The organism is Azospirillum terrae, assembly GCF_053470425.1.
The window spans coordinates 1-443,270 of sequence record NZ_JBPXMR010000003.1 but is presented as its reverse complement, the minus strand read 5'-3'; the positions used below and the strand labels follow the sequence as shown (position 1 = coordinate 443,270).

437 protein-coding genes, 5 tRNA genes, 1 other RNA gene and 1 pseudogene (1 of these 444 running past the window's edge) are annotated in these 443,270 nt (G+C 68.5%); 250 read left to right on the top strand and 194 right to left on the bottom strand.

Annotated features, from left to right (window positions below; genetic code table 11):
* The 3 genes from ACSVDD_RS12025 to ACSVDD_RS12015 form a co-directional block, all read left to right on the top strand.
* A protein-coding gene (locus tag ACSVDD_RS12025) for a hypothetical protein (RefSeq protein ID WP_448189589.1) crosses the window boundary here: on the top strand, positions 1-145 show its 3' portion. The gene continues 134 nt to the left of window position 1, outside the view; only the last 145 of its 279 coding nucleotides appear in the window; its start codon lies off the left edge, out of view; its stop codon occupies positions 143-145.
* A gap of 2 nt (positions 146-147) precedes the next feature.
* Positions 148-1,335: a DegT/DnrJ/EryC1/StrS family aminotransferase gene (locus tag ACSVDD_RS12020; RefSeq protein WP_448189588.1), complete on the top strand. Its 1,188-nt coding sequence runs from the start codon at positions 148-150 to the stop codon at positions 1,333-1,335.
* Between the two features lie 155 nt (positions 1,336-1,490).
* Positions 1,491-2,336 (top strand): SIR2 family protein, encoded by an 846-nt coding sequence (locus tag ACSVDD_RS12015; protein ID WP_448189587.1) that lies wholly within the window; start codon positions 1,491-1,493, stop codon positions 2,334-2,336.
* Positions 2,337-2,356: 20 nt separating this feature from the next.
* On the opposite strand, the gene ACSVDD_RS12010 is transcribed toward ACSVDD_RS12015, so the two are convergent.
* The 4 genes from ACSVDD_RS12010 to ACSVDD_RS11995 all read right to left on the bottom strand — a co-directional run bounded on the left by ACSVDD_RS12010 (position 2,357) and on the right by ACSVDD_RS11995 (position 5,401).
* Positions 2,357-3,124, bottom strand: a complete 768-nt coding sequence (locus tag ACSVDD_RS12010; protein ID WP_448189586.1) for a class II glutamine amidotransferase — start codon at positions 3,122-3,124, stop codon at positions 2,357-2,359.
* A gap of 66 nt (positions 3,125-3,190) precedes the next feature.
* Complete coding sequence (locus ACSVDD_RS12005; RefSeq protein ID WP_448189585.1) at positions 3,191-3,616, bottom strand: ArsC/Spx/MgsR family protein; 426 nt, start codon at positions 3,614-3,616, stop codon at positions 3,191-3,193.
* Between the two features lie 4 nt (positions 3,617-3,620).
* Positions 3,621-4,529 (bottom strand): ADP-ribosyl-[dinitrogen reductase] hydrolase, encoded by a 909-nt coding sequence (gene draG, locus ACSVDD_RS12000; protein ID WP_448189584.1) that lies wholly within the window; start codon positions 4,527-4,529, stop codon positions 3,621-3,623.
* A complete protein-coding gene (locus tag ACSVDD_RS11995) occupies positions 4,526-5,401 on the bottom strand; it encodes an NAD(+)--dinitrogen-reductase ADP-D-ribosyltransferase (RefSeq protein ID WP_448189583.1) in 876 nt (291 codons plus the stop codon). Before ACSVDD_RS11995 ends, draG begins: the two co-directional genes overlap by 4 nt.
* A 255-nt stretch (positions 5,402-5,656) precedes the next feature.
* On the opposite strand from ACSVDD_RS11995, the gene ACSVDD_RS11990 reads away from it, so the two are divergent.
* The 5 genes from ACSVDD_RS11990 (at position 5,657) to nifK (ending at position 13,093) form a co-directional block, all read left to right on the top strand.
* Positions 5,657-6,979 (top strand): hypothetical protein, encoded by a 1,323-nt coding sequence (locus ACSVDD_RS11990; RefSeq protein WP_448189582.1) that lies wholly within the window; start codon positions 5,657-5,659, stop codon positions 6,977-6,979.
* A gap of 120 nt (positions 6,980-7,099) precedes the next feature.
* On the top strand, positions 7,100-8,782 hold the full coding sequence (locus ACSVDD_RS11985; protein WP_448189581.1) for a methyl-accepting chemotaxis protein: 1,683 nt from the start codon (positions 7,100-7,102) through the stop codon (positions 8,780-8,782).
* A gap of 274 nt (positions 8,783-9,056) precedes the next feature.
* A complete protein-coding gene (gene nifH / locus ACSVDD_RS11980; protein WP_448189580.1) occupies positions 9,057-9,959 on the top strand; it encodes a nitrogenase iron protein in 903 nt (300 codons plus the stop codon).
* A 117-nt stretch (positions 9,960-10,076) separates the two neighbouring features.
* Positions 10,077-11,516 (top strand): nitrogenase molybdenum-iron protein alpha chain, encoded by a 1,440-nt coding sequence (gene nifD, locus ACSVDD_RS11975; protein WP_448189579.1) that lies wholly within the window; start codon positions 10,077-10,079, stop codon positions 11,514-11,516.
* Between the two features lie 29 nt (positions 11,517-11,545).
* On the top strand, positions 11,546-13,093 hold the full coding sequence (nifK, locus tag ACSVDD_RS11970) for a nitrogenase molybdenum-iron protein subunit beta (RefSeq protein ID WP_448189578.1): 1,548 nt from the start codon (positions 11,546-11,548) through the stop codon (positions 13,091-13,093).
* Positions 13,094-13,409: 316 nt separating this feature from the next.
* Here nifK and ACSVDD_RS11965 read toward each other — a convergent pair whose 3' ends face one another.
* Positions 13,410-13,898 carry a TRIC cation channel family protein gene (locus ACSVDD_RS11965; protein ID WP_448189577.1) on the bottom strand — a complete coding sequence of 163 codons (489 nt, stop codon included), beginning with the start codon at positions 13,896-13,898 and terminating at the stop codon, positions 13,410-13,412.
* 101 nt (positions 13,899-13,999) lie between these two features.
* Positions 14,000-14,245 (bottom strand): trimeric intracellular cation channel family protein, encoded by a 246-nt coding sequence (locus ACSVDD_RS11960; RefSeq protein ID WP_448189576.1) that lies wholly within the window; start codon positions 14,243-14,245, stop codon positions 14,000-14,002.
* A 236-nt stretch (positions 14,246-14,481) separates the two neighbouring features.
* Here ACSVDD_RS11960 and nifE point away from each other — a divergent pair, with 236 nt between their 5' ends.
* The 12 genes from nifE (at position 14,482) to nifW (ending at position 23,848) form a co-directional block, all read left to right on the top strand.
* Positions 14,482-15,858, top strand: a complete 1,377-nt coding sequence (gene nifE / locus ACSVDD_RS11955; RefSeq protein ID WP_448189575.1) for a nitrogenase iron-molybdenum cofactor biosynthesis protein NifE — start codon at positions 14,482-14,484, stop codon at positions 15,856-15,858.
* Positions 15,859-15,862: 4 nt separating this feature from the next.
* Entirely contained in the window at positions 15,863-17,227 is a 1,365-nt protein-coding gene (gene nifN, locus ACSVDD_RS11950) for a nitrogenase iron-molybdenum cofactor biosynthesis protein NifN (RefSeq protein ID WP_448189574.1), read from the top strand.
* On the top strand, positions 17,206-17,688 hold the full coding sequence (gene nifX, locus ACSVDD_RS11945) for a nitrogen fixation protein NifX (RefSeq protein WP_448189573.1): 483 nt from the start codon (positions 17,206-17,208) through the stop codon (positions 17,686-17,688). The genes nifN and nifX overlap by 22 nt, the downstream gene beginning before the upstream one ends.
* Positions 17,689-17,690: 2 nt before the next feature.
* Complete coding sequence (locus tag ACSVDD_RS11940) at positions 17,691-18,149, top strand: NifX-associated nitrogen fixation protein (RefSeq protein ID WP_448189572.1); 459 nt, start codon at positions 17,691-17,693, stop codon at positions 18,147-18,149.
* Between the two features lie 10 nt (positions 18,150-18,159).
* The gene (locus tag ACSVDD_RS11935; RefSeq protein WP_448189571.1) at positions 18,160-18,360 is read left to right on the top strand and encodes a CCE_0567 family metalloprotein; all 201 of its coding nucleotides are present in this window, start codon (positions 18,160-18,162) and stop codon (positions 18,358-18,360) included.
* Positions 18,361-18,374: 14 nt separating this feature from the next.
* Positions 18,375-18,668 (top strand): ferredoxin III, nif-specific, encoded by a 294-nt coding sequence (gene fdxB, locus ACSVDD_RS11930; RefSeq protein WP_448189570.1) that lies wholly within the window; start codon positions 18,375-18,377, stop codon positions 18,666-18,668.
* A 386-nt stretch (positions 18,669-19,054) separates the two neighbouring features.
* Positions 19,055-19,423: a HesB/IscA family protein gene (locus tag ACSVDD_RS11925; protein ID WP_448189569.1), complete on the top strand. Its 369-nt coding sequence runs from the start codon at positions 19,055-19,057 to the stop codon at positions 19,421-19,423.
* Between the two features lie 40 nt (positions 19,424-19,463).
* A complete protein-coding gene (nifU, locus tag ACSVDD_RS11920; RefSeq protein ID WP_448189568.1) occupies positions 19,464-20,399 on the top strand; it encodes a Fe-S cluster assembly protein NifU in 936 nt (311 codons plus the stop codon).
* Between the two features lie 3 nt (positions 20,400-20,402).
* Positions 20,403-21,605: a cysteine desulfurase NifS gene (gene nifS, locus ACSVDD_RS11915; protein WP_448189567.1), complete on the top strand. Its 1,203-nt coding sequence runs from the start codon at positions 20,403-20,405 to the stop codon at positions 21,603-21,605.
* Positions 21,606-21,627: 22 nt separating this feature from the next.
* Positions 21,628-22,755, top strand: coding sequence for a homocitrate synthase (gene nifV, locus ACSVDD_RS11910; protein WP_448189566.1), 1,128 nt, complete (start codon positions 21,628-21,630; stop codon positions 22,753-22,755).
* Positions 22,752-23,528: a serine O-acetyltransferase gene (cysE, locus tag ACSVDD_RS11905; protein ID WP_448189565.1), complete on the top strand. Its 777-nt coding sequence runs from the start codon at positions 22,752-22,754 to the stop codon at positions 23,526-23,528. The genes nifV and cysE overlap by 4 nt, the downstream gene beginning before the upstream one ends.
* On the top strand, positions 23,525-23,848 hold the full coding sequence (nifW, locus tag ACSVDD_RS11900; protein WP_448189564.1) for a nitrogenase-stabilizing/protective protein NifW: 324 nt from the start codon (positions 23,525-23,527) through the stop codon (positions 23,846-23,848). Before cysE ends, nifW begins: the two co-directional genes overlap by 4 nt.
* Here nifW and ACSVDD_RS11895 read toward each other — a convergent pair.
* Entirely contained in the window at positions 23,845-24,165 is a 321-nt protein-coding gene (locus ACSVDD_RS11895; protein WP_448189563.1) for a CcdB family protein, read from the bottom strand. The genes nifW and ACSVDD_RS11895 overlap by 4 nt on opposite strands.
* Positions 24,165-24,428 carry a type II toxin-antitoxin system CcdA family antitoxin gene (locus ACSVDD_RS11890; protein WP_448189562.1) on the bottom strand — a complete coding sequence of 88 codons (264 nt, stop codon included), beginning with the start codon at positions 24,426-24,428 and terminating at the stop codon, positions 24,165-24,167. The genes ACSVDD_RS11895 and ACSVDD_RS11890 overlap by 1 nt, the downstream gene beginning before the upstream one ends.
* Positions 24,429-24,757: 329 nt before the next feature.
* Here ACSVDD_RS11890 and ACSVDD_RS11885 point away from each other — a divergent pair, with 329 nt between their 5' ends.
* From ACSVDD_RS11885 to ACSVDD_RS11870, 4 genes are read left to right on the top strand one after another with little or no spacing between them, the layout of a single operon-like run.
* Positions 24,758-25,600 carry an electron transfer flavoprotein subunit beta/FixA family protein gene (locus ACSVDD_RS11885; protein WP_448189561.1) on the top strand — a complete coding sequence of 281 codons (843 nt, stop codon included), beginning with the start codon at positions 24,758-24,760 and terminating at the stop codon, positions 25,598-25,600.
* 12 nt (positions 25,601-25,612) lie between these two features.
* Positions 25,613-26,698 carry an electron transfer flavoprotein subunit alpha/FixB family protein gene (locus ACSVDD_RS11880; RefSeq protein WP_448189560.1) on the top strand — a complete coding sequence of 362 codons (1,086 nt, stop codon included), beginning with the start codon at positions 25,613-25,615 and terminating at the stop codon, positions 26,696-26,698.
* Positions 26,699-26,712: 14 nt separating this feature from the next.
* The gene (locus ACSVDD_RS11875) at positions 26,713-28,014 is read left to right on the top strand and encodes an FAD-dependent monooxygenase (RefSeq protein ID WP_448189559.1); all 1,302 of its coding nucleotides are present in this window, start codon (positions 26,713-26,715) and stop codon (positions 28,012-28,014) included.
* Positions 28,011-28,310, top strand: a complete 300-nt coding sequence (locus ACSVDD_RS11870; protein ID WP_448189558.1) for a ferredoxin family protein — start codon at positions 28,011-28,013, stop codon at positions 28,308-28,310. The genes ACSVDD_RS11875 and ACSVDD_RS11870 overlap by 4 nt, the downstream gene beginning before the upstream one ends.
* 103 nt (positions 28,311-28,413) lie before the next feature.
* Here ACSVDD_RS11870 and ACSVDD_RS11865 read toward each other — a convergent pair whose 3' ends face one another.
* From ACSVDD_RS11865 to ACSVDD_RS11840, 6 genes are all read right to left on the bottom strand, one after another.
* Positions 28,414-28,926 (bottom strand): DUF1697 domain-containing protein, encoded by a 513-nt coding sequence (locus tag ACSVDD_RS11865; RefSeq protein WP_448189557.1) that lies wholly within the window; start codon positions 28,924-28,926, stop codon positions 28,414-28,416.
* Positions 28,927-28,943: 17 nt separating this feature from the next.
* Positions 28,944-31,970 (bottom strand): response regulator, encoded by a 3,027-nt coding sequence (locus ACSVDD_RS11860; RefSeq protein ID WP_448189556.1) that lies wholly within the window; start codon positions 31,968-31,970, stop codon positions 28,944-28,946.
* A gap of 93 nt (positions 31,971-32,063) precedes the next feature.
* The gene (locus ACSVDD_RS11855) at positions 32,064-32,783 is read right to left on the bottom strand and encodes a Crp/Fnr family transcriptional regulator (protein WP_448189555.1); all 720 of its coding nucleotides are present in this window, start codon (positions 32,781-32,783) and stop codon (positions 32,064-32,066) included.
* Between the two features lie 307 nt (positions 32,784-33,090).
* Positions 33,091-33,897 (bottom strand): alpha/beta fold hydrolase, encoded by an 807-nt coding sequence (locus tag ACSVDD_RS11850; protein ID WP_448189554.1) that lies wholly within the window; start codon positions 33,895-33,897, stop codon positions 33,091-33,093.
* Positions 33,898-34,009: 112 nt separating this feature from the next.
* Positions 34,010-34,573: a hypothetical protein gene (locus ACSVDD_RS11845; protein ID WP_448189553.1), complete on the bottom strand. Its 564-nt coding sequence runs from the start codon at positions 34,571-34,573 to the stop codon at positions 34,010-34,012.
* Between the two features lie 24 nt (positions 34,574-34,597).
* Positions 34,598-34,807, bottom strand: a complete 210-nt coding sequence (locus ACSVDD_RS11840) for a hypothetical protein (protein ID WP_448189552.1) — start codon at positions 34,805-34,807, stop codon at positions 34,598-34,600.
* Positions 34,808-34,980: 173 nt separating this feature from the next.
* Between ACSVDD_RS11840 and ACSVDD_RS11835 the strand changes: the two genes are divergently transcribed.
* Positions 34,981-35,160, top strand: coding sequence for a hypothetical protein (locus ACSVDD_RS11835; RefSeq protein ID WP_448189551.1), 180 nt, complete (start codon positions 34,981-34,983; stop codon positions 35,158-35,160).
* Between the two features lie 12 nt (positions 35,161-35,172).
* Here ACSVDD_RS11835 and ACSVDD_RS11830 read toward each other — a convergent pair whose 3' ends face one another.
* The 8 genes from ACSVDD_RS11830 to ACSVDD_RS11795 all read right to left on the bottom strand — a co-directional run bounded on the left by ACSVDD_RS11830 (position 35,173) and on the right by ACSVDD_RS11795 (position 46,440).
* Positions 35,173-36,357: a response regulator gene (locus tag ACSVDD_RS11830; protein ID WP_448189550.1), complete on the bottom strand. Its 1,185-nt coding sequence runs from the start codon at positions 36,355-36,357 to the stop codon at positions 35,173-35,175.
* Positions 36,350-36,979 carry an ATP-binding protein gene (locus ACSVDD_RS11825; protein ID WP_448189549.1) on the bottom strand — a complete coding sequence of 210 codons (630 nt, stop codon included), beginning with the start codon at positions 36,977-36,979 and terminating at the stop codon, positions 36,350-36,352. Before ACSVDD_RS11825 ends, ACSVDD_RS11830 begins: the two co-directional genes overlap by 8 nt.
* A gap of 10 nt (positions 36,980-36,989) precedes the next feature.
* Complete coding sequence (locus ACSVDD_RS11820) at positions 36,990-37,301, bottom strand: STAS domain-containing protein (protein WP_448189548.1); 312 nt, start codon at positions 37,299-37,301, stop codon at positions 36,990-36,992.
* 118 nt (positions 37,302-37,419) lie between these two features.
* Complete coding sequence (locus ACSVDD_RS11815; RefSeq protein ID WP_448189547.1) at positions 37,420-39,396, bottom strand: response regulator; 1,977 nt, start codon at positions 39,394-39,396, stop codon at positions 37,420-37,422.
* A 10-nt stretch (positions 39,397-39,406) separates the two neighbouring features.
* Positions 39,407-40,720: a GGDEF domain-containing protein gene (locus tag ACSVDD_RS11810; protein ID WP_448189546.1), complete on the bottom strand. Its 1,314-nt coding sequence runs from the start codon at positions 40,718-40,720 to the stop codon at positions 39,407-39,409.
* 30 nt (positions 40,721-40,750) lie between these two features.
* A complete protein-coding gene (locus ACSVDD_RS11805; RefSeq protein ID WP_448189545.1) occupies positions 40,751-41,194 on the bottom strand; it encodes a response regulator in 444 nt (147 codons plus the stop codon).
* Entirely contained in the window at positions 41,088-42,860 is a 1,773-nt protein-coding gene (locus ACSVDD_RS11800; protein WP_448189544.1) for an ATP-binding protein, read from the bottom strand. The genes ACSVDD_RS11805 and ACSVDD_RS11800 overlap by 107 nt, the downstream gene beginning before the upstream one ends.
* A gap of 301 nt (positions 42,861-43,161) precedes the next feature.
* Positions 43,162-46,440: a PAS domain S-box protein gene (locus ACSVDD_RS11795; protein ID WP_448189543.1), complete on the bottom strand. Its 3,279-nt coding sequence runs from the start codon at positions 46,438-46,440 to the stop codon at positions 43,162-43,164.
* Between the two features lie 330 nt (positions 46,441-46,770).
* Here ACSVDD_RS11795 and ACSVDD_RS11790 point away from each other — a divergent pair, with 330 nt between their 5' ends.
* Both ACSVDD_RS11790 and ACSVDD_RS11785 read left to right on the top strand, forming a co-directional pair.
* Positions 46,771-48,531 (top strand): EAL domain-containing protein, encoded by a 1,761-nt coding sequence (locus tag ACSVDD_RS11790; RefSeq protein WP_448189542.1) that lies wholly within the window; start codon positions 46,771-46,773, stop codon positions 48,529-48,531.
* Positions 48,532-48,652: 121 nt separating this feature from the next.
* A complete protein-coding gene (locus ACSVDD_RS11785; RefSeq protein ID WP_448189541.1) occupies positions 48,653-49,423 on the top strand; it encodes a DUF1217 domain-containing protein in 771 nt (256 codons plus the stop codon).
* Between the two features lie 6 nt (positions 49,424-49,429).
* Here ACSVDD_RS11785 and ACSVDD_RS11780 read toward each other — a convergent pair whose 3' ends face one another.
* The 4 genes from ACSVDD_RS11780 to fumC all read right to left on the bottom strand — a co-directional run bounded on the left by ACSVDD_RS11780 (position 49,430) and on the right by fumC (position 52,758).
* Positions 49,430-50,233 (bottom strand): DUF2189 domain-containing protein, encoded by an 804-nt coding sequence (locus ACSVDD_RS11780; RefSeq protein ID WP_448189540.1) that lies wholly within the window; start codon positions 50,231-50,233, stop codon positions 49,430-49,432.
* A gap of 106 nt (positions 50,234-50,339) precedes the next feature.
* A complete protein-coding gene (locus ACSVDD_RS11775; RefSeq protein WP_448189539.1) occupies positions 50,340-51,050 on the bottom strand; it encodes a DUF599 domain-containing protein in 711 nt (236 codons plus the stop codon).
* A 48-nt stretch (positions 51,051-51,098) separates the two neighbouring features.
* On the bottom strand, positions 51,099-51,314 hold the full coding sequence (locus tag ACSVDD_RS11770; protein ID WP_448189538.1) for a ribbon-helix-helix domain-containing protein: 216 nt from the start codon (positions 51,312-51,314) through the stop codon (positions 51,099-51,101).
* Positions 51,315-51,360: 46 nt separating this feature from the next.
* Positions 51,361-52,758, bottom strand: coding sequence for a class II fumarate hydratase (gene fumC / locus ACSVDD_RS11765; RefSeq protein ID WP_448189537.1), 1,398 nt, complete (start codon positions 52,756-52,758; stop codon positions 51,361-51,363).
* A gap of 159 nt (positions 52,759-52,917) precedes the next feature.
* Here fumC and ACSVDD_RS11760 point away from each other — a divergent pair, with 159 nt between their 5' ends.
* Complete coding sequence (locus tag ACSVDD_RS11760) at positions 52,918-53,229, top strand: hypothetical protein (protein WP_448189536.1); 312 nt, start codon at positions 52,918-52,920, stop codon at positions 53,227-53,229.
* 75 nt (positions 53,230-53,304) lie between these two features.
* Positions 53,305-53,520 carry a hypothetical protein gene (locus ACSVDD_RS11755; RefSeq protein ID WP_448189535.1) on the top strand — a complete coding sequence of 72 codons (216 nt, stop codon included), beginning with the start codon at positions 53,305-53,307 and terminating at the stop codon, positions 53,518-53,520.
* 137 nt (positions 53,521-53,657) lie between these two features.
* Here ACSVDD_RS11755 and ACSVDD_RS11750 read toward each other — a convergent pair whose 3' ends face one another.
* Positions 53,658-54,140, bottom strand: coding sequence for a GNAT family N-acetyltransferase (locus ACSVDD_RS11750; protein ID WP_448189534.1), 483 nt, complete (start codon positions 54,138-54,140; stop codon positions 53,658-53,660).
* Positions 54,141-54,244: 104 nt separating this feature from the next.
* On the opposite strand from ACSVDD_RS11750, the gene ACSVDD_RS11745 reads away from it, so the two are divergent.
* Positions 54,245-55,327, top strand: a complete 1,083-nt coding sequence (locus tag ACSVDD_RS11745) for a GNAT family N-acetyltransferase (protein ID WP_448189533.1) — start codon at positions 54,245-54,247, stop codon at positions 55,325-55,327.
* Here ACSVDD_RS11745 and ACSVDD_RS11740 read toward each other — a convergent pair.
* From ACSVDD_RS11740 to ACSVDD_RS11710, 7 genes are read right to left on the bottom strand one after another with little or no spacing between them, the layout of a single operon-like run.
* Positions 55,324-56,397 (bottom strand): glycosyltransferase, encoded by a 1,074-nt coding sequence (locus tag ACSVDD_RS11740; protein ID WP_448189532.1) that lies wholly within the window; start codon positions 56,395-56,397, stop codon positions 55,324-55,326. The genes ACSVDD_RS11745 and ACSVDD_RS11740 overlap by 4 nt on opposite strands.
* Complete coding sequence (locus ACSVDD_RS11735; protein ID WP_448189531.1) at positions 56,388-57,323, bottom strand: glycoside hydrolase 5 family protein; 936 nt, start codon at positions 57,321-57,323, stop codon at positions 56,388-56,390. The genes ACSVDD_RS11740 and ACSVDD_RS11735 overlap by 10 nt, the downstream gene beginning before the upstream one ends.
* Positions 57,324-57,340: 17 nt before the next feature.
* Positions 57,341-58,099, bottom strand: a complete 759-nt coding sequence (locus tag ACSVDD_RS11730) for a TIGR04290 family methyltransferase (RefSeq protein WP_448189530.1) — start codon at positions 58,097-58,099, stop codon at positions 57,341-57,343.
* A 17-nt stretch (positions 58,100-58,116) separates the two neighbouring features.
* On the bottom strand, positions 58,117-58,857 hold the full coding sequence (locus ACSVDD_RS11725; RefSeq protein ID WP_448189529.1) for a sugar phosphate nucleotidyltransferase: 741 nt from the start codon (positions 58,855-58,857) through the stop codon (positions 58,117-58,119).
* Between the two features lie 27 nt (positions 58,858-58,884).
* Positions 58,885-59,967 (bottom strand): CgeB family protein, encoded by a 1,083-nt coding sequence (locus ACSVDD_RS11720; RefSeq protein WP_448189528.1) that lies wholly within the window; start codon positions 59,965-59,967, stop codon positions 58,885-58,887.
* Positions 59,964-60,578, bottom strand: a complete 615-nt coding sequence (locus tag ACSVDD_RS11715; protein WP_448189652.1) for a histidine phosphatase family protein — start codon at positions 60,576-60,578, stop codon at positions 59,964-59,966. Before ACSVDD_RS11715 ends, ACSVDD_RS11720 begins: the two co-directional genes overlap by 4 nt.
* 5 nt (positions 60,579-60,583) lie before the next feature.
* Positions 60,584-61,687, bottom strand: coding sequence for an inositol-3-phosphate synthase (locus tag ACSVDD_RS11710; protein ID WP_448189527.1), 1,104 nt, complete (start codon positions 61,685-61,687; stop codon positions 60,584-60,586).
* A 462-nt stretch (positions 61,688-62,149) separates the two neighbouring features.
* On the opposite strand from ACSVDD_RS11710, the gene ACSVDD_RS11705 reads away from it, so the two are divergent.
* Positions 62,150-62,419 (top strand): hypothetical protein, encoded by a 270-nt coding sequence (locus tag ACSVDD_RS11705; protein WP_448189526.1) that lies wholly within the window; start codon positions 62,150-62,152, stop codon positions 62,417-62,419.
* A 12-nt stretch (positions 62,420-62,431) separates the two neighbouring features.
* On the opposite strand, the gene ACSVDD_RS11700 is transcribed toward ACSVDD_RS11705, so the two are convergent.
* The 4 genes from ACSVDD_RS11700 to ACSVDD_RS11685 all read right to left on the bottom strand — a co-directional run bounded on the left by ACSVDD_RS11700 (position 62,432) and on the right by ACSVDD_RS11685 (position 66,917).
* Positions 62,432-64,507, bottom strand: coding sequence for a carbohydrate-binding domain-containing protein (locus tag ACSVDD_RS11700; protein ID WP_448189525.1), 2,076 nt, complete (start codon positions 64,505-64,507; stop codon positions 62,432-62,434).
* 250 nt (positions 64,508-64,757) lie between these two features.
* Positions 64,758-65,264 carry a hypothetical protein gene (locus ACSVDD_RS11695; protein WP_448189524.1) on the bottom strand — a complete coding sequence of 169 codons (507 nt, stop codon included), beginning with the start codon at positions 65,262-65,264 and terminating at the stop codon, positions 64,758-64,760.
* Positions 65,265-65,388: 124 nt separating this feature from the next.
* Positions 65,389-66,102 (bottom strand): WbqC family protein, encoded by a 714-nt coding sequence (locus ACSVDD_RS11690; RefSeq protein ID WP_448189523.1) that lies wholly within the window; start codon positions 66,100-66,102, stop codon positions 65,389-65,391.
* A gap of 35 nt (positions 66,103-66,137) precedes the next feature.
* Positions 66,138-66,917 (bottom strand): hypothetical protein, encoded by a 780-nt coding sequence (locus ACSVDD_RS11685; RefSeq protein WP_448189522.1) that lies wholly within the window; start codon positions 66,915-66,917, stop codon positions 66,138-66,140.
* Between the two features lie 439 nt (positions 66,918-67,356).
* Here ACSVDD_RS11685 and ACSVDD_RS11680 point away from each other — a divergent pair, with 439 nt between their 5' ends.
* Together ACSVDD_RS11680 and ACSVDD_RS11675 are read left to right on the top strand one after the other, a co-directional pair.
* The gene (locus tag ACSVDD_RS11680; RefSeq protein WP_448189521.1) at positions 67,357-68,553 is read left to right on the top strand and encodes a carboxylate--amine ligase; all 1,197 of its coding nucleotides are present in this window, start codon (positions 67,357-67,359) and stop codon (positions 68,551-68,553) included.
* On the top strand, positions 68,550-69,278 hold the full coding sequence (locus ACSVDD_RS11675) for an SAM-dependent methyltransferase (RefSeq protein ID WP_448189520.1): 729 nt from the start codon (positions 68,550-68,552) through the stop codon (positions 69,276-69,278). Before ACSVDD_RS11680 ends, ACSVDD_RS11675 begins: the two co-directional genes overlap by 4 nt.
* A 60-nt stretch (positions 69,279-69,338) precedes the next feature.
* Here ACSVDD_RS11675 and ACSVDD_RS11670 read toward each other — a convergent pair whose 3' ends face one another.
* From ACSVDD_RS11670 to ACSVDD_RS11660, 3 genes are all read right to left on the bottom strand, one after another.
* Positions 69,339-70,460: a DegT/DnrJ/EryC1/StrS family aminotransferase gene (locus ACSVDD_RS11670; protein ID WP_448189519.1), complete on the bottom strand. Its 1,122-nt coding sequence runs from the start codon at positions 70,458-70,460 to the stop codon at positions 69,339-69,341.
* Complete coding sequence (locus ACSVDD_RS11665) at positions 70,457-71,527, bottom strand: Gfo/Idh/MocA family protein (RefSeq protein WP_448189518.1); 1,071 nt, start codon at positions 71,525-71,527, stop codon at positions 70,457-70,459. The genes ACSVDD_RS11670 and ACSVDD_RS11665 overlap by 4 nt, the downstream gene beginning before the upstream one ends.
* Before the next feature lie 116 nt (positions 71,528-71,643).
* Complete coding sequence (locus ACSVDD_RS11660) at positions 71,644-72,957, bottom strand: O-antigen ligase family protein (protein ID WP_448189517.1); 1,314 nt, start codon at positions 72,955-72,957, stop codon at positions 71,644-71,646.
* 236 nt (positions 72,958-73,193) lie between these two features.
* Here ACSVDD_RS11660 and ACSVDD_RS11655 point away from each other — a divergent pair, with 236 nt between their 5' ends.
* On the top strand, positions 73,194-74,375 hold the full coding sequence (locus ACSVDD_RS11655) for a glycosyltransferase family 4 protein (protein WP_448189516.1): 1,182 nt from the start codon (positions 73,194-73,196) through the stop codon (positions 74,373-74,375).
* Between the two features lie 27 nt (positions 74,376-74,402).
* Here the strand turns inward: ACSVDD_RS11655 and ACSVDD_RS11650 are convergent.
* Positions 74,403-74,488, bottom strand: a tRNA-Leu gene (locus ACSVDD_RS11650).
* A gap of 159 nt (positions 74,489-74,647) precedes the next feature.
* Between ACSVDD_RS11650 and ACSVDD_RS11645 the strand changes: the two genes are divergently transcribed.
* A complete protein-coding gene (locus ACSVDD_RS11645) occupies positions 74,648-74,815 on the top strand; it encodes a hypothetical protein (RefSeq protein WP_448189515.1) in 168 nt (55 codons plus the stop codon).
* 3 nt (positions 74,816-74,818) lie between these two features.
* Here the strand turns inward: ACSVDD_RS11645 and ACSVDD_RS11640 are convergent, their stop codons facing one another.
* Positions 74,819-75,070 (bottom strand): hypothetical protein, encoded by a 252-nt coding sequence (locus ACSVDD_RS11640; protein ID WP_448189514.1) that lies wholly within the window; start codon positions 75,068-75,070, stop codon positions 74,819-74,821.
* Positions 75,071-75,156: 86 nt separating this feature from the next.
* Positions 75,157-75,927 (bottom strand): competence/damage-inducible protein A, encoded by a 771-nt coding sequence (locus tag ACSVDD_RS11635; RefSeq protein ID WP_448189513.1) that lies wholly within the window; start codon positions 75,925-75,927, stop codon positions 75,157-75,159.
* 104 nt (positions 75,928-76,031) lie between these two features.
* On the opposite strand from ACSVDD_RS11635, the gene sfsA reads away from it, so the two are divergent.
* Positions 76,032-76,760, top strand: a complete 729-nt coding sequence (gene sfsA / locus ACSVDD_RS11630) for a DNA/RNA nuclease SfsA (RefSeq protein WP_448189512.1) — start codon at positions 76,032-76,034, stop codon at positions 76,758-76,760.
* Positions 76,761-76,808: 48 nt separating this feature from the next.
* Entirely contained in the window at positions 76,809-77,636 is an 828-nt protein-coding gene (gene map, locus ACSVDD_RS11625; protein ID WP_448189511.1) for a type I methionyl aminopeptidase, read from the top strand.
* A 7-nt stretch (positions 77,637-77,643) separates the two neighbouring features.
* Here map and ACSVDD_RS11620 read toward each other — a convergent pair whose 3' ends face one another.
* The 4 genes from ACSVDD_RS11620 to ACSVDD_RS11605 all read right to left on the bottom strand — a co-directional run bounded on the left by ACSVDD_RS11620 (position 77,644) and on the right by ACSVDD_RS11605 (position 80,616).
* A complete protein-coding gene (locus ACSVDD_RS11620; RefSeq protein WP_448189510.1) occupies positions 77,644-77,952 on the bottom strand; it encodes a type II toxin-antitoxin system HicB family antitoxin in 309 nt (102 codons plus the stop codon).
* Positions 77,953-77,954: 2 nt separating this feature from the next.
* Entirely contained in the window at positions 77,955-78,164 is a 210-nt protein-coding gene (locus ACSVDD_RS11615; RefSeq protein WP_448189509.1) for a type II toxin-antitoxin system HicA family toxin, read from the bottom strand.
* 123 nt (positions 78,165-78,287) lie between these two features.
* Positions 78,288-80,003, bottom strand: coding sequence for a monovalent cation:proton antiporter-2 (CPA2) family protein (locus tag ACSVDD_RS11610; protein WP_448189508.1), 1,716 nt, complete (start codon positions 80,001-80,003; stop codon positions 78,288-78,290).
* A gap of 22 nt (positions 80,004-80,025) precedes the next feature.
* Positions 80,026-80,616: a DUF3124 domain-containing protein gene (locus tag ACSVDD_RS11605; protein ID WP_448189507.1), complete on the bottom strand. Its 591-nt coding sequence runs from the start codon at positions 80,614-80,616 to the stop codon at positions 80,026-80,028.
* A 230-nt stretch (positions 80,617-80,846) separates the two neighbouring features.
* Here ACSVDD_RS11605 and radC point away from each other — a divergent pair, with 230 nt between their 5' ends.
* From radC to ACSVDD_RS11590, 3 genes are read left to right on the top strand one after another with little or no spacing between them, the layout of a single operon-like run.
* On the top strand, positions 80,847-81,551 hold the full coding sequence (gene radC / locus ACSVDD_RS11600; RefSeq protein ID WP_448189651.1) for a RadC family protein: 705 nt from the start codon (positions 80,847-80,849) through the stop codon (positions 81,549-81,551).
* A 54-nt stretch (positions 81,552-81,605) separates the two neighbouring features.
* Positions 81,606-82,334, top strand: coding sequence for a class I SAM-dependent methyltransferase (locus tag ACSVDD_RS11595; RefSeq protein ID WP_448189506.1), 729 nt, complete (start codon positions 81,606-81,608; stop codon positions 82,332-82,334).
* Positions 82,331-83,719 carry a hypothetical protein gene (locus tag ACSVDD_RS11590; RefSeq protein ID WP_448189505.1) on the top strand — a complete coding sequence of 463 codons (1,389 nt, stop codon included), beginning with the start codon at positions 82,331-82,333 and terminating at the stop codon, positions 83,717-83,719. The genes ACSVDD_RS11595 and ACSVDD_RS11590 overlap by 4 nt, the downstream gene beginning before the upstream one ends.
* A gap of 57 nt (positions 83,720-83,776) precedes the next feature.
* On the opposite strand, the gene purB is transcribed toward ACSVDD_RS11590, so the two are convergent.
* On the bottom strand, positions 83,777-85,072 hold the full coding sequence (purB, locus tag ACSVDD_RS11585; protein WP_448189504.1) for an adenylosuccinate lyase: 1,296 nt from the start codon (positions 85,070-85,072) through the stop codon (positions 83,777-83,779).
* 274 nt (positions 85,073-85,346) lie between these two features.
* Here purB and ACSVDD_RS11580 point away from each other — a divergent pair, with 274 nt between their 5' ends.
* Complete coding sequence (locus ACSVDD_RS11580) at positions 85,347-87,926, top strand: sensor domain-containing protein (RefSeq protein ID WP_448189503.1); 2,580 nt, start codon at positions 85,347-85,349, stop codon at positions 87,924-87,926.
* Between the two features lie 54 nt (positions 87,927-87,980).
* On the opposite strand, the gene ACSVDD_RS11575 is transcribed toward ACSVDD_RS11580, so the two are convergent.
* A complete protein-coding gene (locus ACSVDD_RS11575; RefSeq protein ID WP_448189502.1) occupies positions 87,981-88,301 on the bottom strand; it encodes a DUF1476 domain-containing protein in 321 nt (106 codons plus the stop codon).
* 125 nt (positions 88,302-88,426) lie between these two features.
* Between ACSVDD_RS11575 and ACSVDD_RS11570 the strand changes: the two genes are divergently transcribed.
* The 11 genes from ACSVDD_RS11570 to grxD all read left to right on the top strand — a co-directional run bounded on the left by ACSVDD_RS11570 (position 88,427) and on the right by grxD (position 97,821).
* Entirely contained in the window at positions 88,427-89,197 is a 771-nt protein-coding gene (locus tag ACSVDD_RS11570) for an NRDE family protein (RefSeq protein WP_448189501.1), read from the top strand.
* Positions 89,198-89,322: 125 nt separating this feature from the next.
* On the top strand, positions 89,323-90,087 hold the full coding sequence (purC, locus tag ACSVDD_RS11565; protein ID WP_448189500.1) for a phosphoribosylaminoimidazolesuccinocarboxamide synthase: 765 nt from the start codon (positions 89,323-89,325) through the stop codon (positions 90,085-90,087).
* 32 nt (positions 90,088-90,119) lie between these two features.
* Positions 90,120-90,359 carry a phosphoribosylformylglycinamidine synthase subunit PurS gene (gene purS, locus ACSVDD_RS11560; protein ID WP_448189499.1) on the top strand — a complete coding sequence of 80 codons (240 nt, stop codon included), beginning with the start codon at positions 90,120-90,122 and terminating at the stop codon, positions 90,357-90,359.
* A gap of 145 nt (positions 90,360-90,504) precedes the next feature.
* Positions 90,505-91,134: a DNA-3-methyladenine glycosylase family protein gene (locus tag ACSVDD_RS11555; protein ID WP_448189498.1), complete on the top strand. Its 630-nt coding sequence runs from the start codon at positions 90,505-90,507 to the stop codon at positions 91,132-91,134.
* A 7-nt stretch (positions 91,135-91,141) separates the two neighbouring features.
* Complete coding sequence (locus ACSVDD_RS11550) at positions 91,142-91,840, top strand: glutamine amidotransferase (protein WP_448189497.1); 699 nt, start codon at positions 91,142-91,144, stop codon at positions 91,838-91,840.
* A 91-nt stretch (positions 91,841-91,931) separates the two neighbouring features.
* Entirely contained in the window at positions 91,932-92,621 is a 690-nt protein-coding gene (gene purQ / locus ACSVDD_RS11545) for a phosphoribosylformylglycinamidine synthase subunit PurQ (protein WP_448189496.1), read from the top strand.
* Positions 92,622-92,747: 126 nt separating this feature from the next.
* Positions 92,748-93,521 carry a pentapeptide repeat-containing protein gene (locus ACSVDD_RS11540; protein WP_448189495.1) on the top strand — a complete coding sequence of 258 codons (774 nt, stop codon included), beginning with the start codon at positions 92,748-92,750 and terminating at the stop codon, positions 93,519-93,521.
* 111 nt (positions 93,522-93,632) lie between these two features.
* Positions 93,633-95,840 (top strand): phosphoribosylformylglycinamidine synthase subunit PurL, encoded by a 2,208-nt coding sequence (gene purL / locus ACSVDD_RS11535; protein WP_510167009.1) that lies wholly within the window; start codon positions 93,633-93,635, stop codon positions 95,838-95,840.
* A 145-nt stretch (positions 95,841-95,985) separates the two neighbouring features.
* The gene (locus ACSVDD_RS11530; RefSeq protein ID WP_448189493.1) at positions 95,986-97,101 is read left to right on the top strand and encodes a T6SS phospholipase effector Tle1-like catalytic domain-containing protein; all 1,116 of its coding nucleotides are present in this window, start codon (positions 95,986-95,988) and stop codon (positions 97,099-97,101) included.
* A gap of 113 nt (positions 97,102-97,214) precedes the next feature.
* Complete coding sequence (locus ACSVDD_RS11525; RefSeq protein ID WP_448189492.1) at positions 97,215-97,454, top strand: BolA family protein; 240 nt, start codon at positions 97,215-97,217, stop codon at positions 97,452-97,454.
* Between the two features lie 25 nt (positions 97,455-97,479).
* Positions 97,480-97,821 (top strand): Grx4 family monothiol glutaredoxin, encoded by a 342-nt coding sequence (gene grxD / locus ACSVDD_RS11520; protein WP_448189491.1) that lies wholly within the window; start codon positions 97,480-97,482, stop codon positions 97,819-97,821.
* 70 nt (positions 97,822-97,891) lie between these two features.
* Here the strand turns inward: grxD and ACSVDD_RS11515 are convergent, their stop codons facing one another.
* Entirely contained in the window at positions 97,892-98,332 is a 441-nt protein-coding gene (locus ACSVDD_RS11515) for a response regulator (RefSeq protein ID WP_448189490.1), read from the bottom strand.
* A gap of 168 nt (positions 98,333-98,500) precedes the next feature.
* On the opposite strand from ACSVDD_RS11515, the gene ACSVDD_RS11510 reads away from it, so the two are divergent.
* From ACSVDD_RS11510 to rarD, 4 genes are all read left to right on the top strand, one after another.
* Positions 98,501-98,638, top strand: coding sequence for a hypothetical protein (locus tag ACSVDD_RS11510; RefSeq protein ID WP_448189489.1), 138 nt, complete (start codon positions 98,501-98,503; stop codon positions 98,636-98,638).
* An 11-nt stretch (positions 98,639-98,649) separates the two neighbouring features.
* Complete coding sequence (locus ACSVDD_RS11505) at positions 98,650-99,219, top strand: hypothetical protein (protein ID WP_448189488.1); 570 nt, start codon at positions 98,650-98,652, stop codon at positions 99,217-99,219.
* Entirely contained in the window at positions 99,216-99,728 is a 513-nt protein-coding gene (locus ACSVDD_RS11500; protein WP_448189487.1) for a hypothetical protein, read from the top strand. The genes ACSVDD_RS11505 and ACSVDD_RS11500 overlap by 4 nt, the downstream gene beginning before the upstream one ends.
* Before the next feature lie 107 nt (positions 99,729-99,835).
* Entirely contained in the window at positions 99,836-100,753 is a 918-nt protein-coding gene (rarD, locus tag ACSVDD_RS11495) for an EamA family transporter RarD (protein ID WP_448189486.1), read from the top strand.
* A gap of 179 nt (positions 100,754-100,932) precedes the next feature.
* On the opposite strand, the gene ACSVDD_RS11490 is transcribed toward rarD, so the two are convergent.
* A complete protein-coding gene (locus ACSVDD_RS11490) occupies positions 100,933-101,589 on the bottom strand; it encodes a TetR/AcrR family transcriptional regulator (protein ID WP_448189485.1) in 657 nt (218 codons plus the stop codon).
* Positions 101,590-101,717: 128 nt separating this feature from the next.
* Between ACSVDD_RS11490 and ACSVDD_RS11485 the strand changes: the two genes are divergently transcribed.
* Positions 101,718-102,818 (top strand): alkene reductase, encoded by a 1,101-nt coding sequence (locus tag ACSVDD_RS11485; protein ID WP_448189484.1) that lies wholly within the window; start codon positions 101,718-101,720, stop codon positions 102,816-102,818.
* Positions 102,819-103,160: 342 nt separating this feature from the next.
* A complete protein-coding gene (locus ACSVDD_RS11480; protein ID WP_448189483.1) occupies positions 103,161-105,563 on the top strand; it encodes a hybrid sensor histidine kinase/response regulator in 2,403 nt (800 codons plus the stop codon).
* A gap of 92 nt (positions 105,564-105,655) precedes the next feature.
* Here ACSVDD_RS11480 and rpsD read toward each other — a convergent pair whose 3' ends face one another.
* From rpsD to ACSVDD_RS11435, 9 genes are all read right to left on the bottom strand, one after another.
* The gene (gene rpsD / locus ACSVDD_RS11475; RefSeq protein ID WP_448189482.1) at positions 105,656-106,270 is read right to left on the bottom strand and encodes a 30S ribosomal protein S4; all 615 of its coding nucleotides are present in this window, start codon (positions 106,268-106,270) and stop codon (positions 105,656-105,658) included.
* 168 nt (positions 106,271-106,438) lie between these two features.
* Positions 106,439-106,726, bottom strand: a complete 288-nt coding sequence (cowN, locus tag ACSVDD_RS11470; RefSeq protein WP_448189481.1) for a N(2)-fixation sustaining protein CowN — start codon at positions 106,724-106,726, stop codon at positions 106,439-106,441.
* A 120-nt stretch (positions 106,727-106,846) separates the two neighbouring features.
* Positions 106,847-107,566: a PAS domain-containing transcriptional regulator gene (locus ACSVDD_RS11465; protein WP_448189480.1), complete on the bottom strand. Its 720-nt coding sequence runs from the start codon at positions 107,564-107,566 to the stop codon at positions 106,847-106,849.
* Between the two features lie 87 nt (positions 107,567-107,653).
* The gene (locus tag ACSVDD_RS11460) at positions 107,654-107,845 is read right to left on the bottom strand and encodes a DUF2283 domain-containing protein (RefSeq protein ID WP_448189479.1); all 192 of its coding nucleotides are present in this window, start codon (positions 107,843-107,845) and stop codon (positions 107,654-107,656) included.
* Positions 107,842-108,084 (bottom strand): DUF4258 domain-containing protein, encoded by a 243-nt coding sequence (locus ACSVDD_RS11455; RefSeq protein WP_448189478.1) that lies wholly within the window; start codon positions 108,082-108,084, stop codon positions 107,842-107,844. The genes ACSVDD_RS11460 and ACSVDD_RS11455 overlap by 4 nt, the downstream gene beginning before the upstream one ends.
* A 9-nt stretch (positions 108,085-108,093) precedes the next feature.
* A complete protein-coding gene (locus ACSVDD_RS11450) occupies positions 108,094-108,864 on the bottom strand; it encodes an RNA methyltransferase (RefSeq protein WP_448189477.1) in 771 nt (256 codons plus the stop codon).
* 27 nt (positions 108,865-108,891) lie between these two features.
* Positions 108,892-110,496: a citramalate synthase gene (gene cimA, locus ACSVDD_RS11445; protein ID WP_448189476.1), complete on the bottom strand. Its 1,605-nt coding sequence runs from the start codon at positions 110,494-110,496 to the stop codon at positions 108,892-108,894.
* Positions 110,497-110,605: 109 nt separating this feature from the next.
* Entirely contained in the window at positions 110,606-110,848 is a 243-nt protein-coding gene (locus ACSVDD_RS11440) for a hypothetical protein (RefSeq protein ID WP_448189475.1), read from the bottom strand.
* Between the two features lie 162 nt (positions 110,849-111,010).
* Entirely contained in the window at positions 111,011-111,253 is a 243-nt protein-coding gene (locus ACSVDD_RS11435; RefSeq protein ID WP_448189474.1) for a hypothetical protein, read from the bottom strand.
* Between the two features lie 259 nt (positions 111,254-111,512).
* On the opposite strand from ACSVDD_RS11435, the gene ACSVDD_RS11430 reads away from it, so the two are divergent.
* Positions 111,513-112,661, top strand: coding sequence for an MFS transporter (locus ACSVDD_RS11430; RefSeq protein WP_448189473.1), 1,149 nt, complete (start codon positions 111,513-111,515; stop codon positions 112,659-112,661).
* On the opposite strand, the gene ACSVDD_RS11425 is transcribed toward ACSVDD_RS11430, so the two are convergent.
* From ACSVDD_RS11425 to gltX, 3 genes are all read right to left on the bottom strand, one after another.
* On the bottom strand, positions 112,658-113,125 hold the full coding sequence (locus ACSVDD_RS11425; protein ID WP_448189472.1) for a preQ0 transporter: 468 nt from the start codon (positions 113,123-113,125) through the stop codon (positions 112,658-112,660). The genes ACSVDD_RS11430 and ACSVDD_RS11425 overlap by 4 nt on opposite strands.
* A gap of 116 nt (positions 113,126-113,241) precedes the next feature.
* Complete coding sequence (cysS, locus tag ACSVDD_RS11420) at positions 113,242-114,615, bottom strand: cysteine--tRNA ligase (protein ID WP_448189471.1); 1,374 nt, start codon at positions 114,613-114,615, stop codon at positions 113,242-113,244.
* 22 nt (positions 114,616-114,637) lie between these two features.
* Positions 114,638-115,981 carry a glutamate--tRNA ligase gene (gene gltX / locus ACSVDD_RS11415; RefSeq protein WP_448189470.1) on the bottom strand — a complete coding sequence of 448 codons (1,344 nt, stop codon included), beginning with the start codon at positions 115,979-115,981 and terminating at the stop codon, positions 114,638-114,640.
* A 153-nt stretch (positions 115,982-116,134) separates the two neighbouring features.
* Between gltX and ACSVDD_RS11410 the strand changes: the two genes are divergently transcribed.
* Positions 116,135-118,552 (top strand): hybrid sensor histidine kinase/response regulator, encoded by a 2,418-nt coding sequence (locus ACSVDD_RS11410; protein ID WP_448189469.1) that lies wholly within the window; start codon positions 116,135-116,137, stop codon positions 118,550-118,552.
* A gap of 25 nt (positions 118,553-118,577) precedes the next feature.
* Here the strand turns inward: ACSVDD_RS11410 and ACSVDD_RS11405 are convergent, their stop codons facing one another.
* Positions 118,578-119,258, bottom strand: coding sequence for a hypothetical protein (locus ACSVDD_RS11405; protein ID WP_448189468.1), 681 nt, complete (start codon positions 119,256-119,258; stop codon positions 118,578-118,580).
* Between the two features lie 155 nt (positions 119,259-119,413).
* Between ACSVDD_RS11405 and ipdC the strand changes: the two genes are divergently transcribed.
* The 4 genes from ipdC to ACSVDD_RS11385 all read left to right on the top strand — a co-directional run bounded on the left by ipdC (position 119,414) and on the right by ACSVDD_RS11385 (position 124,707).
* Positions 119,414-121,027 carry an indolepyruvate/phenylpyruvate decarboxylase gene (gene ipdC / locus ACSVDD_RS11400; protein ID WP_448189467.1) on the top strand — a complete coding sequence of 538 codons (1,614 nt, stop codon included), beginning with the start codon at positions 119,414-119,416 and terminating at the stop codon, positions 121,025-121,027.
* Between the two features lie 51 nt (positions 121,028-121,078).
* Complete coding sequence (gene elbB / locus ACSVDD_RS11395) at positions 121,079-121,753, top strand: isoprenoid biosynthesis glyoxalase ElbB (protein WP_448189466.1); 675 nt, start codon at positions 121,079-121,081, stop codon at positions 121,751-121,753.
* Positions 121,754-121,854: 101 nt separating this feature from the next.
* Entirely contained in the window at positions 121,855-122,418 is a 564-nt protein-coding gene (locus tag ACSVDD_RS11390; RefSeq protein ID WP_448189465.1) for a hypothetical protein, read from the top strand.
* A 270-nt stretch (positions 122,419-122,688) separates the two neighbouring features.
* Positions 122,689-124,707 (top strand): methyl-accepting chemotaxis protein, encoded by a 2,019-nt coding sequence (locus tag ACSVDD_RS11385; protein ID WP_448189464.1) that lies wholly within the window; start codon positions 122,689-122,691, stop codon positions 124,705-124,707.
* A gap of 43 nt (positions 124,708-124,750) precedes the next feature.
* Here the strand turns inward: ACSVDD_RS11385 and serA are convergent, their stop codons facing one another.
* Together serA and ACSVDD_RS11375 are read right to left on the bottom strand one after the other, a co-directional pair.
* Positions 124,751-126,328, bottom strand: a complete 1,578-nt coding sequence (gene serA / locus ACSVDD_RS11380; protein ID WP_448189463.1) for a phosphoglycerate dehydrogenase — start codon at positions 126,326-126,328, stop codon at positions 124,751-124,753.
* Positions 126,329-126,555: 227 nt separating this feature from the next.
* Positions 126,556-127,719: a phosphoserine transaminase gene (locus tag ACSVDD_RS11375; RefSeq protein WP_448189462.1), complete on the bottom strand. Its 1,164-nt coding sequence runs from the start codon at positions 127,717-127,719 to the stop codon at positions 126,556-126,558.
* 129 nt (positions 127,720-127,848) lie between these two features.
* On the opposite strand from ACSVDD_RS11375, the gene ACSVDD_RS11370 reads away from it, so the two are divergent.
* On the top strand, positions 127,849-128,181 hold the full coding sequence (locus ACSVDD_RS11370) for a hypothetical protein (RefSeq protein ID WP_448189461.1): 333 nt from the start codon (positions 127,849-127,851) through the stop codon (positions 128,179-128,181).
* Positions 128,182-128,190: 9 nt separating this feature from the next.
* Here the strand turns inward: ACSVDD_RS11370 and ACSVDD_RS11365 are convergent, their stop codons facing one another.
* Both ACSVDD_RS11365 and ACSVDD_RS11360 read right to left on the bottom strand, forming a co-directional pair.
* Positions 128,191-129,549, bottom strand: coding sequence for a hypothetical protein (locus ACSVDD_RS11365; protein ID WP_448189460.1), 1,359 nt, complete (start codon positions 129,547-129,549; stop codon positions 128,191-128,193).
* A 316-nt stretch (positions 129,550-129,865) separates the two neighbouring features.
* On the bottom strand, positions 129,866-131,530 hold the full coding sequence (locus ACSVDD_RS11360) for an NAD+ synthase (protein WP_448189459.1): 1,665 nt from the start codon (positions 131,528-131,530) through the stop codon (positions 129,866-129,868).
* A 147-nt stretch (positions 131,531-131,677) separates the two neighbouring features.
* On the opposite strand from ACSVDD_RS11360, the gene ACSVDD_RS11355 reads away from it, so the two are divergent.
* Together ACSVDD_RS11355 and ACSVDD_RS11350 are read left to right on the top strand one after the other, a co-directional pair.
* On the top strand, positions 131,678-133,219 hold the full coding sequence (locus ACSVDD_RS11355) for an FAD-dependent oxidoreductase (RefSeq protein ID WP_448189458.1): 1,542 nt from the start codon (positions 131,678-131,680) through the stop codon (positions 133,217-133,219).
* A gap of 55 nt (positions 133,220-133,274) precedes the next feature.
* Complete coding sequence (locus ACSVDD_RS11350; RefSeq protein WP_448189457.1) at positions 133,275-133,676, top strand: nuclear transport factor 2 family protein; 402 nt, start codon at positions 133,275-133,277, stop codon at positions 133,674-133,676.
* 104 nt (positions 133,677-133,780) lie between these two features.
* Here the strand turns inward: ACSVDD_RS11350 and ACSVDD_RS11345 are convergent, their stop codons facing one another.
* The 3 genes from ACSVDD_RS11345 to ACSVDD_RS11335 form a co-directional block, all read right to left on the bottom strand.
* On the bottom strand, positions 133,781-134,935 hold the full coding sequence (locus ACSVDD_RS11345; RefSeq protein ID WP_448189456.1) for a serine hydrolase domain-containing protein: 1,155 nt from the start codon (positions 134,933-134,935) through the stop codon (positions 133,781-133,783).
* 165 nt (positions 134,936-135,100) lie between these two features.
* The gene (locus tag ACSVDD_RS11340; protein ID WP_448189455.1) at positions 135,101-136,768 is read right to left on the bottom strand and encodes a glycosyltransferase family 39 protein; all 1,668 of its coding nucleotides are present in this window, start codon (positions 136,766-136,768) and stop codon (positions 135,101-135,103) included.
* Positions 136,765-137,874, bottom strand: a complete 1,110-nt coding sequence (locus ACSVDD_RS11335; protein WP_448189454.1) for a glycosyltransferase family 2 protein — start codon at positions 137,872-137,874, stop codon at positions 136,765-136,767. The genes ACSVDD_RS11340 and ACSVDD_RS11335 overlap by 4 nt, the downstream gene beginning before the upstream one ends.
* 306 nt (positions 137,875-138,180) lie before the next feature.
* Here ACSVDD_RS11335 and ACSVDD_RS11330 point away from each other — a divergent pair, with 306 nt between their 5' ends.
* Together ACSVDD_RS11330 and ACSVDD_RS11325 are read left to right on the top strand one after the other, a co-directional pair.
* The gene (locus tag ACSVDD_RS11330) at positions 138,181-138,828 is read left to right on the top strand and encodes a hypothetical protein (protein WP_448189453.1); all 648 of its coding nucleotides are present in this window, start codon (positions 138,181-138,183) and stop codon (positions 138,826-138,828) included.
* A complete protein-coding gene (locus ACSVDD_RS11325) occupies positions 138,821-139,270 on the top strand; it encodes a GNAT family N-acetyltransferase (protein WP_448189452.1) in 450 nt (149 codons plus the stop codon). The genes ACSVDD_RS11330 and ACSVDD_RS11325 overlap by 8 nt, the downstream gene beginning before the upstream one ends.
* 327 nt (positions 139,271-139,597) lie before the next feature.
* Here ACSVDD_RS11325 and ACSVDD_RS11320 read toward each other — a convergent pair whose 3' ends face one another.
* From ACSVDD_RS11320 to ACSVDD_RS11300, 5 genes are all read right to left on the bottom strand, one after another.
* Positions 139,598-140,182 (bottom strand): hypothetical protein, encoded by a 585-nt coding sequence (locus tag ACSVDD_RS11320; RefSeq protein ID WP_448189451.1) that lies wholly within the window; start codon positions 140,180-140,182, stop codon positions 139,598-139,600.
* A 1-nt stretch (position 140,183) separates the two neighbouring features.
* Entirely contained in the window at positions 140,184-141,164 is a 981-nt protein-coding gene (gene moaA / locus ACSVDD_RS11315) for a GTP 3',8-cyclase MoaA (protein ID WP_448189450.1), read from the bottom strand.
* 98 nt (positions 141,165-141,262) lie between these two features.
* On the bottom strand, positions 141,263-143,734 hold the full coding sequence (gene torA, locus ACSVDD_RS11310; RefSeq protein WP_448189449.1) for a trimethylamine-N-oxide reductase TorA: 2,472 nt from the start codon (positions 143,732-143,734) through the stop codon (positions 141,263-141,265).
* Between the two features lie 151 nt (positions 143,735-143,885).
* A complete protein-coding gene (locus tag ACSVDD_RS11305) occupies positions 143,886-144,491 on the bottom strand; it encodes a TorD/DmsD family molecular chaperone (protein ID WP_448189448.1) in 606 nt (201 codons plus the stop codon).
* Positions 144,492-144,507: 16 nt separating this feature from the next.
* Positions 144,508-145,677, bottom strand: coding sequence for a NapC/NirT family cytochrome c (locus ACSVDD_RS11300; protein WP_448189447.1), 1,170 nt, complete (start codon positions 145,675-145,677; stop codon positions 144,508-144,510).
* A 152-nt stretch (positions 145,678-145,829) separates the two neighbouring features.
* Here ACSVDD_RS11300 and ACSVDD_RS11295 point away from each other — a divergent pair, with 152 nt between their 5' ends.
* Entirely contained in the window at positions 145,830-146,540 is a 711-nt protein-coding gene (locus tag ACSVDD_RS11295) for a response regulator (RefSeq protein ID WP_448189446.1), read from the top strand.
* On the opposite strand, the gene ACSVDD_RS11290 is transcribed toward ACSVDD_RS11295, so the two are convergent.
* On the bottom strand, positions 146,513-148,897 hold the full coding sequence (locus ACSVDD_RS11290; protein WP_448189445.1) for an ATP-binding protein: 2,385 nt from the start codon (positions 148,895-148,897) through the stop codon (positions 146,513-146,515). The genes ACSVDD_RS11295 and ACSVDD_RS11290 overlap by 28 nt on opposite strands.
* Positions 148,898-149,354: 457 nt before the next feature.
* Here ACSVDD_RS11290 and ACSVDD_RS11285 point away from each other — a divergent pair, with 457 nt between their 5' ends.
* The 3 genes from ACSVDD_RS11285 to ACSVDD_RS11275 all read left to right on the top strand — a co-directional run bounded on the left by ACSVDD_RS11285 (position 149,355) and on the right by ACSVDD_RS11275 (position 155,234).
* Positions 149,355-149,792, top strand: a complete 438-nt coding sequence (locus ACSVDD_RS11285) for a DoxX family protein (protein WP_448189444.1) — start codon at positions 149,355-149,357, stop codon at positions 149,790-149,792.
* 455 nt (positions 149,793-150,247) lie between these two features.
* Positions 150,248-151,684 carry an ATP-binding response regulator gene (locus tag ACSVDD_RS11280; RefSeq protein WP_448189443.1) on the top strand — a complete coding sequence of 479 codons (1,437 nt, stop codon included), beginning with the start codon at positions 150,248-150,250 and terminating at the stop codon, positions 151,682-151,684.
* A gap of 184 nt (positions 151,685-151,868) precedes the next feature.
* Positions 151,869-155,234: a PAS domain S-box protein gene (locus ACSVDD_RS11275; protein ID WP_448189442.1), complete on the top strand. Its 3,366-nt coding sequence runs from the start codon at positions 151,869-151,871 to the stop codon at positions 155,232-155,234.
* Between the two features lie 204 nt (positions 155,235-155,438).
* On the opposite strand, the gene ACSVDD_RS11270 is transcribed toward ACSVDD_RS11275, so the two are convergent.
* Positions 155,439-155,528: transfer RNA gene (locus ACSVDD_RS11270), tRNA-Ser, on the bottom strand.
* A gap of 105 nt (positions 155,529-155,633) precedes the next feature.
* Positions 155,634-156,944, bottom strand: coding sequence for an ammonium transporter (locus ACSVDD_RS11265; RefSeq protein WP_448189441.1), 1,311 nt, complete (start codon positions 156,942-156,944; stop codon positions 155,634-155,636).
* 649 nt (positions 156,945-157,593) lie between these two features.
* On the opposite strand from ACSVDD_RS11265, the gene rplU reads away from it, so the two are divergent.
* From rplU to ACSVDD_RS11240, 5 genes are all read left to right on the top strand, one after another.
* Entirely contained in the window at positions 157,594-157,911 is a 318-nt protein-coding gene (gene rplU / locus ACSVDD_RS11260) for a 50S ribosomal protein L21 (protein WP_448189440.1), read from the top strand.
* 30 nt (positions 157,912-157,941) lie between these two features.
* Positions 157,942-158,217, top strand: coding sequence for a 50S ribosomal protein L27 (rpmA, locus tag ACSVDD_RS11255; RefSeq protein WP_448189439.1), 276 nt, complete (start codon positions 157,942-157,944; stop codon positions 158,215-158,217).
* A gap of 162 nt (positions 158,218-158,379) precedes the next feature.
* The gene (gene obgE, locus ACSVDD_RS11250; RefSeq protein WP_448189438.1) at positions 158,380-159,525 is read left to right on the top strand and encodes a GTPase ObgE; all 1,146 of its coding nucleotides are present in this window, start codon (positions 158,380-158,382) and stop codon (positions 159,523-159,525) included.
* Positions 159,506-160,666, top strand: a complete 1,161-nt coding sequence (proB, locus tag ACSVDD_RS11245; RefSeq protein WP_448189437.1) for a glutamate 5-kinase — start codon at positions 159,506-159,508, stop codon at positions 160,664-160,666. The genes obgE and proB overlap by 20 nt, the downstream gene beginning before the upstream one ends.
* Positions 160,663-161,343 (top strand): HAD family hydrolase, encoded by a 681-nt coding sequence (locus tag ACSVDD_RS11240; protein ID WP_448189436.1) that lies wholly within the window; start codon positions 160,663-160,665, stop codon positions 161,341-161,343. Before proB ends, ACSVDD_RS11240 begins: the two co-directional genes overlap by 4 nt.
* Positions 161,344-161,387: 44 nt before the next feature.
* Here the strand turns inward: ACSVDD_RS11240 and ACSVDD_RS11235 are convergent, their stop codons facing one another.
* Positions 161,388-162,263, bottom strand: a complete 876-nt coding sequence (locus ACSVDD_RS11235) for a c-type cytochrome (protein ID WP_448189435.1) — start codon at positions 162,261-162,263, stop codon at positions 161,388-161,390.
* Between the two features lie 251 nt (positions 162,264-162,514).
* On the opposite strand from ACSVDD_RS11235, the gene ACSVDD_RS11230 reads away from it, so the two are divergent.
* The 10 genes from ACSVDD_RS11230 (at position 162,515) to ACSVDD_RS11185 (ending at position 172,112) form a co-directional block, all read left to right on the top strand.
* Positions 162,515-163,753 carry a glutamate-5-semialdehyde dehydrogenase gene (locus tag ACSVDD_RS11230; RefSeq protein WP_448189650.1) on the top strand — a complete coding sequence of 413 codons (1,239 nt, stop codon included), beginning with the start codon at positions 162,515-162,517 and terminating at the stop codon, positions 163,751-163,753.
* A gap of 130 nt (positions 163,754-163,883) precedes the next feature.
* Positions 163,884-164,492 (top strand): nicotinate-nucleotide adenylyltransferase, encoded by a 609-nt coding sequence (locus ACSVDD_RS11225; RefSeq protein ID WP_448189434.1) that lies wholly within the window; start codon positions 163,884-163,886, stop codon positions 164,490-164,492.
* A 36-nt stretch (positions 164,493-164,528) separates the two neighbouring features.
* On the top strand, positions 164,529-164,927 hold the full coding sequence (gene rsfS, locus ACSVDD_RS11220) for a ribosome silencing factor (RefSeq protein WP_448189433.1): 399 nt from the start codon (positions 164,529-164,531) through the stop codon (positions 164,925-164,927).
* A 27-nt stretch (positions 164,928-164,954) separates the two neighbouring features.
* Positions 164,955-165,413 carry a 23S rRNA (pseudouridine(1915)-N(3))-methyltransferase RlmH gene (gene rlmH / locus ACSVDD_RS11215; protein ID WP_448189432.1) on the top strand — a complete coding sequence of 153 codons (459 nt, stop codon included), beginning with the start codon at positions 164,955-164,957 and terminating at the stop codon, positions 165,411-165,413.
* A 51-nt stretch (positions 165,414-165,464) separates the two neighbouring features.
* Positions 165,465-167,030, top strand: coding sequence for a 2,3-bisphosphoglycerate-independent phosphoglycerate mutase (gene gpmI, locus ACSVDD_RS11210; RefSeq protein WP_448189431.1), 1,566 nt, complete (start codon positions 165,465-165,467; stop codon positions 167,028-167,030).
* 87 nt (positions 167,031-167,117) lie between these two features.
* Complete coding sequence (locus tag ACSVDD_RS11205) at positions 167,118-168,503, top strand: murein hydrolase activator EnvC family protein (RefSeq protein WP_448189430.1); 1,386 nt, start codon at positions 167,118-167,120, stop codon at positions 168,501-168,503.
* On the top strand, positions 168,504-169,883 hold the full coding sequence (locus ACSVDD_RS11200; RefSeq protein WP_448189429.1) for a S41 family peptidase: 1,380 nt from the start codon (positions 168,504-168,506) through the stop codon (positions 169,881-169,883). It begins immediately after the preceding gene.
* Between the two features lie 13 nt (positions 169,884-169,896).
* Complete coding sequence (locus tag ACSVDD_RS11195) at positions 169,897-171,147, top strand: divergent polysaccharide deacetylase family protein (RefSeq protein WP_448189428.1); 1,251 nt, start codon at positions 169,897-169,899, stop codon at positions 171,145-171,147.
* Positions 171,144-171,641: an RNA pyrophosphohydrolase gene (locus ACSVDD_RS11190; RefSeq protein ID WP_448189427.1), complete on the top strand. Its 498-nt coding sequence runs from the start codon at positions 171,144-171,146 to the stop codon at positions 171,639-171,641. Before ACSVDD_RS11195 ends, ACSVDD_RS11190 begins: the two co-directional genes overlap by 4 nt.
* 48 nt (positions 171,642-171,689) lie before the next feature.
* Complete coding sequence (locus tag ACSVDD_RS11185; protein ID WP_448189426.1) at positions 171,690-172,112, top strand: flagellar basal body rod protein FlgC; 423 nt, start codon at positions 171,690-171,692, stop codon at positions 172,110-172,112.
* 8 nt (positions 172,113-172,120) lie between these two features.
* Here ACSVDD_RS11185 and ACSVDD_RS11180 read toward each other — a convergent pair whose 3' ends face one another.
* The 3 genes from ACSVDD_RS11180 to zapE form a co-directional block, all read right to left on the bottom strand.
* A complete protein-coding gene (locus tag ACSVDD_RS11180) occupies positions 172,121-172,540 on the bottom strand; it encodes a group III truncated hemoglobin (RefSeq protein WP_448189425.1) in 420 nt (139 codons plus the stop codon).
* Positions 172,541-172,589: 49 nt separating this feature from the next.
* Positions 172,590-173,516 carry an alpha/beta fold hydrolase gene (locus ACSVDD_RS11175; RefSeq protein WP_448189424.1) on the bottom strand — a complete coding sequence of 309 codons (927 nt, stop codon included), beginning with the start codon at positions 173,514-173,516 and terminating at the stop codon, positions 172,590-172,592.
* Between the two features lie 114 nt (positions 173,517-173,630).
* The gene (zapE, locus tag ACSVDD_RS11170; protein WP_448189423.1) at positions 173,631-174,761 is read right to left on the bottom strand and encodes a cell division protein ZapE; all 1,131 of its coding nucleotides are present in this window, start codon (positions 174,759-174,761) and stop codon (positions 173,631-173,633) included.
* Between the two features lie 218 nt (positions 174,762-174,979).
* Between zapE and ACSVDD_RS11165 the strand changes: the two genes are divergently transcribed.
* Both ACSVDD_RS11165 and ACSVDD_RS11160 read left to right on the top strand, forming a co-directional pair.
* Positions 174,980-177,202: an ATP-binding protein gene (locus tag ACSVDD_RS11165; RefSeq protein ID WP_448189422.1), complete on the top strand. Its 2,223-nt coding sequence runs from the start codon at positions 174,980-174,982 to the stop codon at positions 177,200-177,202.
* A gap of 143 nt (positions 177,203-177,345) precedes the next feature.
* Positions 177,346-177,555: a hypothetical protein gene (locus tag ACSVDD_RS11160; protein WP_448189421.1), complete on the top strand. Its 210-nt coding sequence runs from the start codon at positions 177,346-177,348 to the stop codon at positions 177,553-177,555.
* Positions 177,556-177,669: 114 nt separating this feature from the next.
* On the opposite strand, the gene ACSVDD_RS11155 is transcribed toward ACSVDD_RS11160, so the two are convergent.
* Complete coding sequence (locus ACSVDD_RS11155; RefSeq protein ID WP_448189420.1) at positions 177,670-178,341, bottom strand: LuxR C-terminal-related transcriptional regulator; 672 nt, start codon at positions 178,339-178,341, stop codon at positions 177,670-177,672.
* Between the two features lie 455 nt (positions 178,342-178,796).
* Here ACSVDD_RS11155 and ACSVDD_RS11150 point away from each other — a divergent pair, with 455 nt between their 5' ends.
* The gene (locus ACSVDD_RS11150; RefSeq protein ID WP_448189419.1) at positions 178,797-179,030 is read left to right on the top strand and encodes a hypothetical protein; all 234 of its coding nucleotides are present in this window, start codon (positions 178,797-178,799) and stop codon (positions 179,028-179,030) included.
* 15 nt (positions 179,031-179,045) lie between these two features.
* Here the strand turns inward: ACSVDD_RS11150 and ACSVDD_RS11145 are convergent, their stop codons facing one another.
* From ACSVDD_RS11145 to ACSVDD_RS11130, 4 genes are all read right to left on the bottom strand, one after another.
* The gene (locus tag ACSVDD_RS11145) at positions 179,046-180,971 is read right to left on the bottom strand and encodes a S9 family peptidase (RefSeq protein ID WP_448189418.1); all 1,926 of its coding nucleotides are present in this window, start codon (positions 180,969-180,971) and stop codon (positions 179,046-179,048) included.
* 13 nt (positions 180,972-180,984) lie between these two features.
* Positions 180,985-182,025: a TAXI family TRAP transporter solute-binding subunit gene (locus ACSVDD_RS11140; RefSeq protein WP_448189417.1), complete on the bottom strand. Its 1,041-nt coding sequence runs from the start codon at positions 182,023-182,025 to the stop codon at positions 180,985-180,987.
* Positions 182,026-182,189: 164 nt separating this feature from the next.
* Positions 182,190-182,753 (bottom strand): HupE/UreJ family protein, encoded by a 564-nt coding sequence (locus tag ACSVDD_RS11135; RefSeq protein WP_448189416.1) that lies wholly within the window; start codon positions 182,751-182,753, stop codon positions 182,190-182,192.
* 160 nt (positions 182,754-182,913) lie between these two features.
* Positions 182,914-183,363 carry a hypothetical protein gene (locus ACSVDD_RS11130; RefSeq protein ID WP_448189415.1) on the bottom strand — a complete coding sequence of 150 codons (450 nt, stop codon included), beginning with the start codon at positions 183,361-183,363 and terminating at the stop codon, positions 182,914-182,916.
* Positions 183,364-183,510: 147 nt separating this feature from the next.
* Between ACSVDD_RS11130 and ACSVDD_RS11125 the strand changes: the two genes are divergently transcribed.
* Both ACSVDD_RS11125 and ACSVDD_RS11120 read left to right on the top strand, forming a co-directional pair.
* The gene (locus ACSVDD_RS11125; RefSeq protein WP_448189414.1) at positions 183,511-185,016 is read left to right on the top strand and encodes a Y-family DNA polymerase; all 1,506 of its coding nucleotides are present in this window, start codon (positions 183,511-183,513) and stop codon (positions 185,014-185,016) included.
* Positions 185,016-188,237, top strand: a complete 3,222-nt coding sequence (locus ACSVDD_RS11120) for an error-prone DNA polymerase (protein WP_448189413.1) — start codon at positions 185,016-185,018, stop codon at positions 188,235-188,237. The genes ACSVDD_RS11125 and ACSVDD_RS11120 overlap by 1 nt, the downstream gene beginning before the upstream one ends.
* 169 nt (positions 188,238-188,406) lie before the next feature.
* On the opposite strand, the gene ACSVDD_RS11115 is transcribed toward ACSVDD_RS11120, so the two are convergent.
* A complete protein-coding gene (locus tag ACSVDD_RS11115; RefSeq protein WP_448189412.1) occupies positions 188,407-188,979 on the bottom strand; it encodes a tyrosine phosphatase family protein in 573 nt (190 codons plus the stop codon).
* A 148-nt stretch (positions 188,980-189,127) separates the two neighbouring features.
* On the opposite strand from ACSVDD_RS11115, the gene ACSVDD_RS11110 reads away from it, so the two are divergent.
* The 3 genes from ACSVDD_RS11110 to ACSVDD_RS11100 all read left to right on the top strand — a co-directional run bounded on the left by ACSVDD_RS11110 (position 189,128) and on the right by ACSVDD_RS11100 (position 192,885).
* Positions 189,128-190,198: a saccharopine dehydrogenase family protein gene (locus ACSVDD_RS11110; protein ID WP_448189411.1), complete on the top strand. Its 1,071-nt coding sequence runs from the start codon at positions 189,128-189,130 to the stop codon at positions 190,196-190,198.
* Positions 190,199-190,360: 162 nt separating this feature from the next.
* Positions 190,361-192,034: an HD domain-containing phosphohydrolase gene (locus ACSVDD_RS11105; RefSeq protein WP_448189410.1), complete on the top strand. Its 1,674-nt coding sequence runs from the start codon at positions 190,361-190,363 to the stop codon at positions 192,032-192,034.
* Positions 192,035-192,132: 98 nt separating this feature from the next.
* Positions 192,133-192,885, top strand: coding sequence for an SDR family NAD(P)-dependent oxidoreductase (locus tag ACSVDD_RS11100; RefSeq protein ID WP_448189409.1), 753 nt, complete (start codon positions 192,133-192,135; stop codon positions 192,883-192,885).
* On the opposite strand, the gene ACSVDD_RS11095 is transcribed toward ACSVDD_RS11100, so the two are convergent.
* Entirely contained in the window at positions 192,870-193,586 is a 717-nt protein-coding gene (locus ACSVDD_RS11095; protein WP_448189408.1) for a tRNA-uridine aminocarboxypropyltransferase, read from the bottom strand. The two genes, ACSVDD_RS11100 and ACSVDD_RS11095, sit on opposite strands and share 16 nt — an antisense overlap.
* Before the next feature lie 224 nt (positions 193,587-193,810).
* Between ACSVDD_RS11095 and ACSVDD_RS11090 the strand changes: the two genes are divergently transcribed.
* On the top strand, positions 193,811-193,978 hold the full coding sequence (locus ACSVDD_RS11090) for a hypothetical protein (RefSeq protein WP_448189407.1): 168 nt from the start codon (positions 193,811-193,813) through the stop codon (positions 193,976-193,978).
* Positions 193,979-194,018: 40 nt separating this feature from the next.
* Here ACSVDD_RS11090 and ACSVDD_RS11085 read toward each other — a convergent pair whose 3' ends face one another.
* The 4 genes from ACSVDD_RS11085 to ACSVDD_RS11070 form a co-directional block, all read right to left on the bottom strand.
* Positions 194,019-194,246 carry a type II toxin-antitoxin system MqsA family antitoxin gene (locus tag ACSVDD_RS11085; protein ID WP_448189406.1) on the bottom strand — a complete coding sequence of 76 codons (228 nt, stop codon included), beginning with the start codon at positions 194,244-194,246 and terminating at the stop codon, positions 194,019-194,021.
* Positions 194,243-194,536: a DUF4258 domain-containing protein gene (locus ACSVDD_RS11080; RefSeq protein WP_448189405.1), complete on the bottom strand. Its 294-nt coding sequence runs from the start codon at positions 194,534-194,536 to the stop codon at positions 194,243-194,245. The genes ACSVDD_RS11085 and ACSVDD_RS11080 overlap by 4 nt, the downstream gene beginning before the upstream one ends.
* Positions 194,537-196,057, bottom strand: a complete 1,521-nt coding sequence (locus tag ACSVDD_RS11075) for a malonate--CoA ligase (protein WP_448189404.1) — start codon at positions 196,055-196,057, stop codon at positions 194,537-194,539. It lies immediately after the preceding gene.
* Positions 196,058-196,151: 94 nt separating this feature from the next.
* A complete protein-coding gene (locus tag ACSVDD_RS11070; RefSeq protein WP_448189403.1) occupies positions 196,152-196,913 on the bottom strand; it encodes an ImuA family protein in 762 nt (253 codons plus the stop codon).
* A gap of 737 nt (positions 196,914-197,650) precedes the next feature.
* On the opposite strand from ACSVDD_RS11070, the gene nhaA reads away from it, so the two are divergent.
* Genes nhaA through hemN form a run of 3 tightly spaced genes read left to right on the top strand, consistent with a single transcriptional unit; the run spans position 197,651 to position 200,761 of the window.
* Positions 197,651-198,865, top strand: a complete 1,215-nt coding sequence (nhaA, locus tag ACSVDD_RS11065; RefSeq protein WP_448189402.1) for a Na+/H+ antiporter NhaA — start codon at positions 197,651-197,653, stop codon at positions 198,863-198,865.
* A 6-nt stretch (positions 198,866-198,871) separates the two neighbouring features.
* On the top strand, positions 198,872-199,330 hold the full coding sequence (locus tag ACSVDD_RS11060; RefSeq protein WP_448189401.1) for a DUF4112 domain-containing protein: 459 nt from the start codon (positions 198,872-198,874) through the stop codon (positions 199,328-199,330).
* A 54-nt stretch (positions 199,331-199,384) separates the two neighbouring features.
* Positions 199,385-200,761, top strand: a complete 1,377-nt coding sequence (gene hemN, locus ACSVDD_RS11055; protein WP_448189400.1) for an oxygen-independent coproporphyrinogen III oxidase — start codon at positions 199,385-199,387, stop codon at positions 200,759-200,761.
* Between the two features lie 2 nt (positions 200,762-200,763).
* On the opposite strand, the gene ACSVDD_RS11050 is transcribed toward hemN, so the two are convergent.
* Genes ACSVDD_RS11050 through lpdA form a run of 3 tightly spaced genes read right to left on the bottom strand, consistent with a single transcriptional unit; the run spans position 200,764 to position 204,204 of the window.
* Complete coding sequence (locus ACSVDD_RS11050; protein ID WP_448189399.1) at positions 200,764-201,573, bottom strand: TrmH family RNA methyltransferase; 810 nt, start codon at positions 201,571-201,573, stop codon at positions 200,764-200,766.
* 1 nt (position 201,574) lies between these two features.
* Positions 201,575-202,777 (bottom strand): MFS transporter, encoded by a 1,203-nt coding sequence (locus ACSVDD_RS11045; protein WP_448189398.1) that lies wholly within the window; start codon positions 202,775-202,777, stop codon positions 201,575-201,577.
* Between the two features lie 20 nt (positions 202,778-202,797).
* A complete protein-coding gene (gene lpdA, locus ACSVDD_RS11040; protein ID WP_448189397.1) occupies positions 202,798-204,204 on the bottom strand; it encodes a dihydrolipoyl dehydrogenase in 1,407 nt (468 codons plus the stop codon).
* 377 nt (positions 204,205-204,581) lie between these two features.
* Between lpdA and ACSVDD_RS11035 the strand changes: the two genes are divergently transcribed.
* Positions 204,582-204,806 carry a hypothetical protein gene (locus ACSVDD_RS11035; RefSeq protein ID WP_448189396.1) on the top strand — a complete coding sequence of 75 codons (225 nt, stop codon included), beginning with the start codon at positions 204,582-204,584 and terminating at the stop codon, positions 204,804-204,806.
* 19 nt (positions 204,807-204,825) lie between these two features.
* Here the strand turns inward: ACSVDD_RS11035 and ACSVDD_RS11030 are convergent, their stop codons facing one another.
* Together ACSVDD_RS11030 and ACSVDD_RS11025 are read right to left on the bottom strand one after the other, a co-directional pair.
* Entirely contained in the window at positions 204,826-205,416 is a 591-nt protein-coding gene (locus ACSVDD_RS11030; RefSeq protein WP_448189395.1) for a Uma2 family endonuclease, read from the bottom strand.
* 88 nt (positions 205,417-205,504) lie between these two features.
* Entirely contained in the window at positions 205,505-205,672 is a 168-nt protein-coding gene (locus ACSVDD_RS11025) for a hypothetical protein (RefSeq protein ID WP_448189394.1), read from the bottom strand.
* A gap of 324 nt (positions 205,673-205,996) precedes the next feature.
* Here ACSVDD_RS11025 and ACSVDD_RS11020 point away from each other — a divergent pair, with 324 nt between their 5' ends.
* On the top strand, positions 205,997-207,406 hold the full coding sequence (locus ACSVDD_RS11020; RefSeq protein WP_448189393.1) for a DUF6056 family protein: 1,410 nt from the start codon (positions 205,997-205,999) through the stop codon (positions 207,404-207,406).
* A complete protein-coding gene (locus tag ACSVDD_RS11015; protein WP_448189392.1) occupies positions 207,391-207,876 on the top strand; it encodes a GtrA family protein in 486 nt (161 codons plus the stop codon). Before ACSVDD_RS11020 ends, ACSVDD_RS11015 begins: the two co-directional genes overlap by 16 nt.
* Here ACSVDD_RS11015 and ACSVDD_RS11010 read toward each other — a convergent pair.
* The gene (locus tag ACSVDD_RS11010) at positions 207,873-208,751 is read right to left on the bottom strand and encodes an alpha/beta fold hydrolase (protein WP_448189391.1); all 879 of its coding nucleotides are present in this window, start codon (positions 208,749-208,751) and stop codon (positions 207,873-207,875) included. The genes ACSVDD_RS11015 and ACSVDD_RS11010 overlap by 4 nt on opposite strands.
* A 135-nt stretch (positions 208,752-208,886) precedes the next feature.
* Here ACSVDD_RS11010 and ACSVDD_RS11005 point away from each other — a divergent pair, with 135 nt between their 5' ends.
* Entirely contained in the window at positions 208,887-209,033 is a 147-nt protein-coding gene (locus ACSVDD_RS11005; RefSeq protein ID WP_448189390.1) for an entericidin A/B family lipoprotein, read from the top strand.
* An 8-nt stretch (positions 209,034-209,041) separates the two neighbouring features.
* Here the strand turns inward: ACSVDD_RS11005 and ACSVDD_RS11000 are convergent, their stop codons facing one another.
* Both ACSVDD_RS11000 and rfaE1 read right to left on the bottom strand, forming a co-directional pair.
* Positions 209,042-209,632 (bottom strand): methyltransferase family protein, encoded by a 591-nt coding sequence (locus ACSVDD_RS11000; protein ID WP_448189649.1) that lies wholly within the window; start codon positions 209,630-209,632, stop codon positions 209,042-209,044.
* Positions 209,633-209,641: 9 nt separating this feature from the next.
* A complete protein-coding gene (gene rfaE1, locus ACSVDD_RS10995; RefSeq protein WP_448189389.1) occupies positions 209,642-211,096 on the bottom strand; it encodes a D-glycero-beta-D-manno-heptose-7-phosphate kinase in 1,455 nt (484 codons plus the stop codon).
* 80 nt (positions 211,097-211,176) lie between these two features.
* On the opposite strand from rfaE1, the gene ACSVDD_RS10990 reads away from it, so the two are divergent.
* The 5 genes from ACSVDD_RS10990 to ACSVDD_RS10970 all read left to right on the top strand — a co-directional run bounded on the left by ACSVDD_RS10990 (position 211,177) and on the right by ACSVDD_RS10970 (position 216,678).
* Positions 211,177-211,902 (top strand): TVP38/TMEM64 family protein, encoded by a 726-nt coding sequence (locus tag ACSVDD_RS10990; protein ID WP_448189388.1) that lies wholly within the window; start codon positions 211,177-211,179, stop codon positions 211,900-211,902.
* Complete coding sequence (locus ACSVDD_RS10985) at positions 211,899-213,311, top strand: dihydrolipoyl dehydrogenase family protein (RefSeq protein WP_448189387.1); 1,413 nt, start codon at positions 211,899-211,901, stop codon at positions 213,309-213,311. The genes ACSVDD_RS10990 and ACSVDD_RS10985 overlap by 4 nt, the downstream gene beginning before the upstream one ends.
* Positions 213,312-213,377: 66 nt before the next feature.
* Entirely contained in the window at positions 213,378-214,274 is an 897-nt protein-coding gene (locus ACSVDD_RS10980; protein WP_448189386.1) for a GGDEF domain-containing protein, read from the top strand.
* Between the two features lie 228 nt (positions 214,275-214,502).
* Positions 214,503-215,273: an acetoacetate decarboxylase family protein gene (locus tag ACSVDD_RS10975; RefSeq protein WP_448189385.1), complete on the top strand. Its 771-nt coding sequence runs from the start codon at positions 214,503-214,505 to the stop codon at positions 215,271-215,273.
* 13 nt (positions 215,274-215,286) lie between these two features.
* The gene (locus tag ACSVDD_RS10970) at positions 215,287-216,678 is read left to right on the top strand and encodes a sensor histidine kinase (protein ID WP_448189384.1); all 1,392 of its coding nucleotides are present in this window, start codon (positions 215,287-215,289) and stop codon (positions 216,676-216,678) included.
* Between the two features lie 6 nt (positions 216,679-216,684).
* Here ACSVDD_RS10970 and ACSVDD_RS10965 read toward each other — a convergent pair whose 3' ends face one another.
* Together ACSVDD_RS10965 and ACSVDD_RS10960 are read right to left on the bottom strand one after the other, a co-directional pair.
* A complete protein-coding gene (locus ACSVDD_RS10965; protein WP_448189383.1) occupies positions 216,685-218,271 on the bottom strand; it encodes a CYTH and CHAD domain-containing protein in 1,587 nt (528 codons plus the stop codon).
* A 79-nt stretch (positions 218,272-218,350) separates the two neighbouring features.
* Complete coding sequence (locus ACSVDD_RS10960; RefSeq protein ID WP_448189382.1) at positions 218,351-219,442, bottom strand: class I SAM-dependent methyltransferase; 1,092 nt, start codon at positions 219,440-219,442, stop codon at positions 218,351-218,353.
* Between the two features lie 117 nt (positions 219,443-219,559).
* On the opposite strand from ACSVDD_RS10960, the gene ACSVDD_RS10955 reads away from it, so the two are divergent.
* Together ACSVDD_RS10955 and ACSVDD_RS10950 are read left to right on the top strand one after the other, a co-directional pair.
* Positions 219,560-220,753 carry a phosphoglycerate kinase gene (locus ACSVDD_RS10955; protein WP_448189381.1) on the top strand — a complete coding sequence of 398 codons (1,194 nt, stop codon included), beginning with the start codon at positions 219,560-219,562 and terminating at the stop codon, positions 220,751-220,753.
* Between the two features lie 141 nt (positions 220,754-220,894).
* Positions 220,895-221,143 carry a KH domain-containing protein gene (locus tag ACSVDD_RS10950; protein ID WP_448189380.1) on the top strand — a complete coding sequence of 83 codons (249 nt, stop codon included), beginning with the start codon at positions 220,895-220,897 and terminating at the stop codon, positions 221,141-221,143.
* Position 221,144: 1 nt separating this feature from the next.
* On the opposite strand, the gene ACSVDD_RS10945 is transcribed toward ACSVDD_RS10950, so the two are convergent.
* The 3 genes from ACSVDD_RS10945 to ACSVDD_RS10935 form a co-directional block, all read right to left on the bottom strand.
* Positions 221,145-221,579 carry a hypothetical protein gene (locus tag ACSVDD_RS10945; RefSeq protein WP_448189379.1) on the bottom strand — a complete coding sequence of 145 codons (435 nt, stop codon included), beginning with the start codon at positions 221,577-221,579 and terminating at the stop codon, positions 221,145-221,147.
* Positions 221,580-221,608: 29 nt separating this feature from the next.
* Complete coding sequence (locus tag ACSVDD_RS10940; protein WP_448189378.1) at positions 221,609-222,292, bottom strand: RNA polymerase sigma factor; 684 nt, start codon at positions 222,290-222,292, stop codon at positions 221,609-221,611.
* 69 nt (positions 222,293-222,361) lie between these two features.
* Entirely contained in the window at positions 222,362-223,558 is a 1,197-nt protein-coding gene (locus tag ACSVDD_RS10935; protein WP_448189377.1) for an MFS transporter, read from the bottom strand.
* Positions 223,559-223,658: 100 nt separating this feature from the next.
* Between ACSVDD_RS10935 and ACSVDD_RS10930 the strand changes: the two genes are divergently transcribed.
* From ACSVDD_RS10930 to ACSVDD_RS10905, 6 genes are all read left to right on the top strand, one after another.
* Positions 223,659-224,483, top strand: coding sequence for an AraC family transcriptional regulator (locus tag ACSVDD_RS10930; protein ID WP_448189376.1), 825 nt, complete (start codon positions 223,659-223,661; stop codon positions 224,481-224,483).
* Between the two features lie 26 nt (positions 224,484-224,509).
* Positions 224,510-224,607: signal recognition particle sRNA small type (gene ffs / locus ACSVDD_RS10925), an RNA gene on the top strand.
* Between the two features lie 80 nt (positions 224,608-224,687).
* On the top strand, positions 224,688-226,550 hold the full coding sequence (locus tag ACSVDD_RS10920) for a DNA polymerase III subunit gamma/tau (RefSeq protein WP_448189375.1): 1,863 nt from the start codon (positions 224,688-224,690) through the stop codon (positions 226,548-226,550).
* A gap of 3 nt (positions 226,551-226,553) precedes the next feature.
* The gene (locus ACSVDD_RS10915) at positions 226,554-226,877 is read left to right on the top strand and encodes a YbaB/EbfC family nucleoid-associated protein (RefSeq protein WP_448189374.1); all 324 of its coding nucleotides are present in this window, start codon (positions 226,554-226,556) and stop codon (positions 226,875-226,877) included.
* 77 nt (positions 226,878-226,954) lie between these two features.
* On the top strand, positions 226,955-227,548 hold the full coding sequence (recR, locus tag ACSVDD_RS10910; RefSeq protein ID WP_448189373.1) for a recombination mediator RecR: 594 nt from the start codon (positions 226,955-226,957) through the stop codon (positions 227,546-227,548).
* 10 nt (positions 227,549-227,558) lie between these two features.
* Complete coding sequence (locus ACSVDD_RS10905; RefSeq protein WP_448189372.1) at positions 227,559-228,128, top strand: TapB family protein; 570 nt, start codon at positions 227,559-227,561, stop codon at positions 228,126-228,128.
* Between the two features lie 11 nt (positions 228,129-228,139).
* Here ACSVDD_RS10905 and ACSVDD_RS10900 read toward each other — a convergent pair whose 3' ends face one another.
* On the bottom strand, positions 228,140-228,367 hold the full coding sequence (locus ACSVDD_RS10900) for a hypothetical protein (protein ID WP_448189371.1): 228 nt from the start codon (positions 228,365-228,367) through the stop codon (positions 228,140-228,142).
* Positions 228,368-228,568: 201 nt separating this feature from the next.
* Positions 228,569-229,111 carry a c-type cytochrome gene (locus ACSVDD_RS10895; RefSeq protein WP_448189370.1) on the bottom strand — a complete coding sequence of 181 codons (543 nt, stop codon included), beginning with the start codon at positions 229,109-229,111 and terminating at the stop codon, positions 228,569-228,571.
* A 174-nt stretch (positions 229,112-229,285) separates the two neighbouring features.
* On the opposite strand from ACSVDD_RS10895, the gene ACSVDD_RS10890 reads away from it, so the two are divergent.
* The 3 genes from ACSVDD_RS10890 to ACSVDD_RS10880 all read left to right on the top strand — a co-directional run bounded on the left by ACSVDD_RS10890 (position 229,286) and on the right by ACSVDD_RS10880 (position 231,908).
* Complete coding sequence (locus tag ACSVDD_RS10890) at positions 229,286-230,152, top strand: prephenate dehydratase (RefSeq protein WP_448189369.1); 867 nt, start codon at positions 229,286-229,288, stop codon at positions 230,150-230,152.
* 247 nt (positions 230,153-230,399) lie between these two features.
* Positions 230,400-230,714, top strand: coding sequence for a hypothetical protein (locus ACSVDD_RS10885; protein WP_448189368.1), 315 nt, complete (start codon positions 230,400-230,402; stop codon positions 230,712-230,714).
* Positions 230,715-230,867: 153 nt separating this feature from the next.
* Positions 230,868-231,908, top strand: a complete 1,041-nt coding sequence (locus ACSVDD_RS10880) for a DUF6765 family protein (protein WP_448189367.1) — start codon at positions 230,868-230,870, stop codon at positions 231,906-231,908.
* Between the two features lie 17 nt (positions 231,909-231,925).
* Here the strand turns inward: ACSVDD_RS10880 and nudC are convergent, their stop codons facing one another.
* Positions 231,926-232,846, bottom strand: a complete 921-nt coding sequence (gene nudC, locus ACSVDD_RS10875; RefSeq protein ID WP_448189366.1) for an NAD(+) diphosphatase — start codon at positions 232,844-232,846, stop codon at positions 231,926-231,928.
* A 114-nt stretch (positions 232,847-232,960) separates the two neighbouring features.
* On the opposite strand from nudC, the gene hisN reads away from it, so the two are divergent.
* The 3 genes from hisN to ACSVDD_RS10860 are packed head-to-tail and all read left to right on the top strand — an operon-like array spanning position 232,961 to position 234,916.
* Positions 232,961-233,743, top strand: a complete 783-nt coding sequence (gene hisN / locus ACSVDD_RS10870; RefSeq protein ID WP_448189365.1) for a histidinol-phosphatase — start codon at positions 232,961-232,963, stop codon at positions 233,741-233,743.
* 16 nt (positions 233,744-233,759) lie between these two features.
* Positions 233,760-234,308: a hypothetical protein gene (locus ACSVDD_RS10865; RefSeq protein ID WP_448189364.1), complete on the top strand. Its 549-nt coding sequence runs from the start codon at positions 233,760-233,762 to the stop codon at positions 234,306-234,308.
* Positions 234,305-234,916 (top strand): hypothetical protein, encoded by a 612-nt coding sequence (locus ACSVDD_RS10860; RefSeq protein WP_448189363.1) that lies wholly within the window; start codon positions 234,305-234,307, stop codon positions 234,914-234,916. The genes ACSVDD_RS10865 and ACSVDD_RS10860 overlap by 4 nt, the downstream gene beginning before the upstream one ends.
* Positions 234,917-234,928: 12 nt before the next feature.
* Here the strand turns inward: ACSVDD_RS10860 and ACSVDD_RS10855 are convergent, their stop codons facing one another.
* Positions 234,929-235,285 carry an HVO_A0114 family putative DNA-binding protein gene (locus ACSVDD_RS10855; RefSeq protein WP_448189362.1) on the bottom strand — a complete coding sequence of 119 codons (357 nt, stop codon included), beginning with the start codon at positions 235,283-235,285 and terminating at the stop codon, positions 234,929-234,931.
* Positions 235,282-235,575, bottom strand: coding sequence for a toxin-antitoxin system TumE family protein (locus ACSVDD_RS10850; protein WP_448189361.1), 294 nt, complete (start codon positions 235,573-235,575; stop codon positions 235,282-235,284). Before ACSVDD_RS10850 ends, ACSVDD_RS10855 begins: the two co-directional genes overlap by 4 nt.
* A 130-nt stretch (positions 235,576-235,705) precedes the next feature.
* On the opposite strand from ACSVDD_RS10850, the gene ACSVDD_RS10845 reads away from it, so the two are divergent.
* The 5 genes from ACSVDD_RS10845 (at position 235,706) to ACSVDD_RS10825 (ending at position 242,050) form a co-directional block, all read left to right on the top strand.
* Positions 235,706-237,538 carry an extracellular solute-binding protein gene (locus ACSVDD_RS10845; protein WP_448189360.1) on the top strand — a complete coding sequence of 611 codons (1,833 nt, stop codon included), beginning with the start codon at positions 235,706-235,708 and terminating at the stop codon, positions 237,536-237,538.
* Between the two features lie 72 nt (positions 237,539-237,610).
* Positions 237,611-238,726 carry a microcin C ABC transporter permease YejB gene (locus ACSVDD_RS10840; RefSeq protein ID WP_448189359.1) on the top strand — a complete coding sequence of 372 codons (1,116 nt, stop codon included), beginning with the start codon at positions 237,611-237,613 and terminating at the stop codon, positions 238,724-238,726.
* Complete coding sequence (locus tag ACSVDD_RS10835) at positions 238,726-239,847, top strand: ABC transporter permease (protein WP_448189358.1); 1,122 nt, start codon at positions 238,726-238,728, stop codon at positions 239,845-239,847. Before ACSVDD_RS10840 ends, ACSVDD_RS10835 begins: the two co-directional genes overlap by 1 nt.
* A 14-nt stretch (positions 239,848-239,861) precedes the next feature.
* Positions 239,862-241,484: an ABC transporter ATP-binding protein gene (locus ACSVDD_RS10830; protein WP_448189357.1), complete on the top strand. Its 1,623-nt coding sequence runs from the start codon at positions 239,862-239,864 to the stop codon at positions 241,482-241,484.
* A 116-nt stretch (positions 241,485-241,600) separates the two neighbouring features.
* Positions 241,601-242,050, top strand: coding sequence for a BLUF domain-containing protein (locus ACSVDD_RS10825; RefSeq protein ID WP_448189356.1), 450 nt, complete (start codon positions 241,601-241,603; stop codon positions 242,048-242,050).
* Here ACSVDD_RS10825 and ACSVDD_RS10820 read toward each other — a convergent pair.
* Positions 241,947-242,561, bottom strand: a complete 615-nt coding sequence (locus tag ACSVDD_RS10820) for an rRNA large subunit pseudouridine synthase E (RefSeq protein ID WP_448189355.1) — start codon at positions 242,559-242,561, stop codon at positions 241,947-241,949. The genes ACSVDD_RS10825 and ACSVDD_RS10820 overlap by 104 nt on opposite strands.
* A 126-nt stretch (positions 242,562-242,687) precedes the next feature.
* Between ACSVDD_RS10820 and ACSVDD_RS10815 the strand changes: the two genes are divergently transcribed.
* On the top strand, positions 242,688-244,070 hold the full coding sequence (locus ACSVDD_RS10815) for a tyrosine-type recombinase/integrase (protein WP_448189354.1): 1,383 nt from the start codon (positions 242,688-242,690) through the stop codon (positions 244,068-244,070).
* Positions 244,071-244,514: 444 nt separating this feature from the next.
* Here the strand turns inward: ACSVDD_RS10815 and ACSVDD_RS10810 are convergent, their stop codons facing one another.
* Positions 244,515-246,083, bottom strand: a complete 1,569-nt coding sequence (locus ACSVDD_RS10810) for a hypothetical protein (RefSeq protein ID WP_448189353.1) — start codon at positions 246,081-246,083, stop codon at positions 244,515-244,517.
* A 234-nt stretch (positions 246,084-246,317) separates the two neighbouring features.
* Positions 246,318-246,644, bottom strand: coding sequence for a DUF6626 family protein (locus tag ACSVDD_RS10805; RefSeq protein ID WP_448189352.1), 327 nt, complete (start codon positions 246,642-246,644; stop codon positions 246,318-246,320).
* Positions 246,645-247,353: 709 nt separating this feature from the next.
* Between ACSVDD_RS10805 and ACSVDD_RS10800 the strand changes: the two genes are divergently transcribed.
* The 6 genes from ACSVDD_RS10800 to ACSVDD_RS10775 all read left to right on the top strand — a co-directional run bounded on the left by ACSVDD_RS10800 (position 247,354) and on the right by ACSVDD_RS10775 (position 254,027).
* Positions 247,354-247,572, top strand: coding sequence for a hypothetical protein (locus ACSVDD_RS10800; RefSeq protein WP_448189351.1), 219 nt, complete (start codon positions 247,354-247,356; stop codon positions 247,570-247,572).
* Positions 247,573-247,687: 115 nt separating this feature from the next.
* Positions 247,688-249,820 carry a DEAD/DEAH box helicase family protein gene (locus ACSVDD_RS10795; RefSeq protein WP_448189350.1) on the top strand — a complete coding sequence of 711 codons (2,133 nt, stop codon included), beginning with the start codon at positions 247,688-247,690 and terminating at the stop codon, positions 249,818-249,820.
* Positions 249,821-249,840: 20 nt separating this feature from the next.
* Entirely contained in the window at positions 249,841-251,463 is a 1,623-nt protein-coding gene (locus ACSVDD_RS10790; RefSeq protein WP_448189349.1) for an HsdM family class I SAM-dependent methyltransferase, read from the top strand.
* Positions 251,463-252,671: a restriction endonuclease subunit S gene (locus ACSVDD_RS10785; RefSeq protein ID WP_448189348.1), complete on the top strand. Its 1,209-nt coding sequence runs from the start codon at positions 251,463-251,465 to the stop codon at positions 252,669-252,671. Before ACSVDD_RS10790 ends, ACSVDD_RS10785 begins: the two co-directional genes overlap by 1 nt.
* Before the next feature lie 39 nt (positions 252,672-252,710).
* The gene (locus tag ACSVDD_RS10780; RefSeq protein WP_448189347.1) at positions 252,711-253,319 is read left to right on the top strand and encodes a winged helix-turn-helix domain-containing protein; all 609 of its coding nucleotides are present in this window, start codon (positions 252,711-252,713) and stop codon (positions 253,317-253,319) included.
* A 12-nt stretch (positions 253,320-253,331) separates the two neighbouring features.
* Positions 253,332-254,027, top strand: a complete 696-nt coding sequence (locus ACSVDD_RS10775; protein ID WP_448189346.1) for a recombinase family protein — start codon at positions 253,332-253,334, stop codon at positions 254,025-254,027.
* A gap of 120 nt (positions 254,028-254,147) precedes the next feature.
* Here the strand turns inward: ACSVDD_RS10775 and ACSVDD_RS10770 are convergent, their stop codons facing one another.
* From ACSVDD_RS10770 to ACSVDD_RS10760, 3 genes are all read right to left on the bottom strand, one after another.
* Positions 254,148-254,594 (bottom strand): hypothetical protein, encoded by a 447-nt coding sequence (locus ACSVDD_RS10770; RefSeq protein ID WP_448189345.1) that lies wholly within the window; start codon positions 254,592-254,594, stop codon positions 254,148-254,150.
* Positions 254,595-254,651: 57 nt separating this feature from the next.
* A complete protein-coding gene (locus ACSVDD_RS10765; RefSeq protein WP_448189344.1) occupies positions 254,652-255,389 on the bottom strand; it encodes a hypothetical protein in 738 nt (245 codons plus the stop codon).
* An 82-nt stretch (positions 255,390-255,471) separates the two neighbouring features.
* Positions 255,472-257,289, bottom strand: a complete 1,818-nt coding sequence (locus ACSVDD_RS10760; RefSeq protein WP_448189343.1) for a hypothetical protein — start codon at positions 257,287-257,289, stop codon at positions 255,472-255,474.
* A 264-nt stretch (positions 257,290-257,553) separates the two neighbouring features.
* On the opposite strand from ACSVDD_RS10760, the gene ACSVDD_RS10755 reads away from it, so the two are divergent.
* The 4 genes from ACSVDD_RS10755 (at position 257,554) to ACSVDD_RS10740 (ending at position 259,996) form a co-directional block, all read left to right on the top strand.
* The gene (locus ACSVDD_RS10755; RefSeq protein WP_448189342.1) at positions 257,554-258,153 is read left to right on the top strand and encodes a hypothetical protein; all 600 of its coding nucleotides are present in this window, start codon (positions 257,554-257,556) and stop codon (positions 258,151-258,153) included.
* The gene (locus ACSVDD_RS10750; RefSeq protein ID WP_448189341.1) at positions 258,153-258,488 is read left to right on the top strand and encodes a DUF3768 domain-containing protein; all 336 of its coding nucleotides are present in this window, start codon (positions 258,153-258,155) and stop codon (positions 258,486-258,488) included. Before ACSVDD_RS10755 ends, ACSVDD_RS10750 begins: the two co-directional genes overlap by 1 nt.
* A 206-nt stretch (positions 258,489-258,694) precedes the next feature.
* Positions 258,695-259,621, top strand: a complete 927-nt coding sequence (locus tag ACSVDD_RS10745; RefSeq protein ID WP_448189340.1) for a 2-hydroxyacid dehydrogenase — start codon at positions 258,695-258,697, stop codon at positions 259,619-259,621.
* Positions 259,622-259,696: 75 nt separating this feature from the next.
* Positions 259,697-259,996: a hypothetical protein gene (locus ACSVDD_RS10740; protein ID WP_448189339.1), complete on the top strand. Its 300-nt coding sequence runs from the start codon at positions 259,697-259,699 to the stop codon at positions 259,994-259,996.
* Positions 259,997-260,216: 220 nt separating this feature from the next.
* Here ACSVDD_RS10740 and ACSVDD_RS10735 read toward each other — a convergent pair whose 3' ends face one another.
* The 4 genes from ACSVDD_RS10735 to ACSVDD_RS10720 all read right to left on the bottom strand — a co-directional run bounded on the left by ACSVDD_RS10735 (position 260,217) and on the right by ACSVDD_RS10720 (position 263,381).
* Positions 260,217-261,056 carry a C40 family peptidase gene (locus ACSVDD_RS10735; protein ID WP_448189338.1) on the bottom strand — a complete coding sequence of 280 codons (840 nt, stop codon included), beginning with the start codon at positions 261,054-261,056 and terminating at the stop codon, positions 260,217-260,219.
* Entirely contained in the window at positions 261,053-261,490 is a 438-nt protein-coding gene (locus ACSVDD_RS10730; protein WP_448189337.1) for a MarR family transcriptional regulator, read from the bottom strand. The genes ACSVDD_RS10735 and ACSVDD_RS10730 overlap by 4 nt, the downstream gene beginning before the upstream one ends.
* Before the next feature lie 347 nt (positions 261,491-261,837).
* Positions 261,838-262,002, bottom strand: a complete 165-nt coding sequence (locus tag ACSVDD_RS10725) for a DUF2442 domain-containing protein (protein ID WP_448189336.1) — start codon at positions 262,000-262,002, stop codon at positions 261,838-261,840.
* A complete protein-coding gene (locus ACSVDD_RS10720; RefSeq protein WP_448189335.1) occupies positions 261,999-263,381 on the bottom strand; it encodes a leucyl aminopeptidase family protein in 1,383 nt (460 codons plus the stop codon). Before ACSVDD_RS10720 ends, ACSVDD_RS10725 begins: the two co-directional genes overlap by 4 nt.
* 110 nt (positions 263,382-263,491) lie before the next feature.
* Between ACSVDD_RS10720 and ACSVDD_RS10715 the strand changes: the two genes are divergently transcribed.
* Positions 263,492-264,151 (top strand): glutathione S-transferase family protein, encoded by a 660-nt coding sequence (locus ACSVDD_RS10715; RefSeq protein WP_448189648.1) that lies wholly within the window; start codon positions 263,492-263,494, stop codon positions 264,149-264,151.
* Here ACSVDD_RS10715 and pdxY read toward each other — a convergent pair.
* Positions 264,148-265,008, bottom strand: coding sequence for a pyridoxal kinase PdxY (gene pdxY, locus ACSVDD_RS10710; RefSeq protein WP_448189334.1), 861 nt, complete (start codon positions 265,006-265,008; stop codon positions 264,148-264,150). The two genes, ACSVDD_RS10715 and pdxY, sit on opposite strands and share 4 nt — an antisense overlap.
* A 221-nt stretch (positions 265,009-265,229) precedes the next feature.
* Between pdxY and ACSVDD_RS10705 the strand changes: the two genes are divergently transcribed.
* The 3 genes from ACSVDD_RS10705 (at position 265,230) to ACSVDD_RS10695 (ending at position 266,982) form a co-directional block, all read left to right on the top strand.
* Entirely contained in the window at positions 265,230-265,631 is a 402-nt protein-coding gene (locus ACSVDD_RS10705; RefSeq protein ID WP_448189333.1) for a hypothetical protein, read from the top strand.
* Between the two features lie 73 nt (positions 265,632-265,704).
* Positions 265,705-266,589 carry an HpcH/HpaI aldolase/citrate lyase family protein gene (locus ACSVDD_RS10700; RefSeq protein WP_448189332.1) on the top strand — a complete coding sequence of 295 codons (885 nt, stop codon included), beginning with the start codon at positions 265,705-265,707 and terminating at the stop codon, positions 266,587-266,589.
* 96 nt (positions 266,590-266,685) lie between these two features.
* Positions 266,686-266,982 (top strand): con-10 family general stress protein, encoded by a 297-nt coding sequence (locus tag ACSVDD_RS10695; protein ID WP_448189331.1) that lies wholly within the window; start codon positions 266,686-266,688, stop codon positions 266,980-266,982.
* A 64-nt stretch (positions 266,983-267,046) separates the two neighbouring features.
* Here the strand turns inward: ACSVDD_RS10695 and leuB are convergent, their stop codons facing one another.
* Positions 267,047-268,162 carry a 3-isopropylmalate dehydrogenase gene (gene leuB, locus ACSVDD_RS10690; protein WP_448189330.1) on the bottom strand — a complete coding sequence of 372 codons (1,116 nt, stop codon included), beginning with the start codon at positions 268,160-268,162 and terminating at the stop codon, positions 267,047-267,049.
* Between the two features lie 96 nt (positions 268,163-268,258).
* Positions 268,259-268,870 carry a 3-isopropylmalate dehydratase small subunit gene (gene leuD, locus ACSVDD_RS10685; RefSeq protein WP_448189329.1) on the bottom strand — a complete coding sequence of 204 codons (612 nt, stop codon included), beginning with the start codon at positions 268,868-268,870 and terminating at the stop codon, positions 268,259-268,261.
* A 478-nt stretch (positions 268,871-269,348) separates the two neighbouring features.
* Between leuD and ACSVDD_RS10680 the strand changes: the two genes are divergently transcribed.
* The 7 genes from ACSVDD_RS10680 to ftsY all read left to right on the top strand — a co-directional run bounded on the left by ACSVDD_RS10680 (position 269,349) and on the right by ftsY (position 277,584).
* Positions 269,349-271,034, top strand: coding sequence for a methyl-accepting chemotaxis protein (locus ACSVDD_RS10680; RefSeq protein ID WP_448189328.1), 1,686 nt, complete (start codon positions 269,349-269,351; stop codon positions 271,032-271,034).
* A 60-nt stretch (positions 271,035-271,094) separates the two neighbouring features.
* On the top strand, positions 271,095-272,687 hold the full coding sequence (locus ACSVDD_RS10675; RefSeq protein ID WP_448189327.1) for a hypothetical protein: 1,593 nt from the start codon (positions 271,095-271,097) through the stop codon (positions 272,685-272,687).
* Between the two features lie 159 nt (positions 272,688-272,846).
* Positions 272,847-273,809 carry a glycosyltransferase family 2 protein gene (locus tag ACSVDD_RS10670; RefSeq protein WP_448189647.1) on the top strand — a complete coding sequence of 321 codons (963 nt, stop codon included), beginning with the start codon at positions 272,847-272,849 and terminating at the stop codon, positions 273,807-273,809.
* Positions 273,806-274,237, top strand: a complete 432-nt coding sequence (locus ACSVDD_RS10665; RefSeq protein ID WP_448189326.1) for a GtrA family protein — start codon at positions 273,806-273,808, stop codon at positions 274,235-274,237. The genes ACSVDD_RS10670 and ACSVDD_RS10665 overlap by 4 nt, the downstream gene beginning before the upstream one ends.
* A 58-nt stretch (positions 274,238-274,295) precedes the next feature.
* On the top strand, positions 274,296-275,129 hold the full coding sequence (gene dapF / locus ACSVDD_RS10660) for a diaminopimelate epimerase (protein WP_448189325.1): 834 nt from the start codon (positions 274,296-274,298) through the stop codon (positions 275,127-275,129).
* Positions 275,126-276,403 (top strand): tRNA (N(6)-L-threonylcarbamoyladenosine(37)-C(2))-methylthiotransferase MtaB, encoded by a 1,278-nt coding sequence (gene mtaB, locus ACSVDD_RS10655; RefSeq protein WP_448189324.1) that lies wholly within the window; start codon positions 275,126-275,128, stop codon positions 276,401-276,403. The genes dapF and mtaB overlap by 4 nt, the downstream gene beginning before the upstream one ends.
* Positions 276,400-277,584: a signal recognition particle-docking protein FtsY gene (ftsY, locus tag ACSVDD_RS10650; protein ID WP_448189323.1), complete on the top strand. Its 1,185-nt coding sequence runs from the start codon at positions 276,400-276,402 to the stop codon at positions 277,582-277,584. The genes mtaB and ftsY overlap by 4 nt, the downstream gene beginning before the upstream one ends.
* A 209-nt stretch (positions 277,585-277,793) precedes the next feature.
* On the opposite strand, the gene ACSVDD_RS10645 is transcribed toward ftsY, so the two are convergent.
* On the bottom strand, positions 277,794-279,419 hold the full coding sequence (locus ACSVDD_RS10645) for a carboxylesterase/lipase family protein (RefSeq protein WP_448189322.1): 1,626 nt from the start codon (positions 279,417-279,419) through the stop codon (positions 277,794-277,796).
* A gap of 197 nt (positions 279,420-279,616) precedes the next feature.
* Between ACSVDD_RS10645 and ACSVDD_RS10640 the strand changes: the two genes are divergently transcribed.
* Positions 279,617-281,149, top strand: coding sequence for an AMP nucleosidase (locus ACSVDD_RS10640; RefSeq protein ID WP_448189321.1), 1,533 nt, complete (start codon positions 279,617-279,619; stop codon positions 281,147-281,149).
* Here the strand turns inward: ACSVDD_RS10640 and ACSVDD_RS10635 are convergent, their stop codons facing one another.
* The 8 genes from ACSVDD_RS10635 to ACSVDD_RS10600 form a co-directional block, all read right to left on the bottom strand.
* Positions 281,150-283,456, bottom strand: coding sequence for a NapC/NirT family cytochrome c (locus ACSVDD_RS10635; RefSeq protein ID WP_448189320.1), 2,307 nt, complete (start codon positions 283,454-283,456; stop codon positions 281,150-281,152). It abuts the gene before it with no gap.
* Positions 283,457-283,536: 80 nt separating this feature from the next.
* A complete protein-coding gene (locus tag ACSVDD_RS10630) occupies positions 283,537-286,293 on the bottom strand; it encodes an ATP-binding protein (RefSeq protein ID WP_448189319.1) in 2,757 nt (918 codons plus the stop codon).
* Complete coding sequence (locus ACSVDD_RS10625) at positions 286,290-286,523, bottom strand: hypothetical protein (RefSeq protein WP_448189318.1); 234 nt, start codon at positions 286,521-286,523, stop codon at positions 286,290-286,292. Before ACSVDD_RS10625 ends, ACSVDD_RS10630 begins: the two co-directional genes overlap by 4 nt.
* Positions 286,520-288,715 (bottom strand): 3'-5' exonuclease, encoded by a 2,196-nt coding sequence (locus tag ACSVDD_RS10620; RefSeq protein WP_448189317.1) that lies wholly within the window; start codon positions 288,713-288,715, stop codon positions 286,520-286,522. Before ACSVDD_RS10620 ends, ACSVDD_RS10625 begins: the two co-directional genes overlap by 4 nt.
* Positions 288,712-289,095 carry a response regulator transcription factor gene (locus tag ACSVDD_RS10615; protein ID WP_448189316.1) on the bottom strand — a complete coding sequence of 128 codons (384 nt, stop codon included), beginning with the start codon at positions 289,093-289,095 and terminating at the stop codon, positions 288,712-288,714. Before ACSVDD_RS10615 ends, ACSVDD_RS10620 begins: the two co-directional genes overlap by 4 nt.
* A gap of 181 nt (positions 289,096-289,276) precedes the next feature.
* Positions 289,277-290,476 (bottom strand): SPOR domain-containing protein, encoded by a 1,200-nt coding sequence (locus ACSVDD_RS10610; RefSeq protein ID WP_448189315.1) that lies wholly within the window; start codon positions 290,474-290,476, stop codon positions 289,277-289,279.
* Positions 290,477-290,613: 137 nt separating this feature from the next.
* The gene (locus ACSVDD_RS10605) at positions 290,614-290,835 is read right to left on the bottom strand and encodes a twin-arginine translocase TatA/TatE family subunit (RefSeq protein ID WP_448189314.1); all 222 of its coding nucleotides are present in this window, start codon (positions 290,833-290,835) and stop codon (positions 290,614-290,616) included.
* A 3-nt stretch (positions 290,836-290,838) separates the two neighbouring features.
* Complete coding sequence (locus tag ACSVDD_RS10600) at positions 290,839-291,423, bottom strand: septation protein A (RefSeq protein ID WP_448189313.1); 585 nt, start codon at positions 291,421-291,423, stop codon at positions 290,839-290,841.
* A 139-nt stretch (positions 291,424-291,562) separates the two neighbouring features.
* On the opposite strand from ACSVDD_RS10600, the gene ACSVDD_RS10595 reads away from it, so the two are divergent.
* The 14 genes from ACSVDD_RS10595 (at position 291,563) to ACSVDD_RS10530 (ending at position 305,990) form a co-directional block, all read left to right on the top strand.
* The gene (locus tag ACSVDD_RS10595; protein ID WP_448189312.1) at positions 291,563-291,946 is read left to right on the top strand and encodes a hypothetical protein; all 384 of its coding nucleotides are present in this window, start codon (positions 291,563-291,565) and stop codon (positions 291,944-291,946) included.
* Between the two features lie 125 nt (positions 291,947-292,071).
* Positions 292,072-292,455 carry an STAS domain-containing protein gene (locus tag ACSVDD_RS10590; RefSeq protein WP_448189311.1) on the top strand — a complete coding sequence of 128 codons (384 nt, stop codon included), beginning with the start codon at positions 292,072-292,074 and terminating at the stop codon, positions 292,453-292,455.
* The gene (locus tag ACSVDD_RS10585; RefSeq protein ID WP_448189310.1) at positions 292,452-292,817 is read left to right on the top strand and encodes a response regulator; all 366 of its coding nucleotides are present in this window, start codon (positions 292,452-292,454) and stop codon (positions 292,815-292,817) included. Before ACSVDD_RS10590 ends, ACSVDD_RS10585 begins: the two co-directional genes overlap by 4 nt.
* 31 nt (positions 292,818-292,848) lie before the next feature.
* Positions 292,849-295,050 carry a chemotaxis protein CheA gene (locus tag ACSVDD_RS10580; protein ID WP_448189309.1) on the top strand — a complete coding sequence of 734 codons (2,202 nt, stop codon included), beginning with the start codon at positions 292,849-292,851 and terminating at the stop codon, positions 295,048-295,050.
* An 8-nt stretch (positions 295,051-295,058) separates the two neighbouring features.
* Positions 295,059-295,595 carry a chemotaxis protein CheW gene (locus tag ACSVDD_RS10575; protein WP_448189308.1) on the top strand — a complete coding sequence of 179 codons (537 nt, stop codon included), beginning with the start codon at positions 295,059-295,061 and terminating at the stop codon, positions 295,593-295,595.
* A gap of 173 nt (positions 295,596-295,768) precedes the next feature.
* Positions 295,769-298,699: a methyl-accepting chemotaxis protein gene (locus ACSVDD_RS10570; RefSeq protein ID WP_448189307.1), complete on the top strand. Its 2,931-nt coding sequence runs from the start codon at positions 295,769-295,771 to the stop codon at positions 298,697-298,699.
* Positions 298,696-299,568, top strand: a complete 873-nt coding sequence (locus ACSVDD_RS10565) for a CheR family methyltransferase (protein WP_448189306.1) — start codon at positions 298,696-298,698, stop codon at positions 299,566-299,568. The genes ACSVDD_RS10570 and ACSVDD_RS10565 overlap by 4 nt, the downstream gene beginning before the upstream one ends.
* A 3-nt stretch (positions 299,569-299,571) precedes the next feature.
* Positions 299,572-300,198 carry a chemotaxis protein gene (locus ACSVDD_RS10560; RefSeq protein WP_448189305.1) on the top strand — a complete coding sequence of 209 codons (627 nt, stop codon included), beginning with the start codon at positions 299,572-299,574 and terminating at the stop codon, positions 300,196-300,198.
* 6 nt (positions 300,199-300,204) lie between these two features.
* On the top strand, positions 300,205-301,266 hold the full coding sequence (locus tag ACSVDD_RS10555) for a protein-glutamate methylesterase/protein-glutamine glutaminase (RefSeq protein WP_448189304.1): 1,062 nt from the start codon (positions 300,205-300,207) through the stop codon (positions 301,264-301,266).
* 10 nt (positions 301,267-301,276) lie between these two features.
* Positions 301,277-302,434: a methyl-accepting chemotaxis protein gene (locus tag ACSVDD_RS10550; protein ID WP_448189303.1), complete on the top strand. Its 1,158-nt coding sequence runs from the start codon at positions 301,277-301,279 to the stop codon at positions 302,432-302,434.
* Positions 302,435-302,504: 70 nt separating this feature from the next.
* Positions 302,505-302,810 carry an STAS domain-containing protein gene (locus tag ACSVDD_RS10545; RefSeq protein WP_448189302.1) on the top strand — a complete coding sequence of 102 codons (306 nt, stop codon included), beginning with the start codon at positions 302,505-302,507 and terminating at the stop codon, positions 302,808-302,810.
* 5 nt (positions 302,811-302,815) lie between these two features.
* Complete coding sequence (locus ACSVDD_RS10540) at positions 302,816-303,553, top strand: ATP-binding protein (RefSeq protein WP_448189301.1); 738 nt, start codon at positions 302,816-302,818, stop codon at positions 303,551-303,553.
* A complete protein-coding gene (locus ACSVDD_RS10535) occupies positions 303,550-304,743 on the top strand; it encodes a response regulator (protein ID WP_448189300.1) in 1,194 nt (397 codons plus the stop codon). The genes ACSVDD_RS10540 and ACSVDD_RS10535 overlap by 4 nt, the downstream gene beginning before the upstream one ends.
* Positions 304,740-305,990: a PP2C family protein-serine/threonine phosphatase gene (locus ACSVDD_RS10530; protein WP_448189299.1), complete on the top strand. Its 1,251-nt coding sequence runs from the start codon at positions 304,740-304,742 to the stop codon at positions 305,988-305,990. Before ACSVDD_RS10535 ends, ACSVDD_RS10530 begins: the two co-directional genes overlap by 4 nt.
* A gap of 21 nt (positions 305,991-306,011) precedes the next feature.
* On the opposite strand, the gene ACSVDD_RS10525 is transcribed toward ACSVDD_RS10530, so the two are convergent.
* Positions 306,012-306,617, bottom strand: a complete 606-nt coding sequence (locus ACSVDD_RS10525) for a chemotaxis protein CheX (RefSeq protein WP_448189298.1) — start codon at positions 306,615-306,617, stop codon at positions 306,012-306,014.
* Positions 306,614-306,973 carry a response regulator gene (locus tag ACSVDD_RS10520; protein ID WP_448189297.1) on the bottom strand — a complete coding sequence of 120 codons (360 nt, stop codon included), beginning with the start codon at positions 306,971-306,973 and terminating at the stop codon, positions 306,614-306,616. The genes ACSVDD_RS10525 and ACSVDD_RS10520 overlap by 4 nt, the downstream gene beginning before the upstream one ends.
* 180 nt (positions 306,974-307,153) lie before the next feature.
* Between ACSVDD_RS10520 and ACSVDD_RS10515 the strand changes: the two genes are divergently transcribed.
* The 3 genes from ACSVDD_RS10515 to ACSVDD_RS10505 all read left to right on the top strand — a co-directional run bounded on the left by ACSVDD_RS10515 (position 307,154) and on the right by ACSVDD_RS10505 (position 309,521).
* Complete coding sequence (locus ACSVDD_RS10515; RefSeq protein ID WP_448189296.1) at positions 307,154-307,594, top strand: putative toxin-antitoxin system toxin component, PIN family; 441 nt, start codon at positions 307,154-307,156, stop codon at positions 307,592-307,594.
* Between the two features lie 66 nt (positions 307,595-307,660).
* Entirely contained in the window at positions 307,661-308,083 is a 423-nt protein-coding gene (locus ACSVDD_RS10510; protein WP_448189295.1) for a hypothetical protein, read from the top strand.
* Positions 308,084-308,150: 67 nt separating this feature from the next.
* On the top strand, positions 308,151-309,521 hold the full coding sequence (locus ACSVDD_RS10505; RefSeq protein ID WP_448189294.1) for a DUF1329 domain-containing protein: 1,371 nt from the start codon (positions 308,151-308,153) through the stop codon (positions 309,519-309,521).
* 3 nt (positions 309,522-309,524) lie between these two features.
* On the opposite strand, the gene ACSVDD_RS10500 is transcribed toward ACSVDD_RS10505, so the two are convergent.
* The gene (locus ACSVDD_RS10500) at positions 309,525-309,947 is read right to left on the bottom strand and encodes a Fur family transcriptional regulator (protein ID WP_448189293.1); all 423 of its coding nucleotides are present in this window, start codon (positions 309,945-309,947) and stop codon (positions 309,525-309,527) included.
* 189 nt (positions 309,948-310,136) lie between these two features.
* Between ACSVDD_RS10500 and ACSVDD_RS10495 the strand changes: the two genes are divergently transcribed.
* Positions 310,137-310,658 carry a superoxide dismutase family protein gene (locus tag ACSVDD_RS10495; protein ID WP_448189292.1) on the top strand — a complete coding sequence of 174 codons (522 nt, stop codon included), beginning with the start codon at positions 310,137-310,139 and terminating at the stop codon, positions 310,656-310,658.
* Between the two features lie 141 nt (positions 310,659-310,799).
* On the top strand, positions 310,800-312,068 hold the full coding sequence (locus ACSVDD_RS10490; RefSeq protein ID WP_448189291.1) for a DEAD/DEAH box helicase: 1,269 nt from the start codon (positions 310,800-310,802) through the stop codon (positions 312,066-312,068).
* 78 nt (positions 312,069-312,146) lie between these two features.
* Here ACSVDD_RS10490 and ACSVDD_RS10485 read toward each other — a convergent pair whose 3' ends face one another.
* On the bottom strand, positions 312,147-313,064 hold the full coding sequence (locus ACSVDD_RS10485; protein WP_448189290.1) for an amidohydrolase family protein: 918 nt from the start codon (positions 313,062-313,064) through the stop codon (positions 312,147-312,149).
* A 143-nt stretch (positions 313,065-313,207) separates the two neighbouring features.
* Here ACSVDD_RS10485 and ACSVDD_RS10480 point away from each other — a divergent pair, with 143 nt between their 5' ends.
* On the top strand, positions 313,208-314,485 hold the full coding sequence (locus tag ACSVDD_RS10480) for an MFS transporter (protein WP_448189289.1): 1,278 nt from the start codon (positions 313,208-313,210) through the stop codon (positions 314,483-314,485).
* A 99-nt stretch (positions 314,486-314,584) separates the two neighbouring features.
* Positions 314,585-315,361, top strand: coding sequence for a GntR family transcriptional regulator (locus ACSVDD_RS10475; RefSeq protein WP_448189288.1), 777 nt, complete (start codon positions 314,585-314,587; stop codon positions 315,359-315,361).
* Positions 315,362-315,367: 6 nt separating this feature from the next.
* Here the strand turns inward: ACSVDD_RS10475 and ACSVDD_RS10470 are convergent, their stop codons facing one another.
* Both ACSVDD_RS10470 and cobT (ACSVDD_RS10465) read right to left on the bottom strand, forming a co-directional pair.
* On the bottom strand, positions 315,368-317,047 hold the full coding sequence (locus ACSVDD_RS10470) for a methyl-accepting chemotaxis protein (protein WP_448189287.1): 1,680 nt from the start codon (positions 317,045-317,047) through the stop codon (positions 315,368-315,370).
* 251 nt (positions 317,048-317,298) lie between these two features.
* Positions 317,299-318,327 carry a nicotinate-nucleotide--dimethylbenzimidazole phosphoribosyltransferase gene (gene cobT / locus ACSVDD_RS10465; protein ID WP_448189286.1) on the bottom strand — a complete coding sequence of 343 codons (1,029 nt, stop codon included), beginning with the start codon at positions 318,325-318,327 and terminating at the stop codon, positions 317,299-317,301.
* 136 nt (positions 318,328-318,463) lie between these two features.
* Here cobT (ACSVDD_RS10465) and cobS (ACSVDD_RS10460) point away from each other — a divergent pair, with 136 nt between their 5' ends.
* The 6 genes from cobS (ACSVDD_RS10460) to ACSVDD_RS10435 all read left to right on the top strand — a co-directional run bounded on the left by cobS (ACSVDD_RS10460) (position 318,464) and on the right by ACSVDD_RS10435 (position 324,054).
* On the top strand, positions 318,464-319,261 hold the full coding sequence (cobS, locus tag ACSVDD_RS10460) for an adenosylcobinamide-GDP ribazoletransferase (protein WP_448189285.1): 798 nt from the start codon (positions 318,464-318,466) through the stop codon (positions 319,259-319,261).
* Positions 319,258-319,917, top strand: coding sequence for a histidine phosphatase family protein (locus ACSVDD_RS10455; protein ID WP_448189284.1), 660 nt, complete (start codon positions 319,258-319,260; stop codon positions 319,915-319,917). The genes cobS (ACSVDD_RS10460) and ACSVDD_RS10455 overlap by 4 nt, the downstream gene beginning before the upstream one ends.
* Positions 319,918-319,932: 15 nt before the next feature.
* A complete protein-coding gene (locus tag ACSVDD_RS10450) occupies positions 319,933-321,135 on the top strand; it encodes a DUF3142 domain-containing protein (RefSeq protein ID WP_448189283.1) in 1,203 nt (400 codons plus the stop codon).
* Positions 321,122-323,164, top strand: a complete 2,043-nt coding sequence (locus ACSVDD_RS10445; protein ID WP_448189282.1) for a tetratricopeptide repeat protein — start codon at positions 321,122-321,124, stop codon at positions 323,162-323,164. Before ACSVDD_RS10450 ends, ACSVDD_RS10445 begins: the two co-directional genes overlap by 14 nt.
* Positions 323,165-323,243: 79 nt before the next feature.
* Positions 323,244-323,753: a pyridoxamine 5'-phosphate oxidase family protein gene (locus tag ACSVDD_RS10440; protein WP_448189281.1), complete on the top strand. Its 510-nt coding sequence runs from the start codon at positions 323,244-323,246 to the stop codon at positions 323,751-323,753.
* 106 nt (positions 323,754-323,859) lie between these two features.
* Complete coding sequence (locus tag ACSVDD_RS10435; RefSeq protein ID WP_448189280.1) at positions 323,860-324,054, top strand: YgaP family membrane protein; 195 nt, start codon at positions 323,860-323,862, stop codon at positions 324,052-324,054.
* Positions 324,055-324,146: 92 nt separating this feature from the next.
* On the opposite strand, the gene ACSVDD_RS10430 is transcribed toward ACSVDD_RS10435, so the two are convergent.
* Entirely contained in the window at positions 324,147-324,731 is a 585-nt protein-coding gene (locus ACSVDD_RS10430; RefSeq protein ID WP_448189279.1) for an ActR/PrrA/RegA family redox response regulator transcription factor, read from the bottom strand.
* Positions 324,732-324,745: 14 nt separating this feature from the next.
* Positions 324,746-326,086: an ActS/PrrB/RegB family redox-sensitive histidine kinase gene (locus tag ACSVDD_RS10425; protein ID WP_448189278.1), complete on the bottom strand. Its 1,341-nt coding sequence runs from the start codon at positions 326,084-326,086 to the stop codon at positions 324,746-324,748.
* Between the two features lie 88 nt (positions 326,087-326,174).
* Between ACSVDD_RS10425 and ACSVDD_RS10420 the strand changes: the two genes are divergently transcribed.
* Positions 326,175-326,942: an ABC transporter ATP-binding protein gene (locus ACSVDD_RS10420; protein ID WP_448189277.1), complete on the top strand. Its 768-nt coding sequence runs from the start codon at positions 326,175-326,177 to the stop codon at positions 326,940-326,942.
* A 50-nt stretch (positions 326,943-326,992) separates the two neighbouring features.
* Here the strand turns inward: ACSVDD_RS10420 and ACSVDD_RS10415 are convergent, their stop codons facing one another.
* Positions 326,993-327,205, bottom strand: a complete 213-nt coding sequence (locus ACSVDD_RS10415; protein ID WP_448189276.1) for a hypothetical protein — start codon at positions 327,203-327,205, stop codon at positions 326,993-326,995.
* On the opposite strand from ACSVDD_RS10415, the gene ACSVDD_RS10410 reads away from it, so the two are divergent.
* The 4 genes from ACSVDD_RS10410 to ACSVDD_RS10395 all read left to right on the top strand — a co-directional run bounded on the left by ACSVDD_RS10410 (position 327,198) and on the right by ACSVDD_RS10395 (position 330,669).
* On the top strand, positions 327,198-328,013 hold the full coding sequence (locus ACSVDD_RS10410; protein ID WP_448189275.1) for an ABC transporter permease: 816 nt from the start codon (positions 327,198-327,200) through the stop codon (positions 328,011-328,013). The two genes, ACSVDD_RS10415 and ACSVDD_RS10410, sit on opposite strands and share 8 nt — an antisense overlap.
* Before the next feature lie 80 nt (positions 328,014-328,093).
* Entirely contained in the window at positions 328,094-329,170 is a 1,077-nt protein-coding gene (gene lpxD, locus ACSVDD_RS10405; protein WP_448189274.1) for a UDP-3-O-(3-hydroxymyristoyl)glucosamine N-acyltransferase, read from the top strand.
* Positions 329,171-329,201: 31 nt separating this feature from the next.
* Positions 329,202-329,459 carry an acyl carrier protein gene (locus tag ACSVDD_RS10400; protein WP_448189273.1) on the top strand — a complete coding sequence of 86 codons (258 nt, stop codon included), beginning with the start codon at positions 329,202-329,204 and terminating at the stop codon, positions 329,457-329,459.
* 4 nt (positions 329,460-329,463) lie between these two features.
* The gene (locus ACSVDD_RS10395; protein ID WP_448189272.1) at positions 329,464-330,669 is read left to right on the top strand and encodes a beta-ketoacyl-[acyl-carrier-protein] synthase family protein; all 1,206 of its coding nucleotides are present in this window, start codon (positions 329,464-329,466) and stop codon (positions 330,667-330,669) included.
* A 34-nt stretch (positions 330,670-330,703) separates the two neighbouring features.
* Here ACSVDD_RS10395 and ACSVDD_RS10390 read toward each other — a convergent pair.
* Positions 330,704-331,252 (bottom strand): annotated as a pseudogene (locus ACSVDD_RS10390) (Crp/Fnr family transcriptional regulator); the annotation flags it as partial.
* 280 nt (positions 331,253-331,532) lie between these two features.
* Between ACSVDD_RS10390 and ACSVDD_RS10385 the strand changes: the two are divergent.
* The 8 genes from ACSVDD_RS10385 (at position 331,533) to ACSVDD_RS10350 (ending at position 342,724) form a co-directional block, all read left to right on the top strand.
* Positions 331,533-333,797: a GumC family protein gene (locus ACSVDD_RS10385; protein ID WP_448189271.1), complete on the top strand. Its 2,265-nt coding sequence runs from the start codon at positions 331,533-331,535 to the stop codon at positions 333,795-333,797.
* 249 nt (positions 333,798-334,046) lie between these two features.
* Positions 334,047-335,489, top strand: a complete 1,443-nt coding sequence (locus tag ACSVDD_RS10380; protein ID WP_448189270.1) for a flippase — start codon at positions 334,047-334,049, stop codon at positions 335,487-335,489.
* A gap of 278 nt (positions 335,490-335,767) precedes the next feature.
* On the top strand, positions 335,768-337,123 hold the full coding sequence (locus tag ACSVDD_RS10375; protein ID WP_448189269.1) for a nucleotide sugar dehydrogenase: 1,356 nt from the start codon (positions 335,768-335,770) through the stop codon (positions 337,121-337,123).
* An 8-nt stretch (positions 337,124-337,131) separates the two neighbouring features.
* Complete coding sequence (locus ACSVDD_RS10370; RefSeq protein ID WP_448189268.1) at positions 337,132-338,124, top strand: NAD-dependent epimerase/dehydratase family protein; 993 nt, start codon at positions 337,132-337,134, stop codon at positions 338,122-338,124.
* An 11-nt stretch (positions 338,125-338,135) separates the two neighbouring features.
* Positions 338,136-339,092, top strand: coding sequence for a GDP-L-fucose synthase family protein (locus ACSVDD_RS10365; RefSeq protein ID WP_448189267.1), 957 nt, complete (start codon positions 338,136-338,138; stop codon positions 339,090-339,092).
* A 4-nt stretch (positions 339,093-339,096) separates the two neighbouring features.
* The gene (locus ACSVDD_RS10360) at positions 339,097-340,353 is read left to right on the top strand and encodes a glycosyltransferase family 4 protein (protein ID WP_448189266.1); all 1,257 of its coding nucleotides are present in this window, start codon (positions 339,097-339,099) and stop codon (positions 340,351-340,353) included.
* Positions 340,350-341,555: a glycosyltransferase gene (locus ACSVDD_RS10355; protein WP_448189265.1), complete on the top strand. Its 1,206-nt coding sequence runs from the start codon at positions 340,350-340,352 to the stop codon at positions 341,553-341,555. Before ACSVDD_RS10360 ends, ACSVDD_RS10355 begins: the two co-directional genes overlap by 4 nt.
* A 5-nt stretch (positions 341,556-341,560) precedes the next feature.
* On the top strand, positions 341,561-342,724 hold the full coding sequence (locus ACSVDD_RS10350) for a glycosyltransferase family 4 protein (RefSeq protein ID WP_448189264.1): 1,164 nt from the start codon (positions 341,561-341,563) through the stop codon (positions 342,722-342,724).
* A 9-nt stretch (positions 342,725-342,733) separates the two neighbouring features.
* Here ACSVDD_RS10350 and ACSVDD_RS10345 read toward each other — a convergent pair whose 3' ends face one another.
* The 3 genes from ACSVDD_RS10345 to ACSVDD_RS10335 form a co-directional block, all read right to left on the bottom strand.
* Positions 342,734-343,852 (bottom strand): tetratricopeptide repeat protein, encoded by a 1,119-nt coding sequence (locus tag ACSVDD_RS10345; RefSeq protein ID WP_448189263.1) that lies wholly within the window; start codon positions 343,850-343,852, stop codon positions 342,734-342,736.
* A complete protein-coding gene (locus ACSVDD_RS10340) occupies positions 343,849-344,973 on the bottom strand; it encodes a glycosyltransferase (RefSeq protein ID WP_448189262.1) in 1,125 nt (374 codons plus the stop codon). Before ACSVDD_RS10340 ends, ACSVDD_RS10345 begins: the two co-directional genes overlap by 4 nt.
* A 110-nt stretch (positions 344,974-345,083) precedes the next feature.
* Positions 345,084-347,021, bottom strand: a complete 1,938-nt coding sequence (locus tag ACSVDD_RS10335) for a right-handed parallel beta-helix repeat-containing protein (RefSeq protein ID WP_448189261.1) — start codon at positions 347,019-347,021, stop codon at positions 345,084-345,086.
* A gap of 214 nt (positions 347,022-347,235) precedes the next feature.
* Between ACSVDD_RS10335 and ACSVDD_RS10330 the strand changes: the two genes are divergently transcribed.
* From ACSVDD_RS10330 to ACSVDD_RS10285, 10 genes are all read left to right on the top strand, one after another.
* Positions 347,236-348,591 (top strand): hypothetical protein, encoded by a 1,356-nt coding sequence (locus ACSVDD_RS10330; protein ID WP_448189260.1) that lies wholly within the window; start codon positions 347,236-347,238, stop codon positions 348,589-348,591.
* Positions 348,592-348,601: 10 nt separating this feature from the next.
* A complete protein-coding gene (locus tag ACSVDD_RS10325) occupies positions 348,602-349,507 on the top strand; it encodes a glycosyltransferase (protein ID WP_448189259.1) in 906 nt (301 codons plus the stop codon).
* Between the two features lie 20 nt (positions 349,508-349,527).
* Positions 349,528-350,499, top strand: a complete 972-nt coding sequence (locus tag ACSVDD_RS10320) for a glycosyltransferase family 2 protein (RefSeq protein WP_448189258.1) — start codon at positions 349,528-349,530, stop codon at positions 350,497-350,499.
* Positions 350,500-350,635: 136 nt separating this feature from the next.
* Positions 350,636-350,770 (top strand): 50S ribosomal protein L34, encoded by a 135-nt coding sequence (gene rpmH, locus ACSVDD_RS10315; RefSeq protein ID WP_448189257.1) that lies wholly within the window; start codon positions 350,636-350,638, stop codon positions 350,768-350,770.
* 6 nt (positions 350,771-350,776) lie between these two features.
* Entirely contained in the window at positions 350,777-351,211 is a 435-nt protein-coding gene (gene rnpA, locus ACSVDD_RS10310; RefSeq protein ID WP_448189256.1) for a ribonuclease P protein component, read from the top strand.
* Positions 351,208-351,486 carry a membrane protein insertion efficiency factor YidD gene (gene yidD / locus ACSVDD_RS10305; protein WP_448189255.1) on the top strand — a complete coding sequence of 93 codons (279 nt, stop codon included), beginning with the start codon at positions 351,208-351,210 and terminating at the stop codon, positions 351,484-351,486. The genes rnpA and yidD overlap by 4 nt, the downstream gene beginning before the upstream one ends.
* A 59-nt stretch (positions 351,487-351,545) precedes the next feature.
* Positions 351,546-353,246 carry a membrane protein insertase YidC gene (gene yidC / locus ACSVDD_RS10300; RefSeq protein WP_448189254.1) on the top strand — a complete coding sequence of 567 codons (1,701 nt, stop codon included), beginning with the start codon at positions 351,546-351,548 and terminating at the stop codon, positions 353,244-353,246.
* Positions 353,247-353,389: 143 nt separating this feature from the next.
* Positions 353,390-354,052 carry a ribosome biogenesis GTP-binding protein YihA/YsxC gene (gene yihA / locus ACSVDD_RS10295; RefSeq protein WP_448189253.1) on the top strand — a complete coding sequence of 221 codons (663 nt, stop codon included), beginning with the start codon at positions 353,390-353,392 and terminating at the stop codon, positions 354,050-354,052.
* A gap of 36 nt (positions 354,053-354,088) precedes the next feature.
* Positions 354,089-355,375, top strand: a complete 1,287-nt coding sequence (locus ACSVDD_RS10290; RefSeq protein WP_448189252.1) for a cation:proton antiporter domain-containing protein — start codon at positions 354,089-354,091, stop codon at positions 355,373-355,375.
* Positions 355,372-356,100, top strand: a complete 729-nt coding sequence (locus tag ACSVDD_RS10285; protein WP_448189251.1) for an aspartate/glutamate racemase family protein — start codon at positions 355,372-355,374, stop codon at positions 356,098-356,100. The genes ACSVDD_RS10290 and ACSVDD_RS10285 overlap by 4 nt, the downstream gene beginning before the upstream one ends.
* Positions 356,101-356,106: 6 nt before the next feature.
* Here ACSVDD_RS10285 and ACSVDD_RS10280 read toward each other — a convergent pair whose 3' ends face one another.
* On the bottom strand, positions 356,107-356,271 hold the full coding sequence (locus tag ACSVDD_RS10280) for a hypothetical protein (RefSeq protein ID WP_448189250.1): 165 nt from the start codon (positions 356,269-356,271) through the stop codon (positions 356,107-356,109).
* A 104-nt stretch (positions 356,272-356,375) separates the two neighbouring features.
* On the opposite strand from ACSVDD_RS10280, the gene argB reads away from it, so the two are divergent.
* From argB to ACSVDD_RS10265, 3 genes are read left to right on the top strand one after another with little or no spacing between them, the layout of a single operon-like run.
* Positions 356,376-357,299 (top strand): acetylglutamate kinase, encoded by a 924-nt coding sequence (gene argB, locus ACSVDD_RS10275; RefSeq protein WP_448189249.1) that lies wholly within the window; start codon positions 356,376-356,378, stop codon positions 357,297-357,299.
* A 19-nt stretch (positions 357,300-357,318) separates the two neighbouring features.
* Positions 357,319-357,618, top strand: a complete 300-nt coding sequence (locus tag ACSVDD_RS10270; protein WP_448189248.1) for a hypothetical protein — start codon at positions 357,319-357,321, stop codon at positions 357,616-357,618.
* A 9-nt stretch (positions 357,619-357,627) separates the two neighbouring features.
* Entirely contained in the window at positions 357,628-358,623 is a 996-nt protein-coding gene (locus ACSVDD_RS10265) for a CorA family divalent cation transporter (protein WP_448189247.1), read from the top strand.
* Between the two features lie 3 nt (positions 358,624-358,626).
* Here ACSVDD_RS10265 and ACSVDD_RS10260 read toward each other — a convergent pair whose 3' ends face one another.
* Positions 358,627-359,145, bottom strand: a complete 519-nt coding sequence (locus ACSVDD_RS10260; protein WP_448189246.1) for an MAPEG family protein — start codon at positions 359,143-359,145, stop codon at positions 358,627-358,629.
* Between the two features lie 4 nt (positions 359,146-359,149).
* Positions 359,150-360,106: an acetyl-CoA carboxylase carboxyltransferase subunit alpha gene (locus ACSVDD_RS10255; RefSeq protein ID WP_448189245.1), complete on the bottom strand. Its 957-nt coding sequence runs from the start codon at positions 360,104-360,106 to the stop codon at positions 359,150-359,152.
* Between the two features lie 118 nt (positions 360,107-360,224).
* Between ACSVDD_RS10255 and ACSVDD_RS10250 the strand changes: the two genes are divergently transcribed.
* The 5 genes from ACSVDD_RS10250 (at position 360,225) to ACSVDD_RS10230 (ending at position 363,291) form a co-directional block, all read left to right on the top strand.
* Positions 360,225-360,995, top strand: a complete 771-nt coding sequence (locus tag ACSVDD_RS10250) for a class I SAM-dependent methyltransferase (RefSeq protein WP_448189244.1) — start codon at positions 360,225-360,227, stop codon at positions 360,993-360,995.
* Positions 360,996-361,287: 292 nt separating this feature from the next.
* The gene (gene phhA, locus ACSVDD_RS10245; protein WP_448189243.1) at positions 361,288-362,145 is read left to right on the top strand and encodes a phenylalanine 4-monooxygenase; all 858 of its coding nucleotides are present in this window, start codon (positions 361,288-361,290) and stop codon (positions 362,143-362,145) included.
* Between the two features lie 80 nt (positions 362,146-362,225).
* Positions 362,226-362,507, top strand: coding sequence for a type II toxin-antitoxin system Phd/YefM family antitoxin (locus ACSVDD_RS10240; RefSeq protein WP_448189242.1), 282 nt, complete (start codon positions 362,226-362,228; stop codon positions 362,505-362,507).
* Positions 362,507-362,839: a type II toxin-antitoxin system PemK/MazF family toxin gene (locus ACSVDD_RS10235; protein ID WP_448189241.1), complete on the top strand. Its 333-nt coding sequence runs from the start codon at positions 362,507-362,509 to the stop codon at positions 362,837-362,839. The genes ACSVDD_RS10240 and ACSVDD_RS10235 overlap by 1 nt, the downstream gene beginning before the upstream one ends.
* Before the next feature lie 47 nt (positions 362,840-362,886).
* Positions 362,887-363,291, top strand: coding sequence for a carboxymuconolactone decarboxylase family protein (locus ACSVDD_RS10230; protein WP_448189240.1), 405 nt, complete (start codon positions 362,887-362,889; stop codon positions 363,289-363,291).
* 6 nt (positions 363,292-363,297) lie between these two features.
* Here ACSVDD_RS10230 and bluB read toward each other — a convergent pair whose 3' ends face one another.
* Positions 363,298-363,936 carry a 5,6-dimethylbenzimidazole synthase gene (gene bluB, locus ACSVDD_RS10225; protein WP_448189239.1) on the bottom strand — a complete coding sequence of 213 codons (639 nt, stop codon included), beginning with the start codon at positions 363,934-363,936 and terminating at the stop codon, positions 363,298-363,300.
* Positions 363,933-365,537 (bottom strand): malate synthase A, encoded by a 1,605-nt coding sequence (gene aceB, locus ACSVDD_RS10220; protein WP_448189238.1) that lies wholly within the window; start codon positions 365,535-365,537, stop codon positions 363,933-363,935. Before aceB ends, bluB begins: the two co-directional genes overlap by 4 nt.
* Positions 365,538-365,780: 243 nt before the next feature.
* Here aceB and ACSVDD_RS10215 point away from each other — a divergent pair, with 243 nt between their 5' ends.
* On the top strand, positions 365,781-366,101 hold the full coding sequence (locus tag ACSVDD_RS10215; RefSeq protein WP_448189237.1) for a hypothetical protein: 321 nt from the start codon (positions 365,781-365,783) through the stop codon (positions 366,099-366,101).
* A gap of 58 nt (positions 366,102-366,159) precedes the next feature.
* Here the strand turns inward: ACSVDD_RS10215 and xerD are convergent, their stop codons facing one another.
* The 3 genes from xerD to ACSVDD_RS10200 are packed head-to-tail and all read right to left on the bottom strand — an operon-like array spanning position 366,160 to position 369,092.
* The gene (gene xerD / locus ACSVDD_RS10210) at positions 366,160-367,134 is read right to left on the bottom strand and encodes a site-specific tyrosine recombinase XerD (protein WP_448189236.1); all 975 of its coding nucleotides are present in this window, start codon (positions 367,132-367,134) and stop codon (positions 366,160-366,162) included.
* Between the two features lie 7 nt (positions 367,135-367,141).
* Positions 367,142-368,980 carry a hypothetical protein gene (locus tag ACSVDD_RS10205; protein ID WP_448189235.1) on the bottom strand — a complete coding sequence of 613 codons (1,839 nt, stop codon included), beginning with the start codon at positions 368,978-368,980 and terminating at the stop codon, positions 367,142-367,144.
* Positions 368,961-369,092 carry a hypothetical protein gene (locus ACSVDD_RS10200; RefSeq protein WP_448189234.1) on the bottom strand — a complete coding sequence of 44 codons (132 nt, stop codon included), beginning with the start codon at positions 369,090-369,092 and terminating at the stop codon, positions 368,961-368,963. Before ACSVDD_RS10200 ends, ACSVDD_RS10205 begins: the two co-directional genes overlap by 20 nt.
* A gap of 238 nt (positions 369,093-369,330) precedes the next feature.
* Here ACSVDD_RS10200 and ACSVDD_RS10195 point away from each other — a divergent pair, with 238 nt between their 5' ends.
* The 5 genes from ACSVDD_RS10195 to ACSVDD_RS10175 all read left to right on the top strand — a co-directional run bounded on the left by ACSVDD_RS10195 (position 369,331) and on the right by ACSVDD_RS10175 (position 373,784).
* Complete coding sequence (locus ACSVDD_RS10195) at positions 369,331-369,915, top strand: shikimate kinase (RefSeq protein ID WP_448189233.1); 585 nt, start codon at positions 369,331-369,333, stop codon at positions 369,913-369,915.
* A complete protein-coding gene (gene aroB, locus ACSVDD_RS10190) occupies positions 369,912-371,024 on the top strand; it encodes a 3-dehydroquinate synthase (RefSeq protein WP_448189232.1) in 1,113 nt (370 codons plus the stop codon). The genes ACSVDD_RS10195 and aroB overlap by 4 nt, the downstream gene beginning before the upstream one ends.
* Before the next feature lie 151 nt (positions 371,025-371,175).
* A complete protein-coding gene (locus ACSVDD_RS10185; protein ID WP_448189231.1) occupies positions 371,176-372,492 on the top strand; it encodes an HlyC/CorC family transporter in 1,317 nt (438 codons plus the stop codon).
* Between the two features lie 120 nt (positions 372,493-372,612).
* On the top strand, positions 372,613-373,071 hold the full coding sequence (locus ACSVDD_RS10180; protein WP_448189230.1) for a CBS domain-containing protein: 459 nt from the start codon (positions 372,613-372,615) through the stop codon (positions 373,069-373,071).
* 86 nt (positions 373,072-373,157) lie between these two features.
* The gene (locus tag ACSVDD_RS10175) at positions 373,158-373,784 is read left to right on the top strand and encodes a DUF2889 domain-containing protein (RefSeq protein ID WP_448189229.1); all 627 of its coding nucleotides are present in this window, start codon (positions 373,158-373,160) and stop codon (positions 373,782-373,784) included.
* 14 nt (positions 373,785-373,798) lie between these two features.
* Here ACSVDD_RS10175 and ACSVDD_RS10170 read toward each other — a convergent pair whose 3' ends face one another.
* Together ACSVDD_RS10170 and ACSVDD_RS10165 are read right to left on the bottom strand one after the other, a co-directional pair.
* Positions 373,799-374,323: a ribbon-helix-helix domain-containing protein gene (locus ACSVDD_RS10170; RefSeq protein ID WP_448189228.1), complete on the bottom strand. Its 525-nt coding sequence runs from the start codon at positions 374,321-374,323 to the stop codon at positions 373,799-373,801.
* 198 nt (positions 374,324-374,521) lie between these two features.
* Positions 374,522-374,794 (bottom strand): BolA family protein, encoded by a 273-nt coding sequence (locus ACSVDD_RS10165; RefSeq protein ID WP_448189227.1) that lies wholly within the window; start codon positions 374,792-374,794, stop codon positions 374,522-374,524.
* A 133-nt stretch (positions 374,795-374,927) separates the two neighbouring features.
* Between ACSVDD_RS10165 and ACSVDD_RS10160 the strand changes: the two genes are divergently transcribed.
* From ACSVDD_RS10160 to ACSVDD_RS10135, 6 genes are all read left to right on the top strand, one after another.
* Positions 374,928-375,512 carry a J domain-containing protein gene (locus ACSVDD_RS10160; protein WP_448189226.1) on the top strand — a complete coding sequence of 195 codons (585 nt, stop codon included), beginning with the start codon at positions 374,928-374,930 and terminating at the stop codon, positions 375,510-375,512.
* Positions 375,513-375,572: 60 nt separating this feature from the next.
* Positions 375,573-376,577 carry a cobaltochelatase subunit CobS gene (gene cobS / locus ACSVDD_RS10155; RefSeq protein ID WP_448189225.1) on the top strand — a complete coding sequence of 335 codons (1,005 nt, stop codon included), beginning with the start codon at positions 375,573-375,575 and terminating at the stop codon, positions 376,575-376,577.
* Positions 376,578-376,660: 83 nt separating this feature from the next.
* A complete protein-coding gene (locus ACSVDD_RS10150) occupies positions 376,661-377,080 on the top strand; it encodes a GxxExxY protein (protein WP_448189224.1) in 420 nt (139 codons plus the stop codon).
* Between the two features lie 48 nt (positions 377,081-377,128).
* A complete protein-coding gene (gene cobT / locus ACSVDD_RS10145) occupies positions 377,129-379,015 on the top strand; it encodes a cobaltochelatase subunit CobT (protein WP_448189223.1) in 1,887 nt (628 codons plus the stop codon).
* 61 nt (positions 379,016-379,076) lie between these two features.
* Positions 379,077-379,727: a uracil phosphoribosyltransferase gene (upp, locus tag ACSVDD_RS10140; protein WP_448189222.1), complete on the top strand. Its 651-nt coding sequence runs from the start codon at positions 379,077-379,079 to the stop codon at positions 379,725-379,727.
* Positions 379,728-379,999: 272 nt separating this feature from the next.
* Positions 380,000-380,851 (top strand): pirin family protein, encoded by an 852-nt coding sequence (locus tag ACSVDD_RS10135; protein WP_448189221.1) that lies wholly within the window; start codon positions 380,000-380,002, stop codon positions 380,849-380,851.
* Between the two features lie 184 nt (positions 380,852-381,035).
* On the opposite strand, the gene ACSVDD_RS10130 is transcribed toward ACSVDD_RS10135, so the two are convergent.
* On the bottom strand, positions 381,036-381,926 hold the full coding sequence (locus tag ACSVDD_RS10130) for a diguanylate cyclase (protein WP_448189220.1): 891 nt from the start codon (positions 381,924-381,926) through the stop codon (positions 381,036-381,038).
* Between the two features lie 250 nt (positions 381,927-382,176).
* On the opposite strand from ACSVDD_RS10130, the gene ACSVDD_RS10125 reads away from it, so the two are divergent.
* Positions 382,177-382,545 carry a hypothetical protein gene (locus tag ACSVDD_RS10125; protein ID WP_448189219.1) on the top strand — a complete coding sequence of 123 codons (369 nt, stop codon included), beginning with the start codon at positions 382,177-382,179 and terminating at the stop codon, positions 382,543-382,545.
* Between the two features lie 45 nt (positions 382,546-382,590).
* Here the strand turns inward: ACSVDD_RS10125 and ACSVDD_RS10120 are convergent, their stop codons facing one another.
* Both ACSVDD_RS10120 and pyrF read right to left on the bottom strand, forming a co-directional pair.
* Positions 382,591-383,235, bottom strand: a complete 645-nt coding sequence (locus ACSVDD_RS10120; protein WP_448189218.1) for a phosphoribosylanthranilate isomerase — start codon at positions 383,233-383,235, stop codon at positions 382,591-382,593.
* Positions 383,232-383,948, bottom strand: a complete 717-nt coding sequence (pyrF, locus tag ACSVDD_RS10115; protein WP_448189217.1) for an orotidine-5'-phosphate decarboxylase — start codon at positions 383,946-383,948, stop codon at positions 383,232-383,234. Before pyrF ends, ACSVDD_RS10120 begins: the two co-directional genes overlap by 4 nt.
* 137 nt (positions 383,949-384,085) lie before the next feature.
* Here pyrF and ACSVDD_RS10110 point away from each other — a divergent pair, with 137 nt between their 5' ends.
* Positions 384,086-384,682, top strand: coding sequence for a hypothetical protein (locus ACSVDD_RS10110; protein ID WP_448189216.1), 597 nt, complete (start codon positions 384,086-384,088; stop codon positions 384,680-384,682).
* Here the strand turns inward: ACSVDD_RS10110 and ACSVDD_RS10105 are convergent.
* The 8 genes from ACSVDD_RS10105 to aroA all read right to left on the bottom strand — a co-directional run bounded on the left by ACSVDD_RS10105 (position 384,661) and on the right by aroA (position 392,522).
* Entirely contained in the window at positions 384,661-385,254 is a 594-nt protein-coding gene (locus ACSVDD_RS10105) for a hypothetical protein (protein WP_448189215.1), read from the bottom strand. The two genes, ACSVDD_RS10110 and ACSVDD_RS10105, sit on opposite strands and share 22 nt — an antisense overlap.
* 131 nt (positions 385,255-385,385) lie before the next feature.
* The gene (locus ACSVDD_RS10100; RefSeq protein WP_448189214.1) at positions 385,386-386,486 is read right to left on the bottom strand and encodes a CBS domain-containing protein; all 1,101 of its coding nucleotides are present in this window, start codon (positions 386,484-386,486) and stop codon (positions 385,386-385,388) included.
* Positions 386,487-386,744: 258 nt separating this feature from the next.
* Positions 386,745-387,701, bottom strand: coding sequence for a bifunctional Delta(1)-pyrroline-2-carboxylate/Delta(1)-piperideine-2-carboxylate reductase (gene lhpI / locus ACSVDD_RS10095; protein WP_448189213.1), 957 nt, complete (start codon positions 387,699-387,701; stop codon positions 386,745-386,747).
* A gap of 62 nt (positions 387,702-387,763) precedes the next feature.
* A complete protein-coding gene (locus ACSVDD_RS10090) occupies positions 387,764-388,165 on the bottom strand; it encodes a lipopolysaccharide assembly protein LapA domain-containing protein (RefSeq protein WP_448189212.1) in 402 nt (133 codons plus the stop codon).
* A 20-nt stretch (positions 388,166-388,185) separates the two neighbouring features.
* Positions 388,186-388,470 (bottom strand): integration host factor subunit beta, encoded by a 285-nt coding sequence (gene ihfB, locus ACSVDD_RS10085; protein ID WP_448189211.1) that lies wholly within the window; start codon positions 388,468-388,470, stop codon positions 388,186-388,188.
* 176 nt (positions 388,471-388,646) lie between these two features.
* Positions 388,647-390,353 carry a 30S ribosomal protein S1 gene (gene rpsA, locus ACSVDD_RS10080; RefSeq protein WP_448189210.1) on the bottom strand — a complete coding sequence of 569 codons (1,707 nt, stop codon included), beginning with the start codon at positions 390,351-390,353 and terminating at the stop codon, positions 388,647-388,649.
* A gap of 175 nt (positions 390,354-390,528) precedes the next feature.
* Positions 390,529-391,188: a (d)CMP kinase gene (cmk, locus tag ACSVDD_RS10075; protein ID WP_448189209.1), complete on the bottom strand. Its 660-nt coding sequence runs from the start codon at positions 391,186-391,188 to the stop codon at positions 390,529-390,531.
* On the bottom strand, positions 391,185-392,522 hold the full coding sequence (gene aroA, locus ACSVDD_RS10070; RefSeq protein ID WP_448189208.1) for a 3-phosphoshikimate 1-carboxyvinyltransferase: 1,338 nt from the start codon (positions 392,520-392,522) through the stop codon (positions 391,185-391,187). The genes cmk and aroA overlap by 4 nt, the downstream gene beginning before the upstream one ends.
* A gap of 180 nt (positions 392,523-392,702) precedes the next feature.
* Here aroA and ACSVDD_RS10065 point away from each other — a divergent pair, with 180 nt between their 5' ends.
* Positions 392,703-392,894 carry a hypothetical protein gene (locus ACSVDD_RS10065; RefSeq protein ID WP_448189207.1) on the top strand — a complete coding sequence of 64 codons (192 nt, stop codon included), beginning with the start codon at positions 392,703-392,705 and terminating at the stop codon, positions 392,892-392,894.
* A 143-nt stretch (positions 392,895-393,037) separates the two neighbouring features.
* Complete coding sequence (locus ACSVDD_RS10060) at positions 393,038-393,568, top strand: bacteriohemerythrin (RefSeq protein WP_448189206.1); 531 nt, start codon at positions 393,038-393,040, stop codon at positions 393,566-393,568.
* 127 nt (positions 393,569-393,695) lie between these two features.
* On the opposite strand, the gene ggt is transcribed toward ACSVDD_RS10060, so the two are convergent.
* Complete coding sequence (gene ggt / locus ACSVDD_RS10055; RefSeq protein WP_448189205.1) at positions 393,696-395,474, bottom strand: gamma-glutamyltransferase; 1,779 nt, start codon at positions 395,472-395,474, stop codon at positions 393,696-393,698.
* 216 nt (positions 395,475-395,690) lie between these two features.
* Here ggt and ACSVDD_RS10050 point away from each other — a divergent pair, with 216 nt between their 5' ends.
* Both ACSVDD_RS10050 and ACSVDD_RS10045 read left to right on the top strand, forming a co-directional pair.
* Positions 395,691-396,095, top strand: coding sequence for a TIGR02300 family protein (locus tag ACSVDD_RS10050; protein WP_448189204.1), 405 nt, complete (start codon positions 395,691-395,693; stop codon positions 396,093-396,095).
* Between the two features lie 127 nt (positions 396,096-396,222).
* A tRNA-Ala gene (locus ACSVDD_RS10045) sits at positions 396,223-396,298 on the top strand.
* A 142-nt stretch (positions 396,299-396,440) separates the two neighbouring features.
* On the opposite strand, the gene ACSVDD_RS10040 is transcribed toward ACSVDD_RS10045, so the two are convergent.
* Genes ACSVDD_RS10040 through ACSVDD_RS10030 form a run of 3 tightly spaced genes read right to left on the bottom strand, consistent with a single transcriptional unit; the run spans position 396,441 to position 398,810 of the window.
* Positions 396,441-397,802 (bottom strand): sensor histidine kinase, encoded by a 1,362-nt coding sequence (locus tag ACSVDD_RS10040; protein ID WP_448189203.1) that lies wholly within the window; start codon positions 397,800-397,802, stop codon positions 396,441-396,443.
* Between the two features lie 8 nt (positions 397,803-397,810).
* Complete coding sequence (locus ACSVDD_RS10035; protein WP_448189202.1) at positions 397,811-398,470, bottom strand: response regulator; 660 nt, start codon at positions 398,468-398,470, stop codon at positions 397,811-397,813.
* Positions 398,471-398,474: 4 nt separating this feature from the next.
* On the bottom strand, positions 398,475-398,810 hold the full coding sequence (locus ACSVDD_RS10030) for a PepSY domain-containing protein (RefSeq protein ID WP_448189201.1): 336 nt from the start codon (positions 398,808-398,810) through the stop codon (positions 398,475-398,477).
* A 203-nt stretch (positions 398,811-399,013) separates the two neighbouring features.
* Here ACSVDD_RS10030 and ACSVDD_RS10025 point away from each other — a divergent pair, with 203 nt between their 5' ends.
* Complete coding sequence (locus ACSVDD_RS10025) at positions 399,014-399,406, top strand: cytochrome c maturation protein CcmE (protein WP_448189200.1); 393 nt, start codon at positions 399,014-399,016, stop codon at positions 399,404-399,406.
* Between the two features lie 68 nt (positions 399,407-399,474).
* On the opposite strand, the gene ACSVDD_RS10020 is transcribed toward ACSVDD_RS10025, so the two are convergent.
* Positions 399,475-399,549, bottom strand: a tRNA-Thr gene (locus ACSVDD_RS10020).
* A gap of 245 nt (positions 399,550-399,794) precedes the next feature.
* Here ACSVDD_RS10020 and ACSVDD_RS10015 point away from each other — a divergent pair.
* Positions 399,795-401,330, top strand: a complete 1,536-nt coding sequence (locus ACSVDD_RS10015) for an ATPase domain-containing protein (protein WP_448189199.1) — start codon at positions 399,795-399,797, stop codon at positions 401,328-401,330.
* Positions 401,327-402,949: an ATP-binding response regulator gene (locus ACSVDD_RS10010; RefSeq protein WP_448189198.1), complete on the top strand. Its 1,623-nt coding sequence runs from the start codon at positions 401,327-401,329 to the stop codon at positions 402,947-402,949. Before ACSVDD_RS10015 ends, ACSVDD_RS10010 begins: the two co-directional genes overlap by 4 nt.
* Before the next feature lie 10 nt (positions 402,950-402,959).
* Here ACSVDD_RS10010 and tagF read toward each other — a convergent pair whose 3' ends face one another.
* From tagF to icmH, 3 genes are read right to left on the bottom strand one after another with little or no spacing between them, the layout of a single operon-like run.
* Positions 402,960-403,619, bottom strand: coding sequence for a type VI secretion system-associated protein TagF (tagF, locus tag ACSVDD_RS10005; protein ID WP_448189197.1), 660 nt, complete (start codon positions 403,617-403,619; stop codon positions 402,960-402,962).
* Positions 403,616-405,646: a type VI secretion system membrane subunit TssM gene (tssM, locus tag ACSVDD_RS10000; protein WP_448189196.1), complete on the bottom strand. Its 2,031-nt coding sequence runs from the start codon at positions 405,644-405,646 to the stop codon at positions 403,616-403,618. The genes tagF and tssM overlap by 4 nt, the downstream gene beginning before the upstream one ends.
* A gap of 6 nt (positions 405,647-405,652) precedes the next feature.
* Positions 405,653-406,963, bottom strand: coding sequence for a type IVB secretion system protein IcmH/DotU (gene icmH / locus ACSVDD_RS09995; RefSeq protein WP_448189195.1), 1,311 nt, complete (start codon positions 406,961-406,963; stop codon positions 405,653-405,655).
* 93 nt (positions 406,964-407,056) lie between these two features.
* On the opposite strand from icmH, the gene ACSVDD_RS09990 reads away from it, so the two are divergent.
* Positions 407,057-407,392, top strand: coding sequence for an STAS domain-containing protein (locus ACSVDD_RS09990; RefSeq protein ID WP_448189194.1), 336 nt, complete (start codon positions 407,057-407,059; stop codon positions 407,390-407,392).
* Between the two features lie 16 nt (positions 407,393-407,408).
* On the opposite strand, the gene folE is transcribed toward ACSVDD_RS09990, so the two are convergent.
* Positions 407,409-408,038: a GTP cyclohydrolase I FolE gene (folE, locus tag ACSVDD_RS09985; RefSeq protein WP_448189646.1), complete on the bottom strand. Its 630-nt coding sequence runs from the start codon at positions 408,036-408,038 to the stop codon at positions 407,409-407,411.
* 218 nt (positions 408,039-408,256) lie between these two features.
* Complete coding sequence (gene apaG, locus ACSVDD_RS09980; protein ID WP_448189193.1) at positions 408,257-408,649, bottom strand: Co2+/Mg2+ efflux facilitator ApaG/CorD; 393 nt, start codon at positions 408,647-408,649, stop codon at positions 408,257-408,259.
* Positions 408,650-409,058: 409 nt separating this feature from the next.
* Here apaG and ACSVDD_RS09975 point away from each other — a divergent pair, with 409 nt between their 5' ends.
* Positions 409,059-409,658 (top strand): GNAT family N-acetyltransferase, encoded by a 600-nt coding sequence (locus ACSVDD_RS09975; protein WP_448189192.1) that lies wholly within the window; start codon positions 409,059-409,061, stop codon positions 409,656-409,658.
* Positions 409,659-409,694: 36 nt separating this feature from the next.
* Positions 409,695-409,768, top strand: a tRNA-Gly gene (locus ACSVDD_RS09970).
* 56 nt (positions 409,769-409,824) lie between these two features.
* On the opposite strand, the gene ACSVDD_RS09965 is transcribed toward ACSVDD_RS09970, so the two are convergent.
* The 11 genes from ACSVDD_RS09965 to ACSVDD_RS09915 all read right to left on the bottom strand — a co-directional run bounded on the left by ACSVDD_RS09965 (position 409,825) and on the right by ACSVDD_RS09915 (position 420,392).
* Positions 409,825-409,968 (bottom strand): hypothetical protein, encoded by a 144-nt coding sequence (locus ACSVDD_RS09965; protein WP_448189191.1) that lies wholly within the window; start codon positions 409,966-409,968, stop codon positions 409,825-409,827.
* A gap of 74 nt (positions 409,969-410,042) precedes the next feature.
* Positions 410,043-410,747 (bottom strand): ABC transporter ATP-binding protein, encoded by a 705-nt coding sequence (locus ACSVDD_RS09960; RefSeq protein ID WP_448189190.1) that lies wholly within the window; start codon positions 410,745-410,747, stop codon positions 410,043-410,045.
* Positions 410,734-411,558: an ABC transporter ATP-binding protein gene (locus tag ACSVDD_RS09955; protein ID WP_448189189.1), complete on the bottom strand. Its 825-nt coding sequence runs from the start codon at positions 411,556-411,558 to the stop codon at positions 410,734-410,736. The genes ACSVDD_RS09960 and ACSVDD_RS09955 overlap by 14 nt, the downstream gene beginning before the upstream one ends.
* Entirely contained in the window at positions 411,555-412,607 is a 1,053-nt protein-coding gene (locus tag ACSVDD_RS09950; protein ID WP_448189188.1) for a branched-chain amino acid ABC transporter permease, read from the bottom strand. The genes ACSVDD_RS09955 and ACSVDD_RS09950 overlap by 4 nt, the downstream gene beginning before the upstream one ends.
* Positions 412,604-413,476 carry a branched-chain amino acid ABC transporter permease gene (locus ACSVDD_RS09945; protein ID WP_448189187.1) on the bottom strand — a complete coding sequence of 291 codons (873 nt, stop codon included), beginning with the start codon at positions 413,474-413,476 and terminating at the stop codon, positions 412,604-412,606. Before ACSVDD_RS09945 ends, ACSVDD_RS09950 begins: the two co-directional genes overlap by 4 nt.
* Before the next feature lie 70 nt (positions 413,477-413,546).
* Positions 413,547-414,701 (bottom strand): ABC transporter substrate-binding protein, encoded by a 1,155-nt coding sequence (locus ACSVDD_RS09940; RefSeq protein WP_448189186.1) that lies wholly within the window; start codon positions 414,699-414,701, stop codon positions 413,547-413,549.
* A gap of 39 nt (positions 414,702-414,740) precedes the next feature.
* Positions 414,741-416,108 (bottom strand): L-serine ammonia-lyase, encoded by a 1,368-nt coding sequence (locus tag ACSVDD_RS09935; protein ID WP_448189185.1) that lies wholly within the window; start codon positions 416,106-416,108, stop codon positions 414,741-414,743.
* Positions 416,105-416,746 carry an SRPBCC family protein gene (locus tag ACSVDD_RS09930; protein ID WP_448189184.1) on the bottom strand — a complete coding sequence of 214 codons (642 nt, stop codon included), beginning with the start codon at positions 416,744-416,746 and terminating at the stop codon, positions 416,105-416,107. The genes ACSVDD_RS09935 and ACSVDD_RS09930 overlap by 4 nt, the downstream gene beginning before the upstream one ends.
* A gap of 3 nt (positions 416,747-416,749) precedes the next feature.
* Positions 416,750-417,235, bottom strand: coding sequence for a (2Fe-2S)-binding protein (locus ACSVDD_RS09925; RefSeq protein ID WP_448189183.1), 486 nt, complete (start codon positions 417,233-417,235; stop codon positions 416,750-416,752).
* The gene (locus ACSVDD_RS09920) at positions 417,232-418,047 is read right to left on the bottom strand and encodes an FAD binding domain-containing protein (protein WP_448189182.1); all 816 of its coding nucleotides are present in this window, start codon (positions 418,045-418,047) and stop codon (positions 417,232-417,234) included. The genes ACSVDD_RS09925 and ACSVDD_RS09920 overlap by 4 nt, the downstream gene beginning before the upstream one ends.
* Positions 418,044-420,392, bottom strand: coding sequence for a xanthine dehydrogenase family protein molybdopterin-binding subunit (locus ACSVDD_RS09915; RefSeq protein ID WP_448189181.1), 2,349 nt, complete (start codon positions 420,390-420,392; stop codon positions 418,044-418,046). The genes ACSVDD_RS09920 and ACSVDD_RS09915 overlap by 4 nt, the downstream gene beginning before the upstream one ends.
* Positions 420,393-420,667: 275 nt before the next feature.
* Here ACSVDD_RS09915 and ACSVDD_RS09910 point away from each other — a divergent pair, with 275 nt between their 5' ends.
* The 4 genes from ACSVDD_RS09910 to ACSVDD_RS09895 are packed head-to-tail and all read left to right on the top strand — an operon-like array spanning position 420,668 to position 424,877.
* Positions 420,668-422,146, top strand: a complete 1,479-nt coding sequence (locus ACSVDD_RS09910) for a pyridoxal-phosphate dependent enzyme (protein WP_448189180.1) — start codon at positions 420,668-420,670, stop codon at positions 422,144-422,146.
* A 37-nt stretch (positions 422,147-422,183) separates the two neighbouring features.
* A complete protein-coding gene (locus tag ACSVDD_RS09905; RefSeq protein ID WP_448189179.1) occupies positions 422,184-423,137 on the top strand; it encodes a CoA transferase subunit A in 954 nt (317 codons plus the stop codon).
* The gene (locus tag ACSVDD_RS09900; RefSeq protein WP_448189178.1) at positions 423,130-423,897 is read left to right on the top strand and encodes a CoA-transferase subunit beta; all 768 of its coding nucleotides are present in this window, start codon (positions 423,130-423,132) and stop codon (positions 423,895-423,897) included. Before ACSVDD_RS09905 ends, ACSVDD_RS09900 begins: the two co-directional genes overlap by 8 nt.
* Before the next feature lie 26 nt (positions 423,898-423,923).
* Complete coding sequence (locus tag ACSVDD_RS09895) at positions 423,924-424,877, top strand: LLM class flavin-dependent oxidoreductase (RefSeq protein ID WP_448189177.1); 954 nt, start codon at positions 423,924-423,926, stop codon at positions 424,875-424,877.
* A 63-nt stretch (positions 424,878-424,940) separates the two neighbouring features.
* Here the strand turns inward: ACSVDD_RS09895 and ACSVDD_RS09890 are convergent, their stop codons facing one another.
* Genes ACSVDD_RS09890 through pxpB form a run of 3 tightly spaced genes read right to left on the bottom strand, consistent with a single transcriptional unit; the run spans position 424,941 to position 427,567 of the window.
* Positions 424,941-425,747: a GntR family transcriptional regulator gene (locus ACSVDD_RS09890; RefSeq protein WP_448189176.1), complete on the bottom strand. Its 807-nt coding sequence runs from the start codon at positions 425,745-425,747 to the stop codon at positions 424,941-424,943.
* 33 nt (positions 425,748-425,780) lie between these two features.
* On the bottom strand, positions 425,781-426,836 hold the full coding sequence (locus ACSVDD_RS09885) for a 5-oxoprolinase subunit C family protein (RefSeq protein ID WP_448189175.1): 1,056 nt from the start codon (positions 426,834-426,836) through the stop codon (positions 425,781-425,783).
* The gene (gene pxpB, locus ACSVDD_RS09880) at positions 426,833-427,567 is read right to left on the bottom strand and encodes a 5-oxoprolinase subunit PxpB (RefSeq protein ID WP_448189174.1); all 735 of its coding nucleotides are present in this window, start codon (positions 427,565-427,567) and stop codon (positions 426,833-426,835) included. Before pxpB ends, ACSVDD_RS09885 begins: the two co-directional genes overlap by 4 nt.
* 174 nt (positions 427,568-427,741) lie before the next feature.
* On the opposite strand from pxpB, the gene ACSVDD_RS09875 reads away from it, so the two are divergent.
* From ACSVDD_RS09875 to ACSVDD_RS09840, 8 genes are all read left to right on the top strand, one after another.
* On the top strand, positions 427,742-428,515 hold the full coding sequence (locus tag ACSVDD_RS09875; protein WP_448189173.1) for a LamB/YcsF family protein: 774 nt from the start codon (positions 427,742-427,744) through the stop codon (positions 428,513-428,515).
* A gap of 54 nt (positions 428,516-428,569) precedes the next feature.
* On the top strand, positions 428,570-429,292 hold the full coding sequence (npdG, locus tag ACSVDD_RS09870) for an NADPH-dependent F420 reductase (RefSeq protein WP_448189172.1): 723 nt from the start codon (positions 428,570-428,572) through the stop codon (positions 429,290-429,292).
* Between the two features lie 12 nt (positions 429,293-429,304).
* Positions 429,305-430,063, top strand: a complete 759-nt coding sequence (gene cofE, locus ACSVDD_RS09865) for a coenzyme F420-0:L-glutamate ligase (protein WP_448189171.1) — start codon at positions 429,305-429,307, stop codon at positions 430,061-430,063.
* Positions 430,064-430,070: 7 nt separating this feature from the next.
* Positions 430,071-431,024, top strand: coding sequence for a 2-phospho-L-lactate transferase (gene cofD, locus ACSVDD_RS09860; protein WP_448189170.1), 954 nt, complete (start codon positions 430,071-430,073; stop codon positions 431,022-431,024).
* Positions 431,021-431,710 carry a 2-phospho-L-lactate guanylyltransferase gene (gene cofC, locus ACSVDD_RS09855; protein WP_448189169.1) on the top strand — a complete coding sequence of 230 codons (690 nt, stop codon included), beginning with the start codon at positions 431,021-431,023 and terminating at the stop codon, positions 431,708-431,710. The genes cofD and cofC overlap by 4 nt, the downstream gene beginning before the upstream one ends.
* 8 nt (positions 431,711-431,718) lie before the next feature.
* Entirely contained in the window at positions 431,719-434,121 is a 2,403-nt protein-coding gene (cofH, locus tag ACSVDD_RS09850) for a 5-amino-6-(D-ribitylamino)uracil--L-tyrosine 4-hydroxyphenyl transferase CofH (RefSeq protein ID WP_448189168.1), read from the top strand.
* Between the two features lie 99 nt (positions 434,122-434,220).
* Positions 434,221-435,144 (top strand): phytanoyl-CoA dioxygenase family protein, encoded by a 924-nt coding sequence (locus tag ACSVDD_RS09845; RefSeq protein WP_448189167.1) that lies wholly within the window; start codon positions 434,221-434,223, stop codon positions 435,142-435,144.
* 184 nt (positions 435,145-435,328) lie between these two features.
* A complete protein-coding gene (locus ACSVDD_RS09840; protein ID WP_448189166.1) occupies positions 435,329-436,513 on the top strand; it encodes a sensor histidine kinase in 1,185 nt (394 codons plus the stop codon).
* Positions 436,514-436,525: 12 nt separating this feature from the next.
* On the opposite strand, the gene ACSVDD_RS09835 is transcribed toward ACSVDD_RS09840, so the two are convergent.
* Positions 436,526-437,551 carry a DUF4424 family protein gene (locus ACSVDD_RS09835; protein ID WP_448189165.1) on the bottom strand — a complete coding sequence of 342 codons (1,026 nt, stop codon included), beginning with the start codon at positions 437,549-437,551 and terminating at the stop codon, positions 436,526-436,528.
* 180 nt (positions 437,552-437,731) lie between these two features.
* On the opposite strand from ACSVDD_RS09835, the gene ACSVDD_RS09830 reads away from it, so the two are divergent.
* The 5 genes from ACSVDD_RS09830 to ACSVDD_RS09810 form a co-directional block, all read left to right on the top strand.
* Entirely contained in the window at positions 437,732-439,360 is a 1,629-nt protein-coding gene (locus tag ACSVDD_RS09830; RefSeq protein WP_448189164.1) for an acyl-CoA synthetase, read from the top strand.
* 11 nt (positions 439,361-439,371) lie between these two features.
* The gene (locus ACSVDD_RS09825; protein WP_448189163.1) at positions 439,372-440,121 is read left to right on the top strand and encodes an electron transfer flavoprotein subunit beta/FixA family protein; all 750 of its coding nucleotides are present in this window, start codon (positions 439,372-439,374) and stop codon (positions 440,119-440,121) included.
* 1 nt (position 440,122) lies between these two features.
* Positions 440,123-441,052, top strand: coding sequence for an electron transfer flavoprotein subunit alpha/FixB family protein (locus ACSVDD_RS09820; protein ID WP_448189162.1), 930 nt, complete (start codon positions 440,123-440,125; stop codon positions 441,050-441,052).
* A 212-nt stretch (positions 441,053-441,264) separates the two neighbouring features.
* Positions 441,265-443,058 (top strand): acyl-CoA dehydrogenase C-terminal domain-containing protein, encoded by a 1,794-nt coding sequence (locus ACSVDD_RS09815; protein ID WP_448189161.1) that lies wholly within the window; start codon positions 441,265-441,267, stop codon positions 443,056-443,058.
* Positions 443,059-443,140: 82 nt separating this feature from the next.
* Positions 443,141-443,270, top strand: a 130-nt coding sequence (locus ACSVDD_RS09810) for an FAD-binding protein (RefSeq protein WP_448189645.1), incomplete at its 3' end; no start/stop codon positions are given.

Below are 443,270 nucleotides of genomic sequence, written 5' to 3'. Positions count from 1 at the left end.
CGCCTCCATCATGACCGATGAGCCGTACCGCGAGGAGGAGCGCTTCGACCTCTTCCTGGTGGACGGTTCCGGCCATTGCTGGACCATCACCGGCAGCCCGGACGCTGCCACCGGTCTCGTCATCGCCGAACGCGACGAGGAGTGACCATGCCGGACACCGTGCCTGACACTGGCCCCGATACCGAAGACGAGCTGAGCTACATCCCCCTCGTCGATCCCGATATCTCGGAGGCCGAGGTGGCGGTGCTCAGCCGCGTGCTGACCGCCGGTCCGCTGAACGACGGCCGCATGACCGAGGCGTTCGAGCGGGCCTTCGCCGCCTTCGTCGGCCGGGCGCACGCGGTGGCGGTGTCCAGCGGCACCACGGCGCTGCTGCTGGCGCTGAAGGCGCAGGGCATCGGGCCGGGGGACGAGGTGCTGTGCTCCCCCTACGGCTGGCATCAGGTGCAGCAGGCGGTGGCGCTGTCCGGCGCCACGCCGGTGCTGGTGGACATCGACTATTGGCAGCACACGCTGAACCCCGAGAAGGCGGCGGCCAAGGTGACCGCGGCCACCAAGGCCATCGTCGCCGGCAACGTCAACGGCCACCCGGCGCATTGGGACGAGCTGCAAGCCCTGGCCGAGAGCCGCGGGTTGCTGCTGATCGAGGATTCCAGCGAGGCCATCGGCTCCACCTACAAGGGGCGGCCGGTCGGCAGCTTCGGCGTCTGCTCCATCTTCGACTTCTCCGAGCCCGGCGTGCTGCTGGCCGGCGGCGGCGGGATGGTGGTGACCGACGACAGCGGCTTGGCGCACGAGCTGCGCTACCTGCGCCAGCGCGAGGCCGAGCACCGCTACACCATCGGCATCACCCGCCGCCTGCCGTGGCAGGCGGGGATGAGCAACCTCAACGCCGCGCTGGGGCTGGTGCAGCTGGAGCGCCTGCCGGAGATCCTGGAGCGCCGAAGCGCGGTGGTCCGCCTCTACGACGCCGCCATGGCGTCGTTCGAGGGCATCAAGCCGCCCTACAAGGGGCCGGGGGCGGAGATCGTGCACCCCATGCTGTACGCCGTGCATCTCGGCACGCGCTTCACCGCCAGCGGCCGCAAGGCGGTGCTGGAGGATCTGGACGGGCACGAAATCGACGCGTCGGATTACGGGCAGCCGCTGTATTCGCAGCAATACTACGTGGAGCGCGGCTACAACCGGTCCGACTGCCCGGTCTGCCAGAAGACGGCCGACCGCGCGCTGGCACTGCCGCTGCACCGCAACGTCACGCAGGACCAGATCGCCTTCATCGTCGAAACGCTGAAGGACGCCACGGTGAACACCGGGGCGGGTGCGGCGATTTACTGATTCCCCTCTCCCGCCCCGGGAGAGGGTGGCCGCGACAGCGGCCGGGTGAGGGTAGCGCAAGGATCCTTGGATTGACCCTCACCCTCCCGCCCTCCGGGCGGGCCCCTCCCTCTCCCGGGACGGGAGAGGGGAAACAGAAGAAGGGACCGAGCACCATGACCACGATCACCACCGACGCCATCGCCGACATCGCGGCCGCGCTCAAGGAACGCACCGTGGTGCCCTACGTCGGGCCGGGCGTCTTCGCCCTGCTGCCGGAATGCCCGGTCCCGCGCAATTCGGCCGAGCTGACGCAGCGCCTGAACGCCAAGGTGGCCGCCCCCGGCCGCATCCGCTCCAGCCTGACCGCGGTCGCCCAGTACATCGAGAGCCGCAAGCACCGCAAGACGCTGGAAACCATCCTGAATGAGATCTTCCGCGCCGAGGTGCCGCCCACCGCCGTGCACGCGTGGCTGGCCTCGCTGCCGGCGCCGGAGCTGATCGTCGACGTCTGGTACGACGCCGTGCTGGAAGGGCTGCTGGCCGGCGCCGCGGATCGCGCCTGGGGGCAAATCCAGGGCCTGTCGCACCCGCAATCCACCGGCGAATGGGTCAAGCACTACGCCCCGGACGGAAGCGAGGTGGACGCCGCCGCGGCCGCCGCGTGGCAGACCATCCTCTACAAGCCCGCCGGCAGCGTGTCGCCGGCCGGCAACTACCTGATTTCCGACTCCGACTTCGTCGAGGTGCTGACCGAGATCGACATCCAGTCGCCGATCCCCCCCGTGGTGCAGCAGCGCCGCACGGGCAAGCACTTCCTCTACCTCGGCTGCCGTTTCGACGCGGAGATCCAGCGCACCTTCGCAAAGCAGATCTCCAAGCGGTCCTCCGACACGCACTGGGCGATCATCGACGGCAAATTGTCGAAGAACGAGGCGCGCTTCCTGGACATCCACGGCATCGCCCGCGTCGACCTGCCCTTGGCCGAAGCGGTGCGGCAGATCGGCGAGGCAATGGCGTAGGGGGTGGGGGCGAGCGCGCCCTACCCCACCTTCAGCCCGTCGCGGAACACCGCCATCTCACCGTCCTTCATGACGGTCCAGGGCTCGTCGCGGGTCAGCGGGCGGGTGGCGATCACGGTCACGACGTCGTTGGGCGTCGTCTCCTTCTCGAAATCCACCGTCATGTCCTCGTCCAGCAGCGTCGCCGGGCCGAACGGCGCCTTGCGCGTCAGCCACGCGAGGTTGGTCGAGCAGTGGCACCACAAATGCTTGCCGTCCGACAGCAGCATGTTGAAGACGCCCAGCCCGTTCAGCTCGCCGGCCAACTCCCGGATCAGCGCGAACAGCGCACCCGAACGCTTCGGCGGCTCGGGGAAGGCCGCGCGGACCCGGCCGAGCAGCCAGCAGAAGGCGTGCTCGCTGTCGGTGCTGCCGACCGGCTGGTAGAAGGACAATTCCTGCTTCTTGATGCCCTTGAGCTGGCCGTTGTGCGCGAACGTCCACACCCGGCCCCACAGTTCGCGGGTGTAGGGGTGTGTGTTCTCCAGCGCCACCCGACCGCGGTTGGCGCGGCGGATGTGCGAGATGACGATGCAGGACTTGATGGGGTACGCCCGCAGCAGCCGGGCGATCTCGGACTCGCAGCTCGGCGCCGGGTCGTGGAAGGTGCGACAGCCCTTGCCCTCGTAAAAGGCAATGCCCCAGCCGTCACGGTGCGGCCCGGTGCGCCCGCCGCGGTTCATCAGCCCGGTGAAGCTGAAGCAGATGTCCGTGGGCACGTTGGCGCTCATGCCCAGGAGTTCGCACATGGTCTCGCTCTGCGTTGGGTTTGCCTGCGGCTCGCCCCAACCTACGACGAACCGCGCGTCCCGTCATTACCCTTGGGCGGGCACCGGACATGGGGCCATGTCGGGTTTCGGACAGCCCTCGACATTGCCGGCCGGCTTGCGCGCCAGCCCGATCCAGGAATCCACCGCATCCACGTCGAAGCCGCAGGCGCTCCGGTCGCCGACGCGCATCAGCGGACGGCGGATCAGCAGGTGATCGGCCAGCAGCAGGGCCAGCGCCTCCGCCTCACCCAGCGCCTCGGGGACCACGGCGCCCGACTTCACCGCCGGGGCGGCGCGGTTGAACCACTCCGCCACCGGCCGGTCGCCGAAGAACGGGCGCAGCGTCTGCTCGGTCCACACCGTGCTCAGGATGTCGCGGACGATCAGCCGGTGCCCGGCCTCCTCCAGCAGCGCTTTCTGCCGGGCGTTGCCGCCGCAGCCGGGCTTTTCGTAGAAGACCACTTCGGCCATGGATTCATCCCCCCTGGAACAGTGGTGAACGCGCCAGCAGCGCGTCGGTCTGCCGCCCGATCTCCTCCTGCACCGCGAGGTCGAGCTTCTTCAGCCAGCGCGACGGGATCTGCTCGACCCCGTAGGTGGCGCCGGCCAGCATGCCGGCGATCGCCCCGGTGGTGTCCGCGTCGCCACCCTGGTTGACGGTCTCGACGATGCAGGATTCGACGGTGTCGGTCTGGAAGTAGTAGTGCAGCACGGTCTGCACGGTATCGACGATGAACGCCGTGGACAGGCCGCGATAGGGCTGGAACTTGAACTGGCGGTGCTGGGCGACCAGCGCGTTGGACTCGTCGCGCACGTCCCTGACGCCGCCGCCGAGGATCAGCCGGCGCACCATCATGCCCAGCGACAGGATCGCCGCGTCGGCCAGCGGGTTGACATGGGTGATGTGCGCCTGCTCCAGCGTCCAGGTGCGGAACGCCGCGTCGTCGCCCAGCGTCGCCAGCACCACCGGCAGGTTGCGCATGGCCGCGCCGTTGCCGGCGTGGTACTCGGCCGGCGGTTCGCTCAGCGTGCCGTGCATGATGTAGCGGCGGATGCCGCGCCGTGTCGTATCCCCGACATCGATGGGCTTGCCCTTGAGCCAGGTCGCAAACTCGTCGGCGACGCGGCGCGCGTCCCAGCCGGTGCCGGACAGGATGGCGCGGCCGAGGTGCAGGCTCATCTGCGTGTCGTCGGTGACCTGACCGGGCTTGAGCCGCAGCCAGCCGCCGCCCTTGATGTGCTTGTGCACGCCGTGCTGGCTGGCGATCTCCGACTTGGTCAGGAACTCCACCGTGGCGCCCAGCGCGTCGCCGCAGGCGAGGCCGAGATAGGCGCCCAGCGCGCGGGAGCGGATTTGCGGGTCCTTTCGAACGTCGGGCGTCATAACAGCGACACCCCGACCCGATAGTCGCCGCCGACCACCAGATACTCACCCTCGCCCTGGAACGGGTAATGCGGGAGGATGTCGCGGAAGAAGACGATTTTCACCACCGGCACCCAGGCCTCCAGAATGTAGTCGCCGAACTGGCCGGCAATGTCGCGGTCGTTGGAAAACGAGCAGAGATTGTTCATCCGCAGCACCGCGGTGCGCTTGTCCGGGCGCTCGACCACGTGGTGCTCGCCGAAATCGTTGACGCCGCGGTAGAGCTTCACCGCGCGCGCCCAGGCGGGCATGGGGGAATCCGGCCAGCCCCGGCGAATCCACCATTGGCAGTATTCGTACAGCAGGTCGATTTGCAGGTTGATGTTGTTGTTGTGAAAGCGCGTCGAGAATTTCTCTTCGCCATAGCGGTTCCACGCGTCGGAAGCGAAACGCCGGATCGGTTCTTTGTGGTACGTCGGCAGCAAACCGAAGCGGCTTTCTGCCCAACCCTTGAGCACGGCGCCCTCGGAATTGTTGCTGTCGAACATCCATCCCTTGAGCAGGCGCAGATAGCTGGCGCGGTAGCGCCGCTTGCCGTCCGCCCCCTCGGCGCCGGAAAAGTCCGGGTTCAGGTCGAAGGTGTTCGCCATGTAATGCTGGAACACTTCGGCCGCGGCGCCGGAGGCCGGCACCTCGTCCAGCGCCTCGAACAGTTCGCCGTGCATGCCGCGCGTGCCGTGGATGCGAAGGACGCGCGGGTTTTCGTTGAAGGCGGCGGTGGCGATCGTCGCGGCGGGGACGCCAACCATGTTGGCGCGGTGGCCGCGCAGCGCCAGCGGCGCGGTGTGCTCGCCAGTTCCCTCGTCCCCGGTGTCGTCCACGCCGTCCGCCATGCCCAGGCACCCTGCCACTTCTTGATAACCGCGTGTTTTGCAATCCATAGGCCACACGCGACAGGTGGCATTCGCGACAACGATGCCGGCAAATTCGAAACACCTTCGGAGCAATCCCCAAAGATGAGACAAGATTAGCGAAAGGTTAAGAAGATTCCGTTTGCCGCGCTTCCGCCGCGTGCGCATAATCGCCGGACCGGCGTTGCAAGAACACGAATGGAAAAACGCCGGCGAAGAACTTGGCCGAAGAATGTGATGGACGGCACCCGCAATCAGAACGGCGTCAATCGGAACGGCGGGGCCATGCACGAGCCCGTGTCCCCCGCCGCCGCGCGCCGGGCCATGCCGCGCCGTATCCGCGGCACCCGCGAGGCGAACGATTCCGTCAAAGTCGCCGACAAGTTGGGCGAGGCGCCGACACCGGCGCGGGCGGAGGCGCTGGTCACCCTGCTCACCCCCTACCGGCGGCGCCTGTTCCATGCGGATGGCAGCAATCCCCTGCATGGGCTCGAAGGGCTGCCGGCTGAGCGCCAGCACGATCTGGCGATGCGGTACGCCGCCCCCATGCTGCTCGACGTGCTGTTGCCGGCCTGCCGCGACCATCTGATCGACCGTCTGGTCGCCCCGGCCAACGCCGAACCGGCCGGGGAGCCGGCGGCGGATGAGGACGGCCTGCCGAGCATCGTCGACGTGGCAGCGGCCATGCGGACCATCATCGGCGCGTTGCGCGGCGGCGGACGCCAGCACGCCGGCGCGGTCATCGGCGCCGTCGAGGAGGCCAGCCGCGCCATGGTGCAGCAGGCCGCCAGCGCCGAACTGCCGGCCGGCACCACGCGCGGCATCACCCTGCTGTCGCACACGCTGCTGCGGCTGGAGGCGCTGCGGCTGGTGCTGGAAACGCTGGGCGCGCGCAGCGACGCGCTGGGCGAGGTCGCCTACCAGTCGCGCCGGGTGGCGCGGCTGGCGCTGCGGCACGCCGCCAACACGCTGAACGCCTATGTGGACAGCCACGATTTGATCACGCTGCACGGCAGCCTTCAGGTGATCGGCGCGGTGGACAGCCTGATCGTGGTGGCGCTGCGCATCCTCGACGCGCTGGAAGGCCAGGAGGAGGAGGAGACACCCTTCGTCAAGGTCGCCGACGAGGTGGCGCTGGACAACTACGTCGAGGCGGCCACGCGGCTGGCCCAGGCGCTGGTCGATCTCGTGCGCAACGCGCTGTCCGCCGAGGAGTTCGACACCCTGCTGTTCGCCGCCATGGTGCGCAAGATCAAGTGGCTGCACCGCTTCTGCGCCCGCCTCGGCACCGATCACAGCCGCCGCCCGGCGGCGCTGGACGAGTTGGGCGACTACATCGTCCTGCAAAGCGCCATGCTGGCGCGGCGCACCGGCGACTGGCTGACCGAGACGCTGGGCTCGGCCGACGACGAGCGCCAGAACCGGCGGCTGGAGCGCGCCGAGGTGGTCGCCGACCTGCTGGCCGAAATGAACCGCCGGCACGTCCAGGAATCCCTGGAAGTGCGCATCGCTGCCATGCGCCTGACGCTGTCGGCACGCACGCAACCGGCATCAGACTAAGACAACAGGCATATTCAAATTAGAACAATCATAAATATGCTTACCCTTTAGCAATAACCGAAGGAGCATAGTTCACTATCCGGGCCGCATCGTGAGCGGCCCGATCGCGTGGAGACCATCATGCTCATCGGTCGTTTTTCCATTCTGACCCGGCTGGTGGTCGGATTTGGCTTCGTTCTGGCGCTCACGGTCGGGCTTGGTGTGTTCGCCGCGCAGCAGATGCAGACGCTGTCCGACCTCACCGCCAAGCTCTACAAGCACCCCTTCACCGTCAGCACCAGTGCGCTGGAGGCCAAGGCGGACCTCATCGCCATGCACCGGGGCATGAAGGACGTGGTGCTGTCGCAGGACGCCGCCATGCTCGACGCCGCCACCAAGGCCGTCGACAAGTACGAGGCCGAAGTCTACGCTAATCTCAAGACGGTGCAGGAACGTTTCCTGGGCGACAAGCGTCTGGTCCAGGATCTGACGACCGCCTTCGACGCCTGGAAGCCGATCCGCGCGGAGGTGATCGCCTTCATGCGCGAGGGCAAGCGGAGCGAGGCCTTCGACATCACGCGCGGCAAGGGCGCGAAGCAGGTGCAACTGGTGTCCGGCAAGATGGACGAGCTGGTCACCTTCTCGCTGAACAAGGCCGCGGACTTCGACAAGAGCGTCACCATCGACAGCGACTCCGCCACCTTCCGCCTGTACATGTCGCTGGGCGCGCTGGTGGTGCTGGGCGTGCTGGCCGCCCTGGCGATCACCCGCAGCATCACCCTGCCGCTGGGCACGCTGCGCGCCGGCATGGCGAAGCTGGCCGACGGCGACCTCTCCACCACCGTACCGTACACCGACCTGGACAACGAGGTCGGCGCCATGGCCAAGGCCGTACAGGTCTTCAAGGAGAACGGCCAGCGCATCGCCGGCCTGACCGCCGAGCAGGAGGCGCTGAAACGCCGCGGCGAAGAGCAGCGCCGGCAGGACATGCTGCGCCTCGCCGACGAGTTCCAGAGCCACATCGAGGGGGTGGTCGAGCACGTCGCCTCCGCCTCCACCGAGATGAGCGCCACCGCGCAGTCGATGACCGGCATCGCCGACACGGCCATGCGAGAGGCCAGCAGCGCCGCCACGGCCGCGCAGCAGGCGTCCAGCAACGTGCAGACGGTAGCGTCGGCCGCCGAGCAGCTGTCCGCCTCCATCGGCGAGATCAGCACCCAGGTTTCGCAGTCCACCCGAACCTCGCAGGCCGCGGTGGAGAAGGCGGAACGCACCAACGAGATCGTCCGCAGCCTCGCCACCGCCGCCCAGACCATCGGCGAGGTGGTGAACCTCATCAACTCGATCGCCAGCCAGACCAACCTGCTGGCCTTGAACGCCACCATCGAAGCGGCGCGGGCGGGCGAAGCCGGCCGCGGCTTCGCCGTGGTCGCCTCGGAGGTGAAGAACCTCGCCAACCAGACCGCCAGCGCCACCGAGGACATCGCCCGGCAGGTGACCGCCGTGCAGGGCGCCACTGGTCAGGCCGTGGAAGCCATCCAGGACATCGTCCGCACCATCAGCGAAGTCAGCCAGACCGCGACCGCCATCGCCTCGGCGGTGGAGCAGCAGCAGGCCGCCACCGGCGAGATCGCCCGAAACGTCGAACAGGCCGCGCAGGGCACGCAGGAGGTGGCGCGCAACATCGACGGCGTGAACCACGCCGCCAAGGACGCCGGCCATGCCGCCACGCAGGTGTTCAACGAGGCACAGGAGCTGTCCCGCCAGTCCGAGATGCTGAAGCACGAGACGGCGACGTTCATCGCGCGGGTGCGCAACGCATAACCCCCCGCTCTCCACGCACGTCCGCCGGAAGGCCGCCCCTCGGGGCGGCCTTTCGCGTTTTTCGACGGGTGCGGCTGTATTCAACCCGACAATCTGTAGGGCTTTGTCAGGTATGTCACAGATCGGTCCACCCCGGCACGAATCCGACAAAGCGCCAAAAACCCATACGCACCAACCATTTGGTCTATGAAAAAGGAGTTGGCACGCTTCCTGCTCTTACCTGTTCGGCAGCGGCAACGGAGCCGCGACGGAACAACGCAAAGGAGCGACCATCATGACGAAGCCCGGTCTGCGCCAGATCGCCTTCTACGGTAAGGGCGGCATTGGCAAGTCGACGACCTCGCAGAACACGCTCGCCGCTCTCGTCGAGCTGGAGCAGAAGATCCTCATCGTCGGCTGCGACCCCAAGGCTGACTCGACCCGCCTGATCCTGCACGCAAAGGCGCAGGACACCGTTCTGCACCTGGCCGCCGAAGCCGGCTCGGTCGAGGACCTCGAGCTCGAGGACGTCGTCAAGATCGGCTACAAGGACATCAAGTGCGTCGAGTCCGGTGGTCCGGAGCCGGGGGTGGGCTGCGCCGGCCGCGGCGTCATCACCGCCATCAACTTCCTGGAAGAGAACGGCGCCTACGAGGACGTGGACTACGTGTCCTACGACGTGCTGGGTGACGTGGTGTGCGGCGGCTTCGCCATGCCGATCCGCGAGAACAAGGCCCAGGAAATCTACATCGTCATGTCCGGCGAGATGATGGCGCTGTACGCCGCCAACAACATCGCCAAGGGCATTCTGAAGTACGCCAATTCCGGCGGCGTGCGCCTGGGCGGCCTGATCTGCAACGAGCGTCAGACGGACAAGGAAGTCGAGCTGGCGGAAGCGCTGGCCAAGCGTCTGGGCACCCAGCTCATCCACTTCGTGCCGCGCGACAACATCGTGCAGCACGCCGAGCTGCGCCGCATGACGGTCATCGAGTACGCCCCGGAGAGCAAGCAGGCCGAGGAGTACCGCCAGCTCGCCCGCAAGATCCATGCGAACAAGGGCAAGGGCGTCATCCCGACCCCGATCAGCATGGAGGAGCTGGAGCAGATGCTCATGGACTTCGGCATCATGAAGTCCGACGAGCAGGCTCTCGCCGAGTTGGAGGCCAAGGAAGCCGCCAAGGCCGCCGCCGGCGCCTGATCTCGGCACGTCTGAACTGGCCCCCTCCCCAGCCCTCCCCCACGCTTGGGGGAGGGAGAGAGGGGGCCCGGTCCCGCGCTGAAGGGCGCGATGAAGAGTTCGAGCAGGAGGCCAGCTATGAGCTTGGCAGTGAACACGGAAATCGACGTCAAGGGTATCGTCGACAAGGTCCTCGAAGCCTACCCCGAGAAGTCGCGCAAGCGCCGCGCGAAGCACATCAACGTCCTTGAAGCCGAGGCCAAGGACTGCGGCGTCAAGTCGAACATCAAGTCCATCCCGGGTGTCATGACCATCCGCGGCTGCGCCTACGCCGGTTCGAAGGGCGTGGTGTGGGGCCCGATCAAGGACATGATCCACATCTCCCACGGCCCGGTGGGCTGCGGCTACTACTCCTGGTCCGGCCGCCGCAACTACTACATCGGCGACACCGGCGTGGATGCCTTCGGCACCATGCACTTCACGACCGATTTCCAGGAGAAGGACATCGTCTTCGGCGGCGACAAGAAGCTGCATAAGGCGATCGAGGAGATCAACGAGCTGTTCCCGCTCGCCAACGGCATCTCGGTGCAGTCCGAGTGCCCGATCGGCCTGATCGGCGACGACATCGAGGCGGTGTCGCGCGGCAAGGCGGCGGAGATCGGCAAGCCGGTCATCCCGGCGCGTTGCGAAGGCTTCCGCGGCGTTTCGCAGTCGCTGGGCCACCACATCGCCAACGACGTGATCCGCGACTGGGTCTTCGAGAAGACCGAGCCGAAGGCCGACTTCGTCTCGACCCCCTACGACGTGACGGTGATCGGCGACTACAACATCGGCGGCGACGCCTGGGCCTCGCGCATCCTGCTGGAAGAGATCGGCCTGCGCGTCATCGCCCAGTGGTCGGGCGACGGCACCCTGGCCGAGCTGGAGAACACGCCGAAGGCCAAGGTCAACCTGATCCACTGCTACCGCTCGATGAACTACATCGCGCGGCACATGGAAGAGAAGTTCAACATTCCTTGGATGGAATACAACTTCTTCGGCCCGTCGCAGATCGCCGAGAGCCTGCGCAAGATCGCCAAGCTCTTCGATCACTCCATCGAGCAGAAGGCCGAGGCCGTCATCGCCAAGTACCAGCCGATGGTCGACGCGGTGATCGCCAAGTACCAGCCGCGCCTCAAGGGCAAGAAGGTCATGCTGTACGTCGGCGGCCTGCGTCCGCGCCACGTGGCCGACGCCTACCACGACCTGGGCATGGAGATCGTCGGCACGGGCTATGAGTTCGCCCACAACGACGATTATCAGCGGACTTCGCACTATGTGAAGGAAGGCACGCTGATCTACGACGACGTCACCGCTTACGAGCTGGAGAAGTTCGTCGAAGAGATCCGTCCCGACCTCGTCGGCTCGGGCATCAAGGAGAAGTACGTCTTCCAGAAGATGGGCCTGCCGTTCCGCCAGCTGCACAGCTGGGATTACTCGGGTCCATACCACGGCTACGACGGCTTCGCGATCTTCGCCCGCGACATGGACATGGCGATCAGCAATCCGGTCTGGGGCCTCCAGAAGGCTCCCTGGTAATCGCTGCCCGGGCATAGGAGTACAAACAGATGTCTCAGAGCGCGGATAAGGTCCTCGACCACTTCACGCTGTTCCACCAGCCCGAATACCAGGCGCTGTTCGAGCGGAAGAAGAAGGATTTCGAATTCGGTCACTCCGACGAGAAGGTCGCGGAAGTTTCCGAGTGGACGAAGTCCAAGGAGTACCAGGCGAAGAACTTCGCCCGCGAAGCGATCACCATCAACCCGACCAAGGCCTGCCAGCCGATCGGTGCGATGTACGCGGCGCAGGGTTTCGAGGGGACGCTTCCCTTCGTGCACGGTTCGCAGGGCTGCGTCGCCTACTTCCGCACGCACCTCACCCGCCACTTCAAGGAGCCGAACAACGCGGTCTCCTCGTCGATGACGGAAGACGCGGCGGTGTTCGGCGGCCTCAACAACATGATCGACGGCTTGGCCAACGCCTACACGTTGTACAAGCCGAAGATGATCGCCGTCATGACCACCTGCATGGCGGAAGTCATCGGCGACGATCTTGGCGGCTTCATCACCAACGCCAAGTCCAAGGAGAGCGTGCCGCAGGACTTCCCGGTCCCGTATGCCCACACCCCGTCGTTCGTCGGCAGCCACATCGTCGGCTACGACAACATGATGAAGGGCATCCTGTCCTCCTTCTGGGACAAGGCCGAGGACTTCACCGTTCCGAAGACCGAGGCGATCAACCTCATCCCGGGCTTCGACGGGTACGCGGTTGGCAACAACCGCGAACTGAAGCGCATCGCCGGTGAGTTCGGCATCGACATGACGATCCTGTCGGACGTCTCCGATGTGTTCGACACCCCCGGTGACGGCGAGTACCGCATGTACGACGGCGGCACGACGCTGGAGGCCACCAAGCAGGCCCTCCACGCCAAGGCCACCATCTCCATGCAGGAGTACAACACGCCCCAGACCCTTCAGTTCGTGAAGGAAAAGGGCCAGGACGTCGCCAAGTTCAACTACCCGTTGGGCGTGACGGCCACCGACGAGCTGCTGCTCAAGCTCTCCGAGCTGAGCGGCAAGGCCATCCCGGACTCGCTCAAGCTCGAGCGCGGCCGGCTGGTCGACGCCATCGCCGACAGCCATGCCCACCTGCACGGCAAGCGCTTCGCCGTCTACGGTGACCCGGACTTCTGCATCGGCATGTCGCGCTTCCTGATGGAGCTGGGTGCGGAGCCGGTGCACATTCTCTCCACCTCGGGTTCGAAGAAGTGGGAGAAGCAGGTCACCAAGGTGCTGGAAGGCTCGACCTTCGGCGCTTCGGGCAAGGCCTACGGCGGCAAGGATCTCTGGCACCTGCGCTCGCTGCTGTTCACCGATCCGGTCGACTACATCATCGGCAACAGCTACGGCAAGTACCTGGAGCGTGACACCAAGATCCCGCTCATCCGCCTGACCTACCCTATCTTCGATCGGCACCACCACCACCGTTACCCGTCCTGGGGTTACCAGGGCGCGCTCAACGTCATGGTCCGCATCCTCGACCGTATCTTCGAGGACATGGACGCCAAGACGAGCCAAGTCGGCGTGACGGACATCTCGTTCGATCTCGTCCGCTGATCCCCGGACGCCTTCCCTCAGGGGAAGGCGCCCTCGGAACTCGAGAAAGCAGCCAGCTCCCGTCCATCCGCGGGGGCCGGTTGTTTTTTTGTGGGGGTGCCGAACGCACCCGGCTCCAAAGCAGTTGCTGGTGGTGTAAAATGCGCCCTGTAACCGTAAGAGCCCCCACCATGGCCAAGACAGTCGCCACCACTGTCCGCCCACGCGAAGACGTGGCAGCGCTCCGAGCAGACTTGCAAAAGGGGCGCGACGAACTGCGCAGTGGCTTGGGTATCGACGGGGACGAGGTCTTCGCCCACCTCGAAGCCAAGCACCCTCAAAACATCGGCGCCCGCGCGTCGCAACGGTAGAGCAGCAGGCGCACGGTCGGCAACGCGACCAGCGTCGCCACCACCCCGTATCCCAACGCCCAGGCCGGCGCTGCCTGCACGAACAGCGACAGCAGCAGCCCGCCGACCACGGCGATCTCCGCGTAGATCGAGCCCTTGAGGATCGGGTTGTGCGCATCGGCGCGAACGACGTCGCGCAGGATGGCGCCCAGGCTGGCGTTCATCATCGCGAAGGCCGGCCCCCACAGCTCCAGCGGATGGCAGTTGAACTGGATCGCCGTGAACACGCCGGTCACCGTGAAGCTGGCCAACCCGATGGCGTCGAACACCACCAGGAGCGTCGTCGGCTTCAGCCGGCGCGCCACCAATACGTAGAGATGGACGAGGTCGAAGAAGAACAGCCAGCGCCCGCGTGCCCGGTCGACGAGCCACAGGAAGCCGCGCACGACGAACACCGTGATGAGGATCGCGTACATGTAATACGGCCGGCGCCTGAAGGCGTCGTCCGTATCACCCTTTCAATCAATGCTATCGCATTGATCTGTCGGGTTTTACCGGCGGCGCTCGATGGAAGCGATCAAGCGCCGCCGGTATAAGACGGCTGGGCCAGGATGCCCGGTGGGTTGCGGCCGGCGATCAGGTCCATGATCAGGCCGCCGCCCAGCGCCGGCAGCCACGCCAGCATCAGGGCGCCGAAGATCGAATAGCGCTCGGACCGCGCGATGGTGATGCCCGACAGCGCGAAGGCGACCGTTCCCATCAGATCGATGGTGAGGAACCACGGCGTGTTGACGACCTCGCCGAACGATGCCGATACACCCATGCTGCGGAGCCCCCTTTTCGGCAGTCGTGACGACGGACGACCGTCCTTTGCCGGGTCGGGGCGTGGTTCGTCAAGGTTGCCGTCCGTGTGCGACATCCGACAAAGCCTGGGGATTGTCAGGTATCGAACAGCCCCGCCATTCCCGACATCGCTGCGATATCAATAACATAACCTGTGGCACACCCCCTGCATAAGCTCATGGCGAAAGCCGTGATCGATGCAGGCGGGAGACGGACATGCTCCAGGAAAAGATCCAAGAGGTCTTCAACGAGCCCGGTTGCGCGACCAACCAGGGGAAGACCGACAAGGAGCGCAAGAAGGGCTGCTCCAAGGCGCTGAAGCCCGGCGCGGCCGCCGGCGGCTGCGCCTATGACGGCGCGATGATCGCGCTGCAGCCCATCGCCGACGCCGCGCACCTCGTGCACGGGCCGATTGCCTGCCTGGGCAACGGCTGGGACAACCGCGGCACGCGGTCCTCGCATTCGCAGCTCTACCGCACCGGCCTCACCACCGACCTGTCCGAGCTGGACATCATCCACGGCGGCGAGAAGAAGCTCTACAAGGCCATCAAACAGGTCGTGCAGGAGCACAAGCCGCCCGCAATCTTCGTCTACCAGACCTGTGTGCCGGCGATGATCGGCGACGACATCGAGGCGGTCTGCAAGCACGCCGCCGCGAAGTTCGGCCTGCCGGTGATCCCGGTCAACGTGCCGGGCTTCGTCGGTTCGAAGAACCTCGGCAACAAGCTGGCCGGCGAGACGCTGCTCGACCAAGTGATCGGCACTCAGGAACCGGCCTTCACCACCCCCACCGACGTCTGCGTGATCGGCGAGTACAACCTCGCCGGCGAGTTGTGGCAGGTGAAGCCGCTGCTCGACGAGATCGGCATCCGCCTGCTGTCCAACATCTCCGGCGACGCCAAGTACCATGAGGTCGCCCGCGCCCACCGCGCCCGCGTCACCATGGTGGTGTGCTCGCAGGCGCTGGTGAACGTCGGCCGCAAGATGCAGGAACGCTGGGGAATGCCCTATTTCGAGGGCTCGTTCTACGGCGTCTCGGACATGTCCGACACTCTGCGCACCATGACCCGCATGCTGGTCGAGCGCGGCGCCGAGCCCGAGCTGATGGACCGCGCCGAGGGCGTCATCGCCCGCGAAGAGGCGCGCGTGCAGCGCCGCCTTGAAGCCTACCGCCCGCGCTTCCAGGGCAAGCGGGTGCTGCTGTTCACCGGCGGTGTGAAGAGCTGGTCCATGGTGACCGCGCTGGAAGAGGCCGGGCTGACCATCGCCGGCACCTCCACCAAGAAGTCCACCGCCGAGGACAAGGAGCGCATCCGCAAGAAGAAGGGCGAGGAGTTCCACATGTGGGACGACCTGAAGCCACGCGAGATGTACCGCATGCTGCGCGATTCGGAAGCCGACATCATGCTGTCGGGCGGGCGCAGCCAGTTCATCTCGCTGAAGGCCAAGGTTCCCTGGCTCGACATCAACCAGGAGCGCCACCACCCCTACGCCGGCTACGACGGCATCGTCACGCTGTGCGAGGAAATCGACAAGACGCTGTCCAGCCCGATCTGGCGGCAGGTCCGCGCTCCGGCACCGTGGGAGGTGTGAGACCATGACGCACATCAGCCGCATCCCCACCTCGGCCAAGCCCGTCGCCACCAACCCGCTGAAGATGAGCCAACCCATCGGCGCGGCGCTCGCCTTTTTGGGCATGGACCGCTCGCTGCCGCTGTTCCACGGCAGCCAGGGCTGCACCGCCTTCGGCCTCGTCCTGCTGGTCCGCCACTTCCGCGAGGCGATCCCGTTGCAGACGACCGCCATGGATCAGGTCTCGACCATCCTCGGCGGCTACGAGAACCTGGAAGAAGCGCTCAAGAACATCGACGAGCGCATGAAGCCCGGCCTGATCGGCGTCTGCACCACCGGCGTCACCGAGACCAAGGGCGAGGACCTGCAAGGGCACCTCAAGACCTTCCGCCAGCGCAACCCGAACCTCGCCGACCTCAATCTGGTGTTTGTCAACACGCCGGACTTCACGGGCGGCTTCGAGGACGGCTTCGCCGCCGCGGTCACCGGCATCGTCGAATCGTTTGCCGAGCCCTCGCGCTCGACGGTCAAGGGTCAGGTCAACGTGCTGGCCGGCTGCCACCTGACGCCGGGCGACGTGGAGGAGATCCGCGACCTGCTCGAGAGTTTCGGGCTGACGGCGATCATCCTGCCCGACCTGTCGCTGTCCATGTCCGGCCGCCAGCCCGACGACTTCACGCCCACCTCGCTGGGCGGCACCACCGTCGAGCAGGTCCGCGTCATGGGCCAGTCGGAGGCGACGCTGGTCATCGGCGAGCAGCTGCGCACCGCCGCCGCCGCGCTGGAATTGAAGACCGACGTGCGGACGCTGTTCTTCGACCGGCTGACCGGGCTGGAAGCGACCGACCGCTTCATCAAGGCGCTGGCCGAGTTGTCCGGCCGCCCGGTGCCGTCTCGCCTGCGCCGCCAGCGCGAGAGTCTGGTGGACGCCATGCTGGACGGGCACTTCTACTTCTCGCGCAAGCGCGTGGTGGCCGCTCTGGAGCCCGACCTGCTGTTCGCGGTGACCGGTTTCCTCAACGACATGGGCGTCGAGGTGGTGGGGGCGGTGTCGCCCACCCAGGCGCCGGTGCTGGAAAAGGTGCGCGCCGGAACCGTAATGGTCGGCGACCACGCCGACGTGGAAGCGCTGGCGCGCGGCTGCGACCTGATCGTGTCGAACTCGCACGGCCGGCAGGGCGCGGCGCGCGCGCAAGTCGAGTTGTTCCGCATGGGCCTGCCGCAGTTCGACCGGCTGGGCGCCGGGCTCAAGGTCAGCGTCGGCTACCGCGGCACGCGCGACCTGATCTTCGACATGGGCAACCGCTTCCTCACGCAGGAGACGGAGCACCACGCAACGGAAGAGCACGCCTGTCAGGGAGGCGGCGGATGCGGATGCAGCGCCGCCTGAGGGTGATCGACAGCAACCCGAGCGACGAGAGCGGGACCAAGCGTCCCCGAGGAGGGTCTATGAAGGTGGCGTTCTGCACCCAGGACATGCAGCACGTGGACGCGCATTTTGGCTGGGCCAAGAACATCGCGATCTACGAGGTGGCCAACGACGGCTACCGGCTGGTGGAAACCTGCCAGTTCGGCGGCTCGATGTTCGAGGACGGCAACGAGGACAAGCTGATCCCGAAGATCGAGGCGATCGGCGACTGCGCCATCGTCTACCTGTCGGCGATCGGCGCCTCGGCCGCGGCGCGCATCGTGGCGAAGAAGATCCATCCGGTGAAGGTGGAGCCGACGGTCTCCATCATCAGCCAGCTCGACCGGCTGGTCGAGACCATCAACGGCAACCCGCCGCCCTGGCTGCGCAAGGCCATGGGCCAGGTGCCGGCGCTTGCCTTTGCCGAAGACGAAGAGGATTGAGCATGTCCGACACCGCCGTTACGGAAGACATCGAGGGCGCGTTCCTCAAGACGCTGGTCCTGCTGTTCCGCGCCGAGGACACCTACGGCGCCTGGGAAGGCAAGAGCGACGACGTGATCCTGTCGCCCTTCATCCTCGACAGGGAGGCGCGCGCCGCCATCCCGATCATCGGCGACCCGGACCCGGACACGCTGTGGCGCCTCGAGCTGTTCTACAAGGCCGTGGGCATCACCATCGAAAAGATGACCGGCGTCATGGGCTCGACCATGATGAAGATGAGCCACGAGGGCTTCGGCCGCATCGTGCTGCTCTGCGGGCGTCTGGTGGTGGTGTCGAAGACGCTGCGCGACGTGCACCGCTTCGGCTTCCCGTCGCTGGAGAAGCTGACGGCCGATGGCGCCAAGCTGGTGCGCGAGGCGGTGGAACTGATCGAGGCCCACCCCGACGTGGCGCAGATGTGAGGGGCGCCGCATGTCCGACGCCGCCACCCTGAAAGACGAGATCAAGAAGCTCAACGCCCGCGCCACGGCGAAGAAGATGGACCTGCACGACCTCTCCGAGGAACTGCCGGTCATGTGGGAGCGCATCCCCGACGTGGCGCAGGAAACCTACGAAGCCTACCGGCTTCTGGCCGAGAAACGTGCCGCGCTGAAGGCGCTGGAGACCGAATAAAGGAGCATGGGACTATGAGCGAATTCGTTACCGGCCAGACCCGCGGCGGGACTCCCTGGACGCCCAAGTTCGTCGAGAGCATCGACCAGAAGCAGTGCATCGGCTGCGGCCGTTGCTTCAAGGTCTGCGGCCGCGACGTGCTGGAACTGATCGGCATCACCGAGGACGGCGACATCGTCGACGCCTTCGACGACGAGGCCGAGAAGAAGGTCATGAGCGTCAAGACCGCCGGCAACTGCGTCGGCTGCGAGAGCTGCTCGAAGGTCTGCTCGAAGAATTGCATCACCAATCTGCCGCTCGCGGCATAACGAGCCCAGCCCCTCTTCACTCTCCCCGGGGGGCTTGGAGGTGGGTGGGGAAGCACGATTCAGGCCGAAACCCTGCTTCCCCTCCCGCATCTTTTTATTGATGGCTTTTTTCTTCCGTCATCCCCGCGAAGGCGGGGATCCAGCCTTCTCCGGGACCAGCACCCGGTGCGGAGTCATGGATCCCCGCCTTCGCGGGGATGACGGTTGTTGAGGCGTGCGTGTCGTCCGCCCCACCCGCTTTGTCGCTGTCGCAAACCCGACACGTGTCGCAAAGGCGTCAGCCCGAAAAACACGACAAAGCCTTAAAATCAACAACTTACCACTTGGCACGCCACGTGCTTCATCCCTATCGGACAGGCTCACGAGCCGATGAAGGAGACGAAGACATGGTGACCCTCACGCAGACGGCGGTGGCCACGTTGGAGCGGGTTCTGGGAACGGCCGGACCGCAGGCGCGCGGCTTGCGCATCGCGGTGACCGACGGCGGTTGCGCCGGCCTCAAGTACCAGATGGGCTTGGAAGCCGACGCGGCGGACGACGATTCGGTGCTGGAGTTCGGCGACGTGCGCGTCTTCGTCGATCCCGGCAGCGCCCCGCTGCTCGACGGCGTCGTCGTCGACTTCGTCGAAGGCATCGAAGGCTCGGGCTTCAAGTTCGACAACCCGAAGGCGACGAGCTGCGGGTGCGGCAAGTCGTTCTCCGTCGGCTCCTGCTCGACCAGCACCGCGTCGGGCTGCGGCTCCTCCACCCACTAGCTGGGCACGCACTGAATTCGGATCGGAAAGGCAGGCCGCCATGTGGAACTACACCGACAAGGTCAAGGAACACTTCTTCAATCCGAAGAACGCCGGAATCCTCGACGGCGCCAACGCGGTGGGCGAGGTCGGCTCCATCACCTGCGGCGACGCGCTGAAGCTGATGCTGAACGTCAACCCCGCAACCCAGGTGATCGAGGACGCCCGCTTCCAGACCTTCGGTTGCGGCTCGGCCATCGCGTCCTCCTCGGCGCTGACCGAGATGATCATCGGCAAGACCGTCGATGAGGCCCTGGTGCTCACCAACCGCGACATCGCCGACTACCTCGGCGGTCTGCCGCCGGAGAAGATGCACTGCTCGGTCATGGGTGCGGAGGCGCTGCGCGCCGCCATCGCCGCCTACAAGGGCGAGGACTGGGTCGACGACCACGAGGAAGGCGAGTTGGTCTGCAAGTGCTTCGGCGTCGACGCCGCCATGATCGAGCGCGCCGTCTCCGTCAACGGCCTAACCACGCTGGAAGAGGTGACGCACTACACCAAGGCCGGCGGCTCCTGCCAGACCTGCCACGAGAAGATCGAGGAGGTGCTGGAGACGGTGCTCGCCAAGACCGGCGCGCTGACGCCGGCCAAGCCGCACGCCCCCGGCACCGTCGGCCTCGACGCCATCCTGCCGCTGAAGGCCCCAATTCAAACCAAGGACCAGCCGGCTGCCCCGGCGCCCAAGATGACCAACGTGCAGCGCATGCAGGCGATCATGACCGCCATCGAGGAGATGCGCCCGCAGATCCAGAAGGACGGCGGCGACGTGGAGCTGGTCGACATCGACGGCAAGGACGTCTACGTGCGCCTTTCCGGCGCCTGCTCCGGTTGCTCGCAGTCCTCGGGCACCATGATGGGCTTGCAGATGAAGCTGGTCGAGAAGCTGGGCGAGTTCGTCCGCGTCAAGCCGGCCTCCCTCATGCCGGCGGGGGCCTGATCCATGACAGGCATCTATCTGGACAACAACGCCACCACCCGCGTCGATCCCGAGGTGCTGGCCGAGATGCTGCCGCTGTTCACCGAGCAGTTCGGCAACCCCTCGTCCATGCACGGCTTCGGCGCCGCGGTCGGCGGCAAGATCGAGTGGGCGCGCCAGCAGGTGCAGGCGCTCCTGGGCGCCGGGCACGGCAGCGAGATAGTCTTCACCTCGGGCGGCACGGAAAGCGACAACACCGCCATCCTCTCCGCCATCGAGGCCTACCCGAAGAAGCGCGAGATCGTCACCAGCGTGGTCGAGCATCCCGCCGTCCTGTCGCTGTGCGAGTACCTGGAGAAGAAGCGCGGCTACACCGTCCACCGCATCGGCGTGGACGGCAAGGGCAACCTGGACATGGACGCCTACGGCAAGGCGCTGAACGAGAACACTGCCATCGTCTCCATCATGTGGGCCAACAACGAGACGGGGACGATCTTCCCCATCGAGGAACTGGCGAAGATGGCCAAGGCGGTGGGGGCGATCTTCCACACCGACGCGGTGCAGGCGGTCGGCAAGATCCCGATGAAGCTCGCCGACAGCGCGGTGGACATGCTGTCGCTGTCCGGCCACAAGCTGCACGCCCCCAAGGGCATTGGCGCGCTCTACGTCAAGCGCGGCCTGCGCTTCCGCCCGATGCTGCGCGGCGGCCATCAGGAGCGCTCGCGCCGCGCCGGCACCGAGAACGCGCCGGCCATCGTCGGGCTGGGTGCGGCGTCGCAGGCGGCGCTCGTCCACATGCAGGACGAGAACACCCGCGTGAAAGCGCTGCGCGACAAGCTGGAACAGGCGATCCTCGCCGCGGTACCGAGCTGCTTCGTCACCGGCAACCCGGACAACCGCCTGCCCAACACCTGCAACATCGCCTTCGAGTACATCGAGGGCGAGGCGATCCTGCTGCTGCTGAACGAGCACGGCATCGCCGCGTCGTCGGGCTCGGCCTGCACGTCGGGTTCGCTGGAGCCCAGCCACGTCATGCGGGCCATGGGTGTGCCGTATACGGCCGCCCACGGCGCCACGCGCTTCTCGCTGTCGCGCGAGACGACGGAAGCGGAGATCGACGCGGTGATCGCGGTGGTGCCCGGCATCATCGAGCGGCTGCGCAAGCTGTCGCCCTATTGGGCCGGTGCCGGGGCCGCACCGAAAGAGTTCGCACCGACCTACGCGTAACATTCGATTGGGGGACCTGCCGATGCTGAAGCCCGGTTTCGTCACCATCAACGACACCACGTTGCGCGACGGCGAGCAGACCGCCGGTGTCGCCTTCACGCTCGACGAGAAGATCGCCATCGCCCGGTCGCTCGACGCGGCCGGCGTGCCGGAGCTGGAGATCGGTATCCCCGCCATGGGGCCTGAGGAACGCGAGGGCATCCGCGCCGTGGCGTCCCTCGGCCTGAAGGCCCGGCTGATGGTCTGGTGCCGGATGACCGACGCCGACCTGGAGGCGGCGCTGTCCTGCCACGTGGACTTCCTCAACCTGTCCATGCCGGTCTCCGACATCCACATCACCAAGAAGCTGCGCCGCTCGCGCGAGTGGGCTCTGGGCCAGATCGACCGCACGATCCGCATGGCCTGCGACGCCGGTGTGGACGTCAGCCTGGGCGGCGAGGACTCCTCGCGCGCCGACATGGACTTCCTGATCCGCGCGGCGACCACCGCGCAGCACGCCGGTGCCCGGCGCTTCCGCTTCGCCGACACGCTGGGCGTGCTCGACCCGTTCCAGACCCACGCCTGCATCGCCCGGCTGCGCGCCGCCACCGATCTGGAGATCGAGATCCACAGCCACGACGATCTGGGTCTGGCGACGGCGAACTCGCTGGCCGCGGTGCAGGGAGGTGCGACGCACGTCAACACCACCGTCAACGGCCTGGGCGAGCGCGCCGGCAACGCGCCCATGGAAGAGGTCGTCATGGCGCTGAAGGTGCTGTACGGCCGCGACACCGGCGTCGACACGCGCGCCTTCGGCGCCATCTCGGCGCTGGTCGAGGCGGCGTCCAACCGGCCGGTGGCGGTCAACAAGTCCATCGTCGGCTCGGCGGTCTTCACGCATGAGGCCGGCATCCACGTGGATGGGCTGCTGCGCGACCGCCAGACCTACCAGAACTTCGACCCGGCCGAGGTCGGGCGCGAGCACAGCATCGTGCTGGGCAAGCACTCCGGCACCGCCGCGGTGAAGCTGGCCTACGCGCGGCTCGGCGTCTCGCTGGAGGATGCCGAGGCGCACGCGATCCTGCCCATGGTCCGCACGCTCGCCACCCGCGCCAAGCGCGCGCCGACACCGGACGAACTGCACGCCTTCCGCACGGTCCTCCCGGCATGACCGCGATCGCCGACACGGAAGCGGCACCGGCGCCCGGCTTGGCCAGCCTCCTGAAGGAGGACGTGACCTGCGTGTTCGGCCGCGACCCGGCGGCGCGCAACGTCTGGGACGTGCTGACCTGCTACCCCGGCGTCCACGCGCTGATGGCGCACCGGCTGTCTCACGCGCTGTGGACGCGCGGGGCGCGCTGGCCGGCGCGGTTCCTGTCCTATCTGTCGCGCGCGGTGACGGCCATCGACATCCATCCCGGCGCCAGGATCGGCCGCCGCTTCTTCATCGACCATGGTGCGGGCGTCGTCATCGGCGAGACGGCGGAGATCGGCGACGGCGTGACGCTGTATCATGGCGTCACGCTGGGCGGCACCACCTGGAACAAGGGCAAGCGCCACCCGACGCTGGAGGACGGCGTGCTGGTCGGTGCCGGCGCCAAGATCCTCGGGTCGATCACGGTGGGGCGCAACGCGCGCGTCGGCGCCAACTCGGTGGTCACCAAGGACGTGCCGGACGGGCTGACGGTGGTCGGCATCCCCGGCCGGTTGGTGCGGCCCTCGACGGCCCGCCGCCTTTCGGACGCCGGAATCGACCTCGACCATCATTTGATGCCCGACCCGGTCGGCAAGGCGATCGCCTGCCTGATCGACCATATCAACCGCCTCGAAGCGCGCCTGGACGCCGGCGGCATAGCGCCTGTCGGCGTAGCGTGCTCAACGTGCGGCGACCAATGCGACCAGCAGTCGTGCAACGCCGACTTGGTGAAAGGACTGGACATATGAGCTTCAAGGACGATCTGGAAGACCAGGAGACGGCGGAAGACTTCCTGTCCTTCCTGGGTGTGGCCTACGAGCGGCGGGTGGTGGACGTGAACCGCCTGCACATCCTCCAGCGCTTCCACACCTATCTCGCCGCCGACACCGGCCTGGAAGGCATCACCGACGACGAGGGTCTGGCGGCGCGCTATCGCGCGCATCTGGAGCGCGCCTATCACGACTACGTCGCCAGCAGCGGCGTCGCGGAGAAGACCTTCAAGGTCCACCGGGATCAGGCCGCCAGCATGAGCGACCGCTTCGTGTCGCTGGAGTCGCTGACGCGTTAAAGGTCGCCGGTCAGGATGTCGATCGCCGTCCTGATCTCAAGACGATGATCAGCCAAGCTCGCGACGGCCGCACCAATATCGGCCGTCGCGATGCCGGCGATCTGCGGCGTCATCATTACGAACTGTTCACCCTCGATGGTGAACACCGGCATCAGCCGCTTGATGGGTTTGCCGGTGTCGCCAGCCCGCACCAGCGGCACGACGACGCGCGAACTCCGAACCTCGACATGATTTCCCTGCACGACCAGCAGGAACGGCACCGGATGGTCGGGCAGGCCCTCAGCCTCGGGATTCCGGCAGACGTCGAGAAAGCGCATCAGAAGAGCCTCTTGCCCTTGCTGAACACGCCGTTCGCCGCGACGAAGCGATCATAGTCGGCAAAGGCTTCCTTGTTTTCCTCGCCCCACTGCCGCCGCCGCGCTTCCTGCACGGATACCTCGAGGGCGTTCTCGAACACCTCGGACAGGTTGATACCCAAGGACTTGGCTTCGTCCACCAGTTCAGGCCGGGCCGACACATTGGTCGGTTTGCGCAACGCCGCACCTCGGGCCATAATCCCCTCCGAGCGATTGATGCGCATAATTTATGCGCAAATCACCCCGCAATCAACGCCGGCTTCTGGTCTTACCACCCTGTCCCGAACCCGACAAAGCCCCTATCGTGTCATGAACGCGACACACGGGAACGGGTCTTCCCGACCTCATCACACCCGTATTTTTCCCGCCTTTTCAACATATTACACCAACACCCAGAAGACTGGCACGCACCCTGCAATATCTCTGGACGCGGCCCGGTTCGGCCGCGTGACCATAGCAGCGCATTCCTCACTATTGCCAAAGCGGCAATTTGGTACCATAATGCGATTATCCGTATGGCCAGCAATTCCCGAGGCCGCAGCAGGAGACCGGCATGCACATCGTCGTCTGTATCAAGCAGGTCCCGGACAGCGCTCAGATCCGCATCCATCCGGTGACCAACACCATCATGCGCCAGGGGGTGCCGGCGATCATCAACCCCTTCGACCTCTTCTCGCTGGAAGAGGCGTTGCGGATCAAGGATCGCACCGGCGCCCGCGTCACCGTGCTGACCATGGGCCCACCGATGGCGGAGGCCTCGCTGCGCAAGGCGCTGTCGTTCGGCGCCGACGCCGCGGTGCTGCTGACCGACCGCAAGTTCGCCGGCTCGGACACGCTGGCAACCTCCTACGCGCTCAGCTCCGCTATCAGGAAGCTGTCGGAGGAGGAGCCGGTCGATCTGGTCTTCTGCGGCAAGCAGACGGTGGACGGCGACACCGCCCAGGTCGGCCCCGGCATCGCCACGCGCCTCGGGCTCCAGCAGCTCACCTACATCGCCAGGATCGAAGGCGTCGATACCGACAAGCATGAGATCACCGTGCACCGCCGCTCGGAAGGTGGCGTGCAGGTGCTGAAGACCGCGCTGCCCTGCATGATCACCATGCTGGAGGGCACCAATTCTATGCGCTTCGGCACCATGGACGACCTGTTCCGCGCCGCCCGCACGCCGTTGCGGCAGTGGGGCAAGGACGATTGCGTCGAGGACGAGACGAAGGTCGGCCTCAAGGGTTCGCCCACCGTCGTCTCCAAGGTCTTCGTGCCGAAGCCGCGCGCCGTGAAGGCCAAGCCGATCACCGGCGACACCCCCGATGCGCTGGCCTCCGCCGCCGTCGAGACCATCTTCGCCGCCCAGCCGAAGCTCGCCACCGAGTTGCTCGGCCGCGCCGCCGGCTGTTAAGGAGACACGCACATGAGCGATACCCCCTCCAAGGGGCCTCAGGGCCGCCGCTTCGAGTTGCCCGAACACCTCAAGGCCTACAAGGGCGTCTGGGTGATCGTCGAGCAGGAGCGGGGCCAAGCCCATTCCGTCTCGTGGGAACTGGTGGGTGAAGCCCGCAAGCTGGCCGACAAGCTGGGCGTCGAGGTGGGCGCGGTGGTGCTCGGCGCCGAGAGCGCGGACCTCAACCGCATCTGCGGCGAGGCGTTCGGCTACGGCGCCGACGTGGTCTACAAGGTGACCGACCCGGTGCTGAACGACTACCGCACCGAACCCTACGCCCGCGTCATGACCGACGTGGTGAACGCCTACAAGCCGGAAATCGTGCTGCTGGGCGCCACCACGCTGGGCCGCGATCTGGCCGGCGCCATCGCCACCACCTTGAAGACCGGCCTGACCGCCGACTGCACGGAGCTGGACATCTACGCCGAGAACCGCAGCCTCGCCGCCACCCGGCCGACCTTCGGCGGCACGCTCTTGTGCACCATCCAGACGCTGGCCTACCGCCCGCAGATGGCCACCGTGCGCCCGCGCGTCATGGCCCTGCCCGACCGCGACGAGACCCGCGCCGGCCGCGTCATCGAGGTGTCGCCGCTGCTGTCCGAGGATGCCATCGTCACCAAGGTGCTGAACTTCATCCCCGACAGCGCGCAGAACGAGGCGCAGCTGGCCTTCGCCGACATCATCGTCGCCGCTGGCAAGGGGCTGGGCAAGCCGGAGAACCTGTCGCTGGTCTGGGACCTCGCCAAGGTGCTGGGGGCCGAGGTGGGCGTCACCCGGCCGCTGGTGCAGGCGGGCTGGGCGACCTTCGACCGGCAGGTCGGGCAGACCGGCAAGACGGTGCGCCCGAAGCTGTACATCGCCGCCGGGATCAGCGGCGCCATCCAGCACCGCGTCGGCATGGAGAAGGCCGACCTGATCCTGGCGATCAACACCGACCCGAACGCGACGATCTTCGATTTCGCGCACCACGCGATCGTCGGCGACGCTCTGACCGTGCTGCCCGCCCTGACGGAGGCGTTCTCCCGGCGCCTTCAAGTCAACCGGCTGGCGAGCTGAGAAGGGACCAGGACATGGTGGAAAAGTTCGATGCGATTGTCGTCGGCGCCGGCCCGTCCGGCAACGCGGCGGCCTACACGATGGCGAAGGCGGGCTTGAGCGTGCTCCAGCTTGAGCGCGGCGAGTACCCCGGCGCCAAGAACGTCCAGGGCGGCATCATGTACGCCTCGGAGCTGGAAAAGATCATCCCCGACTTCCGCGAGGACTGCCCGACCGAGCGGCACGTCATTGAGCAGCGCATCTGGCTGCTGGGGGATGACAGCTACATCGGCACCAACTACCGCTCGGACAGCTTCAACACCGACACGCCGAACCGCTACACGATCATCCGCGCCAACATCGACAAGTGGTTCTCCGAGAAGATCCGCGAGGCCGGGGCCTTGCAGATCTGCGAGACCACGGTGACCGATCTGCTGCGCGACGCGTCCGGCAAGGTCTACGGCGTGCGCACCGACCGCGTCGGCGGCGAGATCCACGCCGACGTGGTGGTGATGGCGGACGGCGTCAACGCGCTGCTGGCCAAGCGCGCCGGCATCCAGAAGGAAGCCGAGCCGCAGAACGTGGCGCTGGCGGTGAAGGAGATCCTGTTCCTCGATCCCGAGTTGATCCAGCAGCGCTTCGGCCTGAAGGGCGACGAGGGCGTGGTCATCGAGATCATGGGCAAGGTGACCAAGGGGATGGTCGGCACCGCCTTCCTCTACACCAACAAGGAATCGCTCACCATCGGCATCGGCTGCCTGATCTCCGACTTCAAGGCGGGCGGCATCCCGCCCTACAAGATGCTGGAGGATCTGAAGCGCCATCCCGTCATCGCCCCGCTGATCGAGGGTGCCGAGATGAAGGAATACGCCGCGCACATGATCCCCGAGGGCGGCTTCAACGCCGTGCCGGAGCTGTACGGCGAGGGCTGGGTGGTGGCGGGCGACGCCGCGCACTTCAACAACGCCGCGCACCGCGAGGGCTCCAACCTCGCCATGGCCTCGGGCCGCATGGCGGCGGAGACGATCATCGCGCTGAAGAAGGACGGCAAGCCCTTCACCGCCGCCAACCTCGCGGCCTACAAGAAGGCGCTGGACGCCTCCTTCGTCATGAAGGATCTGAAGAAGTACAAGGACCTGCCGGGGATCATGCACGAGAACAAGCAGTTCTTCGGCGCCTACCCCGACCTTATCAACGCCGCCGCGCACAACCTCTTCACCGTGGACAGCGTCGACAAGCTGACCAAGGAGAAGGACATCCTGCGCTCCTTCGTGAAGAAGCGCTCGGTGTTCGGGCTGGTGGGCGACGCGATCAAGCTGGCGAGGGCATTCCGATGAGCGACATGACGCTGCCGAAAGTCGAAGAGAAGCTGTACCAGAACCGCTACATCGTCGACGAAAGCCACCCGCACATCGCCATCAGGGACAAGGCGGTCTGCACGAGCTGTGAGCACAAGGCGTGCACGTGGTGCTGCCCGGCGGCCTGCTACACGGCGGACGGCGGTGGGACGGTGACGCTGGCGACGGACGGCTGCCTGGAGTGCGGCACCTGCCGCGTGATCTGCCAGGACAAGGAAAACATCGCCTGGGACTACCCGCGCGGCGGATACGGCATAAGTTACAAGTTCGGTTGAGGCCTGGGCGCACGCTATCCCGGCGCCCGGATCCCTCTCCTATCCGCCAGGACTTGAACACCCCTCCCCGCGTCCATGGGGAGGGGTTTTCTTATGGTCGGCCTCACAGCCGCGCGGCCATTTCCGCCAGTGTGGCGACGGTGTTCATGTTCCGCGCGGTGCCGGCCTTCGCCGCCGGGACGACCAGCCTGGACCGCGCCATGCCGTCGCCGTAATGGACGTAGATCTCCCGTTCCCCGGCCCGCAGTTCTTCGCCCTGCACCCCGGTCACGGTGTCGAGCGCATCGGCAGCCGGCGGCTGGTCGAGGAAGATGGCGACGACCCGGTTGGGGGCACCGTGCGGGAAGGGGTTGCCGGCCTGCACCGCCGCCATCTCCGCGGCACTGCGCACCAGGACGCCGACCGGCTTTCCCGCATAGGCCGCCAGCCGTTCCTCCAGCACCACCTTGACCTCCGCCTCCGGCAGGCCGCTTTCGAAGACGACGTTGCCGCTGGCGATGTAGGTCTGCACCCGTGCGAATCCCGCCTGCTCGCACATGGCCCGAAGCTCCGCCATGGGCAGCTTCCCGGTTCCCCCGACATTGACAGCGCGCAGCAGGGCGACGAAGGCGGTCACGGCGTTCTCCCGGCGGATCACATCTCGTCGATGAAGGCCGCCACCCGGTCCAGTTCCGCTGACGCCCGCGCCACCATGGCATCCATGCCCTCGAAGCGGCTTTCCACCAGGGACACCTCGATGGCGTCGCCGGCAGCCGCCAGATCGTCGGCGCCCACCGTGCGCGAGGACCCGGCCAGCTTGTGCGCCGCCTGCCGGACCTCGTCCCACGCCTTCGCCTCCGCCGCCTTCACCAGACGGTCGCGGGTCGCCCGGTTGGAAGCCAGAAACTCCTGGAGGAGCTGGCGGACGAAGTCGGCGTCGCCGTCGAACAGCGTCGCCAGCGCGCTGGTGTCCAGCGGCGGCCGGGTGCGCGGAGCGGACGGCGGCGAAGCGGCGGCCTCCCCCACCGGCGCGGCGCCGGTCACCGGCGGCAGGTAGCGTTCGACGATGCGGCGCAGGTCGCTGATTTCCGCCGGCTTGGAGACGCTGTCGTCCATGCCGGCGGCAAGGCACTTCTGCGCTTCGCCCTCCATGGCGTTGGCGGTGATGGCGACGATCGGCAGACGGCGGTGGCCGCCGGCCTCCTCGCCGCGGATGGCGCGCGTCAGGTCGAAGCCGTCCAACTCCGGCATCTGGCAGTCGGTAAGCAGCAGCGCGTAGCGCCCGGTGCGCCACTTCTCCAGCGCCTCGCGCCCATCCCCGGCAACCTCCGCGGCATGGCCGAGCAAGGCGAGCTGGCGCAGCAGCACCTGCCGGTTGGTCGGGTGGTCCTCGGCGATCAGGATCAGCCGGCCCTGCGCCAGCGCCTCATCCACCGACGGCGGGGTGCGGGCGGGAACGGGCGGGACCGAATCGTCGCCCGCCGCGTCGGCGTCGGCGTCCGCCGCCTGCCGGCCCGACGCGATCAGGACGCCGCGCACCAGCGTGCTCCGGCGCACCGGGCGCGGGACCAGCGTCGCCCCGCCGGCCTGGCCGGGGATGGCCGCCTGCGTCACCGCCACCAGCCCCGTTTCGAGCATCCGCCGGTCACAGCGCAGCCCGTCCAGATCGGCCTCTTCGGCGGCGACCACCACGTCGGTGACGGCGCCGCCGTCCAGCTCGCGGATCGCCGCCAGCGCGTCGGCGGCCTCCACCACGCGGGCGCCCTCGGCGGTCAGGTAGCGCGCGACGAAGCGGCGCTCGTCGCCTTCCGGATCGACGACCAGCACGCGCAGGCCGGCCAGCGGCAGCGTCTCGGGCGCGGCGTTTGCGGGCGCCGTCTCGGGCACGACGTCGGCGGTGAAGGTGAACCAGAAGGTGGTGCCGACGCCGGGCTCGCTCTCCACGCCGATCTCGCCGCCCATCAGCTCGGCGATGCGCCGGCAGATCGACAGGCCCAGCCCGGTGCCGCCGAAGCGCCGGGTGGTCGATGCCTCGGCCTGGGTGAAGGGGCGGAACAGGCGGGCCTGCACGTCCTTGGCGATGCCGATGCCGGTGTCGATGATGGTGATGCCCACCGTCACCTTGCCGTCGCGCAGCGAGATCAGCTCGGCGCGCAGCTTGACCGAGCCCGTGGGGGTGAACTTCACCGCGTTGCCGGCGATGTTGAACAGCACCTGCCGGATGCGCACCGGGTCGCCCATCACGCCGGCCGGCAGTTCCGGGTCGATGTAGCTGATGAGCGCCAGATCCTTCTTGCGCGCGCTGGGGGCCAGCGTGTCGGCCACCCCTTCCACCACCTGGGCCAGCGAGACCGGCATGTGTTCCAGGTCCAGCTTGCCGGCCTCGATCTTCGAGAAGTCGAGGATGTCGTTGATGATGGTCAGCAACGCCCCGGCGCTGTCGCGCACCACCGCCACCAGCTCGCGCTGCTCGGGCGTCAGCGGCGTGTATTCCAACAGCTCCAGCATGCCCTGCACGCCGTTCATCGGCGTGCGGATCTCGTGGCTCATGGTGGCGAGGAACAGCGATTTGGCCTGGTTGGCGGCCTCCGCCTCGGCGCGCGCGGTCTCGGCGGCGTGCGAGGCGGCGACCAGCTCGCGGGTGCGCTCGGTCACCTGCCCTTCCAGGGTGCGGTTGAAGGCGCCCAGCTCCTCGTAGAGGTGGACGTTGTCGAAGCCGACCGCGACCTTGGAGCAGAACACCTCCAGCAGCCGCCGCTCGTCCTCGTCCAGCGGGCGCTGGTGGCTGAGGAACACCACCGTGTCGTGATGGCGCGAGGTGGAGCGGAACACCAGCACGCTGCGTTCGCGCTCATAGCGGTGGTGCATGTCGTCCAGCGCTTCGGCCACCAGCGCCGCGTCCGCCTCGGGCAGGGCCGCGCCGATGGTGTGCCCATCCAGCCCGGACAGCCGGCCACCGCCGCCCAGCACCCGCGACTCGCGGGCCGCGTCGGCGGTCTCCCCGGCCGGCGTGCCGGCCGTCGCCTCGGCCGAGCGGCTGCCCAGCAGCGCCCCGGTGCAGGCCGGGCACACGGCGTGGATCTGCTGCACGGCGCCGCCCACGTATTCGGCGATGGTGCGCTTGTCCAGCAGTTCCGAAGACGCGTTCAGCAGGCGCTCCAGCCCCAGGCGGTTCTGCTCGATGGCCGAGATGTCCTGGTAGCCGCGCAGCGCCGCCACCACCGAGGTGAACAGCTTCTGCGCCGTCAGCTCGGTCTTCGATTTGTAGTCGTTGATGTCATAGTTGAGGATGACGTCGCGTTCCGGCGCCTGTCCGGGCTGGCCGGTGCGCAGGATGATGCGCACGCGGCGGTTCTTCAGCTCGTTGCGGATGTAGCGGACCAGACGCAGGCCGGCATCGTCCGACTCCATCACCACGTCGAGCAGCACGACGGCGACCTGCGAGGTCTCCGCCAGGATGCCGCGCGCCTCGGCGGCGGTGGCGGCCGACAGGAATTGCGCCGGGCGGCCTTCGAAGGTGAAGCCGCGCAGCACCATCTTGGTGGTGGCGTGGATGGCCGGATCGTCGTCGACGATGAGGATCAGCCATGGCTCGGCCGGCTCCGGCGGGGAGTCTTTCGCCGATGCCGCCTCGGCGTCCGAGCCCGGCTCCTCATCGGCAAACAGAAACTCGTCGCTCATCCAGCCCAGCCCCGCTCGAAACCCTAGCCCGGCACGTTATCACAGCCCTCGGCGGCATGACCAGCCGGCGCACCCGACGTGCAGGGTTCCCCCTCACTCCGCATCCTCGTCTTCCTCCTCGGCGCGGCAGAAGCGGCGCAGGCCCTCCAGATCCGCCACGGAGATGGTGGAGCCGTGCGCCTCCACCCCCACGGCGCGCAGTTTGGCCAGCGCGCGCGAGAAGGTTTCCGGCTGCATCCCCAGGCGGCGCGCGATCAGCGCCTTGTCGAAGGGCAGCGCGAACACCGCCGAACCCGCCCCCTCCGGGCAGAAGCGCAGCAGGAAGGTGCCGACGCGCTGCGGAGTCGGCTGCACCTGCAACTGCTCGATGGCCTGGACGAGGTGGCGCAGGCGCAGCGACAGCGAGCCCAGCATGGCGAAGGCGATCTGATCGTCCTCGCGCAGGCAGCGGGCGAAGCCCTCGGCGGTCAGCGTCAGCATGCGCGAATCGGCCACCGCCTCGGCACACACCGGGAACTTGCCGCTGGCGAACATGGCGGCCTCGGCGAAGGTCTCGCCCGGCGCCACGACGTTCACCACCGCCTCCGCCCCGTCGCGGGTCAGGCGGTAGAGCTTCACCCAGCCCTCCAGCAGCACGAAAAAGCGGTCGGCGGGCTCGTCCTGCACGAACAGGGTGGTGCCGCGCGGCACCTGACGCACCTGGGCGGTGCCTACCAGCATGGTGAGCGCGCGGTCGGGCAACCGCTGGAAGAGCGGGATGGTGCGGATCGTCGCCGCGTCGTGCGACCGCAACCCCGGAACTTCGGTCTTCATGCTTTCGCTCGCTCTCCCAATCTTGGCGGCCATTCTATCCGGTCGCCGTTCACACCGGTCAAGAACGATCGATGGAACACGAAGCGCCGCCGGTTCGGATGCGACGCTATGCAACGCTGCGAAACGCGATTCGATGGAGTGTTGCATCCGTCCGGCGCCGGATGAGACGGAGTGAAACGCTATGAAACACATTTTTACCCAGCGTCTCATCCGCTCGGCATCGTGCGGACACACCTTTCCCAATAAGGACTTCCATCCTAGAGCGAGCGGCCGGCAAGAGCAAGAAGATCGGCGGCCCGACGCGCCCTCACGCCCGCGCCACGTCCTTCAAGTGCCGGGCAAGCACGCCGACCACCAGAGCCGGGGCGGTCAGGTGCGGCAGGTGGCCGGACACCGGCAGCACCTCGCGCTCGACGCAGGGCCACAGGCCATAGAGGTGGTGGGCCGCCTCCTCGGGCACCAGCGGGTCGTCCTCGGTGTGCACCAGCACGGAAGGCACGTCGAAGTCGTCGATCCAGCCGCGCAGGTCGGACTGGAACGCCACCGCGGCCAGCCGGAAGGCCACGTCCGGCCGCACCGCGCCCAGGCAGGACGCCACCTCCTCCGTCTCCGGGCTGGAGGGCGGAGCGTCCACCGCCAGCGCCGCGAACTCGCGCACCCAGGTCGCGTAGTTGAGGGTCATACAGCCGATCATCCGCCGCATGGTGGTGGCGTCGATGCCGCTGCGGTAGCGGTCGCGGTCGACGCCGCAGGCGCTGGGGGTAAGCAGGACCATGCGCTCGAAACGCTGCGGCGCCAGGATGCCGGCGATCACCGCCGCCATGGCGCCGGCCTCGTGCCCGACATAGACGCAGCTCTCGATGCCGAAGGCGTCGAGAATGGCGATCAGGTCCTCGGCGAAGCCGGCGTGCGAGCCGTGGCGGAAGCCGTCGTAGCCCGTGCCGTCGCCGCCGCTGCCGGCGGCGTCGAAGCCGATGGTCAGGAAGTGGCGTTCGGCCCACGGACGGATGCGCCGCCACACGCGCTGGTCGGTGCCGAACCCGTGGCCGAGCACCAGCGCCTTGTGGCCGCAGCCGCCCACCGTCACGTTGTGCCGCCGCAGGATGTCCACCATCGCCGCGCTCTCCGCCGGTGCGTCCGGAAGTGCAACGGGCGCGGACCGGCCCCCGTTCCGGCCGCAGGACGCTGGCGTGCGGGGTACCCCGTTCCCGGCCGGGCGGGTGGGCTCAGCAGCCGCTCAGCGCGCGGATCCGGTCGATCAGCGCCCGGCCGCCGACGCGGTGCACGGTGACGTCGGCCACCCCGTCGCAGCGCCGGCCGCTCTGGTGGGCGTAGGTGTACTGCACGCGCACGACCAGCGGGTCGATCCGCCCGACGCCGATCACCCGCAGCGGCTCGCTCATGGCCGAGTAGAAGCGGCTCATCGAGGCGATCTCATAGGCGCCCTGGTTGCGTTTCTCCGGCACCAGGAATTCGTTGGCCTGCCGCCCGTCGCCCCGCCCCAGCGCGGCGTAGAACCCCTCGACCACGGCGAGCACATCGTCTTGCGGCGCCCCTTGGCCCGGCGCGGGCTGGACTGGCTTAGGCTGGATTGGCGGCGGGATGGCGGCGGGTTGCGGCGGGATGGGTGGTTGCGGCACGGGGGGCGCCGGTTCCTGGCTGGGCGGCGGGACGGCCGGGGCGGGGCGCGGGTAGAGCTGGACCGGAGCCTGGGCGAACCCCGGCCCGGCGGCCATCGGTGCCGCCAGCGCCATCATGACCAGCATGGAAACCAGGAGCCGTCCTGTCATCGTCCCCGCCACCGAACGGACCGGTCAGCCGCGGGCACGGTCGTACAGCGCCATGTAGCCGCCGATCATCACCACCAGCCCGACCAGCGTCTCCATCCCGCGAAACGGCGGCAGGTAAGCGGACAGGAACGCCGCCGCGCTGCCGGCCAGCAGCATCAACCAGGCGAGCGTGTCGCGGTGCAGGGTGGACCGGCGGGGCGGCTTGGGACGCCGCAATTCATGGATGTTCGACATGGACGCGCTTCCTGATGGCGAACCCCATGTATGGGACCGCTCATGGGAGCGCGCAAGGGCGTCGTGGCGGGTCCGATGACCGGCCGTTGCGAAATGCCGCATTGCATTCAAGGCGGGTATTGGCGATTTTCACAGCCAACCGGGGCACGACGAATTGGATAGCAGGCATAGCCATGACCGATGAGATTCTGAACAAGCTCGCGCAACTGGACGAGGCCGAGAAACTCCTGTCCTGCGCCAGCGTGCGCGGCATCGCGAGCGGTTTCCGGACGCAGATGGACCTCAACAAGCTGTTGATCGAGGGGGCCCGCAACACCCTCGATCAGAGCAAGGGCTCCGACGACGGCCAGTGATGCGCCGCGCCGTCAGGGCGCGGCTTTGAGGGTTGCGGCGACGATCAGCAGGTCGTCATTCACACCATCGCCGAATTCGGCGAGAAAGCGCTCGCCGAGCCACGGCGCCAGCTCCTCCTGTGATGGGGCATCCCTGAGCAGCGGCGCCATCCAGGCTTGCAGGTCGTCCTCGCTCTTCGGCGCGGCCGTGCAGGACTCGTCGCACTCGACCATGGCGTCGCTGTAGAGGATCAGCGTGTCGCCGTCGTCGAACGCGATCTCGCTAGCCACGCGCGCCGTCTGGGCGACGATGCCGAAGGGCAGCCCCGACAGGGTCACGGGGTCCAGCGCGCCGTCGCGGCGCAGGATGAATCCGTCGCGAAGCCCGCCGGGAACGAAGCGGAACGACCGCCCGGCCACGTCGATGACGCCGTAGGTCCCGGCCACGTACTGCGCCCGGCGGTGACCATAGGCGTGGAGGCGCTGGTCGAGGTGGCCGGCGACCGCTTCCGGTTTGGCGCCGAAGGGCGGCAGCGGCGAGACCAGCGTGTGCAGGGCGAACATCCGCAGCGCCGCGGAGACACCGTGGCCCGAGACGTCGCCGACCATCAGCGCCACCTTGCCGCCCCCCAGATCCCAGGTGTTCCAGTAATCCCCGCCGATGGTGGAGCACGGGCGGTAGAAGTGGCTGAGCGACACGCCGCGCGCCGCCACGTCGGCGAGCGCCTCGGGCTGCGGCAGGACGGTTTCCGACAGCGCGCGCGCCTCGCCCAGCTCGGCTTCCATGTGGGAGCGGTAGGCGAGCAGGCCGGCCGAGAGGATGGCGTTGGACAGGTGCACGCGGACGCGCGCCTCCAGTTCCGCCGGATCGTAGGGCTTGGCCACCACGTCGGACGCCCCCGCGGCGAACGCCGCACGGCGGTCCTCGCGGCTGGTCATCGCCGTCTGGATGATGATGGGAACCCTGGCGTAGCGCGGATCGGCGCGGAGCCGGCGGCACACCTCCAGCCCGTCCACCTCCGGCATCATCACGTCGAGCAGGATGCACGCCGGGGTCCGCGCCTGCACGAAGGCCAGCGCCTCGGCGCCGTCGACGGCACAGGCCACGTTGCGGAACCCGCCCTTCTGGAGAAGGGCTTCGATGATCATGCGGTTCAGCGGCTCGTCGTCGACGACGAGGACGAGGGAGTCTTCCAGGATCGTCAAGGCATCAGACATGGAGGAACCCCAGTGTGGTGCGGCGGCCGTCGCGGGAAACCCGCACACGCCGCGCGAAGGCCGTCATCAGTGCCCAACCGCGGCCGGAGGCCGGCACGGCAGCGGCGGAGCGCCGAAGGGAGGACCGCTTGTAGCCGTGGCCCGCATCGTCCACGTGCAGCAGCAGCAACCGCCGGGTCCGCCGCCACATGAGCCCGACCGGGCGCAGGCCGTAGGAATCGTCGGCAAGGCGGACGGAAATGTCGGCGAGAAAGGCGTTCACGTCGCCGCCATAGGCATCCAGGCCCGGCAGTTCCAGGTTCCCGTGGATGAGCGCGTTGGCGAGCGCTTCGCACAGCGCGGTTTCCGCCTCGCAGCGCCGGTCGGCGGGCAGGTGGCCGTGGTGGACCGCCCAGCCGACGACGGACGGCACCAGCGCGCCGTCGTAGGCCGTGCGCGTGGCGAGCACCGCGGCGAACAGCGTGCGCGGCGGCGGCCAGCGCTGGTCGAGAAGAACCGCCGAGCATCGCTCGTCGACGGCGCCGTCCAGCACCGGGCACTCCGCCCCGGCAAGCGCCGCGGCCAGGGAATCCCCGAGCAGGGGCGGCATCAGCACCCGTAACGCGGATCTGGCGGCCGGCATCGCGACGGCCTCAGCGGATGATGGTGAAGAGCTTGCTGAAGCCGACGACGTCGAGCACCCGCTCGACGTGGGCGGGCGGGCGCTGCAAGGTGATCGACGCGCCCGCCTTCGACAGCTGCTCGCGCAGCAGGACGAACTGGCTCAATCCGGCGGAATCGACGATCCGCACGCCGGACAGGTCCACCGCGACGGCGGTCGGCTTGGCCGCGATCACCGCGGTGATCATGTCCCGGAACGCGGCGCTCTCGGCAAACGTGACGTCACCGGACAAGGCAACCGTCAGCGCCGGGCCGTTGCGGTCGAGTGTGTGACCAAGGCTCATGGAATCACCTCAAGAGTCAAGTCGTTGAACTGGGCAGGGGGAGGCGTGCGGCAGGCGCGCGAACGCCGACAGGCGGTCGATGGTGACGGTCGCGTCCGTGCCGCCGGGAGCATGCATCTCAGGACTCCGCCGCGGCGGTCACCGGCAACTCTGACGAGGCTGGGGCCGATGCTGCCAGCGCCGAGAGCGTGTCGTCGAGAACCTCGGCCAGCGTGGCGGCGAGGCGGCGCGCCTCCTCCTCCGGGGCCTTTTCGATGATCTGCCCCATGTCGCCCAACCGCTTGGCACCGAGGTTCCAGGACTGCCCCTTCAGCATGTGCGCGGCGCGGGCACAGTCGCCGCCGCCCTCCAGCGCCGCGAGGATCTCATGGATCAGTTCGCGCGACGACTGCCCGAACGCCTCGACGGTGTCCATCCACAACGGCCCGAGGGCGTCGGCGACGGCCCCCACCTGCTCGCTGTCGATCAGCCCGGCGGCCGGCCGGGGCACCGGGTCGTCCCACTCGATGTCGTTGGACGACCGCAGCACGGTGCCGATCTCGGCAAGCAGGGCCGAGGGACGGATGGGCTTCGTCACGAAACCGTTCATCCCCGCCGCCAGGCACTCCGACCGCGAGCTGCGTGAGGCGTGCGCGGTCAGCGCGATCACGGGAACGCCGTTTTTCGGCTGCGGCAGGCCGCGGATCAGCCGGGTCGCCGTCAGACCGTCCATCTCCGGCATCTGGACGTCCATCAGCACGAGGTCGAAATCCCGTTCGCTGGCCAGCCGGACCGCCGCGACCCCGTCGGCGGCGGTGACGACGCTGTGCCCGGCCCCCTGCAGGAGGCTGCGCGCGATGTCCCGGTTCACCGCGCTGTCGTCCACGGCCAGAATCCGCAAGGGCGGCAGCGACCGCTCCGGCCCGCCATCGGCCGCCCGCGCCGCCTCGCGCAGCGCCGCCGCGTCGCCCGGCGCGCAGGTGATGGAGAAACGGAAGACACTGCCCTGCCCCGGCGCGCTGCTGACGCCGATGCCGCCCTCCATCGCCTCGCAGAGCTGCTTGCAGATCGCCAGGCCGAGGCCGGTTCCGCCATAGCGCCGGGTGATCGAGCTGTCGCCCTGCATGAAGCGCTGGAACAGCTTGGGCTGCGTCTCGGCGGGGATGCCGATACCGGTGTCCTCCACCTCGAATTCCAGGAGGAAGCGGCCGTCCGCCCGGTCGGCGCCGCGGCGCGCCAGGACGGCGACATGGCCGGACTTGGTGAATTTGACGGCGTTGCCGACGAGGTTGAACAGGATCTGCCGCAGCCGGGCCGGATCGGTGGCGACGGCTTCGGGAACCGACGGGTCCATGCGGCACGACAGCCGCAACCCCTTCTCCTCCGCCCGCGGACGGAGAACCTGGACGACCGCCTCGGCGATCTGGGCGGGGTCGCAGTCGGACACCTCGATGCTGAGCTTGCCGGCGTCCATCTTCGAGAAATCCAGGATCTCGTCGATCAGCCGCAGCAGCACCTCGCCGGACTGGCGCGACAGCTCCGCCAGCCGCCGCTGCTCGGGATTGAGGTCGCTGTCGGCCAGCAGGGCCAGCGTGCCGAGCACGCCGTTCATCGGCGTGCGGATCTCGTGGCTCATGGTGGCCAGGAACTCGGACTTGGCGCGGCTGGCCGCCTCCGCCGTCGTCTTGGCCGCCCGCAGTTCGTCCTCCAGGCGCTGGCGCGAGATGGCGTAGCGGATGGCGCGCTGCATCAGCGCGGCGTCCGCCTGCCCCTTGACCAGGAAATCCTGCGCGCCGGCCTCTACGGCGTGCACCGCGAAATCGGTGTCGTCCAGGCCGGTCAGAACGATGACGGGAATGCCCGGAAACGCGCCCCGGACCTTTTCGATGGTCCCGAACCCCGTGCTGTCCGGCAGCGACAGGTCGAGCAGGATGACGTCGACGCTGTTCGCGGCAAGCCAGCCGAGCGCCTCGCCGAGCTTGGCCGCGTGATGCACGGCGAAAGCACCGGGCTTGGGTTGCCGCAGGCAGATCTGCACCAGACGGGCGTCGCCCGGATCGTCCTCGACCAGAAGCACCTGGATGGGCAGTGCCTGGGTGGTGTCAGTGTTGGACATCAGGGCTTGCCTAGGACGCCGGGGATAGGGCGGAAATCTCGGACTCGATGCGGTTCCGGCCCGCTCCCTTGGCCCGGTAGAGGGCGCGGTCGGCCCGGCCGAGCGCCTGTTCGATGCTGCCGTCGCGGGCCTCGCAGACCGCCACGCCGATGCTGGCGGTGAGCGTCAGGGTGGCGCCCTCCGGCGCCGGGACCACCGCCGCCGCCAGCGCGGCGCGCAGCCGTTCCGCGACGTCCAGCGCCGAGGCCGTGTCGGTTTCCGGCAACAGGACGCCGAACTCCTCGCCCCCCAGCCGGCCGACGAGGTCGCTGTCGCGCAGCAGCTCCCGGCAGGCCGCCGCCACGCGTTGCAGGGCCACGTCCCCCACGGCGTGGCCGTGCGTGTCGTTGATGCGCTTGAAATGGTCGATGTCGAACATCAGCACCGCCGCCGGACGCCCGTAGCGGCGCACGCGGCCCAGTTCGCGCTCGGCCGCCGACAGGAACGCCCGCCGGTTGGACAGCCCGGTCAACGGATCCGTGGTGGCGAGGATCTTGAGTTCGCTCTCGAAGCGCTTGCGTTCCGTCACGTCGCGGATGACCGCCGTCAGCAGCAGCCCGTCCTGCTGGACGTCCTTGGAAATGGAAATCTCCACCGGGAACTCCCGCCCGTCCTTGGCAAGGCCGATGACCTCGCGGCGGTGGGCCATGCTGCGCGACGACGGCCCGGTGGCGGCGTAGTCGTTCACATGGGACGCGTGGCTCTGCTGGTAGCGCTCCGGCAGAAGGGTGTTCAGCGGCGCGCCGGCGACCTCGTCCGCCGCGTAGCCGAACATGCGCTCGGCGGCCGGATTGAACAGCACGATGCGGTGGCCCTGGTCCACCGACACGATGGCGTCCTGGGCCAGCGTGATGATGCCCTGCAAGCGCTGTTCGGACTGCCGCAGCTTCTCTTCGAGCTGCTTGCGGGCGATGGCGTAGCGGATGGCGCGTTGCAGGCCGAGCCCGTCGGTGGTGCCCTTGAACAAATAGTCCTGGGTGCCCGCCGCCACGGCCTCCATGGCGAAGTCCTCGTCGTCGTGCCCGGTCAGCACGATCAGCGGCATGGCCGGGCTGGCCTCGCGCACCCGGCGGATGGTGTCGAAGCCGGACGAATCCGGCAGCGTCAGGTCGAGCAGAACGACGTCGCAGTGGTTGTCCCTCAACGAGGCGAGGCCATCCTCCAGCGTCAAGCGGTGGGTCAGCGTGAAGCGGCCTCCCAGCGAGCGGAGCGCATGGCGGACCAGCCCCGCGTCGGCGGGGTCGTCCTCGACCAGAAGAACGTCAATTATCGACCTGTCGGCCATGCGGCGTCTCGCTCAACGAATACGGTGCGATTACTTCGGTAACTTCACGGTGCGGAACCAATAGCTCTCGACAGTGTGGATCAGCGCGAAGAAGTCCTCCACGTCCATCGGCTTGGTGACGAAGCTGTTGGCGCCGCTCAGATAGCTGGCCTCGATGTCGCGCTGCACGTCCGACGTGGTCAGCACGACGACGGGAATGCCCCGCAGATCCGGGTCGCCCTTCAGGTCGCCAAGGACTTCGCGGCCATCCTTGCGCGGCATGTTGAGGTCGAGCAGGATCAGATCCGGGCGCGGGGCGGACGCATGGCGCTCGCCCTCCCGGCGCAGGAACGCCAGCGCCTCGACACCGTCCTTGGCGTGGTGGACCTCACACGGGATCGGCCCTTGCTTCAGCGCCCGCCTTGCGAGCGCCGCGTCCGCCGGATCGTCCTCCACCAGCAGGATGGTGAACGCTTTGTCGTCCTGAATGGGCATCATAAGCCTCGGTGATCATGGTCGGCAGGAATACGGAAAAGGTGCTGCCGGCGCCGGGCGCCGACGCGACCTCGATGCGGCCGCCCAGCCGGTCCGCCATCTTGCGCACGATGGCCAGACCCATGCCGGTGCCGGGGTAGTCGGCGCGGCTGTGCAGGCGCTGGAAGATCTCGAAGATCCGTTCGAAATACTGCGGTTCGATGCCGATGCCGTTGTCGCTCACGTCGATCACGTCGAAAGCGCCCTCGCGCCGCGCGCCGATGCGGATGCGGAGCGGCCGGTCGGCGGAGCGGTATTGCACGGCGTTGGCGACGAGCACGGAAAAGATCTCCGTCAGCCGCCGCGCGTCGGCCGCGACCGCCGGCAGCGGCGACACGTCGATCTCGGCCTGCGCCGCCGCGATGGAGTGGGCGAGCTTGCCCAGCGCGGCATCCAGGGCGTCGCCCGCCGGGGTCGCCCCCGGCGACAGGGGAAGGGCCTTTTCCGCGAGGTAGAGCTGGATGTCCCGCAGCAGCACCTTCATCCGCGAGGCGGCCGAGACGACCTCGCCCAGCCACTCCCGCCCCTCGTCGTCGAGGCTGGCGCCATGGTTGGCGCTCACCAGCTGGCTGTAGCTGGTGAGCGCCCGCAAGGGCTCCTGAAGGTCGTGGGCGGCGGCGTAGGCCAGCCGCTCGACCTCCTCGTTCGCCAGACGCAACTCGTCCGCATGCCGGCGCAACTGGTGCTGCGCCCGCTCCCGGCGATCCAGCAGATTGCCGAAGCCGAGCGCCCCGGCCAGCAGCACGGCCGTGACCAGACTTCCGACGATGTACAGGTTGCGCTCGACGGATGCGCCCTGCTCCAGCACGTCCTCGTCGGCGATCTGCACGCCCACGACGAGCGGGAAGGTCTTGATCTGGCGCCAGCCCGTGTGCCGCTCCATCCCGTCCAGGAAGCTGGTGACCGAGGTGACGCCCACCGGCTGCGCCGGATCGAAGAAGGGATAGCTGGACGGCAGCACCTCGCCGAGTCCCTGGGTGCCGGCCTCTTGCCGGTTGAACCGGGCGCGAACGACCTGATCCATTCCGGCCAGCAGGGTCACGCCGTGCGGCCCGGTGTCGATCGCCTCGAAATTGGCGATGAAGTAGTCCGGCTCGACCGACAGCACGATGACGCCGGCGAAGGAGCCGTTCGGATTGTACAGCCGCCGCGTGAACTGGATGGACCACCGCTGCGAGACGCGCCCGAGCACCGGTTTGCTGATGTAGAGCTCGTCGCGGTCGGAGTCGCGGTGCACCCGGAAATGCTCGCGGTCGCTCAGATCCAGCGGCTTGGTCACCGGGGCCAGATTGGAGTAGACCACCATGCCGCTGGCATCGACGACCGTCCACTGGAACACGCCCCCTTCCTTGAGGTAGGCGTTCCGCCACCCCTCGCCCGGCGGAACGCCCGGATTGGACCAGTGATAGTCGCGGTAATCCAGGAGGGCCAGATCGATCATCGTGACGGTGCGCCGGATGTGCTCGGCGAACACGCGCGCCATGTTGTTGGCATCGACCTGGGCACCGGCACGCAACGCCCCGCGATTGTGCGCGATGATGGTGAAGACGGCCCCCCACAGGGCAGCCACCATCACCAGCCCGACCGCGAACGCCCAGAGGTAGTTGTGGTGTTGCCGAAGCCGCATTCTCATGCCTCCGCGCCACCGGACAGCGCAGCGTTCATCCCTGGGCGCGCCCCCCGGCGGGCAGGGCCGGCGTCCTGCCGAGCCGATACAGCGTAACCATCCCGTCCCCCATCGCCGAGCCTGATCGCAGCCCCGATACGCCGGCCGCGGCACCCGATTCCCGAAGCCCCGGAGGCGATTGGTGAGTCGGTACCGGTTTATACTACTTTTGACATAGTTTCCCAATCCTTGATAACGAACCTTCACGCGCGAGCTTTGCTGCGACCAATGCGCGCAGGGAGGGCATGGCGCGCCGGGCCGGTCATGCGTGCGGCGCCTTGCGGGACGACAGCGTGATGTGGAAGACGCTTCCCTCTCCCAGTCGGGACTCGACCCAGATGCGGCCGCCGTGGTGCTCGACGATCTTCTTGCACACGGCGAGGCCGACGCCCGTGCCTTCGTACTCGTCGCGGCCGTGCAGCCGTTGGAAGATGCCGAACACGCGCTCGAAATCCTCCGCCCCGATCCCGATGCCGTTGTCGCGAACCGTGAAATGCCACACGTCCGCCCCGCCCTCGGCGGAGCCCCCCTCGCAGGAGACATGAATCACCGGATCGCGGGCGGCGTCACGGTACTTCACCGCGTTGCCGACGATGTTCTGGAACAGCCGAACCAGTTCGTTCGCGTCGCCCCAGAGCGTGGGAAGGCCGTCGTCCACCGTGACCGTCGCCGAGGCTTCGGCGATCGCGACCTCCAGGTTCTGGATGGCGGTCTCGACGATCTCCGACGCCGGGCAGTCCTCGAACGGCTTCGACTTGCGGCCGACGCGGCTGTACTCCAGCAAGTCGATGATCAGCCGGTCCATGCGCTGGGCGCCGCTGCGGGCGAAGGCGATGTATTCCCTGGTATCATCGTCCAGTTGGCCTTCCAGGTCCTTTTCCACCAGCGCCAGATAGCTGTTGATGGTGCGCAACGGCTGGCGGAGGTCGTGCGAGGCCACATAGGCGAAGGCCTCCAACTCGGCGTTCGAGCGCTGGAGTTCGGCCGTCTGGCGTTCGAGCGCCTCTTCCGCCTTCCGGCGCTCGGTGACGTCGTGGACGAGGAAAAGCAGGAGGCTGCGGCCGTTCACCTCGATGAGGCTGCTGTAGACCTCGACGTCGCGGATCTCGCCGCCGGCCACCCGGTGCCGGAACAGGCAACAGCGCCGCCCCTCGGCCGCGGCCCGTTCCGTTTCCTGCCGGACCTCGCCGGCCGACAGCGTGTCGATGTCGGCGATGCGCATGGTCGTCAGCTCGTCCAGGCCGCGGCCGTAGAACGCCGCCGCCGCGGGGTTCGCGTCGACGATCCGCCCGTCCGCCGGATCGACCAGCAGCTTGACCGCCAGATTGGCGACGAAGATCTGCTCGAAGAGTTCCTGGCGTTTGCGCAGCGCCAGTTCGGCCTGCTTGCGCCCGCTGACGTCGATCATGATGCCGACGATGCCGGCGGGAACGCCCGCGGCGTCGTGGAAGACGGCCTTGGAGAACTCCACCTCGCGCTCGATGCCGTCGGCGCCCTTGGTGAGGGCTTCGTAGACCTGGGTGTGCGGCGAGGCGAGGAGGGTCCGGTCGGCCTCCTCGTAGACGCGCGCGAGTTCCGGCGGCGCGATGGCGCTGACCGGCAGGCCCCGCAGGGCGTCCCGCTCCTTGCCGATCCACCGCTCGAAAGCGGCGTTCGCGTCGATGTAGCGGAACGCGGCGTCCTTGACGAAGATCGGGATGGGAATCGTGTCGATCAGCGTCCGCTGGAAGCGGTAGCTGGCGTCCAGGGCCAGTTCGGCCTTCTTGCGTTGGCTGACGTCGTCGACGGCCCAAACGGTGCCGAGCGACGGATCGTCCATCGCGATGCGCCGCCCGGCCATGCGCGCCCAGAACGACGTCCCGTCGCTGCGGCGCATCGGCAGTTCCTCACTGACCGTGCCGCCGAAGTTGACCATGGGATAGAGGCGCTGGCCGATGTTCTCGTCCAACTCGCCGGAGCCATGGAGGATCTGCGCCGGCGCCCCCACCAGTTCGTCCACGGTCCGCTGGAGCATCTGCGCCATCTTGGCGTTGGCCACGGTGATGCGCCGATCGGAATCGACGATGACGATACCGACCGGAACGCTGTCGAGAATGGCGGTCAGGCGCGCCGCGGTGGCGTTGAGAGCCCCTTCCGTGCGCTTGCGCTCGGTGATGTCGGTGTGCGTGCCCACGACCCGCGTCGGCCGCCCGTCCGCCCCGCGGCTGACGACGACGCCGCGGTCGAGAATCCACGTGTAACGGCCGTCCTTACAGCGGACCCGGTGCTCGTCGGCGTAGAACGGGGTTTGCCCGGAAAAGTGCCGCTCCAGTGCGGCGTGGACGGCGTCGCGGTCGTCGGGGTGGATGCGGCTGTCCCGCTCGCTGATCCCGTCGCCAATCTCGTCCTCGGCGAAGCCGAGCATGGCCTTCCAGCGCGCCGAGTAATAGACCTCCCCGCTTTGCGGGTTCCAGTCCCACACGCCGTAGCCGACCGCCCCCAGGGCAAGGCGCCAGCGTTCCTCGGTCTGCGCCAGCAGCGCCTTCGCCGCCCTCAGCCGGTGCTGCTGGCGCGCCTGGAGGTGGGTGAGCCACGCAACCGCCAGCACCCCGCAGAGCACAATGGCGGACACGATGATTTCGGCCCGGACGATGGATTGCCGCCGCTCCTCGAACCCGGCCATGGCCTCCGCCTCGCCGAGCGAGACGATCACCACGAGGGGATCGACGGAAAGCCGCCGGTAGGCGACGACGCGCGGAACGCCGTCGATCGGGCTGGACGCATGGAAGACGCCGGACGACGGCTGCGCGGAGTCGAAGAAGGGACGGTCCGGGTGCGTGCTTCCCACCGCCTGCGCCGGAGCCGGAAGCGCAGGCCGGAATGAGGACGAGCGGGCGCGGATCACCCGGTCCGTCCCCACCAGCATCACCGTCCCGGTCGTGCCGATTTCGGCCGGGCCGTAAAAGCCGGCCAGCCGCTCCGGGTCCACCGACAGCACCATGACCCCGCCGAACGCCCCGTCGGGGCGGCGCAGGCGGCGCGTGACCTGGACGGTCTGCTGGCCGGAGATCCGCCCCACCAGCGGCTTGCCGATGTACAGCCGGTCCTCGGCGGAGTCGCGGTGGAACCGGAAATACTCGCGGTCGCTGAAATCCAGCGGGTGCGCCGGCACCTCCAGGCTGCTGGCCACCGGCAGGCCGTCCGCACCGACCACGAGGACGTGGAAGCCGAGATCCCCATGCATCGGCGAATGCCACGCCGCCTTGCCGGCGAAGGCCGCCGGATCGCGCTCGTAGTCGTCGCGCAGATCGGTCAGGGCGGTGTCGAGGCGGCGGACGACCTGATGGACGTGCTCCTCATAGGCGCGCGCGAGGATGGCCGTTTCCTTTTCCACGCCGGCCACGGCCTGGAGGCGCTCGTGTTCGATCACCTGCCCCGCCACGAAGAAACCGGCGGCGATCAGCAGCAGGCCCAGCCCGACGACGATGAGAGGGATTCGGGGCTGCACGCGCCGGATCACCGCGCGGAAGCCCGAAGAAGCGAAGTCTATGGAAGCCGACACGGCGCCGTCATGAAATCGATTGCATTCTAATTGTTGCATTTGCCATCGACATGCCCGGACAGCAAGTCTTCGAGGGCGCCTGGATTGGGTTTATGCTTGTAGCCCCGGATTTCAAACAGACAACCCCCGCTGGTCGTGCGGCTGAACGCCGCAATCCCGCCGTCGACGCGCCGCGGCGGCGGGGACGGCCGATCGCGTGCAGGGCAGCAACGCGCGCTCAACGGCGCGTACCGCGATTCTTCCGACTTTCTTCAAATTCGCATCAAAGGTAGGCTCACCGGCAACCTTTCTAACGCTCCCTCCTGGTTTTGTTTCAAACACGAACGGCTCATGGTTCAAAGTGCGGACATACCGGCATCCGAAGGCCCGCCACGGGGCGTGGAGCGGCGGCGCGCCAATCCCGCCGGCGCCCCCGTGGCCAAGCCGTCCACCGGCAACCGTGACCGCGACCGCTTCGTCGGGTTCGCCTTCGCCGCCGCCGACCTGCTGATCGAGACCGACCCGAAGGGCGTCATCCTGTTCTCGGCCGGCGCGCGCTGCCGGCTGACGGCGGAGGACGTCGGCGCGCTGGTCGGCACCAGCCTGCACGACCACGTGGCAACGAGCGACCGCAAGTACCTGGACGTGCTGCTCAACCGAATCGCCGAGAAGACGCGCATCAAGCCGGCCCGCCTGGTGTTCCAGGGCTTCGACGGCCACCGCTTCCCGGCGCTGCTCGGCGGCTGCCGGCTCGACTCCTGCCCCGGCTCGCTGTTCCTGACGGTGCAGCTGGCTTCCGGTCCGCGCGGCATGCACAACGCAATGCCCGGCGGCACCGCCGGGGCCGGGCAACTGCTGGACGGCCACGCCTTCACCGCCATCCTGGAGGAACGCATCGTCCAGGCGCGCGAGCGGGGCCTGGACAACGGCCTGACGCTGCTGCTGATCGAGGGCTTGCAGAGCATGGTCGATTCCATGCCCGAGGGTGCGGCGGCCGAGGTGCGGCAGGGCATCGACGCCTATCTGCGGGGCATTTCCGCCGATGGCGACAGCGCCGGCCAACTGGGCGCCGACCGCTTCGGCATCGTGCACGCCACCGACGTGGACGGCGACGAGGTGGAAACCCACATCGCCGACATCATCAAGGAGGCCGGCGGCGAACTGGAGGGCGGCATCCGCAGCTGGTCGCTGGACATGGCCGACTCGCAGCTCGACGCCACCGACGCGGCGCGGGCGCTGGTCTATACGGTGCAGGCCTTCGCCACGGCGCAGAGCGGCGAATACACCATCGCCTCGCTGGAAGACGGCGCGCAACGCATGCTGTCCGACGCGGTGGACCGCATCGGCCGGGCGCGCGCCACCATCGAGAAGCGCGATTTCTTCGTCGTCTACCAGCCTATCGTCGATCTGGAGACCGAGCAGGTCCACCATCTGGAGGCGCTGACGCGCCTGGAAGGCATGCCGTCGCCAGCCGACTTCATCACCTTCGCCGAGGACGTCGGGCTGATCTACGACTTCGACCTGCTGCTGACGCAATCGGTGCTCGACACGCTGAAGACCTACCACCGGGAGCCCAAGCTGCCGGACGTGGCGATCAACCTGTCGGCCAAGACGCTGATGAGCCCGCTGTTCCTGCGCCAGTTCCAGGCGGTCACCGAACCCTATGGCGAGCTGGCGCGCAAGCTGCTGCTGGAGGTGACGGAGACGGTGGTGGTCTCCGACATCGGCAAGCTGAACGACGTGTTGCAGAAGCTGCGCGGGGCGGGCTACCGGCTGTGCCTGGACGACGTCGGCGCCGGGTCCACCTCGTTCCAGTCGCTGTACGGGTTGCAGGTGGACTTCGCCAAGATCGACGGCAGCTTCGTGCGCGGCGCGGCGGGCAGCGCCCGCGACATGGCGATGCTGCGCTCCATGGTGGATGTCTGCCACCAGCTCGACCTCACGCTGATCGGCGAGCAGGTCGAGGAGCCGGACCACGCCAGGCTGCTGGCCGACCTGAAGGTGCCGCTGGCCCAAGGCTTCCTGTTCGGTCACCCCAGCCGCGACTTCGCCTACTTCGCCAAGGACTGGTCGAAGATGGCGAAGAAAGGCGGCAAGGTGCTGCGGAAATAGGCCGGGCGCGAGGGTATAAAATTTTTCCTTCGGCCGCGCAGGAGTCGCGCGGCGGCGCCGTCCAATCGGTTTAGGGGCCGTTCCGCCGGAACGGGTGCCCCCAAAACCGGGGTGCCGCGCCATGACCTCCTCCATCGACACCTACCAGAAATACGTGATCAGCGGCACCTCGCTGGAAAAGACGTTCCAGCAGACATCCAACATCCAGAAGGACATCGACTACTTCACCAAGGCGGTGTCCAAGGCGGAGAGCGTCGACGATCTGTTCAAGGACTATCGTCTGGTGGCGTTCCTCGCCACCGCCACCAACCTGTCCGGAGAGGAGCAGTATCCCGGCAAGATGCGCCGCATCCTGTCCGAGAAGGTGGACGACACGAACGCCGTCATGAACCGCTTGAGCGACAAGCGCTACGCCCAGGCGGCCGATACGCTGCGGTTCGGCGAGAGCGGCCTGGACCGGCTGAAGCTGCAATCCACCCAGGACAACCTGATCGCCGCCTACAAGCAGGCGAAGTTCGAGAACTCCATCGGCACCGAGAACATCGCCGTCCGCAAGGCGCGCTATTTCGAGAAGTACATCGGCAACTCGACCTCGTCGGTCTATTCGATCCTCGGCGACGGCATCCTGCGCGACGTGGTGACCTCGACGCTCGGGCTGCCCGCTCAGATCGCCATCCAGCCCATCGAAACCCAGGCGGCGGCGATCACCAGCCGCCTGGACCTCAGCAAGCTGAACGACAAGACCTACCGCGAGGCGTTCATCAAGCGCTATCTGACGCAGTACGATCAGGCCAACCCGGACAGCGGCGCGTCGAGCGACTGGCGCCTCAGCCTGTTCGGCGGCGCCAGCGCGGACACGACCAGCAACCTCATCGTGAGCCTGTACGCCTGATGGGGCCTACGCCTCGTCCTCGCGCTTCACCAGATCGCGGTAGGCGTGCCAGCTCGCGTGGCCGATCAACGGCAGCGCCACCACCAGACCGACGAACGCGGTGACCAGACCGATGCCGGTGACCAGCACGATCAGCCCGGCCCACAGCGCCATGACACGGGGGTTCTTCACAACCGCGAGCACCGACACCAGCGCCGCGCTGAAGATGTCCTCCTGGCGGTCCAGCATCATCGGCAGCGTGGTGACGTTGGTGACGAAGGCGACGGCGGCGAAGGCGAAGCCCAGCGCAGTGACGAACAGCGTGAAGATCACCCCCTGGAACGTGAAGGTCTGCTCCAGCAAGCTGGCGACGCTCATCGACACGTAGGGGAAGAACAGCGCGAAAGCGATGACGTTGAGCCGCGCCCAGATCATCATGAACAGCATCAGCACGAGGCCGGCGGTGAGGATGTGGTAGGGGTTGGCCCGCCACGCCGTCAGCGCCCGCCAGAAGGTCGGCCGCCGCCCCTCCTCCACGTCCTTGGACACCTTGTAGAGCCCCAGCGACAGCAGCGGCGCCACCAGCAGGAAGGCGCCGATCATCGGCGCGATCAGGTAGGGCATGCCGGCCTTGCCCAGCCCGGCGGTGAGGGCGAAGCCGATGACGACGAACATGGCGCCGTAGGCCGGGCTGACCCAGCCGGCCGCGCGCATGTCGGCCCACCCCGCCCACAGCCAGCCGACGACCCGCGCTGCGTCGACGGTGCGCACCTCGTCCGCGCGGGGAAACCCCGCGGCCGCCGGTTCCGGCGTCTGCCGAACGTCGTGCATGCTCATGCTCTCCCCCCAGGAAACGTCGGTCCATTTGGAAGGGATGTGGAACGCGGCGGAAGCGCGCAAAGGAGGTATCGCAAACAATCCGCTTTGGCGACGGCTTCTATCGCCGCTTTTTTTCCAGCGCGTCGGCCTGGGCGGAGATGACCCGCTCGGTGCGCGAGAATCCCTGCCGGCGCACCAGCACCAGCAGCACGCCGCCGGTCGCGGCGATCAGGATTCCGGGATGGATGAACCACGCCAGCGCCGCCAGCGCGAAGTAGTAGGCGCGCAGGCCCCCGTTGAACGCCTTCACCGCCAGCGTCAGCGCCGAGGCGATGTTCTGGGCCATGATCTTGCGCTCCGCCTCCGGCACCGGCGGCAACGGCGCCGAGCCGAGCAGCGCGCACAGGTAGTTGTACTGGCGCAGCGCCCAGGTGAACTTGAAGAAGCCGAACACGAAGATGCCCATGAGCACCAGCATCTTCAGTTCCATCAGCTCGCGCGAGGTGTGGACGGTGAAGGACAGCCCGCCGATGATCTCGTGCACCCGCTCGATGGCGCCGAACGAGCCGACCAGCCCGGCCAGCACCAGCATGGTGGTGGAGGCGAAGAAGGTGCAGCTGTTCATGGTGTGGCCGACGAGCTGCGAGTCCATGATGCGGTTGTCGCGCTCCAGCATGCGCTCCATCCATTCGCGGCGGATCAGCGTCAGGTGTTGGTTGACGGCGACGCGGCCCTGCAACAGGTAGTCCTGCACGATGGTGAAGACGGCCCAGGCGCCGATGAACCAGACGAAGGCGATCAGGTCGAGCGGGGTGGTGTCGGCGGGCACGGGCGCACACGGGGGCTGGGGTGGGCGATGGGCTTCGGTGTAGAGCGCTCACGCCCCGGCGGCAAGGCGCCGTTGCAGCTCGTTCAGGACGAAGACGCGGACGGCGCTGGACAGGTTGCCGGCGCGGCCAGCGTCGATCTCCTCGATCAGCGCGTTGACGGAGACCCCGCGGGTGGACGCGATGTCCTTGAGCGCGTCCCAGAACTCTTCCTCCAGCGAGACGCTGGTGGGGTGGCCGGCAATGAGGACAGAGCGCTTTTTCATGGGTAGGGCTCGTTGATGCGCTGCGGCGTTGCCCGCATTTACCACATCACCGCGGCCCAATCATCGTCTCCGGCTTGACCCACTGGTCGAACTGATCCTCGGTCAGCAGGCCCAGCGCCACGCCGGCCTGCTTCAGCGTCGAGCCCTCCTTGTGGGCCTTCTTGGCGATCTTGGCGGCATTGTCGTAGCCGATGTGCGGGTTGAGCGCGGTCACCAGCATCAGGCTGTCGTTCAACAACTGGGTGATCCGCTCGCGGTTGGGCTCGATGCCGACCAGGGCGTTGTCGGTGAAGCTCACCGCCGCGTCGGACAGCAGGCGGATCGACTGCAACACGTTGTAGGCGATCACTGGCTTGAAGACGTTCAGCTCGAAATGCCCGGTGGCGCCGGCGATGGTAACCGTCGTCTGGTTGCCCATCACCTGGGCCGCGACCATGGTCATCGCCTCGGACTGCGTCGGGTTGACCTTGCCGGGCATGATGGAGGAGCCGGGTTCATTCTCCGGCAGGACGATCTCGCCGATGCCGCAGCGCGGGCCGGACCCCAGAAGCCGCACGTCGTTGGCGATCTTCATGAAGGAGACGGCAATGGTGTTCAGCATGCCGTGCGCCTCGACCAGCGCATCGTGCGTGGCGAGGGCTTCGAACTTGTTCGCGGCGGTGACGAACGGCAGGCCGGTGATGGCCGCCACTTGCGCCGCGAACTCCTCGGCGAAGCCCTTGCGGGCGTTGAGGCCGGTGCCGACCGCCGTGCCGCCCTGCGCCAGCGGGTAGAGCCGCGGCAGACAGGCGCGCAGCCGCTCGATGCCGAAGCGCACCTGCGCGGCATAGCCGGAGAACTCCTGCCCGAGCGTCAAGGGCGTCGCGTCCTGGAGGTGGGTGCGGCCGATCTTCACGATGCCGGCAAAGGCCTTCACCTTGTCCTCCAGCACGCCGGCCATGTGCTCCAGCGCCGGGATCAGTTCGTGGCGCAACTGCTCGCACGCGGCGATGTGCATGGCGGTCGGGAAGCTGTCATTGGACGACTGGCCCATGTTGACGTGGTCGTTGGGGTGCACAGGCGTCTTCGAGCCCATCTCCCCGCCCAGCATCTGGATCGCCCGGTTCGAGATCACCTCGTTGGCGTTCATGTTGGTCTGCGTGCCGGAACCGGTCTGCCAGACCACCAGCGGGAAGTGGTCGATGAGGGTTCCGTCCACCACCTCCTCCGCCGCGTCGGCGATGGCGCGGCCGAGGGTCTGGTCCAGCGCCCCCAGCACCATGTTGGCCTGCGCCGCCGCCTTCTTCTGGATGCCCACCGCCCGCACCAGCGGCGGCGGCATGCGCTCGCCGCCGATCTTGAAGTTCTGGAGCGAGCGCTGCGTCTGCGCCCCCCAATAGCGGTCCGCCGGAACCTCGATGGGGCCGAAGGAATCCGTCTCGATGCGCGCGTCCTTGCCGGGCATGGTGGCCGTCCCCGATGGCTGTCGTCCTGCCGGTCAATCTTGCCCCGCGTGGGGCTGCGGCAAGGGATGAGGCGCACCACACAAAGAATGTTCTTGATTTGTTCCCACAGCTACGACACAGTTCGTCCGCGGGTGACGTTGACGGATCGGGAGGCTGCCATGGGTTCGTATGCGGTCGAGAACGTTAAGGCGTACATCTCCAGGAAACGGGTGGCGGAGATGCAGGCGCGCGGCTGGACCATCCTCGGTCCGGGCGGCGAGGGCATGATGCTGATGGAAGGCCCGGACCCCGACGGCATGCCGGAACACTTGGAATCCCTGGCCCGCCCGCTGGTCAGCCGGGCTTGGCTGCGCGCCATGGAACGCCTGGACGAGGCGGCCCAGGCCGGATGGGGGTACCCCGTTCGAGTAATGGCTCAGTATACGACTTTGCTCAACGGAGTAATTCCCAAGATACGCCTCCGCACCTAGGCTCGTTAGTAAGTCGTTAACTGAATCGGCCGCTTAATGGCTTCATCGACGCACACCCACCGATGGAGCTTCCCAATGGCCTTCTCTTCCGCTAGCAGCCGCGTTCAGTCCGCTTCCCTGGCGCACATGGCGCTTTTGGATGAGTTCATTCGGATTACCAAGGACAAGCTGGGTAGCCAGGAAGATGCGTTCGTGCGCGACAGCTTGGCCGACCTGCTGCTGACCCTGCGCGACGAGCGCGACGGCTATGCCCGTCTGGTCGAGCTGCCGGTTCTCGAAAAGGCGGCGTGAACACCGGGAAGCGATGCGGTGGGCGCGGCACCGCTTCCGGTTCGATGGACGTAAGCGGTTACAGCGCCCTCTCCCGCGCGTGCGAAGCAGGCGCGGCGGCGGCAGGCGGATCGCAGATCCGCTGAGAGCCGAGGCCTTCAGGCCTCGCTCGCAAGTTTTGCGAGATCCTCGCCGGTCAGGCGGTAGGGCAGCCACTCTTTCATCTGCTTGAAGCCGATGCGGTCGTAAAAGCCGCGCGCCGGGTTCCAGTTCAGCACGTTCAGGTCCACACGCTTGCAGCCGCGCTCGACGGCGCGTTGCGCCACCGCGGCCAGCAGCTTGCGGCCAACCCCGTACGTGCGGGCGTGCGGCTGCACATACAGATCCTCGACGAACAGGCCGGCCCGGCCCTCCCAGGTCGAGTAGTTGCGGAAGGTCAGCGCGAAACCGACCGGCACGCCGTCCAGTTCGGCCATCAGCGCCTCGAACACCGGGTCCGGCCCCCAGCCCTCGCGGCGGATGTCGTCCACGGTGGACTTCACGGCGTCGGGCTCGCGCTCGAACTCGGCCAATTCCCGAACGAAGCCGAGGATGGCCACGGCGTCGGCCTCGACGGCCGGGCGAATGGTGACGGTGGGCATGCGGGCCTCTCCCCAGGGATTTTTTGCGCGCCGGACGATAGCCGCGCCGCCACCGCCCGACAACGCGCTTTGCGTCCGCCCTGCCCTGCGGGTGTAATGCGGCCATGCACGACCCGATCGCCACCCGCCCCGCCCGCCCGAATGAAGCCCCTGCCCTCCTCGCGCTGATGGCCGAGGTGAACGCCCACGCCCCCCACACGCTGCACGAGCCCGGCGAGCGGCCGGCGTGGCATGGCGGCGCCGACCCTGTTGAGGATCTGTCTGCGTTCCTGGCCTTTGCCAGCAACACGCTGCTGGTCGCGGAAGCGGATGGCCAACCGGTCGGCACGCTGACCGCCACCGGCGGGCGCTTTCGGCGCAACCGCGGCGTGGCGACGCTGATGCTCGGCGTGCTGCCGCGGTGGCAGGGCCGCGGTGTGGGCACGCGCCTGTTCGCGGCGGTCGAGGCGTGGGCGCAGTCGCAAGGGTGCCGCCGGCTGGAGCTGACGGTCGCCGAACCCAACCGGCGGGCGCTCGCGCTGTACCGCCGTTTGGGCTTCCAGGACGAGGGGCGGCTGGTGCACGCGCTGCGCTTCGGCGGCGGGTTCTGCGACGAACACATCCTGGCCAAGGATTTCAGCGCGCCGGACACGCCGGAGTGGCCGCCGCTGCTGTTCGACGCGCTGCCGCCGGCAGCGCTCGCCGGACTGGCGGTGCGCGAGGCGATGCCCGGTGACGCCGCGGCCTATGTCGACTACGACCAGACCGTGCGGCGGGAGACGCCGTTCCTCCTGCGCACCGCCGCGGAGGGACTGACCGACGCCGCGGCTGCGCGCCGCTTCCTGGCCGGGCAGCGGCTGGACCCGCAGCGAACGACCATCGTCGCGGCGGTGGACGGCGTGCTGGCCGGCACGATCTCGGTGTGGACCGGAGGCTGCCGGCGCACCGCGCACGAGGCCAGCGTCGGCATGGCGGTGCGCCGCGAGTACTGGGCGAGCGGAATCGGCAGGCGGCTGATGGCGGCGGCCGAGGCTTGGGCGCGCGGGCGCGGCGCGCACCGGCTGGCGCTGTGGGTGCTCGGCCCGAACGTCAGGGCGCGGCGGTTCTACACCGCGTGCGGTTTCGAGGAGGAGGCGGTGTGCCGCCGCTACGCCCTCATCGACGGGCGGTTCGCCGACCATGTGGCGATGGGGAGGATCCTCGGCTAAGCCGCCCCCGCCGCGCGCTCCTCGCTGCGCTCCTCGCTGCGCTCCTCGCCGGCCACCAGATCCCCGTACAGCGCCAGATAGCGCGCGGCCATGCGCTCCTCGGAATGGCGGCTGCGGGCGGCGGCGCGGCAGGCTTCGGGGTCGAGGTGTTCGGCGTCGGCGATGGCGTCGGCCATCTCCTGCACGTCGTTCACCAGGAAGCCGGTGACGCCCGGCTCGACCACATCGGCCAGCGCGCCACACGGGAAAGCCACCACCGGCGTGCCGCAGGCCAGCGCCTCCATGGCGGCCAGCGCGCTGGCCTCCGGCTCCCGGCTGGGCGCCAGCAGACAGCGGGCCGAGCCGAGCATCCAGCGCTTGCGGCCGAAGCCGATGTCCCCCAGGAAGCGCCGCCGGCTGTCCAGGCGCGGCTGGATCTCCTCGCGGAAATAGCGCTGGTGCTCTGGGTGGGCGTCGACCTCGCCGGCCAGCAGGATCTGCACCTCGGCCATGGCCGCGGCGTCGAGCGCCAGATGCAGCCCGGTCTCCGGGCCGATGCGGCCGAGCGCCACGGCGAAGCGGCGCTTCGGCACGCGGATCGACAGCTTGTCCACCGCCACGCCGGGCTCGATGGGCGGCAGCAGGGACACGCCGGGGGGCGCCGTGCGCTGCTGCACCGCCGACACGCTGTGCAGCCACGTCGCCGGCCGGTTGGGGGTGAGCGCCGCCGGGGGATAGTGCGCCAACGGCCGGTGCAGCGTGACCAGCGTCGGCACGCCGGGCGGCGGCAAGTGGGCGTGGAAGTCCGCGTCGTGCAGGTGCACCAGATCGACCGCGGTGCGGTTCAACGCCCCGGCGATGGTGGCGCGCACGCGGGCGTGCACGGCGGCGCGCGCCGCCTCGTCCAAGGGACCGTGCACCCGCGGCAGCGGAATCAGCGTTCCGGCCACCCGCGCCCCGTCCGGGGCGATCACCAGCGAGCGGTGCCCGGCGCGCACCAGCGCGGCGTCGAGCACGGTCAGCGCCGCATCGGCTTCGCCGCCGGCCTCCGGGCCGAAGGGCGAGGCGACGCTGAGAATGGTCAGGACCATGGCACGCCCTCCAGCGCGGTGGCGCCGGGCGCGGCACCCGCCGGGGCGTAGCGGCGCACCATCTCGGCGCAGAATTCCGCGAACTGCTCGTTGGCCTTGGGCGGGCTGGTGTGGTGCGGCTCGATGCCCAGATGCTCGGGCGTGAAGCAGAAGGTGACCGTCACGTCGAAGTCGGCCAGCGCCTCCATCTGCCGGTCGAACCAGTCCAGCGCCCCCTCGCGGTAAGAGTCGGCCCAGCTCAGGCCGGTGCGCAGGTACGTGACGCCGAGGTCCTTCATCCAGCGCACGCCCTCGTCCAGGCGGTGGTCCTGGAAGTGGAACCACTGGCACAGGCCGATGTCCGGCGTCACCGCGCGGAAGGCGTCGAGCGCCGGCTTCGGCGTGCCGTCCTCGCGGATCAGGCCCATGTAGAAGTGCCGGTAGTAGGAGGAGCCCTCCGCCTCCTTGTGGCGCGTCGTCGCCGGCCAGGAGCGCGGCAGGTCGAACAGGCTGTACCAGTGGATGCGCGGGGCGCGGCCGGTCAGCAACTCGGCGGTGCGCTGCACGCCGAAGACCTGCACCTCCTCGGCGCCGAAGGTGGAGACGCCGACCTCCGACACCCACACGGGCAAGTCGGTGACCGCCTGGATTTCCTTCAGCTTGGCCGGCCACTCGTTGATCTGCCAGTGGTTCCAATCCAGGGGAAAGCCGTGCACCGCCACCGCGTCCAGCTTGTCCAGCACGCCCTGGCGCTTCATGTTGGCGATGAAGGCGGGGTCGATGGGCGAGATGCCGCCGAGCACCTGCGGCAGGGCCGGGTTGACCGCCCGGATCGCGTCGGCCGCACACTTCGTCATGTCGGCGAACCGGGTCCACTCCGGATCGATGGGGAAGTCCCAGTGGGACTTGTTGTTGGGCTCGTTCCAGAGCATCACCGCTTCGATCATCCCCCCTGCTCCCCCCTTTATTCCCCGTGCGACGGATACACCGGCGCCACCCAGCGCGAACGCTCGGCGACGCGGCAGACGAAGACCTCCTCCTCCGGGTGGCCGATCACCTGGAACCCGGCCGAGCGCAGCATCGCCTCGGCGCAGGCCCGGTTCGGGACCCACCAGTTCGTCTCGTCGCCGCAGTATTTATTCTCAATGAATGCCATGCGCGGGTAAGCCGGGCGTTCGAAGTGTTCGGTCGCGCTGAAGGGATAGTCGGGTTCCACCGTCTCCACCTCCTGCGTGCCGCGCAGCATGGATTGGAACACCAGAAGGTCACCGGCGACGTGCTCGCGGATGAGGTCGAGCGCCAGCAGGGGATGGCGCAGGTGGTAGAGCACCCCCATGAAGAGCACGAGATCGAACCTCTCCCGGAGCGCCGCCACGTCGTAGACGGACAGTTTGCGGAACTCGATATCGGCCCCCGTCACTTCGGCGGCGAAGCGCGCCTGGGCGAGGTAATCGTCGTCATAGTCCACCGCGACGACCCGATCCGCCCCCCGCCGCTTCATCTCCAGCGCGTAGAAGCCGCCGTTGCAGCCGAGGTCCAGCACCGTCCTGCCGGTCAGGTCCGCCGGGATGGCATGGGCGAAGCGCTGCCACTTGACGCGCGGGTAGTCGCCGAGGAAATGGTCGGGCGCGGTCTGCACGCCCTTGAGGTCGAGGTTGTGGAACCAGCGGCCCAGCTCACGGACGCGCCGCTCGATCAGGTCGGGGGGGAGGTCGGGGGTCAAGGGGCTTGCCTCCATGGTCAATCCGTCGCTTCCGGTTGGGCGCTGCCGAGCAGGCCGATGGCGGCGCGGTAGCCGCGCACGGTGCCGACGTCCACGTACGACGTGCCGGCGCGCACGCCGGCCGCCTCGCCACCTTCGGCGATCCAGGCGTTGACGAGGGTGCCGATGTACTCGTCCTGCCGCTCGCGCTCGACCCACAGGCGGTGCAGGTCGTGGAACACCGCGCCGGGCATCTTGAACGCACCCCAGATCCAGCGGGTGGCGGCTTGTGGGCTTTTCACCTGGATCTCCCGCACGCGGCCCTGCCCGTCGGTTACCACGGCGTCGAAGAGGTGCGGCTGCTCGACGGGGAACAGCAGGAAGGACAGCCGGTCGCCGGGCAGCGTGGCCAGCGCGTCTTCGGGAAACCAGACCGTGTCCGGCAGGCCGATCATCACCAGCTCGCTCGGGTGGATCAGGTGGCGGGCGCGGAACAGCGCGTCGCACAGGCCGCCGGGGCGCGGCTGCACCACATAGGCCATGTCCACGCCGTCCAGGCGGCCGCCGTAATATTGCAGGATGTCGAACTTGGCCGGCGAGATGACGAAGGCGATCTTGTCCGCCCCGCCCCGGACCATGCGGTCCACGAGGTACTCGCTGACCGCGCGCGGGCGCTCGGTGCCGCCGTCCAGGCGGACACCGACGGGCAGCAGCTCCTTGGAAAAGGCAAGTGGTTGGATGCGCGTGCCGCTGCCGGCCGCGGGAATGATGCCCCACATGTCAGATGCCCTTTCCCCGACCCGCCATCACATGCCCCCCGCGCGTTTGCCGGCGGCTTCCAGCGCCTTGCGCAGGTCGATGACGCGGCGCTCGGCGGTGTGTTCGGCCAGCGTGCGCTCGCGCGCCCGGCGGGCGATCTGCTCCAGGTGGCCGCGCGGCAGGGACAGCGCCGTCGTCACGTCGTCGGTGTCGCGCGCCACCAGGATCTCGCGGCCCGGCTCGAAGAAGGCGTTCATCCCCTCGAACGCGTCGGAGATGACCGGGGCGCCGCAGGCCGCCGCCTCGAACAGCCGGCCGGACGGGCACCAGCCCATGCGCTTCATCGCCCCGCGCGTGACGTTCAGCGTCAGCCGCGACGAGCTGAAGAACGCCGGGTGCTCGCCGGGCGGCAGATGGCGGACGAAGTACAGGTTGGGCGTCCATGGGAAGTCGTGCGGGTACTGCGCGCCGCCGATGACGAAGCGCCGCCGCGGCAGCCGGCGCGCCGGTTCGAGGAACAGTCGCTCCAGCGCCTCCTGCCGATCCTCGGCGTAGGTGCCGAGGTAGGAGAGGTCGGCCATGTAGGTCTCGACCATGGAGGTCGGCTTGTGCACCTCCGGGTCCACCCAGCCGTAGAGCGGCAGCGCCACTTTGGCCCCCAGCCGCTCGCGCAGTTCGGTCAGCGCCTGCCCGCCGGTGTAGCTGAGCACGAGGTCGAAGCCGCCCAAGCCGTCCTTGGGCAGGTAGCCCGGCCGCTCGCCGGCCTTGAGGCGGGCCAGCGTCACCGGCGTGTCGAGGTCGTAGAAGACCTTGCGCTGCGCCTTGGAGCCGAGCACGAGGTCGCAGGCCGCTACCCCGTTCGGGCAATAGGAGGTGACCATCGCCACGTCCGCGTCGGCCAGCCGGCCCTCGGCGTCGTGGACGACGCTGTCCCAGTCGGGATAGAGCACCAGCTCGCCACCGGGGATTTCCCAGCAGTCGCGGTGCTCCGCGTAATAGGGCACGTCGCGCTCGAAGAACACCACCCGGTGTCCCCGGCGCGCCAGCGCCTTGACCATGCCCCGCCACAGCGTGGCGTGCCCGTTGCCCCAGGAGGAGCTGATGGTGAGTCCGAAGATGACGAATTTCATGGCGTCACCGCGATGCTTCCGTCCCCGACCGAGCCGTTCACCCGCAGGACGCGCGGGCTCCAGCCGTCGATGGCTAGAACGCTGATGGAGCCGGGATAGACCTCGATCCGCAAAAAAAGGTCGATGGGAACACCGAGGTAATACGCCAGAGCCGCGCGGATCGGGTCGCCGTGGCTGACCAGCACGTGGCAGCCCTGGGGATCGCGATCGCACAGGTCGTTGATGAAGCCGCACATGCGCGCCTGCACCTCAATCATCGCTTCACCGCCCGGTGCGCGCACCCGGCCGCGCACGCCGTTCCAGCGCGGCCACGCCGGATCGTGGTCCAGGTCGGTGAACGCCTTGCCCTCCCATTCGCCGAAGTCCACCTCCAGCAGCGCGTCGGCGGTCTGGACCGGCAGGCCGAGGGCGCGGGCGATGGGCTCGGCGGTCTGCTGCGTGCGCACCAGCGGGCTCGCCCACACGCCATCCACGCGCTGCCCGGCGTACCAGCGGCCGAGCGCCTCGGCCTGGGCGACGCCCCGCTCGTTCAGCGGCACGGCCAAGCGCCCGGCGAGCCCCCGTTCGACCCAATCATGGTCGGTGTGGCGGATGAGGTGGATGGACGTCATCCGCGTCAACAGGGGTCGCCGGACTCGATGAACCGCTCGGTGCGCAGACGCGCTTCGGCGTCGGTGAACTGCACCGGCGGTGACTTCATGAAATAGGACGACGGCCCCTCCAGCGGGCCGCCGATGCCGCGGTCGAGCGCCAGCTTGGCGCAGCGCACCGCGTCGATCACCACGCCCGCGGAGTTCGGGCTGTCCCACACCTCCAGCTTCAGGTCGATGCTGAGCGGCACGCCGCCGAAGGCCGTGGCCTCCAGGCGGATGTGCGCCCACTTGCGGTCGGTCAGCCACGGCACGTGGTCGGATGGGCCGATGTGGCAGTCGCCCTTGGGCAGCGTGTGGCCGACCTGGCTGATGACCGCCTGCGTCTTGGAGATCTTCTTCGACTCCAGCCGCTCGCGCTCCAGCATGTTGAGGAAGTCGGTGTTGCCGCCGAAGTTCAGCTGGTAGGTGCGGTCCAGCCGCACGCCGCGCTCGCGCATCAAATTGGCCAGCACACGGTGCACGATGGTGGCGCCGACCTGGGACTTGATGTCATCGCCGATGAGCGGCAACCCCCTCTCAGCGAAGCGGCGCGTCCACGCCGCGTCGGACGCGATGAACACCGGGATGCAGTTGACGAAGGCGCAGCCGGCCTCCAGCGCCCGCTCGGCGTACCAGCGCGTCGCCTGCTCCGACCCCACCGGCAGGTAGGAGACCAGCACGTCGGCGCGCGTGCGCCTGAGGATGGCGGTCACGTCGTCGACGGGGGCGGAGGACTCCTCGACGAAGCCGGACAGGTATTTGCCGAAACCGTCCATCGTCGGCCCGCGGTGCACCGGCACGTCGAGCGGGGGCACGTCGGCGAAGCGCATGGTGTTGTTGGGCTCGGCGAACACGGCTTCGGACAGGTCGCGGCCGACCTTGGTGGCGGCCACGTCGAAGGCGGCGCAGAAGGTCACATCACCGACATGGTAGCCGCCCAGGCGCACGTGCATCAGCCCCGGCACCTCGGCATCGTCCGCGGCGTCGCGGTAGTACCGCACGCCCTGCACCAGGGACGACGCGCAGTTGCCGACGCCGGCCACCGCCACCCGCACCGTGCCGCCGCCCTTGCCCCTGCCCGCGCCCATGCCCGTCATCGCAACTCCACCCCGCGCGTGTAAGCCGCGGTACTCGCAGCATTTGCTGAGGAAACGGGGGGGAATGCGCAGGGGTTCCGCAAGCGGGCACGCCCCTTAGGCGTGAGTGGTAAGGGACTTGCCTATGAGACGGATTCGGGAGAACCCGTTGCCGCGGTGCTGGGCCTGCCTCCACAGTAGGGGTGGGTCGCCGATTGGGGCACGCGCGGAGATGCCCCTTTTGCTTCGGCGTGCACCCGATTGATCAAGACTTACACAGTCGATCTAAGCTCATCGAGAGCATCATCTGTAAAGCTGCTGTGCAACGACGCGGAATCGCAAGACTATTTCACCCAAATAGCGTTGCTGCGGGCAAAAATCAGCATGATATGAGTCCCGCATAAGAACGGACCACCACCCCACGTCCGGTGGACGACAGGATATTGCGCTCTTTTGAAGGCCTGGAGACATGGCATGGTGAATGCGAGCCTGCGCGGTGTTTCTCTGTCGGAAGCGGAAGACGTTCTCGTCACCGTCTGGCGCCGCGTCGAGGAGTATCGGGTCGATGCACCAAAACTGCGCTTCGGCTTTGGGCGCGACGGAAGCGTTACCATCCGGTTCTCCTTTTCCGACCCGGCGAGCGCCTTCCTGATCATGAACGGGCTCGACGCACCGGGGAGCGCCACCCCCGTCCCCGAACGCAAAAAGCCCCGACGGCGGGTCGCCGTCGGGGCTGAATGGTAGCGAAACCCGGCCTTACGCGGCCGTGTCGTAGTGGTGCAGCGGGTCCACCAGCGTGTGCACCGCGGTGTCGGTGAACGTCAGGTCCGTCGACGCAACCGGGTGGCTGGCGGTGTGGGCGTCCACCGGGGCGGTCTGCACGGTCTGGGTGACCAGATGCTGGTAGACGTCCTGCTGGGCCGCCGCCGCGGTGGGCGCCGCAGGGAAGTAGGACTTGTCGGCGTTGACCACCAGCGTGCCGTTCCACCACATGCCCGACTGGCCGGCAAGCACGTCCTGCCCATCCAGCGCGCCGCGGTCGTAGGTCACGTTCGACGCGGTCGGCGCCACGGCGTGGCCGTTGATGGTGATCTTGTTGACGATCAGGTTGCGGTCCTGGCCGTTGATGATGGCGTCGTTGTCGAACTGCACCTGCACCTTGTGCGCGGCATCCGCCGTCGCGCTGGTGGTAAAGGTGTAGTCCTTGGCCGTGCTGCCGGCGACACCCTCGCCCACCTTCTGACCGTCGATCAGCAGGTTGAAGTGCGCGTCCACGCCGCCCGCCGGGGTGCCCTGCGCGTTGACCGTGACCGTCGAGCCGGACGCGGTCGGCGTGGTCGTGGTGGTGCCGGCCGGGAAGTACGACTTGTCGGCGCCGACGACCAGCGTGCCGCCCCACCACATGCCGGACTGGCCGGCGACCACGTCCTTGCCGTCGAGCGCCCCCTTGTCGTAGGTGACGATGCTGTCGGTCGGCGCCACGGCGTGGCCGTTGATGGTGATCTTGTTGACCAGCAGGTTGCGGTCCTGGCCGTTGATGTAGGCGTCGTTGTCGAACTGCACCTGCACCTTGTGCGCGGCGTCGGCGGTCGCGTTGGCGGTGAACGTGTAGTCCTTCGCCGTGGTGCCGGCCGTGGCCTCGCCGACCTTCACGCCGTCGACCAGCACGTTGAAGTGCGCGTTGACGCCGGCCGCCACGGTGCCCGAGGCGTTCACCACGATGCTCGACGCACCGGCGGTCGGCGTTGGGGTGGGCGTCGGAGTGGGCGTCGGCGTCGGAGTGGGCGTCGGCGCCGGGGGCGGCGTGGTGGTGCCGGAGGTGAACTCGAAGGCGCCGATGTCCACCGCACCCACGCGGGCGGCGCCCGTCATGTCCGTCGTCGGAGCGCCCGAGGTGGTGCCGGCGTCGATGGCCGGCGAGCCGGACGCCAGATGATAGTCGCCGCCGCCGACATCCACGTACTTCACGAACTTCGGATCGGCGGAGACCGTGCCGGTCGCCGTCAGCCCGTTCTGCAGGCTCAGGTTCGTGCCGTTCCCATAGATCAGATTGTCGGTGTAGGTGTTGTGGGTGCCGGTGCTGCCGCCCTCGGAGATGCCGGAGGAGCGGTTGTCGTAGAAGATGTTGTTGGCGACCTTCACGTAATCGGCCGGACCGAAGTAATTGTAGTTGTCGCCGGAGCCGATCCAGGCGCCCATGTTGTTGTTGAACGCCGTGTTGTTGGCGATGGTCACGTTGTGCGCGTCGTGCCAGAGGTGGATGCCGACGCCGGCGTTGTTGTAGACGAGGTTGTTGGAAATGGTGCCGGTGGTGCTGTGATAGATGCCGTGGATCAGGCTGCTGTTCTGCCCGGCCGGACCGACCTCGAACACCTCGTTGTTGCTGATGGTGATGTTGGTGCCGCCGTTGTAGCCGTCACCATAGATGCCCGCACCACCGTTGCTGGAACCGGCGGTCGCCGGGTTGGCGGCGATGTCGTGCACCTTGTTGTTCTCGATCACCGTGTTGGAACCGGTGGTGTAGATACCGATGCGCGTGTTCGAACCGGTGCCGTCGACTTCGAAGCCGTTGATGGTGACGTTGGCGCCCTTGTTGTTCCACGCCATGTCCGGCGAGTTCGGCGTGACGATCTTGGCGCCCCACTTCACATCCGAAACGTAGGTCACGCCATTGGCGTAGGTGGTGAAACCGCCCTGGTAGTTGCCGGGGGCAACGTGCACGACCGACCCGTCCGATGACACCGAGGACGCCTTGGAGATGGTCTTGAAGGGCGAATCCTTGGTGCCGGCGTTGGAGTCCGAACCGGTCGTCGAGACGTAGAAGTCGGTCATAGCTTTCAATTCCTTTGCTGTGCGCGCTTTCGCGAAGGTCGCGACGCGGCGGTCGAGCAAGGGAGCCCATTGGCCGGGATCGTTCCCGAATGCGGCTCCGTTCGTGGCGGAACCATAGCCCGAGCCGATGAGGCGAAAGTCGGACAAATTAAAGTAACATTTTATGTAAATCGTATCATTTTGGCCGAACGTTGCGTCGGCGCCACACTGCTATTTTTCGGGCCACTTCTCGGGCCACTTCTCGGGATTGTCAGGACGCGGCCACGCGGGTGCGGGCTGCCGGTCGGCCCTGGCGAAGCCGGGAGTGCTCGGACGGGCGGGCGCGTTCCAACTCGATGCGCGTGCGCGCGGCCACCCGCATCAGGCGGTCGGTGGCGTCCAGGAGCTGGTCGTAGCTCTCCGCCGAGTTTTCCGTAAGAAAGGAGTCGAACACCACGAGGAACGAGGCGATCTCACTGCTGACCCGCCAGCGCAGTTCGGGGTCGATGGGCGCTGGCGCGGGCGTCGGCATGGGCGCGTCTTCGCGGGCGGGTGCCGGCGCATCGCTGTCGGCCGGGGCGGGATGCCGGACGGGCTCGGCCACGGCCGGCGCCAGCCCATCGGCCTCCGCCGGCCGGTTGACGATGTAGCGGATGGCCGGGCCGGTGCACCCGTAATCCCGTGCGATGCTCGCGAGCGATTCCCCGGCCGCATACCGCGTGCGGATCGCCGGCCATTCCTGATGGGGAATCTTCCCCTTTTCGCGTCGCTTTGCCATGTTCCCGAGCCCAAGGCAGGTTCAGCATTCGCCGGAGGCGGTCGCCCGCCGCTGTTGTCTCAAATAACACGGATCCTTTTATTATGCACCCTCTTTTTGCCCTGGGTGCAAAAGAAGGTGTGCGTCAGGTCAAAGGACAGGGAGTGGCGTGTTCCTCGGCCTGCTCATAAGACAGGTGCTGCACCGTGTCCCGCCCGAGGTTGAACATCGCGTCCAGGATGGTCAGGCCGGACAGGAAGCCGCCCTGGCTTTGAAAATACGGCCGCGGCCTGTACTCGCAGACGCACAGGTCGATGCCGGCCGCTGCGAACTTTTCCGGGCTTTGATAGTTCTGCCCGCCGGCACCGGAAATGTAGGTGTCGCCGCCGACCATCCTGACCAGTTCGATAAGGCGGTCGTCGCTGCTGGCGGCCACGGCGAAGTCGCTGGACAGCTCGAACCGGCAGGTCAGGCCGAGGAATTCCGCCAGCAGGACCACCGCGTTCCGGTTGAAGCCGGCCAGACTGTCGGCGCCGAAGGCGTAGATCGCCTCCACCAGCGGCATGACCGCATCGAAGAACGGCGCCTTGCGGTAGGTGTGGAACAGCGTCGCCTGATGGCGGCGGCGCCAGTCCTCCTCGGCGAATTGCACGTCCTTGATCAGTTGCCGCTCCTCCCGGCGGATCGGCGCCGACAGCCAGGCGCCGCCGGACGGCGAGTGGACCTTCGTCCGGTGAACGTAACTCCGCCCCTGCGGCAGCTGCACGTCATCGAGGAATACAAAAATATCCACACTCGCCAGCTTTGCAAAATAGCCGAGCCACGGGATGTAGTTCGGCTGGTGCACAGCAACTTTCATGGCAAGACCACGCTCCCCTCTGCGGACGATAATTCCTAGATGCTGAAACGCCGATCCTCGCCGCCGAGCAGGCCGGCGAACACTTTTGGAAAGTTCTTCATCATGTAACGGCGAAGCTGGTCGGTCCGGCGGTCGCTCAACCGCTGCCAGAACTGACCGAGGGAGTCGACCTCGCACCACCATTCGGGGTGCAGCAGCAATTGGACGCGCGGTCTCTCCTCCGCTAGCCAGTCCATCAGCGTGTCGTGAAACGCCAGACTGCGGCGGGAGTCCGACAGATAAGACGCGGCGTCGAAAACACGGTCGTCGTAGGCGTTCATGAACGTCGCGTAGCGGCGGCCGAGCACGTCGGGCGACGGGCGGTGGAAACTCACCGCCCGGTCCACCGCGGCGATGTGGTCGGTCACCCAGTCGAAGGTCCGCGCGATGGCGCGCTCGTCGGCGCCGATCAGCAGCTCGTCGATGTGCAGGCCGACGCAATGCCCCATGTCGCGCAGGCGGCGGATGATGTCGAGCGTCTCCGGCACGAAGAAGGAATAGGTCTCGGCGTTGAGCTGGAAGAAGAAATTCCCGCGCACGCCGTGCTCGTGCTCGATCTCGCCGAGGCGCAGCGCCATGGGTGTCGATATGTCCACGTCGTGGCGAAGGTAGAACACCGGGCGGCCGGAAGGCGCCGTGGCGACCGGCTCGTCGAAGCGCGCGAAGCCGTACCCGCCGTCGAGCGCTCGGGCGAGGATGGCGCGAAACGTGTCCTCCCCGAAACGCGCGGTGTCCACCAGCCCGGCGGCGGGTGACAGCGCGTGGCTCTCGTTCATATCTTTCATCGCACCACCATCTTATCGATTGTCCTTACGGAAGCTGCCGAGCGACTGCGGGCCGATGATATTTTCAGCCGAACTTATTACCCACGGTGATTTCAGGCAAGAAGCGAAAAAGACGAACACCAAAAGACGAGCCGCATCCCGCAAAAAAGACAAACCCGCCCAGGTGGACGACCGCGGCCAATCGCACACGCTGCGCGCGCCGGTCATCGGACGTCGCGGCATCTCAACAAATTGATATTATTGCAACTACCCAGCAGGCGCCGCACTGGAAGCCGCCCGCCCCGGAACGCACAGCCAAAGCAGGGTACCACCGAGATCGGCTTCCTTTGGGGCCGGAATGCTGAGAAAATCGCAGACCATAAAAAACATAACAGCAACAACCACCAGCCGAACCGTCTTCCTCAACCCACCGGACATGGGAGAGTGCCGAATGGTCAGCGTTTCGTCCGGCCGCCGGGCGATGGCGTGCGTCATGGGCAGCATGAACCTGCTGCGGCCGATCGGATTGGCCGGCATCCGCTGCGCCTCGGTCGCGCGGCACGGCAGCCCGACGCTCTACTCGCGCTTCACGCGGGCGGCGCTTCCGTGCGAGAGCTTCACGGAGGACACCGACGCGCTCGTCGGTGAGCTGGTGCGCTTCGGCACCGCGCAGCCCGAGCCGCCCGTGCTGTTCTTCGAGGAGGACACGCAGCTTTTGCTGGTCTCCCGCTACCGGGACCGGCTGGCGTCCGCCTTCCGCTTCACCATCGCCGACGCGCAGCTGGTCGAGGACCTTGTCGACAAGACGCGGTTCCAGGTGCTGGCGGAGCGCCTCGGCCTTCCCGTGCCGAAAACGCAACGGCTGCGCCCGGCCGCCTCGCCGACGCCGCCGGACCTCGACCTGCGCTTCCCCATCATCGTCAAGCCGGCGACGCGCGACCGCGCTTGGAAGGAGATGGGCGAGGCCGCCAAGGCGCGGCAGGTCGACAGCCCCGAGGCCTTTCGCGCGCTGTGGCCGTATCTGGTGGACGCGGGCCAGGATCTGCTGGCCCAGGAAATGATCCCAGGCCCCGAATCCTGCATCGAGAGCTACCACGTCTATGTGGACCAGCGGGGCGCCATCGCCGGCGAGTTCACCGGCCGCAAGATCCGCACCTACCCGCAGGCGTTCGGGCACAGCACGGCGCTGATCATCACCGACGAGGCGGACGTCGCGGCGCTCGGCCGCACGCTCACCGGCACGCTGGGACTGCGAGGCGTCGCCAAGTTCGATTTCAAGCGCGGCCCGGACGGCACGCTGCACCTGCTGGAGGTCAATCCGCGGTTCAGCCTCTGGCACCTGCCCGGCGCCCTGGCGGGCGTAAATTTGCCGGCCATGGTTTATGCCGACCTGCTCGGCCTGCCCCGGCCGGAGGTGACGCGCGCCCGCTCCGGGGTGCGGTGGTGCCATGTCGTCAATGACCTGACAGCGGCCCGCGCGGCGGGCTTGCCGCTGCTGCCGTGGGCACGCTGGGCTTGGGAGTGCGAGGCCAAGTCGGCCATGGCCTGGGACGACCCCATGCCCTTCCTGCGCGGCGCCTGGCACCGTTGGGCCTCCCGGCGCGCCGGGGCCGGCGTCGACCCCCACGCCTTGCGGGGCAAGTCGTGAGGCCAGGCAGACTGTCGCCACTGTCGGAAACCTGGAGACGCCTCGCACGCTACGCCAACAGCGTGCGGCAGAACGGCCTGCGCGGCACCGTTGAGAACGCGGCGGCGCTGTTCGACGATGTGCGCTTCGACCGCCTGCACGGCACCGAGACCTCGCGGATCGTTCCCCTGCACGCGTTGGATGTCGGCAGCGAGAACAAGCACCTGGGCGTCGAGTACACGCCGACGCGGGTGCGGGCGTTCCGCAAGCTGATGGAGCGGCTGAACCTGCCGGACGGCCGGGTGTTCGTGGATTTCGGGTGCGGCAAGGGCCGGGTCCTGTGCGCGGCGGCCGGCTACCCGTTCCGCCGGATCGTCGGCGTCGAGTTCGCACCGGAGCTGTCCGCCGTATGCCACAGCAACATCGCCGCTTACCGGAAACGCTTCGGACCGGGTCCGGCGATCTCCGTCGTCGAGAGCGACGCCGCGCACTACCGTTTCGCCGGCGACGAGGACGTGCTCTTCCTGTTCAACCCATTCCGGCCGGCGGTCATGGCGACGGTGCTGGCCAACACCCACGCGTCGATCCGCACGCGCCGCCGCACCATCCTGCTGATCGTCTCCAACCCCGACGATCTGGCGCCGGTGCTGGACGCGGACCGTATACTGACCAAGGTGGACGAGTACGCCTACGGCAGTTCGCGCTTCTTCATCTATTCGAACGTCGGGTCGAACGTCGGGCGCTGATGATGCATCGGAAACGCTGAAAGCCCCTCTCCCGTCGAGGGAGAGGGGCTTTAAGATACCCTACGCCTTGCCCAGCACCGTCAGCACCTGATCGCAGGCGTACGCCGCTTCGTCGTCGGTGATCTCGCCGCAGATCGGCAGGCTGAGGATGCGCGACGCCGCCCGTTCGGCGTTCGGCAGCGCCTCGCCCCGCAGATGGCGGAAGGCCGGCTGGAGGTGCAGCGGGCACGGGTAGTGAACCCCCGTCTCGACGCCCAGCGCCGCCAGCTCGGCCGCGGTCTTGTGCTGGTCGTCCACCTCGATGACGTAGAGGTGATAGACCGACACCGCCCCCGGCGGCGGCGCGATGACCTTGACGCCCGCGGGCTTCAGGCGGCTGTCGTAGTAGGCCGCCACCGTTCGGCGCCGCGCGGTCCAGGCCGGCAGGTGCGGCAGCTTGACCGACAGCATCGCCGCCTGAAGGCCGTCGAGCCGCTGGTTGTAGCCGACGATGTCGTGCTCGTACTTCGACAGGCGGCCGTGGTCGGCGAGCTTGCGGATGCGCTCCGCCAGCGCCGCGTCAGCCGTCGCCACCGCCCCGGCATCGCCCAGCGCGCCGAGGTTCTTCCCCGGAAAGAAGCTGAAGCAGCCGGCGGTGCCGATGGTGCCGGCGCTGCGCCCGCGGTGGGTGGCGAGGTGCGCCTGGGCGCAGTCCTCGATCACCACCAGATTGTGCGCGGAGGCCACCGCCATGACGGCGTCCATGTCCGCCGGCGTGCCGTAGAGGTGGACCGGGATCACCGCCCGCGTGCGCGGCGTCAGGCGCCGTTCCAAGTCCTTGGGGCAGATCGTGTAGCTGTCCGGGTCGATGTCGCAGAACACCGGCGTGGCACCGACGTGGCAGACCGCCTCGCCCGTCGCGATGAAGGTCAGCGACGGGACGATCACCTCGTCGCCGGGACCGATGCCGGCCGCCTCCAGCGCCAGCGCCACGGCGGCGGTGCCGTTGGCGCAGCCGACGACGTGCGGGCTGGCGAGTGCTTGGGCGAACGCCGCCTCGAAGGCCGCGACGTGCGGCCCCTTGATGAAGCCGCGGCTATCGAGCACCGCCTCGAACGCGGCGACGAGGTCGGGCCGCAGCCGTTCGATCTGCCGGCCGAGGTTGACGAAGGGAATGCGTTGCAGGGTGGTGACGCTGCTCATGCCGCGGACACTCCGAGGGGGGAGACCTGAGGCCGGAAGCGCAGCCGGACCTCCTGTTTGGTGGCGATGGATTCGTAGATGGCCGACAGCAGGTAGAGCGACTTGTAGCCCTCCAGCCCGTCCACCAGGGCGCGCCCGCCGTGCTGGATGCTGTCCACCACGTTGTTCAGGTAATGCTGGTGGCCGAAGCCGTAGACGTCCGGCGGAGTCTCTCGGCACTCGCGCAGGATGGCCTCGTCCTCCGGGCCCTGGTCGATGAAGTTCCAGGTCTTCATCTCGTTGACCGCGAAGCCGCCGATCTCCACGGTGCCGCGCTCGCCGAGGATGGAGATGGAGCCCTCCAGATCCTTGGGCCGCGTCGCGGTCGTCGCCTCGACGACGCCGAGCGCGCCGCTGGCGAAGTTGATCAGCGCGACGCCGGTGTCCTCCGCCTCGATGTTGACCAGCGCGGTGCGCGCCTTGGCGAACACCGATTCCGGCTCGCCCAGCAGCCATTCCAGCAGGTCCACGTGGTGGCTCGCCTGGTTGGCGAAGACGCCGCCGTCCAGCGCCCAGGTGCCGCGCCACGGCGCCTGGTCGTAGTAGGATTGCGGGCGGCACCAGCGCACCCGCACCGTGCCCATGACGATCTTGCCGAAGCGCCCCTGCTCGATGGCTTGGCGCAGGCGGACGACCGGCAGGTTGAAACGGTTCTGCTTGACGACGAACAGCTTGACGTTGGCGGCGTCGCAGGCGCGGATCATCGCGTCGGCGTCGGGCAGCGTCAGCGCCATCGGCTTTTCGACGACGATGTGCTTGCCGTAGCGGGCGAGGTCGATGGTGTGGCGGGAATGGTTGCCGCTCTCGGTCAGGACGCTGACCACATCGATCCTGTCGCCCATCTCCGCCATCATGGCGTGATAGTCGGCGTAGGCGGGGACGCCGTATTCCCTGGCGAAATGCTGGCGGCGGGCCTCGTCGATCTCCGCCACGGCAGCCAGGGTCGCCCCCTTGATCTGCCCGCCGGCCAGGAGGTCGGCGTGCCGCTTCGCGATGCGCCCGCAGCCGACCAAAGCAAATGCCGTCATCCGCTCTTCCTCCCAGTGCGTGATACAGCGATGTTATTATGTTTTCTATCGGCGCAAGCATAAGAACTAGGAGAAAGAGGCGGCACAGAAGGGGTGCCCGAAGCGGAGAGCGCCGGCTATCGGACGATGGCCCGCCGTGGCGCCGTGCGCGCCAGGGTGCTGCGCATCCCGATCACCAGCCCGAGGTAAGCGAAGTAGATGCGGTCGTCCGGGAGATAGCCCTGCACCGTCGTGTGTGAGAGGAAATCGGTGAGGAACATCAGCACGATGGCGGCGTCCACCCAGCCCATGCTCTCCCGCCGGGCGACGCGGATGCAGGTCACCACGGCGATGCCCAGCAGCGGAAAGAACAGGACCGCCCCCGCCAGCCCCATCTCCATGAGGATCTCCAGCGACAGATTGTGCGGGTATTCCAGGCTGTGCTGGACGCGGAATTCGCCCATGCCCCAGCCCAGGATGGGCTGCTCCAGCCAACGGCGGTAAGCGAGGTCGCGCGCTTCCTCCCGCACGTCCAACGAATGGGTGTTTTCGTTGGAAAGCTGGAGCGTCATGCGCGTGACCGTGTAGAGCTGCGCCGAGGCGCCTTCCGCCCCCTGGATGGCGACCAGCGCCACATAGCCGGCCCAGGCCATGGCGAACAGAACCGCCAGCAGCACCAGCAGCCGCTTCATACCGCGGGCGAAGACGCGCCGGCACAGCATCAGGCCGACGACGGTCAGCGGCACGCCCAGAAACGCGAACAGCATGGGGCCACGCGCGCCGATGGTCATCAGCGCAAACAGCGCCGCGACCGCCGCGCCGATCGCCGCCAGCCGCCATTTCGTCGGCCCGTAGACCACCGTCGCCAGACCGGCGAAGAACAGGATGCCGGCGTGGTCGCCGTATTCCAGGTAATTGTTCCCTTGGATTCGACCCGTGAAGTACAGTTCGCGCTCGTCGATGCCGATCACCCAGCGATACGTCGCGTAGTATACCAGCAGCGCGACGCTGAAGCCGATCATCAGCCGGACCAGACGCTCGCGCCGTTGCGCCTCCTGCGCCAGCACGACGACGAAGAAATAGCTGCTGGCGCCGAGCAGGATGAAGCGCCACGCCTTGTCGACGTTGCGCGGCTCGACGCTGGACCAGAACACGCTGACCACGCTGAGCGCGCAGAAAGCCATCATCAGGACGTTCGGCGCGTCGAGTTCCGGTGCCTTCAGCCTGCGCGCGAAGACGGCCCAGACGATCAGCGCCAGAGTCAGCGCAAAGAACAGGAACGTGAAATCCAGCGGAAAGCTGCGGAACTCGGGCAGCATCTTGTAGCGGCCGGCGAAGATGAACAGGATGTAGCTCGCCTCGATGGACAGCACATCGTCGAGGATGGCGGGCAGCGGACCGGCGCTGCGTTTTACGCCGAGGGGCTGCTCGAACTGAGCCTGCATCGTCATGTCCACTCCCGATATCCGGCGGTTGGGCGCACGCAGCGATGTTATCTTATCGGCACCGAACGGCAAACAAATGATACTCGCAAAAAAGAGGTGACCGGCCCGCGCCGCCGCCTGCCTCGAAAGAAGGCGCGTTGGAGGGAAGCGCCTTGGTCTTTTGCGCGGTTCACCGGTGCCGGCGGCGCCGGTAGGATAAGATAACACGACCGCGTCAGTACAAAATCGGGGGAAACGGTCTCATGCCTGACAGCCTCTCGCCGCCGGATCGGGTCAAAATCGTCCATTTGACATCCACGCACCTCGCCGACGACGCCCGCGTCTTCGCAAAGGAATGCGTTGGTCTGGCACGGGCCGGATACGACGTGTCGCTGGTCATCCCCGACAACCGCTTCGTCACCGCCGACGGGCAGCCGGTCCGCCGGCAGGACGTGGACATCGTGGCGCTGAAGCGCAAACCGGGCCTGCTGGCGCGCCTGCTGTCGACGATGCCCGCGGTGGTGGCCGCCGGATTGAAGCTGAAGGCCGACGTCTATCACTTCCACGACCCCGAGCTGATCCCCGGCGCCCTGGTGCTGCGCCTGCTGGGCAAGCGGGTGATCTACGACGTGCACGAGGATCTGCCGCGCGACATCCTGACCCGCACCTGGATTCCTCAAGCCCTGCGCCCGCCCATTGCGGCGCTGGCCGAGTTCGTGGAGTGGATTGCCGGGCGGGCCATGTCCGGCGTGGTGGCGGCGACGCCGACCATCGCCCAGCGCTTCCCGCGCCGCAAGACCGTGCTGGTGCAGAACTTCGCACTGTTCACCGAGTTCACCGGCGAGACAGCCATCCCCTTCGCCGAGCGCCGCGGCGTCGCCTTCGCCGGCACGATCTCCGCTGACCGCTGCGCCGCGGAGATGGTGGACGCCATGGCGCAGCTTCCGGGCGCGCCGCAGGCGACCATGCTGCTGGCCGGGAGCATCGAGACCTCGGCGCTGCGGGAGCGGATGCAGGGCTCGCCGGGCTGGCCGCGGGTGGATTATCGCGGGCGGGTGGACCGCGCCGGGGTGCAGCGCCTGCTGGCCGAGTCGCGGGTCGGGCTGGCGCTGTATTACCCGACGCAGAACTATTTCGACACCCAGCCGGTCAAGCTCTACGAGTACATGGCCGCCGGCATTCCGGTGATCACCGCCGACTTCCCCTACCACCGCGGCATCGTCGAGAAGTACGGCTGCGGCCTGTGCGTGCCGCCGACCGACACGAACGCCATCGCCAAGGCGATCCAGTGGATGTTCGACCACGCGGAAGAGGCCGAAGCCATGGGCCGGCGTGGCCGCGAAGCGGTGAAGGCGCACTACAACTGGGCCAACGAGGAACGCGAGTTGATGCAGCTCTACGACCGGGTGGCACCGGTGTATGGGGCGGTGCAGGCGGGTTGCTGAGCCGCCTTTCCCCAGGTGGGGAGCCCCTGGTGCGGGCGGGGGGACTCGAACCCCCACACCGTTTCCGGCCACGGATTTTAAGTCCGATGCGTCTACCGTTCCGCCACGCCCGCGCACCCGGCGCTCTACACCCAGGAGTTGTCTCCCGTTGCGGGGGTCGATACGCACCCGCGTGGGTTGAATAGACGCTTGCGCCGGGCGGGTCAAGGCCCGTGGACATCGCCGATTCATCGCCTATCCTGGGGTGCGGGCGGCACGGCGGGAGACGGGCGATGGGCGAGAACCAGTGGATGGCGCTGGTGTGGCTGCTGATGGCCGCGGTGCTGGTGGTACCCAGTGCGCTGCGGAGCAACCGCCGCACGTGGCTGCCCTACGCGGCGGCATGGCTCGCCATCGTGGCGGCGCTGGCCTTCGCCTACACGGCCTTCGGTCCGTTCTGATGCCTATTCGTCACGCCAGGACTCCATGCCGATGGACATGATGCCGATGCCCATGGCGACGCTGCCGAACGTGATCATCAGGCTGGCGAACAGCAGGAAACAGGCAACGAGGCCGTAATCGCTGGACAGCATCATCGTGCGCAGATTGGCCACGTCGCACAGCAACAACCCGACACCCGACACCACAGCGCCCGCCATCCCCGCGAACAGATGGTTCAGCAGGAAGAAAACAGCCTCTTTCTCGAAGGGCTTCATGGCACGACCGCCGAATTGTTCACCAACTCCTGGAGTTAGAGACAACAGGCCCCATAGCAATTCGTCACTCCGAAATAGGATGAAAGCTACCCCTTCGACCCGATTGTGACGGTCGGCATACCGCCCAACCCTCGGACGATGCCCGCCAACTCTTCCGTGGCCTGCTCCAGAAGCGCCGCGTCGGTGCCGCGCAGCACCAGCGAAACGCCGAAGTCGCCACGCCGGAAGTACGGATAGCTGCCGATGTCGAGCATCGGATAGCGCTCCTGCAAGGCGCCCAGATCGGCGGCCAGCGCCCCCTCGGCCAGAGTGCAGCTGACCGTGCGGGCGAGGATCGGCGGGCCGCCCTTCAGGTTCGGCAGCACGCTGTCCAGCATCGACTGCATGATGTTGGGCACGCCGGCCATCACGAAGACGTTGCCGATGCGGAAGCCCGGCGCGGCGCTGATCGGGTTGTCGATGAGTTCGCCGCCGGCCGGGATGTTCGCCATACGCAGCCGCGCCTCGTTGAGCTTGGACGGGTCGCCGTAGTGCCGCTCCAGCCGCGCCACCGCCTCCGGGTTGCGTTCGAGATCGACGCCGAAGGCCATGGCGATGCACTCCGACGTGATGTCGTCGTGCGTCGGCCCGATGCCGCCGGTGGTGAAGACGTAATCGTAGCGGGCGCGCAGCGCGTTCACCGCGGCGATGATCTCCTCGGCCACGTCGGGCACGACGCGCGCCTCGCGGACGCGGATGCCCAACTCTCCGAGCGTCTCGGCGATGTGCGGCAGGTTGGCGTCCTTGGTGCGGCCGGACAGGATCTCGTTGCCGACGATGAGCACGGCGGCGGTGGGGGCGTGGTCGGTGGCGGTCATGGGATCCGGCGTCGGTGGAAGGGGTGGTGGCGGGGCGGGGCTTCTCCTACATTAGCACATGGGGGACGTTGTCAAGGCCAAGGCCGCGCGCGTAACGTGCGGCCATGCGCTTCCCCTCCCCGCTCCTCGAAGGCCGGCTGGTCCGCCGCTACAAACGCTTCCTCGCCGATGTGGATCTCGGCGGGGAGCTGGTCACCGCACATGTGCCGAACTCCGGCAGCATGATCGGCGTGGACATGCCGGGCTCGGCCGTCTGGCTGTCGCGCTCAGCCAATCCGAATCGCAAGCTGGCCTTCACGCTGGAACTGGTGGAGGCGGACGGCGGGCTGGTCGGCGTCAACACCGCGCACCCCAACGCCCTGGTCGCCGAGGCGATCTCTGCCGGCACGATTCCCGAGCTGGCCGGCTACGCCCGCCTCCGGCGCGAGGTGAAGTACGGGAAGAACTCGCGCATCGACGTGCTGCTGGAGGACGACGGCCGGCCGCCGGCCTATGTGGAGGTCAAGAACGTCCATCTGCGCCGGCCGCAGTTGGACAATGGCCAAGGGGATATGGTTTTCGCCGAGTTCCCGGACTGCGTCACCACGCGGGGCGCCAAGCACCTGGAGGAACTGGCGGCGATGGTCGCCCAGGGCTGCCGCGCGGTCATGCTCTACCTTGTCCAGCGCATGGACTGCACCCACTTCCGGGTGGCCCGCGACATCGACCCCGCCTACGATGCCGGCCTGCGCCGGGCGGTGGAGGCCGGTGTGGAAACTTTGTGTTGGTCTTGCGCGCTGACGCGGGAATCGATTGAATTGGACCGGCCGCTGCCGTTGCGCCTTGCCGATTGAGGAGGCGGGGGCGGCGCCGGGAACGCCCGTGACGAAGAAGGACAGTCTGTGGAACACAACGACCTCGATTCCCATCGCATCCGGCTGCACGGGCCGGAGGACTTCGAGGGGATGCGCAAGGCCGGCCGGCTGGCCGCCGCCGCGCTCGACTTCATCACCCCCTATGTGCAGCCGGGCGTCGCCACGGCCGAACTGGACCGTCTGTGCGCCGCCTTCATCGCCGACCATGGCGGCATCTCGGCGCCGATGGGCTACCGGGGCTACCCGAAGTCGACCTGCATCTCGGTCAACCACGTGGTCTGCCACGGCATCCCCGGCGACAAGCGGTTGCAGAGCGGCGACATCCTGAACATCGACGTCACTCCCATCGTCGACGGCTGGCACGGCGACACCAGCCGCATGTACCTGTGCGGCGACGTCAGCGTGAAGGCGAAGAAGCTGGTCGAGGTCACCTACGACGCGCTGATGATCGGCATCGCCAAGGTGAAGCCGGGCGCCACGCTGGGCGACGTCGGGTATGCGATCCAGCAGTTCGCCGAGAGCCACCGCTATTCGGTGGTGCGCGATTTCTGCGGGCACGGGCTGGGCCGCGTCTTCCACGAGCCGCCGAGCGTGCTGCACTTCGGCAAGCCCGGCCAGGGCGTGGTGCTGAAGGAGGGCATGTTCTTCACCATCGAGCCGATGGTCAACGCCGGCCGCCACGACGTGAAGATCCTCGGCGACGGCTGGACCGCGGTCACCAAGGACAAGTCGCTGTCGGCACAGTTCGAGCATTCCATCGGCGTGACCAGGGACGGCTGCGAGATCTTCACCGCCTCGCCCGCCGGCCTTCACAAGCCGCCCTACCCGCTCGTCGAGGCGACGGCGGGGGTGTGAGGCGGGTCTACCGCGAGCCGGCCGCCCGACGCGCGGCCGGCGTCTCGGGCAGCGTCAACGGTACGAGGGCGACCACCGCCTCCTCGAAATCCTCGGTAAATTCAGGGTCGGCGCGCAGCGTCGCCTCGTCGTGCGGCTCCGGGATGGGGTCGCCGTCCTCCAGCATGCCGCGGACATGGAAGTCCAGGGCCTCGGCGCCCATGCGCAACGCGCCTTCATAGCTGTCGGCACCACTGATGCAGCCGGGAAAATCGGGAAACGAAATACCCCAGCCGCCGCTGTCCGAATGGTGCAGAGTGGCAACGTACCGGCGCATCATCACCTCCGCGTCTTCCAATCCCACCCGGCCTGCCGGTAGACACTGCGCAGGAGCTTGACGTCGATGTCCTTGCGCGGGTGCGGCACCGTAACGCGGCCGGGCTTCTTCGGGTGCTTGAATTGCCAATGATCGCCTGCCGTCGCGATCAGCGCCCACCCGTCTTCCTTCAGCATGCGGATCAGCTCGCGGCTGGACAACCCTTTCGTCACGAACGCCCGCTCCAGGTAAGATAGCGCCTGTGCGGGAGACCGGCAACGCGCCACCCCGCGTGCGGAGGAGCGTACAGATTCACGCGGAGGAGGTACAGTCCCACCACACACCTTTGTAGGCTTCTACCCAGCCGCCCCACCCTTCTCCGCCGGGCCTTCGACCAGCGCCCCGTAGTTGTCCTTGCGCAGTTCGTCCAGCGCGTCGTCCACCGCCTCGGCCGGCACCCCCGCCGAGCGCAGCACGAGGCCGGCCATCTGCAAGCTGGCCTCAATGGTCTCCGGCACCACCGACGAGGCGCCGGAACTCTTCAGGCGGCCGAACTGCGCCAGATCGTGGGCGCGGGTGATGATCGGCAGGTGCGGGGCGTGGCGGCGGATCGCGTCCACCGCCTTTTCGGCCAGCGCCGGGCGGTTGACGGTGACCACGGCGGCGCGGGCGCGCTCCACCCCCGCGGCGCGCAGCACGCCGCCGTGCGTGGCGTCGCCGTAGTAGATCGGCCGCCCGCCGTCGCGCATCGCCGCCACCCGGTGCGCATCGAGATCCAGCGCCACATAGGGGATGCCGTGCCGCGTCAGGATGTGCGCCACCGTGCGCCCGACCCGGCCATAGCCGGCGATCAGCACGTGGCCCTTGACGTCGCTGGTCTCGACCCGGAACGCTTCCGAGCCCCAGCGGCGCTCCCAGGTTTCGGCCAGATTGTGCGCCATCAGGCCGATCGCCGGGGTCAGCGCCATGCTGAGCGCCACCACGGTGGTCAGCGTCTGGCCGTCGTCGCCGTCGAGGATGTGCAGGCCGACCGCACGGCTGACCACCACGAAGGCGAACTCGCCGCCCTGCGCCAGCAGCAGGCCGACCCGCAGCGCGTTGGCGGTGCCCAGCCCCGACACCCGGCACAGCACGAACAGCAGCAGGCTCTTGCCGACCAGCAGCGCCGCGGTGAGCGCCAGCACGATCTCCACCTTACGGGCCATGAAGGGCAGGTCCAGCGACATGCCCACGGTCACGAAGAACAGGCCGAGCAGCAGGCCGCGGAACGGCTCGATGTCGGCCTCGACCTGATGGCGGTAGGCGGTGTCGGCGAGCAGCAGCCCGGCGAGAAACGCTCCCAGCGCCATGGACATGCCGGCCTGCGCGGTCAGCAGGCCGACCGCCAGCACCAGGAACAGGTTCGCGGCGGTGAACACCTCCGGACTGTTGGCCGAGGCGACGAAACGGTAGGCCGGCCGCACCACGTAGCGGCCCAGCAGCATGATGCCGACGATGGCCGCCACACCCTTGGCCAACGCGACGGCCAGGGCTTCCGGCAAATTGGCCGCGTCGCCGGCCAGCAGTGGCAGCAGGGTCAGCAGCGGCACCACCGCCAGATCCTGGAAGATCAGCACGGCCACCGAGACGCGGCCGAAGCGCGCCACCGTCTCGCCGCGCTCGACCAGCACCTTGAGCACCGTGGCGGTGGAGGAGAAGGCCAGCGCCCCCCCGACCACCAGCGCCGCGCTGGAGTCGAGGCCGAGCGCCCAGGCCGCCACGCCGATGGCGGCGGTGGTCGCCACCACCTGCAACATCCCCAGCCCGAAAATGAAGCGCCGCATGGCCTGGAGGCGCGACAGCGGCAGTTCCAGCCCCACGGCGAACAGCAGGAAGACCACGCCGAACTCGGCGAGCACGCCCGGCAACTCGGGATCAACCACCGGCCCCGGCGTGTGCGGCCCCAGGACGACGCCCGCGATCAGGTAGGCGAGCACCGCCGGAATGCGCAGCGCCCGGAACAGCGGCACCAGCACGATCGCCGACAGCAGCAGAAGCAGCACGTCGAAGAGAAGTTGCGGGTCGTGAATCACAAAAATGGACTTTCGCGGAGGCTCAGGGCTGGACGCCGCCGATGGTCTGGCCCCGGCTTATAAGCGAAATCCCCCGCGTCCCGACACCCCCGACCATCACCGCCTCGATCAGCGGGTCGCTGGCGGCCTCGGCGGCGCTCCACTCGACGACGAAGTTGGCGCCCGGACCGCCGCGACCGTCGGTCAGGTCGATGTAGAACTCGGCCGTGCCCATGGGCGCCAGCGTGTGCGGCCGGTCGATGAAGGTCTGCACCACCGTGCCGGCGGTGTCGAAGTAGGTGATCCGCCGCACCGTCAGCGCCATGGCCGGCGCGGTGTTGCGCACGCTGAGCGTCACCGCCAGATTGGGCTGCGCCACGCCGTGGCCGAGATAGAGCGTCGAGTAGACCGGAACGTATACGGTGCCGCCGCGCGCCTCCTTGCCCGCCGCTTCCACTGCCGGGCGGAAGAAGTTGCTGTTGGGGCGGGCGGCCGGAACGTCCACCGACTCCGCGTCGCGCACCCGCGCCGGGTCGGCGGCGGGGGAACGCTCGCGCTTTTCCGCCAGCAGAACGGTGGCGACGACGGCCCACACCAGGATGCCGGCGACGATGAAACTGCGGATGGGGTTCATGGGACTCCGGGCGGGCCGCGGTGGGGACGGCGCAGCATAGTCGATTGCTCCGCCTGTGTGTATGGCCGCAGCAGCCGCCGCTGACGTGCGGCAGAGTGTGTAATTTCGCGCGGAAGCGGTATAGTCGGCCCGCACACGTATGTAGGACATCCATGACCGCCCCCCGCACGCGCAAGCCCTTGCCGAGCTTCGCCGAACCCGCCCTGCCCAGCGTCTCCCCGGAGGAGCCGATGGTCTCCACCCGCGAGGACCCGCACTATCACGGGCACCGCGACCGGCTGCGCGGGCGCTTTCTGGCCGGTGGGACGGACGCGTTGCAGGATTATGAACTGCTGGAGATGATCCTGTTCGGCGCCATCCCGCGGGTGGACGTCAAGCCGCTCGCCAAGGCGCTGATCGACCGCTTCGGCGGGTTGTGGAACGTCGTCAACGCGCCGCCGGAGAAGCTGCGCGGCATCAAGGTGGACAAGGCCGGCCTGGCCAGCGACGCGGCGGTCGCCGCGGTGCGCGCCGTGGGGGCGGCGGCGTTGCGCGGCATGCGGCAGGAGGTGATGAAGCGGCCGGTGCTGGGGTCGTGGCAGGCGCTGCTGGACTATGTCCAGGCGGCGATGGCGCACGAGACGACCGAGCAGTTCCGCCTGCTGTTCCTCGACATCAAGAACACGCTGATCGCCGACGAGGTGCAGCAGCGCGGCACCGTGGACCACACGCCGGTCTACCCGCGCGAGGTGGCGAAGCGCGCGCTGGAGCTGGGGGCGACCGCCATCATCCTGGTCCACAACCACCCCTCGGGCGACCCCAGCCCGAGCCGGGCCGACATCGACATGACCAAGGAGATCGTCCGCGCGGCCGACGCCATCGGCGTGACGGTGCACGACCACATCATCGTCGGCAAGGGCAAGCACGCCAGCTTCAAGGCGCTGCACCTGCTGTAGGGTGGCTGTGGCGCGTCGCTTGCAGCGGTGTCCCTCGGATTGAGGAGGGATGCCATGCATTCTCGCGCGCTGCCGGCTGAGATTGGCGACTATCCGGTCGAAGACCTGGAAAGCGTCGCCGACATGCCGCGCTATCAGGCCTGGGTCCTTTCCCATTTTCAGGAATTTCTCAAGGGCCAGTGTCTCGAATTGGGCGCCGGAACCGGGACGATGTCGCGCCACCTCCTGCCGCACGTCGACCGTCTGGCGGCGGTCGAGCCTTCGGCCCGCTGCGTCGCCCTGCTGACCACCACCCTGGCCGAGACCGGCGCGGTGGTCCATCATCAGACGCTGGAACGGCATATGGCCGAAGCGGCGGACGCCTCGCAGGACTGCGTCGTCATGTTCAACGTCCTCGAACACATCGACGACGACGAGGCCGTTCTGGCGGAATGCCGGCGCGTGCTGCGCCCCGGCGGGCATCTGCTGGTCTTCGTTCCGGCCCTGCCGCTGCTCTACAGCCCCGTCGACCGCTGGCTCGGCCACCACCGGCGCTATTGGAGCCGCGATCTGCTCGACAAGGCCACGCGCGCGCGGTTCCAAATCGTGCGGTGCAGCTATTTCGATCTGATCGGCGCGGTCGCCTGGGGGGTGCTGTACACGCTGCTGCGGCGCCAGCCGGCAAGCGGCGGATTGACCCGGCTGTTCGACCGGGTGCTGGTGCCGCTGTCGCGCCGCATCGAGTCCTGGGCCAGCTTGCCGTTCGGCAAGAACCTCGTCCTCGTCGCCCGCGCCGCGCCGTGAACCGCGCCCTGCTGCCATGGCTGGGATGCCTGCCGGTGCTGCTGCTGTCGTTGTGGCTGGCGGGGACCTGGGATTACGGCCTGCTGTCGCGGACGGCCGACATTCCCGGACTGGTCACCGGGCGCTTCTACGACGAGCAGGCCGCGGCGGCGCTGCGCGGCGCGCTGGACGTTCCGTGCGACAGCCTGCTGAGCGAAGCCGTGGTCATCGACGGGCGCTGCACCGGCTATTTCGGGCTGACGCCGTCGCTGCTGCGGGCGCCGCTGAACGCCGTCTGCCCGTCGTGCGCCGGGCAGTGGAACCGCCTGTCCATGGTCGGCGGGGCGCTGGCGACCTATCTCGGCTGCCTGCTTCTGGCGATGCGCGGGAGCGGCGGCCGGCACGGCGTCGCGGCGGCCTTCGCCGTGGCCGCGTGCCTGGGCTCGTCGCTGGTGTTCATCGTCGGCAACCCCATCGCCTACCACGAGGCCATCCTGTGGGGGACGGCGTTCCTGCTGCTTGCCCTGTGGGCCATCGCCGCCTATGCGGAAACCGGCTCCGCGTGGCTGCTGGCCGCGGCGCTGGGGGCAGCGTTGCTGTCGCTCAACAGCCGGTTGACCCTCGGTCTCGGCGCCGCGCTCGCCATAGGCCTTGTCCTGGCGATGGGTCTCCCCCGGCGCCGCTCCGTTCTGGGGTTGGCGCTGCTGGCCACCATCGCCGCGACGCCGATTCTGGTCAACCAGCTGAAGTTCGGACAGGTCTCACCGCCGTTCGACAAGCACGTCACCTACACCAGCGACCCGCAGCGACTGGCGCTGGTGCAGGGCGGCGCGTTCCGGTTGGGCAATCTCGGCTGCACCCTGTCCTCCTACCTGTCGCCGCGCAGCATCGACACCTACCCGTCCTACCCCTGGGTGGTCCCGGCCTACGCGTGGGAACCGCCCGGCCCCTTGCCGGCCGGGCTGGAAGCGTGCGCGGGAACCAGCCTGGAGAACGTCGAGCCGTTCTTTGCCGTCTATTACACGTACCCGGCGTTGCTTGTTCTGGCGGCTGTTGGCTGGGCCGTGCCGACCGGCGGACTCGCCCGGCGCTGGCGCCGGTCCTTCGTCCTGTCCGCCGGAGCCCTGGCCGGTGGCGTGCCGGTCCTGCTGTTCAGCACGCTGACGCACCGCTACCTGCACGACCTGTTCCCGTTTCTCGTCGTCGGCGCGGCCCTGGGCCTGAGCGTCGTCGTGACGCTGCCGCGGGGCTGGCGCTGGGCGGTTTCGGCGGGGGTCGGCGTGCTGGTGGCGGTGGGGCTTCACGTCAATCTGGCGGCCGTGTTCGATCACGGACTGGCCCAGCCGGAAGCCGCGGCGCACGTGCGGATTCTGCAACGCGCGCTGCCCTTCGTGGTGCGCTGGTAGGCAAGAAAAAAGGCGATGCGGAACGGGTCCGCATCGCCTTTCGACTGCATCACGTCATCAGGCGCCGAAGACGCGCTTGAAGACCGTGTCCACGTGCTTGGTGTGGTAGGCCATGTTGAACATCGGCGCCAAATCTTCGCGGGCGATGTGCTTGGTCACTTCGGCGTCGGCCAGCAGATTGTCCAGCAGGTTGCCGCCCTCGGCCCACACCTTCATGGCGTTGCGCTGGACGGCGAGATAGGCGTCCTCGCGGCTCATGCCGGCCTGGGTCAGCGCCAGCAGCACGCGCTGCGAGAACACCAGACCGCCGAGGTCCTCCAGGTTCTTCTTCATGCGCTCGGGATAGACGACCAGCTTTTCCATCATGCCGGTGGCGCGCACCAGCGCGAAGTCCAGCGTGACGGTGGCGTCCGGGCCGATCATGCGCTCGACCGAGGAGTGCGAGATGTCGCGCTCGTGCCACAGCGCCACGTTCTCCTGCGCCGGCACCACGGCCGAGCGGACGATGCGCGCCAGACCGGTGATGTTCTCCGACAGCACCGGATTGCGCTTGTGCGGCATCGCCGACGAGCCCTTCTGGCCGGGATGGAAGAACTCCTCCGCCTCGCGCACCTCGGTGCGCTGGAGGTGGCGGACCTCCACGGCGAGGTTCTCCAGCGACGAGGCGATGACGCCCAGCACCGAGAAGAACATGGCGTGCCGGTCGCGCGGGATGACCTGGGTGGAGACCGGCTCCACCGTCAGGCCGAGCTGCTCGGCGACGTACTGCTCGACGAACGGGTCGATGTTGGCGAAGGTGCCGACCGCGCCGGAGATGGCGCAGGTGGCGATGTCGGCGCGCGCCGCCACCAGCCGCTCGCGGGAGCGCTGGAAGGCGGCGTAGTGGCCGGCCAGCTTCAGGCCGAAGGTCGTCGGCTCGGCGTGGATGCCGTGGCTGCGGCCGATGGTGACGGTGTCCTTGTGCTCGATGGCGCGGCGCTTCAGCGCGGCCAGCAGCCCGTCGAGATCCTCGATCAGCAGGTCGGCGGCCTGCTTCAGCTGCACGGCGAGGCAGGTGTCCAGCACGTCCGACGAGGTCATGCCCTGGTGCACGAAGCGCGCCTCGGGGCCGACGTACTCGGCGAGGTTGGTGAGGAAGGCGATGACGTCGTGCCGGGTCTCACGCTCGATGGCGTCGATGCGCTCGACCTCCCACTTGCCGCGCTCCCACACCGCCTTGGCGGCGTCGGCCGGGATGACGCCCAGCTTGGCCTGCGCATCGCAGGCGTGCGCCTCGATCTCGAACCAGATGCGGAACTTGTTTTCCGGGTCCCAGATGCGGGCCATTTCGGGGCGGGTGTAGCGCGGAATCATCGTGCGGGTCTCCAGACAAGGCGAGCGCCGGACCTTAGCCGCCTGGGACGCGCGTGAAAAGGTTTTGCACGCAAGCGGGCATCGGCCCTTCGCCGGCTCTTTGTCGGCGCGACGTTTCATTCGTGACAAAAACAGTCAAAAATATTGCAAACTTTTCATCCCCTCGCGTACCATCCCCGGTTGGTGGGCTATAAAAAATATAACCGCACTTCGCGGGAGGAACGCTTTGATCCACGGGCTTTTTGGCCTTCAGGACCGCTCGGTTGGCGCGAGCATGGACTCCGCCTCGGCGATGGCCGACTCGAATCTGGAGTTGCTGAACATCCTGCAAGGGACGCCGGTCCCGACCTTCGTGATCGACGCGCAGCACCGCGTCACTCACTGGAACAAGGCGTGCGAGGCGATCATCGGCGTCGCCGCCGCCGACATCGTCGGCACGTCCGAGCAGTGGCGCGCCTTCTACCCCGAACCGCGGCCGACCATGGCCGACCTGATCGTCGACGGCATCACCGAGGAGATGGTGGCGCAGCTGTACGCCGGGCGCTGGCGCGCTTCGCCGCTGGTCGAGGGCGCCTACGAGGCGGATTCCTGGTTCCCGCACTTCCCCGGCGGCGGCCGCTGGCTGACCTTCACCGCGGCACCGCTGCGCGCCAAGGACGGCCGCGTGCTGGGCGCCATCGAAACGTTGCAGGACATCACCGAGCGCAAGCACGCCGAGGAAACCCGCCGCGAGCGCATGGCGCAGCAGCGCCTGGGCGAGATCGTCGAGGGCAGCCCGGTCCCCACCTTCGTCATCGACGCCGAACACCGCGTCACCCACTGGAACAAGGCGTGCGAAGCGATCATCGGCGCCTCGGCGGCCTCGCTGACCGGCACGCGGCTGCAATGGCAGGCGTTCTACAGCGAGGAGCGGCCGGTGATGGCCGACCTCATCGTCGACGGCGCCACCGAAGAGGAGATCATCCGCCACTACCCCGTCAAATGCCGGCGCTCCGCCTTCGTCGACGGGGCGTACGAGGCCGAGGATTTCTTCCCGAACTGCCCCGGCGGCGGCCGCTGGCTGGCCTTCACGGCAGCGCCCCTGCACGATTCCGAAGGCCGCGTCATCGGCGCCATCGAGACCATGCAGGACATCACCGAGCGCAAGCGCGCCGAGGAGGCCATGCGCCTCTACCACCGCGCGGTGGAATCGACCAACAACGGCATCATCATCACCGACCTCCACGCCACCGACCATCCCGTGGTCTACGCCAACCCGGCGTTCGAGCGGATGACCGGCTATCCGATGAGCGAGACCATCGGGCGCAACCCGCGCTTCCTGCTGGGCCAGGACCGTGCGCAGATGGAACTGGAGGCGGTCAAGTCGGCGCTGCGCCAGCACCGCCCCGGCAGCGCGGTGCTGCGCAACTACCGCAAGGACGGCACGCTGTTCTACAACGAGCTGTACGTCTCCCCGGTGCGCGACGGTGCGGGCGACATCTCGCACTACGTCAGCGTGATGACCGACATCACCGAGCGCAAACGCTATGAGGAACAGCTCGAACACCAGGCCAACCACGACGCGCTGACCGGGCTGGCCAACCGCAATTTGCTGATGGACCGGCTGGAGCACACGCTGGCCTGCGCCCAGCGCTACACGCAGAAGCCGGCGGTGCTGTTCGTCGATCTCGACAACTTCAAGTCCATCAACGACACGCTGGGGCACGACGTCGGCGACCATCTGGTGCAGGCGGTCGCCAAGCGCCTCGTGCACTGCATGCGCGAGGTGGACACGGTGGCCCGCCTGGGCGGCGACGAATTCGTCGCCATCATCCAGGACGCCCCGGAAGAGAGCGACGTCACCCACGTCATCCGCCGCATCATGGACGCGCTGGGCCGGCCGTTCACCATCGACGGGTCGGAGCTGTTCGTCACCTGCTCCATGGGGGCGGCGCTGTACCCGCGCGACGGCGACGACGTGGCGACGCTGCTGAAGAACGCCGACGCCGCCATGTACCGCGCCAAGGAGATGGGCCGCGCCGGCTTCCAGTTCTTCACCCGCGAGATCAACGAGCGCGTCAGCGAGCGCATGGTGATCGAACGCGAGTTGCACGGCGCCATCGCCCGCAACGAACTGGCGGTGTACTACCAGCCGCAGCTGGACGTGCGCACCGGCGCCATCGTCGGGGCGGAGGCGCTGCTGCGCTGGAACAACCCGCGCCTGGGCGCCGTCTCACCGGCCCGCTTCATCCCGGTGGCGGAAGAGAGCGGGCTGATCCTCAGCGTCGGCCGCTGGGTTCTGGAGACGGCGTGCAGCGACAGCCGCGGCTGGATCGCCGAGGGCTGGCAGAACGCGCGCCTGTCGGTGAACCTGTCGGCGCGGCAGTTCCGTCAGGCCGACCTCTACCACCACATCGAGGATCTGTTGCAGGACGCCGGCCTGTCCAACTTCATCCTGGAGCTGGAGCTGACCGAGTCCATGGTCATGCAGAACCCCGAGCAGGCCATCGGCACCATGCAGGCGCTGAAGGACATCGGGCTGCGACTGGCCATCGACGATTTCGGGACAGGGTATTCCAGCTTGAGCCACCTCAGGCACTTCCCGCTGGACATCCTGAAGGTGGACCAAAGCTTCGTGCGCGACATCTCCAACCACGCCGAGGGCGAGGCGATCGCCGCGGCGGTGGTCTCCATCGGCCACGCGCTGGGCAAGAAGGTGGTGGCGGAGGGTGTCGAGACCGAGGACCAGCTGGCGTTCCTGCGCAGCCACGGCTGCGACGAGTACCAGGGATTCCTGTTCAGCCCCGCGGTGCCGGCGGCGCGCTTCCGCGAACTGCTGCTGAACAACGGGCAACTGCCGGGGGCCGTGGGGTAGACGGCAAAGAAAGAGCCCCTCCCCCGCGAGGGGGGAGGGCTATACAAAACGCCCCTACTCGCTGACCACCTGATCGTGCGCGACCTGGAGCAGATGTTGCAGCTCCTTCTCGATGCGGTGCTCGGAGATGTCGATCCCCTTGCCTTTCAGGTCGCCCAGCAGGCGGGTGCGCAGCTCGTGCGGGCCGGCGGTGCCGAAATCGGTCTCCACGGTCTGCTTGGCATAGGCCTCGGCCTCGGCGCCCGACAGCCCCATCAGGTCGGCCGCCCACAGGCCGGCCAGCATGTCGCGCCGCGCCCTGATCCGGAACATCAGGTCCTGATCGTGCTGGAACTTATTCTCGAAGGCCCTCTCGCGATCGTCGAACGTGGTCATGGGGACCAGGACTCCTTGGCTTGTCTGCGCTTCCCGTTCCGGTCTTTATATAGCCGGCTCACCGCCCCACGTCACCGGGGGCCCAACGGCGAGATTACCGGGAGAGGGCTGGAAGGCAAGGACCCATGTGCAGCGTGATCATCCTGCGGCGACCGGACGCGGCTTGGCCGCTGATTCTGGGCGCCAACCGCGACGAGATGGCGGACCGCCCCTGGCTGCCCCCGGCGCGCCACTGGCCCGACCGCCCCAACGTGGTGGCGGGCCTGGACGAACTGGGCGGCGGCTCGTGGCTCGGCCTCAACGACGAGGGCTTGGTGGCCGCCATCCTGAACCGCCCCGGCACGCTCGGCCCCGAGCAGGGCAAGCGCTCGCGCGGCGAGTTGGTGCTGGAGGCGCTGGACCACGCCGACGCGGCGGAAGCGGCGCTGGCGCTGGGCCAGCTCGACACCCGCGCCTACCGGCCGTTCAACCTGCTGATCGCCGACAACCGCGACGCCTACGTGCTGATGCACCGCGGCGATTCCCCCCGCCACCGCCCGGAGGCGCAGCCGATCCCCGAGGGCCTGCACATGCTGACCGCCTTCGACCTGGACGACACGCAGGACCCGCGCACCGCACTCTATCTGCCGCTGTTCCGGCACGCGGCGGCGCCGGACCCGGACACCGCATCCCAGGACACGATGTGGGGCGGCTGGCCGGAGTTGCTGGCCAGCCGCATCTGGGATGGCGCGAGTGCGCGCGGCGCCATGAACTTCCGGCTGCCGAACGGCTTCGGCACCTCGTCGAGCGCACTGATCGCGCTGCCGGCGGTGGAGCGGCCGGACTTGGACCCAATCTGGCACTTCGCGCCCGGCTCGCCGCACGAAACCGCGTGGAAACCGCTGGAATTGGGCTGAAGCTGGTCATCCCCCTCGCCCACCCCCTCGCATTGTGTTCCGTACGCCGGCTTGCTATATCACTGGCGTACTTCCCTGGAGCGGCTACGGTTAAGCCGGTCCTACCGCAGTTCGGACGACCACCCATGAGCAGACGCCGGCGCATCTATGAAGGCAAGGCGAAAGTCCTGTTCGAAGGCCCTGAGCCGGGGACTCTCGTCCAGTACTTCAAGGACGACGCAAGCGCCTTCAACAACAAGAAGCAGGGTGTCATCACCGGCAAGGGGGTGCTGAACAACCGCATCTCCGAATACCTGATGAGCCGGTTGTCGGAGATCGGCGTGCCGACGCACTTCGTGCGCCGCCTGAACATGCGCGAACAGCTGATCCGCGAGGTCGAGATCGTTCCCATCGAGTTGGTGGTGCGCAACGTCGCCGCCGGGTCGCTGTCCAAGCGCTTCGGCATCCCCGAGGGGACGCCGCTGCCGCGCTCGATCATCGAGTACTATTACAAGTCCGAGGAACTCGGGAAGCCGATGGTCACCGAGGAGCACATCACCGCCTTCGGCTGGGCCGCCCCGCAGGACCTGGACGACATGGTGGCGCTGGCGCTGAGGGTGAACGATTACCTCTCGGGCCTGTTCCTCGGCATCGGCCTGCGGCTGGTGGACTTCAAGCTGGAGTTCGGCCGGCTGTGGGAGGACGAGGACATGCGCATCGTGCTGGCCGACGAGATCAGCCCGGACAATTGCCGGCTGTGGGACATCAAGACCAACGAGAAGCTGGACAAAGACCGCTTCCGCCAGGACCTCGGCAAGGTCGAGGAGGCGTATCAGGAGGTGGCCCGCCGGCTCGGCATCCTGCCCGAGGGCGGCCCCGGCGACGTCAAAGGCCCCAAGACCATTCAGTAACGGCAAACAAACCCAAGAGCGAGACAACACCCATGAAGGCCAAGGTTCACGTCACCCTGAAGCGCGGCGTCCTCGATCCGCAGGGCAAGGCCATCGAGCACGCGCTGCACACGCTGGGCTTCGACGGCGTCGACAACGTCCGCGCCGGCAAGGTCATCGAGCTGGAGCTGAAGAGCACCGACAAGGACGCCGCCCGCAAGGAGGTGGAAGCCATGTGCGCCAAGCTGCTGGCCAACACCGTCATCGAAGACTACGCCATCGAGCTGGCGTAACGTTTTTACTCCCTCTCCCCTCTGGGGAGAGGGTTGGGGTGAGGGGGTCCGGCACTGCGGATGTTCCGGGTCCCCCGAAAACCCCCTCACCCGACGCCTTCGGCGTCACCCTCTCCCCAGAGGGGAGAGGGTTTGTGGGCCTCCCATGACCCTCGAACACCTCGCCTCCATCGACCCCATTTTCGCCGAATGCGTGCGCGTCGGCGGGCCGGTGCTGCGCGACTTCACCCGCCCGGCGGGCTTTGCCGGCCTGCTGCGCATCATCATCGAACAGCAGCTCTCCACCCAGGTGGCGCTCGCGCTGTGGCGTAAGCTGGAGGAGCGGGTGCCGGCGATCACCCCCGACACCTACCTGATGCAGGACGAGGCGACGCTGAAATCCTGCGGATTCAGCGGCCGCAAGATCGAGTACGGCCGCATCCTCGCGGAATCCGTCGCCTCTGGCCGGCTCGACCTCGACGCCGTGCACGCCATGGAGGACGAGGCCGCCATCGAGGCGCTGGTCGCGCTCAAGGGCATCGGCCGCTGGAGCGCCGAAATCTACCTGATGACCGCGCTGAACCGCCCGGACGTGTGGCCGGTGGACGACCTCGCCATCATGCTCGGCGTGCAGCGTCTGAAGGGCTGGCCCGAGCGCCCGACCCGCGCCGACCTGATCGCCGTCGCCGAGCCCTGGCGCCCGCACCGCAGCCTCGCCGCACGGCTGGTCTGGCATCATTACGTGGCGCTCCAGCAGCAGGCGCGGCACAATCGGGCGGCCAAGTCCAAGCCGTGAGGTTTCCATGCCGCGCAGCGCGCTCGTCATCCGCCACGTCCATTTCGAGGATCTGGGCGCCTTCGCCGCCCCTATCGAGGAGCAAGGATTCCGGATCACCTACCTTGAGGCGGGTGTCGACGACCTGAAGGCCGTCGACCCTCTGGCGCCCGACCTGCTGGCCGTGCTGGGCGGCCCCATCGGCGCCTACGAGGAGGATCGCTACCCCTTCGTGGCCGACGAGGTGGCGATCCTCGAACGCCGCCTTGCGGCCGGGAAGCCGACGCTCGGTGTCTGCCTGGGCGCGCAGATGATGGCCCGCGCGCTGGGAGCCCGCGTCTACCCCGGCCCCGCCAAGGAGATCGGCTGGAAGCCGGTGACTCTCACCGCCGACGGCGCGGCCGGGCCGCTGAAGCATCTGGACGGCGTGCCGGTGCTGCACTGGCACGGCGATACCTTCGACCTGCCCGCGGGCGCAACCCTGCTGGCCTCGACCGACATCTGCCGGAACCAGGCCTTCGCGGTGGGCCGTCACGCGCTGGCCTTCCAGTTCCATCCCGAGGCATCGCCGGTCGGCTTCGAGCGCTGGCTGATCGGGCACGCTCTGGAAATCGCCGTGGCCGGGCTGTCGGTCACCGAACTGCGCGAGGGGGCGGCCCGCTTCGGCCACGACACCGCCGCGGCGGGCCGGCGCTGTCTGGCGGATTGGCTGGAGGGAAGCCGGTAGCATTCCCTGTGCCCTGCCCCTTGCTTCGTTCGCCCTATGCCTCTAGTGTCCCGCCTGCATCGCCACCCACGCCTGAGCGGAACCGCGCCCCATGAAGGCTGCCGTCATCGTTTTCCCCGGCTCCAACCGCGAGCGCGACGCCGTCGTCGCTCTGGAGGCCGCCTCCGGGGTCAAGCCGTACGAGGTTTGGCACCGCGACACCGAACTGCCCAAGGTCGACCTGATCGTCGTCCCCGGCGGCTTCTCCTATGGCGACTACCTGCGCTCCGGCGCCATGGCGGCGCACTCGCCGATCATGCGCGAGGTGAAGGCACGCGCCGATCAGGGCGTGCGGGTGCTGGGCATCTGCAACGGCTTCCAGATCATCACCGAAGCGGGCCTGCTGCCCGGCGCGCTCCGCCGCAACGCCGGCCTGAAGTTCGTGTGCAAGCTGGTGCACCTGCGCGTCGAGAACACCGACAGCCCGTTCACCGCCAAGTACCGCAAGGGCGAGATCGTGCGCTATCCGGTGGCGCACGGCGACGGCAATTTCTGGGCCGACGCCGACACCGTCAAGCGCATCGAGGACCGCGGCCAAGTCGCCTTCCGCTACGTCGATGCCAACGGCGGCGACGACGCGCTGGGCAACCCGAACGGCTCGGCCGCGGGCATCGCCGGCATCTTCAACGAGAAAAAGACCGTGCTCGGCCTGATGCCGCACCCCGAGGACGCCATCGAGGCGCTGCACGGCAACACCGACGGACGGCCTATGTTCGATGGCCTGGTTGACGCGCTGGCGTAAGCCTGATCGCGAAAACAGTTCTTTGGTAATGCCGGCATTTTGAAACTAACGCTGTGCGAATCGTTTGCATTAGGCTAGTCTCCCAAGATCTGGGGCTAAAAGCCCCAGAAAATGGGGAGGCCAAGCATGCGCGGATTTCTCCTGACGGCTGCCACCATTCTCGCAACGGCCCTCGCCGTGCTGCTGGCCGGCACCCCGGCCGACGCGGCGGAACGCCTGCCCCGCGGCGACTGCGCCGCTCCCCAGCCGCACACCCGACTCGTGCATTGCGCCTTCGCCGGGCAGCAACTGACGGGCACCGACCTGAGCGGCGCTGACTTGGCGCAAGCCGGGTTGAGCAGCGTCGATTTGAGCGGCTGCCAGTTGGACGGCGCCGATCTGCGCGGCGCCGATCTGCGCTGGGCGAACCTGACGGGGTGCAGCCTCGTCGGCGCCGATCTTTCCGACGCGGACCTGTTCAACACCGTCCTCGACGGCGCCGACCTGTCCGGCGCCTCGCTGGCTGGGGCCAATTTGCAGGGCGTGCGGCTGATCGGCGCGCAGGCCCCCGCCGCCGACTTCGCCGGGGCCTACATCCGCGACGCCCGGCTGGACCGCGCCGGGCTCGACGGCGCGCGCATGGCGCGGGCGCTGCTGCTGCACAGCGTGATCGCCGGCGCGTCGCTGAAGGGGGCGGACCTGCGCGGCGCGGTGCTGACCGGCGCCAACGCGGTCGCCGCCGACTTTTCGAGCGCCGACCTGACCGGCGGCGTGCTGCTCGACGCCCAGTTGGCCGGCGCGGTGTTCGAGAACGCAGACCTGACGGGCGCGGTGTTCGACAACGCGCGCATCGCCGGCTCGCGCTTCGCCGGGGCGCTCAACCTGCCCGGCAATCTCTCGACCACGGTGGCGGAGCGTTGAGGAGCAGACGGATCGGCTTGCTTTCGCGCGGGCGGGGCTTATAAACCCCTGGTGAACCCACCCCTCGGGCACGGGCCAGCCGTGCGCCGGGACGAACCGGTGAGACCCGCCTTGACCGAAGCCGCCGTCACCCCCGAAATCGCCGCCGAGCACGGCCTCACGTCCGAAGAATTCCAGCGCGTCCTGGAAATCATGGGCCGCGCCCCGACGCTCACCGAGTTGGGCATCTTCTCGGTCATGTGGTCGGAGCACTGCTCGTACAAATCCTCCAAGGTGTGGCTGACGACGCTGCCGACCACCGGCCCGCAAGTCATCTGCGGCCCCGGCGAGAACGCCGGCGTGGTCGACGTCGGCGACGGCGACGCCGTCATCTTCAAGATGGAAAGCCACAACCACCCGTCGTTCATCGAGCCCTACCAGGGCGCTGCGACCGGCGTGGGCGGCATTCTGCGCGACGTGTTCACCATGGGCGCCCGGCCCATCGCCAACATGAACGCGCTGCGCTTCGGTTCCCCCGACCATCCCAAGACCCGGCATCTGGTGTCGGGCGTGGTGTCGGGCATCGGCGGTTACGGCAACTGCGTCGGCGTGCCCACGGTAGGCGGCGAGACCAATTTCCACGCCTCCTACAACGGCAACATCCTGGTCAACGCCATGACCGTGGGCGTGGCCAAGGCCGACCGCATCTTCTATTCGGCCGCTGCGGGCGTCGGCAATTCGGTGGTCTATGTCGGCTCCAAGACCGGCCGCGACGGCATCCACGGCGCCACCATGGCGTCCGCCGAGTTCTCCGAGGATTCGGAGGAGAAGCGCCCCACCGTCCAGGTCGGCGACCCGTTCACCGAGAAGCTGCTGATCGAGGCCTGCCTGGAGCTGATGGAGACCGACGCCATCGTCGCCATCCAGGACATGGGCGCCGCCGGCCTGACCTCCTCGGCCGTCGAGATGGCCGGCAAGGGCGGGCTGGGCATCGAAATGGTGCTCGACCACGTGCCGATGCGCGAGACGGGCATGAGCCCGTACGAGATCATGCTCTCCGAAAGCCAGGAGCGCATGCTGTTCATCCTCAAGCCCGGCCGCGAGGATGTCGCCCGCAAGATCTTCGAGAAGTGGGAACTGGACTTCGCCGTCATCGGCACGCTGACCGACACCGGCCGGCTGGTGCTGAAGATGCACGGCCAGACCTGGGCCGACATGCCCATCGCCCCCATCTCCAACCGCGCCCCGGTCTACGAGCGCCCGTGGGAGCCGACCCCGCCGCAGCCGGAACTCGACGACAGCGTGTGGGATGGCTGGACGCTGTCGCTGGAAGAGACGCTGGTCAAGCTGGTCTCCTGCCCCGATCAGGCGTCCAAGCGCTGGCTGTTCGAGCAGTACGACAGCCTCGTGGGCGGCGACACCCGCTTCATGTCCGGTCAGGCCGACGCCGCGGTGGTGCGCCTGCCGGGCCAGAAGAAGGCGGTGGCGATCACCACCGACTGCACGCCGCGCTACTGCCTCGCCGACCCGGTGCGCGGCGGTGCCCAGGCGGTGGCCGAGGCGTACCGCAACCTGTCCGCGGTCGGCGCCCTGCCGCTGGCGGTCACCGACAACCTGAACTTCGGCAACCCCGAGAAGCCGCGGATCATGGGCCAGATCGTCGGCGCCATCCAGGGCATGGGCGAGGCCTGCCGCACGCTGGACTTCCCGGTCGTGTCGGGCAACGTGTCGCTCTACAACGAGACCAACGGCGAGGCCATCCTGCCCACCCCGGCCATCGGCGCCGTGGGCATCATGCCCGACGCCATGCAGGCGGTGAGCATCGCCTTCAAGAACGAGGGCGACGTGATCCTCGTCATCGGCGACACCAAGGGCCACATCGGCCAGTCGCTGTTCCTGCGCGAGATCCTCGGCCGCGAGGAAGGCCCGCCGCCGCCGGTGGATTTGAAGGCGGAGCGCCGCAACGGCGACTTCGTGCGCGGGATCATCCGCGACGGGCTGGTGACGTCGAGCCACGACGTGTCGGACGGCGGTTTGCTGGTCGCGGTCGCCGAGATGGCGATGGCCGGCGGCATCGGCGCCCACATCACCGGCCTGGACGGCGCGCACCCGAAGGTTCTGTTCGGCGAGGATCAGGCCCGCTACGTGCTGGCGGTGCGCCCGGACACGGCGGACCAGGTGCAGGCCCGCGCCACGGCGGCCGGCGTGCCGGTGACCGTTCTGGGCACGACGCGCGGCACCGCGTTGACCGGGCGCGGCGCCGAGACCATCGCCGTCGAGCGCCTGCGCAAGGCGAACGAGGCTTGGCTTCCGGCCTACATGACGGCCGGAGTGGAGTGAAGCCGGCGTCGAGCGGCATTCGCCAAACACGGGAGAGGGCGCCTTCGGGCGCCCTCTTCTTATTTGTGCGCACTTTCGGATGACTCGTTGAGATTGCGTGTCTAGCGTCAACCCTGGATCGACACTCCAGCGTTGAGGACACCCCATGACGAGCTTCAAGTACGTCGTCTGCATTGATGGAACCTGGAACAGCCCCGGTGCGGTGGACAAGGATCCGATCACCCAGGAGGAAGCCGCCTGCCCGACGAACGTCGAGCGCATGTGGAACGCGCTGTCCGGCCGCGCTCTCGACAACAAGGTGTGCTACGGCCGCATCTGCGACCTGAAGAACGAGCCCGGCGAGGCGGCCTATTTCGACGGCGTCGGCAGCGCGGGCACCGTTCTGGACAAGTGCTTCGAGGGCAGCACGGGAACCGGCACGTCGGAGCGCATCCGCGACGCCTACCGCTTCCTTGCCGAGCGCTGGGACAGCGGTGACGAGATCCACATCTTCGGCTTCAGCCGCGGCGCCTTCGCGGCGCGCAGCCTTGCCGGCTTCCTGAACCGGGTCGGGCTGCCGGCGGAGCGCTCCATGCTCGACGACGCCGCCATCGCCAAGCTTTACGAACCGTACCGCACACGCACCCCCGGCCCGCTTCCCGAGGGGCACGTCCCGGCAGCTGTCACCTTCGTCGGGGTGTGGGACACGGTGGGCGCGCTGGCCTTCGGCAAGGGCTTCAACAACTTCCACGAGACCAGCCCCGGCAACGTCGAACGGGTCGCGCACGCCCTGGCGCTCGACGAGCGGCGCGAAGCGTTCGGCCCGACCTTCTGGGGCCCGAAGACCGGCCAGACCAAGTTCGTCCGCGAGGTCTGGTTCCCCGGCGTCCACTCCAACGTCGGCGGCGGGTACGCCGACGCCAAGCTGTCCGACATCACGCTGTCCTGGATGATCCAGCAGGCCAAAGCCGCCGGGCTCTCCTTCGACGCATCCGCCATCGCCCGGGTGGACAGCGCCGCCGCCTTCGGCGAGATCCGCGACTCCTACAAGGAGTTCATGGGAAAATTCAGCGTGGTCGGAGGGCTGCTCGCCAAAGTGAATTGGGAGGCCGTGCCGCGCACGATCCTCGACGGCCAGTCGATTCACGAGGCGGTCCGCGAGCGCATGGAGCACGACGCCGGTTCGCCGTACGTGCCGGCCGCCCGCCTGCCAGGGAAGCTTCCGCTGACGCCGGCGGTCGTCTCGGCCCGCGAGGAGCCCTGGCAGAAGCTGGACGGCTAAATCCCTAGAACCTCTAAGGATGACAAAAGGCGTTCGGAGAACTACTTATTCGTTGATCATAGGCGGGGCCATAGCGGCTCCGCCTATATGGCATGGCAGGAGACAGGCACACCATGGCGATGGACGCCCCGAGCATCGAGCGCCTGATCAGGGAAGGCATCCCGGATTCGACGGTGCAGATCGCCGATCTGCGTGGCGACGGCGACCATTACGCCGCGCACGTCGTATCCGCCGCCTTCAAGGGCAAATCCCGCGTGCAGCAGCACCAGATGGTCTACGCAGCGCTGCAAGGCAAGATGGGCGGCGAGTTGCACGCGCTGGCCCTCACCACGGAGGTCCCGGAAGGGGCCTGAGGCTTACACACGAAGGGTACGAGAAATGGTCGATCCGAACGTCGTCGAACGCATCAAGCAGGACATCACCGGCAACGATGTCGTGCTGTACATGAAGGGCACTCCGGTGTTCCCGCAGTGCGGCTTTTCCTCTGCCGTCGTCCAGGTGCTGACCCACGTGGGCGTGAAGTTCAAGGGCGTCGACATTCTGTCGGACCCCGGCCTGCGCCAGGGCCTGAAGGAGTTCTCGAACTGGCCGACCTTCCCGCAGCTCTACGTCAAGGGCGAGCTGGTCGGCGGCTGCGACATCGTGCGCGAGATGTACGAGAACGGCGAGCTGACCCAGCTCTTCGCCGACAAAGGCGTCGCCACCGGCGCTGCCGCCTGACGGCCCCGTCCGGCATCGGTTTGAAGCAAGGGCTCCGCCACGGCGGGGCCCTTGTCGTTTCAAGCCCCCCTTACACCTCCACCCGCTCGGCCTTCCCCACCACGGGACCCGCATCCTCGAACAGCGTCACCCCCGCCGGCACGGGCAGGCGCCGGCCTTCGTGCCAGGCGGTCAGGAAGCGCACCACGGCGAACAGCGAATCCGGCGACAGCGGCTTCTCGGCCACGCCGATGGCGTGGGTGCCATAGCGATAGGCGAAGTCGCGGTTGGCGGTGACGTACAGCGCGGTCGTGCCGAACGCCTCGTGCAGGTACGCGTCCACCTTGGCGCCGCAACGGCCGTAGCCCAGGCGCAGATCGATCAGCGCCACGTCGGGGGCGGCATGCCGCGTCAGTTCGCGGGCGTCCGGCAGGCTGGCGCAGATGCCCAGCACCGTGTGACCGAGGCTCTCCACCACCTGCGCCCAACTCAGCGCGATCAGCGCCTCGTCCTCGACGATCAGCACGTTCATGGCCGCCACCACCCGAACGGGACGGACTGCCCCACCGGAAACACGTGACTCCCCCGTGCGATCAGCGCAAGCGCTCTTTCGCCCTAGCCGATTCGGGACACCGGCCGGAACCGGGCTCACGTTCCTCCTGTTGCCTCTGCCAAAGGACGAACATCGAAGGAGTGCAGCATGGCCACCGACGATCATGGCCCGCGCAAGATGGGCGTCTACGAGGGCGCCGGCACGGTCCGCTCGCAGTCCAGAACGGTCCTCTGGATCGTGGCGCTGGTGGTGGTGGCGGCCCTCCTGCTCGTCTGGCTGCGGTAAAGGAGGCAACCATGGCCAAGACCATCGTGGCGCTTTACGACACCCCGGCGGAGGCCGACGCCGCCGCGCAGGACATCAGGGCCACCGGATTCACCGATTTGGAGGTCGAGCTAATCCGCCACTCCGGTTATGGCGGCGGCGAGGGATACGGCGAGGTGATGCCGCAGCTCTTGGGCTGGGGCGTGCCGCACGACGAGGCGATCGCCTACGCCGAGGGGTTGCGCCGCGGCGGCGCGCTGCTGGTGATCTCGCCGCAGGACGATGACGCGACGGCGCGTGCCGTCACCACGCTCGAGCACCGCAGGCCGGTGGACCTCGCCGAGCGCTCCGCCGAGTGGCGCGCCTCGGGCTGGACCGGCGATCCGCCGGCCCCTATGCCCAAGCCCATCACCACCCCCTCCACCACCGACGCTGACCGCAACTTGGGCGACGCCGCGGAGGCGCTGCGCGTCAGCAACGCCGAGGCCGTGCCGCCTCCCCCGCCGCATTCCGGCACCGCGTCGCCGTCGTTCCAGCCGGCCTCGGCCGCCGACGTGGCGCGGCAGCGGCTCGACCGCGAAGACCCGGAGCGCCGGTCATGAGCCGGCCGGCGCTCCTGCTGGCGGCGGCGCTGCTGCTGGGCGCCGCGCCGTCCATGGCGCAATCCCCGCAAAAGAATCAGCAGACCGACGCCTGCCGCCACGAGGCCGAGCGCTTCGAGGCGACCATCACCGGCCCCGAGCGCGCCAACCGCAACGCGGAACCCGACACCGCGCCGGGGGCGCGCGCCGGCAAGACGCTGACCGACGAGGATCGGCAGCGGTTGCGCCGCCACACCGACGAGGCGCGCGCCGCCGCCGACCGCGGCGACGCCGAGGGCTGCTTGCGCAACCTGCGCGAAGCCCGCACCGCCGCCCGCGAGGCGGGGTTCGGCGGTGGAGCCGGCGGTTCGGCCGCCCCCTCGCAGGGCAGCAGCGGGAGTTCCGGCAGCGGATCGCTGAACACCAACACCGCCGGCAGTCGCCCGCCGGGCGCGCCAAGGGCCGCCGGTTCCAACGCTGGCAGCGTCGGGGGCAGCGCCGGGGGCAGCGCCGGGAGTAGCGGACGCTAAACGGCCTGCCCGGATCGTTGGCCGCACGGAGAGTCATGCCCGCGGCGCAGTCCCGTCATGCCCGGCGCCGGCTCGCGAACGGTTCGCAGCCATGCTAAACCGGGGGCATGACGATTTCCCCTGACCGGCACAACCCGGCGTTCACCGGCTTTCTGGCGGCGAGCGGCGCCTTCCTCCTGTGGGGGCTGGTGGCGCCGGTCTATTTCAAGATGCTGACCGGCATCGGCGCGGTGGAGATCGTCGCGCACCGGGTGGTGTGGACGGTGCTGCTGGTGGGCGTCTACGTGCTGGTGGCCAGAGGCCCAATGGCGGTGGTGCGCGCGGTTGGCACGTGGCGGAGGCTGGGCATTCTGACGGTGACCACGGCGCTGATCTCGGTCAACTGGGTCATCTTCATCTATGCCACGATCAGCGGCCAGATGCTGCAATCCAGCCTCGGCTACTACATCAACCCGCTGGTCAACGTGCTGCTGGGCGTCGTCTTCCTGCACGAGCGTCTGTCGCGCCAGCAGGTGATGGCGGTCGCCGTCGCCGCCGCGGGCGTGCTCAGCCTCGTGCTGTGGTACGGCGTGGTGCCGTGGATCGCGCTGGCGCTGGCGGCGACCTTCGGAGTCTACGCGCTGGTGCGCAAGAAGGCCGCCATCGATCCGATGATCGGCCTGCTGGTGGAAACCGGGCTGCTGGTGCCGCCGGCGCTCGGCTACCTGCTGTGGTTGGGGGCGGACGGCGCATTCCTCACGCACGGGCTGGGGACGGGCGTCCTGCTCGTGCTGGCCGGGCCGGTCACGGCGGTGCCGCTGGTGCTTTTCATGGTGGGCGCCGGGCGGCTCAAGCTGTCCACCCTCGGGCTGTTGCAGTACATCGGGCCGACCGGGCAGCTCATCCTCGGCGTGCTGGTCTATGGTGAACTCTTCACCCCGGCGCACGCCGTCGCCTTCGGCTGCATCTGGGTGGCGCTGCTGCTGTACTCGCAAGACGCCTTCGCCACTCACCGGGCCGCCGTGCGGGCCGCGGCGGCGGATTGAGACTGGATCCTTGCGGGCAACAGGGTCTTCACGGATTTTGGGGATTTGAACACGGATTACACGGATTTTTATATGCTTGCAGCGCGTCGGCTCACCCGCCAGCCCATCGCTGCGCACGGACAAAGAAAAATCCGTGAAATCCGTGCCAAAGTCCGTGGAATCCGTGTGAAAATGGCGACCTATCCCCTCCCGACCCTCGGCACCAGCCCGTGGGCGATGCTGACGGCGAGGCTGCGGGCCACGGCGCGCACCCGGTCGGAGTCCTCGGCGAACACCACCTGATCCAGGAAGCCCAGCCCGAAGCTCAGCGTCGCGATGCCGGCGGCGATGTTGGGCAGGTCGGCTTGCCCGTCGATCAGCCCCTTGTCGCGCAACGCCTCCAGCCGCGAGAGCATGCAGGGGATGCGGCTCTCCGACAGGGTGCGGCCCATCTCGGCGGCGATGGCCGGATCAACCAGCGCGCGGCCCATCACCACCTTGGTGAAGTCGCGGCACTTCCAGCTGTGCTCGGCCTGACCGATCAGGAAGCTGTGGATCTCCGTCTCGACGCAGTTCCCCGTCGGCGGCAGCGTGCAGCCCTGCGCCTCCTCGCGCCCATAGCGCTCGACCACCGCCAGCAGCAGGCCGGCCTTGCCTTGGAAATAGCGCTGGATCAGCTGCTCGTTGACGCCGGCCCGCGCCGCGATCTCCCGCGTCGTCGCGGCGTCGAAGCCGCGCTCGGCGAACACCTGCTTGCCGGCGTCGAGCAACGCCTTGGCCGTGGCTTCGCGGTCGCGCTTGCGCGGGCTTGTGCAGCCCTCGCCACCCTGCGCGCAGGGGGTGTCCTCGTCCAACATGGTGCCCTTCCTCGCCGGGCCACCGTGACCCGACATTCTTATAATAGGTATGCACGCGCATACTTGACAAGACGCTCCTTTGGGATCATGTATGTATCCACATACATACCATAGGACGCGAGCCAACCATGAGCCAGATCGATCTCTTCACGCCCGTCCGCGTCGGTTCTCTGGAACTGCCGAATCGCCTTGTCATGGCGCCGATGACGCGCAGCCGCGCCGGTGCCGGCAACGTGCCGACGGCGCTGATGGCCGAGTACTACTCGCAGCGCGCCTCGGCCGGCCTGATCATCGCCGAGGCGACGCAGGTGTCCGACACCGCGCAGGGCTACCCGAGCACGCCCGGCATCCACACCAACTCCCAGGCGGCCGGCTGGCGCACCGTGACCGAGGCGGTGCACGCCAAGGGCGGGCGGATCTTTGTGCAGCTCTGGCACGTCGGCCGCATTTCGCACCCGATGTTCCAGCCCAACGGCGCGCTGCCCATCGCCCCCTCCGCCATTGCTGCGAAGGGTGAGCTGTACACCGGCGAGGGCATGAAGCCGTTCCCGGTGCCGCGGGCGCTGGACGCCGCCGAAATCCCCGGTCTGGTCCGCGACTTCGCCGAGGCCGCCAAGCGCGCGGTGTTCGACGCCGGCTTCGACGGCGTGGAGATCCACGCGGCCAACGGCTACCTGATCGACCAGTTCCTGCGCGACGGCACCAACAAGCGCACCGACGAGTACGGCGGCTCGGTCGAGAACCGCGCCCGCTTCCTGTTGGAAGTGACCGAGGCGGTGGTCAACGCCATCGGCGCCGAGCGCGTCGGCGTGCGCCTGTCGCCGAACGGCACCTTCAACGACATGAGCGACAGCAACCCGGCGGCGCTGTTCGGCTATGTCGCCAAGGCGCTCAGCCACTTCGGCCTGGGCTATCTGCACGTGATCGAGGGCATCGCCGGCCCGATGGCCCTGCCGGAAGGCGCCAAGCCAGTGGCCGGCGACCTGAAGCGCGCCTTCCAGGGCACGTTCATGATCAACGGCGGCTACACCCGCGCCGCCGCCGACGCCGCGCTGGCGAAGGGCGAGGCCGATCTGGTGAGCATCGGCGTGCCGTTCATCGCCAACCCCGACCTTGCGGTCCGCCTGAAGCGCGGCGCCCCGCTGGCCGAGGGCGACGCCGCGACCTTCTACGGCGGGACCGAAAAAGGTTACACCGACTATCCGGCGCTGGAGACGGTGGCGGCGTAAGAAGCAAGGGAATGCGGGAGGGCTCTGCCCTCTCGCGCTCTGCTTTCCCAGCAATCGATAATTTACAAACAATCTGCCGGACTTGCGAAAGAACAAGACTCGCAAAGGCTCCAATATCCACCTTCGGGAGAACAACTCACTTTCCAATTCAACAAAACCGCTACCACGAAGCATAACCGACGTTCAAACGGAGTTTTGCTTCAGGCGCAATTTTGCGATGGTGACACGGTTTGATTTCGATGTACGGTGCTGTTGAACACCGATCCTACGCGGACTTGCATGAAACGAGTCAGGCGCCTCCACTGGCTCATCATTTTGGGCTTGGTCCCGCTGCTGGCGTATATGCTGCTCTTGTTCGGCATGATACGAGAGCAGCAACGGGAGGCAGTCGCCGCGACCCTTGAGCGGGCGGCGCAGGGCATCTCCAATGCTGTTGGAAACAGGCTGACGGACGAGATGGCCCACCTGGCCGGTCTGGCACAGTCGACCGCACTCGACCGGGGCGACATCGAGAGCTTCAGAACGGAAGCGCAGCGCCTTCTCGACTTGAGGACGGATTGGATCACCGTCGTCCTCACCGACAGCGAGCGGCCACTGGTCAACCTGCGCTTCCCCCAAGGCGAGGCGTTGCCGCCTCTGCGGGACCCCGAATCCCTCAGGCGCGTTTGGACGACCCGATCGCCGGCCATCGGCAATTTCATCGACCGCACGGTCGGCGTGCGCTTCCCGGTCATCCGCAACGGCACCATGCGCCACACGGTCGTGGCGGCCCTGAGCACCACGGTGATCTCCGACCTGCTGCAAGCCTATGGCCTTCCAGCGCAATGGGTTGGCGCCGTGGTGGACGGCAACGGCATCATCCTCGCGCGCAACACCGCGGCCGAGCGGTTCGTCGGCACGTTGGCGACCGCGGACGTCCGGGCCCAATTCGGCCCAACCCCTTCGGGCGTCTTTCAGGCAACCGTCAAAGAGGGAGGGCCGGTCTACGCCTTTTCCATGCCCATCCCGGAAACGCCGTGGCACGTCGCCATCGCCGCCCCGGTCGCTGTGGTGGAGGCGGAGTACCGCGCCATCATGTGGCTGCTGGTCAGCGGCGCGGCCGTCGCCATCGCCGCGGCCGGGGCCCTGTCGATGTCGCTGGCCCGGCGCGGAACGCGAGTCGCGGAGCGGCGTATGGAGGAATTCAAGGGAGAGAGGGACCGCGCCGACCAGGAAAACCGCGAAAAGTCGGCGTTCCTGGCGTTGATGAGTCATGAGCTGCGCACCCCGCTCAATGGCATCCTCGGCTTTGCCCAGGTTCTCGCGCAATCCGGCCTCACTCAAGAGCAGGCAAGTCACGTCGAGCACCAGAAGCAAGCAGCTCACACGCTGCTTCGCCTGATCGACGGCGTCCTCGATTACTCCAAGATTGAAGCCGGGTGCCTCGAACTCGAGTCGATCTCCTTCGACTTGCCGGACCTTGTCGGCGAATGCGTCGCCCTCATTCGGCCCATGGCAAAAGAAAAGGGCCTTGAAATCAGGCTCATGCCCGAGCCGGACCTGCCGCGCTTCATCCTGGGGGATCCGCTGCGATTGCGGCAGATCCTCGTCAATCTGCTGGGCAACGCGGTGAAGTTCACCACCCACGGCGCCGTCAGCGTGTCCGTCGGGCATCGGAGGCGCGACGACGGATCGCTCGACCTCTCGTTCATCGTCCGGGACACCGGCCCCGGCATTCCCGCGGAGCGCATGGATCGGCTGTTTCACCGCTTCAGCCAAGTCGACGCTTCGACAACACGCCAATTCGGCGGCACCGGACTCGGGCTGGCAATCTGCAAAGCGCTGGTCGATCTGATGGGCGGAGCGATCCGGGTCGAAAGCGTGGTCGGCAAAGGCAGCGCTTTCCACTTCACGATCCACGCCGCCCTTGGCGACAAGCCTTCGGACGACGAGACACCACCCGCGCCGCAGCCACCGAGAGCCGCCCGCCAAGGCGCGATCCTGCTCGTCGAAGACAGCCAATTGAACCAGATCGTGGCCCGCGCGATGTTGCAAAAGGCCGGTCACCACGTCGACGTGGCCGAGAATGGCGCCGAGGCGGTCGCGGCGGTCCAGGAGCGTCCTTTCGACCTCGTCCTGATGGACGTGATGATGCCGGTGCTCGACGGCATCGAGGCGACCAGGACGATCCGCAGCTTGCCGGGACCGGTCTCCGCCCTTCCCATCATCGCCCTGACGGCAAGCACGGATCCGCAGGATATAGAGGCATGCCATGCCGCGGGGATGAACGGCTGCCTCGGCAAGCCGATTGTCTGGCAGGAGTTGCTGGACACGATCGCGGACCATATCGAAGCCGGCAATGCTCCCGCCGCCATGGAGAACGCGGCCCACACGGCACCATTCCTCGCCGAGGAAATGGAATTCGCGCTGTCCGAGGCGATAAAGCCCGCACTGTTGATACCGTTGCTGGAAATGTTCGTCGAGCAGGCGGATGGCTGGGTGGAAGAGTTGGAGCGTCACCGAACCGATCCCCACGAGCTTAGAGCCGTGGCTCACCGCCTCTCCGGCACCTCCGGGTATTTCGGCTTCACGGCCCTGTGGGAAGCCTGCCGCGCCTTGGAATGCGCCTGCCGCGAAGGCCGGACGGAGCATGTCCAACACGGGTTGGAGACGGTCGAAAGCGAACTCCACAAGGCCAAGACCGCAGCCTTCACCAAGGCCACCGCCCTTGCCGGTGAACTGGATCCTGCGAAGTCCCGAGATTAGGTACGGCTGGTGCCTGGTGGCGCTGCCCACAAAGAAAAAGGCCGCACCCGAGGGTGCGGCCTTTCGTCTGTCGGCGGAGGACCGCCCGGTCTTTAGCGCGAGTAGAACTCGACGACCAGATTCGGCTCCATCTGCACCGGGTACGGCACGTCGGCCAGCAGCGGGGCGCGGACGAAGCGGCCCTTCAGCGCACCGGTGTCGACTTCCAGGTATTCGGGGATGTCGCGCTCACCCGAGGCGACCGCCTCGAGGACCAGCGCCATCTGCTTGGACTTGCTCTTCACCTCGATCACATCGTTGTCCTTGACGCGGAAGGACGGGATGTTGACGCGGACGCCGTTGACCGTGATGTGGCCGTGGTTGATGAACTGGCGCGCGGCGAACGGGGTCGGCACGAACTTCATGCGGTAGACCACGGCGTCCAGGCGGCGCTCCAGCAGACCGATCAGGTTCTCGCCGGTGTCGCCCTTGCGGCGCACGGCCTCCTGGTAGATCTTGCGGAACTGCTTCTCGCCGATGTTGCCGTAGTAGCCCTTCAGCTTCTGCTTGGCCATCAGCTGCAGGCCGTAGTCGGACGGCTTCTTGCGGCGCTGGCCGTGCTGGCCGGGGCCATACTCACGACGGTTGATCGGGCTCTTGGAACGGCCCCAGAGGTTGACGCCGAGACGGCGGTCGATCTTGTACTTGGACTCTTGACGCTTGCTCATAACTCGTCCTCGTTTTTCGCGAGTTGGTTTTGTCCCGGTAGTTCCACCGGCCCTTACGGACCGGGGACGGGGCGCAGACACTCAGCCACGCCCGCCTTCCCAGGAAGTGAAGGCGCGCACTATACGGATCGCGCCCCCATTGTCAAACCCGCAAATCGCCGGACGCGCTCAGAAGCACTCCACCTCCAGCTTCTTCAGCGCGGCCAGGGCCTCCTCGTCGTCATGGTCCTCGAACAGCTCGACCATGTAGTAGACGTGGGAGTGCATCAGCAGCAGCTTGTCCGCCACCGGCACCCGGTCGCTTTCGGCCTTCGCCAGGCGCTGCTTGAAGCGTTCCCAGAACGCGTTGCTCTTCTCCGGGTCGTCGATGTAGCGGCGCAGGTGATCCAGCACCACGCGCATGTTGGCCTCGAAGTCGATGCTGGCGAAGCTGGTGTAACGGGCGAGCTGGCTCATCATGGCACCTGTGGAACACGGAACCCGCACAGGGTCGCACCCACGCCGCCGATGCTCAACCGGCCGCACCCCAAGCGCGCCGGCGCTGCATGAACGGCATCATTGGCGCATGAACGGCGGTCAAACCGCCAGCAACCGGCGCACCAGCTCCACCTTGTCGCGGCCGACGGGGATGCGGGGGCCGTGGTCGCCGGACAGTGCAAGTGTCCAGCGGCCGTCCAGGCGTTCGGCGGCGCGCACATGGCGCAAATTCACCAGATGCCGCCGGTGGACCCGCACGAACGTCAGCGGATCGACCCGCTTTTCCAGCTCGGCCAGGGGCAGTGGGCAGAGATGGGTGCCGGCCAGGGTCAGCGCCTCAGCGTAGTGCCCCTGGGCGGTCAGGCACACCACCTCGGCGATATCCACCAGCACCGTGGCGCCGCCGCGCAGCACCGGCAGCTTCAGCAGATGCGGGCGCCCGGCGGGCTCGCCCTCGCCCATGGCCGACTCGCCCAGGGCGTGGAACATCATGCAGAAGCCCTGGTCGCCCAGCAGCGTGACCTTCGCCACCAGACTGCCCATGGGCGTGGTCACCACCATGCCGGCGGTGCCGTCGGTGGCGTTCTCCGCTGCGTCGATCAGCCAGCGCACCTTGGCCCGCGCGGCCGGGGGATGAAAATCGAGGATGTCGGCGCCCAGCGGATTGGCGCCCTTCAGCCTCAGCAGCCGCCCCGCCACCGCGTTCACCGCCATGATGCGGCGCCCGAGGTCCAGCATCACCACCCCGACCGGGGTGCGCTGCAACCGATATTCGAAACTGCCTGAGGGCGAGGGGGCGGGGGTGCGGATGGGAGGCATGGCGACCCTCAGCGTCGGCCAGCCCCGCGCACCGCGCAAGCGGTTTCTATGGCGGAGAGGCCACGCATCGCCTTTGCGCAGGCCCCGTCATTCTGCGGCGTTCAACAGGGCGCCGACCGCCATCTTGTCGCGCGCGTTCAGCACCTCAAGGGCGATGATTCGATGCTGATCGTCGAAATCAAGGATGATGCCGGGCGCCACCTCTTGCGATTCCTCGATGGTGCCGTCGGAGAAGCGCACGTACAGCGCGTCGGCCTCAGCGTCGTAGCGCGACTTCATGGCTTGGCTCCTCGATCAAGAAAGGCCGTGATCACCAGTATATCCGCACCGTGCGGGCGGTGGACAACCCGGATGATCCGGTTTCCAGCTTCGGGTATCCGCTTGAACGACCGGACGGCGGCCGGATCGCCGGGGTCCGGCTCGGTGCGGTCGGGATCCAGCACGGCTCGTTCCACCCACGCCCGCGACAGCGCACGCTCCTCGATCGTCAGCTGCGCATGCGCGGTGTAAATGAACATTATGAAACTTTACTTGTCGCCCTTCCGCCGGCCCGTCAGGCTGGCGAGGATGCCGTGGAAGGTGCGGACCTCCTGCTCGGTCATCTGCATGCGCTCGAACGCGTTGCGGATGGTGCGCTGGATGGAGGGGCGCTTCGCCGCCGAGGTGAAGAAGCCGCTGTGCTCCAACTGGTCCTCGATGTGCTCGAAGAAGTTCAGCAGCTCCGCCTTGGTGGCCGGGCGGGTCTGGCCGGTGTGCAGGAAGCGTTCGGGCGGCAGCTCGCCGGTCTGGAACCACTCGTAGCCGATCAGCAGCACCGCCTGCGCCAGATTGAGCGAGCTGAACGCCGGGTTGAGCGGCACGGTGATCAGCTTCTCGGCCAGGGTCAGGTCGTCGTTGAACAGGCCGGTGCGCTCCGGCCCGAACATCACGCCGACCTTGTGCCCGACGGTGTGGTGGGCGCGCAGCTGCTCGGCGGCGACGCGGGGCGTCACGAACTCCTGGATCATATCGCGGGTGCGCACGGTGGTGGCGTAGACCACCTGCAAATCGGCCACCGCCTCGGCCGTGCTGGCGTGCAGCGTGGCGTTGTCCAGCACGAGGTCGGCGCCGGACGCGTTGGCCTGCGCCTTCTCGTTGGGCCAGCCGTCGCGCGGACGCACCAGACGCATCTCGGTCAGGCCGCAGTTCAGCATGGCGCGGGCGCAGGCGCCGATGTTCTCGCCCATCTGCGGCTCGACGAGGATGATGGTGGGGCCGCCCAGGATCGACGGCCGTTTCGGGTCGTTGCCGGAAGTCATTCTCTACACTCTTGAGGAAAGCGCCGGTCAGCTCCGCGGCGGCACGCCGGCCTTGAACAGCTTGTAGGTGTAGCTGTCCACCAGCGCCTCCATCGACGCCTCGATGATGTTGGTGGACACGCCCAGCGTCGACCACTCCACGCCGTCGCCGTTCTGGCTGCGGATCAGCACGCGCGGCATGGCGGCCGACGCGGCGCTGGCGGCGAGGATACGCACGCGGTAGTCCACCAGCTTGACGCCCTTCAGTTCGGGATAGCAGCCCTCCAGCGCCTTGCGCATGGCGTGGTCGAGCGCGTTCACCGGGCCGTTGCCCTCGGCCACGTGCAGATGCACGTCGGCGCCGACGCGCACGCGCACCACCGCCTCCGACTCCACCACCAGCTTGCCCACCGCGTTGTAGCGGCGCTCGTCCGTCACGTGGAAGCGCAGCAGTTCGAAGTAGTTGGGCAACTGTTTCAGCTCGCCGCGCACCAGCAGCTCGAAGCTCGCCTCGGCGGTGTCGTAGGCGTAGCCCTCGGTATCGCGCTGTTTGACGAGGTCGAGGAGGCGCGGCAGCCGCGGGTCCTTGGCGTCGATGTCGATGCCGGCCTCGCGCAGGCGCGCCAGGATGTTGGAGCGGCCGGCCTGGTCCGACACGACGATCTGCCGCCGGTTGCCCACCGTTTCCGGCGGCACGTGCTCATAGCACGCCGGGTCCTTCTCGATGGCCGAGACGTGCAGCCCGCCCTTGTGCGCGAACGCCGAGGAACCGACGTAGGGCGCGTGCCGGTTGGGCGCACGGTTCAGGCACTCGTCCAGGTTCCGGCTGACCTCGGTCAGCAGTGGCAGGTCGTCGCGGCCGATGCCGGTCTCGAAGCCCATCTTCAGCATCAGCGTCGGGATCAGCGAGACGAGGTTGGCGTTGCCGCAGCGCTCGCCCAACCCGTTGATGGTGCCCTGGACCATGCGCGCCCCGGCGCGCACCGCGGCCAGCGAGTTGGCGACCGCGTTCTCGGTGTCGTTGTGGCAATGGATGCCCAGGCGCTCGCCGGGGATGCCGTGCTTCGCCACCACGTCGCGGACGATGGCCTCGATCTCGTCGGGCAGCGTGCCGCCGTTGGTGTCGCACAGCACGATCCAGCGCGCACCGGCGTCGTACGCCGCTTTGATGCACTGGACGGCGTAATCGGGATTGCGCTTGTAGCCGTCGAAGAAGTGCTCGGCGTCGAACAGCGCCTCGCCCTTGGCGGCCTTGGCGGCGGCGACGCTGTCGGCGATCAGCTCCAGGTTCTCGGCGCGCGGGATGCCCAGCGCCACGTCGACCTGGAAGTCCCACGACTTGCCGACCATGCACACGGCACGGCAGCGCGAATTGAACAGCGCGGACAGGCCGGGGTCGTTGGCGGCGCTGCGGCCGGGGCGGCGCGTCATGCCGAAGGCGGTGAAGGTGGCGCGCGACAGTTCCGGCATTTCAGCGAAGAACTGGTCGTCGGTGGGGTTGGCGCCCGGCCAGCCGCCCTCGACATAGTCGATGCCCAGCCGGTCCAAATCCTTGGCGATGGCGATCTTGTCGGCGACCGCGAAGTCCACGTCCTGGGTCTGCGCTCCGTCGCGCAGCGTGGTGTCGTACAGGTAGATCCGTTCGCCGGTCATCGCCAATCCCTGCCGAAGGGCCAAGCAGCCCTTGCCGAAAAGGCGAGAAGAATGGCGGAAGGGCCGGATTATCTCAACCGATTCCTGCGGCTGATCCGGCTCTTCGTATTCAGCGGCGGCGGTGGTCGTCGTCGATGCGGATGGGGATCGGCTTCAGGTCGCGCTCGTCCTCCAGCAGCATCAGCCGGTGGATCAGCCAGCCTCCCAGGACGGTGACCGGCCCCATCAGCCCAAAGCCCAGCGCGTCGGTGAGCACCCGCGCGTCGACCCGGAAATCCCCGTTCCACCAGTAGAGGAAACCAGCCACACCGCACAGGTACCAGGCGGCGATCGCCAACAGCAAATCCCACATGCGTCGTCACTCCACAGTGATCGTCGTTACCCCGCAACGCAACAGCGGCACCTCCATGGCGGCAACGGCTCCGCCGCGGTACCTCATTCACCAAAACACGCGGAATCGCAAATTGATCCCCGCCGGAATTCCGGGCGCCCTGCCCGGCCCTCAAGCGAGCGTTCAGCGGTGCGGGCGAGTGCCGGTGACGTCCCTCCAATCGGCCTCCGCTTCGGCCTTTCCCTTGTCGCTCATCAGCCGGTGCACGAGGTAGCCGGTCAGCACGTTCAGCGGCCCCATGATGCCGAAGGCGAGCGAATCGATCAATGCCATGCCGTCCACCTCGCAATCCTCGCTCCACCAGTAGAGGAAGCCGGCGATACCGCAGGCGTACCAAGCCAGAAACGTCAGGAACAGCGCGAACATCGATAGCCCCGTTGCGGCATTCCGCCGAGTGATTAAGCCTGACTATCCACATAATCGCCGGCGGGAGCGTGACAAGTCGGCGCCGGGAGCAAGTGCCGCCAACCTTCCGCAGTGGCCGGTCGGAGGCGATCCGACGAACGATTTAGGCGGTCAGCCCACGTCCCATTCCCGCCCCAACTTCTTCGCATTTATGGCTTATTCGCGCTAAACACCGCAGAGCTACAACACGCACCGGTTTCGATCCCGACCGGAGCGTCCCATGCCCATCCCCGCGCCGCGCGCCGCGCTGCCGCTGTTCGCCTCGGTGGCGGCTGTCGTGCTGTCCACCGGCTTCACCGCGACGCTCCTGCCGCTCGCCGCCGGCGGCACCGGGGCGGCGGCCGGGGTCGCCTCGGCGCACTTCGCGGGGTTCGTGGTCGGCGCGCCGGCCACCGGGCGGATCATCGCGGCGCTGGGCTCCGCGCGGGCGGCGCTGCTGTTCGCGCTGGGCATCGCGCTGACCACCGCCGGGCTGGTCGCGGCGAACGGGTTGGCGAGTTGGATGGCGTTGCGCTTCGCCTCGGGGATCTGTGTGTCCGGGTATTTCGTGCTGGTGGAAAGCCGGCTCAACGACCTCGCCGACACCGCCAGCCGCGGGCGGCTGATGGGCGCTTACCTCATGGCCTTCTACGCCGCCCAGGCGGTGGGCTCGTCCATGGCTGGGCTGGCCGGGCCGGACGGGGCGGTGTGGATGCTCGCCACGCTGCCATTGCCGCTGCTGGGCGCGCTGCCGCTGCTCCGGGCGGCAGCCCCGGCACCGAAGACCGGCCGCCGCACGCCATGGCCGCAATTGCTGGCGCGGGCACCGGCGGCCTACGCCAGCAGCTTCAGCGGCGGGCTGTTGCTCGGGGCGTTCTACGGGCTGGGGCCGCTCTACGCGGCGGCGGTGGGCGGCGGCGCCTTCGCGTCGGGGCCGTTCATGGCGGCGGCCATGCTGGGCGGCATGGCGGTGCTGGGCCCGGTCGGACGCGGCGCCGACCACGGCCACCGCGAGCGCTGGCTCACATCCGCTCTTGCGGCCACCGCCGGGGCGACGGTGGTGCTGGCACTGGTGCCGGAAGGCGATCTGCTGATGCTCGGCATGGGCGGGGCGCTGCTGGGGGCGGCGGGCTTCACTCTGTACCCCCTGGGGTCCGGCTGCGTGAACGACGCGGTGACCGCCGACGAGCGGCTGGCCGCCAACGGGCTGTTCCTGCTGCTGAGCGCCTTGGGAAGCTGCGCCGGGCCGATGCTGGCCGGCTGGGCGATGGCGCACCTGGGAACCGGGCGCTTCCTGCTGCCGGCCGCCGCGGCGTGCATCGTCGCCTCGTCCGCGGTGGTCGGGACGCGCCCCTGGCCGGACGTGCGCGGCGCGTCCCGAAGTGTTTAGGCGGTCGCCAGGGCACGCCCCTCACGGGCGCGCATCAGCAACCACACCACCGACACGCCGGCCAGCTTGGAGGCGACGCTGGCCGTCCACACGGTCGGCGACCACACGCCGATCATGCCGAAGAAGATCGCGGTGTCGACCGGCACCGACAGCGCGGCGCTCAGCCACAGGCGGTCGCGCAGCGGGCGCCTGGTGATGGTGAAGACCGCCCAATCGATGGTCTCCGACACCGCGAAGGCGGACACGCTGGCGGCGGCGACGAACGGGTCGGCCAGCAGGTAAGAGAGCGCGATGCCCGCCGCCATGGCGGCCAGCGACCCATGGCCGTAGCGCACCTGCACCATGTCGCGGAGCACGAAGATCAGGCCGACCCAGCAGGACCACACGAGGTCCAGGTGCGGGGCGATGCTGAAGGCGTAGTTGATGGCAAGCACACTGCCGATGTAGGCGGCGAGCCAGATCATGGCTGGAATCCTCCGATGCCACCCGCCTGAACGCGGGCGCGTAAAAACGAAACCGGGGCAAACCCGCCTGGTGCGAGCGCCCCGGTGCGTGACTTAACACGGGTGGGAGGAGAAAGTCAGCCCCGCTTCCAGGTCGTCCCCTGCGGACCGTCCTCCAGCACGATGCCCTGGTCGAGCAGGTGCTTGCGGATGCGGTCGGCCTCGGCGAAGTTCTTGCCCCCCCGCGCCGCCTTGCGGTCGGCGATCAGTTGCTCAATGTCGGCGTCGGCGAGTTCCGCCGCCCCCTTGGGCGCCCAGCGGAACCACGCCTCCGGGTCCTGCTCCAGCAGGCCCAGCGCGCGGCCGGCGGCCAGCAACCCACCCTTCGCCATCGCCTTGGCGGCCGGCGTCGCCGCCTTGTTCACCGCCCCGGCGAACTCGTGCAGGTGGGAGATGGCGAGCGGAGTGTTGAGGTCGTCCTCCAGCGCCGCCAGCATGTCGAAGGGCAAATCCTGGTCGAGCGGCGCCGGGTCGCCGCGCAGCGCGCCGTACCAGCGGTCCAGCGTCGCCTTCGCCGCCTTCAGCCCGTCGCGGGTGAAGTCCAGCGGCTGGCGGTAATGCGCGCTCAGCAGCGTCAGGCGGATCGCCTCGCCGGGGAACTCGTCCAGCAAGTCGTGCACGGTGAAGAAGTTGCCCAGGGACTTGGACATCTTCTCGCCCTCGACCGTGACGAAGCCGTTGTGCACCCAATAACGCGCCAGATGCGCGCCGTCGTGGGCGCAGCGGCTCTGCGCGATCTCGTTCTCGTGGTGCGGGAAGATCAGGTCCAGGCCGCCGCCGTGAATGTCGAAGGTGACGCCCAGATGCTCCCGCGCCATGGCCGAGCACTCGATGTGCCAGCCCGGCCGGCCACGGCCCCACGGGCTGTCCCAGCCCGGCTGCTCCGCCGCACTCGGCTTCCACAGCACGAAGTCCTGCGCGTCGCGCTTGTACGGCGCCACGTCCACCCGCGCCCCGGCGATCAGCTCGTCGATGGAGCGGCGCGAGAGCTGCCCGTACTCCGGCATGGACGGCACGGAGAACAGCACGTGCCCATCGGCGGCGTACGCGTGGCCGGCGTCGATCAGGCGCTGGATGATGGCGATCATCTGGCCGATGTGGTGCGTGGCGCGCGGCTCGATGTCGGGCCTGAGCGCGTTCAGCGCCCCCATGTCCTCGTGGTACAGACGGGCCGTACGTTCGGTCAGAGCCTCGATGGACTCGCCGGACTCGCGCGAGCGGTCGATGATCTTGTCGTCCACGTCGGTGATGTTGCGGACGTACGTCACCGACGCGTACAGGCGCTTCAGCAACCGGTACAGCACGTCGAACACCACCACCGGGCGGGCGTTGCCGATGTGCGCCGTGTCGTACACCGTGGGGCCGCACACGTACATGCCGACGCTGTCGGGCGACAGCGGCTCGAAACGCTCTTTGCGGCGGTTCAGCGTGTTGTAAAGATCGAGCGGCATGGCGTCCTCAGGCGGTCTCTTCTTAAGCGGTTTGGCCGAGAAGCCGGTGCACGGCGCGCGCACGGCCGATCAGGGGTAACAGGTTCTTCAATTCCGGTCCATGCTCGCGCCCGGTCAGCGCGAGGCGCAGCGGGTGGAACAGCTCCTTTCCCTTGCGGCCGGTCGCCTGCTTCACCGCGGCGGTCCACGCCCCCCAGGTGGCGGCGTCCCACGGCTCGTCGGGCAGCAGGCCGGCGGCGGCCTGGGTGAAGGCGGCGTCCTCGACCACCGGCGCCACGGGCGCGTGCGTCACGCTCCACCACGCGCCGACGTCGGAAAGCGTCTCCACATTCGCCCGCACCGCCTCCCAGAACGCGGCATCGACGCCGTGGAAGCCGCGCGCCTCCAGATCGGCGCGCACCGCCTCGAACGGCGTCATGTGCAGCAGCCGCGCGTTGAGGCGCTTCAACTCTTCCAGATCGAACTTCGGCGTGGCGCGCGAGACTTTCTCCATGGCGAACTCGGCGACCAGATCGTCCAGCGCAACGCGCGGCTCGATGGCGTCCGACGTGCCGAGCTTGGCGAGCAGGCTGGCCAGCGCCATCGGCTGGATGCCCTCCTCCTCGCGCAAGGAGGTGACCGACAGGCTGCCCAGGCGCTTCGACAGCCCCTGCCCGCCCGCGTCGGTCAGCAACGGCAGGTGCGCGAACACCGGCACCGCGGCGCCCAGCGCCTGCCAGATCTGGATCTGCACGGCGGTGTTGGCGACGTGGTCCTCGCCGCGGATGACGTGGCTGATGGCGAAGTCGGCGTCGTCCACCACCGAGGTCAGCGTGTAGAGCGGCCGTCCGTCCTCGCGGATCAGCACCGGGTCGGACAGCGCCGCGCCCTCGAAATGCACCGGCCCGCGCACGAGGTCGGTCCATTCCACGGGCGTGTGCTCCAGCTTGAAGCGCCAGTGCGGCGTGCGCCCCTCGCCCTCCTGCCGCGCGCGGTCGGCGTCGGTCAGGCGCAGCGCCGAGCGGTCGTAGAGCGGCGGCCGGCCCTGCGACAGCAGGCTGGCGCGCTTCAGCGATAGTTCCTCCGCCGTCTCATAGCAGGGGTACAGCCGCCCGGAGGCCTTCAGCGCCGCCGCCGTCTCGTCATAGCGGCCGTAACGGTCGCTCTCCCGCGCGAAGCGGTCCCAGCCCAGGCCGAGCCACGTCAGGTCCGCCTCGATGCCCTGGGCGTACTCGGGCTTGGAGCGTTCCTCGTCGGTGTCGTCCATACGCAGCAGGAAAGTGCCGCCTTGGCGGCGGGCGAACAGCCAGTTGACCAGCGCCAGACGCACGTTGCCCACGTGCAGCAACCCGGTCGGGCTCGGAGCGAAACGGACGGCGACGGACATGGCGGGATGCCGCTGATGGTGAACGGGTGTGTGGGGATAGCATGGAGAGAACGGGTGCGGAAGGGGGGCGGACGCGCCACCCGCAAACCCATCGCCCGATAAGGGTTTTTCGCCGCCCAGCCGAGGGATAGTCTACCCCGCGGAAGGTTCGCGATGCCCCGGATACCCATCAGCCGCCGCCTGATCTTCCTGCTTCCGCTGGTCGCGTTGCCGTTGCTGGCGTTCGAGATCGGCTCGCAGATCGTGCTGCGCGAAACCCGCAAGGCGGAGGTGCGCCAGGACGCCCTGCGCCTGCTGGACTCAGTGGAGGCCGAGCAGCAGCGCCTGATCGACGACATCGAACACACGCTGATCACCCTGGCGGAGGTCGGCGCCGCTGAACTCCAGGGCAGCGGCTGCCAATCCGCCCTGGACCGGCTGAAGCGGCGCTATCCACCATACCTGACCATCGAGGTCACCGGCCTGGACGGCGTCGTCCACTGCTCGACGGACCGGCAGAGGATCGGCGTCTCCAACGGCGACCGCGAGGACGTTCGCCGCGCGCTCGCCACCGGGCGCTTCGCCGCCGGCACCTACGACCTCGCCCGCCAGACCGGCAGCCCGATCCTGCCCTTCGGCCTGCCTTTCCAGGACCCCGGCGGACACACCGTGGGGGTGATCACCGCGCTGCTCGACATCGGCTGGCTGGAGGATTACCTGACCCGCAAGCCGATGCCGAACAGCGCAGCCGTGCTGATCGCCGACCGCAGCGGCACGGTGCTGGTCCGCACACCGCACATCCCCGGTCTGGTCGGCGGGCCGCTGCCGGAGCGTTTCTCCTTCATGCTGAAAGGCAGCCAGCACGCCATCATCGAGGCGATCAGCCTCGACGGCGTGCCGCGGGTGATCGCCTATTCCACCACCGAATCCGGGGTGCCGGGCCTGCTGATCTCCGCGGCGCTCGACAAGGACGAAGCCATGCGGCCGGTCAACGCCGCGCTCATGCGGTCGCTGGCGCTGTTCGCCAGCGTGCTGCTGATGACGGTGCTGGCGGCGCTCTGGGGCGTGCGGCGCTTCACCCGCTTGCAGGACCGCCTGATGCTGGCGCTGCAATCCGCCCACGCCGGCACCTTCGACGCCGACCTGCGGACCGGACGGTCGAGGTGGTCGGAGGCGACCTACCGCATCTTCGGCCTCGACCCGAAGCAGCACCCGTCCTCGGTGGAGAGCTGGAAGTCCGTGCTGCACCCCGACGACCGCGAGCGGGTGCTCGCCGAGCGGCTGCACGGTTTCGAGACGCACAGTCTCGACCACCACATGGAATACCGCATCGTTCATCCCGACGGTGGCGTACGCTGGGTGGAGACCCTCGGCCGGGCCGCCTACGCCGCCGACGGCACGCCGCGCAACCTCGCCGGGCTGCACATCGACATCACCCGGCGCAAGGAGGTCGAGGAGGCGCTGCGCACCGCCAAGGAGGAGGCCGAGCGCGCCAACCTGTCGAAGACCAAGTTCCTGGCGGCGGCCAGCCACGATCTGCGCCAGCCCATGCAGTCCATGGTCTTCTTCGCCTCGGCGCTGCACGGCCACGTGGACAGCAGCCGGGGCCGCGAGGCGCTGACCATGCTGGAGCGCGGCATGGACACGCTGAGGGGCCTGCTGGACAGCCTGCTCGACGTGTCGCGCCTGGACGCCGGCGTCGTCACGCCGACCATCGAGGACTTCTCCATCGGCCCGGTGCTCAACCACATCGGCGCCTCCTACACGCCGCTGGCGGCGGTCAAGGGGCTGACGTTCGAGATGGCGATATCCTGCGACACCCCCGTGCGCAGCGACCGCAACCTGCTGGGCCGCATGGTGCGCAACCTGATCGAGAACGCCATCCGCTACACCGAATCCGGCTTCGTCCGGCTGGAATGCCACGTGACATCCGGCCACGTCCTGATCGAGATCCACGACAGCGGCATCGGCATCCCGCCCGACCAGCGCGAGCAAATCTTCGAGGAGTTCCACCAGATCGGCAACCCGGCGCGCGACCGCGCGCGCGGCCTTGGCCTCGGGCTGTCCATCGTCAAGCGCCTGTCCGGGCTGCTGCAACACCCTGTGGAGGTGCGCGCGGCGCCGGGCCGCGGTTCGGTGTTCTCCATCCGGGTGCCGCTGGGCCAGAGGGCGGCGCCGGTGGCGGAGGCGGCACCGCTGCCCAGGGCCAGCGGCCTCGGCCGGCTGGCGCTGCTGGTGGACGACGACGTCATCGTGCTGCTGGGTTTGCAGACGATCCTGCGCGAGTGGGGGTACGACACGATGATCGCCGCCTCCGCCGACGACGCGCTGAAGCGCCTGAAGGCGGACGGGCGGACGCCGGACATCGTCGTCGCCGACTACCGCCTGCGCGAGGGGCGCACCGGCACCGAGGCGGTGCGGCGCATCCGCGAGGCGGTCGGCGCCGCGGTGCCCGGCATCATCCTGAGCGGCGAGGCCGGGCGCGAGTGGCAGCAGGACGCCGAGGGCCTCGGCCTCGGCCTCGCCTTCAAGCCGGTGACGCCGCGCCAGCTGCACGAAGTGATGACCCGCCACCTGGGCACCGCCGCGTGATGCCAGCGCTGTTCCTGGCCCAACATCAAGGCCGCGCGTTCGCCCCGCAATACTCGGCCGGGTCCACCACGCCGACCACCGTGACCTCGGTGTCCTTGGCGACGACATACTCCTGGGCGCCGCGGATGTCCGGGGCCGCCGGGTCCCAGTTGTAGGTGTAGCCGAGGCGCGTCCATGGATAGCCAGACTTCGCCATATCGGGGCTCACCTGATGCGCGCCGACCATCCAGTTGGCGAACCACGCCACGTACTCCGGCGAGCCCTTCACCACGTTGCCGCAGGAAAGCGTTGTAGGGTCCGGGTCGGCGCAGGGGCGGAACACGCCGGCCGCGGTCGGGCCGGTCTTCTGCGGGCCGTCGATGCGGATGCGGACGAAGCGCCGCTTGGCGATGTCGGCCTCCGTCGCCGGCTTCAGCCCGAGCAGCTGGTTCAGCCGCGGGACCGCCGCGTCGCGCGGGAAGCTGCGGCACAGATCGCGCACCTCCGGCTCCACGGTGATCCAGGTCTCACGCTGGAGCTTGACCGTGCCACCGACACTGCCCGCCGCCCAGTCCGGGTAGGTCGTGTAGGTCACGGCATGGATCGGGTAGGCGAGCGGCGTGAGCGGCCGGACGTTGGCCTCCTCGAACACCGCGGAGCGGGCGACGGAGCGGTCGTAGAGCTGCGGTTCCGTCGCGCACGCCGCCAGGACCAAAGTTGCGGACACAAATACAAATCGACGCATTTCGCACTCACCGCTCAGCCGACACACGGAGCGGTAGCGTAGACGCGAACAGCACCCCTTGATCCAGGACAATGTGCCGCACCCCGTCCTCGGCCATCCTCCACACCAGGGAAATGAACCCGAAGGGGATGGAGACGATGAAGCTCGCAGAAGCTCTGCTGCGCGCGCTGAAGGAGCGCGGCGCGCAGACGGTGTTCGGCATTCCGGGCGACTTCGCCCTGCCGTTCTTCAAGGTGATGGAAGAGACGCAGATCCTGCCGCTGGTCACGCTGAGCCACGAGCCGGCGGTGGGTTTTGCCGCCGATGCCGCGGCGCGCGCCGGCACCACGCTGGGCGTGGCGGCGGTGACTTATGGGGCTGGCGCGCTCAATCTGGTCAACGCGGTGGCCGGGGCCTACGCCGAGAAGTCGCCGGTGGTGGTCATCTCCGGCGCGCCCGGTGCCGGCGAGGGCGGCGGGCTCTTGCTGCACCACCAGGGCAAGACGCTGGACACCCAGTACCGCGTCTTCCAGGAAATCACCGTGGCGCAGGCACGCCTGGACGACCCGGCCACCGCCCCAGCCGAGATCGCCCGCGTGCTGGGCGCCGCCCGCGCGCTGTCGCGGCCGGTCTATCTGGAACTGCCGCGCGACATGGTGAACCGCGAGGTCGAGCCGGTCGGCCCCGACCCCGAGCTGCCGGTGGAGCCCGACGCGCTGGACGCCTGCGCCGACGAGGTTCTGGCGTGCCTGAAGGCGGCGTCCTCGCCGGTGCTGATGGTGTGCGTCGAGGTGCGCCGCTACGGCCTGGAGGACAAGGTGGCGGAGTTGGCGCGGCGGCTGGCCGTGCCGGTGGTGACCTCGTTCATGGGGCGCGGGCTGCTGTCCGGCGGACCGTGGCCGCCGCTCGGCACCTATCTGGGCGTGGCCGGCGACCCGGCGATCACCAGGCTGGTCGAGGAGTCCGATGGGCTGTTCCTGCTCGGTACCATCCTGTCCGACACCAACTTCGCGGTGTCCGAGCGCAAGCTGGACCTGCGCAAGACCATCCACGCCTTCGACCGCGAGGTGACGCTGGGCTACCACAGCTACCGCGACCTGCCGCTCGACCGGCTGGTGGACGCGCTCCTGGAGCGTCTGCCGCCGTCCGACCGCACGGCCGAGCCGCAGGGGCGCGCCTACCCCACCGGCCTGATCGCCGACGCCCAGCCCATCGGCCCGATGGACATCGCCTGCGGCGTCAACGACCTGTCCGCCGCGCACGGCGACCTCCTGATCGCGTCGGACGTCGGCGACTGCCTGTTCACCGCCATGGACATCCGCGACGCCGGGCTGATGGCGCCGGGCTATTACGCGGGGATGGGCTTCGGCGTGCCGGCCGGCATGGGCGCGCAGGCGGCATCGGGACAGCGGCTGCTGATCCTGGTGGGCGACGGGGCGTTCCAGATGACCGGGTGGGAGCTGGGCAACTGCCGGCGCTACGGCCTCGACCCCATCGTCATCCTGTTCAACAACCAGAGCTGGGAGATGCTGCGCACCTTCCAGCCGGAATCGCGCTTCACCGATCTGGACGACTGGCACTACGCCGACATGGCGCGCAGCTTGGGCGGCGACGGCGTGCGCGTGCACACAAGGGCGGAGTTGCAGGCCGCGCTGGAAAAGGCATGGGAGACGCGCGGGCGCTTCCAGCTGATCGAGGCGATGATCCCGCGCGGCGTGCTGTCCGACACGCTCGCCCGCTTCGTGAAGGGGCAGAAGCGGCTGCACAAATAGCCGGGGCTGCGCTAGGCTCGGTTCCAACCAAACACAATGGAGGAACCGAGCATGGCGGACAGCAAGATCCGGGTCGGCGTGGTGTTGGCCGGCTGCGGCGTCTACGACGGCGCGGAGATCCACGAGGCGGTGTGCACGTTGCTCGCCATCGACCGCGCGGGCGCGCAAGCCGTGTGCTACGCCCCCAACGTCGATCAGGCACACGTCGTCAACCACCTGACCGGCGACGAGTCGGCCGGACCCCGCAACGTTCTGGTGGAATCGGCGCGCATCGCCCGCGGCAAGATCGCGGATCTCGCCACCTTCCAGGCCAGCGCCGTCGACGCGCTGATCTTCCCCGGCGGCTTCGGAGCGGCGAAGAACCTGTGCAGCTTCGCCTTCCAGGGGGCGGACTGCTCGGTGAACCCCGATGTCGAGGCCGCCGTGCGCGCCATGACCGCCGCCGGCAAGCCCATTGGCGCGCTGTGCATCGCCCCGGCGATCCTCGCCAAGCTGCTGGGCAAGGAGGGGGTGGAACTGACCATCGGCTCCGACCCCGGCACCGCCGAGGCGCTGGAGGCCATGGGCGCCAGGCACCGCGTCACCACGCACTGCGAGATCGTCGTGGACCGGGCGCACAAGCTGGTCACGGCGCCCTGCTATATGCTGGACGCATCCATTTCGCAGATCGCCGATGGTGCGGCCAACGCGGTGAACGCGCTGATCGGGCTGGTCCGTTCGGCCTAGCAAGCCCTTCCATAGGACCCCGAGAGTAACCCGCCGGGTGGAATTTACCCGGCGGGATCACCCCCGTACCATTCGCCTTCCAAGCTGGCTTGGAGGGCAGCATGGCGCGCACGCTCATCCTCATGGTCCTGATGCTGCTGGCCGGTATCGGCACGGCGCAGGCGGACTGGTACGCGGTGGATGCGGGGCGCGTGCGCATCTCCGTCCGGCACCCGGCCTTCCCCGGCCAGCAGCCGGCGGTGAGCGTGCGCATCCCCGACGACGTCGCCCGCACCGCACAGTCCGACTGGCTGCGCTTCGGCAAGCTGTCGGAGCCCGGAGCGGTGTTCACCGCCACCTACCAGACCGAGCACCGGCGCTTTCCGGCCTATTCGCTGCTCGACAGCTTCCGCCACAAGGAGGCGTTCCGCGCCTGGACGACGGTCGCCGTCGAGAACGGCCCGGCCGTGCGCTCGGAGTTCGGCCCGGTGGAAACCCTGAAGGTGCTGATCCGCAAGGACGGGGTGGAGCGCCGGTGCGGCTACTGGCATTGGCAGGACAGCGATAACCGCGCCTATTTCGACGGCTGGTACTGCCCGGCGGCGGGCCAGGAGATCAGCGACGCCGACCTCGACCGCTCAATCCGCGCCGTCCGCTTCCGCACCCAGGAGGCACGGGCGCCCTGACCAATCCATCGCCCTCGCATGATCGGAAAGCCGAATCATACGGTGGCAACACCACTTGCCAATAACGGCACCACCACCGGACGACGCCGCACCGATACGAAAGCAGCGCTCAATAAAACAGCAACATGGTGAACATTCATGCAAATCGCGAGCGGATTTCGCATACGCGAACGTATTATGAAAGCCATAAAGCAACTTGCCGCAGTCATAATCTTGAAACCTCACCAACATCGGATACCGTTACCCGCACGGCTTTATGGGGTAATGGACATGACTGAGCGTGTGTGGAGGCGCCCGAAGATTGCCGGGCTGGTCAACTGGTTCGGCATCCTGCTCACGCTCGCGTTCCTGGCCGCCGGTGCTTCGGGGAATCTGGCGATCAATCAGTTGAAGGTCGGCGGGCCGATCTACCAGCGCATCGTGCTCGGCAAGGACTTGATCGCCGACATCCTGCCGCCGCCCGAATACGTGATCGAGGCGTATCTGGAAACCACGCTGGCGTTGAACGACCCGGCGTCGCTGGACGAGCGCCGCGCCCGTCTGGCGCAGTTGCGCAAGGACTACGACGAGCGCCACACCTACTGGCTGACGCAGGACTTCGATCCGGTCCTGCGCGACATGATCACCAAGACCTCGCACGCCCCCGTGATGCGTTTCTGGGAAAAGACCGAGACCCGCCTGCTGCCGGCCCTGGCCAAGCGCGACATGGACGCGGCGCGCGCGGCGTACGCCGAGGTCGCCGCCGCCTACCACGCGCACCGCGCGGTCGTCGACGATCTGGTCAAGGGCGCCGAGCGGTTCAACACCGCCACCGAAACCGATGCCGCCGCGCGCGAGACGCTGTTCATGACCATCGTCTGGGTGGCGTCCGCGGTGGTGCTGACGCTTCTGGTCGCCGGCGTCCTGGGCATCGCGCGCGGCGTCATCCGCCCGGTGATCGCCATGACCGACGTCATGAAGACGCTGGCCGGCGGCGACCTGACCGTCGCCATCCCCTCCGCCGAGCGAAACGACGAGGTGGGCGCCATGGCCGGCGCCATCGCCGTGTTCAAGCGAAACGCGCTGGAGGCCGAGCATCTGCGCCGCCAGCAGGAGGAAGACCGCGCGCGCGCCGAGCGGGACAAACGCACCGCGCTGATGCACATGGCCGAGACCGTGGAGCGCGAGGCCACCGCCGCGGTGGAGAACGTGGCGACCCACACCGGCCGCATGGCCAGCAACGCGACGGACATGGCCGCGTCGGCCGGCGCGGTGAGCACCAACAGCCAGAACGTCGCCGCCGCCGCCGCGCAGGCGCTGGCGAACGCCCAGACGGTGGCCTCGGCGACCGAGCAGCTCACCGCGTCGATCCGCGAGATCGCCGGGCAGATCGGCAACGCCACCGACATCACCGGCAAGGCGGTCGCCGCTTCCGGCCACGCCGAGCAGACCATGCTGCAACTGGTGGACGCGGTGAACCGGATCAGCGAAGTGACCAGCCTGATCAACGACATCGCCGGGCAGACCAACCTGCTGGCGCTCAACGCCACCATCGAGGCGGCGCGCGCCGGGGAGATGGGCAAGGGCTTCGCGGTGGTGGCGTCGGAGGTGAAGAACCTCGCCAACCAGACCGCCAAGGCCACCGACGAGATCGCCAGCCAGATCACCGAGATCCAGTCCACCACGGCCGAGACGGTGGAGGCGGTGCGCGCCATCACCAGCGCCATTCGCAACGTCGAGGCCGTGTCCACCACCATCGCCACGGCCATCGACCAGCAGGGTTCGGCCACCAACGAGATCGCCCGCAACGTCGCCCAGACCTCGACCGCGGCGCAGGAGGTGGCGACGCGCATCGCCCAGGTTTCGGACGAAGCCTCGGTCACCGGCGAGCGGGCGACCCAGGTGAACAGCCTGTCGGGGCTGGTGGCGCAGAGCATCGACCAGCTCCGCCACGTGGTCATCGAAGCGGTGCGGACCGCCACGCCGGAGGTCAACCGGCGCGCCTCGCCGCGCTACGCGCTGAACCGGCCGGGGACGCTGTCCGTCGCCGGACGCTCGTGCCCGGTGACCGTCGAGAACGCCTCGGAGGGCGGCGCCCAGGTTTCCGGGGCGGTCGCCGGGCTCAGCGCGGGGAACGCCGTCCAGCTGGCCGTGCAGGGCATCGACCGCATCATCCCCGCCGTGGTGAAGGGCGTGGAGGACGGCCACGTCCATCTCACCTTCACCCTGCCCGCCGCCGACACGCCGGCCTTCGCCGACGCCTTCCGCCGGCTGGTGGCCGGGCTCCGGCCGATGGATCGGGCGGCGTAAGAAAAAGCCCCTCTCCCGTGAAGGAAGAGGGGCTTTTTCTTCATCAGAAGCGCAGCACCTTCGCCTGCACCACGCTCGGCAATGCCGCGATCTTGCCCAGCACCTCGTCGCCAATCTGCTGGTCCACCGAGACGAGCGCGATGGCGTTCTCGCCGGCCGCGGTGCGGCCGAGGTGGAAGGACGCGATGTTGACGCCGGCATCGCCCAGCGTCGCCCCCAGCCGGCCGATGAAGCCCGGCTTGTCCTCGTTGCGGATGTAGAGCATGTGCGTCGACAGCTCGGCCTCGATCGGCACCTCGTCGATGCCGACGAGGCGCGGCTTGTCGCCGCCGAACAGCGAGCCGGTGATGGTCCGCGTGCGCTGGTCGGTGACGATGGTCAGCCGGATCAGCGTGTGATAGTCGCCGGCCCGCTCGCGCTTCACCTCGGTGATGTCGATGTTGCGCTCGCGCGCGATGACCGGGGCGTTGACCATGTTGACGCTGTCCAGCAGCGGCGCCAGCAGGCCCATGACCACCAGCGCCGTCAGCGGCTTGGTGTTCAGCTCGGCAACGTGGCCCTCGTACTCGATGGTGATGCCGCGCAAGCCCGACCGCGTCACCTGCCCCGCAAAGCTGCCGAGCTGTTCGGCCAGCCGCATGTACGGCTTCAGCTTCGGCGCGTCCTCGGCCGAGACCGACGGGCTGTTCAGCGCGTTCACCACCGCGCCGCTCATCAGATAGTCGGACAGCTGCTCGGCCACCTGCAACGCCACCTTCTCCTGCGCTTCCGACGTGGAGGCGCCGAGGTGCGGGGTGCAGATCACCTGCTCCATGCCGAACAGGATGCTCTCTTTGGCCGGCTCGACCGCGAAGACGTCGAGCGCCACGCCGGCAACCTGCCCGGACTCCAGCGCCGCCTTCAGATCCTCCTCGACGATCAGGCCGCCGCGGGCGCAGTTGACGATGCGCACGCCCTTCTTGCACTTGGCGAGCGCCTTGGCGTCGAGGATGTTCCTGGTCTGCTCGGTCAGCGGCGTGTGCAGCGTGATGAAGTCGGCACGGGCCAACAGCTCGTCCAACTCGACCTTCTCGACGCCCATGTCGGCGGCGCGCTCGGCCGACAGGAACGGATCGTAGGCGACGACCTTCATCTTCAGCCCGAGCGCCCGGTCGGCGACGATGGAGCCGATGTTGCCGGCGCCGATCAGGCCGAGGGTCTTGCCGGTGACCTCGACGCCCATGAAGCGGTTCTTCTCCCACTTTCCGGCGTGGGTCGAGGCGTTGGCCTGCGGGATGTCGCGGGCGACGGCGAACAGCAGGGCGATGGCGTGCTCGGCGGTGGTGATCGAGTTGCCGAACGGCGTGTTCATGACGACGACGCCGCGCTGGGTGGCGGCCGGCACGTCGACGTTGTCGACGCCGATGCCGGCGCGCCCGACGACCTTGAGCTTGTGCGCGACGGCCAGCACGTCCTTGGTCACCTTGGTGGCCGAGCGGATGGCGAGGCCGTCGTAGTCGCCGATGATGGTCTTCAGGTCGTCGGCGGAGAGACCGGGACGCACGTCCACCTCGACGCCGCGCTCGCGGAAGATCTCGACCGCGCGGGCGCTCAGCTTGTCGGAAATCAGGACCTTAGGCATTTTTGTTTCCCCCAGGAATTTATTGTTATGCCAAGTGGTTAGCCCCCACCCCATCCCTCCCCCGCTGTCGCAGGGGAGGGGGTCGGATTCTTGCCTTCCCCCCGAAGCGGCGGAGTTCCCTCCCCTGCGTAGCTCACGCGCAAGCTTCGCTTGCGCTGACGTGGCTGGCGGGTCCTCTGGACCCGCCGAGAGCGGGGGAGGGTTAGGGTGGGGGCCAGTGCCCGCGCTTACGCGGCCGCCGTGATCTCGGCCTTCGCCGTGGCGAACGCCCAGTCCAGCCATGGCAGCAGCGCCTCGATGTCGGCGCCCTCCACCGTGGCGCCGCCCCAGATGCGCAGTCCCGGAGGCGCATCGCGGTACGCCCCGACATCCAGCGCGACGCCCTCCTTCTCCAGCAGCGACGCCAGCTTCTTGGCGAAGTCCGCCTGTCCGGCAGCGTCGAGCTTGGTCACCGCCGGGTCGGCGATGGTCAGGCAGATCGACGTGCAGGAGCGGATGGCCGGGTCCTTGGCGAGGAACGCCGCCCAGCCGCCGGTCTTGCCCTGCCATTCGGCGAAGCGCGCGAGGTTGCCTTCCGAACGCTTGATCAGCGCCGGCAGCCCGCCGATGGACTTGGCCCAGACCAGCCCGTCGATGGCGTCCTCGACCGCCAGCATGGACGGCGTGTTGATGGTGTCGCCCTTGAAGATGCCCTCGTTGATCTTGCCGTCCTTGGTCATGCGGAAGATCTTCGGCATCGGCCACGCCGGCTTGTAGCTCTCCAGCCGTTCGACCGCGCGCGGGCTGAGCACCAGCATGCCGTGCGCCGCCTCGCCGCCCAGCACCTTCTGCCAGGACCACGTGACGACATCGAGCTTGTCCCACGGCAGATCCATGGCGAACGCCGCCGAGGTGGCGTCGCAGATGGCCAGCCCCTGACGGTCGGCCGGAATCCAGTCGCCGTTCGGCACGCGCACGCCCGAGGTCGTGCCGTTCCAGGCGAACACCACGTCGCGCGACCAGTCGGCTTGGCTCAGGTCGGGGATCTCGCCGTAGCCGGCCTGGAGGATGCGGGCGTCGAGCTTGATCTGCTTGGCGATGTCGGTGCCCCAGTCCTTGCCGAAGCTCTCCCACACCAGCACGTCCACCGGACGCGCGCCGAGCAGCGACCACAGCGCCATCTCGACGGCGCCGGTGTCGGAGGCCGGCACGATGCCCAGGCGGTAGTCAGCGGGGATGCCCAGGATTTCCTTGGAGAGGTCGATCACCTGCTGAAGCTTGGCCTTGCCCGGCTTGGAGCGGTGCGAGCGGCCGAGGCAGGCGTCCTTCAGCGCGTCCAGCGCCCAGCCCGGCCGCTTGGCGCAAGGGCCGGAGGAGAAGTTGGGAACGTTCGGCCGGACGGAAGGCTTCATGCGGCGTTTCCTTCGATTCTAGGCGACCGGGTGGGCGGTCGCGGCCCAGCGCGACGATAGGAGCGACGCGGGGGTACGTCAATCGAAGGGACTGAGGCGCAATGACGCGTGGGCTGCGCATTCGGGCGGATGCCCGACTGGCAATTTGCGGTTGCCGACGCGCCCAAGGAACCGAGGCGACGGATTGTTGTTTCTTTCACGCCACAAGCATGGAGCACGACCATGGTCGTCCGCCTCGCTATTGCAGCGCTTGTTTTCATGATGGTTCAAGCCGTTCTGTTCGGGATCGGCGCCGTGCTCGTTCTGGCAACGCCGCTCTCCGAGTTCGCCATGACGCTCATGCCGTGGGTGGTGGGGGCCAGCACCGTGATTTCGCTGCCGTTGTCCTGGTTCGTCGCCCCCCGCCTGCGCCTGCGCTATTGGCGGGAACGGGAGGGCTACGGCCAGATGAGGAAGGCGTGACCGCAGCCGTCAGAACTGCGTGCCCCTGACGTTGCCCGAGGCGTTGGCGGTGTGCTTCTGCTCTTCCGACAGCATGTTTTCGAGCCGGATGCGCATCGTCTGCACCACGGTGTCGTAATCGGCTTTCCGGTTGGCCTTGAAGGCATCCGCCGCCCGCCGCAAGATGGCATCGAACTTCGGCAACGGCAGTATCTGCTTCAGCGAATCCGGGAAGTCTTCTTTGAGCTTGCCGTAGAACCGCTCCATCTGGTCGATCGACGCGAACGACTCCAGGAACATTTTTATCTTCCCTTCGGAGAAATGCTCCAGATTGTCCATGATCACCCGGAGCGCCTCCGCGTGCTCGCGCAACAGATCGATATGTCCAGAATGATTGTCGAGCGTCGGCCAGGTGTCCAGTCCCTTTGAATTGAGCATGTCGCTCAAGAACGTCACCCAATTCTCCCGAGCCTTCACATCCTCGGCATCCTTGCTGAACAGCTTCATGATCAGAGAGTCGACGGCGCACATATCCTCGAAGGCGTTTCCCGAGGACATGGCGTCTCTCGGCAGGGACTCCTTCGGATTCTTCGCGCAGAATTCCTCGGCCCGCGACTGCGCGGATCGGACGATGTGCATCAGGGCAGACAGCGTGTCCGCCGAGGTGTCGTTGATGAACGCGATCTGCTTGGGCGTTTTCAGGTGGCGCAGCTGCGCTCCGATCAGTGACGCCTTGCCCGGTATCTGCCGCGCTCTCTTGACGATGTCGATGTTTTCCGGCTGGGTGAACTTTTCGCTGAAGATGAAGACGGCGGAACAGGGGTGGTCCGCCGCGAAGGGAGACGTCTTCCCGTTGGGCTCCTCACCCTTTTCAAGGCACTGCTCTATATAGCGAAGCAATTTTTGCCGATCTTCGGACGACAGCGTGTCGAGAAGCGGCTCGATGACGGACAGCCGGACGACCCATGACGGCACGCCGTAGGCGGCGCTTGTCCCCAGCCAGCTCGGGTGCGGCTCGCACGACGCCTCTCCGGGAAGCTTCAAGCGGATGTCGAACAGAGTCTGCAAACCGACGTACCGGGTATCCGCATCCGCCGCCAGGGAAAGTTCCATCGGGTAGTGGATAACCGACTCCACCTCCCGGCGCTTTGCCTCGGTGAGCTGATGCTGAGCTTCGAGATACGCGAACAGCGCCTCGACGACGCGGTCGCGGATGACCCGCTTCAGCGCTTCGTAATCGATGGGGCGGTCGCCGTGTCCCTGTTGTCCTTCCGGCACTTCCTCCATGAGGAAGCCCAGCCCCTTCTCGAACAAACTCAGCTTTTTCTTTTTCGGGGCTTTTGCTTCCGCCGCGGCCATACGCGGGAAGAGAGGCTCTTTGGCGGTCATGGTATCCTCTGACGGGATACCGGGTCGTGTGCACGGCCAAGGGTCATAAGCCGACGTTTCCCAAATGGTCGGACATTCCACACGTCATGGGGCCCACACGTCATAGGGCGCAGAATACCCCCGCCGGGGGCATTCAGGAAGGGGAGTTCTGCATCATTTTCGCGCTTGTTGCGTCGTGCCGGGAGCGCCTCATACCGAAGGCGCTTGATGTCTTCCATCAAGCGCCTTCGGTTCAAACCCGGCAGCATATTGCGCAGCAATGTGCGGGAGGGTGATACGGCCGGCCGATCATGGAAGCATTCATGCGCCGGCCGTATCACACCACGCTGGTGAACCCGTTGGTGATCGGATAGCGCCGGTCACGGTTGAAGATCCGCCGAGTGATCTTCACCCCCGGAGGCGCCTGACGGCGCTTGTACTCGGCAAGGTGCAGCATGCGCCAGACCTTGTTCACCGTCTCCGCCGCGTGGCCGCGGGCGACGATCTCGGGGATGCTCAAATCCTGCTCGACCAGACATTCCAGGATATCGTCCAGCACGTCGTAGGGCGGCAGCGTGTCCTGGTCCGTCTGGTCGGGCTTGAGTTCCGCCGTCGGCGCCTTGGTCAGGATGCGCTCGGGCACGACGCGGCCGGCCGGCCCCCTGGCGTTGGGCGGCAGGTTCCCATTGCGCCAGCGGCACAGGCCGTAGACCGTCGTCTTGTAGACGTCCTTGAGGATCGAATAGCCGCCGCACATGTCGCCGTACAGCGTCGAGTACCCCACCGACAGCTCCGACTTGTTGCCGGTGGACAGCACCATGGCGCCGAACTTGTTGGACAGCGCCATCAGCGTCACGCCGCGCGAGCGGGCCTGGAGGTTCTCTTCCGTGATGTCCGGGTCGCGGCCGGCGAAGGCCGGGGCGAGCATGTGGCCGAACGCCTCCATGGCCGGCATGATGGCGATGGTGTCGATGCGGCAGCCGAGCAGTTCCGCCGCCTCGGCCGCGTCGTCCAGGCTGTCCTGCGAGGTGTAGGGCGACGGCATCATCACGCAATGCACGCGGTCCGGCCCCAGCGCGTCCACCGCCAGCGCCGCCGACAGCGCCGAGTCGATGCCGCCGGACATGCCCAGGATCACGCCGGGAAAGCGGTTCTTGTTCACGTAGTCCTTGAGGCCCAGCACCAGCGCCTCGTAGATGCCGCCCAGCCCCTCGGCCGGCTGGGTCGTCTCGCCCTCGGCGCAGGTCCAGACATCGTCGGCGCCGCGCTCCCAGCGGGTCATCAGCAGATGCTCGGCGAAGCTCGGCGCCTGGGCCTTCAGCGTGCGGTCGGCGTCCAGCGCGAAGGAGGCGCCGTCGAACACCAGTTCGTCCTGGCCGCCGACCTGATTGACGTAGAGCAGCGGCAGGCCGGTCTCGGTCACCCGCTGCACGGCGAGTTGCAGGCGACGGTCGAGCTTGTCGGCCTCGTAGGGGCTGCCGTTGGGGACGATGAGGATCTCCGCGCCGGTTTCGGCCAGCGTCTCGGTGACGTCGGGGGTCCACATGTCCTCGCAGACCAGCACGCCCAGCCGCACGCCACGGAAGTTGATCGGCCCCGGCAGCGGGCCGGCGGCGAACACGCGCTTCTCGTCGAAGACGCCGTAGTTCGGCAGATCGTGCTTGAACCGCACCGCCGCGACCTTTCCGCCGTCCAGCAGCAGCGCCGCGTTGTAGGTCTTGCCGCCGTCGCGCCAGGGCGCGCCGATCAGCACGGCCGGGCCGCCGTCGGCGGTCTCGGCGGCGTACTCGGTCACCGCGCGCTCGACCATGTCGAGGAAGAACGGCTTCAGCACGAGGTCTTCCGGCGGATAGCCGCACACCACCAGTTCGGAGAAGACGACGAGGTCGGCCCCCCGCGCCGCCGCTTCGGCCCGCGCGGTGCGGATGCGGTCGATGTTGGCGGGGATGGCGCCCATGGTCGGGTTGATCTGGGCGAGCGCGATGGACAGGCGATCGGTCATGGTCGGTTCAATCCGTTTCCCGGCGGTCACACGCACCGTAGCAGCCGGGACCGCGCTGCGGAAGCCGTTGCGATCACGCTTGGAACCCGCTCGGGTACCCGCTGTTTGGTCGGGAGGCACAGCCCCTCACCGGGAAGGAAACAGGCCATGCAGGGTTCCGGCACCACGACGTCCGTGTGGATGGCGACCGCGACGACGCCCTCAGGGACCACCGACCCGCGAGCGGTCCGGCCGGATGTGGTGGTGATCGGCGCCGGCATCGCCGGGGTCAGCACCGCCTATTTCCTCCAGCGTTCGGGGAAAAAGGTGCTGCTGCTCGACGACGGCAAGCCCGGCGACGGCGAGACCGGGCGCACCACCGCGCACCTGTCCAACGCCATCGACGACCGCTTCACCGAGATCGAGCGCCTGCACGGCCGCGCCGGCGCCCGGCTGGCCGCCGAGAGCCACGGTGCCGCCATCGACGCCATCGAGCGACTGTGCCGCGAGGAAAACATCGCGTGCGACTTCACCCGCCTCGACGGCTACCTGATGGCGGTCCCCGGCCAGGACCCGGCGGAGATGGACAAGGAGCAGGCCGCCGCGCACCGCGCCGGATTGAGCGCGGTGGAGATGTTGGACAAAGCCCCCGGCATCGACCATCCCGGCCCGGTGCTGCGCTTCCCGAACCAGGGCATGTTCCACCCGCTGAAGTACCTGACCGGGCTGGTCGAGGCGTTCCGCAAGCGCGGCGGCCTGCTGTCCACCGACTCCCACGTCACCAGCCTGGAAGAGACCGACGACGGGGTGCGCATCCACATCGACGGTGGCGCTGCGATCGAAGCGAAGGCGGTGGTGGTGGCCACCAACGCGCCGATCAGCGACCGCTTCTCCATCCACTCCAAGCAGGCGCCCTATCGCACCTACGTCATCGGGGTGCGGGTGGCGCAGGGTGCGCTGCCGACCGCGCTGTGGTGGGACGACCTGGACCCCTACCACTACGTCCGCCTCCAGCCGCAGGGCGACCACGCCGTGCTGATCGTCGGCGGCGAGGATCACAAGACCGGCGAGGCGGACGATATGGACACCCGCTGGGCGCGGCTGGAGGCGTGGACGCGCCGGCACTTCCCCATGGCCGGCGACGTGGAATACCGCTGGTCGGGCCAAGTGATGGAGCCGTTCGACGGCCTCGCCTTCATCGGCCGCGATCCGGGGTGGAAGCGGCACGTCTTCGTCGTGACCGGTGACAGCGGCATGGGCATGACGCACGGCACGCTGGCCGGCCTGATGCTGTGCGAGATGGTGCACGGCTGCGGCCATCCCTGGGCCGAGCTGTACGCCCCCTCGCGCAAGATGATCCGCAAGCTCGGCACCTACCTGCGCGAAAACCTCGACGCGGCGCGGCACCTGGCGGCGGCGTTCGGGGCATCCGACGTGGAGTCCGAAGCCGATATCCGCCCCGGCGAGGGCGCGGTGATGCGGCACTTCGGCCGGCCGGTGGCGGCCTATCGCGACGAGCAGGGCCACCTGCACCGCATGTCGGCTATCTGCCCGCATTTGAAGTGCACGGTGGAATGGAACTCCGCCGAGAAGACCTGGGACTGCCCCTGCCACGGCTCGCGCTTCGCCTGCGACGGGGCGGTGCTGAACGGCCCGGCGACCACGGCCCTCGTCCGCATCGAGCAGGAGGCGCACGGCCGCGCGGAGTAGGCTTGCGGCGGCGGCCCGCTTCCGACACCATGCGGGAAACCGAGGACCCGCCCGCATGACCGACGACGACGCCGTCCTGGCGCTCAACCAAGCCTTCTACCGGGCGTTCGCCAGCCTGAACTACGCCGCCATGGACGCGCTGTGGGCGCGCCGCCTGCCGGTGGCCTGCCTGCATCCGGGCTGGACGCTGCTGCTGGGCCGCGAGCCGGTGATGGAAAGCTGGAAAGCGCTGCTCGCCGGCTCGCAGCAGCCGGCCATCCACCCGCGCAACGAACAGGTGCTGATGCTGGGCGACAGCGCGCTGGTGCTGTGCGAGGAGGTGCTGCCGGGCACGGTGTGCGCGGCCTCCAACCTGTTCGTCCGCGAGGACGGTGCCTGGCGCCTCGTCCACCACCAGTCCGGCCCGCTCGCCCCCGCCGCCGAACGCACGCCGACGCCCGCACGCCGGCTGCACTAATTTATTTTTTTGCCCTCAAACGGCGGGCGGCCCCATCCGGGGCCTTGCCTTCGCGCCCATGGGGGCGCAGGGCCTCAATGGCCCAGTCGCGCTGCGCGCTCCGGTCAGCGTTCTTCGAAACTCCGCAGCAGGTCGATGGCGACCTTGTCGGCGACGGTGCGCTCCGGGTCGGTGTTGGTCAGCGCCACCACCGCCCAGCGGTGCGCCCTGGACACCGCCATGTAGGCGTTGAAGCCGCCCGTGGCGCCCGAGTGCCAATAGATCGGCGTGCCGTCGCGCGCCCACGCCACGAACCAGCCCAGCGCCATCGCCCCGTACCCCAGGCTGCCGGAATCGGCCAGCGCCGGCCCCTGCACCTGCACGGTCTGGGCGAGCGCCAGCGTGCCCACCGTGTCCGCCCCGCAGCCGCCGGGGCAGTCGCCCATATTGACGCGCAGCCACTTCAGCAGATCGTCCGCCGTCGAGTAGAGCCCGAAGGACGGCAGCATGGCCGGCGCCTCCCAATCCGGCACTTCCGTACCATGGGCGTGGCCCACCGCCTTGCGGGTGCGCTGCTCCGAGGTCAGGCGCAGCGTGGTGTCCCGCAGGCCGAAGCGCTCGGTGACGACCCGCTTCAGCAGATCCTCGTAGCTGGCGCCGGCCGCGGTGGACAGCGCCGCCCCCAGCACCGCCATGCCGACGTTGGAATAACGGAAGCGCGTGCCCGGCGGCACCCGCAGCTCATAGCCGGACAGCCACGCGGCCACCTCGCCCGGCGTGAGCGGCTTGTAGGGGTTGCGCGGGTCCTCCAGGCGCGACCAGGAGAAGTTCGGCGTCTCCGGCACGTTGGGCAGGCCGGCGGTGTGCGTCGCCAGATCGACCAGCCGGATCGGCCGCCCCTCATAGGCCGGCACGTGCGGCGACTGGCGCAGGTGGCGGTCGAGCGGGTCGGTGGCGGCCACGGCACCCGCGCGGATCAACTCGGCCAGGATGGTGCCGGTGAAAGGCTTGGTCAGCGAGGCGATCTGAAACACGGTCCGGCCGTCCGGCCGCGGACCGTTGCGCCGCCCGAGGCTGCCGTAGCCGGCCACCATGCTGCGCCCCTGGTAAACCACGCCGATCACAAGACCGCCGTCCTGTGCGCCGGCCTCGGCCATCCGTGTCGCGGCGGCCTGCTCCACCGTGTCGCGAAGCTGGTCGAGGTTGAGCGCCGAGGCCGGTGGCGCCAAGCCCACCGATGCCGCCAGCGCAAGGCCAAATCCCATCGCCGCCGCCCGCATTCCCACAGCTCCCGTCCAGGGTCGCTAGGGGAGAGTGGGAAGCGGGAGAGCCCCGCAGGACTCACGCGTTGGGCGATGCCTCGACGGCGTGCGGGTGCGCCGAACGACGCACCCCCGGCCGATGCCGCGGGTACCCCGTTCTCGCCAAGCCGGGTGGAGGGAACCTTAGTGGACGCGCTTCTCGGGCGGACGGCGGTCCTTGACGATGGAAAGCGGCACGCCATCGGCGGCGATCTCCAGGATGGGCTGGCCGTCCAGCAGGTTGGGGCAGCCGCGCACCTGGGTGAACGCCATGAAGAAGTCGGCGCGGCGCCAGTCCGGGTCCTTGTCCACCAGCTTCAGCCAGGGCGGCAGGTCGTAGCGCACCGCCAGCGGATTGCCGCAGACCGCCACCGTGTAGGTCTGCTTCGGCGCCTCGCCGTTGTTCTCCCGCTCGATGAAGGAGATCAGTTCCTTGGTCGCCTCGTGCAGCGAGTTGCCCCAGTAGTCCAGCTCGAACTTGCCCACGGCGCCGCGCAGGCCGCCGATGAACTGGTTGTAGTAGACGTACTGGTTGGGGTGCATGCTGGCGAGCTGCCAGACATACACCACCCCCAGCACCGTCAGCGCGCTGGCGAAGATGTGCCCGGCCTTGCGCCCCCAGCCCTCGGACGCCGCCCACGCGCGGTCGAGGGCGAAGGCGGCCAGCACCGCCATCGGCGGCACGACGAACAGGAAGTGCCGAATGCCGTTGTAGATGGTCGGCCGCATCAGCACGAACACCAGGATCGGCACGAAGACCGCCAGCACGGTCGGCACCCAGAAAATCGCCGTGTAGCGCCGGCCCGGCTGCAACACCAGCCGTCCCGTGGCCACCGCGCCGATCCCCAGCGCCCACACCAGCCCGACAACCATCACCTCCGGCAGCTTTACCAGCAGGTACAGGGGCACGTAATAGGCCGGCGGGTCGTTGGACTGCACCGAGACGCCGTTCAGCAGCGTGGCGATCTTGATCGGGAAGTGTGAGAAGGCGGACAGTGCCTCCAGCGGATTGAGCGGGTTCATCACCGCCCAGGGCCAGAACACCGCCATCACCACATAGGCGATGGGCAGCACCGGCAGCAGGGTCAGCGCGGCGCGGGTGACGTCTTGCAGCATCTGCCGCCGCCCCTCGGTGTGCCAGACCAGCGCCGCATGCAGCAACAGCGCGACACCCAGATAGAACACGCCGAACACCGCGCCGACGCGGATGCCCAACGACAGTCCCAGCATCAGACCAAACTTCAGCGAGGCCGAACGGCTGGGCCGCGGCATCTGCTGGAGGATGCGGGTGGCGAAATACAGCATCCACACCATGCCGGCCGCGAAAGGCACGTCCTTGGTGTTGTTGAACATCGCCCCGTAATAGACACCGGACAGCGCCAGCAGCGCCGCCGCAAGCAGGCCGGCGCGCGGACCCCCGAGCTGGCGCCCGAGCCGCCATGTGCCGGCGACGCCGACCACGCCCAACAAGCCGCACAGCAGGTGGCGCGTCGCGTATTCGTCGAAGGGCGAGACCGGCAGCAGCACCGCGACCACAAGGTCGAACAGCCCGCCGTACAGGTACAGATCCTTGAAATGGAACGCCGACTGGTCCTGGAACCCCGACAGGTAGAAGGACAGCAGCTCCTTGCCGTAGATGTGCTGCACCTCCTCGTCGGTGGTGATGCCGTAGTCCTGGAAGGACAGTGCGACGATCACCAGCATGCCGAGCAGCAGCACGCGGGCAAGCTGGTCCCACACCGGGCCATAATGCAACTGGCCGCGCGCGTCGGTCTGGACGGCCGTCTGGGTCAGGGAAAGCGGGTAGTTCAAGACGTCCTCTCCGGCCGCGCCTCGGCGGTCCGCGCGGGCTCGGCGGCGGCCGTCCCGTCTTCTAATCCATGAGTCGAGCGCACGATGAACAGCGGACGCCCCTTCACTTCGTCGAAGACCCGGCCCAGATAGTCGCCGATGATGCCCAGGGTGATGAGCTGAAGCCCGCCCATGAACAGCACCGAGACGATCAGCGATTCATAGCCCGGCACGTCGACGCCGTAAAACAGAGTCCGCATCAGGCGCAGCACGATGTAGACGAAGGCGAAGCCCGACACGGCGACGCCGATCAGGCTCCACACCCGCAAGGGGAAGGTGGAGAACGCCGTCAGCCCGTCGATGGCGAAGCGCAGCAGCTTGATGAAGCCCCACTTGGTGTCGCCGCCAGCGCGCTCGCCCTGTTCATAGGTGACCACCGCCTGACGGAAGCCGACCCAGGCGAAGATGCCCTTCATGAAGCGCGTGCGCTCGGGCATGCGGTTGATGACCTCGACCACCTTGCGGTCCATCAGGCGGAAATCGCCGACCTCGCGGGGCAGCTTCACGTCGGACAGCGTGTCGAAGATCCAGTAGAACGCCTTGGCGAACAGGCGGTGCTTCCAGGTCTGGCCGATGCGGGCGTGGCGCGCCGCCACCACCACGTCGTAGCCCTCCCGCCACTTGGCGATGAACAGCGGCAGCACCTCCGGCGGGTGCTGGAGGTCGGCGTCCATGGGCACCACCGCGTCGCCGCGGGCGTGCGCCAGACCGGCCGACAGCGCCAGCTCCTTGCCGAAGTTGCGCGACAGGTCGACCACCTTGATGCGCCCGTCGCGGCCATGCGCGGCGATCAGACGCTCCAGCGTGTCGTCGCGGCTGCCGTCGTTGACGCAGACCACCTCCCATTCCATGCCAAGCCCGCCATCGCCAAGCCCGTCGAGCACCGGCGCGAGGCGCGCGAACAGCGCCTCGACGTTGGGCCCCTCGTTGTAGAACGGGATGACGACGGAGAGTAGCCGGCGTCCACCGCCGGGCGCGGTGCGCTCCTCCTTAGGATCGGCCAGCTTAGGATCGGCCGGGGCCTGGACCGGGGTGGGCGCCGTACGGGGCGCCTGGATAAGGGACATGGGGGACCGTAAACTCACATCGCGCGCTGCCGGATTGCGTCCAACGGGCGCCGCGACCCCGGCCGGTCCCAGCACTTTGTTTGCGTATACCATGTTACCCGCGTATGGGCAAAATGCCTGTCCTGTGACCATTGGCCGTTTTGCGAACCGGTTTGCCCGTCCGGGGACGCTCGCCGGCCAATCCTCAACGAACGTCGCTGGCCCTGCGCTTATTCCAGCGCTGCCTGCGGCCAGCACTTGCGGGACGGCGGCGAGGCGGCGCAAATAGGCTTTACCTCTATCCTGCCGACACCAGCCCGGTCCCCGATGATCCTGACCCCCATCCCCGCCGACACCATGACCGAGGCGCTCGCCCGCTTCGCCGCGCACCTCGCCGACCGCCCGCAGCCGCTGGCCGCCTTCCGCCGCATCGCGGCGACGTGGCCGGTCCCCGGCGGCGTCGACACGCCCGAGCAGCGCGCCGACGGCGTGGCGCTGGCGCACGCCCACGGCGTCGGCACGCTGGACGAGAAGCCCAGCGCCTCCTTCATGTGGGACGGCCAGGTCATCCGCACGGAGGTCGAGGCGACGGTCATCGTGCACGAACTGGCGCACTGGCTGTGCGCCGCGCCGGAGCGCCGCGGCCTCCTGGAGTTCGGCCTCGGGCCGGGACCGGAGACCAGCCGGCGCCAGGAGGCCCGCGCCCAGCAGAAACTCACCTTCCAGCAATGCATGCATGAGGAGGCGCAGACCTCGCTGCTCGGCATCCTGTGGGAGGCGGAACTGGGCCACCCGGCGATCCTCGCCTTCATGGAGCAGAACTGGATGGAAGCGTGGGAGCGCCCGACCACCGCCGACTGGTTCGCCGGCCACGCGGCCGAGCTGTTCGAGCGCGGCCTGATCGACGCCGATGGCCGCCCGACCACGGTGCGGGAATGGGCCGACGCCCGCCGGAAGGATCTGGTGCATGGTTGAGGTGACGGTCATACCGCTGGCGCGCGAGCACGAGGATGCGTGGCGCCGCCTGTTCCGCGGCTACCGCACGTTCTACAAGTGGCCGGAGGACGAGGCGGTGCTCGACCGCGTGTGGGCGTGGCTGCACGACCCGGCGCACGTGCTGGAAGGCGTGGTGGCGGTGCTGGACGGCCGCGTCGTCGGCCTGGCGCATTTCCGCGGCGAGCCCAGCCCGAGCCGGGGAGTGGAGGTGGGCTTTCTCAACGACCTGTTCGTCGATCCCGACACGCGCGGCGGCAAGGTGGGCGAAGCGCTGCTGGCCGATCTGCGCCGCACCGCCAAGGCGCGCGGCTGGCCCTTCGTGCGCTGGATCACCGCCGACGACAACTACCGGGCGCGCACGCTGTACGACCGGGTGGCGAAGAAGACGGCGTGGAACCTGTACGAGATGCCGGCGGAGTGAGGGGGCGGGGCCTCGTATAGCGCTTTGCGCGTGGCTTCGAAACGGCGCGCTTGCTCTTGCCGCCCATCGGCTGTAGGATGAAAATCCTCGTTGGCGAGGTGCGTCTGCGTGGTGCCGAACGGAATGAAACATTGCGTCGAACCACGTTTCATAGCGTTCCACAGTGTTGCATCCGGCATCGCCAAACCAGATCAAGCCATTGATTTTCACTGAAAATCATGAATCGTCGCGAAACGCCGATGCAACACCGGCGGCCCCGAATGAAACACCGGCGTTTCACGGCGACGGGACAGCACTTCCAGGCCTACAAACCTGACATCGCCCCCGTCATTCGTTCGCGTCCTTGGCTTGGCTTTGCAGGTATTTGAGCACCAGCGTCCGCTCGTCGCGGGTGAGTTGGGCGCGCGGTCCCATGGTTTGCAGGAACACGAACAGCTGGTTCGCCGTGTAGCGCGCCGGCACCCGGCGTTCGTGGCAGACGGTGCAGCGGGTGGCGAAGAGCGCCTCGGCCTCGGCCCACACGGCAGCGCGGTCGGCGGCGACATCGTCCGCGGCGACCCAGGCGGTCAGCGACACCCGGCGCCAGGACGCCCCGGTCTCGTCGGTTGCGGTTTCTCCGATGCTCAGCATGGCCGCAGCCGGCGCGCCTTTGGGCGTGGCGGCGAGGATTCGCTTGCCCGGCCGTTCGTACAGCAGGGCGGCGTTGCCGTCCGGGTGCCACGCGTCGACGCGCACCTGCACCCGGTCGCCCTGGCGGCCGAGCACCTGAAGCGGCGTCGCCGCCATGACGCTGCCGCCCTCCCCGCCCTCCGGCGTGGCGGTGAGCGGCGCCGTGCGCCGGGCGACCTGCGCCTCCTGCGCCAAGGCCATCGGCGCGATGAGCAGGGTTGCCAGCAGGACGAGCGTTCGCATGTCAGCCCCCGGTCAGGCTCATGCGGCGGGTCCGTGCCGCGGGCTGTTCGGCGAAGGCGTGCCCCTTGGGCTTGCGCAGCACCGCGGCGCGCACGGCGCCCGCCAACGCTTCGTCGTCGTCGCTCGTGCGCAAGGGCGTGCGCAGGTCGGCGGACTCCTCCTGGCCCAGGCACAGGTAGAGCGTGCCGGTGCAGGTCAGCCGGACGCGGTTGCAGCTTTCGCAAAAACTGTGGGTCAGCGGTGTGATGAAGCCGACGCGCCGGCCGGTCTCCTTGACACGCGCGTAGCGCGCCGGGCCGCCGGTGCGGTGATCGGTGTCCTCCAGCGTCCAGCGGGTTTCCAGTTCGGACCGCACCTGCGTCAGCGGCATGTACTGGCCCGAGCGCGGAACGCCGCCCAGCGGCATGACCTCGATGAAGGTCAGGTCGTAACCGCGCTCGCCGCACCATTCCACCATGCGGTGGAACTCGTCGTCGTTGACGCCCTTCAGCGCCACCGCGTTGATCTTGATCGCCAGCCCGGCGTCGCTGGCCGCCTGGATGCCCTCCACCACCTTGGGCAGCTTGCCCCAGCGGGTGATGGCCTGGAACTTGTGCGGGTCGAGGGTGTCCAGCGACACGTTGATGCGCCGGACGCCGGCCTCGGCCAGCCCCTCGGCGTGCTTGAACAGCATCGCGCCGTTGGTGGTCAGCGTCAGTTCGTCGAGCGCGCCGGACGTCACGTGCCGGCCGAGCGAGCGGACGAGGTTCATGATGCCGGGGCGCACCAGCGGCTCGCCGCCGGTCAGGCGCAGCTTGCGGGTGCCGAGAGTGATGAACGCCGAGGAGATTCGGTCGATCTCCTCCAGCGTCAGCACCTCGGCCTTGGGCAGGAAGCCTGCATCCTCCGCCATGCAGTAGACGCAACGGAAGCCGCAGCGGTCGGTTACCGAGACACGCAGGTAGCTGACCGTGCGGCCGAAGGAGTCCTGGAGAGGCGTCATGATGGTCGCTCTCTGTTGGGAAGGCCGTTGCCCCACCCTCCCGCGTTCCGCGGGTCCCTCCCTCCCCCGCCGGAGGCGGGGGAGGGCAAGGAAAGGACTTACGCGCTCTTCGGGGCGCCGAAGGCGGTCACGGCCGGGGCCGCGTCGGCGTATTTCTCGATCTGGGCGACGGCGGTGTGGCCGCAGTTGCCCTGGCCGAGTTTCGAGGTCGGCACGTCGACGGTCAGCGTGTTGACGTCGCCGTACTTGCACAGGGTGCCCGCCTTGCCCGGCTCGACGGGGTCGTACCAGCCGCCCTCGTTGACGCGGACGACGCCCGGACGAACCTTGTCGGTCACCACGGCGCCGGCCAGCATCTGGCCGCGATCGTTGAAGACCCGCACCACGTCGCCGGTCTTGATGCCGCGCGCCTCGGCGTCCTTGGTGTTGACGAGGCAGGGTTCACGGCCGGCCACCGCGTATTTGTCGCGCAGCACCGTCCCGGCGAGCTGCGAGTGCAGGCGCAGGTTCGGGTGGCTGGTGGTGACGTGCAGCGGATACTTGTCCTTGCTCGGGCCGCCCATCCACTCGACCGGCTCCATCCACCTGGGGTGCGGGCCGCAGTCGTCGTAGCCCATCTTCTCGATGTTCTTCGAGTAGATCTCGATCTTGCCGGACGGCGTGCCCAGAGGCTCCAGCAGCGGTTCGTCGCGGAAGCTCTTGTAGCGCACGAACTCCTTGGCGTCCTTCGGGATGTCGAATTCGACCACGGAGTCGCCCTTCCAGAACTCCTCGAAGGACGGCATCTTCTGCTTCTTCGCCTTGGCCTGGCTGAGCGCGGCGTTGTAGAAGGACTTGATCCAGTCGAGCTGGGTCTTGCCCTCGGTGAACTCCTTCTCCTTGCCGAGGCGCTTGGCGATCTCGCGGAAGATCTCGTAGTCGTCGCGGGCTTCGAACACCGGGTCGATGACCCTGTGCAGGCCGATGATCGCTTTCATGGCGTAATCGCCGACCTGCTCCACGTCGTCGCGCTCGAAGGTCGTGGTCGCCGGCAGCACGATGTCGGCGTGCCGGCAGGTGGCGGTCCACTGGAAGTCGTGGACGATCACCGTCTCCAGCTTCTGCCACGCCTTGACCAGACGGTTGCGGTCCTGGTGGTGGGCGAACGGGTTGCCGCCGACCCAGTAGCACAGCTTGACGTCCGGGTAGGTGACCTTGGTGCCGTTGAAGTCGATCACCTTGCCGGGGTTCAGCAGCATGTCGGACACCCGCGCCACCGGGATGACCACCGCACCGCCGGTCGCCAGCCACGCCGCCCCGCCGGCTTTGGAGCCGTCGGTGATGCCCGGCAGCACCGGGCTGTCGGCGCTCGGCGCGCCGCCGTTGGCGTAGTGGTAGGACAAGCCGAAGCCGCCGCCCGGCAGACCGATCTGCCCGAGCATGCTGGCCAGGGTGATCAGCATCCAGTGCGCCTGCTCGCCGTGGTGCATGCGCTGCATGGACCAGCCGCTCATCAGCATGGTGCGGTTCTTGGCGAAGTCGCGGGCGAGGCGCTTGATGATGTCGGCGTCGATGCCGCTGATGGCCGCCGCCCACTCCGCGGTCTTCGGCGTCTTGTCGGTGTCGCCCATCAGGTAGGGCAGGAACTTGTCGAAGCCGACCGTGTAGTCGTCGAGGAATTTCTGGTCGTGCAGCTTCTCGGCGACCAGCGTGTGGGCGATGCCCAGCATGATCGCCACGTCGGTCTGCGGCTTGGGCGCCAGCCACTCGGCGTTCAGATAGTCAGCCGTCGCGGTGCGGACGGGATCGATGCAGATGACCTTGGTGCCCTTCTCCTTCAGCGCCTTCAGGCCCTCGTAGCCGCCATGGTCGGGGACGATCCAGCCGATCTGGTTGGTGGTCATGGGGTCGGCGCCCCAGATGACGACGAGCTTGGAATGCTCGACCACCACCGGCCACGCGGTCTGCTGCTCATAGACTTCCAGGCGGCCGACGACGTGCGGCATGACCACCTGCGAGGCGCCGGTCGAATAATCGCCGGCCGACGAGCAATAGCTGCCGTTGAGGTTCAGCATGCGGCGCAGCAGGTTCTGGCAGTTGTGCAGCTTGCCCACACTCTTCCAGCCGTAGGAGCCGGCGTAGATGCCGGTCGGGCCGTAGTCCTTGGAGACGCGTTGCAGCTCCTTGGCGACGAGGTCGAGCGCCTGGTCCCAGGTGACGCGGACGAACTCGTCGGCGCCGCGCCTGGAGGTGTCGCTCTTCGCCCCGTCCTTCAGGTAGCCGGCGCGGACCATCGGGTACTTGATGCGGGTCGGCGAGTAGACGGCGTCGAGCACGCCGGGCAATTGCGGGCTGGGGAACAGGTCGCGCTCGTAGGGGACGGCCTCGACGAACTTGCCGTTCTCGACGCGCGCCCGGAAGGCGCCCCAGTGGCAGCCGGACATCGCCAGCGCCGAGGGTTGCGCCGCCATCACCCCCTTGGCCAGCAGCGACGGCCCGGCCATCAGCCCGGCGCCGGCGATCAGCGCACCTTCGAGGAAGGATCGGCGCGACACGAAGGGCTGGAAACCCTTCTCGAACAGCTTCGTCATGGCGTTCATCCCTTGCAGGGGGCTGCCGGGGCCGAAGGGCTCCGCACACCCATGTTCAGTGCTGACCGTTGTAGACGGGTGTTGTGAACGGGATTTCGGGGTCGGGTAACGGGCGTGAAAAATCTTGTAAACGGGGTGTGAATGGCCGCGCTCAGGCCGCGTCCATCGCCAGCATGCCGCGCAGCACCCGCGCCGCGGCGGCGTAGTAGCCCTGCCCGTCCCGCTCGATGCAGGCGTCGCAGAATCCGGGCGCCCAGCGCAGCAGATGCTCGTCCAGCAGCCGGCGCTCCAGCGCCGCCGCACCCGCTTGGATCAGTTCGGCCAGATACTCCAGTTCGACCGCGATGTGATCGGCCGGCTCCGGCGTGCCGGTGACCGACAGGCCGTGTTCGGCCAGAAGGCGCTCCATGTCGGTGGTGGCCTGCTGGAACAGCCGGCCTTCCGGGCTGGTGTGCACCGATTCGTACGGCGACACCGCCGAGGGGCCGCCGGCCCCCAGGAACAGCCGGGCGTAAGTGCCCGCCAGATCGAAGGCCATGGCCTCCAGGTCGGTGTCGTCGTTGACCATGGTGAGAAATCCCGCCACGCCCTCGCGCAGCGGCTCCGCCTGCGCCAGGTGCAGCAGCAGGCCGCGCGCCTCAGGGCTGCGATAGCCGGCCAGCGTTTCCGCCGTCGGCTCGCGGGCGAACACGCCCGCCAGCCACCGGTAGATTTCGGCCCGCAGGGGGCGCACCGCGTCGTTGGTTCGGGTCATCATCGCTGCTCCCCCTCGCTCAATGCGTGGCCGCGGCACCGCCGGTGTCCTTGGCGTAGAGTTGCAGGTACTTGAGGAGGAAGCGGTACTCCTCCTTGTCCAGCGTGATGAAGCGCTTCATGGAATCGAGGTTGCCGATCCACTGGTTCGCCAGGAAGTGGTTGGGGTTGCGCAGCGAATGGCAGGTGCCGCAGGACGCGCCGTACATCTCGTTGGCGTAGTTCCACAGCTTCTTCTCGTCGGCGGCCATCTCCTTGTCGGCGATCCAGGCGGTCAGCGCGACCTCGTTCCAGGTCAGGTCGGTGTCGGGGTCGAGGGTGCTGCGCTTCACCTCTACCGCCTTCTCGCTCCCCTTGCCCAGCGCCGCCGAGAAGATGCGCTTGCCGGACGCGGCGTAGACCATCTGCCCGACGCCGTCCTGCTGCCAGCCGTCCACCCGCACCTTCACCAGATCGCCGCTGCGCTCCAGCACCGTCACGCCGGTGGCCGGCAGAAGCACGCCGTCGCCGCGCGCGTCGGGCTTGGCGTCGGCGCGGTCGAGGAAGAACGGCTTGGAGCGCAGCGTGTACAGCCGCTCCGCCGTGCCCGTGCCCTTGGCGGACGACACGATCAGTTCCTCGAAGGCCTTCTTGTAGCCGCCGCTCATGTCCGGCAGCTTGTGGGCGATGCCCTTGTGGCAGGTGATGCAGGTCTCGCCGTCCTTGATGCCCTGCGGGTGCATCTTGCGGGCGCTCTCGCGCTGCTTCTCGATGTCCATGGTGGCGAAGGCGTGGCAGCTGCGGCATTCGCGCGAGTCGTTGGCCTCCATGCCCGCCCAGACTCGCTTGGCCATCTCAAGCCGGTGCTCGTCGAACTTTTCGGGCGTGTCCACGGTGCCGAGCAGCGCGTGCCAGACCTCCTTCGCCGCCTCGGCCTTGCGGATCAGCTTGTGGCCCAGGTCCTTGGCGACGTGGCAGTCCGCGCACACGGCACGCACGCCCGAGCGGTTCTGGAAGTGCGGCGACTGGGTGTACTCCTGGTACACGGACTGCTTCATCTCATGGCAGGAGATGCAGAACTCCAGCGTGTTGGTCTTGTCCAGGGCGACGGTGAAACCGCCCCAGCCCACCAGCGCCACCACCGCGGCGACCAGCGCCGTGGCGCCCCAGGCGACCGGCTTCGTGATCCACGTCCACACACGTCCAAGCATAACGCCCTCCATACCCACCGGGCGGGTGCGAACCGCAATCCCGCAGCGTCACGTTTAGCGGGTGCTTGTGAACGGTGTTCCAGCTAGGCTTGAACGGCGTGTAGAATGTTGTAAACGAACTGCAAACGACGTTCCGGCGGGAGAGCAGCCGCATGGCGGCCCAGCAGCACATTCTTGTCGTCGATGACGAGCTGACCACCCGCACCACCCTGACCGCCTATTTCGAGGCCGAGGGCTTCCGCGTCAGCGCCGTCGAGAATGGCCAGCGCATGCGCGCCGTTCTGGCCGCCGGCGGCGTCGATCTCGTGCTGCTCGACATCCGGCTGGCCGGCGAGGATGGCTTGACCCTGCTGCGCGACGTGCGCCGCACGTCGGACATCGGCGTCATCCTGGTCAGCGGAAAAAGCGACGAGATCGACCGCGTCGTCGGGCTGGAAACCGGGGCGGACGATTACGTCACCAAGCCGTTCAGCGCCCGCGAACTGCTGGCCCGCGCCAAGGGCCTGCTGCGCCGCACCGGCGGCGCCCACGCCGCACCGGCCGACGAGCCGGCGGTCAAGAGCTTCGCCGGCTGGTCGCTCGACGTGTCCAAGCGCCGGCTCAGCTCACCGGCGGGCGAGGACGTGCGCCTCACCCGCGCCGAGTTCGAGCTGCTGCTGGCCTTCGTGCGCAAACCCGGCCGGGTGCTGACGCGCGACAATCTGCTGGATCACGTCAGCCGGCGCGACTGGGCGCCCAACGACCGCACGGTGGACGTGCTGGTCGGCCGCCTGCGCCGCAAGATCGAGGCGGACCCCAACGAGCCGCGCATGATCCTGACCGAACACGGCGTCGGCTACGTGTTCGTCGAAGCGGTGACCTGATCGCCGGACAGCCGCCGCCACGCGGCGTCGAGTGCCTCCAGCGCCGCCGGATAGGCGGCGTCCAGGGCCGAGGCCGACTCAGTGTCCGCCGCGTTCTCGGCCCGCTTCGCCAGTTCGGCGAACGCCGTCAGCCCGACGTTGTAGGATGCGCTCTTCAGCGCGTGCGCCCGGTCGGCCACCACCGTCCAATCCCCGGCCCCGGCGGCGGCACGCAGTTCGGCCAGCAGCGCGGTGCTGGACGTGCGGAAGGCCTCGACGATGCGCTCCAGCCGCTCGCGGCCGAGCAGTTGGGCGTGTTCCTCCAGAACCGCCGCGTCAAGGACGGGGGCGCGACGCGTCGGCGGTGGCGGCGGGCGCTCGGCCAGCGCGGCGCGCAACGCCTTGTCCAGATCCTCGCGCCGGAACGGCTTGCCGAGGAAGCCGTCCATGCCCGCCGCGAAGCAGTCGCCGAGCTTGCCGCGCTGGCTGTTGGCGGTGATCGCCACGATGGGCACGCGGGAGCGCCGCGGGTCGGCCAGCGCGCGGATGCGCCGCGTCGCCTCCAGCCCGTCCAGGCCGGGCATGCGCAGATCCATCAGCACCAGATCGAAGTCGTGCGCCGCCGCCAGTTCCACCGCCCGCAGCCCGTCATCGGCCAGCGTCACCCGGTGCCCGCCGAGTTCGAGCAGCCCGGACAGCACGGTGGCGTTCACCGCGTTGTCCTCCGCCGCCAGGACGGACAGCGGCGGCAGCGGTGCGCCGCCGTCCACGGCCGGCAACGGCAGCCGCGCCGCGCGGGCGCCGCGGTCGAGCTCGATGACGAACCAGAAGGTGCTGCCCTCGCCCGGCGTGCTCTCGGCGCCGATGCTGCCGCCCACCGCATCGACGATGCGCTTGCAGATCGCCAGCCCCAGTCCGGTGCCGCCGTAGCGGCGCGAGATGGAGGTGTCGCCCTGCGCGAACGCCTCGAACAGCCGCTTGCGCGCTTCCGCGTCGATGCCGATGCCGGTGTCGGTCACTGCGAAGCGCAGCCGCGCCCGGCTGGCAGGGGCGCCGCGTTCGGCCGAGACGCGCAGCACGACCTCGCCCCGCTCGGTGAACTTGACGGCGTTGCCGATCAGGTTGAGCAGCACCTGACTGAGCTTCGCCGGATCGCCGCGCAAGCGCTGCGGCACGCGCGGCGCCCGCTCCAGACGCAGCGTGATGCCCTTGCGCACCGCCTGATGCTGGGTCAGCGAGCGCATGGTCTCCAGCAGATCGTCGAGGTGGAAGTCGATGGCCTCGAACTCCAGCCGGCCGGCCTCTATCTTCGAATAGTCCAGCACGTCGTTGAGGATCGCCAGCAGCGCCTCGCCGGAGGTGGAGATCGCGTCGATGTAGCCGTGCTGCTGCGGCGACGGCTCGGTCGCCTTGAGGAGCTGCGCCATGCCGAGGATGCCGTTGAGCGGCGTGCGGATCTCATGGCTCATGGTCGCCAGGAAGGCGGACTTGGCGCGGTTGGCACGCTCGGCCTGCTCGCGGGCGCGCTGGTAGTCGGTGACGTCGGTGAGGATGACCACCGTGCCGAGGAAGCGCTCGGAGATGTCCAGCATCGCCCGCAGCTTGGCGTCGAAGCGGCGCGGGCCGAGGCGGGTTTCCAGCGTGCACTCCACATCGCTCTTGTCGCCGGCGGCGCGCAGCAGCTCGCCCATGCGCTCCGCCACCGGGCCAAGGCTGCGGCTGCCGTAGTACACCATTCCCGGACTGGTCCCGACGCCGAAGACGTCGCAGGCGGCGTTGTTCATGTTCTCGATGCGGCCGTGCGGATCGAGGAAGATCACCGGATCGCGCACGCTTTCGAAGATGGTCAGGTACTTCAGCTTCTCGCGCGTGATGGCGACGTTGTGCTCCTGGATCTCGCGGATCTTGTCGGTGTCGGCGAGCCCGCTCCACTGGCTGCACAGCCCCAACTCGACCCGGTCGAAGACGCGATCCACGAAGCGCCGGCAGACGCGCTCGCCGGCCAGCGGCAGGCCGGCCGTCTCCACGAGGTCCTGGTAGCTCTGCCGGTAGTATTTGAGCAGACCGAGGAACAGCGTGATCGGGATGCCGCGCGCACCGTGCGCGCGGGCCTCATCGACGCCGAAGCGGGCCACGGAATCCTCGCCGTACTTCAGCGCGGCGTTCAGGTCCGGCGGCGAGTCGTGCAGGTCGAGCGCGTGCAGGATCGCCGTGGACAGCCCAACGACCGACGAGCGCCACGCCTCGACCAGGGTCGAGCTGTACATGGCGTAGCCGTGCTCCTTGGCATAGCCGAGCACGCGGTGGATCAGCCAGTCCTCGCCGCCTTCCACCAACTCGCGCAGAGGCGCCAACAAAACCTCGGGCCGCTCGACCATGATCGCACCTCGGGAACGCCGTGCGACGGCGAGTATACGCCGCCGGCAGAGGATGACCATGCGGCATCCGGGCTCGCCAGGAATGGGTTGTCAAACCAACGTCACTGCACCAGGCCGGGCAGCGGCGACTTGGCCGGTGATGCCCACCGCCTCGTGCGGGAACAGCGCCCGCCGGCGCTCGACCAGCTCCGCCGGGTCCAGGGGGGAGCGAACGGGCGGGAGTGGCCGCGTCGTAACGCAGCCGGTGCCGCACCGTCAAGGCACGCTCGAACCGGACATCCTCTGAGCCACAGCCGAGCTTTGCCCCGATCCAAGCAATGATTTGTCGCAAAATTCGCAACAGCCAATTGATTCGCCTCAATGTGGTTGCGTGATTTGCGGGAGGATAGTCGTCTTCAGGTCCTGACCAAGACAACCCGCGCCGACGCGATGCGCGCCAGCGCACAGGAGACGTCCAATGACCCTCTCAAAGCGCGATTTCGACCTGTCCGAACCAGCAATCGTCGTGCGGATGATGTGCGGCTTGCTGTATATTCCCCACATTTTGTTCAAATTGAACGCCATGGACGGCGCCGCGGCCTTTTTCGGCAAGGCGGGCTTCACCCCGCCGATGGCCTTCGTCGTGCTGGCCCTGGTGATGGAGACGGTCTGTGCGGTCGGCCTGACCTTCAACATCCACACCAAGTGGGTCGGCCTGCTGTCGGCCGGCGTGATGGCGGTGGCCGCCTACGCGGTGTTCGCCACCAAGGGCGTGGGCTGGCTATGGAACCTGGGCGGCGTCGAATACCTGGCGTTCTGGGGCGTGTCCTCGCTGGCGCTCGCCGCGCATGCCTGGAAGCAGGAACGCAAGACTTATGGCCGCATCACCCTGTTCGGCCACGCCCATTCAGTATGATCCCCTTCCGCCGGTAGGCGCTGGTCCGGTCGCGCGCCGCCGGACAGCCGCCCTGGCGGAAGTCGATCTTCATCGTCCGTCGTGCGGCGCTCGCGCAGGCGGCGCCTCGGGTCTGCTCAAGGCATCCCGAATTTTTTAAAACCTCAAGCAGCAAACCAAACGCTGAACGCCCGCGGCAGGCGCATACAGCTTGACCAAGCGGCCCAAAGGCACACCAATCTTCCGCCCTGTCGCATTCGAGCATTGTGATGCATTTGGATCTCCAGCCACGTGCGAAAATTGCTGTATGGCGGTCATCAAAACATTACGGCAGCGTCTGGACGGTCCAAACACTTATCCAATTATTGAGGAGCACGCAGAGCGTGCTATGCGCTTTGACAGACTTGGCTTGCTCGGATTACAGTTGTCTAATCCAAGCGCGGCGCAAAGGTTGCGCATCAAGGATTACCAAGATCATGAAGGTTGCATTCGCCAACACTGCTCTTACAGCAACCATATTTTGCCTGGACGCTGCCCTTCCCGACGGCGTATCCATCAACATTCTCTACGTTATCCCCTTGTACCTTTCTTCTTATTCCAATTATCCCCACGCCACCTTTCTGTGGGCGCTACTCCTCAGCATAGCTTCAGCCGCGGTGTCATTGATTGCCCCGCAAGGGCTGCCAATGGAATGGGAGCTGCTGGACCGGACACTAACCATTATTGTCCTCTGGTTGAGCGCGGTCATCATCCATCAATTGAAGCATCAGCGTGAACGTGCCCTGCAAGAGCAGGCGGCCGCCGTGGACGCAACGAAGGCAAAGACGCATTTCTTGGCAGCAGCCAGCCACGACTTGAGCCAACCCGTCCAGTCATTGTTCTTTTTCGCGGAAGCACTGCGCGACCACGTCCAGGGAGATGGCGGCAAAAAGTTGCTGGAAAGGCTGGAGCATGGCCTCGACGTGCTGAAGGAGTTGCTGGATGACCTCCTCGAGATATCCCGGATCGATGCCGGTGGCATTACGCCGCACGTTGAGGACTTCGCGATCAAACCGATGCTGGACGAAATCGCCACAAGCTGCGGCCCCATCACCGCGGCAAAAGGACTGGACCTGACCATCGCGGGAGCCGCCGGCATCGCGGTGCGCAGTGATCCGCACCTTCTGCGCCGTATAATACGCAACCTCGTTGAGAATGCGATCAAGTACACTGAGAAGGGCGGCATACGCATCGAGTGCACGACGGCAGGCGAACGCCTGCGCCTCGAAGTGCACGACACCGGTATCGGGATCGCGCCCAGTCAACAGGAGCGGATCTTTGACGAATTTCATCAGGTCGGAAATCCGGAGCGGGATCGCAACCTTGGCCTCGGCCTTGGGCTGTCAATCGTAAGGCGGCTGTCCGCACTGCTGGATCATCCGATGACGGTGACCTCGGAACTCGGCAAGGGATCTGTGTTCGTTGTGGACCTGCCGTTGAGCACGGTGAAAATCGAACTCCCTGCACATGCAAGCGCCCCAACCGCCTCGAACGGCCTGGACAGGCTCGCGGTGCTGGTGGATGACGACGCCATTGTCCTGATGGGGCTGCAGGCGACCCTCCAAGAGTGGGGATACGACACGCTGGTCGGCGCCTCCACCGAGCAGGTCGTGGAACGACTAAAGGCAAACGAGCGGGCTCCCGACATCATCATCGCCGATTATCGGCTGCGTCAGGGCCGGACGGGGATGGAAGCGATCCGGGAGATCAGGAAACTGGTTGGCGCCGAAATCCCCGCCATCATCCTGACGGGCGAGGTTGAAACAGAGTGGCGTCGGGACGCATCGGACCTCAGCGTAGGGGTCGCGGCCAAGCCAATCACACCGCGGCAACTGCGCCAAATCCTGGAACAACACCTTGGAGCGAAGGTGTAGACAGCCGGCGGACTGGTTCGGTTCGGCACCGGGAATACCCGAGCGTTTTAGTTTGTAAACCAAACAATTCGGATGCTAGGCTTTCCGTCGACCCGATCCCCTGGCCTCAGGACGCGGGCTCTGCGGGACGGCCCTGCAATGGCCGCCGGCGGATGATCGGGCCGGAAAGGAACGACGCGCGGCGATGAGCCTGCTGAACCGTCTGATGCTGCTGGTGGTCCTGGCCATGATCCCGGCCGTGGCCGTCCAGGTCTACAACGAATACGAGCTGCGCCGGGAGCGCGAGGCCGAGGTCGGCCAGCAGAGCGAACGACTGCTTGCCCTGATCGAGGCCGAGCAGGCACGCCTCATCGAGGGCTTCCGCCAGACCATGGTGGCGATCCGGGAAACCCGCTCCGTGCGTGAGGGTGACACCCCGGCCTGCCAAGCCTACATGACCCGGCTGAAGAACAACTACCCGGAGTTCATCGACTTCTACGTCACCGATGCCGAGGGCGTCGTCCGCTGCGGAACAGAAATCGGCTCCACCCGTCTAAGGGTCGCCGATCGCTTCCACTTCCGGGAGGCCGTGCGAACCGCCGGCTTCGTCGTCGGAGAGTACATCCAGAGCCGCGCCACCGACAGGCCCGTCCTGCCCTTCGCCATGCCGCTCCAGGATGCCGCCGGCAACACCCAGGGCATTGTGTCCGCCCTGCTCGATCTCGGCTGGCTGGTCGCCTACCTGAAGGCCAAGCCGCTCCCGGCCGGCGCGGCGATCACGGTGGCCGATCGCAATGGCATCGTCGCGGTTCGGATCCCGGCGGTGCCGAACATCGTCGGGCAGATGCCGCCGGACCGCTACATGGCCCTGCTGAGCGCCCCGACCCGCGGCGTCATGGACCTGATCACCCTCGACGGCGTGCCGCGTGTCGTCGCCTACTCGCCGGTCGATGCCGACCCCAAGGGGCTCTTCATCAACGTCGGCCTGGACAAGGCCGCGGCCATCGGCTCCATCAACGACGCCACGCGGCGCTCACTGGGCTTGGTAACGGCCAGCTTCGCGCTGCTCCTCGCCGGCGTAGCGGTCGGCGGGAACCTGCTGCTGCATCGGCCGGTCGCCACGCTCGCCGCGACGGCCCGCCGCTGGCGCGAGGGCGACCTCTCCGCGCGCACCGGCCTCAAGGGCGGCACCGAGATCGTCGCCCTCTGCCATGACTTCGACACCATGGCCAACCACCTGGAAGCCCAGATGCGCCGGCGGGAGCAGGCCGAGGAGGAGCTGCGCCGCAGCTCCGGACTGCTGGATCTGGTCATGGAGCACCTGCCGGTCGGCGTGATGATGATCGCCGCCGACGGGCGCATCCTGCGCCTGAACGCCGCCTCCGAGCGCATCTGGGCGGGCCGGCGCATGGTCGGCATCGACCGCTACGGCGAGTACAAGGGCTGGTGGGCGGACACCGGCAAACCCGTTGAGGCCCACGAGTGGGCGGCGGCGCGGGCGATCACGAAGGGGGAGACCGCGCTGGGTGAGGAGATCGATATCGAGTGCTTTGACGGCACCAGCAAGACCATCCGCAATTCGGCGGTGCCGCTCCGGAGCGGAGACGGCGCGATCGTGGGTGCCGTGGTGGTGAACGAGGACATCACCGAGCGGCGCGTCGCCCGACAAGCCCTGGAGGACAGCGAAGCCCGCTACCGCGCGGTCGTCCAGACCGCGGTGGACGCCATGGCGATCATCGACGAGCGCGGCATCATCCAGTCGTTCAATCACGCTGCCGAGCGCATCTTCGGCTACGCCGCCAACGAGGTGATCGGGCGCAACGTCAAGCTGCTGATGCCGGAGCCGCACCATTCCGCCCATGACGGCTACATCGCCAGCTACCTGCGCACCGGCCGGGGCAAGATCATCGGCATCGGGCGCGAGGTCGAGGGCCTGCACCGCGACGGCAGGCCGATCCCCCTGGAGCTCTCCATCGCCGAATGGCGGGCTCGCGGTCAGCGCTTCTTCACCGGGATCATGCGCGACGTCTCGCGGCGGCGTGCGGCGGAGCGGCACCTACGGGAGAACCTGACGCTGCTCAACACCATCATCGAGAGTTCCCCGGATCGGATCTTCGTCAAGGACCGCAAGGGCCGCTATCTGCTCGTCAACTCCGCCACGGCCATCGCCCACGGCCGACCACACGAGCAGATCATCGGCGTGCCCGAGCAGGACCTCGTTTCGCTCGAGGACGGCGCCGCACTGGCGGCGACCGATCGCCGGGTCATGGAGGCCGGGCACGCGCTGACCGTCGAGGAGACCGTCCTCAGCAAGGGCCATGGCGAACCCCGATGCTATCTCTCGACCAAGGTGCCGCTGCGCGACGACACGGGGGAGGTGATCGACATCATCGGCATCTCGCGCGACATTACCGAGCGCAGGGCGATGGAGGACGAACTGCAGCGGGCCAAGGAGGCGGCCGAGCAGGCGAACCTCGCCAAGTCGAAGTTCCTGGCGGCCGCCAGCCACGACCTGCGCCAGCCCATGCAGTCGCTGTTCCTGTTCTCCGCCGCCCTGGCCCCGCACGTGGCGAACGAGCGCGGCCAGAAGACGCTGACGATGCTGGAGCGCGGGCTGGACACGCTCAAGGCGCTGCTCGACAGCCTGCTCGACGTCTCGCGCCTGGATGCCGGCGTGATCAAGCCCGAGATCGGCAACGTGGCGCTCGGCCCGATCGTTGAGGACCTGGAGGCCGCCTACACGCCCATCGCCCAGTCCAAGGGACTGACCCTGCACGCGGAGACATCATGCGGGGTCGCCATCCGGTCCGATCCCATGCTGCTCGGCCGCATGGTCCGCAACCTCATCGAGAACGCCATCCGCTACACCGAACACGGCGAGGTGCGCATCGGCTGCGCCATCGCGGACGCCACGGCGCGGATCGAGGTGAGCGATACCGGCATCGGCATCCCGCCCGAGCAGCTGGAGCGCATCTTCGAGGAGTTCCACCAAGTCGCCAATCCCGAGCGGGATCGGACACAGGGGCTTGGTTTGGGGCTGGCCATCGTGCAACGCCTGTCCAGGCTTCTCGACCACCCGGTCTGCGTGCGCTCGGAGTTGGGCAAGGGGTCGGTGTTCGCCATCGAGGTGCCGCTCGGGCTGGCCGACGCGATCCCCACCGGACCGCCGTGCGCGCCGGCTCCGGTCACCGAGGCGGGCCTGCTCGCCGTGGTCGTGGACGACGACGCCATGGTGCTGGCCGGCCTCCGAACGGTGCTGGAGGGGTGGGGCTACGAAGTGCTGATCGCAGGGTCCGGCGACGAGGCCATGGAGCGGCTGCGGGAGAGCGGGCGCACGCCGGACGTCGTCATCGCCGATTACCGGCTGCGCGACGATGAGGTCGGTCCTGAGGTGGTGCGGCGCGTCCGCGCGTTCGTGGGAAGCCAGGTACCCGGCATTCTCCTTACCGGCGAGACCGGTCCCGAGTTCCAGCACGAGGCCGCAGCCAACGATCTGGGGCTCGCCAACAAGCCGGTTACTCCGCGGCAGCTTCACAGAGCCTTGGAGCGGCTGCTTCAGGCCGGCGATTGATTCCACACAGCGGTACGCGGGGTCCAGCCGGCAGCGCCGTGAACCACGGCACCATGATCGCCTTGAGCGTCGCACCGGCCGTCCGCCTCGACGCTCGTTCGCTACCGCACGCGGCTCTCCGCATCCCGGCGTAGGGCGCAACGTGGGACGTAAGTGCACTGCTAGGGGGGAGCTCGTTAAAATCAATGACTTGCGTCATTGCGATGGCGGATGGGGGGAGATTCGAACTCCCGATACCCTTGCAGGTATGCCGCATTTCGAGTGCGGTGCATTCAACCGCTCTGCCACCCATCCATACGCCTCGGTGTCGAGCGGCGCGGAACCTAACCGAAGCGCTCCGGCGCTGCAAGCCCTTTGATGAGCCCACAGCGCCGGTTTTTTTCGTCAGCCGATTTCGCCCTAGCTGATCTCGTAAGCGCGCTCGCCGTGGGTGACGAGGTCGAGGCCCTCGTACTCCTCCTCGGCGCTGACGCGGCGGGCGATGGCGATGTTGACCGCCTTGACGATGCCCCAGGTCACCACGCCCGACCACGCCGCCGTGACACCCACCGCCAACGCCTGCACGCCGAGTTGGCCGGTCCAGCTCATGCCCTCGGCCAGCCCGTTGCCGCCCAGCGCTGGCAGCGCGAACACCGCCAGCAGCAGCGAGCCCAGCATGCCGCCCACGCCGTGTACGGCGAACACGTCCAGCGAGTCGTCGATCAGCAGGCGGTGCTTGACGAACATCACGCACTGGAAGCACACCACGCCGCCCAGCGCGCCGATGACGATGGCGCCGCCCGGCCCCACATAGCCGGCCGCCGGGGTGATGGTGGCGAGCCCGGCGACGCAGCCGGTCACCAGACCGACCGAGGTCGGCTTGCCCAGCTTCACCCACTCGATGGCGGTCCAGGTCAGCGCGCCGGCCGACGCGGCGACGTGCGTGGCGATGATGGCGCCGGCCGCGGCCTGATCGGCGGCCAGCGCGCCGCCGCCGTTGAAGCCGAACCACCCCACCCACAGGATGCCGGCGCCGGTCATCGTCATGGCCGGGCTGTGCGGCGGGATCAGCTCGTGCGGGAAGCCCTTGCGGCGGCCGATCATGATGGCGGCCACCAGCGCCGACACGCCCGCCGTGGTGTGCACGACGATACCGCCGGCGAAGTCCATCGCCCCCATGGCCGCCAGCCAGCCGCCACCCCACAGCCAATGCGCCGCCGGCAGATAGACCAGCACCAGCCACACCGTGGAGAACACCACCACGAAGGCGAAGGGCGCGCGCTCGGGGAAGGCGCCGATGATCAGCGCCGGGGTGATGATGGCGAACGTCATCTGGAACAGCGCGAAGACGTTCTCCGGCAGGCCGGAGGTCGGCATCGCCGCGTCCATGTGGCCGAGGAAGCTCTTGCCCAGGCCGCCGATGAAGGGCGCGGTGCCGTCGAAGGCCAGGCTGTAGCCGAAGATCACCCAGATCAGCGACGCGATGCAGCAGATGGCGAAGCAGTTCATCAGCACCGACAGCACGTTGCGCGCCCGCACGAGCCCGCCGTAGAACAGTGCCAGCCCCGGCAGCGTCATGAACAGCACCAGCGCCGACGCGATGAGGATCCACGCCGTGTTGGCGCCGGACGGCGCCGCAGCCGGCGCGTCCGCCGCGAAAGCCGGCAGGCTTGTGGCGAGAGCGCCGATGAGGCCCGCAGAGCCTCCCTTTCCGATCAGCCGAAGTTCCATAGATCCAGGTTCCCCTTCACTGGCGCGCCGCGCGCCGGTCTGTCGCTTAAAAACTGTGCAAATGCCCATGAAGCGGCCGATTTCCCATCCAGTCCGCCCCGTCGCCCGAACCCTTCGACTCCGTTGCATCGGCAGGCGTGGAGCCCATTCCTTATGCAGCAGAGCCGCGGCATTCAGCCAATCCGGCATTCCGCGGCGTCATTTCTTGCAATTTTACTGCCACGTTTTCAGGCAGCCCCGCCGGATATGCGATATCCGTAGGCAAATCGTTGAGAATTCAACGAGTCGCACGGTGCGTCCGGAGGTTTGGCCGGACTGAGGGGGATTGGCGCCGCAGGAGGCACCCGCGTCTAAATTTTAGGCGCCAGAGTCCCCTCCCTGCCTCCGGCGGGAAGGGTCAGGGTGGGGCGAGGCGCATATGGCTGGAGGGGCGCTTCGGGCACGCACATATAGAGTGCCGGCCGGCCGCAATACCTTGCCCCCCGCCCGGCCCCTTCCTCAGCAAGGGAGGGGAAGGGGAAGAAGGAAGCGGCAATCCCTGTTGACTCTGGGGGGAAGCTGCGTATAAATCGCCGCTCTCCACGAACGGGCGCGCACCAACACGGTGGGCGGGCGGCCCGCCGTTTGTTTTGCAATAGGTATGACGACAATGTTCGCAGTGATCCGCACCGGCGGCAAGCAGTACAAGGTCGCTAATGGCGACGTGATCAAGGTCGAGAAGCTCGCGGGCGACGCTGGCGCTTCCATCACGCTCGGTGACGTGCTGATGGTCAGCGATGCCGGCGCCACGACGATCGGCACGCCGACGGTGGCGGGCGCTTCGGTGGTGGCCGAGGTCATCGCCCAGGACCGCGGCCCGAAGATCATCGTCTTCAAGAAGAAGCGCCGCCAGAACTACCGCCGTAAGAACGGCCACCGCCAGGACCTGACTGTCCTGCGCATCACCGGGATCAACGGCGCGGCCTGAGGCCGCAGCCGCGTGTAAGGGAGTAAGACTATGGCTCATAAAAAGGCAGGCGGCTCCTCGCGGAACGGTCGCGACAGCGCCGGCCGCCGTCTCGGCGTGAAGAAGTTCGGTGGTGAAGTCGTCCTCGCGGGCAACATCCTGGTCCGCCAGCGCGGCACCAAGTTCCACCCGGGCACCAACGTCGGCATCGGCAAGGACCACACCCTGTTCGCCCTGAGCGATGGTCAGGTGTCGTTCAAGCACAGCTCGGGCGGTCGCACCTACGTCCAGGTCGACGCGTTCGAGGTTGCCGTCGCGGCCGAGTAAGCCGCGCGCGACCCTTAAAGGGTTAGCGAAAATCGGGGGACCGGGCGACCGGCCCCCGATTTTTGTTTTTCAGGCGTTTGTGCTGTTATTCTCTCCTGCCGCCCCCTGCCCAGCAGTCGCGGGGATGAGGGCAGGACGATATCTGACCGGTAAGGTCCCACGATGAAGTTCCTCGATCAGGCCAAGGTGTTCCTCAAGAGCGGCGACGGCGGCCCCGGCGCCGTGGCGTTCCGCCGCGAGAAGTTCATCGAGTACGGCGGGCCGGACGGCGGCAACGGCGGGCGCGGCGGCGACGTGATCATCCTGGCGGTGAACGGCCTCAACACGCTGATCGACTACCGCTACGCCCAGCATTTCAAGGCCAAGCGCGGCGGCCACGGCATGGGCAGCGACCGCACCGGCGCCAAGGGCAACGACATCGTGCTGCGCGTCCCCGTCGGCACCCAGGTTCTGGACGAGGACCAGGAGACGGTGCTCGCCGACCTGACCGAGGAGGGTCAGCGGGTCGTCCTGCTGAAGGGCGGCGACGGCGGCTTCGGCAACGCGCACTTCAAGACCTCGACCAACCGCGCGCCGCGCCGCTCGCACCCCGGCTGGCCGGGCGAGGAGCGCCTGGTGTGGCTGCGCCTGAAGCTGATCGCCGACGCCGGTCTGGTCGGCCTGCCCAACGCCGGCAAGTCCACCTTCCTGGCCGCCACCACCGCGGCCAAGCCGAAGATCGCCGACTATCCCTTCACCACGCTGACCCCGAACCTGGGCGTGCTGCGCGCCGGTGACGAGGAAATCGTCATCGCCGACATCCCCGGCCTGATCGAGGGCGCGCATGAGGGGCTTGGTTTGGGCGACCGCTTCCTCGGCCATGTCGAGCGCACGCGCATCCTGCTGCACCTCATCGACGGCACCGCCGAGGACGTCGTCGAGTCGTACCGCATCATCCGCGGCGAGTTGGACGCCTACGGCAACGGCGTGCTCGCCGATAAGCCGGAGATCATCGGCCTGAACAAGGCCGACGCCATCCTCGAAGAGGAGTTGGAGGAGAAGAAGGCCGCGCTGGAAGAGGCGTCGGGGGCCAAGGTGATGATCCTCTCCGGCGCCACCGGCCAGGGCGTGCAACAGGTGCTCTACCGCCTGCTGACCGCCATCAAGGAATCGAAGGAGGCGGAGCCGGGCATCCTGCACCCCGCCGCCACCAAGACCCAGCGGCCGGAAATCCCCATGTACAAGACCAACCGCGATCCCGACTCCGAGGACTACGACGAGGACAACTGGGACGACGGCCAGGACGACGATGACGACGACAACCGCTGAGGCGACCGTGTCCATCCCCACCCTGCTCGACGCTCGCCGGCTGGTCATCAAGATCGGCTCGGCGTTGCTGGTGGACAGCGCCACCGGCAAGATCCGCCGCGCGTGGCTGGACGCGCTGGCCGACGACGTGGCCGCCGCCCGCATGCGCGGCACCGAGGTGGTGGTCGTCACCTCCGGCGCCGTCGCCGCCGGGCGCGAGCACCTCGGCCTGATCGGCCGCCCGCTCAAGCTCGAGGAAAAGCAGGCCGCCGCCGCCACCGGGCAGATCCGTCTGGCGCACGCCTATCAGGAGACGCTGGCCCGCCACGAGGTGACCGTGGCGCAGGTGCTGCTGACGCTGGAAGACACCGAGGAGCGCCGCCGCCACCTCAACGCCCGCGCCACCATCGACACGCTGCTGAAGCTGGGCGCCGTGCCGGTCATCAACGAGAACGACACGGTCGCGACCTCGGAGATCCGCTTCGGCGACAACGACCGCCTCGCCGCCCGCGTGGCGCAGATGATTTCGGCGGACACGCTGGTGCTGCTGTCGGACATCGACGGCCTGTACACCGCCGACCCGCGCAAGGACCCGGACGCCACGCACATTCCCGAGGTCACCGAATTGACTCCCGCCATCGAAGGCATGGCCGGCGAGCCGCCGCCCGGCTACAGCTCCGGCGGCATGGTCACCAAGATCGCCGCGGCGCGCGTCGCCATGTCGGCCGGCTGCCGCATGGTGATCGCCAAGGGCCAGCGCATGAACCCGCTGGCGGCCCTGGAGAAGCCCGAGAGCGCCGGTGGCGCCCCGTGCACGTGGTTCCTCGCCCCGTCCGAGCCGTCCAGCGCCCGCAAGGCGTGGATCGCCGGCCACCTCAACGCGTCCGGCGTGCTGGTGGTGGACGACGGCGCGGTGCGCGCGCTGAAGCAGGGGGCCAGCCTGCTCCCCGCCGGTGTCGCCGAGGTCGAGGGCGTGTTCGAGCGCGGCGACGTGGTCATCGTCCGCGACGCCGAGGGACGCGAGCTGGCGCGCGGCCTGACCGCCTACGGCTCCGACGAGGCGCGGGCGATTCGCCGCCGCAAGAGCAACGAGATCGAAACCATCCTCGGCTACCGTGGCCGCGACGAGATGATCCATCGCGACGATCTGGTGGTGCGATGACAGGGTTCCGGCCTCCCTTGCAGGCCATCCTCTGGGACATCGACGGCACGCTGCTGGACAGCGAGCCCTGGCACCAGCGCGCCACCATCGCGGTGTGCCGCACGCACGGCCACGACCTGACCGACGAGCAGTACGCAGCCACGCTGGGCATCGCCTTCCCGGAGTTCTACGCGCGCCTGCACGCCGTCCGGCCCATGCCGCTGAGCTTCGAGGCGTGGGCCGGCGCCATCACCGACCACTACATCGAGCGGATCGCCCAGGTGGCCCCGCGCGACGGTGCCTTCGCGCTGGTCGAGGCGTTCGCCGCGCGCGGCCTGCGTCAGGCCTGCGTGTCGAACGCCGGCCGACGGGTGGTCGAGGCCAACCTGCGCTTCATGGGCCTGCCGCACTTCGCCTTCGGCGTCAGCCGCGACGACGTGGTGAACGGCAAGCCCGACCCCGAGCCCTACCTGCTCGCCGCCGAACGCCTGGGCGTGCCGCCCGAAGCCTGCGCCGCCATCGAGGACAGCCCGACCGGCGCCCGCGCCGCCAAGGCCGCCGGCATGCTGACCGTGGCATGGCCGCAGCACGCGCATCTCGTCTTCGAAATGGCCGACCACGTGGTCGGCCACCCCGGCGAGGTGGACTGGGAGACGCTGTGCGCGATGGCCGCCGACGGCCGGCTGGCCGCGGACTGATTTTAACCTCGTAGGTTGAGCCAACGGCCCAACCTACGACTCCCCTACTTCGACGCGCTCTGCGGCTCACGCCCCTTCTGCGGCGGCAGGGTCCGCAGGTACGCCACCAGCGCGGTCAGATCCTCGTCGTTGATGTTCTTGTAGAAATGAAAGGCCATCGGCGGGTTGAGCCGGGTGCCGTCCGGCCGCACGCCTGACGTGACCGTTGCCTTGATCTGTGCGTCGGTCCAATTCCCCAGCCCCTCATCCTTGTCGGAGGTCAGGTTGCGCGACACGCTGACACCCCATGGGCCGCGGAACTCATTCCCGCCAGCCCCCAGGCGCGTCATGTCCGGTTCGCCGTTGGCCAAGCGCGGCGTGTGGCACTCCAGGCAGTGGCCGAGCGGTCCGGCCATGTAGGCGCCGTACGCCACCTTGTCGGTCCGCGGCACGTCCGGCACCGAGCCCACCGGCGGCCCCCAGTTGGGCGGCAGCGGTATGCGGAACTCGGACTTCTGCACGGGGTTCTCCACCGGCTTCAGCGCGCGCAGATAGGCGACGATGGCCGCCATGTCGGTGTCGGAGATGCTGCGGTAGAAGGGATAGGCCATGGGCGGACCGAGGATCCGGCCGTCCGGGCGCCGGCCCTCGCGGATCGCCGTGATGATGTCGGCGTCGGACCAGCGGCCCAGCCCGGTCCTCGGGTCCGGCGTCAGGTTGCTGGCGTATGCGGTGAACGCCGCATCCTCGATGGGCATGCCGCCGGCCAGCTCCAGGCCGGGCACCGGGCCGTCCGGCCCCTGCGGGGTGTGGCAGTTGCCGCAGGCGACGATCCCGTTCATGAGGTAAGCGCCGCGTTCCAGCAGCGTTTCAGCGGCGGCGGTCTGGACGAACGTCAGGGTCGCCAGCATGGCAAGGCCATGCGGGATGCGCGCGGTCATCTCTCTCTCTCCCCGAACCTTGGCGGTCTCACCAGGAGACGCTAGCGGAGCAATTCAGCCGCCGCCACGGTGTAGTTGACATAAGCGCTCGGTCTTTCGGCAGAGCCCAAGTGTCGGCCCAAGCGCAGGTCAGGGTTACTCCTCCTTTCCGCATCGCGCCGAATTCGCTACAGTCACCGCCTTTCCCTCCAGGCAAAGGAAGCCGCCCCGTGTCCGCGCTCGCCCAAACCGCCGATCCCCTGCTGGACCAGATGCTGTCGCTCGGCCGTGCCGCCCGCGACGCCGCCGCAGTGTTGGCGACCGCGCCGAGCCCACAGCGTGACCAGGCTCTCCGCGCCGCCGCCGCCGCGTTGCGCGCCCGGAAGGCGGAAATCCAGGCCGCCAACGACCAGGATGTGGAGGCGGCCGGAGGCCGCGGCCTCTCCGGTCCGCTGGTCGAGCGGCTGACGCTGAACGACGCCCGCATCGAGGCAATGGCCAAGGGGCTGGAGGACATCGCCGCCTTCCCCGACCCCATCGGCACCGTGCTGGCCGAGTGGACGCGGCCCAACGGCCTGACGATCCAGCGCGTGCGCGTGCCGCTGGGCGTCATCGGCATCATCTACGAGAGCCGGCCGAACGTCACCGCCGACGCCGGCGGGCTGTGCCTGAAGTCCGGCAACGCCGCGGTGCTGCGCGGCGGGTCGGAGAGCCTTCGCTCCTCGCAGGCCATCGCCGCGTGTCTGGCCGAGGGGCTGCGCGCGGCCGGGCTGCCGGAGGCGTGCATCCAGCTCGTCCCGACCACCGACCGCGCGGCGGTCGGGCACATGCTGACCATGCGCGACCACATCGACGTGATCGTGCCGCGCGGCGGCAAGTCGCTGATCCAGCGCATCTCCGAGGAGAGCCGCATCCCGGTCATCAAGCACCTGGACGGCAACTGCCACGTCTACGTGGACAAGGGCGCCGACCTGGAGAAGGCGCGCAAGGTGGTGCTGAACGCCAAGATGCGCCGCACCTCGGTCTGCGGCTCGGCCGAGACGCTGTTGGTGGACCGCGCGGCGGCCGGCACGCTCCTGGCGCCGCTGGTCCGCGATCTGCTGGACGCCGGCTGCGAGGTGCGCGGCGACGCGGCGGCGCAGGCGGTGGATTCGCGGGTGAAGCCGGTGCAGCCGGCCGATTGGGACACCGAGTACCTGGACTCCGTCATCGCCTGCGGCGTGGTGGACGGGGTGGACGCGGCGATCGACCACGTGAACCGCCACGGCTCGCACCACACCGACGCCATCGTGACGGAGGACCCGAGTGCGGCCGAGCGCTTCTTGCAGCGGGTGGACAGCGCCATCGTGCTGTTGAACGCCAGCACGCAGTTCGCCGACGGCGGCGAGTTCGGCATGGGCGCGGAGATCGGCATCTCCACCGACAAGTTCCACGCCCGCGGTCCGGTGGGCGCGGAGCAGCTCACCAGCTACAAGTACGTCGTGCGGGGCGATGGGCAGACACGGCCGTAAATTCCCCTCTCCCGCCCCGGGAGAGGGAGGGGCCCGCGCGGAGCGCGGGAGGGTGAGGGTAGCCCGAGTATCCTTGCCTGCACCCTCACCCGGCGCCTTCGGCGCCACCCTCTCCCGGGGCGGGAGAGGGTTGATCCACCGCTTCTCCGGCCCCCAGTACGCCGGCCTCCGCATCGGCCTGCTCGGCGGGTCGTTCAACCCGGCGCACGCCGGGCACCGGCACATCAGCGTCTACGCCCTGAACACGCTCGGCCTCGATCAGGTCTGGTGGCTGGTCAGCCCGCAGAACCCGCTGAAGTCCGCAGCCGACATGGGCAGTCTGGCCGAGCGCCTGGCCTGGGCGCGGGTCGCAGCGCGCCACCCGCGCATCCGCGTCACCGACCTGGAATGCAGCCTCGGCACACGCTACACGGCAGACACGCTGAGCGAATTGACCCGCAGGTTTCCGCGCACCCGTTTCGTCTGGCTGATGGGCGCCGACAATCTTCGGCAAATCCCCCGTTGGCAGCAGTGGCCGCGGATATTCCGATCCGTCCCCATTGCGGTCTTCAGCCGGCCGACTTATTCTCTTAGGGCACTGGGCGGCGTTGCCGCGCAGCGCTTTGCCCGTCGCCGGGTGCCCGATCTACGGGCCAGGGGTCTGGTCGACGCGAAACCGCCGGCCTGGATTTTCCTGCGCAACCCGCTGCATCCGGCTTCGGCGACGGCGATCCGCCGGGCACGCGCCCGCGGGTCGTGACCCCTGGTAACCGAGGTGGGAACCATCAGTACGTTCATGCAACCGGCCGCGTCTTCCGTGCGGCCCGCGCCCGTTCCCCAGGAACTGAAGGCGCTCATCGAGAAAGCCCTGGATGACGATCAGGCGGACGACGTCGTCGTCATCGATCTCGCCGGCAAAACCAGCATCGCGGATTACATGATCGTGGCATCGGGTCGCAACACCCGGCACATCGCGTCCATGGCCGACAAGCTGCGCGAGAGCCTGAAGGTCGCCGGCCTCGACAGGGTCGAGATCGAAGGCCAGCCGCAATGCGATTGGGTGCTGATCGATGCCGGCGACGTCATCGTGCATCTGTTCCGGCCCGAGGTCCGCACCTTCTACAACATCGAGAAGATGTGGGGTCTCGACCTGCCGCGGGCCGACGCCGATCCGCGCACGCGCTTGATGGCCTGACGGCACGGAAAGAACGGGAGCCGGACCATGCGCCTGTGGCTCGCCGCCGTTGGGCGGGCGCGGGGCGGCCCGGCTCGCGACCTGTACGACGAGTATGCCGGCCGGCTGAACTGGCCGCTGACCCTGCGCGAGGTCGAGGTGAAGAAACGCCTCACCAGCGACGAGTTGAAGCGCCAGGAAGCCGAGCTTCTGCTGGCCGCGATCCCCCAGGGGGCCACCATCGTCGCCCTGGACGAGCGCGGCACCGCCCTGTCCAGCGCCGCCTTCGCCCAGCGCGTCGGCGGCTGGAGGGATTCGGGCGTGGGCGACCTTGCCTTCCTGATCGGCGGCGCCGACGGCCACGGCGAGGAGGTGCGCCGCCGCGCCTCCTTCCTCCTGGCTTTCGGGCCGGCGACCTGGCCCCATATGATGGTGCGCGGAATGCTGGCCGAACAGCTCTACCGCGCCCAGCAGATTCTGGCAGGACACCCGTATCATCGGGCATAGACCCGCGACACGCATTCATCCGCGACACCGATTGCCTTGGAGAGGACCGCAATGACCGACACCAAACGTCCCCGCCCCGTCGTCCTGTGCGTGCTCGACGGCTGGGGCTATCGCGAGGAGACGGCGGACAACGCCATTGCGCTCGGCAACACCCCCGTGTGGGACCGTTTGTGGTCGGCCGAGCCGAAAGGCTTCCTGGAGGCCAGCGAGGAAGAGGTCGGCCTGCCGCGCGGCCAGATGGGCAACTCCGAGGTCGGGCACATGAACCTCGGCGCCGGGCGCGTGGTCATGCAGGACCTCGTCATGATCGACCACGCCATCGTCCAGGGCGAGTTCAGCCGCAATCCGGCGCTGAACGCCATGGTCAAGGCGCTCACGAAGACCGGTGGGCGCTGCCACCTCATGGGGCTGCTGTCGCCGGGCGGCGTGCATTCACAGCAGGACCACATGGCGGCGCTGGCCTCCACGCTGGCGAGCGAAGGGGTTGAGGTCGTGGTGCACGCCTTCACCGACGGCCGCGACGTGCCGCCCAACAGCGCCAGGGATCAGGTGGCCGAGTTCATGGCCGACCTGCACGGCATTCCGGGCATCGTCATCGGCACGGTGATCGGCCGCTATTGGGCGATGGACCGCGACAAGCGCTGGGACCGCGTCGCCAAGGCGTACGAAGCGATGGTGCACGGCAAGGGCGAGGCGACCGCCGCCGATCCGATCGAAGCCATCGAGCAGAGCTACGCCCAGGAGAAGTTCGACGAATTCATCCCGCCCACGGTCATCGGCGGCTACGCCGGCATGAAGGACGGCGACGCCATCCTGATGGCGAACTTCCGCGCCGACCGCGCCCGCGAGATCCTGACGGCGCTGCTCGACCCGGCCTTTACCGGCTTCGAGCGCGGCACGCCGGTCCAGTTCGCGGCGGCAGTCGGCATGGTCGAATACTCGTCCGACCTGAATAAGCTGTTGACGACCATCTTTCCGCCGAAATCTCTGACCAAGGTGTTGGGCGAAGTGGTGTCAGAGGCCGGATTGACTCAGCTGCGCATCGCCGAAACCGAAAAGTACCCGCACGTCACCTTCTTCTTCAACGGTGGCGAGGAACGCGTGTATCCCGGCGAGGACCGCATCCTGGTGCAGTCGCCCAAGGTCGCGACCTACGACCTGCAACCCGAAATGTCGGCGCCCGAAGTCACAGACAAGGTCGTGGCGGCGGTGGACAGCGGCAAATACGATCTGATCGTGATCAACTACGCCAACCCGGACATGGTCGGCCACAGCGGCATCCTCGGCGCGGCCATCAAGGCGGTGGAGGCGGTGGACGTATGTCTCGGCCGGCTCGAGGCCGCGGTGCGGCGCGCCGGCGGCGCCATGCTGGTCACCGCCGACCATGGCAACGCCGAGTTGATGACCGACCCCGAGACGCACGGGCCGCACACCGCCCACACGCTGGACAAGGTGCCGCTGGTGCTGATCAACGGCCCGACCGGCGTGCGTCTGCACAGCGGCCGGCTGGCCGACGTCGCCCCGACGCTGCTCGATCTGATGGGCCTGCCGAAGCCGGCGGAGATGACCGGCTCCACCCTGATCGAGCGCGCCGCAAAGCGGGAGGCCGCGGAATAGGGGATGGACCACAGGGCTGAGGCTGAATTTTTCCCCTCTCCCCCCTGGGGAGAGGGTCAGGGTGAGGGGGACCGGCATGGCGGACGTTTGCGGTCCCCCGAAAACCCCCTCACCCCCCCCCTCTCCCCGGGGGGAAGAGGGAGCTTTGGCCTCTTCACCCTGGTCCCCATTCTCCTCCTCGCCTCCCCCGCCCTCGCCCAGGACGAGGCGCCCAACCAGACGCTGAAGCGCGTCGAGCAGGAGATCCAGGCCGACAAGGCCCGCCAGCGCGACCTCGACCAGCAGTCGGAGGCGATCCGCAAGGAACTCGCCGACCTGCGCAACCGTCTGGTCGGCTTGGCCGAGCAGGCGCGCGCCCAGGAAAGCGGCCTGGGCGAGCTGGAAAACACGCTGGCCGGCCTGGAGGGCGAAGAACGCGCCCAGGCCGCCAAGCTCGACGCCGAACGCCAGCACATCGCCAAACTTCTCGCCGCCCTCCAGCGCCTGTCCCGCGTCCCGCCCGAGGTGGTGATCGCCACGCCCGAGGGGCCGGTGGACACGCTGCGCTCGGCGCTGCTGCTGCGCGACACGGTGCCGGCGCTGCGCGAACGCGCCGACGCGCTGGCAAGCGCCCTACAGCGCCTCGCCGACGTGCGCGAACGGCTGGAGGGCCAGCGCGCCCGCACGCTGTCCGCCCGCGCCAACCTGACCAGCCGCGAGGCCGAGATCGCCAGCCTCGTCGCGCGGCGCGAGGAGCTGTCGCGCCAGACCAGCGAGGAGCGCCAGGCCGTCGCCCAGCACATGACGCGTCTGGCCGGTCAGGCCGGCGATCTGCGCCAGCTGATGGAGCGCATCGAGGCGGAACGCCGCGCCACCATGGAGGCCGCCGCCAAGCGCGAGGCCGAACGGCTGGAGGCCGAGCGCCGCGACACCGACCGCCGCATCGCCGAGCAGAAGGACGCAGACCGCAAGCTCGCCCTCCAGAAGGACGCCGAGCACAAGGAAGCCGAGCGCAAGCTGGCCGAGCAGAAAGAGGCGGACCGCAAGGCGAAGGCGGAGATCGTCGCCGTCCAGCGCGCCCCCGACGCGCCGATCCTCAATGGCGGGCTGCGGCTGCCGGCCGGCGGGCGGGTCGCCGCGCGCTATGGCGAGCAGGACCGTTTCGGCGGCACCAGCCGCGGCGTCACGATTTCCGCCCGGCCCGGCACGCCGGTGCTTGCACCCTACGCCGGAAGTGTCATGTTTGCCGGGCCGTTTCGCGGATACGGGCAAATCTTGATCGTCGAACACAGCAATGGATATCATAGTCTCATTGCTGGCTTGGGTCGGATCGACACGTCCGTCGGCAAGCATGTCTCCACCGGAGAACCGGTCGGTCTCATGCCGTCACCCGCCGATGGCACTCCGGATCTTTACTTCGAACTGAGACGACACGGTCAGCCAATAAACCCGGAACGCGGGTTCAGCGCGCCGGAGGGGAAAGGACAAGGCTAGATGCGAATGATGAAGCGTGCCGCCTTCGCTGCGGCCATGGTGTTCGTCGGGGCCGGCATCGGTCGGGTCACCGCCGACACCAACACGTCCGAGACATACCGCCAGCTGAACCTCTTCGGCGACGTGTTCGAGCGCGTGCGCGCCGAATACGTGGAGAAGGTGAGCGACGAGCAGCTCATCGAATCCGCCATCAACGGCATGCTGACGTCGCTGGACCCGCACTCCAGCTACCTCAACAAGAAGAGCTTCCAGGACATGCAGGTGCAGACCCGCGGAGAGTTCGGCGGGTTGGGCATCGAGGTCACCATGGAGAACGGCCTGATCAAGGTCGTCTCGCCCATCGACGAGACGCCAGCCTTCCGCGCCGGTCTCCAGCCGGGCGACTACATCACCCACCTCAACGGCGAGGCCGTCATGGGTCTGGCGCTGAACGAGGCGGTGGAGAAGATGCGCGGCCCGGTCGGCTCCGACATCAAGGTCACCATCCGCCGCGGCGAAACCGGCGAGCCGTTCGAGGTGGCGATCACCCGCGCCGTCATCAAGGTGCAGTCGGTGCGCTCGCGCCTGGAGGGCGGCGACGTCGGCTACCTGCGCATCACCAGCTTCAACGAGCAGACCCAGAGCGGCCTGGAAAAGGCGATCACCAGCATCCAGCAGCAGGCCGGCGACAAGCTGAAGGGCTATGTGCTCGACCTGCGCAACAACCCCGGCGGCCTTCTCGACCAGTCGGTGTCGGTGTCCGACACCTTCCTCGACAAGGGCGAGATCGTCTCCACCCGCGGCCGCAAGGCCGAGGAAGGCACGCGCTACAACGCCAAGCCCGGCGACATGGCCAAGGGCCTGCCCATGGTCGTGCTGATCAACGGCGGCTCGGCCTCGGCGTCGGAAATCGTCGCCGGTGCCCTGCAGGACCACAAGCGGGCGGTCATCCTTGGCACCCAGTCGTTCGGCAAGGGCTCGGTGCAGACCATCATCCCACTGCCCGGCCACGGCGCCATGCGCCTGACCACGGCGCGCTACTACACGCCGTCGGGGCGCTCGATCCAGCAGCTCGGCATCACCCCGGACATCGAGGTCAAGCCGGCCAAGGTCGAGGAACTGGACGCCCAGGGCCAGCGTCGCCGGGAGGCGGACCTGAAGGGGTCGCTGCGCAACGACACCATCGCCAACAAGCCGAAGCCGGCGACGCCCGGCCCCGGCGCTGCAAACGCGCCGCCCGCCCCGCCGACCCCGGCACCGGGCGCCACGCCGGGCGCCGCCCCGGTGGAACCCGGCGAGGCGTCGAACGACAACGGCAAGCCGCCGTTCGACTACCAGCTGGCGCGGGCGCTCGACCTCCTGCGTGGGGTGGCGCTGTTCCAGGCGCGCGCCAGCCACTGAAGCCGGGGGTCCCGTGAACGCTGCCGCCATCCTGGACCGCCTGAAGTTCGATCCGCTGGGCGTGTTCCGGCGGGGCGGCCAGCGTTTTCGGAACCTTAACATCGTCAAGCGCTGGCGCTTCCGCGAGCGCGAGCCGCGCAAGCCGCTCCCGATCCCGCTGCTGGCCGCCTTCGGCGCGCTGGCGGTGGGGCTGGCCGGCCTGGGCGGCTGGCTGGCGCTGAACGGCGAGGACACCACGCTGGCCTGGGAGGCCGGCACCCCGCAGGTCAAGGTGGCGGTCAAGGGCGCCACCCCGCCGGCACCGCCGCCGGCGCCCACGCCGCAGACACCGCAGACCGCCGCCCAGCCGCCCGCATCACCGCCGGCCGCCGCACCGGCACCGGCGGCGCCGAACGCCGCCCCGATGGCTCCTGCCCCGATCGCGCCGGCACCGCTGCCGGACGCGCTCGTCACGCTGACGCCGGCCCCGGCACCGGGCCTCGTGGAGGAGACCAAGGCCGGCCCGCTGCCCCGCATCGCCGAGGACGGGCGCAAGGCGTGGCAGGTCTACGGCCGCCCGTTCCCGGCGGCAGACAAGCGCCCGCGCATTGCCATCGTCATTGCCGACATGGGGCTGTCGGGCGTCACCACCGGCACGGCGCTCCAGAAGCTGCCGCCCACCGTGACGCTGGCCTTCCTGCCCTACGCCGAGCGGATCGATTCCTGGGTCGAGCAGGCGCGCACCAAGGGGCACGAGGTGATGCTGTCGGTGCCCATGGAACCGCTGGGCTTCCCGCGCGACGACCCCGGCCCCAACGCGCTGCTGACCACGCTGTCGTCCGACCGCAACATCGAGCGGCTGCACTGGTCCATGAGCAAGGTCGTGGGCTACACCGGCATCACCACGACCACCGGCAGCAAGTTCGCCGGCAACGCCGACGCGCTGAAGCCGGTCATGGACGATCTGAAGGCGCGCGGCCTGCTGTTCCTCGACCCGCGCATCACGCCCAAGAGCGCCGGTGCCGCCGCCGCCGACAAGGCGGGCGTGCCGCGCGCCGTGGCCGACCGCGTCATCGACCGCGACCTTGCGCGCAACTCCATCGACGACCAGCTGCGCGAGCTGGAAACGCTGGCCAAGCAGCAGGGCTCGGCGGTCGGCATTGGTTCCCCCTACCCCAGCACGGTCGAGCGCATCGGCCTCTGGGTCACCGGCCTTCAGGACCGCGGCATCACGCTGGTGCCGCTGTCGGCGGTGGTCACACAACCCAAAGGCCCAGGTGGATGAGCAAGAAACCGGATCGCGACTCCCTGCCCTACCGGCCCTGCGTCGGCATCATGCTGCTGAACCCGCGGGGTCAGGTCTTCGTCGCCCGCCGACGCGACACGACGGACGCCTGGCAGATGCCGCAGGGCGGCATCGACGAGGGCGAGACCGTGCGCGAAGCGGCGCTCCGCGAGCTTGAGGAGGAGATCGGCACCGCCAAGGCCGACATCCTCGGCGAGACGGCGGAGAGGCTGCGCTACGACCTGCCCGACCATCTGCTGGGCAAGGTGTGGAAGGGCCGCTGGCGCGGCCAGGAGCAGGTGTGGGTGGCGGCGCGCTTCACCGGCCGCGACGCCGACATCGACCTCGCCACCGAGCACCCGGAGTTCGACGCCTGGAAGTGGGTGGACGCCGCCGACCTGACCGGCCTGATCGTGCCGTTCAAGAAGCCGGTCTACGAATCCGTGCTGGCCGAGTTCAAGCCGCTGATTGACACGCTGCGCGCGAACGCCTAGGACGCCTTTCCCCTTGCGCGGCGCCCCCGCCGGGAGGACACTTTCCCCATGAACGTCGCGCTGAACACAGCCCTGTCCGGTATGACCGCCGCCTCGCGCCGCCTGGACGCGTCGGCCTCGAACACCGCCAACGCCCGCACCACCGGCCCGCTGCCGGCAGACGGCAATCTGGCGGCGGTGCAGAGCACGCCTGCGTCGGGCAGCCCCTACGCGCCGGTGCAGACGGTCAACACGGCGCAGCCGACCGGCGGCGTGCGGGCCAGCCTCGCCCCGGTGTCCCCCGCCCTGTTCGCCGAGTACCAGCCCGACTCGCCCGACGCGAGCGCCGATGGCATGGTGGCGGCGCCGAACGTGGACTTGGCGCAGGAAACCGTGCAGCAGATGCTCGCCAGCACGACCTACAAGGCCAACGCCAAGGCCGCGCAGACCGCCGACGAGATGCTGAAGAGCGTCTTCGACATGAAGGCCTGACCGGCTCCTTACCGGGAGCGGTGGAAGGCGATTCCCATCTGGAAGCTGCGGGCGATGTTCTCGGCCTTGCCGATGAAGAAGTTCGCCGCCTCGGGCGTGCAGACCTCGCGCGCGGTTTCGCGGAACAGCTCCAGCCAGCGGGCGAAGTGCTCCTCGCCGACGTCCAGCTTGAGGTGCGCCGGCATCGGCCGCCCGTCGTAGCGCGCGGTCAGCAGCGCGACGGACGACCAGAAATCCACCAGCGTGGCGAGGTGCGCGTCCCAATCCTCGACTTGCGCCGCGAAGATCGGCCCCAGCGTCGCGTCCTCGCGGACGCGGCCGTAGAAGGCGTGGACGAGGGTCCTGATCATTCCCTCGTCGATGCCCGTGCGGGCAACGAGGTCCTGGACGCGCACGTCGCGCAGGTCGCGGTGTTCGGCTTCGGTCATGGCTCTACGAATATGGCATCGCCACGCTGGCGCCGAAAGGGGCTTCGACCTAGTCCTTGCTGTGCACCGCGACGAACTTCTCGATCTTCGCAAGAAGCAGCGCCGGGGTCTGGAGCATCGGGTAGTGTCCGGCGTTCTCGATCTTCTCGACCGAGAGATTCTTGTAGGCCTGCTCGAACTTCGGGCGCTCGGTCGCTTCCTGGTAATAGGGGATGTCGTCCGCGCCGGTGATGAGCAGGACCGGAAGCTCCAGCCCGGCGACGGCGGCGCTGATGTCGGTGCCGGTGAACATCTTCAGGTAGCCGAGCATCGCTTCGCGGCCCGTGGCGTTGCGGGCGATCGCCAGTTTGTAGTCCACCCAGGTGTCGGTGTAGCGCTGGGCGACGCGCGCCTTGATGGCGCCGCGCATGATGTCGTCGCTGTCGATCACCGCCACGAGCTTCTGGAAGCCCGCCTCGTCCGTCTTGAAGCCGGAGGCCGGAACCGGCGTCACCGCCACCAGGCTCTTGATGCGATCCTTCCCCTTTGCGGCCATGGCCTGAGCGATCAGGCCCGACATCGAGTGCCCGACGACGTGAAAGCGCTTGTGCCCCAGCGTGTCCATCAGGGCGAACATGTCGGCCGCGGCCTCGTCGGCCGTGTACTCACCCCTCACGCTTTTGGACCAGCCGTAGCCGCGCAGGTCGGCGAACACGTAGGTGAACGCCTTGCGGTCGAGGAACGGCAGCAGGCCGTTGTAATTGGTGTGATCGCCCATCCACTCGTGCATGACCAGGATGGCTTCCGGCCCTTCGCCGGCGGTGGCATGGCCGACGATGGCGGCTCCCGTCGGGGACACGGAGGGAAGGCCGACGCCGTCCTTCGAGAGATCCGCCGCCATTGCAGCCGGTGCGGACACCATGGCGCAGACCATGCCCAGGCACAGGGCCGAGCGGCGGAAGGGGAACCGGGCCAGACGGGAGATCGGCGAGGGCATGCGGTGGCCGTCCTTGACGTTCGTGTGGATCGCAGAGCCGGACGATAGAGCCCAAGCGCCGCCACGACAACCTAGCCGATACACCGGCTCCCACACAAGCCGTGCCGGAAGAAATCAGGTCAGATGCTGCCTGTTGAGGTAGTCGTCCGCCTGCATCTCCATCAACCGGCTGACCGTGCGTTCGAACTCGAAGGCGTGCCGGCCTTCCGGGTACAGGCGCTCCGGGGGGCCATCGGCGGCGACGACCACGTTCACCTTGTGCTCGTACAGCGCGTCGATCAGCGTCATGAAGCGCTTGGCCTCGTTGCGCCGCTCGTCCGTCAGCGTCGGCACGTCGTCCACCAGCACCGTGTGAAAATGCGTGGCGATCGCCAGATAGTCGGCGGCGCCGAAGGGCTTGCCGCACAGCTCCCAGAAATCCACCCAGGCGACCCCCCTGGCCGCGCACCCGATGTCCACCCGCCGGCCCTGCACCAGCAGGTGCGTCGCCGCGGTGGGCGCACCGTTGGTCAACACGGCGAACAGTTCCTTCATCTTGCCATCGGTCGCCGGGCCCAGCGGCCAGTAATACACCGGCGTGCCCTTCAGCCGGTCGAGCCGGTAGTCGGTCGCCCCGTCCAGCGCCATCACGTCCAGCCGCTGCTTCAGCAAGGCGATGAAGGGCAGGAACAGCTCGCGCTGCAAGCCGTCCTTGTACAGCAGGTCCGGCGCCCAGTTGCTGGTCGCCACCACCACCACGCCCGCCTCGAACAGCGCGGTGAACAGCCGGCCGAGGATCATGGCGTCGGCGATGTCCACCACGTGGAACTCGTCGAAGCACAGCAGCGACGCTTCCTCCGCCATCTGGCGCGCCAGTTCGGGCAGCGCGTCGTCCGGCCCGGCGCTCTTCCCGCGGGCCTGCCGGTGTTTATGGACGCGCTCGTGCACCTCCAGCATGAAGGCGTGGAAGTGGACGCGGCGCTTGCGCTCGACCGGGGCGGTCTCGAAGAACAAATCCATCAGCATGGACTTGCCGCGCCCCACCCCGCCATACAGGTAGAGCCCCTGCGGCGCCTCCACCGGCTCCGGCCGGCGGGCGAGTCCGAAGCGCTCGCGCCAGCCCGTCTTGCCGGTCTGCGGCCGGTAGTTCTTCAGCGCCTGATAGAGGCTTTGCAGCTTCTCGGCGGCCAACTCCTGGTCGGGATCGGGGCGTAGCGTCCCGGTGCCGCGCCGGGCGCGATAGAGCGAAAGCGGGCCTTCGGGCATGGGAATCCGCACTCAGGGCTTAGGAACAGGCCCTCTACCTAGCCGAACCGCGCCCCGCGCGCAATCCGAGTCCGCCCACCCGCCCCTATGCGGTTCCGCCAAGCCTCTCCGCCGAAGGTTAAGCTTCTTTAATGAATTATCGATGGAAGGCGTGTAACATTCTCCTGCCCCGACACCACCGGCCGGAGGCGCAGTCCCTTCTGGAGACGCATTCGCTGATGCTCACGAACGACCGAGCCGACTTCCCGGCGGCCCGCCCCGGGCCGCTGCGCGACGGGCTGACGGAGCGGATCCGGCAGACGCTGGGGTCGGTCCGCTTCCTGATGGTCGCCTCGGGCGCGGCGTTCATCGTCGTGGTCAACACGCTGATCGGCTACGGCATCTGGCAACACTACGGCGAGACCATGGAGTCGGTGCGCACCGGCGCCCAGCATCTGGCGCGCACGCTGGAATCCGACGCGGTGCGGGGCATCTTCGGCGTCGACCAGCTGTTCGCCGACGTGCGCTACGTGCTGAACATCCACCCCGAGGCCGGCACCCGCGCCGCGCCCGGCATTCACGAGTACCTGCGTGGCCGGCGCGACGCCGTCCCGCAGATCGTCGATCTGGTGGTGGTGGACGCCGATGGACACATCCGCCACCACTCTGCCGACCGCAATCCGCCACCGCTGGACCTGACGGACCGCTCCTACTTCACAGCGCATCGCGACCGCGCCGATGCCGGCCTGCACATCGGCACCCCGACCCGCAGCCGGGTGTTCCCCGACACCACGGTGATCCCGATGAGCCGGCGGCTGAACAATCCGGACGGCAGCTTCGCCGGCGTGCTGGTGGTCATGGTCAGCCCGGCCTACCTGGAAAGCAGCTTCGCCAACCTGCGCAACGGCCTGCGCGGCACGGCGACGCTGGCGCTGCCCGACGGCACGGTGGTGGTGCACCAGCCGGCCGAGGAGGCGCTGTTCGGCGCCACGCTGGCCGACTGGCCGGCGCTGACCGAGGCGTTGCGAGCGGGCGAGGACACAATGGTGCTGAAGACCGCCGATCGCCGCGCCGAGCGGATGGTCAGCTTCCGCCATGTCCGCGACTATCCCTTCGTCGTCGTCACCACGGTGGCGCTGGACGACGCGCTGGCCGACTGGCGGCGCGACACCGCAGCGTGGACGTTCATCGGCGTGTCGATGACCAGCGCCATCGCCATGCTGACGTGGTTCGTCGTCCGCCAGCACCGCCGGCGCGAGCAGGACCAGGAAAAGCTGACGCAGGCCTCGCGCCGCATCCGCGGCATCCTGGAATCCATGGTGGACGCGGTGGTCACCATCGACGCCCGCGGCCGCATCGAGACGTTCAACCCGGCGGCCGAGCAGATGTTCGGCTACTCCGAGGCGGAACTGGTCGGCCAGAGCGTCAGCCTCCTCATCCCCGAGGGCTTCCGCCGCGACCACGACCGCTGGCTGCAAGACTACCGGCCGGGCGAGGCGTCGCGCATCATCGGCGCCGACCGTGAGGTCCAGGCCATGCGCCGCGGCGGCGCCACCTTCCCGATGAACCTCGCGGTGAGCGAGCTGGTGCTGCACGACGCCGCGGACAAGGGACGCGGCCGCGTCTTCGTCGGCGTCATCCGCGACATCACCCAGCGCAAGCAGAAGGAAGCCGAACTGCTGGCCGCCAAGAGTCAGGCGGAAATGGCGAACCGCGCCAAGTCCGAGTTCCTCGCCAACATGAGCCACGAGCTGCGCACGCCGCTGAACGCCATCATCGGCTTCTCGGAAGTGCTCGACAGCGAGTTCTTCGGCCAGCTCAACGACCGCCAGAAGGCCTGCGCGAAGGACATCCACGACAGCGGCAAGCACCTGCTGGACATCGTCAACGCGGTGCTCGACATGTCGAAGATCGAGGCCGGGCGCTACGAGCTGAGCGAGGAGCCGCTGGACCCGTACGAGGCCGTGGCGCAGTGCCTGATGATGGTGCGCGAACGCGCGCAGGATGCCGGCGTGGACCTCGGCAACGCGCTGCCCGACGCGCTGCGGCTGCCCATCGTCAACGTCGACCGCCGCGCCTTCAAGCAGGTGGTGCTGAACCTGCTGTCCAACGCGGTGAAGTTCACGCCCGAGGGCGGCTCCATCACGGTGTCCGGCCGCGTGGCGGAGGATGGCAGTCTGGCGATCTCCGTAACCGACACCGGCATCGGCATCGCGCCGGAGTTCCTGGCCCACCTGTTCGAGCCGTTCCGGCAGGCGGACACCTCGTCCAGCCGGCGCTACGAGGGCACCGGCCTCGGCCTGTCGATCTCCAAGAATTTCATGGAGCTGCACGGCGGCACGCTGACCTGCATGAGCGAAGTCGGGGGCGGCACGACCATGACGCTGCGCCTGCCCGCCGACCGCGTCTTCAAGTCCGAAGCCGAGGCTATAAAGGCAGCCATGACCGACGCAGCGGCGTGATCCGCCCCATTCGCATCATTCGAAGTATACGCAAGAGGTAATCCCCAAACGTCATTAGGACGAATGGCGATGTTAATACATCGTTAACCGGAAAAATGGCGTAATTGGCACATCGGATACAAGCCAATCAGGAGATTACAGCCATGGCGCCGCGCATGACTTCCGACGAAATCCACACCGCTTCCCTGATGCACCTGGGCATTCTGGATGAATTCATCCGCGTTGTGGAAAGCAAGCTGGAAGCGCCGATGGCCCCGTTCCTGCGCGACAGCCTGTCCGACCTGCTGGGCAATCTGGCGGAGCAGCGCGAAACCTACACCATACTGACCGACCGCGCGGTCATGGCGGCTTGATGGTGCCGCAAGCGCTTAAAGCCCCTCTCCCACAAGAAAAAGGCCAGCCGCGGGAAACGGCTGGCCCGAGTTTCAGGGAGGAACGCACCAAGGAAAGCGGTAAGCCCGAAGCGATCAGTTCACGGCGGCAGAGGCGGCGGTCTCGCCCATGCCGTTGTTCATGGCCCAGATGGCGGCCTGCGTGCGGTTCGAGGCGTTGATCTTGCGCAGCAGGCTCTTGAGGTGGACCTTCACCGTCGCCTCGGTGATCTTCAGGTGGTTGGCGATCATCTTGTTGGAGTTGCCGTTCAGCAGGCAGTGCAGGATCTGCACCTCGCGCTGCGACAGGCCCTTACGGCGGGTCGGCACCTCGCCCCCCATGTCCTCGGCCCGGCCGGACACCAGCAGCGCCGCGAGGTGCGTCGGAAACACCTTCTCGCCCATCATCACCAGACGCAGCGACTGCATCAGCGCCTCGCAGGCGATGTCCTTCATCAGATAGCCATCGGCCCCGGCGCCCAGCGCCCCGGAGAGCAGACGCGTGTCCAGCGTGCCGGTCAGGATGACGACGCGGATCTGCGGGTGCGCGGCGCGGAGCGCGCGGACCGCCTCGAGATCGTCGGCGCCGCCGCTGGGGTCGATAAGGATGAGTTCCGGACGGGTTTCCGCCGCCTCCAGCAGAGCGGTCACCTCATGCACGCTGCCGGCTTCGCCGACGACCGTGAACGGAGAACTGTCGAACAACCGCTTCATGCCTTCACGAAAGAGCTTGTTCGTATCGGTGAGGAAGACGTTCACAGTATCCATAGTCGCCTGTCTGCCTTTGTTGGGTTTACAGCGGCTGCGCCCGGCGCCCCGCCGATACAGTGCCGACATTGAGTGCCGGCCTCCTCGTCCGAGACAGACATTACCTAGAAATCGCAGAAATAAAAATTCCCATTTGGTGAGAAGCTGACCAGAAATAGCCTTACCACCAACGCCGTGCTATGCTTTCACAATCAAGTTCGGACGATGTTCTATCACCTGCGCAGTACACCATCGCAACGCGCAGCGGGCGCGGCATCACCCGAAGCCGCAACACGTGGGCATAGAGGGCCTATGACTTTTTCCGCAGGAACGGCCAAGGCGTTTCTTCACGGCCTATACTGTTTCCCCGCATTGACCCCTCAGGAACCGCGGCGATAGCGTCGTTGCATGACGACAGGCCCACGACGACGGGCCGCACGGAGGACCCCACGATGGTACAGAAGGCTTTCGGACCGATGTCCCTGAAGGTGAAAAGCTGGATCGACGCCGCCGGGGTGGATCTGGCGGACGAGGGTGCCTGCCTCGAAGCGATCTTCCACGCCTCGCGCGCCGTCGCTCCCGGCCGCCGGGCCGAGGCGATGGAATGGGGTGCCGCCTACCTGGATCTGCTGCGCAACGGCCGGTCCACCGCCCGGCCGACCCCGCCCCCAGCCCAGGCACACCGCACGCCGTGCGAGGCCGTGGGGTAAGGGGGAAACCTCACCCTACAAATTGCGGATCGGGATCGCCTTCGGCTCACCCGCGGGGGTGAAGCCGAAGACCCGGCCGTAGAAATACAGCTCGCCCTCCAGCGCGGTGACGATGCTCTCGGCCTTGCGGAAGCCGTGCCGCTCGCCCTCGAACGGCACATAGGCCACGGGCAGGCCCTTGGCGTCGATGGCCTCCACCATGCGTTCGGCCTGGGCCGGCGGCACCACCTTGTCCTCCAAGCCCTGGAAGAACACCATGGGCACCGACAGCCGGTCCACGAAATGGATGGGCGAGCGCGCGGCGTAGAGGTCCTTCCGCTCCGGGTACGGCCCGACGAGGCTGTCCAGGTAGCGCGCCTCGAACTTGTGGGTGTCGGCGGCCAGCGCCTCCAGGTCGCTGATGCCGTAATAGCTGGCGCCGGCCTTGAACGCGTCGTGGAAGGTGACGGCGCACAGCACCGTGTAGCCGCCGGCGCTGCTGCCGGTGACGATCAGCCGGTCCGGGTCGGCCAGCCCCCGGCTCCCCAGATACCGCGCCGCCGCCACGCAGTCCGCCACGTCGGCGGCACCCCACTCCCCCTTCAGCGCGTCGCGGTAGGCGCGCCCGTAGCCCGTCGAGCCGCGGTAGTTGACGTCCACCACGGCGAAGCCGCGGCTGGTCCAGTACTGGATCTTCGGGTTCCAGGCGGCGCTGGCCGCCGCGGTCGGCCCGCCGTGGCTCTTGACGATCAGCGGCGGCAGCGCGCCGTCCGGCGCCTGGAAGCCGGCGTTGGCCGGCGGGTAGTAGAAGGCGTGCGCCTCGCCCCCATCCGTGGGAAAGCGCATGGGCTGCGCCGCCGACACGCAGCCGGGGTCGGGCTCGGCGGCGGTGGAGCGCTTCACCGTCTCCCAGCGCCGGGTGTCGAGATCGAGGCTGACGACGGCGCTCGGCGAGGCCGGCCCGGCGGCCAGGAAAGTGACGGTGCGCCCGTCCACAAACAGCTCGGCCACATCGGTGAACGGCAGCTCCAGCCGGTCGAGCGTCCCGTCCTCGACGTCCACCACGCCCAGCGACCACAGCCCGTCCCGTGTGAAGGCGCAGACCAGCGTACGGGAATCCACCGCCGCCACTTCGCGGTGGCCGAACACCCACAGCGGGCGGGCGAACTCGGCCGCCATCGGCAGAACCGCACGGCTGCCGGCGCCGTCCCAGATGTGCAGGTTCCACCAGTCGCCACGGTCAGAGACGTAGGCGAGCCGTCCGTCCGCCAGCCACACCGGCTGCACGACGGCCTCGTCCACACCACCGGCAACGCGCAACGGTTCGCCCGGCATCCCATCGGCGTCCAGCTCGGCGACCCACAGCTCGGTGCCGTCCCAGGGCATGTTGGGGTGGTTCCAGCTCAGCCACGCCAACCGCCGCCCGTCCGGCGCCAGCCGCGGCGCGGCGTAGAAGTCGGCGCCACGCACCAGCACCGGGTTGTCGCCGCTGCCGTCCAGCGGAATGGCGACGAGGCTGTTCTCCGGTTCGCTGTGGCCCTCGTCAGGATGGTGCTCGCACACGGCGATCAGCCGCCGACGCGCGGCGTCATGGGCGAAATCGGCGAAGCGGTCGCGCCCCGACGCGGTCAGCGCGACCGGCTCCGCTCCGGGTGCGGCGAGATACACCGCCTGATCCAGGCCGTGGCAGAACACCAGGCCGTCGTCAATGTGCAGAACGTCGCCACCGCCGTATTCGTGCACCCGGCCGCGCACGTCCCAGGGGGCGGGCAGCAGGTCGGCGGTGACGCCGTCCGCGGTGCGGCGCACCGGCACGGTCCGCCCACTTTCATTGGCGCGACTCTCCAGCCAGTGCACCGCGCCATCCCGGCGCCAGGGTGCGCGCAGACCGACGCCGGCATCGACGAGGCTGCGCGCCGTGACCGGCGACGTCCAGGTGCCGTAGGGAGCAGTGACGGGCATGGCGGACTCCGGCTTATTCCTTGGCCGGCTTGGTCGCCGGATCGCCGCCGGTTTCCCGTGCGGCGTCGCCGATCAGGCCGGTCTCGCGGTAGTAGCGCTCGGCGCCGGGATGCAGCGGCACGGCGATGGCGGCCACCGCGCGGGACGGGTCGATGCTGCGCCCCTTCGGGTGGCCTTCGGCCAACAGGCGGCGGGTGTTCTCGTGCCACAGCGCGCGGGTGACGCCGTAGACCGTCTCGTCGCTGGTCTCGGCACGCACCAGCAACTCGGCGCCGACGCTCAGCGTGGCGGTTGCCGGCACGCCGGGGTAGGTGTCGACGGCGATCACCGTCTCGGCGAAGAAGCGCTGCGTCTGGCGCAGCCGCCCGGCCACCGGCCCGTCGATGGGAACGAGGCGCACCGGCAGCCGCCCCGCCGCGTCGCTGACCGCCGACACCGGCGCGCCGCCGACGATGGAGAAGGCGTCCACCTCGCCGCGCGCCAGCTGGTCGGCGGCGGTGCCGGGCTTCAGGTAGCGGGGCTGAAGGTCCGTCTCGGACAGGCCATAGGCCTCCAGCACCACGCGCAGATCGACCAGCGTGCCGGAGCCCTCCTCGCCCACCGACACCACCTTGCCCTTGAGGTCGGGGATGGCGTGGATGTCGCTGTCGGCGCGCACAACGATGTGGATCGCTTCGCCGTACAGCGTGCCGATGGTGCGCAACTGCTCGAACGGCGGCTTGCCAGCGTAGGTGCCGGTGCCGGTGTAGGCCCAGTACGCCACGTCGGCCTGCGCCATGCCGGCCTCGACGGCGGCGGCGCGCAGCAGGTCGATGTTCTCCACCGAGCCGTTGGTCGCCTGCGCCACCGCGATCAGCCCCGGCACGCCGCAGCTGCCGCCTTTGTCGCAGGGCCGCGAGCCCGGCGGGTTGGAGATGGCGTTGGCGATCAGCCCGCCGATGGGGAAATAGGTACCGCCCGTCGTGCCGGTGGCGATGCGGAAATAGCGCAGCTCCTGCGCCGACAGGGTCCCGCCCCACGGCAGCAGCGCCAATCCCCCCAGGCCCGCCAGCATCTGCCGCCGCGACGGTGCGCGAGCGAACGAAGGAGGGAACGGGTATGCGGTTGCGCGCTGCACCGGCGGGGTCCTCGCGTAGGCAGTCGGAACGGTGGGTGCTCGTGCTGGGAGACGTGCCAAGAAGAATACCTGCAACCCGCCTTTTTCAAGGCGTGCTCGGCCTAAAGAACCCCTGCCAGGTCCAGAACACCGGCAAGTGCTACCGCACCGCCACACATCTGCACCGCGCGCGGCGACGCCGCCTGCCCCAGCACCGCCACCAGCCCGACCCCGGCCGAGGTCAGCAGCAGCACCGACGCCGCGAATCCCGCCCAGAACAGCGCCCGCCCTTCCTGGACATAGCCGTGGAACACCGCCGCCGCGGCCACCGTCAGGATCGCCACCACCAGCGGCACCCGCAGCCCCATGGCCACCAGCACCCCCAGCAGCACCAGCGAGGCGGCCAGCCCTTGCCCGGCGAACGGCAGTTGCACGCCGAAATGCGCCGCCGCCCCGGCGGCCAGCGCCGCGGTCAGCGCCGCGGCGGGCAGTTGCCACACCGCCGGCCCGCCGCTCTGCCCGGCCCACAGCCCGACCGCGAGCAGCCCGAGCAGGTGCGCCAGCACGCTCACCGGCCCGAGCAGGCCGCTGCCGAAGGCGCCGCCGCTCAACACCGTGCGCGCCTCGGCCGGCGCCGCGGCCAGCAGCATAGTTCCAACGGCCAGCGCCGCGATTCGCCCGCTCATCCCGTCCCCCGCCGGTGTCCCTGCCGCCGGTATAGCGGTGACAGGACCGTTGGGGAAGGGAGCGCGTAGCGCGACTGGGCCGTTGAGGCCCCGCGCGCGCATGCGCGCGAAGGCAAGGGCGCGGATGCGCCCGCCCGCCGTCTGAGGGCAAATAAAAATACTAGCGGCGCATCAGGTCGCGACGGTCCAGTTCGATCTGCTGGTTCATCATGTCGCGCTGGCGCATCGGGTCGGGTATCAGCGTGGTGGGGTCGTTGCGCATGCGATCCAGTTCGGAGCGCGCCTGATCCCGCTTGAAGTCGTCCACCGCCCGGTCGGTGGACGGGACGGGCTGCGGCGTCACCGGCACCCCGGTGTAGAGGTTGGACGGCGGCGGGCTGGAACTGCCGCGGCGCGGGCGCGGCGGCGGATTGTCCGGGCGTTGGGCGGGGGCCTGCGACTCGGCGCTCGTCGTGGACTGGGCGGCGCTGCCGCCGGGAACGTAGGTCTGGGTTCGGATGGCGGAGGGGATCGCCCCCCCGGCCAGCCCCGGCGTCTCGTCCCGAACCTCGGTGCCCACGCAGGCGGTGAGCCCGAGCACCAGGACGGCCGTGATCGCTGTGCTTTTCATACCCATCAATGTCGTCCGTCCGAGCCCTCGGGACAAGCACCCTCCAAGCGGAGCATCCACGGCGAAGCCGACGCTTCGGACTCCACAAAGCGCCACTTTTGATTCTATGATGTTCCCGTATTGTTCTTATCAGACATGGAGGACGGCATGGCGCGGCGCATTCTGTCGCTCTGGCTTCCGCGGCTTTCCACCGACGCCTGGACGCGGCGGCGGCCGGAGATGGCGGCACAGCCGCTCGCCGCGGTGGCGGCGGAGCGCGGGCGGTCGATGGTCGTCGCCGTCAATCACGCGGCCGAGCGCGCCGGCGTGCACCGCGGCGTCACCCTGGCCGACGCCCGCGCCGTGGAGCCGGGGCTGGTCGCCTTCGACGCCGACCCCGCGGGGGATGCGCGGCTGCTGGACGCCCTGGCCGACTGGGCGTTGCGCTGGACACCGTGGACGGCGACGGACGGCGACGGGCTGGTGCTGGACGTGACGGGCTGCGCGCACCTGTTCGGCGGCGAGTCGGGACTGCTGGCGGACGTGGTGGAGCGGCTGAAGCGCGCCGGCTTCGAGGCGCACGCCGCGCTGGCCGACACCCCCGCCGCGGCCTGGGCGGTGGCGCGGTATGCAGACTCGCCCCTCATCATCGCCCCCGCCCTCCAACGCCAAGCGCTCGATCCCCTCCCCATGGCCGCGCTCCGCCTGCCCCCGGAAACCGTCACCGCGCTGGCGGCGGTCGGGTTGCGGCGGGTGGGCGACCTGCACGGGGTGCCGCGCGCCACGCTGACCGCGCGCTTCGGCCCACAGCCGGCCCGGCGCCTCGACCAAGCCCTCGGCCGGCTGGACGAGCCGGTGTCCCCGCACCGCCCCGTCGCCCCGCACACCGCGCGCCTCGCCTTTGCCGAGCCCATCGCCACGCCGGACGACCTCGCCCGCGCCACGCGCGCCCTGCTGGACGCGCTGTGCGAAGGGCTGGAACACCGCCAGGAGGGTGCCCGCCGGCTGGAACTGACGGCGCACCGCATCGACCGCCGCCTTGAGGACGCGCCGCAAAGCCTCGTCGTCGGCACCGGCCGCCCGGTGCGCGACCCGGCGGCGCTGATGCGCCTGTTCGCCGAAAAGCTGGAACGCCTCGCCCCCGGCCCCGGCATCGAGGTGATGGTGCTGTCCGCCCCCGTGGCCGGGCCGTTGGGCGCGGTGCAGACCGGGCTGGACGGAGGGGGCGACGATTCGGACCTCGGCGATCTGGTGGACCGGCTGAGCAACCGGCTGGGGCCGCAGAGCGTGCTGCGCCTCGTCCCGCGCGCGAGTTGGCTGCCCGAGCGCGCGGTAGCCGGCTGCTCCCCCTTGGCAAGGCCGGCCAACCAGCCGCTGTGGCCGGCCGACCGGCCGCGCCCGGTGCGCCTGCTGGCCCCGCCCGAACTCATCGAGGCCATCGCCCCTGTGCCCGACGACCCGCCGCGGATGTTCCGCTGGCGCGGCATCGCCCACCGCGTCCGCCGCGCCGACGGCCCGGAGCGCATCGAAGCCGAGTGGTGGCGCCGTGACGGAGCCCCCCGCGACTACTACCGCGTCGAGGATTCCGATGGCCGCCGTTTCTGGCTGTTCCGCCAGGGGCTCTACCAGCCCGAAACGGCGCCGCGCTGGTTCCTGCACGGGTTCTTCGGGTGATGATTCCTTACGCGGAACTCCAGGTCACCAGCAGCTTCACCTTCCTGGAAGGCGCCTCGCACGCCGACGAGCTGGTGCTGACCGCGGCGGCGCTCGGCCTCGCGGCGCTGGCGGTCACCGACCGCAACACGCTGGCCGGCGTGGTGCGCGCCCACGTCGCCGCCCGAGACCACAAGATGCGCCTCGTCGTCGGCTGCCGGCTCGACCTGACCGATGCCGCCAGCCTGCTCGTCTTCCCCACCGACCGGGCGGCATACGGCCGCCTGTCGCGCCTGCTCACCATCGGCAAGCGGCGGGCGCCGAAGGGGGAGTGCTTCCTCGGCCGCGACGATTTTCTGGCGCACGCCGAGGGCATGCGCGCCGTCCTGCTGCCGCCGGACGGGCGCAACGATTCCGGCTTCATCGCGGAGCTGGCGCGCTGGCGTTCCGACCTGGGCCGCAGCCTGTACCTCGCCGCCAGCCACCGCTACCGCGGCGACGATGCCAAGCGGCTGGCGTGGCTGAAGGACATCGCCGCGAGCGCCCGCGTGCCGCTGCTGGCGACCAACGACGTGCTGTACCACAGCCCGGCGCGGCGTCCGCTGGCCGACGTGCTGACCTGCATCCGCAGCCACACAACCATCGACACGGCGGGCTGGCGCCTCGCCGCCAACGCCGAGCGGCACCTGAAGCCGCCGCAGGAGATGGCGCGCCTGTTCCGCCAAGCCCCCGAGGCGGTCGAGCGCACGCTGGAGATCGTCGCGGCCTGCGCCTTCTCGCTGGACGAGCTGCGCTACGAGTACCCCGACGAAACCACTGGCGACGGCCGCACCCCGCAGGAGACGCTGATCGACCTGACCCGGTCCGGCGCCGCGGCGCGCTATCCGGACGGCGTGCCGGACAAGGTCGCGCGGTCGCTCGACCACGAACTGGCGCTGATCGGCGGCCTGCACTACGCGCCGTACTTCCTGACGGTGCACGACATCGTCCGCTTCGCCCGGTCCAGGGGCATCCTCTGCCAGGGCCGCGGATCGGCGGCCAACTCCGCCGTCTGCTACTGCCTGGGCATCACCGAGGTCGATCCGGCCGTCGCCAACCTGCTGTTCGAGCGCTTCGTCTCGGCCGAGCGCAACGAGCCGCCGGACATCGACGTGGACTTCGAGCACGAGCGGCGCGAGGAGGTCATCCAGTACATCTATGCGAAATACGGCCGCGAGCGCGCCGGCCTGACCGCCACCGTCATCCGCTTCCGCTCGCGCGCGGCGATCCGCGAGGTCGGCAATGTCATGGGGCTGTCGGACGACGTGGTCAGACGACTGGCCGGCTCCATCTGGGGCTGGAGCAGCAAGGGGGTGGACGAGGAGCGCGCCCGGCAGTACGGCCTCGACCCCGACGACCCGCGCCTGAAACTGACGCTGGAGTTGGCGCAGGAACTGATCGGCTTCCCGCGCCACCTGTCGCAGCACGTCGGCGGCTTCGTCATCACGCGCGGGCTGCTGACCGAGCTGACCCCGGTCCTCAACGCCGCCATGGAGGACCGCACCACCATCGAGTGGGACAAGGACGACATCGACGCGCTGCACATCCTCAAGATCGACGTGCTGGGTCTGGGCATGCTGAGCTGCCTGCGCCGCGGTTTCGAACTGCTGGAGGAGCATTACGAGCGCCCGCTGACGCTCGCCACGATCCCTAGGGAGGACCCGGCGGTCTACGACATGCTCTGCGCGGCGGACACCATCGGCGTCTTCCAGGTGGAGAGCCGGGCGCAGATGTCCATGCTGCCGCGCCTCAAGCCGCGGAAGTTCTACGATCTGGTGGTCGAGGTCGCCATCGTCCGCCCCGGCCCGATCCAGGGCAACATGGTGCACCCCTACCTGCGCCGCCGCCAGGGCAAGGAGCCGGTCGAGTACCCCTCCCCAGCGCTGGAGGAGGTGCTGAAGGACACCTACGGCGTGCCGCTGTTCCAGGAACAGGCGATGCGCATCGCCATCGTCGGCGCCGGCTTCACCCCGGCCGAGGCCGACCAGTTGCGCCGTTCCATGGCGGCGTTCCGGCGAACGGGCAGGATCGCCCAGTTCCGCGAGAAGTTCATCACCGGCATGGTCGCCAACGGCTGCACGGCGGACTTCGCCGAGCGCTGCTTCCAGCAGATCGAGGGATTCGGCGAATACGGCTTCCCGGAGAGCCACGCGGCGAGCTTCGCCAACCTCGTGTACGCCTCGGCCTGGATGAAGCGCTGGTACCCGGAACTGTTCGCCTGCGCGCTGCTGAACAGCCAGCCCATGGGCTTCTACGCCCCGGCGCAGATCGTCCGCGACGCGAGCGAGCACGGGGTAACGGTGCTGCCCCCGGACGTGAACCTGTCGGATTGGGACTGCACCCTTATCCCTCTCCCCCCTGGGGAGAGGGTGGCCCGCCAGGGCCGGGTGAGGGGGGTCACGGGGGACGGTGAACATCCGCACTGCGGGACCCCCTCACCCCATCCCTCTCCCCAGGGGGGAGAGGGGGCAAGGCGCGCCCTCCGCCTGGGTCTGCGCCAGATCAAAGGCCTCGACGAAACCGAAGCCCTGCGTCTGGTCGACCGCCGCGCCTCCGGCTACCGCGACCCGTACGACGTCTGGCGACGTGCGGAGACCTCGCCGAGCACGCTGGAGCGGCTGGCGCGAGCGGACGCGTTCCGCTCCATGGGGCTCGACCGGCGGTCGGCGCTGTGGGCGGTGAAGGCGCTGGGCGCCCACCCGTTGCCGCTGTTCGCCGGACTGGACGATTCCGCCCAGACGGAACCCGAGGTGGCCCTCCCCGAGATGCGCATCGGCGAGCACGTGGTGATGGACTACACCAGTCTCAGTCTGTCTCTGAAGATGCACCCGCTGGCGCTGCTGCGCGACGGCCTGACCGGCATCGCCCCGGCCGAACGGCTGAAGGACGCGCGCGCCGGGACGCGGGTGACGGTGGCCGGGCTGGTGCTGGTGCGCCAGCGGCCGGGCAGCGCCGAGGGCGTCATCTTCATCACGTTGGAGGACGAGACCGGCGTCGCCAACCTCGTCGTCATGCCGAAACTGTTCGAGCGCTACCGCAAGGAAGTGATGACCGCCCGCCTGCTGGCCGCCACCGGCCGCGTCGAGCGGGAGGAAACCGTCATCCACCTGAAGGTCGAGCGCCTGACCGACCTCACCCACCGCCTCGCCGAACTGACCGCGGTATCGGCGCACACGTTTCCAGAGGGAAGGAACTTCCATTGAGCACCTTGCCCTTACCGGCGATTTTATATAGGATTAAAGTCATCGCTGACGAGTTGCGTCCGCGCGATACCGAGCGGATGAGACGTTCGGCAAAAACGTGTTTCATAGCGTTTCATAGCGTTTCATAGCGTCTCACACCGTCTCATCCGGCGGCGCTCGGGCCGGATCGCTAAAGCCCCTCCACCTCGCGGCCGCGGTTGTTGTCGCGCATGAAGCTCACCATCTCCGGCCGCTTCAGGGCGTAGTCCCGGTGCCGCGCCCGCACCGCGGCGACCAGTTCGCCGTTCCGGCCCAGCATTTCGTCGGCGAACTCGATCATGAGCAGGTTGGGCCAGGTTTCCTTGCGGATGCCGACGATGGCGGCGACCGCGTCGGCGGCCGGGCGCTCCGGGCGGGCCTGGGCCAGCAGCATGGTCAGCGCCGCGGTCGAGCGCGAGATCCCCATATGGCAATGCACCAGCAGGTGCTGGCACGCCTCCGGCTCGGCCATCAGGTCGCGGCCCAGGGCGAGGATCGCCTCGACATGCTCGCGCTGCGGCGGAATCAGGTCGCGGCGCGGCTCTATGATGTCGTGGAAGCGCAACTCCAGCCGCTCGTGCGTCCCGTAGGCGGCGAACGCCTCCAGCCCCGGATGCTCGGGGTCGAGGATGGAGAGCACGTGGCTGACACCGGCGCCTCTGTGTTCCGGCAATTCGTCGATGCCGCAGACGGTGAGGGCGAAGGGGACGAAGGACCGCGGCATGGGGCATGGACTCCGGTGAGGGGTGCGTCTTTCGGGAAATAGGGCGCTTCCGAAGGCATCCCATCCCCGACCGGAGGTCAAGCCTGGAAATCGCCCCCGTCCCGCCCCACGCTCAAGACGGTGAGCCTGTCGGGGGGAGGGAGCGTCCATGACCCAGGTCCTGCTGCTCGGCGCCGGCAAGATCGGCAGCATGATCTGCCATCTGCTGCACGCCACCGGCGAGTATACGGTCACCGTCGCCGACCGCGACGCCTCCTGCCTGCGCTTCATCGCCCACGACGAGGCGGCGCTGCGCACCCTCGACGTCGGAGACGGGCAAGCGCTGCGCGCCGCGTTGCGGGGGCACGACGTGGTCATCTCCGCCCTGCCCTACTACCTCAACACCGGAGTGGCCGAGGCGGCGCGCGACGAGGGCGTGCACTATTTCGACCTGACCGAGGACGTGGCGACCACCCGGCGCGTGCGCGCCATCGCGGACAAGGCCGACACCGCCTTCGTGCCGCAGTGCGGGCTGGCGCCCGGCTTCGTGTCGATCGTCGCCTACGACCTCGCCAAGCGGTTCGACAGCCTGCGCGACGTGTTCATGCGCGTCGGTGCCCTGCCGATCTACCCGACGAACGCGCTCAAGTACAACCTCACCTGGAGCACGGACGGCCTGATCAACGAGTACTGCAACCTGTGCGAGGCGATCCACGACGGCGAGACGCGCGAGGTGCTGCCGCTGGAGGGCCTGGAGCGCTTCTCGCTGGACGGCACCGAGTACGAGGCGTTCAACACCTCGGGCGGGCTGGGCACGCTGTGCGACACGCTGGCCGGCACGGTGGAATGCCTGAACTACAAGACCGTGCGCTATCCCGGCCATCGCGACCACGTGAAGTTCCTGACCCAGGATCTGCGCCTCGGCGGGCGGCGCGACCTGCTCAAGGACGTGCTGGAGAACGCCGTGCCGGTGACCAAGCAGGACGTGGTGCTGGTGTTCGTCACGGTGAACGGCTTGCAGGACGGCCGGCTGACCCAGGAGACCTTTGCCAAGAAGGTCTACAACGCGACGGTCGGCGGCAAGCTGTGGAGCGGCATCCAGATCACCACGGCGGCCGGCGTGTGCGCCATGGTGGATCTGCTGCGGGCCGGCAAATTGCCGCAGCGCGGCTTCGTCCGGCAGGAGGACGCCGACCTTAAGGAGTTTCTGGCGAACCGCTTCGGCCGGCATTACGCGTGATCGGACGGTGGGGCATGTGAACGGCTCGCGGCAGGTGAGCCAATTTGACCGCTTACTTCCTATGGGTATTTGCGTGTAACCTGATGGTCATAGCGCCGTTCCGGCGGCGCCCTCCAGTCCGGGCGATTCCCCCCGCCCGCCGTGGACGTCCCGAAGGCCGACATGCACGCTGCCATCCAGGCCCTGACCGAAACCCTCGCCTACCGGTTCGATGTGGGGCCGGACCGTGCGCGCAGCCAGCTGGGCTTGCGCCGCGGCATCATCGGGCTGGCCGTCGGGTTCCTGCTGCTGCTGAACAGCGCCCTCGTCTTCGACCTGATCAACGACTTCCACAGGTCGCTGGAAAACTCGGCGCGCAGCACCATGAACGTGGCGCGCACCATGGAGCAGCACGCGGCGCGCGCCTTCGCCACCACGGACCAGACGCTGAACGGCGTGGCCGACATCCTGAAGGCCACCAGCGGCGCCACCGACCCGCGGGCCACGCACATCGACGAGTTCCTGGAACGGCGCTTCACCATGCCGCCGCACGTGCTGGCCATCGCCGTGGTGGATGCCGAGGGGAAGGTCGCGCACGCCAGCGACATCACCGTGCGCACGCCCGGCAATCTGGCCGAGCGCGACTTCTTCGCCATGGCGCGCGAGTCGACGACGACGGGAATCCACGTCGGCGTGCCGGTGGTGAGCCGGTTGAGCGGTCGCCCGGTGATCCCGGTCGCCCGCCGCATCCCCACGCCCGACGACAGCTTCGCCGGGGCGTTGGTCGCCTACCTCGACCTCAACCACTTCCAGCGCTTCTATCAGGATCTGGACGCCGGCTTCTCCGGCACCATCGCGCTGCTGCGCTCGGACGGCACGCTGCTGATCACCGGCCCGTACGGCGTCGCGGCACCCGGCACCTCGCTGGCCGACCACGCCGTGTTCCGCAAGCACCTCCAGAAGTCCTCGAACGCCACCGTGGACGGGGTCAGCGGCTTCGGGGGGCAGGAATGGATCGCCAGCTACCGCGCCGTCGGCGATTTGCCGCTGGTCGTCGTCGCCGGGGTCGACCGCGACGCGGTGCTGGCCGGCTGGCAGGATGGGTTGAGCCTGCGCGTCGTGCTGGGCGTGGTGATTTCCCTGGTCGTCGCCTTCTTCGCCGTTCAGCTGGTGCGCAAGATCGACAATCTGGACGCCAGCAACCGCCGCCTGAAGGAGGAATCCGGCCGTCGCAGCGAAGCCGAGGAGGCGCGCGCCGACGCGTTGCGGCGCCTGAAGAACACGCTGGCCCAGAGCGTCGAGGCGCTGGCCCATACGGTCGAGAAGCGCGATCCCTACACCGCCGGCCACCAGACGCGCGTCGCCCAGTTGTCCCAGGTGATCGCCCGGCAGCTCGGCCTGCCGGACGAGCGGGTGGACAACATCCGCCTGGGCGCGCTGATGCACGACATCGGCAAGGTGGGCATCCCGGCGGAGCTGCTGACCAAGCCCGGCAGGCTGTCGAAGGAAGAATTCGAGCTGATCAAGACGCACAGCCGGATCGGCCATGACATCGTCCGCAACATCGACTTCGACCCGGCGGTCGCCCGCATCGTCGCCGAGCACCACGAACGCTTCGACGGCACCGGCTACCCGGCCGGCCTGAAGGGCGAGGACATTGCGCTGGAAGCCCGCATCGTGGCGGTCGCCGACGTGGTGGAGGCGATCACCTCGCACCGCCCGTACCGCCCGGCGCTCGGGCTGGAGACGGCGCTGATCGAGATCCGCCGACTCCGCGGCACAGCGCTCGACCCGGCCGTGGTGGACTCCTGTCTGGCGGCTTTGGAGGCAGACCCGCGGGTGTTCGGCCCGGCTTGACCAATGGGCGTGAGCGGTGGGTTTGACCGGCGTCAAGGGATCGGCCATGGCACTCGGCTAGGGAAATGGTCCGACCAATCTCCACCCGAGGACCCTCCATGACGAAGCTTCTGGACGGCAAGGTCGCCGTCGTCACCGGCGCCAGCAGCGGCATCGGCAAGTCCATTGTCGAGCGCTATCTGGCCGAAGGCGCCAAGGTCGCCATCTTCGCCCGCAACGCCGGCGCGTTGCAGGATCTCGCAGCCCAGGCGTCGGACCGCGTGCTGGTGGTGCCTGGCGACGTCACCGTGCGCGCCGACCTGGAGCGTCTGGTCGCGGCGACGGTCGAGCGCTTCGGAGGCGTCGACGTGGTGGTGCCGAACGCTGGCGTCGCCAAGGTCGTGCCCTTCGCCGACAGCGACGAGCGCGCCATCCACGAGCAGTTCTCGGTCAACTTCGTCGGCGCGTTCCAGACCGCGCGGCTGTTCCTGCCGCATGTCCGGAAGGGCGGCTCCATCGTCTTCGTCACCACCTTCCTGGTGCAGGTGGGCTTCCCCGGCCTCGCCGTCTACAGCGCCAGCAAGGCGGCGCTGACCTCGGCCACCAAGACGCTGGCGGCCGAGCTGGCGCCGCAGGGCATCCGCGTCAATGCCGTCGCCCCCGGCCCGATCGCTACGCCGATCTGGAGCAAGGTCGGCCTGCCCGACGACGTGCTGGGCCAAGTCGCCACGGCGGTCACCGCACGCCTGTTCCCCGGAGCCTTCGGCGCCCCGGAGAGCATCGCCGACGCCGCGCTGTTCCTCGCCTCCGATCAGGCGAAGAACATCTACGGCCAGGAACTGGTGGTGGACGGCGGCTACACCGTCGGCTGAGGCTCGCCGCCACCGGCCTCGCCCTCTTCCACATTCGTGGTGGAGGGCGTGGAGGGGGGCAGGGGCTTCGGGCGCGGGGCGCGCACCATCTTGAGCAGCTGCGCGAAAGGCTTGAGCGCCCGGTCGAACAGCTCCGGCTCCCCCTCCAGGCGCGACACCACGAAGGCCGCGGCCTCCAGCGTCGAGACGCTCTCGCGCCGAGGCTCGCGGCGGGCCTGCCCGTACATCGACTTGAAGTGCGGGTGAAGGACGATGCGCCGGCACTTCAGCAGCCACGCGTTGCGCCACCACAGGCTCTTGGCCTGGCTCCAGGTGCCGTCGAGCAGGATAATGCCCTCCAGGCCGGCGAGGATTTCGGCGCTGGCGGCAACCGGGACGCCGTTCTTGTCGACGACGGCGACCTCCTCCTTGGCCGCGGCCTCGCCCTGCTTGGCAGCGCCGAGGTACAGTACACCCCAGCGCTTGTAGTCCACCTCGCGCCCGACGATGCGCTTGAGGTTCGGCCAGCTCAGCCCCACCCGCACCACGGAGTTCTTGAACTGCAGCTTGGCGATGGGCGCGGTGCCGAGGATCTCGCGCTTCTCCTGCGGGTGCTCGAGGATGACGACGCAGATTTTGTTGTCCACCGGCTCCACCGCCGCGCAGATGCAGAGGTGCTCGGGCTTCAGGCAGTTGGCGCAATTTTCGGCAGCGGTTTGCATGGCAGTCTCGAAAGCGGGAACGTGGCGGTGGAAAACCCGGAAATGGGAATGCGGGCGTTCGTCCGGCGCGACTATGGGCCGCGGCGCGAGCGAATGGAACAACAGATCCTGCCGGGGAGCTTGACCCCGGTCAATGGTGGGTCCGGTTCTTGCAGGGTATCGTGCAGGCACACAGGACGGCGCGGGCTCCCCCGCCCGGCCGGAGCTTGGAAAGGAGGCCTGCCATGCTGCCCCCGTACGTAGCCGCCCTGGAACTGGAGCGCCGCAAGGCCGCGAACTCGGCAGAATTTGCCCGGCAACTGCCGCTCTATGCGGAAGAAATTGCCCACTGGCAAGACCCGGAAACCGGCGCCGCCCCGCGCACCGAGCCGGACTGGGCAACGGATTACTGACGCGGCGAAGCGCTTGAGGCAGCCTGAGCGCTGGTCACGCTCAGGCTGCCAGATAGTCCCGCACGTCGACGCGCACACCGGCGCGCAATGCCTCGTCGGCGATGTCGAGCAGGCGGGCGGTTGCCGCCTCACCCACATATTCCTCACCGCAGTTCTCGCACACCTCGGCCGGCACGCCACGGAAAACGATCGTGGCGCCGTCGCGCTCCAGCGTGACGGTCGCCGCGCCGGGCTGGGTTACGCCTTGACGGCAGACGACGCACTTCATGGCTTTCTCCTCTGCCGAAACGCTTCGTCCCACAGATCGGGACTCGGCTCGTACACGGTGATCACCACGGTCTCGGGCTCGCCCGGATTGTCGGCGATCAACACATGCAACGGCCGTCCTCCGGCCCGTCCGAGCAGCAGCCGGCTCGGAAACGGAGTGTCGTCCGGGTAGGATAAGATCACCTCCCCGGTTTCGACAACATGCCGAACGTCGTCCACACGAACGTTCCGTTCGTGCATCCGACGCACCGCATGAACACGGAATAGAAGCTGACGCTCCATCACCGGCATCTACTTCTTGAACGTATCCCCATACCGGTCGCGCAGCAGGTTCTTCTGCACCTTGCCCATGGTGTTGCGCGGCAGTTCGTCGAGGAAGAAGACGCGCTTGGGCACCTTGAAGTTGGCGAGCTGCTCCTTGCACACCGCCACCACCTGCGCCTCGTCCGGCGCCGCGGCGCCCGGCTTACGCAGCACCACCGCGGTGACCGCCTCGCCGAAGTCCGGGTGCGGAACGCCGACCACCGCCGACTCCACCACGCCGTCGATGGCGTCGATGACCGTCTCGACCTCCTTCGGGTAGACGTTGAAGCCACCGGAGATGACCAGATCCTTGGCGCGGCCGACGATGTGCACATAGCCGCGCTTGTCCACCTTGCCGACGTCGCCGGTGATGAAGAAGCCGTCCGGCTTGATCTCCTGCGCGGTCTTCTCGGGCATGCGCCAGTAACCGGAAAAGACGTTCGGCCCCTTCACCTCGATGACGCCGATCTCATCCGCACCCAGCACCGCCCCCTGATCGTCGCACACCCGCAGTTCCACACCCGGCAGCGGGAAGCCCACCGTGCCCGGAATGCGGTCGCCATTCAGCGGGTTGGAGGTCAGCATGCCGGTCTCGGTCATGCCGTAGCGCTCCAGGATGGCTTGACCGGTGCGCGCCGAGAACTCCTTGTGGGTGTCGGCCAGCAGCGGCGCCGAGCCGGAGATGAACAGGCGCATGTGCGCCACCGCCGCCTTCGTCAGGCCGGGGTGCGCCAGCAGGCGGGTGTAGAAGGTCGGAACGCCCATCATCACCGTGGCGCGCGGCAGCAGCGAGAGCACCTGATCGGCGTCGAACTTCGGCAGGAAGATCATCGACGAGCCGTTCAGCAGCACGCAGTTGGTCGCCACGAACAGGCCGTGCGTGTGGAAGATCGGCAGCGCGTGCAGCAGCACGTCGCCGGGCCGGAAGCCCCAGTACTCGTGCAGCACCAGCGCGTTGGAGCCGAGGTTGCGGTGGCTCATCATGGCGCCCTTGGAGCGCCCGGTGGTGCCCGACGTGTAGAGGATCGCCGCCTGGTCGTCCAACGTGCAGGGCACGGTGGCGAAGTCGGGGTCGAGCCCCTTGGCGCGTTCCGGCAGACTGCCGTCGCCCGCGGTGCCCAGCGTCAGCACGTGCGCCACACGGGCCTTGTCGGCCACCTCGCGGAGTGCCGCTTCGGTTTCCGGGCGGCAGACGAACACGCGCGGCTCGGCGTCGGTCAGGAAATACTCGACCTCTGCCTTGGTGTAGGCCGGGTTGAGCGGCAGGTAGACGCCACCGGCGCGCACCACCGCCAGATAGAGCACGATGTTCTCGGTCGACTTCTCGACCTGCACCGCGACGCGGTCGCCCTTGACGACACCCAGATCGGCCAGCAGGCGGGCGTAACGCCCGACACTCTCGTCCAGGTCGCCGTAGGTGACGATGCTGCCATCCTCCGTCTCGATGAAGGGACGGGTCCGGTCCGTGGGGAAGCGGGAACGGAACAGGTCGTAGATGTTGTCGCTCATCCTCTTGGCTCTTCTTCTTGGTGGTGTTCCTCCGGGGCTGCGACCTTAGCGGTTCGCGCCATGGGGGTCCAGGGAATGCCCGATACATGCGACTTCACGCCACCGCAGCGAAGCGCTCCACCCGCGCCGCGCCGGTCGCGCCCACCAGTGCGCCGTCCCGCCAGCCGACCTCCCACGATCCCGGACACCCACCGCGGCAGCGCAGCAAGTCCAGGTGCCAGCGGAGTTCGCCGACTCCCGGCTCGTCTCCCGTGGCGCCGGGCAACGCCGCGCTGAGTGCGGGAGCGACGCGCCAACGGGTCACCGCGACGCTAGCCACGCGCGCGCGCTCATCGCTCAAGCGCAGCAGCAGCCCGGTCACCCCGCCTGCCTCGGCGGCCAGTTGCAGGCGGCGGCTGGCGATCAGGTCGAGGCGGCCGGTCTCGCCCAGCACGGCGGATAGGCGCTTGCAGCGCAGCGCCTCCTCCATGACCCACAGCGCATCCGCGTCGCGCACCGCCCGCACGACGATCAGCCGGTCCGGCGTCAGCCCATAGGCGGCCAGCCCGGCGGCGTGCAGGTCGCGGCCACGCACGATCCACAGCACCGGCGCCTCCCGGACCGCGGCGAGGCGGGCGAGCAGCGCCGTGGCGAACGCCGTACCGGCGCCGCGATCCTCCGCCGCCACCTCGTGCAGGCACCCCAACGGCAGCCCGCCATCGGGCAGCGCCGCGTCCAACGCGGGCACACCAAGCGGCAGGGTGTCGCCGTCCGCACCCCCCAAACCCTCTAGGCGGCGGATGCAGGTGCGCAGTTCGGCCAGCCGCGCGGCCTTGGATACGAGATTGAACAAGGGGTCGGGCATGGCGACGGACATGGCGGACCTCCGGTCGGCAAGAGCGGCCGTGCAAGGAATTTGTTCTTTATATGTTCTAACACAAGCCGGCCGGGCGGGGGAGTCCGGAAAATTGTCCCAGAATAGCCCCAAAAAGCAGAAGGGCACCCCTCGGGGTGCCCTTCCATACTCGCACTTGGTCACGCCGTGTCCGCTCAGAGACGGGCAGCGTACGCGCCTCCCCTTCCCTCCCGAACGGCAGCCCATGCAGCGGCCGTGACCCCGGACCAAGCCCGGCGGCGCACCGCGATTTGGCGGCGGCAATCCTGCGAGCAGTAGAGCGGAGCAGGACCGCGATGCGATGCGCGTTTGAAGGGCCGGCCGCAGCAGGCGCAGTACAGGGGTTCCATGTTTCCTCCCGGATATCGGTTTTCCCGGATATTGATGTGCCTTACGGCTTTTTCTTTTGTTGAACTGATTGTCACCGAAGTCCTCATTCCCTGACTAGCGGAGAAAACGACATATGGCGGTTGGAGAGGTTGCCCCGCCGCCCCCCTTCAACAGCGGAATTCCACATCACATCAACACTTTGACCGAACACCCCCGACCGGACGCGGCGATTCGCCGCGCTCCTTCTGCCTAGGCGGTGTTACGCCCTGATGACAGGACGCTTAAGAGAATGTGAAGTTCTCGACCACAACGCAGCCTTCTTCTCTCGCAGTCGCAGCAACGCATCGGGGCAGACGCGTTATCGTGAAGGAAATTTGGGAGACGTTGCCGTGAAACTCACCGCCATCCGTCATTTCCTGCATAACGAGGCTTCGGGCGGGGTCGTCCTGCTGGCGGCGTCCGTCCTGGCGTTGGGTTGGGCGAACTCGGCCGCCGCGCCGCTGTACGAGGCGCTGTTGCATCTGCCGGCCAGTCTGCGCGTCGGTTCGCACGCTCTGGAGATGTCGCTGCACCACTGGATCAACGACGCCCTGATGGCGGTGTTCTTCCTGCTGGTTGGCCTGGAGATCAAGCGCGAGATCCTGATCGGCGAGCTGTCCACCCCGGCGCGCGCGGCGCTGCCGGCCATCGCCGCCGTGGGCGGGATGGCCGCACCGGCGCTGGTCTACGTCGCCTTCAACCTGGGCGACCTGGCGAACCTGCACGGCTGGGCCATCCCGGCGGCCACCGACATCGCCTTCGCGGTGGGAGTCCTGGTATTGCTGGGTAGCCGGGTGCCGACCTCGCTGCGCGTCTTCCTGCTGGCGCTCGCCATCATGGACGATCTGGGCGCCATCGTGATCATCGCCGCCTTCTACACCGAAGGCGTGGTGCCCATGGCGCTCGGCTTCGCGGTGGTGTGCGGGGTGCTGCTGGCGTGGTTCAACGTGATCGGCGTCAAGCGCCTCACGCCGTACATGATCGCGGGCGCGGTGCTGTGGGTATGCGTGTTGAAGTCCGGCGTGCACGCCACGCTTGCCGGCGTAGCGCTGGCCTTCGCCATTCCGTTGCGTGGCGAGGGCAGCCATTCCGAAGAGTCGCCGCTGCACCGGCTGGAGCACACGCTGCACCCCTGGGTCGCCTATCTGGTCCTGCCGCTCTTCGCGTTGGCCAACGCCGGGGTGCCGCTGGACGGCATCACGCCGGCCAGCCTGCTGGCGCCGATCCCGCTGGGCATCGGGCTCGGCCTGTTCCTGGGCAAGCAGGCCGGGGTCATGCTGGCGGTGTGGATCGCCGTGCGCCTGCGGCTGGCGCCGCTGCCGGCGGGGGCGTCCTGGTACCAGCTCTACGGCGTGGCGGTGCTGACCGGCATCGGCTTCACCATGAGCCTGTTCATCGGCGCGCTGGCCTTCAACACACCGGACAAGGATGTCGCCGTGCGGCTGGGCGTACTGGCGGGCTCGCTCGTCTCGGCGCTGGTGGGCTACGCGCTGCTGGCATTCCAGTCGCGCGGCGCCGTCGAGCCGGCGCGGGCGAGGGAACTGGACGGGATTCCCGGCGGTTGAGCGGGCATGAGCCTTGCCTATCGCCACTCCCGCGCCGAGAACACGGAGACCGTTGACCGGCTGGAGCGCCTGCGCCGGCTGACATGGTGGCTGGACACCCGCTGGACCATTCCCGGCACCCGCATCGGCGTCGGCCTCGACGGCATCGCCAGCCTGCTGCCAGTGGCCGGCGACACGGTGACCGCACTGGTCTCGCTGCACATCATCAATGAAGCGTCGCGCTTCGGCCTGCCCAAGAGGCTGATCGCCCGCATGCTGGGCAACGTGGCGCTGGACTGGGCGCTGGGCTCGATCCCGGTGATCGGCACGATCTTCGACATCGGCTTCAAGGCCAATGTCCGCAACCTCCGCCTCCTCCACCGCCATTTGGACGAGCGCACAACCGTGGTGAACCCGCCGCCCCGGCCCCACCAAGCCCCCAGCGATTCTACGGTTGTCAACCAACGCAAAGGGGTGAGACGATAGGAGCTTGACCTGGATCAAAGCCCTTTTCCGGGTCCACACGCACTCTTCGGACCCATGATCGCTTCCCAAACCGCCACGATGGATTCCGCCCTGCTCGCCAAGTATGACGGGCTGCGCGTCCCCCGCTACACCAGCTATCCGACGGCGCCGCACTTCTCGCCCAACGTGGGTCCTGAGACGTACCGGAGCTGGCTGGGCACCATCGATCCGGCCAAGGCCGGCTCGCTGTACATGCACGTGCCGTTCTGCAAGGCGATGTGCTGGTACTGCGGCTGCCACACCAAGATCGTCGCCCGCTACGAGCCGATCGCCGAGTACCTCGCGCATCTGCGCAAGGAAGTCGGCATGGTGGCGGATTGCATCCCCGGCCGCATGAAGGTGGCGCACATCCACTTCGGCGGCGGCACGCCGACGATGACCACGCCGCAGGACTTCGAGAACCTGATCGCGCTGCTGCGCGAACGCTTCGACGTGGTGGACGGCGCCGAGATCGCCGTGGAGATCGACCCGCGCACGCTGACCGAGGACATGGCGAAGGCCCTGGGCCGCGCCGGCGTCAACCGCGCCTCGCTGGGCGTGCAGGACTTCGACGCGGACGTCCAGACCGCGGTCAACCGCATCCAGCCGCGCGAGATGACCGAGCGCTCGCTGGCGTGGCTGCGCGGGAACGGCGTCACGCACATCAACCTCGACCTCATGTACGGCCTGCCGCGCCAGTCGGTGGAGAGCGTCACCCGCTCGGCCGAAATCGCGCTGTCCATGGACGCCGACCGCTTCGCGGTGTTCGGCTACGCGCATGTGCCGTGGATGAAGTCGCACCAGAAGAAGATCGTCGAGGCGGAGCTGGCCGACTCCTACGGCCGCTGGGACCAGTTCGCCGCCATCGCCAAGGCGCTGACCGACGCCGGCTATGTGACCGTCGGCCTCGACCACTTCGCCAAACCCACCGACGAGCTGGCGGTGATGCAGGCCAAGGGTGAGCTGCGCCGCAACTTCCAGGGCTACACCACGGACGAGTCCGAGGTGCTGCTGGGCTTCGGCGCGTCGTCCATCGGCCAGCTGCCGCAGGGCTACATCCAGAACGCCGTGCCTTTCGACCACTACGCCGAGGCCATCGACGCCGGCCGCCTCGCCACCGTCAAGGGGCTGGCGGTGAGCGATGACGACCGCCTGCGCCGCGCGGTGATCGAGCGGCTGATGTGCGACCTGTACGTCGACCTCGACAAGGTGGCCGAGCAGTTCGGCCTGCCCGCCGATACGTTCGATGCTGAGCTGGCCGGCATGGGCGACCTTGTGGCCGACGGCGTAGCGACCGTGGAAGGCCGCCGCCTGGGCGTGCCGGAGGCCGCGCGCCCGCTGATGCGCATCCCCGCGGCGCGGTTCGACACCTACCTGTCGACGGGCGCCGGGCGGCACAGCCGGGCGGTGTGATATCAGCCCACCTCGCCTGCACCGCAGGCGAGGTGGTGCAAAACGATCCCGCTCGTCGTGGCGACGTTCAGCGAGTCGAAGCCTCCCGCCATCGGGATGCGGACCGTCCGCGTCCGCGCCAGGAGCCCCGCCGGCAGCCCCGGCCCCTCAGAGCCCAGCAGCACGGCGGCGCGGTCCGGCCGGCGCAGCGCAGCCAGCGGCGTCTCCCCCGCCGGGCTCAGCGCAATGGCCTCGAACCCGTGCCGGGTCAGCGCATCCACAGCATCCCCATCAAGCCGGGCGGTCGGCACCAGCAGCGTCGCCCCGACCGAGACGCGGATCGCCTTGCGGTACAACGGGTCGCAGCAGGTCGGGTCGAGCAGCACCGCGTCGGCGCCGAAGGCGGCGGCGTTGCGGAAGATGCCGCCCATGTTGTCGTGGTTGCCGATGCCGAACAGCGCCACCACCAGCGCCCTAGGCCCCAGCCCGGCCAGCAGCGCGTCGGCCGAAGGCAACGGCTCGCGCCGGCCCAACGCCAGGATGCCCCGGTGCAGCGGGAAGCCGGCGACGGCGTCCAGCACCGCTTGGCCCACGCTGTAGACCGGGACATGGTCCGGCAGTTCCTCCAGCAGCGCCGCCAGTCCCGCCACTCGCTTCTCGGCCAGCAGCAGCGACACCGCCGCGTGCCGGGGCGAGCGGATCAGCATGCGCAGCACCACCTCGCCCTCGGCGATGAAGTGGCCCTCGCGGCCGATCAGGTCGCGCTCACGCACGTCGCGGTAGGCGGCGATGCGCGGGTCGGCGGGGTCGGTAATGGGGACGATTTGCGGCATGCTATCGCCCGAGAATCTTGAGGAACAGCGGCCCCAGCGCCACCGCGACGGCTAGCGTCAGGAACCCCGCGCCCCAGCCCACCACCTGCCCCGGCCCACCCGCGGCCTCCAGCGCCAAGCCGAAGACGATGGGGGCGACGAAGGCCCCGGTGAAGCCGAACAGCGAGTGCATGGCCATGGCGGCGCCCCGCCGCCCCGCCCCGGCGGCGCCGACCATGCCGACGGTCAGCGAGGCGCTGTCGGCGGTGATGGTGGCGCCGTAGACCAGGGCCAGAGCGGCCAGCATCCAGAACGGCAGCGCCGCGGCGAAGCCGATCATCGAGGCGATGGCCGCCGAGGCCAGCATGATGATGGTCAGGAAGCGGTTGCGGCCCCAGCGCTGCGCCGCCTCGTTGCCGAGGATGCTGGCGGCGACGCCCACCATCAGGATCACCGTGGCGAGCGTCGTGACCTCGGCGGGCACTTGGCCCACCGGGGCTCCGGCGGCGAAGGCCAGGAAGGCGACCAGCCAGCCGCGGCAGCCGAACAGTTCCCAATTGTGCGCGGTGTAGCCGAGGATGTAGCCCATGGCCGGGCGGTTGCGCAGGACAGGGCGGAAATCGAACAGCGCAGCGAGGCTGGGCGGCGCGTCCTCGTCCTTCGGCACGGTGGCCGGGACCAGGAAGGCGGCCAGCAGCAGCGCCGTCAGCGTCAGCCCAGCCGCCACCCAGAAGGCGGCCCGCCAGTCCCCCGCCCCGGCGACCAAGCCGGCGGCCAGCGTCGATCCGGCGACGCCGATGCCGTAGCTGGCGGTGTAGAAGGACATGCAGCGCCCGGCCCGCGGGCCGGAGATGTGGTCGGAGAGGATGCGCAGGCCAGGCATGTAAGTGCCGGCCAAGCCGACGCCGCCGAGCGCGCGAAACAGCATCGCCGGCCAGAACCCGTTCCCCGCCAGCGCGAAGCCGGCGCAAGACAGCACGGTCAGCGCGGTCGACCACAGATAGATCTTGCGGCTGTCGAGCCGGTCGGTCAGCCCGAGCAGGACCGGCACCGCCAGCACGTAGCCGAGGTGGGCGACGCCCCCCAGCCAGCCGGCCTCTGTGGTGGAGAGGCTCCAGTCACCGATGAACACCGGCAGCAGCGCCGGCACGGTCATCGTCCCCGCCATGCCCAGCACTTCGGACAGGCACAGGACGAGGGTAAGGCGGATGGGGGACAGTGTCATGCGTCCCCCACCCGTCCCGATCACATGTGCAGCGCGCGGCCATCGACCGCCAGCGCCGCTTCCTTGGTCACTTCCGACAGCGTCGGGTGGGCGTGGCAGGTGCGGGCGATGTCCTCGGACGAGGCGCCGAACTCCATGGCGAGCGCCAGCTCGGCCACCATCTCCGACACGTTCGGGCCGATGAGGTGGACGCCCAGAACCTTGTCGGTGCGGGCGTCGGCCAGGATCTTGACGAAGCCGTCCGTGGCGTTCATGGCGCGGGCGCGGCCGTTGGCGGTGAACGGGAACTTGCCGGCCTTGTAGGCGATGCCCGCAGCCTTCAGATCCTCCTCGCCCTTGCCGACCGACGCGACCTCCGGCCAGGTGTAGATGACGCCGGGGATCACGTCGTAGTTCACGTGCCCGGCCTGACCGGCCAGGATCTCGGCCAGCGCCACGCCCTCTTCCTCGGCCTTGTGGGCGAGCATCGCACCCTTGACCACATCGCCGATGGCGTAGATGCCCGGAACGTTGGTCTCGAAGTGATGGCCGATCTCGATCCGGCCGCGGTCGTCCACCGCGACGCCGACGTTCTCCAGACCCAGGCCCTGGGTGTGCGGACGGCGGCCGATGGCGACCAGAACGGCGTCGGCCTCCAACGTCTCCGCGTCACCGCCCTTGGCGGGCTCGACGGTCAGGGTGACGCCGGTGTTGGTGGTCTTCGCCCCGGTCACCTTGGCGCCCAGCTTGAAGGTCATGCCCTGCTTGGCCAGGATGCGCTGCATCTGCTTCGACACTTCGCCGTCCATGCCCGGCAGCAGGCGGTCGAGGAACTCGACCACGGTGACCTGCGCGCCCAGGCGGCCCCAGACCGAGCCCAGCTCCAGGCCGATGACGCCGCCGCCGATGACCACGAGGCGCTTCGGCACTTCGCCCAGCGTCAGGGCGCCGGTGGACGAGACGATCTTCTGCTCGTCGATTTCGATGCCCGGCAGCGGGGTGACTTCCGAGCCGGTGGCGATGACGATGGCCTTGGTGACCTTCAGCGTGGCGCCGCCGTTGGCGTCCACCGCGACGGTGTCCTTGGCGACGATGGTGCCGGCGCCCTTGATCCAGTCGATCTTGTTCTTCTTGAACAGGAACTCGACGCCGCCGGTGTTGGCCTTAACGACCTCGTCCTTGTGCTTCATCATGCCGGGCAGGTCGAGTTCGACGCCGGCGACCTTGACGCCGAACTTGGCGAGGCCGTGCTTGGCCTCCTCGAACTTCTCCGACGCGGCGAGCAGCGCCTTGGAGGGAATGCAGCCGACGTTGAGGCAGGTGCCGCCGAGCGCCGAGCGCTTTTCCACGCAGGCGACCTTGAAGCCGAGCTGCGCCGCGCGGATCGCGCAGACGTACCCGCCAGGACCGCCGCCGATGACGACGACATCGTAAGTGCTCTCAGCCATGCGCTGTTCCTTCCGCCGCGTTTTTGTTGCCGAACGCCCCCTGCCCGCGAGGAGCCGTCCAAGGTGGGGCTTTTCGCCGCGATTTATGCCCCCCCGCGCCCGCCCGCGCAACGGCCGAGTTCGCCGTTCGGGGTGCGGGGCGGGCATGCAGGAGGGCAAAGAGAGCGGAACGCCGTGGGCGGGGCGGCGAATGGAACAGAGTGAAACACTATGGAACACTGTGCAGGGCGTGTTCACTTCGCGGGGGCGGGCGCCTCTCCTCTTTCAAGGAAACTAAACCTATCATGAGGCGTGGCGGCTTCGCAAGCGGGAATGGGGACGGTCGCCACCTGTGGCTGTTGAAGCGACAGCGACACGCACACGAGGGGAGGTGCACGATGACCATGGACGTGACCGTGACGGTGACCCTGGACGCTACCGACGCCACGGCGGCCAGCCAGTTCGAGGAGAAGTTCCGCACCTGGGCGCGCACGCAGCCGATGGTGAAGGCGGTGGACATGACGCCGCACGCGCGCTGGGACGGCAAAATCTGGCGCGAGGCCCGCAAGGCCCACTTCGGCTCGAAGCTCGGCAACCCGTTCGGGCGGACGAGTTTGGAATAAGGGGCTGGTGGGCGAGCGGTTATCCGGCCCGCTCGCCCACCGGCAGGTCGAGGCCCTGGTAGAGAGCGGCCAGCGGCAGGTCCAGCCCGACCGTCTCCAGGAAAAGCGGATCGTCGCCCACCAGCACCGCCGGCCGCTCCGGCCAGAGACCGGCGCCGTCGCGCCGGTGCAGTTCGGCGCGGATCGCCAGGGAGTCGAGGAACAGGATCTCCCGCACCGAGGGCATGCCGGCGTAGACGTGCAGCTTGGCACGCTGCTTGGCCTCCTCGGTCGGCGACAGGATCTCGATGAGGAGGACGGGGGCGGTCGTGTACGGAACGCTGGGGTCGAACGGCTCGCACGTCACCGCCAGATCGGCCACGCGGTAGTTGTGCGTCGGGTCGAAGTGCGGGCGGATGCCGGCCTCGGGAAGCACGCGGCACCGCGTCCCCTTCCGCCGGTTCCGGCCATCGAGGGCATTGCCGATGTGCCGGGCGAGTTCGCCCTGAAGCGTGCTGTGCGCCGGGCTGGCGTGCGCCTGCGCGACGATTTCCCCATCGATGAGTTCATAGCGCGCGTCGTCGCCGAACGACATGGCGAGGAACGTGTCGACCGTCTCCAGATACGTCATGGCGCGGCGAGTGCCATCGGAGCCTCCCTGTGCCCATAATGTAGGGGAAAGGTGAAGGCCACGCAAAGCCTCGCCTGGAATCCTGCCTCTATTGCTGCGTGTCGATCCGGCCCATGTGGTTCGCCCCGATGCCGGTGTCTTGAATGCCGGCAAGAGAGCCGGCGATTCCCGTTGGCCTCGGCGTGGGGTCGACGAACGGGCCGCACGCCGCGAGAGACAGGCTGAACACAGCCAGGAAAAGCATTCGGCTGAGCATGAACTGGCTTCCATCCGCGAAGTGACCTGAAACCCAAGCTATACCGGACCCTACCGCCGGCCAGAAGCCTCACGCCCTTGTGAACCGGGCGACGTCCAGCTCTCTTCCTTCCGTGTCCCGGCACAGCCCGTGCGGAACAGCATCACCGGGAGGACGCGGTCTGTGACGGTGGCTCGCCGAAACTTGCCACGCGAGGGATTCGTAGGCTAGATGTCGCTCCCCGCAATCTTCCCTACGGCGCGCCAACTCTCAACCAAAGCGCGCGTGAACACCGCAACAGCATCCTTATCCGATATGTCACGGTCTTTGGCTCGCACGACTGTTGTGGCCGACATCACGCCGGCCATCCTGTTCGCCTGCATCGGCGCCCTGTTGGCGCTGTTCGCGGCGCATGCGCTGATGGCCGCCTACGTCCAGCCGCAGGCCGACGACTATTGCACCAATTTCCGCATCGCGCGGGACGGCTTCTGGTCCTTGCAGGCGTCCAGGCGCAACGACATCACCGGGCTGTACGCCGGCATGGCGCAGCAGGGGATCGTCGGCGTGCTGTCCGTAGGGGCGGGCGAGCGCTTCATGGTGCCGTTTCAGGTTGCGTCGGTCCTGTATCTGCTGGCCATCCCGGCGGCGGCCTTCGCGCTGCTGCGGACGTGGCTTTCCGATGCCCCGCGCGCGCCGCTGCTGTTGGCGGCGCTGGCCTTTTTCGCGCTGGTCGCACAGCGCGTGCCGACGCCACAGGAACTCTTTTTCTGGATTTCGGCCACAACCCTGCATCTGTCGGGGCTGATCGTGCTGGCGTTGTACGCCGCCGCCATCATCCGGCTGCACCGGACCGGGGGGGCGGGGTGGCTTGGCGTCGCCGCCGTGTTGCAGGTCGTGCTCGGTGGGTCGGGGTGGGTGGCGAGCTTGACGGGGCTCGGGCTGCCGTTGCTCGTGCTGCTCGCCACGGCGGCTGGGTGGTTGCCCCGGTCGTGCGGGTGGAGAGGGGCGTTCGCGCTGCTGTTCGCCCTGGCCGTCGCCAGCACGGCGTTCGCGATCACGGCCCCCGGCAACAGCGCGCGGATCGGCTTCGAGGCGGCGGCGGGGCAGTTCGGCTGGTCGCTGCGGTCGGCGTCCGAGAACCTTGGGCGGTTTGTCGGCGGCTGGCTAGGCGATCCCCGTGTGTGGTTGCTGACGGCTATGGGCGCCGCGCTTACGGTGCTGTCGGACCAGAAGCGGGCGGTTCCGCCGGTCGGCTTGCTGGCGGCGGCGGCGGCCGGGCTGGGCGGGGTGGCGCTCACGGTGATGTTCCTGTCCTTTTACGGGGTCGGGGAACTGGTTGGGCGCACGATCGGGGGAATCGAGTTCCTGTGGGCGCTGGGCATGGTTCCGGTGCTGGCGCTCGGCGTGCTGCATGTCGGCGAGGCGCGCCGGGTGCTGACGATCCATGGGCACACGGTGCTGGCGCTGTGTGCGCTGGCGTTCGTTCTGCTGGTTGCGGCGAACGAGCGGACGGAGCGCATCGTCAAGGAACTGGCGGGACCGGCGCCGGCGTTCGCCGCCGAGAGCATGGCGCGCTATCGCCTGATCGCCGAGGCCGCCGGGGGCGTGGCCGAACTTCCCGCCTTGCCATCGCGTCCGAGTTACCTGTACATCACGGACCTCATGGACGATCCGAAACACTGGATCAACCAGTGCGCAGCCCGCCACTTCCACGTAAGCCAACTGTGCCTGACCGGTCGATGCCAAAAGCCCTGAGCGCGCAGCCAGATCGTCTGCGCGCCCTCCCCTGGATCGGGCCTCTGCTGTCCGGCAACAGCGTGCTCGCCCAGTTGGTCCGCTATGTGGTGGTCGGCGGGTCGGCGCTGGTGGTCGACGCCGGCACGTTTTCCCTGCTGCGCATCGTGTTCGATGCGGATCTGGTGTCCAGCAACGTCGCCGGGCGCATCGTCGGGGCCTGCATCGCCTTCCTCGGCCACCGGCTGTTCACCTTTCAGCGCAACCAAGTGAACCGGGCGCGCTTTGTGACCGAGGCGTTGCGGTACGTCCTGCTGCTCACCTTCTCCATGAGCCTTTCGACGGCCAGCCTGTGGTTGTTGACCGATTTCCTGTTCAACGTCGGGCCGGGACTCGTTGAGACCGCCACGAAGATCGTTGTCGAGTGCTCGATCATCTCGCTGAACTTCGTGGCCCAGCGCTTGTGGGTGTTCCGTAAGTCAGCGGCTTAACTGAAGAACCCCAGCAGCGCCTCCAACACCTCCGCCGGCCGTTCCTCGGGGAGGAAGTGGCCGGCGGGGAGGGCGTGGCCCTGCACCTGCGGGGCGAAGGCGCGCCAGATGCCCAGAGGGTCGTCGTACAGGCGGCCAACGACGCTGCGCTCGCCCCACAGGACCAGCGTCGGACAGTGCACGGTGCGGGCGTCGGCGCGGTCCTTGCGGTCGTGGTCGAGGTCGATGCTCGCCCCGGCGCGGTAGTCCTCGCACATGGCGTGCACCGCCGCCGGGTCGCGGAAGGCGCGCAGGTACTCGGCGAAGGCCGGAGCGTCGAAGATTTCGGTGCCGCTGCCCCAGCCCCCCAGCAGGCGGCGCAGGAAATATTCCGGGTCGAGGCCGATGGCGTGCTCGGGCAGGCCGTCGGGCTGGATCAGGAAAAACCAGTGATAGTACGCCGTCGCCATGCGCTGGTCGGTGCGCTCGAACACCGCCAGCGTCGGCAGGATGTCAAGCAACGCCACGCGCTCCACCCGCTCGGGATGGTCGAGCGCCATGCGGTGCGCCACGCGCGCACCACGGTCGTGGCCGGCGACGAAGAAGCGCTCGAAGCCCAGGGCGCGCATCACCTCGACCTGGTCCTGGGCGACGGTGCGCTTGCAGTGGCGGACGTGCGCCGGGTCGCCGGGGATCTTCTCGGACTGGCCGTAGCCGCGCAGATCGGCGGCCACCACGGTGAAGCGCTCGGCCAGCTTGGGGGCGACGTGGCGCCACATCGCGTGGGTCTGCGGGAAGCCGTGCAGCAACAGCAGCGGCGGTCCCTCGCCACCGACCGCGGCGCAGATCTCCGCCCCGCTGGTGGCGATGCGACGGTGTGCGAAACCTTCGAACATGTGCCCTCCCCTGCGTGTTTCTGGCCCGTGCCTCCAAAGGGGTGCCCCGTCCGGATGCGCCCGGTGAATGAAACCGATGGGCGCCGACAACCGTTACGTGGTCACACCGACCGAACGGGTTTGGAGAACACCACCATGCGTAAGATCAAAGCTCTTGTACTGCTCGCTCTTTTCGGCTCGCTGCTGACCGCGTGCAACACCGTCGGAGGCATGGGCCAGGACGTGGAAGCCGGCGGCCGCGCCATGGAGCGCGGGGCCGACAACGTGCAGAAGAAGATGTAGGCACGCCGTTACCGAAATGCCCGCCCTCGCCACGGCAGCAGGGCGGGCACCTTCGTTTTGTAATCCCGGTAGGCGTCACCGTACAGCGCCTCCAGCGTCGCCTCTTCGTGCCGCATACCGACCAGCAGGTAGAGCGACGCCCACACCGCCGTGGCAAGCCCACGTTCGTCCGCCACCGCCCCCCACAGCATCAGCAGCGCCCCCGCGTAGAGCGGATGCCGCACCCAGCGATTGGCACCCGCGATGTGCAGCGGTTCATGCTCCGGCAGCGGTGTGCCGGCGCGGTGCGCGCGGATCTGCGCGGCCCCGGCGAAACGGCCGAGGTCGTAGCCCGACAGGCCCCACAGGAACACGCTCAGGCCGAGCAGCGCCGCGATGCCTTGCGTTGCGGCGAGCCAGCCGGGCCGGTCGAACACCGCCGGATCGGGCAGCAGCCAGCGGCCGGTGGCCAGCACGGCCAGCAGGTGCGCGACGGCAATGGCGTTGTACGTGAAGCGCGTGTACGCGCCGAGCCGCAGCCGCGCCGGCAGCAGGCTGTGGCCGAGGCCGAAGCAGGCCCAGGCGAGCGCGTACAGGGTGTGGGCGAGGATGGAGGCCATCCCCACCCCTCACCCCTGCATGCGCTTGATGGTGTTGGTGGTGCTCTGGCCGGCGACGAGGTTCGCGAGGACCACCGTGCCGCCGTAGCTCTGCACGAAGTCGGCGCCGACCACCGTCGCGACGGTGTAGTCCGCGCCCTTCACCAGCACGTCCGGGCGCAGCATCCTGATGAGCTGCTCGGGCGTGTCCTCACCGAACACCACCACCAGATCCACGCAGCCCAGGGACGCCAGCACCGTGGCGCGCGCCGTCTCGGACTGCACGGGGCGGCTGTCGCCCTTCAGGCGCTTGACCGATTCGTCGGAGTTCAGCCCGACCACCAGCACGTCGCACGCCGCGCGCGCCTGGGTCAGCAGCGAGATGTGGCCGGGGTGCAGCAGGTCGAAGCAGCCGTTGGTGAAGCCCACCCGCTTGCCGAGGTGGCGCCAGCGCGCCACGCACTCCGCGGCTTCCTCGCGGGCGGCGACCTTGGCCTCGCCGTGCCGCCATTCCTGGGCGTGCAGGGCGCCCAGCAGCTCGGGCGCGCGGACCACCGCCGTGCCGATCTTGCCCACCACGATGCTGGCGGCGATGTTGGCGAGGCGCGCGGCGTCGTCCAGGCCGACGCGCACCGCCAGCGCCGCCGTCAGCGTCGCCACCACCGTATCGCCGGCACCGGACACGTCGAACACCTCACGCGCCTCGGCCGGCAGGTGGATCGCCGACCCGTCGCGGGTGACCACCGACATGCCGCGCTCGGAGCGGGTGGCGATCACCGCGTCGATGCCGCAGGTGTCGATGATGCGCTGGCAGGCGGCCTCGACCTGGGAATCGTCGTCGGCCGGCAGGCCGGTGGCCTGCATCAGCTCCTTGCGGTTGGGGGTGACGATGCTGGCGCCGCGGTAACGGCGGTAGTCGGTGCCCTTGGGATCGACCACCACCGGCAGCCCGGCGGTCCGCGCGGCGGCGATCAGGTCGGCCACCAGCGCGTCGGTCAGCACGCCCTTGCCGTAGTCGGACAGGATCACCGCGCCGACGCTCGGCAGAAGCGCGCGCACCGCGGCCGACACCTTGGCCGCCGTGTCCGCGGCGATGGGGGCCACCGTCTCGTCGTCGGTGCGCAGCAACTGCTGCTGCCCGGCGATGAAGCGGGTCTTGACGGTGGTGCTGCGGCCGGGCTCGACGACCAGAGTGTTTGCGACCGCCTCGCGCTCGATCAGGGTGCGCAGCTCGCGGCCGGCGGAATCGTCGCCGACGACCGAGACGAAGCGGCACGCCTGCGCCGCCAGTGCCGTCACGTTGGCCGCCACGTTGCCGGCGCCGCCCAGCATGGTGTTCTCGCGCAGGATGCGCAGCACGGGGATCGGCGCTTCCGGCGAGACGCGGTCCACCGCGCCGTAGACGAAGCGGTCGAGCATGAGGTCGCCGACGCACAGCACACGGGCTTGCGCGAGGGCGTCGATGTGGCGGGCGAGGTCGCTCATGGATACGCTTCTACCAGTGCCGCGCCGTTCACGGCAAGGTGACTGGCCGGTGAGCGGGGAGCGGATCTATGTGTTGGTGCATGATCGACCATGCCGAGTCCCCATCGCCGCCCTCATCGCTGCGCCGCCTGCTGCCGCTGGCGGTGCTGGCCGCCGGGTTCGCCGCGTTCTTCGCGCTGGGCCTGCACCGCACGCTGACGCTGGGCGAACTGGCGGCGCGGCGCGCCGATCTGAGCGCGTTCGTGGAGGCGCAGGGCGGGCTGGCGGTGCTGGCGTACGTCGGGGTGTACGCGTTGGCGATCGCCTTCTCGGTGCCCGGCGGCACGGTGCTGACGCTGGCCGGCGGCTTCCTGTTCGGCACGGCGTGGGGCACGGTGTACGCGGTGGCCGGGGCCACGCTGGGCGCCATGGCGGTGTTCCTGGCGGCGCGCTCGGCGCTGGGCGGAGCCTTGCGGCGCAAGGCCGCGCCGTGGATCGGCCGGCTGGAGGAGGGATTCCGGGCGAACGCCTTCAGCTACATGCTGTTTTTGCGGCTGGTGCCGTTGTTTCCGTTCTGGCTGGTCAATCTGGTGCCGGCGTTCCTCGGCGTGCCGCTGGGGGTGTACGCGTTGGCGACGCTGGTCGGCATCGTGCCGGGCGGGCTGGTGTACGCGTCGGTCGGCAACGGCTTGGGCGCGGTGCTGGACGCCGGGGGCACGCCGGACCTGCGCGCGATCTTCTCGGCGGACGTGCTGTTGCCGCTGCTGGGGCTGGCGGTCCTGGCGCTGGCGCCGGTGGCGGTCAAGGCGTGGCGGAGGCGGGCGTGAGCGAACGGGTGGATTGCGGCATGTGCGTCATCGGTGCGGGCTCCGGCGGGCTGTCGGTCGCCGCTGCGGCGGCGCAGATGGGGGTGAAGACCGTGCTGATCGAGCGCGGCGCCATGGGCGGCGACTGCCTGAACACCGGCTGCGTGCCGTCCAAGGCGCTGCTCGCGGCGGCCAAGGCGGCACAGGCGGTGCGCACGGCGGGACGCTTCGGCGTCAACGGTCATGAACCGGAGATCGACTTTGCCGCCGTTCACGCCCACGTGCGCAACACCATCGCCGGCATCGCGCCGCACGACAGCCAGGAGCGCTTCGAAGGGCTGGGCGTGCGCGTCATCCGCGCCTCGGCGCGCTTCACCGGGCCGGATACGGTGGAAGCCGGCGGGATCGCGGTGCGGGCGCGGCGTGTCGTACTGGCGACCGGCTCGCGCGCCGCGGTGCCGCCGATCCCCGGCCTGGACGGTGTGCCGTTCCTGACCAACGAGACGATCTTCGAACGCACCGCGGCGCCGGATCACCTGATCGTGCTGGGCGGCGGCCCCATCGGCGTGGAGATGGCGCAGGCGCACCGCCGTCTGGGTGCGCGCGTCACCGTGGTCGAGAAGCTGACGCTGATGCCGCGCGACGACCCGGAGCTGGTGGCGGTGGTGCGCCGCCGCCTGACCGCCGAGGGCGTCACGCTGATCGAGGGCACCGGCGTAGCGTCGGTGGCGCGCGCCGGCAACGGCATCGCCGTGCGGCTGGACGATGGGCGGAGCGTCGAGGGCTCCGACCTGCTGGTGGCTGCCGGCCGCCGGCCCAACGTCGAGGACCTGAACCTGGACGCCGCCGGCATCGAGGCGCACCGCGGCGGCGTGATCACCGACAAGCGCCTGCGCACCACCAACCGGCGCGTCTATGCGGTGGGCGACGTGACCGGCGGGCCGGCGTTCACGCACGTCGCCGGCTATCACGCCGGACTGGTGGTGCGCAACGCGCTGTTCCGGCTGCCGGCGAAGGAGAATTACGCCGCGCTGCCCTGGGTCACTTACACCGATCCCGAACTGGCCCAGGTCGGCCCCACCGAGGCAGAGGCGCGCACCGCCTATGGGGCCGTCGACGTGCTGCGCCAGCCCTTCGCCGACAACGACCGCGCCCGCGCCGAGGGCGAGACCGAGGGGCTGATCAAGGTGCTGGCGCACCGCGGCCGGGTGATCGGCGTCTCCATCGCCGGGCCGCACGCGGGCGAGCAGATCGCGCTGTGGTGCCTTGCCGTGGCGACGCGCGCCAAGGTGTCGACGCTGGCCGGGCTGGTGCTGCCCTACCCGACGCTGGGGGAGGCCGGCAAGCGCGCGGCGGGCAGCCTGTTCACCCCCACCCTGTTCGGCGCGAAGTCGCGGGCGCTGGTGCGGGTGTTGTCGTGGTTCGGATGATCCACACGGCTGTAATGCTTCCTTAAGCGGGATGTGTTCTACTGGCGCATCGGCTTGGGAGGCTGGATGCGAATTCTGGTGGTGGACGACTCGCGCATGGCGCGCACCGCGCTGTGCCAGCAGTTGGAGACGTTCGGCCACGAGGTGGCGTGGGCCGATTGCGGCGAGAGTGCCCTGGAGCGCACCCGCGAAGAGGCGTTCGACGTCGTGCTGGTCGATTTCCGAGTCGGCCCGGTGGAAGGCGTCGAGGTCTGCTGGCATCTGCGCGCCGCGCAGGGGGCCAAGCACCTCTACCTCATGCTCATGCTGCCGGGCAGCATCACCAACCAGTTCTTCGAAGTGGTGGAGAACGGCGCCGACGAGTTCCTGCGCAAGCCGCTGGACTGGGCGTGGCTGCGCGCCCGCCTGCTGGCCGCGTCGCGCGTGGTGGACATGCAGCGCCAACTGGAACGCCTCGCCAGCACGGATTCGCTGACCGGCGCGCTCAACCGCGGGCGCTTCATGGCGCGCGCGGCGGAGGAGGTGGCGCGGGCGCGGCGCCACGGCCGGCCGCTGTCGGCGGTGATGCTGGACATCGACCACTTCAAGAAGATCAACGACACGCACGGCCATCCCACCGGTGACGAGGCAATCCGCAGCGTCGTGCGCGTCTGCCGCGCGCTGGTCCGCGGGTGCGACGTGCTGGGCCGCCTGGGCGGCGAGGAGTTCGCCGTCCTGCTGCCGGACACGCCGCCGGCCGGCGCCGTCGCGCTGGCCGAACGGCTGCGCCGCGCGCTGGCGGTGACCGAGGTGCGCATCCCCGGCGGCTGCGGCGTCACCTTCACCGTCAGCATCGGCGTCAGCGCGTTGCGCGACGGCGAGGAGTCGGTGAGCGCCATGCTGGCCCGCGCCGACGAGGCCCTGTACCGCGCCAAGAACGGCGGCCGGAATCGCGTGGTCGCTGATGAGGCGGTCGAGGCTTGATGATCCGCTTCGGGGCTGGCGTTACGACGCGGCGGGCAAGATTCACACGGACTGCACGGATTTGAACACGGATTACACGGATTTTTTGATGCTTGCGGCGCGCCGGGTCATCCCGAAGGCCGCTGCTGTGCACGAATAAGGAAATCCGTGTAATCCGTGCCTAAATCCGTGCAATCCGTGTGAATCTTGTATGCATCACGGATCGCCCGACACGACAGGAGGCACGCCATGCTCACCGGATTCACCGCTCCGCTCACGCCCAAGGGGCGGTCGTCGCTGGCTCCGGCGCCGCCGTGGCACTACGCGGGCTGGCTGTTCTCAATCGACTATGAGGTCGATACGGCCACCGCCGCCGGCTTCCTGCCCGAAGGCTTCGGCAAGGCGACCGGGCGCGCCACCGTGCACTTCGCCGACTGGCAGGCAACCTCCGACGGCAGCGAGTTGCTCGACCCCGTCTATTCCCAGTACCGCGAGTGCTTCGTGCTGGTGGAGGCCGAGCGCGACGGCACGCCGGTCAACTTCTGCCCGTTCATCTACGTCGATCAGGACGTGTCGCTGATCCGCGGCTGGCTGCAAGGCCTGCCGAAGAAGTTTGGCAGCGTGTGGCTCACCCGCGCCTACCCGCTCGACCACATCGCCGCGGCGCCGACGCGCGCCGGCACCCGGCTGGGCGCTTCGCTGGCGGTCAAGGACCGGAGACTGGCGCAGGCGGCGCTGACGCTGACCGGGGCGGAGGGCAAGCACCTCGGCCTGCTGGCGAAGCCGACCTACGGGCTGTTCGGCCTGCCGAGCATCGTCGGCGGCGCCACGCCGGCTGCCCCGCAACTGGTGCGCATGGTGGCGGACAGCAAGGAGTTCGGCCCGTTCTACGCCGCCGACGCGGAGGTCGAGCTGTTCCCGGCGCCGCGCGACGAGTTGGCGGCGCTGGCGCCCCGGCGGGTGATCGAGGCGTCGGCGGGATACTTCGCCATGAGCGTCACGCGGGTGGACGCGGGGTAAGGGGGAAGCCTCCATGCCCCTGCCGACCGTGACCCGCAGCCTGTCCGCCAAGCTCCTGGTGCTGACGGTGCTGTTCGTCATGCTGGCCGAGGTGCTGATCTACACGCCGTCCATCGCGCGCTTCCGGCTGAGCTTTCTGCAAGAGCGGCTGTCCGCCGCGCACCTTGCGGCGCTGGCGGTGGAGGCCGCGCCCGACCGCATGGTCACGGCCGAGCTGGAGGCCAAGCTGCTGGCGCACGTCGGGGCGCACGTCATCGACCTGATCCAGCCGGACAGCCGCGTCTACATGCTTTCGCGCTCCATGCCGCCACGGGTGGACATGGTAATCGACCTGCGCACGGCGACCTTCGTGTCGCTGATCACCGACGCCTTCGCCGCCCTGGCCGAGCCGCGCAACCGGGTGGTCCGCGTCATCGACCGTTCGCCCAAGGACCCGGCGCAGCGCGTCGAGATCGTCATGGACGAGCGGCCGATGATCGCGGCGATGGTCGATTATTCCGAGCGCATCCTGGCGCTGTCGGTGGTGATCTCGCTGATCACCGCCGGGCTGGTGTTCCTGGCGCTGAGCGGCATGCTGGTGCGGCCCATGCGCCGGCTGACCGAGAGCATGGTCGCCTTCCGCCGCGACCCGGAACACGCCGAGCCGGCCTTCCCGCCCGAACCCCGCAACGACGAGATCGGCGTGGCGCAGCGCGAGCTGGTCGCCATGCAGGACGCGCTGGGCACCGCGCTGCGCCAGCGCGAGCGGCTGGCGGCGCTGGGCACGGCGGTGGCGAAGATCAACCACGATCTGCGCGGCATCCTGTCCACCGCGTCGCTGCTGTCCGAACACCTGTCCGAGAGCGCCGACCCGGAGGTGCGGCGGGTGACGCCGCGGCTGATGGCGGCGCTCGACCGCGCGGTGGATCTGTGCGGGCAGACGCTGTCCTACACGCAGGACGGCGTGCTGCCGCTGCGGCGGACGCGGGTGGATCTGGCAGCCCTGGTCGATGAGGCGGGGGCGGAGGTGACGGCCTCGCTGCGGCCGGATGGTGGACGGGTCGAGGCCGCCTGGGTCAGCCGCGTGCCGGCCGGGCTGATGCTGTCCGTCGATGGCGACCAGCTTGTTCGGGCACTCGCCAACCTCGGCCGCAACGCGGTGCAGGCGGGGGCCGATACGGTGACGGTCGAGGCGCAGGCGGCGGACGGCCGGGTGGTGCTGACGGTGGCGGACAACGGGCCGGGCTTGCCGCCGCGGGCGCGGGAGAACCTGTTCCAGCCCTTCGCCGGCTCGGCGCGCGCGGGGGGCACCGGGCTTGGGCTGGCCATCGCCCGCGAGATCGCGCGTGCGCACGGCGGCGATCTGCGGCTGGTCGAGAGCACGGGGAACGGGACGGTGTTCGCGCTGGAGCTGCCGGTGGAGTGAGTGCGCTCACTCCGCCGCCGGCTTCGACCAGAACGGCTTGGCGCCCGCGAATCCCTCCCACTGGGCGTTCAGGTGGCCTTCCAGATCGGCGACGCCGCGGGCGTGCCAGCCGATGACCAGACCGGCGGCGCGGCGCTCGCCGGAGCCGGCGCGGCTGCCGTCGTCGTGCAGATCGTGCAGCAGCCGCGTCGCCGTCGCCACGTCGTTCAGGTGGCCCAGCGCGTCCTGGAACGTCGCCAATTGCTGGATGTAGCGGCGCGCCGGCTTGTCGTCGTACAGCGAGCGGAAGAACTCCGCGGCGTAGCGCAGCTTCTTCAGGGCGATGCGCAGCTGGTGGCGGTCCTCCACCGACAGTTCGGCGAAGCCCTGCCCGGCCTTGCGCGCCCGCTTGTGGCGCTTGGCGAGCAACTGGTCGGCAAGCTGCACCACCGGCTGGAACAGCCGGGCGGACTGCTCGCTGACCGGCTGGTCGCGCCAGCCCTTCTCCTCCTGCCAGACGCCGAGGCGAAGCAGGAACTCCGTGTAGCGCGGCGACAGGATCGCCTCGCGCGCACTGTCATAGCCGCGCTCGCGCCGCGCGCGGGCGGCGGTCTCCAGCGTGCGGAGGTCGCCGAGCAGCGGCGCCCCCTGGCCGTTGGTCCGCTCGAACCCCTCGTGCACGGGGGACAGCAGTTCGCCGATAAAGACGTCCCAGTCGCGCGCCGGGCCAAGGTGACCGCCCAGCCACTTCACCTCGCCGACCAGCCACGCGTACTGCTCCTCCGGCACGAAGGGGCGGAACAGGCCGAGCGCCGAGCGCAGCCGGCGCAGCGCCACGCGCATCTGATGGATGCCCTCCGGGTCCTCGCCTTTCAACGAGGCGGCCTCGTTGGCGGAGAGATGCAGCAGGCAACTGCCGACGATGCGGCACAGCGCCCCCTCCACCGTCACCTCGGGGGACAGCGCGATCTTTTCCGCCTTCACCGGCTCGTCCATGGCGCCGGCCGCAAGGGCGTAGCCGCGCGCCGACTTGGTGCGCGACTCGACGCGCAGCGGGGCGGTCTTCGCCAATTCCAGCGCCAGTCCGTACAGCGCGCGGGACTCGCCCTGCTTCAGTTCCAGCTCGACCTCGCAGAGCGGCAGGGTGGCGCCGTCCGGCGTGCGGATCTCGCCCTGGTCGAAGGCCACCTCGATCACCGACTCGCCGCCGTTCAGCACGCGGATCGTGCGCTTCACGTCGGTGGTGAACACCGGTTGCAGGTCCGCCGCGCCCACGGTGCCGAGGAGATCCAGCGCGTCCGCGTCGGTGATCAGCGACAGATCGACGGCAGGGCCGGGCACCGGGCACTCCCACTCCGCGCGGCCGAGGCCGCCATCGGCAAAGGGCGGACCCTTGAGGGTCTGGACGAAGAGCTTGCCCTTCTTGCGCACCCGCAGGCTGACCAGCCGGCGCGCGAGGCGCTGGTCCGGCGTGTCGTAATAGACGCTCTCCAGCGGCCGGGTGGCGGCGCGGGTGGCGGACGCGAGGGCGGGTGCGGCGCGCAGCTTCGCCAGATCCTCCGGCCGCGCGGCCAGCTTCAGTTCCGTCTCGCGGTTGATGTCGGCGTCGGCCATGGCTCGGCAAAGTTCATTTATAATCCGTCATTTCTACACGCACGTATTCGCGTTGCCTAGCCGGCCAAGTTTTGCAGTTTTATGACAGTCGCTTTTCCAGGACCACCATCTTGGACATGAATACCGGTGTGGACGAGCGCACCGTCAGCCCGGCGTCCGCGAACATCGCGCCCAAGTCCTGGCGGGCGTAGTCGGCGTAGAACGGCTCGTGGAAGGCCAGCGGGAACAGCTCGATCAGGCCGTCCATCACCGGGTTGTCGCCCCGTTGCAGGCTGTCCATGAAGACGACGATGCCATCGGGCTTCAGCACCCGCGCCCATTCCGCCGCGACCTGCGCGCGGATTTTGCGCGGCAGTTCGTGGAACAGGTAGATGCAGGTGACGACGTCCTGGCTGGCGTCCGGCAGCGGCAGCGCCTCGGCCGCCGCCTGCACCACGCGGGTGGTGCGCGCCCATGGGGCCAGCGAGCGGCGCGCCTCGGTCAGGTAGGCGTGCGAGAGGTCGAGGGCGGTGGTGTCCAGCCGTGGCCAGTTGTCCTTGACGAAGGTGAGGAAGCGCCCCGTCCCCGCCGCCACGTCGAGCAACCGGCTGCCGGCGACGCTGCGGCCCTTCAGGTGCTCGAAGATGGGGACCAGCGCCTGGCGGCGCATGGCGTCGGCGCCGCCGCCGAACAGCACCTCGACTTGATGGTCGTAGAGGCGGGCGCTGTGTTCCGACAAATAGCCGTCGGTCTGGAAATGGAAGTTCTGGCGGTAGTAGGCGGGGAGCGCTTCCGACCCCGGCGGCGGGTTGGTGCGCACCTCGGTGCCGACGCGGCCACGGCGGCGGCGCTGCACCTCGGGCAGGTCGCGGAAGAAGGCGGTGGCGTCCGCCACCACCCGCGCCGGGCTGAGGATCAGGTCGTGCGGCATGCGGTAGCGCCCCGCCTCGATGTTGGCGAGATCGCGCTCCATCAGCGCCCGCAACTCGGCCAGGATGCCGCGGGTGTCGGGGGTGCGGATGTCCTTGGGGCGTTCGGCGCGCGGGATGTTGGGGCCGGAGATGCGGGCGGCCAGCGCGTACTGGCCGAAGAACCACGCCACGCGGGCGGCCTGGGCCGCGGCGTAGGCGATGCGCCCGGCGGAGCCGATAAGCGGCGGCCGGGTGTCGTCTCGTCGAAGGGGCTCGGTCATGCCTTATGAGATGGGAGCCTTACGCCGCAGGGCGAGTCCCCCCGTCCAGCGTTGCAAAGTGGGCCGCGCTGTGCTTCGGTGCCCCAAAATTCGAACCTTTTCCGGGGGTGAGCGGCCATGACCGACTTCAACACCATCGACGACCTCAGCGTGAGCGGCAAGACCGTGCTGGTGCGCGCCGACCTGAACGTTCCCATGCAGGACGGCAAGGTCAGCGACACCACCCGCATCGACCGTCTGGCGCCGACGCTGAAGGAACTGGCGTCGAAGGGCGCCAAGGTGGTCATCCTCTCCCACTTCGGCCGCCCCAAGGGCGGGCCGGATGCCAAGAACTCGCTGCGCCATGTGCTGGGCGATCTCTCCAAGGCCGTGGGCCAGGAGGTGGCGTTCGCCGAGGATTGCGTCGGCGACAAGGCCAAGGCCGCCATCGCCGCCGTCAAGCCCGGCCAGATGGTGCTGCTGGAGAACACCCGCTTCCACGCCGAGGAAGAGAAGAACGACCCGGCCTTCGCCAAGCAGATGGCGGAACTGGGCGACCTCTACGTCAACGACGCCTTCTCGGCCGCCCACCGCGCCCACGCCTCGACCGAAGGTGTGGCCCGCCACCTGCCCAGCGCCGCCGGGCGGCTGATGCAGCAGGAGCTGGAGGCGCTGACCAAGGCGTTGGAGAAGCCGGAGCGGCCGGTGTGCGCCGTGGTCGGCGGGGCGAAGATCTCCACCAAACTCGACCTGCTGGGCAATCTGGTGGGCAAGGTCGACATGCTGGCGCTGGGCGGCGGCATGGCGAACACCTTCCTGTACGCCCAGGGCGTGGATGTGGGCGCCTCGCTGTGCGAGAAGGACATGGCCGATCAGGCGCGCGCGATCATGGAGACGGCCAAGAAGGCCGGCTGCGAGATCCTGCTGCCGCTGGACTTCATCGTCGCCAAGGAGTTCAAGGCCGGTGCGGCCAGCCGCGACGTGGACGCGAAGGCCATCGGCGCGGATGAGATGGCGCTGGACATCGGCCCGAAGACGGTCGAGTTCCTCGGCCTGAAGATCCAGGGCGCCAAGACCGTGGTGTGGAACGGCCCGCTGGGTGCGTTCGAGATCAAGCCCTTCGACGCCGGCACCAACGCGGTGGCGGGCTTGGTCGCCAAGCGCACGCAGGACGGCCAGCTGCTGTCGGTGGCCGGTGGCGGCGACACGGTGTCGGCGCTGGCGTCGGCCGGGGTGGAGCAGGCCTTCACCTACGTCTCGGCCGCCGGTGGCGCCTTCCTGGAATGGCTGGAAGGCAAGGACCTGCCGGGCGTCGCCGCGCTCAAGAAGTAAGAAGCACACTGCGGAACGGCGGGGGAGCGGCCCCTCCCCCGCCGGGCTCCGTACGAAAAAGTGGGTACCGCAATTGGTCCCAGACTCCCTGATCGATTGGGGACTACATTCAGGGAGGCCCACACAACAGGCACCCCTCTCATGCCACAGTCCCACCCGATGCCGGTCCTGTCGCGCAATGAGCGTACCGAGGCCGAGACGGTTGACCGCGCGGTCCGCTCCCAACACCCTGTCGTCATCACCCTGCCCGACCCGGCGTCCGAACCGGCGGTGGAGAAGATGCGCGGACCGAAGCTGGTGGCTCTCTGGGCGGCCCTGATCGCGCTGTCGTGGGCCGTGGCCATCGGCATCGGCTATACCGTCTACCGCGCGGTGAGCGTTCTGTTCTGAGCTATTTGCGGGCCGGCGCTTCGGCGAGCTGCTCGGCCTGCTTCTCCGACACGTACCAGACCGTGAAGTGATAGTGCGGCTCGGCCATGCCCGGATGGCCGGGGTTGAAATCGACCGTCACGTGGTCGACCGGCCGATGCGGCGCCGCCAGACGCTTGAAGTCTTTCTGCGCCTCCATGTCCTTCATCGGCACCATGTAGACGGCACCGACGAGATGCTGCTTGCGGTCATAAGCCAGATACGGGCCGGTCGGCAGTTCCGCAGGCTTGGCGTACAGCGTGCCGAGGCCGGGGATGAAGTCCGGCAGGCCGCTCGCCAGATCGCTGACTTTCTTGTAGTCGCCGCCCGGCGGCCCCTTCTCCGGCACGTCGGCGGCCTGGGCAGGCATGGACAGAACGGTGACGGCAACAGCCGCCAGAAGCGTCTGCTTCAGCATGGTATCCTCCCTTTGTGACGAAGCGCGGCTCAGCGTTTGAGGCGCGCGAGCACGTCGGCGACGATGCGGTCGCAGCGCTCGCCGGCGAATCCGAAGGCGGTGGGCACGAGGCGGTCGAGATGGTCGCTGAGCGCCTTTTGCAGCAGCGCCCGCGCCCGGTGCAGGCGGGTCTTCACCGTGTCGGGCGGGATGCCCAGGCAGGCGGCGGTCTCCTGCACGCTCATCTGCTCCACCGTGCGCATCACGAAGACGGCGCGGAAGCCGTCCGGCAGATCGTCGATGGCCCGCTCGACGAGGCGTTTCAGTTCGGCCACGGCGAACAACTCCTCCGGGTTGCTGGCAGCGGTCCACAGCGGCACCACGGCGGCGCCGGCATCGGAATCCTCCGCCTCGGCGCCATCGGCGAACAGCCGCACCCGGCCGTGTTTGCGCAGGCGCATCAGCGCCTCGTTGGCGGCGATGCGCGCCAGCCAGCCGCCGAGGCGGCCGGCGTCGGCGCACTGGTCCAGATGGGTGAAGGCGCGCAGATAGGCGTCCTGCACCGCCTCCTCCGCCTCGCCCTCGTCCTTGAGGATCGAGCGCGCGATGCGGAAGAGGCGCCGGTTGTGCCGGCGCATCACCGTCTCGAAGGCGTGGGCGTCGCCGCGCTTCAGCGCGTCGAGAAGATCCGTCTCCGGCTCGCCGCCCGTTGCGACCGTCAGGTGTCCGGCCATCTGGTCCTCCCCGTGTTCCTGATATCTAGGATGCGCGGGGCGGCGTGGGGGTTCCCGGAAAAATGCGACTCACTCGGCCGGGGCGGCAGCGGGTATGGCCTGCACCTCGCCGGGACGGTGCGGGAACACCGCCGCCGACGCCGCGATCACCACCCCGAACAGCGCCAGCACTTGGTACAGGACCGCGAAGCCCCCCGCCTCGTGCAGCACGCCGACCAGCGGCACCGCCAGCGCGCTGGCCGCGAACGAGACGAGGTAGCGCACCGCGTAGGCCCGCGCCCGCCACGCCTCGGTGGTGTACTTGGCGACCATGGTGTCGTTGATGGTCACCTGACCGAAGATGGCGAACATCATCAGCACCGCGGGAAACACCAGCGCCCAACCCTCGACGACCGAGGCCAGAGCCAAGCCCGGCGCCAGCAACGCCGCCAGTGGGATGAACACCCGGCGCAGCGTATAGCAGTCCAGCAGGCGGCCGACCAGCAGCTGCGACGTGGCGCCGACCACATAGATCGCCGACACCAGCGCCCCCACGCCCAACGGCGTTCCGGCAACCGCCAGCAGGCGCTCGTCGAACAGCTTGGGCAGCGAGACCGTGGCGGCGTTGAACACCACGCCGCCGGCCACCGTGGTCGCCGCCAGCACGGCGAACGCCCGCAGCACCACGGCGCGCGGCAGGTCCACGGTGGTGCGCGCCGCCGCACGCCGCGGCGCCGGGGCGTCCGGCACCAGCATGGCGAAGAGCACGCCAATCGCGATCGCCACGACGCCCGGCACCGCGAAAGCGGTGCGCCAGCCCAGCGCCTGCGTCAGCCCGCCCGCCGCCAGGGCGGCGAAGGCGATGCCAAGATTGCCCCAGACGCCGTTGACGCCGATCTCCCGCCCCAACCGCTCGGCGTGCGCGGTCAGCATGGCGGTGCCCACGGGGTGGTAGATCGAGCCGAACACCCCGATGGCGGTCATGCCGGCGGCGAGTTGCCAGGGCGTGGCGGCGAAGCTGGTCAGCACCGTCGCGGCGCCGGTGCCGATGAAGAACACCGCCATCATGTTGCGCCGGCTCCAGTGGTCGCCGAGCCAGCCGGACGGCAGCGACCCCGCCCCGAACGCGATGAAACCGCCGAGCGACAGCGCCAGAAGCTCGCCGTACGGCATCCCGAAGCTGTCCCCCATGCCGAGCACCGCGGTCGGGAAGATCAGCATGAGCAGGTGGTCGATGGCGTGCCCGGCGTTGATGAAGGCGATGACCCGGCGCGATGCGGCGGCCATGGGATGATTCCTTTTCGTGTCAGGTGATTGAACCGCTGGACAGGATAGGCGTGTCCGCTATCCTGCGTCCGGTCAAGAGTCGTCGCGAAACGGACACACCATGACGTGCATCATCGACCCGGACTCCATCGACGACGCGAGTGCACCCGTGGTCGCCCTGGCCAAGGAGTACCCGCACGGCACCCGCATGCCGCCGCACCGGCACCGCCGGGCGCAGCTTCTCTACGCCATCACCGGGACGCTGCGGGTGACCACGGCGGACGGCGCCTGGATCGTGCCGCCGCTGCGCGCGGTGTGGATTCCGCCGGGGGTCGAGCATGGTTTCCTGATCGCCGGGGACACCTCCATGCGCACGCTGTACGTCGCCCCCGGCACGCCGGTCTTCGCCGACGCCGGGCGCTGCCGGGTGATCGAGGTGTCGGGTTTGCTGCGCGAACTGATCCTCGCCGTTCTGGACGGGCCACCAGCGCCCGAGCCAAGCGGTCGCGGCGCCTTGCTCGCCGCGCTGATCCTCGATGAGTTGGCGCGTGCGCCGGAGGTGCCGCTGTGGCTGCCCATGCCGCGCGACCGGCGGCTGGCGGCGCTGTGCCGGGCGCTGATCGACGCGCCGGCCCGCACCGACACGCTGGACGGCTGGGCCGAGCACAGCGGCGCCAGCGCCCGCACGCTGGCCCGGCTGTTCCGCAGCGAGACCGGGCTGAGCTTCGGCGCGTGGCGCCAGCAGGCGCGGCTGGCCGAGGCGCTGGCCCGGCTGGCCGGCGGCGACAGCGTGGCCGGGGCGGCGCGCGCCGCCGGCTACGACAGCCCCAGCGCCTTCACCGCCATGTTCCGCCGCACGCTGGGCGGGACGCCGCGCGGTTACCATGACGGGGAGCGGACGTCGACCCGCCGGATTGGCCTTGAGTCGGATTCGGCTTGCATATGACCGCGGCGATGACGATATTCCCGGTGGGAGGTTGGCGTCGGGCGGGTCCCTCGCCAACCCGGTCAGGTCCGGAAGGAAGCAGCCGCAACGAGTTCAGGCTCGGGTCGTTCGTCCAGCCTCCCACCCTCCTCTAAAAGTTTTTAAGCGCAAAGCCGGGGCTGAGCCGCTATTCTGGCGGCCCAAGGATAGAGTGCGTCCAGCAGCGTGACCGACACCACCATCGCCGATACGCCCGTCGCCAGCCACGAGGCCGCCGCCCCGGCGGTCGCTTACCGTGTGCTCGCCCGCAAGTACCGCCCGAAGAGCTTCGACGAGCTGATCGGCCAGGACGCGCTGGTGCGCACGCTGACCAACGCCATCAACTCCGGCCGCATCGCCCAGGCGTTCATGCTGACCGGCGTGCGCGGCGTCGGCAAGACCACCACCGCTCGCATCATCGCCCGCGCGCTGAACTGCACCGGGCCGGACGGCACCGGCGGGCCGACCATCACGCCCTGCGGCGTCTGCGACAATTGCCGCGCCATCGCTGAGGACCGGCACGTCGACGTGATGGAGATGGACGCCGCGTCGCACACCGGCGTCGACGACATCCGCGAGATCATCGACGGCGTGCGCTACGCCCCCGTCTCGGCGCGCTACAAGCTGTACATCATCGACGAGGTCCACATGCTCTCCAAGAGCGCGTTCAACGCGCTCTTGAAGACGCTGGAGGAACCGCCGGCGCACGTGAAGTTCGTCTTCGCCACCACCGAGATCCGCAAGGTGCCGGTGACGGTGCTCTCCCGCTGCCAGCGCTTCGACCTGCGCCGGGTGGACGCCGCCGTCCTGAAGGAGCATTTCACCCGCATCGCCGGGCTGGAAGGCGCCGTTCTGGAGCCGGACGCCGCATCGCTGGTGGCGCGCGCCGCCGATGGTTCGGTGCGCGACGGACTGTCGCTGCTCGATCAGGCCATCGCGCTGGGCGGCGGGGCGGTGACCGCCGTGCAGGTGCGCGACATGCTCGGCCTCGCCGACCGGGCGCGCATCCTCGACCTGTTCGAGGCCGCGACCTCCGCCAAGCCGGCCGAAGCGCTGGACATCCTGTCGGAACTGCACCGCGTCGGCGCCGACGCGGTGGTGATCCTTCAGGATCTGCTGGACCTCGTGCACAGCCTGACGCGGCTGAAGGTCATCCCGGACAGCGCCAACGACCCGTCCATGCCCGAGGCCGAGCGCACCCGCGGGCGCGAGATGTCGGGCAAGCTGTCCATGCCGGCGCTGACGCGCGCGTGGCAGTTGCTGCTGAAGGGCCTGGGCGAGGTGCAGGCCGCGCCCATCCCGCAGCAGGCGCTGGAGATGGTGATCGTCCGGCTGTCCTACGCCGCCGACATGCCGACGCCCGGCGAGATGATCCGGCAGCTGCAGAACGCCGCGGCGGGGACGAACGGCGGCAATGGCAACGGTGGTGCACCGCGCCCGCCCGGCGGAGGTCCGGTCGCCATCGCCGGTGGCGGCGCGGCGCGCGCCGTGGGCGGTCGCCAAGCCGAAGCGGTGGCGCAGCCGCTGGCGCAACCGGCCGAGGCCGTCGCCGCGGCACAGTCCGAGGACTGGGCGCCGATGCCACGCGACTACCGCACGCTGGTGCAGCTGTTCGCCGAGCGGCGCGAGGGTGCGCTGTATGGACAACTGTTCGGCGCCGCGCACCTCGTGCGGATGGAGCCGGGGCGGCTGGAGATCCGGCCGGAACCGACGGCGCCGGCCAACCTCGCCAACCGTGTCGGGCAGGCCCTCACCCAATGGACCGGGCACCGCTGGGTGGTCATCGTCAGCGACCGGCCGGGCGAGCCCACCTTGCAGCAGCAGGAGGACGCGTCGCTCCAGCGCGCGCTGGACGAGGCGGCGGCCAACCCGGTGGTGCGCGCCGTGCTGGACGGCTTTGCCGGGGCGAAGATCCTGGAGGTTCGCGATCTTGCGGCGGCCGCCGCGGCGGCTGCGGCCGCGGCGGCGGTTGCGGACGAACCGGACAGTGATGACATAAACATCCGTGATGCGTTGTTGTACCCGTTGGACGAATTGGGAGACGAGTGAGTCATGAAGAATCTCGGCCAGATGATGAAGCAGGCCCAGGAGATGCAGTCCAAGATGCAGGACATGCAGTCGAAGCTGGCCGACATCGAAGTGTCCGGGCAGTCCGGTGCCGGCATGGTGAAAGTGACGCTGAACGGCAAGGGCGACCTGAAGTCGGTCAAGCTCGACAAGTCGATCGTCGATCCCGAGGACGTCGAGGTTCTGGAAGATCTGCTGGTCGCCGCCTTCAACGACGCCAAGGTCAAGGTCGAGCAACAGGTTGCCGACGAGACCGCCAAGGTGATGGGCGGCCTGAAGCTGCCGCCGGGCATGAAGCTGCCGTTCTGATTGGCTTGCCCACCCCATCCCTCCCCCGCTTCGCAGGGGTGGGATGGGGTGGGGGCTCGTAGAGAGCACTTTCCGAAATGATCGGACCTGAAATCGAGCGCCTGATCCAGTTGCTGGCCAAGCTGCCGGGGCTGGGGCCGCGGTCGGCACGGCGCGCGGCGCTGCAACTGATGAAGCGGCGCGAAAGCCTGATGGTGCCGCTGTCGGAGGCCATGGCGTTGGCCGCCGAGGCGATCCGCACCTGCCCGGTGTGCGGCAACCTCGACACGCGCGAACCCTGCACGGTGTGCGCCGATCCCACACGCGACTGCACCACCATCTGCGTGGTGGAGGATGCCGGCGATTTGTGGGCGCTGGAGCGCACGCGATCCTATCGCGGCGTCTACCATGTGCTGGGCGGCGTGCTGTCGGCCTTGCAGGGCGTCGGCCCGGACGATCTGACCATTGCCGCGCTGGTCGAGCGCGCCAAGGACCCGGCGGTCGCCGAGGTGATCCTGGCGCTGAACGCCACGGTCGACGGCCAGACCACCGCGCACGTGGTCACCGATCGCCTGGCCGGCACCGAGGTTTCGGTGTCGCGCCTGGCGCACGGCGTGCCCGTGGGTGGCGAGCTGGACTATCTGGACGACGGCACGCTGACCGCCGCGCTGAAGGCGCGCCGCCCCTTCTGAGGTGGACCGGATGAGATTGGCACTTCTGCTCGTGCTGGCGCTGGGCGCCTGCCAGACGTCGGGCGCGTCGGGATCGCAGACCGCCGGCCTGACGCTCCGCTGCCCCGAGCCGGGCACACTGGTCCGCACCTCGACCGGCGGCACGCTGGAGTTCAAGGGCAACGACGGGCCGGTCTGCCTCTACACCAGCGGCGGCAAGCCGAGCCGGCGCGTGCTGGGCCTCTGGTCGGCCGACAATCCCAGTTCCGCCGCGGCAACGCGGGCCTTGCAGCCCTTCGAACTGCGCGTCGGCAACAGCGTCCGATTCGTCACCACGGGCGCCACGCCGGACGAGGACGAGACCAGCCTGACCAACGTCTTCACCGTGGAGCGCACCGAACGCGTGACCGTGCCGGCAGGCAGCTTCGACGCCGTCGTGATCAACTGGAACCAGCGGAGCGCCAGGGGCTACGAGCACGATTACCGCATGTGGTACGCGCCGGAGATCGGCACGATCGTCAAGGCTCAGCCCGAGCACAAGGCCGGCACCCCCGGCAGCTACCGCCCCTGGGAAGCGACCGAGGTCCGGCGCGGAACGTAGGTGGAGGAATTTCAGTCGATGGCGTGGCAGCGCCCTTCGGTCCAGCCGAGCGGCACCACGTTGTCGCGGTCGGTGAGAGTGGTCATCTCGGTGACGTTGCCGCCGGCCTTCTGCACCACCGTCCGCGCGTATGCGGCGTAATGACGCATAAGAACAATGCGTGCGATCGTCGTGTCTTCGCCCCGGCGTTCGTCACGCTCCAGACGGCGCTCCATGCCGAGGATGGCTTGGCGGTGCATTTCGGCCGACTCGAGTCTTGCCTGCAACATTGCGCTTCCCCCTTGCCTGCCACTTCGTGCAGTTGGCTGTTTATACTGGAGAGGCAGATTTTTTGCAATACGCCCGTCTCTGTAGGTCTTTTATTTCAGAGCAGGCGACGGGGATTTATCAAAGTCATAGGCCCTCCCCACCGATGTGGGGAGGGGCATGGGCAAGGCCGCTCACTGCGGCAGCGGCGGCGGGTTGTCGCTGAGCGAACGCAGGTAGGCGATGATGTTGGCGCGCTCCTGGTCCTTCTTGACGCCGGCGAAGGTCATCTTGGTGCCGGGGGCGTAGCCCTTGGGGTCGTGCAGGAACTGGTTCAGATCCTCGTACCCCCACTGACCGCCCTTCTTGGCGATGGCGTCGGAATAGCTGAAGCCCTGCATGTGCGCCTTCGGGCCGCCGACGACGCCGTACAGGTTGGGGCCGACCTTGGCGGGCTCGCCCTTGTTGAAGGTGTGGCAGGCGGCGCAGGCCTTGGCCGCGGTCTGGCCGGCCCCCGCGTCGGCCTTGGCGAGCAGCGGGCCGATGGGCGCCGGAGCACCGCCGCCGCCGGCCGGGGCCGCCGCATCGGCCGGCGCCTTTTCCGGCACGGCGATGGCGTAGGCGTTCTTTTCCAGCGGCTTGGGATGCACCAGGACCTCGGCGATGAAGCCGCTCATGGTGCCGATCAGCAACGCCAGCAGGATTGCCCCGAATATCTTGTTGGTTTCCATGCTCATGGTGTCTCTACCCTTTTTTATCGGTTCGGCCGCCGCAACGCCCCAAACGCTAAATTGGGGCCGCGGGCCGCTCCGAAAAGCCTTAAAGGCGCGGGATCGCCGCCGCCGTTGACGCGGGGCGGCACGGTGTCGATACTCCGCCACCCCGACCGCCTTCCAAACCGCGGAACTTCCATGCCCTTCTCGAACGTCATCGCCTTCCAGGGCCTGCCCGGCGCCTATTCCGATCTGAGCTGCCGCTCGGTCTTCCCGGAAATGCAGACCCTGCCCTGCGCGTCGTTCGAAGACGCCTTCGCGGCGGTGCGCGAAGGGCGTGCCCGGCTCGCCATGATCCCGGTGGAGAACTCGGTCGCCGGCCGCGTCGCCGACAACCACCACCTGCTGCCCCAGGGCGGCCTGCACATCATCGGCGAGCATTTCCAGCGGGTGAACCACCAGTTGCTGGCCCCGAAGGGCGCCACGCTGGACACCATCAAGACGGTGCGCAGCCACATCCAGGCGCTGTCGCAGTGCCGCAACACGACGCGCCAGCTGGGCCTGACGCCGATCAACCACGCCGACACTGCCGGTGCCGCCTCCGACATCGCCACGCTGAACGACCCGCAGCACGCCGCCATCGCGTCCCGGCTGGCGGCGGAGATCTACGGCCTCGACATCCTCAAGGCCGACATCGAGGACGCCGAGCACAACACCACCCGCTTCCTGGTCATGGCACGCGAGCCGCGCATCCCGCCGGCCGGATCGTGCAAGACCATCACCACCTTCGTCTTCCGCGTCAGCAGCCGGCCGGCGGCGCTGTACAAGGCGCTGGGCGGCTTCGCCACCAACGGCGTCAACATGACGAAGCTGGAGAGCTATATGGTCGGCGGGCGCTTTGCCGCCGCGCAGTTCTATGTGGACGTGGAAGGCCACCCGGACGAGCGGCCGCTGCGTCTGGCGCTGGAGGAACTGGACTTCTTCGCCCGCGAGATGAAGATCCTCGGCGTCTATCCCGCCAGCCTGTTCCGCTATCAGGGAAGCCAGCTGAACGGCGAAGACTGAGCGCCTCCACAACTTCACCAGTATTTGGGTAAAATTTTACGTTTGCTGCGATGCCGCGCAAAAGAAATGCGGCATCCGGTCGCATGACCTGAAGAAAGGGGTTCTTTACCTTTTCGGCTACTGTCCCTTTTCGACAAGTTGTGCTATATACTTTTGCAAATGAAGAGCTTGGGAACAAGCCCAACGACCAAGACGACCGGCACCGCGACCATTGCCGGCGCCATGGCGCCAACCAATGGAGGTGGCCATGCTGACGTACGAAGATTGCATCGGTCTTGCGAACTTGGAAAAAGACGAAGTCGCGCAGATCGCCGAGCACGAACGGATTCCGTACATGACGGCCCTGGAAAAGGGTGTGGCCCTGCTGGATCAGCCCTGGGGCGATGCCGCCATTCGACAGATCGTCTGGGACAACCTGTGCCGCGCCAATCAGCGCCAGCGCACCGACCGGATCGACGAATTGACGATCGTCTACCAGACCACCTGCGACCGGCACCCGAACCCCTGTGACCGGCGGCGTTCGCCGGTGCGCACCACGCACCCGATCTGGCACCACTCCTGATTCCTGATACCTGGTGCCGCAGGTCACCCTGTACGGGCCCGGCCTCCGCAAGGAGCCGGGCCTTTTTGGCGGGCGGCGCACAGCGTGAGGAACGCCTTGTAAACACGCATATGGACGCGCACCATGGCCGCGCAACCCGCGCGGAGATGTGCAATGGACGTCGAATTCCACTATTGCATGACATATTTGACGGCGACGAAGGCCGGCCTTTCTCCGCAGGACGCGCGGGTGATCGCTTACGCATCCCAGTACGTCGACGACAACAATGGCGTCCTGGAGATCGACAGCGGCCGTGAGACGGCGTACCAGAACTTCGTCAGCCAGACGATGAACATCGCGGAACCGGCGAAGGCGCTGTTCCGCATCTACCCGCTGTTCCACTTCATCCCCGGCGAGCCGCTAGCGGAAACCGCCCAGCGCAAGGACGGCAAGCTGCACTGGCTGACCACCACGCCGAACAGCCCGAACGCCAACGCCATCATCGACAACGCCCTGGCCGCCGGCGATCACACGCTCTACCGCATCGGCATCGCCGCACACAGCTACGTGGACACCTGGGCGCACCAGAATTTCGTCGGTTTCTTCGAGGGCTACAACGCCATGGAGGGGATGCTGGAATCATGCGCGCCCAACGTCGGGCACGCGGACGCCAAGCACGCCCCGGACTGGCCCGGCTTGGTGTGGCAGGACTGCCGGCTGCGCCAGGAGACGGTGAACAACAAAGTCCGCTTCATCGACGCCGCCACCCACCTGCTGGAGAAGTTGGCCCGCACGGTGAGTCCGGCCATCTCCGACGACGACTTGAAACGGCGCAAAACCGAGCTGCAACACGACCTCGGCAACGCCATCGGCCCTGAGGACCCGACGAACAGGAGGGTCGAGACGCGCATCGCATGCTATCGGGGGCTGGCGGAAACTCCGGGTTACGGCGGCGAGCCCCTGCCGGAATACGACGAGGACGAATGGCTCGACGACGCGGTGACCGAGAACGTCCGCGGCCTGCCGGACCATTTCTGGCCCAAGAGTCTGAACCCGCTCAAGGACGAGTTGACCTGGAAGCATCGGCCCGGCTTCAGGGACTCGCACTGGTGGCACTTCCAGGAAGCGGTGAAGGCGCATCAGGTCTTTGCCTGGGACCACCTGCTGACCAGCAACCTCAAACACGTGGACATCGACAAGATGCCCCACTGGTAACCGGGCGGCGGAGACTCTCACCCCAAGGCGATCCAGTCCTCGATCAGGCGGCGCGAGATGGAGTCGAGGCGCGGCATGCGGAAGTCGTCGCCGGGCTCCAGCGTGCGCAGGAAGTCGCGGGTCACCCATCGGGCGCTTTCCAGCTCGTCCTCGGCGACCGCCACCTCGGTGGACAGCGCGCGCGCCGTGAAGCCCAGCATCAGCGACGCCGGGAACGGCCAGGGCTGCGACGAGTGATAGCGCACGTCGGTGACGCGCACGCCGACCTCTTCGAACACCTCGCGGGCGACGGCCTCCTCCAGGCATTCGCCGGGCTCGACGAAGCCGGCCAGCGTCGAGTGCATGCCCACCGGCCACACCGCCTGCCGGCCGAGCAGGCAGCGGTCGCCGCCGTCGTGCACCAGCATGATCACCGCCGGGTCCGTGCGCGGGAAGTGCGGGGTGGCGCAGTCCGGGTTGCTGCACTTGCGCACGTGTCCGCCCTCCGCGCTCAGCGCCGGGGAGCCGCAGACGCCGCAGAAGCGGTGCCGGGCGTTCCAGTGCGTCAGGCCGCGGGCGTAGGCGCACAGCGAGCCCTCGTCGTGGTCCATCAGCGGCCCGACCATGCGCAGGTCGACGAAGCGCCCGCCCGCCGCGGCGTGGGGGGCCACCGCCGGGTGCTCCTCCGGCACCTCCAGCGCGGACAGGTCGACGGCGAACAGCGCGGCGCCGTTCTGCACGCCGAGCAGCACGAGGTCTTCGCCCCAGTCTGAGTCGGCGGGCAGCAGGGCCGCCACCGGCTGCTCCTCGGGGCCAATGACCAGCGAGCGCGCCCGCCAGACGGGCACGATGCGCGTCTCCGGCGCCGCGCGGGCGTCGGCGATCCAGGCGGGGTCCTTGCGGCGGTGGGCGGCGCGGTCTATGGACCCGCACGCGTAGACGTTCGGTCGGTCAAGCATGGGAGAAAGTCTAGGCTCGGTTGCCTCGTCCGGCAAACCGCTTTCCGGCTTGCGCGCCTCGCGGGGGCGTTTAGGATGCGCGCCATCCCTTTCCCGTGCCGGCGGAGCCTCAGAATGCCCGAGACCTGTCCCGCCCATCTGGTGGCGCTTGCCGAACGTCTGGCCGACTCCAGCGGGCCGGTCGTGCGCCGGTATTTCCGCACCACTCTGGTGGTGGACGACAAGGCCGACTCGTCGCCGGTCACCGTCGCCGACCGCGAGGCGGAGCGCACCATCCGAGCCATCATCGAGGCGGAGCGCCCGGACGACGGCATCTATGGCGAGGAATACGGCACCAAAAACCTGGACGCCGAGTGGGTGTGGGTCATCGACCCCATCGACGGCACCAAGTCCTTCATCACCGGCCGGCCGATCTTCGGCACGCTGATCGCGCTGCTGCACCGCGGGCGCCCGGTGCTGGGCATCATCGACCAGCCGATCATCGGCGACCGCTGGATCGGCGTCGCCGGCCGCCCGACCACGCTCAACGGCCAGCCGGCCACGGTGCGCGGCTGTTCCGGCGGATTGGCCGGGGCGATGCTCGGCACCACCTCGCCGGACCTGTTCCCCGACGACACCGCACCGGCCTTCGACCGCGTGAAGAACGCCGTCAAGGTCACCGTGTACGGCGGCGACTGCTACACCTACGGGCTGCTCGCCAGCGGCTTTTACGATCTGGTGGTCGAGGCGGGGCTGAAGCTGTACGACTTCGCGGCCCTGGTGCCGGTGGTGACCGGGGCCGGCGGAGTGATGACCGACTGGAACGGCAACCCGCTGGACGCGTCGTCGGACGGCCGCGTCATCGCCGCGGGCGACGCCCGCACCCACCGCGAGGCGCTGGCCGCGCTCGCCGGCTGAACCATAGTTAAGGCCCATGACCTCAACCATCGTCACACAACCGGCGCGCTCCGTCCTCGACGAGGCGCCGGACAACCTCAAGGCTTTCGTCGGCTCGCTGGCGGACAAGGTGGCGCAGGGCGCCAACTGGATGGTCCGCAAGAAGACGCTGTGCGACTACATGCTCAGCCTCGGCGCCTATCTGACGCTGAGCCCGGCCGAGCGGCTGGAACTGGCGGGGACCACCGGGCACGTGCTGCCGCCCGAGGACGGGAACGGCGGCCCCAATGGCGGTGACTCGCCGGCCACCGGATTCAGCGAGGTGCTGCCCTTCTACGTCGGCGCCATCCTGGAGACGCTGGGCGAGGAACGCATCGCCAGCGCCGAGCAGGCCGCCATCTACGTCCTGTCCATCCATCCCGAACATCAGGCGGCGGCCGAGGCCTGGATGCTGGCCGACCCGAAGAACGCCAAGGCCGTGCGCAAGGTGGTGCGCGGCGACAAGCGCTTCGCCACCCTGTTGAAGACCGCCCGCGTGCCCGGCGCGCGCGCCGCCGCCCTCTCCGAAGAAGGAACACGCACGTGACCGCCATCGCCAAGCCCGAAAACTCCGTGTTCGACACCGCCCCCGAGGAGTTGCGCCCGGTTCTCGACTCCATCGTCGAGGCGGTGCAGGCCGACGCCAACTGGAAGGTCCGCAAGAAGACGCTGCTCGACGCCCTGCTGGTGGTCGAGACGATGTCCCAGCTCAGCCCGCGCCAGCAGGAGGCGTTCGAGGCGCTGATGACCGGCATCGAGGACGGCTCGATGTCCGAAGCGGACGCCAAGGCCGCCATGGACGCCATCGAGGCGAACCTGGGCAACGACGAGGAGGAGGACGGCGAGGAGGACGAGGGCGAGGACGGCGTCGCCGCCTCCGCCGAGGTGCTGCCGGTGTTCATCGGCGCCGTGCTGGAGCGCCTGGGCGAGGACCGCATCGTCAGCGCCGAGCAGGCCGCCGTCTACATCCTGTCGGTCCACCCCGAGCACTACGAGGCGGCCGAGGAATGGCTTCAGGCGGACATCAAGAACGCCAAGGCCTTCAAGAAGCTGCTGCGCGCCGACCGCCGCTACGCCGCCCTGTTCGAGATGCTGCTCGGCGAGGAGGGCGAGGACGACATGGTGCTGCCGCCGGGGGGTGAGGGTAGAGACTGAGAATCGCCGGAGTTACAGGGCGATCTTGGTCTCGATGGCGATCTCGTCGTAGCCCGCCGACAGGCTGCCGTCGTCGGCGCGCTCGACCATGCCGGCGTCCTCCAGTGCCTTGACGTCCTCGTAAACGCGCTTGTAGTCGCGGCCCAGGGACGCGGCCAATGCCTTGATGTTCAAGGCGGGATTGCGATGGAGATGGCGCAGCAGTTCGAGCCGCTTGGGCGTCAGCGTCTGGCGGAACTGTTCGAAGCTCAGGAAGGTCAGGTGTCGTTCGGACACCGCCTCCCCGGCTTCGGCGCGCCGCACCGCCGAGAGGACACGGCTACGCATATCGGCCAGGGTGCCGCCCACGTGGACCTTGAGTTCGCTCATGGCCCGCCCTCTCCTCTCACTTGCGCCACATCGGCCAGGAAGTCGTCCAACAGGGACTCCCACGTGGTGAACACATAGGGCGTTTCAACGTCGCCCAAATGCCTGTGGTCGCCCTTGCCGCGTTCATTGTCGTAGCCGACCACGCGGTTGCCCGGATGGCCGTAGAACAGGCTGTACTTGAATCGATGTGTCGAGGGCGGCACCGGATGCGGCACCTCCCAGATCCTTACGGTGAGGATCGCGCCATCCGGGAACTTTACGCGATCCTCGACAATCAGATGCGCCGCCATATGGCAACTAATGCCATGCAAGGCCGTATGGCGTCAATTGCCATTCACCCCACCCGGACTTTCCGCTTGATTGCCGCGTGCGCGTGGCGATGTTTCGAAGGTTCGCCACCGCCCGTGGGTCGCCGTTGCCATGCGCCTTCTCTCTGCCGCCCTCGCCGCCCTCATCGCACTGACAGCGCCGGCCGTCGCCGAGGTCACCCGCACGCACGCGCTGCGGCAGTTCGGCGAGCCGATGTTCGGGGCGGACATCACACACCTTCCGCACGCCAACCCGGACGCGCCCAAGGGCGGTTCGGTCACGCTGGCGTCGCCGGGCACCTTCGACAGTCTGAACGGGCTGATCCTGCGCGGCGTGCAGCCGCGCTCGCTGGGGCTGATCTCCGACAGCCTGATGACCGGCTCGGGCTGGGAACTGGACGCCGCCTACGGCCTGCTCGCCGAGAGCGTCGAGGTGCCGGACGACAGGAGCTGGGCCCTCTTCCACCTGCGCCCGCAAGCGCGCTGGCACGACGGCACGCCGCTGACGGCGCAGGACGTGGTGTTCACCTGGGACTCGATCCAGGCGCACGGCGCGCCGTTCATCAAGTCGTTCCTCGACAAGGTGGCGAGCGTCGAGGCGCTGGACGACCGGCGGGTGCGCATCGCGCTGAAGACCACCGGCGAGGTCAAGCCGATCATCGATTTCGGCGGCGCCATGACCGTGCAGCCGAAGCACTGGTGGACCGCGAACGGGCGCGACATCTCCAAGACCACGCTGGAGCCGCCGCTCGGCTCCGGCCCCTACCGCATCCGCAGCGTCGATCCCGGCCGCTCGATCAGTTTCGAGCGGGTGGCGGACTATTGGGGCAAGGACCTCGCGTTCAACCGCGGCCTGTACAATTTCGACGTGGTGAAGGTGGACTTCTACCGCGACGACGACGTGATGTTCGAGGCGTTCAAGGCCGGCGCCTACGACATCCGCCCGGAGAACCGCGCACAGCGCTGGACCACCGGCTACGACTTCCCCGCCGCGTTGGATGGCCGCGTCGAGCGCCGCGCCATCAGGACCGAACTGCCGCTGGGCGCCCAGGGCTACCGCTTCAACCTGCGCCGCGCCAAGTTCGCCGACCCGCGGGTGCGCGAGGCGCTGGGCCTGCTGTTCGATTTCGAGTGGATCCGCAAGAACATCCTGTACGGCCAGTACACCCGCACCGTCTCCAACTTCCCCAACTCCGACTACGGCGCACGGGGGATGCCGACGCCCGGCGAGCTGAAGCTGCTGGAGCCGCATCGCGCCAAGCTGCCCGAGCGCCTGTTCTCCCAGCCCTTCGAGCCGCCGGCCACCGACGGCAGCGGCAACAACCGCGCCAACGTCCGCAAGGCGTACGAGCTGTTCAAGCAGGCGGGCTGGGAGACGCGCGACGGCAAGCTGGTCAACGTGAAGACCGGCGAGCCGATGACCATCGAGTTCCTCGACGGCACCGGCTCGCTGACCCGCGTCAACCAGCCCTATGTGGAGACGCTGCGCCGCGCCGGCATCGACGCGCAGATTCGCATCGTCGACACCGCGCAGTTCCAGGCGCGCTCGGAAGAGTTCGACTTCGACGCCATTGTGGTGAACTTCAACTTCTTCAGCCCGCCGGGGACGGAGCTGCGCAACTATTTCGGCTCGGCGGCGGCGGACGTGAAGGGCTCGGCCAACCGCGCCGGCATCAAGGACCCGGTCGCCGACGCGCTGATCGAAGAGGTGATCGCCGCCAAGGATCTGGACAGCTTGCAGGCCGCCACCCGCGCGCTCGACCGCGTGCTGCTGTGGGGCTTTTATATGGTGCCGCACTGGTATAACCCGGAGAGCTGGGTGGCGTACTGGACCCGCTTCGGCTGGCCGGAGACCACGGCGAAGTACGACACGGGCCTGCGCAACAGCGGTTATCCGGCGACATGGTGGGTGGACCCGGTGAAGGCGGCGAAGCTGGGGCGGTGAGGCCGCCACGCTTCCGCCTTGATCGTGGGGAACGTTGGGGCCACGTGGAGTGGGGCTCCGGGGGGAACGGACATGCTGGCCTACATCATCCGCCGTCTGTTGCTGATCATCCCGACGCTGTTCGGGATCATGGTCATCAACTTCCTGATCGTGCAGATCGCCCCCGGCGGGCCGATCGAGCAGATCATCGCCCGCGTGCAAGGCACGGCGGTGGAGGCGACGGCGCGCATTGGCGGCACCGGCAGCGGCGACGCCTCGGCCGGCGCGCAGCAGGCCCAGCACGGGACCGGCGGCGGTGAAGGCAACCGCTACCGCGGCGCGCAGGGCCTGGACCCGGAGTTCATCAAGCAGCTCGAACGCGAGTTCGGCTTCGACAAGCCGCTGCACGAGCGCTTTTTCCTGATGATCTCGCACTATGTGAAGTTCGACTTCGGCACCAGCTACTTCCGTGACCGGCGGGTCGTGGATCTGGTGCTGGAGAAGATGCCGGTGTCGATCTCGCTGGGGCTGTGGACGACGCTGCTGGTCTATCTGGTGTCGATTCCGCTGGGCATCGCCAAGGCGGTGCGCGACGGGCGGCCGTTCGACGTGTGGACATCGGCCATCGTCATCGTCGGCTACGCCATCCCCGGCTTCCTGTTCGCGGTGCTGCTGATCGTCGTGTTCGCCGGCGGGCGCTATTTCGACCTGTTCCCGTTGCGGGGCCTCACATCGGACAATTGGGCGGAGCTGCCCTGGTACCGGCAGATCGCCGACTATTTCTGGCACATCACGCTGCCGGTGACGGCGCTGGTGATTGGCGGCTTCGCCGGGTTGACCATGCTGACCAAGAACTCTTTCCTGGAGGAGATCAACAAGCAGTACGTCGTCACCGCCCGCGCCAAGGGCCTGAAGGAGCGGCAGGTGCTGTACGGCCACGTGTTCCGCAACGCCATGCTGATCGTCATCGCCGGCTTCCCCGGCGCCTTCATCGGCATCCTGTTCACCGGCGCGCTGCTGGTGGAGGTGATCTTCTCGCTGGACGGGCTGGGCCTCTTGGGCTTCGAGGCGGCGATCAACCGGGATTATCCAGTGATGTTCGGCACGCTGTACTTCTTCACGCTGCTGGGGTTGATCATGAATCTGGTGGGTGACATCACCTACATGATGGTCGATCCCCGCATCGACTTCGAAGCGCGGAGTGCCTGATGGCGACGCCTTACCAGCCACGGTTCCTCGGCATGCCGGTGACGCCGCTGACCAAGCGGCGGCTGCACAATTTCCGCGCCAACGGGCGGGGGTTCTGGTCGTTCTGGCTGTTCCTGGCGCTGTTCATCGGCTCGCTGTTCGCCGAGTTCATCGCCAACGACCGGCCGCTGCTGATCAAGCACAACGACGCGTATTTCTTCCCCGTCTTCCGCGATTACCCGGAAACCGCCTTTGGCGGCGAGTTCGAGACCAACACCGACTACCGCGACCCGTTCGTGATGCAGCTGATCGAGGAGAAGGGCTGGATCGTCTGGGCGCCGATCCGCTATTCGTACCGGACGATCAACTACAACCTGCCAGTCCCCGCCCCGGCCCCGCCGTCCGCCGAGAATTTGCTGGGCACCGACGACCAGGGGCGCGACGTGGTGGCGCGGCTGATCTACGGCTTCCGCATCTCGGTGCTGTTCGGGCTGACGCTGACGCTGTTCTCCTCGGTGGTCGGCGTCATCGCCGGGGCGGTGCAGGGGTATTTCGGCGGTTTGACCGATCTGCTGTTCCAGCGCTTCATCGAGATCTGGCAGGGGCTGCCGACGCTGTTCCTGCTGATCATCCTGTCCAGCGTGGTAACACCGAACTTCTGGTGGCTGCTGGGGTTGCTGCTGCTGTTCTCCTGGACGTCCCTGGTCCACGTCGTGCGCGCCGAGTTTTTGCGGGCGCGCAACTTCGACTATGTGCGCGCCGCCCGCGCGCTGGGCGCCACGGATGCCACGATCATGTACCGGCACGTGCTGCCCAACGCCATGGTCGCCACGCTGACCTTCCTGCCGTTCATCCTGAACGGCTCGATCACCACGCTGACGGCGCTGGACTTCCTGGGCTTCGGCCTGCCGCCGGGCTCGCCCTCGCTGGGTGAACTGCTGGCGCAGGGCAAGGCCAATCTGCAAGCGCCCTGGCTGGGCCTGACCGCCTTCTTCGTGCTGGCGATCATGCTGAGCCTGCTGATCTTCATCGGCGAGGCGGTGCGCGACGCCTTCGACCCGCGCAAGACCATCGGCCAGCTCTCCACCGGTCCGGCGGAAGCGCCGGTGCCGGTCAAGGCGGAGCGGAAGGCCGCGGAATGACGATGGAAGCCCCTATGAGCGAACTCCTGACCGTCCGCAACCTCGGCGTCGAGTTTGGCAGCTCCGGCACCGCCGTCCCGGCGGTGAAGGGCGTGTCGTTCGACATCGCCAAGGGGGAGACGCTGGCGCTGGTCGGCGAGTCCGGCTCCGGCAAGTCGGTGACGGCGCTGTCCATCCTGCAACTGCTGCCCTACCCCATGGCGCGGCACCCCACGGGCTCGATCCAGTTCCAGGGCACGGAGCTGATGGGCGCCGAGGAGCGCGTGTTGCGCGATGTGCGCGGCAACCGCATCGCCATGATCTTTCAGGAGCCAATGACCTCGCTGAACCCGCTGCACTCCATCGAGCGGCAGGTCAACGAGACGCTGTTCCTGCACAAGGGCCTGGACCGCGTGGCGGCACGCAGGCGGACGCTGGAGCTGCTGCGCCTCGTCGGCATCCCCAACCCGGAAAAACGCCTGGGCGCCTACCCGCACGAGCTGTCGGGCGGGCAGCGCCAGCGCGTGATGATCGCCATGGCGCTGGCCAACGAGCCCGACCTGCTGATCGCCGACGAGCCGACTACGGCGCTGGACGTCACCATCCAGGCGCAGATCCTGGAGCTGCTGAAGGATCTTCAGCAGCGCTTCGGCATGGCCTTGCTGCTGATCACCCACGATCTGGGTGTGGTGCGCAAGATGGCCGACCGGGTCTGCGTGATGAACAAGGGCGAGATCGTCGAGCAGGCGAGCGTCACCGACCTGTTCGTCCGCCCCCGGCACCCCTATACGCAGAAGCTTCTGGCCGCCGAGCCGAAGGGCAACCCGCTGACCCCGCCGGACAACGCCCGCGCGGTGATGACGGCCAGCGACATCAAGGTCTATTTCCCCATCAAGAAGGGCCTGCTGCGCCGCACGGTCGATCACGTGCGCGCGGTGGACGGCGTGTCGGTGGACGTGCGCGAGGGGCACACGGTGGGCGTCGTCGGCGAGTCCGGCTCCGGCAAGACGACGCTGGGGCTGGCGCTGCTGCGCCTGCACGCCAGCCTGGGCGCCATCCGCTTCGACGGCAAGGACATCCAGGGCCTGTCGGCGGGCGAGGTCCGGCCGTTGCGGCGCGAGATGCAGGTGGTCTTCCAGGACCCTTACGGCAGCCTCAGCCCGCGCCTGTCGGTCGGCCAGATCGTCGGCGAGGGGCTGAAGATCCACGGCATGGGCAGTGCCCGCGAGCGCGACGCCATGGTCGCCAAGGCGCTGGAGGAGGTCGGGCTGGAGCCCGACAGCCGTCACCGCTACCCGCACGAGTTCTCCGGCGGCCAGCGCCAGCGCATCGCCATCGCCCGCGCGCTGGTGCTGAAGCCGAAGTTCGTCGTGCTGGACGAGCCGACCTCGGCGCTGGACATGAGCGTGCAGGCGCAGATCGTCGATCTGCTGCGCGATTTGCAGGCACGCTACAACCTCGCCTATCTGTTCATCAGCCACGATCTGCGGGTGGTGCGGGCGCTGTCGAGCCACGTCATCGTCATGAAGGACGGCAAGGTGGTCGAGCAAGGCCCGGTCCGCCAGATCTTCGAGACCCCGCGCGAGGAGTACACCCGCGCCCTGCTGGCGGCGGCGTTCAATCTGGAGGCGGTGAAGAGCGACGCGGTGCGGACTTAAGCGCCCAGGTAAACAATATCGACCCGATACTCAAAAAGACCTAATGACAATCACATTGTTGTGACGCATTGTTGCCGGCATTGGAATTTTACTCCCCAAAGGACCTGGAGCCTTTGATGCACCTCTCCCGCCTCGTGTACTTCAGCCGAGCGGCCTCGCTGGGGCACGACGACATCGAAGACATCCTGACAAAGTCCTACACGAACAATTATTTAAAGAACGTCACGGGCGCGCTGTTCTTCAACGGACACTGGTTCGTTCAGGTGCTGGAGGGTGGGCAGCGGACGCTGAGCGAACTGTTCGTCCGCATCGCCGCCGACGAGCGGCACAAGGAGGTCTGCCTGCTGGAGTTCTCCTTGATCAGCGAGCGCCTCTTCCCCGACTGGGACATGCGCTACATCGGCGGGCACCCCGATCAGGAGGCGATCATCAAGCGCTTCATGCCGGAGGGGTTCGACCCGCTCACCGTGACCGATGGCGCGACGATGGCGCGGATCCTGAAGGCGCTGGCGGACGCCGGGGCGGAGCAGCCGGAACGGACACCTCGCGCCACTCCCCCGGCCTGAGCGCGCCCAGCGACCATTCCCCCACCGACCAGCGGACCAGCCGCAGCGTCGGGAAACCCACCGCCGCGGTCATGCGGCGGACCTGCCGGTTGCGGCCCTCGCGCAGGGTCAGTTCGACCCACGCGGTGGGGATGGCGGCGCGGTAGCGGACCGGCGGGTCGCGCGGCCAGAGGTCCGGCGGTTCGCCGATCAGCCGCGCGCCGGCCGGCAGCGTCGGGCCGTCGTTGAGGTCCACACCGCGGCGCAGGCGCTCCAGCGCCTCTTCGGTGGGCACACCCTCGACCTGCGCCCAGTAGGTCTTCGGCATCTTGTGCTTCGGGTCGGCGATGCGGGCGATCAGGGCTCCGTCGTCGGTCAGAACCAGCAGCCCCTCGCTGTCGCGATCCAGGCGGCCGGCGGGGTAGACGCCCTTGACCGGCACCAGCTCGGCCAGCGTCGCACGCCCCTCGGCGCGGTCGGTGAATTGCGGCAGCACGCCGTAGGGCTTGTTCAGCAGGATTAAACGCGGCATTATCTAACCTTTTGTTTTCAAAACTTTTTTGTCCGAGTGACCGTCTGCACATTTCAGCACACGCGTTGACGGGACCTCAGTTTCCATATACCCTAGCACACATCCAGCACAACCTTTGATGCGCCCATGACGACCGTCCAGAACGAAAAGGTAGAGCTGGAAGACGGTAACGTTGTGCTCTACCGCAGAGACGACGTGAAGAAACCCGTTTGGCACTGCCGCATCTCCATACCGGAGATCCCCTACAAGAACAAACGCTTCACCACGCGAAAGACGGATCTCGAAGAAGCCAAGAAGGTTGCATTGCGGGAATATCAGCGCATGGTGTTTCTGCACGGCGAAGGGCTTCCCGTTTACACCAAAACCTTCGAACAGGTTTGGACCGCCTTTCACAGGGAGCAACAGACCCGCGTGGCGCGTGGCGACCTGTCCGAAGGACGGTTCCGTTCTATGGCGATCACAGGCAGCACCTACTTCGTCCCGTTCTTTGGCTCCAAGCAAATCAACCGCATCAGCGAAGCGGACGTTCACGCCTATTGGGATTGGCGACGGCGCTACTGGACGGATGGACCCGGCAAGGAACGCTTGGCGAAGGCACGCGACCCCAAGCGTCGGAACGACCCGGACAGCCGGATACACCGCATTGCCGAGGTTCCCGCCTCGACCACGCTGCACATCGAGGCGGGTCTGCTGAAACAGATTTTCGATCTTGCGCGCCGAAACAAGGATGTGCGCTCTGATCAGGTTCCTCCCATTGATGCACCGGAAGCCCTAGTCACTAACCGGCGACCGGCCTTTACGATGGACGAGTGGAATCACCTCTGCACGTTCATGCCCGCCTGGGTCGAGCGCGCGACCAGCGCAAAGCACCGCTTCTCGCGTGAACGAATGCAGTGTTACGTTCACATCATGTATGGCACGGGGATGCGCGTCCCAAACGCCTACAACCTGCGCTGGAAGCACTACGGCACGTTCTTTGCCACAGACGGCAAGGAGTACATCAAGCTTGAGGTTACGGGTAAGATCAAGGTCGGCAAGCCATACACAGTTGTCGGCTCAATTGAACTGAAGAAGTGGTTCGACAAGCTGCGCACCTTATCCAATCACACCAAGCCCGACGACTATATCTTCGTCAATGAGGACGGATCACAGCTCAAAGCGGTGCATGACCACTTTGCAAGGCTTCTCGTGGAAGCGGATTTGCGCACAGACGGCCATGGCCAGGAGCGCACGACCTACAGCCTGCGACACACCTTTGCCACCCACGCACTGTTGGACGGCGTGGACGTGTTCAAGCTCGCGAAGGCCATGAACACAAGCGTCAGGATGATCGAGGATCATTACGGTCATGTGAAGAACGAGCAGAACGCCCCTGCCCTTCACGGCAACCGCACCAAGCAAATTACGCTGGGTAGCACGCTCGGCATCACGGTCAGCGTGCCGCCTGAAGATCAGTGGGGGAGCCAAGCGCCGGTTGAGACTGCCCAGGCACGGAAGAACAAAAAATGAGCTTATAGAATCCCCGGTTGCGTAAAGCAACCGGGGCCATCGCCTCACCAAATCGTGCAATTCAGATAAATGCCGGCCCAGCGGCGGTCATTTGGCCAACGGCTAAATATCCGTATTTCGAAGACCATACGGAGCACTCCAATGCAAATTGGCGACCCTATGGATGCTGACGACCATTTTCCCTGGCCTTACCCCGGAACACGCTCAATGATCGACGATGAATTCGCTGCCCTGAGCGCACGCCTACAGGCTGTGGTTCGCCGGGCTCGCGGTGCGCATAAGAGCGCGAACCATATGCCTCGTCGCCCTCCCCGCAACTAGGGAAGTGATTGATTTGCAAAGCTAAGGCCAGCGCGGCAGATCTCCCCAACGTCACACCGCTTCGGCGCTGCCGCCAACGCGCACGCACACATATCATCGAAGGTTATTAACAAGTGCGTTTAGTTAAGCTGGCACTAAGCTGGCACTGAGATGCTGAGTGATCCAGTCGAGCCACGGCGTTCCACCGACTGTCTTTCTCTCCGCATCGACGGGAACAACCGTCAGCTTTGAGGGAGTGTCGATGCGAATTTTGCGGGCAAGCTCCTGCTTCTTCTTAGCCTCAGAGAAGCCAGAAATGACTTGTCCGCAATATTCAGTTACATAAACGGGCTTGTTGATTTGGTCAATCATTCTTCTAAACAAGCCATTGATATGGCCGTCGTCGCCATTGAAACCGAAGCCGGCCACAACAACTGCGTCAGCTTCTTCCATCTTGCGGCTGAATTCCACATACCGTTGAGAAACTTCGACCGATGTAAGTGGCTTAATACCACTTTGCGTGAAGATGAATGGCACTAGAAAACGTGTCTCTTGAGGAAGGTCCGCGTCTGATACTTTCGCGATCAGATTGCGATAAGGGTCATAGAAGTCGTTTATGCTACCGTTAAGGTGGAAGATATCGTCTCCAACGCCGGATCGACCAAAAACCTCGCGCATGATATTAGTATAGTTGGCAGTCCCGACACCACAAAGCTCTATAATGTTTGCCTGTGTCGCAGCCGCAATATCATGATAAAATCCTGCCGTTGCCGATGCCTTGGCGGAAGCGGATGCGTATTTCTCCAGTATATAAGATCGGGCAACGTAAAGAAATATCGATATTTTCGAAAACTTAGCCCACTCGACACAGGGCTTATAGAGATACCGAAAATGGTCATCAATCAGCGACTGGTAGTCTAGGCATTCTGCCATTAGGAGCTCAAGGCAGCCATGCAGTATATCTGCAAACACCTGAGCAACAGACTTGGAAATATCAATTCCGGAACTCGGCCGCTCCATTACCATCTCATATGCAGATAGGCCAGCCTGCGACAATTCAATCTGAAAAATGCCTCCCACATCGTCAAATATAGAAATGTCTTCGGGAGCTTTGCTGAATATGCCCTGATTTAGGGCAGCCGTGAGGTTATTTCCGAGGCAGCCGACATACAGCTGAAGGATAGAACGCAGATACTTTTCCAGCAGCAGATCATCTGGGTTCAGTTTAAGTAAATTCAACGATGCAGAAAAGTACACAGACGAAAACAAATCGGCATCCTTAGCTAAGCTCTCATTAATCTCAACCTCGTGGCTATAAAGAATAGCACCAATTTGTGTGCCGGCGGACGCTTGATACATTGCGTCAATGTCAGCTAAATCTACACCGCAGCGCTCAGCGAACGCGGTAACAAGCGCATCAAATTTTTCAAGCCTAGAAATAATTATTCCGCGATTGTACTCAAGGCTCGAACGGAAGATCGAGGACTTCTCGCTAGCTCCGAAAGCAGATATTCGGGCCGTGGGATATTTCTTCGGCAGCCAAGAAGTCGCATATATGGACTTGCGGTCTATGTTGTCCCTGAGCTGGCGAAACAACTCTTTTTCCTTAGAGTCTTTCCGCCGAAATATTTCAAGGGCAAATTGGCCGCCGCTAGGCATCCCGTACCCGACCTCAGCTCCGGCTCCAGTGAAAACAGCAATCCGTGGGGGCATGGCTCAATGCGAGTTTTTGTGGAAGAACTCAACGGTTCGTATCACAGCTCTGGCCGAGACGCCAGCGTCACGCTAAGTCGAAGCAGGGTTATGCGCGCCCAAACTTGGGGCAGCAAATCACCCACGAGCTGGAGGTCACGTTGTCGTACCCAACAACGGTTGTCGAGTCCCTGAAGAAAATCGCATCACCAGAGACGCCAGAAACGCAGCCAGCACAGTCGATCGAAGAAGCTGCTACTGGGCAAGCACAGAGGCAGAACGCACTGTGCGGCGACGTGGCACGCGGCAAAGACTACGCTTATCGATGTCGGCCCAAACGGTATCAGCGCATTTCCGCAGGATATCAACCGTCATCGACCAAGGATTGCCTTCCGTCAGTGTAGCAGCAAGACGTTCCAAGCGAAGGGCGAGGCTGGTTAGCACCTGGACACTTGGCTGGCGGCCAGTGGCGATTACGTTGCTGAAATAACGGTCGCTAGACCCAAGCCATACGCGACTGAATTCAACCTGAGACGAGCAAATTCCTAAACGCACAAGCTCCTCGTATACCTGCTTCAACATTTTTACAAACCTCATTATGGGTGAAAAACAACGCACACATCGCGCGACCGCATAAATACTTATCGAATAGCACATACCTGGACTGTATGGCGGTAAAGCATCCGCTGCGGGCAAAGATCCCTTCGGGGAGTAAAATCTTAAAACAAACCCGCAAAGGCCGAGTGACGTAGGCCAGCCCACCAGGAGGGCACCGCAAAGTAACCCCTGTAATGGCACCTACCTACCCAGGGCGGTCGGCGGTATAAGGAGGCTGGTAACGGCCCCGTAAATAGGACACCCCTGCTGATGGCAGGGCGAAAAAGGACGATGGCTCTGTGATGACACTCACAGCCATCACCCACACGGGGATCACCTTCCGGGTCGTCGAGTGGCACCGAGACTGGCGCGAGCCAGGGAATGAGAGGATGGCAGGAAATCGGGTTTCCGCCTGCTGTGAACGCCTCGACGGAAGGGCTCTAGGATCGCGTCATGCGACATGACATCAAATTCCCCCCTGTGATGGCCGCCAAGCACCTATTTGCTTCACTTAGAGTGAGCGGTTCTTACAGGGGGGAATGTGCTCATCCTGCGCCGCGACAAGACGAGGACTTACAAGGAATACACGTTTGGTGGTTTGCCGGACGAGTTTACGAGGCCGAGAAACCATCAAACGTTCGCGAATGCGTGAGCGTTCGCGCATACATCAACAAGAACATTGAGGAGACATACAATGCGACTGCACGAGATCATGGGGATCACGGAAGAGGAATGGAATCAGCATCTTGCTGAGATTGGGCTTCCTAACGCAACGTCCGACGCGGCGAGCCGGCAGGCCGATCAGCTGGTGAAACGCGGCAAGCTGGCGAAAAAGCGCGCCGCCGTGATGAAGGCGCAGAAGGCACTTGCCGACAAACAGCGCGATCTCGCGGCAACGAGCCGTGGCGCGTAGATCCGTCTCACCGGATCGTTCATCGCCGATAGCCTGCTGGACCAAATTGGGGTTGTGCCCGCCACACGGTTCGCGCGATATTCTTTCGATCGGATAAGCGTCGGGGATGTGGCCGGTGAGCAACGAAGCGTTTTCTCGGGTGAAGATCGACGCCCAACTTAAGGACGTATCCTGGAACCTCGTAGACGGCAAAAGCGTCCGTTACGAGTATGTCCTGCCAGACGGCACCCGCGCTGACTATGTGCTGTGCAACCGGCACGGCCATTCACTGGCGGTCGTCGAGGCCAAGAAGGCAACCACCAACCCACCCGAGGCCGAGACACAGGCGCTGAACTACGCGAAGCAGCTTGGCGTGCCCTTCATCTTCCTCGCCAACGGCGAAGAGGTGTGGTTCTGGGAATGGGAACGCGAGGCCCATCCCCGTAAGGTTACGACCTTCTTCAACCAAGCCGACCTGGAACGGGCCGAGGCCCTGCGCAAGCTGCGCGTGGACCCGCTGACCGTTCCCATCGACACCAAAATCGCAGGTCGTCCCTACCAGAGTGAATGCATCGACGCCCTGTGTCAGGGCATCCAGCAAGGGCGGCGCAAATTGCTGGTCTCGATGGCGACCGGCACGGGCAAGACCCGCACCGCCGCCGCCTTCATCAAGCGACTGTTCGAAGCCAATCTCGTCAGCCGCGTGCTGTTCCTCGTGGACCGCATCACCCTCGCCAAGCAGGCCGAAGACGCTTTCGCCGAATACCTCCCCGACTATCCCGCCTATGTCCTGCGGGGTGGCCGCCGGTTCCAGGACGAGAAACGCATCACCGTCAGCACCCTTCAGACCTTTATCGGTGAATACGCCAACCTGCCCAGCAGCTATTTCCAACTCATCATCGTCGATGAATGCCATCGCTCGATCTACGGCCAGTGGAGCGGCACCCTGAAGCATTTCGACGGCATCCAGGTCGGCTTGACCGCCACCCCCTGTGTGCTGAAGGACCCCGACCAGTTGCCCGATCCCGAAGACGGCAAATTCATCCGCGACACGCTGCGCTTCTTCGAGGTGGCAGAACCGACCTACACCTATTCGCTCAAGCAGGCCATTCAGGAAGGCCACCTCGTTCCCTACCACATCTTCAAGGCAATGACCGTCAAGACGGCGGCGGAAGGGGGCTTCGAGGTCAAGCGCGAGGAACTCGACTGGTCGGCAATGGATGACGACACCCGGGCTGAGTTCGAAACGCTGTTCAACGGCGAGGACACGATCACCGTCGATCCCTCGGCTTTGGAGCGGAAATTCACCATTCCTGAGCGGAACCGCGCCATCGTGCGGGAATTCCGCCAGGTGTTGGAAAAGGGCTTCGCTGGCAAAGATGGTGTCCGCCGCGCGCCGATGTGGGGCAAAACCATCGTTTTCGGTGTCACCAAGCGGCACGCTGAAACCCTTGCTCAGATGTTCGACCAGGAGTTCGCCGACAAGAAGCCCTCGCCGGAAGTCCGCTATGCCGACTTTGTCGTGTCGGGTACGGGGGATGGCGACAGTGTGGACGGTATGACCAAGATCAAGCGGTTCAAAGACGAGCGGTTTCCACAAATCCTCGTCAGCGTCAACATGCTCGACACCGGGTTCGACTGCCCGGAGGTCGTTAACCTCGTGATGGCGCGCTTCACCAAGTCGGCCATCCTCTACCAGCAGATGCGCGGGCGCGGCACGCGGCAGGCCCCGCACATCAAGAAGCCCAACTTCACACTGTTCGATTTCGTCGGCGTCACCGACTACCACGGCGACGACGAGGATATGCCCGAAGGTGGCTTCGTCACATCCAGGCCAACCGGACCTAAAGACAAACCACGCAAACTGCTCGTCCTCGATGTCAACGACCATATCGATCCGACGACGCGCGATTGGGTGACGCTGGACGAGAATGGCAACTTCGTGCTCACCGACGAGCAGGAAGCTCAGGCATCGGTGCTCGGCCTACGGTTCGAGGCATGGCTCGCCACCCAATCCCCCAACGCTGACCAACTGCGCTGGTTGCGCATGATGGAAAGCCAAATCCGCGCCAATGTGGGCGATATGGAGAGCGTCGAGCTTTACCACTTCACCCTGCCGCCCTTCTCGCTGAACGGCGGTCTTCAGCGGGCGCGGCAGCTTTTCGGCGACGACGCCAAGCTGGAGGCGATGCTTGCCAGCCTCAACGCGGCTGTGCTCCAAGATGAAGCTGTCGGCGACCACGACACGGCCACCGCCCCAGCACATTAACCCGTTAGGACTAAGCCCCCATGCCCATGACCCCCGAGCTTCGGCGCGGCATCGAGCAAATCCGCGACTACCTCTACGGTGGCGGCTATCCCGATCCGATGGCGAACGCCGAACAGTTGTCGTTCCTGTTCTTCTTCTATCTGGTCGAGGGCATCGACGCCGACAATGCGATGCGGGCCAAGGCGACTAAACGCGACTATGCCAGCATGTTCGCCGGTGACTGGACGCTGAGGAACCCGCTTAACGCGCCAGCACCGGGGGTGACGACAGTTCCCGCCGCGCGGATGCGCTGGTCTCAATGGAACGTGATGGCCGGAGAGCCGCTGGTCCGCTGGATGCGTGACGAGGTGTTCCCCTTCTACACCGAGGTTGCCGAACGGTCGGCGATGAACTTTATGACCGGGGCGCGGCTGGGCATCGACGAACCGGTGGTGCTGACCCAGGTGGTCGGGCTGATCGACGGGCTGCGGCTCGACGAGGCCGACGCCGACACCAAGGGCGACTTGTTCGAGCATGTGTTGCGGCAGATCAAGCAGGCCGGTGAACTCGGCCAGTTCCGCACCCCGCGTCACATTATCCGCGCCATTATCGAAATGGTGGACCCGCGCGTCGGCGAAACCATCTACGATCCCGCCGCCGGCACCGCCGGCTTTCTGGTCGGAGCCTACAACCACATCCGCCTCGCCAATTCCTCGGTCAGTGGTGTTCACGAGGCCGAGGTGGACGGCAAGATGGTCCGGCGCGGCTGGGGAGACCGCCTCAGCACGGCAATGACCAACGTGCTGAGTAACGCCACTTTCTACGGCAACGACGTGGACCCCAAGATGGTCCGCCTTGCCACGATGAACCTGACCCTGCGCGGCCTGCCCGCCGTCCACATCCTCAAGCGCAACGTCCTGACCACCACCATGGACCGGACGGAGAAGGTTGAGATCGGCCTGCCCCTCGATGGCTTCGACGTGGTGCTCGCCAACCCGCCCTTTTCCGGCCGGGTGGACAAGGACCGCATCGTCGATGATGTGAAGGTCGGCACCACGACGGCGACGGAGCTGTTGTTCCTGAAATACATGCTGAATAGCCTAAAGGACGGCGGTCGTTGCGGCGTTGTTGTGCCGGAAGGCGTGTTGTTTGGCAGCACGGGCGCGCACAAAGAGTTTCGCCGCCAGCTGGTCGAGAACAACACGGTCGAGGCGGTGCTGAGCCTACCCGGCGGCGTGTTCCAGCCCTATTCCGGGGTGAAAACCTCGGTGTTGCTGTTCCGCAAGGGTGGGACGACCGAGCGGGTGCTGTTCCTGCACGCCGACGCTGACGGTTACAAGCTCGACGCCAACCACGACACCCCCGTCGAGGCCGACGACCTTCCCGGTTTGGTGGACGCCTACCGGGACCGTGCCGCCTTGGCACAGCGATGGGATGACCGCGACGCCGAGGCCGAATGGACCGAAAAGTGGTGGTTCGCCAGGGGCAACGCGATCCGGGACAACGACTTCAACTTGTCGGCGGGGCGATATCGCCCGCAGTCACAGGCGCAGGTGGAACACCGCAACCCGCTGGAACTGCTGGACGAGCTTAAGGCCATCGAAACGGAGATCGTGGCGGAGTTGGATGCGCTAGCCGATAAGCTGCGGGAGCTGGTGGTTTGATGGAATATGTCGCGCTTTCTGCATTGCTATTGGCAATGCGTAACGGCACCACCGCGCAACAGAATACGGATGGTCGCGGTTTTCCAGTTAGTCGCATTGAAACGATCCGGACAGGCGCCATCGACCCTGAGCGGGTGCGCCATGTGGAACTTGATGAGGCCTCCTGCCAGAAATGGCGGCTTCAGAAAGGCGACATACTATTCAGTCATATCAATAGTGTCGAACACATCGGAAAGACTGCGATATTCTCAGGAGTTCCGGAAAATCTTATACACGGAATGAACCTCATGCTTCTAAGGCCAGATCAAAAAAGAGTCATTCCTGAATTTTTAGGATTTTTCCTGAATACTCATGAGGTTCGCAGCCACTTTCAGGCCATCTGTAAGAAAGCAGTCAATCAAGCAAGCTTGAACCAAAAAGACATTGGGGCGTTGAGAGTTCCCCTACCGCCAGTGGCGGAGCAGCGCCGCATCGTGGACATCCTGAACCACGCCGCCAGCATCCGGCGGCTTCGGGACGAGGCGCGGGCCAAGGTGCGGGAACTCGTGCCCGCGCTGTTCGTCGAGATGTTCGGTGATCCGGCAACCAACCCAAAGGAGTGGGAAGTCAAAAACCTTTCAGAGGCAGTGTCTTTCACGAGTGGAGCAACGCCATCCAAGAAAGAACCTCGCTTCTGGGGAAGCGGAACGCCTTGGGTTTCGGCAAAGGATATGAAAGCCGATCCGATTGTCTCGTCAGAGGATAGCGTGACCGACGCAGCCCTGACGGATACGACCTTGAAACTTATCCCAGCCAACAGCGTTCTGCTGGTCGTTCGTGGCATGATATTGGCCCATACTGTCCCGATACGGGTAAATGCTGTTCCAGTCGCCATAAACCAAGACCTGAAGGCCCTTCAACCTCTGGCGGGGGGGCATCATCAGTATTTTCGCTGGTGTCTTCAATGCCTCCATCCCTACTTGTTGTCCAAGGTTTCCAACGCAGCCCACGGAACAACAAAGTTGGATATGGAAATCCTCAACAATCTGAAAATACCTCTGCCACCATTCCCCCTCCAGCAGCAATTCGCCGACCGGGTGGCGGAAATCGAAGCGACGGCGGCGCTCAGCGGCAAGGCCGCTGCCGCTGCCGAACAACTGGCTCAGTCCCTGCTGTCCCAAGTGTTCGGCCAACGAAAAGCCGAACCTGTGGAACCTTGCGCAGCCTGATCGAACCGACCGATGACAATCCCCGATTTCTAGACCGCGATGCTTCCGGTCCTGCGCGCCGCCGCTGATGGCGAGGTGCGGATCACCGACATCGTAGAACTGCTCGCCGACGAGTTCGCGCTGTCGCCGGATGAGCGCGCTCACCTGCTGCCATCGGGTCGCCAGACCACCTTTGCCAACCGGGTCCATTGGGCCAAAAGTTATCTGGGTAAGGCCGGGCTGGTAGAGCTGACCCGGCGGGCGCATTTCCGCATCACCGACCGGGGCCGCGAGGTGCTGGCCGCCCCGCCCGAACGGATTGACATTAAATTCCTGAACCGCTTCCCCGACTTCCAACGGTTCCGGGAAGCCGAAGCGGAAGCGGCAACCGAGGCCGGGACGGCACAAGCGCCATCAGCGAGCCAAGGCGACACCGTGCTGACCCCGGATGAGGTGATGCGCGGCGCGCATCGCCAGCTTGAAGCCGCTTGGCCGATGACCTGCTCCAACGCACCGGAGTTTCCGTCCGGTCCCCCGTGTTTTCAAAACTCCATCTGGCACGACCATGCGGGGATTCGGTTTTCCGGCCTGTTTTGTTCGCCGTACGTGTCTATCACCTTGTTGAGATATACAACTTATGGACGTTACAATTCCATCAACGGACAATGATGGAGATGTAACATGGAGGCGGAACGCTTCATTGCTTACTATCGCGTGAGCACGGCCCGTCAGGGCTTGGGCTTGGACGCGCAGCGCGCAGACGTGGCGCGCTATCTCAACGGTCGCACGCTGCTGGCCGAGTTTAGCGAGAAGGAGAGCGGACGGAATAACCACCGTCCTGAATTGCAACGCGCGCTCGACCTCTGCCGGTTGACGGGCGCGACGTTGTTGATCGCTAAGCTGGACCGGCTGTCCCGCGATGTTCACTTTCTCACGGGATTGGAGAAAGCGGGCATCGAGTTTGTGGCGTGCGACATGCCCAACGCCAACCGGCTCACCGTTCACATCATGGCCTGCATCGCCCAGGAAGAACGGGAGACGATTGCTAAACGCACCAAGGGAGCGCTGGGTGCGATCAAGGCTGAGATTGAGCGGACGGGCAGCTACACGACCAAGGCGGGACAGGTGATTGCCAAGCTTGGGAAGAACAACCTCACACCGGAAATCCGGACTATCGGGGTGAAGGCTGCCGCATTGGTGATTAGCACCAAGGCCGATGAGTTTGCGTCCCGTGTCCTGCCAATCATCCGCCAGCTACAGAACCAGGGCATGAGCCTGCGCGCCATCGCGGACAGGCTCAATGCCATGCAAATTAGGGCGGTTCGCGGCGGTCAGTGGCAAGCGGTCCAGGTTAGCCGCGTGTTGGAGCGCGCCTAACGTTGCCGATGCGCCCATTACGGAAGCAATCACGTTGCAGACGGAATAAATTCTTGAAAATATTCTTCATATGATACTCTTAAACGGAAGCACGGCGGTTTGTGTCACCACCGTGCTTTTTCATGCCTCTTCGTAGCCTGACAACTCCCGAAACAGGTTGTGCCACGCGGCAACATCATCACAAGCCATGATCCCCAGAACGCCGATGGCTTTTAGATTGAAGCCATAGATGTCGCACACTGCATTGTCGTTCCAGTAGGACCAGAGATTGCGCACCCACACCCGCACCATCATGAGCGCAGCATTGTGGTGATCGGCTCCCACCCACGCTGAGACTGCCGCATCCATTGTCAGAGTGCGCATCCGCTCTCGTAGCGGCTCCATCCCGTCCCACAGGTTAGGATCATTGAAGTTCCAACCTTGTATGTCCTCCAAGAACATATCCTGGATGTGGTGCGAGAGTCCGCCGCCCTGCTCGACGCCCAGGAGGAACGGCACCACTTGTTTGCCCAGCACTAGCGTAAGATATTGCTGAACATCAGGATCATGAATATTTATAGTGTTCATTGAGTCCTCTCGCACGGCGAACTGGGTAGCACACACACCTTAACGACCCGTTATAAGTTAGTTGTCACTTACTTCGCCTGAGAGGCTTTCCCTTGCAGCTTCCCGCGCAATTTCGTTGGCATCACGCACCAAACGCCTCACGGCTGCTCTGTTTAGGAAGTTATGATGGACTAGGCTCAGCGCCAAGTTTCCATATTTGTGCCGGTAGTAATGCTCTACAGGTGAATTCCCATTACTGGCATTCCGGTAGTGGCTGAGGTATGCGTCAATCTGCTCAAGGCATTCTGCAGCCTTAACCGCCTTCCAATCTATTGAACCAGGTGAGGGCACATACGGAGCATATTGGGCCTGAGCAGCATCAAGATTCCTTCGCGCCTCACCTAGATGAACGTTAATTTCTTCACGGCTCGCGATAGTTTTTTTGTCGCAATATTCCTCAAGATCCTTTTCAAGGGTCTCCATTACCTTCACGAGTTCCGCCCTAAAAGCTTCCTTCTTGAAGTGATCGACCTGCTGCTTGGCGATTTCCCGACTCTGTTGAAGCTCTGATCTTGTGTAGCTCAATTCGCGCCGTTGGAGAGAAATCATATAAAGGAGTGCAATAAATGACAGGAGTGCGAAAAACGGATTGAGCGTCCCTCCGATGAAATCACCGGCCTGCCCCCATTCGTCTCTCTTGACCCCAAAGCTAAGCCCCCACCTAAACAAATAGAGTCCCCAGAAAAATGCCGAGAACCCGGCAGCAACTATACCGACTCTTATTAAGAGTTTCTCATGCTTTTCGTTCTCGTCCACTTCTGTCACCTTTTGTACATCGTTGGGACATGCAAAGGGACGGCAAGAATGCCGTCCCTTTGCACCACCTTTTAACCAGCCGTTAGAGCGACGAAAGCAGTTCGTCGAGCCGCTTGCGGGTCATACCCGTATCATCGCCAGCCATGACATTGACGATGTACTGGTTGCTGCCAAGCTGCTCTTTCTTTTCCGCGCTGTCGTTGGCCTTGAAGTGGTTCACTCGGCTTTCAAGGCGGAGCACCTTGTCATCACCGCGAAGCGTGAGGTTGTCGCTCGCCTTGGCCTTGCTGAACGCCTTGAACGCCTTGCGGAAATCGGCACTCGGCACGTCCAGCTTGATCGTAACTTCCTTGTCCACCTCAGACTTCGGATAGAGCTGAATCGTGCTAGCAGGCGTGCCGTCCTGTTGCAGGAAGCCGAACGCCACGTTGCCGTTCTCGACGGTCAGCCGAACGACCTTGTGCTGATCTGCAATGCCCTTAGCCCAACGGTCGAACTTGGCAGCGGGAATCCACTCCTCGCCACCACGACGCTTGACCTTGACCTTCTGGCCCTGAGCGGTGTTCACCGTTCCCGTCTTGCGTCCCAGGTTGGTCCGAGCAGCCGACGTAGCGGCGGCAGCGGCAGCTTCCACTTCGGTGAGCAGGCTAGCCTGCTGCTTGCCCAGCACGACATCAAAGAAGTAGTTGGCACCGCGACCGTGACAGGTGGTGATGATGCTCTTGAGCTGCTGGCGCGGCTCCTCGCCTTGTAGCGTTACGTCCCCGACCACGGCTTCCTTGTAGACGTAGCTAACGGATCCGCTAGAGCTGGAAAGCGTCACGTGCTGCCGGAACGGCGAGGTGACGACACCCGACGAGAACCGCTGCCAGGAAAGCGCAAGCTGCTCCTCCGTAGCTTTGGCGATCAGCTCGGCCAGCGGTTGCAGGTTGCCATTGGCAGTATGTTTGCCCTTGCCCGTGTTGTCCATTTCCAGCCACACACCACGCGGAAGGAATTCAACAGCTGGACAGATTGCAGTGGCGAGAATGCCCTTTGCGTTTCTACTGGAAGCATCAACAGCCTCGCAGTAAAGGACCGTCTCCTTGTCGCCCGCATGAATGTAGACCGTGCCGGGCATGGCGGAGATGAACTTGACCGCCTCAAGGAAGGCTGACAAGCGCTTGTCGTTCTTCTTCGGGACGAACTTCTGCGCGATCTTCTTCACGCGAGCCGGATCGAAGCCCGCGTCACTGCCAAGCACGCGATGCAGGACGGTCTTACCACCAACCTTCTGCGCCAGCACCACGAACAGCTCGTTGTCGTCCAGACCGGAGAACAGCGGCTGCTCCTGCTCGATCACCACACCGCGCGTCTGCTGCGCCTTGAAGAACGCGCGAGCGTCGGTCAAAGCAGCCTTGGAGCCGCTCGCCTTCTCCTTACCGTCGCGGAACGCCTTGCAGACGCTCTCAAGGCCACCCTCAGCCTTGTAAGCGTTAATGCACGCGAGCGTGGTGGCGAGTTGCTGGCTCTCAAACCAGCGTAGCACGGTGGCATATTTGCTGCACTGGCTCTTGCGCAGCTCATGCTTGGCGTTGGTGTCCGGCGGAACCTCCCCGAATACAAGGCGGATCACGCCGTTGGGAACCTGCTTAACCGTGTCGGGCTTGATGCCCCTCTCGACGAGTGCGGCGTCCAGAAGAGCCCGGTCCTGCTTGACCAGCTCGTAGGCCAGAAATGCTTCGGCCAGCACCTCCACAAGAGCATCATCGGAACGCGCCTCAAGGTCGAGTACATTTGTAACCTTCGCCTGGGCGTCTTGAAGGTGCTTCCCGAATTGGGCTTCTTTTGATGAAGCCCCCTTGGCTGCCGCACCGTTCTTTTCCTTGCCAGGGGTCACCTGTTCGGCGGTATCCGACATTATTCGCTCCCAGAGTTACCCATCTCGGGTTTGTGATATCGCAGTGAAATCCAGGAAGTATTAATCCCGCGTTAAGTGGTTGCTTTACGCAACCGCGCCTGATTGCCGCGCCTGTTGCGAGTCAGCAACTCTGATGGCACGCCGATCAACTCATTGAAAAAACTATCAAATTCTCCATGATCGACATCGGCCTGAACTTATAAAGTGAGTGTTGCTGGTATTTCCGCAACGCACGCGAGCAGCGGGCTCGCACGGGAGATTCCGGTGGGCACGTACAACGCCAAGCTTCTGCACCCCAGGCAGCGCGCGAAACTGCTCCGGTTGGAAAAAGCCGGAAAGGCCAAGGTGGAACGCAATGGCGACCAATGGACGGTGACCTACACCTCCCAGCTCATGAAAGAGGTTCCTATGAGCAAGAACGGCATTCTCAGCAGCATGAAGTTCGTGACCGTCGAGAAGCACGAGGACACGGACCCGGTGATCACTCGCCGCAACAACATGGTGCGCGGACTGAAGGAGCAGATTGCAATCTTCGACGCGGAGGCAAGCGGTTCCACCTACCGCGAGACGCGCAAGGTGTTCATGGACCAGAAGCAGGACGACGGAACCACCAAGCGCGTCGAGGTCGAGCGCGACAAGCGCCTGCGGCGGCATTGGTTCGCTAAGGGCGGCAACCATTTCGTGGAAGTCCGTTACGGTAACCGCCCGCTGCCGCTCGTAAGCGGTCAGCATGTCATCGCGTGCGGTGATGTCTTGCCCAATGTGCGCAAGACCTTCGAAGCGCTCATTCGTGCCGTGGAGGCGGGGGAATTGGACGAGCAGCTTCGCGCCATCAAGGTCAACCGCGTGAAGGAGACCGCTTGATGCGCGACTCGGAGAAGCTTGCAGCGATTGCCCGCCTCAACGACCGGTTACGCCAGACGTTTGTCGGTGGCCGGGTTGTGATGAGCCGCAACGTAGCCGCTCTGCCAGATCACAGGCGGGAAGTCGTTGTACGCGCCGTTCGCGAGTTCAAGGATTTCAACGACCGCAACGCCCCCTATGGGGAGCATGATTGCGCTGCGCTGTCGGTTTCCGGTCTCACGGTGTTGTTCAAGATCGACACGCACCAGGACGGCACGCTTACATTCGGTGCCGATGACCCACTATCACCGACCACGGTGCGCGTTCTCACGATCATGTTGGCTGAAGACTACTGATTGAGTGATGATGAGGCGGGCTTTGTCCCGCCTCATCCATAACGAGCTTGAGCTTGACCATCCTGCAACACGGATTTTGCACGCAATTTTATTACAATGTAAATAATTGATTTTAAAGGGATTTTTTCTTGTATTGTTAAGCAGGATGAGTCGGGGCACGGTGGGGTTTACATGCCGCAGGACACAGCCGGGATCAAGCGCCGACCATGACCCTTCTCTTCATCTCCGCAGCCGACAACGCCGACGCGTGGCGCGGCGAACTCGCCAAGCGCCTGCCGGACCTGGAGTTCCGCGTCTGGCCCGACATCGGCGACCCGGCCGACATCATCTACGCCCTGGTGTGGAAGCCGCCGCCGGGGGTGCTGGCGAGCCTGCCGAACCTGAAGCTCATCCTGTCGCTGGGCGCCGGTGTCGAACCGCTGCTGGCCGACCCCACCCTGCCCGCCGCCCCGCTGGTGCGCATGGTGGCCGAGGGGCTGACCGAGGACATGGCTGCCTATGTGGTGTTGCAGGTTCTGCGCTGGCAGCGTCAGGTGGACGCCTATGCGGCGCAGCAGCGCGCGGGGGTTTGGAAGCAACTCGGCCACCGGCCGGCGTCGGAGGTGCGCGTCGGCATCCTCGGTTTGGGTGTGCTGGGCGAGGCGGCGGCGCGGGCGCTGCTGCCGCTGGGCTTCGACGTGATCGGCTGGAGCCGGACGCCCAAGGAGATCCGCGGCGTCGAGACGGTGCACGTTGCCGATGGCCTCGTGGCGCTGGCGGCGCGCAGCGATTTCCTGGTCTGCCTGCTGCCGCTGACCGCCGAGACGCGCGGCATCCTGGACGCTAGGCTGTTCGCCACGCTGCCCAAGGGGGCGGTGGTGATCAACGCCGCGCGCGGCGGGCATCTGGTCGAGTCGGACCTGCTGTCGGCTCTGGACGGAGGGCATCTGGGCGGCGCCAGCCTGGATGTTTTCGCCGAGGAGCCGCTGCCGCCCGGCCACCCGTTCTGGGAGCACCCGCAGATCCACGTGACGCCGCACGTCGCCGGCATCACCCACCCCTCGCGCAGCGCCGACCACGTGGCCGACGCCATCCGCCGGGCGGAGACCGGGCAACCGCTGCTGCACGTGGTGGACCGCGCGCAGGGATATTGAGAACGGCCGGATGGTCCCGGCCGCCGGCAGCCCCCATATGGGGGAGGCAAGGGTTACCGGAAAAGGGGGGCGACCATGCATCTCCGCGTCTGCTTCGAGAACACCGAGCGCGTGAACGTCAACGACGCCGCCATGATGCGGCACTATTGCGAGAGCTATCTGGCCGATTTCCAGCCGGAATGGGCGGGCTTCATCATGCTCCCGCACGCCGAGACCAAGCGCGCCACCATGGAGCCGGTCTGGCAGGTACTGATCCGCGACGCCAACGCCCGCACCGAGCGCGAGTTGCTGGAGTACCTCGCCGAAAACCCCATGGCCGCCTACCACGTCCATGTCTACCGCAAGGACCAGGGCAACGAGGTGAAGATCCACTGAGGCCGGCTTCCCCGTTTTCCGCAAGGCCGGACGATGGCGGGCAACATTCACACGGATTGCACGGATTACACGGATTTTTGATGCTTGCAGCGTCTCGGGTCATCCCGGAAGCCGTTGCTGGGCACGGTCATAGGAATCCGTGTAATCCGTGCATAAATCCGTGCAATCCGTGTTCCATGTTGCCTTGGACGTGGATGGTCCCGCATTCCCAGCAGCGGCCTTACAGCCGCCGCACCGCCGTGATCCCGCCAGCCCGTGCCGCCACGTCGGCGACCGGCTCGACGGTAACGGTCATGGTGTAGGCGGTGGCGTGCAGCAGTTGCGCGGCGTCCAGCATCAGCCCGACGTGACCGGGGAAGAACACCAGATCGCCGCGGCGGAAGGCCACGCCCGCGCCGTCCTCGGAGATGCGCGTGCCGACCTCGTCCCGCTGCATGTCGCTGTCGCGCGGGCACGGGATGCCGGCGCGGAGCAGGGCGAGCTGCGCCAGCCCGGAGCAGTCGATGCCCAGCGGCGTGCGCCCGCCCCACAGGTACGGCACGCCCAGCAGCCGCTCGGCGGTCGCCACCGGATCGGGCTCCAGCGCGTCCGGCGGCGACAGGTGCTTGCCGTACAGCCAGCCGCCGCCGGCCAGCTCGCAATAGCCGTTCACCGTGCGCAGCACCGTCACCTGCGCGCCCAGCGGAATGGAGTCGCGCGGCGGCGTCTTCAGGTCCGGCTCGGGAAACAGGAAGCTGCGCACGGCGGTGACCACGTGCGTGGGCACGTGCACGTCCGTCGCCAGCGACTGGCCGCGCACCCAGCCGACGTAGCCATCGGTGCCGCACTGCCCCCACGACCAGCCGTCCTGGGTGTCGTAGACGGCGAAGGTCTCGCCGAACAGCAGTTGCGAGGTGTGGCGGGCCTTGGCGTCCGGCTCGCCGCGCATCCCCACGACGCCCGTGCGCACGCGGTGCGGCACGCCTTCGACGAAGCGCGCGGCATCGACCCGGCCCTTCAGGTGGGCGGCGGCGAGGTCGGGGCGATGCGGATGGCGGCGTGGGTCGAGCGGGCCGCTCATGCGTAGCTCGGGATTTCGGCCTTGCGCAACTCGGCCTCCAGCCGCGCCTTGGCGGCGGCGGCCAGTTCCTCCTCGGCCTTGACGGTCGCCATATCCTCGGGCGCTACGGCGCCGGCCTGGATCACCAGCTCAGCGAAATCGGAGAGGAAGACCGAGCCCTTCACGGTGCGCTGGACCAGAACGTTGCGCTTGTCCTCGGTGTCGCGCTTTCGCTTGGTGAAGCCGAGCAGCGACAGCCGGTCGAGCGCGCGGGTGACCGCCGGCTTGGAAATGTTGAGCATGGCCGCCAGCCCGCGCACGGTGTGCGGCGGATCGGTCAGGTAGATTTGCAGCATGATGGCCATTTGACGGGCCGACAGGTCGGGCCCGTCCTGCCGAACGCTGGCCACCAGCGCCGTGCGCCACAACCCGAGCGCCTTAAGGTTACGCGCCATACCCGATCCCCCGCCGAAAAGCGCCCCGAGTGTGCCCAACCCCACGCGAACCCGCAAGCGTTTCGGAACCGGATCGAAAATGTCGTGTGTTTCCATGGCCTCCTGTTCGATGGAAGCCGGCGTTTCATCGGCGGTGCCGGCACGCTCCGTTGCGGATAAGAGGTTTTGTTGAAATTCAACGACTTGGGCCGAGGCGTCGGCCGTGAATGAAACACAATGAAACGCTATGAAACACAGTTCGGTCGTGTTGCATTCCGCTGGCACCATGCGGACACGCCTCGCCCACGGAGACTTTTATCCTAATACGGATCGCCGGACAGAGCAAGCGCGGGCATCGAACCGGCGCTTTATGCGGCGGATCGGGGAGCGGGCGCGCCGCGCAGCAGGCCCTCGGTGCTGAGGTCTTCGTCGAGATCCGGCCAGTGGATGCCGTAACCGCCGCCAGCGAGCTCGTTGCCTGCGGCACCGGCTCCACGCCCCCGCCGGAGGCGGGGGAGGGACCAAATTCTCACCCCTTGCCGAACCGCTTCTCGATCAGCGCGTAAACCGCGCGCATGCCCAGCGCGTCGCCGCCCTCCGGCCGGCCCGGCCGGGCGGAGCCGTTCCAGGCGTAGGTGTCCAGATGCGCCCACGGCGTCTCCTTGGAGACGAAGCTCTCCAGGAACAGCGCCGCCGTGATCGCCCCGGCGAAGCCGTGGCTGGTCACGTTGTTGAGGTCGGCGACCTTGCTGTCCAGGCCCTTGCGGTAGCCCTGCCACAGCGGCAGGCGCCACATCGGGTCGGCAGCATCCTCGGACGCCGTCAGCAGATCGGCCGCCAACGCCTCGTTGTTGGCGAACAGCGCCGGCAGGTCGGTGCCGAGCGCCACCCGCGCCGCGCCCGTCAGCGTGGCGAAGTCGATCAGCAGCGCCGGCTTCTCGGTGTCGGCCTCGGCCAGCGCGTCGCAGAGGATCAGGCGGCCCTCGGCGTCGGTGTTGCCGACCTCGACGGTCAGGCCCTTGCGGGTCTTCAGCACGTCCTGCGGCTTGAAGGCGTTGCCGGAAATGACGTTCTCCACCGCCGGGATCAGCACGCGCAGGCGCACCGGCAGGCCGGCCATCATCACCATGCGCGCGACACCCAGCGCGTGGGCCGCGCCGCCCATGTCCTTCTTCATGATCAGCATGGCGCTGGATGGCTTGATGTCCAGGCCGCCGGTGTCGAAGCACACGCCCTTGCCGACCAGCGTCACCTTGGGGTCGTCGCGGCGGCCCCAGCAGATGTCGATCAGGCGCGGCTCGCGCGGACTGGCGCGGCCCACGGCGTGGATGGCCGGGTAGTTGCGCTTCACGAGGTCATCGCCGATGGTGATCTTGACCGTCGCCTCGAACTCCTCGGCCAGTTCCTTGGCGGCCTTGGCGAGCTCCGCCGGCCCCAGGTCGCCGGCCGGCGTGTTGACGAGGTCGCGCACCAACCACGTGGCGGTGGCGGCGCGCTCCACCTCGCCGTGGTCGGCCTTCGCCGGCCAGACGAGCTGGGCGAAACTCTTGTCCGACGCCTTGTAACGGGTGAAGGCGTAGCTTCCCAGCGCCCAGGCCAGCGCAGCGCGGGTGGCGGCACGAGGGTCCAGCGGGGCGTCGATCCGGTAGGAGCCGGGCGGCAGCGCGCCCGGCAGACCGGCGAAGGCCCAGAGATCATCCACCGCCGACACGCCGACCAGCACGCGGCCGAGCCGGCCGTCGTCGCCGGGCAGCAACGCGGTGGCGCCGGCCTCGGCGGTGAAGTTGACGGCCTTCACCCAGGCGGACGTCGCCGCCGGCTGGGCGCCCAGCCAGGCGGACAACTCGGCCTTGGCGAGCGGGGTGACGGGGACGGTGTCGGCGGCGGCCTTGGCGCGCAGCGTGGGGATCAACGCGGGACATCCTTGCTCGGGGTGGGAACGAAAGCATGGCGCGCCGCGCGCCCTTGCGCAATCCCCGCTTCCCGGCAACAGTGCCCGACCCGCAGCCGCTGGAGACCCGCATGGACGCCGCCCTTACCCTCGTCATCGGCAACAAGGCCTATTCGTCCTGGTCAATGCGCCCGTGGCTGGCGCTCAAGCACACCGGCGCGCCGTTCACCGAGGTGCTGGTGCAACTGCGCCAGCCCGACAGCCGGGACACCATCCTCCAGCACTCGCCGTCCGGCAAGGTGCCGCTGCTCAGGCACGGCGAGCGGGTGGTCTGGGACTCGCTGGCGATCTGCGAGTATCTGGCGGAGACGTACACCGACGCCGCGCTGTGGCCCGACGACACGTACGCCCGCGCCGTGGCGCGTTCGGTGTCGGCGGAGATGCATTCCGGCTTCGTGGATCTTCGCAGCAATATGCCGATGGATTTGAAGGCCCGGCGCCCTGGCGAGGGCCGCACCGACGAATGTCTGGCGGACATCGCCCGCATCACCGAAATCTGGCGCGACGCTCGGGCGCGGTTCGGGGCCATGGATCAGAACGGCGGGCCGTACCTGTTCGGCCGCTTCTCCATCGCCGACTGCATGTACGCGCCGGTGGTGACGCGGTTCGAGACGTACGGCGTGGACCTCGACCCGGTTTGCCGCACGTACGCCGACGCGGTGCTGGCGCTGCCCGCGATGCGGGAGTGGACCGAGGCCGCGCGCGCCGAGCCGTGGACGCTGTCCTACTAGCGCACGCGCTCCGCGCGGAAGAGCTGCGCCGGCTTGACCATCTCGTCCTGCGCCGGGATCAGCGCCAGTTCGCGCGTGCCCAGGCGGCGGGTTTCCAGGAACACCGCGTAGATGGCCGACGACGCTTGCTCCAGCGCGTGGGCTGGGTCGCGGGCCTTCAGGTAATGCGCCAGGAACAATGCCGCGACCGCATCGCCGGCCCCGTTCGGCGGCGGGTCGAGCGGCAGGCGCGGCGTGGCCACCACCCAGGCGCCCTCCGCGGAGTCGGCCAGCATCTCGATCCGGTCGGCCGGCGCGTCCTCGCGCGTCAGGCTGGTGAGCAGCACCAGCTTCGGCCCGGTCGCGCGCAACGCCGCGGCGGCGTCCAGCGCGTCGGCCATGGTGCGCACGGTGCGGCCGGTCAGGTACTCCAGTTCGAACTGGTTGGGCGTGACGATGTCCGCCGCCGGGACCGCGTGCGCCTTCATGAACTCCGGGATGCCCGGCCGCACGAAGAAGCCGCGCCCGACATCGCCCATCACCGGATCGCAGCAGTACACCGCCGCCGGGTTGGCCGCCTTGACACGCGCCGCGGCATCCACCACCACCTGCCCGAGAGCGGCGTCGCCCATGTAGCCGGACAGCACGGCGTGGCACGTGGGCAGCACGCCGCGCGCCGCGATGCCGTCGAGGATGTCGGCGATGTGCTCGGGCGAAAAGACCTGCCCGGTCCAGGCGCCGTAACCGGTGTGGTTGGAGAACTGCACGGTGTTCACCGCCACCGCGTCGTAGCCCAGCCGTTGCAGCGGGAACACCGCGGCGCGATTGCCGACGTAGCCGTAAGCGACGTGCGACTGGATGGAGATGACCGTCTTCATGGCCACAGAGCCTAAGGCAACCGGCCTGCGCGCGCCAAGCCTCGCCGCGCATGTCCCGCCACAGCCCCGCCATGCCGCCGTCGCGCAGCTTAAGACGAATACCAATTTCATTATATGTCAGGATAGAAATCAACCTTCATCGAAAGAAACCAAATAGGTCTTTGCGCTGCAACAATTGATGCCTACGTTGATTTCATCAACAAAGCCCTGCGGTGACGACAATGGCGATCGAATTCATCCGGATGAAGCTGTGGCTGGGCGATGGCTCGACCGTGCTGCTGTCGGGTTCGGTGGTGGTTCACCCCGACGGCGCCATGGACCTGTTCGGCGACGCCTTTGGCCATGGCCGCGCCATCGCCGCCGCGCTGGAGGGATTCGACGCCGCCGCACCGCTGGCCGAGCAGCGCCTGCACATCGAGCCGTTGCCGCGCGGCAGCGTCCGCTTCGACAAGGTGCGCATCGGCACCACCGACTCGCTGACGCCGATGACGCTCGTGCCCGGCCGCCCGGCCACCATCGCACCCGGCGCGCCCGAGGCGGTGAAGGCCACGCTCCACGCCGAACTGGCGAGCTTCCGCGCGGTGCGCGCCGCCACCGCTACGGCGACTAAGCTGGCCGCCTGAACCGGAACGCCGTGGACACCCGGTGCGCCCTGCGGGTAAGCAGGGACGCGACCATCACCGGGGAGACACCGCCATGGCCATGACCACCCGCCCGCGCCGCAGCGTGCTCTACATGCCGGGCTCCAACGCCCGCGCGCTGGAGAAGGGGCGCACGCTGCCGGCCGATGGCCTGATCCTCGATCTGGAAGACGCTGTGGCGCCCGACGCCAAGGCCGAGGCACGCGCCAACATCGCCGCCGCGGTGGCAGCCGGCGGCTATGGCGGGCGCGAAATCGTGGTGCGCGTCAACGGCTTGGCGACGCCTTGGGGGTATGACGACCTCGTGATGGCGGCGACCAGCGGCGCCGACGCCGTGCTGCTGCCCAAGGTGGAGAGCGCCGACGCCGTCCGTCAGGCCGAGGCGGTGCTGCGCGCCGCCGGAGCGCCCGCCGTGCAGCGCATCTGGTGCATGATGGAAACCCCCATGGGCATGCTGAACGCCAAGGAGATCGCCGGGGCGTCGGCGATTCTGGGCGGGCTGGTGATGGGAACCTCGGACCTCGCCAAGGATCTGCACGCGGCGCACACCCGCGACCGGTTGCCGATGATCACCAGCCTGGGCCTGTGCCTGCTGGCGGCGCGGGCGTATGGCCTGGCGATCCTCGACGGCGTGCATCTGGACCTTGCCGACGACGAGGGCTTTGCGGACTCCTGCCGGCAGGGGCGTGAACTGGGCTTCGACGGCAAGACGCTGATCCACCCGAAGACCATCGCCGCCTGCAACGATGCCTTCGCGCCCAGCCCGGACGAGGTCGCCTTCTCCCGCCGCATCATCGCCGCGCACGCCGAAGCGGCGGCGGCCGGCAAGGGCGTTCTGGTGGTGGACGGCAAGCTGATCGAGAACCTGCACGTCGAAAACGCCCGCCGGCTGGTGTCGCTGGCCGAGGCCATCACGGCGCTGGAGGGCGGCGCGGCCTGACGGAGACCTTGGCGAACTTGGGATTCCACCGAGTCGCCCGGAACCAACGCTGCCTCTGCCCGGTTTGTGGGCTGAGGCAGAGTTGGAGGTTTCACGATGGCTTCGAAGGACGGCGGGCGGACATCGAACCGCGGATTCGCTTCCATGGACCGCGACCGGCAGCGCCAGATCGCCAGCAAAGGCGGGGAAAGCGTCCCGGCCGACAAGCGCAGCTTCTCGAAAAACCCGGACCTCGCCGCCGAGGCGGGCCGCAAGGGCGGGCGCAGCGTGCCGGCACAGGCGCGCAGCTTCTCGAAGAACCCCTCGCTCGCCGCGGAAGCCGGGCGCAAGGGCGGCCAAGCCAGCCACGGCGGCCGGGGTGCCCGCGCCGAAGCGGACGCAGGCGACGATTGACGCGGCTCCGCGCACAAAAAAGCCCCTCTCCGGCAGAGAGGGGCTTTTTGCTGAAGCGCCGGTGTTACGAGGCGAGCTTGTCCAGCTCGCGCAGGATCGAGTCGCCCATCACCGTGGTCGAGCAGCGCGCCATGCCCGGCGCCATGATGTCGGCGGTGCGCATGCCGCCGGCCAGCACGTTCTGCACGGCCTTCTCCAGCAGCTTCGCGTCGTCGTCCATGTTGAACGAGTAGCGCAGCGCCATGGCGAACGACAGCAGCGTCGCGCACGGGTTGGCGAGGTCCTTGCCGGCGATGTCCGGGGCCGAGCCGTGCACCGGTTCGTACATGGCCTTGCGGTTGCCCTGCGCGTCCGCCGCACCCAGCGAGGCCGAGGGCAGCATGCCCAGCGAGCCGGTCATCATCGCCGCCTCGTCCGACAGGATGTCGCCGAACAGGTTGTCGGTGACGATCACGTCGAACTGCTTCGGGTTCTTCAGCAACTGCATGGCGCCGTTGTCGGCGTACATGTGGTGCAGCTCGACGTCCGAGTACCGCTCCTGGTGCAGCTTGGTGACCTCCTGCCGCCACAGCAGGCCCGACTCCATGACGTTGGCCTTCTCCATGGAGTGGACCTTGTTGGAGCGCTTGCGCGCCAGCTCGAAGGCCACGGCCGCCACGCGGACGATCTCGGAGGTCGTGTAGACCTGGGTGTTGATGCCGCGGCGCTCGCCGTTGGGCAGATCCTCGATGCCGCGCGGCTCGCCGAAGTAGACGCCGCCGGTCAGCTCGCGGACGATCATGATGTCGAGGCCCTTGATGACCTCGGTCTTCAGGGTCGAGGCATCGGCCAGCGCGTCGAACACCACCGCCGGGCGCAGGTTGGCGAACAGGCCCAACTCCTTGCGGAGCTTCAGCAGGCCCGCCTCGGGGCGCTTCATGTAGTCGGTGGGGTTGTCCCACTTCGGGCCGCCCACGGCGCCGAGCATCACCGCGTCCGCCGCCAGCGCGTCGGCCAGCGTCTCGTCCGACAGCGGCACGCCGTAGGCGTCGATCGCCGCACCGCCGACCAGGCCTTCGGTCACGTCGAAGGTGACCTTGCGCTTGCGGTCCAGCCAGTCGATGACCCGGCGCACCTGGCGCATCACCTCGGGGCCGATGCCGTCACCGGGAAGGAAAAGGAGCTTCTTGTTGGCGGGCATCGAGCGCACTCCGCGTTGGATATTCTCGTCAGGGGAAATTTAACGGGAGCCGCCGCGCCGGAAACGGCCGGCGGCGGCTCCGCATCTGCAAGGACTTTACAGCGCCAGCCAGGGTTGGTTCCCGCGCAGCTTGCCCTCATAGGCGTCAATGGCCGAAACCTGTTGCAACGTCAGGCCGATGTCGTCCAGACCGTTGAGCAGGCAGTGCTTGCGGAACGGCTCCACCTCGAAGCGGATCGTGCCGCCGTCCGGGCCGGTGATTTCTTGGCGTTCCAAATCCACCGTGACCACGGCGTTGGAGCCGCGCGAGGCATCGTCCAGCAGCAGGTCGACCTGCTCCTTCGGCAGCTTGATCGGCAGGATGCCGTTCTTGAAGCAGTTGTTGTAGAAGATGTCGGCGAAGCTCGGCGCGATGATGCAGCGGATGCCGAAGTCGGCCAGCGCCCACGGCGCGTGCTCTCTAGACGAGCCGCAGCCGAAATTCTCGCCCGTCACCAGGATCTTGGCGCTGCGGTAAGCCGGCTTGTTGAGAACGAAGCCCTCGACTTCCTTGCCTTCGGGCGTGTAGCGCATCTCTTCGAACAGATGCTTGCCCAGGCCGGTCCGCTTGATCGTCTTCAGGAACTGCTTGGGAATGATCATATCGGTGTCGATGTTGATCATCGCCATCGGTGCGGCAACGCCGGTGAGAACCGTGAACTTTTCCATAGCCAAAACCCATCGCGCGCGTGGCCGGCATGAGTCGCCAGCAAGAGCCCGGTGAATAGCAGACCAAGGACCACGACGCCAGAGGCAGGTGCGCCCGTCCACACACAGGGCTGCCCCCCGCAAACACACTCGTCAGCCCGGAAGCCCGTCCCTTCACCTCAGGTATTTTCATAAAATTCGAGCGTTATGCGGCGGCTCCGGAAACTACTGGCCAAGCCGCTCATGGATTGGCGATGCCGATATGACATCACCGGAGATATGCACGCCCTGCATGGCAAGTACACGGCCGGCGGCCTCGGCCCCACCTGTCTTGAGCGACCGGCTCTTTCGTCTCTCACGTTTCTTGAGGGACTGCGGCACGTCACCGCAGCGTCTTGCGTTTGACACAGATCAAAGGCTCGCGCGACCATTTGATATACCACTAACGATCCAAGGCCGCCGAGCGGCCGCCCAACCAGCCCGTCCAGTGGAGAATCGCATGCGTGGATCAAGCCTTCGGATCGGGGGCAAGCTGCTCCTGCTGCCGACGGTGGCGCTGGTCGCGCTGGCCGTGTTCGGATTCGTCGCCGTGGCCGAGATCCGCTCGACCATGCTGCACGAGGACATGACCAAGGTGAAAGCGTTGGTCGAGGCGGCGGTCACCATCGTCCAGGATCTCGAATCGCGCGCCGCCAAGGGCGACATGCCGGTCGAGCAGGCCCAGGCCCAGGCCAAAAGCGCGCTGCGCGCCATCCGCTACGAGGGCAGCGAATACTTCTTCGCCTACACGCGCGACGGCGTGGTGGTGGCGCACGGCGCCAAGCCGGAGCTGGAAGGCAAGGACCTGCGCGACCTCAAGAGCCCCAACGGCCAGTACATGATCCGCGACCTGCTGGCGGCGGCGGGGCGCGGCGGTGGCTTCGTCGAGTTTCCGTGGGCCAAGGCCGGGTCCGACGTGCCGGTGGCGAAGATCGGCTATGCGAAGTTCACCCAGGGCTGGGGCTGGATGCTCGGCACCGGCATCTACATCGACAACGTCCAGGCCGCCTTCCGCGACCGCGCGCTGGAGGCCGGCGTCATCGTGCTGGTGCTGGCGGCGGTGGCCTTCGCGGTCGCCTTCGTGCTCGGCCGCGGCATCGCCCGGCCGATCACCCGGCTGTCCGCCATCATGCATGAGGTGGCCGATGGCGAGCTGTCCTCCGCCGTGCCGGGCACGGAGCGGCGTGACGAAATCGGCGAGATGGCCCGCGCCATCGACGTCTTCAAGGATCGCGCCCGCGAGAACGCCGTGCTGCACGCCGAGCAGGAGCAGGTGAAGGCCGCCGCCGAAGCGGAGCGCAAGGCGACGCTGGCGCGGCTGGCCGACGCCTTCGAAGCGTCGGTCCGCCACGTGGTGGACACCGTCGCCGCGGCGGCGGCGGAGATGCAGGCCTCCGCCTCCACCCTGTCGGCGACCGCCGAGGCGACGTCGCGGCAGGCGATCACCGTGTCGGGCGCGGCCGAGCAGGCGTCGGAGAGCGTCAACACCGTGGCCGGCGCGGCCGAGGAGCTGTCCGCCTCGATCCGCGGCATCGGCCAGCAGGTCGAGCAATCGACCAGGATCACCGCCACCGCCGTCGCCGAGGCCCGCCAGACCAACGAGCTGATGGCCGGGCTGGCCGAAGCGGCGCATCAGGTGGGCGACGTGGTCAAGCTGATCTCCGACATCGCGTCGCAGACCAACCTGCTGGCGCTGAACGCCACCATCGAGGCGGCGCGGGCCGGCGAAATGGGCAAGGGCTTCGCCGTGGTGGCGAACGAGGTCAAGCACCTCGCCAGCCAGACGGCGCAAGCGACCGGCGACATCCAGACCAAGATCGGCGACATCCAGAGCACCACCGACCGCGCGGTGGCGGCGATCCGCAACGTCGGCGAGACCATCGGCGGCGTCGACCGCGTCGCCACCTCCATCGCCGAGGCGGTCGAGCAGCAGGGCGCCGCCACCCGCGACATCGCCGTCAACGTCCAGCAGGCGGCCAGCGGCACCCGCGCGGTTTCGGAGACCATCGTCGGCGTTAACCAGGCTGCATCGGAAACCGGCAGCGCCGCGACGCAGATGCTGGGGGCCGCCGGCAGCCTGTCGCAGGAGGCTGAACGCCTGCGCACCGAGGTGCTGGCCTTCCTGGACCGCATCCGGGCCGCTTGATGCGCGCAGGCGGGTCGCGTACCAACTGAGGGTACGCCCAACCGCCGAACGCCATCCCCCATGCCGATCCTGCCGACTTCCGACCGCCGCGCGCGCCTGACAACGTTCGCCTTCCTGTGGCTCGCCCCGCTGGCCTACGGCGCGCTGGCGCTGCGGCTGGGCATGGACGCCAACTGGGATCTGCGGAACTATCACTGGTACAACGCCTACGCGCTGCTGACCGGCCGTCTCGGGTTCGACCTGCTGCCGGCGCAGATGCCGACCTTCTACAACCCCATCCTCGACGTTCCGTTCTACTGGCTGGCGAACGCGCTGCCGGCGCCGGTGGCGGGGTTCGTGTGGAGCACGGAGCAGGGCGTGAACCTGCCGCTGCTGTTCGGCCTCGCCATGGCCAGCCTGCGCGTCGGCACGGAGATGCAGCGGACCCTGCTGGCGGTGGCGCTCGCGGTGATGGGGGGCTTGGGCGGCGGCACGCTGGGGCTGCTGGGCACGACCTTCCAGGACAACGTGGTCAGCCTCGGCCTGCTGGGCGCGGCGCTGGTGGTGGTGAGCGGGCTGCCGGGGCTCCTGGATGGACCGGCCGGACGGGCCTTCGCGCGGGTGGCGGCGGGCGGCGTGCTGGCCGGGGCAGCGATGGGGGCGAAGAACCCGACGGTCATCTTCGCGGTGGGGCTGTGCCTCGCCTTCCTGGCGCTGCCGGCGCGTCCGTGGCGGCGGCTGTGGCTGGCCTTCTTCTTCGGGGTGGGCGTGCTGGCCGGGTTGGCGGCGACCGGCGGCTTCTGGATGGCGCACCTGTGGCACGACTTCGCAAACCCGATCTTCCCGCACATGAACCACGTGTTCAAATCACCGCTGGCTGCTATCTCCGACTACCGCAACTATTCCTTCCTGCCGGCCGATCCGCTGGAGCGGCTGTTCTTCCCGTTCTACTTCGCCGCCGATCCCATCAAGGTCGGCGAGGTGGCGTGGTTCGATCTGCGGGTGCCGCTGCTGTTCGTGCTGGTGCCGGTGGCGGCGCTGGCGTCCCTGGTCCGCCGTCCGAGTGAGAGGATCAGCGAGCCGGGGGCGGCGCGCTACCTGCTGACCGCGTTGGCGGTGACCTACGCGCTGTGGGTCTACATGTTCTGCGTCTACCGCTATCTGGTGCCGGTGGAGATGCTGGCGCCGCTGGCGATCGTTCTGGCGGCGGGGCTGCTGCCGCTGTCGGTGCGGGCACGGCTGGCGGTGGCCGGCGCGCTGCTGGTGCTGGTGCAGGCGACCATGCAGCCGGCCGACTGGGGCCGCGTGCCGTGGAGCCGCCAGTGGGTGCAGGCCGAGGTGCCCCCGGTCGCCGACCCCGATCACACCATGCTGCTGATGGGTGGCTACTGGGCGATCTCGCACGTGCTGCCGCTGTTCCCGCCGCAGATGCCGGTGGTGCGCATTCAGTCCAACTTCCTTCAGCCGGACTCGGTGGGCAACGGCATGCGCGGCGTTCTCGAACGCCGGGTGGCCGGGCACACCGGTCCGTTCCTGATGCTGAGCACCATTCCCGACACGCCGGGTGCTGCCAAGGCGGCGGCGCTGCTGGGCCTGACGCTCGACCCGCAGGGCTGCCGCGCCGTGCCCAACAACCTGGGCGAAACGCTCAACCTCTGCCCGGTGCACCGCTGATCGGGGGCCTGCCGTCGCATTTCGAGGGCAATCAAGCTTGGACAGTGGAATAGCGGGGCATAATTGGTGTTTATTCCGAAGACTCCAATGCAGCCGCCACAGGCCATGTCCTCCACGATCCTCACCCGCTCCCCGGCCTCCCCCTCCGCTTTGTCGGACATGGCGCCGCCCGCCCCGTTGCCGTGCACCGTCGCCGTGCTGGTCCCCTGCTACAACGAGGAGGCGGCGATCGGGACAGTGGTGCAGGACTTCCGCGCCGCGCTGCCGGACGCCACCGTCTACGTCTACGACAACAACTCCTCCGACCGCACGGTCGAGGTCGCCCGCGCCGCCGGGGCGGTGGTGCGCACCGAGCCCTTGCAGGGCAAGGGCAACGTCATGCGGCGGATGTTCTCGGACATCGAGGCGGACGTCTACGTGCTGGTCGACGGCGACGACACCTACCACGCCGCCAGCGCGCCGCTGATGGTCAAGCGGCTGTGGGACGAGCAGCTCGACATGGTCAACGGCGCCCGCGTCACCGATATCGTCGCCGCCTACCGCCCCGGCCACCGCCTGGGCAACCGCGTGCTGACCGGGCTGGTGGCGCAGATCTTCGGCCACCGCATCCAGGACATGCTGTCTGGCTACCGCGTGTTCTCGCGCCGCTTCGTCAAGAGCTTCCCCGCACTCGCCTCCGGCTTCGAGACCGAGACCGAGCTGACCGTGCACGCGCTCGAGCTGCGCATGCCGCTGGCCGAGGTCAAGGCGCCTTACAAGGATCGGCCCGAGGGCTCGGTGAGCAAGCTGCGCACCTACCGCGACGGCTTCCGCATCCTGCGCACCATCCTGGTGCTGGTCAAGGAGGAGCGCCCGCTGCCCTTCTTCGCCTCGATCTTCGCGCTCTTGGCGGCGATCTCGCTGGCGCTGGCGGTGCCGATCTTTGCGACCTACTGGAGCACCGGGCTGGTGCCGCGCCTGCCCACCGCGGTGCTGGCGACCGGCACCATGATGCTGGCTTTCCTCAGCCTGATGTGCGGCCTGATCCTCGACACGGTGACGCACGGCCGGCGCGAGATGAAGCGCCTGCGCTATCTCTCCATCCCCGCGCCCAACTCCGCGCCGCCGCAGGCCGGTGCATGATGGACGCGGCGGCGCGGCTGCTGGACAGCCGGCTCGGCCGGCTGGCGGTGCAGTTCGGCAAGTTCGGACTCGTCGGCGTGGTCGGTCTGGTGGTCGACACGGCGGTGCTGTACGCGCTGCTGTGGACGGGCCTGGAGTTCTTCGCGGCGCGCATCCCCTCGTTCTTCGCCGCGGCGACGACGACCTGGGCGCTGAACCGCGCCTTCACCTTCCGCGGCGCCGATCATGCGCCGCTGCACCGCCAGTGGGCGGCGTTCGTGGCGGCCAACGCCTTCGGCGGCGTGGTGAACTACGCCGTCTCGGTGGCGCTGGAGGCGGGGGTCGAGGCCGTGGCCGCGCACCCGTTCCTGGCGGTGGCGGCCGGCTCGCTCGCCGGCATGTTCTTCAACTTCGCCGCCTCCAAGCGTCTGGTGTTCAAGGGCGCGTGAGCAGCACCGCATGTCCGGCCATGGACTCAAGGCCCACGCTCGCCATATAACGGCGATCATGATGCGCGAATTCCTGAAGATGCACGGGCTCGGCAACGACTTCGTCGTGATCGATGCCCGCCACCAGCCCTACGCCCCGGACGAGGCGGAGGTGCGGGCCATCGCCGACCGCAAGACCGGCGTGGGCTGCGACCAGTTCATCGTCGTCGAGCCGGCGCAGGACCCGCGCGCCACCGCCTTCATGCGCATCCGCAACGCCGACGGCAGCGAAGTGTCGGCCTGTGGCAACGCTTCGCGCTGCGTCGGCTGGCTGCTGCTGGAGGAAACCGGCGGCGAGCGCATCGTCTTCGAGACCGCCGCCGGACTGCTGGAAGCGTCGCGCGCCGGCAAGGACCTCGTCACCGTGGACATGGGTCCGGCCAACCTGGAATGGACGGCCATTCCGCTGGCGCAGCCGCTCGACACGCTGCACCTGCCCATCGAGCAGGGCGGGGTGTCGGACCCGGTGGCGGTCAACATGGGCAACCCGCACTGCGTGTTCTTCGTGCCCGACGCCGAGGCGGTTCCGGTCGCCGAGATCGGCCCCGGCCTGGAGCACCACCCCCTGTTCCCCGAGCGCACCAACGTCGAGTTCGCCAGCGTCGAGGCCCCCACCCGCATCCGCATGCGCGTCTGGGAGCGCGGTGTGGGCATCACGCGCGCCTGTGGCACCGGGGCGTGCGCCACGCTGGTGGCGGCGGCGCGCCGTGGCCTGACCGGGCGCACGGCCGACGTGGTGCTGGACGGCGGCACCCTGACCATCACATGGCGCGACGACGGCCACGTCCTGATGACCGGCCCCGTCGCCGTGAGCTTCACCGGGCGGCTGGCGCCTGAGTTGGTAGCGGTATGAGCGACGCGCTGAGCAAGACGCCCGAGATCGTCACCTTCGGCTGCCGCCTGAACACCTATGAATCCGAGGTGATGCGCAGCCACGCCCGCAACGCGGGGCTGGAGAACGTCGTCATCGTCAACACCTGCGCTGTCACCTCGGAAGCCGAGCGGCAGGCGCGCCAGACCATCCGCAAGCTTAGGCGCGAAAATCCCGGTGCCCGCATCGTCGTCACCGGCTGCGCCGCGCAGATCGCCCCGGCCAAATACGCCGAGATGCCCGAGGTGGATCAGGTCCTCGGCAATCAGGAAAAGCTCCAGCCCGAGAGCTGGGGCCTGCCGCCGGCCGAGAAGATTCTGGTCAACGACATCATGTCGGTGAAGGAAACCGCCGGCCACCTGATCGGCGGGTTCGAGGACCGGGCGCGCGCCTTCGTCCAGGTGCAGCAGGGCTGCGACCACCGCTGCACCTTCTGCATCATTCCCTTCGGGCGCGGCCCGTCGCGCTCGGTGCCCATCGGCGCGGTGGTCGAGCAGGTGCAGGCGCTGGTCGCCGCGGGGTATACCGAGGTCGTGCTGTCCGGCGTCGACATCACCAGCTTCGGCCCCGACCTGCCGGGCACGCCGACGCTGGGGCAGATGGTGCGCCGGCTGCTGGCGATGGTGCCGGAACTGCCGCGGCTGCGGCTGTCGTCGCTGGACTGCATCGAGATCGACGACGACCTCTGGCGCCTGATCGAGACCGAGCCGCGCCTGATGCCGCACCTGCACCTGTCGCTCCAGGCCGGCGACGATTTGATCCTCAAGCGCATGAAGCGCCGGCACAGCCGCGCCGACGCCGTGGCGTTCTGCGCCAAGGTGCGCGAGCGCCGACCGGACTTCGTCTTCGGCGCCGACTTCATCGCCGGCTTCCCCACCGAGGACGAGGCGATGTTCGAGAACACGCTGCGCCTCGTCGAGGAGTGCGGGCTGACGTGGCTGCACGTCTTCCCCTACTCGCCCCGCCCCGGCACCCCGGCGGCGAAGATGCCGCAGGACAACAGCCGCTTCCGCAAGGAGCGCGCGGCCCGCCTGCGCGCGGCTGGCGACGCGGCGGTGGCCACATACCTCGCGCGCCAAGTCGGCCGCACCGCCACCGTGCTGGTGGAGAAGGACGACCTCGGCCGCACCGAGCACTTCGCCGAGATCCGCCTGGGCCGGATCTATCGGCCCGGCACGCTGGTGCGGACGGCAATCACCGGCACGGACGGCACCGTGCTGCGCGGCACCCCTCTGGAGACTTCGGATACCCCATGATCCTGCGTTGGTTCGGCCGCAAGAAGCCCGAGGAAGAGACCCGTACGGACGAGCAGAGCGCTCCGCAACCGGCCACCCCCGAGGTGGTCGAGGAGGCGCAGTCGCCTGAGGAGTTGCCGCCGGCCCTGGCCGTCGAGACGGTGCCGCCCCCGCCTCTGGTCGAGCCGGCGCCCGACGCAGCGGAATTCGCGCCCGAGCACCACGCCGAGGTGCCCCCCGAGGAACCGGAATCCGCGCACACCATCGCCGAGGAGCCGCCCAAGAAGGGCTGGCTGGCCCGGCTGAAGGACGGGCTGTCCAAGTCCTCGTCCAAGCTGACCGACGGCATCACCGGCATCTTCACCAAGCGCAAGCTCGACGACGAGGCGCTGGAGGAACTGGAGGAGTTGCTGATCACCGCCGACCTCGGTCCGGCCACCGCCGCCCGGATGACGGCCGAGCTGGCGCGCACCCGCTTCGGCAAGGAGATCGGCCCGGAGGAGGTCAAGGCTGCGTTGGCGGCAGAGGTGGCGAAGATCGTCGGCCCGGTCGCCCGGCCGCTGACCATCGACATGAATTTGAAGCCGCACGTGATCCTGCTGGTCGGCGTCAACGGCACCGGCAAGACGACGACCATCGGCAAGCTGGCCCGCCAGTTCCGCGACGAGGGCAAGACGGTGATGCTGGCGGCCGGCGACACCTTCCGCGCCGCCGCCGTCAGCCAGCTGAAGATCTGGGGCGAGCGCACGGGCTGCGCGGTGGTCGCCAAGGAGACCGGGGCCGACGCGGCGGGGCTGGCGTATGAGGCGCTGGAGCGGGCGCGGGCCGAGAAGGTGGACGTGCTGCTGATCGACACCGCCGGGCGCTTGCAGAACAAGACCGGGCTGATGGACGAGCTGCGCAAGATCGTCCGCGTCATCAAGAAGGTGGACGAGACGGCGCCGCACACGACGCTGCTGACACTGGACGCCACCACCGGGCAGAACGCGCACAGCCAGGTCGAGGTGTTCCGCGACATGGTCAACGTGTCGGGGCTGATCCTGACCAAGCTGGACGGCTCGGCGCGCGGCGGCGTTCTGGTGTCGCTGGCGGAGAAGTTCAAACTGCCGGTGCACGCCATCGGCATTGGCGAGGGCGTCTACGATCTGCGCCCGTTCGATGCGGACGCGTTCGCCAAGTCGCTGATGGGGTTGCCGTCGTAACGGCGAGCAACTGTTTTCACACGGATTTTGGGGATTTGAACACGGATTACACGGATTTTTCTATTCGTGGACAGCAATCGCCTTCGGGATGACCCGAGGCTCTGCAAGCATCAAAAAATCCGTGTAATCCGTGCCTCAATCCGTGAAATCCGTGTGAATGTTGCCCGCCGCCACAGGCCGTCATCCGGCCACGACGGACGGGCAACGCCTTACTTGCTGAAATACTCCGGGTAGAGCCCCTTCCAGAAGGTGCACTGGTAATCCGCCGCAGGGTCGAATGCGGCGATCTTGCCCGGTTCGAAGCGGATGGCGGAACCGCCGTCGTTGAACCTCTTCCACTCCTTCAGGCCCGGCGTCGTGGGAACCCCGGTCTTCACGAAGTTTGCCCAGGAGGCCACCATCTGGTCGGCCATGTCCTGCTGGTCCCGCGCCAGGTCGGGCGCGGAGATCTGTGAGGTGTTGGAATAGCCCGGGAAGTAGTAGTTCAGCTCGGACGAATGCGCAGCCCCCAGGTCGAATCCCGGATCCGGCAGCAACGGGATCGACACGCCCAGCGTCGGGGCATTCCGGTCGGAGAACTCCGACTGGTAGACGTCGACGTGACGCGACATCAGCTTCGCCGTCTCGACATAGAGGCAATGGTTGATGCCGATGTCCGGCCGGAAGTCGGTCCACACCGAGCCTATGGCCGCGGCCGCCGACGAGTAATTGGTCACGGGATACTGGGCGGCGATCACGTCCGCCTTGTCCGCGTAATACAGGCGGAGCATGTCCTTGTAGTTAGCGGCGGTGAAGCTCTTGCCCTCCTGGACGGCGTAGCCAACATACAGGCGCAGTTCATCGCGAGTCCCGCCATTGACCACCGGGACCTTGACGAAATTGCCGTCCCGCAGGGCATCGGCACCCGTCTGCGGCAGCGTCTTCGTCCCCTTCACCGGCGCGAACGCCATGAGATCGCCCGTACCGGCCTCGTCACCGGCTTCGATCAACTCCTGCGCGTTCTTGGTGCGCAGGCAGGACAGCACCGTGGCCGGGTCGCTGCAGCCGACCTTTTTGGCGACCGCCTCACCGAAGCTGTTCCGCTCCTTCACGTCGCGCAGCTTGTGGACGCAGGCCCCGCTCTGGATGATGGCCTTGTGGAACAGGCCGGTGGTCTGCTCCGGCGCGATGATGTGCATGCACACCGAGGCGGCGCCGGCCGACTCGCCGGCCAGCGTGACGTTGCCGGGATCGCCGCCGAAGGCCGCGATGTTGTTCTGCACCCAGCGCAGCGCCAGCCGCTGGTCCTCCAGCGCCAAGCCGCCGTTGCTGTCGGGATCGAAGGCCGGGTGCGGCATGAAACCGAAGACGCCCGCCCGATAGTTGGCCGCCACGATGACCGCATCGGTCTGCTTGGCAAGGCGATCCAGCCGATAGAGCGAACTCGACCCGCCCACGAAGGCGCCGCCGTGAATCCAGACGATGACCGGACGCTTCTGCCCGTCCAGCTTCGGCACCGTGACGTTGAGGGCGAGGCAGTCCTCGTTGTCGCTGCGTTCGGTCAGGTTGTATCGGGCCTTCTGGGCGCAGGGCGCCGCGAAGTTCATGGCCTTCAGGACACCCGACCACGGTTCCGGCGGCTCGGGCATGGTCCACCGCCGGTCGCCGCCCACGGACTTGCCGAAGGGGATGCCCCGGAACTCCAGGACGCCGTTGCGGATGTAGCCCTGAACCTGCCCCTTGTCCGTCTTGACGACGGAGGATTCGCCCGCCGCAGCGGTCTGCGCGAGCGCGCCGGCATCGGCGCCCACCAGCCCGGCAACCACAAGACCCCACAGCCACGCTTTTCTTTTCATTTCCGCCCCCAGACCGCCGCTGCGCATATATGATTATGAGAGTAATCGCTTATAGCAGCGCCCATGACGAGAAGCTGTAATAACATCAATCTTTTATGGGACAATTTGCGACAACATACTTCCATTACCGGTTAAGCCGGCGCCGCACCCGCGTCCGGGGGCTTCCTTCCCCTGCGCCAACCCCCTATGTGAAGGAGATGACGTCCTTCACGACCGCCCCCGCCCCCATCCCGCCCGGCCCTGCCGGGTCCTTTTCCGATGCCGACGCGGTTCTGGCCTGCGTGCGCGACCTGTGGGAGCGCAACACCGCGTACCTGCGCGGCCGCTTCGCCGCCTTCACCCGCGGCGAGGACCCGCCGGCCCGCGTGCACGCCTGCTACCCCTACGTCAAGCTGGTGACGGAGAGCGGGGCCGTGGTGGACACGCGGCTGTCCTACGGCTTCGTCGAGGGGGTGGGCGAGCACTGCACCACAGTGACCCGGCCGGACCTGTTCGAGCGCTATTACCGCGAGCAGTTCGGCCTGCTGCTGAAGAACCACGGCGTGCCGCTGGAAGTCGGCGTCAGCACCGAGGCGATCCCCATCCACTTCGCCTTCCCCAACGGCATGTACGTCGAGGGCGGCCTGACGCCCGAACGCCTCGCCCGCCTGCCCGACCTGTTCGAGCTGCCGGATCTGGCGCGCATGGACGACACCATCGTCAACGGTACCTACGAGGAGGACGACGACGACGTCAAACCGCTGGCGCTGTTCACCGCACCGCGGGTGGATTTCTCGCTGCACCGGCTGCGCCACTACACGGCGACGGCGCCCGAGGATTTCCAGAACTTCGTGCTGTTCACCAACTACCAGTTCTATGTGGACGAGTTCATTCGGCTGGCGCACGAGATCATGACGCCGACCGACGACCCGAGGCTGGCCGAATACCGCAGCCAGTACGACCGCTTCGTCGAGCCGTGGGACATCGTCACCACCAACCGCAACCTGAACCCCGATGCCGATCCGGGGGAGCTGACCGCGCAGACCCGCCGCGCCCGCGCGCCGCAGATGCCCGCCTACCACCTGACGCGGCCGGACGGCAACGGCATCACGCTGGTCAACATCGGCGTCGGCCCGTCCAACGCCAAGACCATCACCGACCACATCGCCGTGCTGCGCCCGCACGCCTGGATCATGCTGGGCCACTGTGCCGGCCTGCGCTCGACGCAGCGGCTGGGCGACTATGTGCTGGCGCACGGCTATGTGCGCGACGACCACGTGCTGGACGCCGATCTGCCGACCTGGGTCCCGGTGCCGGCGCTGGCCGAGGTGCAGCGCGCGCTGGAAGCCGCGGTGGAGCGGGTCACCGGCCTGTCGGGCTATGCGCTGAAAAGCGTCATGCGCACCGGCACGGTGGCGACCATCGACAACCGCAACTGGGAACTGCGCGACCACCGCGAGCCGCTGATGCGCTTCAGCCAGAGCCGCGCCGTGGCGCTGGACATGGAATCGGCGACCATCGCCGCCAACGGCTTCCGCTTCCGGGTGCCGTACGGCACGCTGCTGTGCGTGTCGGACAAGCCGCTGCACGGCCAGTTGAAGCTGCCCGGCATGGCCGACCAGTTCTACCGCGAGCGGGTGGACCAGCACCTGAAGATCGGCCTGCTCGCCATGGAGCTGCTGCGCGAGCACGGCATGGACACCCTGCACTCCCGCAAGCTGCGCAGCTTCGCCGAGGCCGCCTTCCAGTGATTACGACGGACTGAGCGTCGACAGATAGGCCAGGATGGCGTCGATGTCGCGCTCGCTGCGCTGGGCGAACAGCAGGTCGATGTCCTCGTGCTGGCGCCGGCCCTTCTTGAAGTCGGAGATTTGCTGGAACAGGTACTCGCTGTACTGACCGGCCAGCGGCGGCTTCTTGACGCGCCCTTCACCGGCCTTGCCGTGGCAAGACGCGCACAGCTCGCCATACAGCGCCTTGCCCTGCTCGGCGTCGCCGTCGTAGCGCTCGATGTGCAGGATCTTCTTGGCCGCCATCAGACGGTCGAGGCCGTCGGCCGGGGCGTCGGCGTCGTCCAGCTTGGTCTTCAGCTTGACGCTCGCCAGAAAACGGGTGATGTCGCGAATGTCCGAATCCGGCAGCTCGCGGTCGTTGGTGAAGGGGATCATCGGGATGTTCTCGCGCTCGCGCGACTTGAACTTGCGCAGCTGGTCGGCGAGGTAGTCCGCGTTGAGGCCGGCGATGCGAGGGTAGGTGCCCTTGCCGCCGCCCTGGCCGAACTCGCCGTGGCACGGCGCGCAGGTGCGCATGACGTCCTTGGCGTTGAACGCGTCGAAGTCAGCCGGCGCCGGCGTCTCCGCCGCGGCAGGCGCAACATGTGCGTCGGCCGGCGGCAGGCTGGCCTTCTGCACGGGAACCTGCGCCGGGGCGGCGCCTGCGGCCTTCACGGCGTTGATGCCGGCTTCGGCGTTGTCGAGCGCCAGCTTGTAGTCCACCGAGACGTGGTGGAAGCGGGCGTTGGTGTGGTCGTCGTGGATGGCGAAGCCGATGGTGTAGGTCTTGCCCGGCTCGATGCTGATGTCGCCCGGCTTGTCCGACGTCAGCTTGCGCACGATCGTCACCGTCCAGATACCGTCCTTCAGCACGCCCTGGCCGCTGGCGCCCTGGCCGCCGGTCATCACGCGCTCCGACGAGACGTAGCCGTCTTCCACATTGTTGCTGCCCGACTTCCAGCGCAGCAGGTCGAGGAACACGCCCTGGTCCATCAGAGCCTTCAGCTCCTCCGGCGACTTCAGCTTGTCGCCACCGCCGCGCGGGCTGTCCTTGAGCGAGATCGCCGTGCGGGTCTGCGGCAGGTACTTGGTGAAGCCGGCCCCGGCCGGGGCGTCGGGCATGGTGCGGGCGTCGTGGTGGCAGGTGCTCCAGCAGCCCGAGCGGTCGGCGTCCTGCACCGTGCCCTGGTCGATCATCATGGCGAGCTTGACGGAGTTCTCCGGATCCATCTTGCCGCCCTCGACGAACGGCGCCGGGGTGTGCGGGCTGGCCGGCCACTGGAAGCGCAGCATCAGGTTGGTGCCGTCGTGCGCCGCCTGCACGGTCAGCGGGATCGACGCCCGCTTGCCGGGGATCGGCGTCGGCTCGGCCTTCTTGCCGGTCACCATCTTGGCGCCCATGTCCGCCTGCTCGCCCTCGTGGCAGCCCGAGCACTGCTCGCCCTTCTTGAAGGCGCGCGCGCCGCCGTGCTCGGTCTGGATCCACTCGAACGAGGTCTGGCCGGGGTAGAACAGCGTCACTGTCTTTTCCGGAACCGCACTCCAGTCAACACCCGAAGTGTCCGAGGCGGGAGCCGCGGCGGCGGGCGCCGGGGCCGGAGCAGTGGCAGGCGCCGGGGCTGGCGCCGGAGCCGCCGGGGCCGGGGTCGGAGCAGCGGCAGGCGCGACGGCAGCGGCGGCCTGCACCGGCTTGGCCTTGCCGGCGTCGGCGACCTTCTCTTCGTCCTCAAGCAGCTGGTGGACCGGCTTGTGCGCGATGCCCTTGTGGCAGTCGATGCAGGTCATGCCATCGGCCCTGGCCATCTCGTGCTGCTTCTTGGCGCGCTGCTTCTGCTTGTCGGCGGCCATGCCCGCGAAGGAGTGGCAGTTGCGGCATTCCAGCGAGTCGTTCGCCTTGAAGCGCGCCCACTCGTGCTTGGCCAGCTCCAGGCGCTTGGCGTCGAACTTCTCGGGCGTGTCCACGCTGCCGAGCAGCCAGTGGTACACCTCGTTCGAGGCCTGGATCTTGCGCATGATCTTGTGCACCCAATCCTTGGGCACGTGGCAGTCCGGACAGGTGGCGCGCACGCCGGTGCGGTTCTGGAAATGGATGGTCTTCTTGTACTCGGCGTAGACGTTGTCCTTCATCTCGTGGCACGAGACGCAGAAGTCCAATTGGTTGGTCGCCTCCATGGCGGTGTTGAAACCGCCCCAGAAGACGATGCCCGAGACGAAGATCACCGCGGCGCCGATGATCGACGCGCCGAGGATCCGCGCGCTGCCGAGACGCGACCAGAGACTTCCCAACACCATGCCCCCCCAAGACCTCAACACAGCCTGTCTGGCCGAAGCTTAGCCGGGCCGTGTCGGAGCGGGGTTGACCGGCGTCAAGCGGCTCCGGGGGCCGCGCGCTCCACCGGCTGGATCATGTCGGCGGTGGCGTAGGGGATGACGAAGGAGAAGGTGGCGCCCTGCCCCGGCTCGCTTTCCACCCACAGGCGGCCGTTCAGGTGCTCGACAATGCGCTTGCAGATGGCGAGGCCGAGGCCGGTGCCCTGCGGCTTGTCGGTCATGGTGTCGCCGACCTGCCGGAAGCGCTCGAAGACGATGGCCTGATGCTCGGCCGCGATGCCCGGACCGTTGTCGCTGACGTCGACGCGCACGCCGTCCGAGGTGGCGAACGCGCGCAAACAGACGCGGCCACCCTCCGGGGTGAACTTGGCGGCGTTGGACAGCAGATTGACCACCACCTGCACCAGCCGGTCGTGGTCGCCGCGCACCGGCGGCAGCGCCTCGGGCAGCACCACCTCCAGCGTCACGTCCTTGTCGCGGAAAAGCTGGCTGGTGGTGTCGGCGGCGTGTTCGGCCGCGGCGCACAGATCCACGGCGCCGATCTGCCAGTCGATCTCGCCGGCTTCGATCTTCGCCATGTCGAGAACCTGATTGATCAGGCGGGTCAGGCGTTCGCTCTCCTTGACGATGACCGCCAGGAAGTCCTGGCGCAGGTTCAACTCGGTGTCCGGGTTGTCGAGCAGGATTTCCGACAGCGCACGGATCGAGGTGAGCGGCGTGCGCAGTTCGTGCGTCACCGTGGAGAGGAAATCGTCCTTCAGGCGGTCCAGCTCCTTCAGCCGCTCGTTGGCGGCGCGCAAGGCGACCGAGGCGCGCTCCAGTTCCACCGTCTTGTGTTCGAGCTGGCGTGAGTACTCGATGACGTGGCTGGTTTCGTCCAGCATGCGCATCAGCTCGGGAAGGCTGACCTCGCCGCCCTTGACCGCCGAGGCCAGCGCCACCCGCGCCGACGCCGCACCCAGGGCGCCGGCCAGCAGACGCTCGGCGAAGCGCACCATGTCCGCCCCGGCGCGGCGATTCGGTTCGTGCGCGCGGCCGAACTGGGCGAACGCCTGCTCGGCGCGCTGGGGTCCGAGGAAGCGGGCGACGATGCGCTTCAGGTCGGCCGCGGTGGCGCTGCCACGCCATTGGCCGGCGGCTGCGGCGGCCTCGCCGCGCTGCTGGAACACCTCGACGAAGGCGGTCGCCTGCACCCGCTCGCCGATGCCCGGCCGGTCGAACAGCGACACCGCGACGTACAGGCCGATGTTGGCGAGCACGCTCCAGAACAGTGCGTGCGTCAGCGGGTCCATGCCCTCCAGCCCGAACAGCGCGTAGGGGCGCAGCAGGTCCAGCCCCCACGGCCCCTGCTCGATGAAGCTCGCCGGCATCCAGCCCGACCGCGCGAAGGACGGCAGCAGCAGCGTGTACGCCCACACCAAAATGCCGGCGCTGAGGCCCGCCAGCGCGCCGCGCCGGGTGGCGCCGGTCCAGTAGATGCCGCCGATCAGCGGCGGTGCGAACTGCGCCACCGCAGCGAAGGAGATCAGGCCGATGGCGACCAGCGCGTACGCCGACCCGGCAAAGCGGAAGTACGCGTAGCCCAACAGCAGGATCGCCACGATGGCGACGCGGCGGATGGTCAGCAGCAGGCGCGACAGGTCGGCCCGGCGCTCCAGCGCCTCGTGGCGGAAGCGGAACAGCGCCGGCAGCACGAGGTCGTTGCAGACCATGGTGGACAGCGCGATGGCCTCGACGATGATCATCCCCGTCGCCGCCGACAGGCCGCCGACGAAGGCCAGCAGCGCCAGCCATTCCGCCCCGCCGGTCAGCGGCAGCGCCACCACGAACACGTCCGGATCGACGCTGCGGCCGGGGAAATGCAGCAGCCCGGCCGCCGCCAGCGGCAGCACGAACAGGTTGATCAGCAGCATGTAGAGCGGGAACAGCCACAGCGCCCGGTTCAGGTGGCGCTCGTCGACGTTCTCGATGACCATCACCTGGAACTGCCGGGGCAGGCACAGCACCGCCGCCATGGCCAGCAGGGTGGAGGTGATCCACGACCCGTCCGCCAGCGCCGGGGCGACGGTGAACAGCCGCGCGATGTCGGGATGGGCGGAGGCGCGGGCGAACAGGTCGCCGCTGCCGTCGTACAGCCCCCACACCACGAAGCCGCCGACCGCCAGGAAAGCCAGCAACTTGACCACGGACTCGAAGGCGACCGCCGCCACCATGCCCTCGTGGTGCTCGGCGGCGTCGATATGGCGGGTGCCGAAGATGACGGCGAACACCGCCATCACCACCGCCACATAGAAGGCGTTGTCGAGGACGAAGGGGTGCATCGGCACGCCGAGGCGCCCGGTCGGGTCGCTGCCGGTCAGCACGTCGAAGCTGACCGACACCGCCTTGAGCTGAAGCGCCATGTACGGCGTGATACCGATGACCGCGATCAGCGCCACCAGCCCGCCCAGCACCTGGCTCTTGCCGTAACGCGACGCCAGGAAATCGGCGATGGAGGTGATGCGCTGCGCCTTGGCGATGCGCAGGATCTTGCGCAGCACCAGCGGGCCGAGGAGCATGAGCAGCGTCGGCCCCAAATAGATCGGCAGGAAGCCAATGCCCAGCGAGGCGGCGCGGCCGACCGAGCCGTAGAACGTCCAGGTCGTGCAGTACACCGCCAGCGACAACGCGTACACGTACGGGCTGGCGATGACCGAGCGCCGTACGTCCGCCCTATGGTCCGCCCACCAGGCGATGGCGAACAGCAGCAGCAGGTAGGCCAGCGACGCGGCGACGACGGTGGGCCAGGTCATCGCTCACCCCCGCGCTCCAGATGCAGCGCCGACAGCGCGATCACCCCGGCCCAGACGCCGAAGCTGTAGACGTACACCAGCGGCCAGCCGAACAGCGTGTCGCCGGCGCCGAACACCCGCAGCAGCGGCGGGTTGAAGGCGACGGCGGCCATCAGGAACAAGGCAACGAGACGGTCGGTGCGCGGCACCCGCGATGATGGGGACGGGGAGCTGTCGCCCCCGGCGCTCAAAAGGCGCGCTCCCGCGCCGCCAGCTCGACCAGGATGTTGGCGCCGCGGATGGCGTCGTCGAGCGTGCGGATGTCGCGCTCGCGCAGCATGTCGATCATCCGCAGGAAGATCGCCGCGGTGACCAGACTGTCGCCCAGCGCGGTGTGGCGGTCCACCACCTCGATCCCCAGACGTTGCGCGATGCCGTCCAGCGTGTGGTCGCCGTCGTCGCCCTGGAGCATGCGCGACAGCAGCATGGTGTCGAGCACCGGGCAGTCAAACCGCACGCCGGCCGCCTTCTCCTTCATCTTCAGGAACTTGAGGTCGAAGGCGGCGTTGTGCGCCACCATCACCGCCCCGGAGACGAAGGCGCGGAACTGCGGCAGCACCTTGTCCACGGTCGGCTTGTCGGCGACCATGTCCTCGGTGATGTGGTGGAACGGGATGGACTCCGGCGGGATCTTGCGGCCGGGGTTGACCAGCTGGTTGAAGGTCTCGCCGGTCAGGATGCGGCCGTTGACCACGCGCACCGCGGCGACCTGGATGATCTCGTCGCCGTTCGACGGCGACAGGCCGGTGGTCTCGGTGTCGAAGACCACGTAGTGCAGCGCCTCCAGCGGCGTGCGGCCCAGCTCGCTGGTCGCCAGCGGCTGGTGCAGCAGGCTGAAGTCGAAGAACTCCGGCCGCGAGCTGGTGCGCGCCGCCTGCACGTGCGCGGTGGGCGGCGACAGGGCCGGCGGCAGCGGCACGCGCAGCCGCGCGCAGCCCTCGCGCCCCTTCAGCGCCTCGCACCACAGCGTGCTCTTGTGGTGTTGCAGCACGTCGCCGACGGTGAGGCCGCCCAGCGCATCGGGAAGCGGGGTGTCGAGCCAGCCGTCCACGACGCCGCTCGCCAGCGGCGTGCCGGTCCAGGTCACGTCGATGTAGACCCACTGCCCCTCATGATCGGCCGACAGGTCGAAGTCGGCGACGCCGGTCCGCTCGTGGATGCGCCTGATGAGGTGATCGACCAGCACGACGACGCTGAAGCTGTCGCAATGCGCCCACTGCGGCAGACCGGTGAGCGTGACCCCATAGCCCGCCCCGTCGCACACGCGGTGGCGCACGAGGTTGAGCAGGTTGTTGGAGTGGATGTCGCTCATCGGCCAGGAGCCGGTCATCACGCTGCGGTAATCGCCGGTGACCTGCTCCAGCCGCTGGGCCAGCGTGTTGCAGGAGTCCATCATCGCCGCCTCGAAGGCGCGGCGGTTGTCGTCGTCCAGCTCGGGCGTGTCGATCAGTGTTTCCAGCGCCGCCTGGAGGTTGGCGATGGGGCCGCGGAAGCCCTCCGTCGCCTCGCGCAGCAGCGCGTCGCGCTGGCCGAGCGCCGCCAGTTCGCGCGTCGCGTCGGACAGCGTGATGACGTAGCCGGTGATGACCGGAACGGCGTCCTCGGCCTCGGCCTCCTGGAGGATGACGCTCATGCGGCCTTCCAGCAGGATGCGGCCGTCGGTCGTGGCGCCGACGAACTGCGCGGTGGTGCCGTGTTCGTGGCGCAGATGGCGGCCCTCACGCACGCGCAGCGTCAAGCGCTCCAGCGTGTGGAGGATCGGCTCCGGCAGCACGAAGTGCAGCAGCGAGCGGCCCAGCCCCAGATCGCCGGTCAGGTGCAGCAGGTCCAGCGCCGTCTGGTTGTACAGCAGGATCTGATGCTTGAGGTTGCAGACAAGCACGCCCTCGTGCAGGTCCTGGAGGATGGCGGCCAGCCGGGTCTTCTGCTGCTCGGCCTTGGCGGTGGATTCGGCGACGGCGCGGTCGATGTCCAGGCGCGCCGCCACCAGCTTGTCGGCCAGTTCGTTCACCGCGCGGGCGACCGGGGCGAGGTCGCCGTAGCGCTCCACCGGAATGCGCGCACCCGCCGTGCCGTGCGCGATGACCCGCGCCTCGGCGGCCAGCGTGGTGCCGGCGCGCAGCACGTGGCGGCCGATCACCGTCCACAGGACGGCGACGCCGGCGGCGACCGCGCCGGTCATCATCACCGCGTAGCTGATCATCGGGTCGGACCCGGTGTCCCGCAGCAGCACCGCACCGCCGATGGCGGTGCCGATCAGCAGGGCGCCGACGCCGCGCAGCGCCAGCGGAACCCAGCGGCGCGGCTCGCCCGGCGCCTGGACGGGAGTGGAATTGGAGGCCGCCACAGCGGCCTCGCTGGTCTGGGCCGCCGGCACGCTCACGGGATCGCTCCCTCGGGCTGCACGTACTTGCGCACGGTGGCGACCAGATCGCGGGTGGAGAACGGCTTGGTGATGTAGTCGGTGGCGCCCAGCGCCATGCCCTTCTGCCGTTCCACGTCGCGGCTCTTGGCCGTCAGCATGATGATCGGCAGATCCCTCAGCGCGGGGTTGGAGCGCAGCGACTGGCAAACGTCGAAGCCGTCGCGCTTGGGCATCATGGCGTCGAGCAGGATGAGATCGGGGGCCGCGGCCTCGACCGACTGCATGGCTTCCTCGCCGTTGCGGGCCACGCGCACCTCGTAACCCGCCTTCTGCAACAGAACTTGCAGCGACAGGACGATGCTGGGCTCGTCGTCGGCGACCAGGATCGTCGGCTTCACGGCTGCTTCCTCCAATGTGTCGGCCTCTCGGGAACGGCCGATCTTTGTTTGTTTGTAACAGCGAAGATGCCCGATGCCGCATGTTAGCGGCAACGATTGTATCAGATCAAGCCGAAGGCCGCACACGGTTAGGGGTTGCGGCGTCCTGTCCGAAAGGTTCTTACCCTAATGGATTAAGGGCTTAGCGCCCGGAGACCACCATCGCGGACAGGCCGAGGCTGGACTTCACGTCCGCGGCGACGCGCTTGGCGTCGGCCTGGCTGTCGTAACCGCCGACGCGAACGATCTTCCAGGCGCGCTGCGAGGAATCCGTCCAGTCGGAGACCTGCGCCGCGTAGCCCTTCGCGGTCAGCTTGCGCTGCACCGCCTCGGCGTTCTCCAGCACACTGAACGAGCCGGCCTGCACGACCCAGCGGCCGGTCGCACTGACCGCCGGGCGCGACGCCGGAGCGGCACCGGGTTCGGCGGGCGCCGGAGCGGCCTTGCTGGCCTTGCGCGCCTTCGCCGACGGCTGCGCGGACTTGGGCGGCGACAGCATCGCCTGCAACTCGGCAGGGTTGGTTTCCGGAGCCTTAGCCTCGGGTGCCTTGACCTCCGGCGCCGTCACCTCGGGAGCCTGGGGCTGGGCTTGGGCCTGCTTGATTTCAGGGGCCTTGGGCTCGGGCGCCTTGAGGATTTCCGGGGCCTTTTCGACGGGCTTGATCTCGGCCGGCTTGACCTCCGCCACCTTCGGTTCCGGGGCCTTGGCCGGGGCCGGCTTGGGCGCGTCGAGCTTGGGGACGGGCGGCGGCTCGATTGGCTTGACCACCGTCTGCGTGCCGGACGGCGCGCCGGACAGCACCGGCGGCGGCACCGGTGCGGGCTCGACGCGGCCGGGCGGCGCCGGGATCGGCGGCACGGGCGCGGCAGCAGCCGGAACCGGGGCGGCCGGAACCACGGTGGGTGCGGGACCCGGCGCAGGGGCGCGGGCGATCAGGGCTTCAGGCTGGGCGGTGCCGGCCGGCTTGGGGTTCAGCGTCAGCGGCAGCGAACTGGTGGAAGCGCCGCCCTGGCCAACCGGGGCCACCGCCGCGGTCTGGTCGAGGGCCGGCGTGTCGGTCCGGGAGCCGTCGAACATCACCACGCCGACACCGATGCCACCGGCGGCGAGCAGCGCCAGCGCGATCTTGCCGAGTGGGAAATGGCGGGCGGCGGCGACCTCCGCGTCCTCGTCCTCCTCGTCGTCCCCGTCGGCGGCGATGACCTGCGGATCGGCCTTCAGGTCTTCGTTGAGAGCGCGCAGAAGCCGGGCGATGTCGTCGTTGTCCGACGTCGTCGCGCTGTCGCCTTTGTTCGCGGTCGCCTTGGTGTCGGCAGCCTTGATCTCGTCCTTGAAGCTCACGGCGGGGGGCGCCCCATTCTGTCGAGGTACCCGCTTCGACGCCGCGTGCGGCGTGAACGGATTACACCCGTTCTACAGCATTTCTGCGGGCCTTCAAACCGCGATGCGCCATGCGGTCGTGAGAAACGAATGACTTTTCAGCTCGGGCGCGGCGGTTCGGCCGGCGGCTCAGCCCGCTGGGCGGTGGCCGCGGGCGGCGGAGCGGGCTTGTCGGCCTCCGCATCGTCCTTCATGCCGGCCTTGAAGGCCTTCACGCCCTTGGCGAGATCGCCCATCACCTGCGGCAGCTTGCCGGCGCCGAACAGGATGAGGATCACCAGCAGGACGACGATCCAGTGAAAGGCGCTGAAGCTTCCCATGGCTCAAACCTCCCGCACGGGGGGCGCCGCGGCCTCGTCGCCGGGCGGCTCGGCAGCGGCCTGATGACGCATGATGAACGGCGTCTGGAGCACGCTGAACAGCAGCGTCAGCGGCATGATGCCGAACACCTTGAAGTTCACCCAGTCGTCGGTGGACAGCGTGCGCCACACCACCTCGTTCAGCCCGGCCAGCAGCAGGAAGAACCACGCCCAGCGCAGCGCCAGCGTCCGCCACCCCTCGTCGTCGAGGTTCAGCACCGTGCCCAGCACGTGCTTCATCACGTTGCGGCGCATGGCGTGGGCGACGAACAGCACGGTGGCGAGCAGCAGATTGACCAGGGTGGGCTTGATCTTGATGAACAGATCGTCGTTCAGCCACAGCGTCAGCCCGCCGAACACCAGCACGAACCCGGCGCCGATGACGGGCATGATCGGCACCCGCCGCTCGAAATGCCAGGACACCAGCAGCGCCGCCACGATCGCCACCATGAACACGGCGGTGCCGGTCATGATGCCGAACTTGGCGTTGGCGAAGAAGAAGGCCCCCAGCGGCCCGGCTTCGGTGAGGAGACGCACGTATGAATTCATGGTCCTTCACATAGCCCAGCAAGGCGCGGGGTTAAAGTGGGAAGAGGTGGACGTATCCATCAGCCGGGCTTCCGACGCGCATTGCATCCACACAAGGCGTGCTACACTCCCCACGCGACACCACGCGTGGACCCGCCCCATGTCCGACACCCTCCCCGAAAAGCTGCTGCTGGCACCCGGCGTGCGCGCCCGGCTGCTCAACGTGCCGAAAGCTCTCAAGCCGCTGTTCGAGCGGCTGCCGGACGGCGTGCACGTCAACGAAAGCGGCGCCGAGCCGGCCGGGTGGCTGATGGTCTTCGTCAAGGACCGCGCCGCGCTGGACGCCTTCGCCACCGTCGTGGTCAGCGAAGTGGCGTACGACGGCGTGCTGTGGATCGCCTTCCCTGAAAAGACCGGCGGCTTGCCCCGCGAAACCCTGTTGCAGGCGATGGAGCCGTTCGGCTTCGACGCGGTCGCCGCCGTCGCCGTGGACGACACCTGGAGCGCGCTTCGCTTCCGGCCCAGGGAAAGCATCGGCGCCTGAGGCGCACCTTGTCACCGATCGAACTCAGCCAGATTGCCGCAGGGGTGGCGGAAACCCTTGCCTTGGGCACCCCTCCTTAACGAATCCTTATCCGTGCTCTGGCAGGTTTTGCGCGAATGCCGGGCATGGCGCTGCCGTCCCGTCGCCGCGACGTGCGGTGTGACGGACGCTTCGCCGGGGCGCCAATGGGGGTTGCCGTGACGCTGATCAAATGGAGCGAGGAGGCCGGTCAGGTGCGCCTGGGGCTGCCCAGCGACCTCGACCTCGCCATGGCGCAACCGCTGGTGGACAGCCTGCGGCACGGGTTCGGCACGTCCACCGACGTGCTGGTCCAGGCCGACGCGGTGGAGCGAATCAGCACCGCCTGCGTCCAGGCGCTGCTGGCGGCGTCGCGCCAGGCGGTGGACGCTGGACAGACATTCATCATCGCCCAGCCCTCCGAGGTGCTGGCCGAGGCGTGCGACGACCTCGGCCTGTCCGCGTGGCTGAAGCAGTGGAGCCGGTCGTGAAGAAAAAGGTTATGAGCGTCGACGATTCGCGCACCATGCGCGACATGGTGACCTTCACGCTGAAGGGTGCGGGCTACGACGTGGTCGAGGCCGCCGATGGGCAGCAGGCGCTGAACCTGATCGCCACCACCAAGGTCGATCTGGTCATCACCGACCTGAACATGCCGGTGATGGACGGGCTGACGCTGATCCGCCGGCTGCGCGCCACCCCGGCGCACCGCACGCTGCCGATCCTCATGCTGACCACCGAGTCGGACGAGAGCAAGAAGTCGGAAGGCCGCTCGGCCGGCGCCACCGGCTGGATCGTCAAGCCGTTCAACCCGGAAAAGCTGATCTCCGTGGTCCAGAAGGTCTGCGGTTGACGTCGCGCGCCTGGGGAAAGGACTAAAGCCCGTGGAAGACCTGAGCCGCTTCAAACAAACCTACTTCGACGAGAGCGCCGAACTGCTCGCGGTCGCCGAATCCGGGCTTCTGAACCTGACGCCGGGCACCTTCGACGTGGACGAGGTGAACGCCATCTTCCGCGCCGTGCACTCCATCAAGGGCGGCGGCGGCGCCTTCGGCTTCAACGAGCTGGTGGCCTTCGCGCACGAGTTCGAGACGGTCATGGACGGCGTGCGCAACACCGCCATCGCCGTGACGACCGAGCTGGTGGACACGCTGATCCGCGCCAACGACGTGCTGGGCCAGATGCTGGCCTACGCCCGCGAGGGCACGCCGGCACCGGCCGGCACCACCGACGCGGTGGTCGCCAAGCTGCGCCGCTTCCTCAGTGGCGACGCCCCCCACGCGGCGGAGGCGGCGCCGGAACCGGCCCCGGCCCCCGTGGCCAGCTACCCCGACGATGAGGACGATCAGGCGGGCATCTATGGCGACGCCATGGCCGCCATCCGGGCCGCCCGCGCGGCGGAAGGCGCGCCGCCCGTCCCCGAGGGCAAGGTGCGCTGGACCATCGTGTTCCGGCCCAAGGCCGAGCTGCTGATGTCCGGCAACGAGCCGACCTTCATGCTGCGCGCACTGAAGCGCCTGGGCGAGGCGGAGATCGTCTGCCACCAGGACCAGCTGCCAACGCTGGGGAACCTCGAAGCCGAGCTGTTGCACCTGTCCTGGACGGTGACGCTGATCGCCGACGCGGACGTGGACCGCGCCAAGATCGACGACGTGTTCGAGTTCGTCGCCGACGAGTGCGACATCCGCATCTCGGCCGAGGCCCCGCCGCCCGCGGTGACCGCCGCGCCCAAGGCGGAGGAGCCGCCGCCCGCCGCCGCCGCGACCGACCCGGTTCCCGTCGCGGCCCCCGCCCCGCCGCCCGCCGCTGCCGCTGCCGCGAAGAAGGCGGCCGGCGGCGAGCACGCCGGGCTGACCAGCCACACGATCCGCGTCGACCTCGACAAGATCGACCGGCTGGTCAACATGGTCGGCGAGATGGTCATCACCCAGGCGATGATCGCCGAGCACGTGCGCGAGCTGCCCCCCGGCGAGTTCCAGGAGCTGCTGGAAGGGCTGGAACAGCTGGCCCAGCACACCCGCGAGCTGCGCGAAAGCGTCATGTCGATCCGCGCCCAGCCGGTGTCCAGCGTGTTCAGCCGCATGCCGCGCCTCGTGCGCGAGCTGGCGACGGAGACCGGCAAGGAGGTGGCGCTGGTCACCGCCGGCGAGGCGACCGAGGTGGACAAGACGGTGGTCGAGAACCTCGTCGATCCGCTGACCCACATGATCCGCAACTCCATCGACCACGGCCTGGAAACGCCGGACGAGCGCGAGCGCGTCGGCAAGCCGCGCCAGGGCACGGTGCAGCTGTCGGCCCAGCACCGCTCAGGCCGCATCGTCATCGAGGTGTCGGACGATGGCCGCGGCATCAACCGCGCGCGGGTGCTGTCCAAGGCCATCGAGAAGGGGATGGTGCCGGCCGGCGCCAATTTGTCGGACGAGGAGATCGACAACCTGATCTTCCTGCCCGGCTTCTCGACCGCCGACAAGGTGTCCAACATCTCCGGCCGCGGCGTCGGCATGGACGTGGTCCGCCGCAACATCTCCAGCTTGGGCGGGCGCATCGGCGTCTACTCGACGCCGGGCGAGGGCTCGCGCTTCGTGCTGTCGCTGCCGCTGACGCTGGCGGTGCTCGACGGCATGGTGATCTCGGTGGGGGCGGAGCGCTTCGTGCTGCCGCTCACCAACATCGTCGAGAGCCTGCGGCCCAAGCCCGAGGATCTGCACGGGCTGGTCGGCAAGTGCGAGGTGATGATGGCGCGCGGCGAGTATGTGCGGCTCGTCCATCTCCACCAGCTCTTCGGCATCCCGGACGCCGCCACCGACGCCACCAAGGCGCTGGTGGTGCTGGTGGAGACCGAGGACGGCTCGCGCATCGGCCTGGTGGTGGACGAGGTGCTGGGCCAGCAGCAGGTCGTCATCAAGAGTCTCGAAGCCAACTTCCGCCATCTCGACGGCGTGGCGGCGGCCACCATCCTGGGCGACGGACGCGTCGCCCTGATCCTCGACGTGGCGGGCTTGCGCGAAATGAGCAAGCACGTCGACTCCTCCGGAGCCGCCCGGCCGATGGCCGCGCTGCCCGCCCCCGAACTCGAAACGGTTTGAGGCCAATGATGAGCACTTCGACCGCGCTTGCCCCCGTCGGCGCCCGCATGGACGCCGTCGCCGCCAACGCCCACGAGGAGCAGTATGTCACCTTCACGGTCGGCACCGAGGAATACGGCGTAAACATCCTGTCGGTGCGCGAGATCCGCGGCTGGACGCAGGAAAGCCGGCTGCCGAACCTGCCGGACTTCGTGCGCGGCGTCATCAACCTGCGCGGCATCATCATCCCGATCTTCGACCTGCGCGCCCGCTTCGGCGGCGGCCAGACCGAGGTGACGCCGCGCCACGTGGTGGTGGTGATCCAGGTCGGCGAGCGCACGCGCGGCATCCTGGTGGACGCCATCTCCGACATCCTCGCCATCGGCAACGCCGACATCAAGCCGCCGCCCGACGTGGACGCCGGCCTGATCGACGCCGAGTACCTGAGCGGGCTCTACACCGCCGACCAGCGCATGGTGACCCTGCTGAGCGTCGAGCGCCTGTTCGGCGTGGAGACGATGGCGGACGGCGAAGCGGGCGGCGCTAAGGCGCTGGAGGCGCACTAGGCAAAAGCCCTTCTCCCCCAAGGGGGAGAAGGGTTGGGATGAGGGGTCGTTACTGCCCGGCAGGGCGGAAGATAAGTTTCCGGCCGGCTGTGCCAGCGCCACCCTCACCCCAACCCCTCTCCCCTCAAGGGAGAGGGGCTTAAGAAGAAACCAAAAGATCGAGAGGGCTGGGCATGGCGCACGGGGTCGGCGGGTTCGTTTCGAACATGGGCATCTCGCGGCGGCTGTGGCTTGCCTTCGGGCTTCTGTTGGCGCTGATCATCGCGCAGGCCGCCCTGGCGCTGGTCAACGTGTCGCGCGGCGGCGCCAACGTCGAAACGCTGATGCGCTCGTCCGACCTGTCGACGCTCGCCAAGGATCTCGAAACGGGGATCGCGAACCTCCGCATCGAGGCGCGCAACTACCTCTATTCCGGCGATCAGGCCTTCGTCGGCCGCCTGCGCGAGGCGCGCGCCGGCATGGACCGCAAGCTGGCCGACAATCAGGAGCTGATCCGCACCTCCGGCTACGCCGAGAGGTTCGACACTTTCGCCAAGGCGAACGCCGAATACCTCACCGAGTTCGAGCGCGTCCGCCAGATGCGCGAGCAAAGCGACAAGCTGCAGACCGAACGCATGGTGCCCGCCGGCCGGCGCATGACCGAGCTGTTCGAGCAGGTGACCCAGGCCGCTGAAGCGGCCGGCGACAAGGATCTCGCCCTGCTGAACAGCCGGGCGCTCAACCATTGGGTGCTGGTCCGTTTCGCCGCCAGCCGCGTGCTGGGCTCGGGCGACACCGCGTCCTTGAAAGTCTTCGACGACAACGCCCGGCGCATGAGCGCCCTCGCCCGCGAGGCCGCGGCCACCACCAAGGCACCGGATCTGCAAGGCAAGCTGCGCGAAATCGACCAGACGCTTCCGTCCTACGAGGCGAACTTCCGGGAGACCACCGGCCTGCTCGCGGAGGTCGCCCGCTACCGCGACGACGTGATGGTCAAGGTCGGCAAGCGCGCCGCCGAAGCGGCGGAGACCATCGTGCACGCCGCCCACGCCGACGAGGACGTGGTGGGCGCCGCCGCCGAGGCCGACGCGCGCTTCAGCCTGATCCTGACGCTGGTGATCGCCGGCTCGTCGCTGCTGCTGGGCATCGGTGCGGCCAAGGTGATCGCCGGCTCGATCATGCGGCCGGTCACCGGCATCAAGACGGTGATGACCGACCTCACCGACGGCCATCTGAACGTCAGCGTGCCGCACACCGGCGACCGCGACGAGTTGGGCGACATGGCGCGCGCCGTGGCGGCGTTCAAGGACGAGTCGGTGGGGGCGCTGCGCTCGCGCATCGCGCTCGACCGCGTGTCGGCCAACATCATGATGGCGGACACCCAGGGCATCATCACCTACGCCAACGCCTCGCTCGTGGAGATGTTCACGGTGGCCGAGGCGGACATCCGCAAGAGCTTCCCCGGATTCGAGGCGAACGCCCTCGTCGGCCAGAGCATCGACCAGTTTCACAAGGACGCGCAGGGCACGCGCCGCCTGCTCGACGGGTTGACCGGCGCGCACCGCGCCACCGCGAAGATCGGACGGCGCACCTTCTTCATCACCGTCAACCCCGTCGTCGGCCGCCACGGCGACCGCATGGGCGCGGTGATCGAGTGGAAGGACAAGACCGACGAACTGGCCATCGAGGCGGAGATCGCCACCATCGTGGCGTCGGCGGTGCGCGGCGACTTCTCGCGGCGCATCGACATGGCCGGCAAGGCGGGCTTCTTCAAGCTGGTCAGCGAGGGCATCAACCGGCTGGCCGAGAACGTCGCCGGGGTGGCGGACGAACTGGCCTCGTCGCTGGAGTCGCTGTCGCAGGGCGACCTGTCGCGGCGCATCGACAAGCCGTACGAGGGGGTTTTCCACCGCCTGAAGGAGGACTTCAACGCCACCGGCGAGAAGCTGTCGGAAATCGTCAAGCGCATCAACGCGGCGTCGGAGTCCATCGGGCAGTCCAGCCGCGAAGTCGCCGACGGCAGCCTCGACCTGTCGGAGCGCACCGAGCAGCAGGCCTCCAACCTGGAGGAGACCGCGGCCAGCATGGAACAGCTCGCCGCCACCGTGCGCTCCAACGCCGACAACGCCCAGCAGGTCAACAGCTTCGCCACCGAGGCGCGGGCATCGGCCGAGAAGGGCGCGCAGGTGGCGGGCAACGCCGTCGAAGCCATGCGCCGCATCGAGGAATCCTCGCGCAAGATCAGCGACATCATCGGCGTCATCGACGAGATCGCCTTCCAGACCAACCTCTTGGCGCTCAACGCCGCGGTGGAGGCGGCACGGGCCGGCGACGCCGGCCGCGGCTTCGCCGTGGTGGCGCAGGAGGTGCGCAACCTCGCCCAGCGCTCCGCCCAGGCGTCCAAGGAGATCAAGACGCTGATCCTGCACTCGGGGACTCAGGTGCACGACGGCGTGGAACTGGTGCGCTCGGCCGGCTCGACCCTGTCGGACATCGTCGCCGGCATCAGCCGCGTCGCCAATCTGGTGTCGGAGATCGCCCGCGCCACCTCCGAGCAGGCCTCCGGCCTGGACGAGGTGAACAACGCCGTGGCGCAGATGGACGAGATGACGCAGAAGAACGCGGCGCTGGTCGAGGAGAGCGCCGCCGCCGCCCGCTCGCTGGAGGAGCAGGCCGGGAACCTGCGCCAGCAGATGGCCTTCTTCGCGCTGGACGCCGCCTCGGCGGCCGGGCGCGGGGCCGGGCTGTCGCGCCACGTGCAGCTCATCGAGAACACCAAGATCGACCACGTGACCTTCCTGGCCAACGTTAAAAAGACCATCGAGGGGAACGGCGACGCCACCGCCGACAAGCTGGCCGACCATCACGGCTGCCGGCTCGGCAAGTGGTACGACACGGTGAGCGACGCCACCGTGCGCGGCAGCCGCTTCTACGCCGATCTGGCCGAGCCGCACGCCCGCTTCCACGCCGCCGGCAAGCGCGCGTTGCGGGCGCACGAGGCCGGCGACACGGCCGCGGCGCGCGCGGCGCTCAATGAGCTGGAGCAGATCTCGCACGGCGTGCTCGACCTGCTGGACAAGCTGGCGGCCGAAGTGCGGGCCAAGATGCGGGAGCGCGCGGCGTGAGTGGCTTAACGCCGCATACGGCCACCGCCAACCGGCGGGAGTTCGCGTTCGAGCGGCGGCACTTCGACATCATCGTGCGGATGATCCACCAACTGGCCGGCATCCATCTGCAGCCGCACAAGATGGAGATGGTCTACTCGCGCCTCGCCCGGCGGCTGCGCGACCTGCGCCTGGGCGACTTCGACGCCTACTGCGCGCTTCTGGAGAGCGAGCAGGGCACGCGCGAGGTGAGCTTCCTGGTCAACGCGCTGACCACCAACCTGACCAGCTTCTTCCGCGAATCGCACCATTTCGACCATCTGCGCGACACCGTGCTGCCGGAGGTGCGCGCCCGGCAGGCGAACGAATCGCACCCGCGGCTGCGCATCTGGTCGGCCGGCTGCTCTTCGGGGCCGGAACCCTACACCATCGCCATGGTGATGGCGGCGAGCATGCCGGACCTGAAGCGCTGGGACGCCAGGATCCTCGCCACCGACATCGACACCAACATGGTCGAGACGGCCCGGCGCGGGGTCTACGCGGCGGACGCGGCCGGCACCATCCCGGCCAACCTGCGCGACCGCTTCACCCGCCGCGTGCGCGGCGAGGACGGCGAGGCGAAGATCGTCATGGAGGACGAGCTGAAACGGCTCATCACCTTCAAGCCGCTCAACCTTCTGGAACCCTGGCCGATGAAGGGGCCGTTCGACGCGATCTTTTGCCGCAACGTGCTGATCTACTTCGACCGGGTGGGGCGTACCCATGTGATCGAGAGCTTCGCCCGCCTGCTCGCGCCGGAGGGGTGCCTGTTCCTCGGTCATTCGGAAAGCCTCTATGGTGTCTCGGACAGTTTCCGCCAAGCCGGGCCGACGATCTATCGGAGGCTCTGAGGCATGAGCATCGACGCGGGCCGCCGCTCGGCCGAGAGACGCCATGGCGGCAGCTACTACAATCCGCAATTCCGCGCCCACACGCTGAAGGTCTTCCTGGGCCACCATCTGGTGAGCGACAAGACCGACGTGATGATGGTGACCACGCTGGGCTCCTGCGTGGCGGCCTGCGTGTGCGACCCGGAGGCGGCGATCGGCGGCATGAACCATTTCCTGCTGCCCGACGTGCCGGAGTCCGAGATCGGCCACGCCGGCACCGCCGCGCGCTACGGCAGCGTCGCCATGGAACGCCTGATCAACGAGATCCTGGCGCGGGGCGGCAAACGGTCGCGCCTGGAAGTGAAGCTGTTCGGCGGTGCGCGCGTCATCGAGTCCAGCCTGGACGTCGGGCGCAAGAACGCCGCCTTCGCCCTGGATTACGTGCGCCGCGAGGGGCTGAAGCTGGTCGGGCAGGACTTCGGTGGAGGCTCGGCCCGGCGGGTGCACTATTTCCCGCATTCCGGCCGCGCCATGCGCAAGCTCTTGCGCCCGGAGGCGCTGTCGGACACGATCAACCAGGAATTGAACTTCATGTCGTCGCTGAAGTCGCAGCCCATCGAAGGCGACGTCGAACTGTTCACGGAGGACTGAGGCGTCATGGCGAGGCCGATCCGCGTCGTGGTGGTCGACGACAGCAGCCTGATGCGCGAGATGCTGACCGCGATTCTCGGCGCCGAGCCGGGCATCGAGGTGGCCGGGGCCGCCCGCGACCCCTACGAGGCGCGCGAGCTGATCAAGACAACCAACCCCGACGTCATCACGCTGGACGTCGAGATGCCGCGCATGGACGGCCTGTCGTTCCTGGAAAAGATCATGACGCTGCGCCCGACGCCGGTGATCATGGTGTCCAGCCTGACCAAGGAGGGCTCGGACGCCGCGGTGCGCGCGCTGGAGTTGGGGGCCATCGACTGCGTCGCCAAGCCGGCCGGTTCGGAAGGGCACGGCTTCGAGCGTATGGCGGCGGATCTGGTGGCGAAGATCCGCGTGGCAGCCACTGCGCGGCTCACCATGCACCGCCCGCCCCCCACCGCACACACCCTGCCGACGCCGAAGCGCGCCGGATCGGGCACGCGCTTCATCGCCATCGGCGCCTCCACCGGCGGGGTCGAGCGCATCCGCGACGTGCTGTCCGTCATGCCCGCCGATTGCCCGCCCATCGTCATCACCCAGCACATGGGCCCCAGCTACGTGCCGAGCTTCGCCGCCCGGCTCGACAAGCAGACGCCGCCCAGCGTGCGGCTCGCCACCCATGGCGCCCGTCTGGCGCAGGGCGTGGTCTACATCGCCCCCGGCGACCGCCATCTGGCGGTGGTCAAGGACGCCCAGGGGTTCCACTGCCGGATCGAGGACAGCCCGACCGTGAGCGGGCACCGCCCGTCGGTGGACGTGCTGTTCCAGTCCGTGGCAGTGTGCGCCGGGGCGAACGCCGTGGGTGTGATTTTAAGCGGCATGGGTCGCGACGGAGCCTCGGGAATGCTCGCCATGCGCCAAGCAGGCGCCTATACCATCGGCGAGACGGAATCCAGTTGCGTGGTGTATGGCATGCCGCGCGCGGCACGGGAGGCGGGCGCGGTGGCGGTCGAACTGCCGCTGGCACAGATTCCGGCTGAGATGCTGCGCGCGTTCGACGCCATCGGCGACCGCGCGCGGACGACTTGAGGAGCAGGACATGGCTTTCGATTGGCGCGAACGCCCCACACTGGACGCACGGCCCGAGACGGCGGCACCCGCCGCATCGTCCTCGGAGCCGTTGACGGCCGATCCGGCGCGCGTCACCGTCGACGTGGACCTGCTGGCGACGTGGCTGGGCTTCGCCGACGTGCAGCGCCGCACGCTCGACGCGATCCAGGGCGAACTGACGCGCACCTCCGACCATGTGGAAGACGCCACCCTCGACCTCTCGCATCGTTTCCGCGAACTGGCGGAGAAGGCGCTGGAGCAGTCGTCGCGCGTCGAGCAGATCGTCGCCATGGCCGGCTCGGTGGACATCGACGGCGAGCGCCTGCCGCTGGACCAGCTGGTCAACGGCATGCAGGAGATGATCGCCGACATGATCGCGAACATCGTCCAGCTGTCCATGCGCGCCATGAGTATGGTCTACCTGCTGGACGATGTTCAGAAGGACGTTTCCGAGCTGGAGAAGTCGATCGCCGACATCGACTCCATCAACCGGCAGACCAACTTCCTGGCACTGAACGCCACCATCGAGGCGAGCCGCGCCGGCGAGGCGGGCCGGACATTCGCCGTGGTGGCGCAGGAGGTGCGGCACCTCTCGAAGACCACCTCGGAACTGGCCGACCGCATGCGCACCAAGGTGGGCGCGGTGGTCAACGGCGTGCGCACCGGCCACGACATCCTGCGCGACATCGCCAACACCGACATGTCGCCGCAGATGCTCGCCAAGGAGCGCGTCGACAAGACCATGGAAAGCCTGGTCGAGCAGACCGCCCATTTCCAGGTCGTGCTGGAGACGGCGGCCAGCGTGTCCAACGGCATGTCGCAGACCATCGGCCACATGGTCACCGGCATGCAGTTCCAGGATTTGACCAAACAGCGCCTGGAGGCGGTGGGCGACAGCCTGAACGTCATGGGGGCGGGACTGGAGGAGTTGGAGGCGCGCACCCGCGGCAACCTGCCGCCGGGCACCGACAGCGTGACGCCGCAGGCATGGCTCGACCATCTGCTCGAGCGCTTCCGGCTCAGCGACATGCGCCAGCGATTCGTGCGCAAGTTGCTGATGGAGGGAACGGCGCTCGACCTGCACGGCGCGCTTGACGTGGATGCGGGGCAAGACGACAGTTCGGGCGGTGACATCGAGCTGTTCTGAGCACGCGTGTTCCAAAGCACGCGACCGGCTGGCGCAATAGCACCCAAAACCCAATAGGGACTTCGGATCGATGGATTACGGTATCGACGTCAAGGAGCAGGAGGCGGTGGTCCGGCTGAAGGGCCGCCTCACGTTCAACGATCACGCCAAGCTGCGCGCGCTCATCCGCGAAATGCTTCAGAACAAGGCCAAGCGGCAGGTCCTCGACCTCAGTTCGCTGGAGTTCGTCGATTCGGCCGGCATCGGCATGCTGCTCATCGCTCGCGAGGAGATGGCGAACGTCGACAAGCAGCTCGTGCTGCGCGGCGCCGCCGGTCAGGTCAAGCGTGTGCTGACCGTGGCCCAGCTCAACAAGATCGTCGTCATCGAGGAATAAGGCCGTTGGCCGAGGCGTCCCACCCCGTTACCGCCCTGCACGGCCTGGGCGTTCCGCCCGAGCGCATGCTGCGGCTGGCCGCGGCCCTCGGCCTGTCGATGGACTCGGCGACGCCGGGCGCTTCGGGCGACGACGGCGCGCGCGTCGTGGTGCTGGTGAACGACACCGACACCGCCTCCGACCCCGTCCATTGGGCGCGGCCTTTCGCCGCATGGATCGAGACGGCACCGCTCGACGACGACGCCATCGCCACGCAGGTGGACCGTGCGGCGCACGCCGACCTCTACGCCTGCCTGACCACGGCCACCGCCAACCAGTTGCACCTTGCCGGACGGATCGTGGACGCCATCGACTCCCGCTGCCCGCTCGACGAGACCCGGCGCGACGACATCGAGCTGGTGCTGCACGAGGCCATCTCCAACGCGGTGGTGCATGGCAACCTTCAGGTGCAGGGCATGAAGGGCCTGAGCGTCGACGCGCTCGACCGCTTCTCGCACGATCTGGCCGCCCGCATGGCCGACCCCACCTACGCCGCCCGGCGCGTCGAGGTGAGCTGCTGGCTGAAGCCGGAAGGCGAACTGCTGGTCGAGGTCGCGGACGAGGGCTCGGGCTTCGTGCCGCACGGGCGCGACGGCGCCGCCGCCGGTGCGTCCGGCCGCGGGTTGGACCTGATCACCGCCATCGCCCAGCAGGTCGAGTTGCTGGATAACGGCCGGCGCATCCGCATACGGTTCGCGCTGTGACGGCGGAGCCCGCAGGCACCGACATCCGCCTGCCCATCTGTGACTGCCACATCCTGGTGGTCGACGACACCGACTTCAACCGCACGCTGATCGGCGCCATCCTCGACGAGGCCGGCTTCCGCAACGTCGGCTACGCCAAGGACGGCTTCGAGGCGCTGGAGAAGATCGCCGAGCGCGCGCCGGACCTGCTGATCCTCGACATCATGATGCCGGGCATGGACGGGTTCGAGGTGTGCCGGCGCCTGCGCGCCGACCACGCCTACGCCGACCTGCCGGTGCTGGTGCAGACCGCGTTGTCGAGCAGCGACGACCGCAACCGGGCCTTCGCCGCCGGAACCACCGATCTGGTCTCCAAGCCGCTGGACCGCGCCGAACTGCTGGCGCGCGTGCGCATCCACCTGGAAAACCGCGTGCTGATCCGCGACCTCCAACTCTACCGCGCGCGGATCGAGGGCGAGATGGCGATGGCGCGCTCGATGTACGAGCACCTGCTGCCCTCCACCTCGCTGCGCAACGGGCTGAAGCAGGCGTCGGGCGTCACGGTGCGTTCGCACACGCTGCTGTCCTCCGACATGGGCGGCGATCTGTGGGGCGTGCTGCGGCTGGCCGAGGGGCGCTTCGGGGTCTTTTTGCTGGACATGGCCGGGCGCGGCGTCTCGGCGGCGCTGAACGCGTTCCGCATGCACACGCTGATCCACGAACTGGCGGAACTGGGCGACGATCCCGCCGCCTTCCTGAGCGAGCTGAACGACCGCGCCGTCCGCCTGCTGGAATTGGGCGAGCACGCGGCCGTGCTTTATGGCGTCGTCGATGCGGCGCAGGGCCGCTTCCGCTACGCCGGGGCGGCGGGCACGGCGCCCATGGTGCTGCTGCCGGACGCGGCGGGGGGTGCTGCGCTGTTCGGCGACGCCGCCGGCCTGCCGGTGGGCGTCACGGCGGGCACCCGCTATGAGGCGCGGGAGCTGCCGTTCGCCGCCGGATCGACGCTGATGCTCTATTCCAACGCCGTGCTCGACGCGCTGAACGCGCCCTGCGGACCGGAGTGCCTGGAGCCGGTGATCCGCCGGGCGCTGGACGCCGGCGGGCCGGACCGCTTCGTCGCCGTGACCACGGCGCTGGAGGCGGCGCTGGGCGAGGTGCCCGGCGACGATCACACGCTGGTCTGGCTGGACCATGGGGATGCGCCATGACGGAACCCCAAATGGTCCAGAAGCCGGTGATGCCCGGCGACGACGCCCGCGTGATGATCGTCGACGACAATCGCGTCAACCGCCACCTGCTGATGGCGCTGCTGGAGCGCGGCGGCATCAAGCACGTGGAGATGGCTGAGGACGGCAACGATGCGCTGGCGCGCATGGAGAGTTTCCGGCCCGACCTCATCCTGCTCGACCTGATGATGCCGAACCTGGACGGGTTCGAGATGTGCCGCCAGCTGCGCGCCGACCCGCGCTGGAAGGATTTGCCGGTGCTGGTGCAGTCCAGCCTGAACCGCGCCGAGGATCGGGCGCGCGCCTTCGCGGCCGGCGCCACCGACTACGTCACCAAGCCGATCAACGCGATGGAACTGCTGTCGCGCGTGCGCATCCATTTGCAGAACCGCGCGCTGGTCAGCGACCTGCAAATGTACCGCTGCCGCACCGAGGCGGAGCTGGACCTCGCCCGCAAGATGCAGGAACGCCTGATGCCCTCGGCCGAGCGGCTGGCCGAGAGCGAAGCGGCGACCGGCATCGCCATCGACGCGCACTTCGCCCCCTCGTCCGAGCTGGGCGGTGACTTCTGGGACTTCCGGCGCGACGGCCAGGGCCGGCTGGTGGTCTATCTGGTGGACTTCTCCGGCCACGGCGTGGGGGCGGCGCTGAACACCTTCCGCCTGCACACCCTGGTCCAGCGCATGGACTTTGCCGCTTTCGACCCGGCCGAGTTCCTGGCGGCGGTCAACCGGCGCCTGTGCGCCCTGCTGCCCAGCGGGCAGTTCGCCACCATGCTGGCCGGCGTCATCGATCCGGAGTCCAACCGTTTCCTCTACGCCTCGGCCGGCTCCACCCGGCCGATGGTCTGGGGACCCGGCGAGGCGGAGCCTCGGCTGGGCGACAGCTCCGGCCTGCCGCTCGGCCTGTTGTCGAGCGTAGAGTACGAGACCCGTGCGGTGGATTTGCCGCCGGGCGGCCGGCTGTTCCTCTACTCCGATGCGGCCATCGAGATCCCGGTGGGCGAGGACGTGCTGGACGAGACGGGCTTGGCGCGGTTGATCCGCGACCAGCTGCACGAACCGGACGGCGCCCGCTTCCTGGAAACGCTGCTTCCCCGCCTCGCCGCCACCGGCCATATCGATGACGATTTGACGGCGCTGCTGGTGACGCGACGGGGCGACACCCCAAGCCTGCCCAGCCCGACAAGAGCCCGGCGGGTGGCGTGGCGGAACGAGGACACCGCGTAGGCTGGGTCGGGGCGCGTGCCCCTACTCTCCCAGCCCCTGAACCGCCTGACGAATCGCCTCGCGGAAGGCGTCGAGCGACGCGATGTCCAGCAGGAACAGCACGTGCCCGCGGGCGTCGCCGGACGCCAGCGCCACGGCGATGCGCACGAACAGCACGGGCTCCTCCGCACCGCCGATGAGCTGGCGGGGCGGGCCGGCGCGGTAGTCCGGCACGCTGCCCGACACCTCACCGTCGATCAGGTTGGAAAAGCTCGCCAGGCAGCCGTTCAAGATGATGTTGCCGATCTCGGCCAGCGCGTCCTGGTCGTCCGCGCTTGCGGTGTCGCCCTCGCCGGGGATCAGGCGGCGCACCAGCGCCAGGCCGCCCTGCTCGGGGAAGATCAGCATCGCCTCGCCGGCGAAGGGGCCGGTGAAGGTCTCGCGCACGGCACAGACGCGCTCGGGCTCGACCTCGGCGGCGATGCGCTGGCGCGTCGACACGGTGAGCGCGGGCACCGACAGCAGCACCTCCTCGCCGATCATTTCCGACAGCGCGGCGGCGGGCTGGCCCATGCCGATGTTGAACAGCTCGGCGATGGCGTCGGCGTCGGCCTCGTCCAGCACCAGCGGCAGCGGCGCGGCGCTCACAGCCCGGCCTCGGCGAGGAAGGCGCGGATCTTGTCCGTGGTGATCGGCTTGGGAATGAAGCCGCAGCCCAGCGCCTCGGCCTTCTTGCGCAAGGCGTCCTGCACGTTGGCGGTGAGGAAGCCCATGGGCAGCGCCGGGAACCGCTCGCGCAGGCGCCCGGCCAGTTCCAGCCCGTCCATGACCGGCATGTTGTAGTCGAGGATGGCCGCGTGCGGCGTCTTGCCGTCGGTCAGGGCCAGCGCTTCCTCGCCGCCGGAGGCGACCAGCACCGTCCAATCGGGGTGCAGCGACTTGACCACGCTGCTCACCATGTCCCGCGCAAGCCGGCTGTCGTCGACGATGAGAACGGTCGTCATGCCCAGGCCACCCCTTTAGGTTCGCAAGCCCGACCTTCTACCCCAACCCGCGCGGCGCCACAAGCGCACGCCTGAGGTTCCCTTGTCAAAGTCATGGTCAAGCCGACGCTAATACTTCGGTCGGGCATTTTTTGTCACTCCGCGGGTTCATTTCTTTCTGTGAACACGGTATAGGACGTCATGCCCGACGCCCGCCGTTTCGTTTTGGACACGAATGTCCTGGTCAGCGCCGCCCTTCTGCCCGAGGGCGGCGTTCGGCGTTACGAACCCACCCGCCTGTGCGTCGAGATCGCCCGGCGCGACGGCGTGCTGCTGGTGTCCGACGCCACGTTGGCGGAGTTGCGCGCGGTGCTGCTGCGCCCCACCTTCGACCGCCTCAAGCCGCGCGCCGAGCGCGAGGCCTTCCTGGCCGCCGTCGAGGCGCAAGCCGAACGCGTCGAGCCCGCCGAGGGGGTACGGCTGTGCAGCGACCCGGACGACGACATGTTCCTGGCGGTGGCGCTGGCCGGCAACGCCGACGTGCTGCTCACCGAGGACAAGGCGGTGCTGGCGCTGCGCGCGGTGGGCGGCACGCGCATCCTGCGGCCGATCGCGTTCGCCCGGAGCCTGTCCGTCGATTGAGGCTCGACAAACGGGCCGCGATTAGTAGAATGAACCGTGAACATTTCGCAACCCGCGGATGGAGCGATGAGCACGGACGCGGCCACCGGCGCCCAACCCCTTCTGTTCGACAGCCTGCCGGAGACGGAGTCCTCCGCGCGGCGCAAGCCCCGCCGCGCCCGCGCCGCGCCCGAGCCGGTGGCGGTCGAGCGCGTGTCGGAGCCTGCCCCGCCCCCCCGGCCGTTCCCCCCGCCACCCGCCCCCGTGCCCGCCCCGCCGCAGGTTGCCGCACCGCTCGACCCGGCGGCGCTGACCAACCCGGAGCTGCGCGCGCTGGTGCGCGGGCTGTCGGATTTGCGGCTGAGCTATCTGCTGGTCGAAGCGGCGCGCGAGCTGAAGCAGCGGGTGCAGCCCGATGTGGACGAGGACGGTGTCGTCGCCGATCCCAACCCCTCTCTGCTGCGCGCCGCGCGCCTCGCGGTGGCCGAGCTGTCGGGCGAGGACGACTGACCGGTTGCGCGGCGCGGCGGAACCGGCACAATGCGGGACGCCCCTCCGCCGACCTCCGGGATTCCCCATGGCCTCCGTTTCCACCGCTGTGTTCGCGCGTGCCCTGGCCGGCGCCGTCCTGGCGCTGGCGCTCGCCGCGCCGGCCCTGGCGGCGGACCCGGTGCCGACACCAGCGCCGGAACCGGTTCTCGGGGGGGAGCTGACGCCGTTCGGCGCCATCCGCGCCGCCAACCGGAACCAGACCATCCCGGCCTGGACCGGCGGCATGGCCGAGCTGCCGCCGGAGTACGTCGCCGGCAAGCACATGCGCGATCCCTTCCTGGAGGACACGCGCTGGTTCACCGTCAAGGCGGCGGATATCGGGCGTTACAAGTCGCGCCTGTCCGCCGGCCTGATCGCGCTGTTGAAGAAGTATCCGGCGAGCTTCGAGATCCCCATGTACCAGACGCGGCGGACAGCCGTCGCGCCGAAGCGCATCTACGACGCCAGCATCGAGAACGCCGGGCGCGCCAGGGCGTCGGAGAACGGTCTGGCGATCAGCGGCGCCAAGGTCGGGATCCCGTTTCCGGTGCCCACGTCCGGCGAGCAGGCGATGTGGAACCACCTGCTGCGCTGGCAAGGCGAGTCGGTCACACGCACCGCCGCCATTGCCATCCCGGACGAGCGCGGCAATTCCGCACCGGCGCTCTACCGCGAGGACCGTCTGTCGGCCTACGCCGCCGGGCAGGACGGCCCGGTGGCGCTGTACCGGCGCCGCACCGGCCTGAGCCCGGCCGAGGTGGCGGGCGTCACGCTGCTGACGCAGCAGATTTTCAACCCGCTCCAGCGCCCTCCGGTCACGTGGTACAAGGCGGCGGGCGACAAGGCGCTGCCGGTGCGGGCGCCCGACTTCGGCTACGACACGCCCGACCCGGCGACCGGCGGCCTGCGCACCGCCGACATGACGGACATGTTCAGCGGCCTGCTCGACCGCTTCGATTTCCACCTCCTGGGCCGGCGCGAGATGTACGTGCCGTACAACGCGTGGCGCCTGACCACGCCCGATCTGACGGTGGAGGAGGTGTTCTGGTCGGCGCACCCGAACCCGACGCTGCTGCGCTATGAACTGCACCGGGTCTGGGTGGTCGAAGCGACGCTGAAGCGCGGCCTGCACCACAGTTTCCCGCGGCGCGTCTACTATCTCGACGAGGATTCCTGGCAGATCCTCATGGCCGACCATTTCGGCCAGGACGGCGAGTTGGCCCGCTACGCCGAGGCGCACCCCATCGTGCACCCCCAGGTGCCGGTCCTGCTGCCGGCGCGCGAGGTGACGTATGACCTCGCCAGCGGGCGCTATGTGGTGAGCGGCCTGGACGGCACCGAGAAGCCACCGATCTTCGACAAGCCCCTCAAGCCCGAAGACTTCGCGCCCGAGACGCTGATGCCGAAGCCGCGCTGACGCCTACCGCTTTTCGTCCTCGGTCAGCGGCACGCCGTAGATCTCCAGCCGGTGGCCGACGATGCGATAGCCCAGCTCGCGGGCGATGCGTTCCTTCATCGCTTCCAGCTCGGGGTTGGTGAACTCGATCACCTGACCGGTGCGGGTGTCGATCAGATGGTCGTGGTGGATGCCGCGCTTTTCCTCATAGCGGGCGCGGCCGTCGCCGAAGTCCACCTTGTCCACCACATCCGCGTCCTCCAGCAGGCGCATGGTGCGGTAGACGGTGGCGATGGAGATGCGCGAATCGATGCGCACGGCGCGGCGATGCACCTCCTCGACGTCGAGGTGATCTTCCGCCTCCGACAGAACCTGCGAGATGACGCGGCGCTGGCCGGTCATCTTCAACCCCTTTTTCAGACACTCCGCCTCAAGCCGTGACGACATGCGCTCCCGACCTCCCGCTTCGAACAGACGACGATCATAATGCCGGCACTACGCCCACCGATTGAGCATTGGCGCGACAGAACGCCGCATCTATGCCTAATCGCCCGTTGACGCAATGGCCCTGCTGCCGCTGCAATGGGAAAGCCGCCCCACGCGCGGGACCGGCGCAACGAAAAGGGAGAGGGAAACATGAAGCTTTTCGCGACCGCCGCCGCGGCGGCTGTGTTGGCGCTGTGCGCCGGGTCCGCCCTGGCGCAGGGCGCGCCGGGCGCCACCGCCGCCCTCAAGGACGCGCAGGGCAAGGGCGTCGGCACGCTCACGCTGACGCAGCAGCCCGGCGGCGTCGTCATCCGCGGCGAACTGGAAGGGCTGCCGCCCGGCTGGCACGCCATCCACATCCACACCGCCGGCAAGTGCGAGCCGGACTTCGCGGCGGCCGGCGGGCACTTCAACCCGGCGGGCGTCAAGCACGGGCTGGCCGGCAAGGAACCGCACGCCGGCGATTTGCCGAACTTCTTCGTGGACGAGCGCGGCCACGCCCGGTTCGAGGCGATGACGCACGGCGTCACCATGACCGACGGCGCGGCGAACGGCCTGTTCGGCCCGAACGGCACCTCGTTCATCATCCACGCGAAGAACGACGACTACGTCACCGACCCCGCCGGCGCCTCTGGCGACCGCATCGCCTGCGGCGTCATCAAGAAGGGGTGATTCCCTGCTGAACAGGGGGGCCATGCGCCCCCCTGGCCCTGCAAACCTTGCCATTGCAGCGTGTTGGGCCTATTTCAGGGGCATCGAGGCCCCCACGATCCCGTGCGGGGCGGCGCCTGGAAGCAGGGTTTTCCCCTCCGCATGACCGAATTCAAAGACCTCGGCCTGATCGAGCCCCTTCTGCGCGCCGTCGAGGCGGAGGGCTATCACACCGCCACGCCCATCCAGGCGCAGGCCATCCCGCACCTGCTAGCCGGGCGCGACGTTCTGGGCCTTGCGCAGACCGGCACCGGCAAGACCGCGGCCTTCGCGCTGCCGATCCTCCAGCGCCTGTCGGCGACCCGTAAGCGCAACGCCGGCAAGACCATGCGCGCGCTGATCCTGACGCCGACGCGCGAGCTCGCCTTGCAGATCCGCGACGGCTTCAACACTTACGGCGGCCATCTGCCTATCCGCTGCACGGTGGTGCATGGCGGCGTGGGGCAGATGCCGCAGGTGCACGCGCTGGCCCGCGGCACCGAGGTGCTGGTGGCGACGCCCGGCCGCCTGCTCGACCTAATGGCGCAGCGACACGCGGTGCTGAACGAGGTCGAGGTGTTCGTGCTGGACGAGGCCGACCGCATGCTCGACATGGGCTTCATCAACGACGTGCGGACCATCGCGGCGCAGCTGCCGAAGGACCGGCAGACGCTGCTGTTCTCCGCCACCATGCCCGATCCGGTGGTGAAGCTGGCGGCCAGCATCCTCAAGAACTACGAGCGCATCGAGGTGGCCCCGCAATCCACCACGGTGGAGCGCGTCGATCAGCGCGTGCTGTTCGTCGAGCGTTCCAACAAGCGCAACCTGCTGGCCTCGCTGCTGAGCGACGACAGCATCATGCGCACCATCGTCTTCGCCCGAACCAAGCACGGCGCCGACCGCGTCGCCGAGCATTTGAAGAAGGCCGGCGTCTCGGCGGATTCGATCCACGGCGACAAGTCGCAATCGGCTCGCCAGAAGGCGCTGGATGGCTTCCGCGCGGGCGACGTGCGGGCGCTGGTGGCGACCGACATCGCGGCGCGCGGCATCGACGTGGACGGCGTGACGCACGTCATCAACTTCGACCTGCCGAACGAGCCGGAAAGCTACGTCCACCGCATCGGCCGCACGGCGCGCGCCGGCTGCGAGGGCATGGCGCTGTCGTTCTGCGACGCCGACGAGGTGGCGTACCTGAAGGCCATCGAGAAGACGATCCGGCAGACGGTCCCGGCCGACGCCAGCCACCGCTACCACGCGGCTGATGTGGCGCAACTGCACGCGTCGGTGCCGAAGAAGCAAAGCAACGCGCCGAAGCCGCAGGCCCGGCATGACCGCCGCCCGCCGCAGCACGGCGGCGGCAACAGCGTCCCGCGCCGCCGTCCGGCGGCGTAACCTCTATCTCCCTCCCCCGCTTCCAGCGGGGCGAGGGAAGGGGCCCACGAAGTGGGAAGGGGGGCTACGGCTTCTCGGTCAGGCCGCCGCCCCCACCCTCCCAAGCTTCGCTTGGGTCCCTCCCTCCCCCAGCAGGGCTGGGGGAGGGCTGACATCTCCCAGCCGGAACAGCGCGCGCGGCGTGTCGATCAGCACGGCCGCACGCTCCCGCGGGTCGGGCAACCATGTGTCGAGCTGCGCCCGCGCCGCCGCGTGGCTGGACACCGCCTCGAACTGCGTGTGCGGCCAGTCGCTGCCCCAGACCAGACGCTCCACCCCGAGATGCCGCTTCAGCAGCGGCACCGCCGCCTGCGCCACGCTTCCGTCGCCGTTCCGGTAAGCGCCCGACAGCTTCACCCAGACGCGCCCGCCCTCCCCCAGCGACAGCAAATGTCGGAAGCCGGGGTCCTCGACGCCCAAAACCGGGTCCGGCCGCCCGAAATGGTCGAGCACGACGCTGACCCCGGCGCGCAGCAGCGGACCAAGCAGGCCCGGCAGACGCCGCGCTTCCACCTGGATCTCCACCTGCCAGCCGAAATCGGCGACGCGGCGCAGAAACAGCGGCCAGGGGTCGAGGTCCAGCGCCGGGTCCGGCCGGCCGATCAGGTTGAGCCGGATACCGACCACGCCCGCAATGTCCAACGCGTGCAGCAGCCCCTTGGGCGCCGCCGGGTCGAGCACCGCGATACCGCGCAGCCGTTGCGGCCAGCGGCGCAGCGCCGCCATCAGATAGCTGTTGTCGGTGCCGAGAAAGCTCGGCTGCACCAGCACGCCGTGCGACAGTCTCTGCGCCTCCAACTGCGCCAGATACGCGTCCGGCTTTGCGTCGTAGCCGGGGGCGTAGCGGCGCTCGCCGGCCAGAGGCAGGCCGCGCCGGAACACGTGGGCGTGGGTATCCACGCCGGTCACCGGCGCCCCCATGCCCATTGCCGCAGCCACTGCCCCCATGCTCGCCATGATGCACCCGTACTGGTTCGATCTCGTTAGAATGCTACACTCCTATATAGGACTAGACAAGCAGTGTTTCAGCAGGCACCATGGCCGTCAGGAAACGCAAGGCGCGTGATGAGGGCGCCGGATCGCGGCTGGGGAGAAAAACAATGTTCCGCTGGTTCTTCGAGATCACGCCCAAAGAGCGCAAGGCTTTCTGGGGCTGCTTCGGCGGTTGGACGCTGGACGCCATGGACGCGCAGATGTTCAGCCTCGCCATCCCGACGCTGCTGTCGCTGTGGCACATCAGCAAGGCGGACGCCGGCTGGCTGACCGCGGCGACGCTGATCGCCTCGGCGCTGGGCGGCTGGGTCGCCGGCTGGGCGTCGGACCGCTTCGGCCGCGTGCGCGTGTTGCAGGGGACCATCCTGTGGTTCTCGGTGTTCACGCTGCTGATCGCGCTGACCAACAGCTTCGACCAGTTGATGCTGGCCCGCGTGCTCCAGGGCTTCGGTTTCGGCGGCGAGTGGGCGGCCGGCGCCGTGCTGATGTCGGAGGCCATCCGCAGCGAGCACCGCGGCAAGGCGCTGGGCGCCGTGCAGTCGGGCTGGGCGGTCGGCTGGGGCGTCGCCGTGCTGCTGTACACCGCGCTGTTCTCGGTGTTCCCGGAAGCGGACGCATGGCGCTATCTGTTCTTCATCGGCATCCTGCCGGCGCTGCTGACCATCTTCATCCGTCGCGAGGTCGAGGAACCGGAGGTCTACGCCGCGACCAGGCGCGCCGCCGCGCCGGGCTCGTTCCTCGGCATCTTCCGCCCTGCCCTGCTGCGCAACACCATGTTCGGCGCGCTGCTCGGGGTCGGGTCGCACGGCGGCTATTACGCGCTGATGACCTTCCTGCCGACCTATTTGAAGACCGAGCGGCAGTTGTCGGTGCTGAACACCGGCGGCTATCTGATGGTCATCATCGTCGGCTCGTTCTTCGGCTACGTCGCCAGCGGCTACATGGCCGACCGCATCGGCCGGCGGCGCAACTTCCTGCTGTTCGCGGCGTGCTGCATCGCGGCGCTCAGCGTCTACCTGTTCCTGCCGATCTCCAACACGGCGATGCTGTTCCTCGGCCTGCCGCTGGGCTTCTTCGCCTCGGGCATCCCGGCGGGCATGGGGTCGTTCTTCGCCGAGCTGTTCCCCACCTCCGTGCGCGGCGCCGGACAGGGGTTCTGCTACAACTTCGGGCGCATCCTGTCGTCGCTGTTCCCGGTGTTCGTCGGCTATCTCAGCGCGACGCTGACGCTGGGCTATGCCATCGGCATCTTCGCCGGTATCGCCTACTTGATCGTCATCACCGCGGCCCTGCTGCTGCCGGAAACCAAGGGCACCATCCTGGTCGCCGACACCGGTGCGGCACCGCCGGCCGAGGCCGCCGTGGGCGAAGCCCGCACGGTGTGATCCGCCAGCACCGCACCATCCGCCCATTCGGGGCGGGTGGTGCAGTTCTGGTCATCTACAGGACTGGTCATACCGCTCGCCATTGCGCATACTGCGCCCATGCGACCGACCCCTGACATCTCCCCGGCCGACCTCGAACAGACCGACCGGCGCCTGCCGCTGTACGCCCGCCTGCGCGACGTGCTGACCCGCCACATCGCCGAGGGCGCCTGGCCGCCCGGCGAGGCTCTCCCGGCCGAGAACGCGCTGGCCGGCGGTTATGGCGTCTCGGTGGGCACCATGCGCAAGGCGTTGCAGCAGCTCGTCGACGAGGGGTTGCTGGAGCGCCGGCACGGCAGCGGCACATTCGTCCGCCGGGCACAGTTCGACAAGTCGCTGTTCCGCTTCTTCCGCCATGCCGGCGACAGCGGTGGCGATGGGGGCGGCGATAGGGGCGACATCCCGGTCAGCCGCATCCTGCGCCGCGAGGTAGTCCCCGCCGCCGAGGCGCCGGAGGCGGCGTTGGGCCTGCCCCCGGACGCCCCGGTGATCCGCATGCAGCGCCTGCGCCTGTGGGGCGACGAGCCGTTCCTGGCCGAGGATATCGTGCTGCCGCACGACCGCTTCCGCGCCTTCCTGGACATCCCGGTCGAGGAGCTGGGGCCGCTGCTCTACCCGGTGTACGAGACGCAGTGCGGTCAGGTGGTGGCGCGGGCCGAGGAGTTGCTGACCGTGGGCGAGGCGGACGCGGCGGTGGCGCGCCTGCTGCGCTGCCGGCCGGGCACGCCGATGGTGTCCATCGAGCGCACCGCCTTCGCCCACGACGGCACCGCGCTGGAATGGCGGCGCAGCCGCGGGCGGGCCGATGGGTTTTCCTACCGGGTGGAGATCCGGTAACGGGCTCTACGCCGCGCGGATGCCCGACAGGAAGCGCCCGACCTCGCCTCGCAGGCGTTCGGCGGCGGTGGCGAGTTCGCCGGCACCGCCCAGAACCTGCTCGGCCGCCGACCCGGCGTTGGCCGAGGCGCGGTTCACCCCGGTGATGTTCGTCGACACCGTACGCGCGCCCTGCGCCGCCTGATTGATGTTGCCGGCGATGTCGCGGGTCGCCGCGCCCTGCTCCTCGATGGCGGCGGCGATGGCGCTGGAAATGGCGTTCATTCGGCCGATCACCGCGCCGATGTCGCGGATCGCCGAGACGGCAGCGCCGGTCGCCTGCTGGATCTCGCCGATCTTGGCCTGGATCTCGTCGGTCGCCCGCGCCGTCTGGGTGGCGAGGCCCTTCACCTCCGAGGCCACGACCGCGAAACCCTTGCCGTGCTCGCCCGCCCGCGCCGCCTCGATGGTTGCGTTCAGGGCCAGCAGGTTGGTCTGTCCGGCAATGGTGTTGATCAGGTTCACCACCTCGCCCACCTCTTGGGCGGCGGTGGCGAGGCCGGCCATCAGTTGGTTGGTCCGGTCAGCCTCTTCCACCGCCTGCGTGGCGACGCTGCTGGAGGCGGCGACCTGACGGCCGATCTCCCGGATGGAGGCGGTCAGTTCCTCGGTGGCGCCGGCCACGGTGTTGACGCTGCTCGACGCCTCGTCGGCGGCGGCAGCGGCGGCGGCGGCCTGCCGGGTCGCCTCCTGGGTGGTGGAGGACAGCGCGCTGGCCGAGCCGTGCACGCTCTGGGCCGAGGTGGCGACCACCTCGACGACGCCGCGCACCGAATGTTCGAAGGCGTCGGCCAACTGGATCAGCATGGCCTTGCGCTCGGTCGCGTTGCGGGTCTGCGCCTCTTCCTGTTCCTGGCGCAGGCGGCGGTTGTCGATGCCGCGCTCCTTGAAGACGCGGACCGCCTGCGCCATGGTGCCGATCTCGTCGCGGCGCCCGGTGTCCGACACGTCTACGGTCAGATCATCCTCGGCCAGCCGGTGCATGATTCCGGTGAGCCGCAGCAGCGGCGTGCTGACCGACCGCGCGATCACATAGGCCAGCCCCAGCGCCACCATCGCGACCAGAACGCCGAGCAGGCCGGCCGCCAGCGCGTGCTTGCGGAAGTCGGCTTCGATGTTGTCGACGTAGACGCCGGTGCCGACCATCCACTTCCACTCCGGCGACAGCAGCCCATAGCCCAGCTTCGGGCTCGGCTCCGTAGAGCCCGGTTTCGGCCACGCGTAGGAGACGAATTCGCCGCCGCGCTGCGCCCCGGCGATCAGGTCGCGGATCAGGAAGACGCCGTTGGCGTCCTTGACGCCGATGAGGTTCTTGCCCTCCATGTCCGGCCGGCCGCCGTTGACCAGCGTGTTGCCGTCGAGTTCGTTGGCGAATATGTATTCAGTGCCGGCGTAGCGCATGGCGCGCAGGCTGTTGCGGGCCAGTTCCTTGGCCCGGTCAGCCGGCAACTCGCCGCGGATGGCACGCGCCTCGTAATCCTTGACGATGCCCAGCGCCGCCTCGGCGATCGAGCGCACCCGATCTTTGCTGTCCTGCACCTGCGCGTCCCGCAACGCGGACAGCAGCACGACACTGACGACGATCAGAGCCAGCACCGTGACCAGCGACAACAGCAGGAACTTAATACGTATGCTAATATTCTGCATAATTGAGCGCCTTCCCGGACAGGGTAGCCAGGATACAACGACAATCAGCAAAACAGGCGCGACAAAATGGCCAACGAGACCACCAAACCGAAGCAAAACACCACACTCACGCCTGGGGGCGGGCGGCGTTCAGAACTTGTAAACCGTGTTTCGGAATAAAAATACTTAACGACGATTAATGATTTCATTGTCACGCAACAATGAGCGGCAAGCCGCCGACTCCGAGACCGGGCGGCGGCTTGCCGTTCGACTCAGGTGCCCTTGCCGGCGACTCCGGCCTCGGCGAAGGTGGCCATGCCCGAGTGGCAGGCGGCGGCGGCCTTGACGAGGTTGATCGCCAGCGCAGCCCCCGAGCCCTCGCCCAGCCGCATGCCGAGGTCGAGCAGCGGCTTCTTGCCAAGCGCCTCCATGAGGTGGGTGTGCCCCGGCTCGACCGAGCGGTGGGCGACCATGCAATGGTCGAGCGCCCGGCGGTCGGCCTTGAACAGCACCGCGGCGGCGACCGTGCAGGCGTAGCCGTCGAGCAGCACCGGCACCCGCGCCATGCGCGCTGCCAGCACGGCGCCGGCGATGGCGGCCAGCTCGAACCCGCCCAGGCAGCGCAGCGCCTCGAACGGGTCGTCCTTGGCCTGCGGGTTGGCCTCCAGGCCGGCCTGCACGGCGGCCACCTTGCGGCGGAAGCCCTCGTCGTCCACGCCGGTGCCGCGGCCGACCCACTGCTCCGGCTCGCCGCCGAACAGCGCGCAGGCGATGGCGGCCGCCGCGGTGGAGTTGGCGATGCCCATCTCGCCGAGGCCGATGAGCTGCACGCCCATCTCCACCGCCATCATGCCGTAGGCCATGGCGCGGCAGCACTCTTCTTCATCCATGGCGGGGCCGGTGGTGAAGTCGCGCGTCGGGTTGTCGAGGTCCAGCTCGTAGACGCGCAGGTCGGCGTCCGCCACGTCGCAGAGTTGGTTCACCGCGGCTCCGCCGTTCTGGAAGTTGGCGACCATCTGCGCGGTGACCGACGCCGGGAAGGCGGAGACGCCGCGCGCCGCCACGCCGTGGTTGCCGGCGAACACCGCGACGCGCGGGCGGCGCACCTCGGGCGGGTGCTGGCCCTGCCACGTGGCGAGCCATTCCGCCAGCTCCTCCAGCCGGCCCAGCGCGCCGGGCGGCTTGGTGAGTTCGCGCTCGCGCTGCACGGCGGCGGTGCCGGCGCCCTGGTCGGGACCGGGCAGGTTGCGCACGAGCGCGCGGATTTCCTCGAACGTCAGGGCGGGCTGCGGATTGCTCATGATGCGAAGACCAAGCGGAATGGGAGGGGAAAATTCGGCGGGAGACTGGCAGGAATCGCGGGCGGGGTAAAGCGTTGCGGGCCGGTGGCCGCACGGCCCGCTCGCGCATGGCAGCGCTTTGGTTTAGGAAGGGCCGATGCCCGACACCGCCCCCCATCGCCCGCGCCACCGCGCCGCCTGGCTGGACGAGCTGATGCTCGCCGCCGTGTTCATGACGCGGCTGCCGCTCCGTCTCGGCCACCAGCCAGCGCCGGACCTGTACCCGCGCTCCATGGGCTGGTACCCGCTGGTCGGCGCGGCGCTGGGGCTGTTCGGCGGCGGGGTGTACGCGCTGGCCGGCCTTGCCAACCTGCCGCCCACCATCGCCGCCGTGCTGGTCGTGGCGGCGCTGGCCTGGGCCACCGGCGGGCTGCACGAGGATGGGCTGGCCGACGTCGCCGACGGCTTCGGCGGCGGGCGCACGCGGGAACGCAAGCTGGAGATCATGCGCGACAGCCGGGTCGGCAGCTACGGCGTGCTGGCGGTGGTGCTGGCGGTGGCGCTGCGGGTGTCGGCGCTGGCGGCGCTGGGTGGTCCGTCGGGTGGGCCGCTGGAGGTCGCGGCGGCGCTGGTCGCGGCGGCGACCTGCTCGCGCGCCGTGCTGCCGGCCATGGCCTGGACGATGGCACCGGCCCGCAAGGACGGCCTCGCCGCCGGGCACGGCTGCCCGCCGTCCAAGCGCGTCGTGCTGGCGCTGGCGCTGGCCGCCGTGGTGACGCTGAGCGCGGTCGGGCCGGCGGTGCTGGCGGTGGCGCTGGCATCCTCCACCGCGGCGGTGGCGACCGGACTGCTGGCGTTGCGGCACCTGCGCGGCTACACCGGCGACGTGCTGGGCGCCGCCCAGCAGGCGGCGGAGATCGCCGTCCTGCTCACCCTGGTAGGATTGCGCGGATGACTGCCCTGGAAACCACCACTGTGACCCGTTGGTGGCTGATCCGCCACGCCCCCGTGATCAACCCCGAGAGCCGGCTCTACGGCCAGGCGGACATCGAGGCCGACACCGGCGACGCCGGCTCCTTCCGCGCGCTGGCCGCGGCGCTGCCGCGCGGCGCCGTCTGGGTGGCGACTCATTTGCGCCGCACGCAGCAGACCGCCGCCGCGGTGCGCGCCGCCTGGGACGGCGAGGCGCCGCCGGCTCCCTTGGTCGAACCCACCCTGGCCGAGCAGAGCTTCGGCGAGTGGCAGGGCCTGACCTACGCCGAGCTGGACGCCAGCCGCCCGCAGGCGACGCACCGCTTCTGGCGCGCCCCCGCGGTCGAGCGCCCGCCGGGTGGCGAGAGCTTCGTGGAGGTGGTGGCGCGCGTGTCGGCGGCGATGGAGCGCCTGACCGCAGCGCACGCCGGGCGCGACATGGTGGCGGTGCTGCACGGCGGGCCGATTCGCGCGGCGCTGGTGCCCGCCCTGGGCCTCGATCCGGAGATGGCGCTGCGCTTCCGCGTGGACACGCTGTCGCTGACCCGGCTCGACCACATCGCGGTGCCGGGCTATCCGCCGGCTTGGCGGGTGGCGGGGGTGAACCTGCCGCCCGGCGCCATGCTGCCGCCGGGGTGACGGGAGGCGCGGCTCGTGCGGTACACGCATCTTGTCTTGCTTCTCCTGGGCCTCGTGGCCCGCTCCGCCGGTCCGGCCCCGATCCCGGCACACGACGCCTATGTCTGGCAACGCCTGTGGACGCCGCCGGTGATCGAGGCGGTGCAGCACTCCGCCGACTTCGTGCGGGCGTGGCGCGTCCTGGTCGCCGAGGCCGACGGCGCCGGGCGCTGGGCGTTGCCCGGTGTGGATTGGGGCGCTCTCGCGGCCAGCAGACGGCCGGTGGTCGCGGTGGTCCGCATCGACGGACAGCTTCAGACGCAGGAGTCCGACGCGCTGGCCGCCGACATCGCCGGCATCGTTGCGCGGGCGGGCGCGCACGGCATACCCCTCGCCGGGCTGGAGATCGACCACGACTGCGCCACCGCCCGGCTTGCCGGCTACATCCGGTTCCTGGCAAATGTGCGCGGCCAGTTGCCGGCGGGTCTGCCGGTCACCATCACGGCGCTCCCCGCGTGGCTGTCGGCGCCGCTGTTCGAGGATCTGGCGGCGCAGCCCGACGAGATCGTCTTGCAGGTCCACGCGGTGCGGAACCCGCGATTCGGACTGTTCGACGCGCGGCTGGCGCTGGGCTGGGCCGAGGCGCTGGCGCGGCGCACCGCCCGGCCGTTCCGCGTGGCGCTGCCGACCTACGGGTCGCGGGTCCACTGGGGCGAGGACGGCCGCCTCGTCGCGGTGGAAAGCGAGGCGCCGACGCTCAACGGAGACGGCGCGGCCAGCGAACTGGCGGCTTCGCCCGCGGCGGTCGCCGGCCTGCTGCGCGCGCTGGAGCGCTCGCCGCCCCGTCATTTCGCGGGCGTGGCGTGGTTCCGCCTGCCCATCACCACCGACGCGCGGGCGTGGAGCCCGGCGACGTGGCGGGCCGTGGTCCGCGGCGGATCTCTGCGCACCACAGTGGTGGGTGAAGCGAGGGCCACCGCCACGCCGGGCTTGGCGGACATCGTCCTCGCCAACGCCGGCGACATCGACGCTGACCTGCCGCGTTCGGTCGTGCTAGACGATTCCTGCACACTGGCGGACGGCATCAACGGCTACCGGCTGCGGCGCGACGGCAAGCACCCCACCCTGGAGTCCAGCCGGGAGGGGACGCTGCGCGGCGGCGAGCGGCGCGTGATCGGCTGGATGCGCTGCGCCATGGAGCAGGCCACGAAGCGGGAAATGATCGATGTTCGACCGTAAGCTGGCCGCGTTGGCCGTGATCGCCGGCATGGCCGTGTCGGGTGCCATCGCCTGCGGACCGGATTTCCCCTGGCAGCTCCTCGACCGCCGCGAGGAGACGCTGAAGGCGGCGCCGGCCAACAGCTTCGCCTTCGAGGCGGCGCGGCTCGTGCCGGCACCCGACGACGGCCTCAAGCCGGTGGAGGGCGATGACGCCGACAGCGCGCGCAAGCGCGCCGATGCGGAAGAGCCGACACCGGCCGCGCGGCTCTACACCGCCGGAGCGGTCGCCTTCCAGGCCAAGGATCTCGCGGCGGCAACGGCCCGCTTCGAGGAGGTGCTTGGCCTTCCCGAGCCGGATCGCCCGCGGCGCGCGGTCTGGGCCGCCTTCATGCTGGGCCGCATCGCCGCCGAGGGCGAGAACTGGGAGAAGGCCGAGCAGGCGTTCGCCCTGACCCGCACCCTGGCGCGCGCCGGAGCCCCCGACCCGCTGGGCCTCGCGGTCGCCAGCCTGGGCGAGCAGGGCCGGCTGCACCTCATCCGCGCCGAACGGCTGGTCAGCGAGGACGGGGTTCTGGCGTCCGCCGACGAAGACGCCTACGCCAGCGCGATGGACGCCGCGGTCACGCTGTACGCCGAACAGGCGGCGCGCGGGTCGCGCAACGGGCTGGATTCCCTGCGCGTGGTGGCCCGCCGGCTGACCGCGGTCCCACCGCTGCTCGCCGCCGCTTTCCCCAGGGCGCTCCCGCAACGGCTGATCGTCGCCTACGCGCAGGCGCGGACCGAGGGCGCCGAGGGCATGCTGGCCGACATCGTCGCGGCGCTGGACCAGCACGGCATCGACCGCGTGACCGGCGCCGACCGCCTTGCCTCGCTGGCCTACGGGCAGGCCCGCTACGACCTTGCCGGGCGCCTGGCGGACAAAGCGCCCGGCCCGCTCGCCGCGTGGGTCAAGGCGAAGCTGGCGCTGCAACGCGGCGACAGGACCGGAGCGGCGGGCTTCCTCGCCGAGGCGGCGCGGGCGTTCCCGACCGAGGGCGCCGCAGCGCTCGACCCGGACAACGCCACGCGGGTGCGCGGCGAAGCCGGCACGCTGGCGCTGGCGCGCGGCGAGTACGTCCACGCGCTGGAGCTGCTGTATCCCCTCGCCCTGACCTACTGGGGCGACGTCGTTCACATCGCCGAGCGGGTGCTGACCACCGACGAGTTGAAGGTCTTCGTCGACTCCAGGGGCAAGGACGCCCCCGCACCCTCGGCCGACGGGACGTCCGAACAACCGTGGACGACGCTCAGCGGATACCTGACGAAGCACCAGCTGTCGCTGGGCGACGTGCTGGCGCGGCGATTGATGCGGGATGGCCGGCACGGCGAGGCGCTGGGCTACTACAGTGACCCGCGGGTGGCCGGGCTGGCGGCCGACTACGTCCAGGTCCTGCGCGCGGCGCAGGACGGCTGGTGGAGCATCGACCGGGCGCGCGCGTGGCACCAGGCGGCGGTGCTGGCCCGCCGGGAGGGCATGGAGATCATGGGCACCGAGGCCGCGCCGGACTACGCCGTCTATTCGGGTTCGTTCGATGTCGGGCTCGGCCAGCGCACCCTCGACGGCCAACCGTACGTCAGCGACGGCGAGCGGCAGCGCTTCGATGCCAGCCGCGCCCGGCCCGACGAGCGCTACCACTACCGGTACCTCGCGGTGGCGCACGCGGAGGCCGCGGCAGACCTGCTGCCGCCCCGCTCGCAGGCGTTCGCGGCGGTGCTCTGTCAGGCGACCGGCTGGATGTACTCCACCGCCCGCGACGACCGCGCCCAGGCGCTCTACGCGCGCTATGTGAAGGACGGGCCGCTGGTGGAGTGGGCCGAGCACTTCGGCCGCGACTGCCCGGAGCCGGATTTCGACAGCGCCGCGCAGCGGCAGCTCGCCTATCACTGGATGGACGCCCGCGACTGGGCGCACGGGCATCGCTGGCCGCTGGCCGCCGCGGCAGTCCTGTTCTTCGCCGGGGTGGCTGGACTGTGGGCCATTCGGCGTCGGCGGGGCGCGCCGGCCTGACGGTCCGCCGCAGCGGAACTTCCGTGCCGGGCCGCCGGTTTTTTGAAGTCCGAAGGGGCTACCAAGAGAGAGGATCGCCATGGGACGGGAGGCCACCGACCGCGACGCCGCCGACAAGCTCTGGCAGATGATCAAGGATATGCGGATCGCCATGTTGACCACGCTGGACGACAACGGCCATCTGCACGCGCGCCCGATGGGCACGCTGCCGCACGCGGGGTTCGACAACGCCACGCTGTGGTTCTTCACCGACGCGCACTCCGACAAGGCGACCGAGATCGAGCGGCATTGGCGCGTCAACCTCGCCTACGCCAACCCGTCCGCGCAGAACTACGTCTCGGTGTCCGGCGTGGCCGAACTGGTGCGCGACAAGGACAAGATCCGCCACCTCTCGAGTGAGATCATGACCACGTGGTTCCCCAAGGGGACGGACGATCCCAACATCGCGCTCATCAAGGTGACCGTCGATTCCGCCGAGTACTGGGACAGCCCGTCCAGCACCATGGTCTGGGCCTACGGCTATGCGAAGGCCAAGCTGACCGGCGAACGGCCCAACCCCGGCGAGAACGCGCGGGTGGCGTTCCAATAGAGACACGCAAACAAGCGTCTTCTCATGTGACTCCGTCACAGACCCGCCATGCCCACAGGCGTAGAAAGGACTTACGAGAACGCAAACCCCTTTCGGAGTTCCTTCCATGCTCGGCAGCAATGTTGGTGGCGTCGATCGCGCGCTGCGGGCCGTCGTCGGCCTGATCCTGATCGCCCTGGTGTTCGTCGGCCCGCAGACCCCGTGGGGCTGGGTCGGCCTGATCCCGCTGCTGACCGCGGTGATCGGCTTCTGCCCGGCCTACACGCTGCTGGGCGTCAAGACCTGCTCGACCCAGCGCTGACGCACACACACGAAAAGCGGGCACACGAAAAAGCCCCCTTCCTTGCGGGAGGGGGCTTTTTCGTGTGCCTGGCTTCTTTTGCCGAAACAGGGTCAGCCGCGCGGGGCGTGCTTGTTGAGGATGCGTTGCAGCGTGCGGCGATGCATCTTCAGCCGGCGCGCCGTCTCCGACACGTTGCGGTCGCATTGCTCGAAGACGCGCTGGATGTGCTCCCAGCGCACGCGGTCGGCCGACATCGGGTTGTCCGGCGGCGCCGGCAGCGGGCGGCCATCGGCCAGCAGCGCCTGTTCCACCGCGTCGGCGTCGGCCGGCTTGGGCAGGTAATCCACGGCGCCGGCCTTCACCGCCGCCACCGCGGTGGCGATGTTGCCGTAGCCGGTCAGCATGACGATGCGGGCGTCCGGGCGGGCGTCGCGCAGAGTCTTCACCACGTCCAGGCCGCTGCCGTCCGCCAGCCGCAGGTCGACGACAGCGAAGGCCGGAGCGGATTCCTGCGCGACCTCGATGCCGACCTGAACCGAATCCACCGCGACCACGTTGAAGCCACGTTTCTCCATCGCACGCGCAAGGCGAATGCGGAACGGCGCGTCATCATCAACGATCAGAAGACTACGGGTAACGTCTCCGCTGAACGTGAGCTTTTCAACATCCGTGACGGGACTCTCGTCCGATGCCATCGCGTTATCCACTACTAGTCCTTTGGCTCTAGGATAGCACGGTCCCAGCGTACGACAACTCGCGCGCCACCGCCACGATTATTAGTGAACGACACGCTCGCGCCGGTCTTCTCGAGCAGTGTCTGCGCAATGAAAATCCCCAGCCCCATGTGCCCGCCACGCTCACCGCGGGTGGAGATGTAAGGCTCGCCGATGCGGCTGAGCACCTGAGGCGGAAAGCCGGGACCATCGTCGGTGACGCTGACCACCACCGCCCCGCGGTCCCAGCCGGCTTGCACGTTTACATGGCGCTCTGCAAATTGATGCGCGTTCTGAATGAAATTGCCGAGGCCGTGGATGATCTCGGGGGCGCGGCGGATCACCGGCTCCTCGTCGTTTTCGTTGGGCGCGGCTTCGACGTGGAACTCCACGGTGCCCAGCCGGTGCGGGGCGGCGGCGGCGTCGATCAGCGCGGTCAGCGGCAGCCGCTCGAACGGGTCGCCGCCATCGGCCTCGGGCTTGCGGGCGAGGTCGGCGAGGATCTCGCGGCAGCGCATGACCTGGCTTTGCAGCAGCGCCACGTCCTCGGCGAACTCGCTGTCGGGCGGCAGTTCCTTGGACAGCTCCTTGGCGACCACCGCGATGGTGCCGAGCGGTGAGCCCAACTCGTGCGCCGCCGCCGCGGCGAGCGCGCCCAGCGACGACAGCCGCTGCTCGCGCGCCAGCGCCACCTGGGTGGCGGCCAGCGCGTCGGCGAAGCGGCGCGCCTCGTCGGCGACGCGGAAGACGTACGCCGCGATGAACACCGCCGACACCGACAGCGACATCCACAACCCGAACGCCAGCAGCGGCGCCACCACCGGCGTCGGCTCGGCCCACGGCAGCGGGAAATGCCACAGCGCCAGAACGGTCAGGCAGAACAGGTTCAGCCCGGTCAGCAGCACCACGCTGTAGCGCGACAGGATCGCGGCACCCACGGTGATCGGCGCCAGCAAGAGCGCTGCGAACGGGTTGGACAGGCCGCCGGTGAGATACAGCAGCAGCGTCAGTTGCAGCATGTCGTAGGCGAGGTACAGCGCCGCATCACGGTCGGCCAGCCGCATCCGCCCGCCGCGCTGCGCCATCGCCACCATGTTGAGCAGCACCGAAGCGCCGATGGCCGCCAGCACCGGCCCGACCGGCAGCGCGTAGCCCAGCCAGCCCTGCACCATCAGCACGGTGGCGAGCTGCCCGACGACGGCGATCCAGCGGATGAAGATCAGCGTGCGCAGCGTCACCCGCCCATCCTTGGCCGACCAGATGCCGGGCGGCATGGCGAGCGCGGACGACATGCCCGAGCGGGGGGAGCCCGAGGAGGATGAGGCGGCGAGCGTCATGGGGCGGTTCCGTGTCCTGGTGTGGCCGGCCGGGCGTGGACGGGCGGCGGCTTGGTGATTCCGCTGCGAGCAGCCATATTCTTCGCCCATGAGCCATCCCCCCAGCAAGGCCGCGATTAAGGCAGAGCGGCTGACCAAGCGTTTTGGCGAGGTCACCGCCGTCGATTCCGTGTCGTTCACCGTGGCCGAGGGCTCGGTGACCGGGCTGCTGGGCGGCAACGGCGCCGGCAAGACGACGACCATCTCCATGCTGCTGGGCCTGCTGCTGCCGACCTCCGGCACGGTGGAGGTGCTGGGCGCGGACATGGCGCGGCACCGGCACGCGGCGCTGCCGCGCATGAACTTCTCTTCGCCCTATGTCGAGTTGCCGCACCGGCTGACCGTGCGCGAGAACCTGACGGTGTACGGCCACCTCTACGGCTTGTCCGGCGTGCGCGCCCGCGTCGGGGAGCTTGCGGAGCAGCTGGACCTGACGAAGTTCCTCGACCGCCCGTCCGGCAGCCTGTCGGCCGGCCAGAAGACCCGCGTGGCGCTGGCCAAGTCCCTGTTGAACCGGCCTGAGCTGCTGTTGCTCGACGAGCCGACGGCGTCGCTCGACCCGGACACGGCGGACTGGATCCGCACGTACCTGGAGCGCTACCGGAACGAGTCCGGGGCCACGATCCTGCTGGCCTCGCACAACATGCTGGAGGTGGAGCGGCTGTGCGACGAGGTGCTGATGCTGCGCCAGGGGAGCATCGTCGACCACGGCTCGCCCTCGACGCTGCGCGCCCGCTACGGCCGCGGCTCGCTGGAGGAGGTCTTCCTGGACATCGCGCGGGACCGCAAGCCGGAGTCGGTGGAGGCGGCGGAGTGAAGAATATGACGACACGATGCACAATCGAAGCCGAGACGTTGCGGCAGCAATCACTGGCGCTTACCGGTGATCCGGCCGAACTCCATATCCTGGACTGGATCGAAGATCTGTCCGACACGGGTGGCTGGTCCGCCATCACGCCTTTCAACCGTCATCCCCGCGCAGGCGGGGATCCAGGCTTTGAGGTGGCGCACCTGAGTCGGCTGGATCCCCGCCTTCGCGGGGATGATGAAAAAAAGTAGCGCCGGCTTCAGTATGACCATGACCGAAACCTTCGACCTCTCCCCCCGGCGCGTCGGCGCCATGGTGCTGCGCTACTGGTACCTGCTGCGCGGGTCGTGGCCGCGGTTCCTGGAGCTGGCCTACTGGCCCACCATGCAGATGATCCTGTGGGGCTACATCAACCAGTTCATGGCGCAGAACAGCAGTTGGGTGGCGCAGGGGGCCGGCGTGCTGATCAGCGGCGTGCTGCTGTGGGACGTGCTGTTCCGCGGGCAGCTCGGCGTGTCGGTGTCGTTCCTGGAGGAGATGTGGTCGCGCAACCTCGGCCACCTGTTCGTCAGCCCGCTGCGGCCGGTGGAGTGGGTCACCGCGCTGATGGTCATGAGCCTGATCCGCACCATCATCGGCGTCGTGCCGGCGGCGCTGCTGGCAGTGCCGTTCTTCGGCTATTCGGTGTTCGGCATGGGAGCGCCGCTGGCGCTGTTCTTCGCCAATCTGATCCTGCTGGGCTGGGCGCTCGGGCTGTTCACCGCGGCGCTGATCCTGCGCTATGGCATGGGGGCGGAGGGGCTGGCGTGGATCCTGGTGTTCATGCTGGCGCCGGTCAGCGCTGTCTACTACCCGGTCTCGGTGCTGCCGGGGTGGCTGCAGGGGGTGGCGCTGGCGCTGCCCTCCACGCACGTGTTCGAGGGCATGCGGGCGCTGGTCTTCCAGAACGTCCTGCGCTGGGACCATATGGCCTGGGCGCTGGGGCTGAACGCCGTGTACATGGCGCTGTGCGCCGCCAGCTTCCTGTGGTCCTTCCGTCAGGCCCGCGTGCGCGGCGCGCTGTTGCAGACCGGGGAATGAGGGCGGATAGCCCGACTTTTCGTCCATCGGCGATTCATGCTAGGATCACGCCCCATTTCCCCTGCACAAGCTCCCCGCCCATGAAGCTCGCCGAGATCGCCGCCGCCCTGGACGCCCGTGTCGAGGGCGACGGCTCCATCGAGATCGCCCGCGCCGTCCACCCGTCCGAGGCCGAAGGGCCGGGCGATCTGGCGCTCGCCATGGACAAGGAGCTGCTGGCCCTGCTGCCCGGCACCAAAGCCCGCGCCGCCGTGCTGGCCGAGGGCACCCCGGTGCCGGACACCCTGGCCGGCGCCATTCTGGTCAAGCGCCCGCGCTACGCCATGGCCGGCCTGATGGACGTGTTCGAGAAGCCCGTGCACGCTGAGCCGGGAATCCACCCCCAGGCCTTCGTGGCGCCGGACGCCGAGCTGGGCGAGGGCGTGTCGGTCGGCCCGTTCGCCTACGTTGGTCCCAAGGCGGTGCTGGGCGCCGGCTGCATCGTCATGCCGCACGCCACCATCGGTGCCGAGGCCGTCATCGGCAAGGACTGCCTGTTCCACCCCGGCGCGCGCGTCGGCGAGCGGGTGGTGATGGGCGAGCGCTGCATCATCCACCCCAACGCCGCGGTCGGCAACGACGGCTTCAGCTTCGTGACGCCCGAGCCGGGCAGCGTCGAGTCCGCCAAGACCACCGGCAAGGTCACCGGCACCAACGTGCTGATCCGCCGCGTCAACTCCATCGGCACGGTGATCCTCGGCGACGACGTGGAGATCGGCGCCGGCGCCACCATCGACCGCGGCACGGTCACGGCGACGCGCATCGGCAGCGGCAGCAAGATCGACAACCTCGTGCAGATCGGCCACAACACGGTGGTCGGCACCAACTGCATGCTGTGCGGCCATGTCGGCGTCGCCGGCAGCGTCACCATCGGCGACCGCGTCGTGCTGGCCGGCAAGGTCGGCGTCGCCGACCACAAGACCATCGGCAGCGACTCCGTGGTCGCCGCCAGTTCCGGCGTCGGGCGCGACATCCCGCCGAAGACCGTGTGGATGGGCTATCCCGCCATGCCGCGCGCCGAGGCGTTCGAGCAGATGAAGAACCTCGGCCGGCTCAAGCGCTTCTTTGCCGACGTGGTAGACCTAAAGAATCGTATCAAGGCACTGGAATCGCGCTAACCTTTTCGGCTGCACAGCGGGAGACCGACGCATGCCGACCATCGCTGAGGACGTCCTCCAGATCATCGCCGAGAAGGGTCAGGTGGACCGCGCGCGACTGACCCCCGACGCCAGCCTCGCCGACCTCGCCATCGCGTCGCTGGATGTGATCGAGATCGTTTTCGCGCTGGAGGACCGCTTCGACATCGCGATCCCCTTCAACGCCAACGACGCCCGCCAGGAGTTCGCCACCGTCGGCGACCTCGTCCGCGCCGTCGAGACGGTGGTGGGCACGAGCCGGGCGGCCTGAGCCCATGCGGCGCGTCGTCGTCACCGGCCTGGGCGTGGCGTCGCCCATCGGTGTGAGCGTGCCGGCCTTTCAGGACGCGCTGTTCGCCGGACGCAGCGGCATCGGCCCGCTGACCGGCATGCCGGATCTGCCGCTGTCGGTGAAAGTCGCCGCGCAGGTGCGCGACTTCGACCCGGCGGCGCACTTCGACGCCAAGCGGTTGAGCCTGCTCGACCGCACCAGCCAGTTGGCGCTGGTGGCGGCGCGCGAGGCGGTGGGCATGGCCGGACTGTCCTTCGACGGTGGGTTGGCCGAGCGCACGGCGGTGGTGCTCGGCATCGGGGTCGGCGGCATGGGCACGCTGGACGACAGCTTCCACCGGCTCTATGGCGAGCGGGCCACCCGCCTGCACCCGCTGACCATCCCGCGCCTGATGTTCAGCGCGCCGGCCGCGCATGTCTCCATGGAGTTCGGCCTGACCGGCCCCACCTTCACCGCGTCGAGCGCCTGCGCCTCGTCCGGGCACGCGCTGGGCATGGCGCTGATGCTGCTGCGCGCCGGCATGGCCGACGTGGTGGTCAGCGGCGGCACCGAGGCCAGCCTGACCTTCGGCGCGCTGAAGGGATGGGAGGCCATGCGCGTCGTCAGCCCCGACACCTGCCGGCCGTTCTCGAAGGACCGCAGCGGCATGGTGCTGGGCGAGGGCGCCGCCGTGCTGATCCTGGAAACCGCCGAGCACGCCCACGCCCGCGGTGCGGAGGTACTGGCCGAACTGGCCGGCGTCGGCATGAGCGCCGACGCCCGCGACATCACCGCGCCCGACCCGGAGGGCGCGGCGCGCGCCATGCGCCTTGCGCTGGCGGACGCGCGGCTGGACGCCGACGATGTGGACTACGTCAACGCCCACGGCACCGCCACGGCGGCCAACGACGTGTCGGAGGCGCAGGCGCTCCATGCGGTGTTCGGGCCTGGGGCGGCGCGGCTGCCGGTGTCGTCGTCCAAGTCGATGTTCGGCCACGCGCTTGGCGCCGCAGGGGCGCTGGAGGCGGTGGCGACGGTGCTGGCGCTGAAGCACGGCGTCGCCCCGCCGACCGCCAACTTCACCGAGCCGGACCCGGCCTGCCCGGTGGACGCGGTGCCGAACGAAGCGCGCGCGTTGCCGATGCGGGTGGCGTTGTCCAACTCGTTTGCGTTCGGCGGGCTGAACGCGGTGCTGGCGTTCCGGCGATAGGGGCGCTATACACCGCCATCCCCTCCAGCCCCTTCACGTCGCGCACCACCACGCGCCCGCGCGCCAGTTCGACCAATCCGCGCCGCTCGAACTCCTTGAGCTGCCGGCTCACCACCTCGCGCGCGGTGCCCAGTTCCACCGCCAGCGCCTGGTGGGTGGTGTCCAGCCCGCCGGCGGCGTCGCGATGGTCCACTAGGAAGCGCGCCAAGCGCAGGTCGATGCGGCCGAAGGCGACCTCCTCCACCAGCGTCATCATCCCCGTCAGCCGGCTGCCGAACGAGGCGAAGACGAAGTCGCGGAACACCGCCGAACGCGCCAGCAACGCGTTGAACGGCTGCGCGCCCAGGGCCACCGCGTCGATGTCCGTCTCGGCCAGCCCTTCCGCGCTGTAGCCCGTGCGGGTCATCAGGCAGGCGGTGGTGAGGATACAGGTCTCGCCGCGCGCCACCCGGTACAGCACGATCTCGCGGCCCGATTCGGACACCATCTGCACCCGCACCGAGCCATCGAGCATCATCAGATAGCTCTGGCACAAGGCGCCGGCCTGGAACAGCACGGTGCCGCGCGGCACGTGGGCGCGCATGCCGTCCGCCGTCAGCACCGCCAACGCCTCGGGCTCCAGCCGCGCCAGATCCGGGAACGCGTCGATCCAGTCCGTGCCGGTCAGCGCCATGCCGCCCTCCCCCTCGAAAAAGTCGCGCACATTATCAGCAAGTGGCGCGCATGGGTCCATACCGCTGGCGTCACTGTATCCGAAGGGTCACCCACTTGGCGCCACCGTTCGCCGGATGCACCGCGGCGTGCGTGAAACGGGGCGCGCCCCGGCGCGTTCTTGGCCCGTGCAGTACGGAGGAGGACCGGCTTTGGCGACGCAGGAGATCCAGGAATACCCCGCACGGCGCCCCGGCGGACAGGTGAGCTTCAACATCTCCAGCGCCGCGGTCAACGCGGTGCGGCGCACCGCCGGCATGCTGTGGCGTCACAAGCTGATGATCGGCGTCACCACGCTGCTGGGGACCGGGGCGGCGGTGGGCATCGCCTTGCAGATGACGCCGCTCTACACCGCCGAGACGCTGGTGATGCTGGAGCACCGCAAGACTTCGGTGGTGAAGTTCGAGGAGGTGCTGGGCGGCCTCGGCGCCGACATGAGCGTGATGCAGAGCGAGGTGGCGGTGCTGAAATCGCCGACCTTCGCCGAGAAGGTGGTGGACAAGCTGGGGCTGGTGAACGACCCGGAGTTCAACGCCGATCTGCAACCGCCGCCCAGCCCGCTGCTGCTGGCCCTGAACCCGCGCAACTGGATTCCCGACTCCTGGTGGGCGTCGCTGCACGGCGACCAGCCGGTGATCGAGCTGACCGAGGAGGAGAAGGCGAAGAACCGCCGGACCTCGGTGGTCAACGCCGTCATCGACAATCTGAGCGTCCGGCCGCAGGGGCGCTCCTACGTGCTGTCCGTCAGCTTCGACAGCGAGGACCCGCGCAAGGCGGCGACCATCGCCAACACCATCGCCCAGATGTACCTCGTCGATCAGTTGGACGAGAAGTTCAAGGCCACCAAGCGCGCCACGCTGTGGCTGGAGGAGCGCATCGCCGAGATGCGCAAGGAAGCCCGCGAGGCCGGCGACGCCGCCGAGGCGTTCCGCGCCAAAACCGGCCTGACCGCGTCGGGCGACGCCCGCACCATCAACACCCAGCAGTTGGCCGAGCTGAACACCAACTACGTCCTCGCCCGCACCCAGCGCGAGGCCGCCGAGGCCAAGCAGCGCGAGGTGCAGGCCCTGGCGCAGAACCAGCGCAGCGTCGGCACCATCGGCGACGTGCTGGGCAACGCCCTGATCCAGTCGCTGCGCCGGCAGGAGGTCGAGATGCAGCGCCAGATGGCCGACGCCACGCAGCGCTACGGCTCCAAGCACCCGGCCATGCTGACCTTGCAGAGCCAGTTGCGCGACCTTCAGATGCAGATGCGCTCGGAAGTGGACAAGATCGTCCAGGGCCTCGGCAACGAGGTCGAGATGGCGCGCGGACGCGAGCGGTCGCTGAAGGCCAGCCTGGACGAGTTGCAGGGCAAGGTGGACGAGCAGACGAAGTCCTCGGTGGCGCTGCGCACCCTGGAGCGCGACGCCGACACCTCGCAGACCATGTACGAGACGCTGCTGACCCGCTTCCAGGAGATCACCTCGCAGAACGACATCCAGCAGCCGGACGGGCGCGTCGTCTCACAGGCGGCGATCCCGCTGCTGCCGACGCATCCCAACAAGAAGCTCATCGCCATCCTGGCCGTCATCGCATCGGGGGCCATTGGCGTTCTGCTGGCCATGCTGGTCGAGTATTTCGAGCGCGGCTTCCGCAGCCCGCACCAGTTCGAACGGGCGACCGGCGTGCGCGGGCTGGGCATCGTGCCGACCATCGGCCGCTGGGGCCGCCTGGGGCGCAGCCCGGCCGATTATGCCGTCGACAAGCCGCTGTCGTCCTTCACCGAGGCGTTGCAGAGCCTGCGCACCACGTTGCTGCTCGCCAACCCCGATGGGCGGCAGCGGGTGCTGCTGTTCACCTCCTCCGTGCCGGACGAGGGCAAAAGCTCGATCGCCGGGGGCTTCGCGCGGATCTGCGCCAACGCCGGGCAGCGCGTGGTGATCGTCGACTGCGACATGCGGCGCAAGGGCCTGCACCGCATGCTGAGCCTGGACAACACGCGCGGCCTGTACGAGGTGCTGTCCGGGCAGGCCGAGGTGCAGGACGTCGTCCAGACCGACCCGCGCACCGGGCTGCACGTGATCTCCGCCGGGCATGGCTCGGCGCTGCCGCAGGACATGCTGGGCTCGGCGCGCATGCACCAGCTCATCTCGCACCTCGCGCTGGAGTACGACCGGGTCATCCTCGACTCGCCGCCGGTGCTGGCGGTGTCGGAGAGCAAGCTGCTGGCGGCCCTGGCCGACCAGACGGTGTTCATCGTTCGCTGGGGCAAGACCAAGCGCGAGACCGCCATGGCCGGCCTGAAGGAACTGGTCGAGGCCGGGGCGGACGTGGTCGGCGTGCTGTTCACCCAGGTCGATGCCCGCCGCCACGCCCAATACGAGTTCCCCGACAGCGGCCGGTATCACGGGTACCGGCGGTACTACGTGAATTGAAAAAAAGCCCTCTCCCGGCCGAGCCGGGAGAGGGAGGGGACCCATGCGCAGCATGGGGAGGGTGAGGGCGAGGGATTACCAAGGGTCCGTGAGTCCCCGGCCTGCCGGACAGCCCGTTGCCCCCACCCTAACCCTCCCCCGCTCTCAGCGGATCCAGAGGATCCGCCTGTCGCGTCAGCGCAAGCAAAGCTTGCGCGAGAGCCGGAGGCGGGGGAGGGAATCAGCGTCTCCACCACGCACGGGAGCCCCATGACCGCCGGCCGGCTGATCTTCCACAACATCCGGGCGCTTGCGCTCGCCAAGGTCTTGACGATGGCCTTCGGGCTGGTCGCCACCGCCTGGACCGCACGCACGTTGGGCCCCGAGCACTACGGCATCATCGGCTTCGGCACCGCGTTCATTGCCTATGCCGCGCTGTTCGTGAACCTTGGCCTGTCCACCTACGCGGTGCGCGAGATCGCCCGTGACCGGGACCGCGCACCGCTCATCGTCGACCACGTGCTGACCATGCGCGTGTTGCTGGCGGTGCTGGTCGGCGGCCTGTACGCGCTCCTCGTGCTGGCGCTCGACAAGCCGCCGCTGGTCAAGGCGGTGCTGTGGGTGCAGGTCATCCAACTGCTCGGTCAGGCGCTGATCATCGACTTCTATTACCAGGGCACCGAGCGGATGGGCGTCATCGCCACCCGCGAGGTGGGCAACGCGCTGGCCTCCATGCTGGCCGTGCTGGCGCTGGTGCGCAGCGCCGACGACGTGGTGATCGCCGCCGGCATCACCGCCGCCTCCGTCCTGTTCAACGCGGCGCTGGTGGTGGTGCGCTACGCCCGCGAGGTGCGGCCGCCACGCCCGCGCGTCGATCCGGCGGCGTGGCGCGTCATGCTGACCGCCGCCGCCCCGATGGCGGTCAGCGTCTTCGCCTGGGCGATCTTCGCGCACCTCGACACGGTGATGCTGGGCTTCATGGTCGATCAGACTCAGGTCGGCTGGTACACGGCGTCCTTCAAGGTGCTGGTGCTGGCATCCACCGGCGGCCACATCGTCATGAACGGCTTCCTGCCGCAGTTGGCCGCCGCCTACGGCGATCCCGAGCGGATGCGGGCGCGCATGCACGACTACGCCACCACCATGCTGCTGGTGGGGGCGCTCGCTTCGGCGGCCGGGCTAACGCTGGCGCCGGAGATCCTGATGATGTTCTTCGGCGAGCCCTACGCGCCGGCGGTCACCACGCTGCGCCTGCTGATGGCGTCGCTGGGCGTCATCTACCTGAACATGGTGTTGGGCAACCCGCTGCTGGTCTGGCACCGGCAGACCGGCTACATGACCGCCATCCTGACCGGCGGCGCGGTCAACGCGGCGCTCAACCTCTACGCCATCCCGCGCTGGGGGATGGAAGGCTCGGCCGCTGCCACCCTGGCGTCGGAGCTGGTGTGCACCGCCGGGATGGCGTGGCTGCACCGCCGCGCGGTGGGGCAGCTCTATCTGGGCATCGCCGCGCGGGCGGCGGCCTGCGCGCTGGTCGCCGTCGCCGCCTGGGTGCTGCTGGAGCGCCTGGCTCCGCTGGCCATACCGCGCCACCCCATGGCGGTGCTGGTGCTGGGCGGGCTGTGCATGGCGCTGGTCTATGCGCTGACGGTGCCGTTCAGCGGTCTGGTGACGCTGTCGCGCCTGCGTCGCCTCGTCGGCGCCGCCGCGTAAGGATGACCCTGACGGGATGAGCAAGCCGCGCGGACGGATGATCTCCGCGCCACCCCGTCTCATCCACAAGTAGCTCTTCAGAATTTCACTTGGTATCCGCTCGCGCACAAGTTAACTGCACCATCATTGATCCTTCTCTTCTCTTTCGCATTATTTGGGCACCATTAGAATCACGGGAACAATCCCGAACACGACGCGTTGGAAAACGGGCCTGTTTGGGGCGACGCTCGGGCGACGCCTTTCAGATGTGGCGGCAATTTAGGCAGGACCACGGACGAATGCTTCCCAACTCCTTTTCCGACCGAAACGTCTGCGTGCTGGGCTTGGGCTACGTCGGCATGACGCTGGCGGTGGCGATGGCCGACGCGGGGTTCCAGGTGCACGGCGTGGAGATCCGCGAGGACATCCTGGCCAAGCTCGCGAAGGCCAAGCCGCATTTCCACGAGCCCGGATTGGCCGAGCGCCTGCGCCACGTGCTCCAGCGCGGCCGGCTGAGCTTCGGCCGCACGCCGGACTGCGACCGCCGGCACAGCGTCTACATCGTCACCGTGGGCACGCCCCTCGACAAGGCGGGGCGCGTGCGCACCGACATGATCGAGGCGGCGACCCGGCAGGTGACGGAATGCTTGCGCGACGGCGACATGGTCATCCTGCGCTCGACCGTGAAGCTGGGCACCACGCGCACGGTGGTGAAGCCGATCCTCGACGCGTCGGGCAAGCGCTTCGACATCGCCTACTGCCCCGAGCGCACGCTGGAGGGCCAGGCGCTGATCGAGCTGAACCAGCTGCCGCAGATCGTCGGGGCGGAGAGCATGGAGGTGGCGGCGCGGGCCTCGCAGATCTTCGGCTACCTGACGCCGACCACCGTGAAGGTCTCGACGCTGGAGACGGCGGAGCTGATCAAGCTGGTGGACAACACCTACCGCGACGTCACCTTCGCCTTCTCCAATGAAATCGCACGGCTGTGCAACGCACTGGAGATCAGCGCGGTGGAGGTGGTGCGGGCCGGCAAGCTGGGCTACCCGCGCACCAACCTGCCGCTGCCCGGCCCGGTCGGCGGCCCGTGCCTGGAGAAGGACCCGCACATCCTCATCGAGGGCGCGCGCGAGGCCGGGGTCGAGATGGGCATCACCGCCGCCGGCCGCCATGTCAACGAGTGCCAGCCGGTCGAGGTGGCGGGCTTCCTGCAAGACCTCGCGCGGTCCATGCAGGGCTTCCCGACCGAACCGACGATCAGCCTGATGGGCCTCGCCTTCAAGGGCCGGCCGGCGACCGACGATCTGCGCGGCACCATGGCGAAGCCGGTGTTCGACGAGCTGCGCGCCCGCTTCCCCACCGCGCACTGGCGCGGCTTCGACGCGGTGGTGGCGCCCGAGGAGATCCGCGCCTTCGGCCTGGAGCCGGCGGAGAGCATGGAGGGCGCCGTGCGCGGCGCCAACATGGCGGTGATCCTCAACAACCACCCGGTCTTCACCTCCATGCCGCTGCCCGATCTGGCGAGCCGCATGGACCGTCCGGGATTCATCTACGACTTCTGGAACAACTTCAACAGCCGCGAAGTCGACCTTCCCGAAGGCACCGCGTACATCGCGCTGGGCAGCCACGGGGCGGCGCGCTTCGCGCACGCGGGGTGAGAAGAACCATGGCGCATTTCTTCGTCACCGGCGGCAGCGGCTTCATCGGCGCCGCGCTGGTCCGCCGCCTGCTGGGCGACGGGCACCGCGTGCGCGTGCTCGACGACAACTCGCGCGGCCACCTCAGCCGGCTGGCCGGCGTCATCGATCATGTGGAGTTCATCGGCGGCGACATCCGCGACGCCGACACCGTGCGCACGGCGGTGCGCGGCGTGGACAGCGTGCTGCATTTGGCCGCCGTCAACGGCACCCGGCACTTCTACGAGAAGCCGGAGGTGGTGCTGGACGTCGGCGTACGCGGCATGCTGAACGTGCTGGACGCCTGCCGGGCCGAGGGAGTGGGCAACCTCGTCCTCGCCTCGTCGTCCGAGGCGTACCAGACGCCGCCCATTGTGCCGACGCCGGAGGACGTGCCGCTGGTGGTGCCGGACGTGCTGAACCCCCGCTACTCCTACGGCGGCTCCAAGCTGATTTCCGAGCTGCTGGCGGTGAACTGGGGCCGCACCGGCTTCGACCGGGTGGCGATCTTCCGGCCGCACAACGTCTACGGCCCCGACATGGGCTGGGAGCACGTGGTGCCAGAATTCGTTCGCCGCGCCGTGGCGGTGCTGGCGTCAAGCGCGCCGCACGGGCCGGTGAGCTTCCCGATCCAGGGCGACGGCCGCCAGACACGCGCCTTCGTGCACATCGACGACGCGGTCGAGGCCATCGTCACCGTGGTCGGCAAGGGCGAGCACCTGGGCATCTATCACATCGGCACGCCTGAGGAAGTCAGCGTCGCCGACCTCGCCCGGCGGGTGGTGGCCTGCTTCGGCCGCGAGGCGGAGATCGTCGCCGGCCCGCCCGCCCCCGGCGGCACCGGCCGGCGCTGCCCGGACATCGGGCGGCTGATGCGGCTGGGCTGGCAGCCGCGCATCCCGTTGGCGGACGGCTTGCCGGGGGTGGTGGACTGGTACGCCGCCCACATCGCCGGCGACGCGTCGCAGCGCGCCGCGGAATAGGAGCGATGACCATGCACCAGGACAGCCGCATCTTCGTTGCCGGGCACCGCGGGCTGGTGGGATCGGCGATCCTCCGGCGCCTTGCGGCGGAGGGGCACACCAACCTCGTGTTCCGCACGCGCGACCAGCTCGATCTGGCCGACCAGGCGTCGGTGCGCGCCTTCTTCGACCGCGAGGGGATCGAGGTCGTCTTCCTTGCCGCCGCCAAGGTGGGCGGCATCCTCGCCAACGAGCGCCAGGGCGGCGACTTCATCCGCGACAATCTGCTGATTCAGACCAACGTCATCGACGCGGCGTGGCGGGCGGGGGTCGCCAAGCTGCTGTTCCTCGGCTCGTCCTGCATCTACCCGCGCCTGGCCGAGCAGCCCATGCGCGAGGACTCCCTGCTGACCGGCGCGCTGGAGCCGACCAACAAGCCCTACGCCGTCGCCAAGATCGCCGGCATCACCATGTGTCAGGCCTTCCGCCGGCAGTTCGGCTTCAACGCGATCTGTGCGCAGCCCGCCAACCTCTACGGCCCCGGCGACCATTTCGAGCCGGAATCCTCGCACGTACTGCCCGGCCTGATCCGCCGCTTCCACGACGCCAAGGTGGCCGGCGCGCCCAGCGTCACGCTGTGGGGCACCGGCACGCCGCGGCGCGAGTTCCTGTACGTGGACGACATGGCCGAGGCCTGCGTCCACCTCATGCGCACCTACGACGCGCCCGACATCATCAACGTCGGCACCGGCGAGGACATCGCCATCCGCGATCTGGCCGAACTGGTGCGCGACACCGTCGGCTATCGCGGGGTGATCGAGCAGGATCTCTCCAAGCCCGACGGCCACCCGCGCAAAGTGGTGGACGTGACGCGGCTGGCCGCCACCGGATGGCGGGCGAAGACGGGCCTTGCCGAGGGGGTGCGGCGCACCTACGCGTGGTTCCTCGAAAACGGCGCCGCCCGGTCCGCCGCGGCTGCGGCGGAGTGAGGCGATGCCGGACGATGCCCTGATCCACAGACACCCGACCGTCGAGGCGGCGGAAGTTCCCCCGGCGGTGCTGCTGGTCGCCATGAGCTATTGGCCGGAGCCGGCCGGCAGCGCGCCGATGATGACCGACTTGGCGACGGCGTTCGCCGCGGCCGGGGCGGCGACCACGGTGCTGACCGCGCGCCCCAACTACCCCGGCCAGCGGGTCTATCCCGACTACACGGACGGCCAGCGCGACAGCGAGGTGGCGGACGGCGTGCGCGTCGAGCGCTTCCTGACCATCCCGCCCAGCGGCGGCGGCATGCGCGCCCGTTTCCTGCACGAGGGCGTGCTGCACACCGGCTTCATGGCGGCGCGCGGCAGCGGGCGGGTGCGTCCGTATACCGCCGTTCTGTCGCTGTGCCCGTCGATCTTCAGCGTCGCGGTCGCCGACCGCTTCCGGGCGCCCGGTGGGCGGCACGTCGCCATCGTGCACGACATCCAGTCCGGCTTGGCCGGCGCCCTCGGCCTCGGCGGCGGGCTGGCGGTGAAGGCGTTGCGCGCGGTGGAACGGCTGGCGCTGAACCGGGCCGACGCGGTGGTCGTGCTGTCCGAGCCGATGCGCGAGGTGCTGCGCGGCCTGGGCGTCACCGTGCCCATCGCGGTGATCCCGCCGCACGTGGACACCGACCTGATCCACCCCCTGCCCCGCCGGCCCGACCGCCCGCCGACCGTGCTCTACAGCGGCGCCTTCGCCCGCAAACAGGGGCTGGAGGTGGTGCTGGAGATGGCGGCGATCCTGCGCAGCCGCGTTCCCGCGGCTCAGGTGGTGCTGCGCGGCCAGGGTGGCATCGAGGCGGAGCTGCGCGAGCGCGCGGAGCGCATGGACCTGCCCAACGTGGTCTTCGAGCCCCTGGCGCCCAAGCACCGGCTGAACGAGGGCCTCGCCGAGGGCGACGTGCATCTGGTGCCGCAACGCGCGGAGGGCGCGGCCTTCGCCATGCCCGGCAAGGCGGTGACCATCATGGCCGCCGGCCGGCCGTTCGTCTGCACCTGCGAGACGGGTTCGGCGCTGGAACGCCTGGGCGCCGAGGTCGGCGCCTTCCGCTGCGTGCCGCCCGGCGACGCCGAGGCGATGGCGGACGCCGTGACGCTGCTGCTCGACAACCCAGCGGTGTGCGCCGTCATGGGCCGCCGCGGCCGCGCCTGGGCCGAGGACAACGCGTCCCGCCCGGTGGTGCTGGCCCGCTACGCGCGGCTGCTGCGCGGGGAGGAAGAATGATGGCCGATGCAAAGAAGCCCGCCCTGGTCTTCTCCTGGGAGATGTTCGGCCCCTACCACATGGACCGGCTGGAGGCGGTGGGCCGGCGCCTGGGCGACCGGTTCGACGTGGTCGGGCTGGAGATCGGTTCCAGGAGCCACACCTACGCCTGGGAACCCACCGGGCAGGGGCGGCACTTCCGCAAGCTCACGCTGTTCCCCGGCCGCTCCAAGGACCAGATCGCGTGGCCGCGCGTCTACGCCGCCTTGCTGCGCGCCTGCGCGACGATCCGTCCGCATACGGCCTTTTTGTGCAACTACGAGGACCCGGACATCTTCGCGCTGGCGGTGACGCTGCGCGCGGCGGGCCGGCGGCTGGTCGCCATGCAGGCGTCCAAGTTCGACGACAAGCCGCGCTTCCTCGCCCGCGAGCTGGGCAAGGCGCTGTTCTACGCGCCCTATCAGGCCGGGCTCGCCGGCAGCCACCGCACCCGCGACTATCTGCGCCTGCTGGGCATCCCGGCGGAGCGGATCTTCCTCGGCTACGACACGCTGTCGCTGGACCGCATCCGGGGCTTGGCGGGCACGCCGCCGGCACCGGACGGCACGCCGTGGGCCGAGCGCCACTTCACCATCATCGCCCGCTTCGTGCCCAAGAAGAACCTGTTCCGCGCCATCGAAGCCTACGACCTGTACCGCACGCTCGCAGGGAACGAGGCGCGCCCGCTGCACCTCTGCGGCTCCGGCCCGCTGGAATTGGAGCTGCGCGCCGAGGTCGAGCGGCGCGGATTGCGCGACCGGGTGATCTTCCGCGGCTTCCTTCAGGAAAGGGGCATCGCCGAGGCGTTGGGCACCACGCTGGCGTTGCTGCTGCCCTCCACCGAGGAGCAGTTCGGGCTGGTGGTCAACGAGGCGCTGGCCATGGGCCTGCCGGTGGTGCTGTCCGACGTGTGCGGCGCCCGCGACATCCTAGTGCGTCAGGGCGTCAACGGCCATGTCGTCGAGCCCGACAACCCGGAGGGCTTCGCCCGCGCCATGCTGATTCTCAGCCGCGACGAAGCGGAATGGCGGCGCCTCAGCCTCGCCACGCGGGCATTCCAGCCGATTGCCGATGCCGACCATTTCGCCGACGCCGTCGAGAAGGCGCTGCGCAGCCTGGACGCCCTGCCGCAGGCGTCGTCCCTGCCGGCCGACCGGATCGCGGCGCGGCAGAGCGAGGGGTGAACCGCATGCAGCCGTCCGCAACGCCTTGGATCGCCAAGCCCTGGATTGTGGTTGCCGGCCGTCTGCCGCCGCCCATCGACGGCATGGCCCGCGTCACCACGCTGGTGCTTGAACGGCTGCGCCAGCACGGGCCGGTGCATGTCGCCAACCTGTCGCCCGGCCACAACGGCCGCGGGCCGCTGTACCATGCGGTGAAGGCCAGCCTCGTGCTGTGGGCGGCGCTGCTGCTGTGGGCCGGCGCCATGCGGGATGACAAGCGGCTGTACATGCCGGCCGACGCCGGGCTGGGCTGCTGGTACACGATCTTCCTGCTCGGCGTGGCGCGGCTGCTGGGTTATTCGACGTTCGTGCACCATCACTCCTTCGCCTACCTGACGCGGCGCACCGCGCGCATGAGGCTGCTGACCCGCATCGCCGGGCCGGAGTGCCGGCACATCCTGCTGTGCCCGGCCATGCTGACGCGCTTCCAGCGGCTGTACCCCTGCGCAAGGCGGGGGGTCGTCCTGCCCAACGCCATTTTCAGCACACCGGCCGCGGAGCCCGCCCCGTTGCGCCGCAGCCATGGCGCGCTGCGCCTCGGGCATCTGTCCAACCTGTGCGCGGACAAGGGGCTGGACACGCTGTTCTCGCTGCTGCGCGCCCTGCTGGACGAGGGCGTCGCCGCCAAACTGGTGTTGGCCGGGCCGGGACTGGGCCGCATGGACGAGGCCATGATCGCCGCCGGCCTGTACGAGTTCGGCGACGCGGTGGAGTATCTCGGCCCCATCGACGGGGCGGACAAGGAGGCGTTCTACCGCGCCATCGACGTCTTCGCCTTCCCGACCCGCTACCGCAACGAGGCGCAGCCGCTGGTCGTCTTCGAGGCGCTGGCGGCCGGCGTGCCGGCGCTGTCCTTCGCCCGCGGCTGCATCGCCGGGGACCTGGGCGCGGCCGGACGCGCCGTGCCGGTGGGCGAGGACTTCGTGCAGGCGACGCTGCCGACGCTGCGCGCCTGGGCCGCCGACCGCGCGGCGCTGCACCGCGCCGCCGAAGCCGCACTCGCCCGCGCCCGCGCCGCCCACGAGCAGAGCCGCGAGGGGCTGGAGCGCGTCGTGGCGATGCTGATCGGCCCGCTCCCCAAACCCGAGCCGGCGGAGGAAGGGGCGCCGGTGACGCCGCGCCCGCTGTAGGCCGGACGCTCAGGACCCGTCGGGCAGCATCGACGGGGGAAAGCGCCGACGCGCGGCCGCCATGACCTGCATGGCCTGGAGGGCCTTGCCCGAAGCCAGGAGGATGCTGGCCTGCGTGTCGAAGTACCGGGGCTCGAGGTCGTCCACCTCGATGGCCCGATCCAGGGACGCAAGAGCCTCGGGCACGGCGCCGAGCCGCCATTCGCTCTCGGCAAGCAGGTGCAGGGTAGGCGCATGGTACGGATTGATGCGCAAGACGGCCTCGCAGGCGCGCCGCGCCTCGTCCCAGCGCCCGTCCCGATGGGCGGCGAGGGCTTCGGCGGCATGGGCCTCCAGTTCGGGAACGAGCGTCCGGTCCGTCACCCACCCGATGTTCCGCCGTTCGAACTCACGCGTGTGATGGTCGTGAAGCACGGCTTCGGCGGACGCGGTGCAGTACGTCGTGAAGCGCCCGGAGGCAGCCCCGGCGTAGTTCTCGCTCAACTCGTCGAAGACAAGCCGGTCTTCACCCGAACCGTCCGGGAAGGCCGCCATGGACCACAGGTGCAGCATCCTGTGGCACACCGTCTTGTCGATCATCAGAGTGCTGGGTTGGACAAAGCCGCCGAAGTTCGCGGCGTTGATCCCCTGCCCCGGACCGACCGAGTCCCACTCGTCCCGGCAAATCGGCCAGAGCGTGGCCGGGTCGACGATCCAGCGGTACGAAAAGGCCCATTGCTTTCCGGCGATGGCCTGACACAGCGTCGCCAGATGGTCGCCGGCAAACCAATCATTGTCGTCGAGATAGGCGACGAGGGGCGCGTTGGCCGCGTGGCTCAGAATGGTGCGAAGCGCGCCGCCGTAGAAGTTCGAATAAAGGCCGCCATGCCGCCGGGAGGTGGAGTACCCCAGATCCAGGATCGTCAACATGATGTGCGGCGGGCACTCGTCCCGCAGAGTGTCGATGATCGCCGGATCGCCGAGCGGCACGTCGATGCCGATCAGCAGGTGGATGCGCCCGGAAAAGTTCTGGCAGAACACGGAGCGCACCGCCCGCAGAAGCGACGGGCGCAGGATGGTCGGGATGACGACGGCGACCTCGGCGGGAGCCTGATCGGCGTTGGTGGACATCGGCTGCTGAATCGTCATGCCACGGCTTCCCCGAGCCCGGTCTCTGCGGCCAGGCGCAGAAGCCAGTCGGCCCAGCGCTCGGGACCGTTGCACGCGGCGTAGCAGACGGCCTCGAAGTACGCGGCGGTCGCCAGAGGCGTGAAATGCTGGACCAGAGTCTCGATGGCGGCGGCCACCGCCTCCGGCTCATCGCCTTCGTAGGCGACGCGGCCTCCGCCCTTGGACTGTTCCAGAAGGGCCGGAGTGTCGGGAATGACGACCGGCATGCCGGACGCGACCGCCTCGGCCACCAGCCCGCTGTGCATCCGGTCGTACTCCCTCCGGTCATAGGGAAGGAGCAGGGCGTCGCATTTTTCCAGGAGATCCTGCCAGTCCGGCGTCTGCGTCCGCAGCACACACACGTTGGGCAGCGCTTCCAGTTCCTTGAGGATCGCCGCGGACTCGGAGCCGCTGTCGTGGACGAGCCAGCGGACATTGGCCCGCGTTCGGCGGACCACCTCCGGCAGCCGGTGGATTCCCTTCGACGGCCGCTGGTGGCCGAGCACGCCCACCACCACCGGATCGGCACCGCCGCGACGGCGGATGCGGCCCTCGTGGGTGTTGGGCGCGGTCAGGAACGGGCGGCCCACCACCTGGGCGTAGTCGGCGGCCATCATGTCCGCCGTGGCGGCGAAGGCGACGCGCGCATCCGGCGGCAGGCGGCGGCAGGCGAAGCGCCAGAACACGTTCTCCGGCTGCACGCACGGCAGCCCGGCCGTGAAGACGGTGAGCAGAGGCGACGGCCAGGATCGCAAGGCGTCGGCCATGGCAAGGATGTGCGACGGCCGGGTGGTCGGCCAGACCAGGATGTCACCGGGCGCAGGGGCCAGCCGGCAGAGTTCCGCCGCGATCAGGGTGGCGCCATCCAGCATCGTTTCCAGCGGCCAGCACAAGGGGTCGGTGCTCGTCACCTCGTAGGTGCCGAGCGAGAACAGCGGCTCCGCACCCATCGCCGCGGTGACGTCGGGGGTGAGCTGGCGATGCCCAAGCACCCGCACGGCCTGACCGCGCCCGCGCAACGCCTTGCTCAGGGCGCAGACCGTGTTGGTATGGTGGCCGCTGAAGGTCCGGATGCCGGGATCGAGGAAGAATACGGTCACTCCGGTGTCTCCAACCCTGAAAAGGGAGCGTGTGGCGGACATCATCTTAGCCGCCAGAGGGTCCCGTCAAGATTGACGGCGAAGCCCCTTTTCCGCCGCTCTCTCCGCGCCTACCGCCCCGGATAGCCGCCTGGGCCGATGCGCGACCAGGGCAAATCCTCGATGCCCAGTTCGCGCGCCTGGCTGTCCGGGCGCAAGCGGAAATCGTCGGCGCCCGGATCGACGAAGTACGGGTTGGCCAGCCGCGGCCCCTGCTGGGTGCGCGAGGCGACGGGGGCGCGCAGCGCGCTGCCGCTGCCGGGGCGATCGATGACGTTGGCGCTCAGCACCGGCTGGCCGCCGGTGTGGGTCTCGATGATGTCCTTCACCGGGGCGCGCAGGTGGATGATGTTCTGCGTGATGGTGTTGTCGCGCAGGAAGCCGGCGATGCCGGCCTTGGGCACCCACTCCAGGCGCAGGAACTTGTCGTTCGGGCGGGTCAGCACGACGATGTTGTTCTCCACCCGGTTGTTGTCGCCGCCGTGGATGAAGACCGCCGCCCAGCCTGTGTCCATCAGGAAGTTGCCCTCCACCAGCACGCCGTTGGTCAGGTCGTCCAGATAGATGCCGAAGCCCTTGTAGCGCTCCAGCCAGCGCCCGGCCGCGTCGGTGGCGAGGCCGCCGGTCTCGCGCACCTCGTTGTAGCGGATGATCGTGCGGGTGTCGGCGTCGCTGCGGCCCAGAGTCTCGATGGCGCCGGCGTCGGCGGTCTCGCGGGCGGTGTCGCGGATGCGGTTGTACTCGATGGTGTTGTCGGTGTTGACCGTCTCCGGGTTCCAGTTCTTCAGCGAGATGCCGTAGCGCGCCGCGCGGCGGATGTCGTTGTGGCCGATGATGGTGTTGCTGGCCCCGGCCAGGAACACCCCGGCGCTGAAGAACGCCACCTCGCCCACATCGTGGATGGTGTTGGCGACGATGCGGTTGCCGGTGCTGCCCGGCTTCACGTCGACGCCCGTGCGGCCGAGGTGTTCCATGAGGTTGCCGCGCACCTCGTTGTCCGACGTGCCGGACAGCTCCAGCGCCGTGCCGACGTTGGAAAAGCGGCCATTGAGGATGCGGTGCCGGCCGCCGCCGTCGATACGCACCGCCGGGCCGGTGTAGGGCGCGTCCTCGAACGCCAGCCCCTCCAGCGTCACCGCGAAGGTGCCGGCCAGCCGCACCAGCGGCGCCAGCCGCGCCACCAGCACCGCCGGGTCCTTGGCGAACGCCTCGGCGTCGGGGGGCAGCACCAGCAGATGCTTGTCCTTGGCGCGCCAGGCGAACTGGCCGGGGTGCTTGAGGAAATCCGGGTGGCCGAGCAGGCGGAAGGTGGCGCCGTCGCGCAGCGGGTACCACGCGTCGGCGTCCAGCGTCAGCGTGTTGCGGGCGGGGTCGATCCGCTCGATGCCGGCGATGTCGTCGGCCATGCGGTCGCGGTCCAGCGCCTGCACGCGCACGCCGGGCTGCGCCCATTTCGCATCCACCGTGCCGGGGGTGTAGCGGAAGCGCCGCTTGTCGCCGCCGCCCTTCACCGCCGTGGCGACGAACCAGCCCGAGCGGATCGGCTCGTCCGGCGTGTAGTTGCCGCTGCGCGCCGCCTGGAGGCGGCGGCCGGCCATGGTGACGTCCAGCCCCGGCTCCTTGCCGAGCGGTGCGGCGAAGACCCCGCCCGCGTCGGGCTTGAAGCCCTCGACCCGCTCGCCGCCGGACAGCACCGGCTGCTCGCCGGGGGAAGCCGCGATGCGCAGCCCTTCGTCCTCGGCGGCGAGGACCAGCGTCTGCTCCAGGCGGTAGTGGCCGCCGCGCACCAGGATGGTCTTCACCTTGGCGGCGCGTGCCGCCTCGACCGCGCGTTTCAGCGTGGCGAAGGGGCCGTCCTTGCCGTCCGGCGTCGGCGCCGCGGCACGCCCGGTCCAGCCGTCGTTGCCTGTGGGAGCGACGTAGAACGGCCCCTCCGCCGCCCGCGCCGGGAGCGCCCCCGAGACCGCGAACAGAATAATGATGAGAATCGCCGCAAGCCGCCGGATCATCGTCCCTCCCACCCGAGTCACCCGCGAAAACTGGCGGCCAATCGGTGGCAGGGCAAAGGCCCAAAGGTGGTGCCACCGACATTTCCGAACACGCGCATGCGGTGGGCCTCCACCGGAGGCAGCCCCGATGCGCCCCCGGCTCCAACGGACCCGGCCGGTCGAGTCGACGTTACACCCCCTCGGGCGCGGCGAGATGCAGGGGGCAGGACCGGATATGATCGAAACGGCGCTGATCGCACAGGCCGCGGTGTTCGCGCTGATCGCGGTCGTCTTCTTGATGAGCGGGTCGGCGTCGATGTTCCACCCGCTGACCTATTACCTGATCTTCCACGCCCTGGTGTTCGTCGCCCGGCCGGTTCTGGTCCACCTCTACGCCTTCGACAATGTCTGGCTGTTCATGGGGTTCTGGCCCAACGATCAGCAGTTCATCTTCACGCTGACCGTCAGCACGGTGGCGCTGGTCGCCTTCGCGATCGCCTGCGGCCTGACCGGCAACGTCCGGCCGCGCCTGGACCATCAGCCCAGACTGGAGTTCGACAAGGCCGACCTGCTGGCCTACGGGGTGACCCTGCTGCTGCTGACCCCGCTGGCGATCTATTCGGCGGTGATGCGGCAGGACGGCGCCAGCTTCGACTTCACCGGCGACGTGCAGATGGAGCGCGATCCCGTGACCGGGCAGCCGGTCTACGTCAACACCACCGGCTACATCGCCGAGGCGCACGCCGTGGGCCTGCCGCTGACGCTCGGGCTGATTTTCGTCAGCCGCTTCAACCCGGTGTCGTTCGTCCCGTTCCTCGGCTTCGTGCTGTACCGCGCCTATCTCGGCTGGGGGCGCTGGGCGATCATCATGGGAGTGATCTCGCTGGTGCTGCTGGTGCTCTACCGCACGCGGCACAAATGGTTCGCGTGGTGGCACGTGGCGGCCGGCGCGCCGGTGCTGGGGCTGTTCCATCTGCTGGGCGCCAACCGCGACTGGATGCGCGCGGTGCTGAGCGGCGAGGCAGCGCCGGTCATGGACGAGCCGGGGCGCAGCTTCGTCGACAGCCTCGCCAACCAGGACCTCGCCAACTTCGATTTCCTCAGCTTCATCCTGTGGGTGGTGCCGGGGCAGTCCAACACCTACACGTGGTTCAGCCAGTATCTGCAACTGCTGACCGAGCCGATCCCGCGCATGTTCTGGGCGGAAAAGCCGGTCGGCGCGCCGGTCAAGCTGGTCGAGCTGAACGACTTCGGCAACTTCTCCAACCTCACCGCGTCGCTGGCCGGCGACGGCTGGATGAGCGGCGGCTGGATCGGCATGATCCTCACCATGGTGGTGGTGGGCGTCGTGCTGGGCTTGGTGCACCGCTGGTTCTGGGAGAAGGGCTGCCGCAGCCCGCAGGGCGTGCTGTTCTTCTGCACCTTCGTGCCGCTGTCGCTGCAATGGTACCGCGACGGCGGCATCACGATCTTCAAGTTCGGCTTCTTCGCGCTGCTGCCGATCATCCTGTGGGTGCTGCTGGGCAAGCTGTTCCGCGCCTGGGCCGCCTTCGGCACCGGCGAGCAGCACCCCACCCCGCATCCGCGCTGAAAGGATACCCATGCCCGCAGCCCCCGTCGTTGCGACCATCGTCACGTTCAACCGTCTGGCGCTGTTGCGCGCCTGCGTCGAAGGCGTGCGCGCCCAGGAGCCGCGCCCCGAGCGCATCGTCGTAGTGGACAACGGCTCCACCGACGGCACCGCCGAGTGGCTGGCGGAGCAGCCCGACCTTGACGTGGTGCGCCAGAAAAACTGTGGCTCGGCTGGCGCCTACCACACCGCCTTCGCGCGGGCGATGGAATTGGGCCTGCCATGGATCTGGGCCATGGACGACGACGGCCGGGCCGAACCGGGCGCCCTGGCCGAACTGCTGCGCCAAGCCGACGCCCACCGCCTGGACATCGTCGGCGCGCTGGTGGTCGCCGCCCAGGGCCCGGACGAGCTGGCCTTCCGCATCGGCAGCATCACCCGCGTCGAGGATGCGGAGGCGGCGGAACAGGACGGCGTTCTGCACAACGAGGTGTGCCCGTTCAACGGCACGCTGATGCACCGCCGCGTCTTCGAGGCCATCGGCAACATCAAGCGCGAGATGTTCATCTGGGGCGACGAGTGGGAGTTCGGCCTGCGCGCGCGCCGCGCCGGCCTACGCATCGCCACCGCCGTGCACGCCCGCCACGTCCACCCGCGCTCCCGCAGCCAGCGCGTCAGCCTGTTCGGCGGCCGGCTCGGCTGGGTCGAGGAGATGCCGGAGGCGCGGGCACCCCACTATTTCCGCAACATGGGCTATATCCACGCCCGGTACGAGCGCCCGGCGGCAATCCCCCGCACGCTCGTCAAGTACGCGCTGTACCACGTGCTGATGCGGCGGGACGTGGCGGGCTTCGCGCGATTCGCCGGCTGCTACCTGTCCGGCCTGATCGACCGCTACCCGGCCGAACTCAGGGCGCCCCCCACTCCCCTGCCCTGACTCTGCGCCCAAGGACCGCCATGCCCAGCGTCAGTGCCGTCATCGCCACCTTCAACCGCGTCGCCGAGTTGCGCATAGCCCTCGACCGGCTGCGGCGGCAGACCTTCAAGGCCGCCGAGATCCTGGTGGTGGACGACGGTTCCACCGACGGCACCGACACCATGGTGCGCGATGCGTTCCCCGAGGTCCGTTACGTCCGCCTGCCGCACAACGCCGGGCTGATCCACGCGCGCAACTTCGGATTCGTGAACACGACGGGCGATTACATTCTGTCGGTGGATGACGATTCATGGTTCGCCGAAGACGACGGCCTTGCCCGCGCCGTGGCCTATCTGGAGGCGCACGCGGACGTGGCGGCGGCGGCCTGCAACATCACCACGCGCGACGGGCTGGTCTACCTGCCGCGCGGCGCCGCCCCGTTCGAGGTGCCGTGGTACGTCGGCTGCGGCCACCTGCTGCGCCGCTCGGCCGTGGCGGAGACGGGCCTGTACCTGTCGGAGCTCTACCGCCAGGGCGAGGAGAAAGACCGCTGCCTGCGCCTGTACGGCGCCGGCTGGCGGGTGATGGCGCTGCCCGACGTGATGGTCCACCACGACAGGAGCGAGCGCAACCGCACGCCGGGGCTGGCGCGCCGCTACGATCACCGCAACGACCTGATCCGCGAGCTGGCCCGCTGCCCGGCCCGCCTGCTGCCCTGGCGCTTCCTGCGCACGTGGGCGGGGAACAGCTGGAAGAACCTGCGGCACGGGCCGCGACTCACCGATATATGGGTTCTGCTGCGGTTGCCGGAGATCGTCCGTGTGGGGCTGAAGCATCGCCGGCCGGTGAGCGAGGCGGCCTACCGGCACTGGCTGCACCTGTCGGCGACGGCGGCGCCTGGGCGGGTGCGGACGAGTTCTTCAGACAACCGTCATCCCCGCGAAGGCGGGGATCCAGGCTTCGCACCGGGCGCACTCCCTGGAAACCCTGGATCCCCGCCTTCGCGGGGATGACGGCTGCGTGTTGAGAGCGTCGCCCCACCCGCGCGGTTGACTCAGGGGACCGCCACCTCTATACAGCGGGGCTCATTTTGCCTCGCCCTGACGCGGGGCTTGTTTTGTCCCGTGTTCGATCTGACGGAGTAGTGTCGTGAAGCGTACCTTCCAGCCGAGCAAGCTCGTGCGCAAGCGCCGCCATGGTTTTCGCTCCCGCATGGCTACGGTCGGCGGTCGCAAGGTCCTGGCCCGCCGCCGCGCCCGCGGCCGCAAGGTCCTCAGCGCCTAAAGGTTCATGACGGCGCCGGACCTCAAAGTCGGGCGCCTGAAGAATCGGCCGGAGTTCCTGGCCGTGGCCGGAGCGCGGCGCAAACACGTCGCTCCCGGCCTGATCCTGCAGGTGCGCCGACACGATGAACGCCAACGGCCCGCTCCCGGCGAGCCGTTGCTTCGTGTTGGCCTGACGGCCAGCCGCAAGGTCGGCAACGCCGTCAAGCGCAACCGCGCCCGCCGTCGTTTGCGCGAGGCGGCGCGGCTCTTGCTGCCCCCGAACGCCCTTCCCGGTTTCGACCTCGTGCTGGTGGCGCGGGGCGAGACGCCGAATCGCCCCTGGGCGGACCTGCTGGCCGACATGACCGCCGGGCTGAAACGCCTGGGCGTCTGGCGCATGGAAGCAGACCCCGCCAAGGCCCCTGCCACGGACACTCGGCCCACGGAGCCCCGACCATGAGCCCGCTCACACGCGTGCTGTATGGGCTGGTCGTCGTCTACCAGTGGACGCTGTCGCCGTTCATCGGCCGGCACTGCCGTTTTCTTCCCACCTGTTCCAACTACGCGCTGGACGCGCTATCTAAACACGGGGCGATCCGGGGCAGCGCGCTTGCCGGCCGGAGACTCCTGCGTTGCCACCCCTGGGGCGGATCGGGTTACGACCCGGTGCCCGAACCGGGGGAGGACCACCGCCACGGCGACAAGCCGTGCGGCGGGGCGCACCACCAGCACTGACAACGCCTGACCACCGCCGCTCTTTCATCGATAGGCCCGCTGGAGATTCTCGGGGAGCCATGACCGACCAACGCAACCTCATCCTCGCGATCGCCTTGTCGATCGCCATCCTGCTGGGCTTCCAGTACTTCTACAAAGGCCCGGAGGTGCAGCAGCGGCAGGCCCAGCAGGCCCAGCAGACGGAGGCGCCGGTCAATGTCCCCGCGCCCTTGTCCGTCCAGGCCGAGGCGCCCAAGGACGCCGCCCAGCTCATCGCCGAGCAGGCCGGCGACCGCATCCGCATCGACACGCCGTCGCTGCACGGCTCGGTCAATCTGGTGGGCGGGCGGATCGACGACCTGAAGCTGGCCGACTACCACGAGACCACCGATCCCAAGAGCCCGGAGATCGTGCTGCTCGCCCCGGCCGGCGCACCCAACGCCTATTACGCCGAGTTCGGCTGGGTGCCCGAGGACCGTGCGCAGCCCGTGCCCGGCCCCGACACCAGGTGGACCGCCGCCGCCGGCCAGACGCTGGCGCCCGACAAGCCGGTGACGCTGACCTGGGACAACGGCAAGGGCCTGGTGTTCGAGCGCGTCATCGCGGTCGACAAGCAGTACATGTTCTCCGTCACCCAGCGGGTGAAGAACACCACCGGCCAGCCAGTGAAGCTGCTGCCCTACAGCCTGGTGTCGCGCCACGGCACGCCGCACACGGCGGGCTATTACATCCTGCACGAAGGGCCGCTGGGCGTCTTCGACGGCAAGCTGAACGAGCACAAGTACGACGAGTTGAAGAAGGCCGGCACGGTCAGCAAGCCGACCACCGGCGGCTGGATCGGCATCACCGACAAGTACTGGCTGGTCTCGCTGATCCCCGACCCGAAGGCGACGGAGACCGGTCGTTTCGTGCACACCACCGCCGGCAACCAGGACCGCTATCAGGTCGACCTGATGGGTGCGGCGGTCGAGGTGCAGGCCGGCGGCACGGCCGAGGACACCGCGCGCCTGTTCGCCGGCGCCAAGCAGGTGCGCCTGCTGGACGCCTATTCCAAGCAGTACGACATCGCCAACTTCGATCTGGCGATCGACTTCGGCTGGTTCTACTTCCTGACCAAGCCGTTCTTCTACGCGCTGGATTTCATCGCCGGCGTGCTCGGCAACTTCGGCATCGCGATCCTGCTGTTCACGGTGGTGGTCAAGGCGGCGTTCTTCCCGCTCGCCAACAAGTCCTATCAGGCCATGAGCAAGATGAAGAAGCTCCAGCCTGACATGGCCAAGCTGCGCGAGCGCTTCGGCGAGGACAAGGTCCGCCTGAACCAGGAGATGATGGCGCTCTACAAGCGCGAGAAGGTCAACCCGATGGCGGGCTGCCTGCCCATCGTCGTGCAGATCCCGGTGTTCTTCGCGCTGTACAAGGTGCTGTTCGTCACCATCGAGATGCGGCACGCGCCGTTCTTCGGCTGGATCCACGACCTGTCGGCGCCGGACCCGACGACCGTCTTCAACCTGTTCGGCCTGATCCCGTGGTCGCCGCCGTCCATGCTGATGCTGGGCGTCTGGCCGATCATCATGGGTGTGACGATGTGGTTCCAGCAGAAGCTGAACCCGGCGCCGCCCGACCCGGTGCAGGCCAAGATGTTCCAGTTCCTGCCCATCATCTTCACCTTCATGCTGGCGAGCTTCCCGGCCGGTCTGGTGATCTACTGGGCCTGGAACAACACGCTGTCCATCGCCCAGCAGTGGCTCATCATGCGCCGCGCCGGCGTCAAGGTGGGCTGAGGCTACATCGCCCCCACCCTCCCCGCTTCGCGGGTCCCCGCCCTCCCCCGCTTCGCAGGGGAGGGCTTCGGGGCCATGAGGCGGAGTTCCCTCCCCTGCCCAGCGGGGAGGGTTAGGGTAGGGGCTCGCAGAGGGGATTCCCCATGACCGAAACGAAATCCCCCTCCCTCACCGGCAATCTCAGCGACGAAGAGATCGAGGCCGGGCGGCTGCTGTTCGCGCAGTCCTGCGACTTCATCTGGGGCGCCGACGCGCTGTCCAAGCTGCCCGAGGCGACGCTGCCGGAAATCGCCTTCGCCGGCCGCTCCAACGTCGGCAAGTCCAGCCTGATCAACGCGCTGACCGGGCGCAAGACGCTGGCGCGCACCTCCAACACGCCGGGGCGCACGCAGCAGCTCAACTTCTTCGACCTCGGCGGCCGGCTGCGGCTGGTGGACATGCCCGGCTACGGTTACGCCAAGGAATCCAAGGAAAAGGTCGAGGCGTGGAACGGCTTGGTGCGCCGTTTCCTCAAGGGCCGCGTGGTGCTGCGCCGGGCGCTGGTGCTGATCGATTCCCGGCACGGGCTGAAGCCCAACGACGACGAGATCCTGGCCATGCTGGATCAGGCGGCGGTGCCCTACCAGATCGTGCTGACCAAGGCCGACAAGGTGAAGGCGCAGGCGCTGGAGAACATCCGCCTCCAGACCCTGGCCGCCCTGAAGAAGCACCCCGCCGCCTTCCCCGAGGTGCACGTCACCAGCTCCGACAAGGCCTTCGGCATCGCCGAACTGCGCGCCAGCATCACCAAGCTCACCGAATACTGAGCGGCTGGCCATGCCCGTCGCCCATGCACGTTGACCATGCACGTTGAGACGCCGCCGGTCCTGCTGTTCCTGGTGCAGGCGCTGCTGCTGATCGCCGTTCCCTTCCTGCTGTGGCGGCTCACCGGCGTGAAGCGGGTGGCGCCCATGGTGGTCATCCAGATCCTGTTCGGCGTGGCGCTCGGCCCCTCGGTGCTCGGCCACGCCGCACCGGAGCTGTGGGGGACGCTGTTCGCCCCCGCGTCGCTGGCGCCGCTGGCCGGGCTGTCGTGGCTGGCGGTGGTGCTGTTCGCCTTCCTGACCGGCCTGCATCTGGACGTCACCGAGTTCCGCGGCCGCGGCGGAGCCTTCGTCGCGGTCAGCCTGTCGAGCCTCGTCGTGCCCACCGCGCTGGGCGGGGCGCTGGGGCTGTGGATCGCCGGGACGCTGCCGGGGATGGCCGGGCCGGCGGCCTCGCCGGGGCTGTTCGCCGCCGGCTTCGGCATCTGCCTGGGCGTCACCGCCCTGCCCGTCCTGGGCGCCATCCTGCGCGAGATGGGCCTGCTGGAACAGCGCGTCGGCCGGCTGGCGCTGGGTTACGCGGCGGTCAACGACGCCATGCTGTGGCTGCTGGTGACGGCGGCGCTGGCCTGGGCCTCGGGCGGCGGCGGCGACCGGGTCGCGGTCGTGGCGGCGCTGGGGGCGAGCTATCTGGCAGCGTCGGCGTTCATCGCCCGGCCGTTGCTGGAGCGCCTGTTCGCCCGCGTGGCGCCGGACGGCCGGATCGGCGACACCGCCATCGTGCTGACCTGCGCCGGCCTGCTGGCCTCGGCGGCGGTGACCGAGGCCATCGGCCTGCATTACATCCTCGGCGCCTTCATCGCCGGCACGGTGATGCCCAAGCGTCTGGCCCGCGCCGTGCTCGACCGGCTGGAGCATTTTGCGACTTTGGTGCTGCTGCCGTTCTTCTTCACGCTGACCGGGCTGCGGGTGGACCTCGACCTGTCCGAGCCCGGCCAGTGGACGGTGTTCGCGCTGGCGACGGCAACGACGGTGGCCGGCAAGGTGCTGGGCACGGCGCTCCCTGCCCGGCTGTCCGGCGAAAGCTGGGCGGATTCCTGGCGGCTTGGCACGCTGATGCCGTGCAAGGGGTTGATGGAAGTGATCGTCCTGACGATCCTGCTGGACGCGCGCGTGCTGTCGGTGGGTGCGTTCTCGGCGCTGGTGCTGATGGCCGTCGCCACCACGGCCCTGACCCAGCCGATGACGCTGCTGGCAGGGACGTGGGCAGGCTCCGCCAAACCCGCTATCCTCCCGGCCGAACAAACGGAAGGCCCGCAGCCATGACGAAGACCATCCGCCCGCTGCCGCAGAAGACCATCGGCGTCCTCGGCGGCATGAGCAATCAGGCCACCGCCGAGTATTACCGCCTGCTCAACGAGGGGCTGAACCGGCACCTGGGCGGCTGGGACAACGGCGAAATCGTCATCGTCAGCGTGAACTTCGGCAACATCGAGCACTTCGTGCGGCAGGATGCCTGGGACGAGGCGCGCCTCTACCTCGCCGGCAAGGTGGATGCCCTGGAGCGCGCGGGGGCCGATGTGATCGTCTGCGTGTCGAACACCCTGCACCGCGTGATCGAGCCGATCATGGCCGAGCGCAGCACGCCGTTCATCCACATCGCCGACCCGACGGGCGCGGCGATCCGCCGGGCCGGGCTGACACGCATCGGGCTGCTGGGAACCATGCCGACGATGCGCTCGGACGAGATGCGGCGCCGGTTCAAGGAGCGATTCGGGGTGGAGATCATCGCGCCCTCCGATCCCGACAAGGAGATCGTCGACCGGATCATCTTCGATGAACTGGTGCGGCGCGACCTCCGTGCCGACTCCAAGGCCGAGTATCTGCGGATCATCGACGCGCTGAAGGATTCGGGCGCCCAGGGCGTCATCCTCGGCTGCACGGAGATCTTCCTGCTGGTGAACCAGGCCGACCGGCCGGACGTCCCGATGTTCAACACGACGGACCTGCACGCCGCAGCCGCCGTGGACTTCGCGCTCGGGCGGGGGTGAGCGGAATCAACTCGGGCTGTCGATTCCCTGCTCCTCGACCGGCCCGGTGGTCCCCGGCTTCGGCGGCGACGGCCTCAGCTTTTCGCCGGTGTGCGAGGGTTTTTCCTCGCGCTCCTGCTTGAAGGCGTCGGTGAAGGGGCTTCGCGGCTCGGGCATTCTGCGGTCGGTCATGGCACGTCGGCGCTCCTGATCGGTTGAACCAACCGTCCGCCGCACGTCGGGTTCCCGCAAAACCCCCTAGGCAGCGCCGCGCGGTTCCGATAAAGAGTCCAGCAATGTCCAATCCCACCAATGGCACCACCGTGACGAACGACCGCGAAGAGTGGCTGGGCAAGGCCCGCACCCTGTCCGAAGCGCTCCCCTACATGCGCCGCTACGCCGGGCGCACCTTCGTCATCAAGTACGGCGGCCACGCCATGGGTGACGACCATCTGGCCGAGCTGTTCGCCCGCGACATCGTCCTGCTGAAGCAGGTCGGCATCAACCCCGTGGTGGTGCACGGCGGCGGGCCGCAGATCGGCGAGATGCTGAAGCGCCTGAAGATCCAATCGAGCTTCATCGACGGCCTGCGCGTCACCGACAAGGAGACGGTCGAGGTGGTCGAGATGGTGCTGTCCGGCTCCATCAACAAGCAGATCGTCACCGCCATCTCCAAGGCCGGCGGCCGGGCGGTCGGCCTGTCCGGCAAGGACGGCCAGATGATCATCGCGCGCAAGCTGCGCCGCACCCAGAAGGACCCGGACAGCAACATCGAAAAGGTGCTGGACCTGGGCTTCGTCGGCGAGCCGTATCAGGTCAACCCGCAGATCCTCGAAAGCCTCTTGCAGGCCGACATCATCCCGGTGGTGGCGCCGGTGGGCGTCGACCGCCAGGGCGACACCTACAACATCAACGCCGACACCTCGGCCGGGGCCATCGCCTCGGCGCTGGGGGCGACGCGCTTCTTCCTGCTGACCGACGTGGCCGGCGTGCTCGACAAGAACAAGACCCTCATCCCGCGCATGTCGCTGGACGAGGCGCGCGGCTGCATCGAGGACGGCACCGCGTCCGGCGGCATGATCCCGAAGATCGAGACCTGCATCGAGGCGGTCGAGCAGGGCGTGGACGCCGCCGTCATCCTTGACGGCCGGGTGCCGCACGCGCTGCTGCTGGAGATCTTCACCGAAGGCGGCGCCGGCACGATGATCGGGCGGGAATAGCCCGTCCGGGGAGGTCCCCATGTCGGACATACGCAAGGACCTGCTGCGCAAGATGGCGGCGCTGCGGCAGACCATCGACCCCAAGGTGCTGAACCGCACCAAGCTGGCGATGTTCGGCAAAGTGCCCTACGACCAGGAGGTCGCCAAGGAGGCGGTCTCCTGCTTCCTCGACGCGCGCGAGGACGGCGGCGCCTTTCGCCGCAAGCTGGAGCAGGCGCTGAAGCAGGAAGGCGCCACGCTCGACCTCGACACCCCGAAAGACGCCACCAAGGACAATAGTCACCCGCTCAAGCCGCGCCGCATCGGCCGCATCGCCTGAGGTGCGGTCATGATGCACGTCTTCGTCAATGACGGTGGCATCCTGCACTGGGCCAAGGGTGCCGGCGGGCACGGTGAGCCGCTGCCGGCCGAGACGGTGTGGCTCGACCTCGTGGTGCCGACGCATGAGGAGCAGGCGCAGGGCGAGGCCCTCATGGGCCTGCGCCTGCCGACGCGCGAGCAGATCGCCGAAATCGAGGAATCGAGCCGGCTGCGCCTGCTGAACGGCGCGGTGCACATGACGGTGCTGGTGCTGGCGCTGGCCGACACCGAGGCGCCGCGGCTCACCCCGGTCAGCTTCGTGGTGGCCGGCGGGCGGCTCGCCACCATCCACCACATGGACGCGCAGCCGTTCCTGACCTTCCGCCGCAAGACGGTGCGCCAGGGCTTTGCCGGGGTCAGCGCCGACGCGGTGCTGGTGGCGCTGGTCGAGGCGGTGGTCGAGCGCACCGCCGGCGTCCTGCGCCGCACCGGCGCCGAGTTGGACGCGCTGAGCGGCCGCGCGTTCCGCATCGCCGACCCCGGCACGGAACCGCCCGGCACCGAAACAAATGACGACACCCACACGCTGAAGCATCTGGGCAAGGCCGGCCACACGCTGGCCAAGGCGCGCGAGAGCCTAGGCAGCCTGCGGCGCATGCTGGGCTTCCTGATGCAGGGCGGCGGCGAGGTGGCGTTGCGCAAGGCCAGCCGGCGCTGGGCGCGCGGCATCCTGCTGGACGTGGACGGGCTGGACCAGTACACGCGCTTCCTGTCCAACAAGGTCGGCCTGCTGCTGGACAGCACGCTGGGCCGCATCACCGTCGAGCAGAACGACATCGTCAAGCTGGTCAGCGTGCTGACGGTGGTGCTGTTCCCGCCGCTGCTGGTGACCAGCTTCTACGGTATGAACTTCGAGTTCATGCCCGAGAAGGAGTGGCTGTTCGGCTACCCCATGGCGCTGGCGCTGATGGTGTTGGCCGGCGTGCTGCCGCTTTGGTACTTCCGGCGGCGGGGGTGGCTGTAGGCGTCACACCGCCAGCAGCACCGCCCAGCCCAGCACCACCAGATTGACCGTGAAGGTCATCGCCATGCCCGGCGCACGGGCGTAGGGGTGGACGGCATAGCCGGCCCAGAACAGCAGCCGCCCCACCACGAACAGCGCCGTCGCCAGCGGCAAAATCCCGAGGTCGGGCACCGGCAGCAGCGTGCTCAGCGCCAGCAGCGCCGGCAGGAAGATGACCGTCTGCTCGACGCTGTTGGACAGCACCCGCTGCACCACGCGGTAAGCGCGGCTCTCGGTGTCCTCGATGGGGTTGAAGGCCCGCGTGCGCCCGCGCACGGCCATCACGCCGGCCACCATGGCGAACAGCACCAGCGCCGGCCACACCGACAGCCGCGCCGCCAGAGCCAGACGCGCCTGCAAGGCCACGACGCCCTCGGGCGCCGGGAACAGCGGCAACAGAAGGAAAATCAGCGCAACCGTCACCGCCGCCGACACCAGATTGGCGCCGGCCGCCGTGACGAAGAGGCGCTTGTCCGCCGCCATGGCGTCAGCCCAGGCCCTTCTGGCCCATCTCCAGGAACTTGTCGCGGCGGCGGCGGCGCAGCGTGTCGCCGCTCAGGCCGTCCAGCTCCTTCAGCGAGCCCTCGATGGCGTCGCCGAGCGCGGTGACGGTCTCGTCCGGGGCGCGGTGGGCGCCGCCGATGGGCTCCTGCACGACGCGGTCGATGACGCCCAGCTCCTTGAGGTCCTGGCTGGTCAGGCGCAGCGCCGCCGCCGCCTCGCCGGCCATGTCGGAGCTGCGCCAGAGGATCGACGCGCAGCCTTCCGGCGAGATCACCGAATAGATGGCGTGCTCCAGCATCAGCACGCGGTCGGCCGTGGCGATGGCGATGGCGCCGCCCGACCCGCCCTCGCCGATCACCGCGCAGACCAGCGGCACGCGGATGCGCAGGCAGGTCTCGATGCTCTTGGCGATGGCCTCGGCCTGGCCGCGCTCCTCGGCCTGGACGCCGGGGAAGGCGCCGGCGGTGTCGACCAGCGAGACCACCGGCAGGTTGAAGCGCTCGGCCATCTGCATCAGGCGCTGCGCCTTGCGGTAACCTTCCGGCTTGGCCATGCCGAAGTTGTGGCGCACGCGCGATTCGGTGTCGTGGCCCTTTTCCTGGCCGATCACCACCACCGAACGGCCGCGGAAGCGGCCCAGGCCGCCGACCACGGCGGCGTCCTCGGCGAAGTGTCGGTCGCCGGCCAGCGGCGTGAAGTCCTCGATCAGGCCTTCCACGTAATCCAGGCAGTGCGGCCGGTTCGGGTGGCGCGCCACCTGCACCTTCTGCGCCGGCGTCAGCTTGGCGTAGGTCGAGCGCAGCAGCTTGTCGACTTTGCCCTGCAACTTGCCGACTTCGTCGGCGATGTTCAGGTCGCCGGCGTCGGTCAGGTGCCGCAATTCCTCGATCTTGCCTTCGAGTTCGGCGATGGGCTTTTCGAATTCCAGGAAGGTCTGCATGTCGGGATTTCAGCGGTCTACGGCTAGGACCGGGCTACCTACCACGCGCCGCACCGCAGCGCCATAGCCTAAAGCACCGCACCGTTGCTACCATGCGCGCCCCAGCGGAGCCCCCACCATGACCATCGCCACCACGGCCACCTTCAAGGACCATTTCTCCGGCCACGCCGACGACTACCGCGCCTATCGGCCGCTGTACCCGGCGGCGCTCACCGACGTGCTGGCCGACGCCGCCCCCGCCCACGGCCTCGCCTGGGACGTGGGGTGCGGCAACGGGCAGCTGTCGGGCGATCTGCGCCGCCGCTTCGAGCGAGTCGTCGCCACCGACGCCAGCGCCCAGCAGGTCGCCAGCGCCGTGCCGCACGACGGCGTCGAGTACCGCGCCGCGCCGGCCGAGCGCAGCGGGCTGCCCGACGCGTGCGCCGACCTGATCGTCGCCGCGCAGGCGGCGCACTGGTTCGACCTGCCGGCCTTCTACGCCGAAGCCCGCCGCGTCGCCCGGCCTGACGCCGCGCTGGCGCTGGTCAGCTATGGCGTTCTGACGGCGGACGGCGACGTGGGGGCGCTGCTGCGCGCCTTCCACGACGAGACGCTGGGCCGCTGGTGGCCGCCCGAGCGGCACCATGTGGACGACGGCTACCGCTCCCTGCCCTTCCCGGTGCCGGAACTGCCGGTGCCGGAGCTGGTCATGGCGATGCCGTGGACGCTGGCGCAGGTCGCCGGCTATCTGGGCACGTGGTCGGCGGTGAAGGCCGCGCTCAAGGCGACCGGCAGCAACCCGCTGGACGGCTTCGCCGGGACGCTGGCCGACGCGTGGGGCGACCCGGCCGCGACGCGCGTCATCCGCTGGCCGCTGGCGGTACGGCTGGGGAGGCTCGGCACGCCTTAGAAGCGGGACCCGGCGTCGTCGGATGAAACACCATGAAACGCTATGAAACGCGATTCGATGGAGCGTTGCATCCGTTCGGCGGCGGATGAGACGCTATGAGACGCGTTTTTGCCGAACGTCTCATCCGCCCCGCATCGTGCGGACGCGCCTCGCCAACGAAGACTTTGATCCTATAGCAGATCGGCGGCGGGGGCAAGCGCGCACCGCCGAAGCTCCCATCGGCGTACTCCCCGCACCCCCTTTGCCATCGGTGCCGTTCCACACCACTGTTATGGTAAAGGGGAGACGAGCCATGGTCGCGACCGCGCCGCCGGAGACCCGCCCAGACTACACCATCGAGCAGGACTGGGACGCCTACACGCCCCAGGAACACGAGATCTGGCGCACGCTGTTCCGCCGACAGGAGAAAATCCTGCAAGGCCGCGCCGTGCCGGAGATCGTCCAGGCCATGCACGCGCTGGAAATGACCGCCGAGGGCATCCCGCGCTTCGAGCGCCTGACCGAGATGCTGAAGCCGGTCACCGGCTGGAGCATCGTCGCGGTGCCAGGGCTGGTGCCGGGCGAGATCTTCTTCGAGCACCTCGCCAACCGCCGCTTCCCGGTCACCCGCTGGATTCGCGCGCCCGAGCAGATGGATTATCTGGAGGAGCCGGACCTCTTCCACGACCTGTTCGGTCACGTGCCCTTGCTGATGAACCCGGTGTTCGCCGACTACATGGCGGCGTACGGGAAGGCCGGACTGAAGGCCACGGACATGGGCTGCCTGGAGTATCTCGGCCGGCTGTACTGGTACACGGTCGAGTTCGGGCTGATCGACACGCCCGATGGCCTGCGCATCTACGGCGCCGGCATCGCGTCGTCCAAGGGCGAGTCGATCTGGTGCCTGGAGGACCCGTCGCCCAACCGCATCGGCTTCGACCTCAAGCGCGTGATGAACACGCACTACCGCATCGACGACTATCAGGAGACCTACTTCGTCATCGACAGCTACGACCGGCTGTTCGCCGAGACGACGCAGGATCTGACGCCGCTGTACCGGGAACTGATGGGCAAGCCGTCCTACGAGCCGGGCACGGTGCTGCCGACCGACCGGGTGTTCCATCGGGGGACGGGGACCTATCACGCGGCGAAGCGGAAGGCGGCGGAGTAGGCACGCTTCGTTGTCGGGAGCGGCGGTGCGTGCTATCTATGAAACCAGGGTTTTCCGGGTTTCAGAGCAAAGAGGCTCCCGTGCGTTCGCTTGCCGACGGTTATCCCAAAGTCTCCGCCACCGAGGCGGGCGCCCACCTGGGCAAGGTTCTCGATCAGGCGCAGCGCGGCCCGGTAACCATCGTTCGCCGTGGCGAGCCGTATGTGCTGCTGCGTGCCGAGGATTACGAACGGCAACTGGCCGAGCATGTGGCGGGAAGCTATCCGACGTTGACCCTCGATCAACTGCTGGCTGGTTTCGACCGCGAACAGCACCGCTCGGACTGGGAAAACGACACGCCCATGGGCAAGGAAAGCCTGTGATGTACACTCCCCGCCGCGGCGATATCGTCCATTTCGATTTTTCGCCGCAGGTGGGCCGGGAAATGAAGGGGCCTCACTACGGGCTCGTCATCTCCCATGAAAGGTACAGCATCGCCACCGGCTGGGCCGTCGTCTGCCCGATCACCAGCAAGACCGACAAGGTCAGCGGCTTTCAAGTGCCCCTGCCACCGGGAGGTCGCGTGCGCGGTGTCGTGTTGTCCTCCGAGTTGCGCACCATCGACTTCAGCGCGCGCAACGTAACTTTTGAAGGCTCGGCGCCCAAGCCACTGGTGGACGCCGTGGTCAGCAACGTGAAGCAGATCATCGATTGACGGCCCCGCCCCGCCGCCTCCGGTGCTGATTTGAAAGGAATGCGCCCATGTCGACGGTGAAGCTTTGGACCGACGAAGACGTTGAAAAGAACCCGCGCGTCAAGGCGGTGTTCGACGACATCCGGGCGACCCGGAAAGCCGATTTCGTCAACAACATGTGGCGAGCGCTCGCCAATCAGCCCGACCTTCTGGAGGCCACCTGGAACCGCCTGAAGGAGGTGATGGTGGCGCCGTCCGCCCTGGACCCGCTGACCAAGGAACTCATCTACCTTGCCGTTTCGACGGCCAATTCCTGCACCTACTGCGTCCACTCCCACACAGCCGCCGCCAAGGCGAAGGGCATGACCGACGCGCAGTACCAGGACTTTCTCGCCGTGGTCGGCATGGCGTCGCTGACCAACGCGCTGGCGACCGCCATGCAGGTGCCCGTGGACCCGGAATTCCAGATCTGACCCGACCTACCGCCGCCAGACCTTCCGCCCCTCCGGGTCGGGCGCCTGCCAGCCGAGGCGGGACAGTTCCGGTTCCGACAGCGCCTCCACCGGGTAGCCGATGCACAGGTAGGCGACCAGCCGCCAGCCCTCCGGCACGTCCAGCGTGGCGGTCACCGCGTCGGGGTCGAGGATCGACACCCAGCCCACCCCCACGCCATGCGCCCGCGCGGTCAGCCACAGCGTCTGCACCGCCGTGACCACGGAGTAGCGCAGCATCTCCGGCATGGTGCGGCTGCCCAGGCCGTGGCCGGCGTGGGTGGCCTCGTCGCAGAACACCGCGAGCTGCACCGGGGCATCCGTCAGCCCCTCCAGCTTGAGGCGCGCGTAGAGCGCCGCGCGCTCGCCGTCGTAGCCGGTCAGCGCCGCCGCGTTGCACGCGGCGAAGCTCGCGCGCACCGCGGCGCGGCGCTCCGGCGCGTCCACCAGGACGAAGCGCCAGGGCTGGCTGAAGCCCACCGAGGGCGCCAGACACGCGGCGTCGAGCAGCGCGTCGAGCACGCCGTCCGCCAGCGGGTCGGTGCGGAAACGCCGCACGTCGCGGCGCCAGCGGAACAGGTCCAGCAGCCGCTCGCGGAACGCCGCGTCGAAGTCGGGAGCGGTCACGCGCCTTCCGCGACGATGCGGTCATAGGCCGGCAGCGTCAGGAACTCGACGAAGTCCTTCTGCGCCACCAGATCGCGGAACAGCGCCGCGGCGTCGGCCCACTTGCCGGCCCCGTACGCCGCGTCGCCCAGGCGGGCCTTCCAGGCGTCCAGCTCCTCGGCGATGACCGCGTCCACCAGTTCCAGCGTCACCGTGCGGTCGTCGTCCAGCGCCGCGGCGTGGTGCACCCACTGCCAGACCTGGGAGCGGCTGATCTCCGCCGTCGCGGCGTCCTCCATCAGGTTGAACAGCGGCACGCAGCCGAGGCCGCGCAGCCACGCCTCGATGTAGCCGATGCCCACCGCCACGTTCATGCGCAGGCCCTTTTCGGTCTTCAGACCCTCGGGCACGGCCAGCAGGTCGGCGGCGGTGACAGCCACGTCGTTGCGCTTGCGCCCGATCTGGTTGGGGCCGGGCATGTAGGCGTCGAACACCTCCATGGCGACCTGGACGAGGCCGGGGTGCGCCACCCAGGTGCCGTCGTGGCCGTTGGAGGCCTCGCGCTCCTTGTCGGCGCGGATCTTGGAGAACACCCCCTCGTTGGCCTCCGGGTCGCCCTTCACCGGGATGAAGGCGGCCATGCCGCCGATGGCCGGGGCGTTGCGGCGGTGGCAGGTCTTGATCGCCAGCTGGCTGTAGGATTGCAGGAAGGGCACCGCCATGGTGACCTCCGAGCGGTCGGGCAGAACCGCCGCCGGGTCGTTGCGGAACTTCTTGATGAAGCTGAAGATGTAGTCCCAGCGCCCGCAGTTCAGACCGGCGGAGTGGTCGCGCAGCTCGTAGAGGATCTCGTCCATCTCGAAGGCGGCGAGGATCGTCTCGATCAGCACGGTCGCCTTGATGGAGCCGTGCGGGATGCCGAGATAGTCCTCGGCCACGGTGAACACCTCGTTCCACAGCCGGGCTTCGAAGTGGCTTTCCAGCTTCGGCAGGTAGAAGTACGGGCCGCTGTGCCGCTCCAGCAATTCCCTGGCGTTGTGGAAGACGTACAGCCCGAAGTCGAACAGCGACGCGGAGATCGGCTGGCCTTCGTAGCGGACGTGCTTTTCCTCCAGGTGCCAGCCGCGCGGGCGGACCTTCAGCACCGCGGTCCTGGCGTTCAGCGCGTACGGCTTGCCCGACGCCGGGTCCTCATAGCGGATGGTGCGGCGCACGGCGTCGCGGACGTTGATCTGCCCCTCGATCTGGTTGGTCCAGGACGGGCAGTTGGCGTCCTCGAAATCCGCCATGAACACCTTGGCGCCGGAGTTCAGCGCGTTGATGACCATCTTGCGGTCCACCGGCCCGGTGATCTCGACCCTTCGGTCGAGCAGGTCGGTCGGCAGCGCCGCGATCGTCCAGTCGGCGGCGCGGACCGCCTTGGTTTCCGGCAGGAAGTCCGGCTTCTCGCCCGCGTCGATCAGCGCCTGGCGCTTCTTGCGGACGTCCAGCAGGCGTTCGCGCTCGGGGCCGAAGCGGCCTTCCAGTTCGGCGATGAAGGCCAGCGCTTCCGGCGTCAGGATCTCGTCGAAGCCCGGCAGCATGGGGCCGAGGATCTCGAGCCCGGACATCGTGGTTGCCATTGCGGTTTCCCCTCCATGATCGCTGGCGCGCCGCGGCGCGAACCCTTTTGCCGCGTATAGCACAGCACCCCGTGCCCGCCAAAGCCAACCCGGCCGGCTCGCCTGTTCGGACGGCCTCTTCGGACGATTGGTCGCGGCAAGAATATTACCAAAAGCCTGCTCGCCGTTCGGGAATCCAACGAGGGTTTCGCCTGTTGAGGGATCAAGGACCGGGTTTGTCCCTCAATAGGAAAGGAAACGACCATGAAAACCGTTCTTCGGCTTGCGGTGATCGTCGCGGTGCCGCTGACGCTCGCCGCCTGCAACGAGACCAGCAACGGCTACGGCGGGCGCGGCGGCGGCGGGGGTGGGCTGTTCGGCTCGGGCGGGCTGTTCGGCAGTTCCGGCAGCTCGTACGACGACGGCTACAACGCGCGCGGCCACTACGGCAACCAGGGCGGCGGGCCGTACGCCTACAATGGCCGGTGCGACGATCCGGCGTACAACACATCGAACGGTGGCCGTGCCGAGCGCGGCACCGACGAGTTCGATTGCAGCCGCTATGGCGGCGGGCTGAAACGGTAGAGAAAGGGGGGGGGGCGGGGTCACCATTCTTCACGTGAAGACTTGGTACGCCCCCACCCTACGGCTCAATCTTCGCCCTCCGCCGCGCCAGCGGGTGGTGTTCGGTAACGACCTTGCGCAGGCGGTCCGCCACCACGTGGGTGTAGATCTGCGTGGTGGCGATGTCCGCGTGGCCCAGCATCTTCTGCACCGAGCGCAGATCGGCGCCGCGGTCCAGCAGGTGCGTGGCGAAGGCGTGGCGCAGCACGTGCGGGCTGACCTTCTCCGGGTCGATGCCCGCCTCGATCGCCAGATCCTTGAGGATCTGTGCGAAACGCTGGCGCGTCAAATAGCCGTCGGCGGCGCTTCGCGACGGGAACAGGAACCGCGCCTGCACCGCCTCGCGCTCGGGCAGCAGGAAGGCCTTGCGCAGCGGCAGGTACGCCGTGATCACCGCGCGCGCCGGGTCGGAGAGCGGAACCATCCGCTCCTTGCCGCCCTTGCCGCGCACGATCAGGCCGCGCCCGTCGCGCAGGATCGCCGACAGCGGCAGCCCCACCAACTCCGACACGCGCAGGCCGGTGGCGTACAGCACCTCCAGCAGCGTCACCAGCCGCAGCCCATCCGGGCCGCCGCGGGCGCGGGCGGTGTCGATCATCCGCTCGACCTCCGCCTCGGTGAGGATCTTGGGCAGCGGGCGGCCCTGCTTGGGACTGTCGAGGGCGGACGCCGGGTCCTCGGTCCGCTGCCCCTCCGACACCAGGAAGCGGAAGTACTGCCGCAGCGCCGACAGCCGCCGCGCCACCGTGCGCGGCGCCGCCGCCTCCTTGGCCTGGAGATGGGCGAGGTAGCCGCGCAGATCGTCGGTTCCGGCGCGGTCGAGCGTGACGCTGCGCTGCGCCAGCCACAGCGCCGCGTCGGTCAGGTCGCGCTCGTAGGCCTGCCGGGTGTTGAGCGCGGCACCACGCTCGGCCATCAGCATGTCGAGGAAGGCGTCGAGCTGCGGGACAGCCGACACCGGACGGGGTTTGCAGGGACGGCCGCGGCGCGCCATGGGTGGATCAGAGCCCCTGCGCGGCGATGGCTTCGCGCGCCAGCGCGCGGGCGTCCGGCTCCAGCCCGACGGCGCGCAACGCCCCGGCCAGCCGCGCCAGGGTGGCCGGCGGGGTGCCGGCCGGGCCGGCCTCGCCCAGCAGCACAAGCGCCAGCAACACCGTCTCGCCGACGCGGCCCTCGCGGACAGCGAGGTCCAGCTGGGACCAGCGCATGGGGTCGCCCTGCGGCAGCGGCAGCTCGGCCGCCGCACGGCGCAGCGCCTCGTCCGGCACCTCGGCGCCGAGGGCTTGCAAGAGCTTCAGCGTTCCGGCCACGCGCTCGGCCGCCGCGGGGTCGGCGCCGCGCAGCGACTCGTCGAGCCATGCCGACAGCCCGGCCGCGGCGGGGTTGGCCGCCGCGGCCAGCGGCCACAGCCGCGCCCCGGCGGCGGTGCGCGTCGCCAGATCGCGCCAGCGCCGCGCCGGATCGGCGCGCCCCTGCGCCTCGTACAGCCGCACCGCGGCGGGGGCGAGCGCCGCCGCCTCGACGTTGACCGTGACGGTGTCGAACATGGCCGCCACCACCGCGCCCGGCGGCCCGGCCCACATGGGCGGGTCGAGCAGGTCGAGCGCCAGCGCCGCGAGAGCAAGCCGCCGGTTGCCGTCCGCCGCCCCGGTGAAGGCCTGCTGCACCAGCCCGCGCACGCGGGCGCCGCGGTCACGGGCGGCGAGGTCCTTCAGGCGGTACAGTTCGTCGACCTTGGCGGGGGCCGCGCGGTAGGCATCGCCCAGCGCGCGGGCGTCCAGATAGAGCGCGGTCGCCGCCCGCTCGGCGGCGGTGAGGCGGGTCGCCGGCTCCGTGGCGCCGATGCGCGCCACCCCGGCGAGCCGCGCCGGGTCGAGCGTCAGCAGGTCGGACGTCGCCGGCGCCGAGACCAGCCGCATCATGGCGAGGGTCAGCGGCGCGGGGTCCTTGAGGCCGCGCAACTGCGGCACGCCGCCACCGACCGCCGCCTCGGCCAGGACGCGGAAGGCGTCGTCGCGGTCGCTCTGGCCGCCCAGCAGCTCCAGCACCAGCCCGGCGCCCACGCGGTCGCCGCCGCGGGCGCGGCAGTACAGGTCCAGGCGCCGCCAGTACAGCGTCGGGAACGGCTTGCCCACCGCGTCCGCCCACGGGCAGTCGAGCGTTCCCAGAAGAAGCTGCGCGTCGACGATGGCGCGCGCCGCCGTCTCGTCCTCCAGCACGCCGGGCAGCTTGGCGGCGAGGTCCAGCGCGCCGCGCGGGTCGCCGAGCGCCGCCAGCGTCTCGACCCGCAGCGCGCCGAAGCGGCGCAGCGGCGGCGCCTCGTCCAAGGCCGGCTGCGGAGCGGCGGCGTCGGTCAGCAGCAGGCGCCGCAGCAGGCCGCGCGCCGCCGGTGACGGCATCGCCAGCGCCACCTCGGGCAGCAGCCGCAGAACCGCGCCGCGCGGCACGCCGTGCCACAGCAGCACGCCCAGGCCGCCCTGGCCGGAGTCCAGAATGCCGGCGCCGTCCGGGTCGGGAGCGGCCAGCGGGGCGGCCTGGATCATGCCGGGCTTGGCCGGCGCCGGGGCGATGGTGTCGGTTTTGGCCGGTTCGGGCATCGCCATCGGCGGGACCGGCTCCGCCTTGGGCGGCGGCGGCAGCACGATGATGGGGATGTTGGGATCGACGGGCACCACCGGCACGGTCACCGACCGGGGCGTGTCCGTCACCGGCGGGCCGAGGCGAATCGGCCCCTGCTGCGCCCACGCGGGCGCGGCGGCGAGGAGAATCGCGACGGCGGCCGGCGCGGCGCGCCGGCTCAGCGGGACGATCCCGGCGCGGTCAGCGCGGGAAGCGCTCATCCGGGAGGATCTTTTCGACCGCCTTGGACGGAACGGGCATGTCCCAGGTGCCAAGGACGGCAAGGCCGCCGACAGCGACCACCAGCAACAGCACCAGGAGGGCGGGGAGCACGCGAGTCTTCATGGGACGGGATGAACCGGCAGCGGAAAAGGAACGGGTTTTTGGACGTAGCACGGCACGAATCCGCAGGGGTTGGGACAACGATGCGCTTTCATGCTAAGCAAGGCACACACGCCCATGGGAACCGGCCGTACGGCTGACGTCCAGGCGGCGTAACACTTTAGACACGGTACGGGCCGCCGCGCAACAGCGCGGGCGAGCCACATGCCGAATCGACCGGGAGTAGACTTTGCCCAAGACCGCCCTGCCCAGAACCGTCGTCCTGGTGGGCCTGATGGGCGCCGGTAAGAGCGCCATCGGCCGGCGGCTCGCCAGCAAGCTCGGCCTGCCCTTCATCGACGCCGACACCGAGATCGAGGCGGCGGCCGGCTGCACCATAGAGGAAATCTTCGCCCGCGACGGCGAGGCGGCGTTCCGCACCGGCGAGCGCAAGATCATCGCCCGCCTGCTGACCGAGCGCCCGGCCCACATCATGGCGACCGGCGGCGGCGCCTTCATGGACCCGCAGACCCGCGCGGTGATCCGCGAGCGCGGCACCTCGGTGTGGCTGCGCGCCGAGCTGGACATCCTGCTGGAGCGCACCGCGCGCCGCACCCACCGGCCGCTGTTGAAGAACGGCGACCCGCGCGAGATCCTCGGGCGGCTGATGGAGCAGCGCTACCCCATCTACGCCGAGGCCGACGTAACGGTGGAAAGCGACGAGCATCCGCCCGAATACACCGTCGCCCGCGTCATCGAAGCCTTGGAAGACCATTTCGGCCACCCGATCCGTCCGCCCCGCGCCGGCGCCGATCCGGAGGAGAAGCATTCATGAGCGATACCGTGCGAGTCGAACTGGGCTCCCGCAGCTACGACATCCTGGTGGGCGACGGCATCCTGACCGAGGCCGGGCCGCGCATCGCCGCGATCACCAGGGGCAAAGCGCCGATCATCGTCACCGACGACAACGTGGCGCCGCTGCACTTGGCCACGCTGGAGGCCAGCCTGCGCGGCGCCGGGATCGATCCCGGCACCGCCATCGTCCTGCCGCACGGCGAGAAGACCAAGGACTTCGCCCATTTCGAACGCCTGATGGACGCGGTGCTCGGCCGCGGTATCGAGCGCTCGGCGGTGCTGGTGGCGCTGGGCGGCGGGGTGATCGGCGACATCACCGGCTTCGCCGCGGCGACGGCGCTGCGCGGCATCGATTTCGTGCAGGTGCCGACGACGCTGCTCAGCCAGGTGGACAGCTCGGTCGGCGGCAAGACCGGCATCAACTCACGATACGGCAAGAACCTCGTCGGCGCCTTCCACCAGCCGCGGCTGGTGGTCGCCGACACCGCGACGCTGGACACCCTGCCGCGGCGCGAGGTGCTCGCCGGCTACGCCGAGGTGGTCAAGTACGGCCTGATCCGCCAGCCCGACTTCTTCACGTGGCTGGAGGAGAACGGCGCGCGCGTGGTGGACGGCGACTCGGCGGCGCGCCAGCACGCGGTGACGGTGAGCTGCCGCGCCAAGGCCGAAATCGTCGGCGCCGACGAGCGCGAGAGCGGCGACCGCGCGCTGCTCAACCTCGGCCACACCTTCGGCCACGCGCTGGAGGCGGCGACCGGGTTCGGCTCGCGGCTGCTGCACGGCGAGGGGGTGTCCATCGGCATGGTGCTGGCGTTCGACCTCAGCGTGCGCCTGGGCCTGTGCCCGGCGGCGGACGCCGAGCGGGCGCGGGCGCACCTCAAGGCGGTCGGCCTGCCGACCAGACCGACCGACGTGCCGGGCGTGGAGTGGGATGTGGACGAGTTGATCGCCTCCATGGCCAAGGACAAGAAGGTGAAGGACGGCCGCATCACCTTCGTGCTGGCCAGCCGTTTGGGCGACGCCTTTACGATGCGCGACGTGGACGCCGCGGCGGTGCGCGCGCTGCTGGAGGATGCGGTTGCCTCCTGAGGCGATTACCCCCACCCTAGCCCTCCCCCGCTGGGCGGGGGAGGGAACTCTGCCGCTTCGAGCGCAGCGCAAAAATCCGGCCCCCTCCCCCGCCCAGCGGGGGAGGGATGGGGTGGGGGTCTCCGCCGCCTCTCATCAGGACTGACACCCCATGGAAAAGACCCTTGACCTCGGGGTAGACCCGCACGACGACCTGACGCTGTGGATCCTGGTCGCCGCGGTGATCCTGCTGATCGCGCTGTCGGCGTTCTTCGCCGGGGCCGAGACCGCGCTGACCGGCGTGTCGCGGCCGCGCATGCACCAGCTGGAGCAGGAAGGCAACCGCCGCGCCCGACTCGTCAACCGGCTGCGCGAGGACAAGGAACGCCTGATCGGCGCCCTGCTGCTGGGCAACAGCGCCGTCAACATCCTGGCCTCGTCGCTCGCCACCTCGGTGCTGATCGGGCTGTTCGGCGAGCACGGCGTCGCCTACGCCACCATCGGCATGACGGCGCTGATCGTCATCTTCGCCGAAGTGATGCCAAAGACCTACGCCATCAACCACGCCGACCGCTCGGCGCTGGCGCTGGCGCCGGTGGTGCGCCTCGCCGTGCGGCTGCTGAGCCCCATCGCCGCTACGGTGCAGTGGATCGTCGCCATCATGCTGCGGCTGTTCGGCAGCAACATCCGCACCGTCTCCGTCGGCACCTCCGCCGAGGAACTGCGCGGCGCCATCGAGCTGCACCGCGGCGAGGAAACCACCGAGGAGGAGGAAGTCCGCCACGAGCGCGCCATGCTGCGCTCCATCCTCGAACTCAACGAAGTGCCGGTCTCCGACATCATGACGCACCGGCGCAATCTGGTGACCATCGACGCCGGCCAGCAGCCGGCGCAGATCGTCGACGACGTGCTGGCCAGCCCGTATACCCGCCTGCCGCTGTGGAAGGACAACCCCGACAACATCGTCGGCGTGCTGCACGCCAAGGCGCTGCTGCGCGAGGTGCGGGCGCACGGCGGCCAGCTCGACCCGCTGGACGTGGTGGCGCTGGCGGCGCAGCCCTGGTTCATCCCGGATACCACGACGCTGCTCGACCAGCTCCAGGCCTTCCGCGAGCGGCGCGAGCACTTCGCCCTGGTGGTGGACGAGTACGGCAGCCTGATGGGCGTGGTGACGCTGGAAGACATCCTGGAGGAGATCGTCGGCGACATCTCCGACGAGCTGGACGTCAACGTCGCCGGTGTGAAGCCGCAGCCCAACGGCTCCTACATCATCGACGGCTGGGTGACGATCCGCGACCTGAACCGCGAGTTCGAGTGGCGCCTGCCCGACGACAAGGCCTCGACCATCGCCGGGCTGGTGCTGCACGAAGCACGGATGATCCCGGACGCCGGCCAGGTCTTCACCTTCTACGGCTTCCGCTTCGAGATCCTGCGCCGCCAGCGCCACCAGATCGCCACCTTGCGCGTAACCCCGCCCAGCGACGCCTAGACCCTTCGCCAATCCCACATCCGTGCGGCGACTTGACGCATCCCCGAACAACCCGCACCATACCGTCAGCGCCCTCCACAAATGGGCGGGCGGATATTCGGATGACGGGGAGAGACAGCGATGCCGACACGCAAGCTGATGCCGGACGTGATCCAGAAACAGGAACTGGTCTGCCTGCCGGCCGACACCATCGTGCGCGCCGCGGCCATGCTGATGGCCGAGCGGCGGATCGCCGCCATCATGGTCACCGAGGGGCGGCGCCTGATCGGCATCTTCACCGAACGCGACCTGACCGTGCGCGTGGTCGCCGGTGGCAAGGACCCGGCCACCACCACGCTGGGCGAGGTGATGACCAAAAACCCCGACACGCTGGGTCCGGACGCCGCAGCCGGCAAGGCACTCGACCTCATGGAGCGGCACCGCTACCGCCACTTGCCAGTGGTGCAGGGCGACGAGGTGGTCGGCATCGTCTCGATCCGCGACCTGTTCGCCGTGGTGCGCGAGCATCTGGAGGGCGAGATCAAGGACCGCGAGGAGTTCATGTTCGGCTCCGGCTACTCCGCGGGCGCATTGCCGTAATGCTGCGATGCCGGGTGGGGCTGGCTTGACGTAAGCGTCAGCCCCACCGATATTCGCTTCGCACGTGCGAAAGCGAAGAGAGAGTCATGCCCTTATCCCCACCGGCCGAACGCCAGCACATCCATACCCGCGAGATCACCTGCCGCGGGTACCGGCGCACCGATGGGCTGTGGGACATCGAGGGCCACCTGACCGACGTGAAGACCTACGGCTTCGACACGGAGCAGCGCGGCCGGCTGGAACCGGGCGACCCGGTGCACGATCTGTGGCTGCGCCTGACCGTGGACAACCATCTCCAGGTCCACGCCATCGAGACGGTGACCGACAAGGGACCGTTCACCGCCTGCGGCGACATCGCGCCGAACTACCAGCGTCTGGTGGGCTTGAACATCGGCAAGGGCTGGACCCGCGCGGTGAAGGAGCGTCTGGGCGGGATCGAGGGCTGCACGCATCTGATGGAGCTGCTGGGTCCGATCGCCACCACGGCGTTCCAGACCATCTACCCGATCCTCGCCCGCGAGAAGGCGGAGCGCGCCAAGGCGGAGGGGCGGGATGAGGACAAGAAGGCGCGTCCGGTGCTGCTCAACATGTGCCACATCTTCGCCAGCGACGGCGACGTGGTGCGCAAGTACTGGCCGGAGCACTACACCGGCGACTGCGAGCCCACCGGCGCCGAGGCGGAGTCGGTGAGCGAGGCGGAGACGGCGGGGTAACCCCGCCCGCCCCCTTACATATCGTAGCGCGCGTCGCTGTGCGCCCGGCTCTTGAGAGCGGGGCGACGAGTCGCGCCGGGCAGGTCCGGGCCGTTGCCGGTCGTGCCGCCACCACCGGCGGAGCCCTCGCCGGGATCGCCCGGCAGATCGAAGGGGGTGCCGACGAACGGGTCGCCCAGGCCATGCTTGGCGCTGTTGTGCCCCATCTCCGTCGCCGCCTGGACGAAGTAGGACGCGATCAGCACGCGCACCGCCGAGGTGAAGGTCGACTTCATCCGGTTGTCCGCCTGCGCGTCGGACTCGGGCTCCAGGCCCTGCCGGCGGCGCTGCTCGTCCAGGCGCTCCTTGATCTTTGTGCACAGCGTATTGATCGTCATGCCTTCGCGTTGGGCGATGGCTTCCAGCGCGTCCCACATGGACGGTTCCAGCCGGATGCTGGTCCGCTTGTGGTTCTCCATGACCACGTTGCGGCTTTCCAGCGGCCCCACCCCGACCGCGTTCTTCCCGCCCTGCTGCTTCTTCCGCCCGCGATTGCCCATGCAGAACTCTTCCCTCGCATCGATCCCACGGGAGAGGCCGCGGGCGGACGCGATAAACGGTTGCATAACCTGCACTCTACTGAATGATACGCGAAATGCAACCGATGCTGCACACTAACCGCGCCGAGCAAATAAAGTCATCTTCTGACGGTTGCACACACATGTATGCACATCGGCGGCGGGCGGAAGCGGCGAGGACTATTGGTCTTCCTGCGGGGCCAGGGTGGTGAGGCCGAGGGCGTGGACGCGCTCGTCCATTTCGTCCTTGAGCAGCGCGAAGACCATGCGCTGGCGCTCGACCCGCGACTTGCCGGCGAAGGCCGCGGCGACGATGGTGATGTGGAAGTGCGTCTCGCCCTCCGGGTGGGCGCCGCCGTGGCCGATGTGGCGGTCGGACTGGTCGTCGATCACCAGACGCTCGGGCGACAGGGCGTCGGTCAGCTTCCGGCGCATGCGTTCGGTGTAGGCCATGGGATCTCCTGAAGATGGGGTAAGAAGACAGGTGTGTGGCCGGTTCGAGGCGCTGTCAAGCTGGTCGGATGGTCGGTCGAGCCAGCCAATGCGCGCGCTTGCCAGCGCCCGGACCGCTCACCATACTCAACCGATGCAGCGCAACCGTGCCCGTTTCGCCTCCAGCTATGATTTCGCGCCGCGTCCGGCGGTGCGGACGTGCGACCACCCCGGCTGTGCCGGCGACGGCGAGTACCGCGCGCCCAAGGCCCGCGACCGGCTGAACGAGTACTTCTGGTTCTGCCTGAACCACGTGCGCGAGTACAACAAGGCCTGGGACTACTACGCGGGCATGAGCTCCGACCAGATCGAGAGCGAGGTGCGCTGCGACACCACGTGGCAGCGCCCGACGTGGCCGCTCGGGTTCTGGAGCGTGCAGGAGGCGTTCCTGCGCGACCGCGTGGTCAAGGGCTTCAGCTTCGAGTTCGGCCACGACCCCGGCAAGAGCAAGGCCGACGAGCAGACACAGCGCCGCCACGCCGCCCGAACGGCCGAGGAGGAGGCGTTGACCGTGCTCGAACTGGCGCCGCCGGTGGATTTCCCGCGCATCAAGGCGCGCTATCGCGAACTGGTAAAAATCCATCATCCCGACGCCAACGGTGGCGACAGGCAGGCCGAGGAAAGATTGAAGGAGATCAATCAGGCCTACAACACCCTCAAAGCCTGTTATGGTGTATAAAGGTCACCGCCGGCCCCGGCCGGGACCCGACCCTCGCTGAAACGACCAAGAAACCTTCTCATGCCGTCTCAAGGAGCCACGCAGGCCACCTCCGCCCTGTTCGACCACGTGCCGGACATCACCGTGTCGGTGCGCCAGACCTTCGGAATCGACAGCGACATGCAGGTGCCGGCGTTCAGCCAGCGCACCGAGCACGTGCCGGACGTCGACGACGCCTACCAGTTCGACCGCGACACCACGCTGGCCATCCTGGCCGGGTTCGCGCACAACCGGCGCGTCATGATCCAGGGCTATCACGGCACCGGCAAGTCCACCCACATCGAGCAGGTGGCCGCCCGCCTCAACTGGCCGTGCATCCGCGTCAATCTGGACAGCCACATCAGCCGCATCGACCTGATGGGCAAGGACGCCATCGTGCTGCGCGACGGCCTCCAGGTCACCGAATACCGCGAGGGCATCCTGCCCTGGGCCTTGCAGCACGCCTGCGCCCTGGTGTTCGACGAGTACGACGCCGGCCGCCCGGACGTGATGTTCGTGATCCAGCGCGTGCTGGAGGTGGAAGGCAAGCTGACGCTGCTCGACCAGAACCGCGTCATCCGCCCGCACCCGGCGTTCCGCCTGTTCTCCACGGCCAACACCGTGGGCCTGGGCGACACGACCGGCCTGTACCACGGCACGCAGCAGATCAACCAGGGCCAGATGGACCGCTGGAACATCGTGGCGACGCTGAACTACCTGCCGCACGACGCCGAGGTGGACATCGTGCTGGCCAAGGTGCCGGGCTACGACGACGCCAAGGGCCGCGAGATGGTCTCCAACATGGTGCGGCTGGCCGACCTGAGCCGGCAGGGATTCGTCAACGGCGACATCTCCACCGTGATGAGCCCGCGCACGGTCATCACCTGGGCGGAGAACGCGACGATTTTCAACGACGTGGCCTTCGCCTTCCGCATCACGTTCCTCAACAAGTGCGACGAGGTGGAGCGCCCGGCCGTGGCCGAGTACTACCAGCGCTGCTTCGGAACCGAACTGCCGGAGACGGGGGTGAGCGTCAATCTGGTATGATGGGGATGCGGCCCCTTGCCGGGCCGCCGCCACGTCGACAACCCGGAACACGGATTACACGGATTTGAACACGGATTTCACGGATGAGGTTCACGCTTGACGGCGAAGTCGAAGCCCTGACCGAGTGCATCATTGGCGCCGGGTACGAGGTGCACAATGGGCTCGGCCATGGTTTCGTCGAAGCCGTCTACAAGAAAGCCTTCATCTGCGAACTCCGGCGGCGCGGCTTGGACGTGGGACACGAGGTTCCCTTCCAGATCGACTACGAGGGCGACAATGTCAGCACCTATTACGCCGATCTGGTGATCGAGCGGCGCGTCATCGTCGAACTGAAAGCGGTCGAGAGCCTGCTGCCAATCCACGGCCGTCAGGTGCTGAACTATCTCCGTGCCAGCGGCCTCCGGCTTGGCCTGCTGTTCAACTTCGGCGGATCGAGCCTGACTTTCCGGCGGGTGCTTCTGGATCGCCAGAAATCCGTGAAATCCGTGTCTCAATCCGTGTAATCCGTGTAATTCTTGCCCGCCGCGCCACGCCGAATCCCGGAAACCGAGATGTCCGAACGCGAATCCCCCGTCGAGATCTTCAAGCGCTCCACCGCCTCCACGGTGCGTGCCCTGGCGGGGCGCGAGGACGTGCAGGTCACCTACTCCGCTGATCCGCCGGGCGTTCTGGGCTCCCGCGTGCGGGTGCCGACACCGGCGCGCGACCTCAACCCGCACGACGTCGCCACGCTGCGCGGCGCCGCCGATGCGGTGGCGCTGCGGCTGCGCTTCCACGACAACGCCATCCACGCCCAGCGCATGCCGCAGGGCGACACCGCCCGCGCCGCCTTCGACGCGCTGGAGCAGGCGCGGTGCGAAGCGCTGGGTGCGCGCGCCATGTCCGGCGTCGCCGCCAACCTGGGCGCCGCGCTGGAGGAGCGCTATCGCAAGCAGGGCTACGACAAGTTCACCACGCGCGAGGACGCGCCGCTGGCAGAGGCGCTGCGCCTGATGGCGCGCGAGCTGATGACCGGCGAGGCGCCGCCGCCCACCGCGCGCGCCGCCGTGGATCTCTGGCGCGGCTGGGTCGAGAGCAAGCTGGGGAACGACTTCCACGGCTTGGCCAAGCTGATCGCCAACCAGGACACCTATGCCCGCGCCGTGCGCAAGCTGCTGGCCGAGCTGGAGATGGACGTCGGCCAGGAGCCGGACACCGACGAGGACGAGGACCAGGACCGCAAGTCCGAGGAAAACGAGAACGAGCCCAACGACGGCCAGACCCGCAGCGAGGACCAGTCGACCACCGAGTCGGAGTCCATGACCTCCCAGCAGATGCAGGAGTCGGACATGGGCGACGGCGCCGACGAGGGCGGCGAGGAAGGCGAAGGCGAGATGGGCGAAGGCGAAGGCGCCGAGGAGCCCGCCGGCCCCGGCCACCCCTGGCGCCCCGAGCACCAGCGCCGCAACGAGATCGACCCCAACGCCTACAAGGCCTTCAGCACCCAGTTCGACGAGGTGGTGGACGCCGCCGACCTCTGCGACCCGGACGAGCTGGCGCGCCTGCGCCTGATGCTCGACCAGCAGCTTCAACACTTGCAGGGCGTCATCTCCAAGCTGGCGAACCGCTTGCAGCGCCGGCTGATGGCAAAGCAGACGCGCTCGTGGGAGTTCGACCTGGATGAGGGCATCCTGGACGCCGCGCGGCTCAGCCGCGTCGTGGTCAACCCGGTGCTGCCGCTGTCCTTCAAGCACGAGAAGGAAACCGACTTCCGCGACACGGTGGTCGGCCTGCTGATCGACAATTCCGGCTCCATGCGCGGGCGGCCGATCTCCATCGCCGCCATGAGCGCCGACATCCTGGCCCGCACGCTGGAGCGCTGCGCGGTGAAGGTCGAGGTGCTGGGCTTCACCACCCGCGCCTGGAAGGGCGGGCAGGCGCGCGAGGCGTGGCTGCAAGCCGGCAAGCCGGCCAATCCCGGCCGCCTCAATGATCTGCGCCACATCGTCTACAAGGCGGCCGACCAGCCCTGGCGGCGGGCGCGCAAGAACCTCGGCCTGATGCTGCGCGAGGGCATCCTCAAGGAGAACATCGACGGCGAGGCGCTGCTGTGGGCGCACAACCGCCTGATCGGCCGGCCCGAACAGCGGCGCATCCTGATGGTGATCTCCGACGGCGCGCCGGTGGACGACTCGACGCTGTCGGTCAACGCCGGCAACTATCTGGAGCGCCACCTGCGCGAGATCATCCAGTACATCGAGAACCGCAGCCCGGTGGAACTGGTGGCGATCGGCATCGGCCACGACGTGACGCGCTATTACCGCCGCGCGGTGACCATCGTCGATGCCGAGCAGCTGGGCGGCACCATGATGAACAAGCTGGCCGAGCTGTTCGACGAGGACGACGGCCGGGGCGCCCCCGGCTGGACGCCGCGGCGGGTGGCGGGCGGCCGAGGCTGACCTTCATCCGCTGACGTTCGCGCCACTTCACGCCGCCCGAAAACCGTTTTAGGATCGCCGGATGAGAACTCATCCCGACTTCCCGAGCCTGTTCATCCTCGACCACCCGCTGATCCAGCACAAGCTGACGCTGATGCGGGAGAAGCAACGCTCGACCGGCGGCTTCCGGCAGCTGCTGCGCGAGATCTCGCTGCTCATGGGCTACGAGATCACCCGCGACCTGCCGATGACCACCGAGCGCATCGAAACGCCGATGGAGCCCATGGACGCTCCCGTCCTGGCCGGCAAGAAGCTCGCTATCGTGCCGGTGCTGCGCGCCGGCCTGGGCATGGCGCAGGGCCTGCACGAGCTGGTGCCCTCGGCGCGCGAGGGGCACATCGGCCTCTACCGCGACCACGACACCAAGATGCCGCACGAGTATTTGGTGAAGCTGCCCGAGCCGGAAGGCCGCATCTTCATCGTGGTCGACCCAATGCTGGCGACCGGCAACTCGGCGGTGCATGCCTGCGACGTGCTGAACCGGCACGGCGTGGCCGACGAGAACATCCGCTTCCTGGCGCTGGTGGCGGCACCGGAGGGCATCCGAATCTTCCACGCCGCGCATCCCAAGGTGAAGGTGTTCACCGCGGCGCTGGACAGCCACCTGAACGAGCACGCCTACATCGTCCCTGGGCTGGGCGACGCGGGCGACCGGATGTTCGGGACGAAGTAAGCCGCACGCTTTGTGGGGACGAACTTGGTCTTCACGGATTACACGGATTTTTTTAATGCTTGCAGTGCCTTGGGTCATCCCGAAGGCCGCTGCTGTGCACGAATAGAAAAATTCGTGTAATCCGCGACCAAATCCGCGAAATCCGTGAAGACGAAGTTCCCCCCACTGTTGCCGCACCAGCAACAGGCTTGTCCGCACACCAGGGCTACCGGGCCGGGACACCACCAATTACATCACCGGGAGGTTCGCACCTCATCACCGGAGATCCGTCCATGAGCACCGCACAGTCCGTCCCCACCGTCCGCCCCGTGCTGGGCAGCATCGAGGGCATAGAGACCTCGGACGGTGCCGGCGTCAGCATGACGCGGCTGATCGGCACGCCGCGGCTGCTCATGCTGGACCCGTTCCTGATGCTGGACTTCTTCGGCTCGGACGATCCGCGGGCCTACATCGCCGGCTTCCCCGAGCACCCGCACCGCGGCTTCGAGACGGTCACCTACATGCTGGCCGGCCGCATGCGGCACGCCGACAACCACGGCCATGAAGGCGTCATCGAGACCGGCGGCGTGCAGTGGATGACCGCCGGGCGCAGCATCCTGCACTCCGAAATGCCCGAGCAAACCGAGGGCCTGATGCGGGGGTTCCAGCTCTGGATCAACCTGCCGCAGGCCAGGAAGATGAGCGAGCCCGGCTATCAGGAGTTCGGCGCCGCCAAGATCCCGGTCGAGGAGCGCGAGGGCGGAGCCGCGGTGAAGGTCATCGCCGGCACCACGGCGCAAGGCACCACCGGACCGATCCGCGCCGAGGCGACCGACGCCCGCTATTTCGACGTGGCGCTGGCGCCGGGCGGCCGCTTCGCCGAGCCGCTGCCGGCCGGACACACCGCGGTCCTGGTGGTTTACGAGGGCGGGCTCACTCTGCCCGAACCGGTGGAGGCGTTGCGCGTCGTCGTGCTCGGCGACGGCGAGCGGGTCGAGGCCGCCGCCGGGCCGCAGGGGGCGCGTGCCCTGCTGATCGCCGGCCGGCCGCTGAACGAGCCGGTCGCCTGGGGCGGCCCCTTCGTGATGAACACCCGCGAGGAAGTCCTCCAGGCGTTCCGCGATTTCGAGGAAGGCCGGTTCTAGATCAGCTTCCCGGTCACCCTGAAGCCCCTCTCCCCCTGCGGGAGAGGGGTTGGGGAGAGGGGGGATTACGCCTGGAAAGGCGGAAGAAGACTCATGTTCGCGCTGCCGCGCGCTATTCCCCCTCTCCCCAACCCCTCCCCCGCGAGGGGGGAGGGGCTTTACGGCGGAACGGAAATTGACCTGATCACCCCGCCCTGGCCGCCGGCATGTCGACGCCGTAGCGGATCACCCGGTTGCGGCCGGCGTTCTTGGCTTGGTAGAGCGCGCGGTCGGACTGGACGACGATGTCGTCGATCGGCGTCTCCAGCGTCGCCTCGACCAGCCCGAAGGACGCCGTCACCGCGACCGTCCGTCCGTCCGGCAGCGGCACCGGCGAGCCCTGGAGGTCGATGCGCAGGCGGTCGATCACCCGGAAGCCCTCGTCCAGCGAGGTCTCCTTCAGGCAGATCAGGAACTCCTCGCCGCCCATGCGGAACGCCTCGTCGAAGCTGCGGATGCCGCGGCTGATGACGGCGGCGGTGGCGGCCAGCACGCGGTCGCCGATGTCGTGGCCGTAGGTGTCGTTGATCCCCTTGAACTTGTCAATGTCGCACAGCGCCAGACAGAAGGGCTGGCCGGTGCGGCGGAAGCGGTTCATCTCCCGCTCCAGCGCCTCCTGCATGCCGCGGCGCGAGCGCAGGCCGGTCAACGGGTCGAGGCCGGAGGCGGCAGCGCCGAAGGCGCGCTCGACCCGGCGCAACTGCGCGACGAAGTCGTCGAAGCGGCCGATCACCGAGTCATAGTCGGTCTCGTTGGGCGGCTCGCCGGTGGCGGCCTTCAGCAGCACCAGCTTGGCGTGGCGGTGCATCTGCTCGTGCAGTTTCGCCAGCTTCTCGACGGCGGGCTGGTGGGCGAGGTCGTCCTTGCTGGCCGCCACGCACCACGCGGCGAAGGTCGCCGGCGCCGACACGCGGTCGGCCCCCTGCCCCTGGTGGAAGAACGCGGCGCGGTGCCACTGGCCGATCCAGCGCAAATGCTCGTCCAGCACGGCGCCGAGGCCGGCGGTGGGGGACAGCGTCTCGTTCGGTTCGGTCATGAGCCTCCCAGCGGGCATCGGCGGGCGTTGGGTTGCCCGCATACTATACGCAACCACCTCCACTGGCTATGCGACCAAGCTGGGATCAAGCGTGCGCGTCCCGCGATGTGGAACAACCAGCCGGCGTATGCAACTGCGCCAGAGCGTCGCAGCTGGGACAAAGACACCGCCGGATATATTGCATTTGACACGGGTTTGTTGCCTCCCCACCATGGCGCTATAACCATTGCGCCTATGGGATGGCACCTCCATGAAAATCCAAGTCCTGAAAGCCGCCGCGGTCGCCGCGACCTGTTTCCTCCTGCAGTCGCCGGCCTTCGCCGGCCAGCAGGACTTCGAGGTCGTCAACAAGACCGGCTACCCGATCAAGCATCTCTATGTTTCCGAAGGCCACAGCGAATCCTGGGCTGAGGATGTTCTGGGCCGCGATGTGCTGAACGACGCCGAGTCCTTCGAGCTGGCGTTCGCCAAGGGCGAGAAGACCTGCAAGTGGGACATGAAGGTGGTCTACGACGACGGTGAAGCCGCCGTCTGGCACGATCTGAACCTGTGCCAGATCTCCAAGCTGACGCTGAAGTGGAACAAGAGCACCGGCGTGACGACCGCCATCGCCGACTAAAGCCGTTTGCCCCTCCTTCCTTCGGGAAGGAGGGGCGTCCTCTGCCTACAGACCCGCCACCGTCTTCAGGAAGGTGCGGATCAGCGCCGCGTCCTTGTGGCCGGGCCGGTCCTCGACACCCGAGGAGACGTCCACCGCCGCAGCGCCGGTGGTGTGCACCGCGTCGGCGACGTTTCCGTCGTTGAGGCCGCCCGACAGCATCCAGGGCTTCGGCCAGCTCCGCCCGGTCAGCAACGTCCAATCGAAGGCGATGCCGTTGCCGCCCGGCAGCGCCGCGACCTTGGCCGGCGGCTTGGCGTCGAACAGCAGGCGATCGCAAACCTGCGCGTATTCCCCGGCACGCTCCAGATCCTCCGGCCCGCCGACCTTGATCGCTTTCATCACCGGAACGCTAAACGCCGCCTTCACCGCGGCGACGCGTTGCGGCGTCTCCTTGCCGTGCAGTTGCAGCATGTCGAAGGGCACCTGACTGACGACGTGCTCCAGGAAATCGTCGTCCGCGTCGACGAACAGCCCCACCGTGCGCACCGCCGTCGGCACCATGCGCGCCAGCTCCGCCGCCATGGACGGCGCCACGTAGCGCGGCGAGGCCGGGTAGAAGACCAGGCCGATCCAGCGCGCGCCCCCCTCGACGGCGACGCGCAGCGTTTCCGGCTCGCTGATGCCGCAGATCTTGACCTGGACGGTCATGCGCCGCCTCCATCCACTTCAGCAACGATGCGCCGCGCCGCGGCGGCGGGGTCGGCGTCGCCGGTGATCGGCCGGCCGATAACGAGGTGATCGGCACCGGCCGCCAACGCCTGGGCCGGGGTCATCACGCGCTTCTGGTCGCCCAGCGCCGCCCAGGCCGGGCGGATGCCCGGCACCATCAGCACGAAGTCCGGCCCGCAAGCCTGACGCAGCGCCTTGACCTCGTTGGGCGAGCAGATAACGCCGTCCAGCCCGGACTGCTTGGCGACGGTGGCGAGGCGGACGACCTGCTCGGCCACCGGGGTGCGCTGGCCGACCGAATCCAGATCGCCGTCGTCCATGCTGGTCAGCACGGTGACGCCGAGGATCTTCGGGCGCCCGGCGCCGGCCTGGGATGCGGCGTCCACCGCGGCGCGCATCATGGCGGGGCCACCGGAGGCATGGATGGTCATGAAGGCCGGCTTGAGATCCAGCGCGGCGCGCACGCCGCCGGCCACCGTGTTGGGGATGTCGTGCAGCTTGAGATCGAGGAACAGCGGCGGCCCGTCCTCGCCGATCACCGCGCGCACGCCGGCCGGCCCGTGCGCCACGAAGAACTCCAGGCCGAGCTTGACGCCGCCGACCAGCCCGGCCAGTTGCCGGCACAGGTCGCGGGCAGCGCCCATCTCGGTCGTGTCCAGAGCGCAGAAGATGCGGTCGGCTGCGGAAGTCATGCGGTTCCCTCGTATGCCCGGTTCGGTGGTCGTGCCAACCCTAGCACGGCCCGCTCCGGCACTTGAACCCCCGCGCCGCTTCCTCTACGAGAACGCGCGACCCAAGAGTTCAGCGCACGGGCGGGACGGAGCAACAGATGGCCGACGGTTTCGGAACCAGCGACGGCGCCGCGGCGCGGCTGGCCGCCCTGCTCGCCCCGTGGTGGCGGACTTTGGGCGGCGAGGCGCCGGCCTGCACCCTGCTGCCCGCCTCCGCCCTGCCCGCGGACGTGCGCCCGCTGCTCGACCACCGTGGCAGCATGACGCTGATGCTGGAGGCGCACTGGGGCGGGCCGCTCGCCGTGTGCCGGCTGGCCGACGCGGAGGATGCCGGCACGCTGACCCGCGCCAGCGTGTTGCGCACCGCGGACGGCGGCCTGCCGGTGGAACTGGCGGTGATCCGCATCGCCCTGCCCGCCCTGCCCGCCGACCTGCACGAGGCGTTGCGCGCCGCGGCGGTGCCGTTCGGCCGGCTGCTGGCCGACCGCGGCGTCGCCTTCGCCGCCGAGCCGCTGGCCTTCTTCCGCCTGGACGCCGACGCGGTCGCCGCCACGCATGGTGCGGTCGAGACGGGCACGCCGCTGCACGGCCGCCTCAACCGCATCGCCACGCCCGACGGCGTCGAGCTGTGCGAGGTGGTGGAGATCGTGCTGCGCTCGCAGCGGGGCGTCCCTCAGCGCGGTGTCCAGGTGTAGGTCCGCACGCGGACCATGCGGCCGGTCGCCACCGGTTCCTCGTTGACGTCGCGCAGCGACGACGCCGCAGCACCCAACCCGGTGCCGTAACGGCTGCGCTCCTCACCGATCTGCGTCTCGTCGAAATCGCCGGCATCGGCGTCGTAGCCGGTCCAGCCCGCCGCGCGGTAATGGCCGGCGCGCTCGTCCATGTCCACGGGCTCGTGGCGCTCCAGCTGGTCCTGCAAGTCCTGGCAACGCGCCTCGTCCACCTTGCCGACCAGCAGCACGCCGCCGCGGCGCACCGCCTCGGACATCACCTCGGCCTCCTCGCGCGGGATGCCGGCGTCGGTCAGCGCGTCGATGCGGGTGGCGGCGGCGTCGTAGATCACCGCGGGCGCCGTGGTCCCCTTCGGACCCAGGTCGTTCAGCCCGGCCAGCCCGGCCTCGGTCTTGGTCGTGGCGTTGCCGTACATGGCGAAGGCGTCGGCGATGCCGCTCTGCTCCAGGTCGGCAAGCGCCCGGCTGGCCTGCGTCAGGTCCGGGTACAAGGCAACGACGGTCCGGTGGTGGTGCTCGCGGGCGTACTCCATGGCGACCCTCCTGTTTTTTCCCTCGGCGACGCTCGCCGGGACACAGGGGGAAACAGCCGGCTTGGACGCGGCGTTCCGGCCGGGAGGGGGCCGCGCCGGCTGAGCACACGCCGGCGCGGATGCACCGCGGACTACTTCCGCCGCGGCCGGTTGGCGTGTTGCGCGTGCTGGCCGGTGTGGCGGGCCACGCCCGCCAGGGCCTCGCCGGCCATCTCCGACGACTCGCGCTCGGCCAGATCGCCGATGGAGACGATGCCAACCAGATTCTGGTGCCGGTCCATCACGGGCAGGCGGCGCAGTTGCTGGTCGGCCATGATCTCGGCGATGTGCTGGACGTCCTCGTCGTCCAGGCAGTACTGCACCTCCTGGCTCATCACGTCGCGGACCCGCGTCTTCGCCGGGTCCTTGGCGGTGCTGGCGAGGCGAATGGCGATGTCGCGGTCGGTGACCATGCCGAGCACGCGCCCGTCCTCCGCCACCGGCAACGCACCGGTGTCCTCGGAGCCCATGAGCTGGGCGGCGCGCTGCACCGTGTCGTCCGGCCGCACGGTGCGCACCTCGCGGCTCATCACGTCGGCGATCCTCTTGCCCTGCTGCAGGTGCGGCTGGCGGCGGCGCTGCCGCCGCTCCTCCTCGGCGCGCGCCTGCTGCTCGAGCGGGCGCACCGCCTCGTTGGCCAGTTCCTGCGCGGCGCGGACCAGCTCGGCGCTGCCCTGCACCATGGTTTGCAGGTACTCGCGGATGAAACGCTGCTGGCGCGAGGCGAGCTCGCCGAAGCTGTTGTGCTGGACCATTTCCTGCATGGCGCGGACGTTGGTCTGCACCACGCGCTGGAGCAGGTTGGAGGTGGCCTCCTGCATGCCGCGAAGCCCCTCGTTGGTGAAGTTCGAGAAGGTCACCATCATGTGGGCGCTCTCGGCCGCGTCGCGGGCGGCATCGGCCATCATCTCGCCCATGCGGGTGAACTGGTCGGCGCTCGCTTCGGCGAGGGTCTGCGCGCTCTGGCCGACGTCTTCGATCCCGCGGCGGACCGCCTGCCCGCTGGCATCGATGCCGCGCTGCGTGGCGCGGGCGGTCTCCTGCATGCTGCGGCCGATGGTCTGCCCGCTTTCGCGCAACGCGTCGGCCTCGGCCTCCGCCCCGGTCCGCGCCGCATTGCCCATGCGCTCCGCGGCGGCTTCCATTTGGTCGAGTTCGGCTTGCTGTCCCTGATCGGATTTTTGCTGTGCCATCTCATGCCCCTCCGGGTTTTCCTTGTCCCATCGCAACGATGGAAGCGAATGAAACAAGACCGGGAAGCCGAAGTCACCTTGCACATCGGGCGTATGCGGACATCAATAAGTCGCTGCACTGCGGTACATAAACCAACGTTAAGTCAGCGCGTAATATCAAATGGGGGACTTGGCTCTTTATTGAGAATGGAAACCGACCAAGATGCGCCGGCCTCTTCTGCAATTTCGCTTACGCTGCGTTGCAGAGAAAAGATTCGCCTACCGCAGGGTGTCGTTGTGCAACACCATCTCGACCGCCAACTGGGCGGCGGCAAGATCCTCCAGGGCGGTGCCGACCGACTTGAACAGCGTGATCTGGTCGTAAAAGCGCCGCCCGGCGCGCTCGCCGCGGGTCAAATCGTAGAGGTCACCGGCAATGTCGTCCGGCGTAAGGATGCCCGCGGCCAGCGGCTGCACGATGTCGCCCGCCTCCTTGCAGGCGCCCTCGCGGGTGTCGACGAAGACGCGACTGCGGCGGATGCAGTCGTCGTCGGCCTCGCGCATCTCCGGCGTGAAGCCGCCGATGAGGTCGAGGTGCTGGCCCTCCTGGAGCCACTCGCCCTTGATCAGCGGTTCCCTGGCCAGCGTGGCGCAGGAAACGATGTGCGCGCCCTTCACCGCGCCTTCCAAATCGTCGGTGGCCTGGATGCGGAACTTGGGGCGGTGGAAGCGGTTCACCACCTTCTGCGCCTTCTCGGCGTTGCGGCCCCAGACCAGCACGTGCTTGATCGGCAGCACGGCGGCGTAGGCCTCGATCAGTTCGGGCGCCAGCGCACCGGTGCCAACCACCAGCAGCCGCTCGGCGTCCGGCCGCGCCAGATAGGTGGCGGCCAGCGCCGAGGCGGCGGCGGTGCGCCGCTTGGTCAGCGCCGGGCCGTCGATGAGCGCCTGCGGCACACCGGTCTTGCCGTCCAGCAGCAGGTACGAGCCCTGCACCGCCGGCAGATCCTTGGCGCCGTTGTCGGGAAAGACGGTGACGATCTTGATGCCGATGGTGTGCCCGACCTGCCACGCCGGCATCAGCAGCAGCGTGGCGTCGGTCTCGCCGTAGGTGTTGATGGTGTGGTGGTGGCGCATCGGCACTTCGACGCCGGCACGGAACGTCTGCCGCAGCCGCTCGATCAGCATGCGGTGGTGCAGGACCGTCTTCAGTTCGGCGCCGCCGATGGTGCGCATGGGTGCCCCCGATTGTCAGCCAGCCGGAGTCGCCGACGCGGCGCCCCTGCCAGCAGAACGAATCAATGCACCGTTGGTGCCTGCGGCACGGCGTCGGGCGCCGGAAGCGCTGCGCGCGGCTGGCCGGAGACGGGCTGGCCGGAGATTGGGCGCGACAGCTCGGCGACGCGCTTCTCGGCGGCGGCGGCGCGGGTCTGCGTCTCCTGCAACTCGCGCTCCAGATAGAACACGCGGTCCTCGGCGCGGCGTGCGCGGGCGCGGTTGCGGTGCTGGTTGGCCCAAGCGATGAAGCCGCCGGCCACGAAGCCGACCACCAGCGCCAGCAGCGTCGCCAGATAGATCGGCGCTTGCAGCGTGAACGGCGTCGGCCACAGCGCGAAGGTGACGGGATCGCGGTTGGAGATGGCGAACAGGACCGCGAACAGGGCGATCGGCAGGGTGATGATCCAGCTGATGAAACGCACGGGCAGGTTCCTTACAGAGTTCACTCGTCGGTGTTCAGCCGGTCGCGCAGCTGCTTGCCGGTCTTGAAGAAGGGAACGTATTTCTCGCCCACCGCCACGGCCTCGCCGGTGCGGGGGTTGCGGCCCTGGCGGGCGTCGCGGCGCTTGACCGAGAAGGCACCGAAGCCGCGCAGCTCGACCCGGTCGCCACGCGCCAGCGCGTCGCCGACCTCGTCGAAGATGGTGCCGACGATCTTCTCGATGTCACGTTGATAAAGGTGCGGGTTGCGCTCCGCAAGGCGCAGGATCAGCTCGGACTTGGTCATGGCGCCCTGTTTCCCCCTGGATGGTCGCGCGGGTTGACCCGCAGCCTTGCGCCCAAGCGTGCCAAGGGACGCGGGCGGCGTCAAGGTAAGCTGTTCTGGGGGAAGCGTTTTTGCCCACGAAAAAGGCCGCCGCGGTTGCCCGCGGCGGCCCGATCCGTACCCCTGAGGGACGAGGATTACTCGTCGCTCTGCTGCTTGCGCTTCAGAGCCGCGCCCAGGATGTCGCCCAGCGAGGCGCCCGAGTCGGACGAACCGTACTCGGCCATCGCCTGCTTCTCTTCTTCCATCTCGCGGGCCTTGATCGACAGCGAGATGCGGCGCGAGCTGCGCTCGATCTGCGTGATCTTGGCATCGACCTTCTCGCCGACCGCGAAGCGCTCGGGGCGCTGCTCGCCGCGCTCCCGCGCCAGATCCGACTTGCGGATGAAGCCGGTGAAGCCTTCGCCCACCGAAACCTCGATGCCGCCGTCCGTCACCTGCGTCACGGTGCAGGTCACGACCTCGCCCTTCTTCAGGCCGGCCGTGGCCGACTCGAACGGGTCCGAGCCCAGCTGCTTGATGCCGAGGGAGATGCGCTCCTTCTCGACGTCCACATCCAGGACCTTGACCTTGACGCGGTCGCCCTTCTTGAACTCGGCGATGGCTTCCTCACCCGACTTGTTCCAGTCGAGGTCGGACATGTGCACCATGCCGTCGATGTCGCCCGGCAGGCCGACGAACAGACCGAATTCGGTGATGTTCTTGACCTCGCCCTCGATCTCGGTGCCCGGACCGAACTTCTCGACGAAGGTCTCCCACGGGTTGTCCAGGCACTGCTTGAGGCCCAGCGAGATGCGGCGCTTCTGCGGATCCACGTCGAGCACCATGACCTCGACCTCCTGGGAGGTGGAGACGATCTTGCCCGGGTGGACGTTCTTCTTGGTCCAGGACATCTCGGACACGTGAACCAGGCCTTCGATGCCCGGCTCCAGCTCCACGAAGGCGCCGTAGTCCGTGATGTTGGTGACGCGGCCCTTGAAGCGCGCGTTGACCGGGTACTTGGCCTCGACGCCTTCCCACGGATCGGCTTCCAGCTGCTTCATGCCGAGGCTGATGCGCTGGGTCTCCGGGTTGAAGCGGATGACCTGGACCGTGACGGTCTGGCCGATCTGCAGGGCCTCGGACGGGTGGTTGATGCGGCGCCACGCGATGTCGGTGACGTGCAGCAGGCCGTCGACGCCACCCAGATCCACGAACGCGCCGTAGTCGGTGATGTTCTTGACGACACCCTGGAGGACCTGACCCTCCTTGAGGTTGGCGACCAGCTCCGAACGGGCCTCGGCGCGGCTCTCTTCGAGCACGGCGCGGCGCGACACGACGATGTTGCCGCGCGAGCGGTCCATCTTGAGGATCTGGAACGGCTGCGGCGTGCCGAGCAGCGGGCTGATGTCGCGGACCGGACGGATGTCCACCTGCGAGCCCGGCAGGAACGCCACGGCGCCGTTCAGGTCGACCGTGAAGCCGCCCTTGACGCGGCCGAAGATCACGCCGGTGACGCGCTGCTGGTCGTTGAACGCCTTCTCGAGCTGGGTCCACGCCTCTTCGCGCTTCGCCTTCTCGCGGGACAGGACGGCTTCGCCGTTCTTGTCTTCCATGCGCTCCAGGTAGACCTCGACGGTGTCACCCGCCTTCAGCTCGGGCGCCTGCCCGGCGACGGCGAATTCCTTGAGCGCAACACGCCCTTCCGACTTCAGGCCGACGTCGATCGTCACCATGTCGTTCTCGACCGCGATGACGCGACCCTTGACGACGGTACCCTCCAGAGACTCAGAGGTGCCCAGCGACTCTTCCAAGAGTGCCGCGAAGCTTTCCTTTTCGCCGGTGCGGGCCATTGCTTGTGCCATTGAAACTCCTAAGGTTGCGCAGGGAGCGGCCCCGTCTGCCCCACCCCACGGCAAAATGGGTGCGGGATCGAACGGTCCGCCGCGCCGGGCCTCACGCCCGGCGACTTGGGTTGATGTTTTTCCTGGAAGCCGTGAAGCCCGCCCGCGCGCCTTAGCGCCTGAGGCCGAGACCGGTCTAGCCGCCGATACCAGTCTTGCTGCTGATATGGGCGAGCGCCGCGTCGAACGCCTGGTCGGCGGTCAGCGCGGACGTATCAAGCACAAAAGCGTCGCCAGCCGGTTTAAGCGGGGCCACCGCTCTCTGGCTGTCGCGCGCGTCACGAGCCTTCATGTCCTCCAGGACGTCGGAGGATATAGCCGGAATCCCTCTTTCCCGCAACTCCTTGAGTCGCCGCTCGGCCCGCACCTCTACCGAAGCGGTAACGAACAGCTTCACCGTAGCCTCAGGGCATACGACCGTGCCGATGTCGCGCCCGTCGAGCACCGCACCGGCAACGCCGCCCGGCGGGGAGTGGGCGAAGCTGCGCTGGAAGTCCAGCAGCGCCGCGCGCACCTCGGGCACCACCGCGACCTTGGAGGCCGCTTCGGCGGCATCGTCGGAGCGCAGTTCGGGGTCGCTCAGGATGCCGTCCTCGGGGCGCAGGGCGCGGGCGGTCTGCGCGGCGAACCCGGCGTCCGCCGGGTCCTTGCCGGCGCGCAGCACGGCGACGCCGACCGCGCGGTACAGCGATCCGGTATCGAGAAACGCGAAGTTCAGCGCAGCGGCCACGCGCTTGGCGAGCGTGCCCTTGCCGCTTGCTGCGGGGCCGTCGATGGCGATGATGACGCTGGTCACGCGGCCACCTCTTCGATCTTGGCGCCCAACCCATTCATCAGGCTGGCGAACCCCGGAAAGCTCGTCTCGATGAAGGTGCCGTCGTCCACCTGCACCGGCTGGGCGCACGCGGTGCCCAGCACCAGGAAACTCATGGCGATGCGGTGGTCCATGGCGGTCGCCACCGTGGCGCCGCCCTGCGGCTTGGCCGACCCGTGCACGGTCAGGCTGTCGTCGGCGCCGACCTCGACCCTCACGCCGCAGCGGGTCAGACCCTCGGCGACCATGGCGAGGCGGTCGCTTTCCTTCACGCGCAGTTCCTTGAGGCCGAGCATGACGGTGGTCCCCTCGGCGCACGCCGCGGCGGCGGCCAGCACCGGGTACTCGTCGATCATCGACGGCGCGCGGTCGGCCGGCACCACGACGCCCTTCAGCGCGCTGCCCCTGACACGCAGGTCGGCGACCGGCTCGCCGGCCTGATCGCGGCGGTTCTCGAAGCCGATGTCGCCGCCCATCTCCAGCAGCGTGTCGTAGAGGCCGGTGCGCCGCGGGTTCATGCCGACGTCGCGCAGCAGCACCTCCGACCCGGCGCGCAGCAGCGCCGCCACCGCCGGGAACGCCGCGGAGCTGGGGTCGGCGGGGACGAAGATCTCGCGCCCGGTCAGCTCCGGCTGGCCGATGATGGAGACCGCCAGCGCGCCGTCCTCGGTGCGTTCGGTGGTGACGGTGGCGCCGAAGTGGCGCAGCATCAGTTCGGAATGGTCGCGGGTCGGCTCGGCCTCGATGACCGTGGTGGTCCCGGCGGTGTTGAGCCCGGCCAGCAGCACCGCCGACTTCACCTGCGCCGAAGGCACCGGCAGGCGGTAGGTGATCGGCACCAGATCGGCGCTGCCGATGACGGCCAGCGGCAGCCGGCCGCCGGCCCGGCTGACGAAGCTGGCGCCCATCTGCTCCAGCGGCGTGATGACGCGCGCCATCGGGCGCTTGTTCAGCGAGGCGTCGCCGGTGAAGAAGCTGGTGATCGGGTGCCCGGCCACGAGGCCCACCAGCAGCCGCGCCGCGGTGCCGCTGTTGCCCATGTCGAGCACCTGCGCGGATTCCCGCAAGCCCCCGACACCGACGCCGCGCACCCGCCAGACGCCGTCCGCATCGCGCTCGGCCTGCGCGCCCAGCGCCCGCATGGCTGCCGCGGTGTGCAGCACGTCCTCGCCCTCCAGCAGGCCGCGCACGACGGTCTCACCGATGGCGAGCGCGCCGAACATCAGCGCGCGGTGCGAGATCGACTTGTCGCCGGGCACGCGCACGGTGCCCGTCAGGGCGCCGGCAGAGGACGAACGCAGCGGCTTCGCCTGCATGGGTCTGGGTCCTTGGGTCATGTCATATTTCGGCGCGTTCCTAGCACAGCCGGTCGGGTGATGCGAGGCCCGGCGGAGTGCCCCCGCGGCGCATCGCCATAACCACGATTCCCATCCGGTCTCTTGCATCGCCAAGTGCTAAAGTACGCACACCAGCGAAACCATGCGAAAGGGGCAGCCATGCGGACGCAGCGCTTCTCCTCCCGCACCGAGGCGGAGCGATACCTGGCCGACAACGGGTTCGAATTCCAGGGGGCGCCCAGCCGGTGGCGCAAGATCGTCGACGGGCGTTCCTGCTACGCCGACGTGGTGGTGCGGGGCGGTGCGGCCGTGGTGGTCTACACCGTGTCGACCGCAGCGCTCCCGCCCTGACACAGCCGCCGGTCGCCCACACCGGCCGCGCGCACCGGGGCAGAGTGTCGCGCCCGACAGGCACAACACCAGCGGTCGTATCACCGAACACTAATTTCCGATAAAATCCTGCCCAATTACATCCGCCGGTTCGGGGGGGAGCCATGCCGCGGGTCGAATGGAGCGAGTTCCTGTCCGTCGGTCACACCAAAATCGACGAGGATCACAAGCGCCTGTTCGAGATCCTCAACCGTCTCGCCAAGGGCGAGGAGCGGCGCAAACGCGCCGTGGTGTCCGAGGCCATCGAACAGATGATCCGCTACGCCGGCGAGCACTTCGCTCGCGAGGAGGAGCTGATGGCGGCGATCCGCTACCCGCTGCGGGCCGAGCACACCCAGCACCATCGCGAGCTGGCGGCCAAGGTGCTGGGCTGGCGGGAGAAGATCGCCGACCGCTGGCACCCCTGGCACGGCGGGACATTCTTCGTGGTGCTGGCGCACTGGCTGGTGTCGCACATCCTGGACGACGACCGCATGGTCGCCGACTTTTGCCGCACCGGGACGATCATGCGCCGGGTCAAGACGGCGATGCCCAGACTCCTCTCCCTTGCGGAGCAGGAGGAGGTTCGGAGGGGGCAAGGCCGTCCCGAGACGCCCTGCCCCGCCCCTTCCGCCGCAAGCGGCGGACAGGCCTGATACGGCCGGCGCATGGATGCTTCCATGATCGGCCGGCCGTATCACCCTCCCGCACATTGCTGCGCAATGTACTGCCGGGTTTGAACCAAAGGCGCTTGATGGAAGACATCAAGCGCCTTTGGTGTGATCAGTCGCCGATCGCCACACCCTCGCGACGGCTGTCCGCGCCGCCGGCCAGCCCGTTCGGCGTGACGAGAATCGCCTGGGTGCCGGAGGTCATCTCCATGACCTTCACCGTGTGCCCCTTGGCCTCCAGCGCCGAGACCCAGGTTTCCGCTTCGGTGCCCTTCTCCAGCTCGGTCGGGCCGTTGCGGCTGCCGAAATTGGCCAGATCCACCGCCTGCTGCGGGTCCATCCCCCAGTCCAGCATCCCCACCAGCGTCTTGGCGACGTAGTTGATGATGGCGCTGCCGCCGGGCGAGCCGACCACGGCGTAGAGCTGGCCGCCCTTGAACACGATGGTCGGCGCCATGGAGCTGCGCGGGCGCTTGCCGGGCTCGACGCGGTTGGCGACGGGTTGCCCATTCTCGACCGGGTTCAGCGCGAAGTCGGTCAGCTCGTTGTTCAGCAGGAAGCCGCGCGTCATCAGGCGGGCGCCGAACTGGTCCTCGATGGTGGTGGTCATCGAGACGGCGTTGCCCTCCGAGTCGATGATGGCGATGTGGCTGGTGCCGTTCTCGACGCCCTCCGACGCGCCCATCCGGGCGCCCTGCTGGAACGGCGGGTCGCCGGGGGTGGCCTTGCCCATGGACTTGGCGGGGTCGATCAGCTTGGCGCGGCTCCGGATGTAGCCGGGGTCGATCAGGCCCTTGACCGGCACCTTCACGAAATCCGGGTCGCCCAGGTACTGCCCGCGGTCGGCGAAGGCCAGCCGCCCGGCCTCGGCGAATCGGTGCACGGCGTCCACGGGGGCGGCCTTCAGCGCCGCCATGTCGACCGGCTCCAGGGCGCCGAGGATCTGCTGCACCGCCACCGCGCCGGAGCTGGGCGGCCCCATGCCGCACACGGTGTAGACGCGGTAGGTGCCGCACACCGCCGGGCGCTCCTTGACCTGATACGCCTTGAGGTCGGCCTCGGTCATGTCGCCGGGGTTGGCGGCGTGCCCGGTCACCGTCCGGACGATCTCGGCGGCCACCGGCCCCTCGTAGAAGGCGCTCGCCCCCTTCTCGGCGATAGCCTGGAGCGTGACGGCGTACTCCGGGTTCCTCAGCAGGAAGCCGACCGGCTTCGGCGTGCCGTCGGCCTGGTAGAAGTAGGCGGCCGCCTTCGGGTCGTTCTTCGCCAGATACTTCTCCTGTCCGAGCAGGCCGTTGAGGCGCGGGCTGACCGTAAAGCCCTCGGAGGCGAGCCGCACCGCGCGCTCGAACAGGCGCGGCCAGGGCAGCTTGCCGTGCGCCTTGTGCACGGTTTCCAGCAGCCTGACGGTGCCGGGCACGCCCACCGACTTGCCGCCGACCACCGCGTCGTAGAACGCCATGGGCTTGCCATCGGCCCCCATGAAGCGCTCGGGCTTGGCGGCGGCCGGCGCCGTCTCGCGGGCGTCGTAGGTGGTGAGCGCCTTCGCCTTGCCGTCGTAGAACACCAGGAAGGCGCCGCCGCCGAGTCCCGAGCTTTGCGGCTCGACCAGCCCCAGAACCAGTTGGGTGGCGATGGCGGCATCGACCGCGTTGCCGCCGGCGCGCAGGATCTCGCGGCCGGCATCGGCGGCCAGCGGGTTGGCGGCGGCGGCCATGTATTTGGCGGCGGTGCCCAACGCGTGCGTGGTGCGGCCGGTGGCGCCTTCCGGCGCCTGGGTGCCGGCGGGCGCCGGGGCGGTGGTGGTTTGGGCGGCGGCCGACAGCGGCAGCAACGCCACGAGGCCGGCGCCGAACAGGCGTATCCAGCCATGAGCGAATTGGGGCTTCACGAACCCTCCCATTCCCATCATATGTTGGCCGGCCTTATGGTGGCCGGGGCGGTGTCTCTGTCCGCCGTTTGTGCATCGAGCTTACGCGCGCGGCTCGCACCCCGGAAGGGGTTGCGCGCGGCCGCCAATGGTGGTTGAACTTTTTTTTGACAACGGGGCGCGGCCATGGCAAAGGGCCGCGTTCAAGGATTTCATTGGGAAAGCGGAGGAACTGGCGTGGCGAAGCCGGAATGGGGCGTCAAGCGCATCTGCCCGAACTGCGGCGCGCGCTACTACGATATGCGCAAGGACCCGCCGGTCTGCCCGTCGTGCGGCACGCAGTTCGATCCTGAAGCGCTGCTGAAGTCGCGCCGCGCGCGGCCGGCGCCGGTCGACGACACCCCGGTCAAGAAGGTGGCCGCAGCCGCCGACGAGGACGAGGTGGAGGTCGAGCGCGAGGACGAGGACGTCACCGACCTGGAAGAGGTCGAGGACGACGTGACCGTCGAGGACATCGAGGAGGAGGCCGAAGAGGCCGCCGAGGACGAGGACGACGTGCTCATCGAGGACACCTCGGAGCTGGGCGAGGACGACATGGACGAGGTCGTCGACGTCGAGAGCGAGGACGAGGACGAGCGCTAAAAGGGGTGGCGAAAAAAGTTAGGTCGGGGCGAATTTTCCGCTTGCAAGAGCACCCCGACCTGACCAATATCCCGCTCCACCGAGGCAGCCGGTTCCAAGCAAAGAAACGGCGGCCACCCAGGGATACGGGGCCATAGCTCAGCTGGGAGAGCGCTACAATGGCATTGTAGAGGTCATGAGTTCGATCCTCATTGGCTCCACCAAATAAATCGAGGGCTCCGCCGGAAACGGCGGGGCCCTTTGGCTTTCCGGCGATCACCCGGCAATCACCCCAGCGGCAATTTCGGGTAGCGCCAGCACAGCCGATCAGCTTGGCATGCTGCCTTCGAGGCCGAAGGCAAAGCGTCAGGCGAGGGCCGACGGCAAGCGGAGTTCGGCACGGAGGCCGCCGAGCGGCGAGTCCTCGAGCCGGACATCGCCGCCGTACAGACGCGCCAGATCCCGCACCACGGCCAAGCCGAGCCCCGTGCCGGGGACGCTCTCGTCGAGCCGGACGCCGGGACTGAGGACGGCATCGCGGCGCTCCTCGGGCAGACCGAGGCCGTCGTCGTCGATGGTGATGCTCAGCATGCCGTCCGCGTCGACCCGCGAAGCGATGGCGATGCGATGGCGCGCCCACTTGCAGGCGTTGTCCACCAGATTGCCGAGCATCTCGTCGAGATCCTCCCGCTCACCGGCGAACACGTGGTCCGGCGTGACATCGAGCGTGATCTCCAGCGCGGCCGCGGCATGCAGCTTCTGCACGACCCGGGCGAGCGCGCAGACGCACGCCGACACGGGCGTGCTGATGCCCGGTACACCGCGCGACGCCGCCGCCCGCGCGCGCGCCATGTGATGATCCACGTGACGGCACAGGACATCGATCCGCTGGACGATCCCCGCCCCCACCTCCCGCGCGTTGCGTTCGTCCAGGCCGCGGGCTTCGTTCGCCAGCACCGCCAGATTCGTCTTGAGCGCGTGCGCCAGATTGCCGGCCTGCAAGCGGCCCCGGCCAATGATCTCGTCTGCGTGAGCCAGCAACGCGTTCAGATCCTCCACCAGCGGCTGGATCTCCGCCGGCATCGCCGCCGAGAAGCGCTTCTTTCGCCCGGCACGCACCTCGGTCAGTTCGCCGCGGAGGCGTGACAGCGGCTTGAGCCCGACCTGCACCTGGACGAGCGCCGCCAGGATCAGCGCCACCGCGAGCACCCCCAGCGACAGCGTAAGGGTGACGTTGAAGGCGTGGGTCACCTGGACCAACTCCTCCCGGTCGGCCCCGATGGCGATCCGGTAGGGCTCCGTCCGTTCGGGCAGCACGACCGAGCGCTCCACGACCGTCAGGGACTGGCCGGCCGGCCCCGTCACCACATGATGGTGAATTTCACCATCGGCGACCGCGTCGGGCGGCAGGGCCAGGACGCTGTCCCACAGCGAACGGGAGCGCAGGGGCGCCTCGTCGGCCGCCCCGATCTGCCAATACAGCCCCGAGAGCGGCCGGCGGAAGCGCGGATCGCTCAACATCTGGCGCAGCACCGGCCTGCCGTCCGGGTCCAGATCCAGGAGGGCGGCCAGTTGCTCCAAATGGTTGACCAGTTCGGCTTCGAAGCGCTGGTGGACATGGTCCTGGAACAGGCCGGAGAGGATGATCCCGGCGATGGCGAGGGCCAGGGAAATCCAGACCGCGGCACCGGCCAGCAGCCGGAAGCGCAGCGAGTCCCGCCATGTCATGGCCCATCTCATGGCTCATCCACCCGGTACCCCAGGCCGCGCACCGTCGTGATGATGTCGGCACCGAGCTTGCGGCGCAGCCGCGCGACGAACACCTCGACCGTGTTGGAATCGCGGTCGAAATCCTGGGCATAGACGTGCTCGATCAATTCGCTGCGCGACACCACCTGCCCCTTGCGGTGCATGAGGTAGGAGAGCACCCGGTACTCGTAGGCGGTGAGTTCGACCGGCTCGCCGTTGACGGTCACCCGGCCCGTGCGCGTGTCGAGCGTCACGCCGCCGCAGGCGATCTCGGCGTTTGCATGGCCCTTGGCGCGACGGATCAGAGCACGGATGCGGGCAAGCAGTTCCTCCATGTTGAACGGCTTGGCCAGATAGTCGTCGGCGCCGGCATCGATGCCCTGAACCTTCTCGTTCCAGGCGCCGCGTGCGGTCAGGATCAGCACCGGAGCCGTCACGGCGTTCCGCCGCCATGCGCGCAGCACCGACAGCCCGTCGATCTTCGGCAGGCCCAGATCGAGGACCACCGCGTCGTAGGGTTCGGTTTCGCCGAGGAACTGGCCCTGCTCGCCATCCGTCGCCAGATCGACGGCGTAACCCTCGGCTTCGAGCCGCTGCGCCAACTGGCGCCCCAGATCCGGGGTGTCTTCCACCACGAGCACGCGCATGGCGTTACCTCCATCCCTCATGGTGCCGGCCGCGCCCTTTGACGCGCAGGAGTTCGCCGGTGGCCGCATCGTAGATCAGCTTCAGGATGCGGCCGTCCGGGGCCATCATCTTGAGTTCGTAGTGGAAGCCCGCCTCCTCGTCCTCGAGTTCGACATCGAGGATTTCGCCGCCGAACTGCTGCTTGGCGCTCTCGGCAACCCGCTCCAGCGGCAGGATGCGCCCGGCCCGCACGGCATCCCGAGCCCGGTCATGGTCTTCCCCGGCCGGCGCACGGGTCACCGCTGCGAAGAACAGACAGCAGACCAGCAAAGGCAGCGTTGAACCAGCCGATAGGCGCACCTTGGACTCCCGCGAGTCTCACTCGTCACTGGGTAAGGACGGAAGCCAGCATATCGTCGCATCCCTGAACCGTCGCTGAACACTTTCCCGCCTTCAGTTCCCAAACGCCGGATGAACGGGTCGTTCAGGCTCGCCTCAGGTCACCTCCGGCATCGTGTGGTCCATCGGGCGCTCCGGCGCTCCCACGCACCAGAGGTGAAGCCATGCTCAAGACCACCGCCCTCGCCGCTCTCGTCGCCCTGACGCTCGCCGGGACCGCCCAGGCCGGCGACCATCACCCCCGTTCCCAGGCGTTCCAGCCGACCGGTCCGCAGCCGATCGTCGACGTGCTGAAGGCCGGCGGCGGCACCGTCACCGGCACGGTCGGCAAGGTCGCCGCGAACTGGTTCGTCCTCAACGACGGGACAAACGAGATCGACGTGACCGGTCGCGACTTCCTGCCCGAGGGTATCGAGTCCGGCACCCCGATCACCGTCGTCGGCGGCGTCCGGCAGGGCGCCATCCAGGCCAGCCAGATCATCCGCGCGGACGGCACGTCCTTCGGCCAGGACGCTTTCCAGGATCGCCGCAACGGCCGCCATCACGACGACGACTGAGCCGCCGCTTCCAACACCGAGCCAAAACGAAAAGGGCTTAGCGGTTGCCCGCTAAGCCCTCTCGAAACTGGTGCCGCAACAGGGATTTGAACCCCGGACCTACTGATTACGAATCAGTTGCTCTACCCCTGAGCTACTGCGGCGTTGGGCGGCGACCATAGCGACGATGGCGCGGCAATGCAAGAGGCGCGTTGGCCATGATGGTGGCAAAGATTCCAAAATGGCGAAATCCCGCCTGACCGCATGGACCCGCCATCGGCGCCCGGAAAAGAGCGGCTGCGCGCCGGCACCGTATGGTTGTCGAAACCGGATTCCCTGCACCGGCGCGCACCTCTCTCCCCTGGAATTTCCCTCGCCTGCGACCTAACTCTCTTGATACGGGATCGGGATGCTGCCGACACCGCTCAACAGCGTGGGAAAGTCCAGGATGTCCGCAGATACCCTCACCGACAAAGCCCGCATAGGCATATCCGGTTTGGACGATGTTCTTGCCGGCGGCCTGACGCGGGAGCGCGTCTATTTGCTGGAAGGGCATCCTGGCACCGGAAAGACCACGCTGGCACTGCAATTCCTCTTGGAGGGCGCCGCCGCCGGCGAGAGCGGCCTGTACATCACCCTGTCGGAGACCGAGGCCGAACTGCGCTCCGGCGCGCTGTCGCATGGCTGGGATCTGCCGCCGCAGATCGACATCTTCGAGCTGGTCCCCCCGGAAGTGCTGCTCGACGCCGCGCAGCAGCAGAGCCTGCTCTACTCCTCGGACCTGGAGCTGGGCGAGACCACCCGGCTCATCTTCGAGGCCGTCGAGCGCACCAGGCCGGTCCGCGTCGTGCTGGACAGCCTGTCGGAGATCCGCCTGCTGGCGCAGAACTCGCTGCGCTACCGCCGGCAGATTCTTGCGATAAAACATTACTTCGCCCGCCACGGCGCCACCGTGCTTCTGCTCGACGACCTGACCTCCGACGCGCAGGACAAGACCGTGCACAGCGTCGCCCACGGCGTGCTGCGCCTGGAGGAGTTGATGCCGCTGTACGGCGCCGAGCGGCGGCGGCTGCGTGTCATCAAATACCGCGGACAGGCGTTCCGCGGCGGCTACCACGACTTCACCATCGTCAGCGGCGGCGTGCGGGTGTTCCCGCGCCTCGTCGCGTCCGAGCACCACAGCGGCTTCGAGCGCACCCGGTCGAGCAGCGGCATCGCGGAAATCGACACGCTGCTGGGTGGCGGCGTGGAACAGGGGTCGAGCACGCTGGTCCTCGGCCCGGCCGGCACCGGCAAATCGCTGCTCGTCCTGCGCTTCGTCGTCGCCGCGGTCGAACGCGGCGAGCGGGCGGCGATGTTCGTCTTCGACGAGGAGGTCGGCCTGCTGATCGACCGCGCCAAAGGGCTGGGCATCGACCTGGAGCCGATGCGCAGCGACGGCCGCCTGATCCTCGAGGCGGTGGACGCGGCGGAGCTGTCGCCCGGCGAGTTCGCCCACCGTGTGCGGCGCTGCGTCGAGGATCTCGGCGTGCGCACGCTGGTGATCGACAGCCTGAACGGCTACAAGGCGTCCATGCCCGAGGAGCAGTTCCTCGTCCTGCACATGCACGAGCTTCTGACCTTCCTGAACCGCAAGGGCGCCTCGACCTACGTGACGGTCGCGCAGCATGGGCTGGTCGGCGACATGGAAGCTCCGGTGGACGTGACCTATCTGGCCGACATCGTCATCCTGCTGCGCTATTTCGAGGCACAGGGCCGCGTCCGGCGCGCCATGTCCGTCATCAAGAAGCGCATGGGAACGCACGAGGACACCATCCGGGAATACCAGATCACCCGCTCCGGCATCCGCGTCGGAGCCCCGCTCGAAGCGTTCCAGGGCGTGCTGCAGGGCGTGCCGCAATACGCGGAGCACGGCCCGCCCCTGCTCCAGGACGGTACCGAGTGAGCACCCCCGACCCACCCGCCGCCCCACCCCCCGACCCACCCAGTGAGCGCGTGCTCATTCTCGCGCCGGGGGGACGGGATGCGGCGCTGGCATCGGCGATCCTGCGGGAAGCCGGACTGACCAGCGACGTCTGCGCCGATCTCGACGCGATGGTGGGCGAACTCGAACGGGGCGCCGGCGTCGCGGTGCTGACCGAAGAGGCGCTTCGCCTGTCGGACGCCAGCGCGCTCGCCGCGTGGATCGCCGCACAGCCGTCCTGGTCCGACTTCCCGTTCGTGCTGCTGACCCGGCAGGGCGGCGGGCCGGAACGCCGCCCGATGGCGCTGCGGCTGATGGACCTGCTGGGCAACGTGTCGTTCCTGGAACGCCCATTCCACCCCGTCACGCTGGCCGGCATGGTGCGCATGGCGTTGCGGGGACGGCGCCGGCAGTACGAGGCGCGCGCCCGCATCGAGGACCTCCGCCTCGCCCGCGAGGAGGCGGTGACGGCGCAACGCGTGGCGGAGATGGCCGCCCGCTCGAAATCGCGCTTCCTGGCGGCGGCCAGCCACGATCTGCGCCAACCGCTGCAAAGCCTTTTCCTGTTTGCCGAGGTGCTGTCGTCCGGCCGCCTCGGCAAACTGGAGCGCCAGTCGATGAAGAACATCGAGCGGGCGCTGGGGGCTTTGAAGATGCTCCTGGACGCCATTCTCGACGTCTCCAAGCTGGACGCCGGCATCATCAGCGTCGAGCGGCGCGACGTGCCGATGCGCGAGATTCTCGGACACATCGCGGGCGAGTACGCCGGGCGCGCCGCCGGGCGGCGGCTCGACCTCCGGGTGGTTTCCTGCGACGCGGTGGTCCACACCGATCCGGCCCTGTTCGGGCGCATCCTGCGCAACCTCGTGGAAAACGCCCTGCGCTACACCCGGCAGGGCCGCATCCTGGTCGGCTGCCGGCGGCGCGGCGACCGGCTGTTGGTGCAGGTTTCCGACACCGGAATCGGCATCGCGCGCGAAAAGCAGCAGGAAATCTTCGAGGAGTTCGTCCAGGTCGGCAACAGCGAGCGCGACCGCGAGCAGGGGCTCGGCCTCGGGCTCGCCATCGTGCGGCGGCTGTCGGAGCTTCTCGGGCATCCGGTCAGCGTGCGCTCGACGCTGGGGCGGGGGTCCACGTTCACGCTCGAACTTCCGCTCGTGCGCCCGGCCGAACAGGACGCGCCGCATCCGGACGCACCCTGCCAAGCGACATCGCAAAGTGGGGAGCGGGTCGTGCTGGTCATCGACGACGACGCCATCGTGCTGATGGGGCTGGTCGCCATGATGAACAGTTGGGGACAGCGGACGCTGTCGGCGAACTCGCGCGAGGAGGCCGTGGGCCAGTTGCAGGCCGAAGGCGTGGTGCCCGACCTGATCGTCGCCGATTACCGGCTGCGCGACGGCGAGACCGGGCTGGACGTGATTGCCGGGGTGTGGCGCCACATCGGGCGGGAGATTCCCGCCATCCTGCTTACCGGCGACACGGCGCCGTCCGTGCTGCGCGAAGCGCACGCCCGTGGGCTGCGGCTGCTGCACAAGCCGATCGTCCCGCCAGACCTGAAACGCGCGGTCGAAGAGACCTGGGCCCGCGCCGCGGAGTAGCGTCCGCCCCCTACTCCGCCCCGTCCTTGTCGTGCCAGCCCCACTGCTCCCAGCCGTTGTCGAGGAACGCCGCGAAGCGGTCGCCTTCCGGCAGGCCCTCGCAGGCAACCATGGACGGCATCACCCAGTGCGCGCCGCGCGTCCACCACAGCGTCGGGCGCTCGGGCAAGGCGCCGACCATCGCTTCGAGCTGCGCGCGGTGCACCGGGTTGACCCCGGCGAACACTGGCGGCGGGCGGCCGAGGAAAATCATCTCCCCGGCCAGGAGATCCGGGGCGGTGCCGTCGCTGTGGCAGGCGTCCAGCGCCAGTTCCTCGGCGCGGGAGAACCAGGGGGCGATCAGGTAGGGAACGCTGGCGAGGTCCATCCCCTCGGGCAGGGCGGACGCGATGGCGAACGGATAGAGCCGCCCCACCCGGTCGGCGCTGGGCACCAGAACGCCGGCCACGGCCACGTCGCCGCACACGCCCGCGGCCAGCGCGAAGCGCCACACCGGGCTGGCGGCAAACAGCCGCTCCCACGCCGCACCGATGCGGCTGCGGCTGAGCGCCAGCGCGGCTTGCAGCCATGCGTCGAACGGCTCGACGAAGCCGCGCGGCAGGCCGGCACCGACGAAATCGCCGCGCGCCGGCACCTTGCCATGGAAACCGGGGCCGAAGCCGGCGGTCATATGGGCGCCTGCGGGCGGGGGGCCTGACTCAGCACCTCGCGCACGCGCTCGACCAGCGCGTCGTCGGCGGGAACGGGAGCGAAGCCCACGTCGAACAGGGCGGCGAGATGCTCGCCCAGCGCGCGGCGGCGGTCCTCGTTGGCGGCGCCCGGCAGCGTGCGCTGCCAGTCCGCGGCCATCCACTCGTTGAAGAAGGCGAGGTCCAGCGGCTCGCGCCCGCCCAGCATCAGGTAGGCGCGCACGCTGAGCCGCAACTGGTCCGGCCGCGCCCAGTTGGTGCGCAACTGCTCCTCCAGCCGCAGCACGATGCGCGACAGGAAGATGCTGCGCAGCGCCCGGCGGTAGGCGCCATCGGCCAGGCGGCCCAGCCGGTCGCCCTGGTACAGCCCGCCGGCCAGCTCCAAGGGCGGCCACGGCGTGTGCCCGGCGTAGCCGGTGGGGATGGCGCGCAAGGCGTCCAGCGCCGGCAGCACCGCGGCGAAGTCGGTGTCGTCCACCCGGCCCAGCGAGCGCGGCGGCGTGTCGAGCACCTTCAGCGCCTGCGCCGCACGCGCGCCGGCCGCATCGACGCGGGCGATGAGGTCGAGGTTGCCGGTGTAGCTGCGCGCCCAGAACAGCGCCACCGCCAGCGCCACCGCCAGCGTGACGCCGACCAGCGCCGTGGTGCGCAGGCGCCGCGCGCGCTCCAGCGCCTCGTCCACGCCGGCAAGGTTGGCCTCGGTGAACACCAGCTCGCGGAACAGGCGCTCCAGGAAGAAGCTCTGCTTGACGGTGTGCTCGTCCTCGCCGCTGGGGTGGCCGGCGCCGAAGCCGGCGAAGGGGGCCGCCAGCCGGTCCACCACCACCCCGCCCTGCGTCGCCGAGGTGAAATAGACGCCGCGCAGCAGCGGCACCTCTTCCTCCGCGCCGACCGCGAACGCCGTCTCCAGCAGGTCGGCCAGGGGGGCTTCCAGCGAGGCCATCTGGAGGGGGAAGGTGAAGTTCAGGCTGCGCCGCTCGACGTCCGGCTCCTGATGCAGGCGTTCCAGCAGGCGCTCGTCCAGGCGGCGCAGCAGCGCCAGGAAGCTGTCGCGGAACCACCCCACCGGGCCGAGGCCGTTGGGGCCGTCGCCGACCGGGAAGGTCATGCCCCAGACCTGGGCGTGCTCCTCCGCCGTCAACGTGTCGAAGAAGCCGTTGAAGCCGGTGACCAGATCGGCCTTGGTGCACACCACATAGACCGGGAAGCGCACGCCCAGATGGCGGCGCAGCTCGGTCAGGCGCTGGTGGATGGTCTGCGCGTGGGCGCGGCGGTCGGCCTCGCTCCACGACGCCAGATCGGCGAGGCTGACGGTCATCAGCACGCCGTTGATCGGCTGGCGCGGCCGATGCTCCTTGAGAATTTCCAGAAGGCCGGCCCAGACGCGCGAATCCACCGCGTGGCGGCTGTCCTGCGTGGTGTAGCGGCCGGCGGTGTCGATCAGCACGGCGCGCTCGGTGAACCACCAGTCGCCGTGCCGGGTGCCGCCCACCCCGGTCAGCGGCAGGCCCTGCGCCTGCCCGTCCACCGGGAATCCCAGCCCGGCCGAGGACAGCGCCGTCGTCTTGCCCGAGCCCGGCGCGCCGATCACCAGATACCACGGCAACTGGTAGACGAAGCGCCCGCCCCAGCGCGCCCCGAAGCGCATGGTGCGCAGCCGTTCCAGCGCCTCGGTCAGGCGGTCCTGGAGGATGCCCAGCTCCTCCAGCGAAGCTTGGGCGTCGGGGTCTTGCGCCGAGCCGGCCAACGCCGCGACGAGGCGTTCGTTGGCGGCGCGCTCGCGGCGGTCGACGCGCAGATTGGCGAGCGCCCACACCGCCAGCACCACCACGCCCAGCAGCAGGCGCGGCGTCGCGTCCTCCAACGGCCGGTGGCCGGCCAGCACCAGCAGCGGCGCCAGGAACCACCCCACCCCGGCCAGCGCCAGCGCGCCGGCCAGCGTCACCAGCCAGCGGGTGCGGGCGGTGCCGGTCAGGCGGGCTTTCAAAGATCGGGCGGCGGGGGGCATGCGGGCCTAGTTCGGGTAGAAGTGCAGGTCGATCCGCCGGTTGGCGGCGCGGTTGACGGTGGACGTGTTGGGCGCCAGCGGCTCGGCGTCGCCATGGCCTTCCGAGGTCAGGCGGGCGGCGCCGAGATGGCGTTCGAGGATCCTGCGCACCGCCTCGGCCTGCGCCTCGGTCAGCGCTTGCGGGGTGGCGAAGCGGACGCTGCGGGCGTGCAGGTCGTCGGTGTGGCCGACCACCACGAGGTGGCCGTTGATGGGACCCAGCGTCTGGCCGATGCGCTCGACCACTGCACGGTAGCGGGCGCGCAGCGTGTCGCTGCCGACCGGGAACAGGTTGCCGCCGCGCACCCGCACGATCAGCGCGCCGTCGTCGGCGGCCAGCACGTCCACGTCGTTGGTGGCGATCTCCGGCGCCAGCGCCTGCTGAATGCGCGCCACCAGCGCCGGCCCGATGCTGGGCGGCGGCGGCGGAGCGAGGCGGGCGATCTCGATGGGGCGCTCGGGCAGCAGGGTGGCGAGGCGTCCGGCCACCGGGTCGGCCTTCTCGGTCACCGCACCGGCCAGGAACAGGAACAGCGCGGTCAGCGCCGCGGCGCTCAGCGCGGCGAGCACCCACGGCGGCACCACCACGCCCAGCGGCCGGAAGCGCTCGGCCACGCCGCGCCACGCCGGGGACAGGGTGCGGTCGGCGTGCACGCGCTCGCGCCGCAGCAGGCGGTAGAGGTTGTCGCGCAAATGGTTGAGGTCGTGGCTGCCGCGCGGGCGGTCACGGAACTTGCCCTCGAAGCCCAGCGACAGGCAGGCATAGAACAGCTCCAGCTCGCGCCGGTGCAGGTGCGGGTGGGTGAGCATGACTTCCAGGAAGTCGAAGAAGCGCTCGGCGGCGCCGTTGGTGCGCTCCACCGTCGCGATCAGCCCCTCGCGCGCCCAGGCCGAGCGCGGCCCCCACGGCGTGCCCAGCACCACATCGTCCAGCGTCGCGCACAGCGCGAAGCGGCCGACGCGGATCTCGTCCTGGGCGATGCCGGCGTCGGCCGCGGCCTGCTCGAAGCGGCGGATCTCGGCCACCAGACGCTCGCGCAGGCCGTTGGGGTCGCCGTGCGCCGGCAGGTCGCGCAGCCGGCTGCCCAAATCGAGCAGCGGCGCCGACGCCGCAAGCAGCGGGTTCCACGAGGCGCGCAGGAACGCCCCAGCGCTCAACTCGGCCAGCACGGGGGCCGGCGGCGGCGGGGACACGGGTGTCGGTTCGGGGCGCAGGCGTGCGGGTGCGCCGGCAGCCGCGCTGCGATGCATCGTCTTGCCCGGCGAATCGTCCGGCACCATCCCGCCCCTAACATCTCAGATGCCCTAGGGTATAGCAGCCTACCCCCTTCGGGTCACGCGGGGCGCGCGGCGTGTGCTATTATGGTCACCATGGAGATTCGTGAAGAGACCCGAAACGGCATCGTCGTGCTGCGCCCCGCCGGCCGCATCGACAGCGGCACCGCCACCGCCTTCGAGGCGCGTGTGGCGCAGGCGGTGGCCGCCGGCCGGGTGCGGGTGGTGATCGACATGGCCGAGGTGGTCGCGGTCGGCCCGGCCGGCCTGCGCTCTTTGCTGATGGCGACGAAGCGGGCGCACGCGGCCGGCAGCCGCATCGTGCTGGCCGGCCTGTCGCCGGCCGTGCGCAAGGCGTTCGAGGTCAGCGGCTTCACCGGGATGTTCGCCATGCACGCGGACGTGGATGCCGCGGTGAAGGCACTGGGGTAGGAGGGGCTTCCGCCCCTCAATCCATCGCCCGGCTGGACGGGTTGCCGATCATCGACAGGAACTCGCGCCGGGTCGACGGGTCGGTGCGGAAGGCGCCCAGCATGCGGCTGGTCACCATGGTCACCCCGGTCTTGTGCACGCCGCGCGTGGTCATGCACTGGTGCGCCGCCTCGACAACCACCGCCACGCCCTCGGGCTGCAACACCTCGTCGATGGTGTTGGCGATCTGCGCGGTCATCTTCTCCTGGATCTGCAAGCGCTTGGCGTAGGCGTCCACTAGGCGCGCCAGCTTGGAGATGCCAACGACGCGGCGGCGCGGCAGGTAGGCCACGTGCGCCTTGCCGATGATCGGCACCATGTGGTGCTCGCAGTAGGACTCGACGCGGATGTCGCGCAGCACGACCATTTCGTCGTAGCCGTCAATTTCTTCGAACGTGCGCTGAAGAATTTCTACCGGGTCGATGCCGTAGCCGCCGAAGAACTCCTCATAAGACCGCACCACACGATCCGGCGTGCCGGCCAAGCCCTCGCGCTCGGGATTGTCGCCGGCCCAGCGGATCAGCGTGCGGACCGCCTCCTCGGCCTCGGCGCGGCTGGGCCGCACCACCTCGGGCACGGCGGCGCGGGGAAGTCCGGGGCCGCGGATGACGTTGTCGGCCTTCGGGGGCTTCGGGGAAGCGGTCACGGGAACGGTCCTTCTCTCAGCATCGAGCGGCAGCGTAGCCATATGCGCAGAGCCTCATACGAGGATCGGGCCGGGCCGGATCACCATTGCTTATCACCGCCGCTTGACCGGAGGTAACCTTTCCGCCCCCCGATTCAAGTCACCCGTCCGCGCACCAGATCTGCGCACCGGCGTCCCGCTCAGTTCAGCTGCCGGAGCTGGTGCGGGCTGTCCAGCGAGAATGCGGGGATGGCAACGTCGAAGGTCTCGCCGCGGCCGGTCTCCATCTGGTAGCTGCCGACCATGATGCCCGAAGGCGCGGTCAGCGGCGTGCCGCTGGTGTATTCGAACGCCTCGCCGGGTTCCAGCACCGGCTGCTCGCCAACGACGCCCGGCCCGCGCACTTCCTGCACGCGCCCGAAGCTGTCGGTGATGCGCCAGTAGCGGGTGCGCAGCTGCACGGTCTCGCTGCCCTCGTTCTCGATGCGCACGTGGTAGGCCCAGACGAAGTGGTTCTCGGCCGGGGCCGACTGGTCTTCGAGGTACATCGGGTCCACGGTGATGCGGATGGAGCGGGTCGTCTTGCAGTACATCCTGAACCTCCCGCCGCCCGGCCGGCGGCAATTCCCCCTGAAGGGGCGCTTGCTATAAGAATAGGTGCGCAGTCGCTACAGTGTCCAGGGGGCGGCCCCATGCCGGGTGAACCGATGCGGGCCGGACACACCGAACCCGATTCGCGCGGGCGCCGGTCCGGTCCCTTGCACGGCGCCCGGCCCGATGATATATGCGGGTCGTTCTGCAACGACTGACGAGATGCAGCCATGCGGCGTCTGCACGCCCTACGACTCCGACGACGGAGCCGCGCCCCGCGCATCGCGGGTGCGGTCGTCTTTGGGGCGCGTGCGGAAGCCGAGGGGCTTCGCCGGAGCTGATCCGGCCCTTCCCTCCCGGCGAAGGCGCGACCCGCACCTTCTTCATCTTCCCGCCGGGAGACTCCAGTCGATGATCATCACCCCTGAACTGCCGAAGCACGCGGCCGCCATCGAGTCGCTGCTCGACACCGCCTTCGGCGCCGACCGGCAGACCAAGACCGCCTATCGGCTGCGCGACGGTATCGCGCCGATCCAGGACCTGTGTCTGGTGGCGCTCGGCCACGACGACCTGGGCAACGAGCGGCTGAAGGGCACGATCCGCTACTGGCCGGTGAGCATCGGCGGCACGGTGCCGGCGCTGCTGTTGGGGCCGATCGCGGTGGACCCGGCGTTGCAAGGCAGCGGCCTGGGCAGCCGGCTGATCCGCATGACGCTGAACCGGGCTGCCGCGGCCGGACACCGGATCGTGCTGCTGGTGGGGGATGCGCCGTATTACGAGCGGTTTGGCTTCACGCGGGATCTGACGCGGAGCCTGGAGTTCCCCGGCCCGGTGGATCTGAACCGGTTCCTGGGGCTGGAACTGGTGCCCGGCGCGTTGCAGGGCGTGTCCGGCATGGTGGGCCGCCGGCCGGAATCCGGGGAGGCGGCGGCTCCGACAGCCCCCGTCCCTCCTAAGGGGCTTTCGGTGGGCGGCCTGTGGTTCGCACAACCGGCTTACAGCCCCGCTTGAATCCGGCGGCGGCGTCGCCTATAAACAGGGTGCGGCGCGGGTGTAGCTCAATGGTAGAGCAGAAGCTTCCCAAGCTTACGACGAGGGTTCGATTCCCTTCACCCGCTCCAATCTTTTCAAGGGCCAGCGCCCGACAATCCCCCTTCGGCGGAATTTGCCGGATCGGTCATTCCTTGGTCCACGCCTCCACGTCGGCGTCATGGAAGCTGTTCTCCGCCGTCAGCCAGGTTCCATCCGCCTCGCGCCGAGCCACCGGCACGAAGCCGCCATCGGCAAGTCGCACGCGGACCTGAGCGTCCGGCGGCGGCACTCGGTCCGCCGGCTTAATCCAGGTAACCCCGTCCCGTTCCACTGCGCAGCCTCCATAAGCAATGCCCGGCGGCGCTATCCGCCGAGATAGGCCTTCTGAATGTGCGGGTTCTCCAGCATGGCGTGGCCGGTGCCGTGTTCGATCACCTGCCCGGTTTCCAGCAGGTAGGAGCGGTCGCACATCTCCAGCGCCGCCAGCGCGTTCTGCTCGACCATGAGGACGGTCGTCCCCTCCTTGCGGATCTCGGAAACGATCTCGAACGTCCGCTCGACGAGGTTGGGCGCCAGACCGAGCGACGGCTCGTCGAAGAGGACCATCCTGGGCCGCGACATCAGCGCGCGGGCGATGGCCAGCATCTGCTGCTCGCCGCCCGACAGCGTGCCCGCCGCCTGATGCAGGCGCTCCTTCAGCCGGGGAAAGCGGTCGAAGATGCGCTCCAGGTCGCGGGCGATGCCGTCGCGGTCTTTGCGCAGATAGGCCCCCATTTCGAGGTTCTCCCGCACGCTGAGCTGCGGGAAGACCCGCCGCCCCTCCGGGCAATGGGCGATGCCCAGCGCCAGCACCTCGCGCGCCGGCGTGTTCCCGATGGGTTTGCCGCGGAAGGTGATATCCCCCGAGGCCAGCGGCAGCAGCCCGCTGATGGCCCGCAGCGTGGTCGTCTTGCCGGCGCCGTTGGCGCCGATGAGGGTGACCAGCTCGCCCTCTTCCACCTCCAGCGAGACGTTGCGCACCGCCGGGATCTTGCCGTAGCAGACCGTGACACCCTCAACCTTGAGCACGTTTCACCCCCTGCCCCAGATAGGCGCGGATGACCTCCGGGTCGTTGCGGACGGCCGCGGGCGGCCCTCCGGCGATGATGCGGCCATGGTTCAGCACGACCACGAGGTCCGAGATGCCCATGACCATCTTCATGTCGTGCTCCACCAGAAGCACGGTGACGCCGCGGTCGCGGATGCGCTTGACCACGCCCATGAACTCCTCGGTTTCCGAGGGATTCAGGCCGGCGGCGGGCTCGTCCAGCAACAGCAGCTTCGGCTCCGCTGCCAGCGCGATGGCGATGCCGAGCAGGCGCTGCTCGCCGTAAGCCAGATTGCCGGCCATTTCGCCGGCGCGGTGCTGCAGGCCGACGAAGCCGATGATCTCCTGCGCGTCCTGCGCCAGTCTGGCTTCCTCGCCGGCGACCCAGGGCAGGCGCAGCAGCGCCCCCCAGGTCCCCGCGCGCCCGCGCTGGTGCAGCCCGGTCAGCACGTTGTCGAACACCGTGCAGCCGCCGAAGATGCTGGTGCGCTGGAAGGTGCGGACGACGCCCAGCGCGGCGATCCGCTCCGGCGACAGGCGGGTGAGGTCGGTGCCGTGATACAGGACCTTGCCCTCGGTCGGCTTGAGGAAGCCGGTGATGACGTTGAAGGCCGTCGTCTTGCCGGCGCCGTTCGGGCCGATCAGGCTGACGATGCTGCCCTCGGGAACGCTGAAACTCATGCTGGCAATGGCGATCAGGCCGCTGAAATGCACGGCGACGTCGCGGACTTCTAACGCCACAGCCGGCAACGCCACCGCCGGCTCGGGTGCCATGGCGAACTGCGCGCTCATGACGAGGCTCCTTCGCTGATGCGGGGGGCGGCGGGCGTTCGGCCGTCGCCGGTCGGGCGCTTTCTGCGGCCGGCGAACAGGTTGGTGACGGCCGGCACGATGCCCTGCGGCAGGAAGAAGACGATGCCGATCATCACGACGCCGTAGATGATCCACTGAACCTCGGGCCGCGCCACGTCGCGCAGCACCTCGGGCAGGAAGCCGAAGAGCAGGCCGCCGACCACCGGCCCGGCCAGCGTCCCCTTGCCGCCGGTGATGACCATGATGACCATGGTCACCGTGTAGATGAACATGAAGATGTCCGGGTCGACGATGCGGACATAGTGGGTGTAGAGCGCCCCCGCCGCCCCGGCCATGCCAGCCGACAGCACCGTGGCGATCACCAGATAGCGGGTGACGTTGATGCCGACCGACCGCGCCAGGGATTCGTTCTCGCGCAGTGCGATCAAGGCGCGGCCGACGCGCGACCGCACGACGCGCTGGATGGTCAGGAAGCTCACCACCGCCACCGCCAGCACGAGGAGGTAATAGTATTCCTTCTTGTACAGCGGAACGACGCCCTCGCCCGGCCACCACGCGGTCAGCGGCGGGATGTTGTTGAGGGCCATCGGCCCTTCCGTCAGGTCGACCCAGTTCAGCGCCACCATGCGCATGACCTGGGCGAAGCTGATGGTGACGATGACGAAGTAGGCGCCGCGGACGCGGAAGGCCAGCTTGCCGATCAGGCCGCCGAACAAAGCCGCCATCAGGATGCCGCCGAGGAAGGCGAGCCAGACCGGCTGCGGCTCCAGCACGAAGGGCTGCGCGCCGCCCAGATCCAGGTCGAAGCCCAGCGCCAGCAGCGCGCTGGTGTACGCGCCGATGCCGAAGAACGCGACGTGGCCGAGGCTCAACTGCCCGGTATAGCCCAGCAGCAGATTCAGGCTCATCGCCGCGATGATGAAGATGCCGGTCGAGGTCAGGATGTAGAGAACGTACTGGTCATGCATCCACACGGGCAGCGTGGCCATGAACGCGACGAACAGCCAGGGGAGCAGGCGAGCCCTCATCCGATGCGCTCCTTTGCGGCGAAGAGACCCTGCGGGCGCACCGCCAGCACGGCGATGATCAGCAAGAAGCCCATGGCGTCGCGGTAGCCCGAGGAGATGTAGCCGGCGCCGAACTCCTCCACGAGAGCCAGCACGAAGCCGCCGATGGTGGCGCCGGGGATGTTGCCCAGGCCGCCGAGGATGACGATGGCGAAGGCCTTGAGCGCCACGATGTCGCCCATGGTCGGCGTGACCACGAAGATCGGCCCGAGCAGCGCCCCGGCGACCGCCGCCAGCCCTGAGCCGATGGCGAAGGTCAGCGTGTACATCAGCCCGTTGTTGACGCCCATCAGCGCCGCGGTGTCCGGGTCCTGGAAGGTGGCGCGCATGGCGACGCCCAGCTTGGTGCGGTTGATCAGCAGGTAGAACACCAGCAGCAGCACCACCGCGACCGCCAGCACGAACAGCCGGATCGGCCCCACCGAGACTGGGCCGAGCACCACCGGCTCGGTCGGGAACGGGTTCGGCACCGACTTCGCCACGCCGCCCCACATCAGCTGCTCGCCGGCCTGCATGGCGATCCAGGCGCCGATCATCACCAGCATAGTGGTGTCGATGTCCGCGCCCTTCAGCGGGCGCAGCAGCACGAACTCGATCAGCGCGCCGAGCAGCACGCCCAGCGTCGCCGCCAGGGCGAGCGACACGAAGAAATTGAGCCCGAACAGCCCCGCCAGCATGAAGGCCATGTAGGCGCCGAAGGTGTACAGCTCGCCATGGGTGAAATTGACCACGCGCATGATGCCGAAGATCAGCGTCAGCCCAATGCCGAGAAGGGCATAGGTGCCGCCGAGGATCACCGCGTTGAGCAGATGTTGCAGGAATTCCGGCACTTGACTGTCTCCGTCCCCTGATCTTTTCCTTAAGGCCCCTCTCCCTTGACGGGAGAGGGGCCTTAAGCTCTTACGGCAGCGCCACTTTCCCGTTCTTGACCTGGACGATGTAGATGTTCGGCTGGTTCTGGCCGCTTTCCTTGCCGGCCGGGCCTTCCTTGCTGAAGGCGATGTTGCCGTTCACGCCGCTCACCTTGGTGTTCCACAGCGCGTCGCGGATCGCCTGCGGTTCGGCCTTGCCGGCGAGCTTGACGGCGGCGGCGATGGTGGCGATGCCGTCGTAGCCGCGGAAGCCCTCGGTCAGGCCGGCGAACTCGTAGCCCTTCTTGTTCCACGCCTCGACGAAGGCCTTAGCGATCTCGGGATTGACGGCCTTGTCCGGGAACCAGGGGGCGAAGAACAGGATGTGATAGCTGTTGTTCGCCGCGTCGCCGGCCTGGGCGATCAGCTGGTCCGGCGAGGACGACCCGCCGGTGGTGATGATCCGCTGCGGCAGGCGCTGTTCGGCCGCCTGCTTCAGCACCAGGGTGATCTGCTCGACGCCGGTGGTGATGAACAGCGTGTCGCCGCCCGACTGCTTGATGCTGGCGAGCTGGGCCGAGAGGTCGGTCGCCTCCGGCGCCATGGTCTCGACGACACCGACCTTGATACCCTTGGACTCCAGCATCTTGCGGAACTCGTCCGAAGCGCCGCGGCCGAAATCGTTGTTCACCGCCAGGAAGTCCGCCTTCTTGATCGGCGGGTCGAACTGGCCGAGCTTCTCGCCGAACGCCTTGGCCTCCATGGCCGAGGTCGGCGCGATGCGGAAGACCCAGGGGTTTCCGGCCGTGGTGATCTTGCCCGAGGAGGAGGTCTCCACCACCATGGGCACGCTGTATTCCATCAGCTTCGGCATCACGGCCAGCGTAAGCGTGGAACTCCAGGCGCCCATCATGACCGGTACCTTGTCGCGGACGATCAGCTTCTCCGCGGCGGCGACGGCTTCCTTGGGGTTGCTCTTGTTGTCCTCGATGATGAGCTGGATCTTCTTGCCGAGCACGCCGCCCTGGGCGTTCAGCATCTCCTCGGCGATGCGGGCGCCGTTCGTCACGTAGTTGCCGCTGGCGGCGACCGCGCCGGTCAGCGGCTCGTTGACGCCGATCTTGACGGTGTCCTGGGCCCACGCGGGCGCGGTGCCGAGCATGGCGCCAATCGCCAGAACCGTAACGCTCCCTGTCCTCACCATAGTTCCCCTCCGTTTTTTGGGGTTGCTTCAAGGCTGGGATCAGCACTCCACCGCGTTGACGGCGAGGCCGCCGAGGCTGGTTTCCTTGTATTTCGACTGCATGTCGCGGCCGGTCTCGCGCATGGTGCGGATCGCGCAGTCCAGCGACACGTAATGCTGGCCGTCGCCCTTCAGGGCGAGCGACGCCGCGCTGATCGCCTTCACCGCCCCCATGGCGTTACGCTCGATGCAGGGGATCTGCACCAAGCCGCCGATGGGGTCGCAGGTCATGCCGAGGTGGTGCTCCAGCGCGATCTCCGCGGCGTTCTCCACCTGCGCCGGGGTGCCGCCGAGCACCGCTGCCAATCCCGCCGCCGCCATGGACGCCGCCACCCCCACCTCGCCCTGGCAGCCGACCTCGGCACCCGAGATGGAGGCGTTCATCTTGGCGAGGATGCCCACCGCCGCGGCGGTCAGCAGGAAGTCGAAGGCCACGTCCTCGCCTTCCTCGCCATAGAAATGGCGGTGGTATTCGAGCACCGCCGGGATGATGCCGGCGGCACCGTTGGTCGGTGCGGTGACGACCCGGCCGCCGGCCGCGTTCTCCTCGTTCACGGCGATGGCGAACAGGCTGACCCAGTCGAACGCCTCGTGCGGGGCCACGCTGTTGCGGCCGTGCGCGCCCTCCAACTGCCGAAGCAGCGAGGGTGCCCGCCGCCGCACCTTGAACGGACCGGGCAACGCGCCTTCCGTCCGGCAGCCGCGGGCGATGCAGGCGCGCATGGTGGCGAGGACGCCGCGCAGATGCTCGTCCAGCACCGCGCGGCCGTTCAGGACGTCCTCGTTGGCGCGCACCACGGCGGCGATGGACAGGTCGTTGGCCTGCGCCAGCGCGACCAGTTCCGAAGCACTGGTGAAGGGGTACGGCACGGGCGGTGACGGCGCCTCGCGGTCCGCCTCCTCGGCGGTCACGATGAAGCCGCCGCCCACCGAGTAGTAGTCGCGTGACGCGACCTCCCCGCCCTCCCCGTCGAAAGCCTGGAAGCGCAGACCGTTGGAGTGGAAGGGCAGCAGTTCGCCCATGTGAAACATGAGGTCGCGCCCCTCGTCGAACGCCACCTCGCGCCGCCCGCCGAGCGCGATGCGGCCGGTGGAGCGGATGCGCTCCAGCAGCGGTTCCACCGCGTCGGGGTCCACACTCTCCGGCCGCTCGCCGGACAGGCCGAGCAGCACCGCCGTGTCGGAGCCGTGCCCCTTGCCGGTCAGCGCCAGCGAGCCGTACAGCCCCACCGTCACGCGCCGAACCTCCCCGATCTTCTCCGTCGCGGCCAACTCCTCCACGAAGCGCAGGGCGGCCTTCATCGGGCCGACCGTGTGCGAACTGGACGGACCGATGCCGATCTTGAAGAGGTCGAGGACGCTGATCATGTGGGCGAGCCCTTTCGCCCGAAGAGGCTGGAGAACAGCCCCTTGACCCAATCCCGCAGAACGGCCCAGAGCAGCGCCAGGGCGTTCAATTCCTTGGCCGGCTCGGGAGGGGCTGGAGCGGCTGGGGCCGCGTCGGCCAACACCGGGGCCTCGCCGGCCGCCGCGGGCGGAGCGTCGGCGGCCAGTTGGGCTTCCAGGTTGCGGGCGAACTCGGCCGTCAGGCGCTGGGCGATCTCCTGGACGATGGCGCCGCGGCTGAACTGCGCCAGCGTGCCGGTGAGTGTGAAGTCCACCGCCAGGTCCACCCGTGTCGCCGCGCCCTCCTCGATCGCCCCCTCTTCAACCAATGCGAAGGTCACGTCCGCCTTGGTGCGGGAATTGTTCTTCTGGTCGCGCCCCTCGCCGTGAATGGTGCCGGTATGGGTGGCGTCGTCCATGGACAGCTCACCCTCGCCGGCAAAGGCGGCGGTGATCGGGCCCATCTTGACCTTCATCTGGCCGAAGATCTTGTCGTCCTCCGGCGGCTTGGTGAGCGACGCGCCGGGCATGCAGCCGATCACCCGCTCGATGTCGCCCAGCGCGCGCCAGACGCGCTCGCGCGGGAAGTTGACGGTGAAGCTCTGTGAGATCTGAGGCATAGGCTACTCCGCAGCCGCCTTGCGCGCGTCCAGCACGCGGCGGATAGCGTTGACGATGCCGACGTACCCGGTGCAGCGGCACAGGTTGCCGCTCATTTCCAGGCGGATGAGGTCGTTGTCCGCGTCCGGCCGGCGCAGCACCACATCGCGCGCCGACACCAGCATGCCGGGGGTGCAGAAGCCGCATTGCAGCCCGTGCTCCGCCATGAAGGCGTCGCGCAGTTGCACGGCGACGGGGTCGTCGTCCAGCCCCTCCACCGTGGTCACCGAGCGCCCCTCGCAGGCCACCGCGAAGGTGATGCAGGAGCGCGCCGGCTCGCCGTCGATGAGGATGGTGCAGGCGCCGCACACCCCCTGCTCGCACCCCAGATGCGTGGCGGTGAGCAACTGCCGCTCGCGCAGGAAGTCGGCGAGGTGGGTGCGCGGCTCCACCGCGGCGGTGACCGGCTTGCCGTTGACGGTCAGCGTGATGGTTCTGGTGTTCGTCATGCCGTCACCTGCGCGATGGCGCGCTTCAGCGCGACCGTGTGGGTGTTGACCTCGAAGGGGTTGTCGGCGATGGGCGTGCCGGCCAGCAGGGTGGCGACGCGTTGCGGCGTGCAGGCGCCGTCCCGGACGATCTCCGGGTCCTCGACGACGATGGGCCGGCCGGACGCCGCGGCGATGACGGCGCGGCTGACGCCGCGCGCCGGGTCCACCAGCACCGCGCCGGTCGCGTGCGAGAACTCGCCCGCCTTGCGGCAGAACTTGTAGTAGCCCCAGCGGGCGCGGTCGGACAGCGCCGGCACGCGGATCTCCGCGATGATCTCGCCGTGCCGCAAGTCCGTCTCGAAGACGCCCAGCACGAAATCCCCCATGGCGACGGCGCGCCGCCCGCCGGGGCCGGCCACCACCACCTCGGCCCCCAAGGCGGTCAGCGTGGCGACCCAGTCGGCCGCCGGGTCGGCGTGCGCCAGACTGCCGCCGATGGTGCCGCGGTTGCGCACGGCACGGTAGGCGATCCCCGCCGCCACCCTCGCCACGACGCCACGGGTGGCGTCCTCGTAGCGGCCGTCCTCCAGCATGGCGTGGGTGACGCAGGCGCCGATGACCATCGCGGCGCCGTCGCGGCGAACCGTGCGCAACTCGGCGATCCGCGTGATGTCCACCAGCAGGTCGGGTTGCGCCAGCCGCAGGTTCAGCATCGGCCCCAGCGACTGGGCGCCGGCCACCGGCCGGGCGCTGAGGTCCTCGCGCGCCAGCAGCTCCAGCGCGTGGTCCAGCGACGCGGGACTCTCGTACGCGAAATCGACCGCCTTCATCGCGCAGTCCCCCTGGCGGCGTCGATGGCACCGAGGATGCGCTCCGGCGTCATCGGGCTGTCGGTGACCACCGCCCCCAGCGGCTTGAGCGCGTCGTTGATGGCGTTGCACAGCGCCGCCGGGGGCGCGATGGCGCCGCCCTCGCCGATGCCCTTGACGCCGAACTCGGTGTAGGGCGACGGCGTCAGCATGTGGACGATGCGCACGTGCGGCACCTCGGTGAAGCCGGGGATGAGGTAGTCCAGGAAGGTGGAGGCGAGCGGCTGCCCCTCGCTGTCGTAGGGCATCTGCTCGTACAGCGCGGTGCCGATGCCCTGGGCCACGCCGCCGTAGATCTGGCCGTCCACCACCATGGGGTTGACCATGGTGCCGGCGTCCTCGACGACGACGTAGTCGAGGATCTGCACCGTCCCAAGCTCAGGGTCCACCGCCACGGCGACCGCGTGGGTGGCGTAGGAGAAGGTGCCGTGGTCGCTCTTCGGCTTGTAGCCGCCGGTGACCTCCAGCCCGCCCTGGTTGACGTCGAGCGGCAGAAGCTGCGGCGCCCGGTACCAGGTGTGGGCGATGTCCCTGATCGGGATGCTGGCGTGGCCGACGCGCACGCAGCCCTCCTCCAGCCTTGCGTCCTCCGGCCGCGCCTGGAGGAGGTGCGCGCCGATCTTAAGCACGCGCTCCGCCAGCGTCCGGCACGCGGTGGCGACGGCGCCGCCGGCCATCACCATGCTGCGCGACCCCCAGGTGCCCGTCGAGTAGGGCGTCAGCCCGGTGTCGCCGTGCACCAGCTTGATCTTGTGCAGCTCGATGCCCAGCACCTCGTTGGCGACCTGGGCGAAGGTGGTCTCCATGCTCTGGCCGTGCGACTGCACGCCGACGCGCAGCTCCAGCCCGCCGTCCGGCGTGATGCGCGCCTGCGCCTGCTCGTGGCCCGGCACCATGGGGATACCCCAGCCATGGTAGACCGCCGTGCCGTGCGCCGACTGCTCGCAGTAAGTGGCGACGCCGACGCCGATCAGCCGGCCGTCCGGCTCGCCGCGCTTCTGCCGCGCCCGCCAGCCCTCCAGCTCGATGGCCGCCACGGCGCGGCGCACGGATTCGGGATAGTCGCCGCTGTCGAAGTGCTTCTTGGTGACGTTGTCGAAGGGCATCTTCTCCGGCGGGACGAGGTTTTCGACGCGGACCTCCCACGGCTCGCGGCCGACCGCGTCGGCGACGGCGTCGATCATCTGCTCCATGGCGAAGCAGACGCCGGTGCGCGCCACCCCTCGAAAGGGGACGATCGGCGGCTTGTTGGTGCACACCGAAAAGGTCCGGCAGCGGTAGTGCTGGAAGTCGTACGGACCGGGCAGGATGCTGCCGACCTGCGCCGCCTCCAGACACGCCGAGAACGGGTAGATGGAGTAGGCGCCCGCATCGACCCAGGCGTCCGCCTCAAGCCCCAGCAGCCGGCCGCGCTCGTCGGCGTAGGCGGTGATCTCGTAATGGTGCTCGCGGCAGTTCGCGGCGGCGACGAGGTGCTCGCGCCGGTCCTCGGTCCAGCGGACGGGATGGTCGAGTTTCATGGCGAGCCAGCCGGCCACCACCTCCTCCGGCTGCAACAGCCCCTTCCAGCCGAAGCCGCCGCCGACGTCCGGCGCGATGACGCGGATGGCGCCCTGGTCCAGCCCCAGACATTCCGACAGGCCGGCGCGCACGATGTGCGGCATCTGCGTGGATGTGGTGAGGACGAGCTGTTCGGCCTGCCGCTCCCAGTTGGCGACGACGCCCTTGCCCTCCAGCGGCACCATGCACTGACGCGCGGTGCGGATGGTGCGCGACACCTTGACCGGGGCGCGGGCGGCGATCTCCTGGATGTTGCCGCCGACGCTGGTCTCCAGGAACACGTTGTCGCCCCAGGCCTCGTGCACCAGGGGCGCGCCGGGCTTGACCGCCTCCAGCATGTTCGTGTTGACCGGCAGCTCGTCGAAATCGACGAACACCTGGGCGGCGATGTCCTCGGCCTCGGCGCGGGTGGCGGCGACGCAGACGGCCACCGGCTCGCCGACGAAGCGGACCTTGCCGTCGGCCAGCGGCGGCTGCTCCGACGCCTTGAAGCCGGGAAGGCCGGACACGGCGCGGATCGCCTTGACGCCGCCCGCCTGCATGTCCGCCCAGGTGAAGACGGCGCCGCGGTGCTCCTCGGGGATCTCGAAGCCGCGGATGCGGGCGTGGGCGACCGGGCTGCGGACGAAGGCCAGTTCCCGCATGCCGACCAGCGCGATGTCACCGACGAACCGGCCGCGCCCGCGCAGCAGCCGCTCGTCTTCCTTTCTGCGGACCTTGGCACCGACACCAGTGGCGTGCGCCATTCCCGTCCTCCCTGCAACCGCTCTTTTTTATGCGTGCCGGAGCGTTCCGCCCCTGGCCTGGAGAGCGCTTCATTCGCCCTCGAACGATTTGAGTTTCAAACTATCTCCCCATCGCGATCACGAAATCAAGCCTTTCTATGAAAACATTTTTCTTGCCGGCAATTTCTAAGGTGCGTATGGTTCTAAAGATAGGACCATATGACCGCAAAGCCCAGGCTGCGGCCGGGTTTTGCGCACGCATCGCGAACGCCGGTCCTGACCCGAGGAGGACGACGTTGAACCCCTTCGAGCTTCCCGCGTCCATCATCGACCGCACCGTCCGCGACCGCGCCGTGGCGCGCCTGCGCGAGACCGGGGTGCGCCTGCCCACTTTCGAGGAAATTGCCGATCCTGTCGCGGCCTCCGCCGGTGTAGACCCATCGGTGGACCCGGATAGCCCGAACGCCGCAAACCTGCGCCGCGTGCACTGGTTCAACGCCGCCGACCGGCGGACTCTGGCCGAGGTGCCCGGATATCTGGAGCTGCCGAGCGCGCTGACCGGCGTGCCGGCGCGCATCGTGCTGGCGCTGGGCGAGCGCTTTCCGATGATCGGCGCGCACAAGGTGCTGCCGGCCTACGCGTGTCTGGCGGTGCGGCTGGTCACCGGCCGGTTCGACCCGACGCGCCACAAGGCGGTGTGGCCGTCCACCGGCAACTACTGCCGCGGCGGCGTCGCCATCTCCCGCATCCTCGGCTGCCGCGGCATCGCCGTGCTGCCGGAGGGGATGAGCGCCGAGCGGTTCGAGTGGCTGGCCCGCTGGGTCGCCGACCAGGAGGACGTGATCCGCACGCCGGGGTCGGAGAGCAACGTCAAGGAGATCTACGACACCTGCGCCGAGCTGTCCCGCCACCCGGACAACGACATCCTCAACCAGTTCTCCGAGTTCCCGAACTACGTCGTCCACCGGGTCTGCACGGGCCGCGCGCTGGCCAAGATCTTCGAGCACGCCAGCAAAGGCCACGCGCGCTTGGCGGCGTTCGTCAGCAGCACCGGTTCGGCCGGGACGCTCGCAGCCGGCGACCACCTGAAGGCGACGTACGGCACGAAGATCGTCGCGGTCGAGCCCACCGAGTGCCCGACCATGCTCTACAACGGCTACGGCGCCCACAACATCCAGGGCATCGGCGACAAGCACATCCCGCTGATCCAGAACGTGATGAACAGCGACCTCGTGGTCGGCGTCTCCGACGCTTCGACCGACGCGGTCAACGTGCTGTTCAACACGCCGGAGGGACGCGCCTTCCTGGCCGGGCGCAAGGGGCTGCCGGACGAACTGATCAACGCGCTGGGCTCCATCGGCATTTCCGGCATCTGCAACATCCTGGCGGCGATCAAGACGGCCAAGCGCCTGGACCTGACCGAGGACGACATCATCGTCACCGTCGCCACCGACGGCGGCGCGATGTACGGCAGCGAGCGCGACAAGGCACTGGAGCGCGACTTCGGCGGCCATTTCGACCAGATCGCCGCGGCGGAGGTGTTCGGCCGCGCGCTGGCCGGTGTCGGCGAGGACCATGTGCTCGAACTCGGGCACCGCGACCGGCGGCGCATCTTCAACCTCGGCTACTTCACCTGGGTCGAGCAGCAGGGCATCCCGCTCGCCGACTTCGACCGCCGTCTGCACCAGCGCTTCTGGGACGACCTGTGCGCGCTGGTGCCGGTCTGGGACGAACTGATCAAGGGCGTCAACCGCGACGCCGGCACCGCGCTCTAGCGGCCGCGCGCGGCAGAGAGGGGAGGAAACATCCGTGGTGATATCCTACGAACAGTTGAGGGCCGAGACCGCCGCGCGCGACCGCAGCCTGCGCGAGAAGGTCATGACCCTCGAAGAGGCGGCGGCACTGATCCACGACGGCGACCACGTCGCCATCGGCGGCTGCATGATGTCGCGCACCCCCATGGCGATGATCTGGGCGCTGGTGCGCGCCGGCCGGCAGGATTTGACCTTCTCGCGTTCCATCGTGTCGTCGGACGGCGACATCATCTTCGCCTCGGGCATCGGCAAGAAGATGATCACCTCGTGGTTCAGCCAGGGCATCGTCTGGGGCATCTCCAAGGTGATGCGCCACTGGGTCGAATCCGGCCGCGCCGAGTTCGAGGAGTGGAGCCACATGTCCATGGGCCTGCGCTATCGCGCCGGGGCCATGGGGCTGCCGTTCATGCCCACGCGGTCCATGATGGGCTCCGACGTGCGCCGCCGCGTCGAGGGCCAGCTGAAGGAGATGGACTGCCCGTTCACCGGCGAGAAGCTGCTGCTGCTGCCGGCGCTCAACCCGGATGTGGCGATCATTCACGTGCAGCGCTGCGATCCCTACGGCAACGCGCAGCTCGACGGCTTGCAGTTCATGGACATCGACCTGCCGCTGGCAGCGAAGAAGGTGATCGTCACCACCGAGCGCATCGTCTCCAACGACCAGATCCGCCGCGCCCCCGACCACACGAAGTTCCCCTTCTTCACCGTCGAGGCGGTGGTCGAGGTGCCCTACGGCAGCGCGCCGCACGAGTGCTACGGCCACTACGAGCCCTTCTTCAAGCACATGGACCAGTTCGCCGCGCTGACCAAGAAGGACCCGGAACAGGGCGCCCGCGAGTACCTGGAGCGCTTCTACCACGAACCCAAGAGCTGGACCGACACGCTGGGCCGCATGGGCCTGGGCGACCTTCTGGCGGCGACCCGCGGCGGCAGGAGCATCCACAATGTCTGAGCGCACCTACACGGCATCCGAACTGCTGGCGGTGATGGCCAGCCGCTCGCTGGACGACGGCATCACGGTGTTCGCCGGGGTCGGCACGCCGCTCTTGGCGGCGACGCTGGCGCAGCGCCTGCACGCGCCGGGCCTGACCATCCTGTTCGAGGGCGGCGTCATCGGCCCGTTCATCGTGCCCGGCGAGCTGCCGCCCTCCACCAACGAGCAGCGCTGCACCCGGCAGGCCAACATGCTCTGCCCGATCACCGACGTGCTGCTGCTTTTGCAGCGCGGCTATGTGGACGTGGGCTTCCTGGGCGGCGCGCAGATCGACCGCTACGGCAACATCAACAGCTCGTTCATCGGTGATCCCGACCACCCCGACCTCCGCATGCCCGGCACCGGCGGCGGCAACGACATCGCCAGCCTGTCGCGCGTCATCGTCGCCACCAAGCACGAGAAGCGCCGCTTCGTCGAAAAGGTCGAGTACATCACCAGCCCCGGCTATCTGGAGGGCGGCGACAGCCGCCGGCAATCCGGCCTGCTGGCGGGCGGCCCGTACAAGATCATCACCGATCTGGCGATCATGGGCTTCCACCCCGAGACCAAGCGCATGCAGGTCGAGGCGCTGCACCCCGGCGTGACCATGGCCAAGGTGCAGGAGAACACCGGCTTCGAGATCGACATGGCGGACGACGTCCACACCACCGAGCCGCCCACCGACAAGGAACTGGCGGTGCTGCGCACCATCGACCCCGACCGCCTGTACATCGGCTGAAGAACGAGAACGCGAGGAGACGCCTCATGTCATCGAAGACCGTCAAAGTCGGCATCGCGATGCGGAACTTCACCCGGTACCCCGAGATGCCGGACCCGCGCGCCCTCCTGGACTACGGCATCTGGGTGGAGGAGCTGGGGTTCGAATCGCTGTGGGTGTGGGACCACATCCTGCTCGGCACCGACCCCAACTTCCCCATCGCCGACTCCCTCACCATGCTCACCGCCGTAGCGGCGCGCACCAAGAAGATCAAGCTCGGCACCGGCGTGCTGGTGCTGCCGCTGCGCAACCCGCTGCTGCTCGCCAAGCAGCTTTCGACGCTGGATCTGCTGTCGGACGGGCGGCTGGTGCTGGCGATGGCGTCGGGCTGGTACAAGCGCGAGTTCGACGCGGTCGGCGTGCCGTTCGAGCAGCGCGGCAAGATCATGGACAAGAACCTGGAGATCATGACCCGCCTGTGGACGGAGCCCTCGGTCACCGCCGAGATGGAGCCGTACAACATGCGCGAGGCGGTGATGTACCCCAAACCCGGCACCAAGCCGCGCCCGACGATCCTGATCGGCGGCTATGTGGACGCGGTGCTGAAGCGCGCCGGCCAGAGCGGCGACGGCTGGCTGACCTACTTCTACACGCCCGACGCCTTCACCCGGTCCTGGGAGAAGGTGGTCAACTTTGCCAAGGAGGCGGGCAAGGACCCGGCCACGCTGCAGAACGGCAACCAGTTGCCGATCATGATCGGCGAGAGCCGCGAGGCGGTGAAGGACAAGATGATGGAGTGGCTGACCACCGAGTGGGACTTCGCCTCATGGAGCGAATCCACCACCGACAGCGCCATCATGGGCACGCCGGAGGAATGCCTGGAGCAGCTCCGCGCGCATGTGGACGTCGGCATCCAGCGCATCGTGCTGGTGCCCTACCGCTACGAACGCGGGCAGATCGAAACCATCGCCCGCGAGATCCTGCCCAAGCTCCAGGGCTGACGGGCGTCAGGAAAAAGCGCGTCAAGAAAGAGCCCCTCTCCCCTTGCGGGAGAGGGGCTCTTTCTACGTCACCAGCTTCAGCCCATTCCCCCCGCCGTCCTTCAGCAGGTCGATGTCGAAGCGCACGCAGTCGCCGCGGTAGACCAGTTCGGCGACGTAGATCACCACACCGTCGCGGTTCTCGACCACATAGCGGGCCTCGGCGATGGGTGCGTTGAGCGGGATGCGCAGCAGCTCGGCGGTTTCCGGATCGGCGCTGCCGATCACCACCGTGGCCTGCGCGCGGCCGATGTCGTCGCGCTGATGGCGCACCAGAACCGGCAGCGTGGTGTGCGTCTCGAACTCCTCGGGGAAGCGCCCGTAGATGTCCTGCGCCACGTGCACGTTGGCGATGGCGAAGGGCTCGCCGGCCCGGTACTGGATGCTGCGCAGGTAATGGTAGTCCTCGGCCGGCTGGCCGTCCTCCGGCCGCAGGCGCGGCAGCAGCGGCGGGTCCTTCACGGTGACGAATTTCGGCACGTTGCCGTCGATGGTCTGGACCAGCGATTCCATGTCGATGGCGAGGCGCAGCCAGCGCCGCTCCCGCGTGTCCTGGCTGACGAAGGTGCCCTTGCCCTGCTGGCGCCAGACCAAGCCTTCCTTCTGCAAAATGTCGATGGCTTGCCGCACGGTCACCCGCGCGACCTGGAACTCCTGTTCCAGTTCGTCCAGCGTCGGGATCTTCTGGCCGGCGGCGAAGTGCCCGTCCTCGATGCGCCGGCGCAGCAGCGTCGCCACCTGGATGTACAGCGGCACCCGGCTGCGCTTGAAGGTCCGCGCCAGATTCTGGGCCGTGCGCGTCGGGGCGGCGGTGCGTTGCTTCACGGGCATACTCTCACATCCTTCGCAACCTGTGCCTTCTCTCTACCCGAGGGCGGCATCGGCGTCATCCCATTCGAAGCCGCTGACGGCGCCGCTCACCAGATTGGCGGTGTACAGCGCCTCCAGATCGACCACGCTCTCGTCCGCCGGCACCAGCCCGGCGATCACGCGCTTGAGCCACGCCTCGTGCGCGCGGCGCAGCGTCTGCGCCTCCTCGACGCCGACAATGGCGAAGCGCACGCGGTCACCGGGGCGAAGCCGCCCGGCCCGCGGCAGGTCCGCCGTGCACACCGCGCCGATCTTCGGATAGCCGCCGGTGGTCTGCCGGTCGGCCAGCAGCAGCACCGGCCGCCCGTCACCCGGCACCTGAATCGCCCCCCAGGCGATGCCGTCCGACACGATGTCGTGCCCGCCCACATGCGTCAGCGCCGGCCCCTCCAGCCGCAGCCCCATGCGGTCGGCCGCCGGCCCGACCGTGTAGTCCGAGCCGCAGAACAGCGCCACGGCGTCGGCCGGAAAACGGTCGTCCTGCGGCCCCAGCACGATGCGCAGCGGCCCACCGCCCATGGCGGGCGGGTCGGGAAGCCGCAGGTCGCCGCGCTCCGACGCCCGCGCGCGGCGCAGCGGCAGCCGGTCGCCGGCCGCGAGCGCCCGCCCCTTGAACCCGCCGAAGCCGCCGCGCGTGTAGGTGGCGCGGCTGCCCAGCACCGGCGCCACGTCGAAGCCCCCTTCCACCGCCAGATACGCGCACGCGGCCTGACGCGACGCCATCACCCGCACCCGGTCGCCCTGCTTGAGGATGACGCTGCGCCACGCCGGCACGGTGCGCCCATCCATCCCTTCCAGCACCAAGGCGCCGTCGAACGCCGCCAGCGCGACGCGGACGGAGGGGGCCGCCACCTCCAGCACCGGCCCGGCGTGCAGGATCTCCAGCGCCGCCTCACCGGCACCGTTGCCGACCAGCGCGTTGGCGAGGCGCAACTGGTCGGGGTCGAGCGCGCCGGACACCGGCACGCCGAGCGCCTGGGCGCCGAACCGGCCGGCGTCCTGGACCGTGGTGTGCAGCCCCGGCTGCACGACGGCGAGAACAGCGCTCATGCCGCCACCTCCTCCACCGACAGCGCCCCCTCGCCCGCCGCCCAGGCGGCGCGCAGATCGTCGAAGGCGGCGCGCTCGACCGGTTCGAAGCGGACGCGGTCGCCGGGGCCGAGCAGGGCCGGCGGATCGCGCGCGATGTCGAAGAAATCGACGGGCACCGCGCCGATGAGCCGCCAGCCGCCGGGGCTCTCCAGCGGGTAGACCGCGGTCATGGCGTTGGCGATGGCGACCGAGCGCGGCGGCACGCGCACGCGCGGCGTGGTCAGCCGCGGCAGCCGCAACGGCTCCGGCAGGTCGCCCATGTACGGAAACCCCGGCAGGAACCCCAGCATGTAGACGTGGTAATCGACCGAGCCGTGCAGCCGCACCACCTCGCCCGGCGTCATCCCGGTCCGCGCGGCGACCTCCGCCAGATCGGGCGCCAGATCCTCGTCGTAGCAGGCGGGCATGTGGACGAGGCGCAGGCGCCGTTCACCGACCTCGATGCCCGCCAACACCTCCCGCGCGCGGCCGGCGATGGCGGCGAAGTCCAGAATCAGCGGGTCGTACTGGACGAGCAGCGAGCGGAAGGTCGGCACCAGCTCGACCACCCCCGCGATGGCGGCCCGGCGCAGGGCGTCGGCGAGGGCCGTGACCCGCTCGCTCACATGCCGGTCGATGGTGTCGCCAAGCTCGACCACCAAAGCCGCGTCGCCCTGCGGCAGCAGCCTCGGCCAACCAGTCCCATTCATGACGCATCCTCCCAGCACTTTCCGAAACGGCTTTGCCTTTCAATCGCTTCCGGCCGAAAAATGGGTACTATGGTTCTATACTTGATAAAAGTTCTGGGAGCAACTACGCTGACGATGGAGGCCCGGTCGGGGCGCCCCCGACCGAACCTGACAAGAACAAGGGAGGGTGGAAGGATGGCGCGAAAGGTCAACCTCAACGCGGACATGGGCGAGGGCTTCGGCGCCTATGACATCGGCAACGACGAGGCGCTGCTGTCGATCATCGGCTCCGCCAACGTGGCGTGCGGGTTCCACGCGGGCGACCCCAACGTGATGCACCGCCTCGTCATGCGCGCCAAGGAGACCGGCGTCAGCATCGGCGCGCACCCCGGCTTCAACGACCTCTGGGGCTTCGGCCGCCGCCGCATCGACATGAAGCCGCGCGACCTGGAACTGATGGTCGCCTACCAGATCGGCGCGCTCCAGGCGATCGCCGCCTACGCCGGGACCAAGGTCACGCACGTCAAGCCGCACGGCGCGCTCAACAACATGGCCGCCGAGATCCCGGATTACGCCATGGCCATCGGCCGGGCGATCAAAACGGTGGACCCGTCGCTGATCTACGTGGCGCTCGCCGGGTCGGAGATGGACAAGGCGGGCGAGAGCCTCGGCCTGCGCGTGGCGCGCGAGGCGTTCGTCGACCGGCTGTACGACGACGACGGCAACCTGACCTCCCGCAAGATCGAGGGCTCGGTCATCAAGGACCCGCAGGTGGCCGCCGAGCGCGTGGTGCGGATGGTGCTGGAGCAGGAGATCGTCTCGCGCAACGGCAAGCGCCTCCCCACCCGCATCGACTCCCTGTGCGTCCACGGCGACGAGCCCACCGCCGTCGCCGTCGCCCGGGCCGCCCGCGACGGCCTGCTGGCCGCCGGCATCGAACTGGTGACGATCCCGCAGATGGTGGAATAGCGGATTTCATGATGGCCTGAACTCTTTCATGCCGTCATCCCCGCCTGCGCGGGGATGACGAAAAAGGAACGTTCAGCTCCATCGAAAAACAGCCCTACCCAAGGACACGAGACCATGACCGAAACCACCCGTCCCACCATCGCCGTCATTGGCGGCACCGGCGCGCTTGGGTCCGGCCTCGCCGGGCGCTGGGCGCGCGCCGGCTATCCCGTCGTCATCGGCTCGCGCAGCCCGGAAAAGGCGCAGACCGCCGCGGCCGAATTCAGCGCCAGGGGCGCCAGCCAGGCCGAGGCCGCGGCGATGGCCGACGTCGTCGTGCTGACCGTGCCCTACGCCACCCACAGCGCGGTGATCGACGAGATCCGCCCGCACTGCGCCGGCAAGATCGTGATCGACGCCACCGTGCCGCTGGTTCCGCCCAAGGTCGGCACTGTGCAGCTTCCGGCCGAGGGCTGCGCCGCCGTGCAGGCGCAGCGCGCGTTCGGCGAGGGCGTCACCGTGCTGTCGGCGTTCCACAACGTGTCGGCCCACAAGCTCCAGGGCAGCGCGCCCATCGACTGCGACGTGCTGGTCTTCGGCGACGACAAGGAGGCGCGCGAGTCCGCTCTCCGCCTCGTCGAGGCGGCGGGGCTGCGCGGCATCCAGGGCGGCCCGCTCGCCAACTCCGCGGCGGCGGAGGCGCTGACCTCCGTGCTCATCACCATCAACCGCCTCTACAAGGTCGATGGCGCCGGCATCCGCATCGTCGGCAAGACGGCCGACGGAAACGCGCTGTAGCGGACGCCGGGCGTGACCGCCGTCAGCCTCATCGGCCTTGAGGGATTGCCGCTCGTCCAGCCGGGCGACGACCTCGCGGCGCTGCTGACCGACGCGCTGGAGCGCGCCGGCCAACGGCTGGCGGACGGCGACGCGCTGGTGGTGGCGCAGAAGATCGTCTCCAAGGCGGAAGCGCGGCTGGTGCGGCTGGCCGAAATCACCCCCTCCCCGCGCGCGGTCGAGCTGGCCGGCATCGTGCGCAAGGACTCGCGCCTCATCGAGGTGGTGCTGTCGGAAAGCCGCGCCGTGATCCGCGCTGTGCCCAACGTGTTGATCGTCGAGCACCGCCTGGGCTTCGTCATGGCGAACGCCGGTGTGGACCAGTCCAACATCGAGGGCGATGAGGCTTTCGCCCTGCTGCTGCCCGAGGACCCGGACGGTTCCTGCCGGCGGTTGCGCGCGGCGTTGGAACGGCGGCACGGCGTGCGGCTCGCCGTGGTGATGAACGACAGCTTCGGGCGGCCCTGGCGCAACGGCGTGACCGGCGTGTGCATCGGGGCCTCGGGCCTGCCGGCCCTGCTCGACCGCCGCGGCGCGCCGGACCTGTTCGGGCGGGCGCTGCGCATCACCGAAGTCGCCGTGGGCGACGAGGTGGCCGCCGCCGCGTCCATGGTCATGGGGCAGGCCGGCGAGGGCATCCCGGCGGTCCTGGTGCGCGGGTTGCGCCTCGACGGGCCGGAGCAGCCGGCCTCAGCTCTGATCCGGCCGCGGCAACACGACCTGTTCCGGTGAGGGCGGCATGAACGAGCAGGCCACCAAGATCCTTACCCTGTCCGGCGGCGTCGGCGGCGCCAGGCTGGCGAGCGGGCTGTACGCCGTGCTGCCGCCGGGCGACCTCGGCGTGCTGGTCAACACCGGCGACGACTTCACCCACCTCGGCCTGTCGATCTGCCCGGACATCGACACGGTGACGTACACGCTGGCCGGCGTGGTGAACCCGGGGACCGGCTGGGGCCGGGCCGGCGAGACCTGGGCCTTCATGGACGCCACCGCGGCGCTGGGCGGCGAGACGTGGTTCCGCCTGGGCGACAAGGACCTCGCGGTGCACGTCAAGCGCACCCGCCGCCTGCGCAACGGCGAATCCTTGAGCGCCGTCACCGCCGAGCTGTGCCGCCGCTTCGGCATCTCCGCCGAGGTGATGCCGATGACCGACGACCCGGTCGCCACCATGGTGGACACCGACGAGGGCACGCTGGCCTTCCAGGACTATTTCGTCCGCCGCCGCTGCGAACCGCGGGTGCGCGGCTTCCGCTTCCAGGGCGTCGAAACGGCGCGGCCCAACCCGCACGTGCTGGCGTGGCTGGACGATCCGCGCCTCGCCGCCATCGTCATCGGCCCGTCGAACCCCTTCGTCAGCATCGCCCCCATCCTCGCGGTGCCCGGCCTGCGCGAGGCGCTGGCGCGGCGGCGGGTGCCGCTGGTCGCCGTGTCGCCCATCGTCGGCGGGCAGGCGATCAAGGGACCGGCCGCAAAGATGATGGACGAGCTGGGCATCCGCCCCTCCGCCGCCTGGGTGGCCGAGCAGTACGGCGACCTGCTGGACGGCTTCGTCATCGACGCGGTGGACCGCGACCTCGCCGACAGCATCCAAGGCCCGCGCGTCCTGGTGGCGCAGACCATCATGCGCGACGCCACCGACCGCGCCCGCCTTGCCGGCGAGGTTCTGGCCTTCGCGCGGGAGCTGCGCCGATGAACAGCCGCCGCGATCCCCTCTGGGCCTTGGTCCCCGTCCGCTCGCTGGACGACGGCAAGCGCCGCCTCAGCCCCTTCCTGGCGCCCCAGGAGCGCGCGGCGCTGGTCCGCTCCATGCTGGAGGACGGGCTGGATGCGCTGCGCCGCTGCGCCGCGGTGGACACCGTGGCGGTGGTCACCGGCGACCCGGCCGCCGCGCAAATCGCCTCGGAATACGGCGCCGCCCTCCTGCCCGAGGCGCCGGAAGCCGGCCTCAACCGCAGCCTGGAGTGCGCCCGCGCGTGGCTGCTCTCCAGCACCCCGCGCGCCCACGTGCTGATGATGCCCGCCGACCTGCCCGGAATCACCCCGGCCGAGCTGGAATCCACCGTTCTGGCCGCCGACGCCGACGTGGTGCTGGCGCGCTCCACCGATGGCGGCACCAACGCCATGTTCCTGCGCCCGGTCGCCTCGCTGCCCTTCGGCTTCGGCCCCGACAGTTGCCGGCGCCACCGCGACGCCGCCGCGGCGGCCGGGCGCAGCGTGCGGGTGGTGGACAGCCCCGGCCTCGCCCTCGACATCGACCACCCCGACGACCTTGCCGTCTACCTCCGGCGCGGCGGCTCGTCGCGCACGCTCGGACTTCTCCATCGCCTGCGGATCGCCGACCGGCTCCCAGGCCCGATCAAGGTCCCGGCCGCCCCATGAGGTGCACCATGAACGACCTTCTCGCTGCCGCCGCGCGCGGCGACCGGCTCGACGACGGCGCCGTCCGGCAGCTTGCCGCGCAGGCCGACACCGCGGACTTGCTGAGCGCCGCGCGGGCGCGCCGCGATCTGGCGCACGGCGCGCTGGTGACCTACTCGCCCAAGGTCTTCATCCCGCTCACCACGCTGTGCCGCGACACCTGCCGCTACTGCACCTTCGCGCAGTCGCCGCGGCCGGGCGCCAACGCCTACCTGACCGCCGACGAGGTGCTGTCCATCGCGCGGGCGGGAGCGGCGGCCGGCTGCCGCGAGGCGCTGTTCACCCTGGGCGACAAGCCCGAGCTGCGCTGGCCGCAAGCGCGGGCGGAATTGGAACAGCTGGGCCACCCCAGCACGATTTCCTACCTCGCGGCGATGGCGAAGCTGGTGCTGGACGAGACCGGGCTGCTGCCGCACGCCAACCCCGGCGTGCTGGACGACGGTGAACTGGCGCTGCTGCGCCGGGTGTCGGTGTCGCAGGGGATGATGGTCGAGGTGCTGTCGGAGCGGCTGTGCGAGAAGGGCGGCCCGCACCACGGCTGCCCGGACAAGCACCCCGCCGTGCGCCTCGCCACGCTGGAGGCCGCCGGGCGGGCGGGCGTGCCCTTCACCACCGGCATCCTCATGGGCATCGGCGAGACGCTGGAGGAGCGCGTCGATTCCCTGCTCGCCATCCGCGCGTCGCACGAGCGGCACGGCCACGTGCAGGAGGTCATCGTGCAGAACTTCCGCGCCAAGCCCGGCACGCGCATGGCCGAGGCGCCGGACGCCCCGCACGCGGAGCACCTGCGCGCCATCGCGCTCGCCCGTCTGGCGCTGCCGCCGGAGATGACCGTGCAGGCGCCGCCGAACCTCAGCCCCGGCCATCTGGAGGCGCTGGTGGATGCCGGCATCGACGATTGGGGCGGCGTGTCGCCGGTGACCATCGACCACGTCAACCCCGAGGCCCCCTGGCCGCACCTGACGGAGCTGGAAACCCGCACCCGCGCCGCCGGCAAGGAATTGGCGCCCCGCCTGCCCGTGCACCCCCGCTACGTCCACGCCATGGCCGCGTGGATCGACCCGGCGCTGCACCGCGCCGTCCGCGTCCAAGCCGACGCCGCCGGCTTGGCGCGCGATGCCTGGAGCCCCGGCCAGGACGTTATCCTCCCACCGCCGATGCCCGCCCCCGCCATTGCCGAGGGGGGCCTCGCCGGCATCCTCACCCAGGCGCGCGACGGCCGGCCGTTGTCGCAGGCGCAGATCGTCCGCCTGTTCGCGGCCCGCGGCACGGAGTTCGCCGCCGTGGCCGCCGCCGCCGACGCGCTGCGGCGCGACGTGGTGGGCGACACGGTGAGCTACGTGGTCTGCCGCAACATCAACTACACCAACATCTGCACCTACCGCTGCCGCTTCTGCGCCTTCTCGAAGGGCAAGACCGCCGAGGCGCTGCGCGGCCGCCCCTACGACCTGCCGCACGAGGAGATCGCCGCGCGCACGGTCGAGGCGTGGGAGCGCGGCGGCACCGAGGTGTGCATGCAGGGCGGCATCCACCCGGACTACACCGGCCAGACCTACCTGGACATTCTCGCCACGGTGAAGGGCGCGGTGCCGCAGATGCACGTGCACGCCTTCTCGCCGCTGGAGGTCTGGCAGGGTGCCGCCACCCTCGGCGTCCCGCTGGAGGAGTTCCTGACGGCGCTGAAGCGCGCCGGCCTGGGCTCGCTGCCGGGCACCGCGGCGGAGATCCTCGACGACGACGTGCGCGCCGTGCTCTGCGCCGACAAGGTGAACACCGCGCAATGGCTGGAGGTGATGCGCACCGCCCACCGCGTTGGGCTGCGCAGCACCGCCACCATCATGTACGGCCATGTCGAGCGGCCGGAGCACTGGGCCAACCACCTCATGCGCATCCGCGACCTCCAGCGCGACACCGGCGGCTTCACCGAGTTCGTGCCGCTGCCCTTCGTCCACATGGAGGCGCCGATCTACCTCAAGGGCGGGGCGCGCAAGGGGCCGACGTGGCGCGAGGCGGTGCTGATGCACGCGGTCGGCCGGCTGGCGCTGCACCCGTGGATTCCCAACATCCAGACCTCCTGGGTCAAGATGGGGCCGGAGGGCGTGGCCGCCTGCCTGAACGCCGGTGTCAACGACCTGGGCGGCACGCTGATGGACGAGAGCATCACCCGCGCCGCCGGGGCCGCGCACGGGCAGGAGATGCCGCCGGCCGAGATGGACGCCCTGAGCGCCGCCGCCGGCCGCCCGGTCCGCCAGCGCACCACGCTCTACGGCCACCCGCCGGCCGAACAGGTCGCGCGCTCCTACCGGGCGCCGCCGTTGCGCCCGACACGGAACCCGCCGCCGGTATGGACCCGGCAGAGCCGTGTCGCCTGAGGGACGCCGGCCGCCGTCATGCGGCGCCCGACGAGGTTGAAAGCGAGCGGCTGGATGCAAAAAATAGGGAGGCGCACGCGCCTCCGGAGGTCACCGATCATGCCGCTGCCGTCCCCAACCGAGATCCGGGACGCCTACCGCCGCGACGGGTTCGTCATCGTGCGCGGCGTGTTTTCCGCCGTCGAGGTGGCGGAACTCGCCGCCGCGTTCGACCGGCAGTATGACGCTGGCCTCAAGCACCCGCGCAGCTTCCGCCATGGCAACTTCCACGTCCGCGTCGCCGACGACCCGAGCATCGGCCATACCGTCCGCATGGTGCAATGGCCATCCTACGCCGACGCCGTGCTGAACGCGTTTCGCCAGGACGAGCGGCTGTTCCGCATGGTGGAATCGCTGATCGGCCGCGACGTGAAGCAGATCATCAACCAGATGCACTGGAAGCCGCCTGGCGCGGCTGGCGGCGATTACGCGTTCCACCAGGACAGCCGCTTCCGCCGCCCGCGCGAGGCGTATCGCAACCTCGGCGAATCCTACGTGCAGACCGGCATCGCCGTGGACCCGCACACGGTCCGCAGCGGAGCCATGCGGCTTTACCCCGGCAGCCATCTGTTGGGAGACCTGGACCTCTCGCCGCGCGGCAGCATCCTGGGCTCCGGCATCGCCGAGGAGGTGCTGGAGCGGCACGGGCTCTCCCCATCCCGCCTCGTCGATTTCGACCTGCGGCCGGGTGACGTTGGTTTCTGGCACCCGCACATGATCCACGGTTCGGCGGCGAACCGCTCGTCCCGCGACCGGCGGCTCTACATCAACGGCTACGTCCGCGCGGCCGACTGCGATCGCGGCGAGTGGACCTGGCGCGACGGCCAGCCGGTCCCGCTCGGCGAGGCTGCCCTGGTCCATTACGAAGACCTGCACCGCCGCCCCGAACCGCATTATGTGGACGAGGCGGTTCCCCCCGGTGGCGCTGCACGCGACGCCGATATGTCTGCTAAAGACACGCGCGGATCGCGCCGCGCGCGGTGAACGGGCGCACCGCGGCAAAACTCCAGAGCGTCGACACCGTCGCGGACGCCTGTAATTTCTCCGATACGCGGCATATTGCCTGCGGCGTCGAAACCCTTGGTGCGACTATATTCGATTTAATTCCGGCGGGCCGTGCGGCAGCACACGGCCCGTACCGCGGCTGCGGGTGCGAAGGGGCGATGACGTGGATGCTCTGATCGATTTCCTGTTCGACCCTTCCGGCCTGACGCCGCACGGCTTCTGCCTGTCCTGGAACCCGGCGATCATCTACACCCATGTCACCGGCGACATCCTGATGGGCGTGTCGTACTGCGCGGTGGCCGTGGCGCTGCTGATCTTTACGCGGCGGCGCTCCGACCTGGAGTTCCGCCCCTTGTTCATCGCCTTCATCACCGTGTTCGGGCTGTGCGGGGTGGCGCATCTGTCCGAGGTGGTGACCATGTGGGTCCCGGCCTACGGCGCACAAGGGCTCTACAAGCTGCTGGCGGGGGGCGCGTCGCTGGTCACGGCGATCATCGGCTGGCGCCTGCTGCCACAGGCCCTGGCGCTGACCAGCCCGGCGCAGTTGCGGGCGGTCAACGCCCGGCTCGAGCAGGAGATCGACGGGCACCGCCTGACCGTGAGCCGGCTGCACGCCGCCAAGGAGCGCGCCGAGCAGGCCAGCAAGTCCAAGTCCGACTTCCTCGCCAACATGAGCCACGAGCTGCGCACGCCCTTGAACGCCATCCTCGGCTTTTCCGAGGCGCTGTCGGGCGAGTTCTTCGGCACACTGAACGCCAAGCAGCGCGATTATGCCGGCTACATCCACTTCAGCGGCGCGCACCTGCTGGGGATCATCAACGACATCCTCGACCTGTCCAAGATCGACGCCGGCCGGCTCGAACTGGTGCGCGAGCCCGTCGACGTTGCCGAGGCGGTCACCGCCGCCATCGACGTGATCCGCCCCAAGGCCGAGGAGCACGGCGTCACCGTGACGGCCGAGCTTCCCCTCCACCTGCCGGTCATCGAAGCCGATGGGCTGCGCCTGCGCCAGATCCTGCTCAACCTGCTGTCCAACGCCGTCAAGTTCACGCCCTCCACCGGCAGCGTCCGGGTGAGCGCCCGCGTCCGCGACAACCAGCGGATCGAGATCGTGGTCAGCGACACCGGCATCGGCATGGCCGCGCAGGACATTCCGCGCGCGCTGGAGATGTTCACCCAGGTGGGCAGCGCGCTGACGCGCAAGTATGACGGAACCGGCATCGGGCTGCCGCTGTCGAAGGCGCTGGCGGAACTGCACGGCGGCCGGCTGGAGATCGACAGCGCGCCAGGGCGCGGCACCACGGTCACGGTCCTGTTGCCCATGGCGCTCGCCACCGCCACGCCGTGAGGCATCCGCGACTTATGGCGGCGGGCTCTTCTCGCGAACGAAGACCAGCAGGCGGATGTCGCGGTCGGGAACGAAATCGGCGACGGTCGCTTCGAAGGTCGTCGGACCGGTCTTCTTAAGTCCGTTCCAGCACACCGACAGCATGTTCTCGGGCGCGCCCTTGTCGAGGGTGAGGTGGAAGCGGCCGATCGGCCCCCGCCAGTTGCGGGCCGTGGTGACGATGTACTCGATCTCGGCGGCGCTGAACGGCATGGCGTCTTTGGAAGAGCGGTTCTGCACGGCGGCCAGGGCGCGCCGGGTTCCGTCGTCCAGGCAATAGCGGTCGCCTCCCGGATTTTCCTTGTCGCCGACGAAGCGGCCGACCACCGTCCGGCCATCGACCTCCGTCACCTTGCCGAGAAGGGCATGGCCGACGAACGGCTTGTAGACGTGCCGGACCCGCACATCCTCCCCGGCGGGGAAGGTCTGCCGCCAGAAATACCGGTTCCGCACCTGCCATTGCGGCGTGTTCTCGTCCTCGCCCTCCTGGATCAGCCCGGCGCGCCGCAGCCCCGCGAGCGCCGACGCGGACAGCGCCTTGGCCTGCTCGTCATAACCGCCCCTCGCCCACGGCACCAGATCGAGCGCGCCCGCGGCCTCAAGCTCGCGGGTGACCTCCTTGCCCTGATGGAAGGCGCGGCGCTCCAGGGTCGGGGTGAGCGGGCGGTCGTTGATCCACAGCCTGAAATTCAGGAAATCGTGGCCTTCGGACGGAAAGCCCCAGTTCGGCGCCGTGCTGCCGAGCGAAAGATCGAGATCCGGCAGCGGAAATACCACCATGGTTTCCACCGGATGGTCGCTGACGTTGCGAAAGACGTAGGAGACGCTGATCTCGTCAAGACCGATCCGCAGATCCTCCGCCACCATTCGGATGTCGTTGGTGGAGGAAAGCTCAATGCCGGTCGTGCCCTGGAAGCCGGTGCTGTCGTTGGCGGCAGCCACCCCCGAATGCAGCAGAAAAGCCGCGGCCAGCACAAAAGGAAAGCCCCAGCCAGTCATGGCACCGTCTCCGACTTCCGCAACGCTCGTCCCCCGTCTTTAGCGCACTCATCAGGAATGCGCCCGACTACAATTGGTAACAATCCTGAGAAAGTTGGGCAAAGCTGAACTGCTAGACCCCCCTTCAACGCCGCGTCCAGAAGCGGCAGGCACCGAACGCCGGAAGGGAGCGAACGCCTTATGAACGCCACGAATCCGTACGAGCTGGGGCTCGACAAGAACGCCGCCAATTTCGTCGCCCTGACGCCGCTGACCTTTCTCGAACGCGCCGCCGCGGTCTGGCCGGACCGGATCGCCACCATCCACGGCCCGGTCCGCCGCACCTGGGCCGAGACCTTCACCCGCTGCCGCCAGCTCGCCTCGGCGCTCGCCAAGCGCGGCATCGGGCTGGGCGACACCGTCGCCGTGATGGCCGCCAACACGCCGGAACTGTTCGAGGCGCATTTCGGCGTGCCGCTGGCCGGCGCCGTGCTGAACGCCATCAACACCCGCCTCGACGCCGACGCCATCGCCTTCATCCTGAACCACGCCGAGGCCAAGCTGCTGATCACCGACCGCGAGTTCTCCGCGGTGGTGAAGAAGGCGCTGGCCACCGCCGGGCGCAGCATTCCCGTCATCGACATCGACGATGCGCAGTACACCGGCGGCGAACTGCTCGGCGAGGCCACGTACGAACAGCTTCTGGCCGAGGCCGACGCCGATCTGCCCTGGACCATGCCGGCCGACGAGTGGCAGGCCATCGCGCTGAACTACACCTCGGGCACCACCGGCAACCCCAAGGGCGTCGTCTACCATCACCGCGGCGCCTACCTGAACGCGGTGTCCAACGCGCTGTCCTGGAAGATGGCCGACGCGCCGGTCTATCTGTGGACGCTGCCGATGTTCCACTGCAACGGCTGGTGCTTCCCGTGGACCATGGCGGTGACGGCGGGAACCAGCGTCTGCCTGCGCCACGTGCGGGTCGATGCCATCCTGAACGCCATCCGCGACGAGACAGTGACCAACTTCTGCGGCGCGCCGATCGTGCTCAACATGATCAACAACGCGCCCGAGGCGCTGAAGGATGGCATCACCCACGCGGTCAAGGTGATGACCGCGGGCGCCGCGCCGCCGGCTCCGGTGATCGCCGGCATGGAGCGCATGGGCTGGGACGTTACCCACGTCTACGGCCTGACCGAGACCTACGGCCCCGCCGTGCAGTGCGTCTGGCACGACCGCTGGAATCCGCTGCCGCTGGAGGAAAAGGCCCAGCTGAAGTCCCGCCAGGGCGTGCGCGGCCCGATGCTGGAGGGCCTGATGGTGGCCGACCCGTTCACCCTCGCCCCTTGCCCCAAGGACGGCAGCACGGTCGGTGAGATCTTCATGCGCGGCAACAACGTCATGAAGGGCTATCTCAAGAACCCCGCCGCCACCGAGGAATCCTTTGCCGGCGGCTGGTTCCACACCGGCGACCTCGCGGTCTGGCACGCGGACGGCTACGTCGAGATCAAGGACCGCTCGAAGGACATCATCATCTCCGGCGGCGAGAACATCTCCAGCATCGAGATCGAGGACGTCCTCTACGCCCACCCCGCCATCATGGAGGCCGCCGTCGTGGCGCGCCCCGACGCGAAGTGGGGCGAGACGCCGTGCGCCTTCGTCACCCTGAAGGACGGCGCCGACGTGACCGAGGCCGACATCATCACCTTCTGCCGCGAGCGCATGGCGCACTTCAAGGTGCCGAAGACCATCGTCTTCGAGCCGCTGCCCAAGACGTCTACCGGCAAGATCCAGAAATTCATGCTGCGCCAGAAAGTCAAAGAGCTGTGAGGGAAAACGCCATGAAGGTTCTTGTCGCGGTCAAGCGGGTCATCGACTACAACGTCAAGGTCCGGGTGAAGGCCGACAACAGCGGCGTCGAGACCCAGAACGTCAAGTTCTCGATGAACCCCTTCGACGAAATCGCCGTCGAGGAGGCCGTCCGGCTGAAGGAAGCCGGCAAGGCGACGGAAATCGTCGTGGTCTCCATGGGGCCGCAGGCCGCGCAGGAGACCATCCGAACCGCGCTGGCCATGGGTGCGGATCGCGGCATCCTGGTCCTCAGCGACGCCGAGCTTCAGCCGCTGGCCGTCGCCAAGTTGCTGAAGGCGGTGGTCGAGAAGGAGCAGCCCGGTCTGGTCATCCTCGGCAAGCAGGCCATCGACGACGATTCCAACCAGACCGGCCAGATGCTGGCCGCGCTGCTGGACCGGCCGCAGGGCACCTTCGCCTCCAAGCTCACCGTGGACGGCGGCGAGGTCCAGGTCGTCCGCGAAGTGGACGGCGGCCTGGAGACGGTGCGCCTCACGCTGCCGGCGGTGGCCACCGCCGACCTGCGCCTGAACGAGCCGCGCTACGCCTCGCTGCCCAACATCATGAAGGCGAAGAAGAAGCCGCTGGACACGGTGTCTCCGGCCGACCTGGGCGTCGACACAGCGGCGCGCCTGATCACCCTGCGGGTGGACGAGCCGGCCAGCCGCAAGGCCGGGATCAGGGTCGCCGACGTGGCGGCCCTGGTGGACAAGCTGAAGAACGAAGCGAAGGTGATCTGAGATGGGCATCCTCGTCCTGGCCGAGCATGAGGGCGGCGCGCTGAAGCCCGCCGTGCTCAACACCGTCACCGCCGCCGCCGCCATCGGCGGCGACATCCACGTCCTGATCGCCGGCACCGGCATCGCCGGTGTGGCGCAGGCCGCCGCCAAGATCGCCGGCGTGTCCAAGGTTCTGGTGGCCGACGACGCGGCTTACGCGCACGCTCTGGCCGAACCGCTGGCGGCCCTGGTCGCCGGTCTCGCCAAGGGCTACGGCCATGTGCTGGCGCCCGCCAGCACCACGGGCAAAAACGTCCTGCCGCGCGTCGCCGCGCTGATCGACGTGGCGCAGATCTCGGAGATCACCGCCGTCGTGTCGCCCGACACCTTCGTGCGGCCGATCTACGCCGGCAACGCGCTGGCGACGGTGCAGTCCACCGATGCCGTCAAGGTCATCACCGTGCGCTCGACCGGCTTCGCCGCGGCCCCGGCCGAAGGCGGTTCGGCGGTCATCGAGCCGGTGGCGGCGGCCGGCGATCCGGGCGTGTCCACGTTCGTCTCGGCCGAGCTGTCCAAGTCCGAGCGGCCGGAGCTGACCGCCGCCCGCGTGGTGGTTTCCGGCGGGCGCGGCATGCAGTCGGGTGAGAACTTCCACCTGCTGGAAAAGGTCGCCGACAAGCTGGGCGGCGCCGTGGGCGCGTCCCGCGCCGCGGTGGACGCCGGCTACGTGCCGAACGACTATCAGGTCGGCCAGACCGGCAAGATCGTCGCGCCTGAGCTGTACGTCGCGGTCGGCATTTCCGGCGCCATCCAGCACCTCGCCGGCATGAAGGACTCGAAAGTCATCGTCGCCATCAACAAGGACGAGGAGGCGCCGATCTTCCAGGTCGCCGACTACGGTCTGGTGGCCGACCTCTTCAAGGCGCTGCCCGAATTGGAGCAGACGATCTGAACAAGTCCGCCGCACCAAAGCGTCCCCCGCGGGTGCGGAACTCAGGGCCGGTTGGCCTGGAGCGGTTTCCGTTACTGCTTGAAGCCCCTCTCCCCTCGCGGGGGAGGGGCTTCAGGCAAGCACGGAAACCGCCGTTACCACCGCCACCCGGCCCTCCTTTCTTTTTGCGAACCAACAAGCGCGGGAGCCTGCGCAACACCGGGAGACAGAGCATGAGCACCTACGTTCCGCCGCTGCGCGACATCCGCTTCACCCTTGAGGAACTCGTCGGCCTGGACGGTGTCACCGCCCTGCCCGGCTTCGAGGAAGCGACCTCCGAACTGGCCGAGAGCGTCCTCACCGAAGCCGGCGCCATCGCCGAGGGGGTGCTCGGGCCGCTGAACCGCGTCGGCGACCAGCAGGGTGCGCGCATCGAGAACGGCGTGGTCCGCACCGCCGAGGGCTGGACCGAGGCGTGGCGCACCCTGGTGGACGGCGGCTGGAACGGCCTGCCGTTCGAGGCCGAGCACGGCGGCATGGGCCTGCCCAACCTGCTCAACACCGCCGTGCACGAGATGTGGCAGGCGGCCAACATGGCCTTCACGCTGTGCCCCATGCTGACCCAGGGCGCGGTCAACGCCATCCGCCTGTACGGCTCCGACCAGCAGAAGGCGCACTACCTGCCGAAGATGGTGTCCGGCGAATGGACCGGCACCATGAACCTGACCGAGCCGCAGGCCGGCTCCGACCTCGCCGCGGTGCGGACCAAGGCGGTTCCCGCCGGTGACCATTTCCTCGTCAGCGGCCAGAAGATCTTCATCACCTACGGCGACCATGATCTGGCCGAGAACATCATCCATCTGGTTCTGGCCCGCCTGCCCGACGCCCCGGCGGGCGTCAAGGGCATCTCGCTGTTCCTGGTGCCCAAGTATTTGACCGACGACAACGGCGCCATCACCACCCCCAACGACCTGAAATGCGCCTCGCTGGAGCACAAGCTGGGCATCAACGCCAGCCCGACGGCGGTGATGTCGTTCGGCGACGGCGAGGGGGCCATCGGCTACCTGATCGGCCAGCCCAACCGTGGCCTCGAATACATGTTCTCGATGATGAACCACGCCCGTTTGGCGGTGGGCCTGCAAGGCCTCGCCATCGCCGAGCGTGCCTATCAGCAGGCGCTGGGCTACGCCCGCGAGCGGGTGCAGGGGCGTCCGGTGGGCTGGACCGCGGCCACCTCAGCGGCCATCGTCCACCATCCCGACGTGCGGCGCCTGCTGATGACCATGAAGTGCCAGATCGAGGCGATGCGCGGTCTGCACTACACCGCCGCCGCAGCGGTGGACGTGGCGCACTCCCACCCTGACGCCGCCAAGCGCCAGGAGGCGCAGACCCTCGTCGAGCTGCTGACCCCGATCGCTAAGGGCTGGTGCACCGAGGTTGGGCAGGACATCGCCTCGCTGGGCGTGCAGATTCACGGCGGCATGGGCTACATCGAGGAAACCGGAGCGGCCCAGCACCTGCGCGACGCCCGCATCACCACCATCTATGAGGGGACCACCGCGATCCAGGCCAACGATCTGGTCTTCCGCAAGATCCTGCGCGACCAGGGCGCCGCGGTGCGGAAGCTGCTGGCCGAGATCACGGGGCTGGCCGCGGAACTGGCGCGGACCGGGGACGAGACGCTCACCATCGTCGGCTCCCGGCTGGCGGATGCGGCCGAGGCGGCCGGGCGGGCGGTGGATTGGCTGCTGACCGCTGCGACGCAGGACCCGCGCCTGCCGGCGGCGGCGGCGGTGCCGGTCCTTGAGCTGATGGGCGCGCTGGTCGGTGGCCAGCAGGTGGCGCGCGCCGCCCAGATCGCCACGGCGCGGATCGCCGAGGGCAGCGACCATGACGGCTTCTACGCCGCCAAACGGGTGACCGCCCGGTTCTACGCCGAGCACATCCTGCCCCAGGTCGCCGGCCTGGAGCGGACCGCCACGGCGGGGTCCGGCACGGTGATGGCTCTGGACGAAGCCCTGCTCTGACCACGGCCCGGCGGCGGGCTCCAGGGTCCGCCGCCGGGGGGCGGCCGAGGGGCGGAGAGCGCATTTCCGGGGAGGAAAGACCATGAGTGCACGTGAGGTGATGGAATACGACGTCGTCGTCGTGGGTGGCGGTCCGTCCGGGCTGTCCGCCGCCATCCGTCTGAAACAACTGGCGAACGAGAGCGGCCGCGAGCTGTCGGTGTGCCTCATCG

Coding starts and splice junctions, on each gene's coding strand:
- ACSVDD_RS12020 (WP_448189588.1), top strand. CDS start 148: ATGCCGGACACCGTGCCTGACACTGGCCCCGATACCGAAGACGAGCTG.
- ACSVDD_RS12015 (WP_448189587.1), top strand. CDS start 1,491: ATGACCACGATCACCACCGACGCCATCGCCGACATCGCGGCCGCGCTC.
- ACSVDD_RS12010 (WP_448189586.1), bottom strand. CDS start 3,124: ATGTGCGAACTCCTGGGCATGAGCGCCAACGTGCCCACGGACATCTGC.
- ACSVDD_RS12005 (WP_448189585.1), bottom strand. CDS start 3,616: ATGGCCGAAGTGGTCTTCTACGAAAAGCCCGGCTGCGGCGGCAACGCC.
- draG (WP_448189584.1), bottom strand. CDS start 4,529: ATGACGCCCGACGTTCGAAAGGACCCGCAAATCCGCTCCCGCGCGCTG.
- ACSVDD_RS11995 (WP_448189583.1), bottom strand. CDS start 5,401: ATGGCGGACGGCGTGGACGACACCGGGGACGAGGGAACTGGCGAGCAC.
- ACSVDD_RS11990 (WP_448189582.1), top strand. CDS start 5,657: ATGGACGGCACCCGCAATCAGAACGGCGTCAATCGGAACGGCGGGGCC.
- ACSVDD_RS11985 (WP_448189581.1), top strand. CDS start 7,100: ATGCTCATCGGTCGTTTTTCCATTCTGACCCGGCTGGTGGTCGGATTT.
- nifH (WP_448189580.1), top strand. CDS start 9,057: ATGACGAAGCCCGGTCTGCGCCAGATCGCCTTCTACGGTAAGGGCGGC.
- nifD (WP_448189579.1), top strand. CDS start 10,077: ATGAGCTTGGCAGTGAACACGGAAATCGACGTCAAGGGTATCGTCGAC.
- nifK (WP_448189578.1), top strand. CDS start 11,546: ATGTCTCAGAGCGCGGATAAGGTCCTCGACCACTTCACGCTGTTCCAC.
- ACSVDD_RS11965 (WP_448189577.1), bottom strand. CDS start 13,898: ATGTACGCGATCCTCATCACGGTGTTCGTCGTGCGCGGCTTCCTGTGG.
- ACSVDD_RS11960 (WP_448189576.1), bottom strand. CDS start 14,245: ATGGGTGTATCGGCATCGTTCGGCGAGGTCGTCAACACGCCGTGGTTC.
- nifE (WP_448189575.1), top strand. CDS start 14,482: ATGCTCCAGGAAAAGATCCAAGAGGTCTTCAACGAGCCCGGTTGCGCG.
- nifN (WP_448189574.1), top strand. CDS start 15,863: ATGACGCACATCAGCCGCATCCCCACCTCGGCCAAGCCCGTCGCCACC.
- nifX (WP_448189573.1), top strand. CDS start 17,206: ATGCGGATGCAGCGCCGCCTGAGGGTGATCGACAGCAACCCGAGCGAC.
- ACSVDD_RS11940 (WP_448189572.1), top strand. CDS start 17,691: ATGTCCGACACCGCCGTTACGGAAGACATCGAGGGCGCGTTCCTCAAG.
- ACSVDD_RS11935 (WP_448189571.1), top strand. CDS start 18,160: ATGTCCGACGCCGCCACCCTGAAAGACGAGATCAAGAAGCTCAACGCC.
- fdxB (WP_448189570.1), top strand. CDS start 18,375: ATGAGCGAATTCGTTACCGGCCAGACCCGCGGCGGGACTCCCTGGACG.
- ACSVDD_RS11925 (WP_448189569.1), top strand. CDS start 19,055: ATGGTGACCCTCACGCAGACGGCGGTGGCCACGTTGGAGCGGGTTCTG.
- nifU (WP_448189568.1), top strand. CDS start 19,464: ATGTGGAACTACACCGACAAGGTCAAGGAACACTTCTTCAATCCGAAG.
- nifS (WP_448189567.1), top strand. CDS start 20,403: ATGACAGGCATCTATCTGGACAACAACGCCACCACCCGCGTCGATCCC.
- nifV (WP_448189566.1), top strand. CDS start 21,628: ATGCTGAAGCCCGGTTTCGTCACCATCAACGACACCACGTTGCGCGAC.
- cysE (WP_448189565.1), top strand. CDS start 22,752: ATGACCGCGATCGCCGACACGGAAGCGGCACCGGCGCCCGGCTTGGCC.
- nifW (WP_448189564.1), top strand. CDS start 23,525: ATGAGCTTCAAGGACGATCTGGAAGACCAGGAGACGGCGGAAGACTTC.
- ACSVDD_RS11895 (WP_448189563.1), bottom strand. CDS start 24,165: ATGCGCTTTCTCGACGTCTGCCGGAATCCCGAGGCTGAGGGCCTGCCC.
- ACSVDD_RS11890 (WP_448189562.1), bottom strand. CDS start 24,428: ATGCGCATCAATCGCTCGGAGGGGATTATGGCCCGAGGTGCGGCGTTG.
- ACSVDD_RS11885 (WP_448189561.1), top strand. CDS start 24,758: ATGCACATCGTCGTCTGTATCAAGCAGGTCCCGGACAGCGCTCAGATC.
- ACSVDD_RS11880 (WP_448189560.1), top strand. CDS start 25,613: ATGAGCGATACCCCCTCCAAGGGGCCTCAGGGCCGCCGCTTCGAGTTG.
- ACSVDD_RS11875 (WP_448189559.1), top strand. CDS start 26,713: ATGGTGGAAAAGTTCGATGCGATTGTCGTCGGCGCCGGCCCGTCCGGC.
- ACSVDD_RS11870 (WP_448189558.1), top strand. CDS start 28,011: ATGAGCGACATGACGCTGCCGAAAGTCGAAGAGAAGCTGTACCAGAAC.
- ACSVDD_RS11860 (WP_448189556.1), bottom strand. CDS start 31,970: ATGAGCGACGAGTTTCTGTTTGCCGATGAGGAGCCGGGCTCGGACGCC.
- ACSVDD_RS11855 (WP_448189555.1), bottom strand. CDS start 32,783: ATGAAGACCGAAGTTCCGGGGTTGCGGTCGCACGACGCGGCGACGATC.
- ACSVDD_RS11850 (WP_448189554.1), bottom strand. CDS start 33,897: ATGGTGGACATCCTGCGGCGGCACAACGTGACGGTGGGCGGCTGCGGC.
- ACSVDD_RS11845 (WP_448189553.1), bottom strand. CDS start 34,573: ATGACAGGACGGCTCCTGGTTTCCATGCTGGTCATGATGGCGCTGGCG.
- ACSVDD_RS11840 (WP_448189552.1), bottom strand. CDS start 34,807: ATGTCGAACATCCATGAATTGCGGCGTCCCAAGCCGCCCCGCCGGTCC.
- ACSVDD_RS11835 (WP_448189551.1), top strand. CDS start 34,981: ATGACCGATGAGATTCTGAACAAGCTCGCGCAACTGGACGAGGCCGAG.
- ACSVDD_RS11830 (WP_448189550.1), bottom strand. CDS start 36,357: ATGTCTGATGCCTTGACGATCCTGGAAGACTCCCTCGTCCTCGTCGTC.
- ACSVDD_RS11825 (WP_448189549.1), bottom strand. CDS start 36,979: ATGCCGGCCGCCAGATCCGCGTTACGGGTGCTGATGCCGCCCCTGCTC.
- ACSVDD_RS11820 (WP_448189548.1), bottom strand. CDS start 37,301: ATGAGCCTTGGTCACACACTCGACCGCAACGGCCCGGCGCTGACGGTT.
- ACSVDD_RS11815 (WP_448189547.1), bottom strand. CDS start 39,396: ATGTCCAACACTGACACCACCCAGGCACTGCCCATCCAGGTGCTTCTG.
- ACSVDD_RS11810 (WP_448189546.1), bottom strand. CDS start 40,720: ATGGCCGACAGGTCGATAATTGACGTTCTTCTGGTCGAGGACGACCCC.
- ACSVDD_RS11805 (WP_448189545.1), bottom strand. CDS start 41,194: ATGCCCATTCAGGACGACAAAGCGTTCACCATCCTGCTGGTGGAGGAC.
- ACSVDD_RS11800 (WP_448189544.1), bottom strand. CDS start 42,860: ATGCGGCTTCGGCAACACCACAACTACCTCTGGGCGTTCGCGGTCGGG.
- ACSVDD_RS11790 (WP_448189542.1), top strand. CDS start 46,771: ATGGTTCAAAGTGCGGACATACCGGCATCCGAAGGCCCGCCACGGGGC.
- ACSVDD_RS11785 (WP_448189541.1), top strand. CDS start 48,653: ATGACCTCCTCCATCGACACCTACCAGAAATACGTGATCAGCGGCACC.
- ACSVDD_RS11780 (WP_448189540.1), bottom strand. CDS start 50,233: ATGCACGACGTTCGGCAGACGCCGGAACCGGCGGCCGCGGGGTTTCCC.
- ACSVDD_RS11770 (WP_448189538.1), bottom strand. CDS start 51,314: ATGAAAAAGCGCTCTGTCCTCATTGCCGGCCACCCCACCAGCGTCTCG.
- fumC (WP_448189537.1), bottom strand. CDS start 52,758: ATGCCCGGCAAGGACGCGCGCATCGAGACGGATTCCTTCGGCCCCATC.
- ACSVDD_RS11760 (WP_448189536.1), top strand. CDS start 52,918: ATGGGTTCGTATGCGGTCGAGAACGTTAAGGCGTACATCTCCAGGAAA.
- ACSVDD_RS11755 (WP_448189535.1), top strand. CDS start 53,305: ATGGCCTTCTCTTCCGCTAGCAGCCGCGTTCAGTCCGCTTCCCTGGCG.
- ACSVDD_RS11750 (WP_448189534.1), bottom strand. CDS start 54,140: ATGCCCACCGTCACCATTCGCCCGGCCGTCGAGGCCGACGCCGTGGCC.
- ACSVDD_RS11745 (WP_448189533.1), top strand. CDS start 54,245: ATGCACGACCCGATCGCCACCCGCCCCGCCCGCCCGAATGAAGCCCCT.
- ACSVDD_RS11740 (WP_448189532.1), bottom strand. CDS start 56,397: ATGGTCCTGACCATTCTCAGCGTCGCCTCGCCCTTCGGCCCGGAGGCC.
- ACSVDD_RS11735 (WP_448189531.1), bottom strand. CDS start 57,323: ATGATCGAAGCGGTGATGCTCTGGAACGAGCCCAACAACAAGTCCCAC.
- ACSVDD_RS11725 (WP_448189529.1), bottom strand. CDS start 58,857: ATGTGGGGCATCATTCCCGCGGCCGGCAGCGGCACGCGCATCCAACCA.
- ACSVDD_RS11720 (WP_448189528.1), bottom strand. CDS start 59,967: ATGAAATTCGTCATCTTCGGACTCACCATCAGCTCCTCCTGGGGCAAC.
- ACSVDD_RS11715 (WP_448189652.1), bottom strand. CDS start 60,578: ATGACGTCCATCCACCTCATCCGCCACACCGACCATGATTGGGTCGAA.
- ACSVDD_RS11710 (WP_448189527.1), bottom strand. CDS start 61,687: ATGGGCGCGGGCAGGGGCAAGGGCGGCGGCACGGTGCGGGTGGCGGTG.
- ACSVDD_RS11705 (WP_448189526.1), top strand. CDS start 62,150: ATGGTGAATGCGAGCCTGCGCGGTGTTTCTCTGTCGGAAGCGGAAGAC.
- ACSVDD_RS11700 (WP_448189525.1), bottom strand. CDS start 64,507: ATGACCGACTTCTACGTCTCGACGACCGGTTCGGACTCCAACGCCGGC.
- ACSVDD_RS11695 (WP_448189524.1), bottom strand. CDS start 65,264: ATGGCAAAGCGACGCGAAAAGGGGAAGATTCCCCATCAGGAATGGCCG.
- ACSVDD_RS11690 (WP_448189523.1), bottom strand. CDS start 66,102: ATGAAAGTTGCTGTGCACCAGCCGAACTACATCCCGTGGCTCGGCTAT.
- ACSVDD_RS11685 (WP_448189522.1), bottom strand. CDS start 66,917: ATGAACGAGAGCCACGCGCTGTCACCCGCCGCCGGGCTGGTGGACACC.
- ACSVDD_RS11680 (WP_448189521.1), top strand. CDS start 67,357: ATGGTCAGCGTTTCGTCCGGCCGCCGGGCGATGGCGTGCGTCATGGGC.
- ACSVDD_RS11670 (WP_448189519.1), bottom strand. CDS start 70,460: ATGAGCAGCGTCACCACCCTGCAACGCATTCCCTTCGTCAACCTCGGC.
- ACSVDD_RS11665 (WP_448189518.1), bottom strand. CDS start 71,527: ATGACGGCATTTGCTTTGGTCGGCTGCGGGCGCATCGCGAAGCGGCAC.
- ACSVDD_RS11660 (WP_448189517.1), bottom strand. CDS start 72,957: ATGACGATGCAGGCTCAGTTCGAGCAGCCCCTCGGCGTAAAACGCAGC.
- ACSVDD_RS11655 (WP_448189516.1), top strand. CDS start 73,194: ATGCCTGACAGCCTCTCGCCGCCGGATCGGGTCAAAATCGTCCATTTG.
- ACSVDD_RS11645 (WP_448189515.1), top strand. CDS start 74,648: ATGGGCGAGAACCAGTGGATGGCGCTGGTGTGGCTGCTGATGGCCGCG.
- ACSVDD_RS11640 (WP_448189514.1), bottom strand. CDS start 75,070: ATGAAGCCCTTCGAGAAAGAGGCTGTTTTCTTCCTGCTGAACCATCTG.
- ACSVDD_RS11635 (WP_448189513.1), bottom strand. CDS start 75,927: ATGACCGCCACCGACCACGCCCCCACCGCCGCCGTGCTCATCGTCGGC.
- sfsA (WP_448189512.1), top strand. CDS start 76,032: ATGCGCTTCCCCTCCCCGCTCCTCGAAGGCCGGCTGGTCCGCCGCTAC.
- ACSVDD_RS11620 (WP_448189510.1), bottom strand. CDS start 77,952: ATGCGCCGGTACGTTGCCACTCTGCACCATTCGGACAGCGGCGGCTGG.
- ACSVDD_RS11605 (WP_448189507.1), bottom strand. CDS start 80,616: ATGAACCCCATCCGCAGTTTCATCGTCGCCGGCATCCTGGTGTGGGCC.
- radC (WP_448189651.1), top strand. CDS start 80,847: ATGGTCTCCACCCGCGAGGACCCGCACTATCACGGGCACCGCGACCGG.
- ACSVDD_RS11595 (WP_448189506.1), top strand. CDS start 81,606: ATGCATTCTCGCGCGCTGCCGGCTGAGATTGGCGACTATCCGGTCGAA.
- purB (WP_448189504.1), bottom strand. CDS start 85,072: ATGATTCCGCGCTACACCCGCCCCGAAATGGCCCGCATCTGGGACCCG.
- ACSVDD_RS11580 (WP_448189503.1), top strand. CDS start 85,347: ATGGACTCCGCCTCGGCGATGGCCGACTCGAATCTGGAGTTGCTGAAC.
- ACSVDD_RS11575 (WP_448189502.1), bottom strand. CDS start 88,301: ATGACCACGTTCGACGATCGCGAGAGGGCCTTCGAGAATAAGTTCCAG.
- ACSVDD_RS11570 (WP_448189501.1), top strand. CDS start 88,427: ATGTGCAGCGTGATCATCCTGCGGCGACCGGACGCGGCTTGGCCGCTG.
- purC (WP_448189500.1), top strand. CDS start 89,323: ATGAGCAGACGCCGGCGCATCTATGAAGGCAAGGCGAAAGTCCTGTTC.
- purS (WP_448189499.1), top strand. CDS start 90,120: ATGAAGGCCAAGGTTCACGTCACCCTGAAGCGCGGCGTCCTCGATCCG.
- ACSVDD_RS11555 (WP_448189498.1), top strand. CDS start 90,505: ATGACCCTCGAACACCTCGCCTCCATCGACCCCATTTTCGCCGAATGC.
- ACSVDD_RS11550 (WP_448189497.1), top strand. CDS start 91,142: ATGCCGCGCAGCGCGCTCGTCATCCGCCACGTCCATTTCGAGGATCTG.
- purQ (WP_448189496.1), top strand. CDS start 91,932: ATGAAGGCTGCCGTCATCGTTTTCCCCGGCTCCAACCGCGAGCGCGAC.
- ACSVDD_RS11540 (WP_448189495.1), top strand. CDS start 92,748: ATGCGCGGATTTCTCCTGACGGCTGCCACCATTCTCGCAACGGCCCTC.
- ACSVDD_RS11530 (WP_448189493.1), top strand. CDS start 95,986: ATGACGAGCTTCAAGTACGTCGTCTGCATTGATGGAACCTGGAACAGC.
- ACSVDD_RS11525 (WP_448189492.1), top strand. CDS start 97,215: ATGGCGATGGACGCCCCGAGCATCGAGCGCCTGATCAGGGAAGGCATC.
- grxD (WP_448189491.1), top strand. CDS start 97,480: ATGGTCGATCCGAACGTCGTCGAACGCATCAAGCAGGACATCACCGGC.
- ACSVDD_RS11515 (WP_448189490.1), bottom strand. CDS start 98,332: ATGAACGTGCTGATCGTCGAGGACGAGGCGCTGATCGCGCTGAGTTGG.
- ACSVDD_RS11510 (WP_448189489.1), top strand. CDS start 98,501: ATGGCCACCGACGATCATGGCCCGCGCAAGATGGGCGTCTACGAGGGC.
- ACSVDD_RS11505 (WP_448189488.1), top strand. CDS start 98,650: ATGGCCAAGACCATCGTGGCGCTTTACGACACCCCGGCGGAGGCCGAC.
- ACSVDD_RS11500 (WP_448189487.1), top strand. CDS start 99,216: ATGAGCCGGCCGGCGCTCCTGCTGGCGGCGGCGCTGCTGCTGGGCGCC.
- rarD (WP_448189486.1), top strand. CDS start 99,836: ATGACGATTTCCCCTGACCGGCACAACCCGGCGTTCACCGGCTTTCTG.
- ACSVDD_RS11490 (WP_448189485.1), bottom strand. CDS start 101,589: ATGTTGGACGAGGACACCCCCTGCGCGCAGGGTGGCGAGGGCTGCACA.
- ACSVDD_RS11485 (WP_448189484.1), top strand. CDS start 101,718: ATGAGCCAGATCGATCTCTTCACGCCCGTCCGCGTCGGTTCTCTGGAA.
- ACSVDD_RS11480 (WP_448189483.1), top strand. CDS start 103,161: ATGCTGCTCTTGTTCGGCATGATACGAGAGCAGCAACGGGAGGCAGTC.
- rpsD (WP_448189482.1), bottom strand. CDS start 106,270: ATGAGCAAGCGTCAAGAGTCCAAGTACAAGATCGACCGCCGTCTCGGC.
- cowN (WP_448189481.1), bottom strand. CDS start 106,726: ATGAGCCAGCTCGCCCGTTACACCAGCTTCGCCAGCATCGACTTCGAG.
- ACSVDD_RS11465 (WP_448189480.1), bottom strand. CDS start 107,566: ATGCCTCCCATCCGCACCCCCGCCCCCTCGCCCTCAGGCAGTTTCGAA.
- ACSVDD_RS11460 (WP_448189479.1), bottom strand. CDS start 107,845: ATGAAGTCGCGCTACGACGCTGAGGCCGACGCGCTGTACGTGCGCTTC.
- ACSVDD_RS11455 (WP_448189478.1), bottom strand. CDS start 108,084: ATGTTCATTTACACCGCGCATGCGCAGCTGACGATCGAGGAGCGTGCG.
- ACSVDD_RS11450 (WP_448189477.1), bottom strand. CDS start 108,864: ATGACTTCCGGCAACGACCCGAAACGGCCGTCGATCCTGGGCGGCCCC.
- cimA (WP_448189476.1), bottom strand. CDS start 110,496: ATGACCGGCGAACGGATCTACCTGTACGACACCACGCTGCGCGACGGA.
- ACSVDD_RS11440 (WP_448189475.1), bottom strand. CDS start 110,848: ATGTGGGATTTGCTGTTGGCGATCGCCGCCTGGTACCTGTGCGGTGTG.
- ACSVDD_RS11435 (WP_448189474.1), bottom strand. CDS start 111,253: ATGTTCGCGCTGTTCCTGACGTTTCTGGCTTGGTACGCCTGCGGTATC.
- ACSVDD_RS11430 (WP_448189473.1), top strand. CDS start 111,513: ATGCCCATCCCCGCGCCGCGCGCCGCGCTGCCGCTGTTCGCCTCGGTG.
- ACSVDD_RS11425 (WP_448189472.1), bottom strand. CDS start 113,125: ATGATCTGGCTCGCCGCCTACATCGGCAGTGTGCTTGCCATCAACTAC.
- cysS (WP_448189471.1), bottom strand. CDS start 114,615: ATGCCGCTCGATCTTTACAACACGCTGAACCGCCGCAAAGAGCGTTTC.
- gltX (WP_448189470.1), bottom strand. CDS start 115,981: ATGTCCGTCGCCGTCCGTTTCGCTCCGAGCCCGACCGGGTTGCTGCAC.
- ACSVDD_RS11410 (WP_448189469.1), top strand. CDS start 116,135: ATGCCCCGGATACCCATCAGCCGCCGCCTGATCTTCCTGCTTCCGCTG.
- ipdC (WP_448189467.1), top strand. CDS start 119,414: ATGAAGCTCGCAGAAGCTCTGCTGCGCGCGCTGAAGGAGCGCGGCGCG.
- elbB (WP_448189466.1), top strand. CDS start 121,079: ATGGCGGACAGCAAGATCCGGGTCGGCGTGGTGTTGGCCGGCTGCGGC.
- ACSVDD_RS11390 (WP_448189465.1), top strand. CDS start 121,855: ATGGCGCGCACGCTCATCCTCATGGTCCTGATGCTGCTGGCCGGTATC.
- ACSVDD_RS11385 (WP_448189464.1), top strand. CDS start 122,689: ATGACTGAGCGTGTGTGGAGGCGCCCGAAGATTGCCGGGCTGGTCAAC.
- serA (WP_448189463.1), bottom strand. CDS start 126,328: ATGCCTAAGGTCCTGATTTCCGACAAGCTGAGCGCCCGCGCGGTCGAG.
- ACSVDD_RS11375 (WP_448189462.1), bottom strand. CDS start 127,719: ATGAAGCCTTCCGTCCGGCCGAACGTTCCCAACTTCTCCTCCGGCCCT.
- ACSVDD_RS11370 (WP_448189461.1), top strand. CDS start 127,849: ATGCCCGACTGGCAATTTGCGGTTGCCGACGCGCCCAAGGAACCGAGG.
- ACSVDD_RS11365 (WP_448189460.1), bottom strand. CDS start 129,549: ATGACCGCCAAAGAGCCTCTCTTCCCGCGTATGGCCGCGGCGGAAGCA.
- ACSVDD_RS11360 (WP_448189459.1), bottom strand. CDS start 131,530: ATGACCGATCGCCTGTCCATCGCGCTCGCCCAGATCAACCCGACCATG.
- ACSVDD_RS11355 (WP_448189458.1), top strand. CDS start 131,678: ATGCAGGGTTCCGGCACCACGACGTCCGTGTGGATGGCGACCGCGACG.
- ACSVDD_RS11350 (WP_448189457.1), top strand. CDS start 133,275: ATGACCGACGACGACGCCGTCCTGGCGCTCAACCAAGCCTTCTACCGG.
- ACSVDD_RS11345 (WP_448189456.1), bottom strand. CDS start 134,935: ATGCGGGCGGCGGCGATGGGATTTGGCCTTGCGCTGGCGGCATCGGTG.
- ACSVDD_RS11335 (WP_448189454.1), bottom strand. CDS start 137,874: ATGTCCCTTATCCAGGCGCCCCGTACGGCGCCCACCCCGGTCCAGGCC.
- ACSVDD_RS11330 (WP_448189453.1), top strand. CDS start 138,181: ATGATCCTGACCCCCATCCCCGCCGACACCATGACCGAGGCGCTCGCC.
- ACSVDD_RS11325 (WP_448189452.1), top strand. CDS start 138,821: ATGGTTGAGGTGACGGTCATACCGCTGGCGCGCGAGCACGAGGATGCG.
- ACSVDD_RS11320 (WP_448189451.1), bottom strand. CDS start 140,182: ATGCGAACGCTCGTCCTGCTGGCAACCCTGCTCATCGCGCCGATGGCC.
- moaA (WP_448189450.1), bottom strand. CDS start 141,164: ATGACGCCTCTCCAGGACTCCTTCGGCCGCACGGTCAGCTACCTGCGT.
- torA (WP_448189449.1), bottom strand. CDS start 143,734: ATGACGAAGCTGTTCGAGAAGGGTTTCCAGCCCTTCGTGTCGCGCCGA.
- ACSVDD_RS11305 (WP_448189448.1), bottom strand. CDS start 144,491: ATGATGACCCGAACCAACGACGCGGTGCGCCCCCTGCGGGCCGAAATC.
- ACSVDD_RS11300 (WP_448189447.1), bottom strand. CDS start 145,677: ATGCTTGGACGTGTGTGGACGTGGATCACGAAGCCGGTCGCCTGGGGC.
- ACSVDD_RS11295 (WP_448189446.1), top strand. CDS start 145,830: ATGGCGGCCCAGCAGCACATTCTTGTCGTCGATGACGAGCTGACCACC.
- ACSVDD_RS11290 (WP_448189445.1), bottom strand. CDS start 148,897: ATGGTCGAGCGGCCCGAGGTTTTGTTGGCGCCTCTGCGCGAGTTGGTG.
- ACSVDD_RS11285 (WP_448189444.1), top strand. CDS start 149,355: ATGACCCTCTCAAAGCGCGATTTCGACCTGTCCGAACCAGCAATCGTC.
- ACSVDD_RS11280 (WP_448189443.1), top strand. CDS start 150,248: ATGAAGGTTGCATTCGCCAACACTGCTCTTACAGCAACCATATTTTGC.
- ACSVDD_RS11275 (WP_448189442.1), top strand. CDS start 151,869: ATGAGCCTGCTGAACCGTCTGATGCTGCTGGTGGTCCTGGCCATGATC.
- ACSVDD_RS11265 (WP_448189441.1), bottom strand. CDS start 156,944: ATGGAACTTCGGCTGATCGGAAAGGGAGGCTCTGCGGGCCTCATCGGC.
- rplU (WP_448189440.1), top strand. CDS start 157,594: ATGTTCGCAGTGATCCGCACCGGCGGCAAGCAGTACAAGGTCGCTAAT.
- rpmA (WP_448189439.1), top strand. CDS start 157,942: ATGGCTCATAAAAAGGCAGGCGGCTCCTCGCGGAACGGTCGCGACAGC.
- obgE (WP_448189438.1), top strand. CDS start 158,380: ATGAAGTTCCTCGATCAGGCCAAGGTGTTCCTCAAGAGCGGCGACGGC.
- proB (WP_448189437.1), top strand. CDS start 159,506: ATGACGACGACAACCGCTGAGGCGACCGTGTCCATCCCCACCCTGCTC.
- ACSVDD_RS11240 (WP_448189436.1), top strand. CDS start 160,663: ATGACAGGGTTCCGGCCTCCCTTGCAGGCCATCCTCTGGGACATCGAC.
- ACSVDD_RS11235 (WP_448189435.1), bottom strand. CDS start 162,263: ATGACCGCGCGCATCCCGCATGGCCTTGCCATGCTGGCGACCCTGACG.
- ACSVDD_RS11230 (WP_448189650.1), top strand. CDS start 162,515: ATGCTGTCGCTCGGCCGTGCCGCCCGCGACGCCGCCGCAGTGTTGGCG.
- rsfS (WP_448189433.1), top strand. CDS start 164,529: ATGCAACCGGCCGCGTCTTCCGTGCGGCCCGCGCCCGTTCCCCAGGAA.
- rlmH (WP_448189432.1), top strand. CDS start 164,955: ATGCGCCTGTGGCTCGCCGCCGTTGGGCGGGCGCGGGGCGGCCCGGCT.
- gpmI (WP_448189431.1), top strand. CDS start 165,465: ATGACCGACACCAAACGTCCCCGCCCCGTCGTCCTGTGCGTGCTCGAC.
- ACSVDD_RS11200 (WP_448189429.1), top strand. CDS start 168,504: ATGCGAATGATGAAGCGTGCCGCCTTCGCTGCGGCCATGGTGTTCGTC.
- ACSVDD_RS11190 (WP_448189427.1), top strand. CDS start 171,144: ATGAGCAAGAAACCGGATCGCGACTCCCTGCCCTACCGGCCCTGCGTC.
- ACSVDD_RS11185 (WP_448189426.1), top strand. CDS start 171,690: ATGAACGTCGCGCTGAACACAGCCCTGTCCGGTATGACCGCCGCCTCG.
- ACSVDD_RS11180 (WP_448189425.1), bottom strand. CDS start 172,540: ATGACCGAAGCCGAACACCGCGACCTGCGCGACGTGCGCGTCCAGGAC.
- ACSVDD_RS11175 (WP_448189424.1), bottom strand. CDS start 173,516: ATGCCCTCGCCGATCTCCCGTCTGGCCCGGTTCCCCTTCCGCCGCTCG.
- zapE (WP_448189423.1), bottom strand. CDS start 174,761: ATGCCCGAAGGCCCGCTTTCGCTCTATCGCGCCCGGCGCGGCACCGGG.
- ACSVDD_RS11165 (WP_448189422.1), top strand. CDS start 174,980: ATGCTCACGAACGACCGAGCCGACTTCCCGGCGGCCCGCCCCGGGCCG.
- ACSVDD_RS11160 (WP_448189421.1), top strand. CDS start 177,346: ATGGCGCCGCGCATGACTTCCGACGAAATCCACACCGCTTCCCTGATG.
- ACSVDD_RS11155 (WP_448189420.1), bottom strand. CDS start 178,341: ATGGATACTGTGAACGTCTTCCTCACCGATACGAACAAGCTCTTTCGT.
- ACSVDD_RS11150 (WP_448189419.1), top strand. CDS start 178,797: ATGTCCCTGAAGGTGAAAAGCTGGATCGACGCCGCCGGGGTGGATCTG.
- ACSVDD_RS11145 (WP_448189418.1), bottom strand. CDS start 180,971: ATGCCCGTCACTGCTCCCTACGGCACCTGGACGTCGCCGGTCACGGCG.
- ACSVDD_RS11140 (WP_448189417.1), bottom strand. CDS start 182,025: ATGCTGGCGGGCCTGGGGGGATTGGCGCTGCTGCCGTGGGGCGGGACC.
- ACSVDD_RS11135 (WP_448189416.1), bottom strand. CDS start 182,753: ATGAGCGGGCGAATCGCGGCGCTGGCCGTTGGAACTATGCTGCTGGCC.
- ACSVDD_RS11130 (WP_448189415.1), bottom strand. CDS start 183,363: ATGAAAAGCACAGCGATCACGGCCGTCCTGGTGCTCGGGCTCACCGCC.
- ACSVDD_RS11125 (WP_448189414.1), top strand. CDS start 183,511: ATGGCGCGGCGCATTCTGTCGCTCTGGCTTCCGCGGCTTTCCACCGAC.
- ACSVDD_RS11120 (WP_448189413.1), top strand. CDS start 185,016: ATGATTCCTTACGCGGAACTCCAGGTCACCAGCAGCTTCACCTTCCTG.
- ACSVDD_RS11115 (WP_448189412.1), bottom strand. CDS start 188,979: ATGCCGCGGTCCTTCGTCCCCTTCGCCCTCACCGTCTGCGGCATCGAC.
- ACSVDD_RS11110 (WP_448189411.1), top strand. CDS start 189,128: ATGACCCAGGTCCTGCTGCTCGGCGCCGGCAAGATCGGCAGCATGATC.
- ACSVDD_RS11105 (WP_448189410.1), top strand. CDS start 190,361: ATGCACGCTGCCATCCAGGCCCTGACCGAAACCCTCGCCTACCGGTTC.
- ACSVDD_RS11100 (WP_448189409.1), top strand. CDS start 192,133: ATGACGAAGCTTCTGGACGGCAAGGTCGCCGTCGTCACCGGCGCCAGC.
- ACSVDD_RS11095 (WP_448189408.1), bottom strand. CDS start 193,586: ATGCAAACCGCTGCCGAAAATTGCGCCAACTGCCTGAAGCCCGAGCAC.
- ACSVDD_RS11090 (WP_448189407.1), top strand. CDS start 193,811: ATGCTGCCCCCGTACGTAGCCGCCCTGGAACTGGAGCGCCGCAAGGCC.
- ACSVDD_RS11085 (WP_448189406.1), bottom strand. CDS start 194,246: ATGAAGTGCGTCGTCTGCCGTCAAGGCGTAACCCAGCCCGGCGCGGCG.
- ACSVDD_RS11080 (WP_448189405.1), bottom strand. CDS start 194,536: ATGCCGGTGATGGAGCGTCAGCTTCTATTCCGTGTTCATGCGGTGCGT.
- ACSVDD_RS11075 (WP_448189404.1), bottom strand. CDS start 196,057: ATGAGCGACAACATCTACGACCTGTTCCGTTCCCGCTTCCCCACGGAC.
- ACSVDD_RS11070 (WP_448189403.1), bottom strand. CDS start 196,913: ATGTCCGTCGCCATGCCCGACCCCTTGTTCAATCTCGTATCCAAGGCC.
- ACSVDD_RS11060 (WP_448189401.1), top strand. CDS start 198,872: ATGAGCCTTGCCTATCGCCACTCCCGCGCCGAGAACACGGAGACCGTT.
- hemN (WP_448189400.1), top strand. CDS start 199,385: ATGATCGCTTCCCAAACCGCCACGATGGATTCCGCCCTGCTCGCCAAG.
- ACSVDD_RS11050 (WP_448189399.1), bottom strand. CDS start 201,573: ATGCCGCAAATCGTCCCCATTACCGACCCCGCCGACCCGCGCATCGCC.
- ACSVDD_RS11045 (WP_448189398.1), bottom strand. CDS start 202,777: ATGACACTGTCCCCCATCCGCCTTACCCTCGTCCTGTGCCTGTCCGAA.
- lpdA (WP_448189397.1), bottom strand. CDS start 204,204: ATGGCTGAGAGCACTTACGATGTCGTCGTCATCGGCGGCGGTCCTGGC.
- ACSVDD_RS11035 (WP_448189396.1), top strand. CDS start 204,582: ATGACCATGGACGTGACCGTGACGGTGACCCTGGACGCTACCGACGCC.
- ACSVDD_RS11030 (WP_448189395.1), bottom strand. CDS start 205,416: ATGACGTATCTGGAGACGGTCGACACGTTCCTCGCCATGTCGTTCGGC.
- ACSVDD_RS11025 (WP_448189394.1), bottom strand. CDS start 205,672: ATGCTCAGCCGAATGCTTTTCCTGGCTGTGTTCAGCCTGTCTCTCGCG.
- ACSVDD_RS11015 (WP_448189392.1), top strand. CDS start 207,391: ATGCCAAAAGCCCTGAGCGCGCAGCCAGATCGTCTGCGCGCCCTCCCC.
- ACSVDD_RS11010 (WP_448189391.1), bottom strand. CDS start 208,751: ATGTTCGAAGGTTTCGCACACCGTCGCATCGCCACCAGCGGGGCGGAG.
- ACSVDD_RS11005 (WP_448189390.1), top strand. CDS start 208,887: ATGCGTAAGATCAAAGCTCTTGTACTGCTCGCTCTTTTCGGCTCGCTG.
- ACSVDD_RS11000 (WP_448189649.1), bottom strand. CDS start 209,632: ATGGCCTCCATCCTCGCCCACACCCTGTACGCGCTCGCCTGGGCCTGC.
- rfaE1 (WP_448189389.1), bottom strand. CDS start 211,096: ATGAGCGACCTCGCCCGCCACATCGACGCCCTCGCGCAAGCCCGTGTG.
- ACSVDD_RS10990 (WP_448189388.1), top strand. CDS start 211,177: ATGATCGACCATGCCGAGTCCCCATCGCCGCCCTCATCGCTGCGCCGC.
- ACSVDD_RS10980 (WP_448189386.1), top strand. CDS start 213,378: ATGCGAATTCTGGTGGTGGACGACTCGCGCATGGCGCGCACCGCGCTG.
- ACSVDD_RS10975 (WP_448189385.1), top strand. CDS start 214,503: ATGCTCACCGGATTCACCGCTCCGCTCACGCCCAAGGGGCGGTCGTCG.
- ACSVDD_RS10970 (WP_448189384.1), top strand. CDS start 215,287: ATGCCCCTGCCGACCGTGACCCGCAGCCTGTCCGCCAAGCTCCTGGTG.
- ACSVDD_RS10965 (WP_448189383.1), bottom strand. CDS start 218,271: ATGGCCGACGCCGACATCAACCGCGAGACGGAACTGAAGCTGGCCGCG.
- ACSVDD_RS10960 (WP_448189382.1), bottom strand. CDS start 219,442: ATGACCGAGCCCCTTCGACGAGACGACACCCGGCCGCCGCTTATCGGC.
- ACSVDD_RS10955 (WP_448189381.1), top strand. CDS start 219,560: ATGACCGACTTCAACACCATCGACGACCTCAGCGTGAGCGGCAAGACC.
- ACSVDD_RS10950 (WP_448189380.1), top strand. CDS start 220,895: ATGCCACAGTCCCACCCGATGCCGGTCCTGTCGCGCAATGAGCGTACC.
- ACSVDD_RS10945 (WP_448189379.1), bottom strand. CDS start 221,579: ATGCTGAAGCAGACGCTTCTGGCGGCTGTTGCCGTCACCGTTCTGTCC.
- ACSVDD_RS10940 (WP_448189378.1), bottom strand. CDS start 222,292: ATGGCCGGACACCTGACGGTCGCAACGGGCGGCGAGCCGGAGACGGAT.
- ACSVDD_RS10935 (WP_448189377.1), bottom strand. CDS start 223,558: ATGGCCGCCGCATCGCGCCGGGTCATCGCCTTCATCAACGCCGGGCAC.
- ACSVDD_RS10930 (WP_448189376.1), top strand. CDS start 223,659: ATGACGTGCATCATCGACCCGGACTCCATCGACGACGCGAGTGCACCC.
- ACSVDD_RS10915 (WP_448189374.1), top strand. CDS start 226,554: ATGAAGAATCTCGGCCAGATGATGAAGCAGGCCCAGGAGATGCAGTCC.
- recR (WP_448189373.1), top strand. CDS start 226,955: ATGATCGGACCTGAAATCGAGCGCCTGATCCAGTTGCTGGCCAAGCTG.
- ACSVDD_RS10905 (WP_448189372.1), top strand. CDS start 227,559: ATGAGATTGGCACTTCTGCTCGTGCTGGCGCTGGGCGCCTGCCAGACG.
- ACSVDD_RS10900 (WP_448189371.1), bottom strand. CDS start 228,367: ATGCACCGCCAAGCCATCCTCGGCATGGAGCGCCGTCTGGAGCGTGAC.
- ACSVDD_RS10895 (WP_448189370.1), bottom strand. CDS start 229,111: ATGAGCATGGAAACCAACAAGATATTCGGGGCAATCCTGCTGGCGTTG.
- ACSVDD_RS10890 (WP_448189369.1), top strand. CDS start 229,286: ATGCCCTTCTCGAACGTCATCGCCTTCCAGGGCCTGCCCGGCGCCTAT.
- ACSVDD_RS10885 (WP_448189368.1), top strand. CDS start 230,400: ATGCTGACGTACGAAGATTGCATCGGTCTTGCGAACTTGGAAAAAGAC.
- ACSVDD_RS10880 (WP_448189367.1), top strand. CDS start 230,868: ATGGACGTCGAATTCCACTATTGCATGACATATTTGACGGCGACGAAG.
- nudC (WP_448189366.1), bottom strand. CDS start 232,846: ATGCTTGACCGACCGAACGTCTACGCGTGCGGGTCCATAGACCGCGCC.
- hisN (WP_448189365.1), top strand. CDS start 232,961: ATGCCCGAGACCTGTCCCGCCCATCTGGTGGCGCTTGCCGAACGTCTG.
- ACSVDD_RS10865 (WP_448189364.1), top strand. CDS start 233,760: ATGACCTCAACCATCGTCACACAACCGGCGCGCTCCGTCCTCGACGAG.
- ACSVDD_RS10855 (WP_448189362.1), bottom strand. CDS start 235,285: ATGAGCGAACTCAAGGTCCACGTGGGCGGCACCCTGGCCGATATGCGT.
- ACSVDD_RS10850 (WP_448189361.1), bottom strand. CDS start 235,575: ATGGCGGCGCATCTGATTGTCGAGGATCGCGTAAAGTTCCCGGATGGC.
- ACSVDD_RS10845 (WP_448189360.1), top strand. CDS start 235,706: ATGCGCCTTCTCTCTGCCGCCCTCGCCGCCCTCATCGCACTGACAGCG.
- ACSVDD_RS10840 (WP_448189359.1), top strand. CDS start 237,611: ATGCTGGCCTACATCATCCGCCGTCTGTTGCTGATCATCCCGACGCTG.
- ACSVDD_RS10835 (WP_448189358.1), top strand. CDS start 238,726: ATGGCGACGCCTTACCAGCCACGGTTCCTCGGCATGCCGGTGACGCCG.
- ACSVDD_RS10830 (WP_448189357.1), top strand. CDS start 239,862: ATGAGCGAACTCCTGACCGTCCGCAACCTCGGCGTCGAGTTTGGCAGC.
- ACSVDD_RS10825 (WP_448189356.1), top strand. CDS start 241,601: ATGCACCTCTCCCGCCTCGTGTACTTCAGCCGAGCGGCCTCGCTGGGG.
- ACSVDD_RS10820 (WP_448189355.1), bottom strand. CDS start 242,561: ATGCCGCGTTTAATCCTGCTGAACAAGCCCTACGGCGTGCTGCCGCAA.
- ACSVDD_RS10815 (WP_448189354.1), top strand. CDS start 242,688: ATGACGACCGTCCAGAACGAAAAGGTAGAGCTGGAAGACGGTAACGTT.
- ACSVDD_RS10810 (WP_448189353.1), bottom strand. CDS start 246,083: ATGCCCCCACGGATTGCTGTTTTCACTGGAGCCGGAGCTGAGGTCGGG.
- ACSVDD_RS10805 (WP_448189352.1), bottom strand. CDS start 246,644: ATGTTGAAGCAGGTATACGAGGAGCTTGTGCGTTTAGGAATTTGCTCG.
- ACSVDD_RS10800 (WP_448189351.1), top strand. CDS start 247,354: ATGCGACTGCACGAGATCATGGGGATCACGGAAGAGGAATGGAATCAG.
- ACSVDD_RS10790 (WP_448189349.1), top strand. CDS start 249,841: ATGCCCATGACCCCCGAGCTTCGGCGCGGCATCGAGCAAATCCGCGAC.
- ACSVDD_RS10785 (WP_448189348.1), top strand. CDS start 251,463: ATGGAATATGTCGCGCTTTCTGCATTGCTATTGGCAATGCGTAACGGC.
- ACSVDD_RS10780 (WP_448189347.1), top strand. CDS start 252,711: ATGCTTCCGGTCCTGCGCGCCGCCGCTGATGGCGAGGTGCGGATCACC.
- ACSVDD_RS10775 (WP_448189346.1), top strand. CDS start 253,332: ATGGAGGCGGAACGCTTCATTGCTTACTATCGCGTGAGCACGGCCCGT.
- ACSVDD_RS10770 (WP_448189345.1), bottom strand. CDS start 254,594: ATGAACACTATAAATATTCATGATCCTGATGTTCAGCAATATCTTACG.
- ACSVDD_RS10760 (WP_448189343.1), bottom strand. CDS start 257,289: ATGTCGGATACCGCCGAACAGGTGACCCCTGGCAAGGAAAAGAACGGT.
- ACSVDD_RS10750 (WP_448189341.1), top strand. CDS start 258,153: ATGCGCGACTCGGAGAAGCTTGCAGCGATTGCCCGCCTCAACGACCGG.
- ACSVDD_RS10745 (WP_448189340.1), top strand. CDS start 258,695: ATGACCCTTCTCTTCATCTCCGCAGCCGACAACGCCGACGCGTGGCGC.
- ACSVDD_RS10740 (WP_448189339.1), top strand. CDS start 259,697: ATGCATCTCCGCGTCTGCTTCGAGAACACCGAGCGCGTGAACGTCAAC.
- ACSVDD_RS10735 (WP_448189338.1), bottom strand. CDS start 261,056: ATGAGCGGCCCGCTCGACCCACGCCGCCATCCGCATCGCCCCGACCTC.
- ACSVDD_RS10730 (WP_448189337.1), bottom strand. CDS start 261,490: ATGGCGCGTAACCTTAAGGCGCTCGGGTTGTGGCGCACGGCGCTGGTG.
- ACSVDD_RS10715 (WP_448189648.1), top strand. CDS start 263,492: ATGGACGCCGCCCTTACCCTCGTCATCGGCAACAAGGCCTATTCGTCC.
- pdxY (WP_448189334.1), bottom strand. CDS start 265,008: ATGAAGACGGTCATCTCCATCCAGTCGCACGTCGCTTACGGCTACGTC.
- ACSVDD_RS10705 (WP_448189333.1), top strand. CDS start 265,230: ATGGCGATCGAATTCATCCGGATGAAGCTGTGGCTGGGCGATGGCTCG.
- ACSVDD_RS10700 (WP_448189332.1), top strand. CDS start 265,705: ATGGCCATGACCACCCGCCCGCGCCGCAGCGTGCTCTACATGCCGGGC.
- ACSVDD_RS10695 (WP_448189331.1), top strand. CDS start 266,686: ATGGCTTCGAAGGACGGCGGGCGGACATCGAACCGCGGATTCGCTTCC.
- leuB (WP_448189330.1), bottom strand. CDS start 268,162: ATGCCCGCCAACAAGAAGCTCCTTTTCCTTCCCGGTGACGGCATCGGC.
- leuD (WP_448189329.1), bottom strand. CDS start 268,870: ATGGAAAAGTTCACGGTTCTCACCGGCGTTGCCGCACCGATGGCGATG.
- ACSVDD_RS10680 (WP_448189328.1), top strand. CDS start 269,349: ATGCGTGGATCAAGCCTTCGGATCGGGGGCAAGCTGCTCCTGCTGCCG.
- ACSVDD_RS10675 (WP_448189327.1), top strand. CDS start 271,095: ATGCCGATCCTGCCGACTTCCGACCGCCGCGCGCGCCTGACAACGTTC.
- ACSVDD_RS10670 (WP_448189647.1), top strand. CDS start 272,847: ATGGCGCCGCCCGCCCCGTTGCCGTGCACCGTCGCCGTGCTGGTCCCC.
- ACSVDD_RS10665 (WP_448189326.1), top strand. CDS start 273,806: ATGATGGACGCGGCGGCGCGGCTGCTGGACAGCCGGCTCGGCCGGCTG.
- dapF (WP_448189325.1), top strand. CDS start 274,296: ATGATGCGCGAATTCCTGAAGATGCACGGGCTCGGCAACGACTTCGTC.
- mtaB (WP_448189324.1), top strand. CDS start 275,126: ATGAGCGACGCGCTGAGCAAGACGCCCGAGATCGTCACCTTCGGCTGC.
- ftsY (WP_448189323.1), top strand. CDS start 276,400: ATGATCCTGCGTTGGTTCGGCCGCAAGAAGCCCGAGGAAGAGACCCGT.
- ACSVDD_RS10645 (WP_448189322.1), bottom strand. CDS start 279,419: ATGAAAAGAAAAGCGTGGCTGTGGGGTCTTGTGGTTGCCGGGCTGGTG.
- ACSVDD_RS10640 (WP_448189321.1), top strand. CDS start 279,617: ATGACGTCCTTCACGACCGCCCCCGCCCCCATCCCGCCCGGCCCTGCC.
- ACSVDD_RS10630 (WP_448189319.1), bottom strand. CDS start 286,293: ATGACCTGGCCCACCGTCGTCGCCGCGTCGCTGGCCTACCTGCTGCTG.
- ACSVDD_RS10605 (WP_448189314.1), bottom strand. CDS start 290,835: ATGGGAAGCTTCAGCGCCTTTCACTGGATCGTCGTCCTGCTGGTGATC.
- ACSVDD_RS10600 (WP_448189313.1), bottom strand. CDS start 291,423: ATGAATTCATACGTGCGTCTCCTCACCGAAGCCGGGCCGCTGGGGGCC.
- ACSVDD_RS10595 (WP_448189312.1), top strand. CDS start 291,563: ATGTCCGACACCCTCCCCGAAAAGCTGCTGCTGGCACCCGGCGTGCGC.
- ACSVDD_RS10590 (WP_448189311.1), top strand. CDS start 292,072: ATGGCGCTGCCGTCCCGTCGCCGCGACGTGCGGTGTGACGGACGCTTC.
- ACSVDD_RS10575 (WP_448189308.1), top strand. CDS start 295,059: ATGAGCACTTCGACCGCGCTTGCCCCCGTCGGCGCCCGCATGGACGCC.
- ACSVDD_RS10570 (WP_448189307.1), top strand. CDS start 295,769: ATGGCGCACGGGGTCGGCGGGTTCGTTTCGAACATGGGCATCTCGCGG.
- ACSVDD_RS10560 (WP_448189305.1), top strand. CDS start 299,572: ATGAGCATCGACGCGGGCCGCCGCTCGGCCGAGAGACGCCATGGCGGC.
- ACSVDD_RS10555 (WP_448189304.1), top strand. CDS start 300,205: ATGGCGAGGCCGATCCGCGTCGTGGTGGTCGACGACAGCAGCCTGATG.
- ACSVDD_RS10550 (WP_448189303.1), top strand. CDS start 301,277: ATGGCTTTCGATTGGCGCGAACGCCCCACACTGGACGCACGGCCCGAG.
- ACSVDD_RS10545 (WP_448189302.1), top strand. CDS start 302,505: ATGGATTACGGTATCGACGTCAAGGAGCAGGAGGCGGTGGTCCGGCTG.
- ACSVDD_RS10530 (WP_448189299.1), top strand. CDS start 304,740: ATGACGGAACCCCAAATGGTCCAGAAGCCGGTGATGCCCGGCGACGAC.
- ACSVDD_RS10520 (WP_448189297.1), bottom strand. CDS start 306,973: ATGACGACCGTTCTCATCGTCGACGACAGCCGGCTTGCGCGGGACATG.
- ACSVDD_RS10515 (WP_448189296.1), top strand. CDS start 307,154: ATGCCCGACGCCCGCCGTTTCGTTTTGGACACGAATGTCCTGGTCAGC.
- ACSVDD_RS10510 (WP_448189295.1), top strand. CDS start 307,661: ATGAGCACGGACGCGGCCACCGGCGCCCAACCCCTTCTGTTCGACAGC.
- ACSVDD_RS10505 (WP_448189294.1), top strand. CDS start 308,151: ATGGCCTCCGTTTCCACCGCTGTGTTCGCGCGTGCCCTGGCCGGCGCC.
- ACSVDD_RS10500 (WP_448189293.1), bottom strand. CDS start 309,947: ATGTCGTCACGGCTTGAGGCGGAGTGTCTGAAAAAGGGGTTGAAGATG.
- ACSVDD_RS10495 (WP_448189292.1), top strand. CDS start 310,137: ATGAAGCTTTTCGCGACCGCCGCCGCGGCGGCTGTGTTGGCGCTGTGC.
- ACSVDD_RS10490 (WP_448189291.1), top strand. CDS start 310,800: ATGACCGAATTCAAAGACCTCGGCCTGATCGAGCCCCTTCTGCGCGCC.
- ACSVDD_RS10485 (WP_448189290.1), bottom strand. CDS start 313,064: ATGGCGAGCATGGGGGCAGTGGCTGCGGCAATGGGCATGGGGGCGCCG.
- ACSVDD_RS10480 (WP_448189289.1), top strand. CDS start 313,208: ATGTTCCGCTGGTTCTTCGAGATCACGCCCAAAGAGCGCAAGGCTTTC.
- ACSVDD_RS10475 (WP_448189288.1), top strand. CDS start 314,585: ATGCGACCGACCCCTGACATCTCCCCGGCCGACCTCGAACAGACCGAC.
- ACSVDD_RS10470 (WP_448189287.1), bottom strand. CDS start 317,047: ATGCAGAATATTAGCATACGTATTAAGTTCCTGCTGTTGTCGCTGGTC.
- cobT (WP_448189286.1), bottom strand. CDS start 318,327: ATGAGCAATCCGCAGCCCGCCCTGACGTTCGAGGAAATCCGCGCGCTC.
- cobS (WP_448189285.1), top strand. CDS start 318,464: ATGCCCGACACCGCCCCCCATCGCCCGCGCCACCGCGCCGCCTGGCTG.
- ACSVDD_RS10455 (WP_448189284.1), top strand. CDS start 319,258: ATGACTGCCCTGGAAACCACCACTGTGACCCGTTGGTGGCTGATCCGC.
- ACSVDD_RS10445 (WP_448189282.1), top strand. CDS start 321,122: ATGTTCGACCGTAAGCTGGCCGCGTTGGCCGTGATCGCCGGCATGGCC.
- ACSVDD_RS10440 (WP_448189281.1), top strand. CDS start 323,244: ATGGGACGGGAGGCCACCGACCGCGACGCCGCCGACAAGCTCTGGCAG.
- ACSVDD_RS10435 (WP_448189280.1), top strand. CDS start 323,860: ATGCTCGGCAGCAATGTTGGTGGCGTCGATCGCGCGCTGCGGGCCGTC.
- ACSVDD_RS10430 (WP_448189279.1), bottom strand. CDS start 324,731: ATGGCATCGGACGAGAGTCCCGTCACGGATGTTGAAAAGCTCACGTTC.
- ACSVDD_RS10425 (WP_448189278.1), bottom strand. CDS start 326,086: ATGACGCTCGCCGCCTCATCCTCCTCGGGCTCCCCCCGCTCGGGCATG.
- ACSVDD_RS10420 (WP_448189277.1), top strand. CDS start 326,175: ATGAGCCATCCCCCCAGCAAGGCCGCGATTAAGGCAGAGCGGCTGACC.
- ACSVDD_RS10410 (WP_448189275.1), top strand. CDS start 327,198: ATGACCATGACCGAAACCTTCGACCTCTCCCCCCGGCGCGTCGGCGCC.
- ACSVDD_RS10415 (WP_448189276.1), bottom strand. CDS start 327,205: ATGGTCATACTGAAGCCGGCGCTACTTTTTTTCATCATCCCCGCGAAG.
- lpxD (WP_448189274.1), top strand. CDS start 328,094: ATGAAGCTCGCCGAGATCGCCGCCGCCCTGGACGCCCGTGTCGAGGGC.
- ACSVDD_RS10400 (WP_448189273.1), top strand. CDS start 329,202: ATGCCGACCATCGCTGAGGACGTCCTCCAGATCATCGCCGAGAAGGGT.
- ACSVDD_RS10395 (WP_448189272.1), top strand. CDS start 329,464: ATGCGGCGCGTCGTCGTCACCGGCCTGGGCGTGGCGTCGCCCATCGGT.
- ACSVDD_RS10380 (WP_448189270.1), top strand. CDS start 334,047: ATGACCGCCGGCCGGCTGATCTTCCACAACATCCGGGCGCTTGCGCTC.
- ACSVDD_RS10375 (WP_448189269.1), top strand. CDS start 335,768: ATGCTTCCCAACTCCTTTTCCGACCGAAACGTCTGCGTGCTGGGCTTG.
- ACSVDD_RS10370 (WP_448189268.1), top strand. CDS start 337,132: ATGGCGCATTTCTTCGTCACCGGCGGCAGCGGCTTCATCGGCGCCGCG.
- ACSVDD_RS10365 (WP_448189267.1), top strand. CDS start 338,136: ATGCACCAGGACAGCCGCATCTTCGTTGCCGGGCACCGCGGGCTGGTG.
- ACSVDD_RS10360 (WP_448189266.1), top strand. CDS start 339,097: ATGCCGGACGATGCCCTGATCCACAGACACCCGACCGTCGAGGCGGCG.
- ACSVDD_RS10355 (WP_448189265.1), top strand. CDS start 340,350: ATGATGGCCGATGCAAAGAAGCCCGCCCTGGTCTTCTCCTGGGAGATG.
- ACSVDD_RS10350 (WP_448189264.1), top strand. CDS start 341,561: ATGCAGCCGTCCGCAACGCCTTGGATCGCCAAGCCCTGGATTGTGGTT.
- ACSVDD_RS10345 (WP_448189263.1), bottom strand. CDS start 343,852: ATGACGATTCAGCAGCCGATGTCCACCAACGCCGATCAGGCTCCCGCC.
- ACSVDD_RS10335 (WP_448189261.1), bottom strand. CDS start 347,021: ATGATCCGGCGGCTTGCGGCGATTCTCATCATTATTCTGTTCGCGGTC.
- ACSVDD_RS10330 (WP_448189260.1), top strand. CDS start 347,236: ATGATCGAAACGGCGCTGATCGCACAGGCCGCGGTGTTCGCGCTGATC.
- ACSVDD_RS10325 (WP_448189259.1), top strand. CDS start 348,602: ATGCCCGCAGCCCCCGTCGTTGCGACCATCGTCACGTTCAACCGTCTG.
- ACSVDD_RS10320 (WP_448189258.1), top strand. CDS start 349,528: ATGCCCAGCGTCAGTGCCGTCATCGCCACCTTCAACCGCGTCGCCGAG.
- rnpA (WP_448189256.1), top strand. CDS start 350,777: ATGACGGCGCCGGACCTCAAAGTCGGGCGCCTGAAGAATCGGCCGGAG.
- yidD (WP_448189255.1), top strand. CDS start 351,208: ATGAGCCCGCTCACACGCGTGCTGTATGGGCTGGTCGTCGTCTACCAG.
- yidC (WP_448189254.1), top strand. CDS start 351,546: ATGACCGACCAACGCAACCTCATCCTCGCGATCGCCTTGTCGATCGCC.
- yihA (WP_448189253.1), top strand. CDS start 353,390: ATGACCGAAACGAAATCCCCCTCCCTCACCGGCAATCTCAGCGACGAA.
- ACSVDD_RS10290 (WP_448189252.1), top strand. CDS start 354,089: ATGCACGTTGAGACGCCGCCGGTCCTGCTGTTCCTGGTGCAGGCGCTG.
- ACSVDD_RS10285 (WP_448189251.1), top strand. CDS start 355,372: ATGACGAAGACCATCCGCCCGCTGCCGCAGAAGACCATCGGCGTCCTC.
- ACSVDD_RS10280 (WP_448189250.1), bottom strand. CDS start 356,271: ATGACCGACCGCAGAATGCCCGAGCCGCGAAGCCCCTTCACCGACGCC.
- argB (WP_448189249.1), top strand. CDS start 356,376: ATGTCCAATCCCACCAATGGCACCACCGTGACGAACGACCGCGAAGAG.
- ACSVDD_RS10270 (WP_448189248.1), top strand. CDS start 357,319: ATGTCGGACATACGCAAGGACCTGCTGCGCAAGATGGCGGCGCTGCGG.
- ACSVDD_RS10265 (WP_448189247.1), top strand. CDS start 357,628: ATGATGCACGTCTTCGTCAATGACGGTGGCATCCTGCACTGGGCCAAG.
- ACSVDD_RS10260 (WP_448189246.1), bottom strand. CDS start 359,145: ATGGCGGCGGACAAGCGCCTCTTCGTCACGGCGGCCGGCGCCAATCTG.
- ACSVDD_RS10255 (WP_448189245.1), bottom strand. CDS start 360,106: ATGCAGACCTTCCTGGAATTCGAAAAGCCCATCGCCGAACTCGAAGGC.
- ACSVDD_RS10250 (WP_448189244.1), top strand. CDS start 360,225: ATGACCATCGCCACCACGGCCACCTTCAAGGACCATTTCTCCGGCCAC.
- phhA (WP_448189243.1), top strand. CDS start 361,288: ATGGTCGCGACCGCGCCGCCGGAGACCCGCCCAGACTACACCATCGAG.
- ACSVDD_RS10235 (WP_448189241.1), top strand. CDS start 362,507: ATGTACACTCCCCGCCGCGGCGATATCGTCCATTTCGATTTTTCGCCG.
- ACSVDD_RS10230 (WP_448189240.1), top strand. CDS start 362,887: ATGTCGACGGTGAAGCTTTGGACCGACGAAGACGTTGAAAAGAACCCG.
- aceB (WP_448189238.1), bottom strand. CDS start 365,537: ATGGCAACCACGATGTCCGGGCTCGAGATCCTCGGCCCCATGCTGCCG.
- ACSVDD_RS10215 (WP_448189237.1), top strand. CDS start 365,781: ATGAAAACCGTTCTTCGGCTTGCGGTGATCGTCGCGGTGCCGCTGACG.
- xerD (WP_448189236.1), bottom strand. CDS start 367,134: ATGGCGCGCCGCGGCCGTCCCTGCAAACCCCGTCCGGTGTCGGCTGTC.
- ACSVDD_RS10205 (WP_448189235.1), bottom strand. CDS start 368,980: ATGAGCGCTTCCCGCGCTGACCGCGCCGGGATCGTCCCGCTGAGCCGG.
- aroB (WP_448189232.1), top strand. CDS start 369,912: ATGAGCGATACCGTGCGAGTCGAACTGGGCTCCCGCAGCTACGACATC.
- ACSVDD_RS10185 (WP_448189231.1), top strand. CDS start 371,176: ATGGAAAAGACCCTTGACCTCGGGGTAGACCCGCACGACGACCTGACG.
- ACSVDD_RS10180 (WP_448189230.1), top strand. CDS start 372,613: ATGCCGACACGCAAGCTGATGCCGGACGTGATCCAGAAACAGGAACTG.
- ACSVDD_RS10175 (WP_448189229.1), top strand. CDS start 373,158: ATGCCCTTATCCCCACCGGCCGAACGCCAGCACATCCATACCCGCGAG.
- ACSVDD_RS10170 (WP_448189228.1), bottom strand. CDS start 374,323: ATGGGCAATCGCGGGCGGAAGAAGCAGCAGGGCGGGAAGAACGCGGTC.
- ACSVDD_RS10165 (WP_448189227.1), bottom strand. CDS start 374,794: ATGGCCTACACCGAACGCATGCGCCGGAAGCTGACCGACGCCCTGTCG.
- ACSVDD_RS10160 (WP_448189226.1), top strand. CDS start 374,928: ATGCAGCGCAACCGTGCCCGTTTCGCCTCCAGCTATGATTTCGCGCCG.
- cobS (WP_448189225.1), top strand. CDS start 375,573: ATGCCGTCTCAAGGAGCCACGCAGGCCACCTCCGCCCTGTTCGACCAC.
- ACSVDD_RS10150 (WP_448189224.1), top strand. CDS start 376,661: ATGAGGTTCACGCTTGACGGCGAAGTCGAAGCCCTGACCGAGTGCATC.
- cobT (WP_448189223.1), top strand. CDS start 377,129: ATGTCCGAACGCGAATCCCCCGTCGAGATCTTCAAGCGCTCCACCGCC.
- upp (WP_448189222.1), top strand. CDS start 379,077: ATGAGAACTCATCCCGACTTCCCGAGCCTGTTCATCCTCGACCACCCG.
- ACSVDD_RS10135 (WP_448189221.1), top strand. CDS start 380,000: ATGAGCACCGCACAGTCCGTCCCCACCGTCCGCCCCGTGCTGGGCAGC.
- ACSVDD_RS10130 (WP_448189220.1), bottom strand. CDS start 381,926: ATGACCGAACCGAACGAGACGCTGTCCCCCACCGCCGGCCTCGGCGCC.
- ACSVDD_RS10125 (WP_448189219.1), top strand. CDS start 382,177: ATGAAAATCCAAGTCCTGAAAGCCGCCGCGGTCGCCGCGACCTGTTTC.
- ACSVDD_RS10120 (WP_448189218.1), bottom strand. CDS start 383,235: ATGACCGTCCAGGTCAAGATCTGCGGCATCAGCGAGCCGGAAACGCTG.
- pyrF (WP_448189217.1), bottom strand. CDS start 383,948: ATGACTTCCGCAGCCGACCGCATCTTCTGCGCTCTGGACACGACCGAG.
- ACSVDD_RS10110 (WP_448189216.1), top strand. CDS start 384,086: ATGGCCGACGGTTTCGGAACCAGCGACGGCGCCGCGGCGCGGCTGGCC.
- ACSVDD_RS10105 (WP_448189215.1), bottom strand. CDS start 385,254: ATGGAGTACGCCCGCGAGCACCACCACCGGACCGTCGTTGCCTTGTAC.
- ACSVDD_RS10100 (WP_448189214.1), bottom strand. CDS start 386,486: ATGGCACAGCAAAAATCCGATCAGGGACAGCAAGCCGAACTCGACCAA.
- lhpI (WP_448189213.1), bottom strand. CDS start 387,701: ATGCGCACCATCGGCGGCGCCGAACTGAAGACGGTCCTGCACCACCGC.
- ihfB (WP_448189211.1), bottom strand. CDS start 388,470: ATGACCAAGTCCGAGCTGATCCTGCGCCTTGCGGAGCGCAACCCGCAC.
- rpsA (WP_448189210.1), bottom strand. CDS start 390,353: ATGGCACAAGCAATGGCCCGCACCGGCGAAAAGGAAAGCTTCGCGGCA.
- aroA (WP_448189208.1), bottom strand. CDS start 392,522: ATGCAGGCGAAGCCGCTGCGTTCGTCCTCTGCCGGCGCCCTGACGGGC.
- ACSVDD_RS10065 (WP_448189207.1), top strand. CDS start 392,703: ATGCGGACGCAGCGCTTCTCCTCCCGCACCGAGGCGGAGCGATACCTG.
- ACSVDD_RS10060 (WP_448189206.1), top strand. CDS start 393,038: ATGCCGCGGGTCGAATGGAGCGAGTTCCTGTCCGTCGGTCACACCAAA.
- ACSVDD_RS10040 (WP_448189203.1), bottom strand. CDS start 397,802: ATGACATGGCGGGACTCGCTGCGCTTCCGGCTGCTGGCCGGTGCCGCG.
- ACSVDD_RS10035 (WP_448189202.1), bottom strand. CDS start 398,470: ATGCGCGTGCTCGTGGTGGAAGACACCCCGGATCTGGGGCGCCAGTTG.
- ACSVDD_RS10025 (WP_448189200.1), top strand. CDS start 399,014: ATGCTCAAGACCACCGCCCTCGCCGCTCTCGTCGCCCTGACGCTCGCC.
- ACSVDD_RS10015 (WP_448189199.1), top strand. CDS start 399,795: ATGCTGCCGACACCGCTCAACAGCGTGGGAAAGTCCAGGATGTCCGCA.
- tagF (WP_448189197.1), bottom strand. CDS start 403,619: ATGACCGCCGGCTTCGGCCCCGGTTTCCATGGCAAGGTGCCGGCGCGC.
- tssM (WP_448189196.1), bottom strand. CDS start 405,646: ATGCCCCCCGCCGCCCGATCTTTGAAAGCCCGCCTGACCGGCACCGCC.
- ACSVDD_RS09990 (WP_448189194.1), top strand. CDS start 407,057: ATGGAGATTCGTGAAGAGACCCGAAACGGCATCGTCGTGCTGCGCCCC.
- apaG (WP_448189193.1), bottom strand. CDS start 408,649: ATGTACTGCAAGACGACCCGCTCCATCCGCATCACCGTGGACCCGATG.
- ACSVDD_RS09975 (WP_448189192.1), top strand. CDS start 409,059: ATGATCATCACCCCTGAACTGCCGAAGCACGCGGCCGCCATCGAGTCG.
- ACSVDD_RS09955 (WP_448189189.1), bottom strand. CDS start 411,558: ATGAGCGCGCAGTTCGCCATGGCACCCGAGCCGGCGGTGGCGTTGCCG.
- ACSVDD_RS09950 (WP_448189188.1), bottom strand. CDS start 412,607: ATGAGGGCTCGCCTGCTCCCCTGGCTGTTCGTCGCGTTCATGGCCACG.
- ACSVDD_RS09940 (WP_448189186.1), bottom strand. CDS start 414,701: ATGGTGAGGACAGGGAGCGTTACGGTTCTGGCGATTGGCGCCATGCTC.
- ACSVDD_RS09935 (WP_448189185.1), bottom strand. CDS start 416,108: ATGATCAGCGTCCTCGACCTCTTCAAGATCGGCATCGGTCCGTCCAGT.
- ACSVDD_RS09930 (WP_448189184.1), bottom strand. CDS start 416,746: ATGCCTCAGATCTCACAGAGCTTCACCGTCAACTTCCCGCGCGAGCGC.
- ACSVDD_RS09925 (WP_448189183.1), bottom strand. CDS start 417,235: ATGACGAACACCAGAACCATCACGCTGACCGTCAACGGCAAGCCGGTC.
- ACSVDD_RS09920 (WP_448189182.1), bottom strand. CDS start 418,047: ATGAAGGCGGTCGATTTCGCGTACGAGAGTCCCGCGTCGCTGGACCAC.
- ACSVDD_RS09915 (WP_448189181.1), bottom strand. CDS start 420,392: ATGGCGCACGCCACTGGTGTCGGTGCCAAGGTCCGCAGAAAGGAAGAC.
- ACSVDD_RS09900 (WP_448189178.1), top strand. CDS start 423,130: ATGTCTGAGCGCACCTACACGGCATCCGAACTGCTGGCGGTGATGGCC.
- ACSVDD_RS09895 (WP_448189177.1), top strand. CDS start 423,924: ATGTCATCGAAGACCGTCAAAGTCGGCATCGCGATGCGGAACTTCACC.
- ACSVDD_RS09890 (WP_448189176.1), bottom strand. CDS start 425,747: ATGCCCGTGAAGCAACGCACCGCCGCCCCGACGCGCACGGCCCAGAAT.
- ACSVDD_RS09885 (WP_448189175.1), bottom strand. CDS start 426,836: ATGAGCGCTGTTCTCGCCGTCGTGCAGCCGGGGCTGCACACCACGGTC.
- pxpB (WP_448189174.1), bottom strand. CDS start 427,567: ATGAATGGGACTGGTTGGCCGAGGCTGCTGCCGCAGGGCGACGCGGCT.
- ACSVDD_RS09875 (WP_448189173.1), top strand. CDS start 427,742: ATGGCGCGAAAGGTCAACCTCAACGCGGACATGGGCGAGGGCTTCGGC.
- npdG (WP_448189172.1), top strand. CDS start 428,570: ATGACGAAAAAGGAACGTTCAGCTCCATCGAAAAACAGCCCTACCCAA.
- cofD (WP_448189170.1), top strand. CDS start 430,071: ATGAACGAGCAGGCCACCAAGATCCTTACCCTGTCCGGCGGCGTCGGC.
- cofC (WP_448189169.1), top strand. CDS start 431,021: ATGAACAGCCGCCGCGATCCCCTCTGGGCCTTGGTCCCCGTCCGCTCG.
- cofH (WP_448189168.1), top strand. CDS start 431,719: ATGAACGACCTTCTCGCTGCCGCCGCGCGCGGCGACCGGCTCGACGAC.
- ACSVDD_RS09845 (WP_448189167.1), top strand. CDS start 434,221: ATGCCGCTGCCGTCCCCAACCGAGATCCGGGACGCCTACCGCCGCGAC.
- ACSVDD_RS09835 (WP_448189165.1), bottom strand. CDS start 437,551: ATGACTGGCTGGGGCTTTCCTTTTGTGCTGGCCGCGGCTTTTCTGCTG.
- ACSVDD_RS09830 (WP_448189164.1), top strand. CDS start 437,732: ATGAACGCCACGAATCCGTACGAGCTGGGGCTCGACAAGAACGCCGCC.
- ACSVDD_RS09825 (WP_448189163.1), top strand. CDS start 439,372: ATGAAGGTTCTTGTCGCGGTCAAGCGGGTCATCGACTACAACGTCAAG.
- ACSVDD_RS09820 (WP_448189162.1), top strand. CDS start 440,123: ATGGGCATCCTCGTCCTGGCCGAGCATGAGGGCGGCGCGCTGAAGCCC.
- ACSVDD_RS09815 (WP_448189161.1), top strand. CDS start 441,265: ATGAGCACCTACGTTCCGCCGCTGCGCGACATCCGCTTCACCCTTGAG.